The following is a 460125-nucleotide window of genomic DNA, read 5'->3' on the forward strand; positions in this document are numbered from 1 at the left end:
CTAAGGCTTGCCCACCGGCGTACTGCCGTTGTCCTTGGTGCCGCGCAGGAAATCGAAATCGCAACCCTGGTCGGCCTGCGTAACCGACGTCAGGAACAGCTTGCGATAGCCACGGTCGTCGCCTTCGCGCGGCGGCCGTGGCTGCCATTGCGCCTTGCGGCGCGACAGTTCGGCATCGTCCACCAGCAGCGTGAGCTCGCGCTGGCTGACGCTGAGGCGGATGCGGTCGCCGGTGCGCACCAGCGCCAGCGGCCCGCCTATGGCCGATTCCGGCGTGACGTGCAGCACGATGGAGCCCGACGCGGTTCCGCTCATGCGGCCATCCGAGATGCGCACCATGTCCTTCACGCCGGCGCGCGCCAGTTTGCGCGGGATCGGCATGTAGCCGGCTTCCGGCATGCCGGGCGCGCCCACCGGTCCGATGTGCTTCAACACCATGATGTCGTCGGCCTGGATGTCCAGCGCGTCGTCATCGACCCGCGTGGCCAGGTCTTCCAGGTCCTCGAAGACCACGGCGCGGCCTTCGTGCTCCATCAGCGCCGCGGTGGCGGCCGATTGCTTGATGATGGCGCCGCCGGGCGCGAGGTTGCCGCGCAGCACCGCGATGCCGCCCTGGGCAAAAATGGGCTGGCCGAATGGCCGGATGACGTCCTGCGGAAACGGCGGCGGCGCATCGTCCAGCTCCTGGCCCAGGGTACGGCCCGTCACCGTCAGCGCGTCCAGGTGCAGCAGGGGACGCAGTTCGCGCAGCAGCGTGCGCACCCCGCCGGCCTTGTGGAAGTCCTCCATATAGTTCTGGCCCGACGGCTTGAGGTCGACCAGCACCGGCGTTTCCTTGCCGATGCGATCGAAGGCTTCCATGTCCAGCCGTATGCCCAGGCGGCCGGCGACAGCGGTCAGGTGCACGATGCCATTGGTGGATCCGCCGATGGCCAGCAGCACGCGCAAGGCGTTCTCGAAGGACTTGGCGGTCAGGATGCGGTCGGGCGTCAGTTGCCGGCCGATCAGCGCCACGGCTTCGGCGCCGGTGCGCTCGGCGACGCGGATGCGGTCGGCGGTGACGGCGGGCGGCGACGCGCTGCCGGGCACCGCGATGCCCAGGGCTTCGGCGATGCAGGCCATGGTGCTGGCCGTGCCCATCACCGAACAGGTGCCCACGCTTGCCACCAGTTGGTTGTTGACGTCGGCGATCTCGGCATCGTCGATTTCTTCCGCCCGGTACTTGCCCCAGAAGCGGCGGCAATCGGTGCAGGCGCCCACGCGTTCGCCGCGATGCGAGCCGGTCAGCATCGACCCGGTGACCAGCTGGATGGCGGGCACCTCGCCGCTGGCGGCGGCCATCAGCTGCGCGGGCACGGTCTTGTCGCAGCCGCCGATCAGCACCACGGCATCCATGGGCTGGGCGCGGATCATTTCTTCCGTGTCCATCGACATCAGGTTGCGCAGGAACATGCTGGTCGGCGACGCGAAGCTTTCGTGCACCGAGATGGTGGGAAACTCCACCGGCAGGCCGCCGGCCAGCATGACGCCGCGCTTCACGGCTTCGACCAGCTGCGGCATGTTGCCGTGGCAGGGATTGAAGCCGCTGCCGGTATTGGCGATGCCGACGATGGGCCGCGACAGCGCGTCATCCGTCAGGCCCGCGCCCTTGATGAAGGCCTTGCGCAGGAACAGGGAAAACCCGGCATCGCCGTAGCTGGTCAGGCCCTTGCGCATACCGCTGGCGGGCGCATCGGATGGGGAAGAAGACTTCGATGACATGTACATCCTTCGCGTGTTGAAACGTCAATCCACCGTGATCCTGGCGTCCTGGATCACCTGCGCCCACTGGTCCACTTCCGCCTGCAGGCGCTTGCGCGCGTCGTCGGCGGATGCCGGCGCGACTGCGTAGGCGCCCTGCTGCAGCAGCTTTTCCTTGGTGTCGGGCATGACCAGTATGTTGGCCAGCGCGGCATTCAAGCGGTCGACGACGGGCTTGGGCGTCCTGGCGGGCACCAGCACGCCGAACATCGACGCGACATTGAAATTCGGCAGGCCTTCCTCGGCCGCCGTCGGCGTATCCGGCAGCATGGAAATGCGTTCCGGCATCGTAACCGCAAGCGCGCGCAGCTGGCCGCTCTTGATGAACGGCAGGGAAGCCGGCACCGTCTCGACCATGGTCAGCACCTGGCCGCCGACCAGGTCCGTCATGGCGGGACCGCTCCCGCGATACGGCACGTGCAACATGTCGACGCCGGTCTGCCGCTTGAAGAGTTCGGCCGCCATGCGCTGCGGCGCGCCCGCGCCGGAAGATGCATAGGTCAGCTTGCCAGGATTGGCCTTGGCGTAGGCGATAAGCTCCTTCAGGTTGTGGATCGGCAGCTTGGGGTTCACGACGAACACCAGCGGCACGGCGGCGATGGTGGCGACCGGCGTCAGGTCGCGCATCAGGTCGTAGGAGATGGTTTTCTTCTCCAGGGTCGCCATGATGGAATGCGAGGTGATGGCGCCCATCAGCAGCGTGTAGCCGTCGGGCTCGGCCCGTGCCACCGCATCGGCGCCCAGGTTGCCGCCGGCGCCGCCACGGTTTTCCACCACGACCTGCTGCTTCAGCTCTTCGCCCAGCTTCATCGCAATCACGCGGCCGACCACATCGGTGGCGCCCCCCGGCGGGTAGGGGATGATCAGTTTCAAGGGACGGTCGGGATAGGCCGCCCGCGCGGCCGGCGCCAGGGCCGCGGCCCCGATGGCGAGGCCCAGCGTACAGAAGACGGCGAGCAGGCGCCTGCGCGGCGCGTGATTGCGGTGGGGCATGGTTGTCTCCTATGGTTTTTCTGATGTGCCGAAGCGCGCCGGCGTCCGCGGCCATGCCGGCCGCGTATGCCGATTATTGGGGCGGGCGGCGCCGCATGGCGCAGCTTTTTTATGCTTCAAAGACAAATTTTGTTCAGGTCCGGGACGGCACGCGCGTCAACGATGACGCGGTACGATGTCGCGCGGCGTGCTCGGCCGCTACCCCACGCCCCGGACCTTCACGCCGCCATGAAAGACACATCGCAGTCTTCGTCTCCGCAGGATCCCGACTCGACACCGGCGGCCGCGCCGCCCGGGGCAGACGCGGACCGCGATGGTGGTCATGGCGCTGGCATCATGCCCTTATGGGTCCTGGCGCTCAGCACCACGCTGGGCATGCAGACCGTGGCTTCCTTCCTGGACATGAGCCTGCCCGTGGTCGCGCCGCTGCTGACGGCCGGCGCGGGCCTGTCGCCGGAGCGCGTGGGCAACCTGTCTTCCCTGAACTCGCTGGGCACCGTCCTGTTCCTGCTGTTCGGCACGCCGCTGCTGGCTCGCCTCGGGCCGGTCCGGATGCTGCAGGCCGGCGCCCTGCTGGCGGTATTCGGCCTGGCCCTGGCGGCCACGGGCTATTGGCCGCTGCTGATCGTGGGCGCCATCCTGATGGGGATCGGCTACGGCCCCTCGCCGCCGGCGGGCAGCCGCATCCTGGCGGCGACCGCGCCGCCCCGGCATCGCACGCTGATTTTCTCTATCAAACAGGCAGGCGCGCCGGCGGGCGCCGCGTGCGCCGGCCTGATCCTGGCCCCCGCGGCAGCGGCCTGGGGCTGGGGAGGCGCCATGCTGGTTTCGATTGCCGTGGGCATTGCGGCGGCCTGCGTGATCGCGCCAGCCCGAGCCGCGCTGGATAGCGAGCGCGACCCGGACCGATCCATCCACCTGAAGGCGCTCATCCATCCGCGTGCCTTCGTCACGCCCTATCGGGTGCTGCGCGCCGCCCCTTCCCTGTTCGCGGTGTCGGCGCTGGCGTTTTCCTTCGCCGTGGTGCAGGGTTCGCTGTTCTCGTTCTCGGTCACCTACCTGGTCACCGCGCGCGGCATGCCGCTGGCCACGGCCGGCATCGCCTACGCCTGCATGCAGTTCGCCGGGGTGTTCGCCCGCATTTTCCTGGGCTGGCTGGCCGACCGCACGGGCCGACCGGCGTACAACCTGACGATCCAGGCCTTCATCGCGGCGGCGCTGGTGGCCGCGTACGCACTGCTCCCCGCGTCGCCATCGCTGTGGCTAGCCGGGCTGGTCGCTGGCGCGGCGGGCTTCTTCGCCGCCAGCTGGAACGGCATTTACCTGGCGGAAATCGCGCGCCTGTCCCCGCAGGACAAGATCGTCGAGGCAACGTCCGCGTCGGTCCTGGTTTCCTTCCTGGGCTACTTTGCAGGCCCATCGGTGTTTTCGCTGCTCGTCACGCTGACGGGCAGCTACGAGACACCCTTCTTCGTCGTGGCGGCCCAGCTCGCACTGATGGCCGCCGTCCAACTCGCGGTGCTGCGCCGGCGCGACCGCGCCGGCGCAGCCCGCCGTCAGAACCTATAGCGGACGTCCAGCGTGCCGCTGTTCTGGCGATTGCCGTCGCCGAACTGGCCGCCGTACGTCAGGCCGACGGTGGTGCGGCGGGTGACCGCCATATCCACGCCCAGCGTCACGACCGCGGCGTCGCGGGCGATCGGCGAGCCGACCACGCTGAAGGACTGGCTGCCGTCGAAGGCCATGGTGGTCTTCGGATCCAGATCGCCATACGAATGGCGCCAGCCCACGGACCCATGCAGGCGGCCCTGCGCATTGTTGCTTTCGAAAGCGTATTGCGCGCGCAGGCCCAGGGTGGTGCTGCCCACCTGGTCATGGCTGCTCTTGCCCATCAGCGCGGCATCGCCGCCCGATTCGCCGAAGCCACGCGTACGCTGGTCGCTGTAATCAGCGCCCACGAAGGGCTCCAGCGTGACGCGGGTATTCAAGGGCATCGCATAGCCCAGTTCCGTGAAGAACTGCGTCGTGCTGGCGCTGTAGGAAGCCGTCAGGTCCTGGCCGACACCGGCCGCGTTCACGCTGCGCTCGGTATCGATATCGTGCCAGGTGTAGGCGGCGCCCACCGTCAGGTTGATCTTGGCGGAGCCGGCGTCGAAGGCCTTGCCGCCATAGATCACGCCGCTGTAGCTATCCACGTCCGCACGCGAAGACAGCCCCTTCAGGCTGCTGTGGCTGCCGGTGTAGCCCACCGCGCCACCCAGGCGCCAGCCGCCGCCCACGGCCTGGTCGCCGCCGACGAACACGCCGCCGTCGGATTGACGGACCTTGGCGCTATCGTCGCCGCCCGACAGGGTGCGCCAGTTGCCGAAGACCTGCGCCCACACGGGCTGGGCATCCGACTGCGGCAGCGCCGAGGCATCGCCCCGGCCCAGCTGCGCGGTCGGCGGCCCGGCGCGCAGGCCGGCCGCCATGTTGGCGCGCAGGTGCGCCATGGGCAGGCTGACGACGTTGCTGGTCACCCCGTTCAGCGTGTTGGCCACGCTGGCATGGGCTTCGCCGCTCAGGCTCTCGAACACGCCGGCGGGCGCGCCGTTCGGCAGGTTCAGCACACGCGAATACAGGGCGCTGTTGGTCGGCAGCGATTGCAGCGCATTGGCTACCGAACGCTGGTTGGGCGTGTTTGCCAAATCGGCGAACTGGATCGGGCGGGTCGGTGTACCACCGCCGTTGTTGCCCGAGCCGGTATCCGGGTTGCCCGGTGAGACCGGCGTGCCGGGGTCCACCGGCGTGCCCGGATCCACCGGGGTGCTGGGGTTGCCGTTGCCCGAGCCCGGATCGACCGGCACTTCCTTCAGGTTGACCACCAGGTCGACCTTGTTGGCACCGTAGGTCAGCGCCGGCGCCAGGAAGGCGTAGTTGCTGTTGACCGCGCTGAACGAGCCGGTGATGCCGCCCGAGGCTTCGACGATGTTGTAGGTGGTCGACGCGGCATACGTGCCGGCCGTGCCCACCTGCATGACCGAGCCACCCAGTTGGGCGGCGCCGTTGACCACGACCTTGCTATGGGTGCCATCCGGCGCTGCCGTGATGCGCAGCGTGGAGCCCGGCGTCATCAGCAGCATGCCGTTGACGGTCAGCGTGCCGGTCGGCGCAGTCGCGTTGCCTGGCGACAGCGTGGCGCCGCTGCCCACCTGCGTCAGGCCGAGTTCGCCGGTGCCCGACAGCGTGCCGCTGAATACGCCGATCCGTGCGCCGGTGAGCTTGCCGTTGACTTCCATCCCGCCCCCGCCGACCAGCACGGCGCCCGTGTAGGCGCTGCTGTCGGCGGTCAGCGTCAGTTTGCCCGGACCGCCCTGCACGAAGTTGCCGCCGCCGCTGATCGTGCCGTTATAGACGACGTCGTCGGATCGATTGAATCCCGCCGAGGCATTGGGGCCGAGGATAAGGTCGCCCGGCAGGTTGCCGGTGGTGCCGCCGTTGCCGAAGACCAGCGCGGCATCACTGCCGACGATCGTAAGGCCCGTATAGGTATTGTTGCCTTCCAGGGTCACCTGGCCCGAGCCGCTTACCGTCAGGCCGCCGTTACCGTCGATGTTGCCCTTGAAGCTGGCCTTGTCCAGCTGGCCCACCACTTCGATGTTCGCGTCCGCGCCGGACAAGTGCACCGCGCGCTGCGAGTCGAAGGTGGTGCCGCTGATCTGCAGCGTGCCGCCCTTGAAAGTCAGGGCGCCGGCGCTGTCGCCCAGCGCGGCATCGGAAGTCACCGCCAGCTTGCCGCCGGTCAGGGTCCAGGGCGTGAGGGCGGTGGTGGTGCCGGTCAGGGTGGCCGTCGACGTGCCGGTTTTCTCGAAGCTGGCGAAACCGCGGTACTGGGCAGTCGAGCCGACGTCGGACACGTCGAAGCTCTGATTGGTCGTGCCGCCCAGCGCCAGCGTACCGCCGCCGTTCGACACGACATTGCCCAGGATGGTACTGCCGCTGCGCAGTTCGACGCGGCTGTCCGAGCCATAGAGGGTGATCGCGTTCGCCCGCGTCACGCCGTCGCCCGCCAGGCCGCCCACGATGGTGCCGGAGTTGATGATGCTGACGCTGGAGCCAAAAACGGCCTCCGCGCCATCGCCGCGGAAGTAATTGGTATTCGTCGCGCCGTTACCGCCGGCACCGCCATTGCCGCCGGTAATGGTGCCGCTATTCACCAGGGTGTTGCCTGAGCCGTTGAAATTGATACCCACGGCGCCCCGTCCGCCGCTGGATTCCGCTGCGTTCGAGGCATTCCGTGCGCCGTCGCCGCCATTGCCGCCCTGGACTACACCGGTCGCGTTGACGGTCACATTGGCATTGCCGTTGGAGAAGGACACGCCATAACCGCCCTCGCCGCCCAACGCGCCGTAGTACACCCCGGTGCCGTCATTGAGCATGCCCGCGCCGGCCGCGCCGCCGTTACCACCCTTGACGGTACCGCCCACTGTCAACGTGGTGCCCGATGCACCTGTAAAGACGGCGGCGTTGCCACCGGCGCCACCACCGCCGCCCGTGCTATAGGCAACTCCGTTATCGATGGCGCCGTCGCCGCCCTTTCCGCCGTTACCACCCGCAAGAGTAGCGCCATTGCTTATCGTCAGTGTTGAGGCGCCGCCCAAGTAGTTTGTCGATCCGCCGCCGCCGCCGCCGCCCGCGCCCCACGTGCCGCCATGGCCGCCCGCACCGCCGCCACCGGAAGAACCGGAGGTACTGTAGCCGCCGCCGGGTGAAGTGGATCCGCTCGCGGGTCGACTTGCGGCATGCCCATCTTCGCCGAACATGCCAGCGGCACCGCCATCGCCCCCGTCATATCCCGGTTCATCACCTGAGGGATCCCCGATACCGTGCAAACCGCCGGCGGTACTGCCGAAGGTTGCTTGCTGGCCGTCGATGCCGGCTGCCAAGACGGCGTGGGACGCCAGCGCCATCAGGGCGGCCGCGACAGCGGTCGCGAGGGTGTCGCGGGTGAATTTGGGGATGGGGGTCGCGCTAGTGGAAACTTGCGGGGACTGAGGCATCGTCACATCCAGGCTGATCCGCAGACTTCCGATCAGGGACAAACCTATATGAGCGGCGTAACTGCGGAAGGTGTTGGGCCGCTAGAAGCGGTGTGCAACCGGATTGACGGACGTCCTAAACATTTCTTAAGGAACGCCACAGTTTGCGTAACAACTATATCGATTTATATGCAAATGAAGGGCAATATTCGGAAATATTTATCCACCGCACCCGACTGGCGTCGGCGATAATGTCGATCATGCGTCTCCCGCCCGCGCGGCGGCATCGGACGCCCGCCTCTTCCCTGCGCGCCTCATGACCCGTACCCGCTTCGACCTTCGAGGAAGCGTCTTCAAGGACGCCCTCGGCTTTACCTTTCGCCATTGGCGCCGCCAGCCCCTGCACGTGGCGGCGGTTGCCGTGCTCATGCTGACGTCCGCGGTCGCCGACGTCGTCACGCCCATGTATGCCGGCCGACTGATCGACGCCGTGACCGGCGGGACGGCCGCCGAGCCGGCGGTCTGGCACGGCGCGTTGACGGCCTTCGCCATCCTGATCGGGCTGGGCGTGTTCAGCCTGCTGCTGCGCCAGTGCGCCTTTGCGACGATCTCCGCCATGACGGTCGCCATGATGAGCCGCATCTGCGCCGACGCTTTCCAGCGCGTGCAGCGCCTTTCCAGCGACTGGCACGCCAACACCTTCGCCGGGTCCACGGTGCGCAAGATCACCCGCGGCATCTGGGCGCTGGACCTGCTGAACGACACGCTGCTGCTGGCGTTGCTGCCCACCGTGGTGATGCTGTCCGGCGCCGCCGTGCTGCTGGGCCTGCACTGGCCCGTCATGGGCCTGATCGTCGGCGCCAGCGCCCTGGTCTACCTGGTCGCGGTCGTCCTGCTGTCGCTGGGCTACGTGGCGCCGGCCGCGCGCCTGGGCAATGCCTGGGACACGCGGCTGGGCGGCGCGCTGGCCGACGCGATCACCTGCAACGCGGTGGTCAAGGCCTTCGGCGCCGAACGCCGCGAAGAGGCTCGCCTGCAACGCATCATCGGCAAATGGCGCTCGCGCACCTTGCGGGGCTGGCTGCGCGGCACGGTGAACGGCACGGCCCAGGGCGCCATGCTGGTGGTGATGCGCATCGCCATCGTCGGCACGGGCCTGCTGCTGTGGGCCGGCCAGCAGGCCAGCGCCGGCGACATCGCCTTCGTCCTGACGATGTTCTTCATCCTGCAAGGCTATATGCGCGAGTTGGGCAACAACGTGCGCAACCTGCAGCGGTCCGTCAACGATATGGAAGAACTGGTGGGACTGGAGCGCCAGCCGCTGGGCATCGCCGATCGCCCGGGCGCGGTGCCCATCGCCATTACCGCCGGCGAAATCCGCTTCGACCATGTGACCTTCCAGTACGGCGGCCACACCACGCCGCTGTACCGGGATTTCTCCGTGCGCATCGCGCCCGGAGAGCGCGTGGGCCTGGTCGGCCATTCCGGGTCCGGCAAGACCACCTTCGTCAAGCTGATCCAGCGCATGCATGACGTCAACGCGGGCGCCATCCTGATCGATGGCCAGGATATCGCGACGGTGCAGCAGGCGACGCTGCGCGCGCAGATCGCAATCGTGCAGCAGGAGCCGATACTGTTCCACCGCAGCCTGGCGGAGAACATCGCCTATGCCCGGCCCGGCGCGTCGCGCGCGGAAATCGAGGCAGCCGCGCGGCTGGCCAATGCGCATGATTTCATCGTCACGCTGCCGCGCGGCTACGAGACGCTGGTGGGCGAGCGCGGCATCAAGCTGTCCGGCGGCGAACGCCAGCGCGTGGCCATCGCCCGCGCCTTCCTGGCCGACGCGCCCATCCTGATCCTGGACGAAGCGACCTCCAGCCTGGACAGCGAAAGCGAAATGCTGATCCAGCAGGCCATGGAACGTTTGATGGTCGGCCGCACGACCCTGGTCGTGGCGCACCGCCTGTCCACGGTGCGCGCGCTGGACCGGCTGATCGTCATGGAAAAGGGCCGGGTCATCGAGGAAGGCACGCACGACCAGCTGGTCGGCAAGCCCGACGGCGTCTACCGGCGCCTGTACGAGCGTCAGGCCTTGTCCCTGACCAGCCCGCTGGAGCACGCGGAGGACGCGGTCCAGGCTTGACCGCCAAGTCTGCGCATGCGGCTTGGCGTGAGCGGCGCACGGGACCTGGCATGGGCGAGGCATGGCCGTGGCACGGCAGGTGCTAAGGGGCGGCCCTTCTCGCCTGTCGCAGTCGACTGTGGCAGGGACGGCCGCCCCGAGGAATCAGGTTAGGATGTGTTCCCCTGAACCTGTTGCCTTGAACCGGTCCCACCCCCTGCTTACTGGAGCGAGCATGCCCGATTCAGACAGCCACCTGCTGCACGGCGGCCTGGAGTTTCCCGACTTCACCATCGACAACTACAGCCTGTCGCTGCGGGACGACAACGGCTTCGTCGGCGACAACGCCAGCCGGCCCGCGTTCCAGGCCATCCTGGAAGCCTGGCGCAGGCTGTTCGAAGCGCTGCACGGCAAGGATCCCCTGGGCGACAAGCCCACGGAAGAAATCCCCAAGAAAAAGCTGGACGTGATGATGCAGCGCGAAGGCGCGGCCGCGGCGGCGATCCATGGCGCGCTGGAAGACTATGCGGAGCAACTGGCCCGGGTGGTCAAGCGCTTCCTGGCGCACAAGTCATGGAAGGGCGTCGAGCGCATCGTCATCGGCGGCGGCCTCAAGCAGAGCGACATCGGCAAGCTGGCGGTGGACGCGGTCGCCAAGCGGCTGTTCCGCGACGACGTCCACGTCCAGTTGCGCCTGCTGCACCACCATGCGGACGAAGGCGGCCTGATCGGCTGGCTGCATCTCATGCCGCCGGATCTGTCGGAGCGGTACCGCGCGATGCTGGCCGTCGACATCGGCGGGACCAACATCCGTTGCGGCATCGTGCGCTTGCCCAAGGACAGGGATCCGCTCAAGGCCAAGGTGGTGGTCTCGGACAAGTGGAGCCATGCCCGCGACGAGAACACGACCCGCAAGGAGCACGTCGTGCAGGGCATCGCCGATATGCTGACCGAGCTGATCGAATACGCCCGCAAGCACAGGATCAAGCTGGCGCCATGGGTGGGCGTCGCATGTCCGGGGCGGATACGCCAGGACGGATCGATCAGCCGCGGCACGCAGAACCTGCCGGGGGATTGGGCGCACCGGGATTTCCATCTGCCGCGCGCGCTGTGCAAGCGGCTGCCGAAGATAGACGGCCAGCAGACGCAGGTGATGCTGCATAACGACGCCGTGGTGCAGGGGCTTTCCCAGCTGCCTTATGTGGACGACGTGCGGCGCTGGGGCGTGCTGACCGTGGGTACCGGGGTGGGCAATGCCCGCTACACGATGCGGCGCCGGCGCGCCGATACGGCGCCGGAAGCGAACGAGCCAGTCAAGGCGCCCGCCCGCCCTGCGTTGAGGACCGCGTCGGCAACGCGAAAAGCGCCGCCCGAAGCGCCCGTCAAGCCAGCGAAGAAGGCGGCGAAGAAAACAGCCACGAAGGCCGTAAAGAAAGCGGTGAAGAAGACAGCGCCGAAGGCCGTGAAAAAAGCTGCGACGAAGGCACCGAAGAAGGCCGTGAAGAAGGCTGTGAAAAAAGTGGTGAAAAAGCCGGCGGCACGCGTCAACAAGACCACCCGCACGTCCAGATGACAACGGATAGCCGGCGCGGCCCTCCGCGCCCGGCCCATCCCACTTGCCGCTACTGCTTCACATCCTTCAGCAGCTCCGTCAGCTGCTTCGTATCCTGATCGAGAAAAGCGGTGAACTCCGCCGGCGTGGACCGCGCCGGCGTCGCGCCCATCGCTTTCAACTGCTCCGTCGCCGTCGGCGACCGCAGCAGTTCCGCGACGGACTGGTGCAGCGTCGCCACCACCGCGGGAGGCGTTGCCGGTGGCGCCAGCAGGCCGAACCAGCCCACGGACTCGTATCCCGCCACCCCGGCTTCCGCCAGCGTCGGGTACATGGGAAACAGCGGTGAACGCTCGCGGCTGGTCACGGCCAGCGCCCGCAGGTTGCCCGCGGCGATATGGGCCAGCACGGCCGGCGCCGGCGCGAACATCATCGCGACCTGTCCGGACATCACGTCCGTCACCGCCTGCCCCATGCCCTTGTAGGGAATATGCAGCAGTTGCACGCCCGCCCGTCTTTCGAGCTGCAGCCCCGCCAGATGGGATGCCGACCCCACCCCCGACGACGCATAGCTGAGGCCCGCCCCATCGCGTTTGGCCAACTCGACGAGCTGCGCGGCCGACGCGGCCGGCACCTTGGGATTGACGACGAGTATGTATGGCGGCGCGGCGACCAGTGATACCGGCGCGTAGTGATCGGCGACCCGATAGCTGGCGGCATCCTGCCCCGGGCCGGGAACGATCGCGCCGGTCGCCGCCATCAGCAGCGTATAGCCGTCCGGCGCGGAACGGCTGACCTGGCCGGCGCCGATGACGCCCGCGGCGCCGGCACGGTTCTCCACCACGAAAGGCTGTCCCAGCTTCTCGGCCAGACCCTGGGCGACCAGGCGGCCCAGGCTGTCCGTGGCGCCTCCTGGCGGAAAAGGCACGACGATCCGTACGGTCCTGTCCGGGTAGCCTGCCGCCGCCACCGGCCGGGCCAGGCCCGCGGCGGCCAGGGACAGGCCGGCGATCATGAACTGACGCCTTGTATTCATTTTGAGCACCATCCTTGGAATTCGGGAAACCGGCTAGAGCAATATCGTTTCGCACTGCTCGCACATCAGCCGGTCGCCGCCGGCCGCCGTCGGGCCCATCTTCAAGGAGGCGGCCCCCGTGAGCACGCGGAACCAGTCCCGCTGTGCCGCGACGCGCTCGGCCAGGTCGGACGCGTAGCCGTTCACGGCCCGCGCGCTGGCGCGGCGCCCCGACGGGTGATATCCCGCCATCACCTCGAAAACCACGGTGCCGCAAAGGCAACTTCCCTTCATGTCCTGCTCCTGGCGGGCCGGCCGCGAGCGCGGCGGCCCTGGGTCATTTCAAACTGATGTTGGCCTCTTTGGCCAACTTCCCGTATTGCCGGATTTCCCCGGAGATGTACTGCCTGAATTCCTGCGGCGTGCTGGCGACCGTCCGGATGCCCAGCTCGCGCAGGCGTTGCGCGACGTCCGGCTGGCGCAAGGCCTTGGCGAACTCGACCTGGAGCCGGTCGACGATGGCGGCCGGCGTGCCGGCGGGCGCCAGGATCCCGTACCACGGTTCGGATATCACTCCCGGGTAGCCCGCCTCCGCCATGGTCGGCAGGTTGGGCGCCAGGGCGGAGCGCTTGTCCGCCGCGATCGCCAGGGGCCGCACCAGTCCGCCCTTCTCGTATTCCAGGATTTCCGGCAGATTGCCGAAGGCCATCCCGATGTGTCCTCCCGCCAGCGCCTGCAAGGTCTGCGAAGACCCGCGGAACGGTATCTGGCTCAAGGTGATGCCGGCCGACCGCTGGAAAGCCTCGCCGGTCATATGGCCGCCGGTGCCCGGCCCCAGGGTGCCGTAGGTCACCGAGCCGGGATGGCCCTTGGCCTGCTCCACCAGGTCTTTCACGCTGCGCGCGGCCGAGGCGGCCGGCACCGCCAGGACCTGGGGCACCGCCGCCAGCAGCGTCACCGGCTCGAAGCTCTTCTCGGTGTCGTAGGGCAGCTCGACGCCGACCGCCGGCGCGATGGTGAAGTTGGTCGACTGCGCCAGCAAGGTGTAACCGTCGGGCTTGGCCCGGGCGACAAAGCCGCTGCCGATGATGCTGGACGCGCCCGGCCGGCTTTCCACCAGCATCGGCTGGCCCATGGATTCCGTGACCTTCTGCGCCAGCAGGCGCAGGAGGTTGTCCAGGGATCCACCGGCCGGAAAAGGGTTCACCACCATGACGGGTCTTTCCGGATAACGCTCGGCGCGCGCCGATCCCCAGGGCGCCGCCCACAGGCTGGCGGCCAGCAGCGCCGCGCATACGATCCGTCTGCTACAGGTTTCCATTTCAATTCCCCTTGCCTTGATTTGATCCAGGTCATGCGACCGCGGCGTGGCAGCCCGGCCCATCGTCCGTGGGCCTGCGAATATTGGTACACTGCAACGGCATTCCGAGCGTACCCGCGTGCTGCCATGAGCCGGTCATGATCGTGCGCGGATAATCATTGCGCGCGCTTCGGGACCGACCCCTGTCACCGCTTATTGGTACATCTCATTGGTATGCCAATAAATTGTGGCGGGCGCGCCTTGCTTTGTCAATAGGGCGAAACGCAAACCCATGCGGACAACGCATGGTCGGTTCCCGGATCCGTATTGCGCTCCAAGCGACTACCCAACTCCCAGGCAACAAAGAACATCGTGAGTAAAGCTACAGAAGCAGACCGTGTTTTCAACGGCATCGTGTCCGACATCCTCGCCGGCGCCATACGCCCTCGCGAACATCTCTCGGAACGGGATCTCGTGGCCCGCTACGGCGTCAGCCGCACGCCGGTCCGGGAAGCCACCAAGCGCCTGTTCGAACGTGGTTTCGTCGAGTCCGGCCCGAAAGGCGTCGCGGTCGTCATGGAGATCGGCGCCGAAGACCTGCAGAAGCTGTACGAGCTGCGCGTCAAACTGGAAGGCGCCGCCGCGCTGGAGGTCATGAAGAACATCACGCCCAAGGAAATCGACAAGCTGGCGCAGATCAACAAGAAGTTCGGCGCGGCGCTCGCCAAGCGCGACCTGGTGAAAATGCTCGAGATCCGCGCTGACTTCCACGCCACCCTGATGGAAGCCACCCGCAATCGCTGGCTGGCGATGATCCTGATCATGCTGCGCGACAAGGCCTATGTCGTGCGCCACTACCATTGGCAGGACTTCAACCGCGCCACCGCCACGCTGGACATCCACAACGAGATGGTGGAAGCCTTGCGCGAGAAGGACGCCAAACGCTTCCAGAAACTCGTCGTGCAGCAGATCGACGCGGCCATCACGACTTACCAGAACCGCTTGCAAGCGCCCTCCTGGAACAGCACGGCCATGGCCGGCAAGTAATGCGCCGGGAACGGCCGGCCCGCGGACGGCGGCCATAAATGCCTTGATTGGTATGCCAATGATGGATATTCTTTCGGCATCGCCATCACGCATCCATGAGAAGGCATCCCATGACGACCGCAGCCACCATCCATCCCGCCGAGCCCACGGCGTCCCATCCACCGTCCCATCGGGCGCCGCCGCCCGCCGTCGCGCCGGCCACCGGCGCCCACGTATGGCTCGGCCCGCAGCTGGCCTCGCAGACCGACTGGATCGACCATTTCACCGCGGCGGAGATCAAGGAACTGCTTTCCGCCCTGGCCCAGGCCAAGGCACGCTTCGGCGATTTCCAGGAAGTGCGGCGCCAGGACTTCGACGCCCCCGGCCTGCAGGCCAGGTTTCGCGCGGTCCGGCGCCAGCTGGAACAGGGGCGCGGCTTCATGATGCTGCGCGGCCTGCCCCTGGACGATCTTTCGGACGCCGACTGCAAACTGCTGTTCTGGGGCATCGGGATGCAGCTGGGCGTGCCGCTATGCCAAAGCGCGCGCGGGGAGCTCCTGGCCGAAGTCAAGGATGTCGGCGAAAAAATGGGGCAGTCGACGTCGCGCGCCTATCGCGCCGCCGGCCCCCTGCGTTTCCATACGGACCAGTGCGACGTGCTGGGACTGATGTGCATACGGGAACCGCTATCGGGCGGACACAGCCGCATCGCCAGCTCGCCCGCCTTGCACAATGAGCTGCTCCGCACCCGCCCCGACCTGCTTGCGACGCTGCGCCAGGATTTCCACTTCAGCCGCCAGGGCGAAGCCGTGGCCGGCGAACAGGCCTGGTACACGCGGCCGATCTTTGCCGGCGAGGGCGACGCGTTCACCAGCGTCTTCTCGCAATCGCATATCGAAAGCGCGCAGAAACTGGACGGCGTCCCCCGCCTGACCGAGGCGCAGCGGGAGGCGGTCCAGACCGTCGCCCGCCTGGCCGACCAGCACAGCCTGACCGTGGAGCTGCGGCGCGGCGACCTGCAGTTCTTCAACAACCACGTGATCTACCACTCGCGCACCGACTACCAGGATCATGCCGAGGCCGACCGCAAGCGCACGCTGCTGCGGTTGTGGCTGGCGGTACCGGACAGCCGGCGCCTGCCGGACGCGTTCGCGCCCTTCTATGGCAGCACGGCGCCGGGCGCCCTGCGGGGCGGGATCCTGCACGCGTCCGGCCGCCGGTACGCGTTTCCCGATTGGGAGGCGGCCGGCTGGACGGCGGCGGACCTGGCTGCCTGAAGGTCGCCGCCGTGCCGGGCCGAGGCTCAGCGCGGCGCGGTGGCGATCCGGCCGGAGCCGAAGCTGCCCTGGTACGAGGGCAGCTTCCCGGCCTGCGCCGCGATCCCGCCGCGTGCCGCCACGAAACTGCTGTCGACCGCGCGCCAGTCCGCCGCCGCCAGCCACAGCCGCAGCAGATGGCGCTTGCGCTCCGGCTCCTGCCAATCCTCGAACGCGGTGCGGGCGTGCAGCACGGTGTAGTTGTTGATCAGGTAGATCTCCCCCGGGTCCAGGTAGAACTCGAAGGCCAGTTCGTAGGTCAGCCTTTCCACGCAATTCAGCGCGTCCGTCTGCAACTGGGTCAAGGGTTGCTTGCTCTCCTTGGCCGCGGTCTCTATGTAGGACCGGACGTAGCGGCAGCTGAGCTGGCCTTCGCGCCAGCAGAACAGCGGCACGCGGTATGGCGTGACGGCGCTCTCCCCGGGCAATTGCTCGCCACGGCGGTGGTAGGGAAAGCCTTCGTACAGGGGTTCCAGGTACTGCGGATATCTGGCGACCAGCTCGTTGTGCACGGCCAGCGCGCTGGTGGCGATCGACATGCCCCCCGCACGGGCGGTGCGCAGGCACATCAGGCCGACGATATCCGATGAGTCGGTGTGCGGCGTCAGCTCCTGCTTGTTGCGATAAGCCCGCGCGTGCGTGTCCGTCGCGGTGAAATCCTTCACATGTCCCAACCGGTCGCCGAGCACGCTCTGGGATACGCCGGCGCCCAGATAGGTTCCGATCCCCCAATAAATCATCTCCAGCTCCTGCTGGCTGTACAGGCCGACATCGATACCCTTGAGGATGACGATGCCCTGTCCCGAGCGCAGCTGGTCGTATACGTCGCGCAGCAGGGATTCCGTCTTCGGCAGCGGAAAGTGTTCGCGTTCCAGCGTGTCCAGGGTGTGTCCGGCTTGCAGGGCCGCGCGCACCGCCTCGCCCAGCTCCGCCAGCTGCGCGGCATCGAGCACGACGGTCACGTCGTCCTTGGAGGCGAAGTCCGAACCTTTCCATACGCCAGGTCCCGTCAGCGTTTCACGGAGAATTTCCATAAAGCCCTCTGTGGTTGTGCGGCCTGGGCGGCTTGCGCGCCGGCCACCGGTTGAATGCAGTCCCTGCGCCGCGCTACTTCCGCAGCCACGCGTCGCGCCATGTCGGCAGATGAACCTCGCCTTCCATGCCATGCAGCGCCGCGGTGCTGGCGTCGTACGACACCTTGTCGCGCAGGTCGAAGATCGGCAAGGCGTCGGCGAGGATATGCTGGACCGATTCGTATACCTGCGCGCGCTGCGCCTGGTCGGTAAGGTTGGCGGCCTGCCGCAGCAGGTCGTCCACCCGCGGATCGGAATAACCGGTGGGATTGCCGAAAGGCTTGCCCATCGTGGCGGACGACCACGCGCGCGCCAGGCCCAGGGCCGGATCGAAATAGCTGGTGTACGCGATGGTAAAGACGTCGAACGTGGCGTCCTGGTAGACCCGTTTCACGGCGGACACGCGTTCCAGGGGTTCCAGCGTCACCTGTACGCCCACGGCCCGCCACATGCTCTGTACCGCGATACCCAGCGAAGCCGCCTCGGCATCGTCGGCGTTGTAGGTGTAGCGCAGGCTGAACCGGTAGCCGTTGGCGCCGCGTGGCACGCCCGCTTCGTCCAGCATCGCATTCGCGCGCTTCGGATCGTAGGCATACAGCGTCCGGTAGTCGATGGTCTTGCTGGCGAACCAGCTCCCCTGCCCGAAAGGCGTCCGCGGCACCTCGCCCACCCCGCGAAACGCCGACTTCAGGATGAACTCCCGGTTCAATGCGATGTACAGCGCCTGCCGGACGCGCTTGTCGTCCAGCGGCGCGTGCTTCGTGTTCAGGAACATCATGTCCTGCGATGGACCGACGGGCGATCGCGTGAGTTTGAAATCGGGACGGCCCCGCACCAGACCGTAGTCCGTCACCGGATAGGCGAAATAGGAAACCATGTCCACCGCGCCGGCCAGCAGCGCCTGCGAACGCGCCGCTGCCTGCGGGATGATCTTGCCGATCACCTCGTCCAGGTAGGGCTTGCCCGCTTCCCAGTAGTCCGGGTTGCGGACCAGGCGGATGTTGTCGCCCCGCGTCCACGACGCCAGCTTGAAGGCGCCGGTACCGACCGGCTCGGTGGTGGAGGCCTTGTTGGACGGAACGTCGGTGCCGGCGAAGATATGCCTGGGCAGGATGGCGCCGCCATGCGTGCAGGACAGGGAGATCAGCAGCGGACCGAAGGGCTGCTTCAGATGGATGACCACCTTGTCGGGGGCGGGCGTGTCTATCGTATCGATGGAATGCGCCGCCGCGCTGAACACCGCGCTGTATTTGCTGCTCGCTTCCAGCAGCGAGTACTTGACGTCGGCCGACGTAAAAGCCTGTCCGTCCTGCCACTTCGCGGCATTCAGGTCGAACGAATAGCTACGCCCGTCTTCCGATATGCGCCAGGACTTGGCCAGCAAGGGCTTCACGCTGCCGTCCGGCGACAGTGTCGTCAGCCCCTGGTAAATGGCGCAACCTATCTGGCCGACGTCGAACGCGGTGGTCAACACCGGATTCGTCATCGTCGGATCGCTGCTCATCACGAATACCAGCGTGCCGCCTTTCTGCGGCGCCTGGGCGGCCGCGACCGGCACGGCGCCGGGGGCGATCAGCAAGGCCAGGCTGGCACAGGCGGCGGCATACGCCGCCTTGGCTTTATCGGGCACCATCTTCATCATTGCTCCTGCGTTGGAATCACAGGCCCGTCGTCAACAGGCCGGCACGGTCTGCGCGGCCGGGACGGGCGTCGCGTCGGCCGCGGCAGGCCAGTCGCCCGTCCGCGCCGCATCGGGTCCGATCCGGGGCGTGGCCTGCACCAATCGTTGCGTGTATGCATGGGCAGGGCGCGCCAATACGCTCGCCGCCGGCCCTTGCTCGACGATCTCGCCGCGATACATCACCGCCACGCGGTGCGCGAACACGCGGGCGAGCGAGATGTCGTGGGTGACGAACAGATAGGCGAGGCCGCGTTCGGCCTGCAGGTCCTGCAGCAGATTCAGGATCTGCCCACGTATCGATACGTCGGCGCCGGAAAGCGGTTCGTCCGCGACGATCAGGGCTGGCCGGGCCGCCAGCGCCCGCGCGATCGACAGCCTTTGCCGCTGCCCGCCGCTGAGTTCGTGGGGATAGCGGTGCAGGAACTGGGCGCCCGGCACGAGGCCCACTTCCTCCAGCAATCTGGTGGATGCCTGTTCCGCGCGGTCCGCCGCCGATCCGACCCGCCGCGCCGCCAGGCGCAGGGCCTGGGCCAGGGCCTGGCCTATCGTGCGGCGAGGATTGAATGCGGCCGACGCGTCCTGGAATACCGGCTGCATGTCCACCCGCGCGGTCCGCAGCGCCGTGGGGGCCAGCTGGTGCAGGTCGCGTCCATTCAGCAGCACCGTGCCCTGGTCGGGCTCGAGCAGTCCCAGGGCCAACCGCGACAGCGTCGATTTGCCCGAGCCGCTTTCGCCGACCAGCGCCAGGGTTTCGCCAGGATGCACCGTCAGGCTGACGCCAGCCACCGCGCGAAAGCCGCGGCCGCCGCGCAGGCGGAAGGTCTTGACGATGTCGCGCAGTTCCAGCACCGGCGACGCGGCGCCTGCCGGCGCCATGCCGTTCGATGCCGCGGCATCGCCGTCACGCAAGCCGACGGCGGCGGCCAGCAGCTGGCGCGTATAAGGCGCCTGCGGCGAGGTAAAGATGCGATCGACGGTGCCGCTTTCCACGACCCGCCCTTTCAGCATCACATGAATGTGCTCGCACAGCGTCGACACCACGCCGAGATCGTGGGAGATCAACAGCAGGGCCATGCCGGTCTCGGCGCGCAGGCGCTGTATCAGCGTCAGGATTTCGCGCTGCGTGGTGACGTCCAGCGCGGTGGTCGGCTCATCGGCGATCAGGAGCCGCGGCCGGCATGCCAGCGCGATGGCCAGCAGCACGCGCTGCCGCATGCCGCCCGACAGTTCGTGCGGATACTGTCCGCGCGCATCCGCCGTCAACTGCACCTGCTCCAGCAGCTCCACGACCCGCTCGGTGATGGAGGCGCTCCTGTCATGCAGCCGCACGGCCTCCGCGATCTGGTCGCCCGCCGTCATCAGCGGATTCAGGTAGCTGAGCGGATCCTGGAACACCATCGCGGCGACCGTGCCGCGCAGGGCATGCAACTGCCCAGGCGCCATGGCACGGCCCGCCACGCGTATGTGGCCGGCCTCGATATCCGCGCTCCGGCGCGGCAGCAGCCCCAGCAAGGCCCGCGCGAGCGTGGACTTGCCGGAACCGGACTCGCCGACGATGCCGACCGATTGCCCGTCCCCTATCGTCAGGGACACGCCGTCCACCGCGGCCTGCGCCCTGCCGCCGGCGCCATATGTCACGCGCAGGTCGCCGATATCGATCAGCGGTGCGCCCGCCTCTGCCGGTCTCGTCACAGCGCGCTCCCTCCGCGTGGATTGAAGGCGGCGCTGACGGAATCGCCCAGGATATTGAAGATCAGCACCGTGGCGACGATCGCCGTCCCCGGGAACACCGACAGCCACCACGCCTGGTGAAAGAAGCGCTGCCCGACGTTGAGCATGCCGCCCCAGCTCGGGGTTTCCGGCGTCGTCAAGCCGAAGAAAGACAGGCCGGCCTCCAGCAGGATCGCCTGGCCGATGACCAGCGTGCCCAGCGCCAGGACGGGCGCCACGGCATTGGGCAGCACTTCGCGCCACAGTATCCGCAGCCTGGATTCGCCCAGGCAGATCGCCGCCTGCACGTATTCCAGGCCCTTGATCCGCATGACCTCGCCACGCACCAGCCTGGCCGGTTGCGGCCAGGACAGCACCGCGATGACCAGGATGACGTGGCCGAGCCCCGGTCCCGCCATGGCCACGACGACCGCGGCGAGCACGAACTTGGGCATGACCTGGAAGACCTCGGCCACGCGCATGACCGCCATGTCGAACCACCCGCCGAAATAGCCGGCCAGGGCGCCCACGGCGATGCCGATCACCGTCGTGGACAGCGCGCTGGCCAATCCCACCATCAGGGAAGTCCGGGTGCCCCAGATCAGTTGGTCGAAGGTGCTGCGGCCCATGTCGTCCGTGCCCATGGGATGGATCCAGGACGGCGGCGCCAGCAGGTCCATGGAAATCTCGAAGGTGTCGCCGCCGCCCAGCAGCAAGGGGCCGGCGATGGCGGCAAAGGCCAGCAGGGCCATGGCCGCCAGGCCCAGCCATGCCGCCTTGTCCTGGCGCAACTGCATCCAAGCGCGCGAACGCGCGGCCTTACCTGCCGTAATGTTCATGGCGGACTCGTGGATCGACATAGGCATACAGAAGATCGGTGATCAGGTTGGCCACGATCACGGTGACGGCGGCCGCGAGGAAAACGCCTTGCAGGACCGGGTAATCGCGCTGCGCGATCGCAGTCACGAACAGCCCGCCCAGGCCGGGCCAGGCGAATACGGCTTCGACCAGGATGGTGCCGGTGATCGCGTTGCCGAAGTTGTAGCCAATCACGCTGATGATCGGCATCAACGCGTTCGGCAGCACATGGCGCCACAGCACGCGCCGGTCGCTCGCGCCCTTGGCCTTGGCCGTCGTCACGAAATCCTGGTGGATCGCCTCCAGCACGCTGGCGCGTCCGACCCGTGCGACGACCGCGCAGTAGAACAGGGTGACCGCCACGCCAGGCAATACCCAGTGGCGCATGACGTCCAGCACCAGCGACGCGCCGGTCAACGTCGTGCGCACGCTGTGCATGCCCTGCGCCGGCAGCCACTTCAGGTCGACCGCGAAGACCAGGATCAGGATCTGTCCCAGCCAGAATGCCGGCACCGAGTAGCCCAGCAATCCGACCGAGGTAATCAGGGTGTCCACGCCCCGCCTGCGCGCCGCGGCCGACCACAGGCCCAGCAGCACGCCTACCAGCGACGCCAACAGCAGGGCCGGAATCATCAGCAGCAGCGTATTGCCCGCCCTGTCGAGCACCAATGTCAGCACGGGCTGCTGATTGGCCAGCGAATAACCGATATCGCCCCGCGCCAGGCTCCGCACATACAGGAAGAACTGCCGCGGCAGCGGTTGGTCCAGTCCCATAGACTGGCGCACCTGGGCCACGTATTCGGGTGGCGCCGGGAAATCGCCGACCAGCGCGGTGAGCGGATCGCCGGGCACGACGCGGGTCAGGAAGAAGACCAGGGTCAGCACGGCGGCGATCACCGGCAGCGCGAACGCCAGGCGCAAGGCGATGTAGCGGAGCATGGCGTGCTACAGCGCCGCGATGGCCTGGAACTCGATCAGCAGGCCCGGATCGGCCAGGTGATTGACTTCCACGATGGTGCTGGTCGGCAGCTTGGCGGTGAAGAACTCCGTGCGCGCCGAGACGATTTCCTTGAACTGCCGCACATCGGTGGTGTAGACCACGATGGACACGATGTCTTCCAGCGTGCCGCCCGCTGCTTCCAGGACGCTGCGCATATTGCGTATGCACTGGCGCGTCTGTTCGACCATGTCGCCAGGCCCCACCAGCTTGCCTTCCGCATCGCGCGACAGCTGGCCCGACAGGAAAATCAGCGACCCGGGATTGTCCACGCGTATGTAGTGGTGATAGACGGTCCTGCGCACATTGGCCAGGTTGGCGGGATCGCCGCGTGTGATGGTGCTCATGGATGACTCCGGTTTCATTGAGGAGCGACGATGTGGGTGCGCAGCACCATCGCCGGTTTTTCGAAGGCGCACTCGACCACGTCGCCGGGCTTCAGGAAGAGTTCTGCCGCGTTGGGCTTGCCGACGGCGACGCCGCCCGGCGCGCCCGTGGAGAACATGTCGCCCGGCAGCAGCGGCATGAGCCGCGAGAAATGCGCGATGATGTCGGGCAGCTTCCATATCTGCTCGGAGGTATTGACGCGCATGCGCGTTTCCCCGTTGACGCTGCAGGTCACCCACAGGTCGTAGGGATCGCCGGCTTCGTCCATGGTGATGATGTAGGGTCCCAGCGGACCGAAACCCGGCGCGTTCTTGGACGTCCAGAACTTCGTGCCCGACGTCACTTCGCGCTTCTGCGTTTCGCGGCAGGTCAGGTCGTTCAGGATGGTGATGCCGGCCACATAGTCCAGCGCGTCCTCACGGCCCACATTGAAGGCGGGCTTGCCGATCACGAACACGAGCTCCGGCTCGTAGTCCAGATGCGAAACCGTGGCCGGACGCGCGACCTTCGCCTCGTGGCCCACCAGGCAGCTGTTCAGCTTGATGAAGCCGGTCGGCTCCGTGGGCATTTCCTTGATCAGGCCGGTACGCTGCAACTCCGACAGGTGCGTCCTGTAGTTCTTGCCGACACACAGGAATTTTTCCGCATCCTGGATGGGCGGCAGCAGATCGACGTCGTCCATGTCGTGCAGCATGCCGGCGAAGCGCGCGGCATCGGCGCCCGCCGCGGCGCGCGACAGCTCGCCCACCGCGTCCAGCCCCGGGTCGCCCAGCGCGAGCAATTGCTTCATCGACTCGATCCCGACGCCCGTCGGCATGATGCCGGCGCGCGACGCCTGCCCGACGTCCAGCATGCGCGATCCGGCGAGTACGCCGACCCGGGCCTGCCCCGGATCGGTCTTCAATGCAAATGTGGCGAGCTTCATACCTACCTACTCCTTTGAGATGAACGCGTACCGCGCGGGTGGCCCTGGAGCCATCCCCCGCTATAAATCGATGACGAGCTTTTCCGTCGTGCAACGCGATACGCAGGGAACGACCAACGTGTTCGATGCGCGTTCGGCCGCCGTCAGATAGACGTCGCGATGCTCCGGCGTCCCCGACACGACGTCGAGCACGCAGGCGCCGCAGGCACCGGATTCGCAGCCGCTTTCCAGCACCAGCCCCGCCCCGCGCAGGGCCGCGAGCATGGTCTGGCCCGCCGGTACCGGCACGCGCCGGCCGCTGCGGCCCAGTTCGACGACGAAGGGCGTGTCGGCCGCCGCGACCTCGCCGGCGAAGAACTCGAAATGGAAGCGGTCCATCGCGCCTTGCGTCTCGGCGTGCGCCCGCACGAAGTTCATCATGGGCGTCGGGCCACAGCAGTACACGGCGGTGTCGGCGGCCGCGCGATCCAGTTCCGCCCGGAGGTCATAGAATCCGCCCGCGGCGCTGTCGCAATGGATATGCACGTCGTGGAAGCGCGCACAGGCTTCGAGCTCCGGTCCGAAAGCGATGTCTTCCGGCGCACGGCACATATGCACCAGCCGCGCGGACTGCCCGTGCGTGCGCAGGACGTCCAGCATGGCGAGGATGGGCGTCAGCCCGATACCGCCCGACAGGAATAGATAGCCCGGTTGCCCGAGCGCCAGCGGGAAGTTGTTGCGAGGCGTCGAGATCCGCCACCGGGCGCCTTCCCGGGCGTTCTGCCCTATCCAAGCGCTGCCGCCGCGGCCGCCGGCCATGACCTTGACCCCGAGCCGATAGCGGTGGGCGTCGTCCAGGGGACCGCACAGGGAATAGTGGCGCGCCACGCCGGGGCCGCACTCCACAGCCACGTGCGCGCCGGCGGCATAGCTCGGTAGCGGCCGGCCATCCGGCGCGCCCAGTTCGATCAGCAGCACGTCGCCAGGCTCGCGCCGCACGCCACGGACGACGACATCGAGCCAGCCGCCCTCGTCCTGCGCCTGCTCGCCTGCCTCCGCGGCCGCCAGCGGATTCGTGCGCGGGTCGGTGCGCGGGTCCATCCCCGGGGCCACCCGGGAGTCCATCGGGGGATCTGTCAGCGTGTTCATGATGCCTCGCACCAGGTCGTGAACGCCGCGGGATTCATCGGGGGGCGCGGGCGGGCCGGCCGCTCCGGGTCGCGATAGCCCACATTGATGACGCCCATCAACTGGGCGTCCGACCCTTCCAGGCCAAGCAGGGCGCGCACTTCCGGCGACTCCGCCAACTCGCCCGTGGTCAGCAGCGTATCCACCCCCGACGCGGCGAACGACAGCATCATGGTCTGCACCGCGGCAGCCACCGCGTAGCGCTCTTCGGCCTGGCTGACTTTCGGGTTGCCCATCGCCGGCATGCACACCGCCACGATCATGACGGGCGCGTCATAGGCACGCTGGATCGCCTTCGCCACGTCACGGTCGACCCTGGACGCGGCGGCCTCGTAGGCGGCCGCCAGCCGGGCGCGTCCCTCGCCGGCGAACACATGGAAGCGCCACGGTTCCGTCCGATGATGATTCGGCGCCTGGATTGCATCCGCGATGGCCGCCTCGACCAGGCGCCTGGGCACCGGCGTCTGCGCGTAGGCATAGATGGACCGGCGCGCGGCGACGACGGCGTGGAAGCCTGCCGCCAGGGCGTCATCGCCGGCGGCCATGGGGGCGACACGCGGGGAGATATCTGTGTTCATGAATGGAGAACCGGGAATGTTGCGGGGGCGTGAATTAAAGTATATCTTAATGGCATGCCAATGATACATGCCTTTGCTGCACATTTGTCAACGACTCAAGGGGTACCGATATGAAACCGCATCGTTTGATGGCAGCAGCGGCGCTGGCCATCGCCACTGCAATGACAGGCGTGGGCACCGCGCGCGCCGAAGAGGTTGTCCTGGCCACATGGGGCGGAACCTGGGGCAAGGCGATCGCCGAACAGGCGATCGCGCCCTTCGAAAAGGCAACGGGGATCAAGGTCCGCGTCGTATCGGGCGTATCCCTCGTGAATATCCAGATGATCGCGGCGCAACGCGCCAGTCCGAAGATCGACCTGGTGATGGCGACATCGCAGGATGCGATCACCGCCTACGACGACGGCCTGCTCGCGCCCGTCGATCCGGCGGGCGTGTCGGCGCTCGCCAGCCTGCCTGCCTTCGGCGCGCCGCGTGACGCCCAGGGCAAGGTGATGTTCGCCGGCATATGGGTATACCCCTATGGCATCGTCTATCGCACCGACAAGGTCCAACAGCCCATCACCTGTTGGAAGGACCTGTGGCGGCCTGACCTGGCGAACAAGGTTGCCGTTTCATCGCCTCGCTACATGAACGGGCTGTTCCTGCTGATGAGCAACCGCATGGCCGGCGGCAACGAGCAGGACGTGACGCCGGGCCTGAACCTGATCAAGCAGATGGGCCGCAACCTGCTGGCCGTGTCCGACGATTCCGCCAGCCAGCAGCGGCTGCTGGCGCAGGGCGAGGTCTGGGCGGTCCCGATGGTGTCGAGCGCCGCGTACAAGCTCATCGACGAAGGGGTCACGGCCAAGTTCGTCATTCCCTGCGAAGGCGCGCCCGCCGGCATGGACGTCATCGCATTGGTGAAGAACGCGCCGCACCCGCGGGCCGCCACCCAGTTCATGGATTTCTTCCTGCGCGCCGACGTCATCGCCAACGTCACCCGGGAACTGAAGATCACGCCGGTCAACCGCGATGCCAAGCTGACCCCGGAACACGCCAGGTACACGGTGTCGGATGAAGCCTTCAGCAAACTGCTCCGCTTCGACGAGCGCGCCGTCATCGCGAACCGCGCCGCGTGGCAGGACCTTTGGGATCGGCAGATCGCGCCCATGACGCTGCGTTGACCCAGCCGGCCCCAACCCTCCCGTCAACCCCACACCTGGAATCGGACATGTCTTTCATCATGGCCAACGGCATCCGTACCTTCTTCCGCAGCGTCGGCGAAGGACCTCCCCTGCTCCTGATCGCCGGCAACGGCATGGACCACAAGACCTTCGACGAGCAACTGCCGCTGTTCGCGCGCGATTTCCAATGCATCGTCTACGACATGCGCGGCGTCGGGCAGAGCGATATCCCGGAGGACGGCTACACCATCAAGGAAATGGCGCGGGATGCGCTCGCGCTGCTGGACGCGCTGGACATCCGCGCCTGCCACGTCGGTGGCTATTCGCTGGGGGGCGCGATCGCGCTGGAATGCGTGCTGGCCGCGCCGGACCGCTTCAAGTCGCTTTCGCTGTACGCCAGCTACGATCGGCCGGACCCCTATCTGCGGCTGCGCTACGACCTGCTGATCAAGGTGCTGCAGGACGCCACGCCCGAGATCTGGGCGCTCTTCAGCGCCTATTCCGCCTTTGGCGAAGCCTACGTCAATGCCAACGAGGCGAGCGTACGGCAGGAGATCGCGCGGCGCGTGGCGCGCGGGGCGCAGGACGATGCGCGCGCCACGCGCGGGCTGATGGGGCACTACCAGGCGATCCTGTCGCACGACGTGGCCGACCGTCTCGGCCAAATCGAGCTGCCGACCTGGATCGCCGCCGGCTCGGACGACCACGTCATGCCGCCGCACTATGCAAGGCGCATGCATGCGGCCATCGCGGGTTCGCGCCTGGAGATCTTTCCCGATCGGCCGCATCGCCTCCTGAATTTCCACGCCGAGCCTTTCACGGCGCGGGCCCACGACTTTCTGCTGGAACACAGGTAGCGCCGTGCTGACACGATACTCACCCGTCCGATTCGCCACCCAGGCAGGCGCCGACCCGGGCATGTCGGTGGCGGACCGCATCCGCCGGCGCCTGCGCGACGCCGGCGTCCGCTACCATGCCAATGACAACATCGCGCCATACATCGAACCCGGCGAGCTGGCCGCGCTGCAGGATGAGGTGGCCGGCAAGCTGCAGGAAGTACTGGAATCGCTGGTCATAGACACGGCCGCCGATCACAACACCCTGGATACCGCGGCGCGCGTGGCGCGCATGTTCATCCAGGAAACCTTCCAGGGGCGCTATCTGCCGCGTCCCGATATCACGCAGTTCCCCAATGCCGAGCGCCTGGATCAGTTGATGGTCGTCGGCCCGATCCGCATCCGCAGCGCGTGCTCGCACCACATGTGTCCCATCCTGGGCCATGTCTGGATAGGCGTAGTACCCAACCCCGACTCGCGCCTGATCGGCCTTTCCAAATACGCACGGTTGTGCGACTGGATCCTGGGCCGTCCGCAGATCCAGGAAGAAGCGATATCGATGCTCGCCGACGAGCTGGAAGCCCAGGTCCGCCCGGACGGGCTCGGGATACTCATGGAAGCCGACCACCTGTGCATGCAGTGGCGCGGCGTCAAGCAACATGAAACGATGATGCGCAGCAGCCTCATGCGAGGCCGGTTGCTGGAGGACGGCGACCTACGCCGGCAGTTCATCGACCTGGCGCGCCACGGCCGATAACGCGGCGCGCCATGGCCAGGCTCCCACCAACGAAAGTAAGGACAAGAGGAACAGCACGATGAGTACGACACTATCCGAAGCGACGCAAGGCACACGCATTCCGCTGCTGGACCTGGCAAACCTGCGGCATCCCGACATCGATGTCCGCCGCAAGCTCGGGCGCGAGCTGGCGGAGCTCTGTCGAACCGTCGGCTTCTTCTACATCGTCAATCACGGCGTGGACGTGGCGAAAATCGACGGCATGTTCGATCAGGCCCAGCGCTTCTTCGCCCTGCCCGAACATGAGAAAGTGGCCTTGTCCATGACGGGCAACCCGCACTGGCGCGGCTACCTGCCCATGAGAATGCTCGGCAACGACGCCCAGATGAAGGGCAATATGCTGGAGAGCTTCCACGTCTGGCAGGAATATGCCGACGACGACCTGGGGCTGCTGGCGAACAAGCCGCTGCACGGGCGCAATATCTGGCCGACGGCACTGCCCGGACTGCGGCCGGCGGCGCTGGCCTACGTCGCCGACGTCACCGAACTGGCGAAACAGATGATGCGGCTGGCCGCGCTCGGCCTGGATCTGCCCGAAGACACGTTCGTGCGCTATTTCACGCAGCCGATCTCGCTGCTGCGCCTGATCCACTACCCGCCGCAGCAGCCGGCGGATCCGGCCGACATCTATGGCACCCGGCCGCATACCGACAATGGCGCGTTCACCCTGCTGGCCCAGGACCAGACCGGCGGACTGGAAATCATGGGGCCGGACGGCGACTGGCTACCGGTTCCGCCCGTCGCGGGCAGCTTCGTGATCAACCTGGGTGAAATGATGAAGGTCTGGACCAACGGCCTGTTCCGCGCCACGCCACATCGGGTGATCAACAAGTTCGGCAAGGACCGCTATTCCATCCCCTTCTTCCTGAATCCGGATTACGACCATGTGGTCGCGCCGGTGATGCAGGGTGTAGCGGGCGCGGTGGAGCCCGTGTTCCATACCACCGTCGGCCGCGACGAGGCCGCGACGTGCGGAGAAATCCTGACGCGGCTGTATCGCCGCATATGGCCGTCGACGTTGGAAGGGCAGGTCAAGTAGATCCCGCTCGGCGCCCCCTCACAGAGGGCGCCGGGATTGAGCACCGGACTGGGCGCTGGCAAGGCCGCCCGAACGTACCGCCCGGACGTGCCGCCTGCCGGGCCCGCCCGCCTTACTGCTGGCGCGCCCGCAGATTCTGTTCGTCGGCGATCGCGCGATAGCGCGCGGTTTCCTGCCTGAGCTTCGCGGCGAAGGCCTCGGGGCTGCTGGCGGCCACATCCAACCCCATCTCGGCCAGCTTGGCCTGGGCCTCCGGCCGGCGCAGCGTCGCCGCGATACCCTTGTTCAGCGCCGCGATGACCGCCGGGGGCGTATTCGCCGGCGCGAGAAACCCGTACCACGCGGACTCTTCCAGGTCGCCCAGGCCGGATTCGGCCAGGGTGGGCACGGCGGGCGTCATCGGGGTACGCGCCTTGGTGATGGTCGCGAGCAGCTTGATCCGCTTGTCCTGCATCTGCTGCAAGGCCGAAGGCAGGTTCATCATGCCCAGCTGCACCTGGTCGCCCATGACGCCCAGCATGATCTCGGCCTGCCCCCTGAAGGGCACTTCCAGGAATTCGACCTTGGCCTGCTTGGCCAGCTGCACCAGCACGAACTGGCTCTGGCTGCCCAGGCCGCTGGTCCCGAAGCTGATCTTCTGGCCGGACTTGCGCGCCTGGTCGAACAATTCGGTCAAGGAAGTCGCCGGCAGGCTGGCCGGCGCGATGAACGCGTAAGGTGTCGTCCCGACCAGAATGACGGGCGCCAGATCCTTCAAGGTATCGAAGGGCAGGTCATCCCTGACCGCGGGCGTCGTGGTCAGGCCGTTGGCCTGCAGCAATAGGGTGTAGCCGTCCGGCTGGGCGCGCACCACGGTATTGGTGCCGATGATACCCGCGGCGCCGGAACGATTCTCCACGAAGACGGCCTTGTAGTCCGACACCTCGGGCAATGTCGCGGCGACCAGTCGGGCCAGCGAATCGATGGTGGAGCCCGCCGAGAATGGCACGACGATGCGCAAGGGCTTTTCCGCCAGCGCGGGAGCCCCAGGGAACGCCAGCAGCGCGGCGGCGGCGGCCAGCAGGCGGAATGCGCCCCGCCTCGTACAGGACCAGGCGGACACGGGAACAGTGGGGGGATGCGACACAGGCTTCGACATGGCAGGCTCCAGTTGCTGGAACATCGATAAGCGGCGTGCCGGAACGTCGCGGCCCCGCTGGATGGAAACCCCGCGGCCATCGCGGCCGCGGGGATGACGAATGGTGTGGCGGCCCGGATCTCAGGCGGCGCGCCGCAGCATCGCCGTCGATACCGAGAATCCGCGCTCATGCGCCATGCGGCGACGCTCGGGCGGCGACGCCGGACGCTCGACCTGCTCGCCGCCCTTGTAGATCGCGCGGATGCGCTTGCGGTCGGCCAGTATGCCGATATTGGTCAGGGGATCGCCGTCGACGACCAGGAAGTCGGCCCACCGTCCCGGCGCCAGCGTGCCGACCCGGTCTTCCCAACCCAGCGCCCTGGCATTGTTGGCGGTGGCGGCGACGATGGCGTCCATGGGCCGCATGCCCAGCAACTCGACCATCAGCTCCAGTTCCCGGCTGTGCCACTCCCCGTACGGGGTGACCGCGAAGCCCGACTCGGATCCCATCATCATCGGGATGCCTGCTTCGATGCACCGGGTGTGGATCCTGACCAGGGCGTCCAGTTCGCGGCGCTTGTGCTCGATGTAGTTGGGATCCACGCCCACGTCCCTGCCGTGCTGCACGATGTTGGCGGCGAAGGTCATGGTGGGACAGATGGGGATGCCCAGGTCGCGCACCATGCCGACGTCTTCCGCCTTCATGTAGGAGGCATGGATAAGCCAGTCCACGCCGGCACGCGCCGCCATCGCCACGGTGCCGGCATAGCGCGCGTGGATGGTGACCTTGCGGCCCAGCTGGTGGGACATCTGCACGATGGCCGTCATTTCGTCGGCGGTAAAGCACGGCCCGGCGTCCAGATTGGATTCCTGCGCCTGGCTGTCGCCGCTGATCTTCACCACGTCGACGCGGTTCTTGACCTGCCGCCGCACCTCTTGCAGCATGTCGTCCCGGTTGTGGCACAGGACGCCTTCCGCCGAGACCGGCATGCCCAGCCAGCTGGGAAAATAGTCGGCGAAACCCCCATCCGCGCTGATATGCCGGCCGCCGGCCGCGACCCGGGGGCCCGGGTACATGCCGTTCAGGATGGCGTCGCGACAGGTCACCGCCACGTTCCAGGTGGAGCCCGGGTCGCAGATGGTCGTCACCCCGCTCTGCAACACCTTGCCGGCATTCCAGACGGCGCGCACGGCGGCCCACTCGGCGCCGCCGTAGACGTCGATTTCCTCGGCCGCCCTGCCCTCGCCATAGGATATATGGCAGTGGGTGTCGATCAACCCCGGCATGATGGTGGCGCCGCGCGTATCCACGGCTTCGTCCGCGGGTGCTTCGGCCACGGCGGGTCGCGCCTTGCCCTGCCACACCGCGACCACCCGCCCGTCGGCGATGCGCATATTGCCGTTTTCGATAGCCGGGCCGCCCGTGCCATCGATCAGGGTGGCCCCAAGGAAGTCGAGGATCTTCGCCATGGCTTTCCCTTCAAAGCTCGATGTTGTAGAGCTTCATCGCATTGCCCGCGACCACCTTGAAACGGTCTTCCGGCGACATGTCGCCGAGCACGCGCTCGACGTTCTGCGTCGTGTTCGGGTAGGGGCACGGCGGGTGCGGGAAATCCGAACCCCACATGATGCGGTCCACGCCGATTTCCGTGCGCAGCTTCGCGGCCAGCGGGTCGTTGATGACGCCGGCGTAGATGTTTTCCTCGATATAGCGGCCGGCGGGCTTCTTCTTCAGGTTGTCGAAGCCGGGGAAGGTCTCGATACGGTTGACGCGGTACTTCAGGATGGGCAGCCAGGACGCGTCGTATTCCGACAGGAATACCTTCAGGCGCGGGAAACGGTCGAAGATCCCGCCGAAGATGAATTCGTTCGCCAGCACGGGCGCGGCTTCCTGGAACAGGTCGAGGAAGCTGGCGGGCACGTTCTCGCGTTCCTTGTCGCCGTGGTAGGTGAACGGGTCGCGCACCTTGCCCGTGACGATGTGCAGGGTGACGGGCAGCCCGGCTTCCTCGGCGGCGGCCCAGAAACGGTCGTACTTGCGGTCGCGGTAGGGCGCCGCGTCATCGACGGGGCTGGTGCCTATCATCACGCCGCGGGCGCCGCGCTTGATGACGCGGTCCAGCTCCTTGATCGCCCAATCCACGTCGATGATGGGAATCATCGCGATGGCGAGCAGGCGTTTCAGGTCCTGCGAGCAGTATTCCTGGATCCAGTCGTTGTAGACCTCGGCGCAGGCATTGCGCGCGGCGCCGTCCGGCATGCGCGGGATCCACAGGCCCCAGGTCGGGTTGAGGACTTCGGCGGCGATGTGGTCGGAGTCCATCAGCTTGAGCCGGTACACGGGATCCGACCCGGCCTGGGCCAGGTCATCCAGGCGACGGTCCTTGCTGTCGGCGGCCACCAGTTCGTCCATGCGGGCGGCTTCGCCAGGACGTCCCAGATAGAAAAAAGAGCCTTCATGGCCTTCGAAGTTCTTGACGCCGTGGGGCACCTTGTCGCCGAAGCGCTTGCCCAATGCATTGATCCAGAGATCCTGCGGTTCGAAGACGTGGGAGTCGGCCGAGATGATGAGTTGGTCCATGGTCTGGTATGCCCTGTTCAGTGGTGGGACGCGAGTGAGACGTCACGAATTATATGCCTTATTGGTATGCCAATCAACTATGCCTTTGTTCCGATGAACCTTTCCATTCCGATGGTCCGATCGACCAGCCACACCGCACCGATCGCCATCAGGATGAGCAGGGTCGACACCGCGGCCACCGTGGGGTCCAGGTTGAATTCCATGTATTGGTAGATCGCGATCGGCAGCGTGCCGGTGCCCGGGGCGATCAGGAATATCGTCATGGCGAAGTCGTCGAAGGACATGACGAAGGCGAACAACGCGCCGGCGAACAGGCCCGGCCGTATCAGCGGCAAGGTCACATGGCGGAAGGTGTCCCAGGGACGCGCGCGCAGGCTGGCCGCCGCATCGTCCATCTGCATGTCGTAGCGGCGCAGCGCCGCCAGCACGGAGCGGAAGCTGTAGGGAAAGGTGATGATCACGTGCCCGAGCGCGATGGCCGCGTAGCCCGGCCCCAGGCCAACGCGGTTGATGAAAGCGAGCAGCGCCAGTCCCGTCACGACCAGCGGCAACAGGATGGGCGACATCAGGAGCGGTTCCAGCACGGGCGACAGGCGCAAGCGGTATTTCCACATCCCGTAGGCAGCCAGCGTTCCGGTCAGCACGGATACAGGCGTGACGATGGCCGCGATGCCCAGGCTGGCGAGAAAGCTGGACGTGAACTCGTCCCGGGCGAAGATATTGGCGTACCAGCGCAGCGAAAGCTCGGTGGGCGGGATGGTGGTGTACGCGTGCGCGCCGAATGAAGAAACCACCACCAGCAGGATAGGCGCGAGCAGCAACAACAGCGCGATCGCGCGCAGGGCCCAGACCACGGAAAAGCCGGCCGGCCGCCTGAGCCGGCGCACGCCGTCAAGATGTCCGCGCATGTTGTCTCCTTGTCAGCCGGCCGGCCACATACAGGCAAGCCATCGTGAACAGCAGGGCCAGCGCGCTCAAGGCCGCCGCGACGGGCATGCCGCCGCCATACATCGCGCGGTCATAGATGGCGTTGGCGATCATGCGGACGGCGCCGCCGCCCAGCAGCAGGGGCGTGGCGAACGCGGTGCCCGCCAGCACGAAGGCCAGCGTCCCGGCCGCCGCGATGCCGGGCATCAACAGCGGCAGCGTCACGCGGAAGAACGTCGAGACCTCGTCGGCGCCCAGGTTCTGCGCGGCTTCCTCCAGCGTGCGGTCATAGCGGCGAAACCCCGCGGCCAAGGTGAAGATGACGAACGGCAGCACGAAGTACACCAGCCCTATCGCCACGCTGGTTTCGTTGCGGATCAATGGCAGGAAGTCGTTCTCGGGCAGGATGCCCAGGCCATGCAGCACGCGATTGACCAGGCCCGTATTCCCCAGCACCAGGGTGAGCGCATAGAGCCGCACGATCAGGCTGGTCATGAAGGGAATGGCCACGAGCATGATGAGCGCCGTGCGCAACCGTGCGCTGGGGCTGCGTACGATCCAGTACGCGACCGGCAGCCCCAGGGCCAGGCTGCCCAGCGTGGCGATGGCCGACAGACGGAAGGTGGTGTAAATCGCGGCAAGGTAGAGAGGATTCGACAAGGCTTGCGCATAGACCCGCAGTGTCGGCCCGCCGCTCAGCTCGCCGCCCATGGTGCCCCGCGCATACAGGCTGAAAGCCAGCAGCGCCGCAAGCGCGGCGACGAATACGCCGAATATCGCCAGCGCCGGCAGCACCAGCAGCCATCCGCTCCAGGGCCATGGCTTGGTGGCCTTGCCCGTCCCTGAAAGCGCGCGGCCTGTGCCTGGCGGCGTGGCCGCCGCTGCAGGGTGATCCGGCGGCGGCGTGCCGGCCGCGGCCGTGCGTTCCGGCGGCGTCATGCGCGCACCGCCTGGACGGCATGACAGGGCCATTGCAGGACGACGGTCTCTCCCAACGGAAATTCCTCGACGTCCGCGCCGGCCGGATGGCGGGCCATCAGTTCACTGGCGCCCACGTCCACGCGCAGCTCCAGATGCGATCCCATATAGCAGCGATGGACGATCCGGCCGGATACCTCGGACACGGGTTCGGCGCCGCCCGGCGTCGCGGCCGCGCGGCCGACGGCATGAGCGTCGGCGTCGGCCTCGGCATGCAGCACGCGTATGCTTTCCGGCCGGATAAGCAGCAATTCGGCCCGTTCGATCTCCGCCGCGCCGGACCGGACCGGGATGGCCTGCCCCCAACAGGTCCGGAACATGGGCAGGCCGTCCCGCGTACCGGCATACGCGGCGCGCACGATATTCGCGGCGCCGACGAAACCCGCCACGAACTGGTCGACGGGATGCAGATAGATCTCTCCCGGCGTGCCGATCTGGCGTATCCCGCCTTCGGCCATGACGATCACGCGGTCGGACATGGCCAGCGCTTCGTCCTGGCTGTGCGTCACCGACACGGCGGTCACGCGCAGCTTCTTCAGCAGCGCGGTCAGCTCCACCCGCATCTCCGCGCGCAGGCGCGCGTCCAGGTTGGACATGGGCTCGTCCAGCAACAGCAGCGACGGCCGCATGGCCAGCGCCCGTGCGATGGCCACGCGCTGCTGCTGCCCCCCCGACAGTTCGTGCGGGTAACGCGCGGCGTACTGGCTCAGCCGCACGTGGGACAGGGACTCCTGGATGCGATCTTCGATCTGGTTGGCGGGCACGCGCGTCATGCGCGGTCCGAACGCCAGGTTCTCCGCCACCGTCATGTGAGGGAACAGCGCGTAGTTCTGGAACACCAGTCCCACGTCGCGCCGATATGGCGGCACGTCCCTCATGGACTCGCCCTGCAGGCGGATCTCGCCCCGGCTGGCCGGCACGAATCCCGCGATGGTCCGCAGCAGCGACGTCTTGCCGCTACCGCTGGGTCCCAGCAGGGTGATGAACTCGCCTCGATGGACGGTGAAAGTCGCGTCCGAAACGATGGTGGCGTGTCCGTAGCGGATCTCCACGTCTCGAACGCTGAGCACTTCGTCGCGCGCGGGCGCGGCGGCAGCCGGCCCTGTCGCTAGGACAGCCGTAGTCATGGTCACTACCCCTTGGAATTAGGCATCCGTTATTGGTATGCCGTTTATATATCCCAGTTGGCGTGGCCATGTCAACGGTACAGTGTTGCGCCGCTCAGGCGGCCTGCATCTCCAGCGTCGGGTAATCCGTGTACCCCACCGGACTGCAATGATCCAGGTCGTAGATCGTTGCGTTGTCCAGCGCGTTCAAGGGCGCGTTGCGACGCAGCCTGTCGACCAGGTCGGGATTGGCGATGTAGGCCTTGCCGAACGACACCGCGTCGGCCTCGCCCCGCGCGACGACGTCGGCCGCCGACACCGCGTCGAACCCGTCGTTGGCAATGCACACGCCGCCGAATTCGCGCTTCAGCATCGAGAACAAGGCGCCTTCGCCCTGCGTTTCACGGATGAACAGGAAGCCGAGCTTGCGCTCGCCCATGGCGCGCGCCACGTAGCCGAACGTACCCGCCGGATCGCTTTCGCTGATCGAGTACGACGGCGAACGCGGCGCCAGGTGCAGGCCCACGCGATTGGGCGCCCACACTTCCAGCACCGCATCGATGACTTCTATCATCAACCGCGCGCGGTTTTCGACGCTGCCGCCATAGGCGTCCGTGCGGTGGTTCGTTCCGTCCTGCAGGAACTGGTCCAGCAGGTAGCCGTTGGCGCCATGTATCGTGACGCCGTCGAAACCGGCCGCCTTTGCATTGCGCGCGCCTTGCCGGAAGGCGTCGACGATGCCGGGGATTTCATCCAGCGCGAGTTCGCGCGGCACCGGATAGGGTTGCTTGGGCCGCAACAGGCTCACGTGGCCCTCGGCGGCGATGGCGCTGGGCGCCACGGGCTGGCGGCCCTGCAACAGCGCCGGATGCGAAATCCGCCCTACGTGCCACAGCTGCGCCGCGATCCGGCCACCCGCGCGATGCACCGCATCGGTCACCAGGCGCCATCCATCCACCTGCTCCTGGCTCCAGATGCCGGGCACGTGCTGATAGCCGACCCCGTCATCCCTGACGGGCGTGCCTTCGGTGATGATCAGGCCGGCGGTCGCGCGCTGCACGTAATGCTCCGCCATCAGGCGGTTGGCCACGTTGCCGGGCGCGCGCAGGCGTGTCAGCGGAGCCATCACGATACGGTTGGGCAGATGCAGGTCGCCTATGGAAAGCGGATCGAAAAGCGTCGTCATGGTGGGGCCATCCCGGATGTACGCGGCACCGGTCCTGGCCGGCCGGGCGCCGCTGGCGCAGGCGGTCCGGGGATCGGAGCCGCGCGCCGCGTTGTTTAATAATGAAACCATGGCGATCATACGCAGCATGGTTTAAAATTGCAACCTTAAACTCAGGAGACCGATATGCAGCGCAAGCGCCTGGGCGAAGACCCCTGCCCCATCGCCCGATCGCTGGACGTGATCGGCGATTGGTGGAGCCTGCTGATCGTGCGGGAAGCCATGCAGGGCACCTGCCGCTTCAGCGATTTCCAGCAGCACCTGGGGCTGGCCAGGAACATATTGAGCACCCGCCTGCGCAAGCTGGTCGAACAGGGCGTGCTGGAGACGCAGCCGTCCGCGGAACGCGGCGACCACAAGGAATACCACCTGACCGCGAAAGGCCGCGGACTCGATCCGGTGCTGCGGGCCTTGTACGCCTGGGGCAAGGAACACCTGTTCGCCGAGGCGTAGCGCGCGTACCTGGAACGGTCGCGCGGCCACGGGTGCGCCAGCGGGCGGCCGTCCGGGCGCCCACCGGCGCAGTTCAACGCGCGCGCCTGTCGAGGCTGTAGGCGCCGGCGCCGTTCAGCACCAGTTGCAGCAGGCCGCCAGCGATGGCCAGGTTCTTCAGGAAGTTGACCTGCTGGTTGGCATCGCCCCAGGCACTGTGGAACACCAGCGCGGTGACGACCGTAAAAACGGCCATCACGGCGGCGACCAGGCGCGTGCGGTAGCCGACGATCAACAGGACGCCACCGCCCACTTCCACCAGCAGGGCCACGGCATACGCCACCGTCGGCAGCGGCAGGCCGGCGGAGGTGATGTACGCGATGGTGCCGGCGGGGGCGGCCAGCTTGCCGATACCGGCAATCAGGAACAACGCCGCCAGCAGCACGCGGCTGATCAGCGCGCCGGGTCCGCCGCTGCGGGCGTAGGGGATGGCGGGTTCGGTGTAGGCGGTCTGGGTAGTCATGAGGTTTCTCCTCGGAGAAAAGATGAGATGGCGCAGCATAGGGTGTTGCCTCCCATCTTCGGAAGCCCATATATTTCGATCCTATCCATCCAAAATCCCGATACCTATGCTTGAAGCGATCTCGCTGGACCAATTGCGCACCTTCGTCGCCGCGGCGGAAGCCGGCAGTTTTTCCGCGGCGGGGCGACAACTGCGCCGCGCGCAGTCGGTGGTCAGCCACACGCTGGCGAACCTGGAGACGCAGACCGGCGTCAGGCTGTTCGATCGCGGGGGCCGTTATCCGGTGCTGACGGAAGCGGGACACGCGCTGCTGCGGGAAGCGCGCGCCGTCCTGAACGGGATGAACGCATTCAAGGCCAAGGCCAAATCGATGGCGGAGGGCCTGGAGCCGGAGCTGACGGTGGTGATCGACGTCATGTATCCCATGCAGGCGCTGACCAAGGCCGTGGGCAAATTCCACGAAGCCTTTCCGCACACGCCTTTACGCCTGTACGTCGAGGCGCTGGGCGGCCTGGTCAAACCGGTGCTGGACGGCACGTGCGCCCTGGGGGCGGTCGGCTCGCTACCGACCATCCCGGATAGCCTGGCGACCGAGGCGCTGCTGGACGTTCCCATGGTGAAGGTGGTGGCGCCCACGCATCCGCTGGCGTCGTTCGACGGCGAACTGACGCGCCAGGAACTGGCGCGTCACGTGCAACTGGTACTGACCGATCGCACCGACCTGACGGCCGGCAATCAATACGGCGTTTTCTCGCCGTCCACCTGGCGGCTGGCGGACATGGGCGCCAAGCACGCCTTTCTATGCGCGGGTTTCGGCTGGGGTCATATGCCCCTGGCCATGGTGCAGGCGCAACTGCACAGCGGCGAGCTGGTGGCCTTGACCCGCGTCAGCCCGGAATGCCACGTGCCGCCCATCACCGTCTATGCGGTGTATTGCCACGATCGGCCGCCGGGCCCGGCGGGCCGCTGGTTCCTGGAGCAACTCAAGGACGGCAGCCGCGCCTGCCCGACAACGCTGCAGAGCGCGTAAGCGGAAGCGCCCCGTGGAGCGCCTGCTGTCCGCGCCTACTTCTTCTTGACCGGATCCAGGCCGGTCTGCTTGACCACTGGCTGGGCCTTGGCGGACGCCAGGAATTTCAGCAGTTCGGCGGCTTCCTTCTGGTGGGTGGAGGTGACCGGCACGCCGCCGGCGAAGCGGGTGATCGACTGCACCGACGCCGGCACCTTGCCGACGAAGGTCACGCCCGGCACGGGCAGCAGTTCGGCGACCTGCTGGAAGCCGACCTCATACGTACCGTCGGCCACCTTCGACGCCACCGGGATCTTGGGCACCATCGTGGCCTTGGACTTGACCTGGTCCTCGATACCCAGCTTCTTGAACATTTCCTTTTCGATGTACACGCCGCTGGCGCTATCGGAGTAGGCGATGGACTTGGCGTTCAGCAAGGTCTTCTTCAAGGCGGCGACAGTGGAAATGTCGGGCTTGGGCTGCCCCTGCTTCACCACCATGCCGATGGGCGAATCGGCCAGCTCGACGCGCGAGGACTTGTTCACCTGGCCCTGCTTGATCAGGTCGTCCAGCGCATAGCCGACCATGATGACGACGTCGGCCGGTTCCTTCCGCGCCAGCCGGTTGGGTATGGCTTCCGGCGACTTGCCCATGGACGGGCCGTGCTCGGTGACCAGCGTATTGCCGGTGGCCTTGGTGAATTCCGGACCGAGCTTGTCGTAGGCGGCGGAAAAACCGCCCGAGATCAGGACGTGCAGCTCGGCGGCCTGTACGGGCGCGAAGGCCGCGGACGCGGCCAGCAGGGAACCCGCAAGGGCCAGGGTGCGTAGGGAAGTTTTCATAGTCTCCTCGGTAGCCGAGAGTTGAAGAAATCGTGATCAGGCCTGTGCCGCCACGCGGGAGGCCGCCGCGCCGCGCGAATACAGCGCCAGCGTCGCCGCGAAGGCGCACACCGCCGCGAAGGTCATCCAGTAGCCGGGCGCCGCGCGGTCGCCCGTGGCATGGATCAGGGCGGTGGAAATCTCCGGCGTGAAGCCGCCGAAGATGGCCGTGGCCAGGCTATAGGCGACGGAAAACCCGGCCACGCGCACCGACGCCGGCATAACCTCGGCCAGCGCCACCACCATCGCGCCGTTGTAGACGGCGTACAAAAACGACAGCCACAGCAGCACCGTCAGCATCTTGCCGAAGGTCGGACCGTCGGCCAGGTAGGTCAGCGCGGGGTAGGACGTGACGATGGCCAGCACGGTCATCGTCAACAGCACCGGCTTGCGGCCGACGCGGTCGGAGATCGCGCCGCCGATGGGCAGCCAGATGAAGTTGGACACGCCGACGCACAAGGTCACCAGCAGGCTGTCGGACGTGCTCAGGTGCAGCACGGTCTTGCCGAAGGTCGGGGCGTAGACGGTGATCAGGTAGAAGGCCGTCGTGGTCATCGCCACCATGAGCGCGCCGCCTATCATCAGCTTCCAGTTGGCCACCAGCGAGATCCACGATTCGCGCAAGCCCGGCCGATGCGTGCGCGCCTTGAAGGCCTGCGTTTCTTCCAGGCGGCGGCGCAGCACGAAGATGAAGGGAATGATCAGGCAACCGACGAAGAACGGAATCCGCCAGCCCCAGGCCGCGATGGTCGCCGAATCCATCCAGTGATTCAGCCCGAAGCCCAGCCCCGCGGCCACCACAATGGAAACCTGCTGGCTGCCCGATTGCCAGGCGGTGTAGAAGCCCCTGTGGCCCGGCGTCGCCATTTCAGCCAGGTAGACGGACACGCCACCCAGTTCGGCGCCGGCGGAAAAGCCCTGCAGCAGCCGGCCCAGCAGCACCAGCAACGGGGCCAACAGGCCTATCGTCGCGTGGCCCGGCACGAAGGCGATCAGGATGGTGCCGCTGGCCATCAGCGACAGGGTGACGATCAGTCCCTTGCGGCGCCCGACGCGGTCGATATAGGCGCCCAGCACGATCGCGCCCAGCGGACGCATGAGAAAACCCGCGCCGAATACCGCGAAGGTCTGCATCAGGGAGGCGAACTCGCTGCTGGCCGGGAAAAAGACGGCGGCGATCTGGGTCGCGTAGAACCCGAAGAGGAAAAAGTCGAACTGCTCGAGGAAATTGCCGGCCGTGACGCGCACGACCGAGCGTGCCATGGTCAAGCCGGAAGGTCTGTCCACCGTTGATGATTGCTGCATGTTGTTGTCCTGATTGGCAAGGCGGAATGCGGCCGCCCCAGGACATCCGGACCAACAGAGCCGCGGAAGGAAAACGATGCAAGGCAATCGCGTCGTCCCGGTGAACCGGGGCGGAAACGCCTGCGTGCGCTGAACCCTTGTTTCCCGCAGGAACGGTGCAATGGGGCACGCCTCCGGGCAAAGGCGCCCGGACCACCACGAGCCCATACGTTAGCCGGCCTAGCTGACCGGCGCATTAAAGCGCTTGTAAGGATTGCGCCGGATCAGGCGGGCACCAGGCGCCTGCCGCGCAGCAGGTCGCGCAGGCGCCGCTTGAAGGAACGCGGCGGCGGCTCCAGGATGGGATCCTGGTCGTAGGCCCGCGTCAGCACGGCCAGCGCGCGTGGATCCGGCGAGCGGCCGCCCAGCATGGCACCGGCGATATCCCTCATGGCGCCCTTCAACTCTTCCAGCTCCAGGGGGCCGGCGCTCCAGTCGATGCGGCGCGCATCTTCCGGTGTGTAAAGCGGAATCAGCCTGTCGATGGCGGTGAAGCGCGCGTTGCGGTCGCGCCGGATCAGCACGACCGGCACGCCCATCCCCAGGCAGGGGCTGGCGACGTGCAGCAAGGGGGTGATCACCAGCCGCGCCTGGCGCCGGTAGAAGTCCAGGTAGCGGGCGGCCAGTCCTTCCATGCGTGCCACGTCACCATCGCCGAGCGGCGTACAGGAGATGGGCTCGCGCTGGTAGATCAGTCGCGCCGATTCCAGCATGGGCTTGGGCAAGGCCTGCAGCACGACCGCCGGCAGGGCGCCCGGTCCGCTGCCGTAGGCGATCACCGGCACGCCATCGGCCGGCGGCGCGTCGCGGCGCGGCAAGGTCATCGTGACGCAGCCGGTGACGAAGGCGGCGATCCCGTGCTTTTCCAGCATGCGCCGGGTGACGGCATCGCGGCAGCCTATGGGCTGATGCCGCAACAGCAGGTCGCGGTTGTGCGTGACGACGGACTCGGTTTCGGCGTTGAACCCGAAGAACACCGGCTCGACCTGCGGCGGCAGGGGAAAACAGCCTTCGTGGAAACAGCCGTTCATGATCAGCCGCACCGGTTCGCCGGCATAGTCGCGCAGCGCGTCGCGGTCTATGCCCACCATGTCTTCCGCCGCTATCCCCAGGCGCGCGAAGAGCGCCCGGGTCGCCAGGGACTGGATGTTGTCGCCGATGTTCACCGAAGTGCGGTTGGCGTCGTTGCCATACCGGAATTCCAGATAACCGTATTTCATCTGCTGCGCGATCGACGGCGCCGCGGCTGGGAGCCGACCCGGGCCCGTGCGAGCCGCCTGTGCTGGATTTTTAAAGGGACAGTTTACACATTTCGGAGTTTTGCCTTGAAATTCAGATAATTCCTTCCCTCTGTCACCGGATTTCTCCCGCCAACTGTACCGGGGCCCGGCATCTGTACCGCTCGGGCCCGCGACTTGCTCTGCGCTAGGCTCAATAAAGGCACAGGGGAGTCGCCAAATGTCCACGGTTTCATCCTCCACGAATCAGCCATCCGATTCCGGTACCCCGCTGGCCCGGGTCATGGGTCCCAAGCTGTTGCTGCTGTTCATCGTCGGCGACATCCTGGGCACCGGCGTCTACGCACTGACCGGCCAGGTGGCCAAGGAAGTCGGCGGCGCCGCCTGGCTGCCCTTCCTGGTGGCCTTCGTGGTGGCCTTGCTGACCGCGCTGTCCTACCTGGAGCTGGTGACCAAGTATCCGCAGGCCGCCGGAGCCGCGCTGTATGTGCACAAGGCCTTCGGCGTGCACTTCCTGACCTTCATCGTGTGCTTCACGGTGATGTGCTCCGGGTTGACCTCGGCCGCCACCGCATCGCGCGCCTTCGCGGCCAATCTGTTTGCAGCGCTGGGGATGGACGCGGGCGGGGAATTGGTCACGCTGGGCGCATTGGGCTTTCTCATCTTGATCATGTTGCTCAACCTGCGCGGCGCCGCGCACGGCATCAAGACCAATGTGGTGCTGACGCTGATCGAGCTCAGCGGCCTGCTGATGGTGATCCTGCTGGGCTTCTACGCCATCGCCGGCGGCCAGGCCGACTTTTCCCGCGCCATCGCCTTCGATACGCCCGAGGACAAGAGCGTTTTCCTGGCCGTGACCTCTGCCACCACGCTGGCGTTCTTCGCCATGGTCGGCTTCGAGGATTCCGTCAACATGGCGGAAGAAACCCATTCGCCCAGCCGCATTTTCCCCAAGGTGATGCTGACGGGGCTGGGCCTGACCGCGGTGATCTACGTACTGGTTTCCATCTGCGCGGTGGCGCTGGTGCCGGTGGGCGAACTGGCCGCCAGCAATACGCCGCTGGTCCTGGTGGTGCAGCGCGCGGCGCCCGGCCTGCCCACCGAAACCATCATGCCCGTCATCTCCATGTTCGCGGTGGCCAATTCCGCGCTGATCAATATGATGATGGCCAGCCGGCTGCTCTACGGGATGGCCAACCAGGGCGTGCTGCCGTCGTTCCTGTCCCGTGTCCACCAACGCAACCGCACGCCCTGGGCGGCCATCCTCTTCACCACTGTGATCGGCCTGGGCCTGACGGTGCTGGTGGCGCGCGCCGAATCGCAGGCCATCCGCGCGCTGGGGGGAACGACCGCCCTGCTGCTGCTGGGCGTGTTCGCCTTCGTCAACGTCGCGGTGCTGGTGCTGCGGCGCGACGGCGTATCGCACGAGCACTTCCGGGTGCACACCGTGGTGCCGTGGCTGGGCGCGGCCACCTGCCTGTTCCTCGTGACGCCGATGACGGGCCGCGATCCGATCCAATACCAGGTGGCCGGCTGGCTGCTGCTGCTGGGCGTCATCATGTGGGGAATCACCCTGCTGACCCGCCGCCGTGGCGGCCGGCTGGACCCGGGACGGCTGGACCCGGAACGGCTCGACACCGAACAGCTGGATCCTGAGCGGCAGAAATAGCGGCGCGAGTAGAATGACCGGGCTGGCCACCGCGCCAGGCGCTTCCTACCCATTTCGCCGCCATGCCCGTGCACTACCTCCGTGCCTTGACCAGCCCCGGCCGCACGACCGAAAGCAACCGCCGGCTGGGCATCTCGCTGGCCTTCGTCGCGGGAGCCGCCAACGCCGGCGGCTTCCTGGCGGTGGGACAGTACACCTCGCACATGACCGGCATCGTCTCCGCGCTGGCCGACCACACGGCGCTGGGCGAAATCACGCTGGTCATCGCGGGAATGTGCTCGCTGCTGGCCTTCCTGGTCGGCGCCGGCGTGTCGGCCATACTCATCAACTGGGGCCGGCGGCGCGGCGCGCACAGCGAATATGCCATGCCCCTGATGCTGGAAGCCGCGCTGCTGTTGGTCTTCGGCCTGATGGGCACGCAGTTGGAACAGCAGCGCATGCTGGTCGTCCCGGCCACGGTGGGCCTGCTCTGCTTCATCATGGGCCTGCAGAACGCCATCATCACCAAGATTTCCAAGTCCGAGATCCGCACCACCCACATGACGGGCGTGGTCACCGACATCGGCATCGAACTGGGCAAGCTGATCTACTGGAACATCGGCGACCGCGGCGTGGACCACAAGGTGATGGCCAACCGGTCGCGGCTGCGCCTGCTGGCGGCCCTGCTGGGCATGTTCCTGCTGGGCGGCGTTGCCGGCGCGCTGGGCTTCAAGCACCTGGGTTTCATCGCGACGGTGCCGCTGGCGGCGCTGCTGGTCCTCCTGGCCATCGTGCCGGTATTCGACGACCTGGCCGCGCTGGGCCGGCGTCCCTGAGCACGGCGGCCGATCGCGATGCGACGAGCGGGCAGCGCCGATCTCCCCCTGCACGGCGGCCGCGTGCCGGCCTGGCTGGGCGCGCGCATGTCGCGCCTGGGCGCGATCATCGCGCAGGCCATCGTGCACCACTACGGCCGCGATGAATTCCTGCGCCGGCTGGCGCATCCCTTCTGGTTCCAGTCCTTCGGTGCCGTCATGGGCATGGACTGGCATTCCTCCGGCATCACCACCAGCGTGATCGGCGCGCTCAAGCGTGGACTGGCGCCCATGGCGGGCGAACTGGGCATACACGTGTGCGGCGGGCGCGGGAATCACTCGCGCAAAACGCCACAGGAACTCGCGCTGATCGGCGAACGGGTGGGCGTGGACGGCGACGCCCTGGCGCGCGCCAGCCGGCTGGTGGCGAAAGTGGACAGCGCGGCGGTGCAGGATGGCTTCGACCTGTACCTGCACGGGTTCTTCGTCACCGACGACGGCAAGTGGACGGTGGTGCAGCAGGGCATGAACGGCGACAGCCGCACGGCCAGGCGCTATCACTGGCTGTCGGAAGGATTGAGCAGCTTCGTCGACGCGCCGCACAGCGCCATCGACGGCCCCAACCAGGGGCGCATCGTCAACCTGACCGATCCTCGCGCCGCCGCATCGCGGGGCGGACAGCTGGCGCTGCTGCGGGATGACGGCCCGGACTTCATCGTCGCGCGGGCCGGCGAGCTGGCCTTGCCGGCCGGGCGCCCGGATGCCCGGCCGAGCAAACAGCCAGCGGCGGCGCAGCGCCAATTGTCGCTGCTGGAGCCGGAGTCGCTGGCAACCGACGATCATGCACCACCGGCCCTGCCGCACCTGGCCATGCCCGCGCATCACGACGTGCGTCCCAAGGACGTCAACCTGCGGCGCCTGCACGGCGCCCTGGCCGCCGCCGCGGAATGCGGGCCCACGGACTTCGCCGAGCTGCTGCTGGTGCCCGGTGTCGGCGCCCGCACGGTGCGCTCGCTGGCGCTGGTCGCGGAAGTCGTGCATGGCGCGCCCTGCCGGTTCACCGATCCCGCGCGCTTCTCCATGGCGCACGGCGGCAAGGACCGCCACCCCTACCCCGTACCGCTGGACGTCTACGACCAGACCATAGACGTCATGAAGACGGCGGTGCATCAGGCCAGCCTGGGCAACGAGGAAAAACTCGATGCCCTCAAGCGCCTGGAGCGCCAGGCCCGCCAGCTGGAGCGCACGGCGCGCGGGCCGGCACTGCCGGACTTCATCGAACAGGAGCGCGCAGACTCGCCGGACTACGGCGGCCGCAGCGTGTTCGGCCTGGAAACCCGGGCCACGGTCCTGTCGGCAGGCGGCGAGGCACCCGGCAAATTCAACGATTGATCCACCATTCCGTTGCGCTCAGGCGACGAATGGCCTGTCATCCGGTTGTCACAAAGCACCTCGGCCGCCAAAATGAGGAGGAATCATGCAGATATGACAAGAAAACCGAATGAGCAGCCTGCCGCTGGCGCTGGACGCGGACCTCGCCGTCCTTGATCCCGAACGAAGCGCGGACCTTTCTTCCGCCCCGGACATCGCACTGGTCCTTTCCGAGCAAATCGGATCGGGCCACGATCGCGTCGTGTGGCGCCATCCCTTGAATCGCGCGCTGGGCATCAAGGTCTCCAAGCCCGACCAGGAGCGCGACCAGAACCTGATCGAACTGCATTACGGCATGCACCTGCAAAGGCTGGGCATTGCCAGCCGTCACCTGCCCCGCGTATACGGCTGGGTGCAAACCGACCATGGCCCCGGGCTGGTGGTCGATCTGGTGCAACAGGCCGACGGCACGCCCTGTCCGACCTTGCCGCACGCCTTGCGCAGCGGCATGGTCAGCGAAATGGAAGCCGCCGGCATGGTGGGCGAAGCCTGCGAATGGCTGGCCGACAACGGCGTGATCCTGGCCGATCCCGGCATCAACAATGTCGTGGTGCACCGTTCCCCGGAAACGGGCCGGCCCTACCTGGCGTTCGTCGATGGCCTGGGCACGCGCAATTTCGATTTCAAGTACCGGCTGCGCTGCGCGCTGCCGGCGCTGGAACGTTGGACGGCGCGGCACAAGGCGGACGTCTGTCGCGGGAAGTTCCTGCGCATGCTGCGCGACCGGTCGAGCCGGATGTGGGTGCCCAAGAAAACGGCCGCCGCATTGGCCTGACGGTTCGGCGGGCTGACGGTGCCGATGGCCCCGATGGCTTCCATATGGGCCTGCTAGCCTGAAGGCCGCGCGCCGGCAGCGGCGTTTTCAGCTGTCGCGCAGCAGATCGTGCGAGTTCAGCAGTTCGAAGGCGATATCCGGCCGCGCGTCCAGGCAACGGCGCACCGCCGCCGGGATGGCCTTGCGCGTCAGCCGGCACAGGCCGGGACAGTCTTCCAGGCGGATGTCGAAGCCGCGCACGGTGCGCACCTCATTGGGCCCCGGGGCGATGTGCAGCCTGATCCCCAACTGGGCCTCGATGCGGCTGCCGACATGCCGCAGGTCCGCCAGGTCCTTGGCCGCTTCGATGCGCGCGATCAGGCGCTTTTCTTCCTGCTTGGTCAGCTGCAGGATGCGCACGTCGCCGCCGGGATCGCACAGCAGGCGTTCGCGGTCGCAGACGCAGGCCCCGGGCGGGCATTCTTCACGGATGGGAAACGGCAGGTTCATGGAAAAAGCGGTGATGGCGGCTGGCCGCTCGCGGCAGGCTGTCCGAGCTGGCTGTCCGAGCTGGCTATCCAAGCCGCTCGCTCGCGGCTGGCGACCCGCGGCAACATGATAAATCCTTCCGCGCGCCGCGCGGCCGTAAAATGGCGCCCGTCCGGCCACAGGCCACCCAGAATCCACGTCCATCATGCAAACCGTGCCCGCCTCGCGACGCCCCGCCCATGCGGCAACCGGCATCGCCGTTTTCCTGCTGATCGCCATCCTCGGCCTGTTCTACGTCAAGTGGTTCCCCTATTACAACCGTGCGTTTGTCGCGGCCAGCAGCCATTCCATCGGGACATCCATCCTGATGGGCACGGCGGACAGCGCGCCGCCGCCCTCGCTGGACTCGGCCATCGGCTATGCCCTGGCCTACGGCAAGGCGATCTGGCAGGCCATGGTGTTGGGCCTGCTGCTGGGCTCCGCGGTCCAGGCCCTGCTGCCACGCCGCTGGATCGTCCGCGCGCTGGGCGGCACCGGCATGGGGAGTGTCGTCGCCGGGGGCCTGATGTCCCTGCCCGGCATGATGTGCACCTGCTGCGCCGCGCCCGTGGTGGCCGGCCTGCGCAAATGCCAGGCAGCCCCTGGCAGCGCCGTCGCGTTCTGGCTGGGCAACTCGGTCCTGAACCCCGCCACGCTGGTGTTCATGGGCTTCGTGCTGGGCTGGCAATGGTCGGGGCTGCGCCTGGCCCTGGGCATCGTCATGGTGTTCGGCCTGGGTTGGCTGCTGAACCGCATGAACGCCTCGTCGCAACGCACGGTGGACGCCGACGCGGTGCAGGCGCTGCAATCGCAGGCGATCGATAGCCAGGACGCCAATCCCTTCAAGCGCTGGGCGACCATCTTCGCGCGCATGGCGCTGCGCCTGGTGCCGGAATACATCGTGCTGGTGCTGCTGCTGGGCGCGGCGCGCGCCTGGCTGTTCCCGCACATCGGCGCCGACATCGACAACCATGTGTGGTGGATCGCCGCGCTGGCCGTGGCGGGCGCGCTGTTCGTCATTCCCACCGCGGGCGAAGTCCCCATCGTCCAGGCGATGCTGTCGCTGGGCATGGCGGCCGGTCCCGCCGCCGCGCTGCTGATGACCCTGCCGCCGATCAGCCTGCCGTCGCTGGCCATGCTGGCGCGTTCCTTCCGGCCGGTGGAGCTGGGCATCGTATTCGCCGGCGTGGTGGCCACCGGCCTGGCGGCCGGCGGCATTGCGATCGCGCTGGCGTTCTAGCGTCCGACGGAACGCCAGCTTCCCCCGTCAGAACGCCCACCTCACGTTCAGGAATCCGGCGTTGTCCTGGCTGCCGCCGCCATGCTGGCCGCGGTAGCTCAGTCCCACCGTGGCGGACTTCGACACCGCGACTTCCGCGCCCAGCTCCGTGACCAGCGCGTCGCGCGCGATCGGCGTGCCGGCCACCGTGAAGGACGGGCCCGTGTCGAAGGCCATGGTGCGTTCGGGATCGACGTCGCCCATCGCGTGGCGCCAGCCCAGCGCCGCCCGCAGGTGCGCCGCACGGCCGGCGATATCCGTGGACCAGCCGCCGCGCACGCCCACTGTGGTGGTGGTGATGTCGTTGCTGTCGCTGTCGGCATTCAGCGCGGCCGACCCGCCGTCCTCCGAGAAACCGTGGATGCGCTGGTGGGCATAGGCGACGCCGGCGAACGGCTCCACTGTCACCGACGGCGTGACCGGGACCGAGTATCCGATCTCGCCGAAGACCTGCCCGGTGGTGGCGGAATAATCGGCCTTCAACTGCTGGCTGGCGCTGCCCAGCGTGACATCGCGGCGTGTGCTGATGTCGCTCCAGGTGAATGACGTGCCGGCCATCACCTTGAGCGCCTGGCCATTGCGGGTCGGGAAGGCCTTGCCGCCGAACAGCGTGACGCTGTAGTTGTCGGTATCGGCGCGCGCATCGCGGCTGTCCACCTTGATGTCGCTATCCTGGTAGCCGAATGCGGCGCCGACCCGCCAGCCGTCACGTACTTCGACGTCGCCACCGACCATGATGCCGCCCGTCTCCTGGCGATAGCTCGGCGCATTGCCATCGCCGTCCTGGTGCTGCCAGTTGCCGATGACGTCCGCCCACACATTGCGCCGGCAGGAGAAGAAACTGCCGCCCTCGCCGGACTGCGGGCCATCGACGCAGGCACCGCCCTGGCCTACCGCGCCCGCCGCGCGCGCATCGCTATCCAGGCTGTCGTTGAAACGATGCATGGGCGTCGTGCGAGCGGTATCCGCGGTGTTCAGCAGCGCGGACACCAGCGCGGCATGGCTGTCGCCGGACAACTGGCGGAAGGCCTTGGGAACGTCCGCGCTGCTCAGGCCCAGCACCGCGTTGTACAGCGGCGAACCGGCCCCGTTCGCATTGGATGCCGCGCCTTCCTGCAGGGCCTGGGCTACCGCGCTTTCGTTGCCCGTCTGCGCCAGGTCGGGGAAATCCGTCGCATTGCGCGTGAAGTCCACCAGGACATCGTTGGGGTCGTAGCGCACGCTGGCATCGATGAACGCCAGCTGCGGCAGTTCGGTGTTGGCGAACTGCCCTTGGACCCCTTGCGCGGCGGTCAACACGGTATAGCTGTTGGTGCCGTTGTATTGGAATCCATCCGCCACGCGCAGCGTCCCGGCCAGCGTCGCGGCGCCCTGCACGCCGACCTGGCTGGCGCCCGGGGACGTCAGATCCACCTGCACGGTGCCCGACGGCAGGTTCTGGAAATTGCCCGCGACGCGCAGCGGCCCGTTGGCGGTCCCGGCGTTCACCGTACCCGCGTTGCTGAGCCCCGCGATGGTGCCGCTGCCGGCCAGCGTGCCGCCGGCATTGACCTGCACGAGTGCGGGCAGCACCGCGGGCGATGCCGCGGTCCCCAGTGCCAGCGCGCCGGCGTCGACGACCACCGTGCCGCTGAAGGGTTGCACGCCGCTGGCGGTCAGCGTGCCGGCGCCGTTCTTGACCACGGTGCCGTTGCCCGAGAGCACGCCGTTGAAGCTTCCGTCCACGTTCTGCGCGAATACCAGGTTGGCGTTGTTCGCGATGTTGCCCTGCAGGCTGGTGGTGTCGCCGATCAAGGTGCCGGCGTTCACCTGCGTGCCGCCCGTATAGCTGGACGGCTGGGTCAGCGTCAGCGCGCCCGCACCGTTTTTCACGAGCTGGCCCGCGCCAGACAGGGCGCCATTGAAGGCGCCGTCGCCGTCCTGGTCGAAACGCAGCGTGGTGCCCGCCGCGCCATTGATCGCGCCCTGCAGGCTGGTGCTGTTGCCCGCCAGCGTGCCGCCGGCGATGGTGGTGCCGCCGCCATAGCTGCTCGCGCCGTTCAGCACCAGGGTGCCCGCGCCGGCCTTCGTCAGGCCGCCGGCGCCCGTCAACGGCTGCGCCAGCGCGAACACCTGGTCGTTGTTGCCAACCGCGATGGTGCCGCCCAGGGCGCCCAACGTAACGTTGCGCGCCGTGCCGGCATAGGCAGGGCCCGCGATCGCCAGGGTGCCGCCATCCAGCGTGACGCCGCCCGCGGTCGCGCCCAGCTGGTTGTCGGCTGAGACCTGCAGCGTGCCGGCCGCCACGGTAGTGCCGCCGCCATAGGAGTTCGCCGCCGCCAGCACCAGCGTGCCGCCATCGCCCTTCAGCAGTCCGCCGGTGCCGGTGATAGGCGTTGCGATGGTCGCGGTGGCGCCGTTGTCGACGCGTATCGGTGTCAGCGGCGCGCTGATGTCCAGCGCACCGTTGGCGCCCGCCTGCAAGGTGTAGCCGTCCGCCAGGAATTGCATGCCCGTCAGGGATTGCGGTCCCGCGACCGTGACCGTGCCGCCGGTCCCGGCGAACGCGGCGAAGCGTCCATTCCAGGTTTGGCTCTGCGCGCCGGTAGCGTTGGTCCAGTTGGCGGTAACGCCATCCCAGGTGCCGTCGCCGCCGGCGATCTGGCCATCGGCGATGGTCTTCGTGCCGTTCCAGAACTGGATCTCTCCCGGCGTGCTTTCCACCAGCAGGTTCACCTGGTTGGGCTGGTTGGTCTGCAGCGTGAAGTTGCCGGCGGCATACCCCGCGGGCAGCGTTCCGTAGACCAGCCCGTTGTCGGTCAAGGTGCCGCCGTACTGGAACAGCCGATAGACACCGGTATTCAGCGCGCCGGCATCGATCACGTTCAGCACGCCGTCCATGGTCAGGTTGGTGGCCACGGTGACCGCGCTGGTGGCCGAGTTCGGCGCGCCCAGCGAGAAATCCAGCTGCGTGGCGGGCGACAGCGACAAGGCCCCGCCGAACGAGATCGGATTCAGGGGCGTGCCGGCGACCAGCCGCGCGCCGTTGGCCAGGGTGACGTCCGATGAGACGTTGCCCGACCCCGACAGCGAGGCGCCGGACGCGACGGTCAACGGACCGCCAGACAGGCTGCCGTTGACCTCCAGCACGCCGCTGTTGACGGTCGTGCCGCCGCCGACCGTGTTCGCGCCGTTCAGGGCCAGCGTGGCGCCGCCATTCTTGACCAGCGTGCCGTTGCCGTCGATGGTGCCGTTGAAGGCGCCATTGCCGTTCTGGTCGAACACCACCGTACCCTGGTTGTGGATGACACCTTGCAGGCTCGCCGAATCGCCGATGAGCGTGCCAGCCGCGACGGTGGTGCCGCCGGTGTAGCTGTTGGCGCCATTCAGGCGCACGCTGCCGCCGCCGTCCTTGACCACCTGGCCCGCGCCGGAGATGCCGCCGTTGAAAACGCCATTCCCGGCCTGGTCGAACACCAGCGTCGTGCCGCTCGCCGTAGCGATGCTGCCCTGCAGGCTGGCCGTGTTGCCTACCAGCGTACCTCCGGCCAGCGTGGTGCCGCCGGTATAGCTGTTCGTGCCTCCCAACGTCAGCGTGGCGCCGTCGGCCTTCACGAGCGAACCCGCGCCGCTGATGGCGCCGTTCAACTGCATATCGTTGGCGCCGGAGACGGTGAGCTGACTGCCCAGCGCGACAGCGTTGGACAGCGCCAGCGGCGCGCCCGCCTGCAGCGTGGACGGACCGGTCACCGAAAGAGTCCCGCTGCCTATCGCATTGGCATTGCCCAGGACCAGGGTCCCGTCCTGTAGGGTGGTGCCGCCGGTATAGGTGTTGGCGCCATTCAGCGTCAACGTGCCGCTGCCCAGCTTGTCCAGCGATCCCGGTCCCGAGACCGTGCCGTTCAAGGCCAGATTGCCCGCGCCGTTCACCGCCAACGCACCGTTGGTGACCACGTCGTTCGCCAGGCTGACCGTCGCGGCGCTTTGCAGCGTCGTGCCGTCCGCGGCTTGCAAGGCGCCGCTGCCCAGCGCGGTATTGCTGCCCACGACCAGCGTGCCGCTGTTCAAAGCGGTGCCGCCGGCGTAGGTGTTGGCGCCATTGAGCGTCAGCACAGCCGGACCATTCTTCACCAACGCGCCGTTGCCGCCGACCGCGCCGTTCAAGGTCAGGTCGTTGGAGCCGGCCACCGCCACGCTGCCATCCAGTTGCACGGCATTGGGCAGCGCGATCGATGCATTGCTGTCGAGCGTGGTGCCGGCCGCGGCGATCAGCGCGCCGCCGCCCAGGGCAGCGTCGTTGCCGACGACCAGCTTGCCGGCGTTCAGCCGCGTGTCGCCCGCCTGCGTGTTGGGACCATCCAGCGTCAAGGTCGCGCCGCCATTCTTGATCAGGCCACCCGCGCCGGAGATCGCACCCGCCAGCGTCATATCGTTGCTGCCCGCCACCGTGAGGTCGCCGTTCAGCAGGACGGCGTTGGCCAGCGACACAGGCGCCAGCGCGTCCAGCGACGTGCCCGGGGCCACGATCAGCGATCCCGCGCCCAGGGCGGTGTCGCTGCCCACGACGATGCGGCCCGCGTCCAGGCGCGTATCGCCGGCATAGCTGTTATTGCCCGTCAGCGTGAGGTCGGCGCCGCCATTCTTGGTCAACCCACCCGTGCCCGCTATCGCATTGGACAGCGTCAGCGACGCGGCGGCATCGACGGCCAGATTGCCTTGCAGGGCGATGGGCACATCAAGGGTAATGGGGCTGTTGCCCGCGGGATTGCTCAGCGTGGTGCCGCCGGACGCGGTCAGCGTGCCCGTGCCCAAAGCGCTGTCGTTGCCGACCGCCAGCGTGCCTGCCTGCAGCAGCGTGCCCCCCGTGTAGCTATTGGCGCCGTCCAGCGCCAAGGTGCCGACGCCGGTCTTGCCCAGCACGCCGGTGCCGGAGATGCCCTGGTTCAAGGTCAAGGTTTCCGCGGGATCCGCGATGTCGAACGTGCCGCCTCCTGCCTCCAGCGTTACCGGACGATCCATGGTCGGCATGCCGGTGCCCGCGATGCGCAGTGTCCCGCCATCGAAGGCGACCGCGGTGCCCGCGGCGCCCAGCGCGGTGTCGGCGGCGATCTGCGTCACGCCGCCTTCCAGGCGCGTGCCCCCTGCATACGTGTTCACGCCATCCAGGATGAGCGTGCCGGTATCGCGCTTGGCCACGGCGCCCGCGCCGACGATCGGCGCGGTGATGGTCGCGGTCAGGCCGGGTTCGACGCGGATGGCGGTGTAGCCGTCGGCATCGTTGACCGCGTTCAATTGCCCGGTGCCCGTGCTGGCGATCACATAACCATCCGTGGAAAACTGCAGGCCCGTGATGTTCTGCGTGCCATCCACGGTCACAGTACCGGCCTGGCCCTGGAACACTGCATAGCGGCCGCCCCAGCCGGCATCCAGCGTCGCGGTGGCGTCGGTCCAGTTGCCATTCGCGTTGTTCCAGGTGCCGGTTCCGCCTGTGATGGCGCCATCGTCCGGCGTCGCGCCGTTGTCCCAGAACTGGATTTCGCCGGCCACCCGCTGGTTCAACAGGCTGACCTGACCCGCCGACGCGGTCAACAGGGACAGGTTGGCGGGGTCGACGCCGGCAGGCAGACTGCCCAGCGCCAGGCCGTTGTTCTGCAACGCGCCGCCGTAGTTGATCAATCGGTAGACACCCGTGCCGAAGCCGCCGGCATCGCTGACGTTCAAGGTGCCGTCCAGCGTCAGGTTGCCGGCGACGTTCAACAGTCCGCCATTGCTGGCCGAGCCCAGGCGCGCATCCAGTTGCGAATTGGACGACAGCGACAGCGATCCCACCGTCAGCGCGCCCCGCGTCGAATCCAGCGCCAGATGCGCGCCATCGGCCAGGCTGACGGCGCCGGTGGCCTGGCCGCTGCCGCCCAGGGTTGCACCGTTGGCGACGCTCAAGGTCGAACTGCCCAGCGCGCCATCGACGATCAGGGCCCCCTGGTTGATCGCCGTCGCGCCTGTATGGCTGCTCACGCCCGTCAGGGCCAGGCTGCCGGCGCCCGTCTTGACCAAGGCACCCGAACCCGCGATATCTCCCGCGAACACGCCATCGGCAGCGCCGCCCAGCGCCAGGCTGGCGGCGGGCTGGATCGCCACCGTGCCGGTGCCGGCCAGGTTGGCGATGGCTTCGCTATCGTCAAGGCGCAGCGTCGCGCCGGTGTCCACGCGCACCAAGCCCGCGCCGTTCAGCGCCTGCCCGCCTTGCGCGACGATGGTGCCGCCCGCGATACCCAGCGTGCCCGTCAGATTGTTGGCGCCGCTCAGGGTCAATGCGCCGGCGCCGGTCTTTTCAAGGCTGCCCGCGCCGGTCAACGCACCCGCGTAGGTGCCGTCCACGATTTGATCGAAGCGCACCTGCGTACCGAGCGCCGTGGCGATGGGGCCGCCCAGGCTGGTGGCATCGCCAACCAGCACGCCGCCTTGCACCTGCGTGCCGCCGGTGTAGGCGTTGGTGCCGGCAAGCGTCAGTGTGCCCGCGCCCTGCTTCACCAGGGCGCCAGCGCCGGTGATGGCGCCGGCAAGCGTCAGGTCGTCGGCGCCGCCGGCGTTCAGCGTGCCGTTCAGCGCGATTGCGTTGCCCAGCGACTGGTCTCCCAACGTGGACAGGGTCGCGTTGTTGTTGACGGTCACTGCGCTCCCCACCGCGCCCAGCGCGGTCGCGCTTCCCAGCGTCAGCGTGCCGCCATTCAGCGTGGTGCCGCCGGTATAGCTGTTGTTGCCGGCCAGGGTCAGGTTGGCGGCGCCATCTTTGACCAGGCCGCCCGCGCCGCTGATGGCGCCGGCAAGATCCAGGTCCTGCGTCCCGTTGACGGTCAGCGTGTCCGCCAGACCGATGCCGTTCGCCAGGGTCAACGCTGCCGTGCCGTCGATCGCGGCCGCGCCGTTCACCTGCAACGCGCCCGTTCCCAACGACGTATCCGCACCCAGCAGCAACGTGCCGCCGGATGTGGTCGTACCGCCCGAATAACTGTTGCCGCCCGACACGGTTAGCGTGCCCGTGCCCGTCTTGTCCAGGCTGCCGCTGCCGGACACCGCGCCGTTCAGCGCTACGTCCTGTGTGGTGTCCACGTTCAACGCGGCGTTCAGCTGTATGGTGTTGGAAAGCGCGATCGGCGCGCTGCCAGCCAGGGTGGAGCCGCCGTTCACGGCCAGTCCGCCCGTGCCCAGTGCGGTGCCGCCTTCAAGCAGCAGCGTGCCGCCGTCGATACGCGTGCCGCCAGCATAGCTGTTGCCGTCCGCCAGCGTGAGGGTGCCCGTGCCGGTCTTGTGCAGCCCGCCCGCGCCGGATATCTGTCCGCCCAGCGCCAGGTCATTCGTCGTGTCGGCGTCCAGGTCGGCATTCAGCACGATCGCATTGCCGACGTCCAGGGCTTGCGTGCCGGACAGTCCCGCGGCGCCGGCCACCGTGAGCGCACCAGTGCCCAGCGCAGCGTCGTTGCCCAGCACCAGATTGCCAGCCTGCAGCGTCGTGCCGCCGGCGTAGGAGTTGGCGCCCGCCAGCGTCAGCGCCGCCGTGCCTCCCTTGTTCAGCCCGCCGGTGCCCGACAGCGTACCGGTCAGCGCGACGTTGCGGTCGCCTGTCACGGTGAGCGCATTGTCCAGTTGCACGGCATTGCCCAGCGTCAGGTCGACGCCCGTCGCGGTCCCTCCCAATGACGCAGGGCCGGCCACGATCAGGGCGCCACCGCCCATCGCAGCGCTGGATGCCAGGCGCAGATTGCCGCCATTCAATTGCGTGGGACCGGTGTAGGTGTTGGCTCCCACCAGCGTGAGCGTGGTGCCGCTGCCCGCCAGCGCAAGCCCGCCCACGCCGCTTACGGCACCATTCAAGGTCAGGTCCTGGCTGCGCGCGACGGCCAGGTTGCCGCCCGCGAGCTGCACGTCGTTGGATAGCGTGCGCGCGCCGGCACTGCTGTCGAGCTCGGCATTGCCCGTCACAGCGAGCGCGCCCGTGCCCAGGGCGGCATCGCTGCCCAGGGCCAGCGTGCCGGCCTGCAGCGCCGTACCGCCGGCATAGGTATTCGTCCCGTTGAGCGTCAATGTGCCGCCGCCGGTCTTGGTCAGCGAGCCCGCGCCAGCGATCGCGCCATTCAGCGCCATATCGCCGCCGGCCGTGGACAACCCGGCATTCAATGTGATGGCGTTGTCGATGGCGCGCGCGCCGCTGGCGATCAATTGGGACGCGCCGCCCACCACAAGCGCGCCGCCGCCCAGCGCGGTATCGCTCCCCACCTGGATGGCGCCGCCGTTCAACGTGGTGCCCCCGGCATAGTCGTTGGGACCATACAAGGCGAGCGTGGCGCCGCCGTTCTTCACCAACGCGCCGCTGCCCGTGACCGCGCCGTTCAGCGCCAGGTCATTGCTGCCCGTGTTCGTCAGCGTGACGCCCGCGCCGATATCGACCATATTCGACAACGCGAGCGAGCCGGCGGCGTCCAGCGCCGACGATCCGGTCACGTTCAGCGCGCCCGCGCCCAGCGACGTCGCGCCGCCCGCCACCAGCCTTCCCGCGTTCAAGTCCACACCCGCCAGCGCGGCGTTGTTGCCGGACAGCGCCAGCGTGCCCGCGCCGGTTTTGGTCAGGCGTCCCGGCCCGGCAATGTTCTGCGCCAGCGTGTACACGTTGGTGGCGGAAGCAATATCCAACTGGCCGGTCGAGCCGACGCTGATCGCGCGATTCGTGCCGGTAAATCCATCGCCCGTAACGCGCAACGTACCGCCATCGAACGCGAGCGCGCCGGTGCCCAGGCTGGCGTCGGCCGCCACCTGCAGCACGCCTTCGCTCAAGGTGGTGCCCCCGGCGTATGTATTCGAACCGCCCAGGATCAAGGTGCCCGTATCGCGCTTCTGCAAGCTGCCGCTTCCCGTGATCGCGGTATCGATGCGCGCGGTCAGGCCGGGATCGACGCGTATCACGTCCGTGCCCGCCGCCAGGTTCAACGTACCCGCGCCACCCAGCGTGTAGCCGTCAGTGAAGAACTGCAGCCCCGTCAGCGTCTGTTGGCCCGCCACCGCGACATTGCCGCCCGAGGCGCCGCCGAAGACGCCGAAGGTATTGCCCCACACCAGAGGCGCCTGTCCCGCCGCGTCCGTCCAGTTGGTCAGGCCCGCCTGCCACGTGCCGCTGCCGCCGGCCAGCGTGCCGTCCGGTACCTGTTTGCTGCCATTCCAGAATTGCACGCCACCCGCGCCGTTCTGCACCACCAGGTTCACCTGCTGGCTGATGGCGGTCTGCACCTGCAGGTTGGCGGGAATGGTCCCCGGTGGCAGATCGCCCAACGCGAGTCCGTTGTCCGTCAGCGCGCCGGTATAGCCGAACAGCCGATAAACCCCCTGGCCGAAGCCGCCCGTGTCCGACACATTCAGCTGGCCGTCCAGCGTCAGGTTGCCGTTCACTTGCACCAATGTCTGCGGCTGCGCCTGCGGCGCCCCCAGCGCCACGTTCACGCGCGATGCATCGTTCAACGCGAGGCTGCCGGTGGTGAGCGTCTGGCCGCTACGGGCTTCGAGGATGCCGCCGTTCGCGACATTGACGTTGCCCAGCAAGGTGCCGGCGCCCGCCAGCGCCGCATTGGCGCCGACGGCGACCGAACCGCTGGCCAGCGTGCCGTCCACCCGCAGGCGTCCGCCGTTGACGGCGAACGCGCCGGCGTGATCGCTGCTGCCGCTCAGCACGAGCGTGCCCGCGCCTGTTTTCGTGATGGATCCGGAGCCGGACAGTTGGCCAGCGAAGTTGCTGTCGCTGCCGTCCTGTCCGAGCGCCAGCGTCGCGCCGCTGCCGATCAAGACGCTGCCCGCGCCGGCCACGCCACCCACGGCCTCGCTGTCGCCGATACGCAATTGCGCGCCGCTGGCGATGTTGACCAAGCCATCGTCCGCCAAGGCCTGGCCACCCTGGGTCTGCACGGCGCCCGACAGCACGTTCAGGCCGCCGGTGAAGGTGTTCACACCACTGAGCGTCAGCAGCGCGTTGCCGTTGACGTCCACGCTGCCCGTCCCGGAGATATTGCCCGCGTACGTGCCCACGGCGTTCTGCGTGAATACCAGCCGCGCATTGTCCGTCACGTTGTTGGTCCCGAGGGTGGCGGATGAAGCCTGCAGCACGCCGCCGTTGATGACCGCGCCGCCGTAGCCGTTCGACGTTCCCGTCAGGCTCAATACGCCCGTGCCATTCTTCACCAGTGTGCCGCCGCCGGTGACCGCGCCGCCCAGCGTCATGGCATTGGCGCTGTCCACCGTCAGCGTCGCGCCCAAGTTGACGTCGTTCGCCAGTTGCCGCGCAGCAGTCGTATCCAGCGCGGCACTGCCGGCCACGGTCAGCGCGCCGCCGCCCAACGCGGTGTCGCTGCTCAGCACCAGGCGACCGGCATTCAGCGTGGTGCCGCCGGTATAGGTGTTCCCGCCGCTCAGCGTGAGCGTGCCGCCGTCGTTCAGCGCCAGCGCGCCGGCCCCGCCCACGTTCCCCGCCAAGGTGGTCGCCGCGCCGCCGGTACTGACGCCCAGGGCGCTGCCCCCGCCCAGCTGTATCCCGTTGCCGACCGTCAGTCCGGCGGCGGCCAGCGTCGCCGCGCCGCCGACGTCCAGCGTCCCGCTGCCCAGGCCCTGGGCCGAGCCCAGGGTCAGCGTGCCGGCATTCAACTGCACGCCGCCGCTGTTCGTGTTGTTGCCGGCCAGGGTCAGGTTGGCCGCGCCGTTCTTGACCAGCCGGCCCGCGCCGGACACGGGCCCGTTCAGCGTCAGCGCCTGCGTACCGCCTACCGTGAGGGCGCCACCCAGGGCGACCGCATTGCCCAGCGTCACCGCGCGGTTGCTGTCGAGCGTGGCCGCACCGCCCACGGCCAGCGTGCCGGTGCCCAGTGCGGTGTCGGACCCCGCGACCAGGGTCCCGGCGTTCAGGGTCGTGCCGCCGCCATAGCTGTTCGCGCCGTTCAAGGCGAGCACGCCGCCGCCGTTTTTCACGACCGCACCGGCGGCGCCCGCCAGCGCGCCGTTCAGCGATAGCGTGTTCGGTCCGTCCACGGTCAGTGCCGCGTTCAGGTTGGCGGTGTTCGCCAGGGCCACATTCCCCAGGCTGGACAGCGTCGTGCCCGCGGCGACGGTGATGGTGCCCGAGCCCAATGCGCTGTTGCTACCGATATTGACCGTTCCACCGCCCAACGACGTGCCGCCGGTATAGCTGTTGCTGCCGGTCAGCGTAACCGCCCCCGTTCCCGTTTTCGCCAGGCCGCCGGCACCGCTGATCGCACCGGACAATGCCAGCGGGTTCGCGCCGGAGAGGCCCAGCGCACCGTTCAGGACGATCGCATTCTGCAGCGCTGCCGCGCCGCTGGCTTGCAATGTCGACGGCGCATTGACCGTCAACGCGCCGCTGCCCAGCGCGGTATTGCCCGCCACCGCCAGGCCGCCGCCGTTCAGTTGCGTGCCGCCGGCGTAGCTGTTGGCGCCGGTCACGCCCAACGTGCCTGCGCCCGTCTTGATCAGCGCGGCATTGCCGGTGATGGCGCCACCCAGGACCAGGTCGTCCGGTGTGGCCAAGGTCAGGTCATTGTTCAGCGCGATGCCGTTGGACAGCGTCATCGCGGTGCTGTTGCTCAACGTCGACGCGCCGTTCACGGTGACGACGCCGCTGCCCAACGCGGCCGGCGCAGCAAGCGTAAGCGTGCCGGCGTTCAGGACCGTACCGCCGCTGTAGGTGTTGGTGCCGGACAGGCTCAACGCGCCGGTGCCTGACTTGGTCAGGCTGCCCGTGCCGGTGAGCGCGCCGCTCAAGGTCATGCTGTTGGCGCCTTGCACTGCCAGCCCGCCCGCGCCCAGCGTGAATGCGTTACCCAGGGTCAAGCCATTGCTGGCCGCGGCGATCGCGCCGCCATTCGCCTGCACCGTACCCGTCCCGAACACCGATCCTCCGTCGACGGTGACGAGGCCGCCGTTCAGGATGGCCTGCTGGCTGACCAATGGTCCGCTCAGCGTCCATGACCCGCTGTTCACCGTGAGGTTCTGGAAATTCCGGTACACCGTCGAACTGGCCACGCCAGTCCCGCTTGCGCCGCTTCCCGTGCCGGTGGCCGCGTTCTGTAGCACCAGCGTGTTGTTGCCGTTCTCGCCGCCATTCACCAGGCCGGCGCCCGCGAACCCGACATTCAAGCCCAGCACGTTCAGCGCATCGACGGAAACGCCGGTACCGCCATTGACGGTGGAGCCGGTCACCGCCGTGTACGTGTTGCTGCTGTTCGCGCCCAGGTACACGCTGCCGTTCACGGTACCGGCGTTGACGAAGCGATTGCCGGCGGTCGACGTGCCGAAGCCGATCCGGCCCGTTACCGTGCCCGTGTTGACCATGTTCACCGGCGCGCCGCCATAGGCTGCGATGACGGGACTGTCATAGACGTTCAGCGAAACGCCCGACGGTACTTGCGAGCCTATCGCGCCGGCGTTGTTGATGCTGATCGCCCCGCTACCGTTGCTGCGCAGGTTCAGCGCCAGGCCGTTCAGGTTGAGCAGGCCGCCCACCAGGTTCAGGCCGGTGCCCCGGATCGCGCCGGTGCTGGCGTTGGTGACGGATACGGTGCCGCCTGCCGTGGCATTGCCCATCGCCACGCCCGAGCCGCCCAGGGACGCCAGGCCGGACAAGGTGGGATCGATCACGCCGGCGTTGTTCAACGTGGTGTTGTTGCCGGTCAGTTGCACGGCCGAGCCGCCCAGGTTCACGGCCGGAACGGATACCGAGGCCGTCGGCGATACGGTGACCGTGACATTGTTCAGCGACGAAAAGACCGAGTTCGAGTCCAGCGCCGTTGCCTGCGTGGCGCACACGATGGACGTGCCGGTGGAACAGGCGGCCAGTGCGCGTTCCGGCGTCGCGGTCAGCCATGCCGTGCACAGCCACGCTGCCCCTAGCGGAAAGTACGGACGTGACAAAGCCACTCGGCAAGCAAGTCTCATCGGAAGCTCCATGTTCTAGGGCTTCCTGTCGATTTCCGCCTGGCTCCAGGTTCGAAATCGGGAGACATCTGCCGCCGGGCAGGAAGTGCGTTTCCGCGTCCCAATCGCTGTGTCCTCACACGCTACCGTAGGGAGCTCCCGGGCCGTCTACTTCAAGAAATATCCCGAAGATTCTAAAAGCTACTGCACGACCATAATCTCCTCTACGTTATTTCTTGTAGTTACAGGAGTGTCATTCATTGACACAAATTGAGTGATCGATTGTGACTTAAAACACCTCATTGAGACATAATGTCCGTATTAGCATACAAACTCGCAACAATCAGCTAATTTTTAGCGTGGCGCATGCGTGGCGAAAGCTTCATGGCCAAGCTGACAAAGTGATTACATGTAACAGGCAGGCCGGAATCGGGGATGGAGTTCGCAAGGATGCCGACAGATTCGCGCGGCATCATCTGCTCTTCCAGAGCTGCCTCAGGAGGTGCCCATGCGCCTGCGATGGTCCACCGTCTACGCTGGTGCTTTCGACATTCCCGCGGGCCAGCGGGTCGTACTGGCCGGACACCCCTTATTCCCGGCCGATAGCCGCTATGCCGACACGCTGTTGGTGATGCAGCACGCACCCTGCTGCGGCGCCCACGCCGCGCCGGCTTCCGATACCGCGGTGGAGGTCCATGCCGCCGACGCGATCGCCGTCCATGCCGGCCCGGTGTTGGTGGAAGGCATCTGGCAGCCGCTGGCCAACGATCCGGCCGGCTGGCGTTATCGGATACGGGACGCCCGCGTAAGCCGGGTCAGGGACCCATGGGATGCCGCCGGGCTGAGCCGCCGGCGTTTCCTGGCACTGGGCGCCCTATCCGGCCTGGCCGCATGCGCGAGCCCTGCCGGCCATGGCGACATAGCTTCCTTCCCGGGATCCGGCACGGCGTCCTCGGCGGAGCCGCACAACGAGACGGATACGCAGGCATGGATGCGAACGCAGGTCACGATCGACATGCACAGCCACGCGGGCCGCATCAACCTGGGCCGGGCGCCCGTCCCGCCGGCCTTTACGCCGGTCGCGGCGCCGATGCGGGCGGGCGGCATGGACGTCGTCTGCATGGCCGTGGTCAGCGATTCGAGTGTGAACCATATCGTCGACAGCGCCTCCGGGCGCCGTCGCATCGTCGCCTATCGCGACCCGGCGCCGGGCGAGATGGCGGCACGCGGCGAAGCCGCGTTCCAACGCCTGCACGCACTGATGTCCGAGCAGGGCCTGCGGCCCGTCCTGGATGCCGCATCGCTGGACGCGGCGCGCGAAACCGGCGGCGCCGTGATCGTAGCCGCGGAAGGCGCCGACTTCCTGGAGGGTGACGTCCAACAGTTGCAGGACGCCTGGCAGCGTCACGGCCTGCGCCACCTGCAGCTGACGCATTACCGGGTAAACGAACTGGGCGACATCCAGACGGCGCCGCCCGTCCATGGCGGGCTGACCGATTTCGGCGTCGACGTGATCCGGCGCTGCAACACGCTGCGCATCGTGGTCGACGTCGCCCATGGCACCCTGGAACTTGTCAGACGCGCCGCCGCCGTGACCGCGCGGCCGCTGGTGCTGTCGCATACCGCCTTGGCCAAGCGCCCCTCGCGCTACAGCCGCGCGATCTCGCCGGAGCACGCGAAGCTGATCGCCGACACCGACGGCGTCATCGGCATCTGGCCGGTCGCCACCACGTTTCCCACGCTGGCGGCGATGGCCGGCGGCATACGCGCCATGGCCGACGTCGTCGGCGTACGCCACGTCGGGATCGGCAGCGACATGCTGGGCTTGCTGAGTCCCTCGGTGCTGGACAGCTATCGCAAGCTGCCGCAGCTGGCGCAGGCGCTGGTCGATGCCGGGTTCAGCCGCGAAGAAGCAGGCATGATCCTGGGCGGCAACTACGCGCGCGTGTGGGCGTCCACCATGGCCTGAGGACGGCTCAGCGCGCGCCCGCGGCCTGTATCTCGCGCGCGATCGCCGATAACGGCACGGTACGCTCCACGCCGCCGCGCTTGATGGCTTCCTTGGGCATGCCGAACACCACGCAGCTGTCTTCGTCCTGCGCCAGCGTGCGGGCGCCGGCCTGGCGCATTTCCAGCAGGCCGGCGGCGCCGTCGTCGCCCATGCCGGTCATGATGATGCCCAGCGCGTTGCCGCCCGCGTGCCGCGCCACGGACCGGAACAGCACGTCCACCGAGGGGCGATGCCGGTTGACCAGCGGGCCGTCGCGCACTTCGACGAAATACTGCGCGCCGCTGCGTTTCAGCATCATGTGCTTGCCGCCGGGCGCGATCAGGGCCTGGCCCGGGACGACGCGGTCGTTGTTCTGCGCCTCCCTGACCGAGATCCGGCAGATCCCGTCCAGGCGCGCGGCGAAGGCGGCGGTGAATTTTTCCGGCATGTGCTGCACGATCACCATCCCCGGGCATACGCGTGGCAAGCCGGTCAGCACTTCTTCCAGCGCCTGCGTGCCGCCGGTGGACGTGCCGATGGCGACCAGGCGCTCGGTGGTCTGCAGCACCGGCTGCGCCGCGCCGGGGCGATGGTCTGGCGCCGGCAGGACGGCGTCGGCGCTGTGCTTGGGCGTGGCCACGGCCGGCGCCGCATGGCCGGCGGGCAGGCGCCGCACGCGGGCCCGGGCCGCCGCGCGCACAGTGGCGATCAGTTCGGCGGCGCTGTCGGTCAGGAACTGCTTGAGCCCGAGCTTGGGTTTGGTCACGACCGACACCGCGCCGGCGGCCAGCGCCTCCACCGTGACCCGCGCGCCTTTCTCGGTCAGGGTCGAACAGATCACCACCGGCGTGGGACGCTCCTGCATGATCTTGCGCAGAAAGGTCAGGCCATCCATGCGCGGCATCTCGATGTCCAGCACGATCACGTCGGGCCACGCCTGCTTCATGCGCTCGGCGGCAAGGATGGGATCGGCAGCGGCGTGCAGCACCTCGATGCCGGGCGCTTCAGACAACAGGCCGGCCAGCACCTGGCGCACCACGGCGGAGTCGTCGACGACCATGACTTTGATGGATGACATAGGATTCATGGCTTGCGGTAAACGGACGGCATCACGCTGCGCACCGCATCGGTCACGCCGTGCAGGCTTTCCGAATGGCCGATGAACAGGTGCCCGCCGGGCTTGAGCAGGCCCAGCACGCGGTCCACCACCTGTCGCTTGGTATCGCCGTTGAAATAGATCATGACGTTGCGCAGGAAAATCACGTCGAAGCGTCCCAGGTCGGGCAGCGGCGCGTTCAGGTTCGCATGCAGGAAGCGCACATGGGCTCGTACCGCGCGGTCGACCAGCAAGGTGCCGGCATGCTGGCCGGTGCCTTTCAGGCAGAAGCGCTTGCGGTAGTCGTCCGGCATCTGGAGTGCCCGCTGTTCGGAGTAGTGTCCCGTGCGCGCACGCTCCAGCACGCGGGTGCTGATGTCGGTGCCGACGATTTCGAAGGGCCGCCTGTCGGCCAGGCAATCGCGCAACACCATCGCCGCGGTATAGGCTTCCTCACCCGTCGAGCTGGCCGCGCTCCAGACGCGAAACGGCTGGGACGCGCCGGTGGCCAGGCGGCGCAGCATGTCGAAATGCCGCGGTTCCCGAAAGAAATAGGTTTCGTTGGTCGTCAGCAGATCGATCGCGATCTGCATTTCCGCCGCGCCGGCCGCGCCTTGCAGCAGCGCGAAATAATCGCCGTAGCTGTCCACGCCGCGCGCATGCACGCGCTTCGATAGCCGTCCGGATACCAGCGCCTTCTTGGCCGGCGCCAGCGTGATGCCCGCCGCCTCGTAGATGAAGCGCTGGAACTGGGCGAATTCCCTGTCGTTGATCGGCTGCATGGCGATGGGCGGTCGAGTATTCAGTCTTCGCTGGAAACTTCTGTGGGAGTGCGCAGCAGCGGCAGCCGCGCGCGATGCGTACGCAACCAGGATGGGATGGCTTCGCCCGGCATGGCGCGGGCAATGAAATACCCCTGGCCCAGCGCGCATCCCAGCCGCTGCACCAGCCGCCAGTCCTCCAGCGTCTCGATGCCTTCGGCGGTCGTGGTCATGCCCATCTCCGTTGCCATATCGATGGCCGCGCCCAGGATGGTGCGCAACTGCTTGCGGCCGTTGGCGCCGTGCACGAAGCTGCGGTCTATCTTCAGCTCGGTGAACGGCACGCGCGTCAATTGCTGCATGGACGAGAAGCCGGTGCCGTAGTCGTCGATGGACAGGCCGAAGCCGCGCAGGCGCAGCCGCGCCAGCAATCCGCGCGCGGCGCTGTCGGCCTCGACCAGCGAGCTTTCCGTGATCTCGAACACCAGTTGCCCGGGCGGAACCTGGAAGCGCTCCACCACTTCCAGGATGCCGTTGGCCAGGCCCGGCCAATCCAGCAGCAATGGCGACAGGTTCACCGCCAGGGAGAGCCGCAGCCCGCGCCGGCTCCAGCGCGACACCTGGGCCAGAGCCTGCTCCATCACAATGAAGGTAAAGGGATGGATCAGGCCGTAGCGCTCGGCCAGCGGCACGAATCGAGCCGGCGCGATGTCGCCCAGCTCGGGATGCGTCCAGCGCGCAAGGGCTTCCACGCCGCGTATGAGTCCGGTGCGGATGTCGGCCTTGGGCTGATAGTGCACGCGGATCTGGCCATCGCGCAGCGCCGCTTCCAGCATGCTCGGGGGGATATGCGTGGCGCTGTCGGGCGCGTTCGCCGCCACGCCGCCCGCCGCGGCCAGCCCGCCCGGCGTGCGCACGCCGCGCATGTCCAGCGCGTCGGACAGTCCGGCCAGCGTCAAGGGTTTCTCCAGGCCGGCCAATACCTGGAAGCCCATGCCGGCGGCCACCGAGACCACGGAATCGATCATCGCGCTCTCTCGGCCGGAGGCGATCACCAGGTCGGGGATGACGTCGCGGATCAACAGCTGCTCCAGCAGCTCGATGCAATCCATGCCGGGCATTTCGATATCGACGATCATCACCGACGGCCGTGGCGACAGCCGTTCCAGCAATGCCAGCGCCGTCGTGCCGCCCACGGCCTCGTGCACGGCGTCGATTCCGAGCTTGCGGCACAGCGAGGCGATGTGCATGCGATGCACGGCGCTGTCGTCGACGATCAGGACCGACACCACGCCGGGCGGCGCAACCGCCATCTGCCTGGCCCGGTCCTGCCCGTTCATATCACGCTCGCGCCTTCCGGCATGGCGGCCTGGTGCACGGCGTCGGAAGCCGCGTTCAGCCCATCCAACGCCATGACGGGTCCGACCGCGAGCAGGATGACGAAACGGCCGCGCACCTTGCCGACGCCGGCGATGAAATCGCTGCGCAGGCCCGCGCCGAACGCGGGCGGCGGCTCGATGTCGGCCTGGGCGATTTCCAGCACCTCGTTCACGCCGTCCACCACGACGCCCGCGACCTGGCGGCCGCCGTCGTCCGTGTCCAGTTCGACGATGACGATGCAGGTGCGCTTGGTCACCGCCGACGGCTCGCGGCCGAAGCGGGCCTGCAGGTCCATGACCGGCACCACCGCGCCGCGCAGGTTGATGACGCCGCGTATGCACGCCGGCATCATCGGCACCAGCGTCAGGTCGTGGTATTCGATGATTTCCTTGATGGCCAGGATGCCGATGGCGAAGGTATCGCCGCCCAGCATGAAGGTCAGGTACTGCGACGGCTCGGCACCCGCCTGGGCGCCCGCACCGTAGGGTTGCGGCATCGCGCTCATCGCACTGCCCCTCAATAACGCACGAATTGCGATTCGTCGATCGCGTCGGCGCCGGCCGCGGCATAGGCCAGCTTGCCCGCGGGTTCCGCTTCGACGTCCCTGCCCAGCGCGGCGGTGGGCCGGCGCGCTGCCAGGGGACGCTTGCGCGCCGCCGCGGCCGTACCGGCGGCGCGGGCCACGCTGTCGGACAGCTTGAAGAAGCTCATCGCCGCTTGCAGCTGTTCGGCCTGCGCGCTCATTTCTTCCGCGGTGGCGGCCAGCTCTTCAGAGCTGGAAGCGTTCTGCTGGGTGGTCTGGCTCAACTGCGCGACGGCCGCGTTGATCTGCCCCACGCCGGACGATTGTTCTTCCGACGCGGCCGTGATTTCCTGCACCAGGTCGGAGGTCTTGCGTATGTTGGGGACCATCTGCTCCAGCAGGCGGCCGGCGCGTTCGGCCAGGTCCACGCTGGAACCCGCCACGTCGCCGATCTCCTGCGCGGCGACCTGGCTGCGTTCGGCCAGCTTGCGCACTTCGGCCGCCACCACGGCGAAGCCCTTGCCATGCTCGCCAGCACGCGCCGCTTCGATGGCGGCGTTCAGGGCCAGCAGGTTGGTCTGGTAGGCGATGTCGTCGATGATGCCGATCTTCTGCGCGATCTGCTTCATTGCTGCCACCGTCGACGTCACGGCCTCGCCGCCTTCGGCCGCTTCCGTGGAGGCCTTGGTCGCCATGCTGTCAGTGACCTTGGCGTTCTCGGTGTTCTGCGCGATGGACGCCGTCATCTGTTCGATGGACGCGCTGGTTTCCTCCACGCCGGCGGCCTGCTCGCTGGAGGCCTGGCTGAGCGATTGCGCGGTGGCGCTGACTTCCTCGGACGCGCCGGCCAGCGCTTCCGCGCTGCTGTTCACTTCCGACACCACCTGCGACAGGCGCGTGACCATGTTGCCGACGTTGGCCATCATGCTGGTTGTGTCGCCCTTGCGCGTTTTCACCTCCACCGACAGGTCGCCTCCGGCGACCTGCTGCAAGATGTGCGCCGCATAGGCGGGCTCGCCGCCCAGCAGCTTCAGCAAGCCGCGGGTGATCAGCAGGCCGATCAGCAGCGCCAGCACCAGGGCGCCGCCGGACAGCGCCATCACAAGCATGCGCGTCTGGTCGTACATCTCGTCCCCGGCGGCATTGGCCGCGTCCATCTGCTGCACTTCGTAGTTCAGCAAATCACGCACGGCGACCTCAAGCGCGGTATTGGCCGGCAGGATATCGCTGCGCAGGTACGCGACCGCATTCGACTTATCGGCCGCCGACGCCAGCGCGAAGAAGCCGTCGATGCGCTGCTCCAGCGCGGCGCGGTTGTCCTCGACCTTCTTCAGCAATGCGCGGGGCGTTTCGCCGCTGATGGTCTTGTCCAGCTTGCCCATCGCCTGTCCCCGCGCGGCGGCGTTGTCGGCCAGGCGCTTGCGCAGGCGGGTCGCTTCGGCGTCGTCGGCCGCCAGCAGCAGGCCACGCAACTGCCGGCCGTCGTCCAGCGACTTCTGCAGCACCTCGTTCAGCAGCGCCGTCTTGGGATAGCGGTTCATGGTCACGTCGGTCAGCGACTCGTTGATCTTCTCCAGCCGCGTGATGCTCAATACCGATATCGCGGCCAGCAGCACGATCATGATGCCGAACCCCCATGCCAACCGCGTGGCCACCTTCATATTCCCGAACATGCCTTTCTCCAAAATGAACTGCGTGGCGGCCGGCCCGGCCGCGCGGGTGCCACGTCAAGCGGACATGCGGGCATGGCCCGCGGTTGCGGAATTGCGCGCCTCGGCCATCAGGGCCGGGACGTCCAGGATCAATGCGACTTCGCCGCTGCCCAGGATGCTGGAGCCGCTGATGCCGCGCGCCTGCGCGAACAGGCGCGACAAGGGCTTGATCACCGCCTGCGTCTCGCCCAGCAGGGTGTCCACCACCAGCCCGATGCGGTCGCCGCCGTGGCGGACCACGACGATGTTCTCTCGCGCAGTGGGCTGCCCCGGCAGGTCGAACATGCGGCGCAGGCGTATGAAAGGCAGCACCCGGCCCCGCAGGTCGGTGTAGTCGCGGCCCTGCACCGGCGTATAGGCGATGCATTCGTCCACCATATCGAGCGGCAGCACGAAGAGCGAGCGCCCCACCGCCACCTGGAAGCCGTCGATGATGGCCAGCGTCAGCGGCAGCCGCACCGCGACCGTGCTGCCCTGCCCGGCGCGGCTGGTGACTTCGACGCTGCCGCGCAAGGCCTCGATGTTGCGCTTGACCACGTCCATGCCGACGCCGCGCCCCGACAGGTCGGTGACGGCCGGCGCCGTGGAAAACCCCGGCTCGAAGATCAGCCTGTAGACGTCTTCGTCGCGCATGCCGCGGCCGTCTTCGATCAGCCCGCGTTCGATGGCCTTGGCGACGATGCGCTCGCGGTTCAGGCCGGCGCCGTCGTCGCCGACCTGGATCACGATGTGGCCGGATTCATGGCGCGCGTCCAACGTGATGGTGCCGTGCGCGGGCTTGCCCGCCGCCGCGCGCGCCTGCGGCGACTCGATGCCGTGATCCATGGCGTTGCGCACCAGGTGGGTGAGCGGATCGCCGATGCGTTCGACCACCGTCTTGTCCAGTTCGGTGTCCTCGCCGCGCACCACCAGTTCGATGTGCTTGCCCAGGCTGCGCGAGACGTCGTGCACCACGCGCCGGAAGCGGTTGAAGGTGGCGCCTATCTTCACCATGCGCAGTTGCAGCGTGCTGTCGCGCACGGCCTCGACCAGGGCGGCCACCTGGGCATTGCAGGCCTGGAGCTCGGCATTGCCGGCGCGGGCCGCCGCCACGCCGGCCCCGGACGACGCGGTGATCAATTCCCCCACCAGCCCGATCAGGTGATCCAGCTTCTCCGCGTCGATGCGCATCGAGCGGCTTTCCTGCGACTTGCTGTCCTTGGCCTGGCGTTGCTTGGCCAGCGCGCGATCCACTACCGGTTCCGCCACCGTCTGCTGGCGCACCAGGATTTCACCCAGCGGCCCGTCGGCCGTGCCGCTGCGCTGGGCATGCAAGGCCTCCTCGAGTTCGCGCGGCGTCAGGGTGCCGCAACGCACCAGCATTTCGCCCAGCATGACGGGCTCTTCGCCGAGTTCCTCGATCATCAGCATGTAGTCGGCCATGCGGCTGCGCGGCGGAATGATGCGGATGTCGCAATCGTCCAGTACGAATTCGAAGGTGCTCTCGATGGTGGCCTTGTCGGCCGGGCTGTCCAGGCCGATCTCCAGCCCCAGGTAGCAGGCTTCCGGGTCCATGGCTTCCAGCGTCGGCAGACGTCCCGTCTGGCAGGCCACGCCGGTGACGCGACCCAGCTTGTGCAGGTAGCGTACGAAGGACAATGGGTCCATGCCATTGCGCAGGACGCCTTCGTGGAAGCGCAGGGAAATGTGCCAGTGGTCGCCGACGGCGGCCGCATCGTCGACCGATGCACCCACCGCAATGCCCGCCGATACGCCGTCCAGGCCCTCTGCCATCGCCGCGCCGTCGTCCGCGCAGGGCGGGCAGGCGGCTGCTCCGGCTGCCGCCCCGGCTTCCAGATAGGCCGCCAGCCGCGGCAGCAGGGCCGCCGCTTCGCTTTGCAGGTCCGGATCCGCTTCCTGGCGGTGGTCCGCGACCCGCTCCACCAGGCTGCCGATATGGTCGCCGCAGGCCAGCATCAGCGCCACCAGGTCGCCATCGATCGCGATGCCGCCTTCCCGCACCCGGTCCAGGACGCTCTCGACCTGGTGGGTGAAGGCGACGATGTCATCGATGCCGAACAGGCCGGCCGAGCCCTTGATGGTGTGCGCCGCGCGAAAGATCGCGTTGATGGCATCGCAGGGATCGTCGACGTCCGCGACGACCAATAGCGCGGACTCCATCTCGCCCAAGAGCTCGCGGCTCTCGGTGATGAAGGTTTGCAGTGCCTGTTCCATGTCCATGGTGATGCTCCGGGCCGTCAGGCCGGCGATGCCGTCGCGCCGGCGCGCGCGGCGGCGTACAGGTCGGCGCAGATGCCATCGGGCGCCAGATCGTCGCGCGCATCCGCGAACGCGTCTTCCAGGCCCAGCAGCTGGATGGCGGACTCGACGCTGGGCGCCATGCCGGCCAGGCGGACTTCCCGGCCACGAGCCCGCGCATAAGCGCGCGCCGCCAGCAGCAATTGCAGGCCGGCCGTGTCGGCTTCCGTCACGTCGCGCAGGTCCAGCCGCAGCGCGGCGGGAGCGTCATCCGCCGACAGCGCCTGCAGGAGGCGCTGCCGCACATCCTGCGCGGTGTAGATGGTGAGTTCGCCGTCAAGGCGCAGGTGGACGTTGGGCACGGCGGGTCTCCAGGCAGGCTCGATGTCCGCCGGTCAGGGCAGAATCAGTTTTTCGACGGCGCCCAGCAGCTGCGCGGGCTGGAAGGGCTTGACCACCCAGGCCTTGGCGCCGGCCAGTTGGCCTTCGCGCTTCTTGGCTTCCTGGCTTTCCGTGGTGAGCATGATCACCGGCGTGAAGCGATACGCGGGCAGTTGCTTGACCTCTTTCAGGAAGGTGATGCCATCCATCTGCGGCATGTTCACGTCGCTGATGATCAGGTGCACTTTCTGGCCCGTCAGCTTGGACAGGGCGTCCTGGCCGTCGCGTCCCTCGATCACGTCGTAGCCCGCGCCGCGCAGCGCGATGCCGACCACCTGCCGCACCGAGGCGGAGTCGTCGACGATGAGGATGGTCTTGGCCATGGCGGGGCTCCTGGTTGTATGGCTGAGGGCAACGGGCCCGGGATTCAGAAAAAAGTAATGTCCGTCGACGCCGCCGCCGGGGCGGACTGGGTCGTCCTTGCGGCCGGCGATGGGGCCGCGCCCTGGTGTATGTCGCGCTCGTCGGCCATGGCGTAGGTGCGCTCCAGCTCGGACAGCAGCGGCGCCGCGTCCAGCGGCCGCAATTCGCCGGCGGCCGCGCAGGCCTCGCCATAGTCCTGCATGACGGCGGGCAGCCGCTCGATGTTCGCGCCGACGTGCGACATCACCTGGCCGACGCGATCCTGGAACTGCAGCTGCACCAGCGCCTGGCTGACCTCTTCCTGGATGCCCTGGCTTTCCTCGCGCAGCAGGTCGGTCGTCCGGCCCAGGCCGTCGGCGAAGGAGCGGAACCGTTCCAGGACTTCCTGTATGGTGCCTTCCGACGCGGCGATGGCGGCCTGCTCGCTGCGGGTGGACTCTTCCGCGGCTGCGCAGGTGGCGACGATGGCGTCGCCGATGAAGGCGATTTTCTCGGCGATGCGCGCGCCGGTCTCGCCCGACTGCTTGGACAGGGCGCGCACCTCCTGCGCCACCGTGGCAAAGCCCCGGCCCAGGCTGCCGGCATGGGCGGCTTCGATGGTGGCGTTGATGGCCAGCAGATTGGTCTGCTGCGTGATCTGGCCGATGGCCTGCACCATGCCCTGCAGCTCGTCGACGAAGCCCTTCAGGCCCTGGACCTTGCCCAGCAGCTCGACCTTGGTCTTCATGCTCGCGCTCAACTGGTCCACCACGGTGTGCAACTGCTCGGCGCTGCGCGCCGACACGCCGGCGGCCGATTCGCCATGGCCGCTGCTGTCGCGCGTGGACAGCTTCAGGGTCTGGTCCAGCCGCGTGGAGATTTCACCGAAGCGCATGCTCAGGGCGGTGACCGCGGTTTCCATCTGGGTGCGCGACGACTCGATCTGGCGCGACCACACTGGTGCCAGGTCGCCGCAGAAGGACGCCAGGTTTTGCACGTGGGCGTCCACGTCCAGGTCCTGGCTGCCAGCGCCGCGTCGGGCCGCGTAGCCCGCCAGCAAGCCGGCCACGACCAGGGCGCCGGCCGCGGCCAGGGGCTGGGTGGCCCAGGCGCCCGCCCAGGCGGTGGCGGCGCCGCCCGCAATGCCCAGCACCGGCGCGGCGGCGGAGGACCAGGAGAATCCGGCGATATTCATGTAGCAGGCGTCCGTCGGAAGGTCCGCCGGGGTTGGCGGTTGTACAGGAACAACGGCAGCGCGGGCGCAAGCCTAAGGGCACGGCCGGCCAGATTAGGGCACTCCACCGGCCAACATTGTCTTTTTGTTCAAATGTGTTAACAATTGAACGGCGCGCTTATCGGGCGCAGCTTCAGTGGCGTACTGATACGCGGCTGGTGGTTTACAGCCGCAATTCCCTGGCGATGACGATGCTCAGTAGCACTGAACCCCCACCGGGCCAGCCTCCCGGCCCCGGCCTCCCCGCCCTGCTCCCGCCCGCCGCGGGCATGATGGCGGGGATGGTGGCGCACCCGGCCGTGCCCACCATCCGCCCCGTCACCCTGCGGCAGCTGTTGAGCGAAGTGGCACGGCGCGGCAGGGACCCGCGCCCGCTGTGCGACGGCCTGGGCTTCGGGCCGGACGACCTGGAGCAGGACGGGTTTTTCGTTTCCGGCAGGCAGGCGACGCAGTTGATCCGGCGAGCCCTGCCCGTGCTGGGCGATCCCGCGCTGGGACTGGAAATGGGCGCCGGGGTCAACATCGTTTCCTGGGGGCTGGTCACGCTGGGCCTGATGGCGTGCGCGTCCTCGCGCCAGTTGCTGGACTTCGCCATCGAGCACCAGCACCACGCCGGCTGCCTGCCCAGCCTGCATGGCGAAGAAACCGGCCAGGCTTTCCGGCTGGTGGCGCGCGCGCCCGTCGCCGATCGCGACGTGGCCATCTTCCTGGTGGACAAGGCCCTGGCGTCGCTGACGCAACTCGGCCGCCAGGTCGTGGGCACGCACTTCAACCCCAACCGGGTGGACCTGGTGAGGGAGCGGCCGTCCTATGGCGCGGTCTATGAACGGGTCTTTCGTTGCCCGGTCCGTTTCGGCAGCGCCGAAAACCGCATCTATTTTCCCGTCGAGCCCTATGCCGTGCGCAGCGCCGACGCGGTGGTACTGCGCCAGGTACGGCACGAACTGGCACGCGCCGCCACGCCATCCGGCGTCTGCGTGATGCAGGCCTGCGTGGTGCAGGCCATCCGGCGCGACCTGGCCGCGCCGCCGCCGCTGAACGCGATCGCCGCATCGCTGCACATCAGCGAACGCACGCTGCGCCGCCGACTGGCCGAACGGGGCAGCAGCTATGCCGAACTGCTATGCCAGGAGCGCCGCGCGCGCGCCCTGGCGCTGGTCGCGCACTCCACGCGCAGCGTCCAGCAGATCGCGCTGGAGTGCGGATTCAGCGACGCCCGCACCTTGCAGCGGGCCTTCAAGCGCTGGACGGGGTACAGCCCCATGGCCTTCCGCGACCAGGCACGGCTGCGGCCGCTCGAGACGGACCCCGCGGCCTGAGCCTGCCAGGTCAAGCCGTCCGCGCCAATGCGCGCAGGGCTTCGGCCAACCTGTCCATCTCGTCGTCGGTGGTCAGGTAGCTCACCGACGCGCGGGCGATCTCGGCCAGGCCGCGCGCCCGCATATCCAGCGGCGTATAGGCCGGACCGTTGCCGCTGATGGAAATGCCCTGCCCGGCCAGCTCGCGCATCACGGCGGCGACATCGCGTCCCGCCACGGCGAACGACACCAGACCCGAGCGGTGCGGGTCCAGGCCCTGGTCGAGGACGTCGACGCCCGGGATGTCCGCCAGCAGCCCGCGCAGGGCTCGCGCATTGCGGTCCACGCGTGCCCTTATGTTGTGGATGCCGATATCCAGCGCTTCGCGCAGGGCGTTGGCGAGCCCGCAGCGCAGTACGTAGGATCGTTCGGAAGGCTCGAAACGCGCCGCGTCGGTTCGCATCACGGGCAGGCCATCGTCGTCCAGCGGCGCGGTGTGCGTGTCGGCCAGCGTGGCGCTCAGCCGCGGCAGGAAGTCCTGGCGGATATACAGCAGCCCCGTTTCGCGCGGGCCGCGCAGCGCCTTGCGGCCGACGCCGGTCAGGACGTCGCAGCCGACTTCATTCACGTCGACGGGTAGTTGCCCCAGGACCTGCGCGGCATCCACGAAATACGGAATGCCGTGGCGGCGCGCCACCGCGCCGATGGCGGCCGCGGGATTGATCAGGCCGCCGTTGGCCGGCATCCAGGTCACGCAGATCGCCCGCACGCGTTCGCCACCATGTTCGTCGATCATGGCCTCCAGCGCGCGCGGGTCCGCCATGCCGGTATCGTCGGACGGAATGGTTTCGATGCGCGCGCCGTGGCGCACGGCGGCCACGTGCATCGCGGCGATATTGCCGCCCCACTCATGGCGCGCGACCAGTATGCGATCGCCGGGCTTCCAATCCCCCAGCCCCGCGAAGGCGCTGCCCCAGCCCACGGAATTGCCGGTGGTCAATGCGATTTCCGCGGGTCGCGCATGCAGCAGCGTCGCCGCCAGGATGCGCGCCTGTTCCGCCTGCTCGCGGGCCGCCGCGCCGGCTTCGATCGGGCCCATCTCGGCCTCGCGCCACATCTGCGTGCGCATGGCTTCCAGCGTGTCGACGGAAGGCAGCGACGAACCCGCGTGATTGAAGTGCACCGTCGTGCGCGTGCCCGGCGTGCGGGCGCGCAAGGCGTCGATGGCGGTATCGCTGAGCGGACCTGGATCGGCCGCCGCGGTGGGGGGTGTGGCGTTCATGCTGTGTTGGCTCCGGACCGGAACGCCGCAGAGCGGCGGCGAGTGCCTATGCTAGCCCATGGACGGCGTGGCACCGGGGACCGGATGGCGCGACGCGATCCGGCCTGGCGCAGGTAACGCAGGTAACGCAGGTGGGTTTGCTCGTCGGCATCGCCCCGTATTCATCCTCGTGACTTGGACCCTGGACCTGGACCTGGACCTGGGCCTGGACCTGGACCTGGGCCTGGACCTGGGCCTGGACCTGGACCTGGACCTAGCGGCCCAGCGGAAACTGTTCTTCCAGGTAGACGTTCTGCCATGCAACGTATTGATCCAGGGCCTCCACGCCGCCTATCGCGTCCAGCGCCTGCCGCATCGCGGCGCCCGGCCGCCACGCCAGCGGCGCGCCCGTGGCGATGGCGTCCGTCGTGCCCGGAATGAAATGCAGTGGCGACAGCCAACGGCACTCCAGGCCCAGTTCCGCGAGTATGCGTTGCGACAGGTAATCCACCGCGCCGCGCTCGCCCGCGCCCAGGTCGACGATGCGCTGCGGATCGATGCGGCCGCCAGCGCCCATCCAGGCGGCGGGGCTTTGCGGATCGGCTTCGGTCAGGACCGATACCAGCGCCCTGATCGCATGACAGACCGGGTCCAGGGGCAACAGGCGCCCGCCGGCGAACAGATGCAGGAAATTCCCCACCGGCCTGTCATCGCGCAAAGGCAGCGTGATCAACTGACTGGCGCGATCGACGCCGAAGGCGATGCCGGTCGTCCCTGTCCCGCCACCGCCGCCGTAGAACGCCATCCCGTCACGATGCCCGCCGGGCGACACCAGCGCCACCAGCCAGCGCCGCGGGCCGGACAGGGCCAGTACGTTTTCCTCGACGGCGCGGCGTAGCAGCACCTTGAACGTGGCCGACTTATCGAGCCGCGACAACAGGGTCGTCAATGGTTGCTGGTCCACCTGCTTCTGCGCCAGGAAGGCCGCCGCCTGGCTGGGCCCGGGCTCGGCCTGCAGCAGGATCGAATCGAAATACAAGGACGACGACAGGGCCTGCTCGTCGGGCATGGCGGGGCGTTTGGCATCCCCCAGCACCAGGCAGCTATTCCAGACGGTTTCGGTCTCGGAGATATGGAGGGTATCCCGGCCAGCAGCCTGGATGGCAGTACCGCCGTGCACCATCGTGGCGGCAGGTCCACGCGCGCCACGCGACGCTGAGCTGTTCGTAATGAGCCACCCACGCCCGTGGGCGCCGTTGGAAAGATCGATGTCCCACCGGATGGGATCTGATTGGAATACATGCCGGCTCCTCCAGCCACGCGCTACGGAGCGCTTACGTAAGCGATCGGCGCCGCCGGTTCCGGGCGCCTGAAGATAGCGGATGCGGTGGATGGCGCGCATGCGGCGATAGAGATTTACGCCTATCGCGCGCGTGGCCGCTCTCTGGTACAAACGTCTGGCTATTCGGACGGCTGCACGAGCGTGCGGCCTTCGATTTCCAAGACTTGCACGACTTGCGCGATTTCGACGACTTGCACGATTGCACGCGCGAGCGCGCGCCACACGCCTACCCAAAGGACGCCCCATGACCCGCGACGCCGCGATCGCCCGCGCCGACGACTACTTCCAATCCGGCGGATTCCGCGAATGCCTGGCCCGCCGTATCGCCATGCCCACCGAAAGCCAGAACCCGGATCGCGCCGCGGACCTGGCCGCCTATCTCGATACGGAAATGCGGCCCGCCTTCCAGGCCATGGGCTTCGAATGCCGCACGCTGACGCATCCCAAGGCGCGCGCGCCTTTCCTGTATGCGGAAAGAATCGAGGACCCCGCGCTCCCCACGGTGCTGGGCTACGGGCACGGCGACGTCATCCGGGGCCTGGATGCCGAGTGGCGCGAAGGCCTGTCGCCCTGGCAACTGACGGAATCGCAGGGTCGCTGGTATGGCCGCGGCATCGCCGACAACAAAGGCCAGCATACGGTCAACATGGAAGCGCTGCGCAGCGTGCTCGACACCCGGGGCAAGCTCGGCTTCAATGCCAAGTTCCTGGTGGAGATGGGCGAGGAAAACGGCTCGCCCGGCCTGCGCCAGGTTTGCGAAGACCACCGCGACCTGCTCGCGGCAGACCTGCTCATCGCATCGGACGGCCCGCGGCTGCGCGCGGAACGGCCGACCGTCTTCCTGGGTGCGCGCGGCGGCCTGAACTTCGACATGACTATCGAGGCCCGCGAAGGCGGGCACCATTCCGGCAACTGGGGCGGCCTGCTCTCCAACCCCGGCATCCAGCTGGCGCATGCCATCGCCTGCATCGTCTCCCCTACCGGCCAGATCCGCATTCCGGCCTGGGTGCCCAAGGAACTGCCCGCATCGGTGCGGCGCGTGCTGGCCGACTGCGACGTCGATGGCGGCGCGGACGGCCCCGCCATCGACCCGGACTGGGGCGAGCCGGGCCTGACGCCGGCCGAGCAGGTCTATGGCTGGTGTTCTTTCGAGGTCCTGGCCTTCAAGACCGGCAATCCGGAAACGCCGGTCAACGCGATCCCGCCGCGCGCCTGGGCGCGCTGCCAGTTGCGCTTCGTCGTCGGCGTCGATACCGACGAGCTGCTGCCCGCGCTGCGGCGGCATCTCGATCGCCACGGTTTCCCCATGGTCCAACTGACCCTGACGCGCGAGAGCATGTTCACGGCGACGCGCCTGGATCCCGACGATCCCTGGGTGCGGTGGACCGTCGAGTCCCTGGAGAAGACAGGCGGTAAAAAACCCGCCATCCTGCCCAACCTGGGCGGCTCGCTACCCAACGACATCTTCACGGACGTCCTGGGCCTGCGCACCATCTGGGTTCCGCATTCCTATCCTTCCTGCGCGCAGCATGCGCCCAACGAACACCTGCCGCCAGAGCTGCTGCGTGAGGGCCTGCGGCTGATGACGGGCCTGTATTGGGATCTGGGTTCCGGGCAGACGCCGGCCGTGCAGCGCGCGTGACGGCGACGACGCCTAAGCAGCCGTGCCCTTGAGCGCCGCCAGTTCGGCATACACCGTCGCGCGACTGATGCCGAGCACGCCGGCCACATAGGCCGGCGCCCGCTTGCCTTCGAACGCGCCGGTGCGATACAGGTCCTCGATCAGGCTACGCCGCTGCTCCCGATCCAGCCGCGCCACCGTGGTGTTGTGCGCCGCGATCCAGTCCGCCACATAGCGATTGAGACGTTCGTGCCAATCGTTGCGGAACAGGTCGTCCGGACGCGGACGCTGGTCCGGCACGCGCAGGAAGCCGTCCAGCATGCGGCGCACCGCATCGAATTCCGTCACGTCGGCATTCACGCAGAGCAGGCCTATCGCGCGATCCTGCTCATCGCGCAGCACCGCGGTCACCGACTTGATGCGACGGCCGTCCCAATTGATTTTCTCGTAGGGACCGATCACCGATGCGTCAGGCGCGAAATCCACTTCATCCAGATCGGAAGGATCGCCGGCCGCGCGCGGCGAGAACGGGTGCGCGACGTAGACCACGCTGTTCGTGCGCATATCGTGCACGACCGCTTCCACGAAAGGACTGAACAGCGCGGCCAGCGCGTCGGCGACGACGTAGTAGGGCCGCAACGCACCGGCGGGGCCGGCCGGCGCCCGCCGTGGGCTCTTGCCGCGTGGCGCCGCGCCTGCCGCCGACGCTTCCGTTGATGCCGGTGCTGCTCTTGCCGCCGTCGTCTTCGTCAATCCAGTCCCCTGACATTTTTTCCAAATTGGATTTTATCGTCTAATATTTGCTTTCACTACTATCCTATCGCGCTGCCCAGGAGCATTCCATGCAGGACTTGTCCGCCGCCATCATGGCCGCCCATGCCGCCATCCGCCCGCACGTGCCGTTTTCCCCGTTGGAACGCAGCGGCGCCCTGTCCGCCGCGCTGGACTGCGACGTCCGGCTCAAGTGCGACCACCTGCTGCCCATCGGGGCCTTCAAGGTGCGCGGGGCCACCAACAAGATCAGCGTTCTGGGCGAAGCCGCGCGCAAGACCGGTGTGGTCACCGCGTCGACCGGCAATCATGGCATGGCGGCCGCATGGGCGGGGGCGCGGGCCGGCGTACCGGTCACGGTCTATGTGCCGGCCACGGCCGTGCGCGGCAAGCTCGACGCCATCGAAAGGCTGGGCGCCCGGCTCGTCATCGTGGACGCTCCGCCCATCGAAGCGGAACGGCAGGCGCGCCGCTACGGCGCCGAGCATGGCATTCCGTACATCTCGCCCTACAACGATTTCCACATCATCGCGGGCCAAGGCACCATCGGCGTCGAGATCGCCGAACAGGCCGGCGCCGACGTGCTGGACGCGGTATTCGTATGCGTGGGCGGCGGCGGCCTGGTCAGCGGCCTGGGAACCGCCATCAAGCACCTGTCGCCCCGAACCCGCGTGGTCGGCGTCTGGCCGGAAAACTCCCAGTGCATGCTGCGCGCCCTGGAAGCCGGCCGCATCGTCGACGTCGAGGAACAACCCACCTTGTCCGACGCCACCGCCGGCGCCGTGGAAGAAGGCTCCATCACCTTCCCCATCTGCCAACAGGTCATCGACGACCGGGTCACGGTTTCCGAAACAGAAATCGCCAAGGCGATGCGCGCCGTCGCGGAAACCGATCACTGGATGGTGGAAGGCGCAGCCGGCGTGGCGCTGGCCGGGCTGATGCAGCGCAAGGACGAATGGCGTGGCAAGAAAGTCGCAGTGGTGTTGTGCGGGCGGAATATCAGCGTGGAGAAGTTCGTTGAGGCGGTAGGCTGAAGTAAAACGCGGGCCGAGCTGCCGGTCAGGGCGGGTCTCCGGCCCAGCTTTCATACTTGAAGCCCGTTATATCTATACGCTCGTAGTGCCTCGCGTTATTGGTCACCAGCACAGCGTTCGAGTCGATTGCGTGGGCAGCAATCATGGTATCCGCATATCCGATCGGCGTACCGGCTGCTTCCAGCTGCGCTCGCACGTTGGCGTAAACATCGGCAGCGCCTGACTCCCATGGGATGACGGGCATCGCATCCAGGAAACGACTGACCAATAGCGCCAATCGCTTCGCATCGGGCCTGCGTGCGATGCCGTAGAGGAGTTCTCCACGAGTGATGACTGAAATACAAACCCGGTCAGGGTTCGTATTACGAAAACGAGCATCCACCGAGCGACTATGCCCGCGGATCAAATAGCTACATACGTCCGTATCCAACATGAACAGCGGGGACTTCGTGCCGGACATGTTCACTCTTTCCAGTCATCGAAGATGCCGCCTGGGACGGTCGGCTGGTTGAGAGGCCGGTCCGCCATGTAGTCTGCCGGTACCAAGGTTTCGTCTCGCAGCTTGAAGAAGGCATCCCACGCGGAGGCATGCGGCTGTTCCGTGATGGTTACAGCACCGGTGGCATCGTCGCGAGTGATGTAGACCGTTTCCGCGGTGAAGCTGAAACCGGAGGGTAAACGCACGGCCCAGCTGTTGCCCGACTTGAACACTTTGGTTTTTTTGGTGATCGCCATCGCGGACCTCCGCCGAACCCGGTTGGGCATTATAGGAACGTATATACATATTGTATATACGTTTTCAGAGATGAGATAGGACGGTGCGTGAAGCCCGGCGAGGGAAAAGCAAACAGACATGACCCGGTTCCATGAAGCGCGCTGCTCGACACACGTCGAACGACCGCTGAATTTGAGACAGGCCTGAGTCACCCCATGACGAGGAGGCTTCCATGTTCCAAGCCGCTATACAGTCTGTTTTCTCGACACCGCTGCAACATACAACGACAGCTCAGGTGTGCTTGCCGATCGCCCGCGCCGCGCGCATCACCAGCGGTCCCAGCTCAGCCCGCGCTCGCTCCAGCGACCACCTCGGCTTGGGGACCGAGATATTCACCGCCGCGACCGGTTCGCCGGCGTCGCCCAATATCGTCGCGGCGACGTTCACATCCCCGGAATAGAACTCTTCATCCGCATAGGCGTAATGATCGCGCCGCGCCTCGTCTATCAATGCGCGCAGTTCGGCCGGATCGGTGGTTGTGCGGGGCGTGTGCTTGATACGGGCCACAGCGCGCAGCTTCCTGTCCAGCTCCGCCGGCGGCAGGTGCGCCCATAGCGCTCGACCAGAGGCCGAGGCAACGCAGGGAATCCGCGTGCCGGCCGGCATATAGACGGGAATATGTTTGGCCGGCGCGACGCGCATGACGAAGACCATGTTGTCCTGGTCGTCCGGCACCGACAGGTTGACGATCTCGCCGCACTCCTGGTTCAGCTGGTGCATGACGGCATGCGCGTGCTGGAACAGCGGCTGGCGATAGAGATAGCTGTAGCCCAGCCCCACCGCCTTCACCGTCGTGCTGTAGCGCTTGCTGCGCGGATCGCGCGTCAGATAGCCGGTCTGTTCCAGCGTATGCGCGACGCGCTGCGCCGACCCCATGGTGATGCCGTTTTCCTTGGCAATTTCCTGCAGGCTCATCGACGCATGCGCGCGGAAGCACTCCAGCACGGCCAGGCCCTTTTCCAGGGATTGGATCAACAAGGCGGAAGACTCGGCCACGGCGGCTCCTGGATCGGGCTAGGGAAACCCTTACGTTGTTGGGCGGGACATCCGCGCGGTATAACTATCGCTATACGGATTTCATTATCGCATAGCGATAATACACACGCGAGCATCATTCAGCACCGAGGCCACCGTTGGATTCAGAAGAAAAGCAGGCCGGACAGTCTTCCCCGCTGCCCGGCTCCGTCGACGTCGCCATCATCGGCGGCGGCGTGATCGGCGTCGGCACGGCCTATGCGCTGGCCCGCGCCGGCATGCGGGTCGCCCTGTTCGAGAAAGCCACGCTGGCCTGCGAGCAGTCCTCGCGCAACTGGGGCTGGGTGCGCACGCTGAACCGCGACCTGCCCGAAGTCCCGCTGGCGATACGCGCCAACCAGTTGTGGGGCGACATCCAGACCCGCATCGACGTGGGTTTCCGGCGCACCGGCATGCTTTACCTGCAGGAAACCGAGGCCGACGCCGCCGCGCATGAGGCCTGGATGGCCAGGGCCAGCACCTACGGCGTCGACGCCATCCAGCTGGACCGGCGCGCGACGCTCTATCACCTGCCGGAATCGGGCCGCACCTGGACCGGCGCCATGTACAGCGCCACCGATGGCGTGGCCGAACCGCGGATCGCGGTCCAGGGCATCGCCACGCTCGCGCGCCAGGACGGCGCCATCATCCGCGAACACTGCGCCGTGCGCGGCATCGAACGTACCGCGGGACGGGTATCCGCGGTCATCACGGAACACGGCCGCGTCGCCGCGCAGGCCGTGCTGGTGGCGGCGGGCGCGTGGTCGCGGCTGTTCTGCGGCAACCTCGGCGCGAATTTTCCGCAGCTCAAGGTGCGCGGATCGGTGTTGCGCACGCAGCCCTTCGACGCCGGCCTGACCACGGCCATCAACGGCAAGGATTTCACCTGCCGCAAGCGCGCCGACGGCGGCTATACAGTGTCGCAGTTCGGCGCCTCGATGGCGGACCTGGTGCCGGACAGCTTCCGGCTGATGCGGCATTTCATCCGCCCCTGGCTGGCCAACAATACCTTCGTGCGGCTGCGTTTCGGCAAGCGCTTCTTCGAAGAACTGGCGACGCCGCGGCACTTCACGGCGGACCGCGTGTCGCCATTCGAATGCCATCGCGTGCTGGATCCGCTGCCTTCGCGCGCTGGCGTGCAGCAGGCCTGGCAGCGGCTGTCCGACGCCTTTCCCATTTTCAGGCAGGCAAGGATCGCACAGTCCTGGGCCGGCTACATCGACGTGACGCCCGATGCGATGCCCGTGATGGATGCCGTCCCTGGGCTGCCGGGCCTGTACCTGGCGTCCGGGTTTTCCGGGCATGGCTTCGGCATCGGTCCGGCGGTCGGCGAAGCCATGGCGCAGCTGATGCAGGGCACGCAGCCCGCCGTCGATCTGCGGCCGTTCCGCTTTGGCCGCTACGCCGAGTAGCGCCGCGCGGCCGCCACACCAGGACCACGAACACACCATCCTCCCGATCACGGAACCACGACATGGACAACATCAACGACCTGCACCGGCGATCCACCATCATCGACGGCCTGGTTTTCTTCAGCGATGGCAGCGCGCGCGACATGCTCGCGGGTGGCGTCAGCGCCATCAACCTGACCGTCACCGACATGGGTTCGGATTTCGAGCAGGCGCTGAAAGACGCGATGGTTTGGCGCGAACGCTGCGCCGCGCCGGATTCGCCATGGCTGCTGGTCGAGCACGCCGAGGACATCGCGCGCGCCAAGCAGGCCGGCAAGCTGGGGCTGATCATGGGCTGGCAGAACGGTCGGCCACTGGGCGATCAGATCGATCGCGTGGCCCTGTTCCACACCCTGGGCATCCGCGTCATCCAGCTGACCTACAACGAAGCCAACCTGCTGGGCGACGGCTGCCTGGAGAAGCGCAACGCCGGCCTGAGCGATCTGGGCATCAAGATGGTCCAGGAGATGAACCGCGTGGGCGTCGCCATCGACCTGAGCCATTGCGCACCCCAGACCTGCCTGGATGCCGCCAGGCATTCCAGCAAGCCGGTGTTGCTGACGCATGCCAACGCCAATGCGGTGATCCCGCGACCGCGCAATAAATCCGATGACGTGATCAAGGCCGTCGCCGATACCGGCGGCGTGATCGGCTGCAGCATCCATGCCTATCTGAGCTGGCGCGGCGATCCCAAGCAGCAGCCGACCATGGAGGACTTCGTCGCCAATGTCCGTCATATCGGCCAGCTGGTGGGCTACGAGCACGTCGGCATCGGCACGGATTTTCCGGCGGTGGATACGTATGAGGCGGTGCGCCACGTGATGGTGATGTCGCGCACCAAGTACGCGGCCTCGGGCGGCGACTTCTCCAACGCCTTCGGCGACGTCATGGAAGCGCGCTATCCGGTGGAAACGCCCACGCCGGCGCAGTTTCCCGAGTTCACGCATGCATTGCACCGCGCGGGCCTGACCGACACGCAGATCATGGGCGTGCTGGGCGGCAACTTCCAGCGCGCCTTCGCGCAGAGCTGGAGAACCGCCTGACGCGCCGGCGCCATCATCCAAAAGTCCACAGGGGGGACCCACATGACCGCATTCTCCAGATCGATCGCGCGCGGCCTGCGTCGCACGGCGTTCATCGCCATGGGCGCTGCCGCGCTGCTCGCGCAACTGGCCCAGCCCGCGTCGGCGCAATCCGCCGACAACTATCCGGCTTATCCGGTGCACATCGTCGTGCCCTACCAGGCCGGCGGCTCGACCGACATCGTCATCCGCAAGTTCGCCGAGCTGGCGGCGCCCAGGCTGGGCCAGGCCATCGTCATCGAAAATCGCGGCGGCGCCGGCGCGACGCTGGGCGCGCGCGCCATCAAGACGGCCAAGCCGGACGGTTATATGCTGGCCGTCCTGCCCAGTCCGGTGTTCCGCATGCCCCACATCCAGGACATGGGCTACGACCCGGTGCATGATTTCACCTACATCATGATGCTGAGCGGCTATACGCTGGGCGTGGCCGTGCCGGTGGACTCGCCGTTCAAGACCTGGGCGGATTTCATCGGCTACGCCAAGGCGCATCCGAATGAAGTCACCTACGGGACCGCCAGCGTGGGCAGCGCCTCCAACGTGATGATGGAAGACATCGCCACGCGGAACGGCGTGACGTGGCGGCACATCCCTTACAAGGGCGAATCGGATGTGTTGACCGCGGTGATGGGCGGCCAGGTCACCGCCTATGCCGGATCGACCACGGTGCAGCCGCTCGTTCAGGCGAAAAAAATGCGCATGCTGGTAACGTGGGGCGAACACCGCAGCGCGCAATATCCCGAAGTGCCCACGCTCAAGGAACTGGACGGCACGCCGCCGGCCAATGCGCCCTTCGGCATCGCCGGCCCCAAGGGCATGCCGGCGCCCGTGGTGGCGAAGCTGCAGACCGTATTCAAGCAGGTGGCCGAATCCGAGCCGTTCAAGCAGGTGCTCACGCAATACGGCCAGGAGCTGGTCTACATGGACGGCAAGGACTACGCCGCCTATGCGGCCAGGCAGTATGCGCTGGAAGCGGACATCGTGCGCAAGCTGGGGCTAGCGCAGAACAAGTAGCCGCGACAGGCGCGAGGGCAGGGACAGGCCGCACAACGGCAGGCGATAAGGCGATAACGGCATAACGCTTCAAGGGGTTGTTCGAATGACCAGTTCTGTACCTTCTTCCTGGCGCGCGGCGGCACGGCGCGTTTCATCCGCCGTCCGACAGCATGTATCGAAGCGGCAAGGCTGGGCGGCGCTGCTCGCCGCCGCCATGCTGCTGGGCGTGGCCCACACGCCATCGGCCCGGGCGGCCGACTGGCCCGAGCGCCCGATACGCCTGATGGTCGGCTATCCGCCCGGCGGCGGCACGGATACCGTGGCGCGCGTGCTGGCCCAGCAGCTGACCAAGGTGCTGCACCAGTCGGTCATCATCGAAAACCGTGCTGGTGCCAGCAGCACCATCGCCGCGCAGCAGGTGGCGCGCGCCGAACCTGACGGTTATACCGTGCTGTTCGCGACCGGTTCGCCCTTGACCGGCGCGCCGCTGACGATCAAGGGCCTGACCTACGATCCCTTGAAGGACCTGGTGCCCGTGACGCTGATCGGCGGCGGGCCGTTCATCCTGGTGGCCAATCCCGCCTTTCCGCCCAATACCCTGCCGGAGCTGGTCGAGTACGCGCGCGCGCATCCCGGCCAGGTGAACTATGCGTCGCCCGGCATCAGCACGGCGAATTATTTCTTTGCCGAGGTGCTGAACCAGGACGCCAATATCAAGACGGTGCACGTGCCTTACAAGGGCAGCTCGGCGCTGATCAACGACACGATCGCCGGACAGGTGCAATACACGCTGGATACCCCGGGCACCACGCTGCCCCTGATCCATGCGGGCAAGCTGAAGGCCTTGGCTATCTTCAGCAAGAAGCGGCTCGATCGGGCCCCCGATATCCCCACTACCGTCGAAGCGGGATACCCGCAACTGGTCGGGGGCTCCTGGTATGGCCTGCTGGTGCCCAAGGGCACGCCGCCCGCCATCGTCGACGCGCTGTACAAGGCGACCAAGCAAGCGCTGACAGGCGAGGAAGTGCGCCGCGCCATGGAGGCGCGCGACGTCATCATTCAGGGCAGCACGCCGGCGGAGTTCAAGGACTACATCCAGGCCGAATATACGAAGTGGAAAACGGTCACCGACAGGCTGGGCATCCAGCCGCAGTGATCCACTGGACAACATCGCGACCCAGCGTGACGCGCGCGCAATGCAAGCGCAGGAGAACAGCATGGCAACCACCTCTTATGCCCCGGACCTGACCGCCGGCAGCGCGCCGCTCTCGATGCGGCCGACGTTGACCGGACTGAACCACATGATCTCGGCGGGCCATTACCTGGCCACGCAGGCGGGCATGGACATCCTGCAGGCGGGCGGCAATGCCGTCGACGCCGGCGTGGCGGCCGGCATCGCGCTGGGCGTGGTGCAGAGCGACATCGTCAACTTCGGCGGGGTGGCGCCCATCCTGGTCTACCAGGCCGACACCCGCAAGGTGTGGAGCATTTCCGGATTGGGCTACTGGCCCAAGGCCACGCGGCTGGACGATTTCCTGCAGAAGCACAAGGGCACGATACCGGCGGGCGTATTGCGTACGGTGATTCCCGCCGCGCCGGACGCCTGGATCACCGCGCTGGAGCGTTTCGGCACCATGAGTTTCGGCGACGTTGCGGCGGGCGCCATCCGCCTGGCGCGCGATGGCTACGTGATGTACTCGCTGATGGCCGAAGTGCTGGAAGAGAACGCCAGGAACTACGCGCGCTGGCCTTCCAGCGCGGCCGTCTACCTGCCCGGCGGCAAGCCGCCGCGCGCCGGCGACATCTTCCGCCAGACCGACCTGGCGGGCAGCCTGCAATACCTGGCCGACGAAGAGCGCGCGCATCAGGGCCAGGGCCGCCTGGCGGGCCTGGCCGCCGCGCGCCGAGCCTTCTACGAAGGCGACATCGCCGCCGCCATCGTCAACTACCACAAGCAGGAAGGCGGCCTGGTCACGCATGAGGATCTGCGCGATTTCCGCGTCGAGGTCGACCCGGCGCTGGTGACGGATTTCCACGGGACCCGCGTGCACAGCTGCGGCTTCTGGTGCCAGGGGCCGTCGCTGCTGCAGATGCTGAACATCCTGGAGCCGCGCGACCTGAAGTCGCTCGGCCACAACTCGGCGGCCTATGTGCATCTGCTGACCGAGACCATCAAGCTGGCGTTCGCCGATCGCGAGGTGCATTACGGCGACCCGCGCCACACGGACGTGCCGCAGCAGGCGCTGCTGTCCAAGGAGTACGCGCGGCAGCGGCTGGCGATGATAGACCCCGATCGCGCCGGCCCCGATATGCCGCCGGCCGGCCGCCTGCCCAGCGCCCGCGAGATCGAGCTTCGGGAAGCAGGGCCGGGCGATACGGCACGCACCGATCCGCGCCTGGACACCTCGTACGTCGCGGTGGTCGACAAGCATGGCAACGCCTTTTCCGCCACGCCCAGCGATGGCTCCTACAACTCCCCGGTGATACCGGGCACCGGCCTGATCGCGTCGGGCCGTGGCAGCCAGTCCTGGGCGGAGGCCGGCCATCCCTGCGCGGTCGGTCCGGGCCGGCGTCCACGCCTGACGCCCAATCCTTCCATGGCGATCCGGCCCGATGGCTACGTGATGCCCTTCGGCACGCCGGGCGGCGACGTGCAGGTGCAGGCCATGCTGCAGACCTTCCTGAATATCGAGGTGTTCGGGATGGAGCTGCAGCAGGCCATCGAAGCGCCCCGCTTCGCCAGCTTCAGTTTCCCCTCGTCGTTCGAACCGCATACCGCGGTGCCCGGCCGGCTGATGATCGAGGACCTGATCCCCAAGGAAGTCGGCGACCGGCTGGCCGCCATGGGCCATTCCGTAAAATGGTGGCAGGATCGCAACTGGCGCGCCGGCGCGATGTGCGCGGTGCGGCATGATATGCAAACCGGCATCCGCTGGGGCGGCGCCGATCCGCGGCGGCCGGCCTATGCCGCGGGATGGTGATGGATTGAATGGACGAAGACCTGCTTGCCTACTGGAAACCGCGCCTGGCGGAGATCGCCGCCCCCGCTGCGGCGGACGATGGCGCGCATGACCTGAATCACCTGCAACGCGTATGGTCGGTGGCGCGGCGCATCCTGGACGACCATCCTGAAGCCGACGCGCTCGTCGTCCTGGCCGCGTGCTTCCTGCACGACCTGGTCAACCTGCCCAAGAACCACCCCGAACGTTCCAAGGCATCCGTCATGGCTGCCGCCCAGGCGACCCGCGCGTTGGCCGATGCCGGCTTCCCCGCCGACAAGCTGCCCGCCGTCGCCCATGCCATCGAAGCGCACAGCTTCTCCGCCGACATCCCGCCGCGCACCGTGGAAGCCCGCATCGTCCAGGACGCCGACCGCATGGACGCCCTGGGCGCCATCGGCCTGGCCCGCATGTTCCACGTCGGCGGCCAACTGGGCCGTCCCCTGGCCCACGGCACCGACCCCCTGGCCGTCGGCCGCCCGCTCGACGACACCCAATACGCCCTCGACCACATCGAGGCCAAGCTGCTGCGCCTGCCCGCCACCCTGCACACCGCCGCCGCCCGCCGCATCGCCGAAACCCGCGCCGCCCGCCTGCGCCGCTTCCGCGACGAATTCGTCGCCGAATGGACGGGTGACGACGCGGATCAGTGACAACGGCGCTCCCGTTGCCTGCTCCGCCGACGGCATCCGGTCGCCATTACCCCGCGGCATGTCGATTCCGGCCCCTCTCATTCGTCGTGGCAGGACGGCGCGAAATCCCGCTCGTGCCGCACCACGCGAGGAGTCGCAATGGCGCTGCAGCTGTATTTCCATCCGTTCTCGTCCTATTGCCAGAAAGTGCTCATCGCCCTGTACGACCTGGGCATCGAATTCGAACGCAATGTCATTGAAGGCCCTGACAGTCCGGCGGGCCGGCGCCTGGCGGAGCTGTGGCCGATGCAGCGCTTTCCCGTGCTGGTCGACGGCGATCGTACGGTGATCGAGTCGAGCTGCATCATCGAATACCTGGACCTGTATCACGCCAGCGGGTCGCGGATGATCCCGCAGGACCCCAAGGCAGCGCTGGAAACGCGCTTCATGGACCGATTTTTCGACAACTACGTCGCGACGCCGCAGATGCAGATCGTCTTCAACGAGCTGCGCCCCGTGGAGTCGCGCGATCCCCATGGCGTGCGGCAGTCCCGCGCGATGCTGGACACGTCGTATGCCTGGCTGGACCGGAAGTTGGCCGGCCGCGCATGGGCGGCCGGCGAGCGATTCACCTTGGCCGATTGCGGCGCGGCGCCCTTCCTGTTCTACGCCGACTGGACGCACCCGATACCGGCGCGTTGCGCGCACGTGCGCGCCTACCGCCAGCGCCTGTTGCGTTATCCATCATTCGCGCGTGCGGTCGAGGAAGCCCGCCCGTACCGCGCATGGTTCCCCTTGGGCGCGCCCGATCGCGACTGAGCGCGGTCCAAGGCAATAGCACGCACCCGATGCGCTGTTTTCGTGCTCATCGGCTGTGTCGATCGCCATGCGCTGTTACCCTGTAACGTCGATCAGGCCCTGACCTACGAGGAGGATCCGCATGACCGACAACGTTTTCGGTGCGTTTTTCACTGATACGCTTTTCCTGAACATCCCGCTGCTGAACTGGATCATCGCCTTCGCGACGGCCTGCGCGGCGTTCGCCGTCGCGCGCATCGCGGTCGGCTTCGCACGGCGCAAGCTCCAGGCTCGCGCGCACACGGCAGGCGCGCACTTCAGCGCGGTCGCCGCCGAAGTCGTTGCGGGCACCAGCAATATGCTGCTCGCCCTGGCCGCCCTGCTGATCGGCGCGGGCGTGCTGGACATGCCCGCGCGCTGGGCCGGCCGCATCGACGGCCTGTGGTTCGTCGTCGCCATCCTGCAGATCGCATTGTGGGCGCATCGCGCCATGGTGCTGGGCATGCGCCACTATTTCCATCGCCATGCGGAACCGCAGGGCGGCCAGATCACCGCGCTGGCGGCGCTGTCCATCTGGGGCGCCAAGGTATTGCTATGGGCCGTCGTACTGCTGGCGATGCTGTCCAACATGGGCGTCAATATCACCGCCTTCGTCGCCAGCCTGGGCGTGGGCGGCATCGCGGTGGCGCTGGCCGTGCAGAACATATTGGGCGACCTGTTCGCGTCCATGTCGATCGCCATCGACAAGCCTTTCGAGGTCAACGACTTCATCGTGGTGGGCACGCTGGCCGGCACGGTCGAGCACGTCGGACTGAAGACGACGCGCATCCGCAGCCTGGGCGGCGAACAGATCGTGATGTCCAACGCCAGCATGCTGACGGCCACCATCCAGAACTACAAGCGCCTGCGCGAGCGCCGGGTGGTTTTCCAGTTCGGCCTCAGCTACGACTGCACCGCGCAACAGACGCGCGAAGTGCCTGCCATAGTCGAACGCATCATCCGCGCACAGGACAAGACGCGCTTCGACCGCTCGCATTTCAAGGGCTTCGGTGAAAGCTCGCTGGATTTCGAGACGGTGTATATCGTGCTGGACCCGGGCTACAACCAGTACATGGATATCCAGCAGGCCATCAACCTGGAAATGATGCAGGCTTTCGAAGACCTGGGCGTACGCTTCGCTCACCCCATGCGCACCTTGCACGTGGCATCGTTGCCCGGCCCTCGGCGGCAGGAAGACGCGGCGCGGCGCGTGCGCGCCGATGCCCCCGATCGCAGGCTGGGCGTATCGCCCCAGGGCGCGTAGCCGGCGGCAGTGTTCCCGGCGCAAAGCGCGTAGTCGGCGGCGGTGTGCGGGCGCGGACCGCCTAGCCGAGCGCGGCGGGCTTGCGCCGGACGAAGCGCTGTTCCGTGACCGGCTCGCCCCATTGCGAGCCGGCTGTTTCCTCCGCCAGCTGGAAGCCGACGGATTCGTACAGATGCCGCGCGGCATCCAGGCCGCGGAAGGTCCATAGATAAGTTTCGTCGTACCATGCGTCCGCGAACGCCATGGCCCGCGCCAGCAGATCGCGGCCGACGCCCCTGCCCCGCAGGCCGCCGTCCACAATGAACCAGCGCAGATGCGCTTCCCGCGTGTCCATGTCGCCGTCGATCACCACGGATCCCAGCACCCGGCCGTGTTCGACATAGAGCCACATCCCCTTGCCTTGCGCGGGAAGCGATTCCGCGAAGGCCGCCAACTCCGTTGCTACCTTGCGCTCGAAGAACACGCCGAAGCCTACGGTCTCGGCGTAATAGCGGGCGTGCAGGGCGGCGACATCGCCGATGCAGCCAGGCAGGTAACCTTCGACGATGTGCCCTTCGCCGTTACTGGCGGCTTCCACGCCGGTTTCCCGCCGCCGGACATCGGCCGTGACCGCGGCCCGCTCCACGGATGGCTCAGGAATGCCATCGTCGCCATCCGCGACCCCCGCCATATTCGGATTGTCGCGAGACAAAGCCTCGCCATACAGCGCCAGCAGGCGCAGCAGCGCCTGCTGATCAACCGGCGCCAACTGCCGCAGCGCCTTCGACACCTGATCGGTCGCGAACCGGTCGATGCGCGCGCGCAGCGCCGCGCCCTGGCGCGTCAGATACAGCCGCGCCGCCCGGGCATCGTCCGGATCGCTCTCCCGCCGCAGCAGGCCGGCGGCCTCCAGCTTGGCGACCTGCCGGCTGGCATTGGATTTATCCAGCCGCAGCAAGGCGGCCAGGTCGCGCGCCTGTATGCCAGGCGTCAAGCCCACTTCGATGATGGCGTGCACCGCGGAAGGCGCCAGGCCGCTGTCGGCAAGATGCGGACGCATGAAGCCCAGCTCCCGCACCAGCTTGCGCGACAGTTCGCGCACCTGCCTGATGGTCTGTTCGCGCGACTGGCTCAACGCTTCGATGACGTCCATGGTGTCCACCCCGCGCCGTTCAGCGGCATCCACTATAAGTTGCGCTTCGCAACCAATATAACAGCGAAGGCACTCACCATCAATCCATGGCAGCCTTCGGCGCTTCGGGCGGTGCAATCCCTTCTGCCTCCGGCCACAAGCCGGGAAACAGGAATCGCAGCGAGTAAAAGGGAAAGTTGGACTCCAGATGCGCTGTGCGACTGGCGCTGGAGAGCAAACGTATGGACAGTAGGTGCGAGATAAGACGCGACGCGGAGCGATCGGGCACGCCAAGCCAGGCCTTGAAAACGCCGCGCTCCATGCTCCCGCTGCGAAACAGCTGATACAAGGCGTGCCCCAGTTTTATAGGGTCCAACTGGCTTCGGTGATGCGCGGCGCCCCGGCCGAAATCATGCGTGACCTGTAACGCAAGGCTGATATAGCGCTGCTCCAAGGTTTGGAAACCGAGCTGGGCCGACATGAACCGCACCTGGTCCAGGCAGATATCCAACCAGAACCTGAGCCAGGTGGTCAGGCCACTGGAGCTGAGATTGACGAGGCCATCGGTCGCGTTTCGGCGAGTGGCATCGGCCGCAGCCAAGGCGCTGTAGTAGTCCGCATGCCGCCGCGCCAGACCACGCATAGGCGACCAGAGACCATTCGTCAGCCCCAATGAAGTCAACAGCAGATGATTGTGCAAGCGCGAGACACGTCCATTGCCGTCCGCGAAGGGATGTATCCACGACAAGCGATGCATCGAGGCACCGGCCGCCACGACCTTACGACTCGTGCTGTTGTAATCCGACCCATAGCGGAACGCAAAGTGCTTCAGCAGATCCGGCAACATTTCATGAGGAGGGGCGTGGTGATGGCCTACGCGCACATCATGTTCTCTGAGACCGCCCGGATCTAGCGCGCCGCGATCATTCCCTTCGCCATCGAGTACGCGCCGGTATTGCGGCGGCAATTGCTCGTACAACTCCCGATGGATCCGGCACAACCAGGCCATCTCGAATTGTTCCGGCCAGCCCAACTGCCGACAAACCGGCTCCAGATCCGCCTCCAGCCGCATGTGAGCGAGCGCGAGTTCCTGCCGGCGATGCACATCTTCATCATCGGAAAAGCGTCTGCCCATTGCGGCCTCGAGATCGGCCGGCAAGGTATGTTGCCCCTCTATCTTGTTGGTGTAGTAGGAGTTCATGGCACGCAGCAGCGTGGAAAGCGCAACGCGCGAACGCTCGCCGGCATCGGCGCACAGGCGGACCGCGGATACTCGCAAATCCGCTACGGACTCCATCAGGCCAACAAGTTCGGCGTCATTGGGGAACGCCGGTTCGATCATATTACTGGCGTGCATTACAGGATATTTATGCGAAGATAATTTTCAATAATATATTGAATTATATGAGATTTTAAAAATTATCGGATAAATACTGGCGTGTTATTGGCGGATCTGAGCACATCGACTGGCGGATGTATCACGCCGCTGGACGGCCCGGCGGTGCCACAACTTTGCCCACAGCCGGCCATCTCGATCACTCACCCGATCTTCGGCCGTCCCGGCGGTCGCGGGAACAAGGGTCGCGTCGCCAAGGCGATCACGCCGGCCGCCGCCCAAACGCCGGCCCATGACGAAGCCGCCAGCACGTAGGGAATGGACACGGGAGCGAGAAACAGGCTCAGGTAGACCAGGGTATTGCACATGCCCAGCGCGGTGCCGGCGCGCGCCGAGCCCGCCAGCGTGGCCAGTTCCGTGTAGGCAACGCCGTGCCATGCCGAGACGGTGACGCCCGCGGCGATGATGGCCGCGATGAGCAGCGGCGCGGGCGCGTTCGCGGAGGTTGCCAGGGCCAGCACGGCGAAAGCGGCAACCGCGATCAGCACGACGGTGCGCACATAGGCGCGCCTGTTGTGATGCACGTCGGTGTAATGGCCGCTCCATACCCGCAGGATCATTGCCCCCAGTTGCACCGCGACCATGGCAAAGGTCGTTCCGGCGATGCCCACGCCGCCGAAGTCGTGCAGATACACGGTCGCGAAGCTGAGCACCGCGAATTGAGAAAGACACAGCACGCCTATCGCCAGGACAATGCGCCGGATCGCCGGATCGTCAAACGGGCTGTTCCGGGACGCCGGGGCGGTCGTTCCCGTGCGGCGAGCATGGGTTGACGCATCGGCACCCGCATCCGCATGGGCATCCGCATCCTCGCGGGGGTCGTACAGCCACCGCCATGCCAGCACCAGCGCGGCGGCGCACATCGTCACCAGGACGCCATACACCGCGCGAAAGCCGTTCGCCGACGCCAGCCACGGCAGCAGCAGCGCACCGAGCCCACCGCCCAGCGGCACGGCAGTCTGGCGGATGCTCATGGCCAGCCCGCGTTCGCCCTCCTTGAACCAGCGCATGATGGCGCGGCCGCTGGAGCCGTTGACACTGCCGCCGGCCAGGCCGACCACGCACATCAGGGCCAGCAGCCAATGAAACGCCGGCACGAAACCATCGGACGGCACCATCAGCACCGCCATGGCCAGCAAGGCCAGCGTCGTCGCGCCCAGGCCCACGAGCAGCACGGGCCGGTCGCCCCAGCGATCGGTCGCCATGCCCCAGGGCAATTCGGTAAGCGCCACCCCCAGGCCGATGGCGCCCAGCGCGACGCCCAGCGAGGCGTCGTCCAGCCGGTAGCCGGCGCGCAGCCAGATGGCAGTGGTCGGTATGCCGGCGGCCGCCGCGGAAAAGCTGACATTGGCCGCGACACCGGCGGCCAATACCTTCCAGCGATGTTCGGGACCGAGCGCATACGCAGCGGCAGGCCGCACCGGCGTGTTTATCGTGGTGGAACTCATCTGTATGCCTGTATGGAAAGAGGAAATGGCATCAGTCTGAACACTTCCAACCATTCTGAAAATCACATAATATTCATCCATCAATTCGATAAAACAGGACGTTCCATGCAAGTGAACCTGGACATCGCGGCCTTGCGCACCCTGGTCATCGGCATGGACCTGGGCAGCTTCGCCAAGGCGGCGGATCGGGTGGGCCGCTCGACTTCCGCCGTCAGCGCGCAGATCAAGAAGCTGGAAGACCAGGCCGGCGCCCCGCTCTTCAAGAAATCCGGCCGCGGCCTGGCGCTGACCGACGCCGGTGAAGTCATGCTGGACTATGCGCGCCGCCTGGTCGGCCTGAACGACGAAGCCGCCGTCGCCACACGCGGCCTGGACATGGAAGGATGGATCCGCCTGGGCTTGCAGGAGGACTTCGGCGAAGCCATGTTGCCGCAGCTGCTGGGGCGCTTCGCCCGCGCCCATCCCAAGGTCCGAATCGAGGCCCGTGTCGCGCGCAACACCGAATTGCGGGAGCGCTTCGACGCCGGGCAGTTGGACCTGGCGCTGCTCTGGGACAGCACGGCGGCGACCGACAGCGCGCCCGCCCCCGCGGCACGCAGGCACTCCCTGGATGACGGTGGTCCGGTGGAACGCCTGGCCCGCCCACGCATGTGCTGGATAGGATCGGCCGCGCTGCCATGGCACGCGGACTCGGGCGAACCGCTGCCCTTGATCGCATTCGACCGCCCCTGCATGTTCACGCAAGCGGCGACCACCGCCCTGGACCGCGCCCACATCCCCTGGCGCCTGGTGTTCACCAGCCCCAGCTTGAACGGCTTGTGGGCCGCGGCGGCGGCGGGCCTGGGCATCAACGTACGCACGCCCTACGGCCTGCCGGCGTCGGTGCGGCCGCTGGACGCCAAGGCGGCGGCCCTGCCGGCCCTACCGACGATCCCCCTGCTGCTGTTGAAGCGTCCTGGCGAAAGCCTGCCGCTGGCCGACAGGCTCGCGGCCATCATGCGCGAACACGTGGATGGCGAGATCCAGCAGCGGTCGCGCGCGTGAACGTGGTTTTCCTATCGGAGGCATGCGGCGCGGCGCCGGGATATCATCGGGGTCGCCTGTCGCACGCCGGCCCCGTGGCGCGCGCACCCAGTTTCCCATTCCCATGACGCACACGCTCACGCCCGGCGCCCGCCCATCCGCGCTCGATCCCATCCTGCAACGCACGCTGCGCGCCATCCGCCGGCGCCGCGAACACGGCTTCCATTTCGCCGGCAACTTCCTGGCCGTGTCCTTCGACCGCGTGACGGTGGAAGACAGCATGGTCAGCATGAAGGCGGATTGCCATGCCGCGGACGGCGCCATCGATGGCACCGCGCTGGGCGTGCTGGCCGACCTGGCGCTGGCCGCGCCCGTGCGCGCCGCCCTGCCCGCCGACACCCGCCTGGCCACCGTCAATATGCAATTGCAGCTCACCGGCGCGCCCTGTCTCGCGCCCGTCACGGCGCGCAGCAGCTTCCACGGCTACGTGCACGGCGCCGCCGGCCGCCAGGCCATCAGCCGCGTCACCCTGCACGGCGCGGGCCGGGAAATCGGCCTGGGCACCGCCACCTTCATGGTGCTGGACCTGCCCGCGGGCACGCCCATCCCCTTCCTGACGCCAGTGGATCCCGCGCAGGACGATGCACCGCTGCTCGATCCGGACACGGAACTGAACCCCGGCGAACTCGCCGTCTACGAGCACGTCAGGATGGCGCTGGACGACAGCCAGGCCAGCGGGGACTTCCATGAACGGCTGTGGGGCTACCGCGCCCACGCCCGCAAGGGCGGCGCGACCGGCACGCTGGCCAACGGCCCGCATATCGGCAACCGGGTGGGCCACGTGCAGGGCGGCGTACTGCTGGGCTTCGCGCAAACCACCGCGCAGGCAGCCCTGGGCGAAGACTGGTCGATGAGCAGCGTCACCGCCACCTACGTCAGCCCTGGCGAAGGCCGCGAGCTGAAAGCCGAAGCCGACATCGTCCACCAGGGCCGCACCACCGCCGTCACGCGCGTCGCCATCACCACCGACGCCGGCAAGCGGGTGCTGGAAGTCCTGGCCACGCATTCGCTGCGCGGCGCGCGGCCCTGACCTTGCGAGGCCGGCGAGCCCGCCAGGGCCGCTATCATTGACCTTCGAAGAACGGACACAGCATCGACCCGCCCATGAAAATCGCCACCTTCAACATCAATGGCATCGGCGCCCGCCTGCCCAACCTGCTGCGCTGGCTGGAGGAGAAGCAGCCCGACGTGGCCTGCCTGCAGGAACTGAAGGCGCCGCAGGAGAAATTCCCCGAAGGCGCCATCCGCGATGCCGGCTACGGCGTGATCTGGCACGGCCAGAAAAGCTGGAACGGCGTCGCCATCCTGACGCGCGGCTGCGACCCGGTCGAATCGCGCCGCATCCTGCCGGGGGACGACGAAGACCTGCAAAGCCGCTATATCGAAGCGACCGTGCAAGGCATCGTCGTCGCCTGCCTCTACCTGCCCAACGGCAACCCCGCGCCGGGCCCCAAGTTCGACTACAAGCTGAAGTGGATGGAGCGTCTGACGGCGCACGTCGCCGGCATGGTCGACAGCAACCAGCCCACGGTGCTGGCCGGCGACTACAACGTCATTCCCACGGACCTGGACGTCTACAAACCCGAGCGCTGGGTGGACGATGCCCTGTTCCGCCCCGAGACGCGCGCGGCCTTCGACCGCTTGGTCGCGCAAGGCTGGACCGACTCGCTGCGCACCTGCCATCCCGATGCCCGCATCTATACGTACTGGGATTATTTCCGCAATGCCTATGCGCGCGACGCGGGAATACGCATCGACCATCTGCTGTTGAATCGCAAGCTGGCGCCGCGGCTGCAGGACGCCGGCGTGGACCGCGACGTGCGCGGCTGGGAAAAAGCCAGCGACCACGCGCCCACCTGGATCACTCTGAAACCGGCCTGACCTCGCGCGCGACCCCGCAACCCCTCCACTGTTCCGGAATTTCGCCGTCTCAATTCCGCTTTGCGCGGTTTATCGAACCGCCCCTGCCCGCTTATCGTGCTCGCATGCCTGAAACGGCCAGCCCGCGACTCTCGCGCGCTGGCCGTTTCACCCCTCATACTTTGATAGGAATCCGATCATGAGCAAGCTCGCAGGCAAAGTCGCCATCGTTACTGGCGCATCCAAGGGCATAGGCGCCTCCATCGCCAAGGAACTGGCCGCGCAGGGCGCGTCGGTCGTCGTCAATTACTCGTCCAGCAAGGCCGGCGCGGAAGCCGTCGTGCAAGCGATCACCGCGGCCAGCGGCAAGGCCGTTGCGGTCGGCGGCGATGTTTCCAAGGCGGCGGACGCCAAGGCGATCGTCGACGCGGCGCTGTCGAACTACGGCCGCCTGGACATCCTGGTGAACAACTCCGGCATATACGAATTCGCCGCGGTCGAAGAGATCACCGAGGAACACTATCGCAAGCAGTTCGACGTCAACGTGCTGGGCGTCCTGCTGATGACGCAGGCGGCGGTCAAGCATCTGGGCGAAGGCGCCAGCGTCATCAACATCAGTTCCGTGGTGACCAGCATCACCCCGCCCCAGTCGGCCGTCTACAGCGGCACCAAGGGCGCGGTGGACGCGATCACCGGCGTGCTCGCGAAAGAACTGGGTGCGCGCAAGATCCGCGTCAACGCCATCAATCCCGGCATGGTGCAAACGGAAGGTACGGCAACCGCCGGCATCGCCGGTTCGGACATGGAACGCGACATCGTCGCCATCACGCCGCTGGGCCGCGTCGGCCAGCCGCGCGACATCGGCACCGTGGCTGCCTTCCTGGCGTCGGACGACGCCGCCTGGTTGACCGGCGAAACCATCGTCGCCAGCGGCGGCCTGCGCTGATCCAGCCACGCGCGCAAGCAGGCCTGGGCCCTGATGGGCCCGGGCCTGGAATCCGCCATCGTAAATCGGCCGTTCGAAGCCGGCCGTCCACACTGGCAGCCGAGGCCAGCCATCTGATACCCACCTATGGTGGATCCGCCCAGGGACTTGCCCCGCATTAGACCGATGTACACCAGGCTCCGCCCAACGCAAGATTGTTGACCCGGTCGTTTTCCGCTACCGGCGACGATGCAGTAGTTTCAGGAGCCGCCTATGCCCAACGTTCCCGCATGTCCTCCCCAGGACGATGACGATGCGCCGCGAAACGAACAGGGCAATGCGCCATCCCGCCAGCTCGTTCCCGCCAGCGAACCGCCGAACACCGCCCCCGTCGTCGCGCCTCCCCCGCTCATCTACGCCTATATCCGCCCACGCCTGCGGCGCCGGCCGTCGGGGTCCCATCGCGCAAGCAGCGGCAGAAAGCATCAGCCGCTGGCCTGGCCGGCGACGTCTGTGTGGAAGCTGGCCGTCATGGCGACGATAGGCGTGGGCGCGCTGATCGCGTGGCTGGACCCGCAGACCGCGCCCGGCGGCCCTGGCGCCGCCCTCGCGTCCCGCCACGGACCGGGCGCCGATGCCATCAACGGATCGGGCGCCCTCGGGACCAGCAGCCACGCGAGCAGCCGGGCGAGAAGTTATGCCGGAGACTCGCCGTCATTGCCGGAACGATCGGCATGGGCGGACGCTCCCGACGCATCGCCGGCGGGATGGACCGACGCGGCAGCGCGCGCGCGCCCGATCCCCATGGCCGCGTACAGCGATCCGCTTGCGGTCGCCAATGCATCGCTGGACGCGGCGGCGCCGGGCCACACCGTCGACGCCACAGCCGATGCACCCACGCGCAGGCCCGCGACCATCATCGACGTCGTCACGGCAGACATGACGGTGGACGTGACAGCGCCCGACGCCCGCGCCCCGTCGCTGCCCGCCGCCGCCCCTGTGCGCGGTCCCGTGCAAACCGCGAAAGCCGACGCACCCGGTCGGGCGCCCGCGACGACGCGCGCCGTTGCACAAGCCGCGACGAAAACGCCGGCTAATGCGCCGGCCAATACGGCAACCAGAACATCGGCCAAAAGCCCTGCCAAGGACGCGTCACCGAAGACCCAGCCGCTGCCCACCGCGCAGGCCAAGAGCAGATCGCCCGTTTCGGTCCCCATCGCCGTACGCCCCTGGGGCGAGATCCTGGTCGACGGCGAATCGCGCGGCATCAGTCCGCCCATGCGCCGGTTGACCCTGGCCGCCGGCACCTACGACATCACGATCCGCAACAACGTCGGTCCCGACGTGCACCAGCGCCTGACCGTGGGCGCCGGCCAGGGCGCGGCGATCTCGCACACCTTCCAATAGAAGAACCGCGCGTGCCGGTCTGGACCCGGCGCATGGGAACCGAAGCACGCGGCCCAAAGCAAACGGCCCCGCACGTGGCGGGGCCGGGGGTCGTCGCGGCGGCTGCCGCGACTGCCGGGAGCGGGTGTCGTACCCCGCTGGCGCTTACGCACCTTGGAAAGGCTGGTTGTTCAGATCGCCAAACGCGATGCTGGTGCTCGTGTTGCCGCTATCGATATCGGCGACCACCTGGGCACGCGTCACACCGCTATCGGCCTGTGCGACAAAAGGCGCATTGTTCGATTCGCGGTTGGCGGTCAGGCCGGCGCTGCGGGCTTGCTGCAGTTCGGCGACGACCTGGGCGCGGCTCACGCCGTTGGCGGCCTGGCCATACACGCCTTGGAACGGCACGTTGTTGGGTTCGCTGTTGGCGGCTTGCGCGGCGCCGATGGCGGCAAAGGAAAGAATCAGAGCGGAAACGATGGTCTTGGCTTTCATGGCAGTACTCCTAGTCCTGTTAAGTTGGGTCGGGACGGACACCGCGGAGAGGGGGGAGGGGTTCCGCGATGTCCGTTGCTGTTCCCGATGAAACGCATTCTGCGCCGCCAAGGCCTAGGGATAAACCCGTAAAACCGAAAATGATATTTCCGAAAACACCAACAATAAGAGTAATTAGCTTATATCTATCGCTCCCATAGCAAGGCCGCCCGTCGACGCCCAAAGGCCACGACGCCCCGCCACAGCACCCCGCCACGCCCCATCACGCGCCGCCACGACCCCAAGACGGCCCCACGGCGCCGTGCTCGCGCCCCTACACGCGGGTCTCGTCCTCCGCCGCGGCCTCCCTTGCGACCGCCTCTTCGGCGGCGGCCGCCGCGCCGCGCGGCGCCGCGACGACATCGGGCTGCGGCTCGACCATGACCAGTTCGGTGTCGACGTCCGGATCGACGCGCGGATCCAGCGTCGCGGCGGCCGCCGGCGAGCTTTGCAGCGCATCCGGCATGGCCTGGAAGTGCACCGGGGCCTCATCCACCTGATGCTGGTTGGTCACCCGGATGGGCCGCACCGTCAGCACCAGCGCCAGCGCGCAGCCGGAGATGAACACGTAGTACATATTGGGCCCCGCCAGCGACATCAGCGCCCCGGCGATCAGCGGGCCGATGCACGCGCCTATGCCGTAGGCCATCAGCAGAATCGCACTCAGGCCGACGCGCCGTTCGGATCCCACATGATCGTTGGCGAACGCGGCGCCCAGCGGGTACAGCGTGAACTGCAGCACGCCGAACATGCAGGACAAGGCCAGCATCAGCGCGAACGGCAGCGACAGCCAGCCCCACATCAATACCGGCAACGCCGTCAGCAGCACCGCATTGAAACGGATCAGCCCCGCGCGGTTGACGCGGTCCGATATCCATCCCATGGGAAACTGCGACAACAGGCCCGCCGTGACCGTCGCTGCCACATAGAACGCGACCTGCGTGGTGGTGAAACCATGCCGGGCGGCGTAGACCGGCGCCAATCCGTAGAAACCGCCGGACAGCAAGCCGGCGACGAACAGGACGGTCAGCGAAAGCGGCACGCGGCGCGCGAAGAACTTCAGGTCCAGCGGCGCCGGTACGGGCGTGGCCGGATGCGATCGCGCGGTCAATGCCACGGGCACCAGGCAAAGAATCTGGAATACGGCCACCAGCGTCAACGGCCGCAGGTCCAGGGCGGGAAACAGCGTCAGCGAAAACTGGCCCAGCACCGTGCCCAATCCCGACATCAGCATGTACACGGAAAACACGCGTCCGCGCAGCCGGTTTTCGGTCTGCTCGTTCAGCCAGCTTTCCAGGACCATGAACTGCGTGACCATCGCGATGCCCGCCACCAGGCGGAATATCAGCCAAAGCCACAGCACTTCCAGCGACGCCTGCGCCAGCACCATCACCGCGGCGATGGCCGCGCAGGCAACGAAGGCGCGGATGTGTCCCACGCGGATCAGCAGCTTGTGCCCGAGGCGCGCCCCGCACACCAGGCCCAGGTAGTAGCCCGCGATCAGCGTGCCTACCCAGAACGGGCTGACCGATTGCGCCGTCAGCCGCAGGCCCATGAACGTATTGAAGAGCCCCGTTCCGCACAGCATCAGAAGCGCCGCGGCGTACAGGGAAGAAAACGAGGAAATCGTGGCGAACATAAAGCTCTTAGCGGCGAGAGCCGCGCGGGGCGGCTCTCGGATTTGCGATACTCAAGAAGCGCGCGGTCGCGTCAGCACTGGGCCAGCATCGTCGCCGCGTCGCTGACTTCGAACTTGCCCGGCGCTTCGACGTTCAGGGCCTTGACCACGCCGTCGTCCAGCACCATGGCATAGCGCTTCGAGCGCATGCCCATGCCGCGCGCGTCCAGGTCCAGTTCCAGGCCCAGGGCCTTGGTCCAGGTCGCGGAACCGTCGGCGAGCATGCGTACCTTGCCGTCGGTTTTCTGGTCACGCCCCCAGGCGCCCATGACGAAGGCGTCGTTGACGGACACGCACCAGATTTCGTCCACGCCCTTGCCCTTGAAGGCGTCGGCGTTCTGGATGAAACCCGGCAGATGCTTGTTCGAGCAGGTCGGCGTGAAGGCGCCCGGCACGGCGAACACCACGATCTTCTTGCCTTTCACCAGATCGGCGACCTGGAAATTGTTGGGACCCAGTGCGCAGGCTTCGGTCTCGGTTTCGATGAATTCGGTCAGGGTGCCATCCGGTACCCGGTCGCCGACTTTGATGGTCATTGATATCTCCAGTGAAACGACAGAAAACGTTATTCAGGAATACGCGCCCGGCATGCGGGGCGTGGACGGCGGTGGCCGGCCCGGCGGCCGCGATGGTGCCGGGTTGGCCGCCGCGCGCTCACTTGTGCTTCGACACCCCAAGATTATGCTGCGAAAACCATTGCAGCATCCGATCCCACGCCTGCTCCGCCTGTTCCTTGCGATAGCTGGGCCGGTAGTCCGCGTGGAAAGCATGGCCCGCGCCCTGGTAGACGTCGATGACCGACGCCTTGGCCGACGCCGACCCCTTGGCCAGGGCGTCGCGCATGGCGGCGACGTCGTCCTGCGTGATACCGGTGTCTTCCGCGCCGTAGGCGCCGCGCACCGGCGCATGCATGTCGGCGGTGATGTCGACGGGGAACTTCGGACGCAGCGTATCGTCGCGCTTGCCGCGCAAGGGGCCGTAGAACGCCGCGCCCGCTTTCAGCTTGGGATTGTGCGCGGAATACAGCCACACGAAGCGGCCGCCCCAGCAGAACCCGATGATGCCCAGCTTGTTGGCATCGCCGTTGTGGCCGGCGGCCCATTTGGCGGTGGCGTCCAGGTCGCCGATGACCTGGGCGTCCGGTATCTTGCTGATGATGTCGGCCTGCAGCTTGGCGATCTCGGTGTACTTGGTGGGATCGCCCTGGCGCGCGAACACATCGGGCGCGATCGCCAGATAGCCCCGATGGGCCAGGCGCCGGCAGATGTCCTGGATGTACTCGTGCAGGCCGAAGATTTCCGCCATGACCAGCACCGTGGGCAGATGCGTGCCTTTTTCCGGTTGGGCGCGGTAGGCGCGCATATTGCCGCCCGCCGCCGGGATTTCGACCCAGCCCGCGGTCAAGCCCTTGGCATCGGTCTTGATGACGGTCTGCGCCATCACGGGCCCCGCGGCCAGGCAGAAGCCCGCTCCCGCCGCGGCCGAAGCGGCGGCCGTCAGAAACCCACGGCGGTCCAGCCGCAGCGGCGGCAGTAGGCTATCCAGGTGCTTGTCGTCCATGCTGATGAGCTCCGATCTCATAAGGATGCCGGGGGCGCCCCGGCGGGCGCAGGTCAACGCTTCAAGGCGAATTCCACACGGGTCGGCGGCCCGTCGTCCTTGACGCCTTCCGCCGACAGATTGGGCGCCACCATGAAGATGCGATCCATGGGCGCGCCATCCTGCTGCAGCTGCTCATAGGCGGCTTGCGCGCGAGCGTCCGCCAGCTTGCGCAACTGGTCCTCTCCGGCGGGCGCCGCCTGCCGGAGCAGATCTTCCATCTGCGCCGGCGGCAGCGATTTGGCGATGCCGATGAAGTTGCGCGGCTTGTTGTCGATCTTGGCATTGTCGTAGGCGTCCGCCAAATACTTGGCGCGCTCCGCCTCGGTCAGGGGCGCGCTGCCGTCCAGCCGGCCGCTCTTGCCCGTGGCGCGCGAGCGCGCGATGCGGATGCGGGTGTCCACCCAGCTCTGCCGCAATCCGGCTTCGTCGGATACCGGATCCGCACGGCCGGCGATATCCATCTTCAGGGACGGCCGGTCGGCCAGCGCGGCGGCCAGTTTCTTCAGTTTTTCCTTGCCGTCGTCCGTCAGCGTCGCGCTGCCGGGCTCGAAGGCAATATACGAAAGCTCGTCGCCGCCGCCGCCGAACGCCGACGCCAGCAGGCTGAAGGGCGAGGTGACGGCCTTGACGACCAGGTTGCCGATCACCCGCAGGATGATGCCGCCGACGGAAAAATTGGGATCGTCCAGCGAGCCGGAGATCGGCAAATTGATGTCGATATTGCCGGAGCGATCTTTCAGCAATGCGACGGCCAGCATGACCGGCAGCGTCGTGGCCTGCGGGCTGTCGGTCTTGGCGCCGAAGGTCAGCTGGTCCAGGCGCACGTGGTTGCTGGCCTGCAACTGGCGGTTCTTGATGCTGTATTCCACGTCCATCGACAGTTTGCCGCGCTCGATGGGATAGCCGACGTACTTCGCCGAATAGGTCGTGAAGCGCGGCAGGTCGACCCCGCGCGCGGAAGCCTGGATATCCAGCGTCAGGAACTTGGCGAAAGGCTGGACGATACCGCTGATGGTCAGCGGCGCCGTACGATAGACGCGGCCCTTGATGCTGACCTTGGCGGGCCGGGGATCGGTGGAGGACACCGCCGACACCGAGCCTTCGATGGCCGACAGTTCGGCCGTGTAGTTCGGGCGCACGAAGCGGTCGTTGAAGGTGGCGCGGCCGTTCTTCAAGGTGACGCTGCGCACGGCGATGTCGGGCATGTCGGCGTCGTTGCGCGCTGCGTTGGCGGACGACTTGCCGGCGGCGCCCTTGCCCGATCGGGATTTGTCGGCGGCCGAGGTCTGCGCCGGCGCGGCCTTGGCTGCCGCCGCGCCGGTGGCTTGCCCGGGTGCCTGCGTATCCTGCGTGATGGAGCCGCCGGCCTGGCCCGGTTCGGCCACCAGGTTCATCACGTTGAGTTCGCCCTGCGAGTTCAGCAGGACGTTGCCGTAGAAGTTGTCCAGCGTCACGTCGCCCAGGTCGATGGCCGGCTTGCCGCCCGCCATGGAGATCGCCATATTGCGCAAGCTGAGCAGCTTCCAGGCCAGGAAGTCCGCGCGGTTCACGCGGTCCTGCAGGTTGAGGTCGCTGACGTCGACGCCGCCCTTCCACGACACCTTCATCGGCGTCGCGGCGCGACCGCCCGCGGAGCTGGCGGCGGCGAAGTCGACGTCGCCCTTCGCGCCCAGGCGGACGGAGCGTACCGTGGCGTTCAGGCGCGACGCCACGTAGGGCGCGAGCTCCGCCACGTTCAGGTTGGAGAGGTCGACGCTGGCCTTCACGGCCAGGGGCTGCAGGGTGAGGCTGCCTTGCGAAGCCAGGCTGCCTTCGCCCAGCAGGCCAGCCACGCGCAGGTCGAAACGGGACGACCCCGAGCCCAGGATGAATCTGTCGATACCGAGCGAGAGGGTTTTCAGGCCGACGGTGATCGGCGGGTCCAGGGATTCGTCGCGCGCCGAGACGTTGGCCAGGTCCAGCTTGATGTTGGACGCCTGGATGGCGTACGTGCCGTTGTGGTCCCTGACGTCGACCTTGGCGGCGGCGCCCACGGTACCGGCCAGCAGCGTGACGGGGGCGGCGCTGCGGACCGCGCTGGCGAAGGGCGGCAGCGGCAGGCGCGCGGCCTTCGCGTCCAGGGTCAGCGCAAGGGGCTGCAGGATGACGCCGCCCTTGGCCTGCAGCGTCGCGCCGTCGGGGTTTTCCGCGCCCAATTCGATGGCGATGGGCTGGTCCTTGGGCTGCGGCAATTGCACGTTCGTGACGGCCAGCGAGAGCTTGTCGAACGTGTAGTCGAGGCGGGTCGGCGCGTCGCGCAGGCGCAGTTGGCCGTTTGTGACGGCGATCTTGCCGACCTCGACACGCCACGGATCGGGCTCGACCGCCGCGGCCGGCGCCGGCGCGGATGCGGCCGGGGACGCGGCTCCTGATGCGGGTGCGGGTGCGGGTGCTGGTACGGGTGCGGGTGCTGGTGCGGGTGCGGACGCAGTCGCAGTCGCAGTCGCAGTCGCTGGCGCTGGCGTCGTCGCGGGCGCGGACGCGGCGCCCGACGCGGGTGATGGCGTCGTCGCAGTCGCGGGCGCGCCCGCGTCGCCCGGCTTCGCGGCAACCGCCGGTACCGACGCCGTCTTGACCGTGCTGACCGGGGCCGGTCCTTCGGTCTTCGCCCCCGCGCCCAAGCGCTGCAGCTTGTCGACCACATCCAGCCAATTGACCCGCTGGTCGGCATAACGGCGCGTCTGGACGTGCGGCTCCACCAGCTCCACCTGCCCTATCCGCACCTTGCGCTCCAGCGGCAACGCATCGACGTCCCGCACATTCAAGGCCTGCCAGGCGACCAGGCTTTCGTCAGAGGCTTCGCGCAGATCCAGATCGCGCAGGCTGACCCCGCCGGTGATCCGCAACTTGGGCACGGCGTCCTTGGGCTGTTCGAACACGATATGAAGATCCGAATCCAGCAAACCCCGATTCAGCTTGACGGGCAAGGGTACGCCCCATGCGTCGGCCCACTTCTCCAGTTCCAGCCCGCTGAACACCACGTCCAGCGTGGACGTCGGCGTGACGTCGAACGGCCGCGCCGTGCCGTTCAGGTCGAACGGACTGCCGTTGATCCGCGCGTGGAACTTCGGCACCACGTCGATATCGGCGGCGTAACCGAAGTTGGATATGAAAGGCACCCCCAGCGCGATTTCGTCGATCACCTGCTTGCGGCCGGTGACCTTGTCGTCCATCGTGATGGCGCCGTTTTCCAGCCGCATATTGTTCAGCGAGAACCGTGGCAGCGGTGCGTCCTTGTCGGACGGCGCCGGCGGCTTGTCCTGGCCCAGCCGGGCAAGCTTCTGCTGGACGTCCGTGAAATTGAAATGCGCCTGCGCGTCGCGCTCCAGCGCGAGCCTGGGTTCGCGCACCACCAGCGCGTCCACCACCGGCGCGAACCAGAACAGCGATTTCCACGAAAGGCTGGCGTCGACTTCCGCGATCGCCAACAGCGGCGACGCGGCGGCCGGCTGCTCGATGGCGAGATCGTGCGCCCGCAGCGTCAGCGAAAAAGGATTGAATGTGATCTTGCCGACCTGGACATCGCGCCCCAGCATTCCGGCGACGTCGCGCGTCAGCGCGCGCCGGGTGACTTCGGGCACCTGCCACGCCGCCAGCGCCAGCAGCAGCAGGACGAAACCCACAACTGCCCCGGTGATCCGCAAAAACCGCCGCGAGAATCGAATTCGGGGCAAATGTCGGGGCATCCGGCGTCTCCTGTACAAGTTGCGGCATTATCGCCCCCGGGGCCGGATGGCGTCCATTATCATAGGCAGCGCCGCCCCCTGCTTCGGGGCGCGATTGAGTGCAACATCAAGGGATTACGTTCCCCTCGCAAATTCGTTTCAAATCTTGAACAGGCGCCGCGATGGCGGATGCATCAGCATGTCCAATTCTTCTCCGGCCCTGAGCCATCTCGACGAGTCCGGCCAGGTCCGCATGGTCGACGTCGGCGGCAAGGCCGTGACCGCCCGCGTGGCCATTGCCGCCGCCCGCGTCCGCATGAACGCCACCGCCTACGGCCTGCTGACCCAGCCCGGCCAAGGCAAGGGCGAGGTCCTGAACACCGCCCGCGTCGCGGGAATGCTGGCCGCCAAGCGCTGTGCCGACCTGATCCCCCTTTGCCACAGCCTGCCGCTGTCCTTCGTGGGCGTGGATTTCGCGCTAGACGACGCCACGCACAGCATCGACATCCGCGCCACCTGCCGCACCGACTTCCGCACCGGCGTGGAAATGGAAGCCATGACCGCCTGCAGCGTGGCCGCGCTGACCGTCTATGACATGTGCAAGGCGGCCGACAAGGGCATCGTCATCGAGCAGATCCGCCTGGAATACAAGGCCGGCGGCAAAAGCGGCGAATGGCGTGCCGCATAGGGCGCGTGGATCGCTGAGCCGTTTCCCCCCGACCCGGCGGAGTAGAATGCCTGGGCCCGGAAACGGAAGGTGTCCCCAGCCGGAAGGTGTCCCCAGCCGGCCTCGCGTGACCTCTTCCGTCATGCCGGCATGAAAGACAGTAAGCAGACGATTTCGGGCCGCTGGCCCAGAGGTGCGCGGTGAGCGGATCGAACCTGAATCCCGGCGTAAGCCCGGCCATCCAAATCCTGTATTTCGCGCGCGTGGCCGAACTGACCGGCCGCCGCGCCGAAGCCTGGCCCCTGCCCGCCGACACCATCACGGGGGCGGCGCTGCTGGGCAGCCTGGAAGAACGCTACCCCCAGCTGGCGCCTTCCGGACGCCTCAAGCTGGCGGTCAACCAGACCCACGTCAAGCACACGGCGACCATCCGGCCGGGCGACGAAGTCGCCGTCTTCGAACCCGTCACGGGAGGCTGATCGCCATGGTCATCGTCCAGGAAGCCGATTTCGACGCGGCGGCGCTGCAGGCCGCGCTGCGCGAACGCGCCGGCGCCGCCGCCGGCGCCATCGTGACCTTCACCGGCTACGTCCGCGATTTTTCGTCGGACGAGGCCACCGAAACCCTGTTCCTGGAACACTATCCAGGCATGTGCGAACGCGAGCTGGAAGACATCGGCGCGCAGGCCATGAAGCGCTGGCGGGTGCTGGATTTCGTCATCGCGCACCGCGTGGGCGCATTGCCGCGCAATGCGCAGATCGTGTTCGTCGGCGCGGCCAGCGCGCATCGGGGCGACGCCTTCCGGGCGTGCGAATACATCATCGACGCGCTGAAGACGCGCGCGCCGTTCTGGAAGCGCGAAACCCTGGCCAGCGGCCGCAGCTTCTGGGTGGAACAACGCCAATCGGATCATGACCGGACCCATACATGGGATGCCGGCGGCAGCGCTTCATCGAAGGAAACCCCATGAGCGAGCACAAGGAAGATAAAAAAGCATCCCTGGCCTGCGCCGTCCTGACCGTCAGCGACACGCGCACCGCGGGCAACGACACGTCCGGCAACTGGCTGGCGGAAACGCTGGCGCGCGACGGCCACGACTGCGTGCGGCGCGACCTGGTGAAGGACAATATCTACGAAATCCGCCGCGTCGTCAGCGAGTGGATCGCCGACCCGCGCGTGCAGGTCGTCCTGATCACCGGCGGTACCGGTTTTTCGCATCGCGATTCCACGCCGGAAGCGGTGTCGCCCTTGCTGGACAAGGAAATCACCGGCTTCGGCGAATTGTTCCGCCACGTGTCGTACCAGGAGATCGGCAGCTCGACCATCCAGTCCCGCGCGTTGGCCGGCTACGCCAACGATACGGTGATCTTCTGCCTGCCGGGCTCGACCGGCGCATGCGAGACGGCCTGGAACCACATCCTGCGCGAACAGCTGGACAGCCGCCACAAACCCTGCAATTTCGCCAGCCACCTGCAGAAGAAGGCGCTGGAGCACAGCGAGCGTAGCAGCCGCTGAACCCGGCCGGGCGCACGTCGCCGGCGCCGATCCGGGCGCCCGCATGTGGCCCGGTCCCCTACCGACCCCGATGCAGCCGCGCGCCCACGCCGCGCCGGCCCGCACATCGACAGACGAGCGGACACGACATGCTGGAATTCGACGACGCCCAAACCCGCCTCGCCAATGGCGCGCCGCGGCCCTCGGCCACGATAGACGCGCCGCTGAGCGCCGCCATCGGCCTGGTGCTGGCCCAGGACCTCACGGCAACGCTGGACCTGCCGCCGGCCGACAACAGCGCCATGGACGGCTACGCGCTGCGCCACGCCGACTACCGCGAAGGCGCGACCCTGCCCATCGACCAGATCGTGTATGCCGGCCATGCGCCGCAGGCGCTGCAGCCGGGTCATGCCGCGCGCCTGTTCACCGGCAGCCTGATGCCGCCGGGCGCGGACACGGTGGTCATGCAGGAAGATACGCGTGAAGCCGATGGCCGGCTGACCATCACGCAGGCGCCCCGGCCGGGGCAACACGTGCGCCGCCGGGGCGAGGACACCGCCGCGGGCAGCGCCCTGCTGCCCGCCGGCACGCGCATCGGCCCCGCGCAGGTGGCGCTGCTGGCCTCGCAGGGCATCGCGCGCGTCACGGTGCATCCGGCCGTGCGTGTCGGCATCCTCACGACCGGCGACGAGCTGGTGCCGCCCGGCCAGCCGCGCGGCGCGCACCAGATCTACAACTCCAACGGCCCGATGATGGCCGCGCTGGTGGAAGGCATGTCGGCGCAAGCCACCCACGTGCTGCACGCGCAGGACAACGAAGCGGCGCTGAAGTCGGCGTTCCAGACCCTGGCGCGCGACTGCGACCTGATCGTGAGCATAGGCGGGGTATCGGTCGGCGACAAAGACCTGGTCAAGCCGGTGCTGGAAAGCATGGGTGCGTCGCTGGACCTGTGGCGTGTGCGCATGAAGCCGGGCAAACCGGTGGCCATGGCGCACGTCGACGGCAAGCCGGTGGTCTGCCTGCCGGGCAATCCGGTGTCGGCCTTCGCGGTGTTCACGGTGCTGGTGTCGCCGCTGCTGCGGCGCATGCAGGGCCGGCGCGATCTGTTTCCGCAGGTCAGCATGCTGACGCTGCGCACCGACGCGCCGCGCCACGACAGCCGCGAGGAATTCCTGCGCGTGCGGCGCGATGTCAACAACGGCGGCGTGGGCGAACTGCAGGCCTTCGACCGGCAGAGTTCAGGCGTGGTCAGCTCGCTGCCCTGGGCGACCGGGCTGGCGCGCATCCCCGCCGGGCATACCGTCTACGACGGTGAAAAAGTGGCTTACTACGACTTCAAGCACTGGCTGTCATGACGGCGCGCGGTCGGCGGCGGACAGATCGCGTTCGGTGTTGACGTTCAGGAAAGCACCGGGCTGATCGTCGAAGGGGACTTCGACGCAGCCGACGCGCGACTGCCATGTTTCGACCTTGCGGCCGCCTTGCGCCAGGTACTGCAGCAGGTCCGGCAGCAGTTCGCGGGACACGAGCATGCAGACAGGTTGCCGCTGGCCCGCGCTGCAGGCCACCGCCAGGCGGGGAATGCCGCGCGAATTACCCTGTACGCCAGTGCCCCGCGCCTGCAACGCCTGGCGCAGGCGCGCGACCATATCGACGGGCAGGAAGGGCACGTCGCAGGGCGCGGTGGCCAACCATGGGCAGCGTGACGCCACCAGGCCCGCGGCGACGCCGGCCAGCGGTCCTTGCCATTGCCCATGCGCGGGATCGTCGGCGACCACCTTGCCGTATTCGGCATAGCGATCCAGGTTGCGGTTGGCGCTGATCAACAAGGCGCCGACCTGCGGCGCGAAGCGCGCGGCGACGTGTTCGACCATGGGGCGCCCGCGCAGCAGTGCACAGCCCTTGTCCATGTCACCCATGCGCGAACCGCGGCCGCCCGCCAGGATCAGGCCGGCGATGTGCGCCGCTTCGATCGTGTCCGTTCCTGTTGGCGCCGCCAGGCCTGCCTGGTCGTCCTGGTCTTTTTGCGCGTTCATGCAAGCCTCCTCCTGTATGAGCCGCGGCGCCTGGGCGTTCCCACCTGGGCGACCCCGCGCGCGGCCCACCTGGGTGTGGCCTACCCTGGGCCACACCTGGGCAGCTACCATCTAGCCGCCGATGTAGCTCATTTCTATTTTCCGATCCTGGCCCACGCCCGGCGTCGCCGCCAGGCGCCCTTCGGAATAACTGTCGCCGCGTCCGCCCCAGATGCCGGCGATCGCCGCGGCAAGCTGGTCGTCGTCCGCGTCGCCGCGTATCAAGGCGCGCAAATCGTAGCCGCGGCTGGCGAACAGGCACAGGAACAGTCGGCCCTCGGGCGACAGGCGCGCCCGCGTACAGCCTTCGCAGAAAGCCTGCGTCACGCTGGAAATCACGCCGATTTCCCCGGCGCCATCGGCATAGCCCCAACGCTCGGCCACGCGGCCCATGGCGTCGGTCTGCAGCGGCGCCAGCGGGAACGCCGCGCCGATGCGCGCGATGATCTCCGCGCTGGGCAGGACTTCCGTCATGTTCCAGCCATTGGTGCTGCCCACGTCCATGTATTCGATGAAACGCAGGATGTGCCCCGTACCGCGGAAGTGCCGCGCCATGGGCAGAATCTGATCGTCGTTCATGCCGCGCCGCACGACCATGTTGACCTTCACCGGCGTCAGGCCCGCCTCGGCCGCGGCGTCGATGCCGCGCAGCACGTCGGCCACCGGAAAATCGGTATCGCTCATGCGCGCGAACAGCGCCGGGTCCAGCGCGTCCATGCTCACCGTCACGCGGTGCAGCCCGGCGTCCTTCAGCGCGCGCGCCTTGCGCGCCAGCAGGCTGCCGTTGGTGGTCAAGGTCAGCTCCAGCGGCTCGCCTTCCGGCGTGCGCAGGGCTGCCAGCATGCCGATCAGCGTTTCGATGTTCTTGCGCAGCAGGGGCTCGCCGCCGGTCAGGCGGATCTTGCGCACGCCCAGGCGCACGAACACCGCGGCGGCGCGCGTCATTTCCTCGAACGACAACAGCTGCGCATGCGGCAGGAACACGTGATTGCTGTCGAAGGCATCACGAGGCATGCAATAGGTGCAGCGGAAATTGCAGCGGTCGGTGACCGATATCCGCAGGTCGCGCAGCGGGCGCGCGCGCGTATCCAAGACCGGCTGGCCGGCGGCCGGCAAGGACCGGGCGTGCGGCAAGGCCTGCGCATCGGCGGCCTGGGACCGGTGGTCCGTCAGATAGATGACTTTCGACATGATGCCGTGATCATAGCTTTTCCGGCCCGAAGGCCTCCCGCAGGGTGTGTATGCGCCCCGTTTCGCTGGCGTCGTAGCCGATCAGCTGGCCCACGTAGCCCTTGTAGTCCGCGCCCCGCATGATGCCCAGCAGCGCCTGCATGGTCGGCTGCTCCAGCGCGCTCTTGCGGATGGCGAAAAAGTAGCGTTCACGCGCCAGCGGTATGAAATCCAGTCCGAAGCGATGCGCCGCGGTTTCCACGCCGATACCCGCATCCGCCATGCCGCTGGCGATATGGGCGGCCACGGCCATGTGCGTGAACTCGCTGTTCTCGTAGCCATGCACCTTCGCCACGGCGATGTCCAGGCGGCGCAGCATCAATTCCACCAGTTGCCGGGTGCTGGAGCCGATCTGCCGGTTGACGAAGCGCACGTCCGGGCGGGCCAGGTCGGCAATGCCCTGGATGCGCTTGGGATTGCCCGCCATGACGAACAGGCCGGTATTGCGGACGGCCAGATGGACCAGCAGATGCTCTTCCGCATCCAGCCATTGCGCGTAGTGGCGCAGCATGTCGGTCTCGAAATCGCCTTGCGGCACCTGGAAGCCGGCCAGGTCGCATTCGCCGCTGTCCAGGGACGCCAGGGCTTCCGTCGCGGTGCGATAGCGCAATTCCAGGTTGGCGGCGCCGCTGCCCAACTGCTGCATCAGGGCTTCCACCGCGAAGCCGTGGCTGGCGTGCAGGCGCAGGTGGGGACCGCTTTCGGGCAACAGCTTTTCCAGGTCTTCCTGCAGTTCGGACGCCAGGCTGTCCAGCATGGGCATCAGGCGCGCCTCGATGCGGCGGTTGGCCCACAGCAGCCGCTGGGCGAATGGCGACAGCGCGGTGCCCTGCCGGCGGCGGGTGATCAGCAGGGGGGTGCCGAACACGGATTCGAAGCGCCGCAGCACGCCCCAGCCGTGCCGGTAGGACAGGCCACAGGCCCGGCAGGCGCCGGCGATGTGGCCGATCGCGTCGATGGCCGACAGCAGCGCCAGCACTTCCTGCAGCGCGATGCCTTCGTGGTCGCCGCCACCCTGGGTCAGCCACCAGCCCGGGCGCAGGGCGACCCGGAACCCGCCGTCGCTCATGGCCGGTGTCCTGAAGTTATATAGGAAATAAAGTACATATTGAAAGCCACGGCTCCCGGCGATACAGTCCCGCTTTAGAGACAACGGCGCCTCTTATTATGTTCGAAAAAACATATTAAAGAAATCCGCGCCGCCAGAAAACGTTGTGACAGGAGTCCGTCTCCATGCGAGAAGGTCAAGCCAGGGCAGACCTGGCATCCAACGGCGGCGCCCGCGGGGGCGAACTGGCCAGCCAGGCCGCCGCGCTATCCGCCCACCCCGCCGTTGCCGCGGCCGCGCGCGCGATCCAGGCCCATCAGGGCGTGCCGGGGGCCTTGATGCCCATCCTGCATGCCGTGCAGCACGAGTTGGGCTGTATCCCGCCCGAGGCCGTGCAGCCCATCGCCGAAGCGCTGAATCTGTCGCGCGCCGAAGTGCATGGCGTGATCACCTTCTACCCGCATTTCCGCCAGACGCCCGCGGGACGCCACGTCGTGGAAGTCTGCCGCGCGGAATCCTGTCAGGCCATGGGCGGCGAGAAGATCGCCGCCCATGCGCGCAAGAAGCTGGGCTGCGATTTCCACGCCACCAGCGCCGACGGCGCGTTCACCCTGGAACCCGTCTACTGCCTGGGCCTGTGCGCGCAATCGCCGGCCATGCTGATCGACGGCGTCCCCTATGCGCGGCTGACGCCCAAGCGCTTCGACACCATCCTGGGCTACGTCAAGGAGGGGTCATGAACGAAGGCACCCCGTCCCGCGCTTCGGGCAATCCCGTCACCCTGTACGTGCCGCGCGACGCGGCAGCATTGGCGGTGGGCGCGGATGACGTCGTCCGCGCCATCGAAGCCGAGGCCGCGCGCCGCGGACAGGCGGTGCGCGTCGTGCGCAACGGTTCGCGTGGACTGCTGTGGCTGGAACCGCTGGTGGAAGTCGCCACGCCCGCCGGCCGCGTGGCCTACGGTCCGGTGCAGGCGGAAGACGTCGCATCGCTGTTCGACGCCGGCTGGCTGCAAGCCGATGCCACGGGCAACCGTCCCAACGCCCCCAACACGCCCCACCCGCTCCGCCAGGGCCTGACGCAGGACATCCCTTACCTGAAGAACCAGGAACGCCTGACCTTCGCACGCTGCGGCATCACCGATCCCCTGGACCTGGACGACTACCAGGCGCACGAAGGCCTGCAAGGCCTGCGGCGCGCGCTGACCATGGCGCCGGAGCAGGTCGTCGACGAAGTGCAGCAGTCCGGCCTGCGCGGCCGCGGCGGCGCGGCCTTCCCGACCGGCATCAAGTGGAAGACGGTGCTGACCACGCCGGCCGAACAGAAGTACATCGTCTGCAATGCCGACGAAGGCGATTCCGGCACCTTCGCCGACCGCCTGCTGATGGAAGGCGATCCCTACGTGCTGATCGAAGGCATGGCCATCGCCGGCATCGCCGTCGGCGCCACGCAGGGCTATATCTACGTCCGGTCGGAATATCCGCACGCCATCGCCGCGCTGGAAGCGGCGATCGCGCGGGCACGCGCGGCCGGCTGGCTGGGCGGCGACATCCTGGGCAGCGGCAAACGCTTCGACCTGGAAGTGCGCAAAGGCGCGGGCGCCTATATCTGCGGCGAGGAAACCTCCCTGCTGGAAAGCCTGGAAGGCAAGCGCGGCGTGGTGCGCGCCAAGCCGCCGCTGCCGGCCATCGCCGGCTTGTTCGGCAAGCCGACGGTCATCAACAACGTGATTTCGCTGGCGTCGGTGCCTGTCATCCTGGCGTGCGGCGCGGCCTATTACCGCGACTACGGCGTGGGCCGGTCGCAAGGCACCCTGCCCTTCCAGTTGGCCGGCAACCTCAAGCAGGGCGGGCTGGTGGAAAAGGCCTTCGGCCTGACGCTGCGCGAACTGCTGTACGACTTCGGCGGCGGCAGCGCGTCCGGCCGGCCGCTGCGCGCGGTGCAGGTGGGCGGCCCGCTGGGCGCCTATCTGCCCGAATCGCAATGGGACGTGCCGCTGGACTACGAGGCCTACGTCAAGATCTCGGCGATGATCGGCCACGGCGGCCTGGTGGCCTTCGACGACACAGTCGACATGCAGGCGATGGCGCGCTATGCCATGGAGTTCTGCGCCATCGAATCCTGCGGCAAGTGCACGCCCTGCCGCATCGGCTCGACGCGCGGCGTGGAAACCCTGGACCGCATCGCCGCGCGCGGCGCGGATCACGCGCAACAGGTGCATCTGCTGCGCGACCTGTGCGACACCATGCTGGGCGGGTCGCTGTGCGCGCTGGGCGGCATGGCGCCGTATCCGGTGATGTCCGCGCTGGACCATTTCCCCCAGGACTTCGGTCTTTCGCCGCACGCCCCCGACCCCGCCGGCCTGGCCGCCGTCGAAACCGACGCCCGCCCGCCGCACCTTTGACTCTTGCGGGCCGGGCGGCAGCCCGGGCCGGCGCAGAAAGATTGGAGACTCCGCCATGTTGGAAACCGTCATCAAACGAGACCGCGACTACGGCACGCCCGCGCGCGTCGCCGAACAGCAGGTCAGCCTGACCATCGACGGCCAGGAAATCCGCGTCCCCGCCGGCACCTCGGTGATGCGCGCGGCCGCCGAAGCCGGCATCAATATCCCCAAGCTCTGCGCCACCGACAGCCTGGAGGCCTTCGGCTCCTGCCGCCTGTGCGTGGTGGAGATCGACGGCCGCCGCGGCTACCCGGCCTCCTGCACGACGCCAGTGGAAGACGGCATGGTGGTGCGCACCGAAACGCCCAAGCTGCACGACCTGCGGCGCGGCGTGATGGAGCTGTATATCTCCGACCACCCGCTGGACTGCCTGACCTGTCCGGCCAATGGCGATTGCGAACTGCAGGACATGGCCGGCGTGGTGGGCCTGCGCAACGTGCGCTACGGCTACCAGGGCGCCAACCACCTGAATGACGCCAAGGACGAATCGAATCCCTACTTCACCTACGACCCGTCCAAGTGCATCGTCTGCAACCGCTGCGTGCGGGCCTGCGAGGAAACCCAGGGCACCTTCGCGCTGACCATTTCCGGCAAGGGCTTCGATTCGCGCGTCTCCGCCGGACAGGACCAGCCTTTCCTGGACAGCGAATGCGTGTCCTGCGGCGCCTGCGTGCAGGCCTGCCCCACCGCCACGCTGGAAGAAAAAACGGTCATCATGATGGGCCAGGCCGAGCACTCGGTCGTCACCACCTGCGCCTACTGCGGCGTGGGCTGCGGCTTCAAGGCAGAAATGAAAGGCCAGGAAGTGGTGCGCATGGTGCCGTGGAAGGATGGCCAGGCCAACCGCGGGCACTCCTGCGTGAAGGGCCGCTTCGCCTGGGGCTATGCGACGCACAAGGAACGTGTCACCAAGCCCATGATCCGCAAGAACATCACGGATCCGTGGCGCGAAGTGTCCTGGGACGAGGCCATTTCGTATGCGGCGTCGGAATTCAAGCGCCTGCAGGCCAAGCATGGCCGCGATTCCATCGGCGGCATCACGTCGTCCCGCTGCACCAACGAGGAAACCTGGCTGGTGCAGAAGCTGGTGCGCGCCGGATTCGGCACCAACAACGTCGACACGTGCGCGCGCGTCTGCCACTCGCCCACGGGCTATGGCCTGAAGCAGACGCTGGGCGAATCGGCGGGCACGCAGACCTTCGACTCGGTCATGTACTCCGACGTGGTCGTGGTGATGGGCGCGAACCCCAGCAGCGGCCACCCGGTGTTTGCCTCGCGGCTCAAGCGCCGGCTGCGCCAGGGCGCGCGACTGATCGTCATCGATCCGCGCCGCATCGAACTCGTCAGCTCGCCGCACGTCAAGGCGGACTACCACCTGCAGGTGCGTCCCGGCACCAACGTCGCGCTGCTGTCCTCGCTGGCGCACGTGATCGCCACCGAAGGCCTGATCAACGAAGCCTTCGTCGCCGAACGCTGCGAAACCAAGGCCTTCCAGCAATGGCGCGAATTCGTTTCGCGCCCGGAAAACTCTCCGGAAGCCATGGAAGCCGTCACCGGCGTGCCGGCGGCCGCCGTGCGTGGCGCCGCGCGGCTGTACGCCACCGGCGGCAACGCCGCGATCTACTACGGCCTGGGCGTGACGGAACACAGCCAGGGCTCGACCACGGTGATGGGCATCGCCAACCTGGCCATGGCCACCGGCAACATCGGCCGCGAAGGCGTGGGCGTGAACCCGCTGCGCGGCCAGAACAATGTGCAGGGTTCCTGCGACATGGGCTCCTTCCCGCACGAACTGCCGGGCTACCGGCATATCTCCGACGACGTGGTGCGCGCGGAGTTCGAGCACGACTGGGGCGTGACGCTGCAGCCGGAACCCGGCCTGCGCATCCCCAATATGTTCGAGGCCGCGCTGGCGGGCAGCTTCAAGGGCCTGTACTGCCAGGGCGAGGACATCGTGCAGTCCGATCCCAACACGCAGCACGTGGCGGCCGCGCTGGCGGCGATGGAATGCATCGTGGTGCAGGACCTGTTCCTGAACGAAACGGCCAAGTACGCGCACGTCTTCCTGCCGGGCTCTTCCTTCCTGGAAAAGGACGGCACCTTCACCAACGCGGAACGGCGGATCTCGCGCGTGCGCAAGGTCATGGAGCCCCGCAACGGCATGGGCGACTGGGAAGTGACGATGGCCCTGTCCAACGCGATGGGCTATCCCATGAACTATCGCCATCCCGGCGAGATCATGGATGAGATCGCGCGCCTGACGCCCACCTTCTCCGGCGTCACCTACGAAAAACTTGATCGCCTGGGCAGCGTGCAGTGGCCGTGCAACGACGAGGCCCCCGACGGCACGCCCATCATGCATATCGACGAGTTCGTGCGCGGCAAGGGCAAGTTCATCATCACGCAGTACGTGCCCACCGAGGAACGCAGCACGCGCAAGTTCCCGCTGCTGCTCACCACCGGCCGCATCCTGTCGCAATACAACGTGGGCGCGCAGACGCGCCGCACGCACAACGTCATGTGGCACGCGGAAGACGTGCTGGAAATGCATCCGCAGGATGCCGAGGACCGTGGCGTCTCCGACGGAGACTGGGTGGGCGTGCAGAGCCGCTCGGGCGAAACCGTGCTGCGCGCCGTGCTGACCGATCGCGTACAGCCGGGCGTGGTATACACCACCTTCCATTTCCCGGAATCGGGCGCCAATGTGGTGACGACGGACAATTCCGACTGGGCGACCAACTGCCCGGAGTACAAGGTCACGGCCGTGCAGGTCATGCGCGTGTCCCAGCCTTCGGAATGGCAGCGCCAGTGGAGCCGTTTCAGCGATATCCAGCAGAAGCTGTTGGCGGATCGCGAAACCGTGCCCGCCGGCAAATAGGCGCCGCCCGCTCATGCCGCACCCGGCCCTTGCATCAGCGATATGACGAGACAGACCTTGCCCGGCCGTGCCGGGGCCCATGCCGGCGCAGGCATGGCGGACGCGGCCAGTGAAACAGATATGGCCGGCACGGACATCGGCCTGCCGCCGACATCGGCGCCGGCGCGTGTGCTGCGCGTGCGCGGCGGCATGGCGGCTGCCCGCCCGGACGACGACATCCTGGCGGAAGAAACCCCCATCGCGCTGGAATACAACGGCATCAGCCACGCCACCATGCTGGCCACGCCGGCGGACCTGGAAGACTTCGCGATCGGCTTCTCGCTGACCGAAGGCATCATCGACGATGCGCGCGACGTGCGCGACATCGAAGCACGCGTCAGCGAAGACGGCGTCGTATTGGAACTGACGATCGCGAGCGCCTGCGCGGCCCGGCTCAAGGAAAGACGGCGCGCGTTGTCGGGGCGCACGGGTTGCGGCCTGTGCGGCGTCGAAACGCTGCCGGAAGTGCTGCGCGACATCCCGCCCGTGCCAGCCGGCGCGTCGATCTCCGCGCGCGCGGTACTTGGCGCCATGCGCGCCATGCGCGAGCGCCAGCCGCTGCACGCGCTGACCGGCGCCACGCATGCGGCGGGCTGGGCCCGGGCCGACGGCACGCTCGTGTTGGTACGCGAGGACGTGGGCCGGCACAACGCGCTGGACAAGCTGATCGGCGCGCTGGCGCGGCGGCCGGATGGCGCCGCAACGGACATGGCCGCCGCGGTGGATGCCGCCGCCCCGGCCCGGTACGGGATCATCGTCGTCTCCAGCCGCGCCAGTTTCGAAATGGTGCAGAAAACCGCGGCGGCCGGCGTCGGCGTCCTGGCCGCCGTGTCGGCGCCCACCGCGCTCGCACGCCGCCTGGCCGACCGCCTGAACATCGCCCTGCTGGGGTTCATGCGGGACGACGACACGACGCTGTACGCGCACGAAGAACGCATCTCCGCATAAAGACAGGAACAAACAATGGAAAGCGCGAACCTGATCCGCATGGCCAACCGTATCGGCGACTTCTTCGACGCCATGCCCGACCGCCCCGAAGCCATCGAGGGCGTCGCCAACCACATCCAGAAATTCTGGGAGCCGCGCATGCGGACGGAGCTGCTGGCCTTCCTGCAACGCCATCCGGATGGCGTCGCCGACGACATCACGCTCAGCCCCATCGTGCTGGAAGCGGTCACCACGAACCGCGAACGCCTCACGCCGCGCAGCGCGGAACCCAGATAAGCAGTGCACTGAAGCAGAACGACCGGCAACCGCGCGGACGCCCCGCAAGGCAAGCCGGCAATACCAATAAAACCTTGGAGAAGACATGAGCACAGCGACCACGCTGGACATTCCTGCCGGCAAACCCGGCTTTCTGGACAAGGAAAGAACCATCGCGGGCCCCGGATTCAGCCGCTGGCTGGTTCCGCCCGCGGCCCTGGCGATCCACCTTTGCATCGGCATGGCCTACGGCTTTTCCGTATTCTGGCTGCCGCTTTCCAAGGCCCTGGGCGGCACCACCGCGCTGGCCTGCCCGGCGGGCATGAGCCTGTTCGAGGAGTTGTTCACGACCAACTGCGACTGGCGCATCTCCAGCATGACGGTGACCTACATCCTGTTCTTCGTCCTGCTGGGATGTTCGGCGGCCGTGTGGGGCGGCTGGCTGGAGCGCGCCGGTCCGCGCAAGGCCGGCATCGTGTCGGCCGCCTGCTGGTGCGGCGGCCTGGTGATATCGGCGCTGGGCATCTACCTGCACCAGTTGTGGATGCTGTGGGTGGGTTCCGGCGTGATCGGCGGCATCGGACTGGGCCTGGGCTATATCTCGCCGGTCAGCACCCTGATCAAGTGGTTTCCCGACCGGCGCGGCATGGCCACCGGCATGGCGATCATGGGCTTCGGCGGCGGCGCCATGGTGGGCGCGCCGCTGGCCAACCTGCTGATGCGCCACTACGCGACGCCGGCATCGCCCGGCGTGTGGGAAACCTTCGTGACGCTGGCGGTGATCTACGCGGTGTTCATGGTGGCCGGCGCGCTGTCCTATCGCGTGCCCGCCAGCAACTGGAAGCCGGCGGGCTGGACGCCGCCCGTCGCGCAGGCCGGCAACGCCATGATCACCCATGGCCATGTGCACGTGAAGAAAATCTGGGGCGTGCCGCAGTTCTGGCTGGTGTGGTGGGTACTGTGCCTGAACGTGACGGCCGGCATCGGCATCCTGGGCATGGCGTCGCCGCTGCTGCAGGAAGTGTTCGCCGGCAAGCTGATCGGCCAGGACGCGTTGACGTTCTCGCAGTTGAACAAGGAGCAGCTCGCCGCCATCGCCACCATCGCCGCCGGCTTCACCGGCCTGCTCAGCCTGTTCAACATCGGCGGCCGCTTCGTCTGGGCCAGCCTGTCGGACAAGCTGGGGCGCAAGATGACCTACCTGACCTTCTTCGTGCTGGGCTTCGTGCTGTATGCCTCGGTGCCGTGGTCCGCGCACGCCGGCCACCTGGCGCTGTTCGTCGGTGCCTTCTGCATCATCCTGTCGATGTACGGCGGCGGCTTCGCCACGGTGCCCGCCTACCTGGCCGACCTGTTCGGCACGCAGATGGTCGGCGCCATCCATGGCCGCGTACTGACCGCCTGGTCGGCCGCCGGCATCTTCGGGCCGGTGCTGATCAGCTACGTGCGCGAATACCAGTTGTCGCTCGGTGTGCCGCGCGCCCAGGTCTATGACATCACCATGTATATCCTGGCGGGGCTGCTGGTGATCGGCCTGCTGTGCAACCTGGCCATCCGGCCGGTCAACCCCAAGCACTTCATGACCGATGAAGAACTGGCCCGCGAAAAGACGCTGGCGCACGAACGCGCGGCCGCCAGCGCGGTGCATGGCGAATCGGCATCGACCTTCAAGACGCCCAGGTCGGCGATCGCCTTCGGCTGGGCCTGCGTCGGCATTCCGCTGGCATGGGGCATCTGGGTGACCTTGCAGCAGGCGGTGGTGCTGTTCCGCTGACCTGTGCTTACGATGACCCGTCCTTGCACGGGTCAACAAAAACGCCGCTTTCCAGACAGGAAGCGGCGTTTCCTTTTTCATGCGCGGTCGCGCCGGGCGGCGCGGCTGGCGTGGGGGACCGTCAGGCTTTTTCTTCCTTGACGCGATACACGAGCACCGCGGTGTGTGCCAGGGACAGGACCTTGGCGGTGACGCTGCCCAGGAGCAGGCGCGACAGGCCGCTGCGGCCGTGGCTGCCGATGAAGATCAGGTCGCAGCCGTTTTCCTGCGCGGCGTGCACGATGCCGTCGGCGACGTTGAAATTGGAGATGGCGCGCGACGTGGCCTTGACGCTGGCGGTTTCCGCGCGATCCAGGACGGCCTTCAAATAGCGCTTGGATTGGTCCGCCGAGGCCTTTTCGTAGTCTTCATCGGTAATCGCATAGGCGGCCGCCATGCCGTCGAAGCCTATGGTCGCGGCAAAGGGTTGCGTGACGTGCAGGGCGACGATCTCCGCGCCGACGGAGCGCGCGAAGCAGACTCCGGCGTTCGCCGCCTGGGCGGACAGCGGGGACCCGTCGGTGGGAATCAGGATTTTCTTGAACATGTCCAGCTCTCCTTACACGGATGTTGTGCGTTCCATCCTACCGGAAAAGTGCCTGACGCGGCAGAGCACCCCCGCCCACCGGATCTCAGCGCTGCGCGCCCGATTGCTGCGAGGCGACAAACAGGTTCGTGCACCGCGTGCCCGTGCGGCAATAGGCCAGGACCGGCTGCGGCAGCTTTTCCAGCAGACGCCCGAAGGTGGCCACGTCGTCCGCGGTCATGCCGCCGCTGACGACGGGCTGGTACTCGACCTGCAGGCCCGCGTTCAGGGCCGCTTCGGAAACCGCCGCGGCCGTGGGCTGGTCGGGGCCGCCCTCATGGTCGGGCCGGTTGATGATCACGCTTTTGAAGCCCGCGGCCGCCACCGCGGCCATATCGTCGGGCGACAGCTGCGGCGCGACGGCGAACTCGGGAGTCAGGCGATTGATGGGAACGGACATGATGATCTTCCTCGAAGATGGGCTGATGAATGGCCTTAGGATAACCGCCCGGCGGGCGTGTCGCGCCCCGCCGGATGCGGCATCAATTGCCGCAGCAGTTGCCAGGCCGCCGCATTGTCCACCATGCTGGCGGAAAAACGCATATAGGTCGTCGGCGCCTGCGAAGGCGAAAACAGGGAGCCCGGCGCCAATAGCATATTGCGCTCCGCGGCCGCGCGGGCCAGGGTTTCGCTGTCGCGGCCGCAGTCGGCCCAGATGAACATCCCGGCGTGGGGCAGTTCCGGTATCCGCAGGCCCAGCTCCAGCAAAAGCCGCACGCAGCGTTCGCGCGCCTCGTCCACGCGAGCGCGTACGCGCTCCACATGCCGGCGGAACAGGCCGTCGGCCAATATGCGATGGATCACGCGTTCGCCCAGCTCGGGCGTCGTCAGGCCGGCCAGCATCTTCAGATCGGCCAGTTTCTGCAGCAGCGCCGGCGCCGCCGCCACGTAGCCCACGCGCAGGCTGGGCGCCAGCATCTTGGAAAAGCCACCCACCAGGATGACGCGGTTCAAGCGGTCCAGCACCGACAGGCGCATGGCGTTGCCGGGATGCAGTTCCGAATAGGTATCGTCCTCGATCACCGAAAAATCGTAGCGCTCGGCGATGCGCAGGATGTCGTAGGCCGCGCCGGCGGACAAGGTGTGGCCGGTCGGATTGTGCACCACGCTATTGACGATGAAGAGCTTGGGGCGATGCTGCGCGGCCAGCTTTTCCAGGACGTCGATATCCGGACCGGCGGCCGTGCGCGGCACACCGATGACGCGTGCGCCGACGGCGGCCAGGCGGCCGAAAATGACGAACCATGCCGGGTCTTCCACCAGCACCGTGTCGCCCGGCCCGACCAGCAGGCGGGCGATCAGGTCCAGTCCATGGGTGACGCCGGAGGTGGTCAACAGGTTGTGGTCGGGATGGGCCGGCACGCCCAATCCCTGCAACAGCGCGGCAATCTGCTGGCGCAGGCCCGGATAGCCTTGCGGCTGGCCATAGGACAGGAAGTTGCCACGCACCGAGCGCCCGACCGCGCGCACCGCGCCGGCGATCATGTCGGCATCCAGCCAGTCGGCCGGCAGCAGGCCCGCGCCGCCGGGCATGCCGGGCGTATTGGACTCGCGGAACATGCTGCGCAACAGCCACGATATATCGATGCGCGCGGGCGTATCGAGGCTGGCTTCGGCCGCCGGCACCGCGGCGGCGGCGCGGGCGGTATCGCGCGGCGCCACGAAAAAGCCGGCGCCGCGCCGCGACTGCACCAGGCCGCTGGCCGCCAGGCGATCGTAGGCCTCCACCACCGTGAAGCGGCTGACGCCGGCCTGTTCCGCCATGGCGCGGATCGACGGCAGGCGCGAACCGGGACGCAGGCCTTCGTCGGCGATGCGGCGCGCCAGGTCGTCGGCCAGCTGTGCCGCGAGCGTCACGTCGTTGCCGCGCACGGGGCGCCAGGTGGCGAGGGAATCGGAAAGTGTCATGGGCGGAGCGCCAGGCCAGTTATCACAGTGAACCGGTGAAGTGTATCGGTACTGTACCGGAAACTGTCCGTAGAGTGTCATCCAAGCCGCCCTTTTTACTGGAATACCCGCATGCCGCGTCCACCCGCTTCCATCGCCGCCCCGCAATCGCCCGCCGCCGTGCCGCACGGCTGGGAGGGCTATGGCGCCGCGCTGCTGGGCATCGCCATCTTCAGCCTGACGCTACCCATGTCGCGCGTCGCGGTCGCGGAGCTGGATCCGTTGCTGGTGGCCCTGGGACGCGCGGTGGTGGCGGCCGTGCCGGCCGGCCTGCTGCTGTGGCTGACGCGCAGCCGCCTGCCGCGGCGGGAAGAAATTTCCGGAATCGCCCTGGCCGCGCTGGGCGTGGTCGTGGGCTGGCCGATCGCCTCCACGCTGGCCATGCAGTCCGTTCCGTCGGCCCACGGCGCGGTGGTCAACGGCCTGCTGCCGCTGGCGACGGCGGCCTTCGCCGCGCTGGGCAGCGGCGAGCGGCCTCCGCGCCGATTCTGGCTCTGGGCCCTGGCCGGCGCCTGCCTGGTCGCGGCGTTCGCGCTGCGCGAAGGTGGCGGGGCGCCGCAGGCCGGGGATCTCTGGCTGCTGGTCGCGACGGCACTGGGCGGCATGGGTTACGCCGAAGGCGCGCGCGTGGCACGCACCCTGGGCGGCTGGCGGACGATCTGCTGGGCGCTGGTCCTGAGCGCTCCCTTCATCGTCGCGCCGGTGGCATGGATGGCCGCGCGCGTACCGGTGGCGCCCACGCCGACGGTCTGGCTGGCACTTGCCTACCTGTCGTTCGGTTCGATGTTCCTGGGCTTCTTCGCCTGGTACCACGGGCTGGCCCGCGGCGGGATCGCCAAGGTCGGACAGATCCAGCTGCTGCAGCCTTTCATCACCGTATGCGCCGCCGGGCTGCTGTTCGGCGAGCAGGTCGCGCCCGCCACCCTGGCATTCGCGCTGGCCGTCATCGCGGTCATCGCCGGCGCCCGCGCCGCGGCGGCGCGCCGCAAGGCCTGACCCCGCGCCCCCACCACGCGCCCCAGTACACAGCCCCACTAAACACCCAACTACGCACCCAACTACAAATCCCACCCCGCGCCATTCCGGGAACCGCGGAGACAACGCCATGACCGACAACATCCCTTTGCTTTCCGCCAGCCTGCTCGGCCCCGTCGCCCTGTTTTCCCTGGTCAGCTCGATCACGCCGGGCCCGAACAACATCATGCTGGCCTCATCCGGCCTGAACTTCGGCTTCCGCCGCACGCTGCCCCACATGTTCGGCGTGAACATCGGCTTCACGCTGATGATCCTGCTGGTAGGCGCCGGCCTGGGCGCGGTATTCCACAGTTCGCCGCTGCTGTACACCGTACTGAAGTACGGCGGGGCAGCCTATCTGCTGTACCTGGCCTGGAAAATCGCCACGGCCGGCGAAATCCGCGAAGGCGACCGGCGGGCGCGCCCCTTCACCTTCCTGCAGGCGGCGGCATTCCAATGGATCAATCCCAAGGCATGGGTGATGGTCGTCGGCCTGGCCGCCACCTATATCCCGGAGGCCGGATTCTTCATGAACCTGGTGGTGGCGACCATCGTCTGCGGCATCATCAACCTGCCCGCCATCGGGGTCTGGGTCACCTTCGGCACGGCCTTGCGGCGCGTCCTGCACAAGCCGGGCGCCGTGCGGGCTTTCAACCTGGGGATGGCGGTGCTGCTGGTGCTGTCACTCTATCCGGTCGCGGAGGACCTGCTGCGGTAGGGTCGCCGCGGGCCGCCGCCCGCCCGCCTTTGCGCCCGCCTTTGCGGCTGCCCTCCTGCCCGCCTGCCTGCATCCATGCCCGGGAACCCGCGCGGCGGGGACGGGTCTATCGTCCATGCCCGGTTCTTCCCGATTGCCCATCCGTATCCGCCTGCGGCGCGCCCTGGCCTGCGTGCTGCTGGCCAGCGCCGCCATCGTGGGCTGCACCCAGCTGGACGCCTGGCAGCGCGAAGCCATTTTTTCGCCGGCGCGCGGCGACCAGCGCTGGTTCAGCGAACCGCCCGCCGGCACGCGCGTATTCGATCTGGCCGTGGCACCCGGCCAACAAGTCCGCGCCTGGTACTGGCAAAGCCCGGACCCGGGGGCGCCCACCGTCCTGTATCTGCACGGCGCGCGCTGGAACCTGAACGGTAGCGCCTTCCGCATGGCCAGTTGGACCCGCCTCGGCTATTCCGTCCTGGCCATCGACTACCGCGGTTTCGGGGATTCCACCCAGATACTGCCGTCCGAAGAAAGCGCCGGCCAGGACGCCGCCGCGGCGCTGGGGGAACTGGCCAGGCGCCAGCCCGATCCCGCCCGGCGCTTCGTCTACGGACACAGCCTGGGCGGCGCGATCGCCATCGACCTGGCCTCCCGCAAGGACATGCCGCCCATTGCGGGATTGATCGTCGAATCCAGCTTCACCAGCATCGCCGCCATGCTGCAGACCCTGAAATGGGGCTGGGTGCCCGGGGCCAGCCTGCTGGTCACGCAGCCCTTCGATTCCCTGGACAAGCTGGCCGACATGACGACGCCAGTGCTTTTCCTGCACGGCACCGAGGACCGCGTGGTGCCGCACACCATGAGCGACCAGTTGTTCGCCGCCGTGCAGAAAGTGGCGCCCAACCTGAAGCGGCTGGTCAAGATCGACGGCGCCTCGCATTCCGGCGCGGTGCGCAGCGGCCCGGTCTACGACCAGGCGGTGGAGTCCTTCGTCCACGACGCCACCGCTGCCTACCGGGGCGCGCCCATGCCGCCCCAACCGCCCATCGACGCACGGGCGCCGTTGTAAATATATTAAGCACCCAGTAGACTGCCCCATCGGCGCGCCGGACAGATCCGGATCGGCCACGATCCCGTCAGGGAAACGTGGCGCCGGGCGCCCACTTTCCGATGGAGATCGACTTGAACCGCACGCGCTGGCAAGGGGTGTTTCCCGCCGTCACGACCAAGTTCCACGAAGACGAATCGCTGGATCACGAGGAAATGCGCAGGCATTTCGCCTACCTGATCGACAACGGCGTCCACGGCATGGTCACCTGCGGATCGCTGGGCGAAGCCAGCACGCTGTCGATGGACGAAAAACTGTCAGTTGCGCGTACGGCGGTGGACGTCAGCGCCGGCCGCGTCCCGGTGCTGGCCAACGTCTCGGAAACCAGCACCCGCGACGCGCTGCGCTATGTGAAGGCGGCGGTCGACCTGGGCGTGGATGGCTTCATGGTGATGCCTTCGGTGCTCTATGTGGCGGATGCCCGCGAAGCCATGCAGAACGTGCGCGCCATTGCCGAAGCCGCGCGCAAGCCCTGCATGATCTACAACAACCCGGTCGCCTATCGTGTCGACCTGAAGCCCGAGCACATGGCGCAGCTGGCCGACTGCGAATGGCTGGCCGCGATCAAGGAAAGCACGGACGACATCCGCCGCATCACCGACCTGCGCAATGCGCTGGGCACCCGCTATCAGCTGTTCATCGGCGTGGACGATCTTTCGTTCGAGGCCCTGGCCCTGGGGGCCGACGGCCTGCTGGCCGGCCTGGTGACGGCCTTCCCGCGCGAGACCGTGGCGCTGTACGACCTGATGAAGGCCGGCGAATGGGCGCAGGCGCTGAAGCTCTATCAGTGGTTCACGCCCCTGCTGCACCTGGATGTATCGACGAAGCTGGTGCAGAACATCAAGCTGGCCGAAACCCTGGCCGGCGTCGGCAACGAGTTCGTGCGCCGTCCGCGCCTGCCGCTGGCCGGCGAAGAACGCGCGCGTGTCGAAGCCATCGTCGGCGCGGCGCTCGAAAGGCGTCCGGAAGAATACCGGTCGCGTCCGCCCACCGTCGCGCGCTGACGGTCTTGCCGCGCACGACCATGAACGCCGCCTTGCCCAAACGCCGTGCCGCCGACGTCGCCTACGACGCGGTCGAAAGCATGATCGCCACGCTGCAGCTGCAGCCCGGCAGCCCCGTCGTCGAAGCCGAACTGGTGCAACGCACGGGACTGGGCCGCACGCCGCTGCGCGAAGCCTTGCTGCGCATGGTGTCGGCGGGACTCATCACCCAGGAGCCGCGACGCGGCTTGCGCGTCTCCACCGTGGAGCTGGCCGACCATCTGGACCTGCTGCAGACCCGCCGCAGCCTGGAACGGCTGATCGCCACCGCGGCGGCGCGGCGCGCGACGCCGCCCCAGCGCGCGGCCATCCTGGAATGCGCGGCGAATATGATGCGCGCGGCCCAGGGCGGCGACCTCGACGACTACATGCGCGCCGACCAGATGCTGGACCATGCCTGCCATGAGGCCTGCCGCAATACGTCCGCGGTCACGGCGGTCACCCCATTGCTGATCCAATGCAGGCGCTTCTGGTACGCCTACCAGCACGAAGGCGACGTCATGGAAGGCGCGCGCCATCACCAGGACCTGGCGCAGTCCGTCGCAAGCGGCGACGAGCGCGCCGCCGCGCATGCCGCGGACACGCTGCTGGACTATCTGGAAGCGTTCGCGCGCAAGGTCATCGACGCATAGCGCGACACCCGCACGCCTGTCGACGCCATCCATTCGTGCAGGCTGGAGCCGGACAGCACCTGGTACTCGGCGCCGCGCTGCGCATCCATGCCCTGCCTGCCGCCGGCGGGCAGCGCGGGATGGCACATCAGCAGATCGCCGTCGGAGGCGTTGCGCAGCCACAGCCTGAGCAGGCCGTCATAGACCTGCGCCCCGCCCTGGAAATCGTAGACGCCCAGGAAGCGCCGATTGGTGCTCAGCCCCGCCCGCGCCGCGCCGCGCGCGAAAGCCGCCGATCCCAAGGCCGCGATGATCCGGGCCTTGCGCCGCAACGGCGCGGGTACGCCATCCAGGCAGCCCGGCGACGTATCGCGCAGCCACGGGGTGTGGGCATCGCTGCCCTGGGCTGGGTAGCGGCGCGCCAGCACCTCGAACAGGGCATCGCGTATCTGTGGCAACTGATGCACGTGCTGATGGCCGTCGATGAAGTCGGGCATACGGCCGATCGCCGACTCGAAAGCGTCGAGCTGGCGTTCGATCTGGCGCTGGACGCGGCCGCGATTCAACACGCGCGCATAGGCGCAGGCGATCAGCCGCGGCAAAGGCAGGTATAGTCCCGGCGCGCCCAGCGTTTCGGTGAAGTTCAGATGCAGGCCGGCATCGACGTCCAGCTCGCGCAGCCTGGCCGCGTCGGCGCGAAAGGAAGGCGCCTGCGCCAGGCAACCGACGGCGCTCAGGCGCCCCGCGCCGGCCAGCGCGAGTATGCCATCGTCGATGGCGGCGCTCATGCCAAAATCGTCGGCGCATACGACAATGCGCCTGCTGCCCGCATGCGTGGGCTCTTGCAACATCATCGTCATGGAAGTTCTGGAATGCGGAGCCTGATCCGACAATTGAGCTGGTTCGTCGCCGTTGGCTGCGCGGCCGCCGCCACCCATTGGATAACGGCCGTCGGCTGCGTGGAAGCCCTGGGCGCCCCGCCACTGGCCGCCAACGTGGTCGGCTGGCTGGTGGCGTTCGGTGTTTCGTTCAGCGGTCATTATCGGCTCACTTTCCGGCATCAGGCCACTGCATGGCATGTGGCGGCGCTACGTTTTTTCTGCATCTCGGCCGCCGGCTTCCTGATCAACGAAGCCGCCTACGCCTGGTTGCTGCGGCACACCACGCTGCGATACGACGTCCTGCTCGGGCTGGTGCTGATCGCCATCGCCGTGCTGACCTTCATCTTCAGCCGTTTTTGGGCGTTCCGTCGCAGTAGCGCGACCTGAACGCAGCGTCGGGCACGACGCGCCACAGCGCGCGCTTGCCGTTCACCGCGAACGGGGCGACGCCGCGCAAGGCGGGATAGGCTTCCTGGTCGTCGGCCGGATTGCCCCAGAACCAGAAGGCCTGCCCGGCCGGCGCGGCGCACAGCCGCGACTGCAGTTCATGCATGGAGATCAGCGTGTCCTTCATCACGTCGGGACGAAATTGGCCGGCGTCATAAAGTTCCTTGCGCCAATTGTCGCGCACGGGGATTTCAGGATTGTTCCAGTCGTCCACGACCCAGGCCGGCCGCGTGTCGCGCATGTTCATGGGCAGGTCGTAGGCGTAGGCATGCAGCATGACGATCTGGTCGCCCGGCTTGAAGTCGGGCCGCGCACGCCGCGCCAGCGGCGCGGACGTGGGCGACGAATAGATGGCGACGAACACCGTCATCAGCACGCAGAACGCGATCGCCACCGCCTGGCACAGGCGATAGCCGCGGCGCGTCGCGTCGGCCTCGCGGCCCGCCAGGCCGGCGGCGATGACCTCGGCCACCAGGACGGCCAGTGGCGCCAGCGCGGGCAGCACATAGCCCACCAGCTTGGACGCCGGCAGCGAAAAGAACGCCACCACCACCGCGATCCAGATTCCCATCAGCAGCCGCACAGCATACGCCTCGCCGTTCTCGCGCGACCAGAACGCCTTGCGGAACACCGCCCCCAGCCAGAAGGTCCAGGGCAGGATCAGCCCCGCCAGCACGGGAAGATAGAACCAGAAGGGCTCGCGGTTGTTGAAGGTGGCTTCGGCGAAACGGTCGAACTGCTGGTAGATGAAGAAATAGTTGAAGAAGCCGGAGAAATCTTCCTGCATGGCCCAGAACCACGGCAGGCACACCACCACGAAGGCGACGATGGCGGGCGGCCACAGCAACGCGGCCAGGCCGCGCCACTGCCGCAGCGCGACGATCCAGAAGAACAGGATGCCGGCCGGCAGCACCACGCCGATCAGGCCCTTGGAAAGCACGCCCAGCGCGGCCAGTACGCCCGTCGCCAGGGCAAGCATGCGCCAGGGCGCGCCACGCGTGGCATTCAGCACCGTCGCGGCGCCAGCCACGGTGGTCAGCGTGATCATGCCCGCGACCAGCATGTCCAGGTTGGCGAACTGCGCGGCGCCAAAGAAGAAGGGCTGCGTGGCCAGCACCATCAGGGCGATGGTGGCCGTCCGCACGCCGCGGTAGCGCCGCATGAAGGCATACACGGCCATCGCCGCGGCCCAGGCGGCCAGCCAGGAGGGCAGGCGCGCCGCCCAGGGGTGCACGCCGAACACATCGAAGGCGGCCGACGCCAGCCAGTAGTAGAGCGGCGGCTTGTGAAAGAACGGCATGCCGTTCAACAGCGGCACGATGCGATCGCCGCTGCGCATCATTTCCCAGGCGACGCCCGCGTAACGACCTTCATCCGGGAGGGTCATCGGCCGCAGCCATGACAGCCAGACCAGCCACACGCCGGTCAGCAGGAAAAGCCATCCCCTGGACAACGCCTCCAGGCGGCGCATCCATGCATCGAGTACTCGCGCCATGTTATCGGGAATTATTTTTTTCGGTGAAGACCCTGCCGCGCTGTTCTCGCACGACATACAGGGGACGGCCCTTCACTTCGTCGAAGATGCGGCCGACGTATTCGCCGACGACCCCCAGGGACAGCAGGTTGATGCCCGCGAAGAACATCAGTGCGGCGACGATGGTGGTCCAGCCGGACACCGCGTTGCCGTACATCAGGAAGTCCACCACCAGGTACACCCCGTAGGCGAACGACAGCAGCGCGAAGACCAGGCCTATCATGCTCACCAGGCGCAGCGGCCAGGTGGTGAACGCCGTCAGGCCGGCGAAGGCCAGCTTGAACAGCTTGCGCTTGCTGTAGTGCGTGGTGCCATGCGCTCGCTCGTCGGGCGTATAGGGCAGCGCCTCGGCCTGGAATCCCACCCAGGCGTACAGGCCTTTCATGAAGCGCGTGCGCTCGGGCAGCGCGTTCAGCGCCTGCACCACGCGGCGGTCCATGAGACGGAAGTCGCCCGCGTTCGCCGGCACGTCCACCCCGCGTCCTTCGCTGAGCATGCGATAGAACAGATGCGAGCCGGCGCGCTTGAACCAGGACTCGGAATCGCGGTTCTCGCGCACGGCGTAGACCATGTCCGCGCCGGCGCGCCAGCGCGCCAGCATTTCCGGGATCAGGGCGGGCGGATGCTGCATGTCGGCATCCAGCGAGATGACGACGTCGCCGGTGGATGCCTCCAGGCCCGCGCTCAGCGCGGCTTCCTTGCCGAAGTTGCGCGACAGGCGCACGTAGCGGAAGCCGGCGATGGCCGTCCACTGCTGCATCAGTTCCGCGGTGCCGTCCGTGCTGCCGTCATCGGTGACGACGACTTCCCAGGAATTGCACAGCTTGCCCAGCATGGACATCAGCGCGGGCAGCAGCACGCGCAGGTTGTCGCATTCATTCAGGCAGGGAACGACGCAGGAAATTCGGATGTCGCAGATTTCCGGCCGGGGAGGCAGGGCGTCGGCGGGGAGCGTGCGCGGCGCGAACGCTTCAGTGCGGGATTCGATGTACATGACGATCGCAGGGTAGTAACTGCTGCGGCGCAGTATCCGCCCCTGGTCGTCGAATTTTCATGAAATGGCGCGTAACGAAGCCATGGAACTTGCCGCCTCGCCTGCGGGAGGCCCCTATTGTAATGAAACCGCAAAACCCCTAGCATCCGTAGAACGATTTACTAAATCGTTACACCACTAAAAAATACGGAGACAAGCCCATGATTTCGCACGCCTTTTCACCACCGAAACCTCTCGTCTCGCGCCGCGGCTTCCTGAAATCGGCGGCCGGCGCCGCCGCCGCCGTGGCCGCGCCCGGCGTCCTGGCCGCCCCGGCCACCGTGGCCCTGCGCTGCTCGATATCCCAGCCGGCCGACCAGCAATCCGCCCAATACATCTGGTACGAGCGCTTCGCCAGCGACCTGAAACAGTCCGTGGGCGACCGCATGCGCGTGGACATCTTCCCCAACGGCCAATTGGGCAAGGAGTCGGACGTGGTCCAGCAGGTGCGCCTGGGATCCATCGACATGATGATCACGGGCAGCTCGATCTGGGCGACGGCGCTGCCGGAACTGGCGCTGCTGGACATGGGTTTCGTGTTCGACAGCTGGGAACACGTCAACAAATCGGTCGACGCCGGCGTGGGCGAGCAGTTCAACAAGCTGCTGCAATCGCGCACCGGCTGCACGTTCATCGGCTGGGGCAACCACTTCAACGCGCGCAGCGTCTACACTAAGAAAGTCGTGGAACACGACAGCGAGCTGAAGAACGTCAAGCTGCGCGTCCTGCCGACGCCCATCTTCGTCGAAACCTTCAAGCTGATGGGCGCCATCCCGACGCCCATCCCCATCAACGAGCTTTACACGGCGGTGCAGACCGGCGTGGTCGACGGCTTCGAGCATGACGCCGCGACGGTGCTGTCCAGCAAATTCAATGAAGTCGTCAGCAACTGCTGGCTGACCAACCATCTGTTCAGCCCCTCCATCACGGCCATCGGCAAGCGCGGCCTGGGCAAGGTGCCGGCCGACCTGCAGCCCGCCTTCCTGAAGGCGGCGGAAGAAGCGTCGCTGTACCAGCGCCAGGTCGCGGGCAGCAAGGGCAAGCAGGCGTTGGCCGAGCTGGAGAAGCTGGGCATCAAGTTCCACCCCATGGATCCCGGCGAACGCCAGCGCCTGCGCCAGGCCATGGAAGAAAAGCTGTGGCCCAGCGTGACGTCGCAGTACCCGGTGACCAAACCGATGCTGGACATCATCAATCAGTCGCGCGCCTGAGCGCCCCGATGAACCCGCCTGTCCGCGGCGGCAGCGCCGCGAGGGGCGGGACATCCGCTGGAGGACAGCATGAACGCACATGTACTGGCAGGCGCCGGCACGCCGGCGGGCCACGCCACCGGAGACGGCGGCGTGGCGCAGGCGCGCTGGCTGGCGCGCATCTGCAGCATCATCGAACATTTCTGCGGCCTGGTGCTGGCCGTGGACGTGGGCGTCGTCTTCGTCTCGGTCATCCTGCGCTACTTCCTGCACAGTCCCGTGGACTGGGCGGAAGAAGCCGCGCGCGGGCTGATGGTGACGCTGGTGTTCCTGGGCGGCGCCACCGTACTGGCGCGCCGCCAGCACGTGGGCATCGACGTCTTTCGCGGCCTGCTGCCCCGGTCATGGCGGGAACCCGCCTTGCAGCTGGGCGGCTGGGCGGTAGCGGGCACCTCGGCCGCGTTGTGCTATTCGTCGTGGGAACTGCTGCAGGACTCGGTGAACGTCACCACGCCTATCGGCACCCCGCAGTGGCTGAGCGTGCTGCCGGTCTTCGTGGGCGCCCTGTTCATGACGGTCGTCGGCATCGCCAATGCGCTGTGCGGGCCTCGCCGCGCGGTGTACGGCACGCTGGCCGGGGCGGTCGCGTTGTGCGTGGCGGTCTGGGCGTGGAACGCCCATATGCCGGAGGCCTGGGCGATACGGCCATGGCTGCTGCTCACGCTGGCCTTCGTCTTCAGCCTGGTCGCGGGCGTGCCGATCGCCTTCGTGCTGGCGCTGTCGTCGCTGGTGTATTTCCTGGCCGAGCCATCCTTGCCGCTGATCATCTATTCGCAGCAGGTGATGGCGGGGATGGATCACTTCGTGCTGTTGGCGATTCCCTTCTTCGTGCTGGCCGGACTGGTCATGGAATCGAACGGCATGTCGACGCGCCTGATCGAGCTGCTGGTGCGGATGTTCGGCCGGGTGCGCGGGTCGATGAACCTGATCTCCATCCTGGCCACGGCTTTCTTCTCCGGCGTATCGGGTTCCAAGCTGGCCGACATCGCCGCGGTGGGCGGTATCGTCGTACCGGCGGTGCGCCGGACGAAGCAGGACGTCAACGAAACGGCGGCGGTGCTGGCAAGCTCGGCCGTGATGGCGGAAACGATACCGCCATGCGTGAACCTGATCATCATGGGCTTCGTCGCCAATATCTCGATAGGCGGCCTGTTCCTCGCGGGACTGGTGCCGGCGGCGGTGCTGGCCACCGGGCTGTCGGCCATGGCGATCTGGTTCGGCAAGAAGGTCGATCCCATGCTGGCGTTCCCGGTGCGCATGCCGTGGCCGCAGCTGCTGGGCGGCGCCTTCATCGCGCTGGTGATGGTGGGCATGATAGGCAAGGGCGTGACGTCGGGCGTGGCCACGTCCACGGAAGTGTCCGCCTTCGCGGTGGTGTACGCGCTGGTCGCCGGCGCCCTGGCCTTCCGCGAGCTGACGCCGCGCGCGATCGTGGCGCTGTTCGTGCGCGCGGCATCCATGGCGGGCGGCATCCTGTTCATCATCGCCGCGGCGTCCAGCGTGGCGTTCGCGCTGACGGTGCAGCAGTTGCCGACCTTCCTGTCCGACACCATGACGCACCTGGCGCACGACTACGGCAGCACCGCGTTCATCCTGGTGTCAGCGGCGCTGATGGTGGTGTTCGGCGCCATCCTGGAAGGGGCGCCGGCGCTGATCATCTTCGGCCCGCTGCTGACGCCCATCGCGCAGCAGGTCGGCGTGAATCCGCTGCACTTCGGCACCGTGGTGGTGATCGCCATGGGCCTGGGCCTGTTCGCCCCGCCCTTCGGCCTGGGACTGTTCGCCACCTGCGCCATGACCGGCACTCGCGTCGAAGAGGTATCGCGGCCGATGGTCAAATACCTGATCCTGCTCGCGATCATGCTTATAGTGCTGATCTTCGTGCCCGCGATCAGTCTGTGGGTGCCGCGCATGATGAATATGGCTTGAGAGAGGCAATGACGACGATCCAGGATGTAGCCGCGCTGGCGGGCGTGTCGGTCAGCTCGGTGTCCAACGTACTGAACGGCCGCACGGACCGTCTCCGCCGCGATACCCTGCAGCGCGTGCAGGACGCGATCAGGGAACTGAACTACCGGCCCAACCTGGTGGCGCGCCAGTTGAAGACGGGTTACGCGCCCCTGATCGGACTGCTGGTGCCGTCCACCGCCAACCCCATGTTCGGCGAACTGGCCGTGCACGTGGAAGCCGCCGCGCGCGACGCGCACGGCTTTCGCGTGCTGCTGGGCAATACGCATCGCGATCGAGAGCAGGAGTCGCGCACCTTCGACGACCTGATTTCGCTGGGCGTGCGCGGCGTCATCCTGGCGTCGTCGCGCACCGACGAGGATCACCTGGACGCCGCGATCGCACGCGGCCTGGCGGTGGTCAGCTACGACCGCGGCGGCGACGGCGATACGCGGTCGCGCATCGATCACGTATCGCCGGACAACATGCTGGCGTCGCGGCTGGCGGTGGCGCACCTGGTGGCGCACGGCCATCGGCGGCTCGCACTGGTGACGCCGGACGTGAAGACGGTCAGCCGGACGCTCAAGCGCCAGGGCTTCCTGCAGGCGGCGCGGGAGGCCGGCCTGGCCGACCACGCGCAGGTGCTGGAAGGGGCCACGCGGACGGGCTATGGCGATTCGAACCTGGCCGACGAAGGCTATGCCATGGCGGGTCGCATCGCGGCGATGCCGTCGCGGCCGACCGGCATCATCGCCATCAACGACATGATGGCGATGGGCCTGATGGCTGGCCTGCATCAAGCGGGCTTGTCGGTGCCGGGCGATGTGTCGGTCATCGGCATGGACAACCTGGTGATGACGGCCTACGCCAACCCGCCCTTGACCACGGTGGAAATGCCCAGCGCCGACATGGCCCGCGCCATGGTGGCGATGGTGATCGAACGGCTCGCGCAACCGGCCTTGCCGGCGCGCGAAGTGCTGTTCCAGCCACGGCTGGTGGAACGGCGGTCGGTGGCGCCGCCACCGGCGGCAGCTTCCCCGCGCCCACGTGCGCGGGCTCCCAGGAAAACATCCGCATGACCCCGACCATACTGTTGACGCATTCCCCACACGCCCTGGAAAACTACTACGGCGACCGTGCGCTGCGCGGCCTGCGCGAACTGGGCGACGTGCGCCTGAACCCCGGCGCCGACCCCACCACGCCGGAAGCGCTGATCCACCTGGCGCAAGGCTGCCACATCATCGTCTCCAGCCGCCTCGCCGCGGCGCCCGCGGCGGTATTCGACGCCCTGCCCGATCTCGTCGCCTTCTGCCGCGTCGCCGTGGACATCCGCAACATCGACGTCGACGCCGCCAGCCGCAATGGCGTGCTCGTCACCCGCGCGACCCCGGGCTTCGACGCCTCGGTGGCGGAATGGGTCGTCGGCGCCATGATCGACGCCAGCCGCCACATCAGCCGTGCCGCGTCGGCCTATTGGACCGGCCAGCCGGCGCCCGTCGTCATGGGCCGCGAGTTGCGCGGCGCGACGGTGGGGATCATCGGCCATGGCCACATCGGCAGCTATCTGGCGCGCATCACCCAGGCGCTGGGCATGCAGGTGCTGGTGCAGGACCCGCAAGCGCAAACACTGGCGGCGGGCATGCGCCAGGTGGACCTGGACACGCTGCTGGCCGCGTCCGACTATGTCGTGTGCCTGGCGCCCGCCCTGCCGGAAACGGCGAACCTGATGGGCCGCGCCGCCTATGCGCGCATGAAGCCGGACGCGATCTTCATCAACGCATCGCGCGGCGAACTCGTCGACGAAGAAGCGCTGCGCGACGCGCTCGACCGGGGCGTCATCGCCGGCTGCGCGCTGGACGTCGGCCGCGCGCAGGACCAGATGCCCTCGCCCTGGCTGGCCGCGCACCCGCGCGTCATCGCCACGCCGCACGTCGGCGGGCTGACGCCGCAGGCCGCCGAGCACCAGGCCATGGATACGGTGGAACAGGTGCGCGCCATCGTGACGGGCGCCGAACCGCCGCATGCGGTCAACGCGGCGCATGCAACCCGCCTGCGCCGACTGGATCGATCCTCAGGAACCGGAAAATGAAGACACCGCTGTTGAAAGCGCCGACCGGCGCCTGCGATTGCCATATCCACGTTTACGAGCTGCAACGCTTTCCACTCGCGTCGACCGCCACTTTCGGGCCGCCGCAGGCGTCCTGGGCCGACTATCTGGAGGTGCGCCGGGCACTGGGGCTGACGCGCGCCGTCATCGTGCAGGCCACCGGCTATGGCTTCGACAACCGCTGCGCGCTGGAAGCGCTGGCGCTGGCGCATGGATCCGCGCGCATGATCGCCACGCTGCCGGTGGATACGCCGGCCGGCGAATTGCGGCGGCTGCATGACCTGGGCGTGCGGGGCGTGCGATTCATGATGATTCCCAACAGCGGCGGCGTCATGCAGTGGGACGACCTGGAACCCATGGCCGAACGCATCGCCGCGCTTGGCTGGGTCATCAACCTGCAGCTGGATGGCCGCGAACTGCCGCACTACGAAAAACGGCTGGCCGACCTGCCCTGCCAGCTCAGCATCGACCACAACGGCAAGTACCTGACGCCGGTCGCGCCTGCCGATCCGGCGTTCCGGGCCCTGCTGCGGCTGTTGGAAGGCGGCCGCGTGTGGGTCAAGCTGTCCGCCCCCTACGAAACGTCGAAATCCGGGCCACCGCAGTATGACGACGTCGGCGCCCTGGCCGCCAGCCTGGCGGGCGCTTTTCCCGATCGTTGCCTGTGGGCCAGCAACTACCCGCACCCCGGCCGCACCGATGCGCCGGACAACGCGGACATGCTGGACCTGCTGGCGCGCTGGGCGCCGGACGAACAGGTCCGCAAGAAGGTCCTGGTGGACAATCCGGCGCGCCTGTACGGGTTCTGACCCGTCACCCGGGGCGCTTCGGCGCCCCGCCTTGCCGCAGCGGATCCAGCAAGGACTTGAGCCCGTTGTGGTCGAGCTCATGCATCAATCCCAGCAGCTCGCCCAACCGCCCCGGCGGAAACCCTTCCCGCGCGAACCAGGTCAGATAATGCCCCGGCAGGTCCGCCAGCAGGCGGCCCTTGTACTTGCCGAAAGGCATGGTCCAGGTGACCAGGAGCTTGAGATCTTCGGGTTGCATGGCACGGTATCGAGCTTGGGCGCATGATTGTATGCGCCCCATGAGGGCACGATACGCGCCGGCGGCGCGCGGCCTATCGTCCGCTAGGCGCGAAGCGATGCCGCGGGCCGGTCCGTGATGTAGCGGCCCGGGCGGGCGCCGGTGGCGGCGCCATCCTGCCAGGTGGCGACGCCGGCGACGAAGACGTGGCGCATGCCGGCGCAGGCTTCGGTCGGCGAGTCGAAGGTCGCCTTGTCGATGATGGTGTCCGGGTCGAACACCGCGAGATCGGCGTGGCAGCCGACGTCGACGCGGCCGCGGTCGCGCAGCCCCAGGCGCGCGGCCGTCAGGCCGGTCATGCGATAGACGGCGTTCTCCAGCGGGAAGAGGCCCAGCCCGCGTCCGTAATGGCCCAGCACGCGTGGGAAGGTGCCCCACAGGCGCGGATGCGGACGGCCTTCGCTGGACAGTCCGTCGGACCCTATCATCGTGTCCGGATACTGCAGGATGCGCCGCACGTCGCCGTCGTCCATGATGAAGTAAACCGCGCCGGCCGGCAGCAGGCGTTCCGCCGCTTCGCGCGCGCCGCAGCCCCATTCCTGCGCCAGGTCTTCCAGATAGCGGCCGGCGGCCTCCGGATGCGGTTCGGACCACGTGATCATGGTGCGATCGCAGATCTCCACCCGCTCGGGCCGCAGGATGGTGGACGATGCGTCGTAGGGGTAGCAATCCAGGCAGACCGACTGGCCTCGCGCCGCGTCGCCGATGCGCGCCAGCGTCTGCACCGAGCGGCCGTGATTGTGCTTGCCCACCAGCTTGTGATGCGAGATCACGACCGGCACGTTCAGCGCGGCGCCGATGCGCAGGCTTTCCTCGATGGCGTCCATGACGCGATCGCCCTCGTCGCGCATATGCGTGGCGTAGATGCCGCCCAGGCGGGACATGGGTTCGCAGACCGCGATGATCTCCGCTTCCGGCGCCGCCGCGGCCGGCGGGTAGAAGGTCCCCGTGGACACGCCCAGCGCGCCATCGTTCAGCGCCTGTTCGACGTCGTCCCGCATGGCGTCGATCTCCGCCGCGGTGGCCGCCCGCGTGACGTCGCCCATGCGCATCACGCGCAAGGTGGAATGGCCCACCATCGCGGCCACGTTCACGGCGGGCGCCGTCGCGTCGATCGCCTGCCGGTACTCGGCGAAACTGCCGTAGGCGTTCCCGCGCCCCAGCAGGTTCAGGGGCGGCACCAGGCTTTCGCCGCCGCGCAGCGGCGCCAGGCTGATCCCGCAATTGCCATTGACCACGGTGGTGACGCCCTGCGACACCTTGGGCAGCATGTCGGGCATATCGAGCACCGCGCGGTCGTCATGCGCATGGCTATCGATGAAGCCCGGCGCCACCACCAGCCCCGTGACGTCCAGCCGACGCGCTGCGGGCTCGGCCGCAAGATCGCCGATGCCAGCGATGCGGCCGTCGCGCACGCCGACGTCGGCGCGGCGGCGCGGCGCCCCCGTGCCGTCGACGACGTCGCCGCCTTGCAATACCAGGTCGTAGGGCTGCTGCATGTTCATGGTCGCGATCCTTCGTGGGTTCGATACGCCGGCGCACCGGCGGGTGCGCCTCGGCGGCACGGCAGCATTGTGCGCCCCCAAGTCCCGCGCGGCCAATGCAAAAGGCGCATCACGGCATAACCTTTAGGCATGTCCCCTGCTGCTGCGCCGTCTTCCCTGAGGCCAAGCCTACGCGTTTACCCTAATATATACATGCATGCATAACCATCGGTTATGGTCCATGCCGGAATTGCTATTTGTACGCCGCCCGGCGCAAACGGCATGATGCGCCCCAGATGCCACGTCCAGGGACCCCTCATACCATGCGTATCTTCAGCGCCGGCCTCGGCACCGAAACCAACACCTTCGCGCCGTTGCCGACCAGCATCGACTCGTTTCGAGGCCGGGAATACTATCCCGCCGGCACGCATCCCGACGCGCCGACGTCGCAGGGCGCGCCGCTGTGGGTCGCCCGCAAGCGCTGCGCGCAATCCGGCTGGACGCTCAAGGAAGGCCTGGTCGCGACGGCGCAGCCCAGCGGCATCACCACCCGCTCGGCGTACGAAACGCTGCGCGAGGAAATCCTGGCCGACCTGCGCGCGGCCCTCCCGGTCGACATCGTGCTGCTGGGCCTGCACGGCGCCATGGTGGCCGACGGCTATGACGATTGCGAAGGCGACCTGCTGGCCCGCGCGCGCGACCTCGTCGGACCCGGCGTCGTCATCGGCACCGAGCTGGACCCGCACGCGCACCTGACCCCGCTGATCGTGCGGAGCGCGGACGTGGTGGTGCTGTACAAGGAATATCCGCACACCGACATCGTGCATTGCGCGGAACAGCTGTTCGACCTGTGCGCCGACAAGGCCCAGGGCCGCACGCGTCCCGTCGCGGCGATGGTCGACTGCGAGATGGTGGTGCCGATGCACACCACGCGCGAACCCGCGCTGGGCTTCGTCAACAAGCTGCGCGCGATGGAAGGCAAGGACGGCATATTGTCGCTGTCGTTTTCGATGGGCTTCGCCACCGGCGACGTGCCGGAAATGGGCACCAAGGTCCTGGTGTACACCGACGGCGACCAGGCGCGCGCCGACGCGCTGGCGCGCCAGCTGGCCGACGAACTGATCGCCAAGCGCGACCAGCTGCTGGTGAACTACCGCACGGTGGACCAGGCCATCGACGAAGCGCTGGCCTTCGACGGCGGGCCCGTCGTGCTGGCCGACCGCGCCGACAATCCCGGCAGCGGCGCCCCGGGCGACTCCACCTATGTGCTGGCCCGGCTGCTCGAACGCGGCATCCAGAACGCCGCGCTGGGTCCCTTCTGGGACCCGATGGCGGTGCGCATCGCCTTCGACGCGGGCGAAGGCGCGACGCTGCCCATGCGCCTGGGCGGCAAGATCGGCCCCTTGTCCGGCGCGCCGGTGGATGCCGACTGTACGGTGCTCGCCCTGCGCCGCGACATGGCCATGACCGGCCTGACCGGCAGTCCCACGGCGATGGGCGATTGCGCCCTGGTGCAGGCCGGCGGCGTCCAGATCGTGCTGGTGTCCAACCGCAACCAGGCCATGAACATCGATCTGTTCACCCAGCTCGGCTGCGATTTGACGGCGCGCAAGATCGTGGTGGTGAAATCCGCGCAGCATTTCTACGCATCGTTCTCCAAGATCGCCAGACACGTGATCTACGTCGGCGCGCCCGGCGTGGCCACGCCGGACTGGAAGACCCTCTCCTACAAAAAGATCCGCATGCCGAAGTGGCCGCTGTAAGGCGGACGGCAGTACGCTCGCATTCTTTCCCAGCCATCGCTAACGGAGCTGTTCCATGAAACGCCGCATCCAAACCGCGCTCGCCGCCATGTCCATGGCGGTCGCCTGCCTTTCCGCAGCCCCCGCCCATGCGGACGGCAAGACCCTGCGGCTGGTGCCTTATGCCGACCTGAAAGTGCTGGACCCTTTCTTCACGACGGCCTATATCACCCGCAATTTCGGTTTCATGGTGTACGACACCCTGTTCGCGCCGGACGCCAAGGGCATTCCGCAGCCCCAGATGGTGGACAGCTACAAGACCTCTTCCGATGGCAAGTCCTGGACCTTCACGCTGCGCGACGGCCTCAAGTTCAGCGACGGCAATCCGGTCAAATCGGCCGACGTGGTGGCTTCGCTGCAGCGCTGGGAAAAGCGCGACAACATCGGCCGCGCCATGGTGGCGGCCGGCGGCAAGTGGGCCGCCGTCGACGACAAGACCTTCACGCTGACGCTCGACCAGCCTTTCGGGCCGGTCCTCGACGGCCTGGCCAAGGTCGCCAGCTATCCTGCCTTCATCATCCCCGAGCGCCTGGCGAAGATGCCCGACACCGCCCCGCTGAATGAAGTCGTGGGCTCGGGCCCCTATCTGTTCAAGCGCGACGAGTGGGTGCCCGGCAACAAGCTGGTGTTCGTGCGCAATCCCGCTTACGTGGGCCGCAAGGAAGCGCCGTCCGGCCTGGCCGGCAACAAGACCTCCCACGTCGATCGCGTGGAATGGGCCATCCTGCCGGATTCCAACAGCTCCATCGCAGCGCTGAAGAACAACGAAGTCGACATGATCGAGGAAGTGCCGCCCGACTATATCGAGACCCTGCGTAGCGACAGCGACATCCACGTCGGCGTGACCGGCAAGTCGCAGGCCTACATCATCATGAACTTCCTGAATCCGCCGTTCGACAAGGTGCAGGCGCGCCAGGCGCTGCGGCATGCCATCGACCAGGAGAAGTTCGTGACCGCGATGGGCTATCCCGCGGACATGCGCATGGACTACTGCGCGACCTATTTCATCTGCGGCAGCCCCAACGACACCAGCGCCGGCGCCGCGCCCTACCGCAAGGTGGATATGGCGCTGGCCAAGAAGCTGCTGGCGGAATCCGGCTACAAGGGCGAGAAGATCGCCGTGCTGCTGCCCACCGACGTGGCTTACCTGAACTCCGCCACGCTGGTGGCGATCCAGGCCATGCAGGACCTGGGCATGAACCTGGACATCCAGTCCATGGACTGGGCCACGGAAACCGCGCGCCGCGCCAGCAAGAATCCGGTGGACAAGGGCGGCTGGAGCATCTACCTGTCGTCGGCGGCCGACTACAACGTGAACTCGCCGATCAACAACACCTACCTGGGCGCGGCCTGCGGCAACAGCCTGCCCGGCTGGCCCTGCGACAAGCCGCTGGACGAGCTGCGCGCGCAGTGGATCGCCGCCACCGACCCCGCGCAGCGCAAGCAACTGCTGGACAAGTTCCAGGAGCGCGCCTACGAGGCCATCCCCTACATCGCCGTCGGCCAGTACAACCGCGTACACGCGGTGCGCAAGTCCGTGCAGCACAGCGACCTGCTGTGGGGCCTGCCCAATGTGTGGGTGCTGGACAAATAATATGGCCTATGTGATACGGCGCGTACTCGCCACCCTGCCCGTCATGGCGGTGGTGGCGGTGATCGTCTTCCTGCTCATCCACCTGTCGCCCGGCGATCCGGCGGCCCTGATCGCCGGCGACCTGGCGACGGCCGAAGACATCCAGCGCCTGCACGTGGCGCTGGGCCTGGACCAGCCCCTGTGGCAGCAGTTCTTCCTGTGGGCGGGCAAGTTGCTGCGCGGCGATCTCGGCACGTCGCTGTTCACGCAGGTGCCCGTCACCAGCCTGCTGGCGCAGCGCCTGGAGCCCACGCTGTCGATCGCGTTGCTGACCATGGGCCTGTCCATCGTCGTCGCCATCCCGCTGGGCGTGTTGGCCGCATACCGCGCCGGCACGTGGATAGACCGCCTGGTGATGGTCTTCGCGGTGCTGGCTTTTTCCGTGCCGGTCTTCCTGGTCGGCTATCTGCTGATCTACGGCTTCGCCGTGCAGCTGCACTGGCTGCCGGTGCAAGGCTACACACGCCTGGCCAGCGGGCCATGGCCATGGCTGCGCAGCCTGATCCTGCCCTGCGTGAACCTGGCCCTGGTGTATATCGCGCTGATCACGCGCATGACCCGCGCCACCGTGCTCGAAGTGCTGCATGAAGACTACATCCGCACGGCCCGCGCCAAGGGTCTGGGCGTGCTGCCGGTGCTGGGCCACGCCCTGCGCAACGCCGCGATTCCCATCGCCACCACGGTGGGCGTGGGCATCGCGCTGTTGATAGGCGGCGTGGTGGTCACCGAAACCGTCTTCGCGATTCCGGGCATAGGCCGGCTCGTGATCGACTCGGTCCAGCACCACGACTATCCCGTGATCCAGAGCGTGCTGCTGCTGTCGGCCGGCGTCTACGTACTGATCAACCTGCTGATCGACCTGAGCTACCGCCTGTTCGATCCACGCATACGCTATTGAAGCGGCTCCAGGAACACAATGTCCGAAAACACTTCCACGACGTCGGCGGTCGATGCGCTGGATCCGCGCCAGCCCGGCCCGCCGCTTGCCGCAGCCGCCGTCGACGCGCCCCCCTCGCTGCGCTGGCGCTGGCTGCGCAAGCACCCGACGCTGGTCCTGGGTATCGCCTTGCTGATGGCCGTCGCCGCGCTTGCGCTGGCGGCGCCCTGGATCGCCACGCACAATCCCACCGCCATCAATCCCCTGCAACGCCTTAAGCCGCCATCGGCGGAGCACTGGTTCGGCACCGATGCGCTGGGCCGCGACGTCTTCAGCCGCGCGGTGTGGGGCGGCCGGGTCTCGCTCATCGTGGCGATCTCCGTGGCCGCGCTGGCGACGGTGCTGGGCGTGGCGCTGGGACTGATGGCGGGCTTCATGCGCTGGGCCGATTCCATCATCATGCGCATCATGGACGGCATGATGGCCATCCCGGACATCCTGCTGGCGATCGCCCTGATGGCGGTCATCCGCGCCAGCCTGTCCACGGTCATCCTGGCCATCACCATACCGCAGGTGCCGCGCGTGGTCCGGCTGGTGCGCTCGCTCGCCCTGACGCTGCGCGAGCAGTTGTTCGTCGAAGCCGCGCATGCCATCGGGACGCGCCTGCCGGTGATCCTGGTGCGCCATGTCCTGCCCAATATCGTGACGCCGCTGGTGGTGCAGGCCACTTTCATCGCCGCCACCGCGGTACTGACCGAAGCCGTGCTGTCCTTCCTGGGCGTGGGCGTGCCCGCGCAGGTACCCAGCTGGGGCAACATGATGGCCGAAGGCCGCAACTTCGTGGCGGTGGCCTTCACCGTCATCCTGTACCCGGGCGCGCTGCTGGCCCTGACGGTGCTGGCGATCAACATGGTCGGCGACGGCTTGCGCGACGCGCTCGATCCGCGCCTGGCGAACCAACTCTGAAGGAATGGCAACGACATGACTGAACAAACGTCGTCCGCGCCGGTCCTGCTGGACGTGGACAATCTTTCGACCTGGTTCGACACGGTGGCCGGGACGGTGAAGTCCGTCAACGGCGTGTCCTATCAGGTGCGCGCCGGCCAGACGCTGGGCGTGGTCGGGGAATCCGGCTGCGGCAAGAGCGTGACCGCGCTTTCCATCATGCGGCTGCTATCCATGCCGCCCGCGCGTTTCGCCGGCGGCGCGGTGCGCTATCGCGGCACCAATCTGCTGGAGCTGAGCGAAAAGCAGATGCGCGCCATCCGCGGCAACCGGATTTCCATGATCTTCCAGGAGCCGATGACGTCGTTGAATCCGGTGTTGACGGTGGGGCGGCAGATCGCCGAAACCGTCATGCTGCACCAGAAGGTGGGCAGGCGCGAAGCGCTGGCGCGCGCCACCGAAATGCTGCGGCTGGTGCAGATCGCCGAGCCGGAACGGCGCGTGAACGAGTATCCCCACCAGTTGTCCGGCGGGATGCGCCAGCGCGTGATGATCGCGCTGGCCCTGTCCTGCAATCCGGAAGTGCTGATCGCCGACGAGCCCACCACGGCGCTGGACGTCACCATACAGGCGCAGATCCTGGAGCTGCTGCGCGGCCTGCAGGAAAAACTGGGCATGGGCATCGTCATGATCACCCACGACCTGGGCGTGGTGGCCGAATGCTGCCACCGGGTGGTGGTCATGTATGCGGGCCGCAAGGTGGAAGAAGCGCCGGTGGCCGAGCTGTTCGACCGTCCGCTGCATCCCTATACGCGCGCCCTGATGGCCTCCATGCCGTCGATGAACCACGCGGGGCGCCTGACCGAGATTCCCGGCATGGTGCCGCCGCCGACCCAGCTCGGCACGGGTTGCAGCTTTGCCCCGCGCTGCGCGTACGCCAGCGACCGCTGCCGGCGCGAAACGCCGCCCCTGCGTCCGCTGGGCGGCGATCACGTGGTGGCCTGTTTCCATGCGGAGCAGGTCGAAGCCACCGTCACGGAAGGAGCGACGGCATGAACAACGCCACGATGACCACGTCGCCGGCGGACGCTCCGCGCGCCGCCGGCACACCGGCTGGCGCCCCGGCCGCCGCGGTGGCCAACCCGGGCGCGCCGCTGCTGCAGGTGCGCGACCTGGTCAAGCATTACCCCGGCTCGTCCAGTTGGCTGGGCCGCAAGCGCCCCACCGTGCAGGCGGTCGACGGCGTGTCCTTCGACCTGGCGCGCGGCGAAACCCTGGCGCTGGTGGGCGAGTCCGGCTGCGGCAAGACCACCACCGGCAAATCCATCCTGCGGCTGATCGAACCCACCTCCGGTTCCGTCAAGCTGGATGGCGAGGACATCGCCCGGCTGGATATCGCGCACATGCGCGAACGGCGCCGCGACATGCAGATCATCTTCCAGGACCCCTATGCGTCGCTGAATCCACGCATGAAGGCCGGTGCCATCGTGGCCGAGCCGATGCGCAATTTCAGCGGCGTGCCGGGCCACGCCGCGCGCGAACGCGAAGAACGGGTGGCATGGCTGTTCTCCAAGGTGGGCCTGCGTCCGGAAGCCATGAAGAAGTTTCCGCACGAGTTCTCCGGCGGCCAGCGCCAGCGCCTGGGTATCGCCCGGGCCTTGGCGCTGCGCCCCAAGCTGATCGTCTGCGACGAACCGGTGTCGGCGCTGGACGTATCGGTGCAGGCGCAGGTCATCAACCTGCTGACCGACCTGCAGGCGGAATTCGGCATCGCCTATCTGTTCGTCGCGCACGATCTCGCAGTGGTCCGGCACATCAGCCATCGGGTCGCGGTGATGTACCTGGGCCAGGTCGTCGAACTGGCGGACCGCGACACCTTGTTCGCGCAGCCCCGCCATCCCTATACGGAAATCCTGCTGTCGGCCGTGCCGGTGCCGAATCCCCATGTCCGCAGCCAGCGCAAGCTGCTGCGCGGCGATCCGCCCAGCCCGGCCAATCCGCCCAGCGGCTGCCGTTTCCATACCCGCTGTCCGCTGGCGCAGGATATCTGCAAGCGCGAACGACCGGCCCTGACCCCGCGGCCGGTGCCGGACGGCGCGCCCGGGGCGACGCAGCTGGTGGCCTGCCACTTCCGTTGAGCGTGGCGCTCGTGAAAGAAATACAGGACCTTGCCGGCCGCGATCTTTGCCAGTTGAGCGCGGCGATGGAGACGGGCGCCATCACGTCTGCCCAACTGGTCGACGCCTTTCTGGCACGCATCGCCGCGCACGATAAGCAGGGCGCCGGCATCAATGCCATGACGGCGCTGCTGCCGGACGCGCACGCCCAGGCAGTGCGGCGGGACCGCGAGCGCGCAAGCGGCCACGCGCGCGGCGTGCTGCATGGCCTGCCCATCGTGGTCAAGGACAATATCGACGTGTCGGGACTGCCCACCACGGCAGGCTGCGCGGCGCTGCTCGACCACCGGCCCGCCCGCGACGCGGAAGTCGTGCGCCGCCTGCGCGATGCCGGTGCCGTGATACTGGGCAAGGCCAATATGTCGGAAATGGCGTGCTCCAACGGGCGCTACGGCTACAGCTCGCTGGCCGGCCTGACCTTGAATCCCCGGAACCTGGCGCGCAATGCGGCAGGGTCGAGCAGCGGCAGCGCGGCGGCGGTCGCGGCGGGTTTCGCGGCGGCCGCCCTGGGCACGGACAGCTTCGGCTCCGTGCGCGCGCCCGCCTGTGTGACGGGCCTGGTCGGACTACGGCCGACGCACGGCCTGGTGCCCCTGGACGGCGTGCTGCCGCTGGCCTTGTCTTTCGACACCGTGGGGCCCATGACCCGTGGCGTGCGGGATGCGGCGATGCTGCTGGACGTCCTGGCGGACGCACGGCCAGGCGTCGACGCTGGCGTCTATGCGGCAGCCCTGCGCGCCGGCCTCGACGCGGCGCGCGGCGTCCGCATAGGCGTGCTGGCCGACTACCCCGGCCAGGACGACGAGGTGCGCGCCATCCTGCAAGATGCGCAGGCGCTGCTGCGCGAACTGGGCGCTACGCTGGTGCCGCTCGCGCTGCCCGCACCGCCTTCCGCCACGCCGGACGCGCGCCCCGACGCAGCCCCGCCGGGCGCGGCAACCGCACCCGGATCCGCATACCTGCACACCATCTACCCCGGCCTGCTCGCGCCGCTGGCCGACACCGAATGGCCCGCGCAGCTGGATGCCTACCTGGCGGCCGGCGTCGGCGGCGGGCCGCGCGACATGGCGCAGTTGGTGGCGGCGGCGCAAGCCTGGTCCGCCGCGCATCCCGAGCGCGAGGTCAATCCCCGCACCCTGGCCGGCATGCGGCGCGCCCTGGAACAGGCGCGCATGCAGACCGCCGCGCAGCGTGCGCGGGCCGAGGACGCGCTGGCTGCCTATCGCGCCGCGATCGTGCAATGCTTTCATGATGGCGGGCTGGACGCCCTGCTGTTCCCGACCCTGTCCTGCCCAGCCTCGCCGCGCTACGACCGCCAGGATCCGGGCTACACGGTCCATCCCGGCAATGCCTACGCCGGCCTGTACGTCGCCAGCGCCGCCGGCCTGCCGGAAATCAGCGTCCCTGCCGGCATGGCCCGCGCCGGCGTGCCCGTGGGCCTTTCATTCATGGGCGCGCGGCATGGCGAGGCCCGCCTGCTGAGCCTGGCGCACGCCTTCGAGCAGGCGCGCGGTTTCCGGGCGGACGGTCCTAGAGCAGCTTTCCGGGATTCATCAACTGGTCCGGATCCAATGCCCGCTTGATCATCAGCATCAGGTCCATTTCGACCGTCGACTTGTAGCGCCGCAGCTCGTCGCGCCGCAGTTGTCCGACACCATGCTCGGCGCTGATGCTGCCGCCGCGCTGCACGACCAGATCGTGCACGCAGCGGTTCAGGCCCGCCGTCAGCTGGACATATTCCTCGTGCGGCACATCCAACGGCAGCAGCACGTTGTAATGCAGATTTCCATCGCCGACATGTCCGAAGTTCACGATGGGCAAGCCTGGGAACTCGCGCTCCACCGCGGCGTCGGCCTCCTTGATGAAGGCCGCCAGGCGCGAGATCGGCAAGGCGATATCGTGCTTGACCGCCTTGCCGGCCCGCACCTGCGCTTGCGAAATGCCTTCGCGCAGGCGCCACATGGCCTTGGCCTGCGACTCGTTGGTGGCAATCGCCGCATCGGCGATCAGGCCTTCTTCGAGCGGCCCCGCCAACGCGGGTTCCAGCAGTTCCGCCAGGCCTTCGGGCACCGCGTCCGACAGCTCGATCAGGGCATGGTACGCGTGCGCGCCCGCCAGGGGGCAGGCCGCGCCGCTGACGTGCCGCGAGACCAGCGTCACGCAGTACGCGGACATCATCTCGAAAGCCGTCAGGCGCTCGCCGCAGCGTGCCTGCAACCGGGTCAACAGCGACACCACCGCGTCGGGTGATGGCGCGCCCACCCAGGCCGTCGCGCGTCCCAGCGGGCGCGGATAGAGCTTGAGCACCGCGCCGGTGATGATGCCCAGCGTCCCTTCCGAGCCGATGAACAGGCCCCGCAGGTCGTAGCCGGTATTGTCCTTGCGCAGCCCGCGCAAGCCGCTCCATACGCGGCCGTCCGGCAGCACCACCTCCAGGCCCAACGCCAGGTCGCGCGTGTTGCCATAACGCAGGACCGCCGTGCCGCCCGCGTTGGTGGCCAGGTTGCCGCCTATCGTGCAACTGCCCTCCGCGCCCAGGCTCAGGGGAAAGTGGCGTCCCGCGTCGCGCGCGGCGTCCTGTACGTCGGCCAGGAGCACGCCGGCGTCGACGGTGATCGTGTTGTTGACCGCGTCCACTTCGCGGATGCGCTTCATGCGGTTCAGGCTGAGGATGACCTGCGCGCCGCTATCGTCCGGCGCCGCGCCCCCGCTCATGCCCGTATTGCCGCCCTGCGGCACGACCGGCGTGCCGTTCTGGCGGCACAGGCGCATGACGGCGGCGACCTCGGTCGTGTTGCGCGGCCTGACGACCACCGGCGTGCGGCCGCGCCATTTGCGCAGCCAGTCTTCCACGTAGGGCGCCTGGGCCGCTTCGTCCAGCACCAGGCCGTCGTCACCCACCACGTGGGCCAGGCGGCGGATCAGTTCGCTGTCCATGCCTAGCGCGCCGGGGAACCCAGCAGTATGCGCGCGATCGCCATCCCAGTCGCGGCCTGGGTCGGCTCGACCACCGGCAGTCCGATTTCCGCCTGCAGCCACTCGCGATACGCCGCCATGCCGGCGCAGCCGAGCACGATGACGTCGGCCTGATGCACGTCGCGCAATTGCCGCCCGACATCCGCCAGGCGCGCGCGCGTGCGGTCCGCGTCCGCCAGTTCCACCACGCCCAGGCCCAGCGGCAGTTCCGCCGCGACGCGGGCGGCGACGCCCATGGCGCCGAACATGCGTCCATGGCGCGGGATCGATTGCCGCAGGATGGCGATGACGCCTACCCGCTGGCCCTGCGTCATCGCCGTCAGGACGCCGCATTCGCTGATGCCCAGCACCGGCTTGGCGGTGGCTTCCCGTACCGCATGCAGGCCCGGATCGCTGAAGCAGGCAATGACGTAACCGGCCGCCGCGTCGCCATGTTCTCGGTCCAGCCCCTGCACCAGGCGCACCAGCGGCAGGGTGACGCTTTCGACGTCCAGCTGCGTCTGGATGCCGGGCGGGCCTTCGCGCAGTGTCAGGCATTCGATGCGCGGGCCGCCGGGCACGCGCAGGGCTTGCAGGCCGGCATCGAAAGCATCGGTGACCGCCTGGGTAGAATTCGGGTTGATGACGTACAGCGTCCGTTCCATGGCTTTCCTTGCGCGACAGAGCTGGCTTGGGGATACCTGGGCGAGTCTAGCAGCGGGCCGGCGGCAGGCTGCAATGTCATTTTGTCGGCCCCGCTTAACATGTTGTTATGGCGCGCGGCGCCGCCGTCCTTCCCTCGACCCCCTAACGCCATGTTGCTCAACCTCAGGCAGATCGAAGTATTCCGCGCCGTCATGACCACCGGTTCGATCAGCGGCGCGGCCAAGCTGTTGTTCGTCTCCCAGCCGGCCGTCAGCCGCCTGCTGGCGCATACCGAGCAGCGCCTGGGATTCAGCCTGTTCGAGCGCATCAAGGGACGCCTGTATCCCACGCCGGAAGCACGGCAACTGTTCCGCGAGGTGGAAAACGTCTATGCCGGCGTGCGCCGCGTGGGCGAGCTGGCCGGCGAACTGGCCGAGCGCCGCACCGGCATCCTGCACGTGGTGTCCAGCCCCAGCATCGGCCACATGCTGATCCCCCTGGCGATTTCGGCCTTCCGTGCCGAGCACGAGGACGTCAAGGTGACCTTCCAGGCGCTGTCGTTCCGGCCGCTGACCCAGATGCTGCTGGACAACCGCGCGGAGATCGGGGTGGTGATCCTGCCGGCCCAGCATCCCAACCTGGTCGCCCAGCCCATAGGCGAGGCGCGGCTGGTCTGCATCTGCCCCTACAACCATCCGCTGGCGCACCGATCCCTGCTGACCATCCAGGACCTGCTCCCCTACCCGCTGATCTCCTATGGCGTCGATACGCCCTTCGGCGCCCTGGTCGAACAGATGTACCAGGAAGCCGGGGAGCCGCGCCGCCTGGCGGTGGAAGTCAGCTCGCCGCAGAACGCCTGCTCGCTGGTGCAGGCCGGAGCCGGTATCGCCATCGTCGACGAATTCTCGGTGCGCAGCCGTACGTCCGGCGAATTCGTGGTGCGGCCCATCGCCCAGTCCAAGGTCCTGACGGCCAGCTTGCTGCAGTCGCGCTTCGAGCCCCTGTCCCAGCTGGCGCAGGCCTTCGTGGATACCCTGCGCAAGACCATGCGGAACCAGGGTTTCGAGATGGCATCCGGGCAAACCCGAAATTAACGGCGTGTTATAGGACGCCAATAAAAAAACAAGTGGAGTTCTGCGGGACTGCCTTTAGGATGGTCATCCATGCCCGGCGCGGCTTGCCGGGCGCCCGACCGACCTGGAGACGAAATGACCGCCGCCCCCGACGCCCACGGCGTTTTCACCATCTGCCCGACGCCGTTCGACGATGCCCTGCAGGTCGACACCGACAGCATACGCAGCCTGGTGGATTTCCTGCTGCCCACCGGCATCAAGGGCCTGGCGGTGCTCGGCTTCCTGGGCGAACTGCATAAGCTGTCGTCGGCCGAACGGCGGCTGGTGCTGAAGACCTTCGTCGACCATGCCAACGGCCGCGTGCCGGTGTGGGTGGGCGTGCGCGGCCTGGGCATCGCCGGCGCCATCGAACAGGCACGCGAGGCCCAGGAACTGGGCGCCGCCGCGGTATTCGCCGCGCCGCTGGACAACGCCAGCGACGCCGTGCTGTTCGACTACTACAAGGCGGTCGCGCAGGCCGTCAGCATCCCGGTCGTCATCCATGACTTTCCCGATTCCTTCGGCACCGAGATTCGCCCCGAACTCGTGGCGCGGCTGGCGCGCGAAGGCGGCGTGCATGCGATCAAGATGGAAGAACCACCGGTCGGCCAGAAGATCACGCGCATCCGCGAGCTGTGCGGCGACGCGCCGATGAAGATCTTCGGCGGCCTGGGCGGCGTGTATTTCCTGGAAGAACTGCAACGCGGCGCGGCGGGAACGATGACCGGCTTCGCCTTCCCCGAAATCCTGGCGGCGATCTACGACAGGCACGCGGCGGGCGACGCCGCCGGCGCCGCCGCGATCTTCGACCGCTACTGCCCCCTGATACGCTACGAATTCCAGCCCAAGATCGGGCTGGCGCTGCGCAAGTACATCTACCAGCGTCGCGGCGCCATCCGCAGCAACGCCCTGCGGTCCCCCGGCATGCGCATGGACCCGGTTACCGCCACGGAACTGGAAGCCACCGTCCGCCGGGTCGGCCTGTCGCTGGATGTCGCCGGCGCGCAGCGCATCGCATGAACACCCCGCATCCCGAACAAGGAATCAGTCCCATGGCCGCGTCCGGCGAATTCGATCTGACCATACGCAATGGCCGCATCAGCACGGCGTCCGATACCTTCCATGCCGACATCGGCATACGCAACGGCGTCATCGCCGCCGTCGCGCAAAACCTGGCGCCCGGCCGCGAGGACATCGACGCCAGCGGCCGCTGGGTGCTGCCCGGCGGCATCGACAGCCACTGCCACGTCGAGCAGCTGTCGGGCATGGGCGTCATGTGCGCCGACGACTTCTACAGCGCCACGGTGTCGGCGGCCTTCGGCGGCACCACGACCATCATCCCCTTCGCCGCGCAGCATCGCGGCAACGCCATACCGGAAGTCGTCGCCGACTATCACCGCCGCGCGGCGGAAAAGGCCGTCATCGACTACGGCTTTCACCTGATCCTGTCGGATCCCACGAAACAGGCGCTAAGGCACGACCTGCCGCAATTGATCCGCGATGGCGTCAGCTCGTTCAAGGTCTACATGACCTATGACCGCCTGAAGCTGGACGATTACCAGCTGCTGGACGTGCTGGAAGTCGCGGACCGCGAAGGCGCGCTGGTGATGGTGCATGCCGAAAACAACGACATGATCCGCTGGATCGCCCGCCGGCTGGTGGAACGCGGCATGACTGCGCCCAAGTACCACGCCGTGGCGCACGACCCCATCGCGGAAAGCGAGGCCACCCACCGCGCCGTCGCGCTGGCGCGGCTGATGGACGTGCCGCTGCTGATCGTGCACGTGGCCGGCCTGGAAGCGGTGCGGGTGATCCATTCCTCGCAGTCGCTGGGCCTGCCCATCCTGGCGGAAAGCTGCCCGCAGTACCTGTTCCTGACGCAGGACGACCTGGACCGCGACGGCCTGGAAGGCGCCAAGTATTGCTGCAGCCCGCCGCCGCGCGACGCGGCCTCGCAGCAGGCGGTATGGGACGGCCTGCTGGACGGCACCCTGCAGATGTATTCGTCCGACCACGCGCCCTACCGCTTCGACGCCAGCGGCAAGCTGCCCAAGGGCGACCAGACCACCTTCAAGGACATGGCCAACGGCGTGCCGGGGCTGGAGCTGCGCATGCCGCTGCTGTTTTCAGAAGGCGTGCTGACGGGCCGCATGACGATAGAACGCTTCGTGGCCGTGACGTCCACCAACCATGCCCGCACCTACGGCCTGCATCCGCGCAAGGGCACGATCGCCGTGGGCGCCGACGCCGACGTGGCGGTGTGGAATCCCGAACGGGTAGTGCGCATCAGCGCCGGCATGCTGCACGACCAGGTGGGCTATACGCCCTACGAAGGCCGCACGGTGCGCGGCTGGCCCGAGATCGTCACCAGCCGTGGCCGTGTCGTGGTGCGGGACGGCAAGCTGCGCGTCGAACGCGGCAGCGGCCAGTTCCTGAAGCGCGGCACGCCGGAACCCGTACTGCGCCAGCGCCTGAACGGCAATCCCAACAGCATCATGCGCAAGTTTTTTTCCCAAGACGCCTGAGAGCGCCAGGGTTTTCACACACAAACATACGAGACGCCCCTACGACCTGCCCCACCACTTGCCCTTACGACCTGCCAGCCAGGCCGCCTTTTTCAAGGACCGAACCATGACACGCACCGCCTTCCCGACGACCGCCATCCGCATGGCCGGGTTCCTGCTCGCCGCCGCCTGCTGCGGCACGGCCTGGAGTGCCCAGCCCCTGGTCACCGGCGTGGACGCGACCTTCGCGCCACATGCCATGCCGAAGCTGGCGGGCGGCCTGCAGGGCTTCAACATCGACCTGGGCGAAGCGCTGGCCAAACAGCTGGGCACCACCGTCAATATCGAAGGCACGGAGTACTCGGCGCTGATCCCGGGGCTTAACGCCAAGAAATACGATTTCGTACTGGCGCCGACGACGGCCACGCCGGAACGCGCCAAGTCGCTGCTGTTCTCGGAAGGCTATCTGAACACCGACTACACCTTCCTGGTGGCCAAGTCCAAGCCCGATATCACCGGCCTGCAGGACCTGAAGGGCAAGACCATCGCGGTGAACAAGGGATCGGCGTATGAAAGCTGGGCCCACGACAACGCGGAGAAATACGGCTTCAAGTACGACGTCTACGCCAGCAACGCCGACGCGGTCCAGGCCGTGCAATCCGGTCGCGCGGATGCCAACCTGGCCGGCAATACGGTCACGGCATGGGCGGCCAAGCAGAACCCGGCCGTGAAGGCCACCTACACCATCCAGACCGGATTGGTATGGGCGCTGGCATTCCGCAAGGACGACAAGGCCGGCCGCGACAGGATTTCCACCGCGCTCAAATGCCTGAAGCAGAATGGCACCGTATCGGCGCTGGCGCAGAAGTGGTTCGGCTTCAAGCCGGCAGCCGGCTCCGCCGCCGCCACCGTGGGTGTCGGCCAGGGCGTGCCCGGCCTGGAAGGCTACGACCCCACCCCGGTCTCCCTCCACTGCTAAGGATGGGGCCCACCCCCGAAGCGCTCCGCGCTTCCCCCTCAAGGGGGCGACGCCAGCGGACCGGCAAAGCCGGATCCGCGGCGTCCCCGATCATGCGGCATCTGCTTCTTGCGAATATGCGCGGCGCATTGGAAAAATGATATGGAACGTCCCATTTTGCGTATCGTGGGACTGCACAAGTCCTATGGACAGAATGCGGTCCTGAAGGGCGTTGACCTGGATGTGCGGCGCGGCGAGCTGGTCTTCATCATCGGGCCTTCGGGGTCCGGCAAGAGCAGCCTGCTGCGTTGCTGCAACCAGCTTGAACCGTCGACGTCCGGCCAGATCGTGGTGGACGGCGACGTCATCACCGCGCATGGCGCCGACCTGAACCGCATCCGGCAGAACATCGGCATGGTGTTCCAGCACTTCAATCTGTACCGCCACATGACGGCGCTGGGCAACGTCACGCTGGCGCTGCGCAAGGTGCAGAAGCTGAGCCGCGCGCAGGCCGAAGAACGCGGCCTGGAAGCGCTGCGGCGCGTGGGCCTGGCCGATCGCGGCGACGCCTATCCGGATCAGCTCTCGGGTGGCCAGCAGCAGCGTGTGGGCATCGCGCGCGCCCTGGCGCTGCGGCCGAAAATCGTGCTGTTCGACGAACCCACCAGCGCGTTGGATCCCGAACTGGTCGGCGGCGTCCTGAACGTCATGCGCGAGCTCAAGCGCGACGGCATGACCATGGTCGTGGTCAGCCACGAGATGGCTTTCGCGCGCGCCGCCGCCGACCGCGTCGTCTTCATGGACGGCGGCGTGATCGTCGAACAAGGTCCGCCGGAACAGGTCTTCGGCGCACCCACGCATCCGCGCACGCGCAGCTTCCTGGCGCACCTGTCCGATCATGGGGCGGAGGCGGCGGACTCCCAGGCGGCCTGAGCGCCTGGTCCTTCCCCCACCCCGCGCAAATCCCGCCAGGAACTCGCAACGAGCCCGCCGCCATGGACCTGAAAGCCTTCGCCTTTTCCTTTTTCAACGCCGACGTCGCATGGCGCTACCTGCCCGACATCCTGACCGGCATGTGGGTCACGCTGCAGCTGGGCGTCGCCGTCGCCGTCAGCGGACTCGCGCTGGGCTTCGTCCTGGCGGTGCTGCGCGCCCTGCACCTGCGCGCACTGAACGTCGCGATCATCTGCTTCGCGGATATCCTGCGCGCCCTGCCGCCGCTGGTGGTGATCATGGTGCTGTTCTTCGCCTTTCCATACATCAACCTGGCCATGTCGGCCTTCGCCGCGACCTGGCTGTCGCTGACGCTGGTGCTGGCCGCCTTCGCGGAAGAAATCTTCTGGGCCGGCATCCTGTCGGTGCCGCGCGGCCAGGCCGAAGCCGCGCGCGCCACCGGCCTGGGCTGGCTGCAGACCATGCTCCACGTCGTCATGCCACAGGCGATCCGCCTGACGGTGGCGCCGTTGACCAATCGGGTGATCGCCATCACCAAGAGCACCGCGCTGGGATCGGTGGTGGGCTTGAGCGAAGTCCTGAACAACGCGCAGTCGGCCAGCAGCAACGCGGGCAACGCGACCCCGCTGACCCTGGGCGCCATCGCCTGCCTGGCCATCTTCATACCCGTCGTGCTGCTGGGGCGTTGGGTCGAGACGCGATTCCGCTGGAAGAGCTGAATCCGGGAATCCCGAGCCCCCCTTACGCGTATCGCCATCGCCCACGCGGCACCAAGACAGGCATGCCATAGACCATGGATCAATTACTGCAGAACTTCTTCAACCTGGACATCTACATCAGCGTCGCGCCCTACCTGCTGCAGGGGCTGGGCCGCACGCTGCTGTTGTCGGCCATCGTCATTCCCGTGGGCCTGGCTTCGGGGCTGGCGATCGGCGTGCTATCCATCACGTTGAAGCGGCGCTGGACGCGCTTTCTGCTGGCCGTCTATATCGATTTCTTCCGCGCCCTGCCGCCGCTGGTATTGCTGATTTTCATCTACTTCGGAGCGCCCTTCCTGGGCCTGGACCTGCCCAAGCTCCTGGCGGTGGCCATCGGCTTCATGCTGAACAACTCGTCCTACTACGGCGAGGTCTTCCGTGCCGGCCTGGAAAGCGTGCCGCGCGGCCAGGTCGAGGCCGCCCGGTCCACGGGCCTGAGCGCCGCGCAAACGCTGTGGTACGTACAGATTCCGCAGGCCGCGCGCAACGTCATGCCGGACCTGATCAGCAATACGCTGGAAGTGGTCAAGCTGACCACGCTGGCCAGCGCGGTGGCCTTGCCCGAGCTGCTGCGTGTCGCGCGCGATGCGCAGTCGCTGGTGTACAACCCCTCACCCATCGTGCTGGCCGCGCTGTTCTATCTGGCGCTGCTGTGGCCGGTGGTGCGCCTGTTGAGCCGGCTGGAACATCGGCATTTGGGAGCGCGCTGAGCCCCCGTACTCACACCAGCGCCGCTCCCAGCCTGTCCGGGCCTGGCCTGTCCGGTAGATTCAACGCCCGGTGGCATGCGAGAACAATGCCATCCCCGCAGCGGGCAGGTCCGCTTCCAGCACGGTCCCGCTGGCGGATTCCGTCATCACCAGCCGCGACGTGCCCGGCCGGTATGCAATGTTGGTGACCGTGCCGCCCATGGGACTGCGGATGAAATGCGTCACATCGCCATTCGGCTCCACCAGGAAGGCGCCGCCCAGGCTGGCGTGGGCCACCACCAGGCGGTTGTCCGCGTCCACCGCCAGTCCGTCCGGCCCGCTGGTGCCGAAGAACGTCCGGAAGGCGCCGACCTTGGACAGCGTACCGTCGGCCAGCAGCGGCCCGCGCCACACCGAATTGCCGCGCGTCACCGCGGTGTACAGGAAGGCTTCGTTGCGATCCAGCGCGATGCCGTTGGGGCTGGGCACGTTGTCCAGCAAGCGGTCCAGCCGCCCTGACGGCGCCAGCCGGTAGACCCGTCCGCTGGGATCATGCAGCCCGGTCTGGCCCTGGTCGGTGAAGTACAGATCCCCCGCCGCGTCGAAGGTCAGGTCGTTGGGCCCCTTGAAGCCCTCCGAATTGCGGTGGCCCAACGGAGTATCGATGGCGCCGGTACGCGGATCCACGCGCAGGATGCCGCGACGGTAGTCGGCGATCCACAGCGCGCCGTCGGCATGGATGGCGATGCCATTGGGCCATCCGTCGTATTCGGCCACCAGCTCCCATTCCAGCGCGGGGCTGATGCGAAAGATCCGGCCGTAGGGGATGTCGGTGACGTACAGATTGCCGTCGCGATCGAAGGCCGGGCCTTCCAGGAAGCAATCGATGCGATGGCCCGGCTTGTTGGCCGACGCCCAGCCGTTGTCTCGCGGTTGCCGGAAGCGGTCGGGCAGCCGCGTCAGCGCGCGGGCTTCGATCACCACCGGCGGGGTAAAAGTCATGTTCCACATATGCATTGCTCCAGGGCCAGGTCGGTGACTGGGTTCGCCCGGCGCGCCGGACGTTCCCATGGCATCACGCCGACAGCCGCTTTTCCACGTCGCGATCCAGTTCCAGGCCCCAACCGGGGCCGTCGGGCAGCCGCAGGCGCCCATCGGCGATGACGGGGCGGTTGGCGACCAGCGCGTGATACAGCGGATCGCGGTTCGGCTGCATCACCTCCACGCCCACTCCGTTCGGCACGGACGCCGCCAGCATCGCGCCCACCTGGGGTTCCAGGTGCGACAGCACGCCCACGCCATGGGCCTGCGCCAGCGCGGCCACCTTGCGCCAGGCGGTCGGCCCGCCGCCCCAGCTGGGATCGTAGTTGCAGATATCGATGGCGCCCGCCGCCATCAGTTCGCGGCAGCCCGCCACGCTGATTTCGCTCTGGCCGGCGCAGATGGGCACGGGCACGGTGCGGCGCAGGCGCGCCAGGTCCTGGCGGTCGTTGGCCCAGTGGCAGGGCTCCTCCAGCCAGAAGATGTCCAGCGGCTCGACCAGGCGCGCGAACGTCAAGGCCTGTTCGTAGTTCCAGCCCTGGTTGGGATCCGGCATCAGCTTGAATCCGGGCCCGGCGCCGTCGCGGGCCGCGCGCACGCGTTCCGCGTCGGCCTGCGGCGATAGCGCGCCCACCTTCAGCTTGCAACCGGCAAAGCCCTGCGCGCGCAACGATTCCATTTCACGCGCGACGCCCGCCAGGTCGTCTTCGGCGCGGTAATACCCCCCCATGGCATACGCCGCCACGTCATCGGCATAGCCGCCCCACATCCGGTGCAAAGGCACCTCGAGCGCCTTGCCGACAGCGTCCCACAAGGCCGCGTCGACGCAGGCGATGGCGCGTATCGCCATGCGGCGGTCGCGCAGGATGTCGCGCGTGGCCGGCTGCATGGCTTCCCAGCAGGCTTCGACCAGGAAGGCATCGCGCCCGACCAGGACGGGCGCCAGCTCGTCGCGGATCAGGCGCAGGATCTCCGCCTGGCCGGTGTCCTCGTTGTTGCCGAAGCACTCCCCGACGATGCCCTGGTCCGTGTAGACGCGCGTCAGCACCGTGCAGCGGTGCGTGATGAAGGCCGTCGCGGCCTTCAGGGGCCGCGGCAGCGGCATGCGCAGGGGAATGGCTTCGATACGTTCTATTCGCATTGCTGCTCCAGGGAATCGGCGGCGCGGCGCGTCGGCCTAGCGCTCCCGCAAGGCCTCCGTCGGCACCGGGCGCGGCGGGTGGCCTTCGTACAGGGGAATGTACTGCCGCGGGATCGGCCCCTTGTTGCGCCCCCCCTGGCGAGTCTGCTCCCAGGCGTGCGCCAGGATGCCCACCGAGCGCGACAGGCAGAACAGCCCGCGCGCCAAGGGCGCGGGGAATCCCAGTTCCGCATAGATCACCGCGGTCGCGCCGTCGATGTTCATCGGGATGGTCTTGCCCTTGCGCGCCGCCAGTTCGGCTTCGATGGCGCGCGCGATGGCCGCGTACTCGCCGCTGACCTCGCCCGCGCCGGCGGCCTGGTCGACCAGCGCCAGCAGGCGCGGCGCGCGCGGATCGACGGGGTGAAAGCGATGGCCGAAGCCCGATACGAACTTGCCGTAGTTCTCGATATAGGTATCGAGCGCGGCGCTCACCGCGGCTTCGCGCGTTTCGCCGCCGCGCATGCGCGTCGCCGCGTCCTCATACAGTTCGACCGCCTGCTCGCCGGCGCCTCCGTGCACGTCGCCCAGCACGTTGACCGCTGAAGCCATGGCGTTGTTCAGCCCCACGCCGCAGGTCGCCGCCATGCGCGCGATGGCGATGCTGGGCGCCTGCGGACCGTGGTCCACGCCGGCCATCAGCGCCGCGTCCAGCAAACGGCCCTGTCCGGGCGTGGGCAGTTCGCCGCGCAGCATCAGCCACGCCATCTGCGCGAAGCCCACGTTGCCGATCAGGTCCTCGATGGCGTAACCGTGAAAGCGGATCACGCCCGGCCGCATGTCGGTGATTTCCGTATGCCACCACTTGCGGCTTTCCAGTCCGTCGTCCTTCAATTCACCTGCGCTCATATCGCATCCTGCCCTTCGATTGGTTGACGTTCATGGCGCGGCGCCTCGGCGCCGGCGCCGCCTTCAAATGGCGCCCCCGTCCCTGAGCCGGCGGATCTCGTCGGCGCCGTAGCCCAGCTCGGCCAGCAGTTCGTCGCTGTGCTGCCCCAGCATGGGCGGCGGGCTGTCCACGGCGGGCGCCTCGCCATCCAGCTTGAAACCGGTGCGCACCAGGCGCACGTCGCGGCCGACGCCGGGCACGTCGACGAAATTCGCCACCATGCCGCGTTCGCTGATCTGCGGATGCGCCAGCGCCTGTTCCACCGTATAGACCGGTCCCGACGGCACGCCCGCCTGCGTCAGCAGCGGCCACCACGCCTGCGCGCCGCGCGCGCTCAGCGCCGACTCCAGCTCCGCCTTGAGCGCGAAGCGGTTGCGCAGCCGCGCATGGCGTTCGGCGTAATCGGGATGGGCGATCAGGTCCTCGCGCCCCACCACGCGGCACAGCGCTTCGAACTGTTCCTGCTTGTTGGCGGCGATGTTCAGCAGTCCCTCGCCCGTCTGGAACGTGCCCGAAGGACTGGCGGTGATGTTTTCGTTGCCCATGGGACCGGGTGTGCGCCCCGCCACCAGGAAGTTCGACACCGCCCATCCCATGGTCGCCATCGTCGCCTCCAGCATGGACACGTCGATGAAACGCGCCTGCGTGCGCGGCTTTTCCGCCAGCGCCGCCGCGACGGCGAAGGCGGCGGTCATCCCGCCTATGGTGTCGGCGATCGGATAGCCCACCCGATACGGCGCGGTCTGCGGATCGCCGGTAATGCTCATCACGCCGGACATGCCCTGGATGATCTGGTCGTAGGCCGGATAGTCCTTCAAGGGACCGTCCTGGCCGAAGCCGGAAATCGCGCAGTACACCAGGTCCGGCCTGTGCTCGCGCAGCACGTCGAAGCCCAGCCCCAGCCGCTTCATCACCCCCGGGCGAAAGTTCTCCACCAGCACGTCCGCTTCGCGCACCAGCCGCAGGAAGACCTGCTTGCCTTCGGCATGCTTGAGGTTCACGGAGATCGACCGCTTGCCGGCATTCTGGGCCAGGAAGGACACGCCCATATGGGCCTTGTTCAGCTCGGGATCGGCGCCCAGCTGGCGCGCCAGGTCGCCGCTTCCCGGCGTTTCCACCTTGATGACGTCGGCGCCCATGTGGGCCAGTTGGTGACAGCAGAACGGTCCGGCCAGCACGTTGGTCAGATCCAGCACGCGTATGCCTGCCAGGGGTTTGGACATGTAGGATTCCTCTTCGATACGGCAGCGGCGGTCCGCATCCCAGCGATACGGCCCCGCGCCTTGCTTCAACTCGCTATTCCGGCTTGATGCCGGCCTTCTCCATCACGCCGTGCCAGCGCGCGATTTCGTCGCGGACCAGCTTGGCCGCCTGTTCCGGCGTACTGCCCACGGGCTCCAGCGCCAGTTCGCGCAGCTGCGCCCGCATGTCGGGGCTTTGCAGCGACTTCACCATCGCCGCGTTCAACTTGTCGATGACCGGCTTGGGCGTGCCGGCCGGCGCGGCGAAGCCCACCCAGAACTGCATATCCATGCCCGGCAGGCCGGATTCCTTGGCGTCCGGCACATCGGGCAACGCCTCGATGCGATGGTCGCTGGCCACCATCAGCGCGCGCAGCTTGCCGGAACGGATCTGCGCCAGCGCGGTCGGCACCGACGTGATCATTGCCTGCACGCGGCCGGCCAGCAGGTCCTGCAGGGCCGCGCCCGCGCCGCGGAAGGGAATGTGCGACATCTTCACGCCCGCCAGGCTATTGAACAGCTCGCCGCCCAGGTGCGTATTGGTGCCCACCCCGCCGGAACCGAAGAAATACTTGTCGGGATGCGCCTTGACCAGCGCGATGAACTCCTGCACGGTCTTGGCCGGAACGGAGGGATGCACCACCAGCACGTGCGGCACCTGCACCAGGGTCGTGATGTTGGTGAAGGCCTTGTTGGGATCGTAGGGGAGGTTCTTGATCAGGCTGGCCGCGATGGCATAGGACATCTCCTGCGTCAGCAGCGTGTAGCCGTCGGGCGCCGAGCGCGCGGCGCCGCCCCAGCCGATCACGCCGCCCCCGCCCGTGCGGTTCTCCACCACCACGGAGGTATTCAGCGCCTGGCCCAGGGCCTTGGCTTCCAGGCGGGCCACCAGATCCGTCGACCCACCCACGCTGAAGGGCACGATGATATTGATGGGATGGCTGGGATAGTCGTCCGCGGCCGTCGCCGCGCCCGCCACGCAGAATGCGAGCAGTGCGCCGCACAAGCGGCCCGTCCAGGTTCTGGTCCAGGCGCGCTGCTCCCCGCCGGGCGTGGTTTGTTTCATCTCGTCTCCTTGCTTTGTTAGTCGTTCAAACCGGAATGGCCGCGCGCGGCCTTACTCCATCTTCGTGCCGGAATCGCGCACCGCCTTGCCCCAGCGCTCGTATTCGCTGGCCATGAACTTCGATGCATCGGCCACGCTGCCGCCCAGCGTGACGCTGCCTTCGGCCGCGAAGCGCTGCTGCGTCAGGGGCTGCTTCAGCGCTTCGTTCGTCGCGCGGTTCAGGTTTTCGACGATCGAGGCCGGCGTGCCGCGCGGCGCCACCAGCGCCTTCCAGTCCTCGGCCTCGAAGTCGGGATAGCCTTGTTCGGCGATCGTCGGCACATCCTTGGCTACCGGCAGCCGCTTGAGCGAGGTGACCGCCACCGCGTGCAGCTTGCCCGACTGCATCAGGGGCAGCACGCTGGCGGGCGTGCCGAAATACAGGTCCACCTGGCCACCCGCCAGGTCCGCCAGCGCGCGCGCCGCGCCGGGATAAGGCACGTGGAAGATCTTGATCCCCGCCTGGATGGCGAACATCTCGCCAGCCAGGTGGCCGACGGTGCCGATGCCGGCGGACGCCATGTTGAGCTTGCCGGGATTGGCCTTGGCCGCGTCGACCAGGCTTTTCAGCGTGCTGAGCGGCGAGCCTTCGCGCACCACCAGGATCATGGGCTGGCCGGACACCAGCGCGATGGGCGCGAAGTCCTTGCGCGCGTCATACGGCATGGACTTGTACAGCGAGGGATTGATGGCCAGATTGGAGGTCTGCCCCATGCCTATCGTCATGCCGTCGGCGTTGGCATGGGACAGCAGCCCCAGGCCGATATTGCCGCCCGCGCCGGGACGGTTCTCCACGACGATGTTCCAACCGGTCAGCTGCGTGATGGCCTGCGCGATCGTGCGCGACGACGCATCGGTGCCGCCACCCGGCGGAAACGGCACGATCAGCGTGACAGGGCCGGAGGGATATTTGCCTTGCGCGCGGCCGATCGCCGGCAGCGACAACAGCGGCGCGGCGGCCATGCCTGCCAGCAGGTTGCGGCGGTGTGGGTTCATGGGGTCTCCTCGATAGAGCTTTGTTTATGAAAAAAGGGGGGGTGGCCGCGACGCGGCCGTGGACATCGGCTATTCGTTTGCGCGGCGCGCGCGTATGGCCGCGTTCACGCTCTGGCCATAGCGCATCGCGCCTTCCCAATCGGCAACCTGGGCGGGCACATGGTCCAGCGATTTCTTGGTTTCTTCCAGCGCGGCGACGTCGAACCCGGCGATGCGCGTGGCGAGTTCGGCTGCCCGCGCAAGCAGCCGGTCGGCCGCCACCACTTCGTTGACCACGCCCCAGCGTTCGGCCGTATGCGCGTCGATGCGCTCGGCAGTCAACAGCATCCACGCCACGCGCTTGCGCGGCCAGGACAGCATGCCGGTCGGCCCGGCCGCGCCGGCATAGGCCGACGACGCCAGTTCCGGGCACCCCAGCCAGGCGTCTTCCGCGGCCAGGGCCAGGTCGCAGGAGTTCACCAGCGTCATCCCGCCGCCCAGCGCCATGCCGTTGACGGCGGCGATGAACACCGCGGGGTGGCGGCGTATCGCCATGTTGACGGCGATCCACTCGTCGCCCGAGGTATCCCGCTGGCCGGCCGCCAGCTCGCTGGCGCGCTCCTTCAGATCGAGTCCCGCGCAGAAACTGCCGTCGGTGCCGGTCAATACGATGCAGCGGGCCTGGCCCTGCAGGCTGTCGAAAGCGCGCAGCAGCGCGATGCGCGCGCGGCGATCCAGCGCATTGCGCTTCTCAGGCCGTGCGATGCGGACGACGGCCCAGCCTTGATGGCGCTCGATGACGATGGGGTCCGCGTCGGGCGCGGTCACCGCCGGCGGCGCACTGTTCGCCAGGACGTCGGGGCCAGGCGGAACGCCGGCCGACGCGAGATCTGGCAAGGCGCCAGGTCTTGTCTCCATGAGTTTCATTAGATAGAATATCGTTCTAACTATGATGTACGGGTCCGAGGCGGATGTCAATTCGCACGGGCGTTCCGCGCTCCCGCCCTTCGCATTCCCGCATCCGTCAGCCCGAATACATGCCGCGCAAATCCGCCATACCTTCCATTGCCGACCGCAACGCCGCCGAAGGCGGCGTTGCCGCTGTCGATCGCGCGCTTTCCGTGCTTGGCGTCTTCTCCGCCGCCACGCCTTTGCTCAGCCTGGCGGACATCTCCACGCTGACGGAGATGCACAAAAGCACCGTCCTGCGCCTGCTCGCGTCCCTGGAGCATGCCCACCTCATCCGGCGCCAGCCGGACGGCCGCTACGCCCTGGGCGCGGGCATCGTCCGCCTGCACCAGATCTACGCGGCGTCGTTTTCGCTGGAGTCGGTCATCATGCCCGCGCTGCGCGAGCTGGTCGCCCAGACCAAGGAAAGCGCGGCCTTCCACGTCCAGCAGGGCGATCGCCGCCTCTGCCTGCATCGCGTCGACTCGCCCCGCCCCGTGCGCGACCACATCCGCCCGGGCGACCTGCTGCCCCTGGACCGCGGTGCCGGCGGCCGCATCATCACGGCCTACTCGGGCGCCGCGGGCGCCATGTACGCCCGCATCCGCCGCGACCAGGTGGTGGTGCTCGTCGGCGACCGCATCCCGGAGATCGCCGGCATCGCCGCCCCGGTCTTCAACCCGGACGGCGAATGCCTGGGCGCGCTCACGCTGACCATGCCCACGGACCGCTTCGACGCCGCCTTCGAAAAGCCCGTCGTCCAGGGCGCGCGCAAACTGACCGCCCTGCTGGGCGGGGAGTACCCGCCGCCGCCCTGACCGCCCCTGCCGGCACAGCATTTGCATAACCCCCGCAATCCAAGGGGGAGCGCGCGATGCATATCAAACAGTTCTTCAGCCTGGCGAAGAAAGCCGTCAATGCGTGGCTGGACGATTACGCGCCCAGCATGGGCGCGGCCATTGCCTTCTATACGGTCTTCTCGCTGGCGCCGCTGGTCATCATCGTGATCGCGGTGGCGGGCTTCTTCTGGGGCCGCGAAGCGGTGCAGGGGCAGTTGTTCGAGCAGATCAACGCGCTGGTCGGCGCCGATGGCGCGAAAGCCGTGGAAAGCGTGGTGCAGGGGGCGCAGGCGCCCGCGCAAGGCATCTTCGCCACCATCGTCAGCGTGGTCGTCCTGCTGGTCGGCTCCACCACAGTCTTCGCCGAATTGCAGAGCGCCCTGGATCGCATCTGGGAAGTCCCCGCGGCGGAGAAGCAGTCCGGCATCTGGAACACCATCCGCGCCCGGCTGCTGTCGCTGGGACTGGTGCTGGCGCTGGCCTTCCTGCTGATGGTGTCGCTGATCGTCAGCGCCGTGCTGGCCGCGATGGGCAGTTGGGCCTCGGGAATGATGCCGGGTTGGGAGATCATGCTGCAGGCCATCAACATCGTCGTCGCCCTGGCCATCATGACCGTGCTGTTCGCGATGATCTACCGCTTCATGCCCAGGGCCTCGGTCGCCTGGCGCGACGTATGGACGGGGGCCTTCGTCACGGCCGTCCTGTTCGAGATCGGCAAATTCCTGATCGGTCTCTACGTCGGCAAGGCGTCGGTGGCGTCGTCCTATGCGGCGGCGGGCTCGCTGGTCGTCGTGCTGATCTGGGTGTATTACGCGGCCCAGGTCTTTCTGCTGGGCGCGGAGTTCACCTGGGTCTATGCCAACGAACACGGCTCGCGCCGGGGCGCGGCGCGGCCGGCGGCTGTTGCCGCTCAGCCCTGAATGGTCAGCCCTGAATGTCGGGCTCGACCAGTTGGGCCAATTGCGCCAGCGACTCCTGCCAGCCCAGGTAGCACATCTCCACGGGGATCACCTCCGGCAGGCCTTCCTGCAGGATATTCAGCTCCGTCCCGCACATCACCTGCCGCAAGGTGATCGTCGCCTGCATCTTCCCGGGCATATTGGGATCGTCGAACTGGTCGGAATAGCGGATTTTTTCATTGGGCACCAGCTCCAGGTATTCCCCGCCAAAGGAATGGGCCGCGCCCGTGCCGAAGTTCCGGAACGACATCCTGTACGTCCCCCCTACCTTGGGATCCATGTGATGCACCTGGCAGGTAAAGCCGTAAGGCGCGATCCATTTCGCGATCGCGTCCGGTTCGAGAAAAGCCCGGTACACACGATCGGCGGGCGCCTTCAGCACACGATGAAGTTTGACGGTTCCGGTAGCCATGGTGGTTTGCCTCGCAGCAGAGTGGTTGTAGCGGTACGACGATGCAGGCTCCGCGATTTCGACATCGACGGGGCGCGCCGCCGCCGAAAATAATTTCCGCACTGCAACATTAGGGAAAACGCCTCGTTGCCCGATGGCAATTTTGCATTCAAAATGCAAAATATACGGCGATAGGCATTCGAGGGCCCGGCCGTTGATACCTGCGCTGCTCCCCTCCCGTCTATCGTCCCAGAGTCCCGCCCCCCCATGTTGCAGCTCGATTTTCATCCGACCGGCCGCCATTTTCTGCAGATCCCGGGCCCCAGCCCCGTGCCGGATCGCATCCTGCGCGCGATCAGCCTGCCCACCATCGATCATCGCGGCCCCGAATTCGGCGCGTTGGGCCGCGATGTCCTCGACAAGATCAAGTACGTTTTCCAGACGCGCTCGCCTGTCATCATCTACCCTGCCTCGGGCACCGGCGCGTGGGAAGCCGCGCTGACCAACACCCTGAGTCCCGGCGACGACGTCCTCATGTTCGAGACCGGCCACTTCGCGGCCTTGTGGAAAGCGATGGCCGACCGGCTCGGATTGAACGCCGAGATCCTGTCCCGCGAAGGCACGGACGAGCACCTTCCCCATGCACCCGGATGGCGCCACGGCGTGCAGGCCGATGCCATCGAGCGCCGCCTGCGCCAGGACACCGCCCGCAAGATCAAGGCGGTGTGCGTCGCGCACAATGAAACCTCGACCGGCGCCACCTCCGACATCGCCGCGGTTCGCCGGGCCATCGACGCGGCCGGCCATCCGGCGCTGCTGCTGGTGGACAGCATCTCGGGCCTGGGAAGCATTGACTACCGCCATGACGAATGGGGCGTGGACGTCACCATCAGCGGCTCGCAGAAGGGCCTGATGCTGCCGCCCGGGATGAGCTTCAACGCCCTCTCGCCGCGCGCCATCGAGGCCAGCAAGACCGCCGGTTTCCCCCGATCGTTCTGGGCCTGGGGCGAGATCCTCGCCATGAACGCGGATGGCTATTGGCCGTACACGCCCAATACCAACCTGCTGTATGGCCTGTCCGAATCGCTGGACATGCTCCGCGCCGAGGGCTTGCCCAATGTGTTCGCACGTCATGATCGCTGGGCGGCGGCGGTGCGCAGCGCCGTCGTGGCGTGGGGCCTGCCTATCCTGTGCGCGGACGAACAATGTTATTCGTCCGTGCTGACCGGCGTCATCGTGCCGGCTGGCGTCGATGCCGACGCATTGCGCCGCCTCATCCACGAGCGTTTCGACCTTTCCCTGGGCACCGGCCTGGGCAAGGTGAAGGGGCGCGTATTCCGCATGGGCCACCTGGGCGACAGCAATGACCTTACCCTCGTCGCCATGGTCGCCGGGGTCGAGATGGGCCTGCGGCAGACCGGGGTACCACTGGCCGGCAGTGGCGTCGAGGCAATAATGGCGTATCTCGGCAGCCACGCGGCGCCGGCATACCGGCAAGCCGCCGCCACCCCAGGCGCGGCGTAATCGCCGAGCGCGGCCCGCACACAAATTTGCACCAGGTGAATAGATGAAGAATTTCGACGAAGTTATCGCTTTGGCCCAGGCGGGCGAGTCCAGCTGGGACCGCGATGTGAATGGCAACTTCGGCGTTCACATGAAAGAGCGTCCGCCATTGAACCGCCTGTTCGGTCCGCTCCATTCGCGCGGCCCGGCATCCGGGGTCATCCTGCTGGATGGAAAGGAAGTGGCCGCCTGGGGCGAACCGGACCGCGCCGACCTCACCTACAGCGTGGTCAAGACCTACATTGCCTTGGTGGCCGGCGTGGCCTACGACCAGGGGCTCCTGCCCGACGTCGATGCCCGCATCGGCGAACGCCTTCATGGCATCGGCTTCGACGAAGGCAACAACGCCAAGATCACCTGGCGCCAGATGCTGCAGCAGACCAGCGAATGGGAAGGCACGCTCTGGGACATCCCCGACCAGGCCGATCGCTACAGCACGGCCAGTTTCGGCGCCCCCGCAGCCGGCAGCAAGGGCGACGCGCGCCCCTTGCAGGAACCCGGCACCTATTGGGAATACAACGATATCCGCGTCAACCAGCTCGCGCGCGCGCTCATGTATCTGTTCGAGCGCCCGCTGCCCGAGGTCTTCCGCGAATTCATCATGACGCCCATTGGCGCCTCGACAGACTGGCGCTGGGTCGGCTACGACAACGCCTGGGTCGAGATCAACGGCCAGCGCATGCAGTCCGTCACCGGCGGTTCGCATTGGGGCGGCGGCATGTCGATCAGCGCGCGCGACCAGGCCCTCATCGGCAACATGATGCTCAACGACGGCAAGGCCAACGGCAAGCAGGTGTTGTCGAAGGAATGGCTGGCGCAGATGTACACGCCGTGCGAGCTCGCGCACAACTACGGCTATCTCATCTGGCTGAACGAAGCGCCCAAGATATTCCCCGAGCTGCCGGCATCGAGCCGCTTCCAGATCGGCGCGGGCAGTTCCTTCGTCTGGATGGAAAAGGAACACGGCATGGTGGCGGTGATGCGGTGGCTCGAAAAGAGCCGCGCGAATGAGGTCTTCACCCGCCTGTTCCAGGTCATCAAGTAAAAAGCCCCACTTCCCACCAGGGAGTGTTCCTTCCCTCGCAACCCAGATAGCGTAGACGACCATGGCACACGGCAGCTTCTCGTTCAGAAAACTCATCGCGCTTTCCGCGAGCATGCTGGTGGTGACATCGGCGGCCGCGCAATCCTCCTATCCCAGCAAACCCATCACGCTGGTGGTGGGCTTTTCCGCCGGCAGCAGCATCGATCTGGTCGCGCGCATCATCGGCGACAAATTGTCCAAGTCACTCGGGCAAAGCGTCATCGTGGAAAACAAGGCCGGCGCCGGCGGCAACATCGCGGCGGGCTATGTGGCACGCGCGCCCAAGGACGGCTATACGCTGCTCGTGGCAGCGAACAGCCTGGCAGTCAGCTCCGCGCTTTACAAGAACCTCAATTTCGACGCCAGCAAGGACTTCCAGGCTGTTGCCTATATCGGCATCAGCCCGGTCGACCTGAAGGTCAACGCGCGTCTGGGCATCAACAGCCTCGACGAACTCATCAAGTTCGGCAAGGCACATCCGAACAAGCTGAATTACGGTTCGTCGGGCGTCGGCGGCACGCCGCACATGGCGACTGTGCTGTTCGAACAGGTGACGGGCGTGAAGATGACGCACATTCCCTACAAGGGCGGCGGCGATGCGCTGAGCGCGCTCATGGGCGGGCAAGTCGACGTCCTGATCAATCCCATCCTCGGATCGGCCAACACCGACAAGATCAAGACCCTGGCCATCACCGGCGACCAGCGCTCCAGCCTGTCGCCCAACGTGCCCACCTTCAAGGAGCTGGGCTACGGGAAATACGATATCGGCGTCTACTACGGCATCGTCGGCCCGGCCGGCATGCCCAAGGATGCCGTGGACAAGCTCAACGCCAGCGTGCGGTCCATCCTGGCCGACCCGTCCGTGGTCAGCACATTGACCGAGAAACAAGGCGTGGTGCTCAAGGCGGAAAGCCCGCAGGCCTTCCAGGATTACCTGGACCGCGACATCCAGCGCTGGAAAACCATCGTCAAGGAAACGGGCACGTCGCTGGACTAAGGCGTCCCTGACCGGGCGTCCCTGACCGGGCGTCCCTGACTAGGCGTCCACGGCAGTGCCCTGCCTTCGGATACGAAGCTGGGCAATGACCACATCGGCCTTGTCACGCAAATGCTGCGTCAATAGATGGCGCAGCATCTGCGCATCGCGCGCATCCAACGCGTCCATCATTTTCACGTGATCGCCGACCGCGCGTTCCCACTTGGCCTTGTCATGGTTCGTGTTGAACCGAAGCGCCTGGACGCGTGTATTGATGGTCTGGTAGGTCCTTTCCAGCAGGGGATTCTTCGCGGCCTTGATGATGGCGCGATGAATCGACGCATTCAATTGATAGTACGTGGATAAGTCCTTTTCCACGTAGCTGGCCAGCATCCTGGCATGCAGCGACTGCAGTGCCGCGAGCTCCTCGGCGGTAATGCGCCGACAGGCCAGCTCCCCCGCCAGCCCTTCGAGTTCGGACAGCAACTCGAACGCATGATGCACGTCCGCTTCGGTCAAATCCACCGCGATCGCACCGCGGTTGGGCAGCAGGTCGACCAGGCCTTCCGAGGCTAGCAGCTTGATCGCTTCACGCAAGGGCGTCCGGGAAATCTTCAGAAGCTCGCAGAGCTCCCGTTCGTTCAATTTCTTTCCCGGCGGTATGACGCCTTCGATCAACAAGGCACGCAGCCTCGACACCACCTGATCGTGCAAGGAGGGGCGCGCGATCTCGAAACTGGTTTCGCGATCGGATTCGAGGGAAAGGGTTGAATTCATACTCGCGTGGCCGCCGATGCACCGCGTTGAATGTTCCGGAATTGTACTGGCTGGATCGAATCCGATGCCGCCTGCCAGCGCCGCCAGGGAGGTGGATTCTGAGAATGAAGATGTCGGCGGAAACGAAAATGCCGGCTGTAAAACGAAAATGCCGGCTATATATGCCGGCATTTCTTCGTCACATCGCGCTTTGGCGCCTCTTGGTGGGCGGTACTGGTTTCGAACCAGTGACCCCTGCCGTGTGAAGGCAGTGCTCTACCACTGAGCTAACCGCCCCAAGAGAGACCGCGATTCTAGCATGTGATTTTCAGCGATGGCAAATCACGGTGGCGGCATCCCCCGCGCGGCCGATCGCTACGCAGCCTGGGCCTGGGCTTCTTCCACCACCGGCGCCGGATCCCACTGCCGCCACAGGCAGGCGCCGCCCACCGACTTGTCCAGCGCCGCCAGGTAGGCTTCGTGTTCGGCCAGTTCTTCCGCGCTGGCGCGGATCACCGGCAGGCCGGACGCGTCGAAGCGCGCCAGGACGATGCCTTCGGCCTGGCCCTTGCCGCCGGACTCGTCCATGTCGATCAGCAGCGCGTCCTGGCCGCGCGTCATCGCCAGCCAGACTTCGCCGAGCAGGCGCGCATCCAGCAAGGCGCCGTGCAGCGTACGGTGCGCGTTCGAAATGCCGTAGCGTTCGCACAGCGCATCCAGCGAATTCCGCTTGCCCGGGTGCAGCTCGCGCGCATGCATCAAGGAATCGGTGATCGTCGCGCAGAACTCGTGCATGGGCCCGCGGCCGATGCGCGCCAGTTCGGCGTTGATGAACTTGGTATCGAAGGCCGCGTTGTGGATGATGACTTCCGCGCCATCCAGGAAACGGCACAGCTCGTCCGCGACGTCCTGGAATCGCGGTTTGTCCGCCAGGAATTCCGTGGTCAGCCCGTGCACCGCCAAGGCCTCGGGATCGCTGTCGCGGTCCGGGTTCAGGTACACGTGCATGGTGTTGCCCGTGACCATGCGATTGACGATTTCCAGGCAGCCGATTTCGACGATGCGATGGCCCTGGGCGGGCTCCAGGCCGGTGGTTTCGGTATCGAGGATGATTTGGCGCATGGCCGGTAGTGTACCCGGACGGTGCCGCGCGGGACCATGGGTGGCCCTCGTTGCGCGACTCTGCGGGGGCGCCCCGATACCGGGCGCCCTATACCGGGCCCGCTATGCCGGGAACCCTTATGCCGGGCGCCCCTGAGCCGGGCGCCCGCGCCTGGCTTCTTCCACGCCCAGGTTCGCCAACTCGTCCGCGCGCTCGTTGCCGGGATCCCCCGCGTGGCCGCGCACCCAGCGCCACGCGACCTTGTGGCGCGACACCTGCTCGTCCAGCGCGCGCCACAGCTCCGCATTCTTGACCGGCTTCTTGTCCGCCGTGATCCAGCCACGCCGCTTCCAGTTGGCGATCCACTCCATCATGCCTTTCATGACGTACTGGGAATCCACGTGTATGGTCACCTGGCAGGGACGCTTCAGCGCCGCCAGCCCCTGGATCACGGCCATGAGTTCCATGCGGTTGTTGGTGGTCGCCATTTCACCGCCATGCAGTGTTTTTTCATGCGTACCCGAACGCATCAGGACGCCCCAGCCGCCCGGCCCCGGATTGCCCTTGCAGGCGCCGTCGGTCCAGAGTTCCACCACTTCCATCCTGGCGTCCGCGCCAGCCGTACTGCCATCGATCATCTACTGATTCCCGCACTGTTCCGTGTTCGTCCGCGACATCGCGGCCGCCATTAAAGCGGCGATCGGTGATTCGCCACCACCGATGCCGCCGCGGCGGCCGGCCGCTTCTGCTTCCAGGCCGGGCCGATCAGCCGCATGCCCGCCACGCGCTTGACCGCCGACACCATATACACCGCGCCGCACACCGCCCACCAGCGATCGCCGGCCTTTTCCATGAAGCGCCAGCGCTGCAGCCAGATATCCGTCTGGCACGCCGGCGCATAGCAGCCGAAGCGGCCCCGGTCGACCTCGAAGGACAGCAGCTTCAGCCAATCCTTGACGCGGGCCAGCGAGACCTGCGCCGACGGCGCGTGCGGCAGCCAGGGCTCCATGCCGGGCATGCGGTTGCGCGCGCCCCAGAGGCTCCAGGGATTGAAGCCCGATATCACCACGCGCCCCTCCGGCATCAGCACCCGTTCCACTTCGCGCAGCACGTCATGCGGCGCATCCGTGCACTCGAAGGCATGCGGCAGGATCAACAGGTCTATGCTCTGCGACGAGAACGGCAAGGCGCGTGGATCGGCCAGCGTGCAGGCCTGCCAGCGCGCCGCCACGTCCGGCTCGGGCATGACCGTACCCACATAAGCCTTGAACGGCATGCGGTTGTTGCGCAGCAGGTCCAGCTCCGCCAGACCCACCTGCAAGGCGTTGTAGCCGAATACGTCGGCCACCACCGCATCGAACTGGGCCTGCTCCCAGCGCAGCGCATACTGGCCGGGCGGCGTCTGAAACCACTCGGCCAGTTCTACAATCGGCGCACTCTCTTCTGCCACGCTATAGGTTCCTCTGATGATGCAAGCCACCTCCGCCCCCGCCGGCGTCGATGTGCCCGGACCTGCTTCGTTCGCCTCGCTGGTACCGGTCCCGGCATTCTCCGATAACTACATCTGGCTGGTCGAACGCCAGGGACTGGCCGCCGTGGTCGATCCCGGCCAGGCCGAACCGGTGCTGCGCGCGCTGCGCGAACGTGGACTGCAATTGCGCGCCATTCTACTCACGCACCATCATGCGGACCATGTCGGCGGGGTGCTGGAATTGTCGCTCGCCACCGGGGCGGTCGTATACGGCCCTGCGGACGAGACCCTGCCGCGCCGCGATGTCGCGCTCAGGGAAGGCGACCAGGTCCGTATCGAGGAACTCGACCTGGCGATGGACGTGCTGGATGTCCCTGGACATACGGCCGGCCACATTGCCTACTACGGCCGGGCCGCGGGCGTGGAACCGGTGCTTTTCTGCGGGGATACCCTATTCGCGGGCGGCTGTGGGCGGCTATTCGAGGGGACGCCCGCGCAGATGTCCGATTCTCTTGGTAAATTCGTAACATTACCGGCTGAAACACAAGTTTGCTGCGCACACGAGTACACTCTTGCCAACTTGCGATGGGCACAGGCCGTCGATCCGGCCAACCGCACCCTGCAACAGTGGTACCAGCGGGCCCAGCAACTGCGCGAACAAGGTAGTCCCACGCTTCCCTCGACGATCGGGCTGGAGCGGGATACCAATCCGTTCCTGCGTACCCGGCAAGTTGAAATTACCCAGGCTGCCGCAGCTCATGCTGGGCGTTCGCTAAACTCGCCCGTCGAAGTATTCGCCGTACTTCGCGAATGGAAAAACAACTTCAAGTGAACCACTGATGAAATTGTTCCGGCTAATCTTTCCCCTGCTCTTGGCCGTACTGGCCGGCTGCGCGGGAACGACGCACAAACAGACAGAACTCCACGCAGGCGATCTCGACACCCAGCAACCCGGATATCCGACCCGCTATGTCGCCACGGTCACGTCACGCACCATCGACCTGACCCACCCCCCGCGCGACGTCTGGGACCGCATACGCCGCGGCTTCGCCATCCCCAATCTGCACAATCCCCTGGTCGACCAGTGGACCGACTACTACGCCTCGCATCCCGAGGCCGTGCAGCGGATGGCCGAACGCGCGGGCAAGTATCTGTATTTCATCACCGAGGAAATCAACCAGCGCGGCATGCCCACCGAGCTGGCCCTGCTGCCCTTCGTGGAAAGCGCGTACAACCCCTCGGCCCTGTCGCGCGCCCAGGCCTCGGGCCTGTGGCAGTTCGTGCCGGCTACCGGGCAGCACTACAACCTGAAGCAGGACTGGTGGCGCGACGAACGGCGTGACCCCATCGCTTCCACCAATGCGGCGCTGGACTACCTGGAAAACCTCTTCGAAATGCAGGGCGACTGGTATCTGGCCCTGGCCTCCTACAACTGGGGCGAAGGTTCGGTGCAGCGCGCCATGGCGAAGAACGAAGCCGCGGGCCTGCCCACCGATTACCTGTCGCTGCAGATGCCGGACGAAACACGCAACTACGTGCCGAAGCTGCAGGCAATCAAGAACATCATCGCCAATCCGACCAAGTACGCCGTGGTCCTGCCGGCGGTCAACAACACGCCGTATTTCGCCACGGTGCAGAAGAATCGCGACATCGATATCGAAGTCGCCGCGCGCCTGGCCGAAATGCCGGTGGACGAGTTCAAGGCCTTGAACCCGTCCTTCAATCGTCCGGTGATCCGCGGCGAGCACGCCTCCATGATCCTGCCGGCCGACCGTGTGGCGGTGTTCAACGCCAACATGGAGAACTACAAGGGCGACCTGTCCAGCTGGAAGGTGTACCAGCCGCAGCGGGGCGATACCTACGCCTCGATCGCGCACCGCTTCGGCATTTCGGAGTCCACGCTGCGCGGGCTGAACGACATCCCGTCGCGCCAGAAGCGCATCGCCATGGCGCAGCACCTGCTGGTGCCGGCGCGCGGTGGCGTGCAGGTGGCCTCGCTGGATAATGCCGGTCCGGCCACGCAGGGCCCGGTCGTGCAGCGCGGCTCGGTGCGTCCGGCCACGGCGCAGGTGGCCTCGGCCAAGATGACCGCGCCGCGGCCCAATGTGCGCCAGCACAAGGTCAAGTCCGGCGATACGCTGTTTTCGCTGGCGCGGCAATACAGCACCACGGTAGACGCGCTGCGCGCACTGAACAACCTGAAGGGCAATGCCTTGAAGGTGGGCAGCACGCTGCGGGTACCGGGCACGAACGTGCGCGGCTGAGCAGCGCGGCTGCATGGCCAGGCGGCCGCGCCGGAAGGCGCTTCCGCATCGGGAACGCCGGCGTTATCGCCGGCGTTTTTCTTTGGGGCAACGAAACGCCCCGCCGCCTGTATCCCGCCTCGGTTTGGGATGGACGCAGCGCCGGCCGGGTTCACCTAAAATACCGCTTTCAGTTTCGAGGATACGAAAAATGGGCTTTCTAGCCGGCAAACGCATACTGGTCACGGGCGTGCTGTCCAACCGCTCCATCGCCTATGGCATCGCGCGGGCCTGCCACCGCCAGGGCGCCGAACTGGCGTTTACCTACGTCGGCGATCGCTTCAAGGACCGTGTCACGGAATTTGCCGCCGAGTTCGGCAGCGACATCGTGCTGCCCTGCGACGTGTCGGAAGACGCGCAGATCGAAGCCGCCTTCACCGAACTCGGCCAGCGCTGGGACGGCCTGGACGGGCTGGTGCACTCCATCGGCTTCGCGCCGCGCGAAGCCATCGCGGGCGACTTCCTGGAAGGCCTGTCGCGCGAGGGCTTCCGCATCGCGCATGACGTGTCGGCCTACAGCTTTCCCGCCATGGCCAAGGCGGCGCTGCCGCTCATGAAGGGGCGCAACGGCTCGGTGCTGACGCTGACCTACCTGGGCGCCGAGCGCGTCGTCCCCAACTACAACACCATGGGCCTGGCCAAGGCATCGCTGGAAGCCAGCGTGCGCTACCTGGCCACGGCGCTGGGCCCGCAAGGCATACGCGCCAACGGCATCTCGGCCGGCCCCATCAAGACCCTGGCGGCCAGCGGCATCAAGGATTTCTCGTCCATCCTGAAGTTCGTCGAAAGCAATGCGCCGCTGCGGCGCAATGTGTCCATCGACGACGTCGGCAACGTCGCGGCCTTCATGCTGTCGGATCTGGCCGCCGGCGTGACGGGCGAAATCACCCACGTGGACGCGGGCTTTTCGACGATCGTGCCGGGCATGGAATAAGCCGCGCGGCCAGCTTCAATCGGCGTGCAGCCCCATGCGCGCCGTCAGCTGGCCGAAGCGGTCGATATCGTTGTCGATCAGGGCCTGGAACGCCTGCGGCGTACTGGCCGTCGGGCTGTAGCCCAGTTGCAGCAGCGCCTGGCGCGTATCGGCGCGGTTCATGATCGCGGCCACGGCGGCGTTCAGTTTGGCGATCACGGCCGGCGGCGTCCTGGCCGGGGCCAGCAGGCCGTGCCACTGGTCCAGCGCATAGCCTGGAAACCCCTGCTCCGCCACGGTAGGCACCGAAGGCATCAACTCGCTGCGCTGCGGCGACGTCACCGCCAGCGCCCTGAGCTTGCCGGACGCCAGGAAAGGTGCGGCGCTGGACGCGGTGATGATGCCGATGCCCACCTGCCCGGACAGCACGTCGGTGAGCGCGGGCCCGCAACCCTTGTAGGGCACGTGCTGCAATTGCCGACCACTCGCGATGCGCAGCATTTCACCCGCCAGGTGCTGCGGCGTGCCGTTGCCGCAGGACGCATAGGCCAGCGCCTTGCCGCCCTGCCCCGCCGCCGCCAGGGCATCTGCCAGCGTGTGGAAAGGCGACGACGCCGGCACCGCCAGCACCGACGGCACGAAGGCGACATTGATCACGCCCTTCAGGTCATGCTTGGGCGAGAACGGCAGGTCGCGGTACACGCCGGGGTTGATGGCGTAGGAACTGTTGACCATCAGCAAGGTATAGCCGTCCGGCGCGGCCTGAGCGACCTCGCGCGCGCCGATGTTGCCGCTGGCCCCCGGCCGGTTTTCCACCACCACGGTCTGGCCCAGGTCCTGCTGCAGTGCCGCGCCCAGGCGGCGCGCCAGCAGATCGGTACCGCCGCCAGGTGGGAAGGTCACGATAAGGGTGATGGGATGCGACGGATAGCCGCGCGCCGCCCCGTCTGGCGACATCGCCGCCACGCTGGCGGCCTGCCCGGCCTTGCCTTCGCCGCTCGCGGCGCGTATCCATCCACCCGCCGCCAGCAAGGCGGCCAGGCCCAGCAGGGCGCCGCGCATGCGCCGGCCGATGACGGTCCGGCCCCTGGCCGGACGCGCCGCGTACGGACGGCAAGCATCGGGGCGGACGCCATCGGGCGCGCCCGTATCGCGGCGCCTTTCGCACCGCATCAAGCTGTTCATCGCAAACTCCGTCAGGCGTCCAGGCCGATATCCAGCACTTGCACGCTGTGCGTGATCCACCCTATGGCGATCAGGTCCACGCCCGTGGCGGCGATCGCCGGGGCGGTTTCCGGCGTGACGCCGCCGGAGGCTTCGGTGACCGCCCGGCCCTTGGCCATGGCGACGGCCTGGCGCAATTGCGCCAGGTCCATGTTGTCCAGCAGCACGACGTCCACGCCCAGCGCCAGTGCTTCTTCCAACTGCGCAAGGGTGTCGACTTCCAGCTCGATCCTGACCAGATGCCCGGCAGCCGCGCGCGCCCGTTCGATGGCGGGCCGTATGCCGCCAGCCAGGGCCACGTGGTTGTCCTTGATCAGCATGGCGTCGTCCAGGCCGAAGCGGTGGTTGCTACCGCCGCCGACCCGCACGGCGTACTTCTGCAGCGCCCGCATGCCGGGCAGCGTCTTGCGCGTGCAGGTGACGCGCGTTCCATAAGGGCGTATGGCATCCGCGATGGCCGCCGTGGCGGATGCCACCCCGCTCAGGTGGCACAGCAGGTTCAGCGCGGTGCGTTCGGCGGTCAGGATGCCACGCGCCGGCCCGGCCACCACGGCGATCTCATCGCCCGGGCGCAGGCGGGCGCCATCGCGCAGCGCCGGCAGGAGCTCGATGCGCGCGTCGGTCAGCGCGAAGGCCATGCGCGCCAGGTCCAATCCCGCCAGCACGCCAGGCTTGCGTGCGACCAGGCGCAGCCGCGATTCGGTATCGGCATCGACGATCGCGTCCGTCGTGATGTCGCCCGCCCGGCCCAGGTCCTCCAGCAGCGCGGCGCGCACCACGGGTTCCAGCATGACGGCGGGCAGGGGCGCGACCGTGCGCGCCGCGTCGGAGGAATTCGCGGCCGCCGGACGCGCCATGCTGCCTTGCGGCGCCCCGGCATGCCTGGGAGATGCGCCGAAGGCGCTGGGTAATGTGCTTATGCTCATTTTGAGTATTAAATAGGCGTAGTGTAGGGATGGACTTATACTATTTCTGAGCATAATCCCCTGTCAACGGATTTTTTCGCAGTGGACCGGCCCTCAGACCAGGTGCGGCTCCCGGGCCAGCGGCAGCTTGCTGCCGGAAATCGCGCGTTCCAGCATGACGTCGCGACGGAAGCGGAAAAGCTTCGCGGGCCTGCCCGCGGTACCGCTGGTCATGCCCCCGGTTTCTTCCACCAGCTCCTGCTGTTCGATCAAACGGCGGAAATTCTGCTTGTGCAGGCCACGGCCCGCCAGGGCTTCCACGCTCTGCTGCAACTGCAGCAGCGTGAATTCCTCCGGCATCAGCTCGAAGACGACCGGGCGGTATTTGATCTTGGCGCGCAGCCGGGCGATGCCGGTGGCCAGGATGCGCCGATGGTCATGGATCATGGGCGTGCCCGGCAGCGCCGGACGGATCGGCCGCCGGCCGGCTTCCGGCACCAGGCCCGCTTCGTACAGCAGCTCGTAGCGCTGCAGCACCATGTCTTCGTTCCACCCGGCGCCATCCAGGCCGAAGGTGATGGCGACGCGGTCATAGCGGCGGCCGCGCTGCGCCGCCGGACCGGTCGCGGCCCAGGCCCGCAGGCGCGGTTCGATCAACGACGCAACGAAGGCCGGCGCGCCGTCGCGCCGGTCTTCCCAAGGGAAATAGCGGTACCAACCCTGCCAGCCCACGCCGGCTCCGCCCGTCTGCGCCAGCTCGCGCGTCAGGCCCAGGTAGCTGACCGAGATGATGCGCGCATCGGGCTGGTCCGCCCGATCGCGATCGGCGAAGGTGTACAGCTGTTCGACATAGCCGAGCGGATGATGGGTCTGTGCTTCCACCCAGGCGCGCAGGCCGGCCTGCAGCGACCGGTGTTCGGACTGGAATGGCCCGGCGGGCAGCGCGTGCGCATCGCCTGTGGTCAACACGCGAGGCTGGCCGTCGGTCACGGCGACCAGCACGGCGACGAGTTCGGCGGAAACGCGGCTTTCGATGGGATCGGTCAAGGGCACGCAGGATAGGGCGATATTGCCGCGGACAGCGGCGGATAGCCGCGCGGCTTCGCATTATACGAAGGGATTGCTACGGGATGGATTGCCGTATGGAATGCTGGATTGATCGCTGAATGGATTGCCGCCGAATGGCGTATCGCCCGGGCACGGGCGCACGCATTCTTGACCCGGACGTACAAGTGTTTCGCGGCGACCGGGGTTTTTCCCGGCGCACCGCCGCGGCAGTATGCTGGTTTGCCACCGCGCCGCGCCCCTCCCGCGCTCGCGCGCTTCATCCATACGTTTACACAGAGGCCACACATGGAATATCGACATCTGGGTGCATCGGGATTCAAAGTCCCCGTCCTGAGCTTTGGAACCGGCACATTCGGCGGCAAGGGCGAGCTCTTCGAAGCCTGGGGCAAGACCGACGTCGCCGAAGCGCGACGGCTGATCGACATCTGCCTGGACGAAGGCGTGACGATGTTCGACACCGCCGACATCTATTCGCGCGGCGCTTCCGAATCCATCCTGGGCGAAGCCATCAAGGGACGACGCGACAAGGTCATCCTGTCCACCAAGGCCACCTTCCGCTTCGATGACGAACCCAACAACGTCGGCTCGTCGCGCTTCCATCTGATCCGCGCCGTCGACGATGCGCTCAAGCGCCTGGGCACCGACTATATCGACCTGTTCCAGCTGCACGGTTTCGACGCCCGCACGCCGGTGGAAGAAGTCCTGTCCACGCTGGACACGCTGGTGCGGTCGGGCAAGATCCGCTACACGGGCGTGTCGAATTTCTCGGGCTGGCACCTGATGAAATCCCAGGCCACGGCCGACCGCTACGGCTATCCGCGCTACGTGGCCAACCAGACCTACTACTCGCTGATCGGCCGGGATTACGAGTGGGAACTGATGCCCCTGGGCCAGGACCAGGGCGTGGGCGCCGTCGTCTGGAGCCCGCTGGGGTGGGGACGCCTGACCGGCAAGATCCGCCGCGGCCAGCCGCTGCCGCAGACCAGCCGTCTGCACAAGACCGCCGACTACGGTCCGCCTGTGCCGGACGAATACCTGTACCGCGTCGTCGACGCGCTCGATGAAGTGGCGGCCGAAACCGGCAAGACCATTCCGCAGATCGCGCTGAACTGGCTGCTGCAGCGTCCCACCGTCAGCACCGTGCTGATCGGCGCGCGGGATGAAAACCAGCTGCGCCAGAACCTGGGGGCGGTGGGTTGGAACCTGACCGCCGAACAGATCGCGAAACTGGACGCCGCCAGCGCCGTCGATCGCGCCTACCCGTACTGGCACCAGGTGGGCTTCGCGGAACGCAATCCTTCGCCGGTCTGAACGTCGGCTTCCAGGAGCTGGGCCAGGCGCCCGGCTACGCGCCCGCCTCAGCGCTCCATACGGCGGGCGCGCCGATGCCCAGCATCGCGATCCCCAGCAGTTCGCGCAGGATCAGTTCGTCGTCGTTGAGATCGATCATGCCGCCCTTGCCGGCCAGCACCTGGAACTTGCGTGACAGCGGATCGCAATTCGCCAGCAGATGCATCGCCGACCCGCGCACGAATTCATAGCGCCAGATGATCTCGGAGCGGCTGTAGCGCGGCAAGGTCTGCGCAAGCGCATCGATGAAAAGCTGCGCATAACCGTCCAGGTGCTGCGCGACGAACAGTGTGTAATCGCTGTCCGGCATGGCGCGCAGGTGATGCTCCATGCGCACGAACAAGCGGCCGCCGTCCTCGTCCCGCTCGCAGACGACCAGCGGGCGCAGCAGGCTTTCGAGTATCACGGGAACGGGCAGCGGCCCGTGGCCGTAGCGCTGGCGCGCATCTTCCAGCCGTATGCGCCGTTCGATGTTGACCGGCTCCATGACGGACAGCAGCACGGATTTCACCAGCGCGTCCTTGGACCCGTAGTAGTAGTGGATGGACGCAACGTTGACACCGGAGGCGTCGCAGATATCGCGCACGGTGGTATTGAAAGGCCCCGTGCGCGCGATCAGGTCCTTGGCCACACGCAGGATACGGTCCGGCACCGGCATGTCGGCGGCATCCTCGCCGCGGATTTCTCCTTCCGCGGGGACCGGCATTTCCCTCATGGCGCCTCCTCTGACGACCAATCAATTGTTTTAATTTGCTTCACGACAGCAGGCCGACCTGTACTTGGCTGCGACGTACAAGCCTTTGATTTTAATCCAGGAATCGCCGTTTTCACAGGCTGACAGTACAACGCCTGTTTATGCTGCATCGCACTAGGATTTACCACTACCCGGCCGATTTTACCTTGACGCTCCCTGGCGTCGTTCCTAGAATTAAACAACTGTTTTATCTGCACGACATGCGCTAAGGTATTGAAAAATATATGGAATATTCGGTTCACCGGGTATATCCATGGTTCCAAGGGGCTTTTCCATGTCAGAAACAGCGGTGCATGCCGAGGCGTTCGCGCGCCCCGACGATTTGCGGATCCTGGCGGCCCACGCCGGGTTGTCGCTCACTCCCGAACATCTGGCCGAATTGGCCGACGCCTGGCGCTACATCGCGCCCATGCTGGCCCGCATCCCGCGCGACCGGCCTTATGCCGACGAAGCCGCGCACACTTTCGTGCCGGCCAGCTTCGACGGCAAGGGGATGGCGCGATGAACGGCGACCCGACTTTCCTGACCATCGCGCAGGCCAGCCGCATGATCGCGGACAAGACACTGTCGCCGGTGGAGCTGACGCAGGCCTGCCTGTCCCGCATGGAAGCGGTGGACGCCGCCTTGTGCAGCTTCATCACCCCCACGCCGGAGCTGGCCCTGGCACAGGCGCGCGCCGCCGAAGCGGAAATCGCACGTGACGGCCCGCGCGGACCCTTGCACGGCATCCCCTACTCGCTGAAGGACATCTACGAAACGGCCGGCATCCGCACTACCGGGCAATCCCGCGTGCTGGCCGACTACGTGCCAACGCAAGACTGCCCCGCGCAACAAGCCCTGCAAGCGGCGGGCGGCGTGCTGCTGGGCAAGACCACCACCTGGGAATTCGCCCACGGCGGCCCCTCCTGGGACGTGGTGGCGCCCCCCGCCCACAATCCCTGGAACACCGCCCGCCATCCGGCCGGTTCTTCCTCCGGATCCGGCGCGGCCATCGCCGCGGGCCTTTGTCCGGCCAGCATGGGATCCGATACCGGCGGATCCATACGCATGCCGGCCGCGGCATGCGGCATCTCCGGCATCAAGCCCACGTATGGCCGCGTCAGCCGGCGCGGCGTGCTGCCGAACTCCTTCAGCCACGATCACACGGGCCCGATGGCCTGGACCTCGGAGGACCTGGCCATCCTGCTGGGCGTCGTCGCTGGCCATGATCCGCTCGATCCCGGCAGTGCCCGTCATCCCGTGCCCGACTATCGCGCCGCGCTGAACGGCGACCTGCGCGGCCTGAAGATAGGGGTGCCATGGGCCTGGATGGAAGCAGAAGCGCCGATCTCTCCGGGCTCTCGGCAGGCGCTGGACCACGCCCTGGACGTCCTGCGCGGCCTGGGCGCCATCGTGCAGCCCATTACGCTGCCCTCCCTGCTGGCCTACAACGATTGCAAGCGCGTGATCGCCATGGCCGAGCTGTTCTCGATCCACCAGCACACGCTGCGCAACGCGCCCGACCTGCTGGGCGCCAGCTTGCGCTACCGCATCATCGGCGGCGCGCTGCTGCGCGCCGAAGACTATGTGCAGGCGATGCGCATGCGCGCGGAACTCGCGGCTGCCATGCAGGCGGCATTCGAACAGGTAGACCTGATCGTCACGCATTGCGCCGAGCCGGCCGGCAAGCTGGAGCCCACGTCGCCGCACTGGATGTTCAGCCAGCCGAACTACACGACACCCTTCAACTCCGCCGGTAATCCGGCCCTGTCGGTCTGCAACGGCTTCGATGCCGACGGCATGCCGTATTCGCTGCAGATCGCCGGCCGGCTTTTCGATGAAGCCACCGTGCTGCGCGCCGGCGATGCCTACGAAAAGGCAACCGCCTGGCGCTCGCGGCGGCCGGACATCGCGGCACTTGCCGCCGAAGCCGCCAGCCGCCGGGGCGACGGCGCGGCACCGGCGGACGCCCGCCCAGGCGCGCGCCCCATCGCGACGAGTCCCGCGACGGCCTAGGACTCGCGGTTTCTTTCGCGCTGTATCGCTTCCATGCCGGCCGCCCAAGGGCGACGGTGCGAATCACCCATCGGAGATACGCCTTGGTACTGAAGAAGTTCGCGGCCCCGCTCATCGCCGCCTCCCTCGCCCTTTCCGCCATCGCCACGGCTCGCGCCGAAATGGTGCTGCGCGTCGCCACCACCATGTCCGATATCCCGTTGACCACGGGCCAGCCCAGCCAGGGCGGCGAAGGCATGCGCTTCATCGGCTTCACGCTGTACGACGCGCTGATCCGCTGGGACCTGTCCAAGGCCGACCAGCCCGCCAAGCTCGTGCCGGGCCTGGCGACGTCCTGGTCCGTCGACGACGCCACCCACACCAAATGGACCTTCAAGCTCAGGCCCAACGTCAAGTTCCATGACGGTTCGGCCTTCGACGCCGATGCGGTGGTCTGGAACCTGGACAAGCTGCTCAAGCGCGACGCGCCGCAGTTCGACCAGGCACAGGCCACGCAGGCCAGCCAGTACGTGTCGGGTGTCGCCTCCTACCGTGTCGTCGATCCCATGACGGTGGAAATCACGACCAAGTATGCCGACGCGGTATTCCCCTACCTGATCGCCGATGTGATGATCTCCAGCCCCGCGCGCTACAAGGAGATGGGCGGCGATTGGACCAAGGTGGCGCAGCGCCCATCCGGCACCGGACCGTGGATGCTGGACAAGCTGGTGCCGCGCGAACGCGCGGAGCTGATACGCAACCCGAACTACTGGGATCCGCAGCGTGTGCCCAAATCCGACCGCATGGTGCTGCTGACCATGCCGGATCCCAATACGCGCGTCGCCGCGCTTCTGTCGCGCCAGGTGGATTGGGTGGAAGCGCCACCCCCCGATACGATCCCGCGCCTGAAGCAGGCGGGCATGCAGATCGTCACCAACATCTATCCCCACAACTGGCCGTACCAGCTCAGCTATTCGGAGGGATCGCCCTTCCGCGACATCCGCATCCGCAAGGCCGCCAACCTGGCGATCGACCGCCAGGGCCTGGTGGAATTCCTGGGCGGCACCGCCATCCCGTCCGAGGGCATGGTCGACCCCAAGCATCCCTGGTTCGGCCAGCCGCACTTCAAGATCCGCTACGACCCCGACGAGGCGCGGCGCCTGATGAAGGAAGCCGGGTATAGCCCACAGCATCCCCTGCATGTGAAGTTCGCGATTTCGACGTCGGGGTCCGGCCAGATGCAGCCGCTGCCCATGAACGAGTTCGTGCAGGAGAACCTCAAGGCCGTCGGCTTCGACGTCGAACTCGAAGTCATGGAGTGGGAGGCCCTGCGCGCGCGCCGCCGCGCCGGCTCCGACGCACCGGAAAACAAGGGCGTGGACGGCATCAACAACAGCTTCGGCTACTGGGATCCCGACATCGGCCTGATCGGCACGTCCTGGTCGAAGATGAAGCCACCGGCCGGCTACAACTGGGGCGGTTTCAGCGACAAGGAAGCCGACGAACTCGCCGCGAAAGCCAAGGTGGAGTTCGACCCCAAGAAGCAGGATGCCATCCTGGCCCAGCTGCATACCCGCATCGTCGACCAGGCGATGTGGATATGGGTGGTCCACGACCTGAATCCGCGCGCGCTGGCGCCCAACGTGAAGGGCTTCGTGCAGGCCCAGAGCTGGTTCCAGGACCTGACGCCCGTCTACCTGCAACAGTGAATCCCGCGGCGCCCGCGCCGCGCAACGGAGGATCGCGCCATGCTGCGTTACGTGCTTCGCCGTCTGCTCTATACCTTGCCCATCGCCATCGGCGTCTCGCTGGTCTGCTTCGCGCTCGTGCACCTGGCCCCCGGCGACCCGATCAGCGCGGTGCTGCCGGAGAACGCCTCGCCGGCGGTGATCCAGGAGGTCCGGGCAGCCTACGGCTTCGACAAGCCGCTGCCCGCGCAGTATTTCATCTGGCTCAAGCGGGTGCTCACCGGCGACCTGGGCACGTCGATCAAGACGGGACGGCCCGTGCTGTGGGAAATCGTGCCGGCCATCCGCAACTCCATGCTGCTGGCGGCCGCGGCCATCGCCCTGGCCTTCGCGGGCGGCTGCCTGCTCGGCACGCTGGCCGGCTACACGCGGCGTCCCACGGTGGATCGCGCGGTGACGGCGCTGGCGGTGACCGGCGTGTCGCTGCCGCACTATTGGCTGGGCATGGTGCTGATCGTGTTGTTCTCCGTACAGCTGCGGCTGCTGCCGGCCACCGGGATGGGCGCGCCGGATATCGCTCACCTGATCCTGCCGGCGGTCACGCTGGCCGTCATTCCCATGGGCATCCTGGCCCGGTCGGTGCGTGCGTCGGTGGGCGAGATACGCAGGCAGGAATTCGTCCAGACGCTGTACGCCAAGGGCCTGGGCGGCGGGCAGGTACTGGCGCACGTGGCCAAGAATGCCGCGCCCGCCGTGATGGCCGTCATGGGGCTGCAGTTCGCGCAGATGCTGGGCGGCTCCATCCTGGTGGAGACGGTCTTCGCCTGGCCCGGCACGGGCTTCCTGCTGAACGCCGCGATCTTCACGCGCGACCTTCCCATCCTGCAGGGGACCATCCTGGTGCTGGCGATGCTCTTCGTCTTCACCAACCTGATCGTGGACATGCTGCAGATGCTGGTCGATCCGCGCGTCAAGCGCGCTTGAAAGAGGCCCCACGATGAGCCAGAACATAGCTTCCCTGCCCAACGTTCCCGCCGCCATGGCCGCGCGGCCCGCTTTCCGGCGCACCAGCCGGGGGTATTGGCACGGGGTGGCGCGGCGCCTGTCGCGCGATCCCATCGCCATCGGCTGTGCCGTGATCCTGTTGGTCATCGTCGCGCTGGCGATCGCCGCCCCATGGCTGGGGCTGGACGATCCCTACAAAATGAGCATGATCCGCCGGCTGAAGCCGCCCGGCTACCAGGGCCACTGGCTGGGCACCGACGAGCTGGGTCGGGACATGCTGGCGCGCCTGGTCTACGGCGGCAGGCTTTCCCTGTTCAGCGGCTTCGTGCCCGTCCTGCTGGCCACCTTCGTGGGCGGCACGCTGGGCATCGCGGCGGGCTACGCGGGCGGCAGGTGGAACATGGTGATCATGCGGCTGATCGACGTGTTCTACGCCTTCCCGTCCGTACTGCTGGCGGTGGCGATATCCGGCGCGCTGGGCGCCGGGCTGGCGAACAGCATCGTGTCGCTGACGCTGGTGTTCATCCCGCCCATCGCGCGCATCGCGGAAAGCGTGACGACGCAGGTTCGCGAACAGGACTTCGTCGACGCGGCACGCGCCACGGGCGCATCCGGACTGCGCATCGTGCGCGCCCACGTGCTGGCCAATGTGATCGGCCCCATCCTGGTCTATGCGTCCAGCCTGATCAGCGTCAGCATCGTCATCGCATCGGGACTGAGCTTCCTGGGGCTGGGCGTAAGCCCGCCCAACGCCGAGTGGGGACTGATGCTGAACACGCTGCGGCAGGCCATCTACGTCAGTCCGCTGATCGCCATCCTGCCCGGCATCATGATCTTCCTGACCTCCATGTGCTTCAACCTGATGAGCGATGGCCTGCGCAGCGCCATGGACGTCAAGGCCTGAGGAGCAAGCGCCATGTTCGCACGCCTGAAAACCCCTGCCCGCACCGCCGCCCAGGCCGGCGACGCCCTGCGCCTGCTGGACCGGCAACCTGACAGCCGCGATCGCGGCGGTCCGGCCCAGCCCATGCTGATCGTCGAGGACCTGAAAAAACACTTCGACGCGGGCAGGCCGGCCCTGGGTGCGCCGCGCACGGTCGTGCGCGCCGTCGACGGCGTCAGCTTCCAGGTCGCCAAGGGCGAAACGGTCGGCATCGTCGGCGAATCGGGTTGCGGCAAATCCACGACGGCGCGCCTGCTGATGCACCTGCTCAAGCCGGACGCCGGCCGCGTGATCTTCGACGGCGAAGAGGTCTCGGCCGTGGACGGCATCAGCGTGCGTGAACTGCGCACGCACATGCAGATGGTGTTCCAGGACAGCTATGCCTCCTTGAACCCGCGCCTGACCGTCGAGGACAGCATCGCGTTCGGCCCGACCGTAATCGGCATGCCAGCGGCACAGGCGCGCGCCCGCGCCCACAGCCTGCTGCGCATGGTGGGCATGGAACCGGAAAGCTATGCGCGCCGCTATCCGCACGAGCTTTCCGGCGGACAGCGGCAGCGCGTCAATATCGCGCGCGCCCTGGCCATGGGACCGCGGGTACTGATCCTGGACGAATCGGTGTCGGCGCTGGACAAGTCGGTCGAGGCCCAGGTCTTGAACCTGCTGCGCGAACTGAAGCGCGAACTCGGCCTGACCTACCTATTCATCTCGCACGACCTCAACGTGGTGCAGTACATCAGCGATCGCGTGCTGGTGATGTACCTGGGCCGGGTCGTGGAATCCGGACCGGTGGCACGCATCTATACGGCGACGCGGCATCCCTATACCGCCGCGCTGCTGGCCTCGCGTCCGTCGATGGACCCGCGCAGGCGGGTGGCGAAGCCGCCGCTGTCCGGCGACCCGCCCAATCCCATCAATCCGCCGACGGGCTGCCGCTTCCGGACCCGCTGTCCGCGCGCCCGCCAGCGCTGCGCCGAGGAAATGCCCGTGCTGGCCTTGGCGCCGGACGATGGCGGCCATCTTGCCGCCTGCCATTACCCGCTGCTTCCGGGCGAAGCGCAGGTCGATCCCGCCGCCGCCGCGGCGGACGCGTCGCGCTTGCGCGCTTGAACAGGAGACCGCGACCATGAACACGATTGCGGCCCGCGTGGACGAACCGCTGGTGCAGGTCCGCGACCTGACGGTGCGCTTCGTCAATCGCGACATGAATGTGCCGGTGGTCAACGGCGTGTCCTTCTCGCTGCGCGAAGGAGAAGTCCTGTGCCTGCTTGGCGAATCCGGTTCCGGCAAGAGCGTCACCATGCGCGCCCTGATGCGACTGCTGCCCGACAGCGCGCAACTGGATGGTCACGTATCGATAGGCGGCCGCGACATCCTCGCCCTGCCGCGCCGCAGGCTGCCGGATATCCGCGGCTCGCTCATCTCGATGATCTTCCAGGAACCGTTGACCGCCCTGGATCCCGTCTACACCATCGGCCAGCAGATCGCGGAAGCCGTGCGCCGGCACGACAGGGTGGACCGTCGCGCCGCGATGCGCCGCGCGCTGGAGCTGCTGGAACTGGTGCAGATCCCTTCGGCGGCGCGCCGCCTGGCCGCCTATCCCCATGAACTGTCCGGCGGACTGCGGCAGCGCGCCATGATCGCGCTGGCCTTGTCATGCCGCCCGCGCCTGCTGCTGGCCGACGAGCCGACCACCGCGCTGGACGCCACCGTGCAGATCCAGGTGCTGCTGCTGTTGCGCGAACTCCAGCGCGAACTGGGCATGGCCACCATTTTCGTCACGCATGACCTGGGCGTGGCGTGCGAGGTGGCGGACAAGGTCGCGGTGATGTATGCCGGACGCTTCGTCGAAACCGGCGCCATCGCGGATGTCATGGACCGGCCCGTCCATCCCTATACGCAAGGCCTGCTGCGCTCCACCGTGCATGGTGGCATGCGCGAAAGCGAGCTGGTACCGATACCTGGCGCGCCACCCGACCTGGCCAGCCTGCCACCGGGCTGCTGCTTCGCGCCGCGCTGCGCGCTGCATCAACCCGAATGCGATGCCGGCGTGCCCGCGCTGCGCGAGCCGGTCGGCCTGGATGGCGGACTGCTGGCGATGCCGGGCAGCGGCCACGCCGCCCGTTGCATCCGCGCCGCCCCCTTCGCGGCGCCACGCACGCCCCGATCCATTCCCTGCAGGAGTATCCCCGCATGAGTGCCGAACTGTGTTTCCTTTCCGTAGGCGAGGCATCCCGCCTGCTGCAATCGCGCAAGCTGTCGCCGGTGGAGCTGGTCGATGCCTTCCTGGCGCGCATCGACGAAGTGGACGACCGCGTGCACAGCTATCTGCTGGTCATGGCCGATGAAGCGCGCGCGGCGGCCCGCGCGGCCGAGCAGGACATCATGGCGGGCCGCTGGCGCGGTCCCCTGCATGGCATTCCCTACGCGGTCAAGGACAACTACTACACGCGCGGTGTGCGGACCTGCGCCGGGTCGCGCCTGCTGCTGGACCACGTGCCGGACTACGATGCGGCCGCCATCGAACGCCTGGGCGAAGCCGGCGCCATCTTGCTGGGCAAGCTGAATACCTGGGAATATGGCACCGGCACGGGCGCGGTCCACTTCGACCTGCCCTTCGAGCCGGCTCGCAATCCCTGGAATACCGCGCACTTCACCGGCGGCTCCTCGACGGGCGCGGGTGCGGCGGTCGCCGCGGGCACCGCCATGGCCGCGCTGGGATCGGACACCGGCGGGTCCGTGCGGCTGCCCGCCGCGGCCTGCGGGCTGCAGGGCATGAAGGCGACCTATGGCCGCATCAGCCGCCATGGCATCCTGCCCAACTGCTACAGCCTCGATGTGCCCGGCCCCCTGACCTGGACCGTCGAAGACAGCGCGCTGCTGATGCGCGCCATGGCGGGCCACGATGCCCGCGACCCCGCCAGCGCGCGCCGGCCCGTCCCGGACTACATGGCCGGCCTGCAGGCCGGCGTGAACGGCATGACGATAGGCATCGTTCGCGACCTCGGCCGCGAAGGCGAGCGCATCGACGCGGCCAACCGCGACGCCCTGGAAGACATGGCCCGCGTCCTGGCCGACGAAGGCGCGCACATCGTCGACGTCGTGCTGCCGGCTTCGGTGACCGACTATCGCCGCGCGTGCAGCGTGATCAACTGGACGGAGTCGCTTTCCATCCATGAGAACGACTTCATGACGCGCGCCACGGAAATGGGCCAGGCCCTGCGCGACAAGATGATGAGCGGCTTCATGACGCGCGCCGTCGACTACGTCGCCGCGCAACGCCGGCGCCGTGAACTGGCCAGCGCCACCGACGCGCTGATCTGCAGCGTCGACGCGCTGATCCTGCCTTGCGCCTTCCATACAGCCCCGGCCATCGAGGACTTCGACCGCGTCAGGGACTTCACCGTCGACACCGCTTGCACGCCGTTCAACATGTCGGGCCATCCCGCCATGGCGGTGTGCACCGGTTTCGACCAACACGGCCTGCCGACCAATGCGCAGATCGCCGGCCGCTATTTCGACGAAGCCACGGTCTTGCGCGTTGCCTGCGCCTACGAGCGCGCCACGCCCTGGCGCGCTCGCCGCCCCTCTCTCTGATCCCTGGAAATAGCCATGAATCCAACCCCCCTATGGAGCGCCGCCGACATCCAGGCGCACTGCCAGCGCTACGGCCTGCAGTTGCCGGAACCGCTCATGCGGCGCATGCAGGAACTATCCACCGACGTATCGCTGGCCGGCATGGGCATCGCCCGCATGCCGGCGAAAGACCGCGAGCCGGCACTGGTCTTCGACCTTCCCGCCGCGGCCATCCACCGTGAGGAAACATGATGGAACCGTATGAACTGACCGCCACCGAAGCCTCCGCCCTGATCGCGGCGCGCGAACTGTCCTGCGAGGAACTGGCCCGCTCCACCGTTGCCCGGATCCGCGCCCGGGATCCGGACATACGCGCCTGGAGCTGGTATGACGAAGACATGATCATCCGCAACGCGCGCGAGCTGGACAAACGCCCGCCGCGCAGCCCGCTGCACGGCCTGACCTTCGGGGTCAAGGACGTGATCGATACGGCGGACATGCCCACGCAGCACAATTCCCCGATACACGTGAACCATCAGCCGGGGCAGGATGCCGCCTGCGTCGCCGTGGTCCGGCATAGCGGCTCGCTCATCGTCGGCAAGACCGACACGGTGGAGTTTGCTTCCGGCGGACGGCGCGCCGTCACGCGCAATCCGTACAATCTCGCGCACAGCCCTGGAGGATCCTCGTCCGGTTCCGGGGCCGCCGTGGGCGACAAGCAGGTGCAACTGGCCTTCGGCACGCAGACGGGCGGGTCCCATATACGTCCCGCCGCGTTCAACGGCATCTACGGCATCAAGCCCACGCACGGGATCGTCAGCCGCGAAGGCGCGAAGATGTATTCCCATACGCTGGACACCATCGGGTGGTACGGGCGCTGCGTGGAAGACCTGCAACTGGTGGGCCGCGCCTTCCAGCTGCCGGCGGATGACCGCGCGGCGCCTACCGGCGTAAAAGGCCTGCGTATCGGCCTGTGCCGCACGCCCGTCTGGTCGGCGGCCGACGCCTATGCCCGCGCCGCGTTGATGGAAGCCGCCCGCCGCCTCGAGGCCGCGGGCGCCATCGTCGAGGAACTGACGCTGCCCGCCAGCTTCGACGGCATGGACGCCGCCCAGCAGACCGTCATGCGCGGAGAGGGCCGCGCCGCCTTCCTGCCCGCCTATCTGGGCAGCCATCATCTGCTGCACGAGGACTTCCGCGAAATGGTGGAGAACAGCAGACGGATCACGCCGGCGCAGCTGGTGCAGGCCTACGACCTGGCCGCCGCCTGCCGGCGCGCCTTCGACGGCCTGTTCGGCGACACCCTGGACGCGGTGCTGACGCCCGCTTCGCCGGGCGAAGCGCCCGAAGGCCTGCAGGACACGGGCAATCCGGCCTTCAATTCCATGTGGACGCTGCTGCATGTGCCATGTGTCGGCATCCCCGTGGGCAAAAGCGCGCGGGGCCTGCCGCTGGGCATCCAGCTGGTGGGACCGCGCTTCGCCGATACCCGCCTGCTGGACATCGCCCGCGCCTGCGCGCCGGCGATCCATCAGGCCGGCACGCTGACGCAGATCGACGCGGACGTGGCGGTGGCGGCCTGACCCCCGCCTGCCCCCGCCAGGCCCGCCGGAAAGGCGGGCGGCCCGCCCGTCATGCCTGCATCAGGTCCTCGATCATGGCGGGCAGCTCACGCACCCGAACGCCGGTCGCATGGTAGATGGCGTTGGTGATCGCCGCCGCCGTCCCCGCCAGCCCGATCTCGCCCACGCCGCGCGCGCCCAGCTCGTTCAGCACGGGATCGGGATAATCCAGGAAGGTCACATCGATCTCCGGGGTATCCGCGTTCGACGCCACGATGTAGTCGGCCAGGTTGCTATTGGCCGGCTTGCCGCTGCGCTCGTCGTAGGTCGTATGCTCGAACAGCGCCATGCCCACGCCCATCACCACCGCGCCTTCGATCTGGTTGCGCGCCGGACGCGGATTCAGGATGCGGCCGGCGTCGATCACCGTGACGACACGGCTGACCCGCAGGCGCGCGATCTCCGGCTGCCACTCGACCTCGACGAAATGCACGCCATAGGAATTGATGGAGTACTTGCGCTTCAAGGGATCGTCGCCGAAGTTGCCCTCGGTCTCGCTGCCCTCGCCCGCGATCGCGCGCAGGTCGGCGCCCGTGACGATCTCGGCGAAAGGCTTGCCGCTTTCCGGCGGCTGGTCCTTCAGATGCACGTAGCCGCGCGTGAAGGCCAGGTCGTCGGGCTTGCGGCCGGGGAAAGCGGCCTTCTCGCCGTCGCAGGCGGTCTTCAGCACCGACTTCACCGCCTCGCGGGTGGCCTTGAACACCGCAGGAATCACCGATGACGTCACGGTGGAACCGCCCGAGACCGGCCCGGGCGGCAATGCCGTATCGCCCAGCGCCACGTCGATGCGCTCGAGCGCGATGCCGGTCTCGGCGCCGACCAGCTGCGCCATGATGGTGTAGGTTCCGGTGCCGATATCCTGCGTGCCGCAGGCCACATGCGCGGATCCGTCGGCGCGCAGCTCGACCCGGGCGTGCGTGGGCTGGCGGGCGCCCAGCCATGAGCAGCACGCCATGCCCCAGCCCAGTATCTTGCCGTCGCGCTGCATGGAGCCCACTGCGGGCGTGCGGCGGGCCCACCCGAATTTTTCAGCGCCGCGCTGTATGCATTCGGTCAGGTGGCGCGAAGAGAACGGCAGGCCGTTGCCTTCGTCGTGGTCCGGTTCGTTCTTCAGCCGCAGTTGCACGGGGTCCATGTTCAGCGCCACCGCCAGTTCGTCCATGGCCGACTCCAGGGCGAACAGGCCGGGCACGGCGCCCGGGCCGCGCATGGCCGTGGGCGTGCCCATGTTGCGCCGGCTAAGGGCCGAGGTCACGCGCAGGTTCGGCGTGCTGTACATGTGCGGCGTGGCCTCGGCGCAGTCTTCCTCGTAGTCGTCCAGTATCGAAGTCTGGTTCAGGAAATCCTGCTGCAGGGATTGCAGCTTGCCATCCTGCGTGGCGCCCAGCCGTATGCGCTGCTGGGTGATCGGACGATGGCCGACGTTCTGGAACATCATCTGGCGCGTCACCACCAGCTTGATGGGGCGGCCCAGCTGGCGCGCCGCCACCGCGGCGACCATGCAATGCGGCCAGGGCCACAGCTTGCCGCCGAAGCCGGAACCCAGGAATTGCGAGATCACGCGCACCTTTTCCGGCGTGGTACCCAGCGCCTGCACCATGACCGCCTTGTGGTTGTCCACGGCCTGCGAGGTCTCGTACAGCGTGTATTTTTCGCCATCCCACAACGCCACGGTCGCGTGCAGTTCGATGGGGTTGTGCGTTTCCACCGGCGTCACGTACGTATGGTCGACCTTGACGGCCGCGCTGTCGTACGCCGCGGGCGCCTGGCCGCGCTCGCTGCCCACCTTGACCTTGGTATCCGCCGACAATTGCGTGGCGACGACCGGCTTGTCCTGCTTGTAGCCGACCTTGACGGCCGCCGCGGCCGCCGTGGCCTGTTCGAAGGTGTCGGCGATGACCGCCGCGACATACTGGCCGTAGTAGCGGATCTCGTCGTCGTGGAAAGGCGGCCGCCCCTCGTCCACCTTGGCGCCCTGCACGCGGTAAAGCTTGCCGGCATTTGCGCGATGCAGGATCAGGCGCACGCCCGGCATGGCCTGCGCCGCCGCGATATCCAAGGACTCGATGCGCCCGTTGGCGATGGTGCTGCATACCGGCACGGCGTAAAGCATGCCAGGGAAATTGAAATCGGAGGTGTACATCGCCGTGCCGCTGACCTTCAGCGGCCCATCCACGCGCGGCGTGGCGCGACCGATGACGTCGGCGGCGCGCGTGGCGGGGCTTGCTTCGACTGTGCTCATGACTGTGACTCCTGTTCTACGCGGCCTGCGTGGCCTGTTTCAGGGTGTGAACCAGGCAACGCCGCGCCAGCTCGATCTTGAAGGCGTTCTCGGATTGCGGCCGCGCATCCTTCAAGGCCGCGTCCGCGGCGGCCTTGAACACCTGCTCGCCAGGCGCCTGGCCCTGCAACGCCGCTTCGGCCTCCGGAGATCGCCATGGGCGCGTCCCGACGCCGCCCAGCGCCACGCGGACATGCGAGATCCTGCCCTGGCTGACCGTCGCCACCACCGCCGCGGAAGCCAGCGCGAACTCGTAGGATGCGCGGTCGCGCAGCTTCAGGTAGACCGAACGGTTGCCCTGTGCGGGGGCCGGCAGCGTCACGTGCGTGATCAGGTCGCCGGGCTGCAGCACGGTCTCGCGGTCGGGCGTATCGCCCGGCAGGGTGTAGAAATCGCCGATGGGCACGGCGCGAGTGCCCTGCACGCCCTGGATGTGCACGGTCGCTTCCAGCGCCACCAGGGCGACGTTCATGTCCGACGGATTGCTGGCGATGCACTGCTCGCTGGTGCCCAGCACGGCCAGGTTGCGGTTGTATCCGCCTATCGCCGAACAGCCGCTGCCCGGCTCGCGCTTGTTGCATGCCGCGGCGGTATCGCGGAAGTACACGCAGCGAGTACGTTGCAGCAGGTTGCCCCCGGTGGTCGCCATATTGCGCAGCTGCGCCGACGCGCCGGACAGCAATGCCTGCGACAGCACGGCGTAATCGCGCTTGATGGTGGCGTCATTGGCCAGGTCGGCATTGCGCACCATGGCGCCTATACGCACACCGCCGCCATCCTGCGGTTCTATCCGGTCCAGGGCCAGGCGGCTGATGTCGATGACGCGGGCCGGCCGCTCCACGTCCAGCTTCATCAGGTCGATAAGCGTGGTGCCGCCGGCCAGGAATCGGACATCCGCGCCTTGTTGCGCGGTGCGCGCGGCAGCCCCCGCCCGCACCGCGTCCTGGACGTCGCTGGCGCGCGTCAACTGGAACATTTCCATGCTGTCCTCCTAGGCCTTGCGGCGGACGTCCTGGACGGCCGCGACGATGTTGGGATAGGCGCCGCAGCGACAGATGTTGCCGCTCATGGCTTCGCGCACATCGGCGTCGGCGGGGCCCCAGGGCTCGCGCAGCAGCGCGACGGCCGACATGATCTGGCCCGACGTGCAATAGCCGCACTGGTAGCCGTCATGCTCGACAAAGGCCGCCTGCATCGGATGCAGCTGACCTGGCTGCCCCAGGCCTTCGATGGTGGTGATCGCGTCGCCTTCATGGGTGGCAGCGAAGCTCAGACAGGAATTCACGCGGCGCCCGTTGACGTGGACCGTGCATGCCCCGCACTGGCCATGGTCGCAGCCTTTCTTGGTTCCTGTCAGATGCAGGTGCTCGCGCAACGCATCCAGCAGGGTGGTGCGCGGATCCAGGTTCAAATCGTGGGTTTGGCCATTCACTGAAATACGCATGGGTATCGTTCCTTCCGGCGCCATGGCAGCCGGTTGATCGGTGGAAGTGGCGGCGGCGGGCGTCCCCTTGGACGCGGCATCCGCGACCAGGTGGGCCGCCGCGCTCGCCGACAGCCCGGCGGCGCCAACGCCGGCCAGGAAGCTCCGGCGCGCCGGGCGGTTCAAACCGTTGTCGGGATCGGCGCACGCGCGCGCGGGCTTGGGGGGAGAAGCGGGCATGGATATCTCCGTAGGATGCAGCCCGCGGAACAGGCTGGCTGGCAAAACCCCGGCCATCGGCAAGATGCGTACCCAGTCCGATATTTGCATGGCTGCTCGACGCCGGACGATACGAATCGTGACACCGCCAGAACGGCGCACCGGCAGAGGACCACATATCAATTTCTTGCGGTTCTATGCGAAGCACATCGCATCTGACAGGCCTGTTCCGGTTCAACATCCGCTGGCGCCCTCCAGGCTTTTATTGCAGTATTGGCTGAAGGTCGTGTCGTCCTGGTAGCCTAGCCCGAATGGACGCGACACCGCCTGCATTTCGTACCGAGTCTTCCCACGACCTACAACCAGAGATGCAGGCGCTGAGAACCCATGTACTCGAATCGATTCTGTTGCTGGCGCTCCTGCTTGGGACATGGACGCCGGCAACCGCCGCCGTCTCCAAGACCTTTTTTCTGCCGGATGAAACCGAATTCGCGGTTTCGTTGAAGCCTTTTATTACCGCCTACGCCGATCGAGACGGCCGACTCGATTTCGAACAGATACGCCTATTGGCCGCCCGGAATCCCGATATTTTCCAGCCGGCGGAAATAAGAAGCCGGACCGCCACGGATCCCGAGTCGGCGTGGTGGCTGCAACTGGTCATCGCCAACACCAGGGACCACGCCAACCGGCTCACGCTGGTGGCGGGCCCGAGCAACCTCGAACATGTCGATTTCTTCGTCGAGGCGAACGGCGAACAGTGGCACACCCGTGCGGGCACCCAGGTTCCCATCCTGCAGCAGCAGGACTTGACGCGCTTTCCCACGCTGCGCCTGCACCTGAACCGCGACGAGTCCGTTCGTGTGTGGATAAAAATCAAAAGCTACACGCCCTATACCCTCAATCCCGTGCTGTATACGCGCCGCCTGTTCCAGACGGCGGACAGCGTGACGACAAGTTCTGACAGCATATTGGTCGGGGCAGGCGGCGCGCTGGTCGCATGCATGATATTGGCCGCCATCGTGACTCGGCGTGCGCCCCTCCTGTGGCTGGCGGCGATCGGCGCCGGCGCGGTCGTGCGCGAAGCCGCCGGCCGCGATTATCTGCAGCGGCTGCTGTGGCCGCTGGACGCCACATGGGGCTATCGGCTGGAACTGACGCTGGACATCCTTTACCTGGCCTTGTGCGCCATGTTCGTCCGGCGCGCCGCCAACAGCGATCCGTTGGCCATCCCTGGCACGCGGGTGTATCCCGCGGCCATCGCGTGCCTATGTACCTGCCTGCTGGCGGCCATGCTGCTGCCGGTGCCTTTCGCGCTTCCGGTTCCCATCTCGCTCTGGCTGTACCAGGGCCTCACCGCCGTCCTGGCCGCCTGCATGCTGGCATCGGCCGCGATGCTGGCCCGGCGTGCTCCCGCCGCGCCCACCGCGCCGGCCGCACGCCGGGCCCGCACCGTCGCTGCCCTGCTGGGCTTGTCCGCGATCTTCATCATCGTGGACGCCGGCGTCAGGACCATGGACCCCTTCCTGCCTTCCCCGCTGATCCCCAACGCAATGCTGCTGGATTCCGGCTCCCCGCCGCTGGCCCTGCTCGCCGTCATCGGCAACCTGACGGTTCTGACGCTTTGGGCGGCGACCCAGTTCGCACTGTCGCGGCCCGCGTGGCCGGCGGCCTCCCCAGCCAGGTCCCGGCGCGTGCCACCGCCTGTGCCGCCCGTGCCGTCGGCGGCGCTGCCGCCGCAGGATCCCGAAAATGCACCCACGCCGCCAGCTTCCCTGCCCGCGGCGGCGCCCGCGGTCGCGGCGCAGGCGTCCGTCGCCACGCACCAGGCCATGATCCTGGGCTATGTCGGACACGACCTGCGCGCGCCGCTGGCCATCATCAGCGGCTACGTCCGCCTGTTGCGGCAGGCCGCCGCGCCCACCCAGCACGAGTACCTGGATGTCATCGAACGCAGCGTCGGCCACCAGTTCGGCTTGATCGAAGAGCTGCTCACCTACAGCATGCTGGAACTCGAACCGTTCGCCGTCCATCCGGAAGAAGTCGAACTGCCGCTGCTGCTCGACGAACTGGCCCGCTTCGGCATCGCGCTGTGCACCGATCAGCGCAACAGCTTCGAATATCTGCCCGCGCCGACCTTGCCCGCGGTCGTACGGGTGGATGGCAAGCGCTTGCGGCAGACCGTGTTGAACCTGCTCGGCAACGCGGCCAAATTCACCACGGACGGCACGGTGAGATTCGAAGCGCGGGTGCAGGAGCAGGATGCCGCACAGGCGGAATTGCATATCGCCGTCTTCAACGACGGCCCGCACATCTCGGTGGAGGATCAGCGCGAGATCTTCCTGGCATTCCGGCAACTGCATCGCCGTGAATCCGGCCTGGGCCTGGGTCTTTTCATCGTCGAACGGATCGCGCGCGCCATGGGTGGCAACGTCCGCGTGGAGAGCGCGCCCGAACGCGGCAGCCGCTTCCACCTGACCATCCTGGTCGAGCTGGTGGACGCTTCGGCCGTCGGCACACGGCCCCTGGGGCAGGCCCACGCAGACGACCTTCAAGGGCCGCCGCTGGCGGCCCCCCCGCTGGCCCTGCGCCTGGCCTTGTCGCGACTGGCGCAGGATGGCGAGCTATCCGAAATCGAAAATTGGATATACGAAACGCGCGCCGTCTACCCGCAATACCAGGCCTTCTATGACGAAGTCGCCAAACGGGTGGAAACCTTCGACATGGAGCGCCTGCAAAGGCTGGCCCTGCAAGGCACGATGTAGTCAGGCCAGTCCGATATTTCCATAAGCCGCATGTGAATCCTCCGGCGCTCCCATAGTCTGCGCCCGCCAACCGGATATACCCATCCGGTCTTCTGCCGCACGAGGTTTCCCATGATGGAATTAACCGTCGACTTTTGCTTCACCCCCCAGGACGCGACGGCGCTACAGCGCATCCTGACGGACATCGACGTCAATCCCTACGCCGACTATGGCGCTTTCGAAGAGAGGGTGGACGCCGTCATCCGCAACGGCCAGGTGCCCACGGCGTTCCATGATTGCTGCGAAATGCGCAGGCACGCCGACAGCTACGAAAACCCCTATGTCGTCCTGCGCAACTGCCCCATCGATGCCGAGTTGCCCTATCTGGACTTCGACAACCCGGTGCACGACAAGCGCGAACGCAAGGGCACCCACGTCGCCGAGGCCTTCCTGCTGCTGTACGCCAAGCTGATGGGGCAGGAACCGATCGGCTACGCCAACGTCAACGACGGCGACATCTTCCAGGACATCCATCCGCAGAAGAGCCTGGCGCAGAGCCAATCCCAGAAGGCCATGAAGCCCATCTATTTCCACAAGGACCTGGCGAATCATTTCGTCCGCCCGGACTGGGTCAACATCCTGGGCCTGCGCGCGTCGCCGCGCAATCAGATCTACACCTGCTATGTCCGCAACAAGGACCTGCTGCCCTTCCTGGGCGCGGATCTCTGCGCGGACCTGCGCCAGCACGAATTCCACACCCCCTATGACGACCTGACCCTGCATAACAGCAAGGTCCGCTTGGGCGAGGCGGACGTGCATCCGGTGCTGGGCGGCGCGACGGCGACCGACCTGCGCTTCTTCGAAAACCGCACGCGCGGCCTGACTCAGCGCGCCAGCCGTGCCGTGGAAATGCTGATCTCCGCGCTGCACAAGCTGAAGAAACGGGTGCAGATCCTGCCGGGCGACCTGGTGGGTGCCGCCAACAACGATTGCCTGCACAGCAAGGACGTGGGGCTGGTCCTCGATCCCGAGGCGCTGCGCAACCGCTGGTTGATGAAGACGGTCAACGTCCGCTCGCTGGCGCAACACGCCCAGTACTTCTCCGACGACCGGCCGCGCGTCGTCAACGGCTAGGGGAAAGCACATGCGCACGCCTTTCCCTGTCGATCATTTCGACCTGGTGTCCCGGGCCATGCCCGCGCAGCTCGCGATCCGCCACGGCGGACGAGACTGCACCTACGCCGATCTTCGGTCCGCCGCGGATCGCGTGGCGTACCGCCTGCGCGCGCTGGGCGCGGGGCGCGGCGTCGTCATCGGCATTGCCCTGGAACGCTCGGTCGAATGGGTCGCGGCGATGCTGGGTATCCTGAAGGCCGGGGCGGCCTACCTGCCGCTGGACCCGGCCTATCCCAGGGACCGGCTTGCGCTGTGCATCGCGGACAGCGGCGCCCGCTACGTCATCTGCGACGCGGCGAACCGCCACCTCAGCCCGGACAACGCCTTGCTGATCGAACATCTGGCGGCGGACGGGCGCGGTGCGGACAAGGCTTCGTGCCACGTGGACGGGCCGGGCGTCGATACGCCGGGTGTCGATACGCCGGGCGTCGCCACGCCGGGCGGCGCTGCGTCCCCGGTGGCGGCTGACGCGGATGCCGCCTATCTGCTCTACACCTCGGGATCGACAGGCCGCCCCAAGGGCGTCGTCGTGCCACGCGCCGCCCTCGCCTACCAGATGCAATGGTTCGTGCGGGAGTTCGCTTGCAGTCAGCACGATGTCTTCCTGCAGAAAACATCCACGGCCTTCGACGCTTCAGTCTGGGAATACCTGGCGCCGCTGATGGTGGGCGCCACCATGGTCATCGCCGACAACACGCCAGCCGCCATCGCGCAGGCAGCGCGCGAACACCGCGTCACCCTGCTGCAGCTCGTGCCCGCCATGCTGCAGGCCCTGGCCGAACCCGATACGCTGCGCGACCTGTCCCACCTGCGCCTGCTGTTCTGCGGCGGCGAACCCCTGCCGCGCCGCCTGGTCACGCAGGTCCAGGCTTGTCTTCCCGTCCCCGTCGTCAACCTGTACGGGCCCACGGAAGCCACGGTGCAGTGTGCCTTCCACATATGCCGGCCGACGGACGGCGACACGCGCGACCCGGTTCCGCTGGGACGCCCGCTGCCGGGCACGCTGTTCCATATCCGGGGGGAAGCACCGGACGGCGCCGGCGAACTGACGATCGAAGGCCCCGGCGTCGCCCTCGGCTATCACGCGCAGACCGCCCTGACGGCGGACCGTTTTGGCACCTCGTCCGCCGGCGTGCGTAGCTATCGAACCGGCGACATGGTCGCGCTGGACCGCCACGGCGACTATATCTTCCTGGGACGCGCCGACAATCAGGTCAAGCTGCGAGGACTCCGCATCGAGCTGGAAGAAATCGAACACGCGGTGGCGCGCTGCGCGCCGGCGGTGCGTGGCACCGTGGCCGTCGTCAACGCTGCCGAGCAGATCGAGGTATTCGTCGACGCCTGCATGGCCGATTGGAACGAGGACGACGTCCGTATCGCCATGGCCGCCGCGCTGCCGACCTATATGCAGCCGGTCATCTACACGCCATTGGACCATCTGCCCCTGCTGCCCAATGGCAAACGTGACCGTGCCGCCCTGCGTTTGTTGAGCGCGCGCAGCGCGGCAGGCGGACCGCGCAACGAAGCGCCAACCGAGACGCCGCCTGAAGCGCCGGCCAAAGCACCGCCTGAAGCCCCTTCCGAACCCGCAGCCCGACCATCCCCTGCCGGTGCGGCGCCCGCCCGCGGCGGCCGCGACGTCGCCGCGCGCGTACGGGCCGCCTGGTCCAGGGTGCTCCCGCACAGCACCGGCGACGACAGCCATTTCTTCCACGCGGGCGGGCATTCGCTGCTGGCCATGCAACTGGTGGCCGCCCTGAACCAGGACTTCGGCCTGCAGCTGTCCGCCAGCACCCTGTTCGCCCAACCGACGCTCGCCGCCTTGACGCGCCTGGTGGAAACCACCGCCCGCGACCGCGCCGCGCGCCTTCTGCCGACTGGTTTCGCCAGGCTGATCGGTCCGGCGCATGCCCCCAAGGCATGGTTCGTCCACCCGGCGGGCGGCGGGATCTGGTGCTATCGCGACATCGCGGAATCGGCGCAAGGCGTGGCGTCCTATGGCATCGCCTGCGAGCCGCACGCGGACGGCTCGTACGAGACCGACCTGCGTCGCATGGCACGGCGCTATGCCGACCAGATCCTGGCGCAAGATCCGGACAGTCCGCCCATCCTGTGCGGCTACAGCTTCGGCGGCAACGTCGCCTACGAGATGGCGGTACACCTGCAATCCCAAGGCGTCGAGCCCGCGCTGCTGGTGTTGCTGGACACCTACATCAGCCGGCCAACGGGCGAAGACACGCTGGATTTCATCGCCAGCTATGCGCGCAAGCTGATGGACGGCGGCGCACAGGCGCCCTCCCGCAACGAGCTGGGCGCGATGCCCGTCGACGAGCGCAACCGGATGCTGTTGGAGATGGGCATCCGCGGTGGGCACCTGCCCGTCGACGCCACGCAGCGCGACGTGGAACAGGGGCTGGCGATATGGATCGCCAACAACCATGCGGCCGGCACGCATGCGCCGCGCGACATTTTCGAAGGCCCCACGCTGTTCATACGCGGTACGAGCAATGCGCGCGACAGCCTGCAGGGATGGCCAGCGTTGTTGAAGTGGCTGCACGTGCAGGACGTGCCCGCCGACCACTACTCGCTGTACCGGCAGCCCGTCGCCGGCTATATCGCCGCCTTGATCGAAGCCGCCATCCAGCGCTCGCTGCAAGGGAGAACCCATGCCGTGGCGTAGCAGGGGCGCGCGGGACATCCCAGGCCCCGCTCCGCGCCACCTGCCCCTGCTGATCGCGTTGACGTCCGTGTGCGGCTTCGTCGCCACGGACATTTTTCTGCCCGCCGTCCCGGCGCTGGCGCGCGTCTACGAGCGCGACGCCACGGACATCCAGGCCATGTTCAGCATGTTCCTGTACGCGCTGGCCGCCAGCCACCTGATCCATGGCCCCTTGTCGGATGCATACGGGCGCCGCATTCCCCTGCTGACGTCGCTGGCCACCTATTCCGCCGCGTCGCTGGCCATCCCCTACACCGATTGCTACGACCTCGTGCTTGCATGGCGCGCCCTGCAGGCCGTCGGCGCCTGCGGCGCGATCGTCGTGGGCCGCGCCGTCGCGGCGGACTTCCATCGCGGCGAAAGCCTCCGGGATTTTTTCCTGGGCATCTCCATTGTCGTCGGCATGTCACCCGCCCTCGCACCCGTGCTGGGACAACAGCTCTACGCGGCACTGGGCTGGCAGGCCTGCTTCCTGTTCACCGCCGCATTCGGCGCGCTGCTGGGCTTGCTCGTGTACGCGAAGCTGCCGGAAAGCCTGGTGGCGACCGCCCCGCGCGATGCCTGCGCGCGCCAGGCCTGGAGCGCCTATGGCGCGGTGCTGCGCTCGCGGGACTTCCGCCTCAACGCCGCGATCATCGCGGTATCCCAGGCCGCTTATTTCGCCTACCTGTCGGAGTCGGCCTTTCTGTTGCTCGGGCAGGGGCTCGCGCCCGGCGCGCTGGGCTACACCTACGTCAGCCTCTCGGTCGCCTACGTGGCCGGCAACGGCGTGGCGCGCGCGCTGGCGCCCCGTGTCGGCGGCCAGGCCTTGTACCGCCATGGCTGCCAGCTGTTTCTTTGCGCCGGGCTCGCATTGGGCATAGGCATGTCGCTGCTGCCCGCTTCCACAAGCCTGTTGTTGGCGGGGGTATCCCTGCTGACCTTCGCCAACGGCTTTCTGCTGCCCCTGGGCACCGCCGCGGCAATCGGCGCGGCACCGGGGAACTCCGCCAGCGCCTCGGGGCTGGCGGGCTTTCTGCAGCTTTCCTGCGCGGCGCTCGCGGCGCAGACGATAGGCCCCCTGACCGCGCATCGACCGGGCGCATTCGGACTGGTCATGCTGGGCTTCGGCTTGGCGAACTTCGCGCTCTATCTTGTGCTTCGCCGACGCCAGCAATGAAGGAGAAATACCGTGCTACTGCCCTTCCGCACAGCGGCGCTGCCCACCGACATTGCCGATTTCACGCTCACCCAGGCAATCGCCGCGTTGCGACGCGGGGCCATACACAGCCATGAGGTGATCGACGCCACCCTGGCCCGGCATGCCCGGTACGGCCAGTTCGGCGCCTTCATTTCGACCGCGTTTGAAGACACGGCCGACCAGGCGCCGGAATACGCCGGTGGTATCCACATGCCGGGGCCGGTATCGTTGCAGGGCGTCCCCATCGCGGTCAAGGACAATGTGCATGTGACCGGCTTTTCCTGCACCGCCGGCACGCCGGCGCTGGCGCGATTCCGTCCCGTGCGCGACGCCACCGTCATCGGGCGCCTGCGAGACGCGGGTGCCTTTTTCGTCGGCAAGACGAACATGCACGAGCTATCGCTCGGGGTGACTTGCCACAATGCCTACTTCGGCGACGTACGCAACGCGCGCGATCCGGCGCGGCTGGCCGGCGGCTCCAGCGGCGGCAGCGCGGTGGCGGTGGCACTGGGCCTTGCTTACGGCGCGATCGGCACCGATACCGCGGGCTCGATCCGCATTCCGGCGGCATTGAACGGCATCGTGGGCCTGCGGCCCACCGTGGGCCGCTACCCGGGCGACGGCGTCGCCCCGGTCAGCCCCACCCGCGATACGCCGGGGCCGATGGCCAGGACCGTCGCCGACGTGGCCCTGCTGGACCAGGTCATCACCGGCACGCAACGCCCGGCCATGGCGGCCCGGCCCGAGTGCATACGCCTGGGCGTGGTGCCGCGCCTGTTCTTCGACGGGCTGGATGCGCAGGTGCAGGCGCTGACGCAAGACGCGCTGCGACGCCTGGAAGACAGCGGCGTGCGACTGATCGAACTGCACATGCCGGAGCTGGGACAGCTGAACGACAGCACCAGCACGGCGATCGGCTACGCCGAGTTCTGGCCCGCGATGGAGCGCTACCTGCGCACCCACGGCACGGGCCTGTCCATGGAGGACCTGGCGCGCGGCGCCGCGGGCAACGATGTACGCGCGCTGATCGAGAATTTCCTCGCGCCGTCTTCACCGCACCGCGTGCCGTCCGAACTATACGAAGCGGCCGTCCATACGCACCGGCCCGCCTTGCGCCGCTTGTTCCTGGAACAATTCTGCAGCCACAAGCTCGATGGCATCATCCTGCCGACGACGATCGCCGTCGCCGGCCGGCTGGCAGCCATGGCGGGCATCGTCGCGCTGAACGGCGAGCCGATATCGGCCAACTACGCCTATCTGCGCAATACGCTACCGGCCAGCAATGCAGGCCTGCCGGGCCTGGCCATGCCGGCCGGCTACACGCCACAGGGCCAGGCTGTCGGCATCGAGATCGACGGTCCCCCGCATGGCGACCGCCGCCTACTGGAGATCGGCTTGACGCTGGAGGCCATACTCTCGGTCCCCATCGGCCGCGCGACGCCAGCCCGCTGACAGGTCGGCTTGGATAGAATTGAGGCCCAACCAAAAGAAGAGGCCATCATGAGACAACACGCCGCACGACGCTACGCTCCCACCTGCCTCGCCGTCGCGCTCGCCTGCTGCGCCGCCGTCGCCACCGCGCAACCCGCGCCGACGCCGGCACCGGACAGCGCCGCCGCGCCCGCGCCGGCCAGCGCCGCCCCGCCAGCGGCGCCTGCCGCCAAGCCCACCGCCAAGGCACATGGCCGCGATGAATTCTTCTGGCTGGGGGAAATCAACAAGGCCACCGCGGTCATCAACACCGACGAAGGCCTGCTCGACAAATCCATGGCGCCGCGCCTGGCCGCGGCTGTCGCCAAGGTCATCCAGGACGGCGATCAACCCGGCGGCAAGCGTCCGTCCACGGTCATTACCTTCGAACCGCTGCTGATCAAGGCCGGGGGCCTGGACGTCACGCTGTTGCATGCGGGGCGTTCCAGCCAGGACATGCACGCGACGTATCGCGCGGCCATCCTGCGCGACAAGCTGCTGGAGCTCGCCGACCAGCTGAACGCCACGTCGACCACACTGGTGAACCTGGCGGCCAAGCACGTCGACACCATCGTGCCGAACTACACCAACGGCGTGGCGGCCCAGCCCAACAGCTACGGACACTATCTGCTGGGCCACGCAGCGGCGCTGGATCGCGACGCCCAGCGCATCCGCGAGACCTACGCCCGCGTGGACCGTTCGCCCATGGGCACCACGGTGCTGAACGGCACCAGCTGGCCGCTGGACCGCAAGCGCATGGCCGACTACCTGGGCTTCAGCCAACTGGTCGACAACGCCTATGACGCGTCGCAGATTTCCTCGATGGACGAGCCCGTCGAAGTTTCCTCCATCGTCACCAGCATTGCATTGCATACGGGCAACTTCATCGAAGACATCATGACCCAGTACGCGGAATCGCGTCCCTGGATCCTGCTGCAGGAAGGTGGCGGCAATACCTATGTGTCCAGCGCGATGCCGCAGAAGCGCAATCCCGGCCTGCTGAACTCCACGCGCAGCGATGCATCGACGGCCATCACGCTGGCGATGGGGCCCATCATCCAGACCCACAACATCACCCCGGGCATGCCCGACCCCAAGGACGTCGAACAGAATTCCGCCATGGTCGACAGCGCCATCAAGGCGCTGAAGAAATGGGATCGCGTGCTGAAGGCGCTGGTGATCAGCCCGGACCGCGCGCTGGAAGAATTGAACAGCGACTGGACGGCATCGCAGGAGCTGGCCGATCTGCTGATGCGCAAGTACAAGCTCCCCTTCCGCGAAGGGCATCATTTCGCGTCCGAAGTCGTGGAGTACGCCCGCCAGAACAACATCAAGCCGCTGGATTTCCAGTACGCGGACGCCAAACGCATCTACGCCGAAGTGGTGAAGGGCAGCAAGTATCCACAGGAACTGCCCATGACGGAAGCCGAGTTCCGTGCGTCGCTGGACCCCGTGGCCATCGTCAGGAACCGCGCGACGTCGGGCGGACCGCAGCCGGCGGAAATGGAACGCATGCTGAAGGAAGCCCGCGCGAAACTGTCCGCCCAGGCCGACTGGATCAAGCAGCGGCGCACACATATCGACGACGCGTTGGGACGGCTGGACAAGGACTTCAACCAGCTCGTCGCCAGCGCCGCGCCGGCCAAGTAGCGCCGCAGCCTGGGCGGCCTGACCGCCGTCCAGCTGGTACGGCAAGACCGGAGCGATCTTGAGCAAATCTTCCTACGCCGTGCCGCCCGCGCAAGCGCGGGCGATCTGGCTGCGCGCGCAATGCCTGGACCGCCCGGCGCCCTTCGGCGCCGGGCCGCAAGCCACGCGCATGGCCGTCGAACACCTGGGCTACGTGCAGATCGACACCATCAACGTGATCGAACGCAGCCATCATCACATCCTGCACACCCGCATTCCCGCGTACGAGCGCACGGACCTGGAGCGCGCGCAGTCGGTGGACAAGACGGTGTTCGAATACTGGACCCACGCGCTATCCTATGTGCCGACGGCGGACTACCGCTACTTCATGCCGGCCATGACCCGCTACCGCACTGCGGCGCCCGACGTCTTCACCACGGTAGCCGCGGAAGACTACGCGGCGCTGATCAAGCGCATCCGCAAGGAAGGCGCGCTGTCGATCCGCGATATCGACGAAGAACTCGTGGAAAAGACCCATCCCTGGGGCAGTCGCAAGCCATCGAAGCGCGCGCTGCGACTGGGTTTCCTGACGGGGGACCTCACCATAAGCCGGCGCGTCGGCATGCTCAAGACCTATGAACTGGCGCAACGCCATTTCGCCTGGGCGCGGCGCCCGCGCGCGGCAACGCCGGCGCAGTTCGCCGACTATCTGCTGGACCGCGCCGTCCGCGCACAGGGCATGGCCAGCCTGGATTCGATCTGCTACGGCAACCTGTCGATGAAAGCCCTGGTCGGCGAACGCATCGCCGCGCGGGTGCGGCGCAAGGGGCTGGTGCCGGTACACATCGACGGACACACGGTCCAGCATTGGGCGGCCCCCAGCACACTCGATGTGCCGCCGGCCGGCGATGGCCGACCGCTGGTGCATCTGCTATCGCCCTTCGATCCGCTGGTCATCCAGCGCAAGCGCCTGCAGCTGTTCTTCGGCTATACGCATCGCTTCGAAGCCTATGTGCCGCCGGCCAGGCGCGTGCTGGGGTATTTCGCATTGCCGGTCCTGGTAGGTGACGAGATCGTCGCCGCGATCGACCTGAAAACGGACAGGCAGGCGCGCAAGCTCGTCGTCAAGCAATGGACCTGGCTGGCGAAGAAGCGTGCCGGCATTAAGCCGGGGATCGAAGACGCCCTGCATTCCTTCGAACGCTTCCAGCTGGGCGGCTGACGCGCCTGTCGAGGCGTCAGTCTTTCAGTGCGTCTTCCAGCAGCGTGTTGATGATGTCGTTGGTGCCCACGCCATCCGCCTGCGCCCGGGCGCGCAGCGCATCGATCAACGGCTGCTTGAGCTTGACCGGGAAAGGCACCAACCCGGCCGCCTGGTCCAGCTTGCGCTGCTCGCGCCGGTCGACGGCCGGCGTGGCGCCGCCATATCGTCCAGGAGGCACGGCGGCGTTCAACTTGCCCATCAGTTTCAAGGCTTTGTTTTTTTCGAGATCGGTTTTCTTCATGGGGGATTCCCGGCAAAGGCAGCGCGGCGGGCATACCGCGCTGGCGGCTATGCTTGTACCACGTTGCACGATGGAATTCTCGACGGGGCGCGACCACAGAGGACGCGTGGTCGGACTGGCTGGTCTGGCCACGCTTTTTTTTGGCCCTTTTCAGGCCCTCTCGTCCTTAGGCTCAATGGAGAAACGATGCCGAGTATCCAATCTTGTAACGTCCATTCCCCTTGCTACGCCCCGAAAGACATGTCCTCCGCCAGCGGCGGCAAGGGCGCGGGCGCATCGGTTCACCGGCAGGCGGCCTCGGGCTCGTCGACGCACCGCGCCGCGTTCGACATGGCCGCCATGCTGGAGGCGGTCGTCCGGCAACCAGATGGCCTGCAGGTCGTCGAGCGCCTGGACAACGACCAATCCCCGCTGACCCGCCAGGAAATCGCGGCAGCCCGGCTGAGCCACCAGAGCCCGCCCAGCCTGGGCCGCAGGCGAACGCATTCGCCACCCGCCTGGAATGCCGCCCCCTCGACGTATGGCACCAAGCCGGGGCGCTGAGCGCTGCCTGGCCCCCGGAAGTTTTTGCCACGGATGAGCTTTCTTTCAGCACCGGCGACAGGCACTACGACAGGACCGACGACAGGAACGACGATTGCGCTTGGCGCGACGGTGCCGCCCATCGATGGCGGCCACCCACGCAGTGGGCGTATCCCACGACCATCTCAGCGGCGGAACAGTGAAACTGAACAGTCTTTCATTCATGGATGGAGAGGCCATGCCGGACCGGTATGCCCTGCGCCGCAACGCCGGTCCCACCACGCTGGTACCGGCGGAGAACCTGAACCCGCATCTGGCCTGGAATGAAGTACCGGACGGTACGGCGTCCTTCGTCCTGCTTTGCGCGGACCTGGACGCCCCCACCGACAAGGCGGGCATCAACAAGCCGGGCGTGACTTTCGACGACGACAGCGAACGCGCGCTGTTCTATCACTGGGTGGTGGCGGACTTGCCGGCGAACGTGCGCGACATCGACGAAGGCGCGTACGCGCCGCTGCCTGGCGAAGGGGCATCGACGTCGATGCCCGCGCCAGCGGGCCGGCCGGGGCACAACGATTACACCGGCATGCCGGGCGTGGAGGACGGCGCCGGACTATGCTACGGCGGGCCCGCGCCCCCGTGGAACGACAGCCGGCCGCACCGCTATCGCTTCACGCTGTATGCCCTGTCGGTGCCCAGCCTGGACCTGCCGGACGGCTTCAAGGCCGCCGACGTGCTCACGGCCATGAAGGACGCCGTGCTCGCGGAGTCCTCCTTGACGGCGGTCTACACGCTGAATACGTCGCTATCCGCGACGCAGGTCGGCTCGCCTTCGGTGAGTTGACCCGGGGGACCCGGGCTGACGGGAGCGCGGCGGATCAGTGCAAGGGCTACGCCGCCGAAAAACTCATCAGCTTGTGGACCAGCCCGGCCGAGGTCTTGGCGGCAAACTTGGTCATGAGCCTGGCCCGGTACATTTCGACGGTGCGCGGGCTCAGATTGAGCTGGCGGGCGATGACCTTGCTGGTCTTGCCCTCGGCGATGAGCGCGGCGATTTCCCGCTCGCGCGCGGTCAGCCCGGACGCCACGGGGCGTTTCGCGCTCAGGTCCTCGAAGACCCAGATGACCGCGGCATGAGGCTGCCGCGATATCAGGGAACGGCCGGCGGTGTGGCACCAGAACAGTTCGCCCTGCCGGCGCTTCATGATGCGTTCGTCGGAGTAGGCATCGGTGTCGCCCAGCAAACCCAGAAGGCGGCGGCCGGTGCGGGTGAACTCCGCGACGGACGGATAGAGCAACTCGAAGGAGACGCCGTCCAGCGCGCCGGCGTCGTAGCCGAACATGTTTTCCAGCGCGGTGTTGGCGAACTGGATGACCCGGTTGCGCGACACGCACATGCCCACCGGCGCGCGCATCAGGACTTCCTTGTAGTCTATGTCGGACGGGCTCATCGTTCGATCTCCAGAACAGGGATGGGCCCACGCCGCCAGCGGGGCCATCACATCCGCGCCACGTAGTTTTACGGTATTGCCGCTGCCCTTGCCCGCTCCTACAGTGGCCTGGAGCATGATCGCTCGGGTCTTTTCTTCCTACTGGAGACAGGCAATGGAAAACCAAAAGGCAGGCGGGGATTTTCCTACATTTTTTTCGCACGTGCGGCCGGCGGATACGGAGTTCCGCTCGGGCGGCCTGCGCGATTTCTTCGTATACCGGGACCTGGGCATTGCCGAGGCCACGGGCGGCAAGGTGATCGCGCAACTGGTCAGGGCCAACGAAGCACCCGAGGCCGGCACCGGATGGCATATCCATGGCGCGGACTTCCATATCGTCTACATGCTGAAGGGCTGGGCGCGCTTCATGTACGAAGACCAGGAAACCCTGGTCAGCGCCGGCGACTGCGTGCACCAGCGGCCCGGGATCCGGCATTTCCTGTTCGACTACTCGCCCGACATGGAGTATCTGGAAGTGGTCGGCCCGGCGGACTTCACCAGCGTGCCGGTCAGTGGCCCGTGTGAAGTCCCGCGCCCCGGAGCCTGGTCTTAGCGCACCCGCCAGCCCCCGGCTTCACTCCCTATTGACACCCAATATGTCCAGTACTTAATATTATGTCTATACATATATAGGAGCGAGACACTGCGATACCCGCCGTGCCGCTCCATGGTGGACGGGTGACATGAAAGACAAGGTAGTGGTGCTGACGGGCGCCGGTGGCGGTATTGGGCGCGGGATCGCGCATGCGCTGGCACAGGCCGGCGCGTGCGTGGTGGTGAACGACGTAGGCGTATCGCTGTCCGGCCAGGGCGGCGATACCGGGGTCGCGGAAGGCCTGGCCGCCGAACTCCGCGCGGCCGGCGGTTCCGCCGTCGCCTGCGGCGACAGCGTATCGGACTGGAACAGCGCGCAACGCATCGTCGCCTGCGCCCTGGACACCTATGGCCGCATCGACGCGGTCATCAACAACGCCGGCAACCTTCGCGACCGCTTCTTCCACAACATGGAAGAAGACGAGTGGCGTTCGGTCGTCGACGTCCATCTGCACGGCACGTTCTTCGTCAGCCGGGCCGCCGCGCCGCATTTCCGCGCGCAGAACGGCGGCGCCTACGTGCACATGACTTCCACGTCCGGACTGGTCGGCAACTTCGGCCAGGCCAACTATTCGGCCGCCAAGCTGGGCATCGTCGCGCTGTCCAAGTCGATCGCGCTGGACATGCGGAAGTACGGCGTGCGCTCCAACTGCATCGCGCCTTTCGCATGGAGCCGCATGACCGACTCCATCCCGGCCAATACGCCCGAAGAAGCCGCCCGCGTCGAAAAGCTGAAGAAGATGGAAGCCGGCAAGATCGCGCCCATGGCGGTGTTCCTGGCCAGCGACGCCGCCGCCGACGTGACGGGGCAGATCTTCGGGGTGCGCGCCAATGAAATCCTGTTGTTCAGCCAGCCGCGCCCGATCCGGTCGGTGCACATGAGCGAAGGCTGGACCCCGCAAAGCATCGCCGACATCGCCATCCCCGCCATGCGGTCCAGCTTCTTCGCGCTGGAGCGTTCCCCCGACGTGGTGAGCTGGGACCCCATCTGATTCTTCAAGCCTAGGAATTCGCATGGCCAACGACACGAAGGGGCGCGACAGCAGCGCGCCCACGGGCCCGCTCGGACCCGAACAGACCTACTTCCGCTTCCTGCAGGACGGCGACTGGCGCATCCAGCGCTGCCGCGGCTGCGGCAAGGCGGTGTTCTATCCCCGCATCGCCTGCCCTGGCTGCGATGGCCAGGACTTCGACTGGGTCGCGCCTTCCGGCGACGGCACGGTGTACTCCACCACCGTCATGCGCCGCCCCGCGCAGGCCGGCGGCGACCGCAACCTGTGCCTGGTGGACCTGGACGAAGGCGTGCGCATGATGAGCCGCATCGAAGACGTCGACGCGTCCGCGCCGCGCATCGGCGACCGCGTGCGCGCCCAGTTGCGTCGCGAAGGCGAGCAGAACCTGGTGGTATTCACGCTCTTGGAGCAGACACGATGAGCGCGAACGCATTGCGCGGCGCCGCCGCCGTGGTGGGCGTGGGCCAGGCCGGCATGGGCTCGGCCGCCGGCTACACCGAAATGGAAATCCTGGCGCAGGCGGCCGCCCGCGCCGTCGCCGACGCGGGTTTGCGCATGTCGGACATCGACGGCCTGTGCACCTGCAGCGCGTCGGCCACCATGTGGGCCATGCCGGTCGCGGAATACCTGGGCATCCGCCCCGCGTTTATCGACAGCACCATGCTGGGCGGCAGCAGCTTCGTGGCCCATCTGCTGCCCGCCATCCAGGCGCTGGCCGCGGGCGTGTGCAACGCGGTGTTGGTCTGCTACGGCAGCACGCAGCGCACCGGCAACGTCAACCGCGCCGCCGTCGGCAAGATGCGCCAGGTGCTGGATCCGCAGCCCTACGAAACACCCTATGAGCCCATGCAGCCGATCAGCGCCTACGCGCTGGCCGCCGCGCGCCACATGGCGCAATACGGCACCACGCGCGAACAGTTGGCGGAAGTGGCGGTGGCGGCGCGCGCCTGGGCGCGGCTGAATCCCGAGGCGTATTCGCGCGACCCGCTGTCCATCCAGGACGTGCTGGACGCCCGCATGGTCTGCGACCCGCTGACGGTGCGCGATTGCTGCCTGCTGACCGACGGCGCCGGCGCCTTCGTGCTGGTGCGCGCCGACCGTGCCCGCGACCTTCCCCATCCGCCTGCCTACGTCCTGGGCAATGCCACGGCGGTGTGGCACCGGCAGATCTCCAGCATGGAGGACCTGACGGTCACGGCGGCGGCGGAGTCGGGACCGCGCGCGTTGCGCATGGCCGGCATGTCGCCCGGCGACGTCGACGTCGCCTGCCTGTATGACGCGTTCACCATCAACACCATCCTGTTCCTGGAAGACCTGGGCTTCTGCCCCAAGGGCGAAGGCGGGCGCTTCGTCGCCGACGGCGGCATCGCGCCGGGCGGACGGCTGCCCGTCAATACCAACGGCGGCGGGCTGTCGTTCGGCCATCCGGGCATGTATGGCGTCTTCCTGGTGATCGAGGCGGTGCGGCAGCTGCGCGGCCAGGCGGGCGAGCGCCAGCAGCGCTGCGACGTGGCGCTGGTGCACGGGAACGGCGCCACGCTGTCGAGCCAGTCCACCGCCATCCTGGGCAGCGCGGCGGCGCTGTGAAGCCTTCCTGCACGAGACCAACATGATCAACAAGATATTCCCCACCTTGCTCGACGCGGTGTCGTGCATCGTCGACGGCGCGTCCGTCATGGTGACCGGCTTCGGCGATTCCGGCCTGCCGCGCGAACTGCTGCACGCGCTGATCGACCACGGCGCCAGGGACCTGACCATCATCAGCAATAACGCCGGCACCGGCACCACCGGCCTGGCCGCGCTGCTGGCCGCCGGACGCGTGCGCAAGATGATCTGCACCTACCCGAAGTCGTCGGGCGCCGACGTCTTCACCGCCCTGTACCGGGAAAAGAAGATCGAACTGGAGCTGGTGCCTCAGGGCACGCTGCTGGAGCGCATGCGCGCCGCGGGCGCCGGCCTGGGCCCCTTCTTCACGCCGACGGGCTATGGCACGCCGATCGCCGAAGGCAAGCCGCAGTGCATCTACCAAGGCAAGGGGTATGTGCAGGAAGAACCGTTGCGCGCCGACTTCGCGCTGGTCAAGGCGTATCACGCCGATCGCTGGGGCAACCTGACCTACCGCCTGGCGGGGCGCGGCTTCGGACCGGTGATGTGCATGGCCGCCGAAACCGCGATCGCGCAGGTGGACGACATCCTGCCGCTGGGCCTGATCCATCCCGAAACCATCGTCACGCCGGGCATCTTCGTCGGGCGCATCGTGCGCAAGGACAGCAAATGAGCCATACCGTGAACAAGCTCAGCCGCGACCGCGTCGCGCAGCAGGTCGCCGCCGATATCCCGCCGGGCAGCTACGTGAACATCGGCTTGGGCATGCCGACGCTGGTCGCCAAATACCTGGATCCCGCCAAGGAAATCATCCTGCACAGCGAAAACGGCATCCTCGGCATCGAGGACGTGACCGAGGGGGATCCCGGCGACGAGGACCTGATCAATGCCAGCAAGGCACGCCTGCAACTGATCCCCGGCGCATCGATCTGCGACCAGTCGCTTTCGTTCGCCATGATGCGCGGCGGCCACCTGGACGCCACCATCCTGGGCGCCTTCCAGGTGTCGCCCGAAGGCGATATCGCCAGCTGGGCCACCGATGACGCCGACGCCGTCCCTGGCATCGGCGGCGCCATGGACCTGGTGGCCGGCGCGCGCAAGGTCATCGTGGTGATGGAGCACACGACGCGCGACGGCCGGCCGAAGCTGCTGCGTTCGTGCAGCTTTCCGCTTACCGGCAAGGGTGTGGTCGACGTGGTCTACACCGATATGGCGGTGATCGACGTCGATCCCCAACGCGGCTTCGTGGTGCGGGCGATGGCCGAAGGCCTGACGCGCGAGGCGCTGGAGGCGGCCACGGAAGCGCCGCTGAGCTACGCGAACGATCTGTTTTTCATCTGACCACCACGCGCAACAACAATCAACGATACGAATCGGAGACAAGCACGATGAAACACCTGTTCAAGCATCTGGTCGGCGCCGCGGCGCTGGCCCTGGCCACCGCCGCGCATGCCGGTCCCTTCCCCGACCACCCCGTGGAATTGATCATCCCCTACCCGCCCGGCGGCACCGCCGATGCGGTGGCGCGTCCGCTGTCGGCCGTGCTGCAGGAGAAACTCGGCGTGCCCATCGTCGTGTCGTACAAGGCGGGCGCCGGCAGCGTCATCGGCACGCAGTACGTCGCGCGCGCCAAGCCGGACGGCTACACGCTGGTGATGGTGCTGGCCGCCCATGCCATCAATCCCAGCCTGTACCCCAACCTGCCCTACGACTCCGTGAAGGACTTCAGCTCCATCGGCATGGTGGCCAAGCTGCCGCTGGTGCTTTACACCAGCCCGAAGTTCCCTGCCAAGACGGTGCCCGAGATCATCCAGTACGCCAAGGAGCATCCAGGCAGCCTGTCGGTCGCGTCCGCCGGCAACGGCAACACCAGCCACCTGGCGACCGAACTGTTCGCCACCACCGCCGGCGTGAAGCTGCTGCACGTCCCCTACAAAGGCGGCGGCCCGTCGGTGACGGCAGCGATGGGCGGTGAAGTCAACGCGGTATTCGCCGGCCCGGACTCGCTGCATCTGGCCAAGGCCGGCCGGCTGAACGTCGTGGCCGTCACCAGCCCGCAGCGCGTGGCGCTGATGCCGGACGTACCGACCGTGCAGGAAGCCGGCCTGAAAGGCTTCGAGGTCCAGGGCTGGTACGGCCTGCTCGCGCCCGCCGGCACGCCTCCCGACGTGGTCGCCAAGCTGAACAAGGCCCTGAACGATTCCGTCCAGGATCCGAAGTTCGTCAAGACCGTCGAGGAACTGGGCTATATCCCGTCGTCGTCCACGCCGGACGGCTTCATGGACTACGTCAAGCAGGAAACGGCGCGCTGGGCCAAGGTGGTCAAGGACGCCGACATCAAGCTGCAATAGCGACCCGCTCGGCGCGGGCGCCGCCTGGGTCCATTCGCGGTACCCAGGCGACGGCCGCGCCGGGCTTTCCATTCCTATCCAAGCATCACATCCACCATGCCTATATCCGTAATCGAATCCGCCGTATTCAAAGACATGTTCGGCACCGCCGCGATGCGCGCGGTGTTCGACGACGCCGCCACGCTGCGCCGCTATGTCGAAACGGAGGTCGCGCTGGCCCGCGTGCAGGCGCGCCTGGGCATCATCCCGCAGGCCGCCGCGGACGCCATCACCGCGCGCGCCGATGCCGCGCGGCTGGACATGGAAGTCCTGAAGCACGAAACCGAAATCGTCGGTTATCCCATCCTGCCGCTGGTGCACCAGCTGGCGCGCATGTGCGGACCCGAAGGCGAATACCTGCACTGGGGCGCCACCACGCAGGACATCATGGACACCGCCACCGTCCTTCAGGTGCGCGAGGCGCTCGACCTGATCGATGCCGATCTCGCCGAACTGGACGGCATCCTCGACGCACTGTCCTTGCGCTACCGCGATACGCCGATGGCTGGCCGTACGCACCTGCAACACGCGTTGCCCGTGACCTTCGGCTACAAGGCCGCCGTGTGGCTGTTGATGATACGGCGCCACCGCGAACGGCTGGCGCAACTGCGTCCGCGCGCACTGGTCGGCCAGTTCGGCGGCGCGGCCGGCACGCTGGCGTCCCTGGGCGAGCAGGGCATCGCGGTGCAGGAAGCGCTGATGCAGGAACTGGGCCTGCATTCGGCTCCCGTCACCTGGCACGTGGCGCGCGACGGCCTGGCGGAAACCGTCCAGTTCCTGGGCCTGGTGACCGGTTCGCTGGGCAAGATCGCGCTGGACATCATGCTGATGATGACCAACGAGCTCGCCGAGGCCTTCGAGCCCTTCGTCAAGAGCCGTGGCGCTTCCAGCACGATGCCGCAGAAGCGCAATCCGATCTCCTGCGAGCTCATGCTGAGCGCCTCCAAGGTGGTGCGCCAGCATGCCGGTCTGGCGCTCGACGCCATGGTCCAGGATTTCGAACGCGCCACCGGTCCCTGGCATATCGAATGGTCGGCCATCCCGGAATCGTTCGTCGTGACCGCCGGCGCGCTGCGCCAGGCCAGGTTCATGCTAGGCGGGCTGGAAGTCGACACGCAGCGCATGCGGCGCAACCTCGACCTGACCGGCGGATTGATCGTTTCCGAAGCGGTGATGATGGGGCTGGCGCCCTACCTGGGCCGCCAGACCGCGCACGACGTGGTCTATGACGCCTGCCGCGTCGCGCTGGCGGAGCAATGCCGGCTGGCGGACGTGCTGGCGCGTGAGGCGCGCGTCACCGAACACCTGGACCGCGCCGCCATCGATCGCCTGTGCGATCCGGCGAACTACCTGGGCGCGGCGCCGCAGATGGTGGATCGCATGCGACGGTTCGGCGCGGCGTAGGATAGCCCTGGCGTGCGCCCTCGTCCCTGGGCGCACGCCAGGGCTATCCCGCCAACCGGGCGAAGTGTTGCGTCGGTACAAATCGCAGCAGAGACAGTAACCAAATACGCGGATTCGCGACATAATCGTTCCCAGCGTCGCGCTGTACGTCACAGCGCCCATGACGGCGATCGATGAATTCCGCGTGACATGAACCCGCACAAGATACTGACCGCAGTCGGTGTAGCCGGCATGGCATACATGGCGATCGCCATGTCCATGAGCCCGTCCCATGAACCCGCCACCGCGAGCGTGGTGGCGCAGGCTGCCACGGAAAAGGCCGACGACGTCACCCTTGGCCCACCGCACGGCACAATGACGAACTGGGTGCGCGACATGATCATGGTCGCGGTCAGGGGCGCCGGCCTATAGGCACGTCAGGCAGGTCAGGCAGGACGCGAGACACCTGTCATGCGGCGTCAGGCGCGGTTCCTGCCCACGATGTACGATGGACGGCCTGGACCGGCGGCAGCACTTGCCGCCAAGTCGACTTCTCACGCGCCGCTCTAGGTCGAATGAGGCTGATCCGCGATGACCTCCACGAACTGCTGTCCGCCGCGCCGCCGCCGGATGCGGTCCGTCGCGCGTCCGCCGGCAGGCCACGCGGGCCGCGCAGCTGGCGGCTCAAGCGCAATTGCGCGCTGCGACCCACGCAATACCTGGCGGCAATCGGCGTGCTGATGGGGATCTCCGCGCTGGTGGCGGTGGGTTGCTGGATTCGTGGAGTCTGGCTGGTGCCTGTGTTCTGCGGCGCCGAATTGCTGGGCATCGCGGTCGCGGCGCTCGCCTACGCGCATCACGCCATCGACGGCGAGATCGTGCGCGTGGATACGGATGGGCAGGTCCACGTCGACGTGGACCGCGGACGGCGGCATGACCGCTACGTGTTTCCGTCCAGCCAGACCCGCCTGATCAAGTCGGCCGATGCGCCGGACACGCTGTGGCTGCACCATGGCGCCACCCGTCTCGAATTGGCCCGCTACGTGTCCGCCGACACCCGGGAAGCCTTCGAAGGCCAACTGCGTCAGGCGCTGCGGGAAACCTGGTCGTAGACGTTCAAAGCGAACGGTCGGCCCGGGTGCCCAGCCATGCCGCGCAGCCAGCGAGCGCTCCCTGCCCACCGACGTACATCGCGCCATGGCGGTAGAAGCGCCATGGGTCCAGGCCGGCGTCGCCGCGCAATACCCAGACGGCGCCGGACGGATCGGCCCAGGCCACGCGTGCCTGCGTGCCTTCCACCGCCGCCAGCAGGCCGGCGCCCGTCGCCCCGGGACGCAGCACGACCGTCAGCGTATCTCCTGCGCCACGCAGCGGCATCAGGTTGACGCTTCCCGCGAACAGGCAGGCGCCCACCAGACTCGCCACCAGGCCCCGGCCCGCACCCGGCGCATCCCCGGGCCGCCGGCGCATCCACCATCCCAGCGCAAGAGGCAGCAGGCCGAAAGCCGCAAGCCATGCGAGATCCCATGCCGACGGATACGCACTATCCATGCGGATGCGGTGGATCCGGGTGACCCAATGCGAAAGCACGGCGTCGACGACGTGCCACGTGCCGAATCCGAGCCAGAAATTGGCCAGCAGGCGCCGGCCCGCGCGTGGCAGCGAGAGATCGGCGCGCGCGCGATACAGCAGATAGAAACCCGCCAGGGCGATCAAGTACATCACGGCGTGAAACAGCCCATCCGCCAGGACCTGCACGCGCAGGTCGGCGAAGCGGGCGGACTGCAGCCCGGACAGCAGGTGGTGCCACTGCAGGATCTGGTGCAGCAGTATCCCGTCGAAGAACCCGCTCATCGCAAAGCCCAGCGCGTATCCTGCCCACGTATAGGCCGAGGAGTATCGGGTTTGCGCGCGGCGTGTCGTGCGTATCTGGTCCATGCTCTGCCCATGCTGAAGTAGGGGCGCACGCCGTGGCGTCGCCCGCGCGACGGCAGCATGTTCTGGACCTGGGACCAGGGACCGGGGACCGGGGACCGGGGACCGGGGACCTGGAACGCGGGACACGGGACACGGGACAGGAATAGCTCTTGCTCGCTGGCCTCCATCGGCCGACTCCCGGCCGCCCTGCACGAGAGGCCGCCATGAACGCTACCGACCTTCCCTACGACGCCGCCCATTCCGCCGAGCAAGGCAAGCCCCTGTACCGGCGCCTGATCCCCCGCGCGACGAACATGATCCGCCTGGATCACACCCACGTCCTCACCACTTTCCACCGCTATCACGAGGACCTTCCGGCATCGCGCAAGGCTGGCCTGGTCGGCGTGATCTGTACGGCGCTGGAGATCCACGCCACGCTCGAGGAAGAAATCTTCTATCCTGCCGTGCAGGCCGTCACCAGCAACGAGGTGCTGAACAAGAGCGTGCCGGAGCACATGGAAATGCGCCGGCTGATCGCCGACCTGCGCGCCATGACGCCCACCGATCCACGCTACGACGATACCCTGATGGCCTTGATGCGCGACGTGATCCACCACGTCGCCGACGAGGAAACCGTCGTGCTGCCGGAAGCCGAGCGGCTGTTTTCCGAGACGCGCCTGCAGGAACTGGGCACGCAGATGACCAAGCGCCGGCTGCAACTGGCGGCCCCGCGCACGCCGCAGATCGCCCGCGACATGGCGCGCGGCATGCCGATGACGACCTTCACCGTGGGCGCCCTGGCCATGCTGGCTGTCGGCTGTGTCATACGCGCGGTTCGGTGAGCGCCGCGCCAGCATCCCGGGTACCGAATGGCGCCCGGCGCAGGACGGCATGGTCCTCTTCGGTCAGGCTGACGGGAATACCGCGGCGTATGAGGGCAGCGAAGTCTTCGTCGGGCGCCATCACGGTCAGGCAGTAGAGCTTGCCACTGCCCGTGTTTTCCACCGCGTGATGGGCCCCCGGCCTGACCAGCATGGCGTCGCCCTGCCGCAAGTCGAGCACGGCGCCGTCCGCATAGGCCCGCCCTTCGCCGGCAAGGATGAAGAACATCTCATGCGCGCGCGCATGCACGTTCGGCGGGGTACGGCCGCCGGGCTCGAAAATCTCGACCACGGCGACCAGGTCGCAGCCCTCGCCTTCGCCATCGAAGATCAGGGCGAAGTAGTTGGTGTCGCCGGCCGAGATGCGATAAGCCGGACATTGGTCCAGGGATTTCCTGATGGCCTTGGGAATCACGGTGGTTATCCTTGCGGCAGGTCGGTGCTCGTGGCGGTGAAGCCGAAGCACTGGCGCACGTTGTAGCGGGTGGCTTGCAGGCAGAAATCCGGCGACGTCGTCGCGCAGCAATCGTCCAGGTAGACACAGTCGTAGCCCAGGCAATTGGCGTCGATCAACGTCGCCAGCACACATTGATCGGCATTGACGCCGGCAAAGAACAAGGTCGACACGCCCAGATTGCGCAGGATGGCGTCCAGCGGCGTGTCCCAGAATCCGCTCATGCGGTATTTGTCGACGCGTATGTCCGACGTCTCGATGCGCAGTTCTTCCACGACATCGGCGGCCCACGATCCCGCCTCCAGCACGCGGTCGGGGCGCGACGGCAGCGGATCACCCAGGCCCGTGCCCCGGCCCGAAGGCTTGTAGACGTGAACGACGGACGGGCTCAGGTTCATGAGGTCGGGACGATTGCCCCAGTTGACCCACAGCACCGGCATGCCCGCGCGACGCACGCGCGGCAGCAGAGCGGCCAGCGGCGCGATAGGCTGGCGAGCCGGCGTGACATCGACCCCGACCACCGCGCTCAGCCAACCTTGCGGATGGCAGAAGTCGTTCTGCATGTCGATCACGACCAGCGCGCTGCGCGCGAGATCCACCGTCAGGGATTGCGGCTGGGCCGGCAAGCGCACGGCTCTGGCGGGTCGAGGTTCGCGTACCAGGCTGGCGTGCGTCGCGGATACGCGCCACTGGTTGCCGCGGGCGCTGCCCAGGGGGATCAGATCATCGTCCGGCGTCATGGCATGCTCCTGATCGCATCGAGCGGATAAGCGTGGACTTCGGCGATCAGCTCGGCGAGGCCCGATGCGGCATGCTCGACGATCGCGGCACCTCGTCCGGCGTCCGCATCCAGCGCATTGCCGCTGGCGCCGCTGGGATGCAGGTCCTGAGCCTGCCAACCGAAGCCGACCTTGCCTTCGGCACGCAGATGCTTGTACCGCTGTTCGATGGCGACGCTGGCGGGCGTGAAGTCGCCGGCCAGCTCCATGCGCACCAGGTCTGGTCGCAACGCCAGCATCATCGAGGTTTCCTTGCCTCCCCCATGGATGCCATGGATGCGCTCCGTCTCGCTGAAGGCATCGCGATCCGGCCAGCCGAAGCTCCAGGTCGCGGCGCAGACCACGAACATGCCCAGGCGCACGCGCAGATCGCGCGCGACGATATCCATGACCTGCGGCTGCCCGCCGTGGGAGTTGAACAGCACCAGCTTGCGCAAACCCGCCCGGTGCACGCTTTCGCCGATATCGGTCAGCAGCGCGATCAGCGTTTCCGCGCGCAGGGTCAGCGTGCCCGGGAAGGCCTGGTGCTCGTTCGATTTGCCGATGGCCTGCATGGGCAGGAACACGGCAGGCACCTCGGGCGCCACCAGGGACATGGCGCGCTCCACCACGCCGGCATTCAGGCAGGCATCCACGTAGACGGGCAAGTGCGGACCATGCTGCTCGATCGCCGCGACCGGCAGGATGGCTACCGTGTCCACCGGCAGGCTGGAAAACTGGGGAGACGTCATTTCCACCCAGAGCCGGCTGGGCACGGAGCGGGTCGATGGCGTGGCCGTCATTGCGTACTCCCTGCGTCGATTGGGGTGCCCAGCGTCAGCCGGACCTCGGATTGCGTGCCCGGCCCGTAGTGGACCGACAGCGTGGTGATGGGCATACGCACGGCCGGCACCGATGCCGGGTCGGCGCCGGTGCCGGGATTCACCGCATAGGCCGGATACGCCGACGCGGCCACCGCCACGCGGAACGACTCTCCCTTCTGCAGGGTCACGCAGGCCGCATGCATCGCCACGGTCACCGGCGCGTCCGGCCGCCATTCCCGGACGCGTGCATAGCCATCGGCGATCACCTGCGAGCGGCCGTCCGGCTGGATCCGGTTCAGGCTGCATGACACGTCGAAGTCGGCCTGGTCACAACTCAGGTACAGGACGGCCGAGACTTCGCCCGCGATGTCCAGCGGCGCATGCAGCGGGGCGGAATCGAAGGTCATGACATCCGGACGCTGATCCACCGCCTGCCGGTCCACCGGACCCGGCGGCGTGCCGTAGGGTCCACCGGCGGAAGGCGCGGGGCGCCACGGATCGTTGACGACGCTGTCATGGCCCGGCGTTTCCGGCCATGGTTCGCCGTCGGGCAGCAAGCGGCCATCGCCCAGGCGCAGCGCCGCCAGGCCGTTGCCGGCCAGCGCCCAGCGCGACACGTGCTCCGGCCAGCGCTCGAAAACGCGCCAGCATTTGCGCCCCAGATCGAAAGCCCGTATCGGGGGTTCGGCGTCGATCCCATTGTCGATATCCTTGAGCCAACGGTCGAACCAGCGCACCTGCCGCGCGTCGATATCGGTTTCGGCATCCGGGCCGTAGTCCACACCAGCCGTCTTGCGCGCCCAAGGAAAGTGCGCCCACGGGCCGATATCCATGCGCATGGGCCCGGCGCCGAGCGAGCTCAGGTCGCGATACGCCTGCAGCGCGGTCTCGTTGTAAGGGTCATGCCAACCGCCGATGAAGAAGGTGGGTATGCGCCGCGCCGCAATCTCGGCCGCGTGCGCGGCGGCGGAGATGCGCCGCCAGTACGGATCGTCGGCCGGCGTCTCCAGCCATCGCGCGTAATGGGTAAGGTCCGCATGCTGGCGCATGTAGCGGGGCCAGGCCGTGACGGCCTCGTTCAAGGGCAGCGCGCGCGCGGCGGCCATCAGTTCGGCATAGGCCTGCGCATCGCCGCGCCGGCGCGCCGTCTCCGACGCCAACTGCGTGGCCCAGCCCAGCGTGCTCTGCAAGCGCAGCGCCCCCTGTTTCCACGCCCAGCCCTCACGCGAATCCCAGGGCGTCATGGCCGGTGCAATGGCTTGCAGGGCCGGGCCCGCTGCGCTGGCGGCCATCAGCTGGTTGTACCCCTGATAGGAAAACCCATACATGCCGACCCGGCCGTTGCTGCCCGGGAGGCCAGCCGCCCATGCGACCGCATCCGCGCCGTCCTGCGCGTCGTGTTCGCCGATCAGGAATTCGCCTTCGGAAGTCCCGCGTCCGCGTATGTCCTGCACGACCACGATATAACCGTGCGAGGCGTACCAGCTCGGATGCGCGTAGCAGATCGCGCACGCGATACGCCGGCCATAGGCCTGCCGCATCAGCAGCACCGGATAAGGCCCCTGCCCTTCCGGCCTGTAGACGTCCGCATCCAGGCGCACCCCATCGCGGGTATGCATGGAAAGCGTTTGCGGGGGCGGCACCGTCAATCTCGACATGGTGTGCATCTCCTCAAGCCGAGGCGGCGGCCGCGCGGGCGGCACGCTCTTCCCAGCCGCGCAGCTTGCCGGGGTTGAGCAGGCCGTCGGGATCGATGCGCGCCTTCATCGCGACGATGTCGGGATTCACGCGTCCCTGCTTGCCGTCCTCGACAATGTAGACATGCGGGTTGTTGATGCCGACCCCATGGTCACGGTGTATCTGCATGATCTCCTGCAGCCGCTCGTCGGAACGATAGCGGATGATCTGCAGGCCGCTGCACGTCAGCTGGCCTTCGCGGTTGCGCAGGAACTCCAGGTGCATGAGAACCTCGCCCGCCAGCTTCGACTCCATCTCCAGCGCCTGCTCCACATAGCGGTTCGGATCGAAGGCGCTCTGGATGTAGGTCAGGCTCTTGTCGTGCTTGAGCGCGTTCAGCGTGGTGTGATTCCAGGTGAATTCGATCAGGTAGCGCGCGCTCTGCCGCGCCTCCTGCGCCGTTTTGCGATAGGACAAACTGCCGCCGCGGCGCGCGAGGCACTCCAGCATGCCCTGCTCGGAAGCCGGATGGACCAGCAGGATGACGGCATGGCAACCGGCGGGCAGGCTGTCCGCCAGGGCATTGAAATAAGCGGGGATAGGCGCGCCCAGGAAACTGATCTCCTTCTTGATCAGGCCGGGCGATCGCGCCACGTCGTCGGCGAAGCGCAGGCCGTTCTCGAAGTCATCGAAGACGGCGATGCATTCCAGCCAATCCTGTGCCGGCGCCAGCGCCACTTCCAGCTCCAGGACGATGCCCGTGGTCCCATAGGTGTGATGCAACAGGAGCGCGTCGGGCGCCCGCAATTCCAGCACGCGCGGCTCCGGCTCGATGGTCATCACGCGCGCCCCGAGCACATTGCCGGTGGCCGCCACCGGCCCGTAGGTAATCGAGCCCGCGCCGCCGAACCCGCCGCCGTAAAGACCTCCCAGCGTCGCCGTGCGATAGGTGGAGGGCAGCCAGCGCAATTCATGGCCGTGCTCGCGCGCATAGGCGTCGAAGTCGCCCAGCTTCACGCCCGCCTGGGCGCGCCCAACGCCGTCGCGCACCCACAGGGCTTGTCCATAGGCGCTCAAGTCCAGCACGACGCCGCCTTGCAAGGGGGTGCACTGGCCATAGTTGCCCGTGCCGCTCCCGCGCGGGGTGATCGGCACGCCGGCCCGGGCGCAGGCCGATACGACACGGCGGATTTCCTCTTCGGACCGCGGGCGCACCACCAGGTCCGCACGCTTGCCGGCCAAGGTACGCTTGAGCACGGGGCTGAACCACGCGAAGTCGCTGGACAGGCGGTTCACCTTGATCGGCTCGGTGATCCAATCCAGATCCGGTAACTGCGCGGGCAGCGCGGCGCAGGCCTGCGCGACCGAGTTCGCATCTAGCATGAGTATGACTCCAAATGAAGAGGGGGCCGGCTAGTCCTGCTCGTGTTCGCTGGCATGCCAGCTGCGCAGCGCCCGCCGCGACAGCCAGGACATCAAGGCGAACAGCGCGATGCCGGCAAGAGAAATCAGGAACAGCGCCGCGAACATGCGCGGAATGTCGAGTTGATAGCCGGCTTGCAGGATCTGGTAGGCCAGGCCCGCCCCCATCCCGCCCGTACCGGCCACGAACTCGGCCACTACGGCGCCGATGAGCGCCAGCCCGCTCGATATGCGCAAGCCGCCGAAAAAATAGGGCAATGCGCTGGGAATCCGCAGGCGCAGCAGGGTTTGCCGGCGCGTGGCCTGGTTCAGCTTGAAGTAGCTGGCCAGGTCCGGGTCGACGCTACGCAGTCCCAGCGTGGTGTTGGAAATGATGGGGAACAGCGCCACCAGCGACGCGCAGAGCACCATCGACAGCACCGGATCCTTGACCCAGATGATGATCAGCGGCGCGACCGCCACGATGGGCGTCACCTGCAACAGCACGACATAAGGGAACAAGGCCGTCTCGATCGCCTTGCTCTGCACGAATACGAATGAGATCAGCACGCCCGCGACCGCGGCGAGCAGGAAAGCCAGCACCGTGACCTTCAAGGTGGACAGCAGGGCCAGGCCCAGCGGCTGCCAGTTGACGTACAGCGTCTGCACCATCAGCGCCGGCGACGGTACCAGGTAGGCGGGCAACTTCAGGGCCGACACCAAGGCTTGCCATAGGCCGACCAGGACGATGCCCACCATGAGCGGGTAAGCGATATGTTTGCGTGACGACCGGAACGCGGCGGCGGCTGTACTCATATCCGCTCCTCATGGGCGCCGCTGGCGCGCAGCAGGCTTTCCTGCAGCGTCTTCGCGTAACGGCTGAACGTGGTGGTGACCATGAACTCGGGTTTGCGGGGAAAAGGCTCTTCGATGGCGTGCGTCTCGACGACGCGGCCCGGCCGGGCCGCCATCACGACCACGCGGTTGGAAAGGAACACCGCCTCGTGGATGGAATGCGTGACGAACAGCACCGTCAGTTTCTTGCGCTGCCATAGCGCAAGCAGGTCCGAGTCGAGCTTCATCCGCGTGATCTCGTCCAGTGCGCCGAACGGCTCGTCCATCAAGAGCAGGTCCGGGTCCGTCGCCAGGGCGCGGGCGATCGATACACGCATCTGCATGCCGCCCGACAGCGCGCGCGGCAAAGCCTGGGCGAAGCCCGACAGCCCCACCAGCTCCAGGGCTTCCGCCACGCGGTCCTGGGCCTGCTTGCGCGGCACGCGCGCCAGGTCCAGCGGCAGCCGGACATTGGTTTCCACGGAGGCCCAGGGCATCAGCGTGGGAGACTGGAACACGAAGGCCAATCGCCGGCCGGTCGACGCCAGTCTGGAAACCGGCTGGCGCCAGAGCAGCAAACGCCCATCGGTAGGTTCGAGCAGGCCCGCGACCATCTTCAGCAACGTGCTCTTGCCGCAACCCGACGGCCCCAGCAAGGTCACGAATTCGCCTTCGCCGACTTTCAGGTCGACCGGTTCCAGCGAGCGCATGCCGTTGGGATAGGTCATCTCCGCCGACAGGACTTCGATGGCGGGCGCGGCGGGTGCCGCGCCGGTGCGTGGCGTTGCGGGCAGGGCTGACATGTCGGCGTCTCTCCGGCGGCTCGGCTCAGGGCAGGACATGGATGGCCTGCACCAGCCGCAGGTCATAGGCGTCGTTCACCTTGACCTTGGAGGTATCCAGCAAGCCGTACCGCACCAGGAAGTCATAACTGGCCTGCGCGCGCGCCTGCGTGATGGTGCCGATCCCCTGGGTGGCGGCGTCCCCGCTCGTCACCAGCTGGGTCTCGCGCATCCGCGCCAGGCTGAAGGCGAGCTGCTCGTCGGTGATGTTGGGATTGGCTTTCTTGATCAGCGCGTTGCCCGGCGCCGGGTCGGCGAGATAGCGCTTCCAGCCTTCGGCGGTCGCGCGCAGGAAGGCCGAGATGTCCTTCGCACGCTTGGCCACCGTGTCTTCCATGCAGGTGACCGTGGACGCATACGCCGGATAGCCATGGTCGGCGAACATCAGGACATTGGCCTTGACGCCGGCCTTCTGTACCGCGTACGGCTCCGAGGTGATATACGCCTGCTGCGCCGCGTTGCTGTCGGCGATGAAGGGCTGGATGTTGAAGGTGTACGGCCGCGCCTGCGCATCGGTCAGCCCGTACTTGGCCTTGAGCCACGGCCAGTAATTGCGATAGGCGCCGCCGCCGATCAGGATCGTCTTGCCCTTCAGGTCCTCGAAACGGGTCACGTCCTCGTGCGTGATCAAGGCCTGCGGGTCTTTCTGCAGCCACGCGGCGACGGTCACCACGGGCACGCCGCTGGCGCGCGTCTGCAGCATCTGCAGGTCGCTGGAACCCATCACGCAGTCCGCCTGGCCGCCCGCCATCATCTGCACGGTGTTGACCTGCGGCCCACCCATCTTGATGGTGACGTTCAAGCCGGCCTTCTCGTAGAGGCCCTGTGCCAGCGCCTGGTACATGCCGCCGTGTTCCGCCTGCGCGTACCAGTTCGTCATGTAGGTGAAGTCCGCGGCCTGCGCCGCGCCCGACAGCGCGCACGCCGCCATGCCTATGCAGAGGCCGGAAAGAACGGGACGAAACTTGGACATGACGGAGCTCCCCTTGTGGATTCAATGGATGTGGTCCGCTGGCGTTCGCGGATGCGGTGCTTCGCGCGGCATGTCCGCGGAAACGGAAGAAACGAACACGCCGCGGCGCAGCACCAGGCGTGGCCAGGCGCGGGACGGAAAACCGGCCCGGTTGGAGGCAGGAAGAACGATGAGGTCCGCCGCGTCACCCGCGCGCAGCGGGGCGCCCGCGCCGGCGTCGAGCCAGTCGCGGCGGCAGACGGCTTGCGACCAATCGTCGTAAACGTCGCCCAGTTGCGCCGCGAGCGCGCCCAGGCCCAGCGCGTCCAGCGGGTCATAGCTGCCGCTGGCGCAGAAGGGATCCTGCACGTTGTCGCTGGCGAGCAGCACGGGTATGCCTCGTTCGCGTGCCTCCTGCACCAGCGTCAGCCCGCGCATGCGCGGCGTATGGCCGGTCCTCGCATCCTGCAACAGGAGGTTGGTGGCCGGCAGGCAGACCAGCCGGATGCCGGCGTCGGCGACGTCATCCAGGATGCGCAGGGCCTGGTCGCGCGGCATGGCCGCCAGGGCACAGGCATGTCCGCATACGATGCGCCCCCGCATGCCGGTTACGCTCGCCAGCCTGGCCACGGTGGACAGGCCCACGGCTTCCGGCGCCAGTTCTTCGTCCACGTGCAGGTCCAGGCGCAGCCCGGTATCGGCCGCGGCGCGCACCAGGTTCCCCAGCGCATCCGCCTGCCAATTGCTGGTGTGCACGAAAGCCCCCAGGCACGCGTGTTTCGCATCCCGTGCGATACGCCGTGCCAGACTCATGGCCTCGTCACGGCTTGCGTAGTAAGGCAGGGGTGCGAGGTTCACGCAATCGATGTCCATCCGGCCGCGCCATTGCTCCGCCAGCTCCAGCAGGACCGGCCAGGCCATGGGCACGCGTCCGGGCGGTTCGCGCCAGTCGCAATGGGTGCGCAGCCGGCCGACGCCGGCCTCCCAGGCCCATTGCAAACCCTGGCCGGCCCGTTCGCGCACGTCCGCCTCGGTCCATACGGCCTGGTCATGCATCATCGCCTGGATCGCGTTCAACAGGCCGGGTTGCACGTCGCCCAGGCGGGCGCGGGTGAAGGTCTTGTCAAGGTGGGTGTGGGCGTCGACCAACGCGGGCAAGGCCAATGCCCCACCTGCTTGCCAGGCGCCATGCGGCGCGTGCGGCGCGCTCGGCAACAGGGCGGCGATACACCCGCCGGCGATGGAGATGTCGGTCAGCCCCGCGGCGTCGCGGGGCGCCTCCATCCAGGCGGGCAAGCGCAGGCCATGCAGGTAGGTGGGCATATTCATAGATCGAGCACCAGCGTGGGAGAGGCACACGTCGCGCAGCACAGCGCGACGTACTCGCGCCGTTCATCGGCATCGAGGCAACTGTCGTGGTGCTCGGGTCGGCCATCCAGATAGCGCGTGACGCATGAGCCGCACACGCCTTGTTCGCACACGGTGTCCAGCGCCACGCCGGCAAGATGCAGGGCATGCGCCAGGGTCTCGCCGGGCCCCACGGCAACGCTGCGTTGCTGCCGGGCCAGCACCAGTTCCACGGCGGAGCGGGCTTCGCCAGCCCCGCCGCTTGCGCCCGCGCCCGCGGACAGGACCGCGCCAAAGTGTTCGCTATGCAGTTGCGTATCGGACAGGTGGCCGCTGCTTGCCCGCACGGCCTGCATGAATCCTTCGGGGCCGCAGTAGTACACATGCCCGTCCTCCGGCACGTCGGCGAGCAAGCGCGGCAGATCCAGTTTCTGCGGCGCCGCGGGATCGTCGAAATGCAGCAGTACGGAATCGGCCCACGCCTGCCCGCGCCAATCCGCCGGCAGCGGCAGGTGCCGCTCGGACCGGCAGAACACCGCCAGCTGGAAACGCTGGCCGGTGCGATGCAGGACTCGCGCCATGGCGAGCAGCGGCGTCACGCCTATGCCGCCGCCCAGCAACAGCTGGCAGCTCGCATCGCTCGCCAACGCGAAATGATTGCGCGGAAGACTGGCTCGCAGACCAGCCCCCGGCCCCGCCTGGCGATGCATCGCCAGCGAACCGCCGCGCCCAAGGTCTTCCCGTTTGACGGCGATTTCGTAGCAGCCGCCGTGGTCCGGATCGCCGCACAGCGAATACGCGCGCGCCAGTCCGTCATCGAGCTTGAACGCCAGGTGGGCGCCCGCCTCCCATGGCGGCAGGGCGCCGCCGTCCTGGGCCGCCAGGCGATAGGCGCGTATCTCCGGCGTGAGGTCGGTGACCTCGCGCACGACCAGATTCAAGGGGTAGGCATCGGCGGAAACAGGCATTGCTCAGTTTTTGACTAAATGGTTTGACCACTTGGTCAGAATAAGCAATACCTATGCCAGCTTTCTCCCCGGGAGCGACGCCAGACCCGCCTCAGTCATGCACCAAGCCGCAGCAGCGGAGCACCATATCGGTGATGGACTGCACTATCGGCTCGCGGTCCATGGGCGCGCCCGGCGCGACGCCGAGCATGATGCGGACCTGGATGTCATAGTCCGCGTAGTGCTGGGTCATGCTCCAGATGTTGATGAGCAGCAGCCGTGGATCGGTGCGGCGGATCTGCCCGGCACGCATCCAGTTCTCGATCACGGCCACCTTCTGGTTGATGGACGCCAGGGCAATGGGCCAATAGCGGCCCAGGTTGGGACCGCCGTCCAGCAGCTCTCGCGTGAAGATGCGCGACAGCGCGGCGAAGTCCAGGGAGTAGTCCACCTTCTTGCGGATGTACTGACGCAGCACGTCGGCCGGCTGGTCGGAATTCGGGTCCTCGAAGACGAAGCCCGCCGACCATCCATGCAGCACGTCCTGCAACAGCTCCTGGTACAGCGCTTCCTTGCTCACGATGTAGTAATGCAGCTGCGGCTTGGACAGCCCTGCCCGCGTCGCGATGTCCTGCGTGGACGTGCCGCGAAAGCCGTGTTGGTCGAACGCGGCGATCGCGGCCTCCCGTATGGCGGCCAGAATGCGCTCCCGGTTGGCGTTCTGGCGTTGAAGACGGGGCAAGGGCGTGGACATAAAGCGGACGATGGACGGGTGCGAAGGACGCCATGGTAGGCAGCTCCCCATGCTTGGCGCAAGCGCGTTTACCCCGGCAGGGCGGCTGCCGCCGCGCCGTCATCCAGCGGCCGAAGCATGGAGGAACCGTTTGCGCTAGATCAAGCTTCGGTCACCCGCGGATAACGCCCAGCGCTTCCCTGGCCCATAATCGGGACGCCGTACTCGCCGAGACGGCGCGACCGCTCCGGCGGCCGCCCTGGCCCGTTACCCGGCCCGGACGGGCATCCATGGAAAGACTGATCCTTCCTCTTCCAGGCAATGAAGCATTCGCGACGCGGCTGGCCGCCTTGTGCCGCGCCGAACTGGGCGGGCTGGAGACGCGCCGCTTTCCCGATGGCGAAAGCTACGTGCGGCTGCACGGCGACCCGCGCGGACGCGTTGTGGACGTCGTCTGCACGCTGGCGCATCCGGACCCCGGCTTCCTGAGCCTGATCTTCGCCGCCGACGCGGCCCGCGACCTCGGCGCGGTCGAGGTGAATCTCGTCGCACCGTATCTCGCCTATATGCGGCAGGACAAGCGCTTCCAGCCGGGTGAAAGCGTCAGCTCGCTGTCCTTTGCCCGCCTGATATCGTCCACCTTCGACCGCCTGACCACTGTCGACCCCCACCTGCATCGCCACCCCGCGCTGTCGGCGCTATACACCATCCCCACCTCGACATTGCACGCCGCGCCATACCTGGCCGACTGGATCGCCGCCAATGTGCCGTCGCCGCTGGTCATCGGTCCCGACGAGGAAAGCGAACAATGGGCCGGGTCCATCGCCGCGCGTATCGGGGCGCCGCATGCCGTCCTGCGCAAGGTGCGCCACGGCGATCGCCAGGTCGATGTGGAAGCGCCCGATCTTTCCCGTTGGCTCGACCGCACGCCCGTGGTGGTCGACGACATCGCCTCGTCCGGCCGGACGCTGGTCGCCGCGGCGGCGAAGCTTGCGGGCATGAAGCCGGCGCAATGCGTCGTCGTGCATGCGCTATTCGCCGAAGACGCATGGGCACAGGTCTCACGCTGCTTCGAACGCGTCGTGTCGACCGACTCCGTACGCCATCCCAGCAACCGCATCGAAATCGGTCCGCTACTGGCCGACGCGCTCTTGCGCAACCTGCGCGATTGACCCATGTTCGCCAGTTCTTCCATTCCGACGATCTGAACAGGAAACCATGCTCTCATTGACCTGCCTGGGCGGTGCCGGCACCGTCACCGGCTCCAAGCATCTGCTAAGCCACGACGATACCCACCTGCTGATCGACTGCGGCCTGTTCCAGGGCCTGAAGAACCTGCGCGAGCTCAACTGGCAAACCTTGCCGATTTCGCCTGCCGAGATCGACGCGGTCGTGCTGACCCATGCGCACCTCGACCACTGCGGCTACCTGCCGCGGCTGATGGTGGACGGTTTCAAGGGCAGGATCCATGCCACGCCCGCGACGCGGGACGTCGCCGAATTGATCCTGCTGGACAGCGCCAATCTGCAGGAGAAGGATGCGGATTTCGCCAACCGCAAGGGCTACTCCAAACACCAGCCGGCCCTGCCGCTGTACCGGGTGGTCGATGCACAACGCACCATGGCCCGCTTCTCTAACGTCGCGCCGCATCAGCCATTCGCCTTGCCGCACGGCGCGCAACTCACTTTCCGCCGCGCCGGCCACATACTGGGCGCGTCGACCGCGCAGATCGATATCGCCGGCATGCGCGTGGCCTTCTCCGGCGATCTGGGCCGCTACGGCGACCCGGTCATGCACGACCCGGAACCCGTGCCGCGGGCCGACTATATCGTGATCGAATCCACCTACGGCAACCGGCGCCACGATACCGCCGATCCACTGGCCGCCCTGGGCAATATCATCGACCGCACCGTACAGCGCGGCGGCACCGTGGTCATCCCCGCCTTCGCGGTGGGCCGCGCGCAGACGCTGATTTATCTATTGTGGAAACTGCGCCAGGCCGGCGAGCTGCGCAACGTTCCGGTCTATCTGGACAGCCCCATGGCCACCAGCGCCACCGGGCTGCTGGACCGCCACGCCGGCGAACATAAACTGTCGCCGCGCGAATACGAGGCCGCCAGCGCCGCGGTGACGTACGTGCGCGACGTCGAGGAATCCAAGGCCCTGTCCGCCAACCGCTATCCCAAGGTGATCATCTCGGCCAGCGGCATGGCGACCGGCGGCCGCGTCTTGCATCACATTGCCGCCTTCGGTTCGGACCACCGCAGTACCCTGCTGTTCTCGGGCTTCCAGGCGGCCGGGACGCGCGGCCGCAAGCTGCTCGAAGGCGCCACGGAAACCAAGATCTTCGGAGACTGGCTGCCCATCAACGCCGAGGTTGCCGAACTGCCCATGTTGTCGGCACATGCCGACAGCGACGAACTCATGCGCTGGCTGCGCGGCTTCCAGGAAGCGCCGCGACGGGTGTTCATCGTCCATGGCGAGCCGGAAGCCTCGGAGGCGCTGCGCGTACGCATCGAGCGGGAGCTGAACTGGCACGCCACGGTGCCCCTGCAGGGACAGAGGTACGAACTGTGAGCAGCATTCCGGCCCTGCAAACACCCGCCCTGCGCGCCACCCGCATGCATCTGCATGCGCAGCACCAACCCATCGCCGTTATGCGCGCCGACTGCCACGTCTGCCGGGCGGAAGGCCTGTCGTCCCGTTCACAGGTGCTGATCACATCGGGTGGCCGCGCGGTACAGGCAATGCTGTACCAGATCGATAGCGAACTGCTGGCGCCCGACGAAGTCGCGCTGTCCGAGGACGCATGGGACGCGCTCGGCATCCGCGACGGCGACGGCGTGCGTGTCAGCCATGCGCCCGTGGTCGAATCCCTGGCCGGCGTCCGCCAACGCATCCACGGCCGCCGCTTGAGTGCGGCAGACCTTTCCGCCATCGTGCGCGACGTCGCGAGCGGCCGGTATACGGACGTCCAGCTGGCCGCCTTCCTGACGGCGACGGCCACGCTGCCCATGAGCATCGACGAAACCATCTTCCTGACACGCGCCATGGTGGAAGTCGGCGACCGCATGCACTGGCGCTCCCCTATCGTCGTGGACAAGCATTGCGTAGGCGGACTGCCCGGCAATCGCACCACGCCACTGGTGGTGGCCATCGCCGCCGCCAACGGACTGGTCATGCCCAAGACGTCCTCGCGGGCGATCACGTCGCCCGCCGGCACGGCCGATACCATGGAGACGCTGGCGCCGGTCGAACTGAGTCTCGAACAGCTGCAAAAAGTGGTGGAAACCGAAGGGGGCTGCATCGCCTGGGGCGGGGCGGTACGCCTGAGCCCCGCCGACGACATCTTCGTGCGCGTGGAGCGCGAGCTCGACATCGATACCGAAGGGCAGTTGATCGCCTCGGTGCTGTCGAAGAAAATCGCCGCGGGCGCGACTCACGTCGTGATCGACATCCCGATCGGTCCGACCGCCAAGATCCGCAGCCGTGAAGCCGCCGAACGCCTGGCCGCCCATCTGGGCCAGACCGCCGCGCACTTCGGCCTGGCGCTGCGCTGCCTGTACACCGACGGCAGCCAGCCCGTCGGCCGCGGCATCGGTCCGGCGCTGGAAGCACGCGACGTACTGGCCGTGCTGCGCAACGACGCGGACCAGCCGAGAGACCTGCGTGAACGCGCCGTGACGGTGGCCGGCGCCGTGCTCGAAATGGGCAACGCGGCCCAGCCGGGACTAGGCGCCGCGATGGCCATGCAGACACTGGACAGCGGCCGGGCCTGGGAGAAATTCGAGCGCATCTGCGCGGCCCAGGGCGGACTGCGCGAACCGCCCCGCGCCGCGCACGTGCAGCCCCTGCTTACCCTGCAGGCGGGCCGCGTCACCCACATCGACAACCGCAAACTGTCGCGGCTGGCCAAGCTGGCCGGCGCGCCGGAGCGGCCTGCCGCGGGCGTATCCCTGCAAGTACGGCTGGGCGACGAAGTCGCGCGCGGGCAGCCGTGGCTCTTCCTGCATGCCGAGTCGCCCGGCGAACTGGCGTATGCGCTCGACTATGCACGTCACGCCGGCGATATCCTGACCATCGAGGCCTGAGGACACCGATCGTCGGAACAGCATTCCTGGCACGCGGCGTCTCAAGCCGCCGCACCGAGCGGCCGCAGCCGCGCCGGATCCGCCAGGGGCAGGACGATGGACGAAGGATGCTCCGGCGACAGGTGCAGGGTGTTCACCGCGATCCGCGTCACCCGCCCATCGGCCGCGGTTTCGCCGGTGTTGGGATTGACGTCGTACTTCGGGAAATTGCTGCTGGCGATATCCAGCCGGATACGGTGCCCTTGCCTGAACAGATTGCAGGTGGCGAAAGGCTCGATGGTGATCGCATACACCTTGCCCGGAAGCAGCGGCGTCGCCTTTTCCCAGGTCGCGTGGAAGCGGCAGCGGAAGATCCCGTCGGTGATGTTCAGCGCATACCCTTCCGGGTAATCCTCGCTGGGCGGGTATACGTCGATCAGCTTCGCGGTGAAATCCGTGTCCGGGGCATCCGACGAAATCGCCAGCCGCACGACGATGGGACCGATCACCGCGCAATCGCGTTCCAGTGGCGCGGTCTGGAATACCACCACGTCATCGCGCGCGGCCAGGGGCATGCCGGGCTGCGCGCAACCGAAGAATCGCTCGTCCTCGCGCTGGTCGAATCCGCCACCGGAAAAGACCGGCTCGCCGGAGGTCAGCGAGCCCCCTATGGTGGGCACCGGCCGCCGCGGATCGGCGGCATAGGAAAGCCGCGCGCCGGGGGTCGAGGGCGCGTCCGGCGACAAGCCGCCATCCGCGTGCAGGTAGAAGGTCGTGTCGACCGCTTCAGGCACCGGCCAGCCCGACGCGACGATCCAGCGCCCGCCGTGGTCGAAGCGGCCGGAATCCAGGCGCCGGCCGCTGCCGCCGCCCATGAGGAACAGGCGCGCGACGGGGTCGGCGGACGCGATGTCGACCTGCCCTCCCGTCGCCTTCAGCCAGCGATCGAACCACGCCAGCCGGAACGCCAACCAGTGCTCGGCGATATGCCCATCCAGCATCGCGGCCTCGCCGAAATCGGCATCGCCGGAATAAGGCGTGTTGCGATCGCCATGCAGCCAGGGCCCCATGATCAGCCGCACCGGCGCGTGCCGGCCCCGCGTCAATCCCTCGTAGTTCTCCATGGTGGTACGCACATAGGCGTCGTACCAGCTGGACATCAGCACGATGGGGATGTCGGGAACGGCGTCGTAATACCCCTGGGCGTAAATGCCCACGCGTCGCCAGGACTCGTCGAACGTGTCGGCGCGCCATTGCTCGAAAAGATAATCCTCGTATTCAGGCACGAACTTTATCGGCGAGTGACCCGGCCGCCACGGCATGCGCGTGAACCATTGCCGGATATCCTGGCGATCCAGGGCGGCGGCGATGAGCGGATCCCGCTGCGCGGCGGGGCTGAGCCTGGCCTGCTTGAACGCCCAGGTGGCTTGCTTCAGCTCGAACGCGCCCGATTGCCGGATGCCGCATTGATAGCCGTTCGAAAAGCCGCCCGAGTCCATCACCATGCAGGCCAGCCCGGGCGGGTTCAGGCAGGCGGCGGCCATCTGGGTATGGGCGGCGTACGACAGTCCCATCGTGCCGATTTTTCCGTTGCACCACGGCTGGCGCACGATCCAGCCGAAGGTATCGTAGCCATCTTCGCCATCCGACAGGTATTTGACGAAATGGCCTTCCGAACCATAGCGGCCGCGGCAGTCCTGGAACACCACGGCGTAGCCCTGCGCGGCGAAAAAACGGGCGACCTCGGCGCGCGGCACGCCCTGGCGTCCGTCGATGCGTTCGGACCGCGATACTTCAGCCTTGCCGTAGGGCGTGCGCTCCAGGATAACGGGCAGCGGCGCATCCACGCCGACCCGGTAGCCCGGCGGCAGATGGACATCGGTCGCCAGCCGCACGCCGTCGCGCATCGCCACCATCACGTCGCCCAGTATCTCGGGCGTTCCGGTTTGCGTCGTCATTGCCTGGCCTCTTCGATATATTGCGCCGACGTGCGCTCCAGCTTGTTGGCATGAAAAACGATGCCCTTGCGCGCGGCCCACTGCACCACCGGGAAGTAGAGCGGCACGATGGCAACGTCGTTGAAGGCCGTTTCGGCGGCCTGCCGCAACAGCGCATTGCGCTGCGCGGGATCGAACTGCGATGAAGCCTGGTCCAGCAAGCGGTCGAATGCCGGGTTGGAGTAGCGCGAGCGATTGAAGGCGCCCGTGCCCTTGGCCGCGTCGTAGGTCGCCAGCACATTGGTCAGGCCATTGGCGGAATCGCTGGTGCTGTTGCCGTAGGAGAAGATGAAGGCGCTGTAGCTCTGCTTGGCGGCGGCGCCCGCGTAGACGTTATAGGGCTGGGTGACCACGCCGTTGATGCGCAGTCCGCCACGCGCCAGCATCTGTCCCACGGCCTGGCCGATTTCGCTGTCGCCGAAGAACCGGTCGTTCGACGTATGGATGGTCAAGCCGAAGCCCTGCGGATAGCCGGCCGCGGCCAGCAAGGCCTTGGCGGCCGCCGGATCGTACTTCGGCGCGGGCAACTTGGGGCTGTAGCCGCCCAGGCCTTCCGGCACCATCTGTCCGGCCGGGACGCCCGCCCCGCTCAGCAGGCGCGCCGTGATGGGCTCGCGCATGATCAAGGCGGAAATCGCCTGGCGCACGCGCACGTCCTTCAGCGGATTGGCATCCATGGGCTTGCCCGCGCTGTCGGTAACGAAGGGACTGCGGTCCCGCGCGGAATCCAGCGCCAGATAGATCAGGCGAGCCGATGGAGAAGAAAACACCTTGATGGCGGGGTTGGCCCCCAATTTGGCCGCATCGTTCGGCGGCACGCTGTCGATCAGGTCGACGGTCCCGGCCAACAGGGCGGCCACCCGGCTGGCGCCGTTGTTGATATAACGGATCGTCAGGTGCTCGAAGTCCGGCTTCCTGCCCCAGTAATGGTCGTTGCGCTCCAGCTCCAGGCGATCGCCCGGCTGCCATGAGCGGAACTTGTACGGGCCGGTGCCGACGGCGGCGGTCCCCTTGTTGAAGTCGTCGCTGCTACGGCCTTGCGCCACGTGCCTCGCCAGGATGTACACCAGCCCTATCTGCTCCATGAAGTCCGGTACCGGGCCCTTGGTGTGGAAACGGATGGTCGAGCCGTCGACGATGTCCATGCTGGCGATGCTGCGCACGGCTCCCGTGAACGGCGCGGGGCTGTTGGGGATATCGCCGGCACGCTGCATGGAGAACACGACGTCTTCCGGCGTCAGCGGCGTGCCGTCATGGAACGTCACGCCCTGCCGCAGCTTGACTTCCCAGACATCCGGCGCCGTGGCCTTCCAGGATACGGCCAGGCCCGGCTGAAGCTGCATGTTCTCGTCGGTGGAAACCAGGCGTTCATAGACGTTCTCGGCCGCCTGCTGGTTGTTGCCCGTGCGGGAAAACAGCGGGTCCATGGACGACGGCTCGGCCGCCTCCGCGATCGTCAAAGGCCGGGCCGACACCGGCGCCATCGCGCCCAGCGACCAGCATCCGACGGCCAGCACGGTCCACGCACATCGCCACGAACCGCGGCCAGCGCTGGCGACGAGCCGTTTCGTGCGGGGCCGCCCGCGCGAAGGCGAATCGAGTAAGGACATTTGGTCGTCATCTCCTGTGCATGGATAAGGCGGCTGGCCGGCGCGAGCGCCGGTCATACGGGTCATGGCATCTGTCATGGGCATCTTGCGTCCATCCCCTCGCAGCGACAACGCTATGCTTAGGCCGCATGCGCCTATGCGCTTTGCGGGAAATTAAGTGTTTACCCTGCCCTGCCCGCACAGGAACTTACGCCTTCCCACGCCATGACGATGAACTACAAGCAGCTGGAAGCCTTCCGCGCCTTCATGTCCGCCGGCTCGACCATCGAGGCCGCCGACCGGCTGGGCCTGTCGCAGTCCGCCGTCAGCCGACTGCTCAGCCAGTTCGAAGCCGACCTCGGCATCGCGCTGTTCGTGCGGCGCAAGGGCCGCCTGCATCCGACCGCCGAAGCCGAGTACCTGTTGCCTGACGTGGAACAGATGATGGCGGGCGCGGCCGGATTCCAGCGCCACGTCAACCAACTCAGATTGGGCGGCAGCCGCCGCACCCTGCTGCGCGTACAGATGCCGACCACCGTGGCCCACCTGATCATGCCGCAGGTCGCGCGGCGCTTCATGGCGGATCATCCGGATGCCGTCCTGGAGGTCTTTTCAGGCGCCTACGAGCACGGCGAGATTTCGGTGCTGGGCCGCGAGGCCGATGTCTCGTTCCTGCGCCTGCCCACGCAGCACAGTGGCCTGGCGACCGTGCCCCTGATGTCGACGGAGGCCGTCTGCATACTGCCGCGCGGCCACCGCCTGCTGGCGCTATCCGAAATCACCGCCGCCGACCTGGACGACGTCGACGTGGTCCTGCTGGGCCGCCAACGCCCCCTGCGCGATGACATCGACCACGTCTTCCGCCAGGCCCGTGCACGACCGCGCGTCCGCGCGGAAGTGCATTCGGTGGAAATGGCGTGCAGGTTCGTCGCGCAAGGCCTGGGCGTATCCATCGTCAACGGCCTGCTCGCCAGCCTGGACCACAATCCCGAGATCGAGCGCCGGCCCTTCCGCCCCGCCATGGAATACCGCCTGGGTATCGCGACGCTGGAAGGCCAGGAGCCGCATCCGCTGGTACCGGCGCTGACCGCGCACGTCATCGACGCGATCCGGGGCACCGCGGCGCCAGAGGTGTACCGCTTGCTGGAAACGGGCCTGCCATCGCAGTAGCCAGGCTGCTCGGCGCGAGGCGCCAATTGCCAGGTGCCAGGCGCCGCACATGCGCTAATCGAGCACGGTAGGGACGGGCGAGCGCTGCTCCATGAACAACTCGGCGATGACGCCGCGCAGCCAGCGCGTGCCATCGTCCTGATGGCTGCGTTCATGCCAGAACTGCTTCACCTCGAAGCTGGGCGGCGTTTCGAGCGGCAGCGGAAGAATCTTGATGCGCCGCTGCGGCGCCATGATGCGCGCCACCGTGCTGGGGATGACGGCCAGCAGGTCGCTGGTCTCGATGATATCGGGCACCACCGTGAAATGCGGCACGCGCAACGCGATGTGGCGCCGCAGCCCCTGTTTTTCCAGGTACTGCTCGATCAGCGTCGTGGTGGAAGATTGCGGCGAAACGCGGCTGTACCGCGAGCCCGCCGGTTCTATCATCACATGCGATTCCGCCGCGAATTGCTGGATGTCCAGGCGCTGGCCGATGCGCGGATGGCCGGCCCGCAACAGGCAGACATAGTGATCGCCGAACAGGCGCTGCTGATAGAAGCCCGCGGACAGCGCCGGCAGGAAACCGATGGCCAGGTCGGCCTCTTCGGCCTCCAGCGCGTCGCGATACCCTTCGCGCGGCCGTTGCAGCACGCGCAGGCTGATACCCGGCGCCACCTCGGTCAAATGCTTCATCAGGCGCGGCAGGAAGACCACCTCGCCAAGGTCGCTCAGCAGCACCTCGAAGGTGCGGCCTGATTGCGCGGGGTCGAAGGGGACGGCATTCTGCAGTCCCGCCTGCAGCACGGAGAGGCCGGCACGCACGCTGGGCGCGATGCGCAGCGCGAAGGGCGTGGGCTCCATGCCCGTCTTGACCCTGACGAACAGCGGGTCGCCGCACAGCTGCCTGAGCCGCACCAGCGCATGGCTCATCGAAGGCTGCGACAGCCCCACCCGCACGCCCGCGCGCGTCACGTTGCGCTCCTGCATCATTGCGTCGAATGCCACCAGCAGATTCAGATCGATGTTCTCGATATTCATCGTTGTGTCCGTAGCGCGACTCCATACGCGGTGGCGGCGCGACGCGTCAGGTATCGAAGCGGTTCACCCCCTGCCGGCCGGACAGCACGCCCGTGGAAATGATCATCCGCTGCATCTCGGACGACCCTTCGGTAATGGTCCGGCTGCGCGCGTCGCGGAACATGAGCTCCAGCGGCAGTTCACGCGACAGCCCCATGCCGCCGTGTATCTGGATCGCCCGGTCGACGACCCTGACCAGCATCTCGTCCGCGTAGAGCTTCACCGCGGAAGCTTCCAGATGATAGTTCAGTCCCTGTTCGGCTTTCCAGGCCGCATGGTAGACCATGGCACGCGCCGCATGCAGTTCCACCGTCGAATCCGCGATCGTCCATTGGATGGCCTGGCGCTGGGCGAGCGGCTGGCCGAAAGTCTGGCGCGAATTGGCGTAGGCGATGGCGAGGTCCAGCGCCCGCTGCGCCCGCCCGATCGCCTTGGGGCCATGGATCAGGCGGCCCATATCGAGGAACTCGCGCGCCAGCTCCCATCCTTTGCCCACGCCGCCGACGACCTGCGTCGCCGGCACCCGGACGTCATGGAGCAGCAGCTCCCACGGCCGATCCGGCGACATCAGCTCGAAACTCTGGCCCAGCCGCAGGCCGGGCGTACCGCGGTCTACCAGGAAGCACGACACGCCCGCGTCCTTGCCCTGCACGATCGTCCGGGCAAACAGCTGCACGAAGTCCGCCTTGTCCGCGCCCGTGATGAATATCTTGGCGCCGTTGATGACGAAGTCCCCGCCATCGGCCACCGCCGTGGTCTTCATGCCAGCCGGGTCCGAGCCCGCGCCGGCTTCCGTCAGGGCGAAACAGGTGCGCCGGGTCCCCTGCACCACCGGCATCAGGTACCGCGCCTTCTGCCGTTCATCGCAATGAAACAGCACCGGCCCGAGGTACGGCGTGAAAACCGTCGGGGCGCGGAACGAAGGCACGTTGCAGCGCGCCAATTCCTCGAAGACCACGCACATGCCGACGGCGCCGACACCGCCGCCACCCACCGTTTCCGGCAGGTCGAAGGCCCAGAAGCCGAGCTGCCTGGCCTTGTCCTGCAGCGCCTGCCTGACGTCGTCCGGGATGTCCGGCTCGTTCGCGTAGCGGGCTTCCAGCGGCAGCAGTTCCTCGGCCACGAAGCGGCGGGCGGAGTCGCGCAACAGGCGCAGCTCGGGGGACAATTCGAAATCCATGGGCGGCTCCGTCGCTCAGTCCAGCGTGACCTTCAGGCCGCGGATGATGTGTTCGTACGCCTGGCGGTCCTTAGCCAGGAAGCGCCCGAAGTCCTCCGGTCCCTGGCCCAGGGGCTCCAGGCCCACGCTGGTGATGAACTTCTCCTGGAACGCGGGCTGCGCCACCACTTGCCGCACGTCATCGGCGATCTTGCGGACCACGGCGGGCGGCGTGCCCGCCGGCGCGATCAGGCCGAACCACGACTGCGCCACCATCGCGGGAAAACCCAGTTCCGCGAATGTGGACGTGTCCGGGAACGCCGCGATGCGTTGCGGCGCGGCCACCGCCAGCAGACGCACCTTGTCGGCGCGCACCATGGGAATCGACGGCGGCACGCCCACCATCGCCATGTTGATCTGCCCGCCCACCAGGGCCGTCATGACGTCGGCCACACCCTTGTACGGCACATGCGTCAGTTCGATGCCGGCCTGCTCGGAAAGCGTGGCCGCATCCAGATGCGCCTTGCTGCCCTGCCCGTACGATCCATAGGTGACCTGGCCCGGCCGCGCCTTGGCGTGCGCGACCAGTTCCTGCACGCTGCTTGCGGGAAAGTCCTTGCTGACCAACAGGACCTCGCGTGTCTGCGCCACACTGGCCACCGGCGTGAAATCCTTGACCGGGTCGTAGGGAAGCTTGCGGTACAGGTACTGGTTGGCCGATACGGTGGGATCGTTGGCCATCAGCAGCGTGTAGCCGTCCGGCTGCGAGCGCGCCACGTACTCGGCGGCGATGATGGTGTTGGCGCCGGGGCGGTTCTCCACCACGACGGGCTGCGACCAGCGCGCGCCCAATTCCTGCGCCAGGCCGCGGGCCAGGACGTCGGCCAGCCCGCCCGCCGTGAAGGGCACCACGATGCGCACCATCTTCACGGGAAACGCCTGGTCCGGCGCCGCCTGTGCCGCGCCCAGCAACAGCGCGGCGGCGCCCGCCGCCAGCATCCTGGACATGTTCATGCGTATCTCCTCTTCTCGTTATGGATACGTCAGGCGACCTGGCGGCCGCCCTGCCAGTACGGCGCCCGCAAGGCCTTCTTGTCGATCTTGTTGGTGCTGGGCAGGCGCGGCAGCGCTTCCATGAACTCGATGCTGCGCGGCTTCTTGTAGCCGGCGATGAGGCCGCGGCAATGTTCGACCAGCGCCGCTTCGTCCGTCCGCGCGCCGGGCTGCAAGACCACGAGGGCCTTGACCGACTCGCCCCATTTGTCGTCGGGCACGCCGATCACCGCGGCTTCCCGGACCGCCGGGTGCAGCAGCAGGGCTTCCTCGACCTCGCGCGAGTAGATGTTCTCGCCGCCGGAGATGATCATGTCCTTCTTGCGATCGACGATGAACAGATAGCCCTCCGCATCGAAATGGCCCAGGTCGCCGGTCTTCATCCAGCCGTCCGCCAGCGCCGCGGCCGTTTCCAGCGGCTTGCGCCAATATCCCTGCATGAGCGCGGCGGACCGCATCTGGATCTCGCCCACCTGGCCGTCCGGCAGCACGGCGCCGTCCTCGCCGACGATGCGGATGTCCACGCCCAGGATGGGTTGGCCGGCCGAAGCCATGCGCGCCGACTGCTCCGGCGTGCCGTCCGGCAGATGCTGGTGCTTCAACAGCACCGTTCCCGGCCCGTGCTCGGTCATGCCATACGCCTGCATGAAAATCGGGCCGAAGGTCGCGCGCGCCCGCCGCGACAGCGCCACCGACATGGGCGCGGAGGCATAGCACACCATCTTCAGGCTCGATACGTCGCAAGGCGTGGCGGCCTGCACGTCGACCATGGCCTGGATCATGATGGGCGCGAAGTGCGCCGCGGTGACGCGCTGCGCCTCGATGCTGGACAGGATCTCGCCGGGATCGAACCTGGCATGCAGCACGATGGTCGCGCCGCAGATCAGATAGCTCAGGAGTTCGGTGGTACCGCCGATGTGATACATCGGCATCACGACCAGCATGCGGTCGTCCTGCCCGGCCGAGTGGGTAAGCGCGAGCATGCGCGCCTGTTCGACCTGCGCGGCATTACCCAGCATGACGCCCTTGGGCACGCCCGTGGTGCCGCTGGTGTAAATGAGAAACAGCGTGTCCTCGTCGCGGGCACGCAGGCCGGGGACCTCGGTGCCGGCGCGCGCCAGCGCCTGCTCATAGCCGTCGCCCCCCACATCGCTGTCCAGGCACAGCACCTGCACATCCGCCGGCAGGTCCCCGCGCAACGCCGCCACGCGCTCGGCATACGCGGACTCGTAGACCAGCAGGCTGGGTTCGCAATCGCGCAAGATGGCGGCCTGGTCGGCCTGCGCAAGCCGGTAGTTCAGGCCCACGGCGATGAAGCCGCACGTGCCCGCCGCGGCATACAGCTCCAGATACTGCGGACAGTTCTGCGCCAGGATGACGATCCTGCTGCCGCGCCGCAGTCCCATGCCGATCAGGGCATTGCACAGCCGCCGGACTCGTTTGGCGAATTCACCGTGGCTGATGCTGCGCCCTTCGAAAACGAAGGCAGGGTGGTCGCGGTGGCAGCGCGCGTTGCGGTCGATGACGTCGCCGAGAATCATGCTGTGTGTTCCTCCGGATCGAGCAGCAGCAGGGTGCTGGCATATCCCTCCTGGATGACGCGCGATTGGGCGTCCACCAGCGCGAAATGCCGTTCGACGACGGCGCGCCTGCCGCCCGAGGCGATCCGCTTGGCATGGATGGACGTGCACACGTGCACGGTGTCGCCCGGCACCAGGGGACGCCGGTACTGCCATTCCTTCAGGCCCAGCGCGCCGATCACGGGCTCGGCGAACTCGGGCAGCCGGGTCGACATGCCCATCGCCAGCAGGATCCCGTAAGGCCCATGGAACATGGGCCCCGGTATACCGCGTTCGCGGCAATAGGCCTGATCCGCGTGGATCGGATGCCAGTCGCCGCTGAGCATGCACGACAAGGACAGGTCGGCTTGCGTCAACGTCCGCCCCGTGCTGCGATAGCTCGCGCCGACGACCAGGTCGTGATACGAAACGGGGTTCATGTGGCCACCTCGAAGCCGGCCATCGCCGCCCAGTCGATGCATTCACAGACGGAAGCCCACTCCGGCATGGCGACCGTACCGTCGACGATGCGCGGCGTGTCCGCGACGAACTGCTCCCGCATCGCCAGGAACCAGGTCAGTTCGGCTGGCAGCAAGGGCCGCGGCATGGTCGAGGCGAACTGCAGCCCGGCCCAGGTGCCTAGCGCGCTCTCGCCCATCAGGCCAGCCACAGCGGTCGCGCCCGCCGCCTGGGCAAGATGCTGCATCTGCCACGCCTGGGTCAGGCCGAAGCGGCCCGGCTTGATACTCAAGGCCCGCGCTCCGCGTTCCAGGAACAGGCGTGCATCGCGCGCGTCCGTCATGCCGAAATCGACCAGCAGGGGCGTATCCAGCGCCTGCTGCAACAGCGAGAATTCGCGGTCCGGCGCGAAGGCGCAGGGATCCTCGACCGCCACCGCGCCGGCCTCGATCATGGCCCGCGCATAGGTGTCCGCCTGTTCCGTCGGATAGGCGCCGTTGGCGTCCACATACATCGCGACGCCATCGCCCACCGCATGCCGCACCGCGGCCATGCAAGCCAGGTCCACGTCGAGCCCCTGTCCGCCCTTGATCTTGAGCGTGCGAAATCCATGGCGCGCCACCATGTCGCCCGCCTCGCGCGCCATGGCGTCGGGCGGCTGGCGCGTCACGGCCCACGACACGGGCACCTTCGGCTGCCCATTCCGCTGCCGCCATAGCGGTACGCCCGAACGTGCGGCAAGCCAGTCCCAGCACGCGTTGTCGATCAGCGCCTTGGCCGGTGCGTTGCCCGGGATGGTATCGAGCGCCGCGCGCGTCCGGCGCGGATCGGCCAGCCCCTGCCCGCGCACCAGCGGCTCGAAGATCTCGGCCAGCACGCTGCACAGGCTGGCCGCCGTGGCGCCGACCCAGGTCGGCTTGACGGCTACTTCGGCAGCGCCCGCGCAGCCGGATTCGGTCTCGATGCGCAATACCACGAAGGTGGCGCCGGTCTCCGTCATGTCGCTCCACTGCACCGCACGGGCATACGCCAGCTGCCGCACATACACGGTCCAGCGTGTGATCGGTTCGGCGTCGGGCATCGGGACAGCCATTACTCGGTCTCCGGGAGGGTATCGATCAGCGCCTTCCATTTGGGCGACTCCACCGCGACGAAGGCCTCCAGCTGGGCCGCGTCCAGATAGTGCGGCTCCGTGCCCAACTGGGTCAGCCTGGCCTGCATGTCGGGCTCCCGCACGATGCGCGCGACCTCGGCGCCGAGCCGCGCCACCACCTCCGGCGGGGTACCTCTGGGCGCAAACAGGCCATACCAGGCCAGCGCTTCGAACTCGGGATAGCCTTCCTCCGCCACCGTGGGCACCGAGAGCGCCAGCGAGGTTCGTTCGCGCGAGGTCACCGCCAGCGCGCGCAGCTTGCCAGCCTGCACCTGCGGCAGCACCCCCGGCAGCGTGAAAAACGTCATCGAGACATTGCCCGCCAACACCGCCGTGACCGCTTCGGGCCCGGTGTTATAGGGCACGTGCTTGATACGGATATGCGCCATGTTTTGCAGCATGGCCCCCGCCAGGTGGCCGGACGTGCCGCGCCCCGCGGACGAATACGTCAGTTCGCCGGGCCGCTGCCTGGCCAGGGCCACGAGTTCGGCCACTGACTTGACGGGCAGGTCGGCGTTCACCACCAGCATGTTCGGCGCCACCGCCACCATGGCGACCGGCGGCACGTCGCGCATGGGGTCGTAGTTCAGGTTCTTGTAAAGGTGCGGCCCGACCGAGTGCGTGGGGCTGCCGCTGACCAGGAACACATAGCCGTCGGGCTTCGCGCGAGCAACCTGCGACGCGCCCAGGTGGCCGCCCGCGCCGGGCTTGTTCTCCACGATGAATGGCTGGCCCAGCGCGGCGCCCAGCTTCTCCGCCAGCGCGCGGGCCAATATGTCGGCGGTCCCACCTGCCCCGGACGACACCACCAGCCGCACCGGCTTATCCGGCCACGCGGCGTGCGCCGTCACACCGGCCAGGCCCATCGACAGCACGGTCACGGCCCGCGCGATTCGCATCCGTATGTTCGTGCGATCTCCTCTCATGCGGGCTCCTCTCATGTGGGGTCCTCTCATATGGGCTCCTCTCATGTCGCCTCCTCCGTCCGCATCTCAGACCACGCCGGATTGGCGCAGCGCGTGCAGCTCGTGTTCCGACAACCCGGCCTCGAGCAGGACCTGGTCGCTGTGTTCGCCCAGGTCGGGCGGCGGCAGGAAATCGCTGCGGTTCTCGCCGTCGTAGCGGATAGGCCTGTGCGCGGCATGCAAGACGCCGTGGCGCGGATGAACCTGTTCGTAGAACACGCCCTGGTGCCGCACTTGCGGATCGTCCCGCAGTTCGTCCAGGCGGCGCTCCGGCGTGAAGGGCACGTCGTGCTGCTCCAGGCGCGGCGTCCAGTAATCGCGGTCCTGCCGCGCGAAAACCTCGGCCAGCGTTCGCGCCAGCTCGGGATAGCGTTCGACGCGGTCCAGGCGCGACGGATACTCGGCCAGCAGGTCCGGGCGATCGATGGCCGCCGCCAGCCCGCGCCAGAACTTCTCCAGCGACGACAGATGCAGGCCGATGCGTCGCTGGTCGCGGCAGGTCAGGATGTACGACTGCGACATCGCCGCCCGCCCGTACAGAGTGGGTGCCTGTCCGGTCGCCAGCATTGCGCCCAGCGGCTCGCACGCCAGCGCGATCATGGCTTCCAGCATGCTGACCTCGACCACGCGCCCCTGTCCGGTGCGCGCGCGCTCGACCAGAGCGCCCAGGATGCCGAGCGCGGCGTACAGGCCCGCGACCGCGTCGGCCACCGCCGGCCCGGCCACCTTGGGATCCGCGCCGGCATGGAACATCGACAGCCAGCCGGACGCCGCCTGTCCCACGTTGTCGTAGGCCGGGCGGGAAGCGTACGGTCCGCTGGATCCGAAGCCGGTGATCGCGCAATACACCAGGCGCGGATTGAGCGCCTGCAGCCGCCGCGCGCCCACGCCCAGCTTCTCTTCCACGCCAGGGCGCATGTTCAGGATCAGGGCGTCGGCCCCGGCGACGAGCCGGTCCAGCACGGCCAGGCCTTCCGGTCGCGCATAGTCCAGCGTCAGGCTGCGCTTGTTGCGGTTGTGCGCCTGGAATTGCGGACTGTACAGGCCGCCCTTGAACGACCGGAACGGATCGCCGGCGCCGGGCCGCTCGATCTTGATCACGTCGGCGCCCAGCTCGCCCAGCAGCATGCCGGCCAGCGGCGCGGTGATGAAGTTGCCCAGGTCGAGGACCCGCATGCCATCCAGCACTCTCATCGGGCCGCTCCCAGTTCGGCCTGCAGGAAGCGTCGCGTGCGCGCATGCGCCGCATCGGCATCCTCGGCCGCGCCGCGCGTGTAGAAGCCGTGGTCGGCTTGCGGATAGCGGTGCAGCACGGCACGCGCGGGGGGCACGGACGAGGCCAGGACCGCCTCGATCCGGTCGACAACTTCGGCCGGCGCGTAACGGTCGCGGCCGCCGTAGTGCAGCATCAGCGGGCATCGCAGCGCGGCGACCTCGTCCAGATGCTGCTCGATGCCCACGCCGTAGAAGGCGACCGCGGCATCGATATCCAGACTGGCGGCCGCCCGGTACGCCAGCTTGCCGCCCAGGCACAGCCCCAGCACCGCCACGCGGCCCGAGAAGCCGGGCATGGCACGCACGTGCGCCACCGCTTGCCCGATGTCCTCGATACCGGCGGCCTCGTCGAAACGTTCCAGATACTCGAAGGCCCGCGCCACGCCAGGCTTGTCGTGGGCCAGCTCGACGCCGGGCTCCAGGCGCCAGAACAGGTCCGGCGCCAAGGCCAGGTAGCCCTCCGCCGCATAGCGGTCCGCCACCGCACGGATCGTATCGGTCACGCCGAAGATCTCCTGCAGGACGATCACCGCATGGCCATTGGGAACGGCGGGCACGCTCTTGTAGGCCTGGAAGACGCGGCCATCCGCCGCACGGATCGGTTCGATAGGGGAATGCATGGAGTCCTCGTTGGCGTCAGGCCAGGTAGTTGCCTTTCAGAATCTCGCGCGCGATGGAATTGCGATGGATCTCGGTGGTCCCGTAGCCGATCGACATGCCGCGCGCATCGCGGAAATAGCGCTCGAACGGATATTCCTCGGACAGGCCATAGGCGCCGGCCAGCTGCATGGCCTGGTTCGTGACCCGCACCGCCATTTCGTTGGCGTAGGTCTTGGCGATGGATACCTGGGCCACGGAATGCCGGCCTTGGTCCAGGCTCACAGCGGCCTCGTAGACCAGGGCGCGCGCCGCCTCGATATCGATCGCCATGTCGGCCAGCTTCCATTGCAGGCCCTGGTTGTCCGCCAGCGGCCGGCCGAACTGCACGCGGTCCTTCAGGTGCTGCACCGCTTGGGCCAACGCGGCCTGCGCCAGTCCCAGGCAGATGGGGGGATTGCCGATGATGCGGTCGGCGTCGAGCACCTGCAGCAGGTCGCGCATGCGGCCCGCCGGCAGCAGCAGGTTCTCCGCCGGCACCCTGCAATCCTGGAACACCAGCTCCGCCATGCCCGTGCCGCGCAGGCCCAGCAGGTCCAGGTGGCGGCCCACCGAAAACCCCGGCGTCGCACGCTCTACCAGCACGGCCCCCACGCCCTTCATTCCCGGCTCGTCGGTCAGGCGGACCAGCACCAGGAACACGTCGGCGACCTGCGCACCGCTGCACCACAGCTTGCTGCCGTTGATCACGTAGTGGTCGCCGTTCCTGACCGCCCTCGCCTGCACGTTGCCCACGTCCGAGCCCGCATTGGCCTCGGACATGCTCCAGGCCGCGTACCGCTCCGCCCTGGCGAACGCAGGCAGGTAGCGTTGCTTGATGTCTTCCGATCCGATGTGCAGGATGGCGCGCGGCGTGGCGCCGTCAGTGCAGGAAAACAGCATCGCCGTATTGGCGCACGAACGCGCCAGCTGCTCCACCACCAGCACCGTTTCCAGCAGGCCGAGCCCCGCGCCGCCATACGTCTCGGGCAGGAAGATGCCCGTGTAGCCGTGCTCGGCCAGCACCTTGAGGTTCTCGGCCGGCGGCCGGTATTCCTTGTCCGCACCGGCGGCCGCCGGCGCGAACCGGTCCTGCGCCAATGCGCCCACCGTGTCGCGGATAAGCCGCTGTTCTTCAGTCAGTTCCACTATTCGCCCTTTGCGCCCGTCAGTTTGATGATGCGGCCGTACTTCACCGATTCTTCTTCCATGAAACGCGCGAACGCCTCGGGACCGGACGGCGCCGGCTCGACGCCCAGCTCGGCCAGTTGCTTTTGCAGGTCAGGGCTTTGCAGCGCGCGGCGTATCTCCTCGCTGAGCCGCGCCACGAGCGCGGGCGGCGTCGACGCCGGCGCGACCACGCCGTACCAGGTCATGAATGCGAAATCGGGCAGGCCGGCCTCCGCCACGGTCGGAATGTCCGGCGCGATGGGCGAGCGCTTGGCGCCCGACACCGCCAGGCCGTTCAAGCGGCCGTTGCGCACCTGCGGCAAGCCGGTCGACATGCCGGTGAACATCACATCGACCTGTCCGCCCATCACGTCGGCGAGCGCCGGCGCCACGCCCTTGTAGGGCACGTGCACCAGGTCGATATTCGCCAGCGCACGCAACCATTCCATGGCGAGGTAGTGCGGCGTGCCGTTGCCGATCGAGGCATAGGTAATCTTGCCGGGCCGCGCGCGCGCAGCCTCGATAAGTCCCTTTACCGTGGATGGACCCGTCTTGGGATTCGCGACCAGGATGAAGGGAACGGAAACCAGCTGCGCCACCGGCGCGAAGTCCTTGCGCCAGTCGTAGGACAGCTTTTGTCCGAAGAAATAAGGATTGAGCACGTGCGAGTCGGTCACCAACCCGATCGTGTAGCCATCGCCCGGCGCGCGGGCCACCGCCTCGGTGCCGATGATGGTGCTGGCGCCGGGCCGGTTGTCGATGATGATGGGCTGTCCCAGGCTGTCGGACATCCGCTTGCCGACCGCACGCGCGACGATGTCCGTGCCTCCACCGGCGGGATAGGGCACGATGAAGCGGATAGGCTTGTCAGGCCATTCGGCATGCACCGGATGTGCCGCGTGCGCGCCCAGCAGCAGTCCCAGGGCCACCGCGGCGCGGGCCCATTTTCTTGCGATCGACATGGCGTCTCCTAACGACCGGCGTCGGCCGGCGTCTGGTCCTGGCGGCTGGCTTCCTCTTCGGTGCGCAGCCATATCTCGCGGGCGATGGGATTGCCCTGCTCTTCGACCAGGTGTCCCACCAGGCCGACCGCGCGTCCGATCACGGCGATGCCGCGCGCCGCTTTCCAGGAAATGCCCAGCTCGCAGCACAGGGCGCCGATGGCGCCCGTCGCGTTCACGGGCAGCGGCTTGTCGTAGGCGGCCTGCGCATGGCGTCCGATAGCCTGCATCAGTTCGAGGTAGCGCCCCGCATGGCCCTCCTGCGCGGCCACCTCGAACAACCGCGCCGTGCGGGGGTCCTGCGGCTTGTGCAGGTTGTGTCCGACACCGGGAATGGAGCGGCCCTTCGCGCGAAAGTCGGCCACGATATCGCGTGCCAGCGTGTCGGCGTCCGCGCCGTCATGCTGTTCCCAGGCCTCGTGCAGCATGCGCGCGGCGCCCTCGGCGGTGCCGGCGAAGGTGGTGCCCATGCCGCACAGGCCGGCCGCGACCGCGGCCTGCAGGGATTCCGGCGCGCCCAGGTAGACCAGCCGTGTGGCGATGGCCATGGGCGTCATGCCGTGTTCGACCAATGTGACCAGGATGGCGTTGAAGACCCGGGATTGATGCGCGTCGGGCAGGCGCCCGGTCATCTCCAGGTACGCCATATCGCCCAGATTGAGCGTGCCGATGACATCCTTCACCAGGTCCCGGCCCTGCACGAAGATGCGGTCGGGCGTGCTGCGGCCCATGCCGCTGCGGATAGGCTTATTGTGTTTATTCATGTTGTCTCCTGCCCCTTTTTTATGAGGCTTGGCGGGTGACATCGGTCACCTCTTGGAGACGAAAGATAGGCCAGGGCGTCAGACCCTGTCCAATAGACGGCCGTAATCCTCTGTATGCGGGAAACGCATAGTCCTCGCCGCGCGGCGAGGCGGAATAGGCCCTGCTAGCCCTCGGCCGCGATCTGGCGTATCGCTTGTTCGAACGCCTCTACCGGCTGCCCGCCGCTGACCAGATATTTTCGATTGAAGATGATCGCCGGCACGGCCTGGATGCCCAGGGCCGCATATTCCTGCTCCTCGGCGCGCACCTCGTCCGTATAGCGTCCGCTTTCCAGCACCTCGCGCGCACCGCCCTCATCCAGGCCTACCGAGCGCGCCGCTTCGATCAGGACCTCGTGATTGCTGGGATCTTTTCCGTCGGAATGGTAGGCCTGCAACAGCGCCATCTTCAGCGGCAACTGCTTGTCCTCAATACCGGCCCAATACAGCAACCGGTGCGCATCGAAAGTGTTATATGCCCGCGTGCGTTCGCCAAACCTGAACCCCACGCTCGCGCCACGCTCACGGATCATCGCCTGCGATTCAGCGATCTGCTCGGGCGTGCGCCCGTACTTCCTGCCGAGATAGTCCACCAGAGCTTCGCCCCCAGGCTGCATATCCGGATTCAGCTCGAAGGGGTGCATGGAAATCCGCGCATCCACCGCGTCGCCCACATTGGCCAGCGCCCGCTGCAGCGACGCCAGCCCGACCGCGCACCAGGGGCACGCCACATCGGATACGAAATCAATTTGCAGGGGTTGGGCCATGGTATCGACTCTGAATGGACTAGGATGAACGCAGCCGGCGACGGACGACAAGGAACGGCTCGCCAGGACGACATCCGATGAAGCCTGGCGACATGCCAGGACCGGCCCATCATCGTACCGCCATATCGGCCCGGGTTCATACGTGTGGCCAGACGCACATACTTGCGCGCCGCCCGATTGTTGGACTACAGCGGTATACGCCGGGCGGAGTGACACCACCGCGGAAGAAGCCCGAAATCCGCGCGGGTGCGCGTCGCTAACTCAGCGTTACATCGTACGGTCATCGTGTCCTGCTTCTTCGGACAGCCTCTCCACCGAGGCTATTCTCATTCAAGATTTCAGCACCAAAAGCGTGAGGTACGCCGCTATGAAGAAACACGTTGATCGACCAGACCACGACACTCCGGAATGGACAGACGAAACCACAGCGCGCGCTGTGCACATCGATGGTGTCCCAGAATCGCTTCAGCACAAGCTGCGGCGTCCGCATGGCCTGAACAAAGCACCCACGAAACTCCGAGCCTCCATGCGGCTCTCGCCCGATGTCCTGGAGACGTTCGCGCGACAGGACACGGCTCGCAGACGCGTATCGATTCCGCACTGAGGAAATATCTTTGGAGCGCAAACTGACTATCACCGCCCGCCACGATTGGGCTACCGCCCTGCGCGAAGCCGGCGCGGTAGCCGCCGAGGGTATGAAGCGCGGTACGTACCAGGGTGAAACGCTGAACTCCGAAACACCCAGCGCTTTCTTCTCCCGCATCACATCGAACCGTTGGGCGATGCTCGCCGAGCTACAGGGCGCTGGCAACGTCGGCGTGCGCGAACTTGCTCGCCGTCTAGGCCGTGACGTGAAGCGTGTGCACGATGACGCTACCGCGTTGGTCGAACTGGGACTGATCGAACGTTCGGAAACCGGCGCATTGTCATGCCCGTACGCGGATATCCACGTCGGTATGCATGTCTCTAGGCTTGCGGCATAGAACGAGAACCAGAAATTAAAAATTCGCTAAGTTATTGATTTTACTCGAGTTATTGGCGGACAGAGGGGGATTCGAACACCGAGCGGAAGCCCTCGTACTTCCTGGGATCTGCCAATTCGTAGGATAAATATAACAACAAATATAACAACGCTTGGTGACGCTTTTCTGCGATCGGACGGCGCGATTCGAGCGTTCACCGGCCCCAAGCCGGCCGCTGCCACAACTTGCAAGGGGTCCGCGACCGCCCGTCTTTACGGGGCGACGCGGAGATGAGCTCATGCGACCACCGCCACCGCGCGCCTAGAACGGCGCGGTTCCTATGGCCACGCCTGGTGCCTATCCGTATAATTCGGGCCCATGACAACGGTTGCGCCTCTTCCTCGATCTCGATCTAGCTATCGTCGCAAGCGTCCGACGGCCGTCTCCCTCTTCTCAGGGTGTGGCGGGTCAGACGCCGGCATCATCAATGCCGGGTTCGACGTTCTGATGGCAAATGACATCATCCCCTATGCCAGGGACGTTTACCTCGCAAATCATCCCACCACCGATTACGTGCTCGGGGACATCCGGAAGGTTCAGTCGTTCCCTCAGGCGGACCTCTTAGTTGGCTGTTACCCGTGTCAAGGTTTCAGCCAAGGCGGTGTTCGGGATCCTGGCCGGTCCATCAACTACCTCTATCTCGAATTCCGCCGGGCGCTAGCCGCAATTCGCCCGAAGGCGTTCATCGTCGAAAACGTGTCGGGAATGGTTCGGGAGAACTTCAGGCACCTGCTCGAAGACCAGTTACGCGTCTTCCGCCTGTGCGGCTATCGCGTCACGCATAGCGTGCTGAACGCGGCAGATTATGGTGTGCCGCAGGAACGGCGCCGTATCTTTATCGTCGGCATCAGGTCGGATTTTGGCCTGAAGTATTCTTTCCCGACCGAAAGCCATGGTCAAGGTCGGCCACATGCCACCAAGACCATAGGCGACGCACTGGCCGGCCTACCCCTTTGGCCGGAAGGTGAGTTCTATGCGAGGAGCTTTCATTGGTACTACCTCAGCCGAGACCGGCGGCGCGACTGGCTAGAACCGTCGAAGACGATAGTTAGCAATCCAAGACATATGCCGCTGCATCCGATCAGCCCGAAACTTATAAAAAGAGAGCACAACGTCTGGGAGTTTGAATCGGATGCTCCAGCTCGTCGTTTTTCGTATAGAGAGGCTGCTTGCCTGCAGGGCTTTTCAAAAGACTTGATATTTCCGGACACTGGGGTGGGGACCCTGGATATGCGGTACAAGGTCATCGGTAATGCCGTCCCGCCGCCGTTGTTTCACGCGGTCGCCGCGAATTTGCCTGACATCTGGGACTAGCTCAGCGTTTGGCTTCTAAAACTATCTGAGTCATTCTCCCAAGCGCCGCCCCATGTGTGTGACTGAAGTAGTCTCTATGGTTGGCGTTCTCGGCGATCCTTGTGAGCCGCAACCGATCTAGCGTGAGGCCGGCCCTATCAGTCAAGCTCGAGAACACGGCCGTTGCGCTGATCGGAAAAGGAACAGCAAAGGCGCGGATTGGAGGGACGAAGCTGAGTCGACTCAACCAGCGGCGGATTCGTACCAAAGCGCTATCGATATCCTGATCTTTCTCATGCCAGTCAGTGTCGCCGCACGCGCACTGACCGACGACAAATAGCGCGCCGCTACGTTCGTCCAAACGCTTCCAGACAACGAAGTCGAGTCCTTCGTCTTTGACATGTTCGAGGTCGGGCAAAGCCTCGGGTTGAGGATGCCACACCCATTCTCCTGTAGAGGCGTTAAGACGGCGCATCCCGTCCTCAAAGCCGGCGCTGGATTTTGGATGCTCGATCGTCGGGGCTCCCGTACGCAGAAAGTCCGCATCGTCACCTAGGAACGCCCGCACCGAGTCGGCAGCAAGCACCTCGAAGTACCGCACCAGCTCGACGTACGGGTGGGCCGTTATGCTTGGCGCTTGGCTTATCGCGAGGCAATATTCATAAACACCGGTGGTGCTCGCTGAATATTTGAGAGTGTTACCCTCCAACGAGAAGGGATACATGTCACCCAGCCAATGTATCCGCCTCTCAATTTCCTCCAGTGTTTCGCCCATTAGCTCTTCCAGTTGGAAGTCCCGGTCGACTTGGGCTCTGAGTGGATCTTCTACCGCGTCGTCGATATCGTCTTCGAACGCCTCGGCAATGCGTTCGTCTAACACCCCCACAGTAGTCGACACTACGGACTCAATGAGAGCGGCCATCTCAGCCTGGTCGGCGTTCTGTACGGCCTTTGTCAGCTGCCTCCTCGCAGCCCAGCCGAAGTTGTCAATCATCGGCATCCTCGTCTTCAAGTACTGCCGTCAATGTTTTGATCGCGGTGCTGGTGGACTTTCGGATATCGCGCACGATATCGATGAGCTCTTCCGCCTCCTGCTCCAGCACCTTTCGTTCACCCAAGATAGAGTTAACGGTACGAAGGTGCTGCCTGGCCTCGACTAACAACGAGGTAAGGCGGTCGACTGCCGGGCGGCTGAGGTCCTCGATTTGGTCAACCGAATATCCCTGTCGCAAGAGCTCACGCCGCTCCGGGACATTCAGGGAATATGCAAGCTTCCCTATCTCGCGCGAGTCCACCACCCTTGCGGGGATCTGCGCCTTCTTATCCCCGAACATATAGGCTAGGGCCAGCGCGGCATCAGGCTCCTTCCCTTGGGGTATGGGATTCTCGTCCGTGCTATATGATTCCAATTGGAGCCAGGTGCGGACACCCGAATACTGCAAGAGCGTATACACCCAAGAAAATGGGTACGACACATTGCTACCACGCCCACGCTTGGTGCTTGATGAGGGGTCAAATAACGCGCTTCTCTCAAGCTGCTTGACGAAGTTGTATCCCTCCAACAGCTTTGCGATGGTTTGGCTCTTGTCCCCCGTCAGATCTGCGATCTCCGACAACGTCAGATCGTCCGATTTAACGACGCGGGATACCCAGGCCGCCTTAGCAAATGAATCCCAGGGCTGAGACGAAACGATATGTCGCACACCGAGATACGCGGTGAGGCTCTTTGACTCAGACCGATCAAACGAAATCGTAGGAATCTCGCGCTTAGGTGACCAAGCCTCACCCTTCACCAGCTTTGCGATGTTGTCTCGCCGTTTATTTTGATTCCTAGCTCTGGGGTCGCTTGCAAGTATCAGGCAGGCAGCCAAGCGCCGATTGCCTTCCTTGACCGTGTAAGTCTCATCACCGTTATCCTCAACGACCAAAGGCTCGGCTTCGAAGTAGCCGTTAATCGCCAATGAACTTATGACGTCCTCAACGCCAAAGTTCGTGACGATCCAATCCAATACCTCCTGTTGGTTTCGGAATCCTTCGTCCACGCCTCCGAAGCGAGGGTTGTATTCATCCAATAACAAACGGCTCAGCGGAACCTTGAGGTTCTGTCCACGTTCTGGGACCTTCGGAGAATTCACTTTTTTGCGTGCGACCATTGGCACAAATCCATAGGGGAGCGTGAGTGACAGCTGCCCGACTGCAGGGAGGCAACCGAGTGTAGACGCGGTGAGGACCGGGCTATCCCACCAAAAACGGGCAAATGCCGCGTCATTTTGCGTCATCTAGCTTGGCCCAAATATCTTACCGGACTCGACGTCGCCGTTGCCGAACCTACGGGCGCGCCAGTGCGTCGAAAGCGACCCATTTAGCGGGCGGGCGAGGTGGGGGGATGACCGCGCGCGCCGGGCCCGGCCCGGCCGTGGTACGCCTGCGGCGGCGCCGGCGGGCGGCGAGGCCCCTCCGGCCGCGCTACAGGCCCGCTGGCGCGCGATCGACGCGCTACGATGGGTAAGGAGACCCAGACACCCAGGAGCGCGCCATGTGTGGCCGTATCGTGCAGAAGCGAAACCGCGACGACTACCTCGAAGGGCTGATTCGGGCGCCGCGGGCTGACGCACTATTCCCGCCTGCCCCTGCCGGGCCGCGCTACAACATCCCGCCAGGCAGCCGGCCCCTGGCGCTGCACCAGTTCGACGGGCATTTGCAGTTCGAGCGCATTTTCTGGGGATACAAGCCCGCCAACTGGCGCAAGCCGGCGATCAGCAACGCCAAGATCGAGACCATCGTCGCCGGCCGGTGGCCGTGGGCGTGGCTGATGAAGCAGAACGGGCGGACGATTGTTCCGGCGGACGGCTGGTACGAATGGAAGTGGTTGACCGACGATCCGAAGGGGCCGAAGCAGCCGTACTACATCCACCACGCCAACGAAGAGCCGTTATTCTTCGCCGTGCTCTGCGACTGGCGGCCGGGCCGGGAGCATGGGAAAGTGAGTGGCATGGTCATCGTCACGCACAACAGCAGGGGCGGTATGGTGGACCTCCACGACCGGCCTGGTCGCGCTGCGGCCGGATCTGGCAACGGAGTGGCTGGGGCCGACCACCACGCCAGAGCGAGCACGCGAGATCCTGGGGCGCCGCTTGCGGGAAACCCAGTTCACCTGGCACAAGGTGCGGCGAGCTTATACGCGCGGTCTCGCGCCTTTGCATTGCGGATCTGCAGGTCGCTCAGCTTCGCCAGGGCTCCCATGTAGCACTCCTGTTGTTATTTTTCCGGCCAACGGCCACCAGACCGAAAGATAACAACAAAAATAACAACAAGTGAAGGGGTCACAACGGGGCAACGTGAGGCAACGCGGGGCAAACAAAAACCCGCAGAAACACTGTTCATGCGGGTTTTGGGGCAACGCGGGGCAACCTGAGTAATATTCTTGGCGGACAGAGGGGGATTCGAACCCCCGATACGCTTTTGACGTATACACGCTTTCCAGGCGTGCGCCTTCAACCGCTCGGCCACCTGTCCTGATCCGGTACTGCTTCGGGGCGCTGCGACAGCACGGGCACCCCTGATCTTGGTTGCCGTTTCGAAAAACTTCGCAAAACGGCAATCCGCGATTCTAGCAGACTCCCGGGCCGGCTGTCTTGCGGGCCGGGCGGGCCGGGCGGGCCGGGTGGGCCTCGCGGGCCGCGTCCGGAGCCCAGGACAACCCCGCCCCTTCAGGGCCGCCCGAACACCACCGTCTCGCTGGATTCCACCTTGCAGAACCGCCCAATGCTGCCCATGGAATTGGCGTGCTCCTGCGCGCTATGCGCCGCGCAGAGATCCTCCAGCACGATCATTTCATAGTCCCGATCATGCCCATCGCGCACGGCGGCCTGCACGACCGCCTGCGTCGACACCCCCGAACAATAGATCCGCTGGATGTTCTGCGCGCGGAGCTGCGCTTCCAGCGTGGTCGAATAGAACGGGCTGATACGATGCTTCACGACCTGCACGTCGCCGACCCGCTGTTCAAGGTCGGGGTGAATCTCCGTCCCCCAGCTACCCAGCTTGAACAACCCAAGCTGCGGCGCCGCCGAGAACACCTGCGAGCCTTCCGGGCATTCCGGATAGCCTTCGGAAAAGCCGACCCGCACGAAACCCACGGCGATGCCGGCGGCGCGCGCCTTGGCGATGGCCTTGGCGGTCTTGGCGACCAGTTGCCGCCCCTGCACCTGCTCCGCCAGGGGCCCCTTGCCATTCGGGCCGTCCGCGTGGACCAGATCGTTCTGCATGTCCAGAACGAGAAAGATGGAAGTCGGTTGTCGCATGGCGCTGTCCTCAATTCAACTCAAACAAGAATCGACAGTACGCGGACGGCCGGGTTCCTCCCGACCTGCAACACAGGCGTTAAAACAAAACGCCGGGAAAAGAAGCAAAGCGCCCGTCACGCATCGGCGGCCGTCATCGCCAGATACCCTTCCACCCCCGCGAGCACCGTCTCCGTCTGCACGGCATGCGCGAAACGGAACGCATCGCCATACACCGTCTCGTCCGGGAATTCGGATATCAGTACCAGGGGCACATCCTCGCCCACGCCTTCGGTGCGTTGCACCGGAATCCCATGCATCACATCGACATTGCGTTGCAGCGCATGCGTTTCGAACATGCGGAGCTGGCGCGCGTTGTATTCGACCAGTCCCGGCACGCGTTCCGCAAGCCGAGCCGTGACATGGGAGAGCAGCGTATTCGCCTCGTCCAGCCAGCCGGGATGATGCCGCATGACCAGGAAAAAGCCCTTGGGCACCGTCCACAGCTCGAAGCTGCGCGGCAGATAGCCGGACAGGGGACGCGTCCACTCATGCGCGGGATAGCCGTGCAGATTGATATGCAACTCGGCCCTGCTGATCTCGTAAGCCTTGCGGCGCGCCTCGCGCTCGTACCAGGGCGCGCGCTCGCGATACGCCAGGTCATCGCCCAGCGCGGAATAGCGCGCCGCGTGCGACATATGGCGCGGATTGTGCTGGCACAACTCACGATGCAGCGCATAACCGTCGGGATTTTCGGACGCGAACAGAACGAAATGCGCCCCCGGCTGGTCTTTCAGTACCTGGGCCGCGCGCAAGGCGCCGACCACGCCAGACGTCTCGTTGGCATGCTGGCCGCCCGAGATCACGACCGGCTTGTTCGCACCCTTGACGTAGGTACAGAGCACCGGCCTGCCCTGCCGCGTGCGCGCCGTGTAGGGCTCTCCACCGATCAGCGCCATCTCGTGCGCGATGCGCCCGAACGACAGCGCGCCATCCACCTGGTCCAGCGGCGTCCCCGTGCCATCCGGCGTCGTCGCGACCACCGCCGGGAACGGCTTCAGCTCGACCCGCACGCGCGCCGGCCCATCCACGCGCCGGACGTCCGGCACGATCTGGCCCGGCTGCAGGCCGCGATTGCCGAGCGGACGCCCGGAATGGCGCTGGAAAATCTCCAGCAGGCCGAAATACAGGTCTTCATGCAGCGCCTCGACCGTGCTGATGACGTCGTCGTGATAATGCAGGTCGCGCTCGATGGCGGGGATGTCGACCCGGATGTCCAGCCGTTCGAAATACGGTTCCTTGTCGCCCCACGCATGGGCACGCACCGCGCCGACGATCTCGTCGAACACCTGCGCGAATTCCGTTGCCCTGGCCTCGTCGATTTCCACGCCGTCCGTGCGCCCTTCGACGCGCACCCAGCCGGTCGGCGACAGGTTCACCACGCCAGCGTGGTCCTCGGCGACGCGATTCGGCGCGAACACGCGCGCGGTTTCCGTGCGGCCATCGGCATAGGTCAGCGTCACCTCATAGTGCAGGTCCGCATCGCCGGCCACGAATTCCAGGTCCGCATCGCCCAGCATGCCAGCCAGGGGATAGGCTTCCAGCGTGAAACGGCGCTGCACCGCCTCTTGCCGCACGGGGTAGCGCACCGCCACGGATTCCAGGCCATCGCGGTCCACTTCCTCCAGGAAGAAATGCACCAGCGGCTTGTAGGCGCTGCGAAACACAGCCGTCACGCCCGCGGCCGCCAGACGGCGCTCCGCCGCGCGCCGGGCGGTTTCGTCTTCGAACAGCCAGGCCTGCACGCGCGCGCCGCGGTATTCCTCCGCCGAAAACTCGCGCACCCAGTCATCCAGCGTGCGGTCGATCACCCTGTCCAGCAAAACAGTCATGGCTTATACCTTTCCAGTCGGATCCAGGCGATCCCGTAGCCAATCACCCAGCAGGTTCAATCCCAATACGGTCAGCATGATGGCCAGGCCAGGAAACACACTGACCCACCACGCGGTCTGCAGATAAGTACGCCCATCGGCCAGCATCCCGCCCCAGCTGGGTATGGTCGGATCCACGCCCAGGCCCAGGAAGGTCAGGCTGCTTTCCAGCAGGATGTTGGTCGCGACGTTCAGCGCCATCAGGATGATCAGCGGCCCCAACAGGTTCGGCACGATGTGATGCCGCATCATGGCCACGTCGCGCACGCCGAAGGCCCGCGCGGCCTGCACGAACTCGCGCTCCCGCAGGGCCAGCACCTGCCCTCGCACCAGGCGCGCGTACTGCACCCACTGCGAGATCACCATGAAGAAAATCACGTTGAACAGCCCACCGCCCAGGATGGAGATGAAGGTAATCGCCACCAGGATGAAGGGCAGCGCCAGCTGCACGTCGGCGAAGCGCATCACGATCACGTCCCAGAACCCGCGGTAATACCCGGCGATCAAGCCCATCACGGTGCCGAGCAGCGCGCCGAAGATCACGGATACGAAGCCGGCGGTGAGCGAGATCTGACCGCCCACCACCACGCGCGCCAGCACATCCCGGCCCAGCGGATCGGTGCCCAGCACGTGCGCCAGGCTCTGGAACGGCGGCGTCAGGCGCGCGGACAGGTCCATGGCCTCGCCGCCGTCGGGAAAGAGCCAGCCGGACAGCAGCACGGCCAGCACCACCGCCGCGGTCAGCACCACGCCCATCACGAATTCCAGCGAGCGGAAGCGGTTGCGCGAGCGGCGCTTGCCCGCGCCTTCGGTCAGCGTCGTTTGCATAGGTTCAGCGGATGCGGATGCGCGGATCGACGATGCCGTAGGCGATGTCGACCAGCAGGTTGACGATGATGATGACCAGCGCCAGCACGGTCACCGCGCCCTGCAGCACCGGATAGTCGCGTGCCGCGATGGCGTCGAAGGCCAGTGTGCCCATGCCCGGCCAGTTGAAGACTTTCTCGATCACGACGATGCCGCCGATCAGCCCGCCGAACTGCAGGCCGATATAGGTGATCAGGGGAATCGAGCAATTGCGCAGCGCGTGCTTGTACAGCACCACGCGTTCGCGCAAGCCCTTGCTGCGCGCCACCATCACGTATTGCGCCGACAAGGTCTCCAGCATGGTCGTGCGCACCAGCCGCACGTTCGTTGCGCTCAGGATCACGCCCATGGTCAGGGCCGGCATGATCAGGCTGACGGGTCCGTCCCAACCCGACGGTGGCAGCAGCGGGAAGGTGATGGACAGGAGCAGCACCAGCATCAATGCCAGCCAGAAGTTCGGAAAGGACAGGCCCACCAGCGACAGTATGCGTATCGCCTGGTCCGCGGCCTTGCCCTTGTGCACGGCGGCGTGCACGCCCAGCGGGATGGAAACCACCAGGGACAGTGCCAGCGACACGAAGGCCAGCAACAGCGTGGCCGGCAAGGCATCGCCGATCAGGTGCCCAACCGACGTCCCGCCCATGAAGCTGCGCCCGAAGTCGCCGGTCACGATGCCATGCATGTACGACAGGTATTGCACGTAGAACGGCCGGTTCAGGCCCAGCGCCTGGCGGATGTTCTGCAGGTCCTGCTCGGTGACGCTGCCCGCGCCCTGGCTGAGCATGATGGCGGGATCGCCGGTCATGCGCACGGCCCAGGAAACGAGCAGCGTGACCGCGACGATCACGAAGACCGCCTGCAGGACGCGCTTGATCAAAAAGCCGATCATCGCTTCAATCGACGCTGGCGTCGACGAAACGGAAGCGGATGTCGCCAGGCACGCTCAGGTTCTTCACGCGCTTGTTGATGCCCACCACGGTATCCAGCGCATACAAGGGCATTTCCAGCGCGTTGTCCGCCACATAGGCCGCGATCTCACGCAAGGTCTCCTGCCGCTCATCGACCTTGTAGGTGTTGCGTTGGGCTTCGAGCATGGCGTCCAGCTTGGCGTCCTTGTCGTAGGGATTCCATTTCTGGCCGGAGTGGTACATCAGGTAGGCGGTGTTGTCGTAGTCGTACGTCCAGCCGCCCCAGTACATCTGCCACATCTCGCCCGTCTTGCCCTGCGGGATGATGTCGTTGATCAGCACCGGGGTTTCGTAGGGCTTGATGGTCGTCTTGATGCCCACGCCCTGCAGATAGCCGGCGATGGCCTGCGCCACTTCGCGGAACTGCGAGTCGCTGCCGCGGATATCCAGCTGGATCGCCGCGCCCGGCTTGACGCCGGCCTTGGCCAGCAGCTTCTTGGCTTCCGCCGGGCTGAAGGGCAGCGGCTTGAGCGCCGGATCGTAGCCGAACGACAGATCGCCCTGGAAACTGGCGATGGGCTTGGCGTAGCCCAGCAGCAACTGCTTGATGATGGCATCGCGATCGACCGCCATGATCAGCGCGCGCCGCACGTCGCGATCCTTGGTGATGCCGCGCGACGTGTCGTAGCGCGCCACGACCGTACCGGGGCCGCTGGTGCTGACGATGGTGGCGTTGCTGGACTTCTTGATGGTGTCGACCAAACCCAGCGGAACGGCGGTGGCGATGTCCACGCGGCCGGCCTGCAGCTCGGCCACCTGCGTGGCCGGCTCGGCGATGAAGCGGTACACCACCTGGTCCAGCTTGGGCTTGCCGCCCCAGTACTCGTCATTGCGCGCCAGCGTCAGGCTGATCTTGGGCTTGTACTCCACGAACTTGAACGGCCCCGTGCCCACCGGGTGCTCATTGAAATAGGCGTCGCCCTTCTCCTGGATGTACTTGGGCGGCACGATCATGCCGCCATAGCCGGCGAGCTTGGTCAGGATGACGGGGTCGGGCCGCTTCATCATGAAATCGACCGTGTGCGCATCCACCACCACCACCTTGTCGATGGAGTTGTAGTTGGATTGCTGCGGACCCTTCGCGCCTTCCGCGCCCAGCAGGCGGTCGAAGGTGAACTTGACCGCGTTCGCGTCGAACGGCTCGCCGTCGTGGAACTTGACGTTCTCGCGCAGCTTGAAGCGGATGCGCGTGTCGTTGTCCAGGAATTCCCAGCTGGTGGCCAGCCCCGGCTGCAGCTTCATGTCCGCGCCGCGCATCGTCAGGCCGTCGTACAGATTGCTGCCCACCGATCCCCACCAGGTCACGAAGGTGTCGATGGGGTCCCAGCTGCCGGCGTCCTGGGTGATGGCGACGTTCAGCGTGCCGGCGGCATGCGCCGGTGCGGCAGCGGCCAGCGCGCCGCCGATGGCGAGCGCCGCGCCAAGCGCGCGGGCGGTCTTGGTGAAGGTAAACATGAGCGCCTCCAGGGACGTTGGGTTCGTCGATGACGATAAGGGAAAAAGTGCGCGCGCCATGGTCGTCAGGCAGCCTGGGCCACCAGGTGCCCCGGCGCGACTTCGATCAAGGGCACGATCGGCGGCGCGTCGCCGACGCGGCGCACCGGACTGGGGATTTCTCCCGCGATCAGCGTGGTATCGATGTGCCGCCCCGGCTCGGCCACGGGCACCGCCGCGAGCAGCTTGCGTGTGTAGGGATGCCGCGGCGTTTCGAAGATGTCGCGCCGCCGGCCCATCTCGACGATCTGGCCCAGGTACATGACGGCGACACGGTGGCTGACCTTCTCCACCACCGCCATGTCATGCGTGATGAACAGGTACGACAGCCGGCGATCCTTCTGCAGGTCCATCAGCAGGTTCAGGATCTGCGCCTGTATCGACACGTCGAGCGCGGACACGGATTCATCGGCGATGATCAGGCTGGGATTGCTGGCCAGCGCCCGCGCGATGCAGACGCGCTGCCGCTGGCCACCGGAAAATTCGTGCGGATAGCGGCGCGCGTGCTCGGGGCGCAGCCCGACCTGTTCCAGCAGCTCCGCCACTCGGGCGGCGACGGCTTTTTCGCCCGCCAGCAGGCCATGCGTGACGATGGGCTCGGCGATGCTGAACCCCACGGTCTTGCGCGGATCCAGCGACGCATAGGGATCCTGGAAGATGTATTGGATCTGCTGCCGCAGCCGCTGCCGCGCGGCGCCGTCCATGGCGAAGAGGTCGCGGCCCTGGTACAGCACCTGCCCGCTGCTGGGCTCGACCAGCTGCTGCAGCGTCTTGCCGATGGTCGACTTGCCGCTGCCCGACTCCCCCACCAGCGCCAGGGTCTCGCCGGGATAGATGTCGAAGCTGACGCCTTCCACCGCATGGACCCGGTGCGTGACGCGTCCCAGGAAGCCGCGCCCGACGTCGAAGCGTGTGGTCAGGTCCCGGACGCTGAGCAAGGGCTGGCTGTAGTCGGCCGTATCCTGCTCGTGGGTCGCGCCGACCTCGCGCAGGACGTCGCCGTCCAGCACGGTCTGCGGCGTGCGCAGGGGCAGGTCGCGGCCCGTCATGCTGCCCAACCGCGGCACGGCGGCGAGCAGCGCGCGGGTATAAGGGTGTTCCGGCGCGCGGAAAATGCGCTCGACGGGTCCCTGCTCCACCTTGCGCCCACGCAGCATGACGACCACGTCGTCGGCCATCTCGGCCACCACGCCCATGTCGTGCGTGATGAAAATCACCGCGGTGCCCAGGTCGCGCTGCAGCTCGCGGATGGTGTTCAGGATCTGCGCCTGGATGGTCACATCCAGCGCCGTCGTGGGCTCGTCGGCGATCAGCAGGCGCGGGCGGCACGACAGGGCCATCGCGATCATCACCCGCTGGCGCATGCCGCCGGAAAGCTGGTGGGGGTAACGATCCAGCATCTGCGCCGCGTCGGGCAGCCGCACTTTCTGCAACAAGGCGAGCGCCGCCTCCCGCGCCGCGCCGCGCGAGAGCTGCTGATGCAGGATGATGGCCTCGGTGACCTGATCGCCGACCGTGAACACCGGATTCAGCGAGGTCATCGGCTCCTGGAAGATCATCGCCACGTCGTTGCCGCGGATGGCGCGCATGTCGTCGTCGGACGCCCGCGTCAGGTCGAGCTCGCGGCCCGCCTTGTCGCGCAGCAGGATGCTGCCGGCGACGATGCGGCCGCCGGTGTAGTCGGTCAGCCGCATGATCGCCATGGACGTCACCGACTTGCCGGAACCCGATTCGCCGACGATGGCCAGCGTCCGGCCGGGGTATACCTCGAAGTCAAGCTGGTCGACGGCGCGGAACGCGCCTTCTTCGGTGGAAAATTCCACCGACACCCCGCGGAGTGTAAGCAGCGGCGAAGTCGTATCTGCGGGCGTAGGCAAGGAAAAAGGCCAAGCGTGAAGAAACCAGGATGTTAACGATTTATCGGTAAATCTTGAACAAGCCCCGGCGCGTGCGGGCCTCGGGGGAAACCCTGCTTGCGCGGTGCACAAAAAAAGGGGCCTCCGCCCCTTTTTGCCGCGCCCGCCGGCGTCAGATCGTCAGTTCCCGGAAGGCCAGCGTATGCCCGTCGGCGTCCGTTTCTTCCATCCGCACCTTGAAGCCCCACAGGCGCGCCAGGTGTTTCATCACTTGGTCGGCTTCCTCCGGCACCAGCGGCCGGCCCCGCGTCTGCTGATGTCGCAGCACCAGCGAGCGATCCGTATCGCGGTTGTACTGCAATACCTGGACGTCGGGCACCAGGTTGTCGCGATTATGCTGTTCCGCCAGCAGCTTGCGCACATGGCGATAGCCGTCGTCGTCGTGGATGGCGACCACTTCCAGCTGCGGATTCTGCTCGTGATCGGAGATCGCGAAGAAACGGAAATCGCGGATGAGCTTGGGCGACAGGTACTGGGAGATGAAGGACTCGTCCTTGAAATTCCGCATGGCGAAGTCCAGGGTCTTCAGCCAGTCGGCCCCGGCGATGTCCGGGAACCAGCGGCGGTCCTCTTCCGTGGGGTTTTCGCAGATGCGCCGGATGTCGGTCATCATGGCGAAGCCCAGGGCGTAGGGATTGATACCGCCGTAGCCGCGCTGATCGAAGCCGCGCTGACTTACCACGCTGGTATGGCTGTGCAGGAATTCGATCATGAAGCCATCGTCGACCAGCCCTTTTTCATGCAGGCGGTTCAGGATGGTGTAGTGCCAGAAGGTGGCCCAGCCTTCGTTCATCACCTTGGTCTGCATCTGCGGGTAGTAGTACTGCGCCACCTTGCGGACGATGCGGACCAGCTCGCGCTGCCAGGTCTGCAGCTTGGGCGAATACTTCTCGATGAAATAGAGGATGTTTTCCTCGGGCTCCGCCGGAAACACGGTTTTCCTGGCCGTATCCTGCTGCTCGGCCTTGGGCACGGTGCGCCACAGGTCGTTGAACTGCACGCGCTGGTATTCCTCGCGGTCGGCCACACGCTGCAGCTCTTCCTTGTAGGAAACCGGATTGGGCCGCTTGTAGCGGTCGACGCCATGGGACGACAGCGCATGGCAGGAATCGATGATTTCCTCCACCGCCTCGATGCCATAGCGCTCTTCGCAGGCCATGACGTAGTTCCGCGCGAACACCAGGTAATCCAGCACGCCTTCGGCGTCGGTCCACTGGCGGAACAGGTAGTTTCCCTTGAAGAAGGAATTATGGCCATAGCAGGCATGCGCGATCACCAGCGCCTGCATCGCCATGGAGTTTTCTTCCATCAGATAGGAGATGCAGGGGTTGGAATTGATGACGATCTCGTAGGCCAGCCCCTGCACGCCGCGCCGGTATGCCTGTTCGTTGAGGATGAACTCTTTGCCGTACGACCAGTGCGGATAGCCCACCGGCAGGCCGGCGGACGCATACGCGTCCAGCATCTGCTCGGACGTGATGATCTCGATCTGGTTGGGGTAGGTGTCCAGCTTGAACTCGGCCGCGACCTCGGCGATGGCTTCGTCGTAACGGCGGATCAGGTCGAAGGTCCACTCGGATCCCGTGGAGATGGGCTCGACCGAACGGTCAGACCGCGGCCCTTCCAGCTTGCTGAGTACACTGCTCATGCTACGGCCTCCTTCCTAAACAGCTCGTGGAAGACGGAGAAAATCTCGCCACGTTCGGAGATGCGTCGCATGACGAAATGCTCCGCTGGCTCACGTTCGTACTCCGCCCACAGGCTGCTCTTGCGCACGTCATGGGTGTCGTGGATTTCGATATAGGCGAAATACCGCGCCGCCGTCAGCAGATGCTCGGACAGATACCGCGCGCTGCGCGCCGCGTCCGCGCCGAAGGAATCGCCGTCGCTGGCCTGCGCGGCATAGATGTTCCAGGTGGACGGCGAATAGCGCTTTTCGATGATGTCGTTCATGAGCTCCAGGGCCGACAGCACCACGGTGCCGCCGCTCTTGGGATCATGGAAGAACGTGTCTTCGTCGACTTCCTCCGCGTTGTCCGTATGGCGGATGAAGACCAGCTCGACACGCTCGTACTTGCGCATCAGGAACAGGTACAGCAGGGTGAAGAAGCGCTTGGCGAGGTCTTTCTTGTTCTCATCCATGGACCCCGAGACGTCCATCAGGCAGAACATGACCGCGCGCGCCATGGGTACGGCCACGGACACGCGATGCCGGTAGCGCAGGTCGATTTCGTCCAGGAAGGGCACGCGCGCGACGCGCTCCCGCGCCGATTCGACTTCGGCGCGCGCGGCTTCCAGCAGCGCCACGGACGCGCCGCCGCGTTCCAGCTCTTCCAGCTTGTCTTCGGCTTCGGTCAGTTCGCGGCGGGCGCCGATGCTCAGCGCGATACGCCGCGACAGGGAAGCCTTCAGGGTGCGTCCCACCGCCAGCGAACTGGGCGAACCGCTCGTGGTGTAGCCCGCCCGGTGCCACTTCTTCTGGTGCACGTCGCCCAGCTGGTTGCGCGCCAGATGCGGTAGTTCCAGATCCTCGAAGAAGAAGTTCAGGAACTCGGCCCGCGACAGGGTGAAGGTGAACTGGTCCACCGAATCGCCTTCGCCCGGATCGCCGCGGCCGCCACCCTGCCCGCCCCCGTCGGGACGGTCGATGGTGTCGCCCTTGGCGAATTCCCGGTTGCCCGGATGCACGATTTCGCGGTCCCCGCCGGCGCCATGGCGCAGCCGGGGCTCGGAGATATCCCGGGTGGGAAGGTTGATCTCCCCACCCTGGTCCATCTCTTCGATCGAGCGCTCGCGTATCAGGTCCCGCACCGCCTTACGAACCTGGGTTTTGTAGCGCCGCAGGAACCGCTCGCGGTTCACGGTGCTCTTGTTGCGTCCGTTGAGACGACGATCGATAAGTGAATTCATACTACCTCGCTCAGGAGGACTTTCTCACCCGCAAGTACCACTCGCACAACAGGCGAACCTGCTTTTCGGTATAGCCCTTTTCGACCATACGCTCGACGAAGCTCTGGTGCTTGCTCTTGTCCTCGGCCGACGCCTTGGCATTGAAGGAGATGACCGGCAGCAGGTCTTCCGTGTTCGAGAACATCTTCTTCTCGATAACTTCGCGCAGCTTCTCGTAGCTGGTCCACGTGGGATTGCGGCCGCTGTTGTTGGCGCGGGCGCGCAGCACGAAGTTGACGATTTCGTTGCGGAAATCCTTGGGATTGGCGATCCCGGCCGGTTTCTCGATCTTTTCCAGTTCGTCGTTCAGGGCCGACCGGTCGAAGCTTTCGCCAGTTTCCGGATCGCGGAATTCCTCGTCCTGGATCCAGCAGTCGGCGAAGGTCACGTAGCGGTCGAAAATGTTCTGCCCGTACTCGGAATAGGATTCCAGGTAGGCCGTCTGGATTTCCTTGCCGATGAACTCGGCATAGCGCGGCGCCAGGTAGCCCTTGATGAACTCCAGATAGCGGCGGCGCGTGTCTTCCGGGAAATCCTCGCGGGCGATGCGCTGTTCCAGGACGTACATCAGGTGCACGGGGTTGGCCGCCACCTCGGTCTGGTCGTAGTTGAAGACGCTGGACAGGATCTTGTACGCGAAACGGGTCGACACGCCGTTCATGCCCTCATCCGTCCCTGCATAATCCTTGTATTCCTGCAGGGCCTTGGCCTTGGGGTCGACGTCCTTCAGGCTTTCGCCGTCATACACGCGCATCTTTGAATAGATGCTGGAATTCTCCGGCTCCTTGAGGCGGGTCAGCACCGAGAACTGCGCCATCATGTCCAGCGTTCCGGGCGCGCACGGGGCTTCGGCCAGCGAGCTGTTATGCAGCAGCTTGCTGTAGATCTGGATTTCTTCCGTCACCTGCAGGCAGTACGGCACCTTGACGATGTAGATACGGTCCAGGAAGGCTTCGTTGTGGCGGTTGTTGCGGAACGTCTGCCATTCGGACTCGTTGGAGTGCGCCAGGATGCTGCCATTGAACGGAATCGCGGAAAAACCCTCGGTACCCTTGAAGTTGCCTTCCTGCGTGGCCGTCAGCAGGGGATGCAGCATCTTGATGGGCGCCTTGAACATTTCCACGAATTCCAGCAGCCCCTGATTGGCCAGGCACAGGCCGCCGGAGTAGCTGTAGGCGTCCGGATCGTCTTGCGAAAAACGATCCAGCTTGCGGATATCCACCTTGCCCACCAGGGACGAAATATCCTGGTTGTTCTCGTCGCCCGGCTCGGTCTTGGCGATGGCCACCTGGCGCAGCACGGAAGGATTCACGCGCACCACGCGGAATTGCGAGATATCGCCATCGAATTCGCGCAGCCGCTTGACCGCCCACGGCGACATGATGCCGCTCAGGTAACGACGCGGTATGCCGTAATCCTGTTCCAGCGTGTCGGCGAAACGATTGGGGTTGAACAGGCCCAGCGGCGTCTCGTTGACGGGCGAGCCCTTCAGGCAGTAGATCGGGTAGCTTTCCATGAGCGTCTTCAGACGCTCGGCGATGGAGGACTTTCCGCCGCCCACCGGGCCCAGCAGATAGAGAATCTGCTTGCGTTCTTCCAGACCCTGCGCGGCATGCTTGAAGAACGAAACGATCTGGGCGATCACGTCCTCCATGCCGAAGAATTCCTTGAAGGCCGGATAACGGCGGATCACCCTGTTGGAGAACAAGCGGGACAGCCGCAGGTCGTTGCGAGTGTCGACGAGTTCGGGTTCACCGATCGCAGCGAGCATTCGTTCCGCGGGGCTGGCGTAGACCATGGGGTCACGCTTGCACAGGTTCAGGTATTCCTCGAGCGAGAGCTCGGTTTCCTGCTCACGGGCATACTGCGATTTGAAGCCTTCGACGATGTTCAGCATCGGGATACCTCCAACAACATCAGAAAAGGGCTAGCCGTCCGTCAACCTCATTGTGTGCCCTATTTGCATCCATGTCGCCAGTGGTCTTCACCATACACAGATTAGAGGTGACGCTATGTTGCTTTCCCCACACACAGCTTTTGCAACGGAAATACGGCCCTATGATTTAGTCCTATTTCGAGCGTCTCAAGTTCCGCTCGGGTAAACGACTGAAATTATTTTTGGAAAGCGTTTGGTTCCCCTTCATACCGTTTCGAAAAATCATGGCATCGCGGCTTTAAACAACCGCCTGATTCAGGCGCCCGGCAAGCCCGAGACGGTGGACACCCGCATCATGCGTTCGACGTAGCGCGCGATCGTGTCGATCTCCAAGTTCACTTTGTCGCCTACGTTTACGTTACGCAACGTGGTCATGTTTTGGGTATGGGGAATTACGTTAATGGTGATGTCACTACCCTCCGCACCGTCCTGTACGCCATTTACCGTAAGGCTGATGCCATTCACCGTAACAGAGCCTTTGTAGGCCAGGTATTTGGCCATTTCGTTTGGCGCGCGGATGATAAGCTCCCGCGATTCTCCTATCGGCGCATACGCAACGACGGTACCCAAACCGTCCACATGGCCGGAAACCAGATGGCCGCCCAGGGCATCTCCGACACGCAGCGCTTTCTCCAGATTCACTTCACCAGTACGGTCCAGGCCGGCTGTCAGACGCAAGCTTTCGCGCGAAATATCGATTTCGAAGCTGTGGCCATCCAAGGCGACCACGGTCATGCAGGCGCCCTGCACAGCGATCGAGTCGCCCAGCTGCACGTCGGCCAGCCCCAAATCGGCCGCATCGATGCGCACGCGGGCGCCGCCGCCGCCATCCTTCGATTCATAGGGCTGCACTTGCACGATGCGGCCCACTGCCGCGACGATGCCGGTAAACATAAAAAATGCTCCTGGATAGAACTTTGACTGGGATATCGGCGCCGTCGCCAGATAGTGCGCATACGGCGCGCCCAGGCCTGTTGGCCCGTTGACGATAGGCTACACCGCGAAAGTCTCAACGGGGGTTGGCAGCACTCAGCAATGCCTGCCAGCGATCGGCGAAACGCCCCCGCAGGCGCACGTCGCCACCGATCGGCAGCGCGTCGATGAACTCGAAACGCCGGGCGTCGGCGAGGTCGGAAAGCATGGGCAGCTTAACCATGGCGTAGGCATCGCCCAGCAATACCGGGGCGATATACGCCAGGATCTCATCCACGCAGCCGGCGGACAGCAGCGCGCCAGTCAAGCCCGCGCCGGCTTCGACGTGGACCTCGTTGACGTGTTGGCGCGCCATCCAGCGCAACATGGCGTGCAGGTCGACACGGCCCGGCTCCGGGCCTGGCAGCACGATGACCCGGGCATTGCGCCGTCGCAGGCGCTCCGCCTTGACCGGGTCGTCATGGGCTGTGAAGACCCACACTTCCTCGCCGTCGAACAGGCGCGCGGATTCGGAGATCTGCAGACGCCCGTCCACGACCGCCTTGCGCGGTTGGCGCGGCACGGCCACGTCGCGCACGGTCAGCCGTGGATCGTCCTTCTGCACGGTGCCCATGCCCGTCAGGACGACGTCGGCGCGTGCCCGCCAGGCATGGCCGTCGGCACGCGCCGCCGGGCCCGTTATCCATTGCGACATTCCGTTATGCAATGCACTGCGACCGTCCAGGGACGCCGCCGTCTTCGCCCAGAGCCAGGGCATGCCCCTGCTCATCCTGGCCGCGAACCCGGCGTTCAGTGCCAGGGCCTCCGGCAGGCAGACGCCGGTGGTGACGGGAACGCCCTGCGCCCGGAGCCTGGCCAGGCCGGCGCCGTTCACCTGAGGATTGGGGTCGCCCATGGCCACCACCACGCGGCCCGGCGCGGCCGCGAGTACGGCATCCACGCAGGGCGGCGTGCGCCCGAAATGGCTGCAGGGCTCCAGGGTGACGTAGAAAGTGGCTCCGGTGACCGAAAGACCGCGCGCGGCGGCATCGCGCAGGGCACAGATCTCGGCGTGAGGACCGCCAGGGGGCTGGGTAGCGCCCTCGCCCAGGATGAGGCCATCCCGGACGATCACGCAGCCCACCCTGGGGTTGGGCGAGGTGGTATGGAGCACCGTCCTGGCCAGATCCAGGGCATGGCGCATCCAATGGAGATCCTGTTCCGCGAACATCGGCGCGTCAGGGTTCTTTGCGCAACTTACCGGACAACAAGGGACCCTGCATTTCGCGTATGGCCTCTATGAACTCGCCGATATCCTCGAAACTGCGATAGACCGAGGCAAACCGGACGTAGGCGACCTTGTCCAGCTTGCGCAGTTCGGTCATGACCAATTCACCCACATAGGCGGAAGGGACTTCCCGCTTGCCGCTGGTCAGCAGGCTTTCCTCGATACGCGCCACCGCGGCATCGACGTCTTCCGTGCTGACCGGGCGTTTGCGGAGCGCCAGGGACAGGCTGGCGCGCAGCTTGGCCTGGTCGTATTCGCTGCGGCTGCCGTTGCGCTTGACGATGGAAGGCATGGCCAGCTCCACCCGCTCGTACGTGGTGAAGCGCTTGTCGCAATGCTGGCAACGCCGGCGCCGGCGGATGGTTTCGCCTTCTTCCATCACCCGGCTATCGATCACCTGGGTATCGGCATGGCCGCAGAACGGACAGCGCACCGTAGTCCCCCGCCGCGCCCGTTCAGCCGTAGACCGGCAGGCGGGCCGTGAGCGCGTTCACGCGCTCGCGCACCGAGGCGATGTTCGCTTCGTTGCGCGGATCGTCCAGCACGTCGGCGATCAGGTTGGCGGTCAGCTCGGTTTCCGCTTCCTTGAAACCCCGGGTCGTGATGGCGGGGGTGCCCAGGCGTATGCCGCTGGTGACGAACGGCTTTTCCGGGTCGTTCGGGATGGCGTTCTTGTTGACCGTGATATGGGCCTGGCCCAGCACCGCTTCGGCTTCCTTGCCGGTGATGCCCTTGGCGCGCAGGTCGACCAGCATGACGTGGCTTTCGGTGCGGCCGGACACGATGCGCAGGCCGCGCTTGACCAGGGTTTCGGCCAGCACCTTGGCATTCCGGGCGACCTGATGGGCGTAGTCGCGGAATTCGGGCTGCAGCGCTTCCTTGAAGGCCACCGCCTTGGCGGCAATGACGTGCATCAGCGGACCGCCCTGGATGCCCGGGAAAATCGCCGAATTGATGGCTTTTTCGTACTCGGCCTTCATCATGATGACGCCGCCGCGGGGGCCGCGCAGCGATTTGTGCGTGGTCGAGGTCACGAAATCGGCGTGGGGCACCGGATTGGGATAGGCGCCGCCGGCGACCAGCCCGGCATAGTGCGCGATATCGACCATGAACAGCGCGCCGTTGTCGCGGGCGATGCGGGCCATGCGTTCGAAATCGATATGCAGCGCATAGGCGGACGCGCCGGCGACGATGAGCTTGGGCTTGTGTTCCTGCGCCAGCGATTCCACCTTGCCGTAGTCCAGCACTTCGTCGGCGTCCAGGCCGTAGGGCAGGAAGTTGTACAGCTTGCCCGAGGCATTGACCGAGGCGCCGTGCGTCAGGTGGCCGCCTTCGGCCAGGCTCATGCCGAGCACCTTGTCGCCCGGCTTGAGCACCGCCATGTAGACGCCCTGGTTGGCCTGCGAGCCGGAATTCGGCTGGACGTTGGCCGCCTCGGCACCGAACAGTTCCTTCAGGCGGTCGATGGCCAGCTGTTCCACGATGTCGACGTACTCGCAACCGCCGTAGTAGCGCTTGCCCGGATACCCTTCCGCGTATTTGTTGGTCAGCTGCGTGCCCTGGGCCTGCATGACGGCCGGGCTGGCGTAGTTTTCCGACGCGATCAGCTCGATGTGCTGCTCCTGGCGGGTGTTTTCCTTCTGGATGGCGGCCCAGACTTCTTCATCAACCTGGGAGATGGTGCGGGTACGGTCGAACATGGAGGTTCCTGAACGGAGTCAAAAAGCGAAAAAACTGCGGCTGCACATAGTTTACCGTGCGGTTACGGCGCTTTTCGCCTGCGGGGGCGCTGAAAAATGCGCATCCGCGGCATTTTTCGGCGTCCCGGGCCGACTCGGGAAAAAGTGCTCATGGCAAGGTGAGCGGGGCTCATAAAAAAGCGCCGCATGCGCGGCGCCTTTCCGGATTCACCCAGCTCAAGCGGAGGTGGTGCCGATGACTTTGGGCGCCAGCTCGGGATTCAGCGTGTATGTGCCGGTCAACGAGGCCTGCGCCAGGACCTTGCCCTGGATGGCCTGCAGCACCTGCTTGCCGTTGAAGGTGCCTTCCACGTCCAGGCGCGGCACGCTCAGCGCGTACAGCGTAAAGATGTAGTGGTGCACCAGGACGTCGTTCCACGGCGGGCAGGGACCGTCGTAGCCGAAGTAGTCCCCGCTCATGTCGCGGTCGGCGGCGAACCAGCCGGTGTAGTCGTTGATGCCCTGGCGGGCGTCGTGCGGCGCCAGCGGGCCGCCCTTGCCACGCGGCGTGATGCCGTTGGAAAACGCGCCTTCTTCAATTTCCCGCATGTTCGCCGGCAGGTCGATCAGGACCCAATGGAAGAACTCCACGCGCGGCAGGTCGGCGGGGACGACCCGCCCTTCCTGGTTGACGTCGTCCGGCTTGCTGGGCACGTATGGGTCCTGGCAGACCATGACGAACGACTGTGTGCCTTCCGGCACGTCGTCCCAGGAGAACTGGGGATTGAAATTATCGGCCAGCGCGACATGCGACTGTGGGTCGATCCGCGCGAAGGCATAACGCTCGGGGATGGACTCATGATCGGAAAAAGACAAGCTCGCTAGCTTCATGGCAGCCTCCTTCAAAAAACCAAAAGGATGGGTCGTGTGCGGCGCTGGAAAATTCCCTACGCCGCCAAGGTAACACGCGCGAACTTCCGTTTTCCCACCTGGATGACGTACACGCCCGGGGACAATTGCAACGATTTGTCTTCCACCTTGTCGCCGTTGACGCGGACGCCTCCCTGTTCGACGTTACGCTGCGCCTCGGCGCCCGACGCGGCCAGCCCGGCTTCCCTCAATATCTTGAGTATGCCCAGGGGCGCGCCGGCCACCGTGACCTCGGGCATGTCTTCCGGCATGGCGCCGTCCCGAAAGCGCGCCTCGAATTCCGCCAACGCGTCCCGGCCCGCCTGCGCGCCGTGGAAGCGCCCGACGATTTCCTGCGCCAGCTCGACCTTGGCGTCGCGCGGATTGCGGCCCGCCTCGGTCGCCGCCTTCAGCGCGGCGATGTCGTCCAGCGTGCGGAAGGACAGCAGTTCGAAATAGCGCCACATCAGCGTATCGGAAATCGACATCAGCTTGCCGAACATCGAAGACGGGGCTTCCGAGATGCCGATGTAGTTGCCCTTGGACTTGGACATCTTGTCGACGCCGTCGGTGCCTTCCAAGAGCGGCATGGTCAGGATGCACTGCGGCTCCTGCCCGTATTCCTTCTGCAGCTCGCGCCCGACCAGCAGGTTGAACTTCTGGTCCGTGCCGCCCAATTCCAGGTCCGATTTCAGGGCCACGGAATCGTAGCCCTGCATCAAGGGGTACAGGAATTCATGCACCGAGATGGGGATCCCGCCCTTGAACCGCTTGGTGAAGTCTTCGCGCTCCATCATGCGGGCCACCGTATAGCGGGAGGCCAACTGGATCATGCCGCGGGCGCCCAGGGGATCCGACCACTCGGAGTTGTAGCGGATTTCCGTCCGATCGGGGTCCAGCACCATGCTGGCCTGTGCGTAATACGTTTTGGCGTTCGACTCGATCTGCTCGCGCGTCAAAGGGGGACGGGTACTGTTCCGACCGCTGGGATCGCCGATCATGGAGGTGAAGTCGCCGATCAGGAAGATGACCGTATGGCCCAGATCCTGGAGCTGCCGCATCTTGTTCAGGACGACCGTGTGGCCCAGATGGATATCGGGCGCCGTGGGATCCAAGCCCAGTTTGATGCGCAGGGGCACGCCGGTGGCCCGGCTGCGGGCCAGCTTGCGCACGAATTCCGACTCGACGAGCAGCTCGTCGCAGCCGCGCTTGGCGACACGGAGATCGGCTTCGACCTCTGGGGTGATGGGGGCTTCGGATTGAGACATAGTGGGGGACGGCTACCCCGTCCGGTGAGACGGGAAGGATGTAAAAAGCACAAAATTGTCGAAAATTCTAGCCGAATCGGCTAGGATACGGCCCTAATCATACGCAACTGTCACACGGGGCCATGAGGCCCCCAGGGTTTTTTTTAAGATGATTACAGGGCCCAACGAACCCGGGAGCGCCCGCCCGTCCGCGTCGACGCTCCCCACCCTGCCCACCTCCGCATCACACTCCCGCCGTCCCCGTATCCTCCGCGCGGCCGCACTCGCCACCGCGGTAGGTTTGTTTGCCGCCGCCGCCGCGGTCGGTATGGTGCAGCACCCCGATGCAGCCGACCTGCCGCCCACGCGCACCATAGAGAAAGTCATGGCGTTGTCGCCGGACGAGTACCGTGTCAGCGACGCCTCGCCGGCTCCCTATATCAACGAAACCCGCATACGCCGCGGCGACACCTTGGCCGCCGTGCTGCAACGCCTGCATCTGGATGACGACGGCCTGCAGGTATTCCTGACCCACGACCCCAGCGCGCGCAGCATCTACAAGCTGTACCCCGGGCGCTCGGTGCAGGCGGCGACGGACGCCAACGGCGACCTCGTCTGGCTGCGCTACATCCACACCCCCGGCAACGACTCCGACGGCCAGGTGGTGACGCGTTTCCTGGAAGTCGAGCCCAAGGGCGACAGCTACGTCGCCCAGGAAATGACCGAAGACACGGACCGCCAGGTGCGCGTGGCGATGGGCACCATCGAATCGTCCCTGTTCGCGGCCACCGACGCGGCGGGCATTCCGGACTCGGTGACGCTGCAGATGGCGGATATCCTGGGCGCCAAGATCGACTTCCTGCGCAGCCTGCGCCAGGGCGACCAGTTCCGCGTGGTGTACGAAACCCGTTCGCACGACGGCCGCTACGCGGGCGCGGGCCGGGTGCTGGCGCTGGAATTCGAAAACCAGGGCAAGATGTACTCCGCCGTCTGGTACACCCCGCCGGGCAGCACGACGGGCTCCTACTACGACTTCGACGGTACGAGCCTGCGCGGCGCCTTCCTGCGGACGGCCCTGAAATTCAGCCGTATCAGCTCGACCTTCGGCATGCGCATGCACCCCATCCACAAGACGTGGACGGGCCACAAGGGCGTGGATTACGCGGCGCCCATCGGCACCCCCATCCATAGCACGTCGGATGGGGAAGTCGAATTCGCCGGCGTGCAGAACGGCTACGGCAACGTGGTCGTGATCAAGCACGACAGCAAATTCTCCACGCTGTATGCGCACCAGAGCCGTATCGCTCCCGGCATCCGCAAGGGTGTGCGCGTCACGCAGGGCGAAGTCATCGGCTACGTCGGCCAGACCGGATGGGCCACCGGGCCGCATCTGCACTATGAATTCCGTATCGGCGACAAGCCGGTGGATCCGCTGTCCGTGGACCTGCCCATCGCCCAGGCGCTGGAAGGCAAGGACAAGGTCGCTTTCGCCCAGGAGACCGGCGTCTACAAGCAGCAGTTGAACATGCTGGCGCAGTTCCAGCAGTCCATGCCCGGCACCACGCTGGCCAGCGCGGCCGGCAACTGACGCGGCAACGCCCGGACCACCATGACCACGGCGGGCGATCTGTATATCGGGCTGATGTCGGGCACCAGTACCGATGGCGTCGACGGCGTGCTGGCGCGCATCGCGCCGCACGGTCGGCCCGACGTCCTGGCGGAAGCCAGCCTGCCCATGCCGGACGATCTGCGAGCCGCGCTGCTGGCCTTGAACGCCGCCGGACAGGACGAACTGGAACGCGCCGCCCGCGCGTCCATCGCCCTTGCCGAGTGCTACGCCCAGACCACGCAGCGCCTGCTCTCGGCGACGGGACACACGCCCGCCGATATCACGGCCATCGGCGCGCACGGCCAGACGGTACGGCATCGACCCGAGTTGGGGTACACCATCCAGCTGAACGCACCGGCCTTGTTGGCGGAGCGCACCGGCATCGCCGTCGTCGCCGATTTCCGCACGCGCGACGTCGCGGCGGGCGGCCAAGGCGCGCCCCTCGTACCGGCCTTCCACGCGGCGATCTTTGCCGCGGACGTGCCGCGCGCCGTGTTGAACCTGGGCGGTATCGCCAACGTCACCCTGCTGGCGCCGGGACGGCCCGTGACCGGGTTCGATACCGGTCCGGCGAATATGCTGCTGGACGAGTGGTGCCGCCGCCATACGGGACAGCACTTCGACGATGACGGCGCCTACGCGGCGGCCGGCCGCGTGGATGCCAATATCCTGGAATACCTGCTGGCCAGCGAACCCTGGCTGGCCAAGCGCCCGCCGAAATCCACCGGTCGAGACCTGTTCAACGCGGATTGGCTGGATACGCGCCTGAACGCCTGGGCCGGCTATTGCCGCATGCTGACGCCGCAGGATATCCAGGCCACCCTGCAACGCTTCACGGCGCGCACGGTGGCACAGGCCATCGAGCGGGAAGCGCCGGATACGCAGGAAGTGCTGGTGTGCGGGGGCGGTGCGCGCAACAGCGCGCTGATGCGCGACCTGGCCGAATGCCTGGGGCGGCCCGTGGCCACCACCGACACGCATGGCGTGCCGGCGCAATCAATGGAAGCGTTGGCTTTCGCCTGGCTGGCGCACGCACATGTGCATCGGATCGCCGCCGGCCTGCCCGAGGTCACCGGGGCCAGCGGCCCCAGGGTGCTGGGCGCGATGTATCCCGCCTGAGCGCGGCGGGATCTGCTTTTCCTGCTTGCTTAGACCGAGAACGATGAGCCGCAACCGCAGGTGGTCGTGGCGTTCGGATTGCGGATGACGAACTGCGCGCCTTCCAGGTCTTCCTTGTAGTCGATTTCCGCGCCGACCAGGTACTGGAAGCTCATGGGATCCACGAGCAGTTGCACGCCTTCCTTGTCGAGGACGGTATCGTCTTCGTTGACGACTTCATCGAAAGTGAAGCCGTATTGGAAACCGGAGCATCCGCCGCCCTGCACGAAGACGCGCAGCTTGAGCTCGGGGTTGCCTTCGTCGATCAGAAGATCCTTGACCTTGGCGGCCGCGGAGTCGGTGAAGATCAGCGGGGTCGGGGGGGCCGACTGAAGGTCGACGGTTTCGGTTACTGCATTCATTTGAGACTCCTGCCCTGACGGGCTCGGCCACCTGGGCCGGGTGTATTCGCGACTGAACAGAGGCGCACTTGCGCCCCGATATGGTCTTACTATAGCGCAGCGAAGAGCCGAATCAAAATGCCACGGCCGCCTGTTGCGAGGCCTGCACCACGCCGTCCCGGACCACGTCCACGGCAACTTCCCTGGGCGTGAAATCCGGAGGCAGCGCCAGTATGCCTTCGCTGCTGCGGTACTGGTCCACCTCCAGCGGGATCACGGGCGGATCATCCGTCCCCGGTTCGGTCTGCAAAGGCGCCAGGGGCAACTGGACCTCGGTGCCATCCCGCATACCCTGGGCAACGAAACGCAGGCTCCCCACGAAGGGCGGGAGCCCCGGACGCCCACTGCGCATCAGCAGCACCCGGTAGCGCAGGCCCGCGGGAACCCGGGTGATTTCCACCGCCCGGATGGACAGCGTGCCGGCGGGACCGGCAGGCAGCAACTGATCGTAGAAGGCCAGGCGGTCGCGCAATTGACCGGTCTGGATCTGCAAGGCCGCCAGGTTGTCCTCCAGGGCCCGCCGTGCCGACCGCTCCACCGCCAGATCGGCATCGGAGGCGGCCAACTGGCCGCGCAGGGCCTGCACCTGCGCCTGTTCGGTGCCGAGCTGCGCGCGCAAGGCCTCGACCTGCGCCTGCGCGGCCGCGCGATCCGAGATGGCCGGCCAGAATAGCGCCACCAGGACGGCCAGTACGCCAGCCACCGCCACGATGGCGAGCAGGCCGGCGGCCATTCCCATGCGTAAGCGTGCCATCCGCGTTCCGGCTACCGTCCGGCCAGGAAGCGCCCCACCGCCGGGCTCAGGGCAGGACCGCTACCTGGCCCAGCCCGGTACCTTCCGGCAACCCGAACATGACGTTCATGTTCTGTACCGCCTGGCCGGCCGCGCCCTTCACCAGATTGTCCTGGACCACCAGGATGACGAGCAGGTCGGCGCCTTCGGGGCGATGCAGGGCGATGCGCAGGTCGTTCGAGGCGCGCACCGACCGTGTTTCGGGCAGGCTGCCGGCGGGCATGACGTCCACGAAGGCTTCGCCTTCATAGCGCTTTTCGTACAGCGCCTGGAAATCCGTGCCGCGCGCTTCCGGCAGGATGCGGGCATAGATGGTGGAATACATGCCGCGGATCATGGGCACGAGGTGCGGCACGAAGGTCAGGCCAACCTTGCCGCCAGCCATGAGCTGCAGTTGCTCCGTGATTTCGGGATGATGGCGGTGTCCCGCCACGCCATAGGCCTTGAAGTTGTCGCTGGCTTCCGAGAACAAAAGACCGATTTCGGCCTTGCGACCGGCGCCCGAGACGCCGGACTTGCAATCGGCGATCAGGGTCTGCGTATCGACCAGGCGGGCGCCCTTTTCCAGCAGCGGGGCCAGGCCCAGCGCCACGGTCGTCGGATAGCAGCCGGGATTGCCAACCACGCGCGCCTTGGCAACGCGGTCCCGGTTCAGTTCGGGGATGCCGTAGACGGCTTCTTCGAGTATGGCCGGGCACGCGTGCGGCATCTTGTACCACTTTTCGAACACCGCGGTGTCCTGCAGGCGGAAGTCCGCGGCCAGGTCTATGACACGGGTACCGGCTTCCAGCAGCGTCTGCGCCTGCGACATGGCCACGCCATGGGGCGTGGCGAAGAACACGACGTCGCAGTCCGTCAGCGGCGCTTTCTCGGGGGTGGAGAAGGCCAGCTTCACGCGGCCGCGCAGATTGGGGAACATGTCGGCCACGGGCATGCCGTCTTCCTTGCGGGAAGTGATGGCCGTGAGCTCGGCATTGGGGTGCTGGGACAACAGGCGCAGCAATTCGACGCCGGTATACCCGGTTCCGCCTACGATGCCGACCTTGACGCGTGCGTTGGATGCTAGTGCCATGATTGCTGGCTCCTGCTGGTTCCGAAGATGATTGATTGTATCGCCGCCCCAGGGCGGTGCCATGGACCAATCCATAAACAAAAAGGCCGCTTTCGCGGCCTTTTTGCTGGACATTAGCGCTTGCTGAACTGCTTGCGCCGACGTGCCTTGCGAAGGCCGACCTTCTTACGTTCGACTTCTCGCGCATCTCGCGTCACCAGGCCAGCCTGCGACAGGGCGGGCTTGAGCGTGGCGTCGTAATCGATCAAGGCGCGGGTGATGCCGTGGCGCACCGCGCCGGCCTGGCCGGATTCACCGCCGCCGTGGACGTTGACCTTGACGTCGAACGATTCCAGGTGGCCGGTCAGTTCCAGCGGTTGGCGCACGACCATGCGGCCGGTTTCGCGCGCGAAGAACTCGTCGACGGGCTTGCCGTTGACGACGATCTTGCCCGTGCCTTTCTTGAGGAACACGCGTGCCACCGACGTCTTGCGGCGGCCGGTTCCGTAATTCCAGTTACCGATCATGGCGATTCCTTAGATTTCCAGCGGCTTGGGCTGCTGGGCGGTGTGCGGATGCTCGGCACCGGCGTACACCTTCAGTTTCTTGATCATGGCATAGCCGAGGGGACCCTTCGGCAGCATGCCCTTGACCGCCTTCTGAATGGCACGGCCCGGGAAGCGCTGCTGCAGCTTCTCGAAGTTGGTCTCGCGGATGCCGCCCGGGTAGGTGGTGTGGCGGAAGTACTTCTTGTCTTGCGCCTTGTTCCCGGTAACGACGATGTCCGCCGCGTTGATGATGACGATGTAATCGCCAGTATCTACGTGAGGCGTGAATTCGGGTTTGTGCTTACCACGCAGACGGTGTGCGACTTCGCTGGCCACACGACCGAGGACTTTGCCCTTCGCGTCGATCACAAACCACTCACGCTTGACTTCATGCGGCTTTGCCACAAAGGTCTTCATGATTGGTTCCTGAACTAAATTTGGTTCGCCCCGCCGGAATCGGCCGGTGCGTTTTTCCCCTGCTTGCCTGCCCTGCCTAAGCGTTATCAGCCGCCCGTGCTTGGTCGGAGAAAGGGAAAGTCGTCGATCATAGCATGAAATTGCTCAAAGTGTGAGCGATGCGGCCGGATAACGTTGTACCCGGCCCGCACTGTGCGCGGAGGGCCCGGCGGACTCCGCCCTACGCGCCCAGATAGGCTTCCAGCACGCGGGGGTGGCCCAACAGTTCGCGCCCGGTGCCGGACAGCGCCAGGGCGCCGTTTTCCAGCACATACCCGTGGCCGGCGATTTTCAAAGCCTGCCGCACGTTCTGCTCTACCAGGAAGAGCGTCAGGCCGTCGGCGTTGATGGCCCGCAGGGCGCGGAAGATTTCCTGCACGACAATCGGGGCCAGACCCATCGAAGGCTCGTCCAGCAGCAGCAGGCGCGGCTTGGCCATCAGGGCGCGGCCGATGGCCAACATCTGTTGTTCGCCGCCCGACAGGTTGCCGGCGATGCCGTCCAGGCGTTCCTTCAGGCGCGGAAACAGCTTGAACACATAGTCCAGGTCGGCGCCGGTATCGGTGCGGCCGCGCCGATAGGCGCCCAGTTCCAGGTTCTCCCGCACCGTCATGGTGGTCAGGATGGCCCGGCCTTCCGGCACCTGCACGATGCCGCGGGCAACGATCTGGTGCGGGGCCAGGCGGCTGATGTCCTCGCCTTCGAACAGCACCGAGCCCTTGGCCTTGGGCAACAGGCCGGACAAGGCCAGCAAGGTGGTCGACTTGCCGGCGCCGTTGGCGCCGACCAGGGCGGTGATCTCGCCCGCCCGCAGCGCCATGTCGACGCCGCGCACCGCCTCGATATGGCCGTAGTTGACTTCGAGGCCACGGATTTCCAGCATGGCGGTCATGCGCGCACCTCCCCCGCGTCGTCGTCGTCATCGCGGCCGAGATAGGCCTCGATGACTTGTTCATTGGTACGGATGGCCTCCGGCGGGCCGCTGGTGATGATCTTGCCGAAGTTCAGCACGGCGATGGTTTCGCACAAGCCCATGACGAAGCGCATGTCGTGCTCGATCATCAGGATCGTGTAGCCACGCGAACGGATGGCCTCGATTTCGCGCATCAATTCGGCCCGTTCGCCGGTATTCATGCCGGCCACGGGTTCGTCCAGCAGCAGCAGGCGCGGCTCGGTGGCCAGCGCGCGCGCCAGTTCCAGGCGGCGCTGCTCGCCATAGGACAGGTTGTCCGCCAGGTCGTGGGCCTTGTGGTCCAGGCGCATCCACGACAGCAGCTCCAGGGCGCGCTCGCGTGCCTTGGCCTCATGGCGCCGGAAGCCGGGCAGGCTGAACAGCATGCCGGCCACGCCGTAGTGCATGTGGCGGTAGGCGCCGACGACGACGTTTTCCAGCAGCGTCATTTCCTTGAACAGGCGGATGTTCTGGAAAGTCCGGGCGACGCCGGCGCGCGTGATCTGGTGCGGCGCCTTGCCCACCAGGCTCTCGCCGGCGAAGCGCACCTGGCCGCCGCTGGGACGCAGCAGCCCCGTGATGATGTTGAAGACCGTCGTCTTGCCGGCACCGTTGGGGCCGATCAAACCGAAGATGGCGCCTTCAGGCACCTGCAGATTCACGTCCTGCAGGACGTGCAGGCCGCCGAAACGCATCGAGATGGAGGACAGTTCAAGCATGGCGCCGTCCCCCCTTGCGCATCCAGCGCGCGAAACGGGCCGGATCCCAGATGCCTTGCGGCAGGAATAACACGATCAACACAAGAATCAATCCATTGGCGACCAGGCGGAAATCGCTGAAGCCGCGCAGCACTTCCGGCAGCAGGGTGATGATGGCGCTGCCCAGCAGGGGCCCCGGCAGGCCGCCGATGCCGCCCAGGATGGCCATCGTCAGGATTTCGACGCCACGGTCGAAACCGTATTCGTTCGGGCCGATGAAGAAAGTCAGGTGGGCGTTCAGCGCGCCGGCCAGGCCGGCGATGGCGCCGCCGATGATGAAGGCGAGCATCTTGTTGGCGCGCACGTTGATGCCCATCAGGCCGGCCGCGGTCTCGTCGCCCCGTATCGCGTCGAAGGCCCTTCCCAGCTTGGAAACGCGCACGCGCCACAACAGGAACAGCACGATCACCACCGCCAGCACGACATGCCACCACTGGGTCAGCTGCGGAATGCCGTTCAAGCCCAGCGCGCCGCCCGTCAGCGATTCGGTGTTCAGCACCGTCACGCGCACCACTTCGCCGAAGCCCAGGGTGGCCATGGCCAGATAGACGCCGGACAGCCGGATGGTGGGCAGGCCGATGATGGCGGCCACCAGAGCCGGCGCCGCCATGCCCCCGGCCAGCGCCACCGAAAACGGCGCGTCGTAGTTCATCGTCAGGATGGCCGCCGTGTAGGCGCCTATCCCCATGAAAGCGGCATTGGCCATGGCCAGCATGCCGCAGGCCAGCGTCAGCCATATCGACAATGCCAGCAGCGCGTTGGTGCCCAGGGTCAGCACCACATTGCCATAGATGGCCCAGAAACTATCGAATGCAGTCATGATCAATCAGGCCTTGCGTTGCACCACTTTGCCGAACAGGCCCTGGGGGCGCACCAGCAGAATCAGGAATAGCAGGCCGAAGGCCACGGCGTCGCGCATGGTCGAACCGATGTAGGCCACGGACAGCACTTCGGCGAAACCCAGGAACAGGCCGCCCAGCATGGCGCCGCGAATATCGCCCATGCCGCCCAGAATGATCACGGCGATGCCCTTGTGCAGCATCGGCTGCCCCATCAACGGATAAAGCGCGTTGGAATAGAGCCCGATCAGCAGGCCCGCGACGCCGCCCAGGCCGCCGGCCAGGAAGGATGTCAGCAGGAACAATTGCTCGACATTGATGCCCAGCAGCCAGGCGGCCTTGGGCGATTCGGCGATGGCGCGCAGCGCGCGGCCGAACTGCGTGCGCCGCATCACCACCATCAAGACCGCCATCAGCGCGAAGGACAGGAAGATGATGGCCAGTTCGATGGCCGTCACATGGATGCCGGCGATGACCAGCGTGTCGTCGGGCACCACGCCCGGTGGAAAGCGCAGATTGTTGGCGCCGTAGAGGCCCTGGATGCCGTTGTTCAGGACAATGCCCACGCCTATCGTGGCGATCATCGGTATCAGGTGGGGCGCATTGCGACGGCGCAGCGGCTTGAGCACCAGCCAATCGATCAGCGCGCCCAGCGCGCCCGCGACGATGAAGGTCAGGATCAGGGAAATCCACAGCGGAATGCCCAGCTTGGTAATGATGGACAAGGCGGCATAGGCGCCCACCATGAATACCGCGCCGTGCGACAGATTGATAATGCCGAGCACGCCGAAGACCAGCGTGAAGCCCAGGGCGAACAGGGCGTACACGCAGCCCAGAGACAGGGCATTGACGAATTGTTGTTCCAACATACCGGGACTTCCGAATCGAAAACGCCTTGCGGGCCGCGGCCGGCGCAGCCCGCAAGGCGTTGGAGGCGGCCGTCGGGCCGCGCTCGCTTACAGGATTTACTTCTCTATGACGTACTTGCCGTTTTCCGTCTTGCTGACGATGGGAGCCTGCTCGGCGTCATAGCCCGCGGGCTTGCCGGCACGATCCTTGGCCTGGCGGAACTTGAAGCCGCCGGTGGCGCCGGTCCACGTCACTTCCGGCAGCGCGTCGCGCAAGGCGGCGCGGTCGGCGGTCAGATCGCCCTTCAACTGCACCTTCTTCAGCGCCTGGGACACGATGTACATGGCGTCGTACGCCTGCGCCGAGAACTGGTCGGGCGCGATGTTGTACTTGGCCTTGTAGGCGTCGATGAACTTGGTGTTTTGCGGGGTCTTGTTTTCGATGGACCAGGGGCTGCCGATCCACAGGTTGTTCGACGACGCACCCGGCGCCAGTTCGAAGATCTTGACCGAGTTCATGCCGTTGCCGCCGATGACCGGCACGTTCAGGCCCAGTTGGCGAGCCTGCACCATGATCGGACCGCCTTCGGCCAGCAGCGCGGACAGGACGATGGCGTCCGGGTTCGTGCCCTTGATCTTGGTCAGCTGCGCCTTGAAGTCGACGTCGCCCTTGGCGAAGGTTTCGGTCGTGGTGACCGGGATCTTCAGGTCTTCCAGGGCCTTCTTGAAGTTGTCGTAGCCGCTCTTGGTGAAGACGTCGTCATTGCCGTACAGCACGGCGACGTTCTTCAGGCCGACCTTGTTCTTGACGGTGGTCAGGGTGGCCGGCAGCACGTCGGCTTCGGTGACCGAATTGCGGAAGATGTAGTTGCCGATGGACGTGATGCCGTCCGCGGTATTGGACGTGCCGAAGGCCACGGTCTTGGCGGCCTGGGCGATCGGATCGGCGGCCTGCGCGGAATTCGACAGCGTCGGGCCGAAGGTCATCAGGACCTTGTCCTGGAAGATCAGTTTCTTGAAGACGTTGATCGCTTCTTCTTTCTTGCCCTGTTCGTCTTCGATGACCAGGGAGATCTTGTTGCCGTTGATGCCGCCCGCGGCGTTGATTTCGTCCGCCGCCAGCTGGAAACCGTTGCGGATCGAGACACCGTACTGGGCGGCGCCGCCGGACAGGGCTTCCGCCACGCCCAGCTTGATGTCGGCCGCATGCGCGGCGGGCACGATGGCGCTGGCCACCACTGCGGCCAACAGGGAATATGTCGTCTTCATGGGAAAGCCTCTCTCTCGGGCGTTATGTATTTACGCGAGGGTCTGCGCCTCGCTGGATGAGCAGGCCCGCGCCGGGTGCCGGCGCGGGCAAGTCCGCCATTATTACTCGAATTGCCAGAGTTGTTGCGGGTTGCAACGCTTACGCACGGCAAAAGAGCCTAAATGGACCGCTTTTCGTCGCGGCCCGGCCTCGGATCATTCCCCGGCGATGGCCATCTGCTCGATCAGGATGGAGCCGGTCGCCTTGGTGCCGCGGGCCATGACATCGGCGCCGACCGCGACGATTTGCCGGAACATGTCCTTCAGATTCCCCGCGATGGTGACTTCTTCCACCGCGTGCCGGATTTCGCCGTTTTCGACCCAATAGCCGAAGGCGCCGCGCGAATAGTCGCCGGTGACGTAGTTCACGCCCTGGCCGATCAGCTCCGTCACCATAAAACCCGTGCCCATCTTCCTGAGCATGGCCCGCAGGTCGTCGGACGGCGCGGTCAACCGGGAACGCAGCGTCAGGTTGTGCGAGCCGCCGGCGTTGCCGGTGGTCTTCATGCCCAGCTTGCGGGCGGTGTAGGTGGACAGGAAATAGCCTTCCAGGACGCCCGCCTTGACCACGTCGCGGGCGCGCGTGACGACGCCTTCGTCGTCGAAGGGCGAACTGCCCATGCCGCCGACGACGTGCGGATCTTCGGTGATATCGATGTGATCCGCGAAGATCGGCTGGCCCAGGCTGTCGACCAGGAAGCTGGCCTTGCGGTACAAGGCGCCGCCATTCACTGCCTGGGTCAGCGCGCCCAGCAGACCCAGGGCCAGGGGCGCTTCGAACAGCACCGGGAACTTGCCGGTCCGCACGCGACGGGCGGACAGGCGCGACAGCGCCCGTTCGGCCGCATAGCGGCCAACGGCCTCCGGCTCGGCCAGATTGGCGGCATCGCGCTCGCTGCTGTACCAGTAATCGCGCTGCATGCCGTTGCCGCGCCCGGCGATGGGCGCCACCGACAGGCTGTGGCGCGAGTACGGGTAGCCGCCGAGGAAGCCGCGGGTATTGCCCATGACGAACTGGCCTTCAAAGGTGCCGATGGAGGCGCCTTCCGTATTGGTGATGCGCGGATCGACCGCGCGCGCCGCCCGTTCCGCCCGCAATGCCAGTTCGGCGGCCTCTTCCGTGCCTATCGTCCACGGATAGTGCAGCTTCAGGTCGGGATAATCGCGCGCCAGCATGTCCTCGTCCGGCAGCCCGGCGGCGGGATCTTCCGCCGTATGGCTGGCGATATGCCATGCGGCTTCCACGGTTTCGCGCAGGGCGGCGTCCGAGAAATCCGAGGTGGACGCCGAGCCGCGGCGCTGCCCGGCGTAGACGGTGACGTCCAGCGACCGGTCGCGGGTCTGCTCCACCGTTTCGATGTCGTTCTTGCGCACCGAGACCGACAGCCCCAGGCTTTCGGAGACTTCCGCGACGGCGTCGCTGGCGCCGACCTTGCGCGCATGGGCCAGGACGTTCTGCACCAGTTCGCTGAAACGCGCGTGGTTTTCGGCGACCGGCAGGGAGGGGGAATTGTTGACCATTGAAACTCGCTTGAGAGAGACGGGTATCATAGCCAAGTCCGCCAACCCGCTGTTCCCACAATGTCAGAAATAACCGAGCTGGCCGCCGAGTCCGGCGGCGACGAGGACGACGGCTACGATCGTCCCAGCAAGTCCCAGGTCAAGCGCGAGATGCTCGCCCTGACGGACCTGGGCAAGCAATTGATCGCGCTTTCGCCGGAACGCCTGCGCCAATTGCCCCTGGCCGAACGGCTGTACGACGCGATAAGGGAAGCACAGCGCACCACCAGCCGCGAAGGCCTGCGGCGGCAGACCCATTATGTCGGCAAGCTGATGCGGGATGCCCCGGCCGACGACATCCGCCGCCAGCTGGACACCTGGGAAAACGGCTCGCGCGAGGAAACCGCGGCGATGCACCGCCTGGAAAGCCTGCGCGACCGTTTGCTGGAAGACGACGACCTGCTGACGGATCTGCTGTCGCGCAATCCGGGCGCGGATGCCCAGCAGCTGCGTACGCTGATTCGCGAAGCGCGCAAGGAAGCCCGCGCCAATGCCGCCCTGGCCCAGGGCCAGGAGCCCAAGCGCAAGCATTACCGGGCGCTGTTCCAGGCCTTGAAAGCCCTGGAGATTTGAGGACCCCATGACTGCCACTCCTTCCGAGCTGCTCGACAGCATCGAGCTCGAAACCGGCCCCAATCCCACCCATGCGGTGATCTGGCTGCACGGCCTGGGCGCCGATGGGAACGACTTCGCGCCCATCGTCCCGGAGCTGCGCCTGCCCGCGACGCCGGCCGTCCGTTTCGTCTTTCCGCACGCACCGGTGCAGCCCGTCACCATCAACGGCGGCATGCAGATGCGGTCCTGGTACGACATCCTGGTCATGGACCTGGTGCGCCGCGAGGACGCCGCCGGGATCCGCCAGTCCGAAGCGGCGGTGCGGGCCCTGATCGCGCGCGAAAACGCCCGCGGCATTCCGACGTCCCGCATCGTGCTGGCGGGCTTCTCGCAAGGCTGCGCCATGACCCTGCACACGGGCCTGCGGCTGCCGGAAAAGCTGGCCGGGATGATGGCCCTGTCGGGCTACCTGCCGCTGCTGGACCTGGCCGCGGCGGAACGGCAGTCCGCCAATGCGGATACCCCTATTTTCCTGGCGCACGGCGAATACGACCCGGTGGTGGACATCGCCCGCGCCACGGCCTCGCGCGACATGCTGCGCTCCCTGGGCCATGACGTGCGCTGGCACACCTATCCGATGCAGCATTCCGTCTGCGCGGAAGAAGTCGCCGACATGCGCGACTTCCTGCTGCAGGTGATCAAGTAGCTGCTTGAGGCCGCCCGCCCTGTGCGGGCCGGCCTGTGCGGGCCGGCCTACGCGGGCCGCCCCAGATCCAGCCAGACCCGGCGCAAGGATGGGTCATCGGGATCGGGGTCGTTCTTCAGCCCCAGGCTGGTCATCAAGCGCAACATGGGCCGGTTGTCGGCCAGCACCAGGCCTTCGATGTATTCCAGCCCCTGTTCGCGGGCGGCATCGATCAGCAGCGTCATCAATTGCCGTCCCAGGCCCCGCCCCTGCCAGGCATCCGCCACCACCAGCGCATACTCCGCGCCGCGCCCGTCGGGATTGCGCAGGTAGTGCGCCAGGCCGATCACCGCGTCGTGGCGATGGCCGCGATGCGCGGGATTGGGCAGCTCGGTCGTGGCGACCAGCGCCAGCTCGCGGTCGTAGTCCACCTGGGTATAGCGGGCCAGCATGCGCGGCGTCAGCTCGCGCATCATCGAAACGAAGCGCATATACCGCGAACGCTCCGACAGATCGCGGATGAAGGCCTGCAGGGAATCGGCGTCCTCCGGGCGGATGGGGCGTACCACCCACGGCGTGCCGTCCTCGAAGCGCCGCACCTGCACCAGCCGCGCCGGATAGGGGTGGATGGCCATGTGCGGATAGCCGCCCAGGTGCAGGGAAGGCGTCGCCGGCTCGGCCGTCAGGGTCACGCGCAGGGAACGCGCGTATAGGCGGGCCTCGCCGGCAAACAGGGGGTCGATGTCCAGCGCTTCGATATCCGGTATATCGGTGATCAGCTCGGAAACGCGCACCAGCGCCTGCTGCAGGGTCTCGAAGGCCGCGATACTCAGGCGATGCGCCAGCACCTTGCGCCACAGTCGGCTGCGCTCTATCAGTTGCTGGGCCAGGAAGCCGTTCAGCGGCGGCAGGTCCATGCCGCGATCGGCGGCGCCGAGCACCGCGTCGGGACCGCCCGCCGCGAAGCGGATGACCGGACCGAATCGGGCGTCGCGATGGACGCGTATGGCCATCGGACGCGACAGGGGCTCGAAAGCGCCGCTGGGCATGGACTCGTTGATCGGCACCAGGCCGGCTGCCATGAGGTCGCGCGCTTCCGCCGGCGTCAGCGCGTGCCGGCCATCGCGCCGGACCGCGTCGACGATGGCCTGGGCATCGGCCAGCGCCGGCTGGGGCCCCTGGGGCAGCGGCGGCTGCGACTGCAGCAGCAACTGCTGGTTGTAGTAGTGGGTGGATAGCACGCCGAAGGCATCGGCCGCCGATTCCGGCGTGCGAAAGGCGGACGTCCCGGCATCGTCCAGCATGCGCCGCAGGGGCCGCATGCCGGCATCGCCCATGAAACAGGACACGATGGGCTTGCGCGCGCGCGGCGCGATCTGCGCCAGCCTTTCGGCCACCGCGCGCAGGTCCGCCAGGGCATCGGGCGCGAGCAGCACCAGCACGCCGTCCACGCCGGGATCGTCGATCAACGCGTCCAGGACGGCCTGGGTCCTGTCGGGCGTCAGCGGCGCATGGGTGATGACCGGATTGCCGACCGCCGACCCGGGCTCCAGCAATGCTTCCAGCGCCTGCACGGTGCCCTGCGACAGCTCGGCGCGCGCGACCGCGGCGTCCGGGCCGATCAGGTCCAACGCCAGCTGGCCCGGCCCGCTGCCGTTGGAAAACAGCGCCACCCGCCTCCCGCGCGGCCGGCGCGCATAGCCCAGCACCTTCAGGGCCGAGAACAGCTGCACGAAATAGCGCACCCGCACGGCGCCGGCGCGGCGCAGCACGGCATCGAATACAGCATCGTCGTCGTCGCCGCGTCCCGCCTTCAGCACCACCACCGGCTTGGCGCTGGCGGCGGCCCGCAGCGCGCTGATGAAGGGCCGCGCGGGCCCGACGTCTTCGAGATACAGGGCGATGCTGTCGGTGCGCGGATCGGTGGCGAGATAATCCAGGACCGGGCCCAGGCCGACGATGGCTTCGTCGCCCAGCGCGATCGCGGTGGAAAAGCCGATGTGCACGTCCTCGGCCCAATCCATGACGGCGGCGATGATGGAGCGCGATTGCGCCACCAGCGCCACCCGGCCGTCGCGTGCCAGCGTCGGATGCTGGCTCAGGTTCAGCCCGGCGTACGGACGCTGCACGCCGAAGGCGCGCGGCCCCAGCAGCTTGCAGCGGTTTTCCTGCGCCCAGGCCTGGCACAAGGCTACCGTCCCGCGCGGATAGGGATCGGGTTGCTCGTGCGGCAGTGCGATGAGCGCGCGCGGCGCCCGCGGCGTCAGGCGGCGCAGCGTTTCGGCGAATACCGATGGCGCGACACAGACCAGGGCAAGGTCCGGTCGCTCGTCCGCCGCCAGGCCGGCCAGGGTTTCGGGAAGTTCGGGGGCGACGCCGGGCTCGCAGGCCAGGCTGGTGGTGCGTGCGCGCAGGCGCGCCGGCAGCATCGCCGCGCCCGGCAAGGGCCGGTCCGCGATGATGAGCAGGGAACGCGGATCGAACAGAGAAGCCAGCGCGTGTCGAAGCATGGACGCCTACCCTATTCTAAAATGCCGCCATCGCGCAATATAACCGCCGGCCTTTTCAATGACTCAAACCTCCAATTCCCGCGTCCGCACCCGTTTCGCTCCTTCGCCCACCGGCTACCTGCATCTGGGCGGCGCGCGCACGGCGCTTTTTTCCTGGGCGTTCGCCCGCCACCATGGCGGCGTATTCATCCTGCGCATCGAAGATACCGACGTGGAACGTTCGACGCCGGAAGCCGTCCAGGCCATCCTGGACAGCATGGACTGGCTGGGCATGCAGCCCGACGAAGGCCCGTTCTACCAGATGCGGCGCATGGACCGCTATCGCGAGGTCGTGGCGCAGATGCTCGCGGCCGGCACCGCCTACCACTGCTACTGCACCCCCGACGAAGTCGAGGCCATGCGCGAACGCGCGCGCGCCCAGGGCCTGAAGCCGCGCTACGACGGTACCTGGCGCCCGGAGCCGGGCAAGACCCTGCCGCCGATTCCGGAAGGCCGCCAGCCCGTGGTGCGCTTCAAGAATCCCCTGACCGGCGCCACCAGCTGGAACGATATGGTGAAGGGCCCGATCAGCTTCGACAACGGCGAACTGGACGACCTGATCATCGCGCGCCCCGACGGCACGCCGACGTACAACTTCTGCGTGGTGGTGGACGATTGGGACATGGGCATCACGCACGTGCTGCGTGGCGACGACCACGTCAACAACACGCCGCGGCAGATCAACATCCTGCGCGCGCTGGGCGCCGAATTGCCGGAGTATGGCCACGTGCCGATGATCCTGGGGCCGGACGGCGAAAAACTGTCCAAGCGCCATGGCGCGGTCAGCGTCATGGAGTACGACAAGGACGGCTACCTGCCCGAGGCCATGATCAACTATCTGGCCCGCCTGGGCTGGAGCCACGGCGATGACGAGTTGTTCACCCGCGAACAGCTGGTGGAATGGTTCGACACGCGCCACTTGTCGAAGTCGGCATCGCAATGGGACCCGAAAAAACTGAACTGGGTCAACGCCCATTACATGCGCCAGATGACCGACGCCGAACTGGCCGCGCGGGTCGAGCCCCGTATCGCGAGCCGCGGCGGCGACCCGGCCGCCGCCGACCTGCCCGCCGTGATGGCGCTGCTGAAGGATCGCGCGGAAACGCTGGAACAACTGGCTGACGGCGCGATGCTGTTCTGCGGTCCGTTCGAAGGCGCACCGGCCGAGCTGGCGGCGCAGCACCTGACCGAGCCCGCGCGCGACGCACTGCGTGATTTCGCCACCGAAGCCAGCGGCGCGGACTGGACGAAGGACGCGCTGTCGGCCGCCATCAAACGGGTGCTGGCGGCGCGCGGCATCAAGATGCCGCAGCTGGCCATTCCCTTGCGCGTGGCGGTCACCGGCCAGACGCAGACGCCGGCCATCGATGCGGTGCTGGCCCTGCTGGGCAGGGACAAGGTGCTGCAACGGCTGCAACGCGCGCTGGGCTGAACGGCCAGGCGCCCGAGGCTGATCACCCGGCCACGACGGGCGTCCCGACCCGACCCGAGCCGCCCCGACCATCAGGCGGGCGGCTCCGCTCAGCGCAGCACGTAGCCTTGCGGCATGCGGCGCGCCTTCAGGACCTCGCCGCCGGGTTTCTGGTCACGCAGCACCAGGGTGGAGTTGTTGACGGTTTCCACCCTGTACCGATTCGTATAGATCGGATCCGACAGATCCACGGGGTCGCCGTTCGATTCCGTCGTCTGCATCGTGTACACGCCGTTGGAGAACGTCCAGCAGCCCGTTTCGTCCAGGCCGGGGCGCGCCTTGTTGCGTATCTTCAACTGGGTCTGGTAGCGCATCTTTCCGTCCGGCGCCAGCACCAGCAGCGTCTGCTGCGTGCCGCCCACGCCTCGCGGCGTCGACACCGAATACCAGGTTCCGGCCAAGGCCTCGGCACCGGCGCTGGCGGCGCAGGCAACAGGCTTCGGCGGCGGAGCCGGTTGGGAAGCCGGCGCGGACACTTCTTTCTTGGTCGCGCAACCAGCCAGAATGAACGCGGCGCAGGCTACGCCGGCGAAACGCGAAAATGCACTGCTCATGAAATCCTCACAGACCACCGAGATGTCCACATGGCGCGGAATAAAAGGCTTCGGTGCGACATGTCGATTCTGAAGAGCGTGACGGCAAGACGCAACGTCCAGGCTTGCGTGACGCGCATGTGCCCCTTCGTTTGTGCGAAGCGCGCAACATTGCGAACGTGAACGTGCCCAATATTCAACGCATGCCGCCTACTGTCGAGCATGCGGCAAGTCAGGCTCATGCCGAATGTGCGGAAGCCGCGGCTGCTTCGCGCAGCAGGGCCTCCATCGCCGCGGCGGCGGGAGACAGCGTGCGGCCGGCCAGCCGCGTGATGCCCAGCGAGCGCGCGATGCGCGGCCGGCGCAACGGCACGAACACCAGGTTGCGCGCATCGGGCGGTTTGCCCAGTTCGGCCAGCACCGTCACGCCCAGGCCGCGCTCCAGCATCGCGGTCAGCGACATCATGTGCGATACGAACAGCGGCGGATCCATCAGGAAGGCCGCCGCCCGGTGCCCGGCGAGCTGCCGGTGTCCGACGGTACCGATGAGCGGCAGCGGGGAAATCTCTTTCCACGTCACCCAGGCGCGGCCCCCGAGCGCGTGATCGTCGCGACACACCAGACCGAATTCATCCCGCCACATGGGTTCGAAAACGAGACGCTTGTCGCGCAGCACCGGGCTGCACACGCCCAGCTCCGCCTGGCCGGCCAGTACCATGCGCTCCACGCCTTCCGAATTGTCGTCGTAGAGCCGCATCGACACACCCGGATGCGCGGCGCGGTAGCGGGCCACCAGATCGGGGATCCATAACCACGCGGCCGTGGCCACCGCGGCCAGCGTCAGCAGGCCCGTTTCGCTGCGCGCCATGCCGCCCATGCTGAGGGCCACCCGGTCGTGATGGTCGACCAGCTCGCGGGCCAGGGGCAGGCAGGACTCGCCAAACCGCGTGAGCGTGACGCGCGCGCCGCGCTCGAACAGGGGCTGGCCCAGGCGCTGCTCCATCTCGCGTATGGACAGCGACAAGGCGGGCTGCGAGCGGAAGGCGCGCGCCGCGGCCGCGCGGAAGCTGCGCAGTTCCGCCACCAGCAGGAAATGCCGGTAATGCGCGATGGAAAGGTCGGGAAGCAGGCTCATCGAGCAATTCCTGGTATTTGGCCGACTTATTATCGGATAGAAAAAATAAATTTTTCTCATCGCGACGACGGCCCTACCATTCGCCGCATGGACTCCTCGGCGCTCCCCTCCGCCCTTCCCGATTTCGATCTGGTCGACCGCTTGCCATCGCGGGCGGCCGGCGGCGGCAGGCTGGTCATCGCCGGCCGCGGCCGCCCCGGCATGCCCACGCTGCTCTTCGTTCCGGGGGCCTTTCATGGCGCGTGGTGCTATGCGGGCTACCTGGAATACTTCACCAGCCTGGATATCGCATGCGCCGCGCTGGATCTGCCGGGCCACGGATGGCTGCCGCAGGCCCCGGGATTCCATCGCCTTGGCGTGCGCGACTTCGGCGCCTGCGTGACGCAGGCGATGGATCTGATCGACGGCCCGGTGGTGCTGGCCGGCCACAGCATGGGCGCGTTGCCGGCCTTGTACGCCGCAAGCCAGCGCGAAACGGCGGGCGTAGTGTTGATGGCCCCATCGCCCCCCGGCAACGTGCCCGGCGCCCGGCCCATCGCGCCGGTGCCGATCGGCGCGAGCCGGCAGCCGCCCGGGCTGGACGGCGTCCGGCAACGTTTCACGGGCGAGATGAGCCGACATGAAGTGACGGCCGTCGCCACCAGGCTGTGCCCGGAAAGCGCCGAAGCGATGAACGACCGCTACCTGCTGCGGGTACATATTCCGCCAGAGGCCATCGACGCGCCGGGCCTGTGCCTGGAAGCCGGCGACGATGATCCCGATCGCCATCCCGCCGGACAGGACAAGGCGGTGGCCGATCTCTACGGCTTTGAATATCGCCTGCTGCCGGCCTTGCCGCACTGCATGATGTATGCGCGCGGCTGGCAGGAAAGCGCGGACGCGATACGCGAGTGGTACCAGCGCCGCTACACGCACTGACGGTTTACGCACCGGCCGCCGCCACCGGCGCGCACTATATATATAGAGAGACACACGGAGACCGCCTGCCGCGGCTCCGCTACCAAAGGGGGCTTACCTTGAAAAGACATACCAATCTGTTCGCGGCGCTCGCCATGTGCGGCGCGTGGATGACGGCGCCGTCGGCCCATGCGGCGCAGTGGCCGGAGCGCACCGTCACGATCATCGTGCCCTCCGCCGCGGGCGGCGCCGCGGACCTGACCGCGCGCACCTTCGCCCAATACCTGGGCGCCAAGACCGGCCAGAGCGTCGTGGTGGAAGACCGCCCCGGCGCCGGCGGCATCGTCGGCACCAATTCGGTGAAGACCGCACCGGCCGATGGCTACACCTTCCTGCTGTCGACCAATTCCACCCAGGCCGCCAACCCCTATCTGTACAAATCCCTGCCCTACGACCCCCTGAAGGACTTCCGCCAGGTGGGCATGCTGGGCACCTTCGGTTCGGTCGCGGTGGTCGCGCCGGGCAGCAATTTCCGCGACATGCCGCAACTGGTCGATTATGCGAAGCAGCACCCCGGCAAAGTGTTCTACGGCTACTACAGTTCGTCCTCGCAGGTGCCGTCCGCCCTGCTGAAGGCGCGTGCCGACCTGCAGATCGACGGCGCCGCGTACAAGAACGTCACGCAGATCATCACCGACCTGCGGGGCGGACAGATCGATTTCGCGTTCGTCGACTACCTGACCGCCATGGGCCAGATCGACGGCAAGGGCCTGCGCGCCATCGCGGTGACGGGTGAAGCGGCCCATCCGGCCTGGCCGGACGTCCCGCCCATGTCTTCCTACTATCCTGGCTTCGTGGTGCTCGGCTGGCTGGGGCTGTCGGCGCCCGCCGGCACCCCCGAAGCCGTCGTGCAGGCCATGAACCGCTACATGGCGCAGGCGGTGGACGATCCCGACGTGCGCGGCAAGCTGACCCGCCTGGGGCTGCAGCCCAAACGCATGGATGCGGCGGAGTTCGACAGTTTCGTGCGCCAGGACGCCGAACGCTGGAAACAATGGATCGCCACGGCGGGGATCACGCCCCAGTAGCCGGCTCTCCGGCGCCCCCTTCGGCGGCCCTCCCCGGCCGCCGCGCATGCGACAATAGCGCTATACGGAGCGGGCACTTCGCCGTCGGACCAGATAACCTGAGCACGATATACTTCGTAACAACTTAAAGAAGTATCGCGATTCAAATCACGCTTGTAGCCAACCCCAACGACCACTAGAATTTGGCCTGGGGTCGGGGTTAGACACAACATCTAGTGGTTAAGGGCGCGGCCGGGGGCATTTCCGGCCTATCTGCGTCCTCTGGTAACCGCCTTCCTTCCCCCCGGATTTCCAAATTCCCAGGCGCGGCCTCTGTCGCGCCTTTTCTACTACGCACAGGAGCTTCCATGCAGCAGACTTCGATCGCCTCTGTGACCCGGCCGAGCGCCGTGCCGCCTTCTGACAACACTCAACCCACACCTGCTTCCGGCCAATGGGCCGGTTACCAGATCATCCGGCGCAACGGCGCCGTCGTCGGTTTCGAGCCCAGCAAAATCGCCATCGCGATGACCAAGGCCTTCCTGGCCGTGAACGGCGGCCAGGGCGCGGCCTCCGCCCGCGTGCGTGAACTGGTCGACAACCTGACGCGCCAGGCGGTCAATGCCCTGCTGCGCAACCGCCCCAACGGCGGCACTTTCCATATCGAGGAAATCCAGGATCAGGTCGAACTGGCGCTGATGCGCTCGGGCGAGCATGACGTCGCGCGCGCCTACGTGCTGTATCGCGAAAAGCGTTCGCAGGAGCGCGCCGCCGCCGAACCGGCGAAGCCGGCCGCCGCCGCGCAAACCGATCACGTCATGAATGTGACCGACCAGGGCGTCAAGCGTCCGCTGGATCTGGCCACGCTGCGCGCGACCATCGAAGCCGCGGGTGTAGGGCTGTCCGACTACATCGACGCCGAGACCATCCTGAAGGAAACCGTCAAGAACCTGTACGACGGCATCCCGGTCGACGAAGTCTACAAGTCCGCCATCCTGTCGGCGCGCGCGCTGGTCGAAAAGGATCCGGCCTACAGCCAGGTCACCGCTCGCCTGCTGCTGCACACGATCCGCAAGGAAGTCCTGGGCGAAGAAGTTTCGCAAGCGCAGATGACGCAGCGCTATGCCGAGTACTTCCCGACCTTCATCACGCGCGGCATCGAGGCCAGCCTGATCGACACCAAGCTGGCGCAATTCGATCTGCCGCGCCTGGCGGCCGCGCTGGACGCCAAGCGTGACCTGCAGTTCAGCTACCTGGGCCTGCAAACCCTGTACGACCGCTATTTCCTGCACATCCGCGGCCGCCGCATCGAGCTGCCGCAAGTGTTCTACATGCGCGTGGCCATGGGCCTGGCGCTGGGCGAAACGCAAGCCGGCGTCGATCGCGAAGCGCGTGCCATCCAGTTCTACGAGATCCTGTCGTCGTTCGACTTCATGAGCTCCACGCCCACGCTGTTCAACTCGGGCACCCTGCATTCGCAGCTGTCGTCGTGCTACCTGACCACCGTCTCCGACGACCTGGAAGGCATCTACGACGCCATCAAGGAAAACGCGCTGCTGGCCAAATACGCCGGCGGCCTGGGCAACGACTGGACTCCGGTACGCGCCTTGCGTAGCCACATCAAAGGCACCAATGGCGAAAGCCAGGGCGTGGTCCCCTTCCTGAAGGTCGTCAACGACACCGCGGTGGCGGTGAACCAGGGGGGCAAGCGCAAGGGCGCCGTCTGCACCTACCTTGAAACGTGGCACCTCGACATTGAAGAATTCCTGGAACTGCGCAAGAACACCGGCGACGAGCGCCGCCGCACCCATGACATGAACACCGCGAACTGGATCCCCGATCTGTTCATGAAGCGCGTCATGGAAAATGGCGAGTGGACGCTGTTTTCGCCGTCCGATTGCCCCGACCTGCACGACAAGTACGGCCGCGAATTCGAACAGGCCTACCTGGGCTACGAAGCGCGCGTGGCCAGCGGCGACCTGAAGCTCTACAAAAAGATGCCCGCCATCAATTTGTGGCGCAAGATGCTGTCCATGCTGTTCGAAACCGGCCACCCGTGGATCACGTTCAAGGATCCCTGCAACATCCGCTCGCCGCAGCAGCACGTCGGCGTGGTGCACAGCTCCAACCTGTGCACGGAAATCACGCTGAACACCAACGAAGAGGAAATCGCGGTGTGCAACCTGGGTTCGGTGAACCTGGTCGCGCACATGAAGCCCAGCGCCAACGGCGGCTACGAGCTCGACCTGGAAAAGCTGAAGCGCACGATCGGCGTCGCGATGCGCATGCTCGACAACGTCATCGACATCAACTACTACGCGGTAAAGAAGGCCAAGGACTCCAACCAGCGTCATCGCCCGGTGGGTTTGGGCATCATGGGCTTCCAGGATTGCCTGCACATGATGCGCGTGCCGTATGCGTCGCAAGCCGCTATCGAATTCGCCGATCGTTCGATGGAAGCGGTGTGCTACTACGCGTATTGGGCCTCGAGCGAATTGGCCGAAGAGCGTGGCCACTATCCGACCTACAAGGGTTCGCTGTGGGATCGCGGCATCCTTCCGCAAGACACGTTGAATCTGCTGCGTGAAGAACGCGGCGGCAGTGTCGATGTCGATATGTCGGCCGCATTGGATTGGGATGCGTTGCGTGCGCGCATCAAAGCGCACGGCATGCGTAACTCCAATTGCGTAGCAATTGCCCCAACCGCGACGATTTCCAATATCATTGGCGTATCTGCGTGCATCGAACCCACTTATCAGAATCTGTACGTGAAATCGAATCTCTCCGGCGAGTTCACGGTCGTTAACGAATACCTCGTCCGCGACTTGAAGAAACTCGGTCTCTGGGACGAAGTGATGGTGGCCGATCTGAAGTACTTCGACGGCAGCCTGTCCCGTATCGATCGCGTGCCCGCCGAACTCCGCGAAATCTACGCCACCGCGTTCGAAGTCGAACCGCGCTGGCTGGTGGAATGCGCGTCGCGTCGCCAGAAGTGGATCGATCAATCGCAGTCGCTGAATATCTATATGGCTGGCGCGTCGGGCAAGAAGCTCGACGAAACCTACAAGCTGGCATGGCTGCGCGGCCTGAAGACCACCTACTACCTGCGTACGCTGGGTGCCACCAGCGCGGAAAAATCCACCGGCCGCGGCGGCGAATTGAATGCCGTCGCGTCGGGCAGCCAACCCGGCACCGTGGCGGCGTCCCCCGCCCCCGTCCTGCCGGAACCTGAAATCGTCGGAGCGGTTTGCACCATGAGGCCGGGCGACCCCGGCTTCGAAGAGTGCGAAGCCTGCCAGTAATCGACCGCCCCGGAGAATTCACATGATCAATTGGGAAGACGACAACGTCGCACTGCAACCGGGCCAGCCCGCCGCCAAGCCGGCGGCCGGCATGTCCGTGCGCCCGTCGACGGGCGCCTTCGACGACGCCGCGTTGCCGGCCGCCGTGCCGGCCCAGGCCGCCGGCGCGCAGCCGGACGGCGCCGCCCAGCGCGTCAAGGTTGCCGACAAGCGCATCATCAACGGCCAGACCGACGTCAATCAGCTGGTTCCGTTCAAATACAAGTGGGCCTGGGAAAAGTACCTGGCCACCTGCGCCAACCATTGGATGCCGCAGGAAATCAATATGTCGCGCGACATCGCGCTGTGGAAGAACCCCACCGGGTTGACCGAGGACGAGCGCCGCATCATCAAGCGCAACCTGGGCTTCTTCGTCACGGCCGACTCGCTGGCCGCCAACAACATCGTGCTGGGCACCTACCGGCACATCACGGCCCCCGAATGCCGCCAGTTCCTGCTGCGCCAGGCATTCGAAGAAGCGATCCATACCCACGCTTATCAATACATCGTCGAAAGCCTGGACCTGGACGAATCGGAAATCTTCAATGCCTATAACGAGGTTCCGTCCATCCGCGCCAAGGACGAGTTCCTGATCCCGTTCATCGACGCGATCGCGGACCCGAACTTCCACACCGGCACCCTGGAAGCCGATCAGAAACTCCTGAAGTCGCTGATCGTCTTCGCCTGCCTGATGGAAGGCCTGTTCTTTTATGTCGGGTTTACGCAGATCCTGGCGCTGGGCCGCCAGAACAAGATGACCGGCGCCGCCGAACAGTACATGTACATCCTGCGCGATGAATCCATGCACTGCAATTTCGGCATCGACCTGATCAACACCATCAAGCTCGAGAATCCGCACCTCTGGACGCCCGAGTTCCGCGAAGAAATCCGTGCTCTGTTCGTGAAAGCCGTCGAACTGGAATACGCTTACGCCGAAGACACCATGCCGCGCGGTGTGCTGGGCCTGAATGCGCCGATGTTCAAGTCGTATCTGCGCTTCATCGCCAACCGCCGTTGCCAGCAGATCGGCCTGGAAGCGCTGTTCCCGCAGGAAGAAAACCCCTTCCCGTGGATGGCGGAAATGATCGACCTCAAGAAAGAGCGAAACTTTTTCGAAACTCGAGTCATCGAATATCAAACCGGAGGCACGCTGAGCTGGGAATGAACCGGTCCAGGGTGTCGGAAGCAACGTAGCGATAGGTGACGCGGATGGCCGCGTCGCCTGTCGGCGCCATTTGAAATGGCTCGCGCCATAGGAGCGGGGGCCATATCAAATGGCAGTGCCGCATTCATTAGCGCACATCGAAGTAGCTGCAGCCTGTACGGAGCAGCGGTATGCGCCGATGAATAGCCCGGGCGTCGTTCCGCCAGAAGGCGGGGCGGCGCACGGGTTTAAGTTCTGGGACCCCTGAACCTAAGGAGCAATGCCATGGCAACTGCCAAGAAGGCCGCCAAGAAGGCGGTTAAGAAAGCCACAGCCAAAAAAGCTGTGAAGAAGGCCCCGGCCAAGAAAGCCGCGGTGAAGAAGACCGCCGTCAAGAAGGTCGCCGCCAAGAAGGCCGTCAAGAAAGTCGCTGCCAAAAAAGTAGCGAAGAAGGCCGTCAAGAAGGCACCGGCCAAGAAAGTAGCAAAGAAGGCGGTCAAGAAGGTTGCTGCCAAAAAGGCCCCGGCCAAGAAAGCCGCGACCAAGAAAGTAGCAACCAAGAAGGTCGCCAAGAAGGCTGCCAAGAAAGCGCCCGCCAAGAAAGCGGCCGCCAAAAAGGCGCCTGCGAAAAAGGCGGCTGCCAAGAAGCCTGCTGCCAAAAAGCCTGCCGCAAAGAAGGCTGCCGCCAAGAAGCCGGCCACGCCGCCTTCGACCGCTGCCGCCCCGGGCGCGAAGACCGCGCTGAATCCGGCGGCGTCGTGGCCCTTCCCGACGGGTGGCCGTCCCTAAGGTGCCTGCGGACCATACGGTCCATATGGATCGTACGGTCCGCCAGGTCCTTGGCGCAGCACCGTAGTACCGAAGCCGCCTGGCCTGGCCAGGCGGCTTTTTGACGTCCGCGACTCAGGTCACGACATCATGCGACAATTGGCCTGCCGTAAGACCCCTTTCATATTTCTTTCCAACAAAGCAGGCGGCCATGTTCGGCGATATCTCCCGTTTTTTGCTTGATACGCTCTTCACGCTTTTCGGTGCCGCGCTGATCGCGCGGGCCTGGATGCACGCGGTGCGCATGCATCCCTTCAATCCCATCGCGCGGTTCATTTACCAGGTCACCAATTGGCTGGTGAACCCTTTGCGGCGCATCCTGCCGTCGCGCGGCGCCGTGGACTGGGCAGCGCTGATCGCGGCGTGGTTGACGGCGCTGGTCTACCTGCTGCTGATGTGGGTGACGTCGCTGGGAATGATCATCCCGCTTTCCGCGCTACCGATAGCGCTGGGGATTTCCTTCCTGACGGTGGTCAAGTGGGTGTTCAACCTGATCGTCTGGGTGACGTTGGCGCAGGCCATCCTGTCGTGGGTGAACCCGGGCGCGCCGCTGATGCCGGTACTGCAAGCGATGACGGATCCCCTGCTCGATCCGATCCGGCGCATCCTGCAGCGCACGCCCATCGACTTTTCGCCGCTGGTCCTGCTGGTGCTGGCGCAGGTGGCACTGATGGTGATCACGCGCATTACGTACGCGGCGTTCGGGCTCTAGGCTGCCAGAGGCGGACCCGCCAGGCGGGCCCGCTGGCGCGCCAGCTGCGCGCGCCAGTTGCACGCGCCATCGAAGGCGCGGCGTGCATGCCGCGCCTTGCCTTACATCGGCGTAATGCGAGTCGGGCCGTTGCCGCTGATGACCTGCACACGCTGGCCCACGCTGATGGGCACGTCCGCTTCCTGCGTCACGACGCGGGTTTCGCCGTTATCCAAGCGCACGGTGATTTCCAGGCCGGAGGTCGTGCCGACACGGTTTTCCACCATATTGCCCGCCAGTGCGCCCAGGATGGCGCCGCCCACGGTGGCGATGGTGCGGCCGCTGCCGCCGCCGATCGCGTTACCGGCCACGCCGCCCAGCGCGCCGCCGGCGAGCAGGCCAGCGCCGCTGGATTTGTCGTTCTGGATGGTGACCGGACGCACGCCGGTGACCACGCCGGTGCGGACGATCTGTTCGCGCTGGGCCTGGTCATAGCTGTAGACGGCGCTGGAGGCGCTGCGATTGGCGCAGCCCGACACCAACGCGACGGACATGGCGACCGCGCCGATAGCGACCCAACGAGCCGTGCGCGAGCCGCGAACCCGCGCGAGACTGTAGGAAACGGAAGGAACGGTATTGTTCATAATAGTGCGGGCTCCTGTTCGGTATATACCAGCGTTACGGATGATACTCCCCGCCCTTCGGGCCAGACTGCCGAAATTACGCAGCGGGAAATACGTTGCAACGTCTGTTTTAGCTTAGTCCGTCGCGACGTCCGCAAGTTTCAGGCCGCGCCGTTTTTCACGATTTTTCATTGTTGCGGCGCTGCGCCGATCCCGGGGGGAACGGGCAGCCGAAAAACCCGCGGCCGGCCGCGTCGTCCCCCGCCGACGGCGCGTCAGAGCTGGACGCCGTACGCTTGTTGCAGCAACTTACCAATTTCGTCGCGCGTAGGCTGGTGGTTTTGCGGACCGCGCGACGCGATCTTGATGGCGCCCATGACGTTCGCCAGCTTGCAGCTGTCCAGCCAGCTCCACCCGCTGGTCAGGCCGTACAGCAGACCGGCCCGATGCGCGTCGCCGCAGCCGGTGGGGTCCACGACGGCTTGCGCGCGTACCGGCTCGATCTTGTGTTCCGCGCCTTCGGTCCAGAGGGAAGCGCCTTCCGCGCCGCGCGTCACCACGACGGCACGCAGGCCGCGGGCCAGTTCGGCGATCGTCTTGCCGGTGCGCTGCTCCACGATGCTGGCTTCATAGTCGTTGACGGTCATCGCCTGCGCCATACCCAGCATGCGTTGCAGGTCCGCGCCGTCGAACAGGGGCATCGCCTGGCCCAGGTCGAATATGAAAGGAATGCCGGCCGCCTTCAGGCGTTCCGCATGGGCGAACATGCCTTCCTTGGCGTCGGGCGCGACGATGGCCCATTGCGCCGGCGTGCCGCTCAGATCGTTTTGCGCCGAGAACGACATCGCGCCAGGGTGAAACGCCGCGATCTGGTTGTCTTCCAGATCGGTGGTGATGAAGCATTGCGCCGTGAAGGTCTGGGGGATGACCTTGACCAGGCGGGTATCGATGCCCAGGCCGGACAGGCGTTGCAGATAGTCGCCAGCGTCCTCGCCGACGGTGGCCACCGGAACGGGATTGCCGCCCAGCAGCTTGAGGTTGTAGGCGATGTTGCCCGAGCACCCGCCGAATTCCTTGCGCATCGAAGGCGTCAGGAACGAAACGCTGAGCGCGTGGATGCGGTCGGGCAGGATGTGTTCCTTGAAACGGCCTTCGAACACGGCGATGGTGTCGAACGCCATGGAACCGCACACCAGAACCGGAGCTGCCATGATGGGAAATCCTTTAATCCAGAGAAGTCAGGGGAAGAATTTGTCGAGCTGGTAGCCGTTCACGTGCAGGCCGTTGACCTGCAGCGGCACGGCCAGGCTGAGCTCGCCGCCGGCGGGGAACGGACCCTGCGTACCGGGCGGCAGATAGTTTTCGGGCAGCAGGACCTTGCGCACTACCACGGTGTCCGACAGGTCGGTCAATTGCAGCACCAGCCCCGGCCAGGGTTGCGGCTTGTCGAAGCGGTTGCGCAGGGTGACACGCAGCGTCAACCGCATGACGCCGTCTTCCGAGGCAACGCCGCTCTGCGGCTGCAGGGAAGACGCGGTGATCGATATACGTTCCAGGCGCCGCGCATAACCGACCTGGCAACCCACCTGGCGGCAGAGGGCTTCCATGGCGGGCCGCAGCGCCGGCATGGACGTCGCGATCGGCGTGCGGTAGATATACAGGCATTGCAGCGCCAGCACGAGCAGCGCGACCAGGACGCCGGCCAGCCAGACCCGGGAAAGCAGCGTACGGCGCCGCTGCACTTCTTCGTCCATGAAGACGGGCGGCGCCATGCCGGCATCGGTCAGGTCGTCGTAGCGCGTGCGGGACTCGCCAGGAATGGAGACGAAGTCGGGATCGTCTTCCTCCACGGCATCGCGGTCGGCATAGATGGGGAAGCGGTTGCCGCGCGGGACGTCGCGGGCGGGGGGCGGCGCGTCGTCGATGTCGTCCTGGCGATAGGGGCCGGGGCGGACGCGCGCGTACGGTTGGCGGTCGTCGATCGTGCGGTCGTCGTCATTGTCGTAAGCGACGTCATCACCGTCGTCGACGTCGTCGACGTCATCCGCGTGACGATAGGACGTCGGCGTCTCGATCGGGGGAACGAACGACGATCCGTACGACGATCCATATGATGGCCCGATCGATGGCTCGGCTGGCGGCTCGATCCGCGGCACGTGGGCGGCGCCGGGCGGCACATAAGGCGCGAGCACCGGTTCGCGCGGATCGGATGCGAGGCCGCGCGCGCTATCGCGGCCGCGCAGCACGGCGGCCGCCGCGACAGGCACGGCAGGCACCGCAGGCGCGGCAGGCACCGCAGGCGCGGCAGGCGGCATGTGCGAGGCCGGCGGCACTGGCGCCGCGGTGGACGTGGGTACCAAAGGACCGACGGGCGCGGGCTGATGCCGCGGCGGCGCGTAGGGCCGAGGCGACTGGGCTGGTTCGGCCGGGACCTGGACCGACAATACGGGGGAGGCTTCGGCAGGCAGTTGCACCGGCGTGTCGGCGCGGTGCGTGTCGGCGCGGGGCGTGTCGGCGCGCGGCATTGGCCGGGGCAAGGCGCCTTCCGCCGCCTGGCCATCCACCGCGCAGGCCAGGCCGTCGAATACGCGCGCGCAGACGCCGCAGCGCACCAGCCCATTGCGCACGCGCAATTGATCCGCGACCACCTTGAAGGCGGTGCCGCAATGCGGGCAGCGGGTGGTCATGGCCATGTGCGCTACCGTCCGTGTCGTCGTCAGGCCTTGCGTCCGTGCAGGCACACCCATCCATCGCGCTCGCGCCAGACGGACATGGGCAGCCAGCGCGCATAGACGGCGCAGACCTCTTCGGCCTGCCGCGCCAGCACGCCGGAAAGCACCAGCGCCCCGCCGGCGGCGACACGGCCGCACAGCATGGGGGCGAGCACCTTCAGGGGATTGGACAGAATGTTGGCCACGACGACGTCGCTTGCGCCGTCGCCCAGTTCGTCGGGCAGCATGGCCTGCAGCTCCACGCGATTGACGCGGGCGTTCTCGCGCGTGGCGATGACGGCCTGTTCGTCGATATCGACTGCCCAGGTGCGGCCCGCGCCCAGCTTGCGGGCCGCGATGGCCAGGATGCCGGAGCCGCAGCCGTAGTCCAGCACCGTGGCGCCGGCGGGCAGCTGGGCTTCCAGCCAGGCCAGGCAAAGATGGGTGGTGGGATGGCTGCCAGTGCCGAACGCCAGGCCCGGGTCCAGCTCGATATGGATGTCGCCGCCCTGCTCTTCCTGGCGGCCCAGGCCGGGGACTTCAGGATCGTCGCGGTGCCAGCTGGGAACGATCCAGATGCGGTCGGCGATATGGATGGGGCCGAATTGCTGCTGGGTCAGGCGGACCCAGTCGGCGTCCGGCACGTCGCGCAGCGACCATGCGGCCAGGGCGGCGGCATAATCCGCGCCCAGTTCGGCGCCGACGCTTTCGATGATCTGCGCGGGATCGGCCCCGTCGGGCAGCAGTGCCACCACGCGGTTGCGCTCCCAGGCCTGGACCGATGGTTCGGTGCCGGGCTCGCCGAACAGCGGCTGTTCCGCGTCGGTGTCGCGGTCGGCGTCTTCCACCGAGACCGACAGCACGCCGGCGTCCAGCAACGCATCGGACAAGGCCTCGGCCTGCGTCTCCGAAGAATGGAGCACCAGCTCACGCATGAAAGGATCTTCCGTCTGAGGTATTCAGTGACTGCGGGGACGTACCGGCCGGCCACGCCGTGCCGCCGTTGGCCGTATTGTACGTTCCCCGCGCGCCGCCTTTCGGTCGCGCAAGCCCCAGGCCCGCCGGGCGGTCAGGGGCGCTGGGCCAGCTTCTGTTCCAGGTAGTGGATGCTGGTGCCGCCTTCGATGAAGCGCGCATCCTGCAGCATTTCCCGGTGCAGGGGAATGTTGGTGGAAATGCCTTCCACCACCATTTCCGACAGGGCGATCCGCATGCGCGCCAGCGATTGCTCCCGCGTATCGCCATAGGTGATGACCTTGGCGATCATGGAGTCGTAGTTGGGCGGCACGAAGTAGCCATTGAACGCGTGCGAATCGATGCGCACGCCCGGCCCGCCCGGCGTATGCCAGTTGGTGATGCGGCCGGGACTGGGCACGAATCGGAACGGGTCCTCGGCATTGATGCGGCATTCGATGGCGTGGCCTTTCAGGACCACGTCGCGCTGGCGCAGCATGAACTTTTCGCCGGCGGCGATGCGGATCTGCTGCTGGACCAGATCGATGCCGGTGATCAGTTCGGTGACCGGGTGTTCCACCTGGATGCGCGTGTTCATTTCGATGAAATAGAACTCGCCGTTCTCGTACAGGAATTCGAAGGTGCCAGCCCCCCGGTAGCCGATCTTGCGGCAGGCGTCGGCGCAACGGTCGCCGATGCGTTCGATGAGCCGCCGGGCGATGCCGGGAGCGGGTGCTTCTTCGATGACCTTCTGGTGGCGGCGCTGCATGGAACAGTCACGCTCGCCCAGCCAGATGGCGTTGCGACCGCCGTCGGCCAGCACCTGGATTTCGATATGGCGCGGGTTCTCGAGGAACTTCTCCATATAGACTTCCGGGTTGTTGAAGGCCGCGCCCGCTTCGGAACGCGTCATGGTGACGGCATTGATCAGCGCGGCTTCGGTATAGACCACGCGCATGCCGCGGCCGCCGCCGCCACCCGCCGCCTTGATGATGACGGGGTAGCCGACTTCACGCGCGATGCGCATGATTTCCTGGGGATTGTCGGGCAACGCGCCTTCCGAACCGGGCACCACCGGCACGCCGGCCTCGATCATGGCGCGCTTGGCGCTGACCTTGTCGCCCATGAGCCGGATGGAATCCGGCCGCGGACCGATGAAGACGAAACCGCTTTTCTCGACGCGCTCGGCGAAGTCGGCGTTTTCCGACAGGAATCCGTATCCCGGGTGGATCGCTTCCGCGTCGGTGACTTCCGCCGCGGAAATGATGGCCGGCATGTTCAGGTAGCTTTCGCGCGACGGCGGCGGCCCGATGCATACCGACTCGTCGGCCAGGCGGACGTATTTGGCGTCGCGATCCGCTTCGGAATGCACGACCACGGTCTTGATGCCCAGCTCGCGGCACGCGCGCTGTATGCGCAGGGCGATCTCGCCGCGATTGGCAATCAGTATTTTTTCGAACATGGGAACGATCAGCCGATGACGAACAGGGGTTGGCCGTACTCGACGGGCTCGCCGTTTTCGACCAGGATTTCCTTGATGACGCCGGACTTGTCGGCCTCGATCTCATTCAGAAGCTTCATGGCTTCGATGATGCACAGCGGATCGCCTTCCTTGACCGACTGCCCGACTTCCACGAAAGGCGCGGCGCCGGGATTGGGCGAACGGTAGAACGTGCCCACCATGGGAGCCTTGACCACATGGCCCTGCACCGCGGGCGCGGGCGCCGGGGCGGCCCCGGCGGGCGCGGCGGCGGGGGCGGCCTGCGGCGCGGGCGCGGATTCCTGCACGTGGTGGTAGGCGACCGGCTGCACCGTCTGCGAGAACTTGACGATGCGGACCTTGCCTTCGCCCTCGGTGATCTCAAGTTCGGCGATGCCGGACTCCGCCACCAGGTCGATCAAGGTCTTGAGTTTTCGGAGATCCATATAAGTGCTTCCCGGAATGTTGACGACGGCCGGCCGTGCTGCCGCGCCGTATTGGATATCTGGTTTGAGGAGACAGGGGAAAACCGGTGGAACGATGCCGCGATCAGTGACGCGCCGCGTAGCGGACAGCGGCTTCGTAGCCATCGGGCCCGAGCCCGGAAATCAGTCCAACCGCGAGGTCGGACAGATAGGAGTGGTGCCGGAATGGCTCGCGCTTATACAAGTTGGACAAATGTACTTCAATAAACGGGATGGACACGGCCGCCAGCGCGTCGCGCACCGCCACGCTGGTATGGGTGTAGGCCGCGGCGTTGATGACGATGAAATCCGTGCCGTCTTCACGGGCGGCCTGGATGCGCTCCACGAGGGCGCCTTCGTGGTTGGTTTGCCAGGCCGTCAGCGACACCCCCAGGTCCGCCGCCAGGGCGGCCAGGCCGTCGTTGATCTGCGCCAAGGTGAGGCTGCCGTAGATACCCGGTTCGCGGGTACCCAGCAGATTCAGATTGGGGCCGTGCAGGACCAGTATGCGTTGCGCCATTGCTGCCAGACTGGAAGACCGGCGCGGCCGCGCCGCAGCGCCGCCTGATGTATGCCGGGGTGAATCGGAAACGGACGGCCGTGGCCGCCCGCACAACGTCCGCGATCATGACCAGCCGGTTACGCCAGCAAGCCTTTTGTCGCGAAAACCTCGAATAGCCCCGCTTTTTACGACAATTTCGTCTATTTGTCTATTGAGGTTACGCCGCGCCCGCACCGAGCATACGATCGAGCTCGGCCATATCGACGGGACCGAGGATCTGCTTCCTAATTCCGCCATCTGCGTCTAAAACCAGTGTATACGGCAGGCCGCCAGGATCGTTACCCAGCTTGCGCATGAGGTCGATGCTGCCCGGCCCGGTCACCAGCAGGGGGTAGGAGACCGGCACTTTAGACACAAATTTAACGACGTTCGCCGCCGTATCCACCGCAAGCCCCAGGAAGGTCACCTGCGGATGCCGCTTGTGCAGCGCATCGAATTCCGGCATTTCCTTGACGCAGGGCGGGCACCACGTCGCCCAGAAGTTGACCACGAGCGGCTTGCCTTTCCATTGGGCCAGGGGCTGTGGCCTGCCCTGCAGATCGGGATAGGTCTGGGCCAGCAGCCCGGCGCTGGCGTCGGCGGGCGAGGCGGCCGATGCGGCGGCGGCCAAGCCGCCCGACAGGCCACTCGACAGGCCGCCCAGCAGCAGCGTACGGAGAACAGTGCGTCGTTTCATCGTGTCATCTTACCGCCGGTCGGCGACCGGCTGGCGTCCGATCGAGCATCTACAATGCCGGCAGGAGAAAACAGCACATGCATCTGCACATTCTAGGCATCTGCGGCACCTTCATGGGGGGCCTGGCGCTGATCGCGCGCGCAGGCGGCCACCGTGTCACCGGCTGCGACGCAGGCGTCTATCCGCCCATGAGCACCCAGTTGGCGGAACAGGGGATCGAACTGATGGAAGGCTACGGCGCGGACCAGCTGGCGTTGCGCCCGGACCTTTATGTCATCGGCAATGTGGTCTCGCGCGGCAACCCCTTGATGGAAGCCATCCTGGATACGGGCGCGCCTTATGTATCCGGACCGCAGTGGCTGGGGGATCATGTGCTGGCGGGCCAGCACGTCCTGGCCGTGGCTGGCACGCATGGCAAGACGACGACCAGCGCCATGCTGGCCTGGATACTGGAACATGCGGGGATGCGGCCGAACTTCCTGGTGGGCGGCGTCGCGCAGGACTTCCAGGTGTCCGCCCGCTACGACCCGGCGCGCAAGCTGTTCGTGATCGAGGCCGACGAATACGACACGGCCTTTTTCGACAAGCGCTCCAAGTTCGTCCATTACCGGCCGCGCACCGCCATCCTGAACAACCTGGAATACGACCACGCCGACATCTTCCCCGATCTGGCGGCCATCGAAACCCAATTCCACCACCTGGTGCGCACCATCCCGGGCAAGGGCCGGATCGTTTTGCCTACCGGCTCGGCGGCGCTGGACCGTGTGCTGGCGCGCGGCTGCTGGTCCGAAACCGTGCGGTTCGGCGACGATGGCGAATGGCAGGCCGGCGAGGCCGACACCGACGGCGCCTTCGCCGTATCCCGGGGTGGCGACGCGATCGGGACCGTCCGGTGGCGCCTGCTCGGCGAGCACAACCGGCTCAACGCGCTCGCGGCCATCGCTGCCGCCGAGCACGCGGGAGTGGCACCGGGCGACGCCATACAGGCGCTGTCGCTGTTTGCCGGCGTCAAACGGCGCATGGAGCTGCGCGGCACCGCGCGCGGCGTCGCGGTGTACGACGATTTCGCCCACCATCCGACCGCCATCGAAACCACGCTTGCGGGCCTGCGCCGGCGCGTGGGCGATGCACGCATCCTGGCCGTGCTGGAGCCGCGCTCCAATACGATGAAGCTGGGCACCATGGCGGAACGGCTGCCCGGCGCGCTGCAGGCGGCCGACCGGGTGTTCTGCTTCGGTTCGAAGGCCGGCAAGCATGCGCTGGGCTGGGATCCGGCACGCGTGCTGGCCCCGCTGGGCGACCGCGCGGCGGCCTATGACGACCTGGACGCCATGGTGGCCGCCATCGCGCGCACCGCGCAGGCCGGCGACCACATACTCATAATGAGCAATGGCGGGTTTGGCGGCATACACGGCAAACTGCTGGATGCGCTGACTTCCCCGGAGCGCCCATGATTCTCTACCTGCATGGCTTTCGGTCATCGCCGACTTCCTACAAGGCTCGCCTGATGGCGGCCGAAATGGCGCGGCGCGGGCTGTCGGCCGATTGGCGCTGTCCGCAACTGCCTCCCAGTCCTGGCGAAGCGGTGGAGCTCGCCATGGCACTGGCGCGCGAGCAACTGGGCGAATTGGCGCGGCGAGGCCAGCGCTCGCCGCGCGCGCTGACGCTGATCGGCTCGTCGCTGGGCGGCTATTACGCCGCCTGGATGGCGGAACAGCTCGACTGCAAGGCGGTACTGCTGAACCCCGCGGTGTACGCGCCGCGCGACCTGGCCACGCAGGTGGGCCGCCAGAGTATGTATCATTCGGGCGCGCCGTTCGACTTCCGTCCGGAATACGTGGATGAACTGGCCGCGCTGGAAGTGGCCCGGCCGACCCGCCTGGAACGCTATTTCCTGATCGCGGCCACGGGGGACGAAGTACTCGACTGGCGCGAAATGCGGGACTGGTACGCCGGCTGCCGGCAGCACATCGTCGAAGGCAGCGACCATGGGCTGTCCGATTTCGCCGCCCTGATGCCGGAAGTACTCGATTTCGCGCTGGACAATTCTCCGAACGGCGACCAGCCCTGACCCAATAACTATTCAGCAGTATTGCGCGCAGGCGGCGCAGCCGCGCCCCGCGCCCCAGATGGACCTCGCCATGCACGTGTTTTACGAAGACGACGGCCAGTTCAAGGCCGGACATATCCTTTCCGAAGCGGACGCCAGCCTGCAGGTGGAATCCGAATCGGGCAAGCGCAGCAAGATCAAGCGGGCCAACGCGATATTCACCTTCTCCGCGCCGGAGCCGGCGGAATTGCTGCGCCAGGCCGAAGCGGCGGCCGAGGACATCGACCTGCAGTTCCTGTGGGAATGCGCCCCCCAGGAGGAATTCGACTCGCCCGCGCTGGCGGCGGACTATTACGGGCACGCGCCCTCGCCCACGGAACAGGCGGCGCTGCTGCTGCGCCTGCACAGCGCACCGGCCTACTTCCACCGGCGCGGCAAGGGCCGCTACCGCCCCGCGCCGCCGGACATCCTGGCGGCCGCGCTGGCCGCCCTGGAAAAGAAGCAGAAGCAGGCGGCCCAGCAACAGCAATGGGTGGACGATATGGTGGCCGGACGGCTGCCGGAGGAAATCGCCGCCATGGCCGAGGCGCTGGCGGTGCGGCCGGACAAGAACACCATGCAGTGGAAGGCGCTGGAAAGCGCCTGCTCGCGGCTGTCGAAGAGCCCCGACCGGCTGCTGCTGGACCTGGGCGCCTTCCCCAACGCGCTGGCGCTGCACAAGCGCCGCTTCCTGGCGCAGTATTTTCCGCGCGGCACCGGGTTCCCGGAGGTACAGATCCCGCCGTCGGATCGCGAGCTGCCGCTGGCCGATGCGGAAATCTATTCCGTCGACGACGTGACGACCACCGAGATCGACGACGCCCTGTCGGTATCGGTACTCCCGGACGACACGGTGCGCGTGGGCATCCACGTGGCGGCGCCGGGCCTGACGGTGACGCGCGGCAGCGAGCTGGACAAGCTGGCGCGCGCGCGCCTGTCCACGGTCTATATGCCGGGCGACAAGATACCGATGCAGCCGGACGCCGTCATCCAGGCCTTTTCGCTGGACGCGGGACGCGAGGTGCCCGCCCTGTCGCTGTACGTGACCGCGAATCCCGCGACCGGTGAAATCCTGGCGTCCGAAAGCCGGATCGAACGCATCGTGGTGAAGGAAAACCTGCGCCACAACCTGCTGGACGAAGCCGTCAGCGAGGCCGCGCTGGCCGACCCCCAGTCCGCCCTGCCCTACGCCGAATGGCTGCGGCCGCTGTGGCGGCTGGCGCAAGCCCTGTCCGCCAAACGCGACGAGGTGCGCGGCAAGCCGGAAAACAATAGCCGTGTCGAATACAGCTATTACGTCGACGGCAACCCTGACGACCCCGAAACGCCCGTGCGGCTGGTGCCGCGCAAGCGCAACGCCCCGCTGGACCGCATGGTGGCGGAATACATGATCCTGGCGAACAATCTATGGGGCGGCCTGCTCGCCCAGCACGGCGTGCCGGGGATCTACCGTTCGCAGCAGGCCGGACGGGTGCGCATGAGCACCCAGCCGCTGCCGCACGAGGCCATCGGCGTGCCCCAGTACGCCTGGAGCACGTCGCCGCTGCGCCGCTACGTGGATCTGGTGAACCAGTGGCAGCTGATCGCGGCGGTGGACAACGGCGTATCGGCGCGCCTGGTGGCGCCCTTCAAGCCGCGCGATGCCGACCTGTTCGCCATCATTGGCGCCTTCGACGCGCAATACGCGGCCTGGGGCGAGTTCCAGAACACCATGGAACGGTATTGGTGCCTGCGCTGGTTGGCCCAGCAGGGGATCACGCGGACCACGGCCAGCGTACTGCGCGACGACCTGGTGCGGTTGAACAACGCGCCTTTGGTGACGCGGGTGGGCGGCCTGCCGTCCCTGGCGCGCGGCGCGCAGGTGGAAATCGACCTGCTGGACCGCGACGAGCTGACGCTCGAAGTGGAATGCCGCTTCGTCGGCGAACTGGCCGCGACGGCCGCCGAAGAAGGCGCGGCCGAAACCGAATAACGCCGCGGCGCCCATGCCGCGACACCGGCCCGATGCGGGAGGGAACAAGCATGCGGATACTGCTGATCGAAGACAATCCCGACCTGGGCGACGCGATCGAAAGCAAGTTGCGCGCTTCGGGCCATAGCGTGCAATGGGTGCAGGACGGCGAAACGGCGCTGCAATGGAGCCGCCACGAGGAATGGGACGCGCTGGTGCTGGACATCATGCTGCCCGGCAAAAGCGGCTTCGACGTGATCCGCGAACTGCGCGCATCGGGCATCGAGGCCCCGGTGCTGGTGGTGACGGCCCGCGCGGAAATCGAGGACAAGATCGACATGCTGGACCTGGGTGCCGACGACTACCTGGTCAAGCCCTTCGACCTGCGCGAGCTGGAAGCCCGCCTGCGCGCGCTGCTGCGCCGGCCGGCCGGCCGCACCACCAGCGTGGCGGTGCACGGCAACCTGACGCTGGACGTGGCCGGGCGCACGGCGCATATCGGCGGCGTGCCGGTCACGCTGGGACGGCGTGAATTCCGCCTGCTGGAGATCCTGCTGGATCGCATGGGCAGTACCGTGGGCAAGGAAAGGCTGATGAGCCAGCTGTTCGATCTGGAAGATGTCTTGCCCAACGCACTGGAACTGCTGGTGTCGCGGCTGCGGCGCAAGATCACCGGGGCGACGGTCGATATCGTCACGGTGCGCGGCGTGGGATACCAGGCGCGCATCCACGAAGCTTCGTAGCGGCGCATGGATACGAGCGCGACGACGCGGGCCGAGGGAATCACGCTGGGCGCGGCGTCCTCCATACGCGGACGCGTGTTCGCCATGGGCTGCCTGCTGCTGCTGTGCGCTTCCATCGCCGTGAGCCTGTTCCTGCGCGATTACGCCCACCGCGCGGCCGACCGGGCCTTCGACCGCCTGCTGGCGGCGTCCGCGCTGACCATCGCCGGATCGGTGCAGATCGACGACAACGACGTGACCGCCGAGCCGCCGTTTTCTTCGCTGGCCATGCTGTCGGGCAACGACCGCGTGTTCTACAGCGTGCGCAATGCCAGCGGCAGGCCCGTTACCGGCTACGACGACCTGGCGCCCGGGCTGCCGCTGGCGCGGTCGGCGTCGCCGGTGTTTTCGGACGCGGTCTATCACGACGAATCGATACGCATCGCGACGGTCGGCAGGCTGATCTCCGCCGGGCGGCACGCGGGCTGGGTGACCATCCGCGTGGCTGAGACGCGCGACTCGCGCGATGCGCTGGCGGCGGAAATCCTGAACCGCAGCGCCCTGCCCCTGCTGGTGGTCGTACCAGTGGCGTTGGCGTTGCTGTGGTTCGGCATCCAGCGCGCCTTCGCGCCGCTGGCCCTGATCGAACGCTCGCTGCGCGCCCGCGCGCCTGATGACCTGACGCCGCTGGAAGCGCCGGTGCCGCGCGAGGTGCGAGGCCTGGCCGAGGCGCTCAACGGCTTCATGCGCCGCTTGAGCGGCATCATGTCGTCGCTGAACAATCTGGTGGCGGACGCGGCGCACCAGGTGCGCACGCCGCTGGCGTCATTGCGCGCGCAGGCCGAAGTGGCGATGGACGAAACCGACCCCGAGCGGCTGCGCGCCCGCGTTGCGCGGATCCACCAGAACGCGACGCACGCCAGCCAGTTGATCAACCAGCTGCTGATGGATGCGACCATCACGCATCGGCTGGGCATGCGCGGCCACGAGTCCGTGGGCATTGCGGAAACCGTGAACGAAACGCGGCGCCGCATCGGTCCGCTGGACGCGCAGCGCCTGCGGATTTTCATCGCGCCCGAAGTGCGGCGCGCGCGCGTGGTGGGCGACCGCGTGGCCTTGCGCGAGATGCTGCGCAACCTGGTGGACAACGCCTTGCGTTATGCGCCGGATGGCCCGGTGGAAATCCAGGCCACGCCGGTCGCTGGCTACCGGGTGGCGCTGACGGTCAACGATTGCGGGCCGGGCATCGCCGACGACGAAAAGGATGCGGTGCAACAGCGCTTCACGCGCGGCCGCGACGTGACGGGCACGCCGGGATCCGGATTGGGCCTGGCAATCGCCAAGACGGTGGCCGAAGCGCACGGCGGCGCCTTGTGGCTGCAGGACCGTGCGGGAGGCGGCCTGTCGGCGCGCGTGGTGCTGCCGCGCGCGCGGCCGGTGTATCCGCGTTTGCTGCTGGCGGCGGGCATGGTGATGGCCAGCCTGGCCGCGCTCCCGCCACAGCCTGTCCGTGCGCAAGCCATCGCTTCTGACGCGGCCAGCAGTGCGGCACGGAGCGCGACGGAACGGATACCGGCCGCGCGTGGCGCGGCGGCACCGTCGACGGTGACCCGGTTTCCCGCCCCGCAGCCGCCTGGCCGCCTGCTGGTCATCGCGGGCACCACGGATACGCCCGCCGCCGCGCCGGTCATCGTGGCGTTCCAGGCCAGCCAGCCGGACGTGACGATCGAGTATCGGGAAATGGGCAGCCGCGAGCTCTACGAGGCCACCGTCGCGGGACGGCTGGGCGACGCCGACATACTGATCAGCTCGGCGGCCGACCTGCAGATCCGGCTGGCCAACGACGGCTACGCGATGCGCTACGACGCACCCGGCGCCGACCGCCTGCCGCCCTGGGCGGTGTGGCGCGACGAAGTGTTCGGCTTCGCATTCGAGCCCGCCGTCATCGTCTACAACCCGCGCCGTTTCAACGAAGGCACCGTGCCGCGTTCGCGGCAGGAGCTGCTGCGCCTGCTGGAGAGCGATCGCGCGCGACTGCACGGACGCGTGGGCACCTACGACATCAGTCGCAGCAGCGTGGGGCAGCTGTTGGCCGAGGAAGACGAGCAGGTGTCGTCCAACTTCTGGGGCCTGACGAACGCCCTGGGCCAGGTCGGCGCGCGGCTCAGCGTCACCACGGCCGGCATCCTGGACGCCATCGAGAACGACGAACTGGACATCGGCTACAACGTGCTGGGTTCCTACGCCCTGGCCCGCCAGGCGGCGGGACGCCGCATAGGCGTGGTCTTTCCGCAGGATTACGTGCTGGTGCTGCCGCGCTCGGCCATGATCGCCCGCCACGCGCCGCAGCCCGCGCTGGGTCGCGCCTTCATCGATTGGCTGCTGTCGGCGGCGGGGCAGAACGAACTCGCGAACGTAAGCGGCCTGGGCCCCATGGTGGACGAAGGCGGCGCCGGCCGCGGCGGCGACGCCGTGCTGGCGCGCTCGTCGGGCATCGTCCAGCCGGTCGTCCTTGGCCCGGCGCTGCTGGTGGGCCTGGACCGCCAGCGCAACGCGCGCTTCGTGCAGAACTGGACGCGCCTGGTGACCGATACGCCGGCCTTGGGCAGGACGCCGCCGCCCTGACCGCCGCGCCATGACAGGACGGCGACAGCATGCGGCCACTAAGATGCCGCCACACTGGCGCCGTCCAGTACGACTATTCCAAATGGAGAAGACAACCATGCTAGTCCCGTCACGCCTGGCGGTGGCCTGCGCCGCCGCTTTTTCCCTGACCGCCGCGTCCGCGCTGGCGCAGACCCCCACGGGCTACCCCTCCGATTACCAGAAGATCATCGACGGCGCCAAGAAAGAAGGCACGGTGGTGATTTATTCGACCACGGACACCAAGACGGCCGATCCCATCATCAAGGGCTTCGAAGCCGCCTACCCGGGCGTCAAGGTCGAATACAACGACATGAACAGCACGGAGCTCTACAACCGCTACATCAGCGAACAGGCTTCGGGCGGCAACAGCGGCGACGTCGTGTGGAGTTCGTCCATGGATTCGGCGCTGCAGCTGGCCAAGGACTACGCCCTGCAATACAAGTCGCCGGAAGAAGGCAAGCTGCCTTCCTGGGCCGTGTGGAAGGACACCGCCTACGGCACCACCTACGAACCCGCGGTCTTCATCTACAACAAGCGCCTGATCCCGCAGGGAGACGTTCCCAAAACGCACGGCGACCTGGCCAAGCTGGTGGCCGCGCAGACCGACAAGTTCAAGAACAAGGTCACCACCTACGACATCGAGAAATCCGCCGTTGGCTTCATGCTGGCGGTGCAGGACAAGATGAACGACCCGCACTACTTCGACACGCTGCGCGATACCGCCAAGGGCGGCCTGGTGGTGCAGTCGTCGACCGGCACGATGATGGAGCGGGTGTCGTCCGGCGAAAACCTGATCGGCTACAACATCCTGGGTTCCTATGCGGAAGCGCGGGCCCGCAAGGACGAATCGCTGGGCATCGTCTATCCGACCGACTACACGCTGGTGCTGTCGCGCGTGGCCTTCATCAGCAAGAAATCCAAGCACCGCAACGCCGCCAAGCTGTGGCTGGATTACCTGCTGTCGCAGAAGGGCCAGGACCTGGTGGCCAACAAGGCCGACATGGCGTCGATCCGCGACGACATCCCGGGCGACAACGACGTCGACGGCATGACCAAGAAGCTGGGCAAGGCGCTCAAGCCCATCCCCGTGAACGAAACGCTGCTGGACTACCTGCAGCAGAAGAAGCGCCTCGAATTCATCAACGACTGGCGCAAGGCGGCGGGCAAGTAAACCCGCGCACGAAGGAACGGTCGGCGCGCGTGCCGAAGTGAAGCGCGCGCCGGGTGGGGCGGCGAGGCCATAAGCACTGCCGCCCCGCCCCCGCCGTGCCTGGAACTTACGCGCCGGCATCCGGCGCACCGCGTTCGCAACCCGGGACATCACCATGCAGACATTGCGCTCCAGATGGCAGTCATTGCCGCGCGGCGTAGTGGTATTGATCACCGCACTGGCCATTTACGTGCCGCTGTCGCTGATCGTGTACCAGAGCTTCCTGTCCGCGCCTTTCTTCTCGCCATCGAAAGAAGTCGGCCTGGATGCCTTCCGTTTCATCTTCGACGATCCGGATTTCTACAAGGCCCTGGTCAGCGGCCTGATCCTGGCGTTCGGCCTGTTCATCATCGCGGTGCCGCTGGGCGGCATGCTGGCTTTCCTGCTGGTACGCACCGACCTCCCGGGGCGCAACTGGATCCAGCCGCTGATCCTGGTGCCGGTGTTCGTATCGCCGATGGTGCTGGGTTTCGGCTATGTGGTGGCGGCCGGCCCGGTGGGCTTTTTCTCCATCTGGGCGAAGGAACTGCTGGGCTTCGTGCCGTGGAACGTCTATTCCATGACCAGCATCGTCATCATCGCCGGCCTGACCCACGTGCCGCACGCCTATCTGTACATTTCGTCGGCGCTGCGCAGCATGGGTTCGGACGTGGAGGAAGCGGCGCGCGTCACCGGCGCATCGCCCCTGCGCGTAATGATGTCGGTCAGCCTGCCCATGGTGCGGCCGGCATTGCTGTACGCGTCGGTGCTGCTGTTCTTCCTGGGCCTGGAGGTCTTCGGCCTGGTGCTGGTGCTGGGCGATCCGGAAGGCAACCTGGTGCTGGCCACCTACCTGTACAAGCTGACCAATAAACTGGGCACGCCGTCGTACCACCTGATGGCCGCGGTGGCCGTGGTGCTGATCTGCATCACGATCCCGCTGGTGGCGCTGCAGCGGCGCCTGATGCGCACCGCCAACCGTTTCGTGACCGTGAAGGGCAAGGCCTCGCGTGCGCGGCCGCTGCCGCTGGGCAAATGGCGCGGCATTGCCAGCGCGGTGGTGTGGCTGTGGCTGATCGTCGCGATCTTCGTGCCGCTCGCCGGCGTGGTGCTGCGCGCCTTCGTCTCCAATTGGGGCATGGGCGTCTCGCTGCTGGACGTGCTGTCGCTGGACGCCTTCCGCTCGGTGTGGGGCCAACCCAACCTGCTGCGCGCCATCGTCAATTCGGTCGCGATCGGGGTGTTCGGCGGCGCGCTGGCGGTCGTGTGCTACACCTTCATCGGCCTGGCCATGCACCGCAAGCAGGACCACGTGACGCGCTTCCTGGACTACAGCGTGCTGGTCCCCCGCGCCGTGCCGGGCCTGCTGGCCGGCCTGGCTTTCCTGTGGGTGTTCCTGTTCGTGCCGCTGTGGCTGGACAACGCCCTGGACGAAGGCGGGCTGCTGCACTTCCTGCCCTACGCCGACTGGCTGCGCGAGAACTTTGTGGAATGGCTGCGCTCGATCCGCAGCACCATCTTCAGCGTGTGGCTGGCCTACACCGTGGTGTGGATGGCCTATGGCCTGCGCCTGATCTCGTCGACGCTGCTGCAGGTCGGCCCGGAACTCGAGGAAGCCGCGCGCAGTGCCGGCGCGCGCCGGGGCCAGGTGACGCGCCACGTCACCGTCCCGCTCGCGCGCTACGGGCTGATCGGCTCCTGGCTGCTGATGTTCCTGATCTTCGAGCGCGAGTATTCCACCGGCGTCTACCTGCTGTCGCCCGGCACGGAAACCATAGGCTCCATGCTGGTCTCGCTATGGGCGGCGGGCGCCATCGACATCGTGGCGGCGCTTTCCTTCATCAATATCGCGCTGGTCGTGGTCGGCCTGGGCATCGCCCTGCGATTCGGAGTGAAACTTCATGATTGAACTATCCGTTGACGACCTGCACCTGGACTACGGCGACAATCCGGTCCTGAAAGGCGTATCGATGGCCCTGAAGCAGGGCGAAGTCGTATCCCTGCTGGGCCCGTCGGGCAGCGGCAAGACGACGCTGCTGCGTGCCGTGGCCGGCCTGGAAGCGCCCAAGCGCGGCAAGATCGCCATCGGCGAACGCCTGGTCTACGACGGCGCGGCGCGCCGCGAAGTGCCGGCCGAAGAGCGCAACCTGGGCCTGGTGTTCCAGTCCTACGCGCTGTGGCCGCATAAAACGGTGTTCGACAACGTCGCCTATCCCCTGCAGCTGCGCCGCACGTCCGCCGCGGAAACCCGCCAGCGCGTGCAGGAAGTGCTGGACCAGCTGGGCCTGGGACACCTGGCGCAGCGCCATCCGCACCAGTTGTCGGGCGGCCAGCAGCAACGCGTGGCCATCGGGCGCGCGCTGGTTTACAACCCGCCGGTCATACTCCTGGATGAACCCTTGTCCAACCTGGATGCCAAGCTGCGCGAGGAAGCCCGCGCCTTCCTGCGCGAACTGATCGTGCGGCTGGGCCTGTCGGCGCTGATGGTGACGCATGACCAGAGCGAAGCGATGGCGATCTCCGACCGCATCCTGCTGCTGAACAACGGGCGTATCGAACAACAGGGCACGCCGCAGGAAATGTACGGCTCGCCCGCCACCCTGTTCGCCGCCGAGTTCATGGGCACCAACAACCGCCTGAACGGCCGCGTCGTCGAAGTGCGCGATGGCGAAGCCAGGCTGGAAGGCCAGGGCTGGGCGCTATGGGGCCGGGCCGGCGCGGGGGTGCAGGAAGGCCAGGAGGCCGTCGGCGTGATCCGCGTGGAAAGCGTGCGGCTGGGCGAGGAAGCGCAAGGCAACCACGTCGACATGCGGCTGATGACCAGCATGTACCTGGGCGATCGCTGGGAATACGTTTTCCGTCCTCCCGGAGAAGAATCGGTCAGCGCCATGGCGCTGCGCGCCTACGGCCAGGAACACCGGGCGCCGGGCGCGCACAGGCTGGCCCTGCCGCCATCCCGGCTGTGGATTTTTCCGCGCCAGGCATAGGAAGCGCGCGGCACGGCGGCGCTGCCGTGCAACCCGACTAAAATGCCCGGGTGCAAGACGATCACGACTCCTCTTTTACCCGGGCGGCCCATTGGATGGGCGCGCGCGCCCAGCACCATCTATGGCTGGCCCTGGCGATCTCGCTGATCGTTCATGCCGCCATCCTGGCGGTGCGCTTCGCGCCGCCCCGCACGCCGCGGCCGCCGGCCCAATCGCTGGAAATCATCCTGGTGAACGCCAAGACGGACACGGCGCCGGTCAAGGCGGAAGCGCGGGCGCAGGCCAATGTGGAAGGTGGCGGCGACGCGGAAAAAGGCATGGCCCAGTCGCCCCTGCCGCAATCGGGCGAGGCGCCCAGCGCCGTGGTGCTGGAAGCCATGCGCAAGCGCCAGGCGTCCCTGGAGGAAACCCAGCAGCGCCTGCTGTCCCAGCTTCAGGCCAGCAGCCAGGTCAGCCCTCCACACCAATCCGGCGAACCGGTGCCGGACGCCAGCACGCCGGGCCGCGAGGACCAGGACCAGGATAGCGTGCTGCAGAATGCCCAGGTCGCGGCGCTGGCGGCCAGGGTGCAGGCCTACAACAAGCGTCCGCGCCGTACCTTCGTCGCGCCGTCCGCCGAGGCATCCCGCTATGCGCAGTACCTAGATGGCTGGCGCAGCCGCATCGAAGCCGTCGGCACGCAGAATTACCCGGAAGAAGCGCGCGGCAAGCTCTACGGCACCTTGCGCATGACCGTCTACGTGCGCGCGGACGGCAGCGTGGCCGACGTGGAAATCGACACGCCATCGCAATACCCGGTGCTGAACCAGGCGGCGCGGCGCATCGTCCAGCTGGCGGCGCCCTTCGCGCCGTTTCCACCGGACATCGCGCGCGATACCGACGTCCTGGCAATCACGCGTACCTGGAATTTCGTCAACGACACGCTGGAGACCCGGGCGCCATGACGATGCCTTCTTCTACCCATGTAGCCGGCGCGGCGCCAGGTCGCTACGCCGTCATCGGCAACCCGGTGGCGCATAGCCGTTCCCCGCGCATCCACGCCATGTTCGGCGAACAGACGGGCATTCCGGTCGACTACGGCCTGCTGCCGGCGCCGCTGGACGGTTTCGAAGCCAGCGTGCGGGAATTCTTCGCCAGCGGCGGGCGCGGGCTGAACGTGACCGTGCCCTTCAAGCAGGAGGCGTGGACGCTGGCGGGGCCGCGGCTCAGCGAGCGCGCCCGGCTGGCGGGGGCGGTGAATACCTTGTGGCAGGACGACGGCGCCCTGCGGGGTTGCAACACCGATGGCGTGGGCCTGGTCGCGGACCTGCGCCGCCTGGGCGTGGAGCTGAACGGCGCGCGGATATTGATGGCCGGCGCCGGCGGCGCCGCGCGCGGGGTGCTGCAACCGCTGGCGCAGGCCGGCTGCGCGCGCATCCACATCGTCAACCGCACGGCGGAAAAGGCGCACGCCCTGGCCACGGAATGGCTGCGGGCGACGGGGGCGGCGTCGCCCGCCGTCAGCGCCGGCGGCCTGGAAGAGGCCCACAAGGGCGGCCCGTGGGAGGTGGTCATCAACGCCACCTCCAGCAGCCTGGGCGACGCGCCTCCGGCCCTGCCGGCCGGACTCTATGCGGACGGGGCGCTCGCCTACGACATGATGTACGGCGCCCAGCCCACGCCCTTCATGCGCCAGGCGCGGGACGATGGCGCGGCGGCCACGGCCGACGGGCTCGGCATGCTGGTGGGCCAGGCGGCGGAAAGCTTCTTCATCTGGCATGGCGTGCGCCCCGATGCCGAACCGGTCCTGGCCGCGCTGCGGCGGGAGCTGGCGACGGCCGCGCCGCGGTAATGGCCAGGATGGCGGCGCGCCGCGGTTCCACCGGCAGGATTTCATGGTTCCGGCTCATTTCGGCCGGCGTGATGCTGCTGCTTTGCCTGGCGATCCTGTACCAGCTCTGGCTCTTCTGCATGGTGGTGTGGTATTCCCATCGCAATCCCGGCAGCAGTTCGGTCATGCGCGAGGAAATCGCGCGGCTGCGCGAAACCGATCCCAAGGCGCAGCTGCGTTTCGAATGGGTCGACTACGACCAGATCAACAACACGCTGAAGCGCGCGGTGATCGCTTCCGAGGATTCCAACTTCATCGACCACGACGGCGTTGAATGGGATGCCATTCGCAAGGCCTGGGAATACAACCAGGAGCAGGCCGAGCTGGGCCGCAGCCGCATGCGGGGCGGATCCACCATCACGCAGCAGGTGGCGAAGAATCTTTTTCTTTCAGGTTCGCGCACGTATCTGCGCAAAGGCGAGGAATTGATCCTGGCTTACATGATCGAATGGGTCATGCCCAAGCGCCGCATCCTGGAGATCTACCTGAACATCGCCGAATGGGGCACGGGCGTATTCGGCGCCCAGGCGGCGGCGCAACACTATTACGGCACCAGCGCGGCCCGGCTGAGCGCGGCGCAGTCCGCCCGGCTGGCGGCGATGCTGCCCAATCCCCGCTATTACGACAAGCGTGGAATCACGTCATACCTGAGTCGCCGCATGGGCATCCTGCAGCGGCGCATGCAGCAGGTGGATATTCCCTGATGCGTCATTTTTGTTAAGCTACTTCGTTTCGCCCGCCACCTTCGTCACCCATGCGAACCGCCCGCCGATACCTGGCCAAAGAAATCTACCGCTCGTGCACCGTGGTGCTGCTGGCCCTGCTCGGCTTGTTCACGTTCTTCGCGCTGGTGGATGACCTGGACAACGTGGGCAGCAAGTTCACCATTTTCGCGCTGTTCTATCTGCAGGCCCTAGCCATGCCCACGCGGCTGTACGACCTGCTGCCGATCGGCCTGCTGATAGGCTCCATCCTGGCGCTGGCCGGCCTGGCGCAGCGCAATGAGCTGGTCATCCTGCGCGTATCCGGCGTCAGCGGCCTGAAACTGCTGGGCATGCTGTGGGTGGTGACGATACCCGTCATGATCGGCGCCACGGTGCTGTCGGAATGGGTCACCCCGATCGCCGAAATCAAAAGCAGCGAGGCCAACCTGCTGTATCGCGGCAGTGCGGGCGGCAATCGGCTGGAAAGCGGCTACTGGTTCAAGGAGCCGACCAAGGATGGGGGCGCCCGCACGCTGAACATCGCCAAGCTGAAGGCCGATGGCGAGGTCGAAGGCGTCATCCTTTACGAATTCCGCAAGGACCTGGAGCTGATCGCCCTGTCCAAGGCAGAGACCGGGCGTTTCGCGGACGGCAAGCTGATCCTGTACAACGTCGTGGAAAACCGCATCTCGCACGATGCCGTACAGGCGCTGGACAACGCCAAGCCGCCGACGGATCCGGTCATCCAGGTCGTCAAGATCCCGCAGCGCGAGCTCACCACCACCCTGACCCCTGGCCGCCTGCTGGCGCGCGTGCTGACGCCGGAGCGCATGTCGCTGGTCACCCTGCTCGACTACATCGATTACCTGCGCCACAACCAGCTGCAGGCCGACCGGCAGATCGTCGCGGTCTGGCGCAAGGGCGTGTACCCCTTCACCCTGCTGATCATGATGACGATCGCCGCTCCGGTGGCCTTCATGCAGACGCGCCGCGGCGGCGTCGGCGCCAAGGTGTTTATCGGCATCCTGGTGGGCGTCGGGTTCTTCATGGTGAACCAGCTGTCCCTGAACGTCGGCATGCTCAGCCACTGGCCGCCCTGGGTCACCGCCATCGTGCCGAATCTGGGCGCGTTGTTGATCGCCCTGGGGGCGCTGACGCTGATGGAATACCGCCACACCGTCTCGCGCGTGATGGACCAACGCTGGCCCTGGCGCCGTTCGCCGGTATGACCGCGAGCATCTGGATGATCGGCGACCTGCAAGGGTGCTGCGAGCCGTTGGTAAGGCTGCTAGCGCATCCCGAGCTGGTCGGCGAACCCGAATCGCGTTTCTGGTTCGCGGGCGACCTGGTCAATCGCGGGCCGCACTCCCTGGCCACCCTGCGCCGCGTCATGGCGCTGGAAGACCGCGCCGTGGCGGTGCTGGGCAATCACGACCTGCATCTGCTGGCGGCCGCCGCCGGCGTGCGCCGGCCCACCAAATCGGACACCATCCAGGAAATCCTGGATGCGCCGGACGCCGCCGACATGATCGACTGGCTGCGCCGCCGTCCCCTGGCGCATTTCGAACAGGGACACCTGCTGGTCCATGCGGGCACCCTGGCGAAATGGGACGTGCAGAAGACCCTGGCGCTGGCCGCCGAAGTCGAGGACGCGCTGCGCGGCCCCAACTGGCAACGCGCCTTGCAGAAGATGTATGGCAATCAGCCGGTCACGTGGAACGATGACATCCACGGCGGCAAGCGCATGCGGGTCATCATCAACGCCCTGACGCGCATGCGGCTTTGCACGCCCCAGGGGCATATGGAGTTCGATACCAAGGTGGCCCCCGGCGCCTGGCCGGCGGGATTGATACCCTGGTACGACGTGCCCGACCGCAAGACGCGCGACGTCACCGTGGTGTTCGGCCATTGGTCGACGCTGGGGCTGCTGCTGCGCAAGGACGTCATCTGCCTGGACACGGGCTGCGTGTGGGGCGGCATGCTGACGGCGCTACGCCTGCAGGACCGCAAGCTGGTGCAGGTCAAATGCGGCAAGGGGCTGGACCCGCTGTCGGTCTAGGTACCGGTCCAGGTATCAGTCGCCCAGGGCCTGCTGGATGCGGGAGCGCGCATCGGCAGCCATCTCCAGGCGGGTCTGCCCGCCGGTATCCAGCGGCGGCAGGTAGAAGGTTTCCACCCCCAGCCCACGGGCGCCCAGCACCCGCCACAGGTTTCCCACCAGGGTTTCGTCGCCGACGAAGGCCGCGAAGGAATCGCGCTGGCCGTGCCGCATGAAGCGCAGCGCCACCGGCTGGATGGCCACGCCGGCCTGGCGCGCGGGCTCGAACAAGCTGCCATGGAATGGCAGCAGCACGTAGCCTTCCGTGGTGGTTCCTTCCGGAAACAGTCCCACCGATTCGCCCAGGGCGAAACGCCCTTTCATGGCCTCGCCCACCGAATGGATAGCGTGGCGATGGCCACGCTGCAGGAACAGGGTGCCGGCGCCCGCCACCAGCCAGCCGACGATGGGCCAGCGGCGGATCTCGCTCTTGGCCACGAAGGCGGTAGGCCGCACGGCGTTGATCACGAATATATCCAGCCATGACACGTGGTTGGCGACGATGAGCACGGGCCCCTGCATCAGCGGCTGGCCCTGCACCCGCAGGCGCACGCCGCACACGCGAAGCAGGCAGCGGGACCAGGTGCGGTTGAGCGTGTCGCGGCCACGCGCGCCGACGATGGGATAGACCGTGCCGACCAGCAGCAAGCCCAGCAGCACCAGCGAAGCGACGATCAGCGCCCGTGGCAGGAAACGCAGTAAGCGCACGGGAAAGATGGCGGGATCGTGGCGGTCGTAAGGGGGGACCTGCGCGGGCGCGGCGCCGGACCGCGGCTGGGCGGTGGATCCTGGGTCTGTCATGAGCGAAAGGTGGTGGCTGGTGGGCGCGCCGCGGCGCGGACGCCACCATACCATGGCGCAGTATTTCAGATCGACGACGGGCGCGCGGTGGCCCCGGCGGCTAGCGCGGCGGTTGACTGGGCAGTGCGCTCGGCCGGATGCTTGGCTGGATGCCTGACGTTAGCCCGGCAGGGCGTCCAGGTAGCGTTGCAGGATGACGGCCGCGGCAGCGGCGTCGTCCGGCGCATGGGTGCCGAGCAGCGCCTGGGCCTGCATGCTGGAGCCGCGCTCGTCGACCAGCACCACCGGCAGCCCGAACCGGCCATGCAGCTGGTTGGCGAAGCGGCGGCAGCGCGCGGTGGCCTCCTGTTCGCCGCCGTCGGCGGCCAGCGCCAGCCCGACGATCAGGCGCTGGGGCTGCCACTCCCGCAGCAAGGCGGCGATGCGGCCGAAGCGCACGTCACGGACCTCGCTGTGGATGATTTCCATGGGCGTGGCCTGGCGGACCAGGGTATTGCCGATGGCAATGCCTATCTTTTTGGTGCCGTAGTCGAAGGCGAGCAAGGTTTCCTCGACCACGCGCGGCGCCGCGTCGGGCCGGGCCGCGCCAGGCCGGGCCGCATCAGGCGGAGTCGGGTCCGGTCGGGCCTCGCTAGGCATGGCCCGCATCGCCGGCCAGCATGACCGGGTCTATGCCCAGCAGCTTCAGCGCCGCGGGATAGCGGTCTTCCGGAGGCACGTCGAAAATGATGTCCGGGTCGGCCGACACGCTGAGCCACGCATTGCGCGACATTTCGCTTTCCAGCTGCCCCGCCCCCCAGCCGGCATACCCCAGGGTGACCAGCATCCGCGCCGGCCCGTTGCCGTCGGCCACGGCCTGCAGCACGTCGCGCGACGTGGTCAACGCCAGGCCGCCCAACTTGATGCTGGACGTGTAGTCGCCAGGTGGCGCGTGCAGCACGAAACCCCGGTCCGTCTGCACCGGACCGCCGAAGAACACCGGCGTTTCCTTGACCGGCGCGATTTCAAGGTTCAGCTCGATGCGCTCGAACAGGGTACCCAGCGTCAGGTCCGTGGGCCGATTGATCACCAGGCCCAAGGCGCCCTTGGCAGTGTGCTCGCAGATATAGATAACCGCTCCCGCCAGACTTCCTTCGACCATGTTGGGCATAGCGACCAGAAACTGATTGGAAAAATCAACCGCCGGCGTGTCATCGCTGTCCGGCTTGTCGTTGTCGTCGCTCATAATGTCCCCCTAGGACAATTCGCGCCCTATCACGCGGAGCCGGGAATCACCGATCCCCGGAAAAACGGCATGGATGGCGTCAGATCTCCATAAGCTCGAAATCTTCCTTGCGGGCGCCGCATTCGGGACAGACCCAATTGGGCGGCACGTCTTCCCAGCGGGTGCCGGGCGCGATGCCTTCGTCGGGCAAGCCGGCCTCTTCGTCATAGACCCAGCCACAGATCAGACACATCCAAGTTCGCATAGTTTCCCTGAAATCAAAGTTACGGCCTGGCCGGGGGATAAAGCCGCCCAAGCGGACGCGATCAATTAGAATGGGGTCGATCTTACCGAAACCCAATAGGTTCCAGTCCCGGTTTGCGCAAAAAACGGGGCCGGCCATGCCGTCGAAGTGACATTCCCCACTCCCCCCATCGTACTGATTTTCGGCCCTTTCGACCCCACGGGTTCGGACGGGCTCCCGGCTGATGCCGTGACCTGCGCCAGCCTGGGCTGCCACGGGCTGGCCGCCGTCACCGCGCTGACGGTGCAGGATACGGCCGCCGTCGAGGACGTGCAGGCGATTTCCCCCGAACTGCTGGACGACCAGGCCCGTTGCGTGCTCGAAGACATGCCCGTGCAGGCGATCAAGGTGGGCGCCCTGTACACGGCGGAAGCCGCGAGCGCGGTGGCGCAGGTGGCGGCGGACTACAGCAACGTGCCGCTGGTGCTGCACCTGGGCCAGCGCGGACCGCTGCCCGAGGACGCGGCGGAACAGGAAGACGCCGACGATCTGCTGGCCGCTACCTTGGAATTGGTCCTGCCCCAGGCGGATGTGGTGGTCGTCGAGCATGCGCGGCTGGCTCAATGGTTGGCGGACGGGACCATGGATATCGGTGAGGCTTCGTCGCCGGCTCATGCGATGCTGGGGGCCGGCGCCAAATGGGTTCTGGTTCTGGGCGCGCCGCTGCGGCCGGGACATTTCGCCAACACGCTGATCGGGCCCAATGGCACGACCACGAACACTCCCTGGCAAGCGCCTCCGGAACGCAGCGGCGACAGCGGCGGCCTGCTGGCCACGGCGCTCACGGCCTATCTGGCGCATGGAATGCCGGTGCCGCAAGCGGTGGAACATGCCCTGGCGCACGCTGACTCCGGCATTTCAGCAAGTTTCCTGCCCGGCATGGGGCGGCGCGTGGCCAATCGGATGCGCCTGCAATGACATCGCTGCGCTTTCCCCGCGGCCTGTATGGCGTCACGCCCGAATGGGACGACACCGGCAGGCTGCTGCGCGCGGTGAAGCAGGCCGCGGCCGGCGGCATGCGTTCGCTGCAGTTGCGCCGCAAGGACGTGCCGGCCGCGACCCGGCGGGAACAGGCGGCGGCACTGGCGCCGCTGTGCCGTGAGCTGGGTGTGGTGTTCCTGATCAACGATCACTGGGAACTGGCGCTGGAAGTCGGTGCCGATGGCGTGCACCTGGGCCGCGACGACGGCGACCTGGCCCAGGTACGGGCGCAGGCGCCCGACCTGATCATCGGCGCATCCTGCTACGACGATATCGAGCGCGCCCGCGCCATGCTGCAGGCGGGCGCGGACTATATCGCCTTCGGCGCGGTCTTTCCGTCGCCCACCAAACCGGCGGCGGTGCGCGCACCGCTCTCGCTGTTCGCGCAGGCCGTGGCATTGGCGCAGTCGCGCCCCGCCCCGCGGCCCGCGGTGGTGGCGATCGGTGGCATCACGCCGTCCAATGCGGCGCTGGTGGCGCAGGCCGGCGCCGACGCCGTGGCGGTCATCACCGGAGTCTTCGAGGCGCCGGATATCGGCCGGGCCGCGGCAGAATGCGCGCGTCCATTTCTATCGCCTCTGTCGGCGCCGCCACCGCGCGGCGATTCGGCCGGCTGACTTCTCCACGGCCGGCCCCCGTCGCGCCGCGCGAACCGGCGAACGGGTATATGAACAAGCGCGGCCGGTGCCCAACCTTTTATCGAGCAGGCTTTCATGTCCAGCAACGCCGAACTCTTCGAACGCGCAAGCCGCAGCATCCCTGGCGGCGTCAATTCCCCCGTGCGGGCCTTCCGATCGGTAGGCGGGACGCCCCGTTTCATCGCCCGTGGCCAGGGGCCGTATATCTGGGATGCGGAAGGCACGCGCTATGTGGACTACATCGGATCCTGGGGCCCGGCGATCCTGGGCCATGCCCATCCCGACGTGGTGCGGGCGGTGCAGGAAGCCGCCACCCAAGGGCTGTCCTTCGGCGCGCCCACGCAGGCCGAGATCACGCTTGCGGAAACCCTGATCGCGCGCCTGCCGTCGATGGAGCAGGTGCGGCTGGTCAGCTCCGGCACGGAAGCCACGATGACGGCCATCCGGCTGGCGCGCGGCGCGACCGGCCGCAACAAGATCGTCAAGTTCGAAGGCTGTTACCACGGCCACGCCGACAGCCTGCTGGTCAAGGCGGGATCGGGCCTCCTGACCTTCGGCAATCCCACGTCGGCGGGCGTGCCGGCCGAATTCGTCGAACATACGCTGGTCCTGGACTACAACGACCTGGACGCGGTGCGCGCGGCCTTCACCCAGTATGGCGACGATATCGCCTGCGTGATCGTCGAGCCCGTGGCCGGCAACATGAACCTGGTCCGGCCGCTGCCGGGTTTCCTGGAAGGCCTGCGCGAGCTCTGCACGGAGCATGGCGCGCTGCTGATCTTCGACGAGGTCATGACGGGGTTCCGCGTCGGGCCGCAGGGCGTGCAGGGACTGACGGGCATCAAGCCCGACCTGACCACGCTGGCCAAGGTGATCGGCGGCGGCATGCCGGTGGGCGCCTTCGGCGGCAGCCGCGACATCATGCGGCACATCGCTCCCCTGGGCGCGGTGTACCAGGCCGGCACGCTGTCGGGCAATCCCGTAGCGGTGGCGGCGGGACTGGAAACGCTGCGCCTGATCGGCCAGCCGGGCTTCTATGACAAGCTGGCGGCGGCCACGCGCAAGCTGGTGGACGGCTTGCGGGAACGCGCGCGCGCGGCGGGCGTGCCTTTCAGCGCCGACGCCATCGGCGGGATGTTCGGCATCTACTTCAGCGACGCGATCCCCACCACGCTGGCCGAGGTGTCGGCCTGCGATACCGAGGCCTTCAAGAAGTTCTTCCACGCCATGCTGGAACGCGGCGTGCATTTCGCGCCGTCGGCCTTCGAAGCAGGTTTCGTGTCGGCCGCGCATGACGACGCGGCCATCGGCGCGACGCTGGACGCCGCCGAGCAGGTCTTCGCGTCCATGAAGCGCTAAGGCACTGACCCGCGATCAGCCCGGTATGACGGCGGTGGCTTCGATTTCCACCTTGGCACGCGGCTCGACCAGGGCCGCGACCTGAACCGCCGTCATCGCCGGAAAATGGCGGCCGATGATTTCGCGATAGTGCGCGCCGATACGCGGATATGACGCCACGTACTCGGCGCGATCAGTCACGTACCAGGTCAGGCGCGTGATGTGGCGAGGTTCGCCCTTGGCCTCGGCCAGCACCGCCACGACGTTCATCAAGGCCTGGCGCGTCTGGTCGGCGAAATCGTCGGTTTCGAACTGCTGGGCGCCGTTCCAACCTATCTGGCCGCCGATGAAGACCAGCCGGCTGCCGGGTCGCATTTCGGTCATCACGCCGTTGGAATAGCCGCGCGGCGGCAGCCAGTCGGGCGGTTGCAGTATTTGCATGGGGTCCATCCTTTTATCCGTTGCCTTCGATACATTGCGATCGGGTCATCGCCTTCGGGTCATCGCGCCTGGACCTGCTGGCGCAGCACGAAGCGCTGCAGCTTGCCGGTTTCGGTGCGCGGCAGGGCTTCCACGAATTCGATCTGCCGGGGGTATTTGTATGGCGCGATGCCGGCCTTCACGAACTCCTGCAACGCCATGGCCAGCGCCGCGTCACCGCGGTAGCCCGGCTTGAGCACGACATAGGCCTTCACCACCTGGCCGCGTTCGTCGTCGGGCGCGCCGACCACGCCGCATTCGGCCACGGCGGCATGGCGTAGCAGGGCGTCCTCGACCTCGGGGCCGGCGATGTTGTAGCCGGCGGAGACGATCATGTCGTCGTTCCGGGCCTGGTAGAAGAAATAGCCATCGGCGTCCTGGACGAAGGTGTCGCCGGGCAGGTTCCAGCCCTGGCGCACGAATTCGCGCTGGCGTCGGTCGGCCAGGTAGCGGCAGCCCGTGGGGCCCTTGACGGCCAGGCGGCCGGGTTGGCCGACCGGCACGGGCTGCATGTTCTCGTCCACGACCTGCGCGATGTAGCCGGGTACCACCTTGCCGATGGCGCCACGGCGCACTTCGTGCTCCGGGCTGGAGACGAAGACGTGGATCATTTCAGTGCCACCGATGCCGTCTATCATCTCGATGCCCGTGGCCTGCTTCCACAACTGCCGCGTGGCGTCGGGCAGCGCTTCGCCAGCCGACACGCTCTTGCGCAGCGTCCGCAGGTCGTAGCGATCCGCCAGTCCGGCCATCTGCCGGTAGAACGTGGGCGCGGTGAATACGATGGTCGCGCCGAAATCCTGGATCAGTTTCAGCAGGCCGTCCGGCGTGAGCTTCTCCGCCAGCAGCGCGCAGGCGCCGACGCGCAGCGGAAAGCACAGCAGGCCGCCCAGGCCGAACGTGAAGGCGAGCGGCGGCGTGCCGCAGAAGATATCGTCGGGATTCGGCCGGATGACGTGGCGCGGGAACAGGTCGCACATCGCCAGGACGTCGCGATGGAAATGCATGCAGCCCTTGGGCTTGCCGGTGGTGCCGCTGGTGAAGGCGATCAGGCACACGTCGTCGGCGGCGGTGTCGCAGGCGGTGAAACCCGCCGGCTTGGCGCGCGCGAGGCCGTCCAGGCTGTCGGGCGCCGTATCGTTGAAATAGACGATGCGCTGAAGGTCGGCGCTGTAATACTCATGGTCGGGCTGCGTGCAGGGCAAGGCTTCGTCCTTGAGCCGCACGTCGCACAGCATGGCGCTGACCCGCGCCTTGTCGATGATCTGCTTCAGTTCCTTGGCGCGCAGCAGCGGCATGGTGGGCACGGTGACCATGCCGGCCTTGATCGCGCCCAGCCAGGATGCGGCCATCATGGGGTTGTTGGGGCCGCGCAGCAGCACGCGATTGCCGGGCACCAGGCCCATGTCCTCGACCAGCACGCGGGCGACGCGGTCGGTCAGGTCGGCCAGCTCGGCATAGGTCATGGCGGCCTGCCCGCCGTCCGCCGTGGGCCAGCGCAGGGCGATGCGATCGCCCTGCCCGCGCGCGACGACGGCGTCGACGAGCTCGACGGCGCAGTTCAGGCGCGCGGGGTACGCGGTCGTGGGCCAGGATGCGTCGTCGCTGTTCGCGCCGGCGCGGTCAGGGCGGGCAGGGCCCGGGGCCACCGCGTCCAGGCCTTCCAGCAGCAGCTCGGGCCATTCTTCCGGCGGCGGCAGGTTGTCGCGGGCGAACGTATCCACATGGGCCGTTGCCGTCTTTTCCAGCGTTGCTTGCATGACGTTCCCCTTGATGCCGGAGTCCTGCCCCGGCTCAACCGCCCTTCAACAATGCACGGGCAATGATGAGTTTCTGCACTTCGGTCGCGCCTTCATAAATGCGCAGGGCGCGGATCTCGCGGTACAGCCTTTCCACCGGCATGCCGGACACCACGCCGGCACCGCCGAACATCTGCAGCGCGCGGTCGATGACGGTCTGCGCCGATTCCGTCGCCATCATCTTGGCCATCGCGGCCTCGCGCGTGGTGGATCGTCCCTGGACGTCGCGCTGCCAGGCGGCGCGGTAGGTCAGCAGCGCCGATGCGTCGATGGCCGTCGCCATGTCGCCCAGCGCCGCCTGCGTCAGTTGCAGATCGCCCAGGGTCTGGCCGAACATCTGCCTGGAGGTCGCGCGCGCCAGCGCTTCCGCCAGCGCGCGGCGGGCAAATCCCAGCGCCGCCGCCGCGACGGACGCGCGGAAGATGTCCAGCGTCATCATGGCCAGCTTGAACCCCTGCCCTGCTTCGCCCAGGCGCTGCGACACGGGGACGCGGCAGTCGTCGAAGCGCAGCGTGGCCAGCGGATGCGGCGCGATCACCTGTATGCGCTCGGCGACGTCGAAGCCCGGCGTGCCGGCATCGACCACGAACGCGCTGATGCCGCGCGCGCCGGGGGCCTCTCCCGTGCGGGCGAACACGCAATAGAAGTCGGCGATGCCGCCGTTGGAAATCCAGGTCTTGCTGCCGTTCAGCACGTAGTGATCGCCATCCAGGCGCGCTTCGCAGGACATCGCGGCGACGTCGGAACCGGCTTCCGCTTCGGACAGGGCGAACGCGGCGATCGCTTCGCCACGCGCCACGCGCGGCAGATAGCGGGCACGCAGGGCATCCGATCCGGCCAGCGCGATGGCGCCGCTGCCCAGGCCCTGCATGGCGAAGGCGAAGTCCGCCAGGCCATCGTGGCGCGCCAGCGTTTCGCGCAGGATGCAGACGGCGCGCGAATCGACAGCGGGCAGCGCGCCGCCCCAGGCGCCGTCCGGCCCCGCGGGCACGCAGTAGCGCAGCCACCCCGCCTGGCCTAGCCGCGCGACCAGGGCACGGCAAGCCGCATCGGTGTCGCCATGGTCCGGCTCCCCCAGGGACGACGCGCACCACGGCTCCAGCTCGGCAGCGAGTCGCCTGTGCGTGTCCGCGAAGAAAGGCCAGTCTAGCCAGTCGGGATGTGCATTCATGTGGATGTCCTCGTCAATCACCTTCGAAACGGGGCTTTTTCTTGTCGACGAAGGCCTCGTACGCGCGCCGAAAGTCGCGCGTCTGCATGCATATCGCCTGGGCCTGGGCTTCCGCCTCGATGGCTTCGTCCACGCCCATATTCCATTCCTGGTGCAGCAGCTTCTTGGTCATGCCATGCGCGAAGGTCGGGCCGGCGGCCAGTTGCTCGGCCAGGGCGTGGGCGGCCGGCATCAGCGCGTCCAGCTCGTGCAGGGCGTTGAAGAAGCCCCATGCCGCGCCTTCCTCGGCGCTCATCGACCGGCCGGTGTACAGCAGTTCCGACGCCCTGCCCTGCCCGATCATGCGCGGCAGCAGCGTGCACGCGCCCATGTCGGCGCCGGCCAGGCCGACCCGGGTGAACAGGAAGGCCGTGCGGGCCCGCGGCGTGCCCAGCCGCATGTCGGAGGCCAGCGCGATCATCGCGCCGGCGCCCGCGCAGACGCCATCGACCGCCGCCACGATGGGCTGCGGGCAGGCGCGCATGGCCTTGACCAGGTCGCCCGTCATGCGGGTGAAGTCCAGCAGCTCCGGCATGGTCATGCGCGTGAGCGGACCGATGATTTCATGGACGTCCCCGCCGGAGCAGAAGTTGTCGCCGGCGCCGGTCACGACCAGCACCTTGATATCGGTCGCGTAGACCAGCGCGCGGAACAGGTCGCGCAATTCGGCATAGGAATCGAAGGTCAGCGGATTCTTGCGTTCCGGACGGTCCAGGGTGATGACCCCGACCTTGCCGCCGTCGCGCGTCTCCCAGCGGAAGGTGCGTGGCCGGGTGTCGGCCATGGGCCGGCGGTGATGCGCCATGCCGGGATACTCGTCGGCGCTCGAAGCCGTGCCGTTTTGCAGGGTATTGCTCACTGTTCGTCTCCTGTCGCTATCCCGCCATGATCTCGCCGCCGTCCACCGGGATGGCCTGGCCATTGATCGCGCCCGCGCCGGGCTGGCACAGCCAAGCCACGGCATGGGCGACCTCGCGTGGCTGCACCAGCCGGCCCTGCGGATTGCGTTCGGCCAGCCGGGCGCGCGCGCCCGCTTCGTCCATGCCGGTCTTGGCGACGATGTTGCGCACGGCGTCGCGGACGATGTCGGTGTCGGTGTAGCCCGGGCACACCGCGTTCACGGTGACGCCCTTGGCGGCGGTTTCCAGCGCCAGCGCGCGGGTCAGCCCGATGACGCCGTGCTTGGCCGCGCAATACGCGCTGACGTAGGCATAGCCGGCCAGTCCCGCCGTGCTGGCGACGTTGACGATACGGCCCCAGCCCGCGGCCAGCATGCCGGGCAGCGCGGCCTGTATGCAGTGGAAGGTGCCCGTCAGGTTGACCGCCAGCATGCTTGCCCACAAGGCGGCGTCGGTGCGGTCGAAGCGTTCGCTGCGCGCCTGGCCGGCGTTGTTGACCAGGATGCCAATGGGTCCGGATGCACTGGCAGCCCGTGCGAAGGCGTCGGCCAGCGCGTCGGGGTCGGTGACGTCGGCGGCCTGCCAGTGGACGCGGGCGGTGGCGTCGTGCCGCTGCGCGAGCGCCCGCGTGGCCTCTTCCAGGGACGCCGCGTCACGGCCCAGCAGCGTGACGGCGGCACCGTCGCTCAGCAGCCGTTCGGCGATGGCAAGACCGATACCCCGGCCGCCGCCGGTGACCAGGGCATGCCGACCGGCGAGCGAGGTGTCGGCCCGCTCATCGCCGGCACCAGCGCCGGCCGCGGATACGTCGTGTGCGCTCATGCATCGCTCCTGGCGTCGCCCGCCGGCGCGGCGACGGCGGCGGCACGGGCGAAATTGGTTTCCAGCTGGCGCTTGCCGGCCAGGTAGTGCACCGGCCAATCGATGCCGGTGTAGCCCACGCGCGCGACTTCCCGCAGCGTCCAGGCCGGGTCGGCCAGGTGCGGCCGCGCCAGCGCGCACAGGTCCGCGCGCCCCGACGCGATGATGCCGTTCACATGATCGGCCTCGAAGATCGCGCCCACCGCGATGGTGGGTATGCCGGCCTCGTTGCGGATGCGGTCGGCGAAGGGCGTCTGGTACATGCGCCCGTACACGGGATGCTGGTCGGGACTGACCTGTCCCGAGGAGCAGTCGATCATATCGGCGCCAGCCGCCTTGAAGCGCCGCGCGATCTCCACGGCGTCGTCCGCGGTGATGCCGCCTTCGACCCAGTCATGGGCCGAGATCCGTACCGACAGTGGCCGCTTGGCCGGCCATGCGGCGCGCACGGCGGCGAAGACTTCCAGCGGATAGCGGAGCCGCGCATCCAGGTCGCCGCCGTATTCGTCGTCGCGCCAGTTGGTCAACGGCGAAATGAAGCTGGACAGCAGATAGCCGTGCGCGCAGTGCAGTTCCAGCCAGTCGAAACCAGCCTCGGCCGCGCGCCGCGTCGCCGCGACGAAATCGTCGCGCACGCGGTCCATGTCCTGCCGCGTCATGGCCTTGGGCGTCTGCGAAACGCCTGCCAGATAGGGCAAGGCCGACGCCGACAGCAGGGGCCAGTTGCCTTCCGGCAGGGGGTGATCCATCTGTTGCCAGCCCACCTGGGTGGAGCCCTTGCGCCCGGCGTGTCCCAGCTGGATGCCGATGCGGGCATCGCTGTTGCCGTGTACGAAGGCGACGATGCGGGCGAAGGCGCGCGCCTGTTCGTCGTTCCACAGGCCCGGGCAGCCCGGAGTGATGCGGGCATCCGCCGACGGGCAGGTCATTTCCACCATGACGAGTCCCGCGCCACCCAGCGCCCTGGCGCCCAGATGCACCAGATGGAAATCGCCCGGCACGCCGTCGGTGCAGGCGTACATGGCCATCGGCGACACCACGATGCGGTTTTTCAACCGCACGCCGCGCGCTTCATAAGGCGTCAGCATGGGCAGCGGCGGGCGTTCGGAAGTCCCGCCTTCCGCGCCTCGCGCGCCGTCGATGTCGGGGCGGGCACCGGCGCGGGCATCGGCGCGCGCCGCCAGCCAGTGCTCGTAGTCCTGCAACCAGGCAGGATCGCGCAGGCGCAGGTTTTCGTGGGAAATCCGCTGCGAGCGCGTCAGCAGGGAATAGGCGAACTGTTCGGGCTCCAGGCAGGCGTAACGATCGACGTGCTCGAACCATTCCGTGGAATTGCGCGCGGCGTTCTGGATCTTCAGGACTTCGACGCCGCGGATGTCTTCATAGCGCTGCAGCGCGGCACGCAGCGGGCCGACCGCGCCCTGGTCGTCCCCCGGCATCGTGCTGGCCGCCAACTGGTCGGCCAGTTCGATGGCATCCTCCAGCGCCAGCTTGGTCCCCGAGCCGATGGAGAAATGCGCGGTATGCGCGGCATCGCCCATCAGCACGACCGGTATGTCGCGCTGGCCGCGCGCGGTGTCGATACGGTTCCAGTGCACCCAGTGCTGGCAGATCACGCGCGGAAAGCGGATCCAGATGGCCGAACCGCGCAGGTGCCCGGCATTGCTCATCAGCGGCTTGCCGTCCAGCCAGGGCGCGAACAGGGTTTCGCAATAGCGGATGCCCTCTTCCTGGGTCATCGTGTCCAGCCCGGCCGCGCGCCAGGTGGCCTCGGGCGTTTCGACGATGAAGGTGGACAGGCCCGGCTCGAAGCGATACGCATGGGCCTGGAACCAGCCATGCGGCGTCTGGACGAAGGCAAAGGTGAAGGCGTCGAAGGCCTTTTCCGTCCCCAGCCACACGAAGCGGTTCAGGCGCTGGTCGATGTCAGGCTGGAAGGTGTCGGCATAGGTGGCGCGGACCCGGCTGTTGATGCCGTCCGAAGCGATCACCAGGTCCGCATCGTATTGCCGGGCCAGCGCCTGGTCGTCCTCCACCACGGTTTCGAATACCAGCTTGACGCCCACTTCCTCGCAGCGTGCCTGCAGGATGTTCAGCAGCTTCTTGCGGCCGATACCGATGAAGCCGTGACCGCCGCTACGCAGCGTACGGCCCTTGAAATGGATGTCGATGTCATCCCAATGATTGAAGGCGTCGCTGATCTGGCGCGCGGATACGGGGTCGGCGCGGCGCAGGTTTTCCATGGTGGCGTCGGAAAAGACCACGCCCCAGCCAAAGGTGTCGTACGGACGGTTGCGCTCGACCACCGTGACTTCGTTGGCGGGGTCGCGCAATTTCATCAACAGACCGAAATACAGGCCGGCTGGGCCGCCGCCCAGGCACACTATCTTCATTGCGTCACCTGCGATCGGGTCAGCCGCGAGGGCCGAGAGTTTCAAGCCTGGATAGTTTAGGCTTGAAATATATACCCGGAGCGAAGCCGCGTGCAACACGGGTTTCTGCGGAGATGGCGCGCGGCGCGCGCAGGGAGAAGGGCGCGATCCGCCGGCGTCAGGCAGCCGGGCGGCGCTCCAGGGCGACGCGGTCGCGGCCTGCCTGCTTGGCCAGATAAAGGGCCCGGTCGGCCCGGCTCAGCGTGGTGGAAACGCTTTCGCCGTTGCGGTGCAGGGCCATGCCCACGCTGACCGTCAGCAGCAGTTGCTCGCCTTCGACTTCGATGGTGTTGCCGCGCACGCCCGCCAGGATGCGGTCGATGACGGCCTCGCCTTCTTCCAGGCTGATGTTGGGCAGCAAGACCAGGAACTCCTCGCCGCCCCAGCGCGCGACGTCGTCGCTGTCCCGCACCGAGGCCCGCATGATGTCCGCCAGGCGGGTCAGCGCCCGGTCGCCGGCGTCGTGGCCGTAGCGGTCGTTGATGCGCTTGAAATGATCCACATCCAGCATGGCCACCACGAAGGCCGGCTGCTCCGCATCGGCCGTCAGGGACAGTTCCTTCATGCGCTCCATCAGCGCGCGCCGGTTCAACAGATTGGTCAGCGGGTCGCGGATGGACGATTCCTTGAGCGCGGCGTTCATGTCGCGCATCATTTCCTGGTAGCCGTCGGAAATGCGCACCAGTTTGGCCAGACGCTTCAATTCGCGGTCATAGCGCGCCACCAGCCCCAGCTCGCGCTGGCGCGCCATCATCTGGAAGGCGTCGGACAGATACGAGATCCGTTCGATCCGGTCCAGCTGTTCGTTGGTGTGCTGCCACAGATCCGCGAGCACCCCCCGCAACGGGTGATCGGCGTAGGCGGGCTCATCCAGCATGGACTGGATGCGCGCCTCCAGATCCTGGTAGCGCTTCTTCATCAGCGACCGACTACCGTGAAGGGGAAGGAACAATCTTCCTTGAACTCTTCGGCCAGTTCGCCCACCCGCTCGTTGCGGCTGTCGTAGTACCAGGTAACGGAGACCTGATGGCCGCTGTCGTGCGCGGCCTCCAGCAGGTCGAAGATGTCCATCACGGCCTTGACGCTGCTGGTATTCAGGTACTGCAACTCGAGCGTAACGGTCAGCCCGCGCTGCGTGGCCGCCAGATACTCGTCGACCCATTGGATAACCGGGCCGAACAGCTCGAAGGAGTTTTCCGGATAGGAATCACCGCTGAGATGCAGGCTTCCGTTCTCGCTGTCGGTCACGATGGACGGCGTCGACTGGGAAGCAGGAATATTGAGTTCTTTCATTTGCGTTGTTGCTCGAGGCAATTCGGATCAGATGACGACGCTCAGACTGAAAAACGCACGGCCGTCGCCATGGCTGCTGAGTGAAGCCTCGATGCCGGCCGTGGCGCGCCGCGCCAGGTCGATCAGGCCCAGGCCGGCGCCGGTGGTGGCGGCCGGGTCGCGTGGCTGGCGCAGCTGTGTCTTGTAGGCGGCCTTCAGTTCGGCCTTGTCCATGGCCGCCAGCTGATGCACCCGCGCCACCAGCCGCTCGCCGTCGGCGGGCTCGACGCGATTGCCGGCGCTGACCGTGTAACGGCCTTCCTGGTCTCGCGATATCACCACCGTCGCCGCCGCGTCGGCGTCGCCATAGCCCTGTTGCAGGGCGTATTGCCGGATGTTCTGCGTCATCTCGATATAAGCGGAGAACACGTCCATGGCTTCGGCCGGACGGGCCTCCTGGGTCTCCAGGTAGTTCTTCAGGGCGTTGCCGATTTCCTCGATCAGGCTCCGCGAGATCGGCCCGTTGAAACAAAGCAGCGTGCGGTCCTGATTGAATCGCTCTCGCAGCGCATAAAGATCCGAAGCTTTCATGGCTATCCGTCTGGAAGTTATTCGAAGCGAAAGGAAAGTATGGTGATGTCGTCGCGCTGGGGCAAGTCGCCCCGGTATTGATGCAGGGCGCGATCCAGCGCTTCGGCCTGCGCACCCAGCGGCAGACGGGCAATTTCCGTCAGCATGTTGGTAAATCGCGTACTGCCGAAGCCAAACCCATGTTCTCCTCCCGCCTGGTCCAGGAACCCGTCGGTGGTCAGGTAAAACGTCATCCCCGCCCGCAGGGGCAGCGTCAGGTTGTCGTATTCGCCCTGGCGCTTGTCCCCCAGCGCGCGGCGTGCCCCGCGATACTCGCGGCACTCGACCCCGTCGCTTTCGTATAGCGAAATCTTGGCGCCGGAAAACAACACATGGCCGGCAGCGCGGTCAATATAAACGAGTCCGGCGTCGGTGTTGGTGGCCAGGGCGTTGGGCAGCTGCATATCGGCCAGCATGCCCCGGATGGCGGCATCGGTGCGCGTCAGGATGCCGGCCGGGTCGGAGGGCCCGGCTTCGGCGATCGCCACGTCCACGGCGGCCCGCACCAGCATGGTCATGAGCGCCCCCGGCACGCCGTGGCCGGCGCAATCCATGACGCCCAGCAGGCAGTTGTCGCCGTCAGCCTGGAAGACGTAGAAATCCCCGCCCACCACGTCGCGCGGCTTCCACATGACGAAATGGCGAGCGCCCAGGGACTGGGCCATCTGCCGCCGTGGCAGGATGGCCTGCTGGATCAGGCTGGCATAGTCGATGGAATCGCCGATCTTCTTGTTCGCGCTGGCCATGGCCTGGTTGGCGGCTTCCAGCGCCCGGGTGCGCTCGCGCACCTTGGTTTCCAGTTCCTGGGTATGGGTACGCACCTTTTCGGCCATGACGCCGAAGGCGCGGCTGAGGTCGCCGATCTCGTCGGCGCCCCCCGTCGGCAGGCGCACGTCATAGCGGCCGTCGGCAATCGCGCGCGCCGACTGCTGCAGGTTGCGGATGGGACGCAGCACCAGGCGATTGACGGCGTAGCCGAAGGCGGCCAGCAGGCCACCGATCAGGAGCACCAGCGCGGCCGCCGCGGGCCACAGCCCGGCGGTATCGACGATGCGCGCGGCGTGCAGGTCGACGGCGGCCAGCACGTACCAATGCAGTTCCGGAACGTAGGAGACCGACATCAGCTGGCGCTTGCCCTGCATGCGCACCCAGATGGTCTGGGCGACATCCGGTGTCTTCGGCGCGTCGCGCAGCGCCTGCTCCATCGCGGCGCGCCCGGGGTCATCCTGGATCAGGGTAAACACCCGGCCACGCTTTTCCGCGCCGCCGGCCGCCACGCCCGAATTGAAATCGATCAGGGTGGGGTCGGGATGAGCCTGGATATTGCCCTGCTCATCAATAATCATGGGGGTCACGCCGGGCTCGCCGCTGCCGACGAATTCCCGCAGGAACTCGCTCAGGTCCAGGCTGGCACCGCCGATGGCCAGCGGCTGGCCGTCATGGCGCAGGATGACGTTGAACCAGACCCGCGTCAGCTTGAGCTTGGCGTCCGGATTGACGTTGATGTTGTAACCGGCCGGCGCCTTCAGGCTGTCGTAGAACCAGCGGTCTTCCGGATCGTTGGGCCGCAGCTGGTAGCGCGGCGCGTCGGAGAACGGCTTGTCCGCTTCATTGAAGTAATACTTGCCGCTGGCGGCGTTGATCACGAAATAGGCATGCGAACGGAGGGCGGTGCGATAGCCCTCGGCCTCCTTGAAGAAGCGCGCGCGCTTGGCGGCGTTGTCTTCGTCCAGCATCCAGTCGGTGGTCAACTGGGAATCGACCAGCCGCTGCGACAGCGCCAGCTCGCGCGTGATGGGGGCCAGGATGCGCTGGCGGCTCAGCAGGGCGAAATTGTCCGCGTAAGCCCGTCCGAAGTGCTCGCGCACCTGCTCCATGGCGTGCCAGCCCAGCAAGACGGTGGGGATCAGCGCCAGCAGGCATGCCAGCACAAGGGCGAGCAAGGATTTTGCTCGCAAACCTAACTTCGCCATGAACTTTTTCCTTCCACCACGCCGTTACTGCACCATGCATCGACACGGCTGTGGTGTCCTACCGGCGTCGCGCCCCCCGCGGGGCCACGTACGGTCGAGTCTAAGTGTAGAGGGCCGATCCTTGCGGATTACCCCTGAAGAAAAGCCAATTATGGCTGCTCCAAGCGGCTTAACGGGTGGACTTGCGTCAAGGCGGCGCAAAACAGCGATCGTGTACGTTTTAATGTCGTTTCTTTGCGTCGCCATGAGGAAAGCAAGCGCGGGCGGGTCCGGCCAGGCGCGGCGGCGGGTTCACACTCCCAGGTACCGCGTCCACAGCCCGCGATCCGCGTCCAGCTCGCCAGAATCGCCGGTCCAGACGATGCGGCCGCGCTCCAGGATGACGTGGCGGTCGGCCAGGGCCAGCAACCTGTCCACGTACTTGTCGATGACCAGGATGGTCTGGCCGGCTGCGCGCAAGCGCGCCAGGCAGGCCCAGATTTCCTCGCGCACCTTGGGGGCCAGGCCTTCGGTGGCCTCGTCCAGTATGAGCAGGCGGGGGTTGGTGACCAGCGCCCGCCCGATGGCCAGCATCTGCTGCTCGCCGCCGGACAACTGGTTGCCCATGTGGCCTGCGCGTTCGGCCAGACGCGGGAACATGGCGCAGACCCGCTCGGGCGTCCAGATCGCGGCATCGGCCGCCGCCGCGAGGCGGGCGCGCCGGGTGGCGAAGGCGGTCAGGTGCTCGCGCACAGTCAGGTTCGGAAAGCATTGCCGCCCTTCCGGCACGATGGCGATCCCGGCGCGCGCGACGCGGTCGGTGGCCCATCCGCCTATCTCCTGTCCATCGAAACCGATGCGGCCGGATTTCAGCGGCAGTTGCCCGTACAGCGTGCGCAGCAGCGTGGTCTTGCCCATGCCGTTGCGCCCAAGCAGCGTGACGACTTCGCCGGCGCCGATGGACAGGTCCACGCCGAACAGCACCTGGCTGGCGCCATAGCCGCTCTGCACGTCGCGCATTTCCAGCAACGGCGGGCTGCTTGCCGGCCCGCGACCGGCGCCAGGCGTCATGCCGCGGCGAGCGGGCTTGCGTCCATCTCGTCTCCAAGGTAAGCCTGGCGCACGGCCGGGTCGTTGCGGATCTGATCCGGCGTCCCCGTGGCGATGATGCGGCCGTAGACCAGCACCGAGATGCGATCGGCCAGACGGAATACGGCTTGCATGTCGTGTTCGACCAGCAGCATGGCGGCGCGTCCGCGCATGGTTTCGATCAGCTCGGTCAGGCGGGCGGTTTCATCCGGCCCCATGCCGGCCATCGGCTCGTCCAGCAGCAGCACGCTGGGGCGGGCGGCCAGCGCCAGGGCGAATTCCAGCTTGCGCTGCTCGCCGTGCGGCAAAGTGCCGGCCACCCTGTCCAACTGATCGGCCTCCAGCCCGCATTCGCGGGCCAGCGCCCGCGCGGCGGCGTACAAGGCGCGGTCGTCCGCGCGCGGTCGCCAGCCGCCCAGGCCACCGCCGTCATGGGCCTGGACGGCCAGCAGCAGATTGTCCCGGACCGGGAAGCGCTTGAATATATTGGTGATCTGATAGGAGCGCGACAGGCCGGCGGCCACGCGGCGATGCGCCGGCATGCGCGTGGTATCCACGCCATTCAGCAGCAGGACGCCGGCGTCCAGCGGCAGCGTGCCGGACAGCAGATGGATCAAGGTGGATTTGCCAGCGCCGTTCGGGCCGATCACCGCGTGTATCTCGCCGGGCAGCAAGGTCAGCGACAGGGAATCGGTCGCCACCAGGGCCCCGAAACGTTTCACCAGCCCCTGGGCTTGCAGCGCCGGGGGCGCGGCGTCGGCGGACCTGGGCGCTGCGGCCGCTGTGGCTGGTATAGCCGGTGTGGCCGGTGCGGCCGGTGTGCCCGGTGTGGCCGGGGCGGCATACATCGCCGGCGCCCCCGCTGTCGCAACCGCTGCATCCCGCGGCGTGGCCGGCCGCGCCTCCTCGTCGGCGCCCGGCGCGCGGCCGCGCGCGCCGAACCACGGCGCCACCAGCCCCGCCAGGCCGCGCGGCGCGGCGAAAACCACCAGCAGCAATACCAGGCCCAGCGGCAAGTGCCAGTATTCCGTCCACATCCGCAGCACTTCTTCCAGCGTCAACATCAGCGCCGCGCCGGCCAGGCCGCCATAGCGGAACCCCATGCCGCCCACCAGCACCATGATCAGCAGATTGGCCGACTGGGTCCAATGCATCAGGTTCGGCGACACGAACAGATTGTTGTTGGCCAGCAAGGCGCCGGCCAGGCCGGCCACGGCGCCGCCGATGACGAAGGCCGTCAGCTTGATGCGATACACCGGATAGCCCAGGGCCTCCATGCGCGACTCGTTTTCGCGCACGCCTTGCAGGGCGGCGCCGAAACGCGAAGCCACCAGCCGGTTAAGCAGCGCCGACAGCACCACGAACAGCAGCAGCACCGTGTAGTAGAACGGCACGTCGGCGCCCAGGTCGACGCCGGGCAAGGCGACCGGACCCGGCAGGTTCAGGCCATCCTCGCCGCCATACTGGCGCAGCGAAATGAAGACATAGAACAACATCTGCGCGAAGGCCAGCGTGATCATGATGAAGTACACGCCACGCGTGCGCAGCGATATCGCGCCGATGATCCACGCCAGCAGCGCGGCCAGCGCCACGGCCGCCGGCCAGACCACGAACGCGGAGCGCACGCCGGCCACGCCCAGCATCGCGGCCGCGTAGGCCCCCGCCCCGAAAAAGGCGGCGTGCCCCAGGGCGACCATGCCGCCATAGCCCAGCACCAGATTCAGGCCCGCGACGGCCAGCGCGAAAATCAGCACGCGCCGGACGAAGGAAATATAGAAGTCCAGGCCCACCATCGGCGCCACCAGCGGGAACAAGGCCAGCACCGCCACACCCACCACCGCCCACAGCCACGTATGCCGCATGATCAACCGCGCGCGGGGAAGAGGCCCGCGGGCCGGAACACCAGCACCACCGCCATCAACAGGTAAATGGACAGCGCGGCCAGCGTCGGGCCGACGCTGCCGGCGACCGATGGCGCGAAGACCTGCCGCAGCAGCAGCGGCAGGAAGGCACGCCCGGCGGTATCCACCATGCCGACCAGCAACGCGCCGACGAAAGCCCCGCGTATGGAGCCGATGCCGCCGATCACGATGCACACCAGCACCAGGATCAGGATGTCTTCGCCCATGCCCACCTGGACGGCCGTCAACGGCCCCAACAGCGCGCCGGCCACCGCGGCCAGCATGGCGCCCAGGCAGAAAACGCCCAGGAACAGCAGCGGCACGCGCACGCCCATCAGGGTGGCCATCTGGCGGTTGGATGCGCCCGCGCGCACCAGCACGCCGGCGCGGGTGCGGGTGACGAAGGCATACAGGCCCAGCGCCACCAGCAGGCCCACGGCGATGATCATCAGCCTGTAGGAGGAATACATCAGGTCGGGCAGCAGCCGCACCGGCCCGCTCAGCGCGGCCGGCGTCGCCAGCATCACGGGCGCGGGCCCCCAGATCATCTTGACCAGGTCGCCGGCGATCAGGATCACCGCATACGTGCCCAGCACCTGCGCCAGGTGGTCGCGCACCGCCAGCCGCCGTATCAGCACCAGCTCCAGCAGCGCGCCGATGATGCCCGTGGCCACCGCGGCCACGCACACGGCGGCCAGGAAGGAGCCGGTGCGCTGCATGGTTTCCGCGGCGACATAGGCCCCGGCCATGTAAAGCGAACCGTGGGCCAGGTTCAGGATGTCCATGATCCCGAACACCAGCGTCAGCCCGGCGGCGATCAGGAACAGCATCAACCCGAATTGCAGGCCGTTCAGCAGCTGCTCCAGAACCAGCGTGTATCCCATGGCGCCGTCAGAGCTTGCACTGGCCGACGTAGACGTCCTGGTAATGATCCACGGCCTTGCCCACCAGCTTGTTGGTCACGCGGCCGCTACCGTCCTTGTCCACCACGCGCGTGTAGTACGCCTGGATGGGATAGTGATTGACCCCGTACGTGAACTTGCCGCGCACCGACGGAAAGTCCGCCTTGGCCAGGGCCGCGATGATCGCCTGGCGATCCCCCGCCTTGCCGCCGCTCTGGCGCACCGCCGCGTCCATGGCCATGATCACGTCGTAGGCCTGGGCGGCGTACAGCGAGGGATAGCGGCCGTTGTATTCCTTGCGGAAGGCGGCGACGAAGTCCTTGTTGGCCGGCACGTCCAGGTCATGCGCCCACTGGGCGGTGTTGTACATGCCCACCATATCGGCGCCCACGGCCTGGATCACGTCCTCGTCGGCGGAAAAGCCGGGGCCGACCAGTGCGATCCCGTTCTTCAGCCCCGCGCCGACGAACTGCTTGATGAAGTTGATGCCCATGCCGCCGGGCAGGAAGATGTAGACGGCATCCGGCTTGGCGGCGCGCACCTGGGCCAGCTCCGCGGCATAGTCCAGCTGGCCCAGCTTGGTGTAGATCTCGTCGGCCACCGGCGCCTTGTAGCCCCGCTTGAAGCCGGTCAAGGCATCGCGGCCCGCGGGATAGTCGGGCGCGATGATCAGCATCTTCTTGTAGCCGCGATCGGCCGCCATCTTGCCGGCGACCTCATGGAACGCGTCGTTCTGGTAAGCCGTGCCGAACCAGTAGGCGTTGCATTGCTCGCCGGCATACTGGCTGGGCCCCGGATTGTTGGATAGATAGGGCACCTTGGCGGCGAACAGCGCGGGGCCGACGGCCAGCGCCACGTTCGAGCCTATCGGTCCAGTAAAGAAGTCGACCTTCTCACGCTGGATGTACCGGGTCACCAACTGGCGCGCCTGGTCCGGATTGCCGCCCATATCGGTCTGCAGGAATTCGGCGGGCTGGCCGCCCAGCTTGCCGCCCAGTTGCTTGATGGCCAGGTTGAAGCCATCGCGCGCTTCGGCGCCCAGGGCCGAGAACGGGCCGGAAATGTCATTGGCGATGCCGACCTTGATGGCGTCCGCGGAAGCGATGCCGGGCAGCAGCGCGACGGCCGCGAGTAGAGACGGGATGAAACGCATGCGATGCTCCTGGCGCGAGCCGCGCCGGCCGGTTCTTGAAAGTGTGGGATGCGATTCCAGAGACCGCCGGCGCTAGAAATTCCCCCTGCGCGCTGGCGTCCGACATAGTTTAGGTTTAAAGTAATGTGCGGAACAAGTCTAGGGTTTTTACCAATACCCCCATGGCCACTCTCTATCGCGACTACGATCGCGCCGCGCTGGACGACCAGTACAACGCACGCGCCACGGTACCGGATTTCAGCGTCATCACGCGCCAGTATGCCGAAGAAAGCGCGCGGGCGCGCGCCACCCTGCCATGCATGCTGGATGTGGCCTATGGCGATCATCCCGACGAAACGCTGGACATCTTCCCCGCCGCCGAGCGCGCACGCGCGTCCACAGGACCGGCGCCGGTCTTCGTCTTCCTGCATGGCGGCTATTGGCGGCTGCTGTCCAAGGACGACTCCAGCAGCATGGCGCCCGCCTTCACGCGCGCCGGCGCCATGCTGGTGGCGGTGAATTATTCCCTGGCGCCGGCGGTCACGCTGGACCATATCGTCGACCAGATACGCCGCGCCATGGCCTGGCTGCACCGCAATGTCGCCGCCCATGGCGGCGATCCCGCCCGCATCCACGTCGGCGGCAGTTCGGCCGGCGGCCACCTGACCGGCATGCTGCTGACCGACGACTGGCAGGCCCGCTACGGCGTGCCGGCCGATATCGTGCGCGGCGCCGCGCCGCTGTCCGGACTGTTCGACATGACGCCGCTGGTGCATACGCACATCAATGACTGGATGCGCCTGACGCCGGAAGACGCCGCCCGCAACAGCCCGATGCTGCACCTGCCGGCCAGGCCCTGTCCGGTGGTCGCCAGCCATGGCGAAAACGAAACCGACGAGTTCAAGCGGCAGACCCGCGATTACGTGGACGCGCTGCGCGCCCGTGGAGGCGACGCCCGTTATGTGGCGACCCCGGGCAGCAACCACTTCGACATCGTGTTGCGCCTGAACGACCCGGACGCGCCGATCACCCGTGCCATCTTCGCCCAGATGGGATTGTCCGCGGCCGGGCCGGACACGGCGGCGCAACCCGCCCGGCCGACCGACGGCGCCGCGCCCCAGCCATGACCCAGGCCCCCGACCTGGAGTCGCGCGCCGCGCCGGACGATCACCACGCGCTGCGCCTCTGGCTGCGCCTGCTGACCTGCGCCAACCTGGTGGAAGGCGAAATCCGCGGCCGCCTGCGCGCCGAATTCGACACCACCCTGCCGCGCTTCGACCTGATGGCGCAACTGCAGCGCGCGCCCAAGGGCATGAAGATGGGCGAGCTGTCGCGCCACATGATGGTGACCAACGGCAATATCACCGGCATCACCGATCAGCTGGAAAAGGAAGGCCTGGTCATGCGCACCAAGGTGGCGTCCGACCGCCGCAGCTCGCTGATCAAGTTGACCCCCCTGGGACGCAGGACCTTCGCCCGCATGGCGCGGGCGCACGAGGCCTGGGTGAAGGATTTATTGTCGGGTTTACCGGAAAGCAGCCGCCACGCGCTCTTTCAGACGCTCGGAGAGCTTAAACTCCAGGTCGTGGCCAGCCGCGCCCGCGCGCGGCCGTCCACCTGACTTCCTCAACGATCCGTCAAAACCCCGATGATTCCGGTCGCGCTGCCCGGCGGCAACTTCTATCCCATGCTGGCCGTTTCGCTGGTCTGCCTGGCGACGTTGCTGACGTGGATCGCCGTGCTTTGCACCAACCGCCAGGCCCGGCTGCGCCTGCGCGCCCGGCCGCGCAGCAACGCGGTGGCGATGCTGGCCCTGGCCGTGATCGGCGGCATCTTCCCCGCACGCCTTGCGCTGCACTGGATCGACGGCCGCCAGGCCGCGGCGGAGGAAGCCGCCCACACCATGGTCCTGGACGGCCCGCGCACGCTGGCGGGCATCGATATGCCGGCCGGCACGCGCCTGCTGGTGCGGGTGGCCGGACAACCGGACACCTTCGAAGCGGCGCGCTTTCCCCGCCCGGTGCCCGTCGCCGGCATGCCCGTGATCGGCCTGCAGCGCTACCTGGCCAAGGCCGGCGCGCGGGAATACCGCGCTACCGGCGCGTCTGGCACCTTGCCGGTGGACGAAGCCGCCGACGGCTGGCGCTGCACGCGCGGCCACAAGGTCGAATTCAAGCCGGGCGAAGACGGGGCGCTGCGCTTCAGCAGCTGCCATCTGGCCGCGGGCAACCAGCTGGATGGACAACCCTTGCCGGCCGGCACCTGGGTGGCGCTGCGCCAGGGCGCCCGCCCGGCCAGCGACTTCCAGCATGTGGACGGCTGGCTGTTGCGCACCGATGGCAGCGAAGCTTCCTCGATCGCCGGCATGCCGCTGCTCAAGGCGGACCTGCGCCTGGACCGCGCGCGCAAGCTGGTCTGGTTCGAAGGCAGCCTGGCCCGGGAATACGTGCTGGGACCGATGACCTATCCCGCCGGTACGCGGGTGGCGACGGCCGGCGCGGCGGTGGCCGGCGCCAAGCCGGGCGACCTGGTCTTCAGCCCCTCGCGCGGCCGCTCCGCCGGCCGCGACGACGGCGACGACGTGCCGTCGGGCAAATCGGTGCTGCAGGCGCCGGACGGTACGGTGCGCGGCGTGATGAGCAACCGCGCCGCCGGCGTGCTGGACGTCGCCGCCATCGGCACGACCCCTTAGCACCGGTTCACAGTCCTGGCGCAAAAGGCTGGGATAATAGGCGACTTTTCCGCCGCTTACGCGCGCCGTCGCGGGCATGCACGCCCGACGCAAGGAGCGGCGATTCGTCCACCGCCGGTCCGCCGCGACCGCCACAGAGACCGCATACATGGCCGTCAATCTGAAGATCCCTTCCGAATCCGAAATTCATCCCGTGGCCGGCGTCGAGATCGGCGTCGCCGAAGCCGGCATCCGCAAGGCCGGACGGCGGGACCTGACCGTATTCCGCCTGGCCGGCGGCGCGACCGTGGCGGGGGTGTTCACGCGCAACCGTTTCCGTGCCGCGCCCGTTCAGGTGTGCGAAAGCCATCTGGCGAGCGGCGACGCGATCACCGCGCTGGTGATCAATACCGGCAACGCCAACGCGGGCACGGGGGCGGACGGCCTGGCCCGCACGCACGAAACCTGCAAGGCGCTGGCCGGCCTGCTGAACATCAAGCCGACCCAGGTCCTGCCCTTCTCCACCGGCGTGATCCTGGAGCCCCTGCCGGTCGATCGCCTGGTCGCCGGCCTGCCCCGCGCCATCGCGGCGCTGGCACCGGACAACTGGATGAATGCCGCGCACGGCATCATGACGACCGACACCCTGCCCAAGATCGCCTCGTCGCGCAGGACCATCGGCGGCAAGACTGTCACCATCACGGGCATCAGCAAGGGCGCCGGCATGATCCGGCCGAATATGGCGACGATGCTGGGCTTCCTGGCGACCGACGCCGGCTTCGCGCGCCCCTTGCTGGAAAAGCTGACGCGCCAGATCGCCGATCTGTCCTTCAACCGCATCACGGTCGACGGCGATACCTCCACCAACGATTCCTTCATCGTGATCGCCACCGGCCAGTCGGGCCTGCGCGTGGATAGCGAAAACGATCCGCACTATGCGGAACTGGCCAAGGCCCTGGGCGATGCCGCCGCCGAACTGGCGCAGAAGATCGTGCGCGATGCCGAAGGCGCCACCAAGTTCATCACGATACGGGTGGAAGAAGCCGGCACCACGGAAGAAGCGCTGAAGGTCGCCTATTCCGTGGCCCATTCGCCGCTGGTCAAGACGGCGTTCTATGCTTCCGATCCCAACCTGGGCCGCATCCTGGCGGCGGTGGGCTACGCCGGTATCGACGACCTGGACGTCAGCCGGCTGCGCCTGTGGCTGGACGACGTGCTGGTCGCCACGCAGGGTGGGCGCAATCCCGACTACCAGGAAGAAGACGGCCAGCGGGTGATGAAGCAGGCCGAGATCCTCGTGCGCATCGCGCTGGGCCGCGGCCAGGTCGCCGACACCGTGTACACCTGCGACTTCTCGCACGAGTACGTCAGCATCAACGCGGACTACCGGTCCTGATCGACGCAATTGGAATCACGCTCGTGAACGCTGCTCCCGACTTCACCAACCTGATCGCCCGCGCCGAGCGCGTGCTGGCGCAACTCGAAGCGTATCTTCCGCCCGCTCCGCCCGACATCGACTGGAACGCGCACGCCTTCCGCTGGCGCAAGCGCGGCTCCCGCGGCTGGCTGGACGCCGTGCGGCACGTCGCTCGCATCGATCTGGAAGACCTGCAACACATCGAGCGCCAGAAGGCCATCATCGATCGCAACACCCAGCAGTTCCTGGAGAAAAAGCCCGCCAACAACGTGCTGATGACCGGCGCGCGCGGGACCGGCAAGAGCTCCCTGGTCAAGGCCATGCTGGCCGCGTACGCGCCGCGCGGCCTGCGCCTGATCGAAGTCGACAAGTCCGACCTGGGCGACCTGGCGGACATCGTCGAACTGGTCGATGCGCGGCCGGAACGCTTCATCGTTTTCTGCGACGACCTGTCCTTCGAAGAAGGCGAAGCCGGCTACAAGGCGCTCAAGTCCGTGCTGGATGGCTCGGTGGCGGCGTCCGGCGACAACGTGCTGATCTACGCCACGTCCAACCGCCGGCACCTGATGCCGGAATACATGAGCGAAAACCTGCAGGCCAAGCACCAGCCCGACGGGGAGATCCATCCCGGCGAAACCGTGGAAGAAAAAATCTCGCTGTCCGAACGCTTCGGCCTGTGGCTGTCCTTCTATCCCTTCCGCCAGGACGACTACCTGGACATCGTGCGCCACTGGCTGCGCGAACTGGGTTGCCCGGAAGAACACATCGAAGAATCCCGCACCGAAGCGCTGCAATGGACCATCGAGCGCGGCTCGCGGTCGGGCCGCGTGGCGTATCAGTTCGCGCGCGACTGGGCGGCGCGGCATGTCTGAGCAGATACTCGACGTCGCGGCCGGGCTGATCCTGCGGCCGGATGGCAAGCTGCTGCTGGGGCAACGGCCGGAAGGCAAGCCCTGGGCGGGCTGGTGGGAATTGCCGGGCGGCAAGCTCGAGCCCGGCGAAAGCGTGCTGGAGGCGCTGGCGCGCGAGCTGGATGAAGAGCTGGGCATACAGGTGACCGCGGCGACGCGCTGGGTCACCTACGTGCATGCCTATCCCCACACCACCGTGCGCCTGGCCTTCTGCCGGGTGACCGGCTGGCGGGGCGAGCCGCGCGGGCTGGAGAACCAGCGGCTGGAATGGGTGGATCCGGCGCATGCGCAGGGCGTGGGGCAATTGCTGCCCGCGACCTTGCCGCCTTTGCGCTGGCTGCGCCTGCCGGATATCTACGGCATCAGCAACATCGGGAGTCCGGCGGGGTTGCCGGGCTTCATGGCGCGGCTGCGCCATGCGCTGGAGCGTGGGGTGCGGCTGGTGCAGCTACGCGAGCCGGGCTGGCCGGACGGCCCCGCGTCCGCCAGCCTGCATCAGGCCTTGCAGGACGTGTTGCGCGTATGCCGGACGGCCGGGGCGCGCGTGCTGGTGAACAGCGTCCATCCGCAGTCCTGGTGGACGGAGGCCGATGGCGTGCACCTGCGCGCCGCGGATGCCGCTGCGCTGGCGCAACGGCCGCTGGCACGCGACGGCTACTGGGTCGGCGTATCGGTGCACGACGCCGCGCAGATGGCGCAGGCGCGGACCTTGGACGCGGATTTTGCAGTGGTGGGCCCGGTGGCCGAAACCGCCAGCCATCCGGGACAGGCGGGCCTGGGCTGGCAAGCCTTCATGGACATCAACCGGGATGCCGGCCTGCCCGCCTATGCGATCGGCGGACAGGGACCGGACACCATGGCCGCCGCGCGCGAGCACGGCGCCCACGGCATCGCGGCGATCAGGGCTGTTTTCCCGGCGCAGGCATAGGCGCCTGCGTTGTCGCGGGCATAGGCGTAGGCGCTGGCGACGTTGGCGCTGGTGTCGTCGCCGACGCACCCGCAGCCGCGGACGCCTGCGACATCGTCGGCGCATCGACATCGCCATCCCAGCCGCCGCCCAGCGCCGCGATCAGCTGCACGCTGGCGACCAGCCGGTTGCCCATCAGCGAAATCGCCTGTCGCTCGGAGCTCAAGGCGGTGTTTTCCAGCACCGCCACGCTCAGGTAATCCACCAGCCCTTGCTGGTACTGATTGCGCGTCAGTTGCAACGATTCGCGCGCCGCTTCCAGCGCCCGTTGCTGCACCTGCTGTTCGCGATCGTAGACCCGCAGCTGGATCATGGTGTCTTCCACCTCACGCAGCGCGCCCAGCACAACCTGCCTGTAGGCAGCCGCCTGCGCATCGTAGGCGGCCCGCGCCGATTCGACCTGGGACGCCCGCAAGCCGGCGTCGAACAGCGTCTGCGCCAGGGCCGGCCCGATCGACCAGAAGCGCGCCGGCGCGGTCAGCCACTGCGCGAACTGCCCGCTGCGGAAACCGCCGTCGGCGCTCAGCGTCAGATCCGGGAACCAGGCCGCCTGCGCCACCCCGATCTGCGCATTGGCCTGCGCCGTGCGGCGTTCCGCGCCGGCGACGTCGGGCCGGCGTTCCAGCAGTTGCGACGGCAGGCCGACCGGAATCGCCGGCACCTTCTGCGTGAACGACATGCGCGACAGCGACAGCTTCGATGGCGGCTGGCCGACCAGCACGGCGATGGCATGCTCGAACTGCCCGCGTTGCCATTCCAGGTCCACCCACTGCGCGCGCGTGTTCTCCAGTTGCGTGCGGGCAACCGCCACGTCCGACTTGGCGGCCACGCCGGCGTTGTAGCGGTTCACGGTCAACTGCAGGGACTTCTCGTTGGTCTCCACGGTTTCCCGCAGCAGGCGGTCCTGCTCGTCCAGCACGCGCAACTGGAAGTAGTTCTGCGCCAGGGTGCTTTGCGCGCTGAGCCGCGCGGCCGCCAGGTCCGCGGCGCTGGCCTGCGCCCCGGCCCGGCTGGCTTCGACGGAGCGCCGCACCGAACCCCAGATGTCGGCTTCCCAGCTGACGGAGCCGGTCAGCGAATAGGTATTGCCGACGGTGCCGCCGGCGCCCGATGACCCCGCCCCGCCGCCCGAACGGGTCACGCCCGCGCCCACGCCTACCGTCGGGAACAAGGCCGAGCGCGCGCCGCGCACCAGCGCCTGCGCCTGTCGATAGTTCGCCTCGGCCTGCGCGATGTCCAGGTTGGCGGCGTCCAGTTGCCGCATCAGGTCGTCCAGGATGGGATCCTGATAGACCCGCCACCACGCGCCGCGATCCGCCAGTTCATTGGGCTGCGCCGGCTTCCAGCCCGGCGTATCTTCCTGGCCTTCCTTGAACTGCGTCCCCACGTCCACCGCCGGACGCACGTAATCGGGGCCGACCGCGCAGGCCGCCAGGGCGCCGCACAGGCCCAGCATCGAGACCATCCGCGCCAGCCTGGCACGCGGCCGGCCGCGGATCGGAAAACGCTGCGACGTAAGCTGCGTCGATAGGGTCGACGGACGGGTCAACGAACGGCTCATGAATAATCCGTGGAAGGCGCGACGGCGCGCGCGGCGCGGCGTCGCCGCGCCCAGTGGCGCAAACGATCCAGATAGAGATAAACGACGGGCGTGGTGTACAGGGTCAACACCTGGCTGACCACCAGCCCGCCGACGATGGTGATACCCAGCGGCTGGCGGATCTCGGCGCCCGTGCCGGTCGCGACCACCAGGGGGATCGCGCCCATGATGGCCGCCAGGGTGGTCATCATGATGGGGCGGAATCGCGTCACACAGGCCTGGAAGATGGCTTCGCGCGGCATCAGTCCCTGGCCGCGTTCGGCAGCCAGCGCGAAGTCCACCATCATGATGGCGTTCTTCTTGACGATCCCGATCAGCAGGAACACCCCGATCAGCGCGATCACCGTGAACTGGCTGCGCATCACCATCAGCGCCAGCAGGGCGCCGATGCCGGCGGATGGCAATGTGGACAGGATCGTGAACGGGTGCACGAAGCTTTCGTACAGGATGCCCAGCACGATATACATGGTCACCAGCGCCGCCAGTATCAGCAGCGGCTGCTGTTGCTGGGTCTGCTGGGCCGCCGCCGCGGTGCCCTGGAAGCTGGCCTGGATCTGGTCCGTCGGCAGGCCGATGCGCGCCACGGCGTTGTCGATGGCCTCGCTGGCCTGGCCCAGCGACACGCCCGGCGCCAGGCTGAACGAAATCGTGTCGGCCACGAACAGGCCCTGATGCTGCACGCTCAGCGGTGCGCTACCCACCTCGAAGGACGCGAACGACGCCAGCGGCACGCGGGCGCCCGTGCTGGTCACCACGTCGACCTTGCGCAGCGACTGCGCGTCCTGCGCGAAACTCTGCGGCACGCCCAATATCACGTGATACTGGTTCAACGGCCCGTACATGACCGACACCTGCCGCTGGCTGAAGGAGTTGTTCAGCACGGCCGAGATATCCGACATGCTGACCCCCAGCCGCGTCGCCGCTTCGCGGTCGATCACCAGATTGACCTGCTGGCCCTTGTCCTCGACGTCCGTATCCACGTCCACCAGTTCCGGCAACGTTGCCAGGGCCTGCTGCACGCGCGGCATCCAGGTGCGCAGCATCGACAGATCGCTGGCCATCAGGGCATAGTCGTACGAGCCCGTACTGCTGGCCCGTCCGCCGATGCGGATATCCTGCTGCGCCACCAGGAACATGCGCGCGCCGGGAATGCTCTGCAAACGCCCGCGCAGACGTTCTATCACCACGTCCGCCGACACGCCGCGTTCGGACAGCGGCTTGAGCTGGATCTGCATGAAGCTGCTGTTGCTGCCGCCGCGCCCGCCGGCGTAGCCGGTCATGCTCTGCACGGCGGGATCCGACAGCACGACCTTGCGCATGTACTCCAACTTGGGCACCGTCGCCTGGAAAGAGGTCCCCTGGTCGACCCGGAAAAAGCCCAGCAACTGGCCCGTATCCTGGTTCGGGAAAAAGCCCTTGGGCACGATGACGTACAGGTAAACGTTCAGGCACACCGTCAGCAGCAGCACCACCATGACCAGGGGCCCGTGGTTCAGCGTCCAGCCCAGCGAGCGCGCATAGCCGTCGCTCAGCCGCTGGAAGCCGCGCTCGGACCACTGGCCCATCCGCGCCAGCAGCGCGCGGACGCGGCCGGGATGGCGGCGGTCGCCGGCGGCGCCTTCGCGCTCACTCTCCGGGCGTTCGGCGCGCAGCAGCTTGCCGCACATCATCGGCGTCAGCGTCAGCGACGTCACCAGCGACACCAGGATGGATGCCGACAGCGTAACGGCGAACTCGCGGAAGAAGCGTCCCACCACCCCGCCCATCAACAGAATGGGAATGAACACGGCCACCAGCGACAGGCTCATCGACAGCACCGTAAAGCCGACCTCGCGCGCGCCGCGCATGGCGGCGCGCACCGGCGGCATGCCTTTTTCGATGTAGCGCATGATGTTTTCCAGCACCACGATGGCATCGTCCACGACGAAGCCCGTGGCGACGATCAGCGCCATCAGCGAAATGGTGTTCAGCGTGTAGCCGCACAGGTACATGATGCTGAAGGTGCCGATCAGCGACACCGGCACCGCCACGCTGGGTATCAGCGCCGCGCGCACCCGCCGCAGGAACACCAGCACCACGATCATGACCAGGCCGACGGCGATCGCCAGCGTCAGCTCGGCCTCGTGCAGCGAGGCGCGGATACTGGGCGAACGGTCCTGCGCCACCCGGATCTCCACGTCGCCGGGCATCTGCGCCTGCAGCTGCGGCAGCTCCTCGCGCAGGTCGTCGACAACCTTGATGATGTTGGCCGCGGCCTCGCGGCGCACGATCAGCAGGATGGCCTTGCGTTCGTTGTAGAAACCGGTCTGGAACAGGTCCTCGACCGAATCCTCGACCGTGGCCACGTCGGACAGCCGCACGGGCGCGCCATCGCGCCACGCCACGATCAGCGGCCGGTACTGCGCGGCCTTGCTCAACTGGTCGCTGGCCATGATGGTCCACTGGTAATCACCGTTCTCGATGAAGCCCTTGGGCCGGTTGGCGTTGGCATTCGATAGCGCGGTACGCACCTCGTCCAGCGACACGCCGCGATTCGTCAGCGCGCCGGGCAGCACCTCGACCCGCACGGCCGGCAGCGAGCTGCCGCCCACGGTCACGTCGCCGACGCCGTTCACCTGCGACAGCTTCTGCGCCACGATGGTCGACGCCAGGTCATACAGCTCGCCCTGTGTGTGCGTGCTGGACGTCAGCGCCAGCGTCATGATGGGCGCGGCCGACGGATTCGCCTTGCGATAGGTGGGATTGCTTTTCAGGCCGCTGGGCAGCAGCGTGCGCGACGCATTGATGGCGGCCTGCACGTCGCGCGCGGCGCCGTCGATATCGCGGCTCAGGTCGAACTGCAGCGTGATGCGCGTCGATCCCTGCGTGCTGCTGGACGTCATCTCCGTCACGCCGGCGATGGCGCCCAACGCGCGTTCCAGCGGTGTCGCCACGCTGGACGCCATGGTCTCCGGACTGGCGCCCGGCAGGCTGGCCGTGACGGAGATCGTCGGAATATCCACTTCGGGCAGCGGCGCCACCGGCAGCAGGCGGAAGGCCAGCGAACCCGCCAGCACGACCGCCAGCGCCAGCAGCGTGGTCGCCACCGGGCGCACGATGAAGGGCGCCGACAGGATCATCGCTGCGCCTCGGCGGTGCCGGTCTGCGGCCGCTTGCGCCAGCGGCGGGCCAGGCGGTCGAACATCAGGTAGATGACGGGCGTGGTGAACAGCGTCAGCACCTGGCTGACCAGCAGGCCGCCCACCATCACCAGGCCCAGCGGCTGGCGCAGCTCCGATCCCGTACCGGTCGAAAGCATCAGCGGCACCGCGCCGAACAAGGCCGCCAGCGTCGTCATCAGGATGGGCCGGAAGCGCAGCAACGCCGCTTCGTGAATGGCTTCACGCGGCGGCAGGCCGCGCTTGCGCTCGGCTTCCAGGGCAAAATCGATCATCATGATCGCATTCTTCTTGACGATCCCGATCAGCAGGATGATGCCGATGATGCCTATCATGTCCAGCTCGGTGCGCGTCAGCAGCAGCGCCAGCAGCGCGCCGACCCCGGCCGACGGCAGGGTCGACAGGATGGTCACCGGGTGGATGAAGCTTTCATACAGCACGCCCAGCACGATGTACATGGTGACGATCGCGGCCAGGATCAGCCACAGTGTGCTGGTCAAGGAATTCTGGAAGGCCTGCGCCGCGCCCTGGAAGCGCGTTTCGATGCCGGCGGGCAGGCCCATGTCCTGTTCGGCGGCATGGATGGCCGCCACGGCGTCCGACAACGAAGCGCCGGGCGCCAGGTTGAACGACACCGTCACCATGGGGAACTGGTCCAGCCGGTTGATCGCCAGCACCGTGCTGGATTCGCTGATGCGCGCCACGCTGGTCAGCGGGACCTGCGTGCCGGCGGCCGTCGGCACATAGATCTGTGCCAGCGCGTCGGGGCCGCGGCTGAACTGTGGCTGCACCTCCAGCACGACCCGGTACTGCGCCGATTGCGTGAAGATGGTGGAAATCAGGCGTTGCCCGAAGGCGTTGTACAGGGCCTCGTCGATCACCGCGGCGGTAATGCCCAGGCGCGATGCCGCGTCGCGGTCGATGTCGATATACGTTTCCAGGCCCTCGTCCTGCAGGTCGTCGGTCACGTCGGCCAGCTGCGGCAACTGGCGCAGCCGCTCGACCACGCGGGGCGTCCAGGCGCTCAGCATCTGCAGGTCGGGATTGGACAGCGTCAGCTGGTATTGCGTGCGGGCGATGCGGTCCTCGATGGTCAGGTCCTGCACCGGCTGCATATAGACCGTCATGCCCTGCACCTTGGCCAGCGACTGGCGCAGGCGCGCCAGGACTTCGGGCATCGAGCCTTCGCGTTGCTCGCGCGGCTTCAGCGCGATCTGGATGCGCCCGGCGCTCAGGGTGGCGTTGCTGCCGTCCACGCCGATGAACGACGACACGGTCTGCACGTCCGGATCGGCCAGGATGACGCGGGCGGCCTCCTGCTGGCGTTCCGCCATGGCCTGGAAGGAAATGGTCTGCGGCCCTTGCGTGATGGCCTGGATCAGGCCGGTGTCCTGCGGCGGGAAAAAGCCTTTCGGCACGACGGCGTACAGCAGCACCGTCAGCGCGAAGGTGGCCAGCGCCACCAGCAGCGTCAAGGGCTGGTGGTTCAGCACGACCCGCAGCATGCGGTCGTAGCCGGCGATCGTGCGATCGATGGCCGCGCCCGTCCATCGATGGAAACGGCCGTGCTGGGCCACCGGCCGCGCCGGCTGGCCCGGCGCCGTGGGCACGCCATCGTCCGGCAGCGGCCGGCCCGCGGCGTCGCGCGCCGGCTTGCCTTCGGGCTTCAGCAGCCGCGCGCACATCATGGGCGTCAGGGTCAGCGACACCAGCAGCGAGATCAGGATGGACACCGCCAGCGTGATGGCGAACTCGCGGAACAGGCGGCCCACCACCTCGGTCATGAACAGCAGGGGAATCAGCACCGCGATCAGCGAGAACGTCAGCGAGATCAGCGTGAAGCCGATCTGGCCCGCGCCCTTCAACGCCGCCTGCAATGGCGTTTCGCCTTCTTCCAGATGGCGCGCGATGTTTTCGATCATGACGATGGCGTCATCCACCACGAAGCCCGTGGCGATGGTCAGCGCCATCAAGGTCAGGTTGTTGATGCTGAAGCCGGCCAGGTACATGATGCCGAACGTACCGATCAGCGACAGCGGCACCACCACGCTGGGGATCAGCGTGGCCGTCAGGCTGCGCAGGAACAGGAAGGTCACCATGACGACCAGCCCGATCGACAGCAGCATTTCGAAGCGCACGTCGGCGATGGAATCCCGGATGGTCTGGGTGCGGTCGGCCACCACGGTCACGTCCAGCGTGGCGGGCAGCGATGATCGCAGCTGCGGCAGCAGCGCGTTGATGCGGTTCACCACGTCGATGACGTTGGCGCCCGGCTGGCGCTGCACGTTCAGCAGCACCGCCGGCTTGTCGCCGGCCCACGCGGCCTGGCGCACGTCCTCGGCGCCCTGCACCGCCTTGGCCACGTCCGACAGCCGCAGCGGCGCATTGTTGCGATAGGCGATGATCAGGTCGTTATAGTCGGTGGGCGCCTTCAACTGGTCGTTGGCGTTGATCGTCGTCGACCGTCGCGGCCCGTCCAGGTTGCCCTTGGGCTGGTTGACGTTGGCGGCGACGATGGCGGTGCGCAGGTCCGACATCGCCAGCCCGTTGGCCGCCAGCGCCTGCGGATTCACCTGTATGCGCACGGCCGGCCGCTGGCCGCCGGCGATGCTGACCAGCCCCACGCCGGGAATCTGCGACAGCTTTTGCGCCATGCGCGTATCGATCAGGTCGCGCACCTGCGGCAGCGGCATGGTCGGCGACGTGATGCCCAGGGTCAGCACAGGCGCGTCGGCCGGGTTGACCTTGTTGTAGGTGGGCGGCAGCGGCAGATCGGACGGCAGCAGGTTGGACGCCGCATTGATGGCGGCCTGCACCTCCTGCTCGGCCACGTCCAGCGAGATGTCCAGCGTGAACTGCAGGGTGATGACGGATGCCCCGCCCGAACTGGTGGAAGACATCTGGTTCAGGCCGGGCATCTGGCCGAACTGCCGCTCCAGCGGCGAAGTCACCAGCGACGTCATCACGTCCGGGCTGGCGCCGGGATACAGCGTCACCACCTGGATGGTCGGGTAATCGACTTCCGGCAGCGCGGAGACGGGCAGCAGCCGATAGGCGATCAGGCCGGCGATCAGGATCGCCACCATCGTCAGCGTGGTGGCGACCGGCCGCAGGATGAAGACGCGGGAGGGACTCACGGGCGGGGGCTCACGGGCGGAAACTCATGGGCGGGGACTCACGGCGTGGTCCGCGGGGCCGTGCCGGGCGTGGCAGTGGCCGGCCCCGCCCCCAGCGATGCCCCCGGCGTGGGTGGCGTCACTTCGGCGGGATTGCTGACCACCTCCACCTTGGCGCCGGCGCGCAGCCTGTCGGTGCCTTCCGTCACCACCCGGTCGCCGGGCTTGAGCCCATCCGTGACGACGACCAGGTCGCCGCTGACCGGTCCCAGCTTCAACTGCCGCACGGCCACCGTATTGTCGGCTTGGGCGACGAACACGAACGGGCCCTGCGAACCACGCTGCACCGCGCCGTTGGGGATCACCGTCTGGCCCTTGAGGGTCTGCACCAGCAACTGGATGTTGACGAACTGGTTGGGAAAGAGCGCGTCGTCGGCATTCTCGAAGCGCGCCTTCAGCTTGACCGTGCCCGTGGTCACGTCGATCTGGTTGTCCAGGGTTTCCAGCACGCCGGACGCCAGGCGCTTGGTATTGGTGCGATCCCAGGCATCGACGCGTAGCGTCCTGCCGGCATGCATCTGTTCGCGCACGTCGGGCAGCTGGGTCTCCGGCAGCGTGAAGATGACCGCGATAGGCTGGGTCTGCGTGATCACGACGAGACCATTGGTATCGCCCGACGACACCAGATTGCCGGGGTCGACCTGGCGCAGGCCCAGGCGCCCATCGATCGGCGCGGTAATGCGGGCAAAAGTCAGCTGCAACCGGGCATTGTCCACATTCGCCTGGTCGGTCTTCAGCGTGCCTTCGTACTGCCGCACCAGGGCCGCCTGGGTATCGACCTGCTGCCTGGCGATGGAGTCCTGCTTGTACAAGGCCTGATAACGCGCCAGGTCGCGGCGGGCATTCTCCAGCTGCGCCAGATCCTGCTGCTGGGTGCCCAGGGCCTGCTGCAATTGCACGTTGAAGGGACGCGGATCGATCTGCGCCAGCACATCGCCCGCCTTGACACGCTGGCCTTCCTTGAAATTCACCTGCACCAGTTCGCCATCGACCCGGCTGCGTACGGTGACCGTGATGTAGGCGGTCACCGTGCCCAGCGCCGGCAGCAGGATGTCGACGTCCTTGGTCGCGGCGGCATAGACGCGCACCGGCACCGCCGGCTCGGCCATGGGCGCGCCCGGTCCGCCCGCCCCGGGCCGATGGCGCCCGCCGCCTCCGCCACCACCGGCGGCGCTCGCCCGCTGTCCGGCCGCCCCCACCCGGGTGTGGCCGTTTTCCGCGACGGGCTTGGGGCGAAACACCAACCAGGCGATGCCGGCCAGGACAAGAATCGCCACCACCCAGGCGATGACGCGTCGGCGCGGCCGGGAGGGCGGAGTGATGCGAGGACGATCGGACATGAGGGCCAAAGGGGGACGCTACCGGGACCGCTATTGTCTACCAGACCAGTCCCGTTTTATAGCGACGGCGGGCGTTTTGAAATCGGCCGCAACAGGTATGCCGCCCGGGCCATCGGCGCCTCAGGCGCAGAGCGACATCTCGAAGGCGATATTGCGGGCCACCTGCTGCGGCTTCAGTTCGCCGTCCTGGGTGGAAAACCTGATCCAGATCATATACTTATTGGCACTGATCTCAGGGAAAATCCCGCTTTCGCCATCCACCCACACGCGCAGCAGCTGGTGCGCCTTGCCAGCCAGCATCTGCTGATACGTGCCCTGCTCTGCCACGGCTTCGACCCGGCGGCCCGATTCGCGCAGCAGCCGCAGGCCGATCTGCAGGCCCTCATGCAGCGGCAGCAAGGGATCGATCCAGGCCTTCAGATCGGCGCAGCGCACGGCTTCCGGCTTCTGTTGCCAGGCGTAATACGACGGCATTTCGATCTGGGTGCCGCCGCCCGGCACGGCCAGCCGGCCGCGCAGGCTCACCAGCCATTCGTTTTCCCGCAGCGGTTGCCCGGTCTTGCCCTGGGACACCAGCGAGGTGCTGGTTTTCTCCATATCCCGCAACATCGCGTCCAATGCTTCCTGGGAAACATCGGGATGGTCGCGCAGCGGAACCAGTTGCAGGCGTTGGCGCTCGATATCCTGCAGCACCGAACTTTTGACGTCCGTGCGCTCGATGGCGTCGAGAATGTCAAAAATGGTGCCGACGGCAATCTGGTGATTCTTGGGATCACCCGGGCGCGCGAAGAAGAACAGCCGGTCGAAGAGGTATTCCAGGCGCAGATACGCCCGGATGCGCTCATTGAAGGGATATTCGTAAAGAATCACGCTCGATACAGACCCGTCGTAGAACCGGTCGCAACCGAAGTCGCGCCGATGTTGTCATGGATGCCTGCCGCGCTTACGCGGCGTGGCCCGAGGCCGACGCCAGGGCGCACCATCGGTCGTGCAGTGCTTTCGTCCGCGCGCACAGCGTGTCAGCGGACGTGGCGCCGTCATTCAATATAACGTCGTGCGCAGCGGCCAGACGGGTTTCCCGCGCGGCCTGTGCCGCCATAATACGCTCTATGGTGTCGGCCGTCAGCCCGCTGCGCGAGCGCACGCGCTGGATCTGGGTTTCGGGATCGCAATCGACCACGCAGACCCGGTCGACCCGCTCGGCCCAGCGCCCCGATTCGACGAGCAGCGGCACCACGTAGACCACGTAGCATCCCGTCGCACGCGCGCCCGCATCCAGCGCGGTGCGCGAAATCAAGGGGTGCAGGATGGCTTCCAGGCGCGCGCGGGCCCGCGGATCCTCGAACACGCGCGCGCGCATCCAGGCGCGGTCCATGGCCCCGTCGGCGGCAGCGGCTTCGGAGCCGAAAGCTCGAACGATTTCCGCCATCGCCGCGCCGCCGGCCGCGGTCAGGGAGCGCGAGATCTCATCGGTGTCGATGACCGTCGCGCCCCAGGACGCCAGCAGGTCGGCGACCCGGCTCTTGCCCGAACCGATGCCGCCGGTGAGCCCGATCTTCAATGGCGTCCCCACATCGCGCATGTTTTCTCCCTATGCCGCCCTAGACCCAGGGCGGTCCCGCCATCAGAAGCCCAACGATACCAGCCAGGGCCAGATACGGGCCAAACGGCTGCGGCTGGTGACGGCCCACGCGCCGCGTCAGGATCAGTCCCAGGCCCACCACGACGCCGGCCAGCGATGACACGATCAGGATCAGGGGCAGCGCGGACACCCCCAACCAGGCGCCCAGCGCGGCCAGCAGCTTGAAATCTCCATAGCCCATGCCTTCACGGCCGGTCGTCCACAGGAACACGTGGTGCAGGCAGCGCAGGAACAGGTAGCCAAGCGCCGCGCCCAGGATGGCCTGGACCGGGGTCGTGAAAACCGACTGCGTATTGATCAGCAGGCCGGCCCAGACCAGCGGCAGGGTGATGACGTCCGGCAGCAGCCCCGTCCGCGCATCGATCCACGCCAGCGCGACCAGGGCAGCGGCGAGCACCAGCCCGCACAGGGCCGCGAGGCTGGCGCCGTAGTGCCAGACGCACAGCGCGTACAGCGCGGCCGTCGTCAGTTCGATGGCGGGATAGCGCCACGGGATACGCGCGCCGCAATCGCCGCAGCGACCGCGCAGGCCCAGCCAGCCCAGTACAGGAATGCGTCGCCAGCCGCGTATGGGCGCGGCGCACGCGGGGCATAGGCAGGCGGGACGAAACAGGCTGGGCCGCGCATGCGCCTGGTCATTATCGCGGGACGTCTCGTCCCAGTCATATTCCAGGATATGCGGCAGCCGGTGCACCACCGTCGTCAGCCAACTGCCGACGGCCAGCCCGAACACGGAGGCAAGCACGATGGCAAGGTGGGGATCGATGTACACGTAAGGTATCCATGAATGAAACGGCCGCCCGGCCCGGCGCCGACTGCGGCACATCGGGCATGCAGCATGCTCGGCCATCATGACGCCCGTTCGCGGACGGCGGGCGCCCGGCATTATTCCGACATGTCGTAATTTGTTCAATGCCGAACCCGATCCCGTATTCAACGCGGGAGCCGGCGCGCCGCGGCAGAGCATTCATGCGAGAATTGCGCGCATGCTTTGCAACTCTGGATACGCTTTCATGCCCGCCCTTCCCGCCATCGAAGAACGCCCGGTCCACTCCCTGCCTAAGCGGCGCCTGCGGTCCGCCGCGGTGCTGGCGGTGATACTCGCGGGATCAGCCGGCGTAGCGGGCTGTGCCGAGCAAAGACAGGCGGGCTATTACGACCCGCCGCGCCCCAGCACGGTCAACGATGCCCAGATCCTGGGCACCGGCGCCGATTACCGCCCGGTGGTGCGCGCGCCTTCGCAATTGCAGATCGACCTGAAGGCGCCGACGCCCAGCCAGCAACAGCAGCAGGAAGCGCAGCGCGCCCGCGCGATCCAGGAAGGCAACACCAGCGAAGACGGCCAGCCGGTGCCGCCGGTAGGCACGGCGTCGGCCGACGCCAGCCCCGCGCCGGCTCCTGCCCCCACACCCAGCGCCGCCGAGCGCAACCTGGTGCCGCAACCGCAGACCTATATGGGAACGCTGCCCTGCTTCGCGGCAGGCATGGAATGCGAAGCCCAGCGCATCACGCTGACGCTGGCGCCCAATGGACGCTGGCGCGGCCGTTCCACCTATCTGGACAACACGCCCAGCCGCGATAAACCTATCGCGGAACAGGGCTGCTGGCAGGTGACCGACGAAAAACCGCCGCGCGTGTTCCTGATCGGGCCGGACAACAATACCCGGGCCGAATTCGTCGTCGCCGCCAACAACGTGCTGCGCCTGCGCGCCATTGCCGGCGTCACGCCCAACCTGAACTACACCCTGACGCGTCAGCCGGATCTGGATCCGATCAACGAACTGGCCAAGCAGACCCCGCCCAAATGCCTGTGATCGGGCCGCGCGGCGCGGCACGGCGCCGGGTAGCCTAATCATTGCATCCGCTGTAAGGGCACATGCGGCATGCCAGTTCCATGGCATTGCGCACGCCCATTTTGCGGAAGATGCGAGCCCGGTGGGCCTCGGCCGTCCGCGATGAAATATTCAGCTCGATGGCGATGTATTTGTTGGATTTGCCGGTGACGAGATACGTCGCGATATCGCGCTCCCGGGGCGTCAGCGCCACCGCTCGATTCCCTGCGCACCCCCGCGGGTGATTCATGCTGGCCTCCCTGATGGTGGGTAGGCCGGTAGTCTTGCATGGATGCCCGCGGGCCGAAAGCTGTCAGTTCTGACAGGGTGACAATTTCGCCACCCGACCAGAACAGATGGCGTCCTAGAGCTCCAGGTTGTCGATCAGGCGGGTCGCGCCCAGCTTGGCCGCGGCCAATACCACCAGCGGCTCGCCGGCGGCCATATCGGCCGCATCCGGCGCCTTGAGATCGCGGCGCCGGCGCACCGAGATGTAATCCACCTGCCATCCCCGCCCGGCCAGGGCGGCCACGGCTTCCGCTTCCAGGGCGGCGGCATCGTGCTGGCCGGCGGCGAGTTGCCGTTGCACCTGCTGCAGCTGCTGGTAGAGGGCCGGGGCTTCCGCGCGCTCGGCATCGGTCAGGTAGCGATTGCGCGAAGACAGCGCCAGGCCGTCCGCCGCGCGCACGGTCTCGTGTGCCACCACCTCCACGGGCAGCTGGAATTGGCGGCACATGGCCCGCACGATCATCAACTGCTGGTAGTCCTTCTTGCCGAACACCGCCACGCGCGGCTGCACGCAGGAAAACAGCTTCAGGACCACCGTGCAGACGCCGGTGAAGAAGCCGGGCCGGAATTCGCCTTCCAGGATATCGCCCAGGTCATCCGGCGGGCGCACCCGGTAATTCTGCGGCTCCGGATACATTTCACGCTCGTCGGGTGCGAACAGCACATAGACATCGCGTTCGCGTTCCAGCTTTTCGACGTCCTCGGCCAGCGTGCGGGGATAGCGATCGAAGTCTTCCGCGGGCCCGAACTGCAGGCGATTGACGAAAATACTGGCCACGACAGGGTCACCGTGCTGGCGCGCCAGCTTCATCAGGGCCAGGTGGCCTTCGTGCAGATTGCCCATCGTGGGAACGAAGGAAACCCGGTTCTGCCCGCGCAGGTGATCGCGCAGCTCCTGGATGGTGTGTACGACTTTCAAGAATGTCTCCGGGAATGGCTGCGCCGTGCGCGGCGCGCCGGTATCAGGCCGCTTCGGCCGCCACGCTGGTGTAGGCCAGGCGCACGTATATGGGCGCGTACGGCTCGGCCTGTGTGATTTCCAGCAAGGATTCGCGCGCCAGTTCGAGCATGGCGATGAAATGCACCACGACCACGGCGGCAGGGGCGCCTTCGTCGATGCGCTCCATGAACATTTCGCCGAACTCCATGAACCGCACGTCGCTCAGGCGGCGCAGGATGTGCGTCATGTGATCGCGCACGGACAGCTGCTCGCGCGTGATGTGGTGGTGCGCGTTCAGCCGTGCGCGCTTCATGATGTCGGCCCAGGCCTGGCGCAGGTCTTCCGGCGACACGTCGGGCATGGCGCGTTCGACGCTGAGGTCGGCGACGGCCTGCGCGCGCTGGAAGTCGCGGCCCAGTTGCGGCAGCGCGTCCAGTTTCTGCGCGGCCAGCTTCATCTGTTCGTATTCCAGCAGGCGCCGCACGAGTTCGGCGCGCGGGTCTTCGACTTCTTCGCCGGTATCGCTCTTCTTGACCGGCAGCAGCATGCGCGACTTGATCTCGATCAGCATGGCCGCCATCAGCAGGTATTCGGCGGCCAGCTCCAGGTTGTGCAGGCGTATCTGTTCGACGTACGACAGGTACTGCCGGGTGACATCCGCCATGGGGATGTCCAGCACGTTGAAGTTCTGCTTGCGGATCAGGTAGAGCAGGAGATCCAGCGGGCCTTCGAAGGCCTCCAGGAAGATTTCCAGCGCGTCGGGCGGGATGTACAGGTCCTGCGGCAGCTGGAACAGCGGTTCGCCATACAGCCGCGCGAACGCCACGCTATCGACCGTGTCGGGCGTGCTATCCACCGGGGGCTCCACCAGCGCAGCCAGGTCCTTGCCCGGTACCGAGGCGTTCTGCGACATAAGAGGGGGGCAGCCGCTCAGTCGTTTTGATAGACGTATGGCCGTTGCGGGACACGCGCGGCGCGGAAGCCTTCGAGCAGTTCCGGATCCTGGGGCTTGTCCCACAGCAGGCCACGGCCTTCCCGCTGCCGCTTTTCCACATCGGGATGCTGCTTTTTGTAGTCCTTCAGGAAACGGGTGATTTCCGACTCGTAGTTATTGGCCATGGCACCGTGCGTCAGGGAGTTGCGTCAGCCGCCAGTTTACTTCAAGGGCGGCCGAAAGCACGGCGTTACAATGGTCCGGCACCCCGCCGCTCCCCTCCGACATGTCCACGAAAACGCTGGCCTCAGTCCCCCCACTCGCCGATCCCGCCGCCCTGCGGGCGGCAAAAATGATTCCCTTCATCGTTGGTTGCGCCCTGTTCATGCAGATGCTGGACGCGACCGTGGTCGCCACCGCCCTGCCGGCGATGGCGGCGTCCCTGGATTCAACGCCGGTCGCCTTGAACGTGGCGATCACGTCCTACCTGCTGGCCGCCGCGGTTTTCGTCCCGGTCAGCGGCTGGGCCGCCGACCGCTTCGGCGCCCGCCGCGTCTTCATCGCCGCCATCGCCCTGTTCACCCTCAGCTCGGTGGCCTGCGCGCTGTCGCAGACGGTCACGCAGCTGGTCCTGTCGCGGATCGCGCAGGGGGTGGCGGGCGCCATGATGGTGCCTGTGGGGCGGATCATCCTGTTGCGCACCGTGCCGAAGGAAGATCTGCTGAAGGCCATGTCCTTCCTGTCCATTCCCGCCCTGCTGGGCCCGGTCATCGGGCCGCCGCTGGGCGGTTTCCTGGTGACCTATGCCTCCTGGCACTGGATCTTCCTGATCAATGTGCCCATGGGGATACTGGGCATCGCGCTGATCATGCGCTACATCAAGGAAGTCCGCGAAAAAGGCGTGCCGCGCCTGGACTGGCTGGGCTTCCTGCTCAGCGGTATCAGCATGGCCACGCTGGTCAGCGGCTTCGAGGCCGCCGGCCGGGACGCCTCCATCGAGGCACTGGGCGTGGTGGCCATCGGCCTGGTCAGCGGGTTCTGGTACGTGCACCATTCCCGCCGGGTGGCCCACCCCATCATCGACCTGTCGCTGATGCGCATCCCCACTTTCGCCATTTCCACGCTGGCGGGCAATCTCTGCCGCTTTTCGGTGGGGGCCACGCCCTTCCTGCTGGCCATGCTGCTGCAGGTGGGCTTCGGGCTGTCGCCCTTCGCGGCCGGCATGATCACCTTCGCCAGCGCCGCCGGCGCCCTGCTGATGAAGTTCGTGGCCACGCCCATCGTGCGCCGCTTCGGCTTTCGCCAGGTGTTGACGGTGAACGCGGTGCTGACAGGCGCCTTCATCTGCGTCTGCGCGCTGTTCCAGCCCAGCACGCCGTCCTGGCTGATCATCCTGGTGCTGCTGATCGGCGGCTTCTTCCGTTCGCTGCAGTTCACCGGGGTCAATACGCTGACCTATGCGGATATCGGGCCCGACAAGATGAGCCGCGCCAGCAGCTTTGCCGCCATGGCGCAGCAGCTGGGCGTCAGCCTGGGGGTGGGCGTGGCGGCGGTCACGCTGAACGTCAGCATGGCGCTGCGCGGCTCGGAGCGCGCCACCGTGACCGACATCGTGGCCGGCTTCCTGGTGATCGGGCTGCTGTGCGCCGCTTCCTTCTTCTCTTTCCGGCGGCTGGATCCGGCGGCGGGCAATCAACTGAACGGACGCAAGGTGCAGACCAGCGATGAAGAATGAATACATTCTTGCCCTGGACCAGGGCACGACCAGTTCGCGCGCCATCGTTTTCGATGGCGAAGGCCGCGCGCGCGGCATGGGCCAGCGCGAATTCCGCCAGTATTACCCGCACCCCGGCTGGGTCGAACACGACGCCAACGAGATCTGGCGCAGCCAGTTGGAAGTCGCCCGCGAAGCCCTGCACAACGCCGGCGCGACCGCGGCCGACATCGCGGCCATCGGCATTACGAACCAGCGCGAAACCACGCTGATCTGGGACCGCGCGACCGGCCGCCCGCTGGCCCACGCCATCGTCTGGCAGGACCGCCGCACGGCGGACGCCTGCGACCGCATGCGCGCTGAAGGCCGCGCCGACTTCCTGCAGGAACGCACGGGGCTGGTGCTGGACGCCTATTTCGCCGGCACCAAGCTGGCCTGGCTGCTGGACAACGTGCCGGGCGCGCGCGCCGCCGCCGAACGCGGCGAAGTGGCTTTCGGCACCATCGATACCTGGCTGATCTGGCAACTGACCGGCGGCAAGGTGCACAGCACCGATTGCACCAACGCATCGCGCACGCTGCTGTTCGACATCCACAAGCAGGACTGGAGCGACGAGCTGCTGCAATGCCTGGATATCCCGCGTTCGGTGCTGCCCGGCGTGGCGCCCAGCAGCGCGGTGGTGGCAGAGACGCTGCCGCAATGGTTCGGCGGGGCGATACCGATCGCCGGGGTGGCGGGCGACCAGCAGGCCGCGACCTTCGGGCAGGCCTGCTTCGAGCCCGGCATGGCGAAGAATACCTACGGCACGGGTTGCTTCATGCTGATGAACGTCGGCGACAAGCCGGTGGTGTCGCGCAACCGGCTGCTGTCGACGGTGGGCTGGGGGCTGCCGCGGCCGGAAGAAGACACCGCCGACGCGCAGGTGTTCAGCGGCGGCGGACCCGCATGGACGCCCACCTTCATGCTGGAAGGCGGCGTGTTCGTCGCCGGCGCGGCGGTGCAGTGGCTGCGCGACGGTCTGGGCATCATCCAGCGTTCGGAAGACGTGGAAGCGCTGGCCGGCAGCGTCGCCGATACCGACGATGTCTTCCTGGTGCCGGCGTTCGCAGGGCTGGGGGCGCCGCATTGGGATCCCTATGCGCGTGGCACCCTGGTGGGCCTGACGCGCGGAACGACGCGCGCCCATGTGGCGCGCGCGACGCTGGAAGCCATCGCCCTGCAAAGCGCCGAACTGATGACGGCGATGACGGCGGACTGCGGGATAGCGCTTTCCGAGCTGCGCGTGGATGGCGGCGCGGCGCGCAACGACCTGCTGATGCAGATGCAGGCGGATCTCCTGGGCGTGCCGGTGGTGCGGCCGCGCGTATCCGAATCGACGGCACGCGGCGCCGCGGGACTGGCGGGGCTGGCGGTCGGGTTCTGGAAAGACATGGACGCCTTCGCCGCCCAATGGCAGGCGGAACGGCGCTTCGAGCCCACCTGGTCGGCCGACCAGCGCGAAGCACGGCTGCGCCGCTGGGGACAGGCGGTGGAGTTATCGAAGAACTGGAGTAGAGGGGGTAGGTAGCCCACCCCCCGAAGCGCTGCGCGCTTCCCCCCTCAAGGGGGGCGACGCCAGCGGACCGGGGGACCCGGATCCGCGGCGTCCCGGGTCGGGGGCACCTGTTTTTTGCGGAAGGAGGGCCCCACCCCCGAAGCGCTACGCGCTTCCCCCTCAAGGGGGCGACGCCGGCGGACCGGGGGACCCGGATCCGCGGCGTCCTGGGTCGGGGAGCACCCAATCTTTGCGGCGAACGTGGAGCATTGAATGAATCTGGCCCGTATCGATCTGGTGACGCTGGCGCTCTTCGTCTCGGTGGCGCGGCTGGGCAGCATATCGGCGGGCGCGCGGCAGTCGCGGCTGGCGGTGGGCGCGGCCAGCAAGCGGATTTCCGATCTGGAAGCCGCGCTGGGTTCGCCGCTGCTGTTCCGCAAGGCGGCCGGCGTGGAGTTGACCGATGCGGGCCAGGCCTGCCTGGCCCACGCGACACGCATCCTGCAGGAAGTCGACCAGATGGCGGGCACGCTGTCCGATTACGCGCAAGGCGTGCGCGGTCAGGTTCGGATCGCGGCCAATACGTCGTCGATCACGCAGTTCCTCCCTGACGACCTGTCGCGGTTCATGACGGAACATCCGGCCGTCCGCATCGACCTGGAAGAACAGAACAGCAGCGACATCGTCGCCGCCGTGGCGGAGAACCGCGCCGACATCGGCATCTTCGGCGAACGCACGCCGGAAGCGGGGCTGCAGACTTTCCCCTATCGGCGCGACGAGCTCATGCTCGTGGTGCCCGACAGCCACCCGCTGGCCACGCGCGCCAGCGTCGCATTCGCGGAAACGCTGGAGTATGACTACGTCAGCCTGCCGCCCAGCACGTCGCTGGCCAGCCTGCTGGCGCAGGAATGCACGCGGCTGGATATGCCCATGAAACTGCGCATCCAGGTCCGCAGCTTCGACGCGATCTGCCGCATGGTGGTCGCAACGCGCGGCATCGGCGTGCTGCCGCGCATCGCGGCAGAGCCGCATGCGCGGTCGATGCAGTTGAAGCTGATTCCACTCACCGACGACTGGACGCGGCGCTGGCTGCTATTGGCCGTGCGCGATGTGGACACACTCACTCAGGCGGCGCGCATGCTGCTGACGCAATTGCGCGCGGCGAACTAGCGCGGAAGCGTCACCGCGTCGGCCACTGCCTCGGCCGTTGCCGCGCTCAAGGTCCAACCCAAGTGGCCGTGCCCCGTGTTGTAGAACACGCCCGGAGACCGGCCGCGCCCGACCCGGGGCAACATGCTGGGAAGCATGGGACGCAGCCCCGCCCACGGGATCACCCGCGCCGTCGAAGCGCCGGGAAAATGTCGGCGGGTCCAATTCACCAGCGGCGCGATGCGGTCGGCCCGGATATCCCGGTTGTACCCGTTCAACTCCGCCGTGCCGGCCACACGAAATCGGTCCCGCCCCAGCCGGCTGGTGACGATCTTGGCGGCGTCGTCGAGCAGGCTGACCCAGGGCGCGGACGCCTGGCTTTCCGCATCGTCCAGGCAGACGGTGATGGAGTAGCCCTTGACCGGATAGATGTTCACGCGGTCGCCAGCCATGGCGGCGAACTGGCGGCTCGCGACGCCCGCGCACACCACGACGGCGTCGAAGGCTTCCGTGTCGACTTCATCGCCCTGGCTGAAGTCCATGGCGATGCCAGACCCGCCACTGGCGCCAAGGCGCCGGAGCGCGCTCACGGCAGCGTCGTAGCGGAACGCCACCCCTTGCCGCGCGCAGGCCTCCGCCAGACCGCGCGTGAATTTATGGATATCGCCGGTGGAGTCGGATGGCGTGAAAAAGCCGCCATGGAAACGCCCCCGCAGCGCCGGCTCGATGGCCTGGATTTCTTCCGGCGTGACCGGATCGCGCTCCAGCCCGCCTTCCCGGAGCAGGGCGTTCGTCGCCGCCGCGCGCTCGAACTCCTCCTTGCTCCCGTAGACGTGCAGGATGCCGCGCCGTTCCAGATCGAAATCTATCCCTTCGCGCCTGGCGATCTCGAACAGATGCTCGCGCGCGGCGATCGCCAGCCGCACCGTTTCCAGCGTATTGGCGCGATATCTGGGTATCTGTCGCAGGAATTCCGCGATCCAGGTGTATTTGTGCCAGCTGGGCAGCGGATTGAGCAACAGTGGCGCATCGCGCGTGAACATCCATCGCAAGCCTTTCAGGATGGTGGCACGGCTGTTCCAGACTTCGGCGTTGCTGGCCGACAGCTGGCCGCCGTTCGCGAAGGAAGTGTCCATGGCGGCATAGCGGCCGCGCTCGAATACGGTCACCGCATGGCCGCGGCGGACAAGGGCGTAAGCGGTCGTGACGCCGGTGATTCCGGCGCCGATGATGGCGATGCGTGGCATGACATGGTCCAGTGGAGGTCGACATAGCCGGCCGGTTGGCCGGCGCCATGCCCCATCTGTCCATGTACCTGAGAGTTTGCGCCCGCGCCTGGTACATCCTTGGCGAAGCTCCCCTTCGGTGGGCGCGATCAGCGCCTCTCTCCAGATGTTCCCCGTCGCACGGTCCTTTTGCCTGAGAGTTTCCGGGGCGGTTGCTCCGTCGGCGTCGTCGTGATGACCGATCTCTTCCGTGCCACGATCGAGAACGTCCGGACATTAGCACCAATGCAGCCCGCCGCACAAGATCGGCGTTGCCGATGTCGCGGCGCTCCCCGACGCGGCCTGCACAGATGCGAATATCATGCACGTGCGTCGACACACCCTGGAGGAACGCCGTGATGCTCGATCATCCGATATTCAAACGCTGGCCGGCGCTGCACCCGGACCGGCTGCAGCTCTTTTCCCTGCCCACGCCCAACGGCGTGAAGGTCGGCATCATGCTGGAGGAAACGGGGCTGCCCTACGAGCCGCATCGCATCGACATCATGGCGAACGACAACCACGATCCGGCCTTTCTCTCGCTCAATCCCAATGGCAAGATTCCGGCCATCTACGATCCGGACGGCCCCGACGGGCGGCCGCTGGCCCTGTTCGAATCGGGCGCCATCCTGATCTATCTTGCCGACAAGTCGGGGCAGTTTCTTTCCACCGATCCGCACACGCGCTACGAAACCATCCAGTGGCTGATGTGGCAGATGGGCGGCGTCGGGCCCATGTTCGGACAGCTCGGCTTTTTCCACAAGTTCGCCGGCAAGGCTTATGAGGACAAGCGGCCGCGCGATCGCTATGCAGCCGAATCGGCACGGCTGCTGGGCGTACTGGACCAGCGGCTCGCGGGCCGGGACTGGGTGATGGGCGCGGACTACAGCATCGCCGACATTTCGTTGATCGGGTGGGTCCGCAACCTGATCGGGTTCTATGAAGCCCGCGAGGTGGTCGATTTCGACCGCTTTCGTAACGTGCAGGCGTGGCTGGACCGTGCCTTGGCGCGCCCGGGCGTGCAGCGCGGCCTGGCGGTCACGGCGGCCTGAACGTCCCCACCACATCGACGCCGGGTTTGCCGCAACGCGGCCCCGGCCGCCCGCATGCCCGTATTCCCGCATGCCCGCCTTTCGCGTTTCCGGAAACCCCCTTAGCCGGATGCGTCATTCCCCTCGCCGACCGGCCTGCGGCACACTGTCCGTCCCTGGCAGCCAACCGCAGGGGGAGACATGACACGACAAATACTCGCGGGCATCCGCGTGCTGGAACTGGGCCAGCTCATCGCCGGCCCCTTCGCCGCGAAAACCCTGGCCGACTTCGGCGCGCAGGTGATCAAGATCGAACCGCCGGGCGTCGGCGACCCGCTGCGCAAGTGGCGCATGCTGCATGAAGGCACGTCCGTGTGGTGGGAAGCGCAATCGCGCAACAAGCAATCCGTCTGCGTCGACTTGCGCCAGGCGGAAGGCCAGGACCTGGTCCGCACGCTGGCCGCCGAAGCCGACGTGCTGATCGAGAATTTCCGCCCGGGCACGATGGAAAAATGGGGTCTGTCGTGGGAAGCCCTGCACGCGCTGAATCCCCGGTTGATCATGCTGCGCATTTCAGGCTACGGCCAGACCGGCCCCAGGGCCGGTGAACCTGGCTTTGCCGCCATTGGCGAGGCCATGGCGGGACTGCGCTACCTGAACGGCGAACCCGGACGTGCGCCCGTGCGCGCCGGCCTGTCGCTGGGCGACACCATCGCCGGCCTGCACGGCGCGCTGGGCGTGCTGCTGGCCTTGTACGAACGCGACGCGCGCGGCGGCACCGGCCAGGTGATCGACGCGGCCTTGTACGAAAGCATCTTCAACCTGACCGAAAGCCTGCTGCCCGAATACTCGGTATTCGGCGCCGTGCGCGAACCCGCCGGCGCGGCGCTGCCCGGCATCGCGCCATCCAACGCCTATCCCTGCCAGGACGGCTACGTCCTGATCGCCGGCAACGGCGACGGCATCTATACGCGATTGATGTCGCGCATCGGCCGCGAGGACCTGGCGCGCGACCCGGCATTGGCCCGCAACGACGGACGGGTCGCACGCGTGGCGGAGATCGACCAGGCCATCGGCGCGTGGACGCAGGTCCGCACCATCGATCAGGTACTGGCGTCGATGCGCGAGGCGGGGGTGCCGGCGGGACGCATCTACAGCATCGCCGATATCGCCGAAGACCCGCATTACCGCGCCCGCAAGGCCATCGTCACCGTCGAGTCGGCCAGCGGTATCGCGGTCGAGATGCCGGCGGTGTTCCCGCTGCTCTCTGGCAATCCTGGAGAAGTCCGCGAGCGCGCGCCCACGCTGGGCGAGGACACCGACGTCGTGCTGCGCGAGATAGGCGTGGACGAGCAGCGCCTGGCGGCGCTGCGAGCCGCCGGCGTCATTGCCTGAGGTTTTGCCTGAGTTATCGCCTGAGTTATCGCCTGACCGCGGGCAGGCCGCCACGCGCGGCCTGCTCCCAGGAACCCGCAGTCCCCACGGCAAGGCACCGCCTGCCGACCAACCGCATAACAACGAACGGAGACATGAACATGAAAAGCTCGAATACCGTCCGGCCCCTGCGCCGCCTGCTGCTTGCCGCCGGACTCTGCGCGCTCGCCTTCGGTCCGATGGCGGCGCACGCCGCCTATCCCGACCGGCCGATCACGCTGATCGTCTCCGCCGCGCCCGGCGGCACCACCGACATCGCGGCCCGCCTGATCGCGCAGCCGCTGGCCAAGGCCCTGGGACAATCGGTCGTCGTGGAAAACAAGCCCGGGGCCTCGGGCAGCATCGCGGCGCAGGCGGTCAGCCGCGCCGCGCCCGACGGCTACACCCTGCTATTGCAGTATTCCGGCTACCAGGTCATCACGCCGCTGATCACCCAGGGCCTGAATTGGGATCCCATCAAGTCGTTCGCACCCGTGGCAAACATCCTGTCGGCGCCGCAAGTGGTGGTGGTGCGGCCAACCTTGCCGATCAAGACGATGAAAGAACTGGTGGACTACGCCAAGGCCCATCCCGGCGAACTGAACTACGCATCGTCAGGCAACGGTTCTCTGCAGCAGGTCGCCACCGAATTGCTGAACCAGATGGCGGGCATCAAGACGACCCACATCCCGTACAAGGGCACCGGCCCCGCGCTGGCCGATCTGCTCAGCGGCTCCGTCGACATGACCATCACGACGCCGCCGCCGCTGCTGGGACAGATCGCCGCGGGCAAGCTGCAGCCCCTGGCGGTGACCGGCAAGTCGCGGCTCGAATCCCTGCCCAATGTCCCGACGGCGGCGGAAGCCGGCTACCCCGACCTGCTCGTCTCGTCCTGGTTCGCCATGTACGCGCCCGCCGGCACGCCCAAGGAGGTGATCGGCAAGCTGTCGGGCGAGATCGAGAAGATCATGAAGACCGACGAATTCCGCAAGAAAGCCGCGGAACAAGGCGCGGAAGCCGACTTCATGGGTCCGGAACAGCTGGGCAAGTACACCCAGGAAGAACTGGTCCGCTACAAGACCGTGGTGGAGAAAGCCCACATCACAGCGAACTGAGCCGGCAGGGGTGCCGCGATCGTCGCACCGCGCCCCAGGGCGCGCGTCGCGGCGATCGCCGCCTCTACCCCTGCTGTTCCGCCACGACCGCGCGCAGGCTGTCCAGCGCGGTTTCCACCGCGGCGGGCTGGAAGGTTTCCTGGCGCCAGTACATCGCGACGGCGCCGAAACCGGACAGGCGCAAGGGCAGTATGCGCATGGCGTTCATCTGCGAAAACCGCAGCGCCGCGCGATGCGATGCCACGCCGATCAGGTCGCTGCTGCTGACCAGGGTCAGGTTGATGGTGACCGAATTCGATTCCACATGGTCCGCCGGCATGGACTTGCCGGCGGCCGTCAGTGCCGTGTCCAGGGCATTGCGTATCGGCGTGCCCTTCGGCCATACGATCCAGCGGTAGGCCATCAGGTCTTCCCACGTGATGCGCGCCTTGCCGAACACGGGATGCCGGGGCCGCGCCACCATATGCACGGGCTCCAGGTACAAGGATTCGGACAGGATGGCCGGATCGTGATGTTCGGGCGCTGAGCGGCCGACGACGATGTCCAGTTCGCCCTGGGCCAGCTGCGTCAGCAGATGGTCCATGGTCGATTCGACCAGCTTCACGCGTGCCTGCGGCATGCGCTCCAGCAGCCGCATGACGGCCAGCGGCACGGTGTCCGACGCCGATGCCCCCGACGCCCCTATCACCACGCGGCCGCCGCCGCCCTGCCGCAGCGCGGCCATGTCGCCGCTGGCGCGCTCCAGTTGCGCGTCGATGCGCTGGGCATGCGCGATCAATGCCTCGCCATAAGGCGTCGGCCGCAACCCGCGCGCATGGCGCTCGAACAGCGGCAGGCCGATATCGTCTTCCAGGTCCTTCAGCCATTTCGACAGGCCGGGCTGGGTGGTGTTCAACATGGCGGCCGAGTGGCTGATGTTGCGGGTCTGCGCCAGGCTCAACAGCATTTTCAGGTTGCGCAGGCGCAGGCGGTAGGTCCAGTCCATGGTGTCTCGGTTTTTCCTGCCGCACGTCTACCGGCGGACCGGCACCCCCGGGCGCCGGCGGCAGCCATATTGTTTATTGTATGGATAATAAGATAATTTCATTTCAAGAGGCATACCGGCGCTCTCATAATACGCAAAAACCTGAAGGAGACAACACCATGGCCGAAGGAAGCTCCACGCGCGCCGACCGCGCCGCGTACTACGAACGGATCGCGCGCAAGAACATGGCGCCGTTGTGGGAGTCCTTGCATAACCTGGTGCCGCGCACGCCGCAGCCGCGCTGCGTACCCGCGATGTGGCGCTACAACGATGTGCGCGCCGACGTCATGGAAGCCGGCACGCTGATTTCCGCCGAAGAAGCCGTGCGCCGCGTGCTGATCCTGGAAAATCCCGGCCTGCCCGGACAGGCCAGCATCACGCAGACCCTGTATGCCGGCCTGCAACTGATCCTGCCGGGCGAGATCGCGCCCAGCCATCGCCATACGCAATCGGCGCTGCGCTTCATTGTCGAAGGATCGGGCGCCTATACGGCGGTCAATGGCGAGCGCACCACCATGCATCCGGGCGACTTCATCATCACGCCCTCATGGACGTACCACGATCACGGCAATATCGAAGCGGCCGAAGGCGGCGAGCCGGTGGTGTGGCTGGACGGCCTGGATATCCCGCTGCTGCGCATGCTGGATGCCGGCTTCGCCGAAAACTACCCGGCCGCCACGCAGCCGGTCACCCGCGCGGAAGGCGACAGCTACGCGCGCTTCGGCAACAACATGGCGCCCGTGCGGCACGTGCCCGCGAACGGCAATTCGCCCATCTTCAACTATCCCTACGAGCGCAGCCGCGAGGCGCTGGACCAGCTTTATCGCTTCGGCGAACTGGATGCCTGGGATGGGGTGAAGCTGCGCTACGTCAATCCGGCCACGGGCGGCTATCCCATGCCGACGATGGCGACCTTCATGCAGCTGTTGCCTGCCGGGTTCCAGGGCAAGACCTATCGCAGCACGGACTCCACCGTCTACTCGGTGGTGGAAGGCCGCGGTACGGCGCGCGTCGGCGACCAGGAATTCCACTTCGGCCCGCGCGACCTGTTCGTCGCGCCGTCGTGGCAACCGGTGCAACTGGCCGCCCTGGACGACGCCATCCTGTTCAGCTATTCCGATCGCCCGGTGCAGGCCGCCCTCGGCCTGCTTCGAGAAGAGAGGTGACCCACCCCCCGAAGCGCTGCGCGCTTCCCCCCTCAAGGGGGGCGACGCTGCGGACCGGGGGACCCGGACCCGCGCGTCCCTGATCGGGGGCACCTGTTTCTTGCGCGCGTCTTGGTTTGGCGGCACCTGTTTCTTGGCGCCGTTTTCTTTCCTTTCCCACAAGGTTTCTTGTCATGCCTTACGTCTTTGCTCCGCCGGCGACCGTCGCCGTGCCCGTTGCCGGAACCGGCGACAGCTTCCCCGTGCGCCGCGTGTATTGCGTCGGCCGCAACTACGCCGCGCATGCGCGCGAGATGGGCTTCGATCCCGACCGCGAGCCGCCGTTTTTCTTCTGCAAGCCGGCCGATGCCGTCATGCCGGTGGCCGAAGGCGAAACGCTGAACCTGCCCTATCCCACCGAAACCGCCAACTATCACTACGAGATCGAGCTGGTCGCCGCCATCGGCAAGTCCGGCGCGAACATCGCGGTGGAAGATGCACTCGGCCATGTGCATAGCTATGCCGTCGGCCTGGACATGACGCGCCGCGACCTGCAGATGAAGATGCGCGAAGCCGGCCGGCCATGGGAACTGGGCAAGGCCTTCGACGACAGCGCGCCGATAGGCCCGTTGTACCCGGTCGGCGCCAAGGGCCATTTCGACGACGCCGCCATCTGGCTGAAGGTGAACGGCCAGGACAAGCAGCGCAGCGATACGTCCAAGCTGATCTGGTCGGTGGCCGAAACCATCAGCTATCTGTCGCGCTACTTCCGCCTGGAGCCGGGCGATCTGATCTACACCGGCACGCCCGAAGGCGTGGGGCCGGTGGTCAAGGGCGACCTCATGGAAGGCGGGGTCGATGGACTGGGTACGCTGCGCGCGAAGGTGGTCTGAGCCATGAAAGATACCGATGTCATCATCGTGGGCGCCGGCGTCGGCGGCCTGGTACTGGCGCTGAGCCTGCATCAGGCCGGCATCGCCTGCCGCGTGTACGAAGCCGTTCCGGAGATCAAGCCGCTGGGCGTGGGCATCAACCTGCTGCCGCACGCCGCGCGCGAACTGGACGAACTGGGCATGCTGCCGGCGCTGGACAAGCTGGGCGTCCACACCAAGGAAGCCATCTTCTTCACCCGCCACGGGCAGTTCATCTACAGCGAACCCGCCGGCAAGGCGGCGGGCTATGCCTGGCCGCAATATTCCATCCACCGCGGCGATCTGCAGATGGCGCTGCTCGATGCCGTGCGCCAGCGCCTGGGCGACGACAGCGTGCGCGTGGATCATCGCGCCGTGCGCGTCGAACAGGACGATGACGGCGTCACGGTGCACATGACTGACGGCGCCGGCAAGCCCCTGCCATCCGTGCGTGGCGCCATCGTGGTCGGTTGCGACGGCATCCATTCGGCGCTGCGCAAGCAGCTGTATCCCAACGAAGGGGCGCCGCGCTATTCCGGCGTCAACATGTGGCGCGGCGTCACGCGCTGCAAGCCTTTCCTGAGCGGCGGCAGCATGGTGCGCGCGGGCTGGCTGTCGATCGGCAAGATGGTGATCTATCCCATCCGCGACAACGTCGACGCCGAAGGCAACCAGTTGGTGAACTGGGTCGCCGAAATCGAATCGCCCGAACCCGCCGTGCGCGACTGGACCCGCCAGGGCCGCCTGGAAGACTTCTTCCCGGCCTTCGCCGACTGGCATTTCGATTGGCTGGACGTGGCGGCGCTGATACAGAACGCGGATTCTGTGCTGGAGTATCCGATGGTCGACCAGGATCCGCTGCCCACGTGGACGCAGGGCCGCATGACCCTGCTGGGCGACGCCGCGCATCCCATGGTGCCGCGCGGCTCCAACGGCGCCGGCCAGGCCATCATCGACGCGCGTTTCCTGGCGGGCCAGTTGAAGAAGCAGGGCCTGACGCCGGCCGCGCTGCAGGAATACGACCGCGTGCGCGTGGCCGCCACCACCAAGGTGGTGCTGACCAATCGCAGCAATCCGCCGGACGCCATTCTGCGCGAAGCGTACGAACGCTCGCGTGACCAGCGTTTCGAGCGCATCGAGGACGTCATCAGCCACGACGAGCTGCAAGCCATATCGGACCGCTACAAGCAGGTGGCCGGCTACGACCCCGAAACGCTGAAGTCACGCCCCTCTTTCATCTGACCATCGCAGCATCCACCATCGGGCAGCGCCGAGACACCTGCCCGCAAGGAGAACAACATGCAGACCCTGTTTCGCGCCCTGGCCGCGCTGGCTCTTGCCCTGACGGCATCCGTCAGCCAGGCCGCCTGGCCGGAGCGCCCGATCACGCTGATCGTGCCTTTCACGCCGGCCACCGGCATCGACCTGGTGGCGCGCCAACTGGCCGCGACACTGCCCAAGACGCTGGGCCAATCCGTCATCGTGGAAAACCTGGCCGGCGCCAGCGGCAACATCGGCACGGAAAAGGTGGCGCGCGCCGCGCCCGACGGCTACACCTTCCTGGTGACGGTGAACACCTTCGTCATGAACCAGCCGCTGTACAAGGAGAAGCTGCACTATGACCCGGTGAAGGACTTCGCGCCGGTCAGCCTCACGTCCTGGGGCACGCTGCTGCTGGTGACCCACCCCTCCAACCCCGTCAACACGGTCCAGCAACTGGAGGACGCCGCGCGCAAGGAACCCGGCAAGCTGACCTACGGCACCCCTGGCGTGGGCACGCCGCATCACCTGGCCATGGCGCTGCTGCTGGACCAGACCAAGGCGCAGATGCTGCACGTACCGTACAAGGGCACGGCGGGCGCGGTGACCGACATGCTGGCCGGGCGCCTGGACTATATGTTCCTGCCCGTGCACGTGGCGCTGCCGCAGATCAAGGCCGGCAAGCTGAAGGCCATCGCCACCGGCAGCCCCAAGCGCATTCCGCAGCTGCCCGACGTGCCCACGCTGACGGAGTCCGGCCTGAAAGGCGCCGACGTCGACATGTGGTACGGCGTGCTGGCGCCCAAGGGAACGCCGGCCGCCATCGTCGACAGCCTGAACAAGCAGATCGCCGAAGCGCTGAAGGCGCCATCCACCGCCACCGCCTTTGAAGCGCAAGGCATGGTGCCAGCAACGTCCACGCCGACGGAATTCGGCGACCTGATCGCCAAGGACGCCAAGCGCTGGAGCGACATCGTGACCCGCGCCGGCATCAAGGCGGATTGAACCATGCAACTCTACAGCTTCTTCAACAGCTCCACGTCCTACCGCGTCCGCATCGTCCTGGCCCTGAAAGGGCTGGACCACGATTACCAGGGCATCAATATCCGCAAGCTGGAGCACCGCGCCACGGAATACATGGCGCGCAATCCTTCAGGCAGCGTGCCGATGCTGCGCGATGGCGATATGGAACTGGGCCAGTCCATGGCCATCATCGATTACCTGGATGCGACCTATCCGGAGCCGCGCCTGATTCCCCGCGACACCCTGCAGCGCGCGCGCGTGCTGGAGCTCAGCGGGGTCGTCGCCTGCGACATCCACCCGGTCAATAACCTGCGCATCCTGCGCTACCTGACCGAAGTGCTGGGCGTGACGGCCGAACAGAAGGATGCCTGGTACCGCCACTGGGTGCAGGATGGAATGCGGGCCGTGGAAGCGCTGCTGGAACGCCACGGCCACGGCCCCTATTGCTTCGGCGATGCACCCACGCTGGCGGACGTCTGCCTGGTGCCGCAGATCGCCAACGCGCAACGCATGGGCTGCGATATGTCGGCCTATCCGCGCGCCATGGCCGTCTACGCGCATTGCAACACGATAGCGGCCTTCCAGCGTGCCGCGCCTTCCGAGCAGCCGGACTACACGGCCTAGCGGATTCCGGAGAATCCGCCAGGCAATCAATTCGTGCTGGCGCCCGACACCTGCACGATCTCCTTGTACTTGTCCTTCTCGCTGCGCACGAAGCTGGCGAACTGCGCCGACGACATGGGCTTGATCTCCGAGCCCATGGTCAGCAGGCGCTGGCGCACGTCCGGCTGCATCAGCGCGGCGCTGTAGGCCTTGTTCAGCTTATCGACCACGGGTGCGGGCGTGCCGCCCGTCGTGAAGACGCCGAACCAGGTACCCAGGTCGAAATCCTTGACGCCGGATTGTTCGACGGTCGGCACGTCCGGCAACAGCGAGGAACGTTCCTTGGTGGTCACGGCCAGCGCCTTGACCTTGCCGTCCTTGATCAGGGGCGCCGAGGCGGCCAGGTTGTCGAACATGAAATCCGATTGTCCCGACAGCAAGGCCAGCTGGGCGGGGGCCGCGCCCTGATACGGAATGTGCTCGATATTCACGCCGGCGCGCGCCTTCAGCAGTTCGCCGGACAGGTGGCCGGCGCTGCCGTTGCCGCCCGATCCGTAGTTCAGCTTGCCGGGGTTGGCCTTGGCATAGGCGATCAGGTCGCCAAGATTGTTGATGTTGTTCTTCTTGGCGAAATCGACGTTCATGACCAGCACATTGGGCACGGACGCCACGATGGTCACCGGCGCGAAGTCCTTGATCGGGTCGTAAGGCAGGTTCTTGAACAGCCAGGGGTTGATGGCGTGCGTCGCGACGGCGCCCATCACCAGCGTATAGCCGTCGGGCGGCGCCTTGGCCGCCAGGTCGGCGCCGATGTTGCCGCCGGCGCCGGCGCGGTTTTCCACGATGACCGGTTGGCCCAGGTCGCCGCGCACCTTCTCCGCCAGCATGCGTGCCATCGTATCCAGCGGGCCGCCGGGCGGATACGGGACGATGAAGCGCAGCGGTTTGCTGGGATAGCTGTCGGCGGCGTGGCCGAGGCCGGGCGCGACGGCGGCCAGGGCGATCGCGCCGCAGGCCACGGTGCGCGCAAGGCGCGCAATGATATTAGGGGACATGCTCTCCTCCGTTCCCTCGTTTTGAAACAGCCCGTAGCATAACTGAGGCAAGGTTTCGTTATCGAGAGAACAAGACCCGTGATCCCGCCTTGCACCGCGCGTGGCGACAGGCGTGTCCTCCTGTCCCCATGTCCCACGGCCAGGCCAGCCTGCGTCACACCGCCTTGACTTCTCCACCGTCCATCCGCAAGGCCGCGCCGGTCATCCATTGCGCCGCGGGGGACAGCAGGAACGCGATCAGCTCCGCGATTTCTTCGGCCTCGCCGAAGCGCGCGATGCCCGCATCCCTGGGAAACCTGGCCGTGGCCTCGTCCATGGTGATGCCCTGCCGGGCCGCCCATTGTTCCAGGAAGGCCCGCCGGCGTCCGGTCATGACGGCGCCCGGCAGCACGCTATTGACCTGCACGCCGTCGACGATGCCACGGTCGGCGAACGCCTTCGCCAGCGCCACGATGGCCGCGTTGATCACGCCCACCGCGGCGGCGGGCGCCTTGGGCTGTTCCGCCGAATTGCCGGACATCAATACCACCGCCCCCTTCGACGACTTCAGGTGCGGCCACGCCGCGACGGTCAGGCGCCGCGCGCCATGCAGCTTCAGCGCCATGCCCTGGTCCCACTGGATGTCGGACATCTCGAACAGGTCGATCTGCGGCACCGCGCCGGCGATGTTCACCAGCGCGTCGATGCCGCCAAATGCCGTCACGGTGCCGTCGACAACGTCGGCTGCCGTCGAAGCGTCCGCCAGGTCGGCGGCGATGACCATCGGTTCCGCGCCCGCTACACGCACTGCCTCGGCGGTTTCGTCGAGCTGTCCGCGATTGCGCGCGACCAGCGCGATGGCGTCGAAATCACGGGCCAGGCGGACTGCCGTGGACTTGCCGATACCCTGGCTCGCGCCCGTGACGATGGCGACTTTCTTGTGCATGCTTTTCTCCATTTGTATTTGTATTGGGGCTCAGCCGTGGACCACGACCATCTTGCCGCCGGCCTCGTTGGCTTCCATCACGCGATGCGCTTCGTGGATTTCCTCGAAGCGGAAGATCCGGCTGGGCTTCGCTTCCAGCCGGCCGGCCGCGACATCGCGGGCGATCGCCTGCAAGGGCACGTCCGACAGGGGGAAACCGGGCATGCCGAATACGAAGCTGCCGAAGAATGTCAGGTACACGCCGCTGGACATCTGCAACAGCGGATTGAAGTCGGCGATGGGCGCCAGGCCGCCGAGCCAGCCGGCCAGGCAGGCCTTGCCGCCCCGCCGCAACATCGCCAGCGAGTCGAGGATCGTGCTGTTGCCTACCAGGTCCAGCACGGCATCCAGCTGACCGGCCTCGGCGATGCGCCTGGACAGGTCGGGACCTTCCAGCTCCACCCGCGCCACGCCCAGGGCGCGCAGCATGTCGAAGCGACTGGCGCTGCGCGTGGTCGCAATGACCTTCGCGCCGGCATTCACGGCGAGCTTCACAGCCGCCTGCCCGAACGCCGAAGTCGCGCCGCGTATCACCAGCGTCTGCCCGGGCTGGAGATCCAGGTTGCGAAACAAGGTGGTCCATGCGGTGGCATAGGTTTCCGGTATGGCGGCAAGATCCGCCCAGGAAAGCTCCGCATCGATGAGCGCCACATTGCTCACCGGCGCGCGAGTGAACTCCGCATAGCTGCCGTTGATGGTCCGGCCCAGTCCGCCCATCAACGCGGCCACCTTTGCGCCCACGGGAAACTCGCCGCCCGGGCATGATTTGACTATGCCCACGCACTCTATCCCGCTGACGGGCGCCGCTTCGGCCCACTCGCCGCGCCGCATGTGCATCTCGGCGTGGTTGACGCCGAACGCCTTCACCTGGATGACCACATGGCCGGCCAGCGGCTCGGGCTCGGGAATATCCTTGTAGACCAGGCTGTCCAGCCCGCCGAACTTCTCCAGAACGATCGCACGCATTTGCTTGTCTCCAACGCAGGAAGGGGATTCAGGAAAGGGAATTCAGGAAACCGCGTATCTCGCGCGCGATCTCGTCGGCATGGGTTTCCAGCGCGAAATGGCCGGTGTCGAAGAAGCGCACCGTGGCCGCCGGAATGTCACGCTTGTAGGCGTCGGCGCCCGCCGGCAGGAAGAAGGGATCGTTCCTGCCCCACACCGCCAGCAGCGGTGGCTGATGCGCCCGGAAATAGGCCTGGAACTGGGGATACAAGGCGACGTTGCTCTTGTAGTCGCCAAAGATGTCCAGCTGGACCTCATCGGCGCCGGGCCGCGCCAGGTAGTAATCGTCGAGTCCGTAGCCATCGGGCGACACGGCGGTGGTGTCGGTGACGCCGTGCGTGTACTGCCAGAGGGTCGATTCGCGGGTCAGCAAGGCGCGCAAGGCGTCGCGGTTCGCCTGCGTGGGATCGCGCCAATAGGCCTGTATGGGATTCCAGCCTTCACTCAGGCCTTCTTCGTAGGCATTGCCGTTCTGCGAGATGATGGCGCGAATACGTTCGGGGTGGCGCAAGGCCAGTCGAAACCCGGTGGGCGCGCCGTAATCGAACACGTACATGGCGTAGCGATCGAAACCCACGGCTTCCGTGAAAGCCTCGATGACGCGGGCGAAATTATCGAAGGTGTAGTCGAAACGGTCGCGCGGCGGCATGTCGGTCTGTCCGAAGCCGGGCAGGTCTGGCGCGACGATATGGAAATCCCGGGACAGCAAGGGAATCAGGTCACGGAACATATGGCTGGAGCTCGGGAAGCCATGCAGCAACAGCAGCTTGGGGGCGCCGCGCGTGCCGGCCTCGCGATAAAACACATTCAGGCCGGCGGCCTCGATACGGCGATGGGAAATCCTGGTCATGGCGTCTTCCTGTTCGGTCGAAGAGAGTGGAATGGCGGGCGGCGCCAGCGATTACACGCCGCGCCGAAGTAACCTTTCTGAAAACTGTTGTGAGGTTACCTATCGCGGTGGTAACCTGTCAACTCGTTTTTCACGGGTTACGCCAAATGGCGATATCCGAGCCATGCCGAAGGACAGCAGATGCACGACCACCACCATCCGCCCGCCATGTTCATCGCCGATTCCACGGCGCTGGATTTCCTGAATTCGATCGCGACGCCGGTCGACACGCCGGTCGACTGGCTCCAGGACGGTGCGGGCCTGCTCGCGTGGCTGGAGCAGGCTGGCCTGGTACCCGGGGGTGACCTGGCCGCGCTGGGCGCGCGCGCCATGCCGGGCGAGCTGGACGGCGTCGCCGCCCAGGCCCGTGCACTCAGGGAATGGTTCAGGGATTTCGTCCGCCAGCACATGGGCAAGCCGCTGACCGCGGACGCTTTGCGGGCACTGGAGCCGTTGAACCGGTTACTCGAGCGGGATGAAAGCTACCAGCAGGTCATCGCGGAGGGAGACGCGTTGCAGGTGCGCGCCATGCGCCGCTGGCGCTCTCCCGAATCCCTGCTGCTGCCGATAGGCGTAGCCCTTTCGGCCTTCGTCAGTGGTGAAGACCTGACCTACGTCAAGGCCTGCGAAGGCCCGCGCTGCACGCTGCTGTTCGCCGACCACACCCGCGGCCATCGCCGCAGATGGTGCAGCACCGCCGTCTGCGGGAACCGCGCCAAAGTCGCCGCGCATCGCGAGCGGGCCAGGCAAGCCGCCGCCAGGTAGGCGGTAACGGTAACGGTGTCGGCGGCCTCCGATCGCGGAGTCGGATGATCGGCGTCAGGCAGGCTGTCCCGGCACTGGCCCGACGTCAATGCAATATCTGGCTGAGGAACAGCCGGGTCCGCTCGTTCTGGGGGTGATCGAAGAATTCGTCGGGCGTGTTCTGCTCGATGATTTCGCCGCGGTCCATGAAGATGACGCGGTCGGCGACCTTGCGGGCGAAGCCCATTTCATGGGTCACGCACAGCATGGTGACGCCGCTTTCTTCGGCGAGCTTGACCATCACGTCCAGCACTTCCTTGACCATTTCCGGGTCCAGGGCGGACGTCGGCTCGTCGAACAGCATGATCTTGGGGCTCATGCACAGCGAGCGCGCGATCGCCACGCGCTGCTGCTGGCCGCCCGACAACTGGCCGGGAAACTTGTTGGCCTGTTCAGGGATGCGCACGCGCTCCAGGTACTTCAGCGCGGTGGCCTCGGCTTCGGCGCGCGGCTTCTTCAGCACCCACATGGGTCCCAGCGTCAGGTTTTCCAGCACCGTCAGATGCGGGAAAAGATTGAAGTGCTGGAACACCATGCCGACGTCGCGGCGAATCATCTCGATATGCTTGAGATCGTTGGTCAGCTCCGTGCCGTTGACGACGATCTGGCCCTGCTGGTGCTCTTCCAGCCGGTTGATGCAGCGGATCAGCGTCGACTTGCCCGATCCGGAAGGACCGCAGATGACGATACGTTCGCCGGTCGCCACGTCCAGGTCGATATTGCGCAGCACGTGGAACTGGCCATACCACTTGTTCACGTCCTGCATACGAATGATTGCGTCGGCCATGCGGGCGCTCCCTTGATCGCCGTCCTATCGTCGATAGCCCTTGGCCAGCCGGCGCTCCAGCGCCTGGCTGTACTTGGACATCGAGAAGCAGAAAATAAAGTAGATGAATGCGATGAACAGATAGGCTTCGACGCCGAAGCCGCGCCACGCCGCATCCGAAAGCGCCGCCTTGGCCGCCAGGGTCAGGTCGAAGATGCCGATGATGACCACCAGCGACGTGTCCTTGAACAGCGAAATGAAAATACTGACCAGCGGCGGGATCACGATGCGCAAGGCCTGCGGCAGGATGATCTTGCGCATCTGCTGCCAATAGGTCAGGCCCAGTGACGCCGCGCCTTCGTACTGGCCCTTGGGAATGGCCTGCAGGCCGCCGCGCACGGTTTCCGCGATATAGGCCGCGGCGAACATGATGATGGCGATCTGCGCGCGCAGCAGCTTGTCGATGGTGAATCCTTCGGGCAGGAACAGCGGCAGCATGACCGACGACATGAACAACAGGCTGATCAGCGGCACGCCGCGTATCAACTCGATGTACACCACGCACAGCGCCTTGATCGCCGGCAGACGCGACCGCCGTCCCAACGCCAGCAGCACGCCGAAGGGAAAGGCGAAGGCGATGCCGAAGGTCGCCAGTATCAAGGTCAGCGGCAGGCCGCCCCAGCGTTCGTTTTCGACATAGGTCATGCCGAACACGCCGCCCCACATCAGCACCGCCACCGCGGCCAGCCCCAGCACCCACAACAGGGCCAGCCTGGGCGTCCAGAAGCGGCGGATGCCGCTGCATATGATGACCGCGATCAGGACGATGGTGGCCAGCAGCGGGCGCCATTGTTCATCGTAGGGATAGGTGCCGAACAGGATCAGCCTGTGCTTTTCCCGGATGAAGGCCCAGCAGGCGCCGCCCGACGCGCGGCACTCCTGCGCGGTGGTGGCCGAAAAGTTCGCCTTGACCAGCAGCCACTCCACCAGCGCGGGAATCGCCAGCAGCAGCAGCCAGGCGATCAGTACCGTCAGCAGGATATTCAGCGGCGACGAAAACAGCCTCAGGCGCAGCCATCCCCACAGGCCGGTCTGGCTGCCTGGGGGCGGCAGGCTGTCCACGGCGGCCGACGCCGCGCCGGCCGGGCCGCCCGGCTGCGTGATCGGCAAGCCGTCCGGCGTCGGTGCGACGGGAAGATCCGCGGAACCCGCGCGCGGCGGTTCGGGCGTATTCATGCTAGCGCTCTATCAGCGCGATGCGCTTGTTGTACCAGTTCATCAACACCGAAATCGACAGGCTGACCGTCAGGTAGGCGGCCATGATGATGAGGATGCCTTCGATGGCCTGGCCGGTCTGGTTCAAGGTCGTGTTGACCACCGACACGATGTCGGGAAAACCGATGGCGACGGCCAGCGAGCTGTTCTTGGTCAGGTTCAGGTACTGACTGGTCATCGGCGGAATGATCACGCGCAAGGCCTGCGGCAGCACGACCAGCCTGAGCACCAGGCCGCGTCGCAGCCCCAGGGAACCGGCGGCTTCCCACTGCCCGATGTTGACGGCCTGCACGCCGGAACGGACGACTTCGGCGATGAAGGCGGCGGTGTAGCTCACCAGGCCCGCCAGCAGCGCCGCGAATTCCGGCGTCAGCGTCATGCCGCCGGAAAAGTTGAAGCCGCGCAGCACCGGCACGTCCACCTTCAGCGACGCGCCGCTGACGAGCCAGCCCAGCAGCGGCAGTGCGACGATCAGGAGCAGCGCCCAACGGGCCAGCGGAAAGATGCGGCCGGTCGCTTCGCGGCGCTTGTTGCCCCAATGGGCCAGGGCCAGGATGGCGACGATCGCCAGCCCCAGTCCCCCCAGCATCCAGTCGACCGCGCCGCCCTGCAAGGTCGGCAGTTTCAGGCCGCGATTGGAAATGAAGACGTCCGGCAAGGGTTGATGCGCCTGCCGCGGCCCTGGCATGTTCTCGGTGATCAGGGCGTACCAGAAGAACAGCTGCAGGAGCAGCGGGACATTCCGCATGACCTCGACATAGACCGATGCCAGCCTGGCGATCAGCCAGTTGCGCGACAGGCGCGCGATACCGATCAAGGTGCCGAGCACGGTGGCCAGCACGATGCCGATGACCGCCGCGCGCAGGGTATTCAGCAACCCGATGACGATGGCTCGTCCATAGGTATCCGCCGGCGTATAGCTGATCGGCGTTTCGCCGATGGCGAAACCCGCCTCGCGGCCCAGGAAGCCGAAGCCGGTGGAAATATTGCGCGAGGCCAGGTTGTGCAGCGTGTTCGATACCAGGAACCAGGCCACCCAGGCCACCGCCGCCACGGCGACGACCTGATAGACGATGGCTCTTACGCCTGGATCGTTCCAGGAAAGCTTGCGGACAGGCGCCGCCGCCGGCGGCGCTGTGGAGTCGGGCGTCATGTCACCACCATACACCATGCAATCCAACCGGCCGCGGCGTCGCGCCCGCGGGCGCGCGCGGCCGGATCACGAGCCATCAACGAATCGGCCAGCCGTACATCAAGCCGCCCTGCTTCCATTGCGCGTTCAGGCCGCGCGGCAGTTTCATGGGGCTGCCGCTGCCCAGGTTGCGCTCGAAGCTTTCGCCGTAATTCCCCACCTGCTTGACGATGTTGTAGGCCCACTTGTCGTCCACGCCCAGGTTCTTGCCCATGCCGGGCGTCACGCCCAGGATGCGCTGCACATTGGGATTGGTGCTTTTCAGCATGGCTTCGACGTTCTCCGTCGTGACGCCGTATTCCTCGGCTTCCAGCATGGCATTCAAGGCCCAGCGCACCACGTTGAACCACTGCACGTCGTCCTGGCGCACCATGGGCCCGAGCGGCTCCTTGGAGAAATCTTCCGGCAGGATGATGTACTTGTCCGGATTCTCCAGCGTGGTCCGCGTGGAAGCCAGCTGGGACTTGTCGGTCGTGAAGGCATCGCAGCGTCCCGCCGAGAATGCCCGCACGATCTCGTCGTACTTTTCGATGACGACCGGCTTGAACTCGATCTTGTTGGCGCGGAACCAGTCCGCCAGGTTCAGTTCGGTGGTGGTGCCGGGCTGCACGCAGACGGTGGCGCCGTTCAATTCCTTGGCGCTCTTGACACCCAATTCCTTGGACACCATGACGCCCTGGCTGTCGTAGTAGTTCACGCCCGTGCCGATCAGGCCCAGGGTGGTATCGCGGGTCAGGGTTTCGGTCGTATTGCGCGTCAGGACGTCGACTTCGCCCGACTGCAGCGCCGTGAAGCGCTGCTGCGTGTTCAAGGGGGTCACCTTGAACTTGCTGGCGTCATTGAACATGGTGGCGGCGACGGCACGGCACATGTCGACGTCCAGCCCCTTCCACTCGCCCTTGCTGTCGGCGGCGGAAAAACCGGGCACGCCGGTCGACACGCCGCATTGAACGAAGCCCTTCTTCTTGACGTTGTCGAAAGTCGCACCGGCGAAGGCGCTGCCGCACAAAGTCAGCATCGCGGCGCCGAGGGCAGCCTTTTTCCAGGTTTTCATGGTGGTCTCCATTGCTTAGGGGGACGAGAAGGCAGGCTACGCCAGCCACGACTGACCGCCTATGATGCGGCGCATGGTAGCCCCCGGTAAAAACCAGGGACATGGGGGAAATCCCTGCGACATGCCCTCGGAATACCGGGGACATATCATGCCACGAAACGGCGGTCGGCCGCCCTGCCCCCAATGGCGTAGGGCCGCGCGCTACACGGTACTATTGCGGCTTCATCCCCCTATCCGCCATGATCGAATTCCAGCACGTATTCAAATCGTACGGACGCGGCCGCAATATCCTGGCCGATATCAACTTCCGCATCACGGCGGGCGAATTCGTCTTTGTGTCGGGGCCGTCGGGCGCCGGCAAGTCGACTTTGCTGAAGCTGATCGGGGGTTTGGAACCGCCCAGCCGGGGCTCCATCCAGGTGAACGGGCAGCGGTTGGACAAGCTGCCGCAGCGAGCCCGTCCCTATCTACGCCGGGCCGTCGGGGTGATCCTGCAGGACACCCACCTGCTCTATGACCGCAACGCCTTCGAAAACGTCATGCTGCCCCTGGCGGTGACCGGCCAGCCCCGGGATTCCGCGGCGGCGCGGGCGCGCGCCGCGCTCGACAAGGTCGGCCTGTCCGGCAAGGAAACCCTGAACCCCATCGAGCTGTCCGGCGGCGAACAGCAACGCCTGGCCATCGCCCGCGCCATCGTCAACCGGCCGGCCATCCTGATCGCCGACGAGCCCACCGCCAACCTCGATCACGACAGCGCCCTGCGCATCATGAATGTGTTCCGTGACTTCAATCGCGTCGGCGTGACGACGCTGATCGCTTCCCATGACCAGGAACTGATGTCCCATTACGCCCAGCGGGTGCTGCGCATCGAGCCCGGCCGTTTCGCCGACCTGTCCGCGGAGGCCCAGGCATGAACGCATGGCTGCGGCAACACCGCTACGCGCTGGGCATCACCTTGCGGCGCATGCTGGCACAACCCTTTTCGTCGCTGGCGAACCTGCTGGTGATGGCGCTGGCACTGGCGCTGCCCATCCTGGGCGCCGCCATCCTGGTATCGGTCCAGCCGGTGGCGCGCCAGCTTTCCGTGACGCCGGAACTGACTGTCTTCATGAAGATAGACGCGCCGGCGGGCGCCGCGCAGGCAGTGGCCGACCGCATACGCAAGGATTACGGCGACGACGTGCGCGAAGTCCGCACCATCGGCCGCGACAGCGCGCTGGCCGCGCTGCGGCGCAATCCCACCTGGGCCGAGGCCCTGGCGGTGCTGCCCGGCAATCCGCTGCCCGACGCCGTGGTGGCGACCCTGCGCGACGGTGACGACCTGGCCGGTCGCGCGGCGAAACTGGCCCAGGCCTGGAAGGCCCTGGACCAGGTCGAACAGGTACAGCTGGACAGCGACTGGGTCCAGCGCATGGAAGCCATGCTGCGATTCGCCCGCATCGGCCTGGTTTTCCTGGCGGCCTGCGTCGCCGTGGTGGTGCTGGCCACCGTGTTCAACACCGTCCGGATGCAGGCCCTGACGCAGCGCGAGGAGATCGCCGTGGCGCGGCTGGTCGGCGCGACCGAGTCCTTCGTGCGGCGCCCTTTCCTGTACCTGGGCGCCTTGTCCGGGGCGGTATCGGCCCTGCTGGCCATCCTGATCGCGGCGTGGGCGCTGTCCCCGCTGAATGATGCACTCACCGCCGTGGCGCGCAGCTATGGCGCCGATTTTGCCCTGCACCTGCCGGAGGCCTCCTGGCTGGCGGTGGCGGTCGTGGCCGCCGCGGTGCTCGCGGCCCTGTCGGCGCGCTGGTCAGTCACTCGCAGTACCCGTTTTTAGTCCGCTTAATCGGGCAATCGCGCCGGGCGTTCCATGGGATAGTGGAAACGTGGCTGCCGTGCCGATCGAATCCGCCGGGACAGGGGTTATTTCCCCAATCCGTCGCCTTCGATCATGGCAGAGCAGAAATAAATAGAAATTCCAGATAAATTTAGTAATATCGCTCCGAACCCGTTCCGCACTCCCCCTGGAAGCCCGCGACCCATCATGTCTGCCCGTGACGCCCGCGCGACGCGCCACTATTTTGATAGTGCCTTCAACTATCAGGCAGTCAAAGTGCTGCCCAACGAGTACTACGTTACGGGCGACGACCTGATGATCACGACCGTGCTGGGTTCGTGCGTGGCCGCCTGTATCCGCGACCCGCAGACCGGCGTGGGCGGCATGAACCACTTCATGCTTCCGGAAGGCGACAGCCAGTCGCCGGCGTCGGCGACGATGCGCTATGGCGCGTTCGCCATGGAAGTACTGATCAACGAAGTGCTGAAGGCGGGCGCCGCGCGCGAACGCCTGCAAGCCAAGGTCTTCGGCGGCGGCGCGGTGCTGGAAGCCATGCAGCAGATGAATATCGGCGAGCGCAACGGGCAGTTCGTGCTGAATTACCTGGCGATGGAAAACATCCCGGTGCTGGCGCGCGACCTGGGCGACGTCTACGCCCGCCGCATCAGTTTCTTCCCGCGTGACGGGCGGGTCATGGTGCGCAAGATGACCACCAAGACCCGGGCGACGGAAATCATTGCCAAGCGCGAAGTCGCGGTGGTGGAGACGCTCAAGGAAAAGACCGTTTCCAAGCCGCGCGTCGAGCTGTTCAACATGCCGCCGCGCGCGCGGCGCGCGACGGCGACCTGACAGGCTCCAGCCCCGCTAAGCCGCGCGGGCGCTGTCCCGCACCTCTACGCGCGCCCCGCCTTCCAGCCGTTGCAGCAGGTCGCGGCGCCTGGCTTGGGCGCGTTCGATCGAGGCTTCCTTGATATGGCCATAGCCGCGTATGTCCTCCGGCAGGCTGGCCAGGGCCACGGCGATGTCCAGGCTGGCCCGGCTCAAGCCAGGTAGCAAGGCGGCCACGGTGTCGCGATACTCCCGGATGAGCGCGCGCTCCGTGCGCCGCTCCTGGGTATAGCCGAAGACATCGAGCGGCGTGCCGCGCAGGCGGCGCAGCCTGGCCAGCACGCCGAACGCCTTCATCATCCATGGCCCGTATGCGCGCTTGACCAGGTGTCCTTCGGCATTGCGCCGGGAGAACGCCGGCGGGGCCAGATGGAAGTTGAGTTTCCAGTCGCCCTCGAACTGCTCGGCCACGCGGCGCATGAATTCGCCATCGCTGTACAGGCGCGCGACTTCGTATTCGTCCTTGTACGCCAACAGCTTGAAGTAGTTCTTCGCCACCGCCTGCGCCAGGCGTGTGGACCCGGTGGCCGCCTGTTCCGCGGCCGCCACCTGGTTGACGAAGTCGGCATAGCGGCGCGCATAGGCCGCGCTCTGGTAATCCGTCAGGAAGCGTACGCGCCGCTCCACCAGCGTCGCCAGATCGGCGGCCGGGCCGGACAGGCCGGAAAGGCCTGACAGGCCTGACGATCGCCCCGACGCCGCGCCATCGGCGCCGCGTTGCGGCGCGCCCCGGCGCAACTCGATGATCTCCGCGCCGCCGCCGATGGCGCCGCCCGGATTGCCGGCGAGCTCGGTGGTTTCCAGCGCAGCGGCCGTCCCGGGCGCGGCCGCCTTGCCGGCCGGTGCGATCAACTGCTGGACCGACGCCAGGTCCTGCGCCGCGCGGCGGCCCCAGGCGAACGCGGCCTTGTTGTTCTCCACCTGGGTGCCATTCAATTCGATGGCCCGCAACAAGGCCTCGCGTCCGAGCGGGATCCAGCCCTTCTGGTAGGCGTAGCCCATCATCAGGGGGTTGGCATAGATGGCGTCACCGAGCAGGCCTACCGCCAGTTCGGCGGCATCGATGGCGTCGACCTGCCCCGGCATGCAGGCGGTGTCGATGTCACGCTGCAGGTTGCCGGCCGGCAGGCGCCAGTCCGGATTGGAAATAAAGGCCGCGGTGGGCGCCACATCGCTATTGAGCAACAGGCGGGTGCGTTCCGGACTCATGCGGGCAACGGCGTCGGGGCTGCTGGCCACCACCAGGTCGCCGGCCAGCACCAGGTCCGCTTCGGCCATCGCCACGCGCGTATTCAGGAGATGCCCCGGCGATCGGGCCAGGATCACGTGCGAATGCACCGCTCCGCCCTTCTGCGCCAGGCCCGCCATATCGAGCACCGAGCAGCCCTTGCCTTCGATGTGCGCCGCCATGCCCAGAAGCTGGCCGATGGTGACGACCCCGGTTCCGCCCACGCCTGCGATGAACACGCCATAAGGCCGTTCCAGCGTAGGCACATCCGGTTCGGGCAGAGTGGCATCGATGGCCTCCTGGCTGCCTATGCCCTTGGGCTTGCGCAGCTTGCCGCCTTCGACCGTGACGAAGCTGGGGCAGAAGCCGTTCAGGCAGGAGAAGTCCTTGTTGCAGCTGGACTGGTTGATCGCGCGCTTGCGGCCGAATTCGGTTTCCAGCGGCTCGACCGACAGGCAGTTCGATTTGTCCGAGCAATCGCCGCACCCTTCGCACACACGTTCGTTGATGACGACGCGCCGCGCGGGATCCGGATATGCATTGTGCTTGCGGCGGCGGCGCTTTTCCGTGGCGCAGGTCTGGTCGTAGATCAGGATGGAAACGCCGGGATACTCGCGCAGTTCGCGCTGCACGCGGTCCAGCTCGTCGCGATGGACCACCGGCACGCCCGGCGCCAGGTCCTGCACGCCCTTGTACTTGTGCGGTTCGTCGGTCACCACGACGATCTTCTCGATGCCCTCGGCCGCCAGCTGGCGGGTGATCATCGGCACGCTGATCGGGCCGTCCACCGGCTGGCCGCCGGTCATGGCCACCGCGTCATTGAACAGGATCTTGTAGGTGATGGGCGTTTTCGCCGCGACCGCGGCGCGGATCGCCAGCAGCCCCGAATGGTAGTAGGTGCCGTCACCCAGGTTGGCGAACACGTGCTTTTCGTCGGTGAACGGCGCATGCCCGATCCACGGCACGCCTTCGCCGCCCATGTGGGTGAACAGGTCCGTCTGGCGGCCCATCCAGCGCACCATGTAATGGCAGCCGATGCCGGCCATGCCGCGCGACCCGTCGGGCACCCGCGTGGACGTGTTGTGCGGACAGCCGGAACAGAACCACGGTTTGCGCTCGGCCACGACGCGCGGCCGCGACAGGGCGCGCTCGCGCGCCTCGATGAAGGCTAGGCGCGCTTCGATGCCGGCGCGCACGTCGGCCGGCAGCTCGAACTTCAGCAGGCGCGCGCCGATGGCCTTGGCGACGATGGCCGGCGAAAACTCGTAATGCGCCGGCAGCAGCCAGTTGCCCTGGGGCACCGCCCACTCGCCGCCATCCTTGTCGTCGAACTTGCCGACCACGCGCGGGATCTTCTTGCCGCTGCCTATCCAGCCGAACAGTTCTTCCTTCAACTGGTATTCCAGCACCTGCCGCTTTTCCTCCACCACCAGGATTTCGTCCAGGCCTTCGGCGAAGCGCTGCATGCCGGTGGCCTCCAGCGGCCATACCATGCCGACCTTGAACAGCCGCACGCCGATGCGGCGGCAGGTGTCGTCGTCCAGCCCCAGGTCGGACAAGGCCTGGCGGGTGTCCAGGTAGGCCTTGCCGGAGGTCATGATGCCGAAGCGCGCGGATTCCGGCGGCACCTGCCATAGCTCGCGATTCAGGCCGTTGGCGCGCGCATAGGCCAGGGCGGCATACAGTTTGTAGTCCAGCAGGCGCGCTTCCTGTTCCAGGGGCGTATCGGGCATGCGGATGTTCAAGCCGTCCGCGGGCATCCTGAAATCTTCCGGCAGGAGGATGCGGACGCGCTCGGGATCGACCTCCACCGACGCGGAGACTTCCACGATGTCGGTGATGCATTTCATGCCGACCCATACCCCCGCGTAGCGGCTCATGGCCCAGCCATGCAGGCCGTAATCCAGAACTTCCTGGACGGTGGAGGGGAACAGCACGGGGATCAGGCAGGCCTTGAGCAGATGGTCGCTTTGATGCGGCAGCGTCGACGACTTGGCCGGGTGATCGTCGCCGGCCACGACCAGCACGCCGCCGTGCCGCGACGTGCCCGCCGCATTGGCGTGCTTGAAGACATCGCCGCAGCGATCCACGCCCGGGCCCTTGCCATACCACATGCCGAACACGCCGTCGTAGCGGGCGCCGGGGAACAGATTCACCTGCTGGCTGCCCCACACCGCGGTGGCGGCCAGGTCTTCGTTCAAACCGGGCTGGAAGACGACGTGGTGGGCTTCCAGGTACTTGGCGGCCTTCCACATGTTCAGGTCCACGCCGCCCAAGGGCGAACCGCGGTAGCCGGAGATGAAGCCCCCCGTGTTCAGTCCGACCCGCATATCCCGCGTGCGCTGCATCATCGGCAGGCGCACCAGGGCGTGGATGCCACTCATCCAGGCACGGCCAGTATCCAGGGAGTATTTGTCGTCCAGTTGGACGGATTGGAGCGCGGCGCGCTGCGCCGGCGTCAGGGGGGCGTTCATGCAGTCTCCGTTTGTCTTGGATGGCTCACGCCGGCTGCGCGCTTGCCTCTTGTGAAGGCGTGCCGGCCGGCATAAACAGTGAACCAGGCTTTTTCATCCTTGCCTGTACCGGTCTTTTACTCCTGGCGCCGCGGCGGCGCAATTGGTGTTCCCGCCGAGATCCCGATCAGGTTCCGCCCGCGGGCTCGCATTCGGACGTTTACCCGGGGCGGAATGCAATAATCGCGCATGGACTTTGCAACCCGTATTGCGACCTGGCAACAGCGCCATGGACGCCACGACCTGCCCTGGCAGAACACGCGCGACCCGTATCGCATCTGGCTGTCGGAAATCATGCTGCAGCAGACCCAGGTGAGCACGGTCATCCCCTACTACCAGCGCTTCCTGGAACGCTTCCCCGACCTGCATGCCCTGGCCGGCGCCGAGCAGGAAGACGTCATGCCCTATTGGGCGGGACTGGGCTATTACGCGCGCGCCCGCAACCTGCATCGCTGTGCGCGGGAGATCGTGAGCGACTGGGGCGGGCGCTTCCCGCCCGATGCGGCCGCCATCGCGACGCTACCCGGCATAGGCCGTTCCACCGCGGCCGCCATCGCGGCCTTCGCCTATGGCGAACGCTCGCCCATCATGGACGGCAACGTCAAACGGGTATTCGCGCGCCACTTTGGCATCGAGGGAGATCCCACCCGCCGGGAGACCGAGATCCGCCTGTGGGACCTGGCGGACGCGCAGTTGGCGGGCGGCGCGGGGCATGAGGTCGACATGGGCGCCTATACCCAGGGCCTGATGGACCTGGGCGCGACGCTATGCGTACGCAGCAAGCCCTTGTGCGACCGCTGCCCCGTCAGCGAGACCTGTATCGCGCGCCGCGATGGGCGCCAGGCCGAGCTGCCCACGCCCAGGGTGCGCAAGGCGTCGCCGGAGCGAAGCACGGGCATGCTGGTGCTGCAGCACCGCGACCGCGTCCTGCTGCAACAGCGCCCGTCGCCGGGCATCTGGGGCGGATTGTGGAGCCTGCCGGAATTCGATCCCACGCTGGACGCGGCGTCGGCCTGCCGCGAGCTGGGCGCGACGCCGGACACCGTCTACGAACTGGCGGCGTTCGCGCACACGTTCACGCACTTCCGGCTGCATGTGCGGCCCTGGTACGTCATCGTGGCGCAAGCGCCGGATCTGGACGGCAAGCCGTGGCAGTGGGTCGACGCGGCCGGCCTGGCCGCGGTGGCCCTGCCGGCGCCGGTGCGCAAACTGGTCGACGGACTGTTCGCGGCCGACCTGGCGGCGCTGGCGCCTAGGTCTTGACCGAACGATGGCGGTTGATGCTCATCAACATCCCGCAGGCGATGCCGACGGTCAGCAGGGCGGTGCCGCCATAGCTCATGAAGGGTAGCGGCACCCCCACCACGGGCAGGATGCCGGTCACCATGCCGATGTTCACGAACACGTAGATGAAGAACATCATCGTCAGCGAGCCGCTCAACAATCGCCCGAACTGCGAGGTGGCGCGGGTCGCGATGGTCAGGCCGCGGGCGATCAGCAGCCCATACAGCACCAGGATCAACACCCCGCCGTAGAGCCCGAATTCCTCCGCGTAGACGGCGAAGATGAAGTCCGTCGTACGTTCCGGAATGAAGTCCAGGTGGGTCTGGGTACCCTTCATGTAACCCTTGCCGTACAGGCCGCCGGAGCCCACCGCGATCATGGACTGGATCGTATGGAAGCCCTTGCCCAGGGGATCGGTACTGGGATCCAGCAGGGTGCATACGCGATGCTTCTGGTAGTCGTGCAGGACGACCCAATCCACTTCCGGCTGGCAAAGCTGGTCTTCATAGCTGACCAGCGTGCCGATGCCGATGACGGCCGCCAGCACCACCGGTATCAACAGCTTGAACGACAGGCCGGCGAAATAGATGACACAGAAACCCGCGCCGAACACCAGCAGCGCGGTACCCAGGTCGGGCTGGCGCACGATAAGCAGGAACGGCACGCCCAGCAGCAGGCCGGCGAACAGGAAGTCGCGTATACGGACCTGGCCCTCATGCCGCTGGAAATACCAGGCCAGCATCAGGGGCAGCGCGATCTTCATCATTTCCGAAGGCTGGATGCGCGTCACGCCCAGGTTCAGCCAGCGCGTCGCGCCCTTGCTGGTTTCGCCGAAAAGCTCGACGGCCAGCAGCAGCGCCACGCCGACCACATAAGCCGGGGGAGCCAGCTTCATCAGCCACTTGGGCGGCAGCAGCGCCACCACCCACATGGCGAAGAAAGCGATGACGAAGTTGCGCGACTGGTCGGCGAAGCGCCAGTCGGTGCTGCCCACCGCCGAATGCATCACGGTCAGGCCCAGGGCCGTCAACAGGCAGAGGATGCACAGCAAGGGCCAGTCGAACGCCGTCACGACGCGCAGCAGGATCAGGGCCAGGCGCTTCATCGATCGGTCCCCGTGGTCGGCCTGGCGTCCGTGCGGACGGCGACCACCGGTTGGCGCGGCGGCGCGTCCGCCTGGTTGCGCGAGGCGTCCGGCCGGCGCGGCGGCGTGTCGGGCTGTTTGCCGGCGACGCGGGACCCGGCGGGTGGCGCGGGCGTCACGGGCGCTGCGGCAGTAGTCACACCGTTCTCATTCGCCGCGACGCTGGGCTGTTTCGGGGGCATGTCGGGTTGATCCTGAAGCAGCCACGCATCGAATACCTTGCGTGCGATCGGCGCGGCGGCGCTCGCGCCCCAGCCGGCGTTTTCCACGATCAGGGCGACCGCGATGCGTGGATGATCGACCGGCGCGAAGCCCATGAACAGGGCGTGGTCGCGCAGCCGCTCGTCCACGGCGCTGGCGTGATAGCGCGCGCCACGCAGGCTGTAGACCTGCGCGGTGCCGGTCTTGCCGGCCGCCTGGTAGGCCGCGCCGCGAAACGGCTGCCGCGCCGTGCCCACACGCACCACGTCGGCCATGGCGCCCTTCACCACGTCCAGGTTGGCCTGGTGCAACGGTATCTGGTAGTTCGGCGTGCTGGGCGTGGTGACGAACAGGCCCGTGCGCGGATCTTCCACCGAGTGCACCAGATGCGGCTTGCGATACAGCCCGTTGTTCGCCAGCGTCGACGTGGCTTGCGCCAGCTGCAGGATGGTGAAGGCGTTGTAGCCCTGCCCCACCGCCACCGACACGGACTCGCCGGCGTACCAGCGCTGCTTGTCCTTGTCCTTGTAGGCGCTGCGCTTCCAGGCCGTGGACGGCAGCACGCCGCGCTTTTCGCCGTCCAGGTCGATGCCGGTGATCTGGCCGAATCCGAACTGCTTGGTGAAGTCGTGCAGCGCGTCCACGCCGATTTCCGGCCCCAGCGAAAAGAAATAGGTGTCCGACGACACCACCAGGGCCTTGTGCATGTCGGTGGGACCGAAGACCGCGCCGGCCGCGTTGCGGAATTTCTGTCCGCCGAATTCGAAATAACCGGGATCGGGAATGCGATCGGTGGCCCGGCGCTTGCCCAGCTCCAGCGCGGCCATGGCGACGAAGGGCTTGTAGGTGGACCCGATGGGATAGGTGCCGTAGATGGGCCGGTTGATCAAGGGATGATCCGGCGATTCGTTCAGCATGCGCCAGTTGTCGACGTCGATGCCGTCGACGAAGAGATTGGGATCGTAGGAAGGCTGCGACACGAAGGCCAGCACTTCCCCGGTGTCCGGATCGATCGCCACCAATGCGCCGCGCTGGTCGCCGAAGGCTTCCTCGGCCACCTTCTCCAGCCGCATGTCGATGGACAGCTTGATGTCCGAACCCGGCACGGGATCGATGCGGCGCAAGGTGCGCACGGGGCGCCCGCCGGCGGTGACTTCCACTTCCTCCAGCCCGGTGCGGCCGTGGAGCTGCGTTTCCCAGCTCTTCTCTATGCCTTTCTTGCCGATGACGTCGGTGCCGCGGTAGTTGCCCAGTTGGCCGCTGGCCTCCAGTTCCTCGATATCGCCATCGGAAATCCGGCCGATATAGCCGACGACGTGCGCCGCCGCCTTGCCCTCGGGATATTCGCGCACCCAGCGAGCGCGCAGTTCCACGCCGGGAAACTGGAATGCGTGCGCGGCGAACCAGGCGGCTTCGGTGTCGTTCAGGTTGTCGCGCAGCGTCAACGTGGCGTACCGGCTGTTTTCCGCGATGCGCCGCTTGAGCCGGCGCTGGTCGGTCGGGCTCAGGTACACCACCGGCGTCAGGGCCTTGAACAGCGCATCGATATTGCCCACCTGCGCGGGCACGATCTCCAGCGTATAGGTGCGGTAGTTGCGCGCCAGCACGACACCGTTACGATCCAGGATCTCGCCGCGGCGCGGCGGAATGGGCACCACCGCGATGCGGTTGCGGTCGGCGCGCTCGGACAGACCTTCGTAGCGGTCCACCTGCAGCATCCAGAAACGGCCGACCAGCAGGCCGAAACACAGGATGGCGGCCGCGCCGCCCACCCATGCTCGCAACCTGAAGCGCTGCTTCTGCTGAGCGCCGGTTTTTTTGAATTCAAACATGTCGAGAAAAAACGATCAGACCGATGCCGACTCGGCATCGTCGGCACCGCGGGTCGGCAGGTGCAACAGCCAGCCCGCAACGGGCCACAGGGCCGCGGTGATGGCCGCGCCCACGGCCCAGTCCCAGCCCGGCCATTTGCCGGCTATCCAGGCCTTGATCAGGATGGTTACGAGACGCGCCACCAGGAAGATGGGCAGCATGTGCATCGCCTGGCTCAACAGGTCGAAACGCTGCAGGCGGCGATGAAGAATGACGGCGCCATAGGCGACCAGGGTGTAGGACAGCGCGTTGCCCCCCAGCACGCCGGCGTCATGCACGTCCATCAGCAAGCCGAACACAAACGCCGTCACCATCCCGATGCGGCGCGGTTCGTGCACGCACCAGAACGCGATGACAAGAATCAAAATGTCGGGCGCCTGTCCCCACAGCCGCCAGGGCAGCAGGGAAATCAGCCACACCAGCAGCACCGAGCCCCACACCATGACGGCGTGCGCGGGACGCGCTACCCGTTCGGGCTCCACCGTCCTGCGCGGACGCAGCACCCCGCTCTGGGGTTCACTCCGGTTTATCGGACTCACTGGAGTCTGCCTCCTGGCGGTTGACTTCGGCGCGCTTGACGTCGACCTGCAGAACGAGGAAGTGACGATACCGCTCGGGGTGGGCCAGCGGTTCGCACAGGGCGCGGGCGAAGCCCGAGGCGGTATCGCGTTCCACCTTGGTCACTTTCGCCACCGGCAGGCCCGCGGGGAACAGACCGCCCACACCGCTGGTGATAATAGTATCGCCCTCTTTGATGTCGGCATTGGCGGCAAGATAGCGCACCTCCATCTTGCCCGGCTGATTACCGCCGAAAGCGATGAGGCGCAGGCCATTGCGCAGGATCTGCACGGGGATGGACACCTGCTCGTCGGTGACCAGCGCGGCCTCCGCCGTCATCGGCGTCGTACGCACGATCTGCCCGACCACGCCGCCTTCGTCGATGACCGGCATGCCGGGGGCGAGGCCCTGGCTGCTGCCCTTGTTGAAGACCAGCCGCTGGTTGAAGGCATTGGGCGGCTCGTACAGCACCTCCACCACCACCGCCTGTTGCGCCAGGGTATCCGTCACGCCCAGCAGGCGGCGCAGTTGGGCGTTTTCGGCAGCCATCTGGGCGGCATGCGTGGCCACCTGCGCCAGTTCGATGCGCTGGCGCTGCAAGGCTTCGTTTTCCGTGCGCACCAGGTTGGCGGCGTTGTACCACTCGTTGACCTGCTGGACCATGTCCCGCGGCAGCAGCACGGCGCGCTGGAAGGGATACAGGGCGACGGAGACGTAGCGCCGCACGGGTTCCAGCACGCGCCACTGCGAGTCGCCCACCAATAGCGCCAGGGCCAGAACGACCAGGATCGCCAGCTTCGCCTCGGCGGGCAGGCCGTGTCGGAACAGCCGCGGTGTGGTGGCGTTAAGTTGAGGCATGGATACTCACGGGCGTAAGGCGCCCGGTGCCGGCCGCCCACCCGTAGCCACCATGATGCGGCGGCCGCGGCCAGGCGTAGGAATCAGTCGTTGATGAAAATGGCGCCGAGCTTTTCCAGATGCTCCAGCGCTTCGCCGCAGCCCCGCACCACGCAGGTCAGCGGGTCATCCGCCACCACTACGGGCAGACCGGTTTCCTCTTGCAGCAGGCGGTCCAGATCGCGCAACAGCGCACCGCCCCCGGTCAGCGCAATGCCCTTGTCGGTAATATCCGCGCCCAGCTCGGGCGGGGTTTGTTCCAGGGCTATCTTCACCGCCGACACGATCTGGTTCAACGGATCGGTCAGCGACTCCAGGATCTCATTGGACGATACCGTGAAACTGCGCGGCACGCCTTCGGCCAGGTTGCGGCCCTTGACTTCGATTTCACGGACTTCCGAACCGGGGAAGGCGGAACCGATCTGCTTCTTGATCAGTTCGGCCGTCGGTTCGCCGATCAGCATGCCGTAGTTGCGGCGGATGTAGTTGACGATGGCTTCGTCGAACTTGTCGCCACCGACTCGGACCGAACCCTTGTACACCATGCCGCCCAGCGAGATGACCGCGACTTCGGTCGTACCGCCGCCGATGTCCACCACCATGGAGCCGCTGGCGTCCGACACCGCCAGGCCGGCGCCGATCGCGGCGGCCATGGGTTCTTCGATCAGGTACACATGCGACGCGCCCGCGCCCAGCGCGGATTCGCGGATCGCGCGACGTTCCACCTGGGTGGAGCCGCAGGGCACGCAAACGATGATACGGGGGCTGGGCGCCAGCATGTTGCGGGGGTGCACCATGCGGATGAACTGCTTGAGCATCTGCTCGGTGACGGTGAAGTCGGCGATCACGCCGTCCTTCATGGGACGTATGGCTTCGATGTTGCCGGGCACCCGGCCCAGCATCTGTTTCGCTTCATGGCCAACGGCCTGGATGATTTTCTTGCCGTTCGGGCCGCCTTCATGGCGGATCGCGACTACCGATGGCTCATCCAGCACGATGCCTTTGCCGCGAACGTAGATCAGCGTATTGGCCGTGCCGAGATCGATCGCCATATCGCTGGAAAAATAACTACGCAGGAATCCGAACATGGATATAGGCTCAGCTAGATCAGGGAATTTGGGACGTGACTGCGACCGGACGCCAGCCAAGAACGGCGCGCCTGCGGGTGCAGCGATTAAACCGTGAATGATAACTTATAATTTCAGGGGAAATAGACCCCAATTCCCGGCTATTCCAGGCTTTGTAACCACTGCTGGCCTGTCATGTAACGGCACCCTCAGCAGCTCCACATTTTTTACACTCCCATGGCGCTTAACGAAGAAGACGTGGCCCGCATTGCCCGGCTGGCCCGAATCGAGCTCACTCCCGAACGCCGCGCGCACGCGCTGCAGGAGCTCAACGGCATGCTCCACATCATCGAGCGCCTGCAGCAGGAAGACACCGCGGGCGTCGAGCCCATGGCCCATCCCCTGTCCGCGCTGGACGAAGTCGAATTGCGCCTGCGTGAAGACAAAGTGACGGAATCCGGCTCCGAAAGCGAGCGTGCGGCCCTGATGAGCAACGCGCCCGAGGCGCAGGCCGGCCTGTTCCTGGTCCCCAAGGTGTTGGAGTAACCATGAGCAAATCCGCCCTGCACACACAATTCGCCGATATCGCGGCCCTGCGCCAGGCGCTGGACCGCCGCGAAGTCAGCGCCGTCGAGCTGGCGTCCAGCGCGCTGGACGCCGCCCAGTCGGCCGCCGGCCTCAATGCCTTCCTGCACATCGACGCCGAGCTGACCCTGGACCAGGCGCGCGCCGCCGATGCCGCCCTGGCGTCGGGCACGGCCGGCCCACTGACGGGCGTTCCCATCGCGCACAAGGACGCCTTCGTGACGCGTGGCTGGCGCACGACGGCCGGCAGCCGCATGCTGGACGGCTACGTCAGCCCATTTGATGCCACCGTGGTCGAGCGCCTGCAACAGGCTGGCGCGGTGTCCATCGGCAAGCTGAACTGCGACGAATTCGCCATGGGGTCCGGCAACGAGAACTCCGCCTACGGCCCGGTACGCAATCCCTGGGACACCAATGCCGTGCCCGGCGGTTCCTCGGGCGGATCGGCGGCCGCCGTGGCGGCGCGCCTAGTGGCCGCGGCCACCGGCACCGATACCGGCGGCTCGGTGCGGCAGCCCGCCGCGCTGTGCGGCGTCACCGGCATCAAGCCCACCTACGGCACCGTGTCGCGCTTCGGCATCGTGGCCTTCGGCTCCAGCCTGGACCAGGCGGGTCCGCTGGCTGCCAGCAGCCGCGATGCGCTGGCCCTGCTGGACGCCATGGCGGGCTTCGATCCACGCGATGCCACCAGCGTCGAACGCTGCGGCAAGGACGCCAACGAACCGGGCCGCGTGCGGCGCGACTTCGATACGGCCCAGGCGGCCTATGACGCCGCCGGCGCCCAGCCTCTGGCTGGCCTGCGCATCGGCGTGCCGGCGGAATACCTGGGCGACGGCCTGGCCGACGAAGTCCGTGCCGCCGTGGAAGCGGCCCTGGCGCAGTTCGTCGCGCTGGGCGCGCGGCGCGTGGATATTTCGCTGCCGCGCACCGAACTGGCGATTCCCGCCTATTACGTCATCGCACCGGCCGAAGCGTCCAGCAACCTGGCGCGCTACGACGGCGTGCGCTACGGCCATCGCGCCGCGCAGTACGGCGACCTGACGGAAATGATCAGCCGCTCGCGCGCCGAAGGCTTCGGCGACGAAGTGCGGCGCCGCATCCTGATCGGCACCTATGTGCTGTCGCACGGCTATTACGACGCCTATTACCTGCAGGCCCAGCGCCTGCGCCGCCTGATCGCGCAGGACTTCCAGCGCGCGCTGACGCAGTGCGACGTCATCATGGGACCGGTGGCGCCCACGGTGGCGAAGAACATCGGCGACAACCGCGACGATCCCACGGCGGACTGGCTGGCGGACGTCTACACCCTGGGCGTCAGCCTGGCCGGCTTGCCCGCGATGTCGGTGCCTTGCGGCTTCGGCGCCGGCGCGCACGCCAGCCGGCCGGTGGGCCTGCAGATCATCGGCAACTACTTCGACGAAGGCCGCCTGCTGGCGATCGCCGATCGCTACCAGCAGGCAAGCGACTGGCACCGCCGGTCCCCCGGCGATCAGCACGCCGGCAGCACGGTGGAGCACAACTGACATGAACTGGGAAATCGTCATCGGGCTGGAAACGCATACGCAGCTTTCCACCGAATCGAAAATCTTCTCCGGCAGCAGCACGCGCTTCGGCGCGGCGCCGAACACGCAGGCGAACCTGGTCGACCTGGCCCTGCCGGGCAGCCTGCCGGTGATGAACCGCGCGGCGGCGGAGCGGGCGATCCGCTTCGGGCTCGCCGTCGGCGGGCGCATCGCGCCGCGCTCGATCTTCGCCCGCAAGAATTATTTCTATCCCGACCTGCCCAAGGGTTACCAGATCAGCCAGTACGAGATCCCGGTGGTCAGCGGCGGCTCGATCTCGTTCTTCGTCGGTGAAACGGCCAAGACCGTGCAGTTGACGCGCGCGCACCTGGAAGAGGACGCCGGCAAGTCGCTGCACGACGAGTTCCACCTGGCCAACGGCGCGCCGGCCAGCGGCATCGACCTGAACCGCGCCGGCACGCCCCTGCTGGAAATCGTCAGCGAACCGGAAATGCGTTCGGCCGCCGAAGCCGTGGCCTATGCCCGCGCGCTGCACAGCCTGGTGGTCTGGCTGGGGATATGCGACGGCAATATGCAGGAAGGCTCGTTCCGCTGCGACGCCAACGTGTCGGTGCGCCCGGTCGGGCAGAAGGAATTCGGCACCCGCGCGGAGATCAAGAACGTCAACTCCTTCCGCTTCCTGGAACGCGCCATCATCTACGAAGCGCGCCGGCAGATCGAATTGATCGAAGACGGCGGCACGGTGGTGCAGGAAACCCGCCTGTACGACGCGGACCGCGACGAAACCCGCAGCATGCGCAGCAAGGAAGACGCGCACGACTACCGCTACTTCCCCGATCCGGACCTGCCGCCGCTGGTGATCGCATCGTCGTGGGTGGAAGAGGTACGCGCCACCATGCCGGAATTGCCGGCCGACAAACGCGCCCGCTTCGAAACGAAATATGGGCTGTCGGCCTACGATGCGGCGCAATTGACCACCAGCCGCGACATGGCCGACTACTTCGAAGCGGTCGCGCGCGCGCTGCCTGACGGCCAGGCCAAGCAGGCGGCCAACTGGGTGATGGGCGAACTGGCCGCGGCGCTGAACCGCTCGGAAATCGAAGTCGCCGCGTCGCCCGTCGCCGCGCCTGCGCTGGCGGCGCTGATCGCTCGCATCCTGGACGGCACGATCTCCAACAAGATCGCCCGTGAAGTGTTTGCCGGGATGTGGGCGGGCGAACAGGGCGGCCAGGCCGACGCCATCATCGAGGCGCGCGGACTCAAGCAGATCAGCGATACGGGCGCGATCGGCGCCATGATCGACGAGGTCCTGGCGGCCAACCCCGCCGTGGTCGAAGAGTACCGGGCGGGCAAGCAGAAGGCCTTCAATTCCCTGGTGGGGCAGATCATGAAAGCCGCCAAGGGCAAGGCCAACCCGCAGCAGGTCAACGACCTGCTGAAGCAGAAGCTGGGATAGCGGGCGGGCGCCCTCCCGCGCCGCCGCCCCAGGGCGGCGGCCGGGGCTCAGCCCGTCACGCCGTACTTCTGGCGGTATGCCAGCACGGCCTGCCGGTGTTCGGCGAATTCAGGTGCGTTTTCGAGCAGGGCCAGGATATCGGTCAGCGACGCGATGCTGACCACGGGTATGCCGTAGGTCCGCGCCACGTCCTGCACCGCCGAATGCGTGGACAAGGCGTCGTCCGGCCCCGCGCGTTCCATGCGGTCCAGCGCGATCAGCACCGCCGCGGGCTCCGCTCCGGCGGCGCGGATGATGTCCACGGATTCACGCACCGACGTACCCGCGGTGATCACATCATCGATGATGACGACCTTGCCCTTGAGCGGCGCGCCGACCAGCGTGCCGCCTTCCCCGTGGTCCTTGGCTTCCTTGCGGTTGTAGGCAAAGGGAATCGCGCGTCCGCCGCCGCGCGGATCGGCCGCCAGGGCCATGGCCGTCCCGGTCGCCAGCGGTATGCCCTTGTACGCGGGCCCGAACAGCATGTCGAAGGGCAGTCCGGAATCCAGCAGCGCCCCGGCGTAGAACGCCCCCAGCCGATTCATCGACGCGCCGTCGCTGAACAAGCCGGCGTTGAAGAAATACGGACTCATGCGTCCCGACTTGACCTTGAAGCTGCCGAAGCGCAACACGCCCTGGTCAAGGGCGAAACGGACGAATTCGACGGACGGAGCGGCGGTAGCGGTCATACGGTCACCGAGAAGCAAAGGGATAACGGGGCAAACCGGAATTATGCCTGCTCCCGGTCTTCGCCGCCGAGCACGTTTGCCCTCATTTCTAGTACCCTAGCGGCCATCCCAAGATCGACAGGCTGCCATGCTCCGCATCATTTCCGCCAACCTGAACGGCATCCGCTCCGCCGCCAACAAGGGCTTCTTTCCCTGGATCGCCAAGCAGAACGCCGATTTCATCTGCATGCAGGAACTCAAGGCGCAGGCCGCCGACATGACCCTGGAAATGCTCAATCCGCCGGGGCTGTACGGGTACTTCCACTACGCCGAGAAAAAAGGCTATAGCGGCGTGGGCATCTACGCCCGCACGCAGCCGCTGCAGGTGATAGAAGGCCTGGGCGTGCCCGAAATCGACAGCGAAGGACGCTATCTGGAACTGGTCTACGACCGGCTCTCGATCATCTCGGTCTACCTGCCATCCGGGTCCAGCGGCGAACACCGGCAAACCGCCAAGTTCGCCTTCATGGAGCATTTCTACAGCCACCTGGCCACGCTCGTGAAATGCGGACGGCAGGTCGTGCTGTGCGGCGACTGGAATATCGCGCACAACGAGATCGACCTGAAGAACTGGAAAGGCAACATGAAGAACAGCGGCTTCCTGCCGGAAGAACGCGCCTGGCTGACCAAGGTATTCGCCGACCTGGGCTGGACCGACGTCTATCGCGGCCTGCATCCCGAGGCCACGGGCGAGGCCTATACCTGGTGGAGCAACCGCGGCCAGGCCTGGGCCAAGAACGTCGGCTGGCGCATCGATTACCAGATCGCCACGCCGGACATCGCCGCCACCGCCAAGGCCGCGTCCATCTACAAGGACGAACGATTCAGCGACCACGCGCCGCTGACGATCGACTACGACACCGCGCTGTAGCGCGCCGCGCGCCTACAGCCCACGCCCTGACCGCATCCTGCCAGCCCTGCCGGTGTCCTGCGCTAAGCCAGGCGCAGGCCCTGCTGCACCCCGACGGTTTCCATGAAGCGATCGGGTGACACCGGCCGGCCCAGCAGGAAGCCCTGCAGCGAGTCGCAGCCCAGGCGCGTCAGGAACTCCTGCTGTTCGCGGGTTTCGACACCCTCGGCGACGATCTGCAGGTTCAGCGTCTGACCCAGCGCGACGATGGCCGACACAATGGCGGCGTCTTCCGTATCGTTCTGCAGTTCGCGCACGAAGCCTCGGTCGATCTTCAGCTCGGTGGCGGGCAGGCGTTTCAGGTACATCAGGCTGGAATAACCCGTGCCGAAATCGTCGATCGATATCCGCACGCCCATCTCGTGCAACTGCCGCAGCGTGACCAGCGTGCTTTCCACGTCGCGCATCGCGGTGGATTCGGTGATTTCCAGCGTCAGGCTGCTCGCCGGCAGGCCGTGCCGGGCCAGGGCGCCGGCCACGGCCTGCACCAGCCCGGCGTGATTGAACTGCTGCAGGGACAGGTTCACCGCGACGGACCATTCGGTATGGCCGGCGTCGTACCAGGTCTTCATCTGCCGGCAGGCCTCGTCGAGCACCCAGTCGCCGATCTGGATGATCAGGCCCGTTTTTTCCGCCAGCGGGATGAACACCGCCGGCTGCACCAGGCCGCGCGCCGGATGCTTCCAGCGCAGCAGCGCTTCGGCGCCGATCACGGCACCCGTGCCGGCGTGGAATTTCGGCTGGTACTGCAACAGCAACTCGTCGCGCGCCATGGCATGACGCAGGTCGCGCAGCAGCTCCACCTGGTTCTGGACGTCGCGGTTCATCGACGCTTCGAAATAGCAATACGTGTTGCGCCCCGACGATTTGGCGAAGTACATCGCCGCGTCGGCATTGGCCAACAGCTGCTGCTGGTCGTCGCCGTCGCCGGGGTAGACCGCGATGCCCATGCTCGCCGACACGTGCAGCTGATGGCCTTCGATGTCGAAGTCGTTCTCGATGATTCTGACCAGCTTGGCCGCCACGGTCGACGCGTCGGCGGGCTCGTCGATCTGGGCGATCAGCACGAATTCGTCCCCGCCCAGCCTTGCCACCGTATCCTGGGCCCGCACGTTGGCGCGTATGCGCGCGGCGACTTCGATCAGCAGGCGGTCGCCCGTATGGTGACCATAGGCGTCGTTGACCGCCTTGAAGCCGTCCAGGTCCATGAACATCACCGCGAAGTACCCGCGTTCGCGGGTCGCGGTGTGGATGGCCTGCTGCAACCGATCCTCCAGCAGCAGCCGGTTGGGCAGCTTGGTCAGGTTGTCATGCAGCGCCAGATAAGTCAGTTCTTCGTTGGCTTCCGCCAGAGAAGACGCCAGCACGGACGTGCGGGCCTCCATGCGCAGATCCAGCACGGACGTGATCAGGGCGATGGCGATCACCGCCAGCGTGACGACGATGATCACGATGGCCAGCCAGTTGTTGTCCAGGCCGCGCTCGGCGCCGCCGGCGGCCAGGCAGATGCTGCCCAAGGGGAATCGGGCGGCCGCCATGCCCGTATAGTGCATGCCGACGATCGCGCCGCCCATCACCAGCGACGCGCCCGTCCGCAGCAGGTACGGGTGGCGTCGGTCATGGCGCAGCCAGAAGCCGATCCACATGGCGCAGCCCGATGCCACGACCGCGATCAGCACGGAAGCGATGACCAGCAAGGGCTGGTAGTCGATACCCGGCGACATGTGCAACGCGGCCATGCCGGTGTAATGCATGCCCGCCACGCCCGCCCCCATCAGTAGGGCGCCGCCGGCCAGGCGCCCCCAGGACAGCGTGGCCTGGCAGATCTGCCACAGGGCAAAGGCGGCCGACACGATCGCGATAAGCAGCGACAGCGCCGTCAGGCCGGGCGCGTAGTCCAGGGGGATGGGCAGGCTGAAGGCCAGCATGCCGACGAAATGCATGGACCAGATGCCGACGCCGATCGCGACGGCGCCGCCGGCCAGCCACCAGCGCGCCGCCGCGCCGCGTGCCGACGCGATGCGGGCGGTCATGTCCAGTGCCGCATAGGAGGCAAGGACCGCCACCACCAGCGAACATAGCACCAGCGCGGTGTTATAGCTGCCCACGTACATTTCCGATCCCTTTGAGAAACGGCCTGCGGCGTCCCGGGCGCGCCCTCCGCACGATTGGCGGGGATTACCGTTTACGGGATATCGGACGGAATCATGAAGAATTAAGGTGCATTTACAGAATGTAGTAATTATGGGCGGTCGCGGGAGGGTCGCGGCCTAGCGCCTGGGCTGCCGAACGACGAGGACGTCGCACGGCGCCTTCTCCATCAAGGCATCCGCCACGCTGCCGATCGCCGTGCGGACCAGGCCGGTGCTGCCATGCGTGCCGGTGACCAGCAGGTCGCAATCCGTCTGCTCGGCATAGGCGATCAGGACCCGTTCCGCCAGCCCGGCGGCGACCTGGATCTTCGGCTTTTCGCCGCCATGCAGCTCCGGCATGTCTTCCAGGAACTGGGCGGCCGCCTCTTCCGCCGTCCGTTGGAAGCCCTTGGAATTCAGGTCGTCCCTGCGATTCCCCGGCAGATCGAAAGCATGGAAGAGAGTCAATCCCGACACCGGCAACAGCGACAGCGCCGCGCGCAGGGCCGGCCGCGAGGCCTCGGAGAAATCGCTCGCGACCACTGCGTTGCGATATGGCTGACGCGCGCGCCGCTTGACCACCAGCACCGGGGCCAGCGATTCCCGCACCAGCCGTTCAACCGTGGTCCCCAGCAGTATGCGGCCCAGGGTTTCGTCGCGCGCCACGCCCGCCACGATCAGGGAGCAGGCGTTTTCTTCCGCTGCCTGGCGCAGCAGCCGGACCGGTTCGCCGCAGCGCACCACGACGTCGACATCGACATCGAGGTCTTCGAGATCCCTGAGCAGGCCGCGCCGCGCCTGCGATTCACGCTGCGTCACCGAAGGCTGCGACGTCAGCAGCGCCCGGGACTGCGACTCGATGACGTGCAAGGCGATGACGGACGTGTCGAACTGGCGCGCCAGCAATATCGCGCGATCCAGGGCGCGGTCGCCACGCGCGCTCAGGTCCGTGGCAAGCAGGATAGGTCCCGCAAAACTGTGCATGATTGTCTCCCGGAATGGGGTGATCCCTGCCCCGCCGGCGCGGCTGCCGGTCCATGCTCTTTTTTTTGTGCCGATACGCCTGCCGCAAGCACGTGGCGGGCCCGCCGCGCAGGCCCGGGCGGACGCGCCCTAGGGCGTCGGCTGGCCGCGCACCAGCATGACATCGCTGGGCAGCGATTCCAGCAGGCGTTCCGCCACGCTGCCCACCATTGCGCCCATGATGCCTTTCATGCGCTGCGCACCGGCGATCACCAGGTCGCAGCGCTGCTGGAAAACATACTCCGACAACACGGTTTCGGGCTCGCCGTACTGCACCACGGTGTCGGCCGGCACGCCTGGTGGCAGATCGCCCTGGGCCTCGAGAAAACGGCGCATTTCATTGTCCAGGTCGCGCTGCAGCGCCTCCGGCGCGTGGGCCGCGTCGCCGGGCATGCCCAGCACCGTGTCGCAGGCGTGGAACAGCGTGAGCGCCGTGCCGGGCAGCAGCCCCGCCGCCAGCCGCAGCGCATGGCCCGATTCGGGCGAAAAGTCGGTGGCGACGATGCCCTTCGGATACGGTCCGTGCGGACGGTTCTTCACCACCAGCACCGGCGCGGCCGATTGGCGCACCAGCTTGCGTACGGTGGACCCGAGCAGCAGCTTGCCCAGCGATTCGTTGCGCCCGACACCGGTGACGACCAGCCCGCAGGCCGACGCCTGGGCCGCCGCCAGTATCTGCTCCGCGGCATCGCCGCTTTCCACGCGGATATCGCAGTCGATGCCGGCGGCATCCAGGTCCAGGCGCAGGCGATAGCGAGCCCATGCCCGATGGTCTTCGCTCAGCCGATGCCAGGCTGGCGCGCCGCCGGCGCCGGCCGGCATGCCGGGCTCCATCACATGCATGGCGATAAGGCGCGCGCCCTGTGTCCGGGCCAGCGCGACGGCGCGATCCAGGGCACGATCGCCCTGGGCGCTGAGGTCCGTGGCCACCAGGATGGGGGCGGCGGGCTGGGAATGCGCATACGTCGACATGAATGGCCTCCGTGAGCAACGAAGCCATTATGACCGCGCAGGAATCAAAACGACAATGCGCCGAAGGAATCGGGGTGCGCGCGGGTCGTGAGAGGGGTGCGCGAAAAGCGGATGGGGACTAGGCCTGGTCCAGCGCCTGGATTTCGCGCCGGCGCAGGTACAGCAGCACCAGCCCGGGCAGCGCGATCAGCACCGTGACCAGGAAGAATGGCGCCCAGCCCATCCGGTCGACCAGGACCGGCGTCAGCGGCCCGGCCAGATAGGTCCGGCCCACGGCCGCCATCGCCGACAACAGCGCGAACTGCGTGGCCGAGAACTCCTGCCTGCACAGCGCCATGACCAGCGCCACGAAGGACGCCGTGCCCAGCCCGCCGCACAGGTTTTCCAGGCCAACGGCGGCCGCCATCAGGGGCAGGCTGCCGGGCTTGAGCGCGACCAGCCAGTAGCCCAGGTTGGACACCGCCTGCAGCACGCCGAACAGCATCAGCGACCGGTAGAGGCCCATGCGGGCCATGATGGATCCGCCCGCCAGCGCGCCCACGATGGTGGCCGCCAGCCCCAGCAACTTGTTCACCGTGCCGACTTCGGTGGGCGTGAAGCCGCCGCCGCGCAGCAGGAAAGTGGTGGACAGGGCGCCGGCGAACGCATCGCCCAGCTTGTACAGCACGATCAGGACCAGCAGGCTGATGGCGCCACGGCGGGAGAAGAATTCCCGCAAGGGCTCCACCACCGCTTCCAGCAGCGTGGGCGGCGACGGCGCGGGGCGCTCCGGTTCGGGCGCCCATAGCGTGGCCAGCACGCCTATCGCCATCAGGCCCCCCATCAGCACATAGGTGTTGCCCCAGCCCAGCCAGCCATCGGCCAGGATCAGGGCCAAGCCCCCGGATACCAGCATGGCGATGCGGTACCCCAGCACCTTGACGGCCGCGCCGCCGCCACGCTCATCCTTGTGCAGGACGTCGGTACTGTAGGCGTCGAAGGCAATGTCCTGCGTCGCGGACAGGAAGGCGACCACCACCGCCAGCAGGGCCAGCGGCATCAAGGCGCTGTCCGGCGACAGCATGCCCATGGCGGCGATGCCGACCGCCAGGGCCAATTGCGTCGCCAGCATCCAGCCGCGCCGCCGTCCCAGGATGGGTACGGCATAACGGTCGATCAGGGGCGCCCACAGGAACTTGAGGGTATAGGCCGTGCCCACCAGCGTCAGGAAACCGATGTCCTGCAGGGACACCCCCGCGACCGTGGCCCAGGCCTGCAGCGTCCCGCTGGTCAACGCCAGCGGCAGCCCGCTGGAAAAACCCAGCGCCAGCATGGGCGCGACACGGCGGCTTGTGTAAAGGCGGGCGGCGGACGAAATACCTGGTCTCCGTGACAGCGGGCCTGCCGGCCGGCATTCAACCGGCGGCGAAGCGGTAGACCGCCAGCGTGCTGCGCCATCCCGGCAGCAGCTTGACTTCGCGGTCGTCGTTGAACGTGGCCCGCTGCAGAATGCGCAGACCCAGCTTGGCGGCCAGGTCCTCGAAATCGCGCAGCGTGCACAAATGAATGTTGGGCGTGTTGTACCACTCGTAAGGCATCTGCCCCGTCACCGGCATGCGCCCGCGCAGGATGGACCAGCCATGCGGCCAATAACCGAAGTTGGGGAACGATACGACGCCATACTTCGCCACGCGCGCCATTTCCCGCAGGATATGCTCGCTGCGATGCATGGATTGCAGGGTCTGCGACAACACCACCGTATCGAACTGGCCGGCATCGAACAGCGCCAGGCCATCTTCCAGGTTTTGCTGGATCACGTCCACCCCGCGGCGCACGCATGCGATCACGTAATGGTCGTCGATTTCAACACCGGCGCCGCGCACCTGGCGCTGATCGCGCAGCCACGCCAGCAGTTCACCGTCTCCGCATCCCAGGTCCAGCACGCGCGAACCGGGGTTGATCCAACTGGCGATGCGCGCCAGGTCGGCGCGCAGTTCGGTGCGGGCACCCGCTATCATTCGGCCCCCCTCGGTTCGAGCGCGCGGGGCGGCAAGCCCAGTTCATGCGCGATCCGGTCGTAATAGGCGCGCACCACCGCGTGATAGCGCGCGTCGTCCAGCAGGAAGGCGTCGTGGCCGTGCGGCGCGTCGATCTCCGCATAGGTGACCGGGCGGTTGTTCTTGAGCAGGGCCCGCACGATTTCCCGCGAGCGCTCCGGTGGGAAACGCCAGTCCGTGCTGAAGGACACCAGCAGGAAACCCGCGCTCGCCGCCGCCAGCGAACGCGCCAGGTCGCCGCCATGCGTGCGCGACGGGTCGAAATAATCGAGCGCGCGCGTGATCAGCAGATAGGTGTTCGCATCGAAATAGCGCGAGAATTTTTCGCCCTGGTAGCGCAGATAGGATTCCACTTCGAATTCGACGTCGTAGCCATAGCGGTACTCGCCATTGGCGCCGGGTTCGCGCTGCGTGCGGCCGAACTTCTCCGCCATGTCGTCCTGCGACAGATAGGTGATATGCCCGAGCATGCGTGCGACCGCCAGTCCCCGATGCGGCACCGTGTCGTGGGCGTAGTAATCGCCCCCATGGAAATCGGGATCCGTGATGATGGCGCGGCGCGCCACTTCGTTGAACCCGATGTTCTGCGCCGACAGGCGCGGCGTGCTGGCGATGACCACGCAATGCGCGACGCGGTCGGGACATGCGGTGGCCCAGCTCAGGGCCTGCATGCCGCCCAGCGAACCGCCCATGACGGCGGCGAATCGCCCGATGCCGAAATGGTCGGCCACGCGCGCCTGGGCGTGCACCCAGTCCTCCACCGTAAGCACCGGGAAGGCGGCGCCCCAGGGTTTGCCGGTTTCCGGATTGATGCTGGCCGGCCCCGTCGACCCGAAGCAGGAGCCCAGGTTGTTGATGCCGATCACGAAGAAGCGTTCGGTATCGACGGGCTTGCCCGGGCCGACCATGTTGTCCCACCAGCCGATATCCTTGGGATCGTCCGCCGATATGCCGGCCACGTGGTGCGAGGCGTTCAGCGCGTGGCATACCAGCACCGCATTGCTGCGGTCGGCATTCAGGGCGCCGTAGGTTTCCACCGCCAGTTCGTAGCTGGGCAGGGACTGGCCGTTGGCCAGCAGCAGGGGTTCGGTGAATTTCAGGAAGACGGGCGCCACCACGCCGATGGAATGCGACGCGACGGCCGGGACGGCGGCGGAAACGGGCGGACCGGAACCGGGTTCACCGGAAGCGGTGTGGCCGGAAGAAGATCGACCGGCAGGTTGCGCGGATACGCCCGCGCCAGCGGATTGCTCGATGGTTGCAGTCATGCAGACCTCTTTAGCTGGATTTATCAGGCGCCCGCAAGCGGATCAGGCAAATCGGCGCCACCGAAATGAAGGGCAGATTCTAGCACTCGGCCGGAACCCTGCCGACCCAAGGGGAATCCAGGCAGCCCGGCCCCGGGGCAAGCCGCCACGGTCACGCCGGAGCGGAATCGCAGCCGCAATTCCCATTCGTGTCATTGCTGGGCCGCGGCCGGCGGCTATCGCACCATCGCCGGCATTCCCGCCTTCCCGCTTCATCCCGCCGTCACGGCAACGATGCTCCGATGCCAGAAAAGAAGTTGTCAGAACGCGAGGCTGCCTGCCTGCAATGGGCGGCAGCCGGCAAGACCAGCCGGGAAACCGCCATGATTCTCGGCGTCGCCGAACGGACCGTGAATTTCCACCTGCAGAACGCCTGCCGCAAGCTGTGCGCGCGCAACCGCCGCGCCGCCGTGGCCACGGCGCTGACCTGCGGCCTGCTGGCTGCCTGCCGCGTCGATGGCGGCGAGCACTGAGCAGGCACCCAGCCGTTCAACGGCCATTGAACCGAAGCGAGCCGACGAACTCGTGCGCCGGCGCCGCCGGCAGGCCACGTTCCGACCCCGTGGCGACCGCCTCCACCAGCATCCCGTCGCGGACCCATACCCGCGCCAACGCCCAGACCGTGTGGCCGCCCACCTGGCCGCGGACCGTCACGTCCACGCCATAGTCCGGCGCCACGGCCGGCGGCGTGGCGTGAAGGTTCTCATGCAGCGATCTCACCAAGTCCGCCGCCAGCGCGCGCTGCCCGGCGGGGTCGTCGACCAGGTCCGGCGGCAAGGGCGCGTATCCCACGGCGAATACCCCATCGTCCACCCTGGCCGACGTCAGGGAAAAGCGCAGCATGCGGCCCCCCAGGCCGATGCTCCGTGTGTCCGTGTCGGGACGCGCGGGAAAATTGGCGCTGGCCGCGCCATCGGCGATCTGCACTTCGCGCCAGTTGTAGGTGGGCGTGCAGGCGCCGAGCAGCATGGCGCACAGCGCCAGTAACGCCACGGACCAGCAGCCCGGCACGGCCGGAAAGCGGCGCCTGTTGTATCGTCCCTGCGGCATCGTCGTATCGCTCCCCCGACCGATCGGCGTATAACGGTCATGCGTCATTGTCGCCCAAGCGCGGGACCGGACCGCCGCCAGCAGGCACCGGGATAGGCCCTGGCCGGCGCGGGTTACTCGACGCGCCCATGGACGCAACCCGTAAAATCAGCCTCCATCAACCTGGATCATAAGAAAGAAGCCTGCCGTGACCGATATTTCCGCCCGTCGATACGCCCGTCTGGACGCCAACCGGGATCTGCTTACCCGTACCCTGCGCGGCATCGAAAAAGAAGGCCTGCGGGTCGACGACCACGGGCATCTGGCGCGTACGCCGCATCCGGTCGCGCTGGGCTCGGCGCTGACCAACGAGCACATCACCACCGATTATTCCGAAGCGCTGCTGGAGCTGATCACCGGCACCCACCGCGACATCGGCAGCCTGCTGGGCGAACTGGCGGACGTTCATCGCTTCGTCAACGCCAACCTGGGCGGCGAACTGATCTGGAACCAGTCCATGCCGGCGGCGCTGCCGTCCGAGGCGGACATTCCCATCGCCTGGTACGGAAAGTCCAACACCGGCATGCTCAAGCACGTCTACCGCCGCGGGCTCGCGCATCGCTACGGCAAGACCATGCAGTGCATCGCGGGTGTGCACTACAACTTCTCGCTGGACGACGGCATCTGGACCCTGCTGGAGCCGCCCGGTGCCAGCGAGCAGGAACGCCGCTCGGCCGGCTACATCGGCCTGATCCGCAATTTCACGCGCTATTCCTGGCTGTTGATGTACCTGTTCGGCGCCGCGCCGGCCCTGTCCAAGGACTTCCTGCGCGGCCGCGAACACCCCTTGCAATCGCTGGACGGCGATACCCTGTACCTGCCCTACGCCACCAGCCTGCGCATGGGCGACCTGGGCTATCACAATCCGGCGCAGGCCCAGCTCAAGCCTTGCTACAACGATCTGTCGACCTTCCTGCAACGCCTGTACGCGGCGGTGACCATGCCCTGGCCCGCCTACGAGGCCATCGGCACCAAGCGCGACGGCGAATGGATCCAGCTGAATACCAACGTCCTGCAGATCGAGAACGAGTACTACTCGAGCATCCGGCCCAAGCGCGCCACCGGCCGCTGCGAACGTCCCATCACCGCGCTGGCCGAGCGTGGCGTCCAGTACGTGGAAGTCCGCTGCCTGGACATCGACCCCTTCGAACCCGTCGGCATCGCCGCCGACACGGCGCGTTTCGCGGATGCCTTCCTGCTGTTCTGCGCCACCAGCGACAGCCCGTATTTCGACGACGCCGGCTTCTGTAGCGCCAGCGCGGGCAACTTCAACCGTGTCGTCAACGAAGGCCGCCGGCCCGGACTGGAACTGATGCGCGATGGCGCGTCCGTGCCCTTGCGCACCTGGGGCAAGGAACTGCTCGACCGCATCCTGCCTTATGCCGAATTGCTGGACGCCGCCTATGGCGGTACGGCCTATCGTCAGGCGGTGGCCGCGCAATTCGGCAAGCTGGACGAACCGCAGTCCACGCCTTCCGCGCGCCTGCTGGATGAGCTCAAGCGCAGCGGCGCCAGCTTCCTGGAATACACCTTGCGGCAGAGCCGCCAGCATGCCGATACCCTGCTGGCCTCGCCGCTGGAAGCCGGCAAGGCGGCGCGGTACGCCGAAATGGCGCGCGTCTCGCTGGCCGACCAGGCTGCGATCGAGGCCGGCGACACGATGGATTTCGATACATATGTGGCCCGCTACCACCAGGCCCTGAAGCCTCCCAGGTGACATATTCCGCGCGTATGATCGGAAGCGGCGCCGGACGTTTCGTCCTGGCGCGCCTGCATCCGATCCGCGAGGAATCCCATGCAAATCCGGGCGTGCTTGGTGTGCGTGTTGTTGTGCGGGTGTTTCGCGGCCATGGGCGCCCTGCTGCCGGCCCCGGCCATCGCCGATAAGCTCCCCGCCCCCACGCCGGTCCCATCGGTGGACGTGCGCAGCATCCTGGGCAAGTGGTACGAAATCGCCCGACTGCCCCGCTTCTACCAGCGCTATTGCGTGAGCGACAGCATCGCCCAGTACGTGGCGCGTGACGAGCGGACCATCAGTATCGAGAACAGCTGCCGCACCAAGGACGGCGACATCCGCACCGCGCACGGCACGGCGCACCTGCTGCCCGGCAGCAACAACGCCAAGCTGGAAGTCACCTTCCTGCCACCCTTCTCGTCCGACTACTGGATCATCGGGCTGGCGCCCGACTACAGCTGGTCCGTGGTCGGCTCGCCAGGCCGCCAATCGCTCTGGATACTTGCCCGCACGCCGCAGCTTCCCACGGCGGCGCTGGACAAGGCCAGGTCGATCGCCCGGGCCGAAGGCTACCCGGTCGACGAACTGGTCTACACCCCGCAAAGCGAAGCCAGGCTGAACGCCCGGTAAGCGATGCCCCCAGCGGCCACCACGTCGCGGCGTGGCCGGCCACCAGGAAAAACAGAGGAGCCCACCCCATGAAACGCTATTCATCCCTCGCCGCCGGCATCACGGCGCTCGCATTGCCGCTGGTATTTTCCGTGCCGGCACAGGCCCACCACGGCTGGTCGTGGGCCGATACGGAGCAGATGACCCTGACCGGTGTCGTGCAGAAGGTAGTCGTGGCGCCCCCACATCCCTATCTGGACGTACAGACGCAAAATGACGGCGTGTGGCGGGTCGAACTGGGCAACCCCACGCAGACGCGCGAATCCGGCTTCAACGACCAATCCGCCAAGGCCGGACAAACCATCAAGGCCGTCGGCAACCGCGCCCGGGACCACGCGGAAAAGCGCATGAAGGCCGTGCAGATATCCGTGGGCGGCAAGACCTACGACATATATCCCGAACGCATCGGACGATGACGGCGGATGCCCTTGCGCGATGGCTGGCCGGCCTGCCGCCCGCGCTCTTCCTGCGCGAATCGGCGATCGGCTATCTGTTGGTGAATGCCGCGCACATCGTGGCCCTGGGCGTGCTGATCGGCGCCGTCACGGCGCTGGACCTGCGCCTGTTGCGATCGCGCGCCACCTTGCCACTGCGCGAGGCCGGCCCGTACCTGTCGCACCTGGCCGCCAGCGGGCTGGCCGTGGCGGCCCTGACGGGGCTGCTGCTGTTCTCCGTGAAGCCCGACGAATACCTGGGCAACCGGGCGTTTCTGATCAAGCTTGCGGTAATCGCCGCGGGCGTCCTGAATGCGCTATGGGTTCACGCGGGACCGCACTGGCGGTCCGCGCAACAAGGCGTGGCAATCCCGGCCAGGCTTCGTGTGCACGCCGTGGCGTCCCTGGCCTTGTGGCTGGGCGCCGTGGTGGCCGGCCGTTGGATCGGCTTCCTGTAGTGCCGCCCTCGTCGCCGTGCCACCCCTGCCAGCGCGGCTCAGCGCGCGTTCCTCACGGCCATCGCGACGGCATCGCCCATCTCCTCCGTGCCCACGCGCTGGCAGCCGGGCTGCATGATGTCGGGCGTGCGCAGCCCATCGGCCAGCACCTTGCGCACGGCAGCCTCGACGCGTTCCGCGTTGGCGGCCTGGTCGAAGCTGTAGCGCAGCATCATCGCCATGGACAGGATGGACGCGATCGGATTGGCCAGGTTTTTGCCGGCGATGTCCGGCGCGGTGCCGTGCACCGGCTCGTACAGCCCCTTCTGGCCATAGCTCAGCGACGCCGACGGCAGCATGCCGATCGAGCCGGTCAGCATCGCCGCCGCGTCCGACAGGATGTCGCCGAAGATATTGCCGGTGACCATCACATCGAACTGCTTGGGGTTGCGCATCAGCATCATCGCCGCCGCGTCGACGAACAGATGCGTCAGTTCGACGTCGGGGTACTGCTGCCCCACCTTGATCACCACCTCGCGCCACAGTTGGCCGACTTCCAGCACGTTGGCCTTCTCCACCGAGCAGACCTTGCGGCGCCGGCCGCGCGCGGCCTTGAAGGCGACGTGGGCGATGCGCTCGACTTCCGACTCGCTGTAGCGCATGGTGTTGTAGCCTTCGCGCTCGCCCTTCTCGTTGACGCGGATGCCGCGCGGCTCGCCGAAGTACGCGTCGCCATTCAGCTCCCGCAGGATCAGCATGTCCAGGCCTTGGATCACTTCCGGCTTCAGCGTCGACGCGTCGATCAGTTCGGGGAACAGGAATACGGGGCGGAAGTTGGCGAAGATCTCCAGTTCCTTGCGCAGGCGCAGCAGGCTGGCGCCGGGCCGCATCGCATAAGGGATGGCTTCATCACCCGGAATGCCCGCCGCGCCGAACAGGATCGCATCGGCCTTGCGAGCGATTTCCGACGTCTTCGCCGGCAAGGGGTCGCCAGCGGCTTCCACGCCGGCGCCGCCGATGGCGGCTTCGGTCAATTCCAGATTGGCGTTGGAGCCCAGCACGGCATGCAGTACCTTGACCGCCTGCGCGGTGACTTCCTGGCCGATGCCGTCGCCCGGCATGACTGCGATTTTCATGGGTTTTCCTTCAGTGGTAAGCGTGTCAGCCCTGCGCAGCAGACGTGGCGTGCCGGCGCTCGAAATCGGCGATGCGATCGCTCAGCGTCAGGGTGTAGTCGAGTTCGTCCATGCCTTCCAGCAGGCATTGCTTGGGAAAGGCATCGATCTGGAACGAGTAGGTGGCGCCGTCCGGCGCGGTCACGGTCTGCGCGGCCAGATCGACGACGATGTGTACGCCAGGCCGATCCTGGATCTGCCGCAGCAGCGACGCGACGGTCGTGTCGGGCAGCACGATGGGCAGCAAGCCGTTCTTCAGCGAATTGGAATGGAAGATGTCGCCGAAGCTGGGCGCGATGACCGCCCGTATGCCATAGTCGTACAGGGCCCACACCGCATGTTCGCGTGAGGACCCGCAGCCGAAATTGCGCTGGGCGACCACGATGCGCGACGCCCTGTAGGGCGGCTGGTTCAGCACGAAGTCCGGGTTCTCCGAACCGTCCTTGTCGAATCGCATATTGCTGAACAGATACGCGCCGAAATCGTCGCTGCGCGGTTTCTGCAGATAGCGCGCCGGCACGACCTGGTCGGTATCGACATTGCTGCGCGGCACCGGCAGCGCCACCGCGTCGAGTCGTTGGAAGGCTTCCATGGATCAGCTCCTGTCCAGCAAGGGGCGCGGATCGGCCAGGTGCCCGCTGACGGCGGCGGCGGCCGCCATGGCGGGGCTCATCAGGTGGGTGCGCGATCCCGGACCCTGACGACCCACGAAATTTCGGTTCGAGGTGGACGCGCAGCGCTGCCCCGGCGCGACCTGGTCGCCGTTGGTGCCCAGGCACATCGAACAGCCCGCGAAGCGCCATTCGAAACCCGCGTCACGGAAGACGCGATCCAGTCCTTCCTGCTCGGCCTGTAGCTTGACCTGCTGCGAACCCGGCACGACCCAGGCCTGCACACCAGGCGCGACACGCTTGCCGCGTGCAACCGCGGCGGCCTGGCGCAGATCCTCGATGCGGCCGTTGGTGCAGGAACCGATGAACACGCGGTCCACGGCCACGTCGGTCAGCGGCATGCCCGGTTTCAGGCCCATATAGTCCAGCGTGCGCGTCATCGCGGCGCGCCGCCCCGCATCGGCGGCGCTATCCGGGTCCGGCACGCGCCCGGATATCGGCAGCGCATCCTCGGGGCTGTTGCCCCAGGTGACCATGGGCTGCAGCGCCGATCCGTCCAGCACCACTTCGCGATCGAAGCTGGCGCCGGGATCGGTGGGCAGCATGCGCCACTGCGCCACCGCCTGGTCCCAGTCGGTGCCTGAAGGCGCGTAGGGCCGTCCATGCAGCCAGGCGAAGGTCGTATCGTCCGGTGCGACCATGCCCGCGCGGGCACCGGCTTCGATCGACATATTGCACACCGTCATGCGGCCTTCCATCGACAGCGCCGTGATGGCTGGCCCCGCATACTCGATGACATGCCCCGTGGCGCCGGCCGCGCCTATCCTGGCGATGATGCCCAGGATGATGTCCTTGGCCGCCACCCCGGGCTGCAGACGTCCTTCCACGACGACCCGCATGGTCGGCGGTTTGCGTTGCCAGATGGATTGCGTGGCCAGCACGTGGGCGACTTCGGAGGCACCGATGCCGAAGGCGAACGCGCCCATGGCGCCGTGCGTCGCGGTATGGCTGTCGCCGCACACGATCAGCATGCCCGGCAGGCTGAGCCCCTGTTCGGGACCGACCACGTGGATGATGCCCTGGCGGGGATCGTCCAGGCCGAAGAACTGCATGCCGGCCTCCTTGGCGTCCTGCTGCAAGGCATTCGCCATGGCACGCTTTTCCGGATCGGCAATGGTCGCCAGTTCACGCGTATCGGTGGGCACGTAATGGTCAGGCGTGGCGAAGCTGCGCTGCGGACTGCGCACCTTCAGGCCGCGGTCGCGCAGCATGGCGAAAGCGGGCGCCGAGCCGTCCTGGACCAGGTGGCGGTCGACGTAAAGCAGGCTGGTGCCGTCGTCACGCAGCAGGATCTGGTGCCTGGACCAGATCTTGTCGAACAGCGTGCGAGGCGCGGATGCATGGGACATGGATGTCGGCTGGTGAGTTGGGTTGAAGGTTTCTTCGTATGCTGCCTGGTGTCGGCGTGGCCTGGCGCGCTCAATCCAGCTTGGCGCCGGACAGCTCCACGATGGGCTTGTAGCGAACGATCTCGTCGTTGATGAACTTCGTGAAATCCGCCGGCGTACCGCCGCCGATCTCGGCGCCGTAGTCCAGCATGCGCTGGCGGATCTCGGGATTCTTCAGCACCGCATTGGTGGCCTTGTTGAGCTTGTCGACCACGTCCTGCGGCATGCCCTTGGGCCCCATCAGGCCGTACCACGACGATGCGTAGACGTTCTTCACGCCCAATTCGTCCAGGGTGGGCACGTCGGGCAGCTGGTCGTTCCGCTGGCGCGACGCGACGGCCAGCGCGCGCAGCTTGCCGGCCTTGACCAGCGGCAGACAGGTCGTCGTGTCCAGCATCAGCGACACGTGGCCCGCCATCAGGTCGGCTTCGGCGGGTGAAGTGCCTTTGTACGGAACGTGGACGATGTTGATCTTGGTGGCGTCCATGAACTGCACCGCCGCCAGGTGCTGCGACGAGCCTACGCCCGCCGAGCCGTAGTTCAGCTTGCCGGGATTCGCCTTGGCGTAGGCGACCAGCTCCTGCATGGTCTTGAAGGGCGACGATGCCGGCACCACCAGGATGTTGGGCACGGCCGACACATAGGTGATGGGCGTGAAATCCTTGACCGGGTCGAAACCCAGGTGCGAATACAGATAGACGTTGATGGCATTGGGGCTGATCGAGCCCATCAGCAGGTTGTAGCCGTCGGCCGGCTGGCGCATGGCCAGTTCGGTGCCGATGTTGCCGCCGGCGCCGGAGCGGTTGTCGACGATGACGGGCTGGCCGAGCTCCTGCGACAGGCCCTGCGCGACCAGCCTGCCCATGGTGTCGACGCCGCCGCCCGGTGGCCAGGGCACGATCATCTTGATGGGGTGGTCGGGATACTCGGCGTGGGCCAAGCCGCAGGCCACCAGCATCATGGCGGCCAGCCAGACATGCGGTTTCTTCATGGTTGTCTCCGTATTTTTGGTTTTGAATACGGCGCTATTTTTGGCTTGCCTCTCTTGGCGGGCAAGGCAAATTAAGGCATGTCAGATATGATTAATAGTCATGCCACGGCCTGGCCGGGCCACCAGGCCAGACGGCCGGGGGCAAGGTCACGGGCGGAACACAGGCACGGAGCACGGGCCTTGGCCCAGCCCGCAGCACCCCGCCACGACGACCTGGCCCATCAGGAGCAGCAAATGACTCGTCGACTGCCACCATTGAATGCGCTGCGCGCTTTCGAAGCCTCCGCCCGCAACGCCAGCTTCACCCGCGCGGCCGAGGAGCTCTGCGTCACCCAGGGCGCCGTGAGCCGCCACGTGGCCACGCTGGAAGACTGGACCAAGGCCCAGCTGTTCGTGCGCGGGCGCCACGGCATCGAGCTGACCGGGCCGGGCCAGGCCTACTTCCGCACCATCAAGGCCGCGCTCGACCAGATCGAACAGGCCACCCGCCAGTTGCAACAGCAGCCCGACGAGCGCTGCCTGCGCATCAAGCTGCCGCCGACCTTCGCCATCAAATGGCTGGTGCCGCGCCTGGCGCGCTTCCACGCCGCGCGCCGCGACATCGACGTGCAGATCACCACATCGCACCTGCGCGCCGATTTCGATCGCGAGGACGTGGACATCAGCATCCATTCGGAAGCCGAGCCGCCCACCGGCCCGGGCTACCGGCGCCTGTTCGGCGAGATCCTGCTGCCAGTCTGTGCGCCGGGGCTGCTGAACAAGGAGCCCCGCCTGGAAAGACCCGAGGACCTGGGCAACCACGTGCTGCTGTGCTCGCTGAACCGGCCCAAGGACTGGCCCACCTGGCTGGCGGCGGCCAGCGTCGAGCATATCGACGGCAACAGCGGCCTGAAATTCGAGAACGCCGCGCTGGCCTACCAGGCCGCCATCGACCAGCTCGGCGTCATGGTCGCTCAACTGGCCTTCGTCAGCGACGACCTGCTCGCCGGCCGCCTGGTCGCCCCCCTGCCCCAGCGCACCGACACCGGCGGCGCGTACTACTTGGCCTATCGCAGCGACCGGCCCAAGCCGGAGCGCGTGCAGGCCTTCGAGGAATGGATCACGAGGGAAGCGGAAGAAATGGAGTCGCGGCTGCTGCTGTGACGCCGCCCCGGGGAGAAAACGCATGAACACGCAGACCATTCCCGCCGCACTTGCGGGCGCCTCGTTGCTGGTGTGCTCGGTGCTGATGCCGCTGGTGTGGCTTGCGCGGCAGCGATCACGGCGTGGGGTATAACGCTCAACGGCCCGCATCCGGGCCTGCGGGAGTTCATATGAAAAAAGTCATGATCGTTACCGGCGGCGGGCGCGGCATAGGCGCGGCGACCGCCAGGCTGGCGGCGCAGCGCGGCTACGCGGTGGGCGTCAACTACCTGAGCAACGACGCCGCCGCGTCGTCAGTGGTGGCGACCATACGCGATGCCGGTGGCGAGGCGGTCGCCTTGCAGGCGAATGTCGCGGTGGAAGCGGAGGTGGTGGCGATGTTCCAGGAGGCCGACCGCAGGCTCGGCCCGCTCTCGGCCCTGGTGAACAACGCCGGCATGCTGCAGAAGCAGATGCGCCTGGAGGACATGGACGCGGAACGCCTGCGGCGGGTGCTGGACACGAACGTCGTCGGCGCATTCCTGTGCGCGCGTGAAGCGGTGCGCCGCATGTCCAGCCGTCATGGCGGCTCAGGTGGCGCGATCGTCAACGTATCCTCGGCGGCCGCCAGGACGGGATCGCCAGGCGAATACGTGGACTACGCGGCGTCGAAGGGCGCCCTGGACACCATGACGATAGGACTGGCGCATGAGGTCGCGGCGGACGGCATACGGGTGAACGGCGTTCGCCCCGGGTTCATCTACACCGATATGCACGCCAGCGGCGGCGAGCCCGGACGCGTGGATCGCGTCAAGCAATTCGTGCCGCTGAAACGTGGCGGGACGGCGGAAGAAGTCGCAGCTGCGATACTTTGGCTGCTGTCTGACGAGGCTGCCTATACAACCGGCGGCTTCATCGACGTCGCGGGGGGAAGGTAGAGCCGTCCACAAAAGGAGAATTCAAAGCCGACGGGCGGCCCGAAAAGTGCAGGATATTGCTCAAATTCGTGCTACTTCACTGCGAAAGTGCTAAATTACGAACATGACTCCGGACGAAATCGGCCATCTCGTCGCTGAACGGCGCCGCGCTCTGCGACTCACCCAAACCGACCTCGCCGCCCGCGCCGGCGTGGGACGCCGCACGCTGATCGAGCTGGAAAGCGGTTCTGGAACCACCGACATCGGCTTTCGTAAATTTGAGCGTATCCTCAATGCAGTAGGCCTGACGCTGTCAGTCACGGAAGCGCATCGCCGCCCAACCGAAGACGAGCTGCGCAAGGTCTTCGACGACGAGGATAGCGATGTCGACTGATCGCCGAGCGCAGCAAAAATCCTTGGCGCGGCTCAAGCATCTTTACGTCCATACGTCCCAAGGCTTCGCTGGCATACTCTCGCGGGAATCACAGCTAGTCTTCGGCTACCGCACCGACGACGCCGCATGCGAAATCAGCCTCGTCTTGCCACTGCGCGCGCAGACATACTCGTCCAACATCTTGCCGGGTGTATTCCGGCAGAACTTGCCCGAAGGGTATTTGCTGAGTTGGATGCACGACCATTTCGGCAAGACGATGAAGATGGACGACTTCAACTTGTTGGCGCTCACGGGCGCGGACACCATTGGGCGTGTGAGCGTGAGCGTCCAGGAGAAGCAGGTCGAGCCGGTCAAGCCGGAAGATCTTGGTTCGCTTCTCGCCTGGAAAGGCAGCGAGAGCCTTTTCGACCACCTGGCGGAAAGGTATGCGTCTTCTTCGGGCATTTCCGGTGTCCAGCCGAAGGTGCTCGTCCCGGCCACGGTGGATGAGGGCGCCAAGGACAAGGACACGGTCGAACGCGGTCATTTGAAGGACCGCAATCTGATCATCAAGGCCGGCGGCGCCGAATATGAAGGGCTCGCGGAAAACGAGTTCCATTGCATGACCATCGCCAGACAGGCGGGGCTGCAGGTCCCGCGCTTCTGGATTTCCGACAACAAAGAGCTGTTCGTCGTCGAGCGGTTCGACATCGACCAGAAGACAGGACAGTACCTGGGCTTCGAAGACATGACAGCCCTGACCGGGAGGCAGAACCAGGAAAAGTACGACTCCAGCTACGAGAACGTCGCCAAGGCGATCAGCCTCATGGCCAGCCCGCCCCGGAAGTCCGCGTCCCTGGCAGCCTTCTTCAAGGCGCTGGTGCTTTCCGTGACTGTAGGCAATGGCGACGCACACCTGAAGAACTTCGGGCTTCTATATACGACGCCGCAATCCGACGATGTCCGGCTTTCTCCACTGTACGACATCGTGTGCACGACGACATACATTCCGAAGGACACCCTGGCCCTCAAGTTGAACAGGACGAAGGCCTGGCCAACTCGCGATGAACTAGTTGCATTCGGAAAGGCACATTGCCAGTTGGATCATCCCGTTGAAATCATCGATCAGATCGTGACGGCTGCGATCGAATATCGTCCGGCGGCAGACCCGGGAGCAATCTGGGCGGACATGCGCGTGGAAATCGAAAAAAGGGCTCGGCGATTGCAATAAAACATCCCGAGTAGCGCTGGTACGGCGGTACCACGGAGGTCGTCATGCTTGCCGCGCGAGTCGCGCCGGCCAGCGCCGCAATGGCGCGAGGACGATTTGGCGGTTTGGGCGCCGCGTGGGCACCGACACCTAACCTGCTGATATTCTGGCGCGCCCGACAGGAATCGAACCTGTATCAAGAGCTTCGGAAACTCTCATTCTATCCATTGAACTACGGGCGCGAAGAGGCGGTATTGTACCTAAAACAGGAATCCCCGCTTGGCGCTGCTCTGGGGTCGTATCGCCCCCCGATTGTTGCGCTGCGAAGGGACGCGCCGACCGTGGGCACCGCCATCGCGACGAAGGGCGGCACCCCTACGTTATATAATCCAGCGTTTGCACGCGCGCAGGTGGAGAGCTGAGGAGGTCTCCGCCCGCCGTAGTACTTTATCCGCCCCAGGCGCCCCGGTACCCGACAGCAGGATTAGGTTATGAGCAAAGAGCAGGAATACGTACAAGAACACGCCTCACTCATCAAGACCCCGAAGCAGTTGATCGTCACGGTCGTTCTGGCATTTCTAGTACCGATCATCATCATCCTGATGCTGGTCAATATGGTGGCCTCCTACGGCCGTGCCGGCGTCGGGTCCAACGCCCTGACGCCGGAATCCATCGACAAGCGGATCGCCCCGGTCGCCGGGTTCGAACTGGTCGACGCCAACGCACCCAAAGTCTTCAAGACCGGCGAACAGGTTTTTAGTTCCGTCTGTACGTCCTGCCATACGGCCGGCGTGGCTGGCGCCCCCAAGGTTGGCGATACGGCCGCCTGGGCGCCGCGCATCAAGGAAGGCCTGGAAGCGATGTTCAACATCGCCCTGCATGGCAAGGGTGCGATGCCGCCCAAGGGTGGCAATCCCTCGCTGAGCGATTACGAAGTGGAACGCGCGGTCGTCTTCATGGCGAACAAGTCCGGCGGCAACTTCAAGGAACCCGAAGCGCCCGCCCAACCGGCCGGCAATCAGGCCCAGGCCAACGCGGCGCCAGCGGCGGCTGCGCCCGCGGCGGCACCGGCGGCTGCACAGCCTGCCGCGCCGGCGCCCGCGCCACAAGCTCAAGCCCAGGCGCCTGCTGCGGCGCCCGCGGCCGCCCAGCAGGCAGCCGTGAATCCGGCGGGTGAAAAGCTTTACAAGACCACCTGCTTCGCTTGCCATGGCGCCGGGGTGGCCGGCGCGCCCAAGTTCGGCAGCAAGGCGGATTGGGACAAGTACATCCAGACCGGGATGGATACCATGGTCAAGACGGCCATCACGGGCAAGGGTGCGATGCCGCCCAAGGGTGGCGCGGCCAACGCGTCCGAAGCCGATATCCGGGCTGCCGTGGAATATATGGTGCAGGCCGCCAAGTAAGGCACTGGCAGGCGGCACTGGCAGGCGGCAGTCATTGGCGGCAATCATCAGCGGCGATTGCAAGCCACAAACGAGCCGTTGACTCGCGCAAGCTTAACGATCCCTACCCGGCGTAGTCGCCCGGTAGGGATTTGTGTTTTTGGGCTCGGGGATAGGCAACGAAGAAAAGCGGACGGACCGCTAGAGGACTTATGATCACGATCGTGGTTAAACAGCTGCTCGCGCGTGCGGTAATGCGTGCGGCAATGCGTGCGGCAAAGGGCCGATCAGGCGGCGGGCTAGCGGTAGGCGGGTGGGGAAACGGGCAGGAAGGAAAGAGAGGGCAACACTGGAAAACAGCAATAAGACGGGCGAGGCCGAGGACGGTGCTGACGGCGCTGATCAGGCAGCAAGCAACTGGTATACGACCTCGTGAACGCTGAGATCGCATTGCAGGTCAGCATCGCGATAATACGGGCGATGCATGCGCCCGCTGTCCTCCAGCTTGTAAGGCGGACGCTGGATGGGCGGCAAGGTGACGGGTTTGGCTGCGGCGTGCGGTTTCAGGTTGCCGGCGGCGCGGGGGGCGGGGGCTGATGGGGTTACCGTCATGCATTCCGAGAACAGATAGCCGCAGCCCCGCACCGCCAGCAAGGGCAGTTCGATTCCGGCGCGCCGGGCCTTGCGGCGCAGGCGCGAGACCAGGACGTCCATGCTGCGGATGTCCATGGGCTGCGTGCCATGATCTTCGCCTTCTGCGGATGGCGTGGCAGGCGTGGGTGATGTTGGTGATGTGGGTGACGCGAGACCGCGCTGGCGGCGCAGCAGTTGGCCTTCGCAGGCGGCGATGCGCATGAGAAAGCTGTTTTCGGCTGCCGTTACGAACAGGGTGCGATCGTGGGGGCAGACCAGCACACGGCAGTTCGCATCCAGACGCCATCCGCTACCGAGGCGTGCGGCGCGTGGAATGCGGGGAGGCGGCGGCTGGACAATGGAGAGCGAGGACGGTGCCGACTGCGAGGCGGCCCGGGCCCGGCGCAGCACGTCGAAGGCTTGGTCGCTGGCAGCGCGGCCGAAGTCGCTGTCATGGCGACGATCGAGATCATCTCCGTCGTCGTCATCGTCGCGATCATGGTCCCCCGCATCGTCCGCAAGTTCAGCAGGTGCGTCCGGCAGGGCGGGTGCTGGGGAGAAGCCACGTTCGGCATGGATATCGAGGCCACCGCCGAGGCCACCGCCAAGCCCACCGCCGAGGGCACGCGCGTGTACAGGCAATTCAACGCTGAATCCACGCAGGGCCTGGCGGCCCCAGGCCAGCAGGATGGCCATCAGCTCGGCGATGTCGATGGATGCCGAGTGGCAGGCGTCCGCGCCCGCCGCCATGACATGCGTGCGCCATGCCGTATCGGCCGACGTGCCCAGCGCGATGATGATGGCCGACGGCGCGGCCAGGCGTGCGCTCTGCGCATCGCAGGCCAGGTCGTCGGAATCGCCGGTCAACACGAGCAGCGGCGCCGGCTGGGTGGCGTACAGATGCCGCAGTCCCGCCAGGCTGCCGCAAGAACGCACCGCGAAATTCCGCTTGGCGAGTTCTTCCGCCAGATTGTCTCTTACCGCGCGCGCATCCTGCAGCACGATGACGTCCAGGTAATCGATCATGTTTTTCCTCCTGCAAACGACAAAACCACGAATGTGATTCATATAAACACCAACGTGGCATCCGTGCAAGCTTCAATCGTCTCGTGAAGAAATTTTCAGACCGTTTGAGGCACGCCCGCGCCCTGCGCGGCTACACCCAGGCCGAATTGGCGCGCCTGGCGGGCTTGTCGCAAAGCGCGGTGGCCAGCTACGAAAGCGGTGAACGCAAATCCAGCCGCGGTCTGTTCAAGCTGGCGGCAGCGCTGCGGATAGAGGCGCAGTGGCTGGACACTGGCAAGGGCCCGATGGAGCGTCCCGCGGACCTTTACGCCAACGCCAATGCCACGGCCGGCCAGCGCTACGCATTGATGGAGGACGGCGCGCAAGCGTCGTTCGGGCTGTCCGGCAAGGACCTGGAGTGGCCCTTCCCCAACATTCCGCGCGGCCGCTACGAAGGCCTGGCCACGCGCGACAAGCGGCACCTGGAAAATATGGTCGCCGCCTTCATCGACGCCTGCCTCAGCAACTACACGCTCTCCAAGCCCAAGCCCCGGACGCGACGCGGCGACTGATCCCGCCGCTCGGTCCGCAAAAAGCAAAGCGCCCCATTCGGGGCGCTTTGCTTTTCCAGCTTTATGCGTCAGCGAGCCGGAGCGGCGGTGCCGGAAGCCGGCGCGGCGCGATCCGAAGCGGGCGGCACGGCCGACCCGCCATTGGCCGGGGACGCGGGCGGGCGCGCACCGGCCGCGGGGGCGTCGCCGCGCACGCGGGCGGCGATCTCGGTCGCGGTCTGCGCCGAGTCCACGCCGAAGGCGAGCACGCCGCGGTTCAGGGGTTCGGCGATACGGGGCGCCGCCACCAGTTGTCCGTTGATGACCAGCACCAGCAGCTTGCCGACGTTTTGCGAGCTGACCTGCGCCAGCTTGCGCGCGCCTTCCGGGCTGAAGCGCAGGCCGACGAAGTTCTGGCCCTGGCGATCTACCAGCGCGGCGGCTTCGGTCAGATCGGCGCGCGACAGGACGGGCTGGCGCTGCACATAGACGGTGGCGTCGCTGAGCTTGACTTCCATCAGGTCCGGGGCGGACTCGGTCTGCGCGATATAGAAGCCGACGGAGGACGCCGCGGGCGGGGTCGACGGCGCCGGCGTGCCGGGCGTGGCGGCGGGCGCGGTCGTGCTGGCGCCATTGGCGGGCGCGGATCCTGTACCGCTCTTGTTGCCCGGCGTCTGGCAGCCCGCCAGGAGGATCGTAGCCATCAATACCACTGGTGCGATCTTACGGAAGCTGATGTGCATAACAGGTTTTCCTTTGGTGGTCGTTGCAAAAAAAGTGTACAGGGCGGGCAAGGCACAACACCGCGCAGACTGCTTCCAGATGTAATGGCTTTGCCATGTCTTCTATACTGTCGCATGCACGCAGGGGTACTTCACGGTCCGGCCAGCGTTCCGCCGATTCGAATGAACCGGTGGCTGCCGCACCAGAGGTTGAGAGAGTCCCTTCGTACCAGTACGGATAATGCCGATGCTGGGAGCGTTCCGGTGGAAACCGCCGGAATTCGACCCTATTCGGCTCCAAACCCTCGCTTGGAGCTTTCATGAACGCCAATCCGAAATTCCTGGCCGCCACGGCCGAAGTCGACGCCGCCGCGGTCGCCCCGCTGCCCAAATCCCGCAAAGTCTATCAGCAGGGATCGCGCCCGGATATCCGCGTGCCGTTCCGCGAAATCGAGCAGCACGATACGCCCACCATGTTCGGCGGCGAACAGAATCCGCCGCTCACGGTGTACGACACCAGCGGGCCGTACACCGACCCGTCGGTGAAGATCGATATCCGCCGCGGCCTGGCCGAGCTGCGTCGCGGCTGGATCGAAGAACGCGGCGATACCGAACTGCTGTCCGGACCGTCCAGCGCCTACGGCCGCGAACGGCTGGAAGACCCCAAGCTGACCGCCATGCGCTTCGACCTGCAACGGCCGCCGCGCCGTGCCAGGGCGGGCGCCAACGTGACGCAGATGCACTACGCGCGCCGCGGCATCGTCACGCCGGAAATGGAATTCGTCGCCATCCGCGAAAACCTGCGCCGCGAGCAGTACCTGGAATCGCTGCGCGCCAGCGGTCCGGAGGGCGAAAAACTGGTCAAGCGCATGCTGCGCCAGCACCCGGGGCAATCCTTCGGCGCCGCCATTCCTTCGTCCATCACGCCGGAATTCGTGCGTGACGAAATCGCGCGCGGCCGGGCCATCATTCCTGCCAATATCAATCACCCGGAACTGGAGCCGATGGCCATCGGCCGCAACTTCCTGGTCAAGATCAATGCCAATATCGGCAACTCGGCGGTCAGTTCAGGGATCGGCGAAGAGGTCGAAAAGATGACCTGGGCCATCCGCTGGGGCGGCGACACGGTCATGGACCTGTCCACCGGCAAGCACATACATGAAACGCGCGAGTGGATCGTGCGCAATTCCCCGGTCCCCATCGGCACCGTGCCCATCTACCAGGCGCTGGAAAAGGTCGACGGCAAGGCCGAGGACCTGACGTGGGAGATCTTCCGCGACACCCTGATCGAGCAGGCGGAACAAGGGGTGGACTATTTCACCATCCATGCCGGCGTGCGGCTGCCCTTCATTCCCATGACCGCGGATCGCATGACCGGCATCGTGTCGCGCGGCGGCTCCATCATGGCGAAATGGTGCCTGGCCCATCACCGCGAAAGCTTCCTGTACGAGCGTTTCGAGGAAATCTGCGAAATCATGAAGGCCTACGACGTCAGCTTCTCGCTGGGCGACGGCCTGCGCCCGGGTTCCGCCTACGACGCCAATGACGAAGCCCAGTTCGCCGAACTGAAGACGCTGGGCGAGCTGACCCAGGTGGCCTGGAAGCACGACGTGCAGGTGATGATCGAAGGCCCGGGCCACGTACCCATGCAGATGATCAAGGAAAACATGGATCTGCAGCTGGAGCACTGTCACGAGGCGCCCTTCTACACGCTCGGGCCGCTGACCACCGACATCGCGCCCGGCTACGACCACATCACGTCGGGTATCGGCGCCGCGCTGATCGGCTGGTACGGCACGGCGATGCTGTGCTACGTGACGCCCAAGGAACACCTGGGCCTGCCGAACAAGAAGGACGTGAAGGACGGCATCATCACCTACAAGATCGCGGCGCATGCCGCGGATCTTGCCAAGGGCCATCCGGGCGCGGCCATCCGCGACAACGCCCTGTCCAAGGCGCGCTTCGAGTTCCGCTGGGACGACCAGTTCAACCTGGGGCTGGATCCGGACACCGCCAAGGATTTCCACGACGAAACCCTGCCCAAGGATTCGATGAAGGTGGCGCACTTCTGCTCCATGTGCGGGCCGCATTTCTGCAGCATGAAGATCACGCAGGACGTGCGCGACTACGCCGCCAGCCAGGGCGTGGCCGAACAGGAGGCGCTGAAAAAAGGCATGCAGGAAAAGGCCGTGGAGTTCGTGCGCAAGGGCGCCGAGATCTATCATCAGACCTGACGCGGTGGCCGGTCGCGCGGAGACCGGCCGCTTGCCTGGACGTCGGCGCGCCGGACATGGACCGGCGCGTCTTTTATGTACTGGCGGCCTTGCCTGGCCGCCCGGCCGCCGCGCCGGCCGTCGATGGACGATGCGATGAGCTTATTGAAACGCCTGTTGACCCCGCGCACCTCGCGCACGCTGGACGCGGCGCAGTTTGCCCAGGCCTATGCCGAGGCGGCGCGCACGCGCTTTCCCAAGGACGGCGTCAGCGTCGAGCCTGACGTGGCTGGCGAGGCCGTCCAGGTGCGCTGGTCGCTGCCCGGCGGTGCGCAGGTGACGCAGTCGCTGGGCAATGCCTATACGGCCTATACCAAGGCGCCGGCCGATCTGGATGCCATCCTGGCGGCGCACCTCGACGCCGCCCCGGCGGCCGCCAAGCCGGATGCCGCCAGCCGCCGCGCCGCCATCCTGCCGGTCGTCAAGACCCGGATGTGGCTGACTGCCAGCACGCGCCAGCTCCAGTCAGCGGGCGCTGGAGACGGCGATCGTTTCGTCGCCGAGCCCTTGACGGACGATCTGATGACGGTCTACGTGGAAGACCGTCCCGACGCGATGAGCTATGTCGCGCCGGATCACCTGGCGGACCTGGACGTGGCGCGCGACGCGTTGATGCCCCTGGCGCGGGAAAACCTGCGGCGCCTGCTGCCGCAGCTGACCATCGAAGGCGACGAAGGCTGCTACGGGGTGCGCCTGGACGGCAACTACGACGCGAGCCTGGTGTTCCTGACCGAGGAATGGCGCGACCGCGTGCAGATCGACGGCGAACCGGTGGTGGCGATACCGGCGCGCGAGGAACTGCTGGTATGCGGTTCGAACGATCGCCACGGCCAGAACCGTATCCGCAACATCGCGGCCCACATCATGGCGCGCTCGCCCTATGGCTTGTCGGCCTTGCTCTACGTCTGGCGCGACGGCGTGCTGACCCGTTACGAGGACTGATCCGGCGCCTCGGCCAGCAACATGATCAGTTTCAGGTCGGCGTGCGTCGCCAGCCTGAAGGTCACCTGCTGGAAGCGCAGCAGCCCAAGGCGGGGATGCTGGAATTCGCGCAGGCCGCCTTCGCGCTCGACCACCGCGTGGCGCGTCCACCAATGCTCGAAGGCAGGGCTGTCCCGCAACAGCGGGTCCAGCAGATCGCGTACGTCCTGTTCATCCAGGTGCGGGCCGGCGTCGTGGCGAAATTCGGCGACGGCGCGGCGCGCGCGTTGCTCCCAATCCACCACCAGACCGCGGGCCGCCGGGTCCAGGAAGATATAGCGCAACAGATTGGGCGCCGGGTCGACCACAGGCCAGTTGTCGAACAGATCGCGCATGGCTTCGTTGTAGGCCATGACGTTCCAGGCGCGGTCCAGCACATAGGCGGGCGCATCGATGGCGTCCACACAGGCCGCCAGGATGCCTGACACGCCGGACGGTTCGTCGCGGGGATGCTGTGGATCGGCGCATTCCGCCAGCTCGAACAGGTAGGTGCGTTCGGCGCGCGCCAGTTGCAGGACGCTGGCGATACGTGCCCAGACGGCGGGCGACACCGATACCTCCCGGCCCTGTTCTATCCAGGTGTACCAGGTCACGCTGATGCCGCAGAGCTGGGCGACCTCTTCCCGCCGCAGGCCGGGCGTGCGTCGACGCAGGCCGGCGGGCAGGCCGGCCATCTGCGGCGTGATGCGCGCCCGCGCATTGCGGACGAAGTCGCCCAGGGTGCGGCGGCGCAGCGTGGCGCCTTCGGCGGCCGTGACGGAATGGGCAAGGGTGGCGGGCGTCATACCAGGATAAACAAGGACAGGTACCTGTATCGAACGCCCTATCTTACCCGGGCACCGGCCCGGTCGGCTCAGTACTTCGGGCTCTGCAGGTCGTGATAACGGTACTTCTTGCGCGCTTCGTCCATGCGCATGCCGCCACGGATGGCATCGCGCAGCTGCTTTTCCTGGCTGGCGATGTGCTCGGCCACGTCCAGCAGCTCGGCCTCGCGCACCTTGGGCAGGACCACCACGCCGTCGGCATCGCCGCGCAGGATGTCTCCCGGGTTGACCACCACGCCGCCGATGATGACGGGGACTTCCAGCGCCTTGAGCTGGATGCGACCCTTGCCGGTACGCATCCACGTGTCGTGGCTGAAAATCGGGTATCCCAGTTCGCGGCACAGGGCGACGTCGCGGTTGTTGCCGTCGATCACCGTGCCGGCCATGCCGCGATGATGCGCCAGCTCGGTCAGGATATTGCCCCACGTACCCATCTCGTCGCGGCCGCGGTTATCGATCACGATGACGCGCCCGGGCGGCACGTCGTCCATGTATTCGCCGACGTTGCCGGTTTCGATGGTGGTGGGCTCATACAGCACGGTATAGGCGCGACCGGTCAGCCGGAATGACGGATCGCAGGGCTTGATCTTGTAGCACTGCCCCACGATGCCCAGGCGATCCAGCGCATCGCTCAAGGCGCCGCAGTCCAGCCTGGAGGCCCGTACGACATTGGCGTCGTTGGTATCGATATTCATGCATGACTCCCTGGGCGTCTCGCCCGCTATTCAATGGTGATGTTGGCTTTACGGATGACCGGTTGCCAGTAATCGATGTCCTTGCGGACCTGCTGGTCCAGCCCAGGAGGGTTCAGATACCAGGCTGAGACGCCGGCGGCCGCCAGCGCGTCCTTGACCTTGTCGGTCTGCAGCGACTTCCGGGCGGCTTCGCTCAGCGTCGCGACCACGTCCGCGGGCGTGCCGGCGGGGGCGAACAACGCCACCCACGCTTCCAGCTCGAAGCCCGGGAAGCCGGCCTCGGCGGTGGTCGGCACGTCGGGCAGCATGGGGATGCGCGACTTGGCCGCGACGGCCAGCGGGCGCAGCCGGCCGGTCGTGACGAAACCGGCCAGCGAAGGCGGCGTGGCCACGGTCATCTGCACATTGCCGCTCAGCACGTCCTGGATGGCCGGACCGGCGCCCTTGTAGGGGACGTGCGTGATCTGCACGCCGGTGCGCTGCTTGAACAGCTCCATCCCGATATGGGGCACGGATCCGTTGCCGGAGGTCGCGTAGTTCAGCTCGCCAGGATGCGCCTTGGCATAGTCGACCAGTTCCTGCAGCGTCTTGACCGGCAGCTTGGGATTGACCGCGATGACGTGCGGCGAGGACACCAGCATGGCGACCGGCGCGAAATCCTTGACGGGATCCCAGTCCAGCTTGTGGAACATGACCGGGTTGCCCACATGGAACATGGAGTAGCCCGCCAGCATCGTATAGCCGTCGGGCGCCGAGCGGGCCACGAAGGACGCCGCGATATTGCCGCTGGCGCCAGGGCGGTTTTCGACGACGATGGGCTGTTTCAGCATTTCTGCCATCGGCGGCGTAATTATGCGGACGACCTGATCGATAATGCCGCCCGGGGGCACCGGCACGACGATGCGGATCGGACGCTCGGGAAAGGCCGCGTAAGCGGCCGTACATACCAGGCTGCCTAGTAATGCCGCAGCGGCGGCCACGGCCGTCGTCAGGACGCGTCTCATCTTGTCTCCTCGTTAGTAATAATTTATGCGTTTGTTGTAATTATGAAGGCCGAAGATAAAATTATCAATATGGAGCAAACCCATAGCCGCGCGGTCAATACCCCGGAGCGCATCCGTGCGCTGATCGAGCGCGATATCGCCGAAGGTGTCCTGCGCCCCGGCGTGCCGCTGGACGAAAAAGCCCTGGCGGCCCGATTCGAGGTATCCCGCACCCCGATCAGGGAAGCCCTGCTGATGCTGGCCGCGCGTAAACTGGTGGCCATCGTTCCGCGCGCCGGGACCTTCGTCTACAAGCCGGACGCGGCCGAACTGATCGCGCTGCTGGAATACCTGGGTGAATTGGAAGGCGTGGCGGCGCGGCTGGCCGCGCAGCGCATGAGCGCGGCGCAGCGTGATGAATTGGGCGCGCTGCACGAGCGGGCGTCCGCCCAGGCGGGCGACAATGACCGGCCGGGCTACGAGGAGACCAACCTGGCCTTGCATCAACTGATCTATGCCGGCAGCGGCAATACCATCGTGCGCGACGAAATCGAGGACGCGCGGCTGCGGCTGGCGAATTTCCGCCGCAATGTCTTCGATCAGCCGGGGCGGCTGCGCGTGTCCTGCGCGGAACACGACGCCGTCGTGCGGGCGATACGGGCTGGCGATGGCGAGGCCGCCGCGCAGGCGATGCGGGATCACATCATAGGCAAGGGCAAGGCCTTCGCCGACCTGGTGCTGGGCCCGGGCCCCCGCCCATGAACGGGCGCCTGTTCCTGGCCCTGCTGCTCCCGCCGTTCCTGTGGGGGAGCAACGCCATCGTGGGCAAGATGGCGGCCGGCCATATCCCGCCCGTGACGCTGAACACCTTGCGCTGGACGATGGCGCTGGTGGTCCTGCTGCCCTTCGTCGCGCGCCGCGTGGCGCGGCACCGCGAGGTGTTGCGGGCGGAGTGGCGCGACCTCGTGGTGGCGGGCTTCTGGGGCATCACCTGCTACAACGCGCTGCAATACCTGGCCCTGACGACCTCCAACCCCATCAATACGTCGCTGATCGGCTCGTCGGCGCCGGTATTCATCCTCCTGCTGGGCCGCCTGCTGTTCGGCGCGCCCATCGGCATGCGCAGCGCCTGTGGCGCCGCGCTGTCGGTGATCGGGGTCGCCTGGGTGATGCTGGGCGGCCGACTGGGCGGCCTGGATGCGATCCATTTCGTCCGCGGCGACCTGTTCATGCTGGCCGGCACCTTCGCATGGAGCCTGTACACCTGGCTGCTGAAACGCCGTCCGTCGCGGCTGCCGACCGATGTATTGATGAGCGCCCATATCGCGGCGGGACTGGCCTGGAGCCTGCCTTTCGTGCTGGCCGAACATGCGTGGGGCGGCTATGCGCCGATCGTGTTCGACTGGAAGACGGCCGCCATCGTCTGCTACATCGGCATTTTCCCGTCGCTGGTGGCGTTCTTCTGCTGGCAGACGGCGGTGGCACGGACCAGTCCGCAGCTGCCTATCTTCTTCATGAACCTGACGCCGATATTCACCGTGCTGCTGTCGGTGTTGATGCTGGGCGTGGCGCCCCAGCCGTACCACGCCGTCGGGCTGGTGCTGATCCTGGCTGGGATCCTTCTCGCCCGTCCGCGCGCGGCGCGGCCGGCATCGGCCGCGGCGTCGCCGGCCGAGTAGCCGGCGCGCCGTCCGCATCCAGGATGGTGCACGACGCACCGTCCCGATGCATCCTCCGCCCGTCCCTTGGGCACTGCCGGATCGCCTTCCCCCCTTCCCCAGGCCGCAAAAGTTGGCATGCATGTTGCTTGCTAGATATGCAAGTGACTTGCATGTAAAACATGCCACTTGCACCAACTAACGTCTCCCGCCCGTCGGCGGGCATCGCTATCAAGGGGTTACTCATGCTGCGCAGTCGTTCGATCCTGGCCATGCTGGCTTTCGTCGCGGCCGGTGCCGCGCACGCGGACCTGCTGGACACCGTCAAGCAGAAGAAGGAAATCGTCATAGGCACCGAAGCGCAGTTCGCGCCCTTCGAGTACCTGCAGGACGGCAAGATCGTCGGCTACGGCCCCGATCTGATGAATACCATCATGGCCGGGCTGCCCGGCGTCAAGGTCAAGCAGCTGGACGTGCCCTTCCAGGGCATCCTGCCGGGCCTGGCCACGCGCAAGTTCGATTTCATCGTGACCTCGGTGACGATGACGAAGGAACGCGCCGACAAATTCGCCTTCACCGTGCCGATCGCCGACGCCACCACCGCCCTGGTCAAGCGCAAGGCCGATACCGGCCTGGCCAGCACCGACGGCATCGCCGGCAAGACGGTGGGCTCACAGACCGGTTCGGCGCAATTGAAGGCATTGCAGGCCTACGCCGACAAGCTGAAGGCGGCCGGCAAGCCGGCGGTGACCATACGCGAATACGTCAGTTTCGACGAAGCCTACGCCGACCTGGCCGCGGGTCGCCTGGATGCGGTGGCGCAGTCGCTCGCCAACCTGGCCACGCTGGTCAAGACGCGCGGCGACGTCTATGCGGTGATGGACGGCCCCATCGGTCCCAAGACCTACTTCGGCTGGGTCGGCCGCAAGGACGCCGATAGCGCCAGCCTGGTGAAGTTCTTCAGCGACGGCATCGCCCGCGCGCAGCAGAGCGGCGAATTGCAGAAGCTGCAGATGAAGTGGTTCGGCTTCACCATGGACGTCCCCACCGACAAGGTCCCCACGCCCGAGATGTGAGCACGCGGCGATGAACGGTCCCACCCTGCTCGAGCGCCTGGCCGCCTATGCGCCCATCCTGGGCCACGGCGCCGCCACCACCCTGCTGGTCGCGGTGGTGGCGATCGTCGGCGGCTTCCTGCTGGGCGCCCTGCTGTTGGGCTGCACGCTGACGGGCGGCAAGCGCAGCCCCCTGCGCCTGGCGGTCATCGCCTATATCAGCTTCTTCCGCGGCACGCCCATGCTGGTGCAGATGCTGATGCTGTTCTACCTGCCCAGCGCGCTGGGCGTGGACCTGCCGCCGCTGCTCGCGGCCATGGCCGCGATGGCGATGAACTCCGCGGCATTCCAATGCGAGATCCTGCGCAGCGGGCTGGCGGCGGTGAGCCGCGGCCAACTGGAAGCGGGCACCGTGTTCGGGCTGACGCCGCGCCAGGTCTTCCGCCATATCCAGCTGCCGCAGATGGCCCGCGCGGTCTGGCCCGCTGTGGTGTCCGAAGCCATCGACGTGATCAAGAACTCCGCCATCGTCTCGGTGATCGCCGTCGCGGACCTGGCGCGTGGCGCGCGGCAGATCGTGGCCGGCAATTACCGGCCGCTGGAAGTCTACGTGACCACCGGCGTGGTGTACCTGGCCCTGACGACCGCCGTGTTCCTGCTGGGGACCTGGCTGGCGCACCGCATGGCGGGTAGCGGCCACGCCAGCCGCGCCATCATCCGCCGCAACGCCATCCGGAAGACATGATGGATATCGACCTGATGCTATCGCTGCTGCCGGACTTCGGCGCCGGCGTCCTGCACACCCTGGGCCTGGTGATCGCCGCGCTGGCGGGCGGCCTGTCGTGCGGCTTCATCGCGCACATGCTCCGCGAAACGGGACGGCGGCCCTTCGTCTGGCTGTACTGGGCCTACACGGTGGCATGGCGTGGCGTGCCCTTCCTGATCCACCTGTTCATCGTCTATTTCGGCTTGCCCAGCGTGGGGATCTCGCTGGATCCCTATGCGGCGGCCGCCATCACGCTATCGATCTACAGCGGCGCCTATTTCGCCGAGATCTTCCGCGCGTGCTGGGAATCCATCCCCGCCGGGCAGATCGAGGCCGCGCAGGTGATGGGCATCGATCGCCGCCGGATTTTCCGCCATATCCAGCTGCCGCAGGCGTTGCGCGCGGCCGTGCCGCTGGTCGCGCACCAGACGGTGTTGCTGGTGAAGGAGTCGGCGCTGGCCTCGGTGATCACGTATCCCGAACTGACGCTGACGGCGTCGCGCATCGTGTCCGCGCAATTCGTCTACGTCGAGCCCTACATCCTGCTGGCGGGCTGCTACTGGCTGCTGGCGTTGGCCATCGGTCGCATCGGCAAGCTGCTGGCGCGGCGGCTGGCGCGGGGGCTGGCATGAAGGCGCCCATCACATCCACGCAAGCTTCTTCCACCCGGATTCAATCATGAGCGACACCCCTTCCACCGGCGCCGCCCTGCCGATGATTTCGCTGCGCGGCGTCGGCAAATCCTTCGGCGACCATCGCGTGCTGTCCGGCATCGACCTGGACATCGCCCGCGGCGAAGTCGTCACCCTGATTGGTCCCTCCGGCTCGGGCAAGACCACGCTGTTGCGATGCATGAATTTCCTGGAAGTCTATGACGAGGGCGAAGTCGATATCCGCGGCGCGCTGCTGGGTTATCGCCGCGCCGCCGACGGCACGCTGGTCCGCGACAGCGACCGCGCCGTCGCCGAAGTGCGCGCGCCGCTGGCGATGGTGTTCCAGCACTTCAACCTGTGGCCGCATATGACGGCGCTGGCCAACGTCATGGCGCCGCTTACCCTGGCGCGCGCCAAGCCGGCCGGCCAGGCGCGGCAGATCGCCCTGCAGGCGCTGGACCGGGTCGGCCTGGCCGACAAGGCCGACGCCATGCCGGCCAGGTTGAGCGGCGGCCAGCAGCAACGCGTGGGCATCGCCCGCGCGCTGGCGGTATCGCCCGAGGCCATGCTGCTGGACGAACCGACGTCCGCGCTGGATCCGGAGCTGGTGGACGAAGTGCTGGAAGTCATCAAATCGCTGTCGCGCGAGGGCATGACGATGGTCATGGTGACGCACGAGATGAGCTTCGCAGCGGAAGTGTCGGATCGCATCGTGTTCATGGAGCAGGGACGCATCCTGGCGACCGGCGGCGCCGACGAGATCATTCGCCGGCCCACCCATCCGCGCATCCGCGCCTTCCTGCAGCCCTGGATACGGCGCAGCCTGGCGCCGGCGGAGGCACAACAATGAGCACGCCAGGCCAATTCGAGCGCGAACCCTCCCCCCGGGAGAGCGCCCAGCGACAGGAGGACACACCTGTCGCCAGCCTGGGCATGCGCGCGGCGCAAGCCGTCGACCCCGATCGCCTGCAAACGCGCTTGCGGGGGCTGGCGTCCTTCGGCGCCGCCCGCCCCGGCGACATCCATGGCGGGGTTGCGCGCCAGGCGCTCACGCCGCAGGAACTGCTGGCGCGCCGCTGGCTGGCCACGGAATTCGCCTGCCGGCCCGGCTATTCCGTGGGCATCGATGCCGCGGCCAATGTCTACATCCGGCGCCATGGCGAGAATGCCAACGCCGCGCCGGTCCTGACCGGCAGCCACGTCGACACCCAGCCCCTGGGCGGCTGGCTGGACGGGGCCTTCGGCGTGGCCGCCGGCCTGGAAGTCTTCGCCGCGCTGGACGCCGCCGGGCTGCGTACCCACCGCCCCATCGAAACCGTCATGTGGACCAACGAGGAAGGCTCGCGCTTCGCGCCCGGCCTGATGGGCTCGGCCTCCTATACCGACCCGGCACGCCTGGCCATTTTCCGCGACACGGCCGACGCACAGGGCGTGACTTTCCTGCAAGCCTGCAACGATGCCCGCGAGGACTTCTCCATGGCCGCGCGCGAGGCCGGCTGGCGCTGGTTCGACGCGCCGCTGGCGCGTCCGCTGCACGCCTATATCGAAGCCCATATCGAACAAGGCCCCATCCTGGAAGCGCGTGGCCTGCAAGTGGGCTGCGTCACGGCCATACAAGGCGTGCGCTGGTACCGCGTCACGGTGCCGGGGCGCAGCGCGCACGCCGGCACCACGCCGGATGCCGCGCGCGACGACGCCCAGGCCAAGGCTATCGCTCTGGCGCATGCGCTGCTGGAATACGGCCGCGCCCAGGACGATGCCGCCCTGCGCCTGACCATAGGCCGCTGGCACTGCCGGCCCGACTCGATCAACACCATTGCCGATCAGGTCGCATTCACCATCGACGCGCGCCATCCCGAAGCGCCGGTACTGGACGCGCTAGAAGCCCGCCTGCAGGCCGTGCTGCCCGCCGGCGCGGCGATCGAGGTCCTGCAGCACAAGCCCACGGTGGCCTTCGACCTGGGCCTGGTCGAACTCGCCCGGCAGGCCTGCCAGTCGCTGGCGCTGCGGCACGCCGACATGCTGTCCGGCGCTTTCCACGATGCCATGCCGCTGGCCGGCTTCTGCCCCACGGCCATGCTGTTCGCGCCCAGCATCGGCGGCGTCAGCCACCACCCCGACGAACACACAGGCATCGATGACCTGACCGCGTGCGCGCGAGCGCTGGCCTGGTGCCTGGCCGCACTCGCTCAGGACGGCAATGCCGGCGCCGCCGATGCCGCGCGCGCCGGATCGCCCGCTTTCGATCACCCCGATTTATCCACCCCCACCCGCTAGGAATCAACACGATGGAAACCGCAACCCGCATCCCGCAGGTGGCCGACAACGGCGAACCGGTCGGCCTGAACAATACCCATCTGGAACCCATCTCGGCCGACGGCCGCGCCGAGCCGGGCAAGGTGTATGAAGTCCCCGCGCGCAACGGCCGCGCCGTCCGCCTGTCCAAGGGCCAGGTCATCCGCATCATCAACACCCACGGCAGCCAGGTCTGCGATACCTGGGCCTTCAAGGCCGACGACCTGAGCGAGTTCATGTCCATGGAGCATGCGCGCGCCATGATCGACCGCATCATTCCCAAAGTGGGGGATCCGCTGGGCAGCAACCGCCGCCGCCCCATCATGACCCTGACGGCCGATACCTCGCCGGGCGTGCACGACACCCTGATGGCGGCCTGCGACGCGTATCGCTACCGCAACCTGGGCGTCGAGCACTATCACGACAACTGCGCCGACAACATGCGCATGGCGCTGAAAGCCATCGGCCTGCGCGCGCGCGAAGTTCCGCAGCCGCTGAACCTGTGGATGAACATCCCCGTGAACGCGGAAGGCGGCGTGCAATGGCTGGCCCCCGTATCGAAGGCTGGCGACTACGTGGACCTGCGCGCGGAAATGGACTGCGTGGTCGTGATGTCGGCCTGCCCGCAGGACATCATTCCGATCAACGACAACCGTCCCGTCGAAGTGCACTTCCAGGTGCTCGACCAGGCATAAAATTCCGCCATGGCCACCCGCAGACTTTCCCCTACGACGCCGGAGCGCGGACTCGCCGCGCTAGGGCCGCGCGTCAAGCATGCCCGCATGGTGCACAACCTGACGCTGAAGGCGCTGGCGGAGGCCGCCGAGTGTTCGGAAAGCCTGCTGTCCCGCATCGAACGCGGCCAGACGATGCCATCGCTGGCCACCCTGCACCGCCTGGCCCACGCCCTGGACACCAACGTGGCCGAGCTGACCGCCGCCGACGCCCCGCCGGCCTCGCCCGTGACGCGGGCGGCCGACCGCCCCGTCCTGGCGTTCAGCCAGGCACGCGGACGCAAGGGCGGCGTCAAGCTGGAGCGAGTCATCGTGCCGATGCGCGGCCAGTTGCTGCAGGCGGACATCCACGTGCTGGAGCCGCTGGCGGAAAGCCTGGAACAGATCGCGCACGCCGGCGAGGAAATGGGCTACGTGATCGAAGGCCGCTTCGAGCTGCGCCTGGGCGAGGAAATCCACCTGCTCGACGCTGGCGATTCCTTCTATTTCTCCAGCGATGTTCCGCACAGCTATCGCAATCCGGGCAAGACGGTGACGCGGGTGCTGTGGGTGAACACGCCCACCACGTTCTGACCGCCAACATGCATTCCGCCACGGACACCCGCGCACAGGCGCAACCGCGCTACAGCGGCATCCCGACCTTCATGCGCGTTCCGTATACGACGAGGCTGGAGGATTTCGATATCGGCATCGTCGGCGTGCCTTTCGATGGCGGCGTCACGGCGCGGCCCGGCGCCCGCTACGGTCCCCGGGAAATCCGCAATATGTCGTCGATGACACGGGCGATCCATCACGTGACCCGCTTCAACCCGTTCGCCGCCTGCCGGGTGGCGGACGTGGGCGACGTGCCGTTCACGGACGTGTTCCATCTGGAGAATTCGCACGCGGATATCCGGCGCTTCCTGGCGCCGATCTACGCGGCCGGCAAACGGACCCTGGTGGCGGGCGGCGATCATTCGATCACCTTTCCCATCTTCCAGGCCATGGCCCCGCGCGAACCGCTGGGCATGGTGCATATCGATGCGCACACGGACACCTGGGACGATTTCATCGGCTCCAAGTTCAGCCACGGCTCGCCCTTTCGCCGTGCGGTCGAAGCCGGACTGCTGGATCCGAAACGGACCGTGCAGATCGGTATCCGTGGAGCACAGAATTCCGACGAAGGCTGGCGCTATTCGCTCGACTCGGGCATGCGGGTGATCTTCATCGAGGAATTCGACCGGATGGGGGTGGAAGCGGCCATCGCAGAAGCGCGGCGCGTGGTGGGCGCTGGCCCGGCGTACCTGTCCGTCGATGTCGACGGGCTCGATCCGGTCTACGCGCCGGGAACCGGCACGCCGGAAATCGGCGGCCTGTCCACGCGCGAGACCCTGGCGCTGCTACGCGGCCTGGAGGGCCTGGACCTTCGCGGGGCAGACGTGGTGGAAGTGGCGCCGCCGTATGACCCGAGCGGAAACACCGCGCTGCTGGGCGCGACCTTGATGTATGAGTGCCTCTGCTTGCTGGCGCGGGCTTGGGAGATGGGAAGGTAAGGGTATCGGAACCGCAGGGGCTTGGGAAGACCGAATGACTGGACTCACACCCGGAGGCGGGCATCGACTTCCAATCGCATCAACTTCCACTCACGATCAGCGGGCCGGCGCCTCAAAGCATCCGACGCACGCCAAGATGCGTAGGCGATGCGTGGCCGCGCTGGGCGGCCACGCATCGCCGGGCACTGCACGATCCTTCTTGAGTCATATCACGCCGCCACGAAGGGCCAAGAAAACCACCGCCCGCAGCATCCGTGACTAAGGCAAACCAGAGTCCGGCGGGGCGGTCGCCCTGTCGGGGCCAGCCCGTTGAGGCCGCGCGAGGGCTGACGAAGGGAGGACGGCCGGGCAAAAAAGACCCAAGAACGCTGACGACGTTCGGCCGCCGGACGAGGCAGACGACGCGGGAGTCCGGCGCCCGCGCGCCGGACCGGCCGATCGGGATGGACCCGACAGGGTGACCGCCCCGACGGACGGCACCAGCACTACCAGCCCCGCCACCAGCACCAGCACCAGCACCAGGACCAACCCCACCACCACCCGCTAACGATCGAGCAAATACAAACAGCGAGCAATCACCCCAACACCGGCCCCAAGGTCCGCTTGACGTCGTCCTCGCTGCGCCCGCTGCGTGCGATGTAATCGCGCAGCTGATCTTCCCCTATCGTCCCGACGTTGAAGTACTGCGACTCGGGATGGCTCAGGTAAAAGCCGCAAACACTGGACGCCGGGAACATCGCATAGCTCTCGGTCAGGTCGATGCCGACCTCCGCCGCATCCAGCACCTCGAACATCTCGCGCTTGACCACGTGCTCCGGGCAGGCCGGATAGCCGGGCGCCGGCCGTATGCCGACGTACTTCTCGGCGATCAGCGCGGCATTGTCCAGGGTCTCATCCGCCGCATAGCCCCACAAATCCCGCCGAACCCGCGCATGCAGGCATTCGGCATAGGCTTCCGCGAAGCGATCCGCCAGCGCCTTCAGCATGATGCTCGAATAGTCGTCATGCGCCGCCGCGAACTCGGCTTCCTTCTTCTCGATGCCCAGCCCGGCCGTCACCGCGAACAGGCCGATATAGTCAGCGACGCCGCTGTCCTTGGGCGCGATGTAGTCCGCCAGGCACTTGTTCGCCACGCCTTCCCGCTTGGCCCCCTGCTGCCGCAGGTTCCGCCACGTGAACAGCACGCGCGTGCGGCTTTCATCGGCATAGACCTCGATATCCTCGTCGTTCACCCGGTTGGCCGGATAGAACGCGACCACGCCGTTGGCCGTCAGCCAGCGCCCTTCGACGATGCGCTTGAGCATGGCCTGCGCGTCGGCGTACACCTTGCGCGCCTGCTCGCCCACCACCTTGTCGTCCAGGATCGCGGGAAACTGGCCGAACAGGCTCCACGTCTGGAAAAACGGCGTCCAATCGATGTAGGTGGCGATCTCCGCCAGGTCGTAATGCTTGAAGGTCCGGCGGCCGATGTACTTGGGCCGCGGCGGCACGTAGCCCGACCAGTCGATCGCCGGCCGCGCCGTGCGGGCTTCCGCCAGGGACACCAGCGGCGTGGCCTTGCGATTGGCGTGGCGGCGGCGCACGTCTTCGTACTCGCGCTTCAGGTCCGCGACGAACGCGTCCGCCTGCTCCGACACCAGATTGGTCGCCACGCCCACGGCGCGGCTGGCGTCCGGCGTATACACCACCGGCCCGTCGTAATGGGGCGCGATCTTCACCGCGGTGTGCACGCGGCTGGTCGTGGCGCCACCTATCATCAGCGGGACCTTGCGTTCGCGGAAATACTCGTCGCGCTGCATCTCGCTGGCCACGTAGGCCATCTCTTCCAGGCTGGGCGTGATCAGCCCCGAAAGGCCCACGATATCCGCGTTTTCCGCCTTCGCTTTTTCCAGGATCTGCGCGCAGGGCACCATCACGCCCATATTCACGACTTCGAAGTTATTGCACTGAAGCACCACGGACACGATGTTCTTGCCGATATCGTGCACGTCGCCCTTCACCGTGGCGATCACCATCTTGCCCTTGGCGCGCACGTCGCCGCCCGCCGCCGCGATCTGGCGCTTTTCTTCTTCGATGAAGGGCACCAGATGCGCCACGGCCTGCTTCATGACGCGCGCCGACTTCACCACCTGCGGCAGGAACATCTTGCCTTCGCCGAACAGGTCGCCCACGATGTTCATGCCGTCCATCAGCGGGCCTTCGATGACCTCGATAGGCCGGCCGCCGCGCGCCTCGATCTGCTGGCGCACTTCCTCGGTATCGTCGACGATGAAGTTCGTGATCCCATGCACCAGCGCATGCGCCAGGCGCTGTTCCACCGGCTGCGCGCGCCAGGCCAGGTCTTCTTCCTTCTTGGCGCCGCTGCCCTTGACGGTGTCGGCGAACTGCACCAGCCGTTCGGTGGGCGTGCGCTCGTCGTCCGCTTCCGTCTTGCCCACGGGTTCGGCCCGGTCCAGCACGACGTCTTCGACCAGGTCGCGCAGCTTGGGATCCAGATCGGCGTACACCCCCAACTGGCCTGCATTCACGATGCCCATGGTCAGGCCTTCGCGGATGGCGTAGTACAGGAATACCGTGTGGATGGCCTCGCGCATCGGCTCATTGCCACGGAACGAGAAGCTCACATTCGAAATACCGCCGGACAGGCGCGCATGCGGCAGGTTCTGGCGTATCCACGCCACGCCTTCGATGAAGTCGAGCGCATAGCGGTTGTGCTCCTCGATCCCCGTGGCCACGGCAAAGACGTTGGGATCGAAGATGATGTCCTCGGGATTGAAGCCTTCCTGATTGACCAGCAAATCGTAGGCACGGCCGCAGATTTCCTTGCGGCGCTCCAGCGTATCGGCCTGGCCCTGCTCGTCGAAAGCCATCACCACCATCGCCGCGCCATAGCGGCGGCACAGGCGGGCATGATGCAGGAAGGGCTCGATGCCTTCCTTCATGGAGATCGAGTTCACCACCGGCTTGCCCTGCACGCACTTCAGGCCGGCTTCGATGACCTCCCACTTGGAGCTGTCTATCATCACCGGCACGCGGGCGATGTCGGGTTCCGACGCGATCAGGTTCAGGAAACGCGTCATGCAGGCCACCGAATCCAGCATGGCCTCGTCCATGTTGACGTCGATGATCTGCGCGCCGTTTTCCACCTGCTGGCGCGCCACGGCCAGGGCCTCGTCGTACTTTTCCTCGCGGATCAGGCGCGCGAACATCTTGCTGCCGGTCACGTTGGTACGTTCGCCGACGTTCACGA

At 66.9% G+C, this 460125-nt stretch carries 407 protein-coding genes, 3 tRNA genes, 1 pseudogene and 3 riboswitches (1 of these 414 cut by a window edge); of the genes and pseudogenes, 193 read left to right on the plus strand and 218 right to left on the minus strand.

What is annotated here, in order from left to right:
- Complete coding sequence (locus CAL12_RS23400) at window positions 1-1761, minus strand: IlvD/Edd family dehydratase (protein WP_086068071.1); 1761 nt, start codon at window positions 1759-1761, stop codon at window positions 1-3.
- 24 nt (window positions 1762-1785) lie between these two features.
- A complete protein-coding gene (locus tag CAL12_RS23405) occupies window positions 1786-2793 on the minus strand; it encodes a Bug family tripartite tricarboxylate transporter substrate binding protein (protein ID WP_086066808.1) in 1008 nt (335 codons plus the stop codon).
- 336 nt (window positions 2794-3129) lie between these two features.
- Between CAL12_RS23405 and CAL12_RS23410 the strand changes: the two genes are divergently transcribed.
- Complete coding sequence (locus tag CAL12_RS23410; RefSeq protein WP_157793098.1) at window positions 3130-4362, plus strand: MFS transporter; 1233 nt, start codon at window positions 3130-3132, stop codon at window positions 4360-4362.
- Here the strand turns inward: CAL12_RS23410 and CAL12_RS28655 are convergent.
- Complete coding sequence (locus CAL12_RS28655) at window positions 4350-7832, minus strand: autotransporter family protein (RefSeq protein WP_157793099.1); 3483 nt, start codon at window positions 7830-7832, stop codon at window positions 4350-4352. The genes CAL12_RS23410 and CAL12_RS28655 overlap by 13 nt on opposite strands.
- A 295-nt stretch (window positions 7833-8127) precedes the next feature.
- On the opposite strand from CAL12_RS28655, the gene CAL12_RS23420 reads away from it, so the two are divergent.
- Window positions 8128-9954 (plus strand): ABC transporter ATP-binding protein, encoded by a 1827-nt coding sequence (locus CAL12_RS23420; protein ID WP_086066811.1) that lies wholly within the window; start codon window positions 8128-8130, stop codon window positions 9952-9954.
- A gap of 214 nt (window positions 9955-10168) precedes the next feature.
- Entirely contained in the window at window positions 10169-11506 is a 1338-nt protein-coding gene (locus tag CAL12_RS23425) for an ROK family protein (protein WP_086066812.1), read from the plus strand.
- A 49-nt stretch (window positions 11507-11555) separates the two neighbouring features.
- On the opposite strand, the gene CAL12_RS23430 is transcribed toward CAL12_RS23425, so the two are convergent.
- The 3 genes from CAL12_RS23430 to CAL12_RS23440 are packed head-to-tail and all read right to left on the minus strand — an operon-like array spanning window position 11556 to window position 13821.
- Window positions 11556-12521 carry a Bug family tripartite tricarboxylate transporter substrate binding protein gene (locus tag CAL12_RS23430; protein WP_157793100.1) on the minus strand — a complete coding sequence of 322 codons (966 nt, stop codon included), beginning with the start codon at window positions 12519-12521 and terminating at the stop codon, window positions 11556-11558.
- Between the two features lie 33 nt (window positions 12522-12554).
- On the minus strand, window positions 12555-12794 hold the full coding sequence (locus CAL12_RS23435) for a hypothetical protein (protein WP_086066814.1): 240 nt from the start codon (window positions 12792-12794) through the stop codon (window positions 12555-12557).
- Window positions 12795-12837: 43 nt separating this feature from the next.
- Window positions 12838-13821 carry a Bug family tripartite tricarboxylate transporter substrate binding protein gene (locus CAL12_RS23440; RefSeq protein ID WP_157793101.1) on the minus strand — a complete coding sequence of 328 codons (984 nt, stop codon included), beginning with the start codon at window positions 13819-13821 and terminating at the stop codon, window positions 12838-12840.
- A gap of 351 nt (window positions 13822-14172) precedes the next feature.
- Here CAL12_RS23440 and CAL12_RS23445 point away from each other — a divergent pair, with 351 nt between their 5' ends.
- Together CAL12_RS23445 and CAL12_RS23450 are read left to right on the plus strand one after the other, a co-directional pair.
- Window positions 14173-14847: a GntR family transcriptional regulator gene (locus CAL12_RS23445; RefSeq protein WP_198298309.1), complete on the plus strand. Its 675-nt coding sequence runs from the start codon at window positions 14173-14175 to the stop codon at window positions 14845-14847.
- Between the two features lie 110 nt (window positions 14848-14957).
- Window positions 14958-16103 (plus strand): TauD/TfdA family dioxygenase, encoded by a 1146-nt coding sequence (locus CAL12_RS23450; RefSeq protein WP_157793102.1) that lies wholly within the window; start codon window positions 14958-14960, stop codon window positions 16101-16103.
- A 26-nt stretch (window positions 16104-16129) separates the two neighbouring features.
- Here CAL12_RS23450 and CAL12_RS23455 read toward each other — a convergent pair whose 3' ends face one another.
- The 9 genes from CAL12_RS23455 to CAL12_RS23495 form a co-directional block, all read right to left on the minus strand.
- A complete protein-coding gene (locus CAL12_RS23455) occupies window positions 16130-17176 on the minus strand; it encodes a TauD/TfdA family dioxygenase (RefSeq protein ID WP_157793103.1) in 1047 nt (348 codons plus the stop codon).
- Between the two features lie 73 nt (window positions 17177-17249).
- The gene (locus tag CAL12_RS23460) at window positions 17250-18848 is read right to left on the minus strand and encodes an ABC transporter substrate-binding protein (protein WP_157793104.1); all 1599 of its coding nucleotides are present in this window, start codon (window positions 18846-18848) and stop codon (window positions 17250-17252) included.
- A gap of 39 nt (window positions 18849-18887) precedes the next feature.
- Window positions 18888-20588 carry a dipeptide ABC transporter ATP-binding protein gene (locus tag CAL12_RS23465; RefSeq protein ID WP_086066820.1) on the minus strand — a complete coding sequence of 567 codons (1701 nt, stop codon included), beginning with the start codon at window positions 20586-20588 and terminating at the stop codon, window positions 18888-18890.
- Window positions 20585-21445, minus strand: a complete 861-nt coding sequence (locus CAL12_RS23470) for an ABC transporter permease (protein ID WP_198298310.1) — start codon at window positions 21443-21445, stop codon at window positions 20585-20587. Before CAL12_RS23470 ends, CAL12_RS23465 begins: the two co-directional genes overlap by 4 nt.
- Window positions 21426-22403, minus strand: coding sequence for an ABC transporter permease (locus tag CAL12_RS23475; protein WP_086066822.1), 978 nt, complete (start codon window positions 22401-22403; stop codon window positions 21426-21428). The genes CAL12_RS23470 and CAL12_RS23475 overlap by 20 nt, the downstream gene beginning before the upstream one ends.
- Window positions 22404-22409: 6 nt before the next feature.
- Window positions 22410-22808: a RidA family protein gene (locus CAL12_RS23480; protein ID WP_157793105.1), complete on the minus strand. Its 399-nt coding sequence runs from the start codon at window positions 22806-22808 to the stop codon at window positions 22410-22412.
- A 14-nt stretch (window positions 22809-22822) separates the two neighbouring features.
- Window positions 22823-23773: a fumarylacetoacetate hydrolase family protein gene (locus tag CAL12_RS23485; RefSeq protein WP_086066824.1), complete on the minus strand. Its 951-nt coding sequence runs from the start codon at window positions 23771-23773 to the stop codon at window positions 22823-22825.
- Between the two features lie 60 nt (window positions 23774-23833).
- Window positions 23834-24901, minus strand: a complete 1068-nt coding sequence (locus tag CAL12_RS23490) for a PDR/VanB family oxidoreductase (protein ID WP_086066825.1) — start codon at window positions 24899-24901, stop codon at window positions 23834-23836.
- Window positions 24898-25518 carry a nitroreductase family protein gene (locus tag CAL12_RS23495; protein WP_157793106.1) on the minus strand — a complete coding sequence of 207 codons (621 nt, stop codon included), beginning with the start codon at window positions 25516-25518 and terminating at the stop codon, window positions 24898-24900. The genes CAL12_RS23490 and CAL12_RS23495 overlap by 4 nt, the downstream gene beginning before the upstream one ends.
- Before the next feature lie 110 nt (window positions 25519-25628).
- Here CAL12_RS23495 and CAL12_RS23500 point away from each other — a divergent pair, with 110 nt between their 5' ends.
- The 4 genes from CAL12_RS23500 (at window position 25629) to CAL12_RS23515 (ending at window position 29352) form a co-directional block, all read left to right on the plus strand.
- Window positions 25629-26681 carry an ABC transporter substrate-binding protein gene (locus CAL12_RS23500; RefSeq protein WP_086066827.1) on the plus strand — a complete coding sequence of 351 codons (1053 nt, stop codon included), beginning with the start codon at window positions 25629-25631 and terminating at the stop codon, window positions 26679-26681.
- A 47-nt stretch (window positions 26682-26728) separates the two neighbouring features.
- Entirely contained in the window at window positions 26729-27538 is an 810-nt protein-coding gene (locus tag CAL12_RS23505; protein ID WP_086066828.1) for an alpha/beta fold hydrolase, read from the plus strand.
- Window positions 27539-27599: 61 nt separating this feature from the next.
- Entirely contained in the window at window positions 27600-28274 is a 675-nt protein-coding gene (folE, locus tag CAL12_RS23510) for a GTP cyclohydrolase I (protein WP_086066829.1), read from the plus strand.
- A gap of 58 nt (window positions 28275-28332) precedes the next feature.
- Complete coding sequence (locus CAL12_RS23515) at window positions 28333-29352, plus strand: isopenicillin N synthase family dioxygenase (RefSeq protein WP_086066830.1); 1020 nt, start codon at window positions 28333-28335, stop codon at window positions 29350-29352.
- A gap of 112 nt (window positions 29353-29464) precedes the next feature.
- On the opposite strand, the gene CAL12_RS23520 is transcribed toward CAL12_RS23515, so the two are convergent.
- The 7 genes from CAL12_RS23520 to CAL12_RS23550 all read right to left on the minus strand — a co-directional run bounded on the left by CAL12_RS23520 (window position 29465) and on the right by CAL12_RS23550 (window position 37247).
- Entirely contained in the window at window positions 29465-30490 is a 1026-nt protein-coding gene (locus CAL12_RS23520) for a tripartite tricarboxylate transporter substrate-binding protein (RefSeq protein WP_157793107.1), read from the minus strand.
- A 120-nt stretch (window positions 30491-30610) separates the two neighbouring features.
- Window positions 30611-31939, minus strand: coding sequence for a metal-dependent hydrolase family protein (locus CAL12_RS23525; RefSeq protein ID WP_086066832.1), 1329 nt, complete (start codon window positions 31937-31939; stop codon window positions 30611-30613).
- Window positions 31940-31949: 10 nt separating this feature from the next.
- Entirely contained in the window at window positions 31950-33050 is a 1101-nt protein-coding gene (locus CAL12_RS23530; RefSeq protein ID WP_086066833.1) for an amidohydrolase family protein, read from the minus strand.
- Window positions 33051-33127: 77 nt separating this feature from the next.
- On the minus strand, window positions 33128-33958 hold the full coding sequence (locus tag CAL12_RS23535; RefSeq protein ID WP_086066834.1) for an ABC transporter permease: 831 nt from the start codon (window positions 33956-33958) through the stop codon (window positions 33128-33130).
- Complete coding sequence (locus CAL12_RS23540; protein ID WP_157793108.1) at window positions 33942-34916, minus strand: ABC transporter permease; 975 nt, start codon at window positions 34914-34916, stop codon at window positions 33942-33944. Before CAL12_RS23540 ends, CAL12_RS23535 begins: the two co-directional genes overlap by 17 nt.
- Window positions 34913-36082, minus strand: a complete 1170-nt coding sequence (locus tag CAL12_RS23545) for an ABC transporter ATP-binding protein (RefSeq protein ID WP_086066836.1) — start codon at window positions 36080-36082, stop codon at window positions 34913-34915. Before CAL12_RS23545 ends, CAL12_RS23540 begins: the two co-directional genes overlap by 4 nt.
- Window positions 36083-36176: 94 nt before the next feature.
- Window positions 36177-37247 carry an alkene reductase gene (locus CAL12_RS23550; protein WP_086066837.1) on the minus strand — a complete coding sequence of 357 codons (1071 nt, stop codon included), beginning with the start codon at window positions 37245-37247 and terminating at the stop codon, window positions 36177-36179.
- A gap of 165 nt (window positions 37248-37412) precedes the next feature.
- Here CAL12_RS23550 and CAL12_RS23555 point away from each other — a divergent pair, with 165 nt between their 5' ends.
- Window positions 37413-37739 carry a winged helix-turn-helix transcriptional regulator gene (locus CAL12_RS23555; protein WP_086066838.1) on the plus strand — a complete coding sequence of 109 codons (327 nt, stop codon included), beginning with the start codon at window positions 37413-37415 and terminating at the stop codon, window positions 37737-37739.
- A 73-nt stretch (window positions 37740-37812) separates the two neighbouring features.
- On the opposite strand, the gene CAL12_RS23560 is transcribed toward CAL12_RS23555, so the two are convergent.
- A complete protein-coding gene (locus CAL12_RS23560) occupies window positions 37813-38241 on the minus strand; it encodes a DoxX family protein (RefSeq protein WP_086066839.1) in 429 nt (142 codons plus the stop codon).
- Window positions 38242-38347: 106 nt separating this feature from the next.
- On the opposite strand from CAL12_RS23560, the gene CAL12_RS23565 reads away from it, so the two are divergent.
- Window positions 38348-39271 carry a LysR family transcriptional regulator gene (locus CAL12_RS23565; RefSeq protein WP_086066840.1) on the plus strand — a complete coding sequence of 308 codons (924 nt, stop codon included), beginning with the start codon at window positions 38348-38350 and terminating at the stop codon, window positions 39269-39271.
- A gap of 35 nt (window positions 39272-39306) precedes the next feature.
- On the opposite strand, the gene CAL12_RS23570 is transcribed toward CAL12_RS23565, so the two are convergent.
- The 3 genes from CAL12_RS23570 to CAL12_RS23580 all read right to left on the minus strand — a co-directional run bounded on the left by CAL12_RS23570 (window position 39307) and on the right by CAL12_RS23580 (window position 42695).
- Entirely contained in the window at window positions 39307-40092 is a 786-nt protein-coding gene (locus CAL12_RS23570; RefSeq protein WP_086066841.1) for a substrate-binding domain-containing protein, read from the minus strand.
- Between the two features lie 36 nt (window positions 40093-40128).
- Complete coding sequence (locus CAL12_RS23575) at window positions 40129-41436, minus strand: MFS transporter (protein WP_086066842.1); 1308 nt, start codon at window positions 41434-41436, stop codon at window positions 40129-40131.
- Window positions 41437-41699: 263 nt separating this feature from the next.
- Window positions 41700-42695, minus strand: coding sequence for a polysaccharide pyruvyl transferase family protein (locus tag CAL12_RS23580; RefSeq protein WP_086066843.1), 996 nt, complete (start codon window positions 42693-42695; stop codon window positions 41700-41702).
- A gap of 238 nt (window positions 42696-42933) precedes the next feature.
- On the opposite strand from CAL12_RS23580, the gene CAL12_RS23585 reads away from it, so the two are divergent.
- From CAL12_RS23585 to CAL12_RS23600, 4 genes are all read left to right on the plus strand, one after another.
- A complete protein-coding gene (locus tag CAL12_RS23585) occupies window positions 42934-44382 on the plus strand; it encodes an APC family permease (RefSeq protein WP_086066844.1) in 1449 nt (482 codons plus the stop codon).
- A gap of 62 nt (window positions 44383-44444) precedes the next feature.
- Window positions 44445-45197, plus strand: a complete 753-nt coding sequence (locus tag CAL12_RS23590) for a YoaK family protein (protein WP_086066845.1) — start codon at window positions 44445-44447, stop codon at window positions 45195-45197.
- 18 nt (window positions 45198-45215) lie between these two features.
- Window positions 45216-46568, plus strand: coding sequence for a DUF763 domain-containing protein (locus CAL12_RS23595; protein WP_086066846.1), 1353 nt, complete (start codon window positions 45216-45218; stop codon window positions 46566-46568).
- 109 nt (window positions 46569-46677) lie between these two features.
- A complete protein-coding gene (locus CAL12_RS23600; protein ID WP_086066847.1) occupies window positions 46678-47382 on the plus strand; it encodes a YrbL family protein in 705 nt (234 codons plus the stop codon).
- Window positions 47383-47469: 87 nt separating this feature from the next.
- On the opposite strand, the gene CAL12_RS23605 is transcribed toward CAL12_RS23600, so the two are convergent.
- On the minus strand, window positions 47470-47871 hold the full coding sequence (locus tag CAL12_RS23605; protein WP_086066848.1) for a hypothetical protein: 402 nt from the start codon (window positions 47869-47871) through the stop codon (window positions 47470-47472).
- A 184-nt stretch (window positions 47872-48055) separates the two neighbouring features.
- Between CAL12_RS23605 and CAL12_RS23610 the strand changes: the two genes are divergently transcribed.
- Entirely contained in the window at window positions 48056-49129 is a 1074-nt protein-coding gene (locus CAL12_RS23610; RefSeq protein ID WP_086066849.1) for a permease, read from the plus strand.
- Window positions 49130-49156: 27 nt separating this feature from the next.
- Here the strand turns inward: CAL12_RS23610 and CAL12_RS28170 are convergent, their stop codons facing one another.
- Window positions 49157-62131, minus strand: coding sequence for an autotransporter-associated beta strand repeat-containing protein (locus CAL12_RS28170; RefSeq protein WP_198298311.1), 12975 nt, complete (start codon window positions 62129-62131; stop codon window positions 49157-49159).
- A 487-nt stretch (window positions 62132-62618) separates the two neighbouring features.
- Between CAL12_RS28170 and CAL12_RS23710 the strand changes: the two genes are divergently transcribed.
- The gene (locus CAL12_RS23710; protein WP_232464613.1) at window positions 62619-64079 is read left to right on the plus strand and encodes a dipeptidase; all 1461 of its coding nucleotides are present in this window, start codon (window positions 62619-62621) and stop codon (window positions 64077-64079) included.
- Between the two features lie 7 nt (window positions 64080-64086).
- On the opposite strand, the gene CAL12_RS23715 is transcribed toward CAL12_RS23710, so the two are convergent.
- The 9 genes from CAL12_RS23715 to CAL12_RS23755 are packed head-to-tail and all read right to left on the minus strand — an operon-like array spanning window position 64087 to window position 73788.
- Window positions 64087-65178 (minus strand): protein-glutamate methylesterase/protein-glutamine glutaminase, encoded by a 1092-nt coding sequence (locus tag CAL12_RS23715; RefSeq protein ID WP_086066850.1) that lies wholly within the window; start codon window positions 65176-65178, stop codon window positions 64087-64089.
- A gap of 5 nt (window positions 65179-65183) precedes the next feature.
- Window positions 65184-65978, minus strand: coding sequence for a CheR family methyltransferase (locus CAL12_RS23720; RefSeq protein WP_086066851.1), 795 nt, complete (start codon window positions 65976-65978; stop codon window positions 65184-65186).
- Between the two features lie 20 nt (window positions 65979-65998).
- Window positions 65999-67297: an EAL domain-containing response regulator gene (locus CAL12_RS23725; protein ID WP_232464614.1), complete on the minus strand. Its 1299-nt coding sequence runs from the start codon at window positions 67295-67297 to the stop codon at window positions 65999-66001.
- A complete protein-coding gene (locus CAL12_RS23730) occupies window positions 67294-67842 on the minus strand; it encodes a chemotaxis protein CheW (RefSeq protein ID WP_198298312.1) in 549 nt (182 codons plus the stop codon). The genes CAL12_RS23725 and CAL12_RS23730 overlap by 4 nt, the downstream gene beginning before the upstream one ends.
- An 11-nt stretch (window positions 67843-67853) precedes the next feature.
- Window positions 67854-69533, minus strand: a complete 1680-nt coding sequence (locus tag CAL12_RS23735; protein ID WP_198298313.1) for a methyl-accepting chemotaxis protein — start codon at window positions 69531-69533, stop codon at window positions 67854-67856.
- A gap of 54 nt (window positions 69534-69587) precedes the next feature.
- On the minus strand, window positions 69588-71792 hold the full coding sequence (locus tag CAL12_RS23740; protein ID WP_086066852.1) for a chemotaxis protein CheA: 2205 nt from the start codon (window positions 71790-71792) through the stop codon (window positions 69588-69590).
- 17 nt (window positions 71793-71809) lie between these two features.
- Window positions 71810-72172, minus strand: a complete 363-nt coding sequence (locus tag CAL12_RS23745) for an STAS domain-containing protein (RefSeq protein ID WP_157793110.1) — start codon at window positions 72170-72172, stop codon at window positions 71810-71812.
- Between the two features lie 33 nt (window positions 72173-72205).
- Complete coding sequence (locus CAL12_RS23750; protein ID WP_086066854.1) at window positions 72206-72574, minus strand: response regulator; 369 nt, start codon at window positions 72572-72574, stop codon at window positions 72206-72208.
- A gap of 44 nt (window positions 72575-72618) precedes the next feature.
- Window positions 72619-73788: a methyl-accepting chemotaxis protein gene (locus tag CAL12_RS23755; RefSeq protein WP_086066855.1), complete on the minus strand. Its 1170-nt coding sequence runs from the start codon at window positions 73786-73788 to the stop codon at window positions 72619-72621.
- Between the two features lie 230 nt (window positions 73789-74018).
- Between CAL12_RS23755 and CAL12_RS23760 the strand changes: the two genes are divergently transcribed.
- Entirely contained in the window at window positions 74019-75146 is a 1128-nt protein-coding gene (locus tag CAL12_RS23760) for an AraC family transcriptional regulator (RefSeq protein WP_198298314.1), read from the plus strand.
- Between the two features lie 10 nt (window positions 75147-75156).
- Here CAL12_RS23760 and CAL12_RS23765 read toward each other — a convergent pair whose 3' ends face one another.
- Both CAL12_RS23765 and CAL12_RS23770 read right to left on the minus strand, forming a co-directional pair.
- Window positions 75157-76407 carry an aminotransferase class V-fold PLP-dependent enzyme gene (locus CAL12_RS23765; protein ID WP_086066857.1) on the minus strand — a complete coding sequence of 417 codons (1251 nt, stop codon included), beginning with the start codon at window positions 76405-76407 and terminating at the stop codon, window positions 75157-75159.
- A 253-nt stretch (window positions 76408-76660) separates the two neighbouring features.
- Window positions 76661-77569: a hypothetical protein gene (locus CAL12_RS23770; RefSeq protein WP_086066858.1), complete on the minus strand. Its 909-nt coding sequence runs from the start codon at window positions 77567-77569 to the stop codon at window positions 76661-76663.
- 403 nt (window positions 77570-77972) lie between these two features.
- On the opposite strand from CAL12_RS23770, the gene CAL12_RS23775 reads away from it, so the two are divergent.
- On the plus strand, window positions 77973-79370 hold the full coding sequence (locus tag CAL12_RS23775; protein WP_086066859.1) for a M20 family metallopeptidase: 1398 nt from the start codon (window positions 77973-77975) through the stop codon (window positions 79368-79370).
- Window positions 79371-79382: 12 nt separating this feature from the next.
- Here the strand turns inward: CAL12_RS23775 and CAL12_RS23780 are convergent, their stop codons facing one another.
- The gene (locus CAL12_RS23780; protein ID WP_086066860.1) at window positions 79383-80102 is read right to left on the minus strand and encodes a helix-turn-helix transcriptional regulator; all 720 of its coding nucleotides are present in this window, start codon (window positions 80100-80102) and stop codon (window positions 79383-79385) included.
- Window positions 80103-80191: 89 nt separating this feature from the next.
- On the opposite strand from CAL12_RS23780, the gene CAL12_RS23785 reads away from it, so the two are divergent.
- The gene (locus CAL12_RS23785) at window positions 80192-81154 is read left to right on the plus strand and encodes a threonine/serine dehydratase (protein WP_086066861.1); all 963 of its coding nucleotides are present in this window, start codon (window positions 80192-80194) and stop codon (window positions 81152-81154) included.
- 25 nt (window positions 81155-81179) lie between these two features.
- Here CAL12_RS23785 and CAL12_RS23790 read toward each other — a convergent pair whose 3' ends face one another.
- The 3 genes from CAL12_RS23790 to CAL12_RS23800 all read right to left on the minus strand — a co-directional run bounded on the left by CAL12_RS23790 (window position 81180) and on the right by CAL12_RS23800 (window position 82925).
- Window positions 81180-81614 carry a type II toxin-antitoxin system VapC family toxin gene (locus CAL12_RS23790; protein ID WP_086066862.1) on the minus strand — a complete coding sequence of 145 codons (435 nt, stop codon included), beginning with the start codon at window positions 81612-81614 and terminating at the stop codon, window positions 81180-81182.
- Between the two features lie 2 nt (window positions 81615-81616).
- On the minus strand, window positions 81617-81889 hold the full coding sequence (locus CAL12_RS23795; protein ID WP_086066863.1) for an antitoxin: 273 nt from the start codon (window positions 81887-81889) through the stop codon (window positions 81617-81619).
- A gap of 271 nt (window positions 81890-82160) precedes the next feature.
- Window positions 82161-82925: an IclR family transcriptional regulator gene (locus tag CAL12_RS23800; protein ID WP_232464615.1), complete on the minus strand. Its 765-nt coding sequence runs from the start codon at window positions 82923-82925 to the stop codon at window positions 82161-82163.
- Window positions 82926-83062: 137 nt separating this feature from the next.
- On the opposite strand from CAL12_RS23800, the gene CAL12_RS23805 reads away from it, so the two are divergent.
- The 8 genes from CAL12_RS23805 (at window position 83063) to CAL12_RS23840 (ending at window position 92201) form a co-directional block, all read left to right on the plus strand.
- Window positions 83063-84355 (plus strand): NAD(P)/FAD-dependent oxidoreductase, encoded by a 1293-nt coding sequence (locus CAL12_RS23805; protein ID WP_086066864.1) that lies wholly within the window; start codon window positions 83063-83065, stop codon window positions 84353-84355.
- A 62-nt stretch (window positions 84356-84417) separates the two neighbouring features.
- Window positions 84418-85437 (plus strand): dipeptidase, encoded by a 1020-nt coding sequence (locus tag CAL12_RS23810; RefSeq protein ID WP_086066865.1) that lies wholly within the window; start codon window positions 84418-84420, stop codon window positions 85435-85437.
- Window positions 85438-85479: 42 nt separating this feature from the next.
- A complete protein-coding gene (locus CAL12_RS23815; protein WP_086066866.1) occupies window positions 85480-86487 on the plus strand; it encodes a tripartite tricarboxylate transporter substrate binding protein in 1008 nt (335 codons plus the stop codon).
- An 85-nt stretch (window positions 86488-86572) separates the two neighbouring features.
- Window positions 86573-87625: a Bug family tripartite tricarboxylate transporter substrate binding protein gene (locus CAL12_RS23820; RefSeq protein WP_086066867.1), complete on the plus strand. Its 1053-nt coding sequence runs from the start codon at window positions 86573-86575 to the stop codon at window positions 87623-87625.
- A gap of 61 nt (window positions 87626-87686) precedes the next feature.
- Window positions 87687-89450, plus strand: coding sequence for a gamma-glutamyltransferase family protein (locus CAL12_RS23825; protein WP_086066868.1), 1764 nt, complete (start codon window positions 87687-87689; stop codon window positions 89448-89450).
- A gap of 8 nt (window positions 89451-89458) precedes the next feature.
- Window positions 89459-90121, plus strand: coding sequence for an HD domain-containing protein (locus tag CAL12_RS23830; protein WP_086066869.1), 663 nt, complete (start codon window positions 89459-89461; stop codon window positions 90119-90121).
- Between the two features lie 138 nt (window positions 90122-90259).
- Complete coding sequence (locus CAL12_RS23835; protein ID WP_086066870.1) at window positions 90260-90919, plus strand: glutathione S-transferase family protein; 660 nt, start codon at window positions 90260-90262, stop codon at window positions 90917-90919.
- A 121-nt stretch (window positions 90920-91040) separates the two neighbouring features.
- Window positions 91041-92201 (plus strand): mechanosensitive ion channel family protein, encoded by a 1161-nt coding sequence (locus CAL12_RS23840; protein ID WP_086066871.1) that lies wholly within the window; start codon window positions 91041-91043, stop codon window positions 92199-92201.
- A gap of 61 nt (window positions 92202-92262) precedes the next feature.
- Here CAL12_RS23840 and CAL12_RS23845 read toward each other — a convergent pair whose 3' ends face one another.
- From CAL12_RS23845 to CAL12_RS23855, 3 genes are all read right to left on the minus strand, one after another.
- Window positions 92263-93333, minus strand: coding sequence for a MarR family winged helix-turn-helix transcriptional regulator (locus CAL12_RS23845; RefSeq protein ID WP_086066872.1), 1071 nt, complete (start codon window positions 93331-93333; stop codon window positions 92263-92265).
- 79 nt (window positions 93334-93412) lie between these two features.
- Window positions 93413-94654, minus strand: a complete 1242-nt coding sequence (locus CAL12_RS23850; protein ID WP_157793112.1) for a Fic family protein — start codon at window positions 94652-94654, stop codon at window positions 93413-93415.
- A 197-nt stretch (window positions 94655-94851) separates the two neighbouring features.
- Window positions 94852-96156, minus strand: a complete 1305-nt coding sequence (locus CAL12_RS23855; RefSeq protein WP_086066874.1) for an MFS transporter — start codon at window positions 96154-96156, stop codon at window positions 94852-94854.
- Window positions 96157-96261: 105 nt separating this feature from the next.
- Here CAL12_RS23855 and CAL12_RS23860 point away from each other — a divergent pair, with 105 nt between their 5' ends.
- The 5 genes from CAL12_RS23860 (at window position 96262) to CAL12_RS23880 (ending at window position 101431) form a co-directional block, all read left to right on the plus strand.
- The gene (locus CAL12_RS23860) at window positions 96262-97200 is read left to right on the plus strand and encodes a LysR substrate-binding domain-containing protein (RefSeq protein WP_086066875.1); all 939 of its coding nucleotides are present in this window, start codon (window positions 96262-96264) and stop codon (window positions 97198-97200) included.
- A gap of 103 nt (window positions 97201-97303) precedes the next feature.
- The gene (locus tag CAL12_RS23865) at window positions 97304-98269 is read left to right on the plus strand and encodes an acyl-CoA thioesterase domain-containing protein (RefSeq protein WP_086066876.1); all 966 of its coding nucleotides are present in this window, start codon (window positions 97304-97306) and stop codon (window positions 98267-98269) included.
- A 74-nt stretch (window positions 98270-98343) separates the two neighbouring features.
- Complete coding sequence (xth, locus tag CAL12_RS23870) at window positions 98344-99120, plus strand: exodeoxyribonuclease III (protein WP_086066877.1); 777 nt, start codon at window positions 98344-98346, stop codon at window positions 99118-99120.
- 178 nt (window positions 99121-99298) lie between these two features.
- The gene (locus CAL12_RS23875) at window positions 99299-100045 is read left to right on the plus strand and encodes a glucose 1-dehydrogenase (RefSeq protein WP_086066878.1); all 747 of its coding nucleotides are present in this window, start codon (window positions 99299-99301) and stop codon (window positions 100043-100045) included.
- A 252-nt stretch (window positions 100046-100297) separates the two neighbouring features.
- Window positions 100298-101431: a hypothetical protein gene (locus CAL12_RS23880; protein WP_086066879.1), complete on the plus strand. Its 1134-nt coding sequence runs from the start codon at window positions 100298-100300 to the stop codon at window positions 101429-101431.
- A 144-nt stretch (window positions 101432-101575) separates the two neighbouring features.
- On the opposite strand, the gene CAL12_RS23885 is transcribed toward CAL12_RS23880, so the two are convergent.
- The 5 genes from CAL12_RS23885 to CAL12_RS23905 form a co-directional block, all read right to left on the minus strand.
- The gene (locus CAL12_RS23885; RefSeq protein ID WP_086066880.1) at window positions 101576-101908 is read right to left on the minus strand and encodes a DUF4148 domain-containing protein; all 333 of its coding nucleotides are present in this window, start codon (window positions 101906-101908) and stop codon (window positions 101576-101578) included.
- Between the two features lie 313 nt (window positions 101909-102221).
- Window positions 102222-103586 (minus strand): MFS transporter, encoded by a 1365-nt coding sequence (locus tag CAL12_RS23890; RefSeq protein WP_086066881.1) that lies wholly within the window; start codon window positions 103584-103586, stop codon window positions 102222-102224.
- A gap of 71 nt (window positions 103587-103657) precedes the next feature.
- Window positions 103658-104161, minus strand: a complete 504-nt coding sequence (locus tag CAL12_RS23895; RefSeq protein WP_086066882.1) for a peroxiredoxin — start codon at window positions 104159-104161, stop codon at window positions 103658-103660.
- 118 nt (window positions 104162-104279) lie between these two features.
- On the minus strand, window positions 104280-105185 hold the full coding sequence (locus CAL12_RS23900) for a dienelactone hydrolase family protein (protein WP_232464616.1): 906 nt from the start codon (window positions 105183-105185) through the stop codon (window positions 104280-104282).
- A gap of 53 nt (window positions 105186-105238) precedes the next feature.
- The gene (locus CAL12_RS23905; protein ID WP_086066884.1) at window positions 105239-108952 is read right to left on the minus strand and encodes a DUF748 domain-containing protein; all 3714 of its coding nucleotides are present in this window, start codon (window positions 108950-108952) and stop codon (window positions 105239-105241) included.
- Between the two features lie 178 nt (window positions 108953-109130).
- Between CAL12_RS23905 and moaC the strand changes: the two genes are divergently transcribed.
- The 5 genes from moaC to CAL12_RS23930 all read left to right on the plus strand — a co-directional run bounded on the left by moaC (window position 109131) and on the right by CAL12_RS23930 (window position 112447).
- Window positions 109131-109619: a cyclic pyranopterin monophosphate synthase MoaC gene (gene moaC / locus CAL12_RS23910; protein WP_086066885.1), complete on the plus strand. Its 489-nt coding sequence runs from the start codon at window positions 109131-109133 to the stop codon at window positions 109617-109619.
- A gap of 179 nt (window positions 109620-109798) precedes the next feature.
- Window positions 109799-110077, plus strand: a complete 279-nt coding sequence (gene moaD / locus CAL12_RS23915; protein ID WP_232464617.1) for a molybdopterin converting factor subunit 1 — start codon at window positions 109799-109801, stop codon at window positions 110075-110077.
- 5 nt (window positions 110078-110082) lie between these two features.
- Window positions 110083-110568 (plus strand): molybdenum cofactor biosynthesis protein MoaE, encoded by a 486-nt coding sequence (locus CAL12_RS23920; RefSeq protein WP_198298315.1) that lies wholly within the window; start codon window positions 110083-110085, stop codon window positions 110566-110568.
- A complete protein-coding gene (gene moaB / locus CAL12_RS23925) occupies window positions 110565-111113 on the plus strand; it encodes a molybdenum cofactor biosynthesis protein B (protein WP_086066886.1) in 549 nt (182 codons plus the stop codon). The genes CAL12_RS23920 and moaB overlap by 4 nt, the downstream gene beginning before the upstream one ends.
- 128 nt (window positions 111114-111241) lie before the next feature.
- A complete protein-coding gene (locus CAL12_RS23930) occupies window positions 111242-112447 on the plus strand; it encodes a molybdopterin molybdotransferase MoeA (RefSeq protein WP_086066887.1) in 1206 nt (401 codons plus the stop codon).
- Here CAL12_RS23930 and mobA read toward each other — a convergent pair.
- From mobA to CAL12_RS23945, 3 genes are all read right to left on the minus strand, one after another.
- Window positions 112442-113128 (minus strand): molybdenum cofactor guanylyltransferase MobA, encoded by a 687-nt coding sequence (mobA, locus tag CAL12_RS23935; RefSeq protein ID WP_086066888.1) that lies wholly within the window; start codon window positions 113126-113128, stop codon window positions 112442-112444. The two genes, CAL12_RS23930 and mobA, sit on opposite strands and share 6 nt — an antisense overlap.
- A 111-nt stretch (window positions 113129-113239) precedes the next feature.
- A complete protein-coding gene (gene moaA / locus CAL12_RS23940) occupies window positions 113240-114358 on the minus strand; it encodes a GTP 3',8-cyclase MoaA (protein WP_086066889.1) in 1119 nt (372 codons plus the stop codon).
- 10 nt (window positions 114359-114368) lie between these two features.
- The gene (locus CAL12_RS23945) at window positions 114369-115466 is read right to left on the minus strand and encodes a substrate-binding domain-containing protein (protein ID WP_086066890.1); all 1098 of its coding nucleotides are present in this window, start codon (window positions 115464-115466) and stop codon (window positions 114369-114371) included.
- Window positions 115467-115630: 164 nt separating this feature from the next.
- Between CAL12_RS23945 and CAL12_RS23950 the strand changes: the two genes are divergently transcribed.
- The 6 genes from CAL12_RS23950 (at window position 115631) to CAL12_RS23975 (ending at window position 123785) form a co-directional block, all read left to right on the plus strand.
- Window positions 115631-116185 carry a formate dehydrogenase subunit gamma gene (locus CAL12_RS23950; RefSeq protein WP_086066891.1) on the plus strand — a complete coding sequence of 185 codons (555 nt, stop codon included), beginning with the start codon at window positions 115631-115633 and terminating at the stop codon, window positions 116183-116185.
- A complete protein-coding gene (locus CAL12_RS23955; RefSeq protein ID WP_086066892.1) occupies window positions 116182-117849 on the plus strand; it encodes a formate dehydrogenase beta subunit in 1668 nt (555 codons plus the stop codon). The genes CAL12_RS23950 and CAL12_RS23955 overlap by 4 nt, the downstream gene beginning before the upstream one ends.
- A 55-nt stretch (window positions 117850-117904) precedes the next feature.
- The gene (gene fdhF, locus CAL12_RS23960; RefSeq protein ID WP_086066893.1) at window positions 117905-120769 is read left to right on the plus strand and encodes a formate dehydrogenase subunit alpha; all 2865 of its coding nucleotides are present in this window, start codon (window positions 117905-117907) and stop codon (window positions 120767-120769) included.
- Between the two features lie 120 nt (window positions 120770-120889).
- Complete coding sequence (fdhD, locus tag CAL12_RS23965) at window positions 120890-121756, plus strand: formate dehydrogenase accessory sulfurtransferase FdhD (protein WP_086066894.1); 867 nt, start codon at window positions 120890-120892, stop codon at window positions 121754-121756.
- 15 nt (window positions 121757-121771) lie between these two features.
- On the plus strand, window positions 121772-122032 hold the full coding sequence (locus CAL12_RS23970; protein ID WP_086066895.1) for a formate dehydrogenase subunit delta: 261 nt from the start codon (window positions 121772-121774) through the stop codon (window positions 122030-122032).
- Window positions 122033-122117: 85 nt separating this feature from the next.
- Window positions 122118-123785 (plus strand): OFA family MFS transporter, encoded by a 1668-nt coding sequence (locus CAL12_RS23975; protein WP_086066896.1) that lies wholly within the window; start codon window positions 122118-122120, stop codon window positions 123783-123785.
- A 121-nt stretch (window positions 123786-123906) separates the two neighbouring features.
- On the opposite strand, the gene CAL12_RS23980 is transcribed toward CAL12_RS23975, so the two are convergent.
- From CAL12_RS23980 to CAL12_RS23990, 3 genes are all read right to left on the minus strand, one after another.
- Complete coding sequence (locus CAL12_RS23980; RefSeq protein WP_086066897.1) at window positions 123907-124371, minus strand: universal stress protein; 465 nt, start codon at window positions 124369-124371, stop codon at window positions 123907-123909.
- A gap of 85 nt (window positions 124372-124456) precedes the next feature.
- The gene (locus CAL12_RS23985) at window positions 124457-124810 is read right to left on the minus strand and encodes a TIGR01244 family sulfur transferase (protein ID WP_086066898.1); all 354 of its coding nucleotides are present in this window, start codon (window positions 124808-124810) and stop codon (window positions 124457-124459) included.
- A gap of 35 nt (window positions 124811-124845) precedes the next feature.
- Entirely contained in the window at window positions 124846-126282 is a 1437-nt protein-coding gene (locus CAL12_RS23990; protein WP_198298520.1) for an aminotransferase-like domain-containing protein, read from the minus strand.
- Window positions 126283-126429: 147 nt separating this feature from the next.
- Between CAL12_RS23990 and CAL12_RS23995 the strand changes: the two genes are divergently transcribed.
- The 5 genes from CAL12_RS23995 to CAL12_RS24015 all read left to right on the plus strand — a co-directional run bounded on the left by CAL12_RS23995 (window position 126430) and on the right by CAL12_RS24015 (window position 130854).
- Complete coding sequence (locus CAL12_RS23995) at window positions 126430-127353, plus strand: DMT family transporter (protein WP_086066900.1); 924 nt, start codon at window positions 126430-126432, stop codon at window positions 127351-127353.
- A 109-nt stretch (window positions 127354-127462) separates the two neighbouring features.
- The gene (locus tag CAL12_RS24000; protein ID WP_086066901.1) at window positions 127463-128089 is read left to right on the plus strand and encodes a LysE family translocator; all 627 of its coding nucleotides are present in this window, start codon (window positions 127463-127465) and stop codon (window positions 128087-128089) included.
- Window positions 128090-128204: 115 nt separating this feature from the next.
- Window positions 128205-129140 (plus strand): alpha/beta hydrolase, encoded by a 936-nt coding sequence (locus CAL12_RS24005; RefSeq protein WP_086066902.1) that lies wholly within the window; start codon window positions 128205-128207, stop codon window positions 129138-129140.
- Between the two features lie 113 nt (window positions 129141-129253).
- Window positions 129254-130183 (plus strand): dihydrodipicolinate synthase family protein, encoded by a 930-nt coding sequence (locus CAL12_RS24010; RefSeq protein WP_086068080.1) that lies wholly within the window; start codon window positions 129254-129256, stop codon window positions 130181-130183.
- A 20-nt stretch (window positions 130184-130203) separates the two neighbouring features.
- Window positions 130204-130854 carry a GntR family transcriptional regulator gene (locus CAL12_RS24015; protein ID WP_086066903.1) on the plus strand — a complete coding sequence of 217 codons (651 nt, stop codon included), beginning with the start codon at window positions 130204-130206 and terminating at the stop codon, window positions 130852-130854.
- On the opposite strand, the gene CAL12_RS24020 is transcribed toward CAL12_RS24015, so the two are convergent.
- Window positions 130815-131693, minus strand: coding sequence for a ChbG/HpnK family deacetylase (locus CAL12_RS24020; protein WP_332458630.1), 879 nt, complete (start codon window positions 131691-131693; stop codon window positions 130815-130817). The genes CAL12_RS24015 and CAL12_RS24020 overlap by 40 nt on opposite strands.
- Before the next feature lie 12 nt (window positions 131694-131705).
- Between CAL12_RS24020 and CAL12_RS24025 the strand changes: the two genes are divergently transcribed.
- Window positions 131706-132101: a GtrA family protein gene (locus CAL12_RS24025; RefSeq protein ID WP_086066904.1), complete on the plus strand. Its 396-nt coding sequence runs from the start codon at window positions 131706-131708 to the stop codon at window positions 132099-132101.
- On the opposite strand, the gene CAL12_RS24030 is transcribed toward CAL12_RS24025, so the two are convergent.
- Entirely contained in the window at window positions 132061-133656 is a 1596-nt protein-coding gene (locus tag CAL12_RS24030; RefSeq protein ID WP_198298316.1) for an ArnT family glycosyltransferase, read from the minus strand. The genes CAL12_RS24025 and CAL12_RS24030 overlap by 41 nt on opposite strands.
- A 1-nt stretch (window position 133657) precedes the next feature.
- Complete coding sequence (locus CAL12_RS24035; RefSeq protein WP_420042799.1) at window positions 133658-134695, minus strand: glycosyltransferase family 2 protein; 1038 nt, start codon at window positions 134693-134695, stop codon at window positions 133658-133660.
- Between the two features lie 194 nt (window positions 134696-134889).
- On the opposite strand from CAL12_RS24035, the gene CAL12_RS24040 reads away from it, so the two are divergent.
- The 5 genes from CAL12_RS24040 (at window position 134890) to CAL12_RS24060 (ending at window position 140841) form a co-directional block, all read left to right on the plus strand.
- Window positions 134890-135939, plus strand: coding sequence for a TRAP transporter substrate-binding protein (locus CAL12_RS24040; RefSeq protein WP_086066907.1), 1050 nt, complete (start codon window positions 134890-134892; stop codon window positions 135937-135939).
- 69 nt (window positions 135940-136008) lie between these two features.
- The gene (locus CAL12_RS24045; RefSeq protein ID WP_086066908.1) at window positions 136009-137907 is read left to right on the plus strand and encodes a TRAP transporter large permease; all 1899 of its coding nucleotides are present in this window, start codon (window positions 136009-136011) and stop codon (window positions 137905-137907) included.
- 8 nt (window positions 137908-137915) lie between these two features.
- Window positions 137916-139004, plus strand: a complete 1089-nt coding sequence (locus tag CAL12_RS24050; RefSeq protein WP_086066909.1) for a LacI family DNA-binding transcriptional regulator — start codon at window positions 137916-137918, stop codon at window positions 139002-139004.
- A complete protein-coding gene (locus CAL12_RS24055) occupies window positions 139001-140014 on the plus strand; it encodes a hydroxyacid dehydrogenase (RefSeq protein WP_086066910.1) in 1014 nt (337 codons plus the stop codon). Before CAL12_RS24050 ends, CAL12_RS24055 begins: the two co-directional genes overlap by 4 nt.
- Window positions 140011-140841: an amidohydrolase family protein gene (locus tag CAL12_RS24060; protein WP_198298317.1), complete on the plus strand. Its 831-nt coding sequence runs from the start codon at window positions 140011-140013 to the stop codon at window positions 140839-140841. Before CAL12_RS24055 ends, CAL12_RS24060 begins: the two co-directional genes overlap by 4 nt.
- A 4-nt stretch (window positions 140842-140845) precedes the next feature.
- On the opposite strand, the gene CAL12_RS24065 is transcribed toward CAL12_RS24060, so the two are convergent.
- A complete protein-coding gene (locus CAL12_RS24065; RefSeq protein ID WP_086066911.1) occupies window positions 140846-141079 on the minus strand; it encodes a DUF3820 family protein in 234 nt (77 codons plus the stop codon).
- An 83-nt stretch (window positions 141080-141162) separates the two neighbouring features.
- A complete protein-coding gene (locus CAL12_RS24070; protein WP_420042741.1) occupies window positions 141163-142623 on the minus strand; it encodes an N-acyl-D-amino-acid deacylase family protein in 1461 nt (486 codons plus the stop codon).
- Between the two features lie 302 nt (window positions 142624-142925).
- On the opposite strand from CAL12_RS24070, the gene CAL12_RS24075 reads away from it, so the two are divergent.
- The 7 genes from CAL12_RS24075 to CAL12_RS24105 are packed head-to-tail and all read left to right on the plus strand — an operon-like array spanning window position 142926 to window position 151619.
- Entirely contained in the window at window positions 142926-144365 is a 1440-nt protein-coding gene (locus tag CAL12_RS24075; protein ID WP_086066912.1) for a M81 family metallopeptidase, read from the plus strand.
- 55 nt (window positions 144366-144420) lie between these two features.
- Complete coding sequence (locus CAL12_RS24080; protein WP_086066913.1) at window positions 144421-145998, plus strand: ABC transporter substrate-binding protein; 1578 nt, start codon at window positions 144421-144423, stop codon at window positions 145996-145998.
- 1 nt (window position 145999) lies between these two features.
- Entirely contained in the window at window positions 146000-146935 is a 936-nt protein-coding gene (locus CAL12_RS24085) for an ABC transporter permease (RefSeq protein ID WP_086066914.1), read from the plus strand.
- 18 nt (window positions 146936-146953) lie between these two features.
- Window positions 146954-147880 (plus strand): ABC transporter permease, encoded by a 927-nt coding sequence (locus CAL12_RS24090; RefSeq protein WP_086066915.1) that lies wholly within the window; start codon window positions 146954-146956, stop codon window positions 147878-147880.
- A gap of 15 nt (window positions 147881-147895) precedes the next feature.
- Window positions 147896-148915 (plus strand): ABC transporter ATP-binding protein, encoded by a 1020-nt coding sequence (locus CAL12_RS24095; RefSeq protein WP_086066916.1) that lies wholly within the window; start codon window positions 147896-147898, stop codon window positions 148913-148915.
- A complete protein-coding gene (locus tag CAL12_RS24100; protein WP_232464619.1) occupies window positions 148912-149997 on the plus strand; it encodes an ABC transporter ATP-binding protein in 1086 nt (361 codons plus the stop codon). Before CAL12_RS24095 ends, CAL12_RS24100 begins: the two co-directional genes overlap by 4 nt.
- Window positions 149998-150008: 11 nt before the next feature.
- Window positions 150009-151619 (plus strand): amidase, encoded by a 1611-nt coding sequence (locus CAL12_RS24105; RefSeq protein WP_232464620.1) that lies wholly within the window; start codon window positions 150009-150011, stop codon window positions 151617-151619.
- Here CAL12_RS24105 and CAL12_RS24110 read toward each other — a convergent pair.
- Window positions 151567-152973 carry an FAD-binding oxidoreductase gene (locus tag CAL12_RS24110; RefSeq protein WP_086066918.1) on the minus strand — a complete coding sequence of 469 codons (1407 nt, stop codon included), beginning with the start codon at window positions 152971-152973 and terminating at the stop codon, window positions 151567-151569. The two genes, CAL12_RS24105 and CAL12_RS24110, sit on opposite strands and share 53 nt — an antisense overlap.
- 2 nt (window positions 152974-152975) lie before the next feature.
- Window positions 152976-153656, minus strand: a complete 681-nt coding sequence (locus CAL12_RS24115; protein WP_086066919.1) for an aspartate/glutamate racemase family protein — start codon at window positions 153654-153656, stop codon at window positions 152976-152978.
- Between the two features lie 150 nt (window positions 153657-153806).
- Between CAL12_RS24115 and CAL12_RS24120 the strand changes: the two genes are divergently transcribed.
- The 7 genes from CAL12_RS24120 (at window position 153807) to CAL12_RS24150 (ending at window position 160632) form a co-directional block, all read left to right on the plus strand.
- Window positions 153807-154730 (plus strand): LysR substrate-binding domain-containing protein, encoded by a 924-nt coding sequence (locus CAL12_RS24120; protein ID WP_086066920.1) that lies wholly within the window; start codon window positions 153807-153809, stop codon window positions 154728-154730.
- A 114-nt stretch (window positions 154731-154844) separates the two neighbouring features.
- The gene (locus CAL12_RS24125) at window positions 154845-155768 is read left to right on the plus strand and encodes a dihydrodipicolinate synthase family protein (RefSeq protein ID WP_086066921.1); all 924 of its coding nucleotides are present in this window, start codon (window positions 154845-154847) and stop codon (window positions 155766-155768) included.
- The gene (hydA, locus tag CAL12_RS24130) at window positions 155765-157273 is read left to right on the plus strand and encodes a dihydropyrimidinase (RefSeq protein WP_232464621.1); all 1509 of its coding nucleotides are present in this window, start codon (window positions 155765-155767) and stop codon (window positions 157271-157273) included. Before CAL12_RS24125 ends, hydA begins: the two co-directional genes overlap by 4 nt.
- A gap of 106 nt (window positions 157274-157379) precedes the next feature.
- On the plus strand, window positions 157380-158231 hold the full coding sequence (locus tag CAL12_RS24135; protein ID WP_086066923.1) for a transporter substrate-binding domain-containing protein: 852 nt from the start codon (window positions 157380-157382) through the stop codon (window positions 158229-158231).
- Window positions 158232-158372: 141 nt separating this feature from the next.
- Window positions 158373-159143: an amino acid ABC transporter ATP-binding protein gene (locus tag CAL12_RS24140; RefSeq protein WP_086066924.1), complete on the plus strand. Its 771-nt coding sequence runs from the start codon at window positions 158373-158375 to the stop codon at window positions 159141-159143.
- A 62-nt stretch (window positions 159144-159205) separates the two neighbouring features.
- Window positions 159206-159883, plus strand: coding sequence for an amino acid ABC transporter permease (locus CAL12_RS24145; protein ID WP_232464622.1), 678 nt, complete (start codon window positions 159206-159208; stop codon window positions 159881-159883).
- Window positions 159884-159957: 74 nt separating this feature from the next.
- Window positions 159958-160632: an amino acid ABC transporter permease gene (locus CAL12_RS24150; protein ID WP_086066925.1), complete on the plus strand. Its 675-nt coding sequence runs from the start codon at window positions 159958-159960 to the stop codon at window positions 160630-160632.
- 60 nt (window positions 160633-160692) lie between these two features.
- On the opposite strand, the gene CAL12_RS24155 is transcribed toward CAL12_RS24150, so the two are convergent.
- From CAL12_RS24155 to CAL12_RS24185, 7 genes are all read right to left on the minus strand, one after another.
- On the minus strand, window positions 160693-161622 hold the full coding sequence (locus CAL12_RS24155; RefSeq protein WP_086066926.1) for an SMP-30/gluconolactonase/LRE family protein: 930 nt from the start codon (window positions 161620-161622) through the stop codon (window positions 160693-160695).
- Between the two features lie 64 nt (window positions 161623-161686).
- On the minus strand, window positions 161687-162793 hold the full coding sequence (locus CAL12_RS24160; RefSeq protein WP_086066927.1) for a mandelate racemase/muconate lactonizing enzyme family protein: 1107 nt from the start codon (window positions 162791-162793) through the stop codon (window positions 161687-161689).
- A 36-nt stretch (window positions 162794-162829) separates the two neighbouring features.
- A complete protein-coding gene (locus CAL12_RS24165; RefSeq protein ID WP_086066928.1) occupies window positions 162830-163681 on the minus strand; it encodes a citryl-CoA lyase in 852 nt (283 codons plus the stop codon).
- Window positions 163682-163744: 63 nt separating this feature from the next.
- The gene (locus CAL12_RS24170) at window positions 163745-164944 is read right to left on the minus strand and encodes a CaiB/BaiF CoA transferase family protein (protein WP_086068086.1); all 1200 of its coding nucleotides are present in this window, start codon (window positions 164942-164944) and stop codon (window positions 163745-163747) included.
- A gap of 73 nt (window positions 164945-165017) precedes the next feature.
- On the minus strand, window positions 165018-166028 hold the full coding sequence (locus tag CAL12_RS24175; protein ID WP_086066929.1) for a Bug family tripartite tricarboxylate transporter substrate binding protein: 1011 nt from the start codon (window positions 166026-166028) through the stop codon (window positions 165018-165020).
- Window positions 166029-166079: 51 nt separating this feature from the next.
- Window positions 166080-167063: a Bug family tripartite tricarboxylate transporter substrate binding protein gene (locus CAL12_RS24180; RefSeq protein WP_086066930.1), complete on the minus strand. Its 984-nt coding sequence runs from the start codon at window positions 167061-167063 to the stop codon at window positions 166080-166082.
- Between the two features lie 69 nt (window positions 167064-167132).
- Window positions 167133-167960: an enoyl-CoA hydratase/isomerase family protein gene (locus tag CAL12_RS24185; RefSeq protein ID WP_157793113.1), complete on the minus strand. Its 828-nt coding sequence runs from the start codon at window positions 167958-167960 to the stop codon at window positions 167133-167135.
- A 119-nt stretch (window positions 167961-168079) separates the two neighbouring features.
- On the opposite strand from CAL12_RS24185, the gene CAL12_RS24190 reads away from it, so the two are divergent.
- Together CAL12_RS24190 and CAL12_RS24195 are read left to right on the plus strand one after the other, a co-directional pair.
- The gene (locus CAL12_RS24190; protein WP_086066932.1) at window positions 168080-168808 is read left to right on the plus strand and encodes an IclR family transcriptional regulator; all 729 of its coding nucleotides are present in this window, start codon (window positions 168080-168082) and stop codon (window positions 168806-168808) included.
- Window positions 168809-168864: 56 nt separating this feature from the next.
- On the plus strand, window positions 168865-169749 hold the full coding sequence (locus CAL12_RS24195) for a YihY/virulence factor BrkB family protein (RefSeq protein WP_086066933.1): 885 nt from the start codon (window positions 168865-168867) through the stop codon (window positions 169747-169749).
- 4 nt (window positions 169750-169753) lie between these two features.
- Here the strand turns inward: CAL12_RS24195 and CAL12_RS24200 are convergent, their stop codons facing one another.
- Window positions 169754-170200, minus strand: a complete 447-nt coding sequence (locus tag CAL12_RS24200; protein ID WP_086066934.1) for an SRPBCC family protein — start codon at window positions 170198-170200, stop codon at window positions 169754-169756.
- Between the two features lie 246 nt (window positions 170201-170446).
- Here CAL12_RS24200 and CAL12_RS24205 point away from each other — a divergent pair, with 246 nt between their 5' ends.
- The 3 genes from CAL12_RS24205 (at window position 170447) to CAL12_RS24215 (ending at window position 173823) form a co-directional block, all read left to right on the plus strand.
- On the plus strand, window positions 170447-171703 hold the full coding sequence (locus CAL12_RS24205; RefSeq protein WP_086066935.1) for a pyridoxal-phosphate-dependent aminotransferase family protein: 1257 nt from the start codon (window positions 170447-170449) through the stop codon (window positions 171701-171703).
- A gap of 43 nt (window positions 171704-171746) precedes the next feature.
- Window positions 171747-172787, plus strand: coding sequence for a serine hydrolase domain-containing protein (locus CAL12_RS24210; protein WP_086066936.1), 1041 nt, complete (start codon window positions 171747-171749; stop codon window positions 172785-172787).
- Between the two features lie 61 nt (window positions 172788-172848).
- The gene (locus tag CAL12_RS24215; protein WP_086066937.1) at window positions 172849-173823 is read left to right on the plus strand and encodes a Bug family tripartite tricarboxylate transporter substrate binding protein; all 975 of its coding nucleotides are present in this window, start codon (window positions 172849-172851) and stop codon (window positions 173821-173823) included.
- Between the two features lie 39 nt (window positions 173824-173862).
- On the opposite strand, the gene CAL12_RS24220 is transcribed toward CAL12_RS24215, so the two are convergent.
- The 5 genes from CAL12_RS24220 to CAL12_RS24240 form a co-directional block, all read right to left on the minus strand.
- On the minus strand, window positions 173863-174579 hold the full coding sequence (locus tag CAL12_RS24220; RefSeq protein WP_086066938.1) for a GntR family transcriptional regulator: 717 nt from the start codon (window positions 174577-174579) through the stop codon (window positions 173863-173865).
- 201 nt (window positions 174580-174780) lie between these two features.
- Window positions 174781-174855, minus strand: a tRNA-Val gene (locus tag CAL12_RS24225).
- A 78-nt stretch (window positions 174856-174933) separates the two neighbouring features.
- A complete protein-coding gene (dnaQ, locus tag CAL12_RS24230; RefSeq protein WP_086066939.1) occupies window positions 174934-175680 on the minus strand; it encodes a DNA polymerase III subunit epsilon in 747 nt (248 codons plus the stop codon).
- A 117-nt stretch (window positions 175681-175797) separates the two neighbouring features.
- On the minus strand, window positions 175798-176298 hold the full coding sequence (rnhA, locus tag CAL12_RS24235; RefSeq protein ID WP_232464623.1) for a ribonuclease HI: 501 nt from the start codon (window positions 176296-176298) through the stop codon (window positions 175798-175800).
- Between the two features lie 50 nt (window positions 176299-176348).
- On the minus strand, window positions 176349-177110 hold the full coding sequence (locus CAL12_RS24240; protein ID WP_086066940.1) for a class I SAM-dependent methyltransferase: 762 nt from the start codon (window positions 177108-177110) through the stop codon (window positions 176349-176351).
- A gap of 19 nt (window positions 177111-177129) precedes the next feature.
- Here CAL12_RS24240 and gloB point away from each other — a divergent pair, with 19 nt between their 5' ends.
- From gloB to fabI, 3 genes are all read left to right on the plus strand, one after another.
- Window positions 177130-177963, plus strand: coding sequence for a hydroxyacylglutathione hydrolase (gloB, locus tag CAL12_RS24245; RefSeq protein ID WP_086068088.1), 834 nt, complete (start codon window positions 177130-177132; stop codon window positions 177961-177963).
- Window positions 177964-177970: 7 nt separating this feature from the next.
- Entirely contained in the window at window positions 177971-179395 is a 1425-nt protein-coding gene (locus CAL12_RS24250) for a transglycosylase SLT domain-containing protein (RefSeq protein ID WP_086066941.1), read from the plus strand.
- A 190-nt stretch (window positions 179396-179585) separates the two neighbouring features.
- Window positions 179586-180368, plus strand: a complete 783-nt coding sequence (fabI, locus tag CAL12_RS24255) for an enoyl-ACP reductase FabI (protein WP_086066942.1) — start codon at window positions 179586-179588, stop codon at window positions 180366-180368.
- 15 nt (window positions 180369-180383) lie between these two features.
- On the opposite strand, the gene CAL12_RS24260 is transcribed toward fabI, so the two are convergent.
- The 3 genes from CAL12_RS24260 to CAL12_RS24270 all read right to left on the minus strand — a co-directional run bounded on the left by CAL12_RS24260 (window position 180384) and on the right by CAL12_RS24270 (window position 183523).
- A complete protein-coding gene (locus CAL12_RS24260) occupies window positions 180384-181304 on the minus strand; it encodes a tripartite tricarboxylate transporter substrate binding protein (RefSeq protein ID WP_086068089.1) in 921 nt (306 codons plus the stop codon).
- 239 nt (window positions 181305-181543) lie between these two features.
- Complete coding sequence (nadC, locus tag CAL12_RS24265) at window positions 181544-182428, minus strand: carboxylating nicotinate-nucleotide diphosphorylase (protein WP_086066943.1); 885 nt, start codon at window positions 182426-182428, stop codon at window positions 181544-181546.
- A gap of 162 nt (window positions 182429-182590) precedes the next feature.
- Window positions 182591-183523: an NUDIX hydrolase gene (locus tag CAL12_RS24270; RefSeq protein ID WP_198298318.1), complete on the minus strand. Its 933-nt coding sequence runs from the start codon at window positions 183521-183523 to the stop codon at window positions 182591-182593.
- 306 nt (window positions 183524-183829) lie between these two features.
- On the opposite strand from CAL12_RS24270, the gene CAL12_RS24275 reads away from it, so the two are divergent.
- The gene (locus CAL12_RS24275) at window positions 183830-184855 is read left to right on the plus strand and encodes an aldo/keto reductase (RefSeq protein ID WP_086066945.1); all 1026 of its coding nucleotides are present in this window, start codon (window positions 183830-183832) and stop codon (window positions 184853-184855) included.
- Between the two features lie 34 nt (window positions 184856-184889).
- Here the strand turns inward: CAL12_RS24275 and CAL12_RS24280 are convergent, their stop codons facing one another.
- Window positions 184890-185609 carry a TetR/AcrR family transcriptional regulator gene (locus CAL12_RS24280; protein WP_086066946.1) on the minus strand — a complete coding sequence of 240 codons (720 nt, stop codon included), beginning with the start codon at window positions 185607-185609 and terminating at the stop codon, window positions 184890-184892.
- Window positions 185610-185922: 313 nt separating this feature from the next.
- Between CAL12_RS24280 and CAL12_RS24285 the strand changes: the two genes are divergently transcribed.
- The 10 genes from CAL12_RS24285 (at window position 185923) to CAL12_RS24330 (ending at window position 196417) form a co-directional block, all read left to right on the plus strand.
- Window positions 185923-186153 carry a hypothetical protein gene (locus CAL12_RS24285; RefSeq protein ID WP_157793114.1) on the plus strand — a complete coding sequence of 77 codons (231 nt, stop codon included), beginning with the start codon at window positions 185923-185925 and terminating at the stop codon, window positions 186151-186153.
- Entirely contained in the window at window positions 186150-187643 is a 1494-nt protein-coding gene (locus CAL12_RS24290; RefSeq protein WP_086066948.1) for an amidase, read from the plus strand. The genes CAL12_RS24285 and CAL12_RS24290 overlap by 4 nt, the downstream gene beginning before the upstream one ends.
- 83 nt (window positions 187644-187726) lie before the next feature.
- Window positions 187727-189331 carry an ABC transporter substrate-binding protein gene (locus tag CAL12_RS24295; RefSeq protein WP_232464624.1) on the plus strand — a complete coding sequence of 535 codons (1605 nt, stop codon included), beginning with the start codon at window positions 187727-187729 and terminating at the stop codon, window positions 189329-189331.
- Between the two features lie 39 nt (window positions 189332-189370).
- A complete protein-coding gene (locus CAL12_RS24300) occupies window positions 189371-190294 on the plus strand; it encodes an ABC transporter permease (protein WP_086066949.1) in 924 nt (307 codons plus the stop codon).
- Window positions 190295-190307: 13 nt separating this feature from the next.
- Entirely contained in the window at window positions 190308-191219 is a 912-nt protein-coding gene (locus CAL12_RS24305) for an ABC transporter permease (RefSeq protein ID WP_086066950.1), read from the plus strand.
- A gap of 123 nt (window positions 191220-191342) precedes the next feature.
- Window positions 191343-192368 carry an ABC transporter ATP-binding protein gene (locus tag CAL12_RS24310; RefSeq protein WP_232464979.1) on the plus strand — a complete coding sequence of 342 codons (1026 nt, stop codon included), beginning with the start codon at window positions 191343-191345 and terminating at the stop codon, window positions 192366-192368.
- Window positions 192369-192384: 16 nt separating this feature from the next.
- Window positions 192385-193455 carry an ABC transporter ATP-binding protein gene (locus CAL12_RS24315; protein ID WP_086066952.1) on the plus strand — a complete coding sequence of 357 codons (1071 nt, stop codon included), beginning with the start codon at window positions 192385-192387 and terminating at the stop codon, window positions 193453-193455.
- Entirely contained in the window at window positions 193452-194855 is a 1404-nt protein-coding gene (locus tag CAL12_RS24320; protein ID WP_157793115.1) for an amidase, read from the plus strand. The genes CAL12_RS24315 and CAL12_RS24320 overlap by 4 nt, the downstream gene beginning before the upstream one ends.
- 15 nt (window positions 194856-194870) lie before the next feature.
- On the plus strand, window positions 194871-195086 hold the full coding sequence (locus tag CAL12_RS24325; protein ID WP_086066954.1) for a hypothetical protein: 216 nt from the start codon (window positions 194871-194873) through the stop codon (window positions 195084-195086).
- The gene (locus CAL12_RS24330; protein ID WP_232464625.1) at window positions 195083-196417 is read left to right on the plus strand and encodes an amidase; all 1335 of its coding nucleotides are present in this window, start codon (window positions 195083-195085) and stop codon (window positions 196415-196417) included. The genes CAL12_RS24325 and CAL12_RS24330 overlap by 4 nt, the downstream gene beginning before the upstream one ends.
- Before the next feature lie 49 nt (window positions 196418-196466).
- Here the strand turns inward: CAL12_RS24330 and CAL12_RS24335 are convergent, their stop codons facing one another.
- The 3 genes from CAL12_RS24335 to CAL12_RS24345 are packed head-to-tail and all read right to left on the minus strand — an operon-like array spanning window position 196467 to window position 200205.
- Complete coding sequence (locus CAL12_RS24335) at window positions 196467-198698, minus strand: xanthine dehydrogenase family protein molybdopterin-binding subunit (RefSeq protein ID WP_086066956.1); 2232 nt, start codon at window positions 198696-198698, stop codon at window positions 196467-196469.
- 16 nt (window positions 198699-198714) lie between these two features.
- Window positions 198715-199719, minus strand: coding sequence for an FAD binding domain-containing protein (locus tag CAL12_RS24340; protein ID WP_086066957.1), 1005 nt, complete (start codon window positions 199717-199719; stop codon window positions 198715-198717).
- A 9-nt stretch (window positions 199720-199728) separates the two neighbouring features.
- Entirely contained in the window at window positions 199729-200205 is a 477-nt protein-coding gene (locus tag CAL12_RS24345) for a (2Fe-2S)-binding protein (protein ID WP_086068091.1), read from the minus strand.
- 542 nt (window positions 200206-200747) lie between these two features.
- Between CAL12_RS24345 and CAL12_RS24350 the strand changes: the two genes are divergently transcribed.
- From CAL12_RS24350 to CAL12_RS24380, 7 genes are all read left to right on the plus strand, one after another.
- A complete protein-coding gene (locus CAL12_RS24350) occupies window positions 200748-203141 on the plus strand; it encodes an ATP-binding protein (protein ID WP_198298319.1) in 2394 nt (797 codons plus the stop codon).
- A 111-nt stretch (window positions 203142-203252) separates the two neighbouring features.
- Window positions 203253-204254 carry a hypothetical protein gene (locus CAL12_RS24355; RefSeq protein WP_086066959.1) on the plus strand — a complete coding sequence of 334 codons (1002 nt, stop codon included), beginning with the start codon at window positions 203253-203255 and terminating at the stop codon, window positions 204252-204254.
- A gap of 10 nt (window positions 204255-204264) precedes the next feature.
- Window positions 204265-206976, plus strand: coding sequence for an amino acid adenylation domain-containing protein (locus CAL12_RS24360; protein WP_086066960.1), 2712 nt, complete (start codon window positions 204265-204267; stop codon window positions 206974-206976).
- A complete protein-coding gene (locus CAL12_RS24365) occupies window positions 206963-208174 on the plus strand; it encodes an MFS transporter (RefSeq protein WP_086066961.1) in 1212 nt (403 codons plus the stop codon). Before CAL12_RS24360 ends, CAL12_RS24365 begins: the two co-directional genes overlap by 14 nt.
- A gap of 12 nt (window positions 208175-208186) precedes the next feature.
- Window positions 208187-209647: an amidase family protein gene (locus tag CAL12_RS24370; RefSeq protein WP_086066962.1), complete on the plus strand. Its 1461-nt coding sequence runs from the start codon at window positions 208187-208189 to the stop codon at window positions 209645-209647.
- A 48-nt stretch (window positions 209648-209695) separates the two neighbouring features.
- The gene (locus tag CAL12_RS24375; protein ID WP_086066963.1) at window positions 209696-211315 is read left to right on the plus strand and encodes an argininosuccinate lyase; all 1620 of its coding nucleotides are present in this window, start codon (window positions 209696-209698) and stop codon (window positions 211313-211315) included.
- Between the two features lie 58 nt (window positions 211316-211373).
- Window positions 211374-212516: a winged helix-turn-helix domain-containing protein gene (locus tag CAL12_RS24380; RefSeq protein WP_198298320.1), complete on the plus strand. Its 1143-nt coding sequence runs from the start codon at window positions 211374-211376 to the stop codon at window positions 212514-212516.
- 16 nt (window positions 212517-212532) lie between these two features.
- Here CAL12_RS24380 and CAL12_RS24385 read toward each other — a convergent pair whose 3' ends face one another.
- Window positions 212533-212799 carry a hypothetical protein gene (locus CAL12_RS24385; protein ID WP_086066964.1) on the minus strand — a complete coding sequence of 89 codons (267 nt, stop codon included), beginning with the start codon at window positions 212797-212799 and terminating at the stop codon, window positions 212533-212535.
- A gap of 240 nt (window positions 212800-213039) precedes the next feature.
- Here CAL12_RS24385 and CAL12_RS24390 point away from each other — a divergent pair, with 240 nt between their 5' ends.
- The gene (locus CAL12_RS24390; protein ID WP_086066965.1) at window positions 213040-213342 is read left to right on the plus strand and encodes a hypothetical protein; all 303 of its coding nucleotides are present in this window, start codon (window positions 213040-213042) and stop codon (window positions 213340-213342) included.
- Window positions 213343-213559: 217 nt separating this feature from the next.
- Window positions 213560-214165 (plus strand): YbhB/YbcL family Raf kinase inhibitor-like protein, encoded by a 606-nt coding sequence (locus CAL12_RS24395; protein ID WP_157793116.1) that lies wholly within the window; start codon window positions 213560-213562, stop codon window positions 214163-214165.
- A gap of 46 nt (window positions 214166-214211) precedes the next feature.
- Here CAL12_RS24395 and CAL12_RS24400 read toward each other — a convergent pair whose 3' ends face one another.
- Complete coding sequence (locus CAL12_RS24400) at window positions 214212-214772, minus strand: LuxR C-terminal-related transcriptional regulator (RefSeq protein ID WP_086066967.1); 561 nt, start codon at window positions 214770-214772, stop codon at window positions 214212-214214.
- A 154-nt stretch (window positions 214773-214926) separates the two neighbouring features.
- Between CAL12_RS24400 and CAL12_RS24405 the strand changes: the two genes are divergently transcribed.
- The 10 genes from CAL12_RS24405 to CAL12_RS24450 all read left to right on the plus strand — a co-directional run bounded on the left by CAL12_RS24405 (window position 214927) and on the right by CAL12_RS24450 (window position 222908).
- Window positions 214927-215364 carry a cupin domain-containing protein gene (locus tag CAL12_RS24405; RefSeq protein ID WP_086066968.1) on the plus strand — a complete coding sequence of 146 codons (438 nt, stop codon included), beginning with the start codon at window positions 214927-214929 and terminating at the stop codon, window positions 215362-215364.
- A 130-nt stretch (window positions 215365-215494) separates the two neighbouring features.
- Window positions 215495-216397: an SDR family NAD(P)-dependent oxidoreductase gene (locus CAL12_RS24410; protein WP_086066969.1), complete on the plus strand. Its 903-nt coding sequence runs from the start codon at window positions 215495-215497 to the stop codon at window positions 216395-216397.
- 22 nt (window positions 216398-216419) lie between these two features.
- Window positions 216420-216839: a Zn-ribbon domain-containing OB-fold protein gene (locus CAL12_RS24415; RefSeq protein WP_086066970.1), complete on the plus strand. Its 420-nt coding sequence runs from the start codon at window positions 216420-216422 to the stop codon at window positions 216837-216839.
- Window positions 216836-218005 carry an acetyl-CoA acetyltransferase gene (locus tag CAL12_RS24420; protein WP_086066971.1) on the plus strand — a complete coding sequence of 390 codons (1170 nt, stop codon included), beginning with the start codon at window positions 216836-216838 and terminating at the stop codon, window positions 218003-218005. Before CAL12_RS24415 ends, CAL12_RS24420 begins: the two co-directional genes overlap by 4 nt.
- A gap of 22 nt (window positions 218006-218027) precedes the next feature.
- Window positions 218028-218696 carry a 3-oxoacid CoA-transferase subunit A gene (locus tag CAL12_RS24425; protein ID WP_086066972.1) on the plus strand — a complete coding sequence of 223 codons (669 nt, stop codon included), beginning with the start codon at window positions 218028-218030 and terminating at the stop codon, window positions 218694-218696.
- A complete protein-coding gene (locus CAL12_RS24430) occupies window positions 218693-219364 on the plus strand; it encodes a 3-oxoacid CoA-transferase subunit B (RefSeq protein ID WP_086066973.1) in 672 nt (223 codons plus the stop codon). Before CAL12_RS24425 ends, CAL12_RS24430 begins: the two co-directional genes overlap by 4 nt.
- A 47-nt stretch (window positions 219365-219411) precedes the next feature.
- Window positions 219412-220374, plus strand: coding sequence for a tripartite tricarboxylate transporter substrate binding protein (locus CAL12_RS24435; RefSeq protein WP_086066974.1), 963 nt, complete (start codon window positions 219412-219414; stop codon window positions 220372-220374).
- Window positions 220375-220470: 96 nt separating this feature from the next.
- On the plus strand, window positions 220471-221817 hold the full coding sequence (locus CAL12_RS24440) for a class-II fumarase/aspartase family protein (protein WP_086066975.1): 1347 nt from the start codon (window positions 220471-220473) through the stop codon (window positions 221815-221817).
- A 189-nt stretch (window positions 221818-222006) separates the two neighbouring features.
- Complete coding sequence (locus CAL12_RS24445) at window positions 222007-222228, plus strand: hypothetical protein (protein ID WP_086066976.1); 222 nt, start codon at window positions 222007-222009, stop codon at window positions 222226-222228.
- A 143-nt stretch (window positions 222229-222371) separates the two neighbouring features.
- Complete coding sequence (locus CAL12_RS24450) at window positions 222372-222908, plus strand: DUF2244 domain-containing protein (protein ID WP_086066977.1); 537 nt, start codon at window positions 222372-222374, stop codon at window positions 222906-222908.
- Window positions 222909-222912: 4 nt separating this feature from the next.
- Here CAL12_RS24450 and CAL12_RS24455 read toward each other — a convergent pair whose 3' ends face one another.
- The gene (locus tag CAL12_RS24455) at window positions 222913-223734 is read right to left on the minus strand and encodes a DUF2243 domain-containing protein (protein ID WP_086066978.1); all 822 of its coding nucleotides are present in this window, start codon (window positions 223732-223734) and stop codon (window positions 222913-222915) included.
- 293 nt (window positions 223735-224027) lie between these two features.
- On the opposite strand from CAL12_RS24455, the gene CAL12_RS24460 reads away from it, so the two are divergent.
- Window positions 224028-224555: a hemerythrin domain-containing protein gene (locus CAL12_RS24460; RefSeq protein WP_232464982.1), complete on the plus strand. Its 528-nt coding sequence runs from the start codon at window positions 224028-224030 to the stop codon at window positions 224553-224555.
- Here the strand turns inward: CAL12_RS24460 and CAL12_RS24465 are convergent.
- The 11 genes from CAL12_RS24465 to CAL12_RS24515 all read right to left on the minus strand — a co-directional run bounded on the left by CAL12_RS24465 (window position 224536) and on the right by CAL12_RS24515 (window position 235384).
- Window positions 224536-225009 carry a cupin domain-containing protein gene (locus CAL12_RS24465; RefSeq protein WP_086066980.1) on the minus strand — a complete coding sequence of 158 codons (474 nt, stop codon included), beginning with the start codon at window positions 225007-225009 and terminating at the stop codon, window positions 224536-224538. The two genes, CAL12_RS24460 and CAL12_RS24465, sit on opposite strands and share 20 nt — an antisense overlap.
- A gap of 5 nt (window positions 225010-225014) precedes the next feature.
- Window positions 225015-225788, minus strand: a complete 774-nt coding sequence (locus CAL12_RS24470) for a cysteine hydrolase family protein (protein WP_086066981.1) — start codon at window positions 225786-225788, stop codon at window positions 225015-225017.
- Entirely contained in the window at window positions 225785-226609 is an 825-nt protein-coding gene (locus CAL12_RS24475) for a creatininase family protein (protein WP_198298321.1), read from the minus strand. Before CAL12_RS24475 ends, CAL12_RS24470 begins: the two co-directional genes overlap by 4 nt.
- The gene (locus tag CAL12_RS24480) at window positions 226606-228288 is read right to left on the minus strand and encodes a CocE/NonD family hydrolase (protein ID WP_157793117.1); all 1683 of its coding nucleotides are present in this window, start codon (window positions 228286-228288) and stop codon (window positions 226606-226608) included. Before CAL12_RS24480 ends, CAL12_RS24475 begins: the two co-directional genes overlap by 4 nt.
- Before the next feature lie 13 nt (window positions 228289-228301).
- Complete coding sequence (locus CAL12_RS24485; protein WP_086066983.1) at window positions 228302-229690, minus strand: FAD-binding oxidoreductase; 1389 nt, start codon at window positions 229688-229690, stop codon at window positions 228302-228304.
- A gap of 30 nt (window positions 229691-229720) precedes the next feature.
- Entirely contained in the window at window positions 229721-230524 is an 804-nt protein-coding gene (locus CAL12_RS24490; RefSeq protein ID WP_086066984.1) for an ABC transporter permease, read from the minus strand.
- Entirely contained in the window at window positions 230521-231345 is an 825-nt protein-coding gene (locus CAL12_RS24495) for an ABC transporter ATP-binding protein (protein ID WP_086066985.1), read from the minus strand. The genes CAL12_RS24490 and CAL12_RS24495 overlap by 4 nt, the downstream gene beginning before the upstream one ends.
- Before the next feature lie 25 nt (window positions 231346-231370).
- The gene (locus CAL12_RS24500) at window positions 231371-232357 is read right to left on the minus strand and encodes an ABC transporter substrate-binding protein (RefSeq protein WP_086066986.1); all 987 of its coding nucleotides are present in this window, start codon (window positions 232355-232357) and stop codon (window positions 231371-231373) included.
- A gap of 21 nt (window positions 232358-232378) precedes the next feature.
- A complete protein-coding gene (locus CAL12_RS24505; RefSeq protein WP_086066987.1) occupies window positions 232379-233665 on the minus strand; it encodes an amidohydrolase family protein in 1287 nt (428 codons plus the stop codon).
- A complete protein-coding gene (locus tag CAL12_RS24510; protein ID WP_086066988.1) occupies window positions 233662-234651 on the minus strand; it encodes a PDR/VanB family oxidoreductase in 990 nt (329 codons plus the stop codon). The genes CAL12_RS24505 and CAL12_RS24510 overlap by 4 nt, the downstream gene beginning before the upstream one ends.
- Window positions 234652-234742: 91 nt before the next feature.
- The gene (locus CAL12_RS24515; RefSeq protein WP_086066989.1) at window positions 234743-235384 is read right to left on the minus strand and encodes a TetR family transcriptional regulator C-terminal domain-containing protein; all 642 of its coding nucleotides are present in this window, start codon (window positions 235382-235384) and stop codon (window positions 234743-234745) included.
- A gap of 269 nt (window positions 235385-235653) precedes the next feature.
- On the opposite strand from CAL12_RS24515, the gene CAL12_RS24520 reads away from it, so the two are divergent.
- The 3 genes from CAL12_RS24520 to CAL12_RS24530 are packed head-to-tail and all read left to right on the plus strand — an operon-like array spanning window position 235654 to window position 239454.
- Window positions 235654-236535 carry a ribose-phosphate pyrophosphokinase gene (locus CAL12_RS24520; protein WP_086066990.1) on the plus strand — a complete coding sequence of 294 codons (882 nt, stop codon included), beginning with the start codon at window positions 235654-235656 and terminating at the stop codon, window positions 236533-236535.
- 46 nt (window positions 236536-236581) lie between these two features.
- Window positions 236582-237940, plus strand: a complete 1359-nt coding sequence (locus CAL12_RS24525; RefSeq protein ID WP_086066991.1) for an MBL fold metallo-hydrolase RNA specificity domain-containing protein — start codon at window positions 236582-236584, stop codon at window positions 237938-237940.
- Entirely contained in the window at window positions 237937-239454 is a 1518-nt protein-coding gene (locus CAL12_RS24530) for a thymidine phosphorylase family protein (RefSeq protein ID WP_232464627.1), read from the plus strand. The genes CAL12_RS24525 and CAL12_RS24530 overlap by 4 nt, the downstream gene beginning before the upstream one ends.
- Before the next feature lie 41 nt (window positions 239455-239495).
- On the opposite strand, the gene CAL12_RS24535 is transcribed toward CAL12_RS24530, so the two are convergent.
- Window positions 239496-241391, minus strand: a complete 1896-nt coding sequence (locus CAL12_RS24535; RefSeq protein WP_086066992.1) for a CocE/NonD family hydrolase — start codon at window positions 241389-241391, stop codon at window positions 239496-239498.
- A complete protein-coding gene (locus CAL12_RS24540; protein WP_232464628.1) occupies window positions 241388-243040 on the minus strand; it encodes an ABC transporter substrate-binding protein in 1653 nt (550 codons plus the stop codon). The genes CAL12_RS24535 and CAL12_RS24540 overlap by 4 nt, the downstream gene beginning before the upstream one ends.
- Before the next feature lie 210 nt (window positions 243041-243250).
- On the opposite strand from CAL12_RS24540, the gene CAL12_RS24545 reads away from it, so the two are divergent.
- Window positions 243251-244189, plus strand: coding sequence for a LysR family transcriptional regulator (locus CAL12_RS24545; RefSeq protein ID WP_086068096.1), 939 nt, complete (start codon window positions 243251-243253; stop codon window positions 244187-244189).
- Window positions 244190-244243: 54 nt separating this feature from the next.
- Here the strand turns inward: CAL12_RS24545 and CAL12_RS24550 are convergent, their stop codons facing one another.
- The 13 genes from CAL12_RS24550 to CAL12_RS24610 form a co-directional block, all read right to left on the minus strand.
- The gene (locus tag CAL12_RS24550; protein WP_086066993.1) at window positions 244244-245209 is read right to left on the minus strand and encodes a LysR family transcriptional regulator; all 966 of its coding nucleotides are present in this window, start codon (window positions 245207-245209) and stop codon (window positions 244244-244246) included.
- A 46-nt stretch (window positions 245210-245255) separates the two neighbouring features.
- Window positions 245256-246428, minus strand: coding sequence for an acyl-CoA dehydrogenase family protein (locus CAL12_RS24555; RefSeq protein WP_086066994.1), 1173 nt, complete (start codon window positions 246426-246428; stop codon window positions 245256-245258).
- A 15-nt stretch (window positions 246429-246443) separates the two neighbouring features.
- Window positions 246444-247421 carry a Bug family tripartite tricarboxylate transporter substrate binding protein gene (locus tag CAL12_RS24560; protein ID WP_086066995.1) on the minus strand — a complete coding sequence of 326 codons (978 nt, stop codon included), beginning with the start codon at window positions 247419-247421 and terminating at the stop codon, window positions 246444-246446.
- 29 nt (window positions 247422-247450) lie between these two features.
- The gene (locus CAL12_RS24565; protein WP_157793118.1) at window positions 247451-249001 is read right to left on the minus strand and encodes a long-chain-fatty-acid--CoA ligase; all 1551 of its coding nucleotides are present in this window, start codon (window positions 248999-249001) and stop codon (window positions 247451-247453) included.
- Entirely contained in the window at window positions 248998-249459 is a 462-nt protein-coding gene (locus CAL12_RS24570; RefSeq protein WP_157793119.1) for a MaoC/PaaZ C-terminal domain-containing protein, read from the minus strand. Before CAL12_RS24570 ends, CAL12_RS24565 begins: the two co-directional genes overlap by 4 nt.
- A complete protein-coding gene (locus CAL12_RS24575; RefSeq protein WP_198298322.1) occupies window positions 249456-250571 on the minus strand; it encodes a mandelate racemase/muconate lactonizing enzyme family protein in 1116 nt (371 codons plus the stop codon). The genes CAL12_RS24570 and CAL12_RS24575 overlap by 4 nt, the downstream gene beginning before the upstream one ends.
- Window positions 250571-251530, minus strand: a complete 960-nt coding sequence (locus CAL12_RS24580; RefSeq protein ID WP_157793120.1) for a Bug family tripartite tricarboxylate transporter substrate binding protein — start codon at window positions 251528-251530, stop codon at window positions 250571-250573. The genes CAL12_RS24575 and CAL12_RS24580 overlap by 1 nt, the downstream gene beginning before the upstream one ends.
- Window positions 251531-251623: 93 nt before the next feature.
- Window positions 251624-252790, minus strand: coding sequence for a CaiB/BaiF CoA transferase family protein (locus CAL12_RS24585; RefSeq protein ID WP_086067000.1), 1167 nt, complete (start codon window positions 252788-252790; stop codon window positions 251624-251626).
- Window positions 252787-253491 carry a dienelactone hydrolase family protein gene (locus CAL12_RS24590; RefSeq protein WP_086067001.1) on the minus strand — a complete coding sequence of 235 codons (705 nt, stop codon included), beginning with the start codon at window positions 253489-253491 and terminating at the stop codon, window positions 252787-252789. The genes CAL12_RS24585 and CAL12_RS24590 overlap by 4 nt, the downstream gene beginning before the upstream one ends.
- Before the next feature lie 16 nt (window positions 253492-253507).
- On the minus strand, window positions 253508-254656 hold the full coding sequence (locus CAL12_RS24595; protein WP_086067002.1) for an acyl-CoA dehydrogenase family protein: 1149 nt from the start codon (window positions 254654-254656) through the stop codon (window positions 253508-253510).
- Window positions 254656-255639, minus strand: coding sequence for a Bug family tripartite tricarboxylate transporter substrate binding protein (locus tag CAL12_RS24600; protein WP_157793121.1), 984 nt, complete (start codon window positions 255637-255639; stop codon window positions 254656-254658). The genes CAL12_RS24595 and CAL12_RS24600 overlap by 1 nt, the downstream gene beginning before the upstream one ends.
- A gap of 8 nt (window positions 255640-255647) precedes the next feature.
- On the minus strand, window positions 255648-256442 hold the full coding sequence (locus CAL12_RS24605) for a citryl-CoA lyase (RefSeq protein ID WP_086067004.1): 795 nt from the start codon (window positions 256440-256442) through the stop codon (window positions 255648-255650).
- Window positions 256443-256606: 164 nt separating this feature from the next.
- Entirely contained in the window at window positions 256607-257248 is a 642-nt protein-coding gene (locus CAL12_RS24610) for a DsbA family oxidoreductase (RefSeq protein ID WP_086067005.1), read from the minus strand.
- Window positions 257249-257615: 367 nt separating this feature from the next.
- Between CAL12_RS24610 and CAL12_RS28785 the strand changes: the two genes are divergently transcribed.
- From CAL12_RS28785 to CAL12_RS24620, 3 genes are all read left to right on the plus strand, one after another.
- Entirely contained in the window at window positions 257616-257852 is a 237-nt protein-coding gene (locus tag CAL12_RS28785) for a BrnA antitoxin family protein (protein WP_157793122.1), read from the plus strand.
- A gap of 10 nt (window positions 257853-257862) precedes the next feature.
- On the plus strand, window positions 257863-258231 hold the full coding sequence (locus CAL12_RS24615; RefSeq protein ID WP_086067006.1) for an HVO_A0114 family putative DNA-binding protein: 369 nt from the start codon (window positions 257863-257865) through the stop codon (window positions 258229-258231).
- Between the two features lie 357 nt (window positions 258232-258588).
- Window positions 258589-259584, plus strand: coding sequence for a DNA cytosine methyltransferase (locus CAL12_RS24620; protein WP_086067007.1), 996 nt, complete (start codon window positions 258589-258591; stop codon window positions 259582-259584).
- 1 nt (window position 259585) lies between these two features.
- On the opposite strand, the gene CAL12_RS24625 is transcribed toward CAL12_RS24620, so the two are convergent.
- Window positions 259586-260557, minus strand: a complete 972-nt coding sequence (locus CAL12_RS24625; protein ID WP_157793123.1) for a hypothetical protein — start codon at window positions 260555-260557, stop codon at window positions 259586-259588.
- Entirely contained in the window at window positions 260550-261716 is a 1167-nt protein-coding gene (locus tag CAL12_RS24630) for a hypothetical protein (RefSeq protein ID WP_086067009.1), read from the minus strand. Before CAL12_RS24630 ends, CAL12_RS24625 begins: the two co-directional genes overlap by 8 nt.
- A 383-nt stretch (window positions 261717-262099) precedes the next feature.
- On the opposite strand from CAL12_RS24630, the gene CAL12_RS24635 reads away from it, so the two are divergent.
- Entirely contained in the window at window positions 262100-262810 is a 711-nt protein-coding gene (locus CAL12_RS24635) for an SOS response-associated peptidase family protein (protein WP_232464629.1), read from the plus strand.
- 178 nt (window positions 262811-262988) lie between these two features.
- On the opposite strand, the gene CAL12_RS24640 is transcribed toward CAL12_RS24635, so the two are convergent.
- The 16 genes from CAL12_RS24640 to tyrS form a co-directional block, all read right to left on the minus strand.
- Window positions 262989-263079: transfer RNA gene (locus CAL12_RS24640), tRNA-Ser, on the minus strand.
- 194 nt (window positions 263080-263273) lie between these two features.
- A complete protein-coding gene (locus CAL12_RS24645) occupies window positions 263274-263867 on the minus strand; it encodes a cysteine hydrolase (RefSeq protein WP_086067010.1) in 594 nt (197 codons plus the stop codon).
- 116 nt (window positions 263868-263983) lie between these two features.
- On the minus strand, window positions 263984-265738 hold the full coding sequence (locus tag CAL12_RS24650) for a peptidase M14 (protein WP_086067011.1): 1755 nt from the start codon (window positions 265736-265738) through the stop codon (window positions 263984-263986).
- A gap of 3 nt (window positions 265739-265741) precedes the next feature.
- Window positions 265742-266605, minus strand: coding sequence for an ABC transporter permease (locus CAL12_RS24655; protein WP_086067012.1), 864 nt, complete (start codon window positions 266603-266605; stop codon window positions 265742-265744).
- Between the two features lie 4 nt (window positions 266606-266609).
- Window positions 266610-267533 carry an ABC transporter permease gene (locus CAL12_RS24660; protein WP_086067013.1) on the minus strand — a complete coding sequence of 308 codons (924 nt, stop codon included), beginning with the start codon at window positions 267531-267533 and terminating at the stop codon, window positions 266610-266612.
- 4 nt (window positions 267534-267537) lie between these two features.
- Entirely contained in the window at window positions 267538-269067 is a 1530-nt protein-coding gene (locus CAL12_RS24665; RefSeq protein WP_086067014.1) for an ABC transporter substrate-binding protein, read from the minus strand.
- 65 nt (window positions 269068-269132) lie between these two features.
- The gene (locus CAL12_RS24670; RefSeq protein WP_420042800.1) at window positions 269133-270935 is read right to left on the minus strand and encodes an ABC transporter ATP-binding protein; all 1803 of its coding nucleotides are present in this window, start codon (window positions 270933-270935) and stop codon (window positions 269133-269135) included.
- Window positions 270936-271134: 199 nt separating this feature from the next.
- Window positions 271135-272670, minus strand: coding sequence for a SpoVR family protein (locus CAL12_RS24675; RefSeq protein WP_086067015.1), 1536 nt, complete (start codon window positions 272668-272670; stop codon window positions 271135-271137).
- On the minus strand, window positions 272667-273932 hold the full coding sequence (locus CAL12_RS24680; RefSeq protein ID WP_086067016.1) for a YeaH/YhbH family protein: 1266 nt from the start codon (window positions 273930-273932) through the stop codon (window positions 272667-272669). The genes CAL12_RS24675 and CAL12_RS24680 overlap by 4 nt, the downstream gene beginning before the upstream one ends.
- Before the next feature lie 10 nt (window positions 273933-273942).
- The gene (locus CAL12_RS24685; RefSeq protein WP_086067017.1) at window positions 273943-275868 is read right to left on the minus strand and encodes a PrkA family serine protein kinase; all 1926 of its coding nucleotides are present in this window, start codon (window positions 275866-275868) and stop codon (window positions 273943-273945) included.
- 294 nt (window positions 275869-276162) lie between these two features.
- Complete coding sequence (locus CAL12_RS24690) at window positions 276163-276801, minus strand: riboflavin synthase (RefSeq protein ID WP_086067018.1); 639 nt, start codon at window positions 276799-276801, stop codon at window positions 276163-276165.
- 115 nt (window positions 276802-276916) lie between these two features.
- Entirely contained in the window at window positions 276917-278050 is a 1134-nt protein-coding gene (gene ribD, locus CAL12_RS24695) for a bifunctional diaminohydroxyphosphoribosylaminopyrimidine deaminase/5-amino-6-(5-phosphoribosylamino)uracil reductase RibD (protein ID WP_086067019.1), read from the minus strand.
- A gap of 7 nt (window positions 278051-278057) precedes the next feature.
- Window positions 278058-278540, minus strand: a complete 483-nt coding sequence (gene nrdR / locus CAL12_RS24700) for a transcriptional regulator NrdR (protein WP_086067020.1) — start codon at window positions 278538-278540, stop codon at window positions 278058-278060.
- A 22-nt stretch (window positions 278541-278562) separates the two neighbouring features.
- Window positions 278563-279807, minus strand: coding sequence for a serine hydroxymethyltransferase (gene glyA, locus CAL12_RS24705; RefSeq protein ID WP_086067021.1), 1245 nt, complete (start codon window positions 279805-279807; stop codon window positions 278563-278565).
- Window positions 279808-280023: 216 nt separating this feature from the next.
- On the minus strand, window positions 280024-280677 hold the full coding sequence (locus CAL12_RS24710; protein WP_086067022.1) for a YbhB/YbcL family Raf kinase inhibitor-like protein: 654 nt from the start codon (window positions 280675-280677) through the stop codon (window positions 280024-280026).
- Window positions 280678-280733: 56 nt separating this feature from the next.
- A complete protein-coding gene (tyrS, locus tag CAL12_RS24715; protein WP_086067023.1) occupies window positions 280734-281963 on the minus strand; it encodes a tyrosine--tRNA ligase in 1230 nt (409 codons plus the stop codon).
- A gap of 148 nt (window positions 281964-282111) precedes the next feature.
- Here tyrS and CAL12_RS24720 point away from each other — a divergent pair, with 148 nt between their 5' ends.
- Window positions 282112-283530, plus strand: coding sequence for a M23 family metallopeptidase (locus tag CAL12_RS24720; protein ID WP_420042742.1), 1419 nt, complete (start codon window positions 282112-282114; stop codon window positions 283528-283530).
- Between the two features lie 21 nt (window positions 283531-283551).
- Window positions 283552-284670, plus strand: a complete 1119-nt coding sequence (locus tag CAL12_RS24725; RefSeq protein WP_086067024.1) for an anhydro-N-acetylmuramic acid kinase — start codon at window positions 283552-283554, stop codon at window positions 284668-284670.
- Window positions 284671-284699: 29 nt separating this feature from the next.
- Here the strand turns inward: CAL12_RS24725 and erpA are convergent, their stop codons facing one another.
- The 11 genes from erpA to pmbA all read right to left on the minus strand — a co-directional run bounded on the left by erpA (window position 284700) and on the right by pmbA (window position 294184).
- Window positions 284700-285071, minus strand: coding sequence for an iron-sulfur cluster insertion protein ErpA (erpA, locus tag CAL12_RS24730; protein ID WP_086067025.1), 372 nt, complete (start codon window positions 285069-285071; stop codon window positions 284700-284702).
- Between the two features lie 112 nt (window positions 285072-285183).
- Window positions 285184-285864, minus strand: coding sequence for a DUF6776 family protein (locus CAL12_RS24735; RefSeq protein ID WP_157793124.1), 681 nt, complete (start codon window positions 285862-285864; stop codon window positions 285184-285186).
- 46 nt (window positions 285865-285910) lie between these two features.
- The gene (gene argC / locus CAL12_RS24740; RefSeq protein WP_086068099.1) at window positions 285911-286975 is read right to left on the minus strand and encodes an N-acetyl-gamma-glutamyl-phosphate reductase; all 1065 of its coding nucleotides are present in this window, start codon (window positions 286973-286975) and stop codon (window positions 285911-285913) included.
- A 113-nt stretch (window positions 286976-287088) separates the two neighbouring features.
- On the minus strand, window positions 287089-287481 hold the full coding sequence (gene rpsI / locus CAL12_RS24745; protein ID WP_066355857.1) for a 30S ribosomal protein S9: 393 nt from the start codon (window positions 287479-287481) through the stop codon (window positions 287089-287091).
- Window positions 287482-287490: 9 nt separating this feature from the next.
- Entirely contained in the window at window positions 287491-287919 is a 429-nt protein-coding gene (gene rplM / locus CAL12_RS24750; RefSeq protein WP_086067027.1) for a 50S ribosomal protein L13, read from the minus strand.
- Window positions 287920-288139: 220 nt separating this feature from the next.
- Window positions 288140-288850, minus strand: a complete 711-nt coding sequence (locus tag CAL12_RS24755) for an ABC transporter ATP-binding protein (protein WP_086067028.1) — start codon at window positions 288848-288850, stop codon at window positions 288140-288142.
- A complete protein-coding gene (locus CAL12_RS24760) occupies window positions 288847-289629 on the minus strand; it encodes an ABC transporter ATP-binding protein (protein WP_086067029.1) in 783 nt (260 codons plus the stop codon). Before CAL12_RS24760 ends, CAL12_RS24755 begins: the two co-directional genes overlap by 4 nt.
- On the minus strand, window positions 289622-290488 hold the full coding sequence (locus CAL12_RS24765; protein WP_086068100.1) for a branched-chain amino acid ABC transporter permease: 867 nt from the start codon (window positions 290486-290488) through the stop codon (window positions 289622-289624). Before CAL12_RS24765 ends, CAL12_RS24760 begins: the two co-directional genes overlap by 8 nt.
- A 6-nt stretch (window positions 290489-290494) precedes the next feature.
- A complete protein-coding gene (locus CAL12_RS24770; protein WP_086067030.1) occupies window positions 290495-291376 on the minus strand; it encodes a branched-chain amino acid ABC transporter permease in 882 nt (293 codons plus the stop codon).
- 96 nt (window positions 291377-291472) lie between these two features.
- The gene (locus tag CAL12_RS24775; protein WP_086067031.1) at window positions 291473-292624 is read right to left on the minus strand and encodes an ABC transporter substrate-binding protein; all 1152 of its coding nucleotides are present in this window, start codon (window positions 292622-292624) and stop codon (window positions 291473-291475) included.
- Between the two features lie 195 nt (window positions 292625-292819).
- Window positions 292820-294184: a metalloprotease PmbA gene (gene pmbA, locus CAL12_RS24780; protein ID WP_086067032.1), complete on the minus strand. Its 1365-nt coding sequence runs from the start codon at window positions 294182-294184 to the stop codon at window positions 292820-292822.
- A 60-nt stretch (window positions 294185-294244) separates the two neighbouring features.
- Here pmbA and yjgA point away from each other — a divergent pair, with 60 nt between their 5' ends.
- The gene (yjgA, locus tag CAL12_RS24785; RefSeq protein WP_086067033.1) at window positions 294245-294796 is read left to right on the plus strand and encodes a ribosome biogenesis factor YjgA; all 552 of its coding nucleotides are present in this window, start codon (window positions 294245-294247) and stop codon (window positions 294794-294796) included.
- 7 nt (window positions 294797-294803) lie between these two features.
- Window positions 294804-295484: an alpha/beta hydrolase gene (locus CAL12_RS24790; protein WP_086067034.1), complete on the plus strand. Its 681-nt coding sequence runs from the start codon at window positions 294804-294806 to the stop codon at window positions 295482-295484.
- Window positions 295485-295531: 47 nt separating this feature from the next.
- Here CAL12_RS24790 and CAL12_RS24795 read toward each other — a convergent pair whose 3' ends face one another.
- A complete protein-coding gene (locus CAL12_RS24795) occupies window positions 295532-297973 on the minus strand; it encodes a bifunctional acetate--CoA ligase family protein/GNAT family N-acetyltransferase (RefSeq protein WP_086067035.1) in 2442 nt (813 codons plus the stop codon).
- 58 nt (window positions 297974-298031) lie between these two features.
- Here CAL12_RS24795 and gltX point away from each other — a divergent pair, with 58 nt between their 5' ends.
- Window positions 298032-299444: a glutamate--tRNA ligase gene (gene gltX / locus CAL12_RS24800; RefSeq protein ID WP_086067036.1), complete on the plus strand. Its 1413-nt coding sequence runs from the start codon at window positions 298032-298034 to the stop codon at window positions 299442-299444.
- Window positions 299445-299533: 89 nt separating this feature from the next.
- Here the strand turns inward: gltX and CAL12_RS24805 are convergent, their stop codons facing one another.
- The gene (locus CAL12_RS24805; RefSeq protein WP_086067037.1) at window positions 299534-300037 is read right to left on the minus strand and encodes a hypothetical protein; all 504 of its coding nucleotides are present in this window, start codon (window positions 300035-300037) and stop codon (window positions 299534-299536) included.
- Window positions 300038-300254: 217 nt separating this feature from the next.
- Window positions 300255-301151: a LysR substrate-binding domain-containing protein gene (locus tag CAL12_RS24810; protein ID WP_086067038.1), complete on the minus strand. Its 897-nt coding sequence runs from the start codon at window positions 301149-301151 to the stop codon at window positions 300255-300257.
- A gap of 87 nt (window positions 301152-301238) precedes the next feature.
- Here CAL12_RS24810 and CAL12_RS24815 point away from each other — a divergent pair, with 87 nt between their 5' ends.
- From CAL12_RS24815 to CAL12_RS24840, 6 genes are all read left to right on the plus strand, one after another.
- Entirely contained in the window at window positions 301239-302069 is an 831-nt protein-coding gene (locus CAL12_RS24815) for an alpha/beta hydrolase (RefSeq protein WP_086067039.1), read from the plus strand.
- Window positions 302070-302203: 134 nt separating this feature from the next.
- Window positions 302204-303136, plus strand: a complete 933-nt coding sequence (locus CAL12_RS24820; protein ID WP_086067040.1) for a Bug family tripartite tricarboxylate transporter substrate binding protein — start codon at window positions 302204-302206, stop codon at window positions 303134-303136.
- A gap of 347 nt (window positions 303137-303483) precedes the next feature.
- Window positions 303484-306417: a ribonucleoside-diphosphate reductase subunit alpha gene (locus CAL12_RS24825; RefSeq protein WP_086067041.1), complete on the plus strand. Its 2934-nt coding sequence runs from the start codon at window positions 303484-303486 to the stop codon at window positions 306415-306417.
- A gap of 22 nt (window positions 306418-306439) precedes the next feature.
- Entirely contained in the window at window positions 306440-307621 is a 1182-nt protein-coding gene (locus CAL12_RS24830) for a ribonucleotide-diphosphate reductase subunit beta (protein WP_086067042.1), read from the plus strand.
- 264 nt (window positions 307622-307885) lie between these two features.
- Window positions 307886-308389 (plus strand): histone H1-like DNA-binding protein, encoded by a 504-nt coding sequence (locus CAL12_RS24835; protein ID WP_086067043.1) that lies wholly within the window; start codon window positions 307886-307888, stop codon window positions 308387-308389.
- 190 nt (window positions 308390-308579) lie between these two features.
- Entirely contained in the window at window positions 308580-309140 is a 561-nt protein-coding gene (locus tag CAL12_RS24840; protein ID WP_086067044.1) for a YggT family protein, read from the plus strand.
- A 101-nt stretch (window positions 309141-309241) separates the two neighbouring features.
- Here CAL12_RS24840 and CAL12_RS24845 read toward each other — a convergent pair whose 3' ends face one another.
- The 8 genes from CAL12_RS24845 to CAL12_RS24880 all read right to left on the minus strand — a co-directional run bounded on the left by CAL12_RS24845 (window position 309242) and on the right by CAL12_RS24880 (window position 316589).
- Window positions 309242-309673: a glycine zipper 2TM domain-containing protein gene (locus CAL12_RS24845; protein WP_373454503.1), complete on the minus strand. Its 432-nt coding sequence runs from the start codon at window positions 309671-309673 to the stop codon at window positions 309242-309244.
- A 344-nt stretch (window positions 309674-310017) separates the two neighbouring features.
- The gene (locus CAL12_RS24850; RefSeq protein ID WP_086067046.1) at window positions 310018-310953 is read right to left on the minus strand and encodes a carbohydrate kinase family protein; all 936 of its coding nucleotides are present in this window, start codon (window positions 310951-310953) and stop codon (window positions 310018-310020) included.
- A 27-nt stretch (window positions 310954-310980) separates the two neighbouring features.
- The gene (locus tag CAL12_RS24855; protein WP_086067047.1) at window positions 310981-312435 is read right to left on the minus strand and encodes a DUF3426 domain-containing protein; all 1455 of its coding nucleotides are present in this window, start codon (window positions 312433-312435) and stop codon (window positions 310981-310983) included.
- Between the two features lie 23 nt (window positions 312436-312458).
- On the minus strand, window positions 312459-313388 hold the full coding sequence (gene prmA / locus CAL12_RS24860; RefSeq protein ID WP_086067048.1) for a 50S ribosomal protein L11 methyltransferase: 930 nt from the start codon (window positions 313386-313388) through the stop codon (window positions 312459-312461).
- Window positions 313389-313522: 134 nt separating this feature from the next.
- Entirely contained in the window at window positions 313523-314869 is a 1347-nt protein-coding gene (accC, locus tag CAL12_RS24865; RefSeq protein ID WP_086067049.1) for an acetyl-CoA carboxylase biotin carboxylase subunit, read from the minus strand.
- Window positions 314870-314877: 8 nt separating this feature from the next.
- Window positions 314878-315333 (minus strand): acetyl-CoA carboxylase biotin carboxyl carrier protein, encoded by a 456-nt coding sequence (accB, locus tag CAL12_RS24870; RefSeq protein WP_086067050.1) that lies wholly within the window; start codon window positions 315331-315333, stop codon window positions 314878-314880.
- Between the two features lie 103 nt (window positions 315334-315436).
- Window positions 315437-315871, minus strand: coding sequence for a type II 3-dehydroquinate dehydratase (aroQ, locus tag CAL12_RS24875; RefSeq protein WP_086067051.1), 435 nt, complete (start codon window positions 315869-315871; stop codon window positions 315437-315439).
- Between the two features lie 199 nt (window positions 315872-316070).
- Window positions 316071-316589, minus strand: coding sequence for a TlpA family protein disulfide reductase (locus CAL12_RS24880; protein ID WP_086067052.1), 519 nt, complete (start codon window positions 316587-316589; stop codon window positions 316071-316073).
- Between the two features lie 77 nt (window positions 316590-316666).
- Between CAL12_RS24880 and mpl the strand changes: the two genes are divergently transcribed.
- The 13 genes from mpl (at window position 316667) to CAL12_RS24945 (ending at window position 332806) form a co-directional block, all read left to right on the plus strand.
- A complete protein-coding gene (mpl, locus tag CAL12_RS24885) occupies window positions 316667-318043 on the plus strand; it encodes a UDP-N-acetylmuramate:L-alanyl-gamma-D-glutamyl-meso-diaminopimelate ligase (protein ID WP_086067053.1) in 1377 nt (458 codons plus the stop codon).
- Window positions 318040-318660: a YqiA/YcfP family alpha/beta fold hydrolase gene (locus CAL12_RS24890; protein WP_086067054.1), complete on the plus strand. Its 621-nt coding sequence runs from the start codon at window positions 318040-318042 to the stop codon at window positions 318658-318660. The genes mpl and CAL12_RS24890 overlap by 4 nt, the downstream gene beginning before the upstream one ends.
- Window positions 318661-318730: 70 nt before the next feature.
- A complete protein-coding gene (locus CAL12_RS24895; protein WP_086068101.1) occupies window positions 318731-320650 on the plus strand; it encodes a ribonuclease catalytic domain-containing protein in 1920 nt (639 codons plus the stop codon).
- 50 nt (window positions 320651-320700) lie between these two features.
- Window positions 320701-321372 (plus strand): response regulator transcription factor, encoded by a 672-nt coding sequence (locus CAL12_RS24900; RefSeq protein ID WP_086067055.1) that lies wholly within the window; start codon window positions 320701-320703, stop codon window positions 321370-321372.
- A 6-nt stretch (window positions 321373-321378) separates the two neighbouring features.
- Entirely contained in the window at window positions 321379-323976 is a 2598-nt protein-coding gene (locus CAL12_RS24905; protein WP_086067056.1) for a sensor histidine kinase, read from the plus strand.
- 97 nt (window positions 323977-324073) lie between these two features.
- Entirely contained in the window at window positions 324074-325168 is a 1095-nt protein-coding gene (locus tag CAL12_RS24910) for an ABC transporter substrate-binding protein (RefSeq protein ID WP_086067057.1), read from the plus strand.
- A 154-nt stretch (window positions 325169-325322) separates the two neighbouring features.
- A complete protein-coding gene (locus CAL12_RS24915) occupies window positions 325323-327095 on the plus strand; it encodes an ABC transporter permease (RefSeq protein WP_086067058.1) in 1773 nt (590 codons plus the stop codon).
- Window positions 327088-328173, plus strand: coding sequence for an ABC transporter ATP-binding protein (locus CAL12_RS24920; RefSeq protein ID WP_086067059.1), 1086 nt, complete (start codon window positions 327088-327090; stop codon window positions 328171-328173). Before CAL12_RS24915 ends, CAL12_RS24920 begins: the two co-directional genes overlap by 8 nt.
- 95 nt (window positions 328174-328268) lie before the next feature.
- Window positions 328269-329117, plus strand: coding sequence for an energy transducer TonB (locus CAL12_RS24925; RefSeq protein ID WP_086067060.1), 849 nt, complete (start codon window positions 328269-328271; stop codon window positions 329115-329117).
- The gene (aroE, locus tag CAL12_RS24930; RefSeq protein ID WP_086067061.1) at window positions 329114-330004 is read left to right on the plus strand and encodes a shikimate dehydrogenase; all 891 of its coding nucleotides are present in this window, start codon (window positions 329114-329116) and stop codon (window positions 330002-330004) included. Before CAL12_RS24925 ends, aroE begins: the two co-directional genes overlap by 4 nt.
- 8 nt (window positions 330005-330012) lie before the next feature.
- Window positions 330013-330747 (plus strand): monofunctional biosynthetic peptidoglycan transglycosylase, encoded by a 735-nt coding sequence (mtgA, locus tag CAL12_RS24935; protein WP_086068102.1) that lies wholly within the window; start codon window positions 330013-330015, stop codon window positions 330745-330747.
- A gap of 50 nt (window positions 330748-330797) precedes the next feature.
- Window positions 330798-331976: an LPS export ABC transporter permease LptG gene (gene lptG, locus CAL12_RS24940; RefSeq protein ID WP_086067062.1), complete on the plus strand. Its 1179-nt coding sequence runs from the start codon at window positions 330798-330800 to the stop codon at window positions 331974-331976.
- Window positions 331973-332806 carry a symmetrical bis(5'-nucleosyl)-tetraphosphatase gene (locus tag CAL12_RS24945; RefSeq protein WP_086067063.1) on the plus strand — a complete coding sequence of 278 codons (834 nt, stop codon included), beginning with the start codon at window positions 331973-331975 and terminating at the stop codon, window positions 332804-332806. The genes lptG and CAL12_RS24945 overlap by 4 nt, the downstream gene beginning before the upstream one ends.
- Before the next feature lie 15 nt (window positions 332807-332821).
- Here the strand turns inward: CAL12_RS24945 and CAL12_RS24950 are convergent, their stop codons facing one another.
- The 4 genes from CAL12_RS24950 to CAL12_RS24965 all read right to left on the minus strand — a co-directional run bounded on the left by CAL12_RS24950 (window position 332822) and on the right by CAL12_RS24965 (window position 335115).
- Complete coding sequence (locus CAL12_RS24950) at window positions 332822-333553, minus strand: lysophospholipid acyltransferase family protein (protein ID WP_086068103.1); 732 nt, start codon at window positions 333551-333553, stop codon at window positions 332822-332824.
- Between the two features lie 252 nt (window positions 333554-333805).
- Entirely contained in the window at window positions 333806-334204 is a 399-nt protein-coding gene (gene ruvX, locus CAL12_RS24955; protein WP_086067064.1) for a Holliday junction resolvase RuvX, read from the minus strand.
- A gap of 73 nt (window positions 334205-334277) precedes the next feature.
- Entirely contained in the window at window positions 334278-334871 is a 594-nt protein-coding gene (locus tag CAL12_RS24960) for a YqgE/AlgH family protein (RefSeq protein ID WP_086067065.1), read from the minus strand.
- A gap of 79 nt (window positions 334872-334950) precedes the next feature.
- Complete coding sequence (locus tag CAL12_RS24965; RefSeq protein ID WP_003814980.1) at window positions 334951-335115, minus strand: rubredoxin; 165 nt, start codon at window positions 335113-335115, stop codon at window positions 334951-334953.
- A 147-nt stretch (window positions 335116-335262) separates the two neighbouring features.
- On the opposite strand from CAL12_RS24965, the gene thiD reads away from it, so the two are divergent.
- The 3 genes from thiD to hemL all read left to right on the plus strand — a co-directional run bounded on the left by thiD (window position 335263) and on the right by hemL (window position 338132).
- The gene (gene thiD, locus CAL12_RS24970; protein WP_420042743.1) at window positions 335263-336072 is read left to right on the plus strand and encodes a bifunctional hydroxymethylpyrimidine kinase/phosphomethylpyrimidine kinase; all 810 of its coding nucleotides are present in this window, start codon (window positions 335263-335265) and stop codon (window positions 336070-336072) included.
- Complete coding sequence (gene thiE, locus CAL12_RS24975) at window positions 336069-336752, plus strand: thiamine phosphate synthase (RefSeq protein ID WP_086067066.1); 684 nt, start codon at window positions 336069-336071, stop codon at window positions 336750-336752. Before thiD ends, thiE begins: the two co-directional genes overlap by 4 nt.
- Window positions 336753-336848: 96 nt before the next feature.
- Window positions 336849-338132 carry a glutamate-1-semialdehyde 2,1-aminomutase gene (gene hemL / locus CAL12_RS24980; RefSeq protein ID WP_086067067.1) on the plus strand — a complete coding sequence of 428 codons (1284 nt, stop codon included), beginning with the start codon at window positions 336849-336851 and terminating at the stop codon, window positions 338130-338132.
- Between the two features lie 15 nt (window positions 338133-338147).
- Here hemL and CAL12_RS24985 read toward each other — a convergent pair whose 3' ends face one another.
- From CAL12_RS24985 to CAL12_RS25055, 15 genes and pseudogenes are all read right to left on the minus strand, one after another.
- Window positions 338148-338552, minus strand: coding sequence for a RidA family protein (locus tag CAL12_RS24985; protein ID WP_086068105.1), 405 nt, complete (start codon window positions 338550-338552; stop codon window positions 338148-338150).
- Between the two features lie 59 nt (window positions 338553-338611).
- Complete coding sequence (locus tag CAL12_RS24990) at window positions 338612-340351, minus strand: AMP-binding protein (protein WP_086067068.1); 1740 nt, start codon at window positions 340349-340351, stop codon at window positions 338612-338614.
- Window positions 340352-340385: 34 nt separating this feature from the next.
- Window positions 340386-341561 carry an acyl-CoA dehydrogenase family protein gene (locus CAL12_RS24995; RefSeq protein ID WP_086067069.1) on the minus strand — a complete coding sequence of 392 codons (1176 nt, stop codon included), beginning with the start codon at window positions 341559-341561 and terminating at the stop codon, window positions 340386-340388.
- A 13-nt stretch (window positions 341562-341574) separates the two neighbouring features.
- A complete protein-coding gene (locus CAL12_RS25000) occupies window positions 341575-342405 on the minus strand; it encodes an enoyl-CoA hydratase family protein (RefSeq protein WP_086068106.1) in 831 nt (276 codons plus the stop codon).
- Between the two features lie 70 nt (window positions 342406-342475).
- Complete coding sequence (locus CAL12_RS25005) at window positions 342476-343321, minus strand: SDR family NAD(P)-dependent oxidoreductase (protein ID WP_086067070.1); 846 nt, start codon at window positions 343319-343321, stop codon at window positions 342476-342478.
- On the minus strand, window positions 343318-345753 hold the full coding sequence (locus CAL12_RS25010; RefSeq protein ID WP_086067071.1) for a bifunctional salicylyl-CoA 5-hydroxylase/oxidoreductase: 2436 nt from the start codon (window positions 345751-345753) through the stop codon (window positions 343318-343320). Before CAL12_RS25010 ends, CAL12_RS25005 begins: the two co-directional genes overlap by 4 nt.
- 157 nt (window positions 345754-345910) lie before the next feature.
- On the minus strand, window positions 345911-346711 hold the full coding sequence (gene siaD, locus CAL12_RS25015; RefSeq protein WP_086067072.1) for a biofilm regulation diguanylate cyclase SiaD: 801 nt from the start codon (window positions 346709-346711) through the stop codon (window positions 345911-345913).
- Complete coding sequence (gene siaC, locus CAL12_RS25020; RefSeq protein ID WP_086067073.1) at window positions 346711-347085, minus strand: biofilm regulation phosphoprotein SiaC; 375 nt, start codon at window positions 347083-347085, stop codon at window positions 346711-346713. The genes siaD and siaC overlap by 1 nt, the downstream gene beginning before the upstream one ends.
- 27 nt (window positions 347086-347112) lie before the next feature.
- A complete protein-coding gene (gene siaB, locus CAL12_RS25025; RefSeq protein WP_086067074.1) occupies window positions 347113-347655 on the minus strand; it encodes a biofilm regulation protein kinase SiaB in 543 nt (180 codons plus the stop codon).
- A gap of 17 nt (window positions 347656-347672) precedes the next feature.
- Complete coding sequence (gene siaA / locus CAL12_RS25030) at window positions 347673-349667, minus strand: biofilm regulation protein phosphatase SiaA (protein ID WP_086067075.1); 1995 nt, start codon at window positions 349665-349667, stop codon at window positions 347673-347675.
- 291 nt (window positions 349668-349958) lie between these two features.
- The gene (locus CAL12_RS25035; RefSeq protein ID WP_420042801.1) at window positions 349959-350666 is read right to left on the minus strand and encodes an ABC transporter ATP-binding protein; all 708 of its coding nucleotides are present in this window, start codon (window positions 350664-350666) and stop codon (window positions 349959-349961) included.
- Between the two features lie 47 nt (window positions 350667-350713).
- Window positions 350714-351529, minus strand: a complete 816-nt coding sequence (locus CAL12_RS25040) for an ABC transporter ATP-binding protein (RefSeq protein WP_232464988.1) — start codon at window positions 351527-351529, stop codon at window positions 350714-350716.
- A gap of 126 nt (window positions 351530-351655) precedes the next feature.
- Window positions 351656-352597, minus strand: a pseudogene (locus tag CAL12_RS25045) (branched-chain amino acid ABC transporter permease); the annotation flags it as partial.
- Between the two features lie 2 nt (window positions 352598-352599).
- Complete coding sequence (locus CAL12_RS25050; protein WP_086067076.1) at window positions 352600-353520, minus strand: branched-chain amino acid ABC transporter permease; 921 nt, start codon at window positions 353518-353520, stop codon at window positions 352600-352602.
- A 7-nt stretch (window positions 353521-353527) separates the two neighbouring features.
- Complete coding sequence (locus CAL12_RS25055) at window positions 353528-354691, minus strand: ABC transporter substrate-binding protein (protein ID WP_086067077.1); 1164 nt, start codon at window positions 354689-354691, stop codon at window positions 353528-353530.
- Between the two features lie 161 nt (window positions 354692-354852).
- Here CAL12_RS25055 and CAL12_RS25060 point away from each other — a divergent pair, with 161 nt between their 5' ends.
- The 6 genes from CAL12_RS25060 (at window position 354853) to CAL12_RS25085 (ending at window position 360597) form a co-directional block, all read left to right on the plus strand.
- On the plus strand, window positions 354853-355797 hold the full coding sequence (locus CAL12_RS25060; RefSeq protein WP_086067078.1) for an alpha/beta hydrolase: 945 nt from the start codon (window positions 354853-354855) through the stop codon (window positions 355795-355797).
- Window positions 355794-356291, plus strand: coding sequence for a MarR family winged helix-turn-helix transcriptional regulator (locus tag CAL12_RS25065; RefSeq protein ID WP_086067079.1), 498 nt, complete (start codon window positions 355794-355796; stop codon window positions 356289-356291). Before CAL12_RS25060 ends, CAL12_RS25065 begins: the two co-directional genes overlap by 4 nt.
- 27 nt (window positions 356292-356318) lie before the next feature.
- Window positions 356319-357362, plus strand: coding sequence for a hypothetical protein (locus CAL12_RS25070; RefSeq protein ID WP_086067080.1), 1044 nt, complete (start codon window positions 356319-356321; stop codon window positions 357360-357362).
- Window positions 357363-357510: 148 nt separating this feature from the next.
- Window positions 357511-358737: a bifunctional glutamate N-acetyltransferase/amino-acid acetyltransferase ArgJ gene (argJ, locus tag CAL12_RS25075; RefSeq protein WP_086068109.1), complete on the plus strand. Its 1227-nt coding sequence runs from the start codon at window positions 357511-357513 to the stop codon at window positions 358735-358737.
- 23 nt (window positions 358738-358760) lie between these two features.
- Window positions 358761-359630: an ATP-binding protein gene (locus CAL12_RS25080; RefSeq protein WP_086067081.1), complete on the plus strand. Its 870-nt coding sequence runs from the start codon at window positions 358761-358763 to the stop codon at window positions 359628-359630.
- The gene (locus tag CAL12_RS25085; RefSeq protein ID WP_086067082.1) at window positions 359623-360597 is read left to right on the plus strand and encodes a Nudix family hydrolase; all 975 of its coding nucleotides are present in this window, start codon (window positions 359623-359625) and stop codon (window positions 360595-360597) included. Before CAL12_RS25080 ends, CAL12_RS25085 begins: the two co-directional genes overlap by 8 nt.
- On the opposite strand, the gene CAL12_RS25090 is transcribed toward CAL12_RS25085, so the two are convergent.
- The 7 genes from CAL12_RS25090 to CAL12_RS25120 form a co-directional block, all read right to left on the minus strand.
- Window positions 360569-362101, minus strand: a complete 1533-nt coding sequence (locus tag CAL12_RS25090) for an efflux transporter outer membrane subunit (RefSeq protein WP_086068110.1) — start codon at window positions 362099-362101, stop codon at window positions 360569-360571. The genes CAL12_RS25085 and CAL12_RS25090 overlap by 29 nt on opposite strands.
- Window positions 362102-362193: 92 nt before the next feature.
- Complete coding sequence (locus CAL12_RS25095; RefSeq protein ID WP_086067083.1) at window positions 362194-365355, minus strand: efflux RND transporter permease subunit; 3162 nt, start codon at window positions 365353-365355, stop codon at window positions 362194-362196.
- The gene (locus CAL12_RS25100; protein WP_086067084.1) at window positions 365352-368531 is read right to left on the minus strand and encodes an efflux RND transporter permease subunit; all 3180 of its coding nucleotides are present in this window, start codon (window positions 368529-368531) and stop codon (window positions 365352-365354) included. The genes CAL12_RS25095 and CAL12_RS25100 overlap by 4 nt, the downstream gene beginning before the upstream one ends.
- Before the next feature lie 38 nt (window positions 368532-368569).
- Complete coding sequence (locus CAL12_RS25105; RefSeq protein ID WP_086067085.1) at window positions 368570-369910, minus strand: MdtA/MuxA family multidrug efflux RND transporter periplasmic adaptor subunit; 1341 nt, start codon at window positions 369908-369910, stop codon at window positions 368570-368572.
- A 120-nt stretch (window positions 369911-370030) separates the two neighbouring features.
- Window positions 370031-370780 carry a cell division protein ZapD gene (gene zapD / locus CAL12_RS25110; RefSeq protein WP_086067086.1) on the minus strand — a complete coding sequence of 250 codons (750 nt, stop codon included), beginning with the start codon at window positions 370778-370780 and terminating at the stop codon, window positions 370031-370033.
- Window positions 370781-370853: 73 nt separating this feature from the next.
- Window positions 370854-371492: a dephospho-CoA kinase gene (gene coaE, locus CAL12_RS25115; RefSeq protein ID WP_086067087.1), complete on the minus strand. Its 639-nt coding sequence runs from the start codon at window positions 371490-371492 to the stop codon at window positions 370854-370856.
- A gap of 19 nt (window positions 371493-371511) precedes the next feature.
- A complete protein-coding gene (locus CAL12_RS25120; protein ID WP_420042744.1) occupies window positions 371512-372324 on the minus strand; it encodes a prepilin peptidase in 813 nt (270 codons plus the stop codon).
- Between the two features lie 241 nt (window positions 372325-372565).
- Here CAL12_RS25120 and CAL12_RS25125 point away from each other — a divergent pair, with 241 nt between their 5' ends.
- Window positions 372566-373366: a copper resistance protein NlpE N-terminal domain-containing protein gene (locus tag CAL12_RS25125; protein ID WP_086067089.1), complete on the plus strand. Its 801-nt coding sequence runs from the start codon at window positions 372566-372568 to the stop codon at window positions 373364-373366.
- 34 nt (window positions 373367-373400) lie between these two features.
- Here the strand turns inward: CAL12_RS25125 and CAL12_RS25130 are convergent, their stop codons facing one another.
- From CAL12_RS25130 to CAL12_RS25145, 4 genes are all read right to left on the minus strand, one after another.
- Window positions 373401-373598, minus strand: coding sequence for a response regulator transcription factor (locus CAL12_RS25130; protein WP_232464632.1), 198 nt, complete (start codon window positions 373596-373598; stop codon window positions 373401-373403).
- Window positions 373599-373748: 150 nt separating this feature from the next.
- Entirely contained in the window at window positions 373749-374591 is an 843-nt protein-coding gene (gene panC, locus CAL12_RS25135) for a pantoate--beta-alanine ligase (RefSeq protein WP_086067091.1), read from the minus strand.
- Window positions 374592-374634: 43 nt separating this feature from the next.
- The gene (locus CAL12_RS25140; RefSeq protein ID WP_086067092.1) at window positions 374635-375525 is read right to left on the minus strand and encodes a segregation and condensation protein A; all 891 of its coding nucleotides are present in this window, start codon (window positions 375523-375525) and stop codon (window positions 374635-374637) included.
- 17 nt (window positions 375526-375542) lie between these two features.
- Window positions 375543-375731 carry a DUF3460 family protein gene (locus tag CAL12_RS25145; protein ID WP_086067093.1) on the minus strand — a complete coding sequence of 63 codons (189 nt, stop codon included), beginning with the start codon at window positions 375729-375731 and terminating at the stop codon, window positions 375543-375545.
- 167 nt (window positions 375732-375898) lie between these two features.
- On the opposite strand from CAL12_RS25145, the gene CAL12_RS25150 reads away from it, so the two are divergent.
- From CAL12_RS25150 to CAL12_RS25160, 3 genes are all read left to right on the plus strand, one after another.
- A complete protein-coding gene (locus tag CAL12_RS25150) occupies window positions 375899-377281 on the plus strand; it encodes a DHA2 family efflux MFS transporter permease subunit (protein WP_086067094.1) in 1383 nt (460 codons plus the stop codon).
- Window positions 377271-378827, plus strand: coding sequence for a glycerol kinase GlpK (glpK, locus tag CAL12_RS25155; RefSeq protein WP_086067095.1), 1557 nt, complete (start codon window positions 377271-377273; stop codon window positions 378825-378827). Before CAL12_RS25150 ends, glpK begins: the two co-directional genes overlap by 11 nt.
- A 240-nt stretch (window positions 378828-379067) precedes the next feature.
- Window positions 379068-379964, plus strand: a complete 897-nt coding sequence (locus tag CAL12_RS25160) for a LysR family transcriptional regulator (RefSeq protein ID WP_086067096.1) — start codon at window positions 379068-379070, stop codon at window positions 379962-379964.
- Here the strand turns inward: CAL12_RS25160 and CAL12_RS25165 are convergent.
- Window positions 379961-381190 (minus strand): D-amino acid dehydrogenase, encoded by a 1230-nt coding sequence (locus tag CAL12_RS25165; protein WP_086067097.1) that lies wholly within the window; start codon window positions 381188-381190, stop codon window positions 379961-379963. The genes CAL12_RS25160 and CAL12_RS25165 overlap by 4 nt on opposite strands.
- Before the next feature lie 53 nt (window positions 381191-381243).
- Window positions 381244-381338, minus strand: a riboswitch (glycine riboswitch).
- 2 nt (window positions 381339-381340) lie between these two features.
- Window positions 381341-381430: riboswitch (glycine riboswitch) on the minus strand.
- 134 nt (window positions 381431-381564) lie between these two features.
- On the opposite strand from CAL12_RS25165, the gene CAL12_RS25170 reads away from it, so the two are divergent.
- From CAL12_RS25170 to CAL12_RS25180, 3 genes are all read left to right on the plus strand, one after another.
- Window positions 381565-382260 (plus strand): glutathione S-transferase N-terminal domain-containing protein, encoded by a 696-nt coding sequence (locus CAL12_RS25170; protein WP_086067098.1) that lies wholly within the window; start codon window positions 381565-381567, stop codon window positions 382258-382260.
- 180 nt (window positions 382261-382440) lie between these two features.
- A complete protein-coding gene (locus CAL12_RS25175) occupies window positions 382441-383634 on the plus strand; it encodes a CaiB/BaiF CoA transferase family protein (RefSeq protein WP_086067099.1) in 1194 nt (397 codons plus the stop codon).
- Window positions 383635-383774: 140 nt separating this feature from the next.
- A complete protein-coding gene (locus CAL12_RS25180) occupies window positions 383775-384767 on the plus strand; it encodes a Bug family tripartite tricarboxylate transporter substrate binding protein (RefSeq protein WP_086068111.1) in 993 nt (330 codons plus the stop codon).
- Window positions 384768-384831: 64 nt separating this feature from the next.
- Here CAL12_RS25180 and CAL12_RS25185 read toward each other — a convergent pair whose 3' ends face one another.
- Window positions 384832-385752 carry a LysR family transcriptional regulator gene (locus tag CAL12_RS25185; RefSeq protein WP_086067100.1) on the minus strand — a complete coding sequence of 307 codons (921 nt, stop codon included), beginning with the start codon at window positions 385750-385752 and terminating at the stop codon, window positions 384832-384834.
- A gap of 158 nt (window positions 385753-385910) precedes the next feature.
- Between CAL12_RS25185 and gtdA the strand changes: the two genes are divergently transcribed.
- From gtdA to maiA, 5 genes are all read left to right on the plus strand, one after another.
- Window positions 385911-386957 (plus strand): gentisate 1,2-dioxygenase, encoded by a 1047-nt coding sequence (gene gtdA, locus CAL12_RS25190; protein ID WP_086067101.1) that lies wholly within the window; start codon window positions 385911-385913, stop codon window positions 386955-386957.
- 173 nt (window positions 386958-387130) lie between these two features.
- Window positions 387131-387829, plus strand: a complete 699-nt coding sequence (locus CAL12_RS25195; protein WP_086067102.1) for a fumarylacetoacetate hydrolase family protein — start codon at window positions 387131-387133, stop codon at window positions 387827-387829.
- A 3-nt stretch (window positions 387830-387832) separates the two neighbouring features.
- Complete coding sequence (locus CAL12_RS25200) at window positions 387833-389089, plus strand: flavin-dependent oxidoreductase (RefSeq protein WP_086067103.1); 1257 nt, start codon at window positions 387833-387835, stop codon at window positions 389087-389089.
- Window positions 389090-389146: 57 nt separating this feature from the next.
- Window positions 389147-390112, plus strand: a complete 966-nt coding sequence (locus CAL12_RS25205; RefSeq protein ID WP_086067104.1) for a tripartite tricarboxylate transporter substrate binding protein — start codon at window positions 389147-389149, stop codon at window positions 390110-390112.
- A gap of 3 nt (window positions 390113-390115) precedes the next feature.
- Window positions 390116-390754 carry a maleylacetoacetate isomerase gene (maiA, locus tag CAL12_RS25210; protein ID WP_086067105.1) on the plus strand — a complete coding sequence of 213 codons (639 nt, stop codon included), beginning with the start codon at window positions 390116-390118 and terminating at the stop codon, window positions 390752-390754.
- 26 nt (window positions 390755-390780) lie between these two features.
- Here the strand turns inward: maiA and CAL12_RS25215 are convergent, their stop codons facing one another.
- The 4 genes from CAL12_RS25215 to CAL12_RS25230 all read right to left on the minus strand — a co-directional run bounded on the left by CAL12_RS25215 (window position 390781) and on the right by CAL12_RS25230 (window position 394607).
- A complete protein-coding gene (locus CAL12_RS25215; protein ID WP_086067106.1) occupies window positions 390781-391788 on the minus strand; it encodes a Bug family tripartite tricarboxylate transporter substrate binding protein in 1008 nt (335 codons plus the stop codon).
- Window positions 391789-391942: 154 nt separating this feature from the next.
- Entirely contained in the window at window positions 391943-392713 is a 771-nt protein-coding gene (locus CAL12_RS25220; RefSeq protein ID WP_086067107.1) for an SDR family oxidoreductase, read from the minus strand.
- A 30-nt stretch (window positions 392714-392743) separates the two neighbouring features.
- Entirely contained in the window at window positions 392744-393718 is a 975-nt protein-coding gene (locus CAL12_RS25225; RefSeq protein WP_086067108.1) for a zinc-binding alcohol dehydrogenase family protein, read from the minus strand.
- 28 nt (window positions 393719-393746) lie between these two features.
- Window positions 393747-394607, minus strand: a complete 861-nt coding sequence (locus tag CAL12_RS25230; RefSeq protein ID WP_086067109.1) for an alpha/beta fold hydrolase — start codon at window positions 394605-394607, stop codon at window positions 393747-393749.
- A 180-nt stretch (window positions 394608-394787) separates the two neighbouring features.
- Here CAL12_RS25230 and CAL12_RS25235 point away from each other — a divergent pair, with 180 nt between their 5' ends.
- The gene (locus tag CAL12_RS25235) at window positions 394788-395411 is read left to right on the plus strand and encodes a CGNR zinc finger domain-containing protein (RefSeq protein ID WP_086067110.1); all 624 of its coding nucleotides are present in this window, start codon (window positions 394788-394790) and stop codon (window positions 395409-395411) included.
- Window positions 395412-395496: 85 nt separating this feature from the next.
- Here CAL12_RS25235 and CAL12_RS25240 read toward each other — a convergent pair whose 3' ends face one another.
- The 4 genes from CAL12_RS25240 to CAL12_RS25255 all read right to left on the minus strand — a co-directional run bounded on the left by CAL12_RS25240 (window position 395497) and on the right by CAL12_RS25255 (window position 399737).
- Window positions 395497-396237 carry an amino acid ABC transporter ATP-binding protein gene (locus CAL12_RS25240; protein ID WP_086067111.1) on the minus strand — a complete coding sequence of 247 codons (741 nt, stop codon included), beginning with the start codon at window positions 396235-396237 and terminating at the stop codon, window positions 395497-395499.
- Window positions 396238-396261: 24 nt separating this feature from the next.
- Window positions 396262-397452 (minus strand): amino acid ABC transporter permease, encoded by a 1191-nt coding sequence (locus CAL12_RS25245; protein WP_086067112.1) that lies wholly within the window; start codon window positions 397450-397452, stop codon window positions 396262-396264.
- A gap of 1 nt (window position 397453) precedes the next feature.
- On the minus strand, window positions 397454-398644 hold the full coding sequence (locus CAL12_RS25250; RefSeq protein ID WP_086068112.1) for an amino acid ABC transporter permease: 1191 nt from the start codon (window positions 398642-398644) through the stop codon (window positions 397454-397456).
- 76 nt (window positions 398645-398720) lie between these two features.
- Window positions 398721-399737 (minus strand): amino acid ABC transporter substrate-binding protein, encoded by a 1017-nt coding sequence (locus CAL12_RS25255; RefSeq protein WP_086067113.1) that lies wholly within the window; start codon window positions 399735-399737, stop codon window positions 398721-398723.
- 239 nt (window positions 399738-399976) lie between these two features.
- Between CAL12_RS25255 and CAL12_RS25260 the strand changes: the two genes are divergently transcribed.
- From CAL12_RS25260 to cheD, 3 genes are all read left to right on the plus strand, one after another.
- A complete protein-coding gene (locus CAL12_RS25260) occupies window positions 399977-400651 on the plus strand; it encodes a cell division ATP-binding protein FtsE (protein ID WP_086067114.1) in 675 nt (224 codons plus the stop codon).
- Window positions 400648-401556, plus strand: coding sequence for a cell division protein FtsX (locus CAL12_RS25265; RefSeq protein WP_086067115.1), 909 nt, complete (start codon window positions 400648-400650; stop codon window positions 401554-401556). Before CAL12_RS25260 ends, CAL12_RS25265 begins: the two co-directional genes overlap by 4 nt.
- A 207-nt stretch (window positions 401557-401763) precedes the next feature.
- On the plus strand, window positions 401764-402405 hold the full coding sequence (cheD, locus tag CAL12_RS25270) for a chemoreceptor glutamine deamidase CheD (protein ID WP_086067116.1): 642 nt from the start codon (window positions 401764-401766) through the stop codon (window positions 402403-402405).
- 15 nt (window positions 402406-402420) lie between these two features.
- Here the strand turns inward: cheD and CAL12_RS25275 are convergent, their stop codons facing one another.
- A complete protein-coding gene (locus CAL12_RS25275) occupies window positions 402421-406146 on the minus strand; it encodes an indolepyruvate ferredoxin oxidoreductase family protein (protein ID WP_086067117.1) in 3726 nt (1241 codons plus the stop codon).
- Between the two features lie 228 nt (window positions 406147-406374).
- Here CAL12_RS25275 and mutY point away from each other — a divergent pair, with 228 nt between their 5' ends.
- The gene (gene mutY / locus CAL12_RS25280; protein WP_086067118.1) at window positions 406375-407448 is read left to right on the plus strand and encodes an A/G-specific adenine glycosylase; all 1074 of its coding nucleotides are present in this window, start codon (window positions 406375-406377) and stop codon (window positions 407446-407448) included.
- Here the strand turns inward: mutY and rodA are convergent.
- The 5 genes from rodA to CAL12_RS25305 form a co-directional block, all read right to left on the minus strand.
- Entirely contained in the window at window positions 407438-408574 is a 1137-nt protein-coding gene (rodA, locus tag CAL12_RS25285; protein ID WP_086067119.1) for a rod shape-determining protein RodA, read from the minus strand. The genes mutY and rodA overlap by 11 nt on opposite strands.
- Window positions 408571-410646 carry a penicillin-binding protein 2 gene (gene mrdA, locus CAL12_RS25290; RefSeq protein WP_086067120.1) on the minus strand — a complete coding sequence of 692 codons (2076 nt, stop codon included), beginning with the start codon at window positions 410644-410646 and terminating at the stop codon, window positions 408571-408573. The genes rodA and mrdA overlap by 4 nt, the downstream gene beginning before the upstream one ends.
- Before the next feature lie 15 nt (window positions 410647-410661).
- Entirely contained in the window at window positions 410662-411129 is a 468-nt protein-coding gene (mreD, locus tag CAL12_RS25295) for a rod shape-determining protein MreD (RefSeq protein WP_198298525.1), read from the minus strand.
- A gap of 73 nt (window positions 411130-411202) precedes the next feature.
- Window positions 411203-412102: a rod shape-determining protein MreC gene (mreC, locus tag CAL12_RS25300; RefSeq protein WP_086067121.1), complete on the minus strand. Its 900-nt coding sequence runs from the start codon at window positions 412100-412102 to the stop codon at window positions 411203-411205.
- A gap of 83 nt (window positions 412103-412185) precedes the next feature.
- On the minus strand, window positions 412186-413229 hold the full coding sequence (locus CAL12_RS25305; RefSeq protein WP_057653883.1) for a rod shape-determining protein: 1044 nt from the start codon (window positions 413227-413229) through the stop codon (window positions 412186-412188).
- Between the two features lie 216 nt (window positions 413230-413445).
- On the opposite strand from CAL12_RS25305, the gene gatC reads away from it, so the two are divergent.
- Genes gatC through gatB form a run of 3 tightly spaced genes read left to right on the plus strand, consistent with a single transcriptional unit; the run spans window position 413446 to window position 416772 of the window.
- Complete coding sequence (gatC, locus tag CAL12_RS25310; RefSeq protein ID WP_086067122.1) at window positions 413446-413754, plus strand: Asp-tRNA(Asn)/Glu-tRNA(Gln) amidotransferase subunit GatC; 309 nt, start codon at window positions 413446-413448, stop codon at window positions 413752-413754.
- 2 nt (window positions 413755-413756) lie between these two features.
- Window positions 413757-415316 (plus strand): Asp-tRNA(Asn)/Glu-tRNA(Gln) amidotransferase subunit GatA, encoded by a 1560-nt coding sequence (gene gatA / locus CAL12_RS25315; protein ID WP_086067123.1) that lies wholly within the window; start codon window positions 413757-413759, stop codon window positions 415314-415316.
- Window position 415317: 1 nt separating this feature from the next.
- On the plus strand, window positions 415318-416772 hold the full coding sequence (gene gatB / locus CAL12_RS25320) for an Asp-tRNA(Asn)/Glu-tRNA(Gln) amidotransferase subunit GatB (RefSeq protein WP_086067124.1): 1455 nt from the start codon (window positions 415318-415320) through the stop codon (window positions 416770-416772).
- Between the two features lie 47 nt (window positions 416773-416819).
- On the opposite strand, the gene pyrE is transcribed toward gatB, so the two are convergent.
- Window positions 416820-417500, minus strand: coding sequence for an orotate phosphoribosyltransferase (pyrE, locus tag CAL12_RS25325; protein ID WP_086067125.1), 681 nt, complete (start codon window positions 417498-417500; stop codon window positions 416820-416822).
- A 127-nt stretch (window positions 417501-417627) separates the two neighbouring features.
- Between pyrE and CAL12_RS25330 the strand changes: the two genes are divergently transcribed.
- The gene (locus CAL12_RS25330) at window positions 417628-418410 is read left to right on the plus strand and encodes an exodeoxyribonuclease III (protein WP_086067126.1); all 783 of its coding nucleotides are present in this window, start codon (window positions 417628-417630) and stop codon (window positions 418408-418410) included.
- A gap of 62 nt (window positions 418411-418472) precedes the next feature.
- Here CAL12_RS25330 and CAL12_RS25335 read toward each other — a convergent pair whose 3' ends face one another.
- The 6 genes from CAL12_RS25335 to metX all read right to left on the minus strand — a co-directional run bounded on the left by CAL12_RS25335 (window position 418473) and on the right by metX (window position 425880).
- Complete coding sequence (locus CAL12_RS25335) at window positions 418473-420563, minus strand: putative bifunctional diguanylate cyclase/phosphodiesterase (RefSeq protein WP_086067127.1); 2091 nt, start codon at window positions 420561-420563, stop codon at window positions 418473-418475.
- A gap of 156 nt (window positions 420564-420719) precedes the next feature.
- Window positions 420720-421565, minus strand: coding sequence for a universal stress protein (locus CAL12_RS25340; protein ID WP_086067128.1), 846 nt, complete (start codon window positions 421563-421565; stop codon window positions 420720-420722).
- A gap of 129 nt (window positions 421566-421694) precedes the next feature.
- Entirely contained in the window at window positions 421695-422576 is an 882-nt protein-coding gene (locus CAL12_RS25345) for a universal stress protein (RefSeq protein WP_086067129.1), read from the minus strand.
- A gap of 118 nt (window positions 422577-422694) precedes the next feature.
- The gene (locus CAL12_RS25350; RefSeq protein WP_269768444.1) at window positions 422695-423933 is read right to left on the minus strand and encodes a muropeptide transporter; all 1239 of its coding nucleotides are present in this window, start codon (window positions 423931-423933) and stop codon (window positions 422695-422697) included.
- Between the two features lie 37 nt (window positions 423934-423970).
- Complete coding sequence (metW, locus tag CAL12_RS25355) at window positions 423971-424573, minus strand: methionine biosynthesis protein MetW (RefSeq protein ID WP_086067131.1); 603 nt, start codon at window positions 424571-424573, stop codon at window positions 423971-423973.
- Window positions 424570-425880: a homoserine O-succinyltransferase MetX gene (metX, locus tag CAL12_RS25360; protein WP_086067132.1), complete on the minus strand. Its 1311-nt coding sequence runs from the start codon at window positions 425878-425880 to the stop codon at window positions 424570-424572. The genes metW and metX overlap by 4 nt, the downstream gene beginning before the upstream one ends.
- A riboswitch (SAM riboswitch) is annotated at window positions 425870-425948 on the minus strand. (Overlaps the previous gene by 11 nt.)
- Before the next feature lie 213 nt (window positions 425949-426161).
- Between metX and CAL12_RS25365 the strand changes: the two genes are divergently transcribed.
- Window positions 426162-426392, plus strand: a complete 231-nt coding sequence (locus CAL12_RS25365) for a helix-turn-helix domain-containing protein (protein ID WP_086067133.1) — start codon at window positions 426162-426164, stop codon at window positions 426390-426392.
- 16 nt (window positions 426393-426408) lie between these two features.
- Here CAL12_RS25365 and CAL12_RS25370 read toward each other — a convergent pair whose 3' ends face one another.
- Complete coding sequence (locus tag CAL12_RS25370) at window positions 426409-426969, minus strand: hypothetical protein (protein WP_232464633.1); 561 nt, start codon at window positions 426967-426969, stop codon at window positions 426409-426411.
- Window positions 426970-427156: 187 nt separating this feature from the next.
- On the opposite strand from CAL12_RS25370, the gene gshA reads away from it, so the two are divergent.
- From gshA to CAL12_RS25390, 4 genes are all read left to right on the plus strand, one after another.
- Entirely contained in the window at window positions 427157-428725 is a 1569-nt protein-coding gene (gene gshA, locus CAL12_RS25375; RefSeq protein WP_086067134.1) for a glutamate--cysteine ligase, read from the plus strand.
- Between the two features lie 78 nt (window positions 428726-428803).
- Window positions 428804-429373: a lipocalin family protein gene (locus tag CAL12_RS25380; RefSeq protein ID WP_086067135.1), complete on the plus strand. Its 570-nt coding sequence runs from the start codon at window positions 428804-428806 to the stop codon at window positions 429371-429373.
- A gap of 68 nt (window positions 429374-429441) precedes the next feature.
- On the plus strand, window positions 429442-429828 hold the full coding sequence (locus CAL12_RS25385) for a DUF6152 family protein (protein ID WP_086067136.1): 387 nt from the start codon (window positions 429442-429444) through the stop codon (window positions 429826-429828).
- Window positions 429825-430304, plus strand: a complete 480-nt coding sequence (locus tag CAL12_RS25390) for a DUF6644 family protein (protein WP_086067137.1) — start codon at window positions 429825-429827, stop codon at window positions 430302-430304. Before CAL12_RS25385 ends, CAL12_RS25390 begins: the two co-directional genes overlap by 4 nt.
- Before the next feature lie 38 nt (window positions 430305-430342).
- On the opposite strand, the gene leuB is transcribed toward CAL12_RS25390, so the two are convergent.
- The 4 genes from leuB to CAL12_RS25410 all read right to left on the minus strand — a co-directional run bounded on the left by leuB (window position 430343) and on the right by CAL12_RS25410 (window position 434508).
- A complete protein-coding gene (leuB, locus tag CAL12_RS25395) occupies window positions 430343-431419 on the minus strand; it encodes a 3-isopropylmalate dehydrogenase (protein WP_086067138.1) in 1077 nt (358 codons plus the stop codon).
- 25 nt (window positions 431420-431444) lie between these two features.
- Window positions 431445-432050, minus strand: coding sequence for a 3-isopropylmalate dehydratase small subunit (gene leuD / locus CAL12_RS25400; RefSeq protein WP_086067139.1), 606 nt, complete (start codon window positions 432048-432050; stop codon window positions 431445-431447).
- A 3-nt stretch (window positions 432051-432053) separates the two neighbouring features.
- Window positions 432054-433478 carry a 3-isopropylmalate dehydratase large subunit gene (leuC, locus tag CAL12_RS25405; protein ID WP_086067140.1) on the minus strand — a complete coding sequence of 475 codons (1425 nt, stop codon included), beginning with the start codon at window positions 433476-433478 and terminating at the stop codon, window positions 432054-432056.
- A 70-nt stretch (window positions 433479-433548) separates the two neighbouring features.
- Entirely contained in the window at window positions 433549-434508 is a 960-nt protein-coding gene (locus tag CAL12_RS25410; RefSeq protein WP_086067141.1) for a Bug family tripartite tricarboxylate transporter substrate binding protein, read from the minus strand.
- A 234-nt stretch (window positions 434509-434742) separates the two neighbouring features.
- Here CAL12_RS25410 and gcvA point away from each other — a divergent pair, with 234 nt between their 5' ends.
- The 4 genes from gcvA to CAL12_RS25430 all read left to right on the plus strand — a co-directional run bounded on the left by gcvA (window position 434743) and on the right by CAL12_RS25430 (window position 438151).
- The gene (gene gcvA / locus CAL12_RS25415; protein WP_157793126.1) at window positions 434743-435651 is read left to right on the plus strand and encodes a transcriptional regulator GcvA; all 909 of its coding nucleotides are present in this window, start codon (window positions 434743-434745) and stop codon (window positions 435649-435651) included.
- Between the two features lie 170 nt (window positions 435652-435821).
- Window positions 435822-436568: an SDR family oxidoreductase gene (locus CAL12_RS25420; RefSeq protein WP_086067143.1), complete on the plus strand. Its 747-nt coding sequence runs from the start codon at window positions 435822-435824 to the stop codon at window positions 436566-436568.
- 103 nt (window positions 436569-436671) lie between these two features.
- Window positions 436672-436941 carry a helix-turn-helix domain-containing protein gene (locus CAL12_RS25425; protein WP_086067144.1) on the plus strand — a complete coding sequence of 90 codons (270 nt, stop codon included), beginning with the start codon at window positions 436672-436674 and terminating at the stop codon, window positions 436939-436941.
- Window positions 436931-438151 (plus strand): type II toxin-antitoxin system HipA family toxin, encoded by a 1221-nt coding sequence (locus tag CAL12_RS25430; RefSeq protein ID WP_086067145.1) that lies wholly within the window; start codon window positions 436931-436933, stop codon window positions 438149-438151. The genes CAL12_RS25425 and CAL12_RS25430 overlap by 11 nt, the downstream gene beginning before the upstream one ends.
- A 146-nt stretch (window positions 438152-438297) precedes the next feature.
- Here CAL12_RS25430 and CAL12_RS25435 read toward each other — a convergent pair.
- A tRNA-Arg gene (locus CAL12_RS25435) sits at window positions 438298-438372 on the minus strand.
- Window positions 438373-438621: 249 nt separating this feature from the next.
- On the opposite strand from CAL12_RS25435, the gene CAL12_RS25440 reads away from it, so the two are divergent.
- On the plus strand, window positions 438622-439536 hold the full coding sequence (locus tag CAL12_RS25440) for a c-type cytochrome (RefSeq protein WP_086067146.1): 915 nt from the start codon (window positions 438622-438624) through the stop codon (window positions 439534-439536).
- Between the two features lie 381 nt (window positions 439537-439917).
- Here CAL12_RS25440 and CAL12_RS28340 read toward each other — a convergent pair whose 3' ends face one another.
- Window positions 439918-441174: a hypothetical protein gene (locus CAL12_RS28340; RefSeq protein ID WP_086067147.1), complete on the minus strand. Its 1257-nt coding sequence runs from the start codon at window positions 441172-441174 to the stop codon at window positions 439918-439920.
- Window positions 441175-441257: 83 nt separating this feature from the next.
- On the opposite strand from CAL12_RS28340, the gene CAL12_RS25450 reads away from it, so the two are divergent.
- Window positions 441258-441725, plus strand: coding sequence for a helix-turn-helix domain-containing protein (locus CAL12_RS25450; protein ID WP_086067148.1), 468 nt, complete (start codon window positions 441258-441260; stop codon window positions 441723-441725).
- A 68-nt stretch (window positions 441726-441793) separates the two neighbouring features.
- Here the strand turns inward: CAL12_RS25450 and CAL12_RS25455 are convergent, their stop codons facing one another.
- Window positions 441794-442447: a SecDF P1 head subdomain-containing protein gene (locus CAL12_RS25455; protein WP_086067149.1), complete on the minus strand. Its 654-nt coding sequence runs from the start codon at window positions 442445-442447 to the stop codon at window positions 441794-441796.
- 299 nt (window positions 442448-442746) lie between these two features.
- Here CAL12_RS25455 and thiC point away from each other — a divergent pair, with 299 nt between their 5' ends.
- Entirely contained in the window at window positions 442747-444660 is a 1914-nt protein-coding gene (gene thiC, locus CAL12_RS25460; protein ID WP_086067150.1) for a phosphomethylpyrimidine synthase ThiC, read from the plus strand.
- A 135-nt stretch (window positions 444661-444795) separates the two neighbouring features.
- A complete protein-coding gene (locus CAL12_RS25465; RefSeq protein ID WP_157793127.1) occupies window positions 444796-445641 on the plus strand; it encodes a DUF1444 family protein in 846 nt (281 codons plus the stop codon).
- Here CAL12_RS25465 and CAL12_RS25470 read toward each other — a convergent pair.
- From CAL12_RS25470 to CAL12_RS25480, 3 genes are all read right to left on the minus strand, one after another.
- The gene (locus tag CAL12_RS25470) at window positions 445629-446465 is read right to left on the minus strand and encodes a helix-turn-helix transcriptional regulator (protein WP_086067152.1); all 837 of its coding nucleotides are present in this window, start codon (window positions 446463-446465) and stop codon (window positions 445629-445631) included. The two genes, CAL12_RS25465 and CAL12_RS25470, sit on opposite strands and share 13 nt — an antisense overlap.
- Before the next feature lie 68 nt (window positions 446466-446533).
- Complete coding sequence (locus tag CAL12_RS25475; protein WP_086067153.1) at window positions 446534-447199, minus strand: RraA family protein; 666 nt, start codon at window positions 447197-447199, stop codon at window positions 446534-446536.
- A 26-nt stretch (window positions 447200-447225) separates the two neighbouring features.
- Entirely contained in the window at window positions 447226-448203 is a 978-nt protein-coding gene (locus CAL12_RS25480; RefSeq protein WP_086067154.1) for a Bug family tripartite tricarboxylate transporter substrate binding protein, read from the minus strand.
- A 69-nt stretch (window positions 448204-448272) separates the two neighbouring features.
- Here CAL12_RS25480 and CAL12_RS25485 point away from each other — a divergent pair, with 69 nt between their 5' ends.
- The 10 genes from CAL12_RS25485 to speB all read left to right on the plus strand — a co-directional run bounded on the left by CAL12_RS25485 (window position 448273) and on the right by speB (window position 456875).
- Window positions 448273-448944 carry a GntR family transcriptional regulator gene (locus CAL12_RS25485; RefSeq protein WP_086068115.1) on the plus strand — a complete coding sequence of 224 codons (672 nt, stop codon included), beginning with the start codon at window positions 448273-448275 and terminating at the stop codon, window positions 448942-448944.
- Window positions 448941-449861 (plus strand): DMT family transporter, encoded by a 921-nt coding sequence (locus tag CAL12_RS25490; RefSeq protein ID WP_086067155.1) that lies wholly within the window; start codon window positions 448941-448943, stop codon window positions 449859-449861. Before CAL12_RS25485 ends, CAL12_RS25490 begins: the two co-directional genes overlap by 4 nt.
- Before the next feature lie 224 nt (window positions 449862-450085).
- Window positions 450086-450916, plus strand: a complete 831-nt coding sequence (locus tag CAL12_RS25495; protein WP_086067156.1) for a transporter substrate-binding domain-containing protein — start codon at window positions 450086-450088, stop codon at window positions 450914-450916.
- A 10-nt stretch (window positions 450917-450926) separates the two neighbouring features.
- Window positions 450927-451640, plus strand: a complete 714-nt coding sequence (locus CAL12_RS25500) for an amino acid ABC transporter permease (protein ID WP_086067157.1) — start codon at window positions 450927-450929, stop codon at window positions 451638-451640.
- On the plus strand, window positions 451637-452293 hold the full coding sequence (locus CAL12_RS25505; RefSeq protein WP_086067158.1) for an amino acid ABC transporter permease: 657 nt from the start codon (window positions 451637-451639) through the stop codon (window positions 452291-452293). The genes CAL12_RS25500 and CAL12_RS25505 overlap by 4 nt, the downstream gene beginning before the upstream one ends.
- 46 nt (window positions 452294-452339) lie before the next feature.
- Entirely contained in the window at window positions 452340-453164 is an 825-nt protein-coding gene (locus tag CAL12_RS25510) for an amino acid ABC transporter ATP-binding protein (RefSeq protein WP_086067159.1), read from the plus strand.
- The gene (locus CAL12_RS25515; RefSeq protein WP_232464634.1) at window positions 453161-454591 is read left to right on the plus strand and encodes a M20 family metallo-hydrolase; all 1431 of its coding nucleotides are present in this window, start codon (window positions 453161-453163) and stop codon (window positions 454589-454591) included. The genes CAL12_RS25510 and CAL12_RS25515 overlap by 4 nt, the downstream gene beginning before the upstream one ends.
- 11 nt (window positions 454592-454602) lie before the next feature.
- A complete protein-coding gene (locus CAL12_RS25520) occupies window positions 454603-455304 on the plus strand; it encodes a DUF1989 domain-containing protein (RefSeq protein ID WP_086067161.1) in 702 nt (233 codons plus the stop codon).
- A gap of 9 nt (window positions 455305-455313) precedes the next feature.
- Complete coding sequence (locus CAL12_RS25525; RefSeq protein WP_086067162.1) at window positions 455314-455916, plus strand: cupin domain-containing protein; 603 nt, start codon at window positions 455314-455316, stop codon at window positions 455914-455916.
- A gap of 8 nt (window positions 455917-455924) precedes the next feature.
- Window positions 455925-456875, plus strand: coding sequence for an agmatinase (gene speB / locus CAL12_RS25530; protein WP_086067163.1), 951 nt, complete (start codon window positions 455925-455927; stop codon window positions 456873-456875).
- Between the two features lie 575 nt (window positions 456876-457450).
- Here the strand turns inward: speB and metH are convergent.
- Window positions 457451-460125 carry the 3' portion of a methionine synthase gene (gene metH / locus CAL12_RS25535; RefSeq protein WP_086067164.1) on the minus strand. 1102 nt of this gene lie beyond the right edge of the window, so 2675 of the gene's 3777 nt are visible here — the last part of the coding sequence; its start codon lies beyond the right edge, outside the window; its stop codon occupies window positions 457451-457453.

This window comes from Bordetella genomosp. 8 (genome assembly GCF_002119685.1).
GTDB lineage: Bacteria > Pseudomonadota > Gammaproteobacteria > Burkholderiales > Burkholderiaceae_B > Bordetella_C.

Excerpts from the sequence above, each read along its gene's own strand:
- CAL12_RS23400 (WP_086068071.1), bottom strand. The coding sequence starts at position 1,761 with ATGTCATCGAAGTCTTCTTCCCCATCCGATGCGCCCGCCAGCGGTATG.
- CAL12_RS23405 (WP_086066808.1), bottom strand. The coding sequence starts at position 2,793 with ATGCCCCACCGCAATCACGCGCCGCGCAGGCGCCTGCTCGCCGTCTTC.
- CAL12_RS23410 (WP_157793098.1), top strand. The coding sequence starts at position 3,130 with ATGCCCTTATGGGTCCTGGCGCTCAGCACCACGCTGGGCATGCAGACC.
- CAL12_RS28655 (WP_157793099.1), bottom strand. The coding sequence starts at position 7,832 with ATGCCTCAGTCCCCGCAAGTTTCCACTAGCGCGACCCCCATCCCCAAA.
- CAL12_RS23420 (WP_086066811.1), top strand. The coding sequence starts at position 8,128 with ATGACCCGTACCCGCTTCGACCTTCGAGGAAGCGTCTTCAAGGACGCC.
- CAL12_RS23425 (WP_086066812.1), top strand. The coding sequence starts at position 10,169 with ATGCCCGATTCAGACAGCCACCTGCTGCACGGCGGCCTGGAGTTTCCC.
- CAL12_RS23430 (WP_157793100.1), bottom strand. The coding sequence starts at position 12,521 with ATGAATACAAGGCGTCAGTTCATGATCGCCGGCCTGTCCCTGGCCGCC.
- CAL12_RS23435 (WP_086066814.1), bottom strand. The coding sequence starts at position 12,794 with ATGAAGGGAAGTTGCCTTTGCGGCACCGTGGTTTTCGAGGTGATGGCG.
- CAL12_RS23440 (WP_157793101.1), bottom strand. The coding sequence starts at position 13,821 with ATGGAAACCTGTAGCAGACGGATCGTATGCGCGGCGCTGCTGGCCGCC.
- CAL12_RS23450 (WP_157793102.1), top strand. The coding sequence starts at position 14,958 with ATGACGACCGCAGCCACCATCCATCCCGCCGAGCCCACGGCGTCCCAT.
- CAL12_RS23455 (WP_157793103.1), bottom strand. The coding sequence starts at position 17,176 with ATGGAAATTCTCCGTGAAACGCTGACGGGACCTGGCGTATGGAAAGGT.
- CAL12_RS23460 (WP_157793104.1), bottom strand. The coding sequence starts at position 18,848 with ATGGTGCCCGATAAAGCCAAGGCGGCGTATGCCGCCGCCTGTGCCAGC.
- CAL12_RS23470 (WP_198298310.1), bottom strand. The coding sequence starts at position 21,445 with ATGAACATTACGGCAGGTAAGGCCGCGCGTTCGCGCGCTTGGATGCAG.
- CAL12_RS23475 (WP_086066822.1), bottom strand. The coding sequence starts at position 22,403 with ATGCTCCGCTACATCGCCTTGCGCCTGGCGTTCGCGCTGCCGGTGATC.
- CAL12_RS23480 (WP_157793105.1), bottom strand. The coding sequence starts at position 22,808 with ATGAGCACCATCACACGCGGCGATCCCGCCAACCTGGCCAATGTGCGC.
- CAL12_RS23485 (WP_086066824.1), bottom strand. The coding sequence starts at position 23,773 with ATGAAGCTCGCCACATTTGCATTGAAGACCGATCCGGGGCAGGCCCGG.
- CAL12_RS23490 (WP_086066825.1), bottom strand. The coding sequence starts at position 24,901 with ATGAACACGCTGACAGATCCCCCGATGGACTCCCGGGTGGCCCCGGGG.
- CAL12_RS23495 (WP_157793106.1), bottom strand. The coding sequence starts at position 25,518 with ATGAACACAGATATCTCCCCGCGTGTCGCCCCCATGGCCGCCGGCGAT.
- CAL12_RS23500 (WP_086066827.1), top strand. The coding sequence starts at position 25,629 with ATGAAACCGCATCGTTTGATGGCAGCAGCGGCGCTGGCCATCGCCACT.
- CAL12_RS23505 (WP_086066828.1), top strand. The coding sequence starts at position 26,729 with ATGTCTTTCATCATGGCCAACGGCATCCGTACCTTCTTCCGCAGCGTC.
- folE (WP_086066829.1), top strand. The coding sequence starts at position 27,600 with ATGTCGGTGGCGGACCGCATCCGCCGGCGCCTGCGCGACGCCGGCGTC.
- CAL12_RS23515 (WP_086066830.1), top strand. The coding sequence starts at position 28,333 with ATGAGTACGACACTATCCGAAGCGACGCAAGGCACACGCATTCCGCTG.
- CAL12_RS23520 (WP_157793107.1), bottom strand. The coding sequence starts at position 30,490 with ATGTCGAAGCCTGTGTCGCATCCCCCCACTGTTCCCGTGTCCGCCTGG.
- CAL12_RS23525 (WP_086066832.1), bottom strand. The coding sequence starts at position 31,939 with ATGGCGAAGATCCTCGACTTCCTTGGGGCCACCCTGATCGATGGCACG.
- CAL12_RS23530 (WP_086066833.1), bottom strand. The coding sequence starts at position 33,050 with ATGGACCAACTCATCATCTCGGCCGACTCCCACGTCTTCGAACCGCAG.
- CAL12_RS23535 (WP_086066834.1), bottom strand. The coding sequence starts at position 33,958 with ATGCGCGGACATCTTGACGGCGTGCGCCGGCTCAGGCGGCCGGCCGGC.
- CAL12_RS23540 (WP_157793108.1), bottom strand. The coding sequence starts at position 34,916 with ATGACGCCGCCGGAACGCACGGCCGCGGCCGGCACGCCGCCGCCGGAT.
- CAL12_RS23545 (WP_086066836.1), bottom strand. The coding sequence starts at position 36,082 with ATGACTACGGCTGTCCTAGCGACAGGGCCGGCTGCCGCCGCGCCCGCG.
- CAL12_RS23550 (WP_086066837.1), bottom strand. The coding sequence starts at position 37,247 with ATGACGACGCTTTTCGATCCGCTTTCCATAGGCGACCTGCATCTGCCC.
- CAL12_RS23555 (WP_086066838.1), top strand. The coding sequence starts at position 37,413 with ATGCAGCGCAAGCGCCTGGGCGAAGACCCCTGCCCCATCGCCCGATCG.
- CAL12_RS23560 (WP_086066839.1), bottom strand. The coding sequence starts at position 38,241 with ATGACTACCCAGACCGCCTACACCGAACCCGCCATCCCCTACGCCCGC.
- CAL12_RS23565 (WP_086066840.1), top strand. The coding sequence starts at position 38,348 with ATGCTTGAAGCGATCTCGCTGGACCAATTGCGCACCTTCGTCGCCGCG.
- CAL12_RS23570 (WP_086066841.1), bottom strand. The coding sequence starts at position 40,092 with ATGAAAACTTCCCTACGCACCCTGGCCCTTGCGGGTTCCCTGCTGGCC.
- CAL12_RS23575 (WP_086066842.1), bottom strand. The coding sequence starts at position 41,436 with ATGCAGCAATCATCAACGGTGGACAGACCTTCCGGCTTGACCATGGCA.
- CAL12_RS23580 (WP_086066843.1), bottom strand. The coding sequence starts at position 42,695 with ATGAAATACGGTTATCTGGAATTCCGGTATGGCAACGACGCCAACCGC.
- CAL12_RS23585 (WP_086066844.1), top strand. The coding sequence starts at position 42,934 with ATGTCCACGGTTTCATCCTCCACGAATCAGCCATCCGATTCCGGTACC.
- CAL12_RS23590 (WP_086066845.1), top strand. The coding sequence starts at position 44,445 with ATGCCCGTGCACTACCTCCGTGCCTTGACCAGCCCCGGCCGCACGACC.
- CAL12_RS23595 (WP_086066846.1), top strand. The coding sequence starts at position 45,216 with ATGCGACGAGCGGGCAGCGCCGATCTCCCCCTGCACGGCGGCCGCGTG.
- CAL12_RS23600 (WP_086066847.1), top strand. The coding sequence starts at position 46,678 with ATGAGCAGCCTGCCGCTGGCGCTGGACGCGGACCTCGCCGTCCTTGAT.
- CAL12_RS23605 (WP_086066848.1), bottom strand. The coding sequence starts at position 47,871 with ATGAACCTGCCGTTTCCCATCCGTGAAGAATGCCCGCCCGGGGCCTGC.
- CAL12_RS23610 (WP_086066849.1), top strand. The coding sequence starts at position 48,056 with ATGCAAACCGTGCCCGCCTCGCGACGCCCCGCCCATGCGGCAACCGGC.
- CAL12_RS28170 (WP_198298311.1), bottom strand. The coding sequence starts at position 62,131 with ATGAGACTTGCTTGCCGAGTGGCTTTGTCACGTCCGTACTTTCCGCTA.
- CAL12_RS23710 (WP_232464613.1), top strand. The coding sequence starts at position 62,619 with ATGCGCCTGCGATGGTCCACCGTCTACGCTGGTGCTTTCGACATTCCC.
- CAL12_RS23715 (WP_086066850.1), bottom strand. The coding sequence starts at position 65,178 with ATGTCATCCATCAAAGTCATGGTCGTCGACGACTCCGCCGTGGTGCGC.
- CAL12_RS23720 (WP_086066851.1), bottom strand. The coding sequence starts at position 65,978 with ATGCAGCCGATCAACGACAGGGAATTCGCCCAGTTCCAGCGCTTCATC.
- CAL12_RS23725 (WP_232464614.1), bottom strand. The coding sequence starts at position 67,297 with ATGAACGGGCAGGACCGGGCCAGGCAGATGGCGGTTGCGCCGCCCGGC.
- CAL12_RS23730 (WP_198298312.1), bottom strand. The coding sequence starts at position 67,842 with ATGAGCGCGATGCCGCAACCCTACGGTGCGGGCGCCCAGGCGGGTGCC.
- CAL12_RS23735 (WP_198298313.1), bottom strand. The coding sequence starts at position 69,533 with ATGTTCGGGAATATGAAGGTGGCCACGCGGTTGGCATGGGGGTTCGGC.
- CAL12_RS23740 (WP_086066852.1), bottom strand. The coding sequence starts at position 71,792 with ATGGACATGGAACAGGCACTGCAAACCTTCATCACCGAGAGCCGCGAG.
- CAL12_RS23750 (WP_086066854.1), bottom strand. The coding sequence starts at position 72,574 with ATGGCCAAGACCATCCTCATCGTCGACGACTCCGCCTCGGTGCGGCAG.
- CAL12_RS23755 (WP_086066855.1), bottom strand. The coding sequence starts at position 73,788 with ATGAATATCGCCGGATTCTCCTGGTCCTCCGCCGCCGCGCCGGTGCTG.
- CAL12_RS23760 (WP_198298314.1), top strand. The coding sequence starts at position 74,019 with ATGCTCAGTAGCACTGAACCCCCACCGGGCCAGCCTCCCGGCCCCGGC.
- CAL12_RS23765 (WP_086066857.1), bottom strand. The coding sequence starts at position 76,407 with ATGAACGCCACACCCCCCACCGCGGCGGCCGATCCAGGTCCGCTCAGC.
- CAL12_RS23770 (WP_086066858.1), bottom strand. The coding sequence starts at position 77,569 with ATGGTGCACGGCGGTACTGCCATCCAGGCTGCTGGCCGGGATACCCTC.
- CAL12_RS23775 (WP_086066859.1), top strand. The coding sequence starts at position 77,973 with ATGACCCGCGACGCCGCGATCGCCCGCGCCGACGACTACTTCCAATCC.
- CAL12_RS23785 (WP_086066861.1), top strand. The coding sequence starts at position 80,192 with ATGCAGGACTTGTCCGCCGCCATCATGGCCGCCCATGCCGCCATCCGC.
- CAL12_RS23790 (WP_086066862.1), bottom strand. The coding sequence starts at position 81,614 with ATGTCCGGCACGAAGTCCCCGCTGTTCATGTTGGATACGGACGTATGT.
- CAL12_RS23795 (WP_086066863.1), bottom strand. The coding sequence starts at position 81,889 with ATGGCGATCACCAAAAAAACCAAAGTGTTCAAGTCGGGCAACAGCTGG.
- CAL12_RS23810 (WP_086066865.1), top strand. The coding sequence starts at position 84,418 with ATGGACAACATCAACGACCTGCACCGGCGATCCACCATCATCGACGGC.
- CAL12_RS23815 (WP_086066866.1), top strand. The coding sequence starts at position 85,480 with ATGACCGCATTCTCCAGATCGATCGCGCGCGGCCTGCGTCGCACGGCG.
- CAL12_RS23820 (WP_086066867.1), top strand. The coding sequence starts at position 86,573 with ATGACCAGTTCTGTACCTTCTTCCTGGCGCGCGGCGGCACGGCGCGTT.
- CAL12_RS23825 (WP_086066868.1), top strand. The coding sequence starts at position 87,687 with ATGGCAACCACCTCTTATGCCCCGGACCTGACCGCCGGCAGCGCGCCG.
- CAL12_RS23830 (WP_086066869.1), top strand. The coding sequence starts at position 89,459 with ATGGACGAAGACCTGCTTGCCTACTGGAAACCGCGCCTGGCGGAGATC.
- CAL12_RS23835 (WP_086066870.1), top strand. The coding sequence starts at position 90,260 with ATGGCGCTGCAGCTGTATTTCCATCCGTTCTCGTCCTATTGCCAGAAA.
- CAL12_RS23840 (WP_086066871.1), top strand. The coding sequence starts at position 91,041 with ATGACCGACAACGTTTTCGGTGCGTTTTTCACTGATACGCTTTTCCTG.
- CAL12_RS23845 (WP_086066872.1), bottom strand. The coding sequence starts at position 93,333 with ATGGACGTCATCGAAGCGTTGAGCCAGTCGCGCGAACAGACCATCAGG.
- CAL12_RS23850 (WP_157793112.1), bottom strand. The coding sequence starts at position 94,654 with ATGATCGAACCGGCGTTCCCCAATGACGCCGAACTTGTTGGCCTGATG.
- CAL12_RS23855 (WP_086066874.1), bottom strand. The coding sequence starts at position 96,156 with ATGAGTTCCACCACGATAAACACGCCGGTGCGGCCTGCCGCTGCGTAT.
- CAL12_RS23860 (WP_086066875.1), top strand. The coding sequence starts at position 96,262 with ATGCAAGTGAACCTGGACATCGCGGCCTTGCGCACCCTGGTCATCGGC.
- CAL12_RS23865 (WP_086066876.1), top strand. The coding sequence starts at position 97,304 with ATGACGCACACGCTCACGCCCGGCGCCCGCCCATCCGCGCTCGATCCC.
- xth (WP_086066877.1), top strand. The coding sequence starts at position 98,344 with ATGAAAATCGCCACCTTCAACATCAATGGCATCGGCGCCCGCCTGCCC.
- CAL12_RS23875 (WP_086066878.1), top strand. The coding sequence starts at position 99,299 with ATGAGCAAGCTCGCAGGCAAAGTCGCCATCGTTACTGGCGCATCCAAG.
- CAL12_RS23880 (WP_086066879.1), top strand. The coding sequence starts at position 100,298 with ATGCCCAACGTTCCCGCATGTCCTCCCCAGGACGATGACGATGCGCCG.
- CAL12_RS23885 (WP_086066880.1), bottom strand. The coding sequence starts at position 101,908 with ATGAAAGCCAAGACCATCGTTTCCGCTCTGATTCTTTCCTTTGCCGCC.
- CAL12_RS23890 (WP_086066881.1), bottom strand. The coding sequence starts at position 103,586 with ATGTTCGCCACGATTTCCTCGTTTTCTTCCCTGTACGCCGCGGCGCTT.
- CAL12_RS23895 (WP_086066882.1), bottom strand. The coding sequence starts at position 104,161 with ATGACCATCAAAGTCGGCGACCGGGTACCGGATGGCACCCTGACCGAA.
- CAL12_RS23900 (WP_232464616.1), bottom strand. The coding sequence starts at position 105,185 with ATGGACGACAAGCACCTGGATAGCCTACTGCCGCCGCTGCGGCTGGAC.
- CAL12_RS23905 (WP_086066884.1), bottom strand. The coding sequence starts at position 108,952 with ATGCCCCGACATTTGCCCCGAATTCGATTCTCGCGGCGGTTTTTGCGG.
- moaC (WP_086066885.1), top strand. The coding sequence starts at position 109,131 with ATGTCCAATTCTTCTCCGGCCCTGAGCCATCTCGACGAGTCCGGCCAG.
- CAL12_RS23920 (WP_198298315.1), top strand. The coding sequence starts at position 110,083 with ATGGTCATCGTCCAGGAAGCCGATTTCGACGCGGCGGCGCTGCAGGCC.
- moaB (WP_086066886.1), top strand. The coding sequence starts at position 110,565 with ATGAGCGAGCACAAGGAAGATAAAAAAGCATCCCTGGCCTGCGCCGTC.
- CAL12_RS23930 (WP_086066887.1), top strand. The coding sequence starts at position 111,242 with ATGCTGGAATTCGACGACGCCCAAACCCGCCTCGCCAATGGCGCGCCG.
- mobA (WP_086066888.1), bottom strand. The coding sequence starts at position 113,128 with ATGAACGCGCAAAAAGACCAGGACGACCAGGCAGGCCTGGCGGCGCCA.
- moaA (WP_086066889.1), bottom strand. The coding sequence starts at position 114,358 with ATGTCGAAAGTCATCTATCTGACGGACCACCGGTCCCAGGCCGCCGAT.
- CAL12_RS23945 (WP_086066890.1), bottom strand. The coding sequence starts at position 115,466 with ATGAGCGACGGCGGGTTCCGGGTCGCCCTGCGCCCGGGCTGGTGGCTG.
- CAL12_RS23950 (WP_086066891.1), top strand. The coding sequence starts at position 115,631 with ATGCGAGAAGGTCAAGCCAGGGCAGACCTGGCATCCAACGGCGGCGCC.
- CAL12_RS23955 (WP_086066892.1), top strand. The coding sequence starts at position 116,182 with ATGAACGAAGGCACCCCGTCCCGCGCTTCGGGCAATCCCGTCACCCTG.
- fdhF (WP_086066893.1), top strand. The coding sequence starts at position 117,905 with ATGTTGGAAACCGTCATCAAACGAGACCGCGACTACGGCACGCCCGCG.
- fdhD (WP_086066894.1), top strand. The coding sequence starts at position 120,890 with ATGGCCGGCACGGACATCGGCCTGCCGCCGACATCGGCGCCGGCGCGT.
- CAL12_RS23970 (WP_086066895.1), top strand. The coding sequence starts at position 121,772 with ATGGAAAGCGCGAACCTGATCCGCATGGCCAACCGTATCGGCGACTTC.
- CAL12_RS23975 (WP_086066896.1), top strand. The coding sequence starts at position 122,118 with ATGAGCACAGCGACCACGCTGGACATTCCTGCCGGCAAACCCGGCTTT.
- CAL12_RS23980 (WP_086066897.1), bottom strand. The coding sequence starts at position 124,371 with ATGTTCAAGAAAATCCTGATTCCCACCGACGGGTCCCCGCTGTCCGCC.
- CAL12_RS23985 (WP_086066898.1), bottom strand. The coding sequence starts at position 124,810 with ATGTCCGTTCCCATCAATCGCCTGACTCCCGAGTTCGCCGTCGCGCCG.
- CAL12_RS23995 (WP_086066900.1), top strand. The coding sequence starts at position 126,430 with ATGCCGCGTCCACCCGCTTCCATCGCCGCCCCGCAATCGCCCGCCGCC.
- CAL12_RS24000 (WP_086066901.1), top strand. The coding sequence starts at position 127,463 with ATGACCGACAACATCCCTTTGCTTTCCGCCAGCCTGCTCGGCCCCGTC.
- CAL12_RS24005 (WP_086066902.1), top strand. The coding sequence starts at position 128,205 with ATGCCCGGTTCTTCCCGATTGCCCATCCGTATCCGCCTGCGGCGCGCC.
- CAL12_RS24015 (WP_086066903.1), top strand. The coding sequence starts at position 130,204 with ATGAACGCCGCCTTGCCCAAACGCCGTGCCGCCGACGTCGCCTACGAC.
- CAL12_RS24020 (WP_332458630.1), bottom strand. The coding sequence starts at position 131,693 with ATGACGATGATGTTGCAAGAGCCCACGCATGCGGGCAGCAGGCGCATT.
- CAL12_RS24025 (WP_086066904.1), top strand. The coding sequence starts at position 131,706 with ATGCGGAGCCTGATCCGACAATTGAGCTGGTTCGTCGCCGTTGGCTGC.
- CAL12_RS24030 (WP_198298316.1), bottom strand. The coding sequence starts at position 133,656 with ATGGCGCGAGTACTCGATGCATGGATGCGCCGCCTGGAGGCGTTGTCC.
- CAL12_RS24040 (WP_086066907.1), top strand. The coding sequence starts at position 134,890 with ATGATTTCGCACGCCTTTTCACCACCGAAACCTCTCGTCTCGCGCCGC.
- CAL12_RS24045 (WP_086066908.1), top strand. The coding sequence starts at position 136,009 with ATGAACGCACATGTACTGGCAGGCGCCGGCACGCCGGCGGGCCACGCC.
- CAL12_RS24050 (WP_086066909.1), top strand. The coding sequence starts at position 137,916 with ATGACGACGATCCAGGATGTAGCCGCGCTGGCGGGCGTGTCGGTCAGC.
- CAL12_RS24055 (WP_086066910.1), top strand. The coding sequence starts at position 139,001 with ATGACCCCGACCATACTGTTGACGCATTCCCCACACGCCCTGGAAAAC.
- CAL12_RS24060 (WP_198298317.1), top strand. The coding sequence starts at position 140,011 with ATGAAGACACCGCTGTTGAAAGCGCCGACCGGCGCCTGCGATTGCCAT.
- CAL12_RS24065 (WP_086066911.1), bottom strand. The coding sequence starts at position 141,079 with ATGCAACCCGAAGATCTCAAGCTCCTGGTCACCTGGACCATGCCTTTC.
- CAL12_RS24070 (WP_420042741.1), bottom strand. The coding sequence starts at position 142,623 with ATGAACATGCAGCAGCCCTACGACCTGGTATTGCAAGGCGGCGACGTC.
- CAL12_RS24075 (WP_086066912.1), top strand. The coding sequence starts at position 142,926 with ATGCGTATCTTCAGCGCCGGCCTCGGCACCGAAACCAACACCTTCGCG.
- CAL12_RS24080 (WP_086066913.1), top strand. The coding sequence starts at position 144,421 with ATGAAACGCCGCATCCAAACCGCGCTCGCCGCCATGTCCATGGCGGTC.
- CAL12_RS24085 (WP_086066914.1), top strand. The coding sequence starts at position 146,000 with ATGGCCTATGTGATACGGCGCGTACTCGCCACCCTGCCCGTCATGGCG.
- CAL12_RS24090 (WP_086066915.1), top strand. The coding sequence starts at position 146,954 with ATGTCCGAAAACACTTCCACGACGTCGGCGGTCGATGCGCTGGATCCG.
- CAL12_RS24095 (WP_086066916.1), top strand. The coding sequence starts at position 147,896 with ATGACTGAACAAACGTCGTCCGCGCCGGTCCTGCTGGACGTGGACAAT.
- CAL12_RS24100 (WP_232464619.1), top strand. The coding sequence starts at position 148,912 with ATGAACAACGCCACGATGACCACGTCGCCGGCGGACGCTCCGCGCGCC.
- CAL12_RS24110 (WP_086066918.1), bottom strand. The coding sequence starts at position 152,973 with ATGGACAGCGAACTGATCCGCCGCCTGGCCCACGTGGTGGGTGACGAC.
- CAL12_RS24115 (WP_086066919.1), bottom strand. The coding sequence starts at position 153,656 with ATGGAACGGACGCTGTACGTCATCAACCCGAATTCTACCCAGGCGGTC.
- CAL12_RS24120 (WP_086066920.1), top strand. The coding sequence starts at position 153,807 with ATGTTGCTCAACCTCAGGCAGATCGAAGTATTCCGCGCCGTCATGACC.
- CAL12_RS24125 (WP_086066921.1), top strand. The coding sequence starts at position 154,845 with ATGACCGCCGCCCCCGACGCCCACGGCGTTTTCACCATCTGCCCGACG.
- hydA (WP_232464621.1), top strand. The coding sequence starts at position 155,765 with ATGAACACCCCGCATCCCGAACAAGGAATCAGTCCCATGGCCGCGTCC.
- CAL12_RS24135 (WP_086066923.1), top strand. The coding sequence starts at position 157,380 with ATGACACGCACCGCCTTCCCGACGACCGCCATCCGCATGGCCGGGTTC.
- CAL12_RS24140 (WP_086066924.1), top strand. The coding sequence starts at position 158,373 with ATGGAACGTCCCATTTTGCGTATCGTGGGACTGCACAAGTCCTATGGA.
- CAL12_RS24145 (WP_232464622.1), top strand. The coding sequence starts at position 159,206 with ATGGACCTGAAAGCCTTCGCCTTTTCCTTTTTCAACGCCGACGTCGCA.
- CAL12_RS24150 (WP_086066925.1), top strand. The coding sequence starts at position 159,958 with ATGGATCAATTACTGCAGAACTTCTTCAACCTGGACATCTACATCAGC.
- CAL12_RS24155 (WP_086066926.1), bottom strand. The coding sequence starts at position 161,622 with ATGTGGAACATGACTTTTACCCCGCCGGTGGTGATCGAAGCCCGCGCG.
- CAL12_RS24160 (WP_086066927.1), bottom strand. The coding sequence starts at position 162,793 with ATGCGAATAGAACGTATCGAAGCCATTCCCCTGCGCATGCCGCTGCCG.
- CAL12_RS24165 (WP_086066928.1), bottom strand. The coding sequence starts at position 163,681 with ATGAGCGCAGGTGAATTGAAGGACGACGGACTGGAAAGCCGCAAGTGG.
- CAL12_RS24170 (WP_086068086.1), bottom strand. The coding sequence starts at position 164,944 with ATGTCCAAACCCCTGGCAGGCATACGCGTGCTGGATCTGACCAACGTG.
- CAL12_RS24175 (WP_086066929.1), bottom strand. The coding sequence starts at position 166,028 with ATGAAACAAACCACGCCCGGCGGGGAGCAGCGCGCCTGGACCAGAACC.
- CAL12_RS24180 (WP_086066930.1), bottom strand. The coding sequence starts at position 167,063 with ATGAACCCACACCGCCGCAACCTGCTGGCAGGCATGGCCGCCGCGCCG.
- CAL12_RS24185 (WP_157793113.1), bottom strand. The coding sequence starts at position 167,960 with ATGGAGACAAGACCTGGCGCCTTGCCAGATCTCGCGTCGGCCGGCGTT.
- CAL12_RS24190 (WP_086066932.1), top strand. The coding sequence starts at position 168,080 with ATGCCGCGCAAATCCGCCATACCTTCCATTGCCGACCGCAACGCCGCC.
- CAL12_RS24195 (WP_086066933.1), top strand. The coding sequence starts at position 168,865 with ATGCATATCAAACAGTTCTTCAGCCTGGCGAAGAAAGCCGTCAATGCG.
- CAL12_RS24200 (WP_086066934.1), bottom strand. The coding sequence starts at position 170,200 with ATGGCTACCGGAACCGTCAAACTTCATCGTGTGCTGAAGGCGCCCGCC.
- CAL12_RS24205 (WP_086066935.1), top strand. The coding sequence starts at position 170,447 with ATGTTGCAGCTCGATTTTCATCCGACCGGCCGCCATTTTCTGCAGATC.
- CAL12_RS24210 (WP_086066936.1), top strand. The coding sequence starts at position 171,747 with ATGAAGAATTTCGACGAAGTTATCGCTTTGGCCCAGGCGGGCGAGTCC.
- CAL12_RS24215 (WP_086066937.1), top strand. The coding sequence starts at position 172,849 with ATGGCACACGGCAGCTTCTCGTTCAGAAAACTCATCGCGCTTTCCGCG.
- CAL12_RS24220 (WP_086066938.1), bottom strand. The coding sequence starts at position 174,579 with ATGAATTCAACCCTTTCCCTCGAATCCGATCGCGAAACCAGTTTCGAG.
- dnaQ (WP_086066939.1), bottom strand. The coding sequence starts at position 175,680 with ATGCGCCAAATCATCCTCGATACCGAAACCACCGGCCTGGAGCCCGCC.
- rnhA (WP_232464623.1), bottom strand. The coding sequence starts at position 176,298 with ATGATCGATGGCAGTACGGCTGGCGCGGACGCCAGGATGGAAGTGGTG.
- gloB (WP_086068088.1), top strand. The coding sequence starts at position 177,130 with ATGCAAGCCACCTCCGCCCCCGCCGGCGTCGATGTGCCCGGACCTGCT.
- CAL12_RS24250 (WP_086066941.1), top strand. The coding sequence starts at position 177,971 with ATGAAATTGTTCCGGCTAATCTTTCCCCTGCTCTTGGCCGTACTGGCC.
- fabI (WP_086066942.1), top strand. The coding sequence starts at position 179,586 with ATGGGCTTTCTAGCCGGCAAACGCATACTGGTCACGGGCGTGCTGTCC.
- CAL12_RS24260 (WP_086068089.1), bottom strand. The coding sequence starts at position 181,304 with ATGTCGCCAGACGGGGCGGCGCGCGGCTATCCGTCGCATCCCATCACC.
- nadC (WP_086066943.1), bottom strand. The coding sequence starts at position 182,428 with ATGGCGCGTCCGGCGGCCGCGAATTCCTCCGACGCGGCGCGCACGGTC.
- CAL12_RS24275 (WP_086066945.1), top strand. The coding sequence starts at position 183,830 with ATGGAATATCGACATCTGGGTGCATCGGGATTCAAAGTCCCCGTCCTG.
- CAL12_RS24280 (WP_086066946.1), bottom strand. The coding sequence starts at position 185,609 with ATGAGGGAAATGCCGGTCCCCGCGGAAGGAGAAATCCGCGGCGAGGAT.
- CAL12_RS24285 (WP_157793114.1), top strand. The coding sequence starts at position 185,923 with ATGTCAGAAACAGCGGTGCATGCCGAGGCGTTCGCGCGCCCCGACGAT.
- CAL12_RS24290 (WP_086066948.1), top strand. The coding sequence starts at position 186,150 with ATGAACGGCGACCCGACTTTCCTGACCATCGCGCAGGCCAGCCGCATG.
- CAL12_RS24300 (WP_086066949.1), top strand. The coding sequence starts at position 189,371 with ATGCTGCGTTACGTGCTTCGCCGTCTGCTCTATACCTTGCCCATCGCC.
- CAL12_RS24305 (WP_086066950.1), top strand. The coding sequence starts at position 190,308 with ATGAGCCAGAACATAGCTTCCCTGCCCAACGTTCCCGCCGCCATGGCC.
- CAL12_RS24310 (WP_232464979.1), top strand. The coding sequence starts at position 191,343 with ATGCTGATCGTCGAGGACCTGAAAAAACACTTCGACGCGGGCAGGCCG.
- CAL12_RS24315 (WP_086066952.1), top strand. The coding sequence starts at position 192,385 with ATGAACACGATTGCGGCCCGCGTGGACGAACCGCTGGTGCAGGTCCGC.
- CAL12_RS24320 (WP_157793115.1), top strand. The coding sequence starts at position 193,452 with ATGAGTGCCGAACTGTGTTTCCTTTCCGTAGGCGAGGCATCCCGCCTG.
- CAL12_RS24325 (WP_086066954.1), top strand. The coding sequence starts at position 194,871 with ATGAATCCAACCCCCCTATGGAGCGCCGCCGACATCCAGGCGCACTGC.
- CAL12_RS24330 (WP_232464625.1), top strand. The coding sequence starts at position 195,083 with ATGATGGAACCGTATGAACTGACCGCCACCGAAGCCTCCGCCCTGATC.
- CAL12_RS24335 (WP_086066956.1), bottom strand. The coding sequence starts at position 198,698 with ATGAGCACAGTCGAAGCAAGCCCCGCCACGCGCGCCGCCGACGTCATC.
- CAL12_RS24340 (WP_086066957.1), bottom strand. The coding sequence starts at position 199,719 with ATGGAAATGTTCCAGTTGACGCGCGCCAGCGACGTCCAGGACGCGGTG.
- CAL12_RS24345 (WP_086068091.1), bottom strand. The coding sequence starts at position 200,205 with ATGGCGCCGGAAGGAACGATACCCATGCGTATTTCAGTGAATGGCCAA.
- CAL12_RS24350 (WP_198298319.1), top strand. The coding sequence starts at position 200,748 with ATGCAGGCGCTGAGAACCCATGTACTCGAATCGATTCTGTTGCTGGCG.
- CAL12_RS24355 (WP_086066959.1), top strand. The coding sequence starts at position 203,253 with ATGATGGAATTAACCGTCGACTTTTGCTTCACCCCCCAGGACGCGACG.
- CAL12_RS24360 (WP_086066960.1), top strand. The coding sequence starts at position 204,265 with ATGCGCACGCCTTTCCCTGTCGATCATTTCGACCTGGTGTCCCGGGCC.
- CAL12_RS24365 (WP_086066961.1), top strand. The coding sequence starts at position 206,963 with ATGCCGTGGCGTAGCAGGGGCGCGCGGGACATCCCAGGCCCCGCTCCG.
- CAL12_RS24375 (WP_086066963.1), top strand. The coding sequence starts at position 209,696 with ATGAGACAACACGCCGCACGACGCTACGCTCCCACCTGCCTCGCCGTC.
- CAL12_RS24385 (WP_086066964.1), bottom strand. The coding sequence starts at position 212,799 with ATGAAGAAAACCGATCTCGAAAAAAACAAAGCCTTGAAACTGATGGGC.
- CAL12_RS24390 (WP_086066965.1), top strand. The coding sequence starts at position 213,040 with ATGTCCTCCGCCAGCGGCGGCAAGGGCGCGGGCGCATCGGTTCACCGG.
- CAL12_RS24395 (WP_157793116.1), top strand. The coding sequence starts at position 213,560 with ATGCCGGACCGGTATGCCCTGCGCCGCAACGCCGGTCCCACCACGCTG.
- CAL12_RS24400 (WP_086066967.1), bottom strand. The coding sequence starts at position 214,772 with ATGAGCCCGTCCGACATAGACTACAAGGAAGTCCTGATGCGCGCGCCG.
- CAL12_RS24405 (WP_086066968.1), top strand. The coding sequence starts at position 214,927 with ATGGAAAACCAAAAGGCAGGCGGGGATTTTCCTACATTTTTTTCGCAC.
- CAL12_RS24410 (WP_086066969.1), top strand. The coding sequence starts at position 215,495 with ATGAAAGACAAGGTAGTGGTGCTGACGGGCGCCGGTGGCGGTATTGGG.
- CAL12_RS24415 (WP_086066970.1), top strand. The coding sequence starts at position 216,420 with ATGGCCAACGACACGAAGGGGCGCGACAGCAGCGCGCCCACGGGCCCG.
- CAL12_RS24420 (WP_086066971.1), top strand. The coding sequence starts at position 216,836 with ATGAGCGCGAACGCATTGCGCGGCGCCGCCGCCGTGGTGGGCGTGGGC.
- CAL12_RS24425 (WP_086066972.1), top strand. The coding sequence starts at position 218,028 with ATGATCAACAAGATATTCCCCACCTTGCTCGACGCGGTGTCGTGCATC.
- CAL12_RS24430 (WP_086066973.1), top strand. The coding sequence starts at position 218,693 with ATGAGCCATACCGTGAACAAGCTCAGCCGCGACCGCGTCGCGCAGCAG.
- CAL12_RS24435 (WP_086066974.1), top strand. The coding sequence starts at position 219,412 with ATGAAACACCTGTTCAAGCATCTGGTCGGCGCCGCGGCGCTGGCCCTG.
- CAL12_RS24440 (WP_086066975.1), top strand. The coding sequence starts at position 220,471 with ATGCCTATATCCGTAATCGAATCCGCCGTATTCAAAGACATGTTCGGC.
- CAL12_RS24445 (WP_086066976.1), top strand. The coding sequence starts at position 222,007 with ATGAACCCGCACAAGATACTGACCGCAGTCGGTGTAGCCGGCATGGCA.
- CAL12_RS24450 (WP_086066977.1), top strand. The coding sequence starts at position 222,372 with ATGAGGCTGATCCGCGATGACCTCCACGAACTGCTGTCCGCCGCGCCG.
- CAL12_RS24455 (WP_086066978.1), bottom strand. The coding sequence starts at position 223,734 with ATGGACCAGATACGCACGACACGCCGCGCGCAAACCCGATACTCCTCG.
- CAL12_RS24460 (WP_232464982.1), top strand. The coding sequence starts at position 224,028 with ATGATCCGCCTGGATCACACCCACGTCCTCACCACTTTCCACCGCTAT.
- CAL12_RS24470 (WP_086066981.1), bottom strand. The coding sequence starts at position 225,788 with ATGACGCCGGACGATGATCTGATCCCCCTGGGCAGCGCCCGCGGCAAC.
- CAL12_RS24475 (WP_198298321.1), bottom strand. The coding sequence starts at position 226,609 with ATGACGGCCACGCCATCGACCCGCTCCGTGCCCAGCCGGCTCTGGGTG.
- CAL12_RS24480 (WP_157793117.1), bottom strand. The coding sequence starts at position 228,288 with ATGTCGAGATTGACGGTGCCGCCCCCGCAAACGCTTTCCATGCATACC.
- CAL12_RS24485 (WP_086066983.1), bottom strand. The coding sequence starts at position 229,690 with ATGCTAGATGCGAACTCGGTCGCGCAGGCCTGCGCCGCGCTGCCCGCG.
- CAL12_RS24490 (WP_086066984.1), bottom strand. The coding sequence starts at position 230,524 with ATGAGTACAGCCGCCGCCGCGTTCCGGTCGTCACGCAAACATATCGCT.
- CAL12_RS24495 (WP_086066985.1), bottom strand. The coding sequence starts at position 231,345 with ATGTCAGCCCTGCCCGCAACGCCACGCACCGGCGCGGCACCCGCCGCG.
- CAL12_RS24500 (WP_086066986.1), bottom strand. The coding sequence starts at position 232,357 with ATGTCCAAGTTTCGTCCCGTTCTTTCCGGCCTCTGCATAGGCATGGCG.
- CAL12_RS24505 (WP_086066987.1), bottom strand. The coding sequence starts at position 233,665 with ATGAATATGCCCACCTACCTGCATGGCCTGCGCTTGCCCGCCTGGATG.
- CAL12_RS24510 (WP_086066988.1), bottom strand. The coding sequence starts at position 234,651 with ATGCCTGTTTCCGCCGATGCCTACCCCTTGAATCTGGTCGTGCGCGAG.
- CAL12_RS24515 (WP_086066989.1), bottom strand. The coding sequence starts at position 235,384 with ATGTCCACGCCCTTGCCCCGTCTTCAACGCCAGAACGCCAACCGGGAG.
- CAL12_RS24520 (WP_086066990.1), top strand. The coding sequence starts at position 235,654 with ATGGAAAGACTGATCCTTCCTCTTCCAGGCAATGAAGCATTCGCGACG.
- CAL12_RS24525 (WP_086066991.1), top strand. The coding sequence starts at position 236,582 with ATGCTCTCATTGACCTGCCTGGGCGGTGCCGGCACCGTCACCGGCTCC.
- CAL12_RS24535 (WP_086066992.1), bottom strand. The coding sequence starts at position 241,391 with ATGACGACGCAAACCGGAACGCCCGAGATACTGGGCGACGTGATGGTG.
- CAL12_RS24540 (WP_232464628.1), bottom strand. The coding sequence starts at position 243,040 with ATGTCCTTACTCGATTCGCCTTCGCGCGGGCGGCCCCGCACGAAACGG.
- CAL12_RS24545 (WP_086068096.1), top strand. The coding sequence starts at position 243,251 with ATGAACTACAAGCAGCTGGAAGCCTTCCGCGCCTTCATGTCCGCCGGC.
- CAL12_RS24550 (WP_086066993.1), bottom strand. The coding sequence starts at position 245,209 with ATGAATATCGAGAACATCGATCTGAATCTGCTGGTGGCATTCGACGCA.
- CAL12_RS24555 (WP_086066994.1), bottom strand. The coding sequence starts at position 246,428 with ATGGATTTCGAATTGTCCCCCGAGCTGCGCCTGTTGCGCGACTCCGCC.
- CAL12_RS24560 (WP_086066995.1), bottom strand. The coding sequence starts at position 247,421 with ATGAACATGTCCAGGATGCTGGCGGCGGGCGCCGCCGCGCTGTTGCTG.
- CAL12_RS24565 (WP_157793118.1), bottom strand. The coding sequence starts at position 249,001 with ATGATTCTCGGCGACGTCATCGACCGCAACGCGCGCTGCCACCGCGAC.
- CAL12_RS24570 (WP_157793119.1), bottom strand. The coding sequence starts at position 249,459 with ATGAACCCCGTTTCGTATCACGACCTGGTCGTCGGCGCGAGCTATCGC.
- CAL12_RS24575 (WP_198298322.1), bottom strand. The coding sequence starts at position 250,571 with ATGGCTGTCCCGATGCCCGACGCCGAACCGATCACACGCTGGACCGTG.
- CAL12_RS24580 (WP_157793120.1), bottom strand. The coding sequence starts at position 251,530 with ATGCGAATCGCGCGGGCCGTGACCGTGCTGTCGATGGGCCTGGCCGGT.
- CAL12_RS24585 (WP_086067000.1), bottom strand. The coding sequence starts at position 252,790 with ATGAGAGTGCTGGATGGCATGCGGGTCCTCGACCTGGGCAACTTCATC.
- CAL12_RS24590 (WP_086067001.1), bottom strand. The coding sequence starts at position 253,491 with ATGCATTCCCCTATCGAACCGATCCGTGCGGCGGATGGCCGCGTCTTC.
- CAL12_RS24600 (WP_157793121.1), bottom strand. The coding sequence starts at position 255,639 with ATGTCGATCGCAAGAAAATGGGCCCGCGCCGCGGTGGCCCTGGGACTG.
- CAL12_RS24605 (WP_086067004.1), bottom strand. The coding sequence starts at position 256,442 with ATGAATAAACACAATAAGCCTATCCGCAGCGGCATGGGCCGCAGCACG.
- CAL12_RS24610 (WP_086067005.1), bottom strand. The coding sequence starts at position 257,248 with ATGGCCCAACCCCTGCAAATTGATTTCGTATCCGATGTGGCGTGCCCC.
- CAL12_RS28785 (WP_157793122.1), top strand. The coding sequence starts at position 257,616 with ATGAAGAAACACGTTGATCGACCAGACCACGACACTCCGGAATGGACA.
- CAL12_RS24620 (WP_086067007.1), top strand. The coding sequence starts at position 258,589 with ATGACAACGGTTGCGCCTCTTCCTCGATCTCGATCTAGCTATCGTCGC.
- CAL12_RS24625 (WP_157793123.1), bottom strand. The coding sequence starts at position 260,557 with ATGATTGACAACTTCGGCTGGGCTGCGAGGAGGCAGCTGACAAAGGCC.
- CAL12_RS24630 (WP_086067009.1), bottom strand. The coding sequence starts at position 261,716 with ATGGTCGCACGCAAAAAAGTGAATTCTCCGAAGGTCCCAGAACGTGGA.
- CAL12_RS24635 (WP_232464629.1), top strand. The coding sequence starts at position 262,100 with ATGTGTGGCCGTATCGTGCAGAAGCGAAACCGCGACGACTACCTCGAA.
- CAL12_RS24645 (WP_086067010.1), bottom strand. The coding sequence starts at position 263,867 with ATGCGACAACCGACTTCCATCTTTCTCGTTCTGGACATGCAGAACGAT.
- CAL12_RS24650 (WP_086067011.1), bottom strand. The coding sequence starts at position 265,738 with ATGACTGTTTTGCTGGACAGGGTGATCGACCGCACGCTGGATGACTGG.
- CAL12_RS24655 (WP_086067012.1), bottom strand. The coding sequence starts at position 266,605 with ATGCAAACGACGCTGACCGAAGGCGCGGGCAAGCGCCGCTCGCGCAAC.
- CAL12_RS24660 (WP_086067013.1), bottom strand. The coding sequence starts at position 267,533 with ATGATCGGCTTTTTGATCAAGCGCGTCCTGCAGGCGGTCTTCGTGATC.
- CAL12_RS24665 (WP_086067014.1), bottom strand. The coding sequence starts at position 269,067 with ATGTTTACCTTCACCAAGACCGCCCGCGCGCTTGGCGCGGCGCTCGCC.
- CAL12_RS24675 (WP_086067015.1), bottom strand. The coding sequence starts at position 272,670 with ATGAGCAGTGTACTCAGCAAGCTGGAAGGGCCGCGGTCTGACCGTTCG.
- CAL12_RS24680 (WP_086067016.1), bottom strand. The coding sequence starts at position 273,932 with ATGAATTCACTTATCGATCGTCGTCTCAACGGACGCAACAAGAGCACC.
- CAL12_RS24685 (WP_086067017.1), bottom strand. The coding sequence starts at position 275,868 with ATGCTGAACATCGTCGAAGGCTTCAAATCGCAGTATGCCCGTGAGCAG.
- CAL12_RS24690 (WP_086067018.1), bottom strand. The coding sequence starts at position 276,801 with ATGTTTACCGGCATCGTCGCGGCAGTGGGCCGCATCGTGCAAGTGCAG.
- ribD (WP_086067019.1), bottom strand. The coding sequence starts at position 278,050 with ATGTTCGCGGAACAGGATCTCCATTGGATGCGCCATGCCCTGGATCTG.
- glyA (WP_086067021.1), bottom strand. The coding sequence starts at position 279,807 with ATGTTCGACCGTACCCGCACCATCTCCCAGGTTGATGAAGAAGTCTGG.
- CAL12_RS24710 (WP_086067022.1), bottom strand. The coding sequence starts at position 280,677 with ATGAAGCTAGCGAGCTTGTCTTTTTCCGATCATGAGTCCATCCCCGAG.
- tyrS (WP_086067023.1), bottom strand. The coding sequence starts at position 281,963 with ATGTCTCAATCCGAAGCCCCCATCACCCCAGAGGTCGAAGCCGATCTC.
- CAL12_RS24720 (WP_420042742.1), top strand. The coding sequence starts at position 282,112 with ATGATTACAGGGCCCAACGAACCCGGGAGCGCCCGCCCGTCCGCGTCG.
- CAL12_RS24725 (WP_086067024.1), top strand. The coding sequence starts at position 283,552 with ATGACCACGGCGGGCGATCTGTATATCGGGCTGATGTCGGGCACCAGT.
- erpA (WP_086067025.1), bottom strand. The coding sequence starts at position 285,071 with ATGAATGCAGTAACCGAAACCGTCGACCTTCAGTCGGCCCCCCCGACC.
- CAL12_RS24735 (WP_157793124.1), bottom strand. The coding sequence starts at position 285,864 with ATGGCACGCTTACGCATGGGAATGGCCGCCGGCCTGCTCGCCATCGTG.
- argC (WP_086068099.1), bottom strand. The coding sequence starts at position 286,975 with ATGGCACTAGCATCCAACGCACGCGTCAAGGTCGGCATCGTAGGCGGA.
- rpsI (WP_066355857.1), bottom strand. The coding sequence starts at position 287,481 with ATGATCGGTAACTGGAATTACGGAACCGGCCGCCGCAAGACGTCGGTG.
- rplM (WP_086067027.1), bottom strand. The coding sequence starts at position 287,919 with ATGAAGACCTTTGTGGCAAAGCCGCATGAAGTCAAGCGTGAGTGGTTT.
- CAL12_RS24755 (WP_086067028.1), bottom strand. The coding sequence starts at position 288,850 with ATGACCGCCATGCTGGAAATCCGTGGCCTCGAAGTCAACTACGGCCAT.
- CAL12_RS24760 (WP_086067029.1), bottom strand. The coding sequence starts at position 289,629 with ATGCTTGAACTGTCCTCCATCTCGATGCGTTTCGGCGGCCTGCACGTC.
- CAL12_RS24765 (WP_086068100.1), bottom strand. The coding sequence starts at position 290,488 with ATGACTGCATTCGATAGTTTCTGGGCCATCTATGGCAATGTGGTGCTG.
- CAL12_RS24770 (WP_086067030.1), bottom strand. The coding sequence starts at position 291,376 with ATGTTGGAACAACAATTCGTCAATGCCCTGTCTCTGGGCTGCGTGTAC.
- CAL12_RS24775 (WP_086067031.1), bottom strand. The coding sequence starts at position 292,624 with ATGAAGACGACATATTCCCTGTTGGCCGCAGTGGTGGCCAGCGCCATC.
- pmbA (WP_086067032.1), bottom strand. The coding sequence starts at position 294,184 with ATGGTCAACAATTCCCCCTCCCTGCCGGTCGCCGAAAACCACGCGCGT.
- yjgA (WP_086067033.1), top strand. The coding sequence starts at position 294,245 with ATGTCAGAAATAACCGAGCTGGCCGCCGAGTCCGGCGGCGACGAGGAC.
- CAL12_RS24790 (WP_086067034.1), top strand. The coding sequence starts at position 294,804 with ATGACTGCCACTCCTTCCGAGCTGCTCGACAGCATCGAGCTCGAAACC.
- CAL12_RS24795 (WP_086067035.1), bottom strand. The coding sequence starts at position 297,973 with ATGCTTCGACACGCGCTGGCTTCTCTGTTCGATCCGCGTTCCCTGCTC.
- gltX (WP_086067036.1), top strand. The coding sequence starts at position 298,032 with ATGACTCAAACCTCCAATTCCCGCGTCCGCACCCGTTTCGCTCCTTCG.
- CAL12_RS24805 (WP_086067037.1), bottom strand. The coding sequence starts at position 300,037 with ATGAGCAGTGCATTTTCGCGTTTCGCCGGCGTAGCCTGCGCCGCGTTC.
- CAL12_RS24810 (WP_086067038.1), bottom strand. The coding sequence starts at position 301,151 with ATGAGCCTGCTTCCCGACCTTTCCATCGCGCATTACCGGCATTTCCTG.
- CAL12_RS24815 (WP_086067039.1), top strand. The coding sequence starts at position 301,239 with ATGGACTCCTCGGCGCTCCCCTCCGCCCTTCCCGATTTCGATCTGGTC.
- CAL12_RS24820 (WP_086067040.1), top strand. The coding sequence starts at position 302,204 with ATGTGCGGCGCGTGGATGACGGCGCCGTCGGCCCATGCGGCGCAGTGG.
- CAL12_RS24825 (WP_086067041.1), top strand. The coding sequence starts at position 303,484 with ATGCAGCAGACTTCGATCGCCTCTGTGACCCGGCCGAGCGCCGTGCCG.
- CAL12_RS24830 (WP_086067042.1), top strand. The coding sequence starts at position 306,440 with ATGATCAATTGGGAAGACGACAACGTCGCACTGCAACCGGGCCAGCCC.
- CAL12_RS24835 (WP_086067043.1), top strand. The coding sequence starts at position 307,886 with ATGGCAACTGCCAAGAAGGCCGCCAAGAAGGCGGTTAAGAAAGCCACA.
- CAL12_RS24840 (WP_086067044.1), top strand. The coding sequence starts at position 308,580 with ATGTTCGGCGATATCTCCCGTTTTTTGCTTGATACGCTCTTCACGCTT.
- CAL12_RS24845 (WP_373454503.1), bottom strand. The coding sequence starts at position 309,673 with ATGTCCGTCGCGTTGGTGTCGGGCTGCGCCAATCGCAGCGCCTCCAGC.
- CAL12_RS24850 (WP_086067046.1), bottom strand. The coding sequence starts at position 310,953 with ATGGCAGCTCCGGTTCTGGTGTGCGGTTCCATGGCGTTCGACACCATC.
- CAL12_RS24855 (WP_086067047.1), bottom strand. The coding sequence starts at position 312,435 with ATGGCCATGACCACCCGCTGCCCGCATTGCGGCACCGCCTTCAAGGTG.
- prmA (WP_086067048.1), bottom strand. The coding sequence starts at position 313,388 with ATGCGTGAGCTGGTGCTCCATTCTTCGGAGACGCAGGCCGAGGCCTTG.
- accC (WP_086067049.1), bottom strand. The coding sequence starts at position 314,869 with ATGTTCGAAAAAATACTGATTGCCAATCGCGGCGAGATCGCCCTGCGC.
- accB (WP_086067050.1), bottom strand. The coding sequence starts at position 315,333 with ATGGATCTCCGAAAACTCAAGACCTTGATCGACCTGGTGGCGGAGTCC.
- aroQ (WP_086067051.1), bottom strand. The coding sequence starts at position 315,871 with ATGGCGCAACGCATACTGGTCCTGCACGGCCCCAATCTGAATCTGCTG.
- CAL12_RS24880 (WP_086067052.1), bottom strand. The coding sequence starts at position 316,589 with ATGAAACGACGCACTGTTCTCCGTACGCTGCTGCTGGGCGGCCTGTCG.
- mpl (WP_086067053.1), top strand. The coding sequence starts at position 316,667 with ATGCATCTGCACATTCTAGGCATCTGCGGCACCTTCATGGGGGGCCTG.
- CAL12_RS24890 (WP_086067054.1), top strand. The coding sequence starts at position 318,040 with ATGATTCTCTACCTGCATGGCTTTCGGTCATCGCCGACTTCCTACAAG.
- CAL12_RS24895 (WP_086068101.1), top strand. The coding sequence starts at position 318,731 with ATGCACGTGTTTTACGAAGACGACGGCCAGTTCAAGGCCGGACATATC.
- CAL12_RS24900 (WP_086067055.1), top strand. The coding sequence starts at position 320,701 with ATGCGGATACTGCTGATCGAAGACAATCCCGACCTGGGCGACGCGATC.
- CAL12_RS24905 (WP_086067056.1), top strand. The coding sequence starts at position 321,379 with ATGGATACGAGCGCGACGACGCGGGCCGAGGGAATCACGCTGGGCGCG.
- CAL12_RS24910 (WP_086067057.1), top strand. The coding sequence starts at position 324,074 with ATGCTAGTCCCGTCACGCCTGGCGGTGGCCTGCGCCGCCGCTTTTTCC.
- CAL12_RS24915 (WP_086067058.1), top strand. The coding sequence starts at position 325,323 with ATGCAGACATTGCGCTCCAGATGGCAGTCATTGCCGCGCGGCGTAGTG.
- CAL12_RS24920 (WP_086067059.1), top strand. The coding sequence starts at position 327,088 with ATGATTGAACTATCCGTTGACGACCTGCACCTGGACTACGGCGACAAT.
- CAL12_RS24925 (WP_086067060.1), top strand. The coding sequence starts at position 328,269 with ATGGGCGCGCGCGCCCAGCACCATCTATGGCTGGCCCTGGCGATCTCG.
- aroE (WP_086067061.1), top strand. The coding sequence starts at position 329,114 with ATGACGATGCCTTCTTCTACCCATGTAGCCGGCGCGGCGCCAGGTCGC.
- mtgA (WP_086068102.1), top strand. The coding sequence starts at position 330,013 with ATGGCGGCGCGCCGCGGTTCCACCGGCAGGATTTCATGGTTCCGGCTC.
- lptG (WP_086067062.1), top strand. The coding sequence starts at position 330,798 with ATGCGAACCGCCCGCCGATACCTGGCCAAAGAAATCTACCGCTCGTGC.
- CAL12_RS24945 (WP_086067063.1), top strand. The coding sequence starts at position 331,973 with ATGACCGCGAGCATCTGGATGATCGGCGACCTGCAAGGGTGCTGCGAG.
- CAL12_RS24960 (WP_086067065.1), bottom strand. The coding sequence starts at position 334,871 with ATGAGCGACGACAACGACAAGCCGGACAGCGATGACACGCCGGCGGTT.
- CAL12_RS24965 (WP_003814980.1), bottom strand. The coding sequence starts at position 335,115 with ATGCGAACTTGGATGTGTCTGATCTGTGGCTGGGTCTATGACGAAGAG.
- thiE (WP_086067066.1), top strand. The coding sequence starts at position 336,069 with ATGACATCGCTGCGCTTTCCCCGCGGCCTGTATGGCGTCACGCCCGAA.
- hemL (WP_086067067.1), top strand. The coding sequence starts at position 336,849 with ATGTCCAGCAACGCCGAACTCTTCGAACGCGCAAGCCGCAGCATCCCT.
- CAL12_RS24985 (WP_086068105.1), bottom strand. The coding sequence starts at position 338,552 with ATGCAAATACTGCAACCGCCCGACTGGCTGCCGCCGCGCGGCTATTCC.
- CAL12_RS24990 (WP_086067068.1), bottom strand. The coding sequence starts at position 340,351 with ATGCAAGCAACGCTGGAAAAGACGGCAACGGCCCATGTGGATACGTTC.
- CAL12_RS24995 (WP_086067069.1), bottom strand. The coding sequence starts at position 341,561 with ATGAATGCACATCCCGACTGGCTAGACTGGCCTTTCTTCGCGGACACG.
- CAL12_RS25000 (WP_086068106.1), bottom strand. The coding sequence starts at position 342,405 with ATGGCGCATCACCGCCGGCCCATGGCCGACACCCGGCCACGCACCTTC.
- CAL12_RS25005 (WP_086067070.1), bottom strand. The coding sequence starts at position 343,321 with ATGAGCGCACACGACGTATCCGCGGCCGGCGCTGGTGCCGGCGATGAG.
- CAL12_RS25010 (WP_086067071.1), bottom strand. The coding sequence starts at position 345,753 with ATGAAGATAGTGTGCCTGGGCGGCGGCCCAGCCGGCCTGTATTTCGGT.
- siaD (WP_086067072.1), bottom strand. The coding sequence starts at position 346,711 with ATGAAGAAGCGCTACCAGGATCTGGAGGCGCGCATCCAGTCCATGCTG.
- siaC (WP_086067073.1), bottom strand. The coding sequence starts at position 347,085 with ATGAAAGAACTCAATATTCCTGCTTCCCAGTCGACGCCGTCCATCGTG.
- siaB (WP_086067074.1), bottom strand. The coding sequence starts at position 347,655 with ATGAAAGCTTCGGATCTTTATGCGCTGCGAGAGCGATTCAATCAGGAC.
- siaA (WP_086067075.1), bottom strand. The coding sequence starts at position 349,667 with ATGGCGAAGTTAGGTTTGCGAGCAAAATCCTTGCTCGCCCTTGTGCTG.
- CAL12_RS25035 (WP_420042801.1), bottom strand. The coding sequence starts at position 350,666 with ATGCGCGACGTGCAGAGCGGCTATGGCGCCAGCCAGGTGCTGTTCGGC.
- CAL12_RS25050 (WP_086067076.1), bottom strand. The coding sequence starts at position 353,520 with ATGGGATACACGCTGGTTCTGGAGCAGCTGCTGAACGGCCTGCAATTC.
- CAL12_RS25055 (WP_086067077.1), bottom strand. The coding sequence starts at position 354,691 with ATGCGTTTCATCCCGTCTCTACTCGCGGCCGTCGCGCTGCTGCCCGGC.
- CAL12_RS25060 (WP_086067078.1), top strand. The coding sequence starts at position 354,853 with ATGGCCACTCTCTATCGCGACTACGATCGCGCCGCGCTGGACGACCAG.
- CAL12_RS25065 (WP_086067079.1), top strand. The coding sequence starts at position 355,794 with ATGACCCAGGCCCCCGACCTGGAGTCGCGCGCCGCGCCGGACGATCAC.
- CAL12_RS25070 (WP_086067080.1), top strand. The coding sequence starts at position 356,319 with ATGATTCCGGTCGCGCTGCCCGGCGGCAACTTCTATCCCATGCTGGCC.
- argJ (WP_086068109.1), top strand. The coding sequence starts at position 357,511 with ATGGCCGTCAATCTGAAGATCCCTTCCGAATCCGAAATTCATCCCGTG.
- CAL12_RS25085 (WP_086067082.1), top strand. The coding sequence starts at position 359,623 with ATGTCTGAGCAGATACTCGACGTCGCGGCCGGGCTGATCCTGCGGCCG.
- CAL12_RS25090 (WP_086068110.1), bottom strand. The coding sequence starts at position 362,101 with ATGGTCTCGATGCTGGGCCTGTGCGGCGCCCTGGCGGCCTGCGCGGTC.
- CAL12_RS25095 (WP_086067083.1), bottom strand. The coding sequence starts at position 365,355 with ATGATCCTGTCGGCGCCCTTCATCGTGCGCCCGGTGGCGACCACGCTG.
- CAL12_RS25105 (WP_086067085.1), bottom strand. The coding sequence starts at position 369,910 with ATGTCCGATCGTCCTCGCATCACTCCGCCCTCCCGGCCGCGCCGACGC.
- coaE (WP_086067087.1), bottom strand. The coding sequence starts at position 371,492 with ATGCGCGATGTGGGGACGCCATTGAAGATCGGGCTCACCGGCGGCATC.
- CAL12_RS25125 (WP_086067089.1), top strand. The coding sequence starts at position 372,566 with ATGCCCGCCCTTCCCGCCATCGAAGAACGCCCGGTCCACTCCCTGCCT.
- CAL12_RS25140 (WP_086067092.1), bottom strand. The coding sequence starts at position 375,525 with ATGTCGCAGAACGCCTCGGTACCGGGCAAGGACCTGGCTGCGCTGGTG.
- CAL12_RS25145 (WP_086067093.1), bottom strand. The coding sequence starts at position 375,731 with ATGGCCAATAACTACGAGTCGGAAATCACCCGTTTCCTGAAGGACTAC.
- CAL12_RS25150 (WP_086067094.1), top strand. The coding sequence starts at position 375,899 with ATGATTCCCTTCATCGTTGGTTGCGCCCTGTTCATGCAGATGCTGGAC.
- glpK (WP_086067095.1), top strand. The coding sequence starts at position 377,271 with ATGAAGAATGAATACATTCTTGCCCTGGACCAGGGCACGACCAGTTCG.
- CAL12_RS25160 (WP_086067096.1), top strand. The coding sequence starts at position 379,068 with ATGAATCTGGCCCGTATCGATCTGGTGACGCTGGCGCTCTTCGTCTCG.
- CAL12_RS25165 (WP_086067097.1), bottom strand. The coding sequence starts at position 381,190 with ATGCCACGCATCGCCATCATCGGCGCCGGAATCACCGGCGTCACGACC.
- CAL12_RS25175 (WP_086067099.1), top strand. The coding sequence starts at position 382,441 with ATGACACGACAAATACTCGCGGGCATCCGCGTGCTGGAACTGGGCCAG.
- CAL12_RS25180 (WP_086068111.1), top strand. The coding sequence starts at position 383,775 with ATGAAAAGCTCGAATACCGTCCGGCCCCTGCGCCGCCTGCTGCTTGCC.
- CAL12_RS25185 (WP_086067100.1), bottom strand. The coding sequence starts at position 385,752 with ATGGACTGGACCTACCGCCTGCGCCTGCGCAACCTGAAAATGCTGTTG.
- gtdA (WP_086067101.1), top strand. The coding sequence starts at position 385,911 with ATGGCCGAAGGAAGCTCCACGCGCGCCGACCGCGCCGCGTACTACGAA.
- CAL12_RS25195 (WP_086067102.1), top strand. The coding sequence starts at position 387,131 with ATGCCTTACGTCTTTGCTCCGCCGGCGACCGTCGCCGTGCCCGTTGCC.
- CAL12_RS25200 (WP_086067103.1), top strand. The coding sequence starts at position 387,833 with ATGAAAGATACCGATGTCATCATCGTGGGCGCCGGCGTCGGCGGCCTG.
- CAL12_RS25205 (WP_086067104.1), top strand. The coding sequence starts at position 389,147 with ATGCAGACCCTGTTTCGCGCCCTGGCCGCGCTGGCTCTTGCCCTGACG.
- maiA (WP_086067105.1), top strand. The coding sequence starts at position 390,116 with ATGCAACTCTACAGCTTCTTCAACAGCTCCACGTCCTACCGCGTCCGC.
- CAL12_RS25215 (WP_086067106.1), bottom strand. The coding sequence starts at position 391,788 with ATGTCCCCTAATATCATTGCGCGCCTTGCGCGCACCGTGGCCTGCGGC.
- CAL12_RS25220 (WP_086067107.1), bottom strand. The coding sequence starts at position 392,713 with ATGCACAAGAAAGTCGCCATCGTCACGGGCGCGAGCCAGGGTATCGGC.
- CAL12_RS25225 (WP_086067108.1), bottom strand. The coding sequence starts at position 393,718 with ATGCGTGCGATCGTTCTGGAGAAGTTCGGCGGGCTGGACAGCCTGGTC.
- CAL12_RS25230 (WP_086067109.1), bottom strand. The coding sequence starts at position 394,607 with ATGACCAGGATTTCCCATCGCCGTATCGAGGCCGCCGGCCTGAATGTG.
- CAL12_RS25235 (WP_086067110.1), top strand. The coding sequence starts at position 394,788 with ATGCACGACCACCACCATCCGCCCGCCATGTTCATCGCCGATTCCACG.
- CAL12_RS25240 (WP_086067111.1), bottom strand. The coding sequence starts at position 396,237 with ATGGCCGACGCAATCATTCGTATGCAGGACGTGAACAAGTGGTATGGC.
- CAL12_RS25245 (WP_086067112.1), bottom strand. The coding sequence starts at position 397,452 with ATGAATACGCCCGAACCGCCGCGCGCGGGTTCCGCGGATCTTCCCGTC.
- CAL12_RS25250 (WP_086068112.1), bottom strand. The coding sequence starts at position 398,644 with ATGACGCCCGACTCCACAGCGCCGCCGGCGGCGGCGCCTGTCCGCAAG.
- CAL12_RS25255 (WP_086067113.1), bottom strand. The coding sequence starts at position 399,737 with ATGAAAACCTGGAAAAAGGCTGCCCTCGGCGCCGCGATGCTGACTTTG.
- CAL12_RS25260 (WP_086067114.1), top strand. The coding sequence starts at position 399,977 with ATGATCGAATTCCAGCACGTATTCAAATCGTACGGACGCGGCCGCAAT.
- CAL12_RS25265 (WP_086067115.1), top strand. The coding sequence starts at position 400,648 with ATGAACGCATGGCTGCGGCAACACCGCTACGCGCTGGGCATCACCTTG.
- cheD (WP_086067116.1), top strand. The coding sequence starts at position 401,764 with ATGTCTGCCCGTGACGCCCGCGCGACGCGCCACTATTTTGATAGTGCC.
- CAL12_RS25275 (WP_086067117.1), bottom strand. The coding sequence starts at position 406,146 with ATGAACGCCCCCCTGACGCCGGCGCAGCGCGCCGCGCTCCAATCCGTC.
- mutY (WP_086067118.1), top strand. The coding sequence starts at position 406,375 with ATGGACTTTGCAACCCGTATTGCGACCTGGCAACAGCGCCATGGACGC.
- rodA (WP_086067119.1), bottom strand. The coding sequence starts at position 408,574 with ATGAAGCGCCTGGCCCTGATCCTGCTGCGCGTCGTGACGGCGTTCGAC.
- mrdA (WP_086067120.1), bottom strand. The coding sequence starts at position 410,646 with ATGTTTGAATTCAAAAAAACCGGCGCTCAGCAGAAGCAGCGCTTCAGG.
- mreD (WP_198298525.1), bottom strand. The coding sequence starts at position 411,129 with ATGGTGTGGGGCTCGGTGCTGCTGGTGTGGCTGATTTCCCTGCTGCCC.
- mreC (WP_086067121.1), bottom strand. The coding sequence starts at position 412,102 with ATGCCTCAACTTAACGCCACCACACCGCGGCTGTTCCGACACGGCCTG.
- CAL12_RS25305 (WP_057653883.1), bottom strand. The coding sequence starts at position 413,229 with ATGTTCGGATTCCTGCGTAGTTATTTTTCCAGCGATATGGCGATCGAT.
- gatC (WP_086067122.1), top strand. The coding sequence starts at position 413,446 with ATGGCGCTTAACGAAGAAGACGTGGCCCGCATTGCCCGGCTGGCCCGA.
- gatA (WP_086067123.1), top strand. The coding sequence starts at position 413,757 with ATGAGCAAATCCGCCCTGCACACACAATTCGCCGATATCGCGGCCCTG.
- gatB (WP_086067124.1), top strand. The coding sequence starts at position 415,318 with ATGAACTGGGAAATCGTCATCGGGCTGGAAACGCATACGCAGCTTTCC.
- pyrE (WP_086067125.1), bottom strand. The coding sequence starts at position 417,500 with ATGACCGCTACCGCCGCTCCGTCCGTCGAATTCGTCCGTTTCGCCCTT.
- CAL12_RS25330 (WP_086067126.1), top strand. The coding sequence starts at position 417,628 with ATGCTCCGCATCATTTCCGCCAACCTGAACGGCATCCGCTCCGCCGCC.
- CAL12_RS25335 (WP_086067127.1), bottom strand. The coding sequence starts at position 420,563 with ATGTACGTGGGCAGCTATAACACCGCGCTGGTGCTATGTTCGCTGGTG.
- CAL12_RS25340 (WP_086067128.1), bottom strand. The coding sequence starts at position 421,565 with ATGCACAGTTTTGCGGGACCTATCCTGCTTGCCACGGACCTGAGCGCG.
- CAL12_RS25345 (WP_086067129.1), bottom strand. The coding sequence starts at position 422,576 with ATGTCGACGTATGCGCATTCCCAGCCCGCCGCCCCCATCCTGGTGGCC.
- metW (WP_086067131.1), bottom strand. The coding sequence starts at position 424,573 with ATGATAGCGGGTGCCCGCACCGAACTGCGCGCCGACCTGGCGCGCATC.
- metX (WP_086067132.1), bottom strand. The coding sequence starts at position 425,880 with ATGACTGCAACCATCGAGCAATCCGCTGGCGCGGGCGTATCCGCGCAA.
- CAL12_RS25365 (WP_086067133.1), top strand. The coding sequence starts at position 426,162 with ATGCCAGAAAAGAAGTTGTCAGAACGCGAGGCTGCCTGCCTGCAATGG.
- CAL12_RS25370 (WP_232464633.1), bottom strand. The coding sequence starts at position 426,969 with ATGCCGCAGGGACGATACAACAGGCGCCGCTTTCCGGCCGTGCCGGGC.
- CAL12_RS25380 (WP_086067135.1), top strand. The coding sequence starts at position 428,804 with ATGCAAATCCGGGCGTGCTTGGTGTGCGTGTTGTTGTGCGGGTGTTTC.
- CAL12_RS25385 (WP_086067136.1), top strand. The coding sequence starts at position 429,442 with ATGAAACGCTATTCATCCCTCGCCGCCGGCATCACGGCGCTCGCATTG.
- CAL12_RS25390 (WP_086067137.1), top strand. The coding sequence starts at position 429,825 with ATGACGGCGGATGCCCTTGCGCGATGGCTGGCCGGCCTGCCGCCCGCG.
- leuB (WP_086067138.1), bottom strand. The coding sequence starts at position 431,419 with ATGAAAATCGCAGTCATGCCGGGCGACGGCATCGGCCAGGAAGTCACC.
- leuD (WP_086067139.1), bottom strand. The coding sequence starts at position 432,050 with ATGGAAGCCTTCCAACGACTCGACGCGGTGGCGCTGCCGGTGCCGCGC.
- leuC (WP_086067140.1), bottom strand. The coding sequence starts at position 433,478 with ATGTCCCATGCATCCGCGCCTCGCACGCTGTTCGACAAGATCTGGTCC.
- CAL12_RS25410 (WP_086067141.1), bottom strand. The coding sequence starts at position 434,508 with ATGAAGAAACCGCATGTCTGGCTGGCCGCCATGATGCTGGTGGCCTGC.
- gcvA (WP_157793126.1), top strand. The coding sequence starts at position 434,743 with ATGACTCGTCGACTGCCACCATTGAATGCGCTGCGCGCTTTCGAAGCC.
- CAL12_RS25420 (WP_086067143.1), top strand. The coding sequence starts at position 435,822 with ATGAAAAAAGTCATGATCGTTACCGGCGGCGGGCGCGGCATAGGCGCG.
- CAL12_RS25425 (WP_086067144.1), top strand. The coding sequence starts at position 436,672 with ATGACTCCGGACGAAATCGGCCATCTCGTCGCTGAACGGCGCCGCGCT.
- CAL12_RS25430 (WP_086067145.1), top strand. The coding sequence starts at position 436,931 with ATGTCGACTGATCGCCGAGCGCAGCAAAAATCCTTGGCGCGGCTCAAG.
- CAL12_RS25440 (WP_086067146.1), top strand. The coding sequence starts at position 438,622 with ATGAGCAAAGAGCAGGAATACGTACAAGAACACGCCTCACTCATCAAG.
- CAL12_RS28340 (WP_086067147.1), bottom strand. The coding sequence starts at position 441,174 with ATGATCGATTACCTGGACGTCATCGTGCTGCAGGATGCGCGCGCGGTA.
- CAL12_RS25455 (WP_086067149.1), bottom strand. The coding sequence starts at position 442,447 with ATGCACATCAGCTTCCGTAAGATCGCACCAGTGGTATTGATGGCTACG.
- thiC (WP_086067150.1), top strand. The coding sequence starts at position 442,747 with ATGAACGCCAATCCGAAATTCCTGGCCGCCACGGCCGAAGTCGACGCC.
- CAL12_RS25465 (WP_157793127.1), top strand. The coding sequence starts at position 444,796 with ATGAGCTTATTGAAACGCCTGTTGACCCCGCGCACCTCGCGCACGCTG.
- CAL12_RS25470 (WP_086067152.1), bottom strand. The coding sequence starts at position 446,465 with ATGACGCCCGCCACCCTTGCCCATTCCGTCACGGCCGCCGAAGGCGCC.
- CAL12_RS25475 (WP_086067153.1), bottom strand. The coding sequence starts at position 447,199 with ATGAATATCGATACCAACGACGCCAATGTCGTACGGGCCTCCAGGCTG.
- CAL12_RS25480 (WP_086067154.1), bottom strand. The coding sequence starts at position 448,203 with ATGAGACGCGTCCTGACGACGGCCGTGGCCGCCGCTGCGGCATTACTA.
- CAL12_RS25485 (WP_086068115.1), top strand. The coding sequence starts at position 448,273 with ATGGAGCAAACCCATAGCCGCGCGGTCAATACCCCGGAGCGCATCCGT.
- CAL12_RS25490 (WP_086067155.1), top strand. The coding sequence starts at position 448,941 with ATGAACGGGCGCCTGTTCCTGGCCCTGCTGCTCCCGCCGTTCCTGTGG.
- CAL12_RS25495 (WP_086067156.1), top strand. The coding sequence starts at position 450,086 with ATGCTGCGCAGTCGTTCGATCCTGGCCATGCTGGCTTTCGTCGCGGCC.
- CAL12_RS25500 (WP_086067157.1), top strand. The coding sequence starts at position 450,927 with ATGAACGGTCCCACCCTGCTCGAGCGCCTGGCCGCCTATGCGCCCATC.
- CAL12_RS25505 (WP_086067158.1), top strand. The coding sequence starts at position 451,637 with ATGATGGATATCGACCTGATGCTATCGCTGCTGCCGGACTTCGGCGCC.
- CAL12_RS25510 (WP_086067159.1), top strand. The coding sequence starts at position 452,340 with ATGAGCGACACCCCTTCCACCGGCGCCGCCCTGCCGATGATTTCGCTG.
- CAL12_RS25515 (WP_232464634.1), top strand. The coding sequence starts at position 453,161 with ATGAGCACGCCAGGCCAATTCGAGCGCGAACCCTCCCCCCGGGAGAGC.
- CAL12_RS25520 (WP_086067161.1), top strand. The coding sequence starts at position 454,603 with ATGGAAACCGCAACCCGCATCCCGCAGGTGGCCGACAACGGCGAACCG.
- CAL12_RS25525 (WP_086067162.1), top strand. The coding sequence starts at position 455,314 with ATGGCCACCCGCAGACTTTCCCCTACGACGCCGGAGCGCGGACTCGCC.
- speB (WP_086067163.1), top strand. The coding sequence starts at position 455,925 with ATGCATTCCGCCACGGACACCCGCGCACAGGCGCAACCGCGCTACAGC.